This is a genomic window from Isoptericola sp. Y581 (genome assembly GCF_059445475.1).
The window spans coordinates 228,435-667,378 of the sequence record NZ_JCAIUK010000002.1; the positions used below are offsets into that span (position 1 = coordinate 228,435).

The 438,944-nt window shown below is 73.9% G+C and carries 416 protein-coding genes, 6 tRNA genes, 1 other RNA gene and 4 pseudogenes; 296 read left to right on the forward strand and 131 right to left on the reverse strand.

The window, feature by feature from the left end; translation table 11 throughout:
• Positions 1 to 52: 52 nt before the first annotated feature.
• From AC1C2W_RS04035 to AC1C2W_RS04090, 12 genes are all read left to right on the forward strand, one after another.
• Positions 53 to 1,672, forward strand: a complete 1,620-nt coding sequence (locus tag AC1C2W_RS04035; protein ID WP_495412452.1) for a peptide ABC transporter substrate-binding protein — start codon at positions 53 to 55, stop codon at positions 1,670 to 1,672.
• A 244-nt stretch (positions 1,673 to 1,916) separates the two neighbouring features.
• Positions 1,917 to 2,843, forward strand: a complete 927-nt coding sequence (locus AC1C2W_RS04040) for an ABC transporter permease (RefSeq protein ID WP_495387668.1) — start codon at positions 1,917 to 1,919, stop codon at positions 2,841 to 2,843.
• The gene (locus tag AC1C2W_RS04045) at positions 2,836 to 3,813 is read left to right on the forward strand and encodes an ABC transporter permease (RefSeq protein WP_495387667.1); all 978 of its coding nucleotides are present in this window, start codon (positions 2,836 to 2,838) and stop codon (positions 3,811 to 3,813) included. Before AC1C2W_RS04040 ends, AC1C2W_RS04045 begins: the two co-directional genes overlap by 8 nt.
• The gene (locus AC1C2W_RS04050; RefSeq protein WP_495412453.1) at positions 3,810 to 5,603 is read left to right on the forward strand and encodes a dipeptide ABC transporter ATP-binding protein; all 1,794 of its coding nucleotides are present in this window, start codon (positions 3,810 to 3,812) and stop codon (positions 5,601 to 5,603) included. The genes AC1C2W_RS04045 and AC1C2W_RS04050 overlap by 4 nt, the downstream gene beginning before the upstream one ends.
• A gap of 98 nt (positions 5,604 to 5,701) precedes the next feature.
• Positions 5,702 to 7,504 carry a BCCT family transporter gene (locus AC1C2W_RS04055; RefSeq protein ID WP_495412454.1) on the forward strand — a complete coding sequence of 601 codons (1,803 nt, stop codon included), beginning with the start codon at positions 5,702 to 5,704 and terminating at the stop codon, positions 7,502 to 7,504.
• Between the two features lie 55 nt (positions 7,505 to 7,559).
• Positions 7,560 to 9,470 carry a translational GTPase TypA gene (typA, locus tag AC1C2W_RS04060; RefSeq protein ID WP_495412455.1) on the forward strand — a complete coding sequence of 637 codons (1,911 nt, stop codon included), beginning with the start codon at positions 7,560 to 7,562 and terminating at the stop codon, positions 9,468 to 9,470.
• Between the two features lie 4 nt (positions 9,471 to 9,474).
• The gene (locus AC1C2W_RS04065; RefSeq protein ID WP_495412456.1) at positions 9,475 to 10,494 is read left to right on the forward strand and encodes a PIG-L family deacetylase; all 1,020 of its coding nucleotides are present in this window, start codon (positions 9,475 to 9,477) and stop codon (positions 10,492 to 10,494) included.
• Positions 10,491 to 11,012, forward strand: a complete 522-nt coding sequence (locus AC1C2W_RS04070; RefSeq protein WP_495412457.1) for a DUF6113 family protein — start codon at positions 10,491 to 10,493, stop codon at positions 11,010 to 11,012. Before AC1C2W_RS04065 ends, AC1C2W_RS04070 begins: the two co-directional genes overlap by 4 nt.
• Positions 11,013 to 11,236: 224 nt before the next feature.
• Positions 11,237 to 13,612: a VanW family protein gene (locus AC1C2W_RS04075; protein WP_495412458.1), complete on the forward strand. Its 2,376-nt coding sequence runs from the start codon at positions 11,237 to 11,239 to the stop codon at positions 13,610 to 13,612.
• Positions 13,612 to 14,526, forward strand: coding sequence for a hypothetical protein (locus AC1C2W_RS04080; protein WP_495387660.1), 915 nt, complete (start codon positions 13,612 to 13,614; stop codon positions 14,524 to 14,526). The genes AC1C2W_RS04075 and AC1C2W_RS04080 overlap by 1 nt, the downstream gene beginning before the upstream one ends.
• A complete protein-coding gene (locus AC1C2W_RS04085) occupies positions 14,523 to 15,512 on the forward strand; it encodes a prephenate dehydratase (RefSeq protein WP_495412459.1) in 990 nt (329 codons plus the stop codon). Before AC1C2W_RS04080 ends, AC1C2W_RS04085 begins: the two co-directional genes overlap by 4 nt.
• A gap of 20 nt (positions 15,513 to 15,532) precedes the next feature.
• On the forward strand, positions 15,533 to 16,606 hold the full coding sequence (locus tag AC1C2W_RS04090) for a prephenate dehydrogenase (RefSeq protein WP_495412460.1): 1,074 nt from the start codon (positions 15,533 to 15,535) through the stop codon (positions 16,604 to 16,606).
• A 41-nt stretch (positions 16,607 to 16,647) separates the two neighbouring features.
• Here the strand turns inward: AC1C2W_RS04090 and AC1C2W_RS04095 are convergent, their stop codons facing one another.
• Positions 16,648 to 16,932, reverse strand: coding sequence for a DUF6725 family protein (locus AC1C2W_RS04095; protein ID WP_495412461.1), 285 nt, complete (start codon positions 16,930 to 16,932; stop codon positions 16,648 to 16,650).
• Between the two features lie 134 nt (positions 16,933 to 17,066).
• Between AC1C2W_RS04095 and fdxA the strand changes: the two genes are divergently transcribed.
• The 3 genes from fdxA to AC1C2W_RS04110 all read left to right on the forward strand — a co-directional run bounded on the left by fdxA (position 17,067) and on the right by AC1C2W_RS04110 (position 20,066).
• Positions 17,067 to 17,384, forward strand: a complete 318-nt coding sequence (gene fdxA / locus AC1C2W_RS04100) for a ferredoxin (RefSeq protein WP_495387656.1) — start codon at positions 17,067 to 17,069, stop codon at positions 17,382 to 17,384.
• On the forward strand, positions 17,384 to 18,562 hold the full coding sequence (dapC, locus tag AC1C2W_RS04105; protein ID WP_495412462.1) for a succinyldiaminopimelate transaminase: 1,179 nt from the start codon (positions 17,384 to 17,386) through the stop codon (positions 18,560 to 18,562). The genes fdxA and dapC overlap by 1 nt, the downstream gene beginning before the upstream one ends.
• A 181-nt stretch (positions 18,563 to 18,743) precedes the next feature.
• A complete protein-coding gene (locus AC1C2W_RS04110) occupies positions 18,744 to 20,066 on the forward strand; it encodes a citrate synthase (RefSeq protein ID WP_495387654.1) in 1,323 nt (440 codons plus the stop codon).
• Between the two features lie 118 nt (positions 20,067 to 20,184).
• Here the strand turns inward: AC1C2W_RS04110 and AC1C2W_RS04115 are convergent, their stop codons facing one another.
• Together AC1C2W_RS04115 and dapD are read right to left on the reverse strand one after the other, a co-directional pair.
• Positions 20,185 to 21,111 carry a hypothetical protein gene (locus tag AC1C2W_RS04115; RefSeq protein WP_495387653.1) on the reverse strand — a complete coding sequence of 309 codons (927 nt, stop codon included), beginning with the start codon at positions 21,109 to 21,111 and terminating at the stop codon, positions 20,185 to 20,187.
• A gap of 40 nt (positions 21,112 to 21,151) precedes the next feature.
• Complete coding sequence (gene dapD / locus AC1C2W_RS04120) at positions 21,152 to 22,120, reverse strand: 2,3,4,5-tetrahydropyridine-2,6-dicarboxylate N-succinyltransferase (protein ID WP_495387652.1); 969 nt, start codon at positions 22,118 to 22,120, stop codon at positions 21,152 to 21,154.
• Positions 22,121 to 22,150: 30 nt separating this feature from the next.
• Here dapD and dapE point away from each other — a divergent pair, with 30 nt between their 5' ends.
• From dapE to AC1C2W_RS04140, 4 genes are all read left to right on the forward strand, one after another.
• A complete protein-coding gene (gene dapE / locus AC1C2W_RS04125) occupies positions 22,151 to 23,359 on the forward strand; it encodes a succinyl-diaminopimelate desuccinylase (RefSeq protein WP_495412463.1) in 1,209 nt (402 codons plus the stop codon).
• A 9-nt stretch (positions 23,360 to 23,368) separates the two neighbouring features.
• Complete coding sequence (locus tag AC1C2W_RS04130) at positions 23,369 to 24,241, forward strand: LOG family protein (protein ID WP_495387650.1); 873 nt, start codon at positions 23,369 to 23,371, stop codon at positions 24,239 to 24,241.
• Between the two features lie 29 nt (positions 24,242 to 24,270).
• The gene (locus AC1C2W_RS04135) at positions 24,271 to 25,254 is read left to right on the forward strand and encodes a dihydropteroate synthase (RefSeq protein WP_495412464.1); all 984 of its coding nucleotides are present in this window, start codon (positions 24,271 to 24,273) and stop codon (positions 25,252 to 25,254) included.
• A gap of 163 nt (positions 25,255 to 25,417) precedes the next feature.
• Positions 25,418 to 25,585: a DUF3117 domain-containing protein gene (locus tag AC1C2W_RS04140; RefSeq protein WP_079573043.1), complete on the forward strand. Its 168-nt coding sequence runs from the start codon at positions 25,418 to 25,420 to the stop codon at positions 25,583 to 25,585.
• A 115-nt stretch (positions 25,586 to 25,700) separates the two neighbouring features.
• On the opposite strand, the gene AC1C2W_RS04145 is transcribed toward AC1C2W_RS04140, so the two are convergent.
• Positions 25,701 to 26,270, reverse strand: a complete 570-nt coding sequence (locus AC1C2W_RS04145) for an O-methyltransferase (RefSeq protein ID WP_495387648.1) — start codon at positions 26,268 to 26,270, stop codon at positions 25,701 to 25,703.
• Between the two features lie 193 nt (positions 26,271 to 26,463).
• On the opposite strand from AC1C2W_RS04145, the gene sigE reads away from it, so the two are divergent.
• The 7 genes from sigE (at position 26,464) to AC1C2W_RS04180 (ending at position 32,638) form a co-directional block, all read left to right on the forward strand.
• The gene (gene sigE, locus AC1C2W_RS04150; protein WP_495387647.1) at positions 26,464 to 27,117 is read left to right on the forward strand and encodes an RNA polymerase sigma factor SigE; all 654 of its coding nucleotides are present in this window, start codon (positions 26,464 to 26,466) and stop codon (positions 27,115 to 27,117) included.
• The gene (locus AC1C2W_RS04155; RefSeq protein ID WP_495387646.1) at positions 27,114 to 28,100 is read left to right on the forward strand and encodes a zf-HC2 domain-containing protein; all 987 of its coding nucleotides are present in this window, start codon (positions 27,114 to 27,116) and stop codon (positions 28,098 to 28,100) included. The genes sigE and AC1C2W_RS04155 overlap by 4 nt, the downstream gene beginning before the upstream one ends.
• Positions 28,097 to 29,443 (forward strand): S1C family serine protease, encoded by a 1,347-nt coding sequence (locus AC1C2W_RS04160; protein ID WP_495387645.1) that lies wholly within the window; start codon positions 28,097 to 28,099, stop codon positions 29,441 to 29,443. The genes AC1C2W_RS04155 and AC1C2W_RS04160 overlap by 4 nt, the downstream gene beginning before the upstream one ends.
• A gap of 74 nt (positions 29,444 to 29,517) precedes the next feature.
• Complete coding sequence (locus tag AC1C2W_RS04165) at positions 29,518 to 29,883, forward strand: twin-arginine translocase TatA/TatE family subunit (protein WP_495387644.1); 366 nt, start codon at positions 29,518 to 29,520, stop codon at positions 29,881 to 29,883.
• A 68-nt stretch (positions 29,884 to 29,951) separates the two neighbouring features.
• Entirely contained in the window at positions 29,952 to 31,034 is a 1,083-nt protein-coding gene (trpS, locus tag AC1C2W_RS04170) for a tryptophan--tRNA ligase (protein WP_495412465.1), read from the forward strand.
• Complete coding sequence (locus AC1C2W_RS04175; protein WP_495412466.1) at positions 31,031 to 31,585, forward strand: 2'-5' RNA ligase family protein; 555 nt, start codon at positions 31,031 to 31,033, stop codon at positions 31,583 to 31,585. The genes trpS and AC1C2W_RS04175 overlap by 4 nt, the downstream gene beginning before the upstream one ends.
• A gap of 9 nt (positions 31,586 to 31,594) precedes the next feature.
• Positions 31,595 to 32,638 carry a YihY/virulence factor BrkB family protein gene (locus tag AC1C2W_RS04180; RefSeq protein ID WP_495412467.1) on the forward strand — a complete coding sequence of 348 codons (1,044 nt, stop codon included), beginning with the start codon at positions 31,595 to 31,597 and terminating at the stop codon, positions 32,636 to 32,638.
• Here AC1C2W_RS04180 and AC1C2W_RS04185 read toward each other — a convergent pair.
• Genes AC1C2W_RS04185 through sdhC form a run of 4 tightly spaced genes read right to left on the reverse strand, consistent with a single transcriptional unit; the run spans position 32,622 to position 36,102 of the window.
• Entirely contained in the window at positions 32,622 to 33,398 is a 777-nt protein-coding gene (locus AC1C2W_RS04185) for a succinate dehydrogenase iron-sulfur subunit (protein ID WP_495387640.1), read from the reverse strand. The two genes, AC1C2W_RS04180 and AC1C2W_RS04185, sit on opposite strands and share 17 nt — an antisense overlap.
• On the reverse strand, positions 33,398 to 35,233 hold the full coding sequence (gene sdhA, locus AC1C2W_RS04190) for a succinate dehydrogenase flavoprotein subunit (protein ID WP_495412468.1): 1,836 nt from the start codon (positions 35,231 to 35,233) through the stop codon (positions 33,398 to 33,400). Before sdhA ends, AC1C2W_RS04185 begins: the two co-directional genes overlap by 1 nt.
• A gap of 15 nt (positions 35,234 to 35,248) precedes the next feature.
• Complete coding sequence (gene sdhD, locus AC1C2W_RS04195; RefSeq protein ID WP_495412469.1) at positions 35,249 to 35,719, reverse strand: succinate dehydrogenase, hydrophobic membrane anchor protein; 471 nt, start codon at positions 35,717 to 35,719, stop codon at positions 35,249 to 35,251.
• Positions 35,719 to 36,102 (reverse strand): succinate dehydrogenase, cytochrome b556 subunit, encoded by a 384-nt coding sequence (sdhC, locus tag AC1C2W_RS04200; protein ID WP_495412470.1) that lies wholly within the window; start codon positions 36,100 to 36,102, stop codon positions 35,719 to 35,721. Before sdhC ends, sdhD begins: the two co-directional genes overlap by 1 nt.
• 179 nt (positions 36,103 to 36,281) lie before the next feature.
• Between sdhC and AC1C2W_RS04205 the strand changes: the two genes are divergently transcribed.
• The 15 genes from AC1C2W_RS04205 to AC1C2W_RS04275 all read left to right on the forward strand — a co-directional run bounded on the left by AC1C2W_RS04205 (position 36,282) and on the right by AC1C2W_RS04275 (position 52,910).
• Complete coding sequence (locus AC1C2W_RS04205) at positions 36,282 to 37,445, forward strand: mannose-1-phosphate guanylyltransferase (RefSeq protein WP_495387636.1); 1,164 nt, start codon at positions 36,282 to 36,284, stop codon at positions 37,443 to 37,445.
• A complete protein-coding gene (locus tag AC1C2W_RS04210; RefSeq protein WP_495412471.1) occupies positions 37,442 to 38,635 on the forward strand; it encodes an amidohydrolase in 1,194 nt (397 codons plus the stop codon). Before AC1C2W_RS04205 ends, AC1C2W_RS04210 begins: the two co-directional genes overlap by 4 nt.
• A gap of 161 nt (positions 38,636 to 38,796) precedes the next feature.
• Entirely contained in the window at positions 38,797 to 39,903 is a 1,107-nt protein-coding gene (locus AC1C2W_RS04215) for a BMP family lipoprotein (RefSeq protein WP_495387634.1), read from the forward strand.
• 179 nt (positions 39,904 to 40,082) lie between these two features.
• A complete protein-coding gene (locus AC1C2W_RS04220) occupies positions 40,083 to 41,639 on the forward strand; it encodes an ABC transporter ATP-binding protein (RefSeq protein ID WP_495412472.1) in 1,557 nt (518 codons plus the stop codon).
• On the forward strand, positions 41,636 to 43,108 hold the full coding sequence (locus tag AC1C2W_RS04225) for an ABC transporter permease (protein WP_495412473.1): 1,473 nt from the start codon (positions 41,636 to 41,638) through the stop codon (positions 43,106 to 43,108). Before AC1C2W_RS04220 ends, AC1C2W_RS04225 begins: the two co-directional genes overlap by 4 nt.
• A complete protein-coding gene (locus tag AC1C2W_RS04230; RefSeq protein WP_495387632.1) occupies positions 43,105 to 44,403 on the forward strand; it encodes an ABC transporter permease in 1,299 nt (432 codons plus the stop codon). Before AC1C2W_RS04225 ends, AC1C2W_RS04230 begins: the two co-directional genes overlap by 4 nt.
• 11 nt (positions 44,404 to 44,414) lie before the next feature.
• On the forward strand, positions 44,415 to 44,834 hold the full coding sequence (locus AC1C2W_RS04235) for a cytidine deaminase (RefSeq protein ID WP_495387631.1): 420 nt from the start codon (positions 44,415 to 44,417) through the stop codon (positions 44,832 to 44,834).
• Positions 44,831 to 46,144, forward strand: a complete 1,314-nt coding sequence (locus tag AC1C2W_RS04240) for a thymidine phosphorylase (protein WP_495387630.1) — start codon at positions 44,831 to 44,833, stop codon at positions 46,142 to 46,144. Before AC1C2W_RS04235 ends, AC1C2W_RS04240 begins: the two co-directional genes overlap by 4 nt.
• A 24-nt stretch (positions 46,145 to 46,168) precedes the next feature.
• On the forward strand, positions 46,169 to 46,990 hold the full coding sequence (locus AC1C2W_RS04245; RefSeq protein WP_495412474.1) for a serine/threonine-protein kinase: 822 nt from the start codon (positions 46,169 to 46,171) through the stop codon (positions 46,988 to 46,990).
• A gap of 86 nt (positions 46,991 to 47,076) precedes the next feature.
• Positions 47,077 to 47,331, forward strand: a complete 255-nt coding sequence (locus tag AC1C2W_RS04250; RefSeq protein WP_495387628.1) for a hypothetical protein — start codon at positions 47,077 to 47,079, stop codon at positions 47,329 to 47,331.
• A 19-nt stretch (positions 47,332 to 47,350) separates the two neighbouring features.
• A complete protein-coding gene (locus AC1C2W_RS04255) occupies positions 47,351 to 48,469 on the forward strand; it encodes an adenosine deaminase (protein WP_495387627.1) in 1,119 nt (372 codons plus the stop codon).
• The gene (gene deoC, locus AC1C2W_RS04260) at positions 48,466 to 49,212 is read left to right on the forward strand and encodes a deoxyribose-phosphate aldolase (RefSeq protein WP_495387626.1); all 747 of its coding nucleotides are present in this window, start codon (positions 48,466 to 48,468) and stop codon (positions 49,210 to 49,212) included. The genes AC1C2W_RS04255 and deoC overlap by 4 nt, the downstream gene beginning before the upstream one ends.
• A 41-nt stretch (positions 49,213 to 49,253) precedes the next feature.
• Positions 49,254 to 49,889, forward strand: a complete 636-nt coding sequence (locus AC1C2W_RS04265) for an ABC transporter ATP-binding protein (RefSeq protein WP_495387625.1) — start codon at positions 49,254 to 49,256, stop codon at positions 49,887 to 49,889.
• Positions 49,886 to 51,541 (forward strand): hypothetical protein, encoded by a 1,656-nt coding sequence (locus AC1C2W_RS04270; RefSeq protein ID WP_495412475.1) that lies wholly within the window; start codon positions 49,886 to 49,888, stop codon positions 51,539 to 51,541. Before AC1C2W_RS04265 ends, AC1C2W_RS04270 begins: the two co-directional genes overlap by 4 nt.
• A 550-nt stretch (positions 51,542 to 52,091) precedes the next feature.
• Positions 52,092 to 52,910 (forward strand): siderophore-interacting protein, encoded by an 819-nt coding sequence (locus tag AC1C2W_RS04275; RefSeq protein WP_495387623.1) that lies wholly within the window; start codon positions 52,092 to 52,094, stop codon positions 52,908 to 52,910.
• A 4-nt stretch (positions 52,911 to 52,914) separates the two neighbouring features.
• On the opposite strand, the gene AC1C2W_RS04280 is transcribed toward AC1C2W_RS04275, so the two are convergent.
• Positions 52,915 to 54,759: a phospho-sugar mutase gene (locus tag AC1C2W_RS04280; RefSeq protein ID WP_495412476.1), complete on the reverse strand. Its 1,845-nt coding sequence runs from the start codon at positions 54,757 to 54,759 to the stop codon at positions 52,915 to 52,917.
• Positions 54,760 to 54,807: 48 nt separating this feature from the next.
• Complete coding sequence (locus AC1C2W_RS04285; RefSeq protein WP_495387621.1) at positions 54,808 to 55,659, reverse strand: purine-nucleoside phosphorylase; 852 nt, start codon at positions 55,657 to 55,659, stop codon at positions 54,808 to 54,810.
• 76 nt (positions 55,660 to 55,735) lie between these two features.
• Between AC1C2W_RS04285 and AC1C2W_RS04290 the strand changes: the two genes are divergently transcribed.
• Positions 55,736 to 57,235, forward strand: a complete 1,500-nt coding sequence (locus AC1C2W_RS04290) for an NAD(P)H-quinone dehydrogenase (RefSeq protein ID WP_495387620.1) — start codon at positions 55,736 to 55,738, stop codon at positions 57,233 to 57,235.
• A gap of 37 nt (positions 57,236 to 57,272) precedes the next feature.
• Here AC1C2W_RS04290 and AC1C2W_RS04295 read toward each other — a convergent pair whose 3' ends face one another.
• From AC1C2W_RS04295 to AC1C2W_RS04315, 5 genes are all read right to left on the reverse strand, one after another.
• A complete protein-coding gene (locus tag AC1C2W_RS04295; protein ID WP_495387619.1) occupies positions 57,273 to 57,818 on the reverse strand; it encodes an NUDIX domain-containing protein in 546 nt (181 codons plus the stop codon).
• 222 nt (positions 57,819 to 58,040) lie between these two features.
• Positions 58,041 to 59,831: an acetyl/propionyl/methylcrotonyl-CoA carboxylase subunit alpha gene (locus AC1C2W_RS04300; protein WP_495387618.1), complete on the reverse strand. Its 1,791-nt coding sequence runs from the start codon at positions 59,829 to 59,831 to the stop codon at positions 58,041 to 58,043.
• A gap of 164 nt (positions 59,832 to 59,995) precedes the next feature.
• Positions 59,996 to 60,667: a Maf family protein gene (locus tag AC1C2W_RS04305; protein ID WP_495412477.1), complete on the reverse strand. Its 672-nt coding sequence runs from the start codon at positions 60,665 to 60,667 to the stop codon at positions 59,996 to 59,998.
• A 63-nt stretch (positions 60,668 to 60,730) separates the two neighbouring features.
• Positions 60,731 to 61,657 (reverse strand): AEC family transporter, encoded by a 927-nt coding sequence (locus tag AC1C2W_RS04310; protein WP_495412478.1) that lies wholly within the window; start codon positions 61,655 to 61,657, stop codon positions 60,731 to 60,733.
• A 27-nt stretch (positions 61,658 to 61,684) separates the two neighbouring features.
• Positions 61,685 to 63,424, reverse strand: coding sequence for a DUF885 domain-containing protein (locus AC1C2W_RS04315; protein ID WP_495412479.1), 1,740 nt, complete (start codon positions 63,422 to 63,424; stop codon positions 61,685 to 61,687).
• Positions 63,425 to 63,896: 472 nt separating this feature from the next.
• Between AC1C2W_RS04315 and AC1C2W_RS04320 the strand changes: the two genes are divergently transcribed.
• A complete protein-coding gene (locus AC1C2W_RS04320) occupies positions 63,897 to 65,105 on the forward strand; it encodes a glycerate kinase (RefSeq protein ID WP_495412480.1) in 1,209 nt (402 codons plus the stop codon).
• Positions 65,106 to 65,158: 53 nt separating this feature from the next.
• Here the strand turns inward: AC1C2W_RS04320 and AC1C2W_RS04325 are convergent, their stop codons facing one another.
• The 4 genes from AC1C2W_RS04325 to AC1C2W_RS04340 all read right to left on the reverse strand — a co-directional run bounded on the left by AC1C2W_RS04325 (position 65,159) and on the right by AC1C2W_RS04340 (position 68,205).
• The gene (locus AC1C2W_RS04325; RefSeq protein ID WP_495412481.1) at positions 65,159 to 65,731 is read right to left on the reverse strand and encodes a hypothetical protein; all 573 of its coding nucleotides are present in this window, start codon (positions 65,729 to 65,731) and stop codon (positions 65,159 to 65,161) included.
• Entirely contained in the window at positions 65,728 to 65,970 is a 243-nt protein-coding gene (locus tag AC1C2W_RS04330) for an acyl-CoA carboxylase epsilon subunit (RefSeq protein ID WP_495387612.1), read from the reverse strand. Before AC1C2W_RS04330 ends, AC1C2W_RS04325 begins: the two co-directional genes overlap by 4 nt.
• Positions 65,967 to 66,533: a hypothetical protein gene (locus AC1C2W_RS04335; RefSeq protein ID WP_495387611.1), complete on the reverse strand. Its 567-nt coding sequence runs from the start codon at positions 66,531 to 66,533 to the stop codon at positions 65,967 to 65,969. Before AC1C2W_RS04335 ends, AC1C2W_RS04330 begins: the two co-directional genes overlap by 4 nt.
• 61 nt (positions 66,534 to 66,594) lie before the next feature.
• The gene (locus AC1C2W_RS04340) at positions 66,595 to 68,205 is read right to left on the reverse strand and encodes an acyl-CoA carboxylase subunit beta (protein WP_495412482.1); all 1,611 of its coding nucleotides are present in this window, start codon (positions 68,203 to 68,205) and stop codon (positions 66,595 to 66,597) included.
• A gap of 112 nt (positions 68,206 to 68,317) precedes the next feature.
• On the opposite strand from AC1C2W_RS04340, the gene AC1C2W_RS04345 reads away from it, so the two are divergent.
• Both AC1C2W_RS04345 and AC1C2W_RS04350 read left to right on the forward strand, forming a co-directional pair.
• The gene (locus AC1C2W_RS04345; RefSeq protein ID WP_495412483.1) at positions 68,318 to 69,259 is read left to right on the forward strand and encodes a biotin--[acetyl-CoA-carboxylase] ligase; all 942 of its coding nucleotides are present in this window, start codon (positions 68,318 to 68,320) and stop codon (positions 69,257 to 69,259) included.
• Between the two features lie 20 nt (positions 69,260 to 69,279).
• Positions 69,280 to 70,392: an adenylate/guanylate cyclase domain-containing protein gene (locus tag AC1C2W_RS04350; RefSeq protein ID WP_495387608.1), complete on the forward strand. Its 1,113-nt coding sequence runs from the start codon at positions 69,280 to 69,282 to the stop codon at positions 70,390 to 70,392.
• A 35-nt stretch (positions 70,393 to 70,427) separates the two neighbouring features.
• On the opposite strand, the gene AC1C2W_RS04355 is transcribed toward AC1C2W_RS04350, so the two are convergent.
• Positions 70,428 to 71,309 (reverse strand): helix-turn-helix transcriptional regulator, encoded by an 882-nt coding sequence (locus tag AC1C2W_RS04355; protein ID WP_495387607.1) that lies wholly within the window; start codon positions 71,307 to 71,309, stop codon positions 70,428 to 70,430.
• 154 nt (positions 71,310 to 71,463) lie between these two features.
• Between AC1C2W_RS04355 and AC1C2W_RS04360 the strand changes: the two genes are divergently transcribed.
• Positions 71,464 to 72,219 (forward strand): SDR family NAD(P)-dependent oxidoreductase, encoded by a 756-nt coding sequence (locus AC1C2W_RS04360; RefSeq protein WP_495412484.1) that lies wholly within the window; start codon positions 71,464 to 71,466, stop codon positions 72,217 to 72,219.
• A 21-nt stretch (positions 72,220 to 72,240) separates the two neighbouring features.
• On the opposite strand, the gene AC1C2W_RS04365 is transcribed toward AC1C2W_RS04360, so the two are convergent.
• Entirely contained in the window at positions 72,241 to 73,029 is a 789-nt protein-coding gene (locus tag AC1C2W_RS04365) for an SOS response-associated peptidase (RefSeq protein WP_495412485.1), read from the reverse strand.
• Between the two features lie 92 nt (positions 73,030 to 73,121).
• Here AC1C2W_RS04365 and AC1C2W_RS04370 point away from each other — a divergent pair, with 92 nt between their 5' ends.
• Positions 73,122 to 74,351 (forward strand): multidrug effflux MFS transporter, encoded by a 1,230-nt coding sequence (locus tag AC1C2W_RS04370; RefSeq protein WP_495412486.1) that lies wholly within the window; start codon positions 73,122 to 73,124, stop codon positions 74,349 to 74,351.
• Between the two features lie 10 nt (positions 74,352 to 74,361).
• On the opposite strand, the gene AC1C2W_RS04375 is transcribed toward AC1C2W_RS04370, so the two are convergent.
• Both AC1C2W_RS04375 and AC1C2W_RS04380 read right to left on the reverse strand, forming a co-directional pair.
• Positions 74,362 to 75,723, reverse strand: a complete 1,362-nt coding sequence (locus tag AC1C2W_RS04375) for a permease prefix domain 1-containing protein (RefSeq protein ID WP_495412644.1) — start codon at positions 75,721 to 75,723, stop codon at positions 74,362 to 74,364.
• Positions 75,723 to 76,103 carry a PadR family transcriptional regulator gene (locus AC1C2W_RS04380; protein WP_495387603.1) on the reverse strand — a complete coding sequence of 127 codons (381 nt, stop codon included), beginning with the start codon at positions 76,101 to 76,103 and terminating at the stop codon, positions 75,723 to 75,725. Before AC1C2W_RS04380 ends, AC1C2W_RS04375 begins: the two co-directional genes overlap by 1 nt.
• A 119-nt stretch (positions 76,104 to 76,222) precedes the next feature.
• Here AC1C2W_RS04380 and AC1C2W_RS04385 point away from each other — a divergent pair, with 119 nt between their 5' ends.
• On the forward strand, positions 76,223 to 77,455 hold the full coding sequence (locus AC1C2W_RS04385) for an LCP family protein (RefSeq protein ID WP_495412487.1): 1,233 nt from the start codon (positions 76,223 to 76,225) through the stop codon (positions 77,453 to 77,455).
• A gap of 69 nt (positions 77,456 to 77,524) precedes the next feature.
• Here AC1C2W_RS04385 and AC1C2W_RS04390 read toward each other — a convergent pair whose 3' ends face one another.
• Positions 77,525 to 78,487, reverse strand: a complete 963-nt coding sequence (locus AC1C2W_RS04390) for a LysR family transcriptional regulator ArgP (protein WP_495412488.1) — start codon at positions 78,485 to 78,487, stop codon at positions 77,525 to 77,527.
• A gap of 85 nt (positions 78,488 to 78,572) precedes the next feature.
• On the opposite strand from AC1C2W_RS04390, the gene AC1C2W_RS04395 reads away from it, so the two are divergent.
• The gene (locus AC1C2W_RS04395; RefSeq protein WP_495387600.1) at positions 78,573 to 79,196 is read left to right on the forward strand and encodes a LysE/ArgO family amino acid transporter; all 624 of its coding nucleotides are present in this window, start codon (positions 78,573 to 78,575) and stop codon (positions 79,194 to 79,196) included.
• Between the two features lie 27 nt (positions 79,197 to 79,223).
• On the opposite strand, the gene AC1C2W_RS04400 is transcribed toward AC1C2W_RS04395, so the two are convergent.
• Complete coding sequence (locus AC1C2W_RS04400; protein WP_495412489.1) at positions 79,224 to 80,462, reverse strand: pyridoxal phosphate-dependent aminotransferase; 1,239 nt, start codon at positions 80,460 to 80,462, stop codon at positions 79,224 to 79,226.
• 103 nt (positions 80,463 to 80,565) lie between these two features.
• Between AC1C2W_RS04400 and AC1C2W_RS04405 the strand changes: the two genes are divergently transcribed.
• The 12 genes from AC1C2W_RS04405 to AC1C2W_RS04460 all read left to right on the forward strand — a co-directional run bounded on the left by AC1C2W_RS04405 (position 80,566) and on the right by AC1C2W_RS04460 (position 89,240).
• On the forward strand, positions 80,566 to 81,258 hold the full coding sequence (locus tag AC1C2W_RS04405; protein WP_495387598.1) for a TetR/AcrR family transcriptional regulator: 693 nt from the start codon (positions 80,566 to 80,568) through the stop codon (positions 81,256 to 81,258).
• Positions 81,255 to 82,181, forward strand: coding sequence for an alpha/beta fold hydrolase (locus AC1C2W_RS04410; RefSeq protein WP_495412490.1), 927 nt, complete (start codon positions 81,255 to 81,257; stop codon positions 82,179 to 82,181). Before AC1C2W_RS04405 ends, AC1C2W_RS04410 begins: the two co-directional genes overlap by 4 nt.
• A gap of 122 nt (positions 82,182 to 82,303) precedes the next feature.
• Entirely contained in the window at positions 82,304 to 83,566 is a 1,263-nt protein-coding gene (locus AC1C2W_RS04415; protein WP_495387596.1) for a TadA family conjugal transfer-associated ATPase, read from the forward strand.
• Positions 83,566 to 84,423: a type II secretion system F family protein gene (locus tag AC1C2W_RS04420; protein WP_495412491.1), complete on the forward strand. Its 858-nt coding sequence runs from the start codon at positions 83,566 to 83,568 to the stop codon at positions 84,421 to 84,423. Before AC1C2W_RS04415 ends, AC1C2W_RS04420 begins: the two co-directional genes overlap by 1 nt.
• Positions 84,420 to 85,361, forward strand: coding sequence for a type II secretion system F family protein (locus tag AC1C2W_RS04425; RefSeq protein ID WP_495412492.1), 942 nt, complete (start codon positions 84,420 to 84,422; stop codon positions 85,359 to 85,361). The genes AC1C2W_RS04420 and AC1C2W_RS04425 overlap by 4 nt, the downstream gene beginning before the upstream one ends.
• 60 nt (positions 85,362 to 85,421) lie before the next feature.
• The gene (locus AC1C2W_RS04430; protein ID WP_495412493.1) at positions 85,422 to 85,613 is read left to right on the forward strand and encodes a hypothetical protein; all 192 of its coding nucleotides are present in this window, start codon (positions 85,422 to 85,424) and stop codon (positions 85,611 to 85,613) included.
• 22 nt (positions 85,614 to 85,635) lie between these two features.
• Entirely contained in the window at positions 85,636 to 86,061 is a 426-nt protein-coding gene (locus AC1C2W_RS04435; RefSeq protein ID WP_495387592.1) for a VOC family protein, read from the forward strand.
• Complete coding sequence (locus tag AC1C2W_RS04440; protein WP_495387591.1) at positions 86,058 to 86,477, forward strand: TadE family protein; 420 nt, start codon at positions 86,058 to 86,060, stop codon at positions 86,475 to 86,477. The genes AC1C2W_RS04435 and AC1C2W_RS04440 overlap by 4 nt, the downstream gene beginning before the upstream one ends.
• The gene (locus AC1C2W_RS04445) at positions 86,474 to 86,962 is read left to right on the forward strand and encodes a pilus assembly protein (RefSeq protein ID WP_495387590.1); all 489 of its coding nucleotides are present in this window, start codon (positions 86,474 to 86,476) and stop codon (positions 86,960 to 86,962) included. The genes AC1C2W_RS04440 and AC1C2W_RS04445 overlap by 4 nt, the downstream gene beginning before the upstream one ends.
• Positions 86,959 to 87,441: a hypothetical protein gene (locus AC1C2W_RS04450; protein WP_495412494.1), complete on the forward strand. Its 483-nt coding sequence runs from the start codon at positions 86,959 to 86,961 to the stop codon at positions 87,439 to 87,441. The genes AC1C2W_RS04445 and AC1C2W_RS04450 overlap by 4 nt, the downstream gene beginning before the upstream one ends.
• 77 nt (positions 87,442 to 87,518) lie before the next feature.
• Entirely contained in the window at positions 87,519 to 87,962 is a 444-nt protein-coding gene (locus AC1C2W_RS04455) for an RrF2 family transcriptional regulator (protein WP_495412495.1), read from the forward strand.
• A 63-nt stretch (positions 87,963 to 88,025) separates the two neighbouring features.
• Complete coding sequence (locus tag AC1C2W_RS04460; RefSeq protein ID WP_495387587.1) at positions 88,026 to 89,240, forward strand: globin domain-containing protein; 1,215 nt, start codon at positions 88,026 to 88,028, stop codon at positions 89,238 to 89,240.
• Positions 89,241 to 89,257: 17 nt separating this feature from the next.
• Here the strand turns inward: AC1C2W_RS04460 and AC1C2W_RS04465 are convergent, their stop codons facing one another.
• On the reverse strand, positions 89,258 to 89,794 hold the full coding sequence (locus AC1C2W_RS04465; protein WP_495412496.1) for a putative glycolipid-binding domain-containing protein: 537 nt from the start codon (positions 89,792 to 89,794) through the stop codon (positions 89,258 to 89,260).
• 75 nt (positions 89,795 to 89,869) lie between these two features.
• Between AC1C2W_RS04465 and AC1C2W_RS04470 the strand changes: the two genes are divergently transcribed.
• From AC1C2W_RS04470 to AC1C2W_RS04505, 8 genes and pseudogenes are all read left to right on the forward strand, one after another.
• Positions 89,870 to 90,253 (forward strand): ankyrin repeat domain-containing protein, encoded by a 384-nt coding sequence (locus AC1C2W_RS04470; RefSeq protein ID WP_495387585.1) that lies wholly within the window; start codon positions 89,870 to 89,872, stop codon positions 90,251 to 90,253.
• A 70-nt stretch (positions 90,254 to 90,323) separates the two neighbouring features.
• Positions 90,324 to 91,439, forward strand: coding sequence for a peptide chain release factor 2 (gene prfB / locus AC1C2W_RS04475; protein WP_495387584.1), 1,116 nt, complete (start codon positions 90,324 to 90,326; stop codon positions 91,437 to 91,439).
• 162 nt (positions 91,440 to 91,601) lie between these two features.
• Positions 91,602 to 92,279 (forward strand): annotated as a pseudogene (ftsE, locus tag AC1C2W_RS04480) (cell division ATP-binding protein FtsE); the annotation flags it as partial.
• A 330-nt stretch (positions 92,280 to 92,609) separates the two neighbouring features.
• Positions 92,610 to 93,521, forward strand: coding sequence for a permease-like cell division protein FtsX (ftsX, locus tag AC1C2W_RS04485; protein ID WP_495412497.1), 912 nt, complete (start codon positions 92,610 to 92,612; stop codon positions 93,519 to 93,521).
• Positions 93,522 to 93,529: 8 nt separating this feature from the next.
• On the forward strand, positions 93,530 to 95,008 hold the full coding sequence (locus AC1C2W_RS04490) for a peptidoglycan DD-metalloendopeptidase family protein (protein WP_495412498.1): 1,479 nt from the start codon (positions 93,530 to 93,532) through the stop codon (positions 95,006 to 95,008).
• Positions 95,009 to 95,123: 115 nt separating this feature from the next.
• The gene (gene smpB / locus AC1C2W_RS04495) at positions 95,124 to 95,624 is read left to right on the forward strand and encodes an SsrA-binding protein SmpB (protein ID WP_495387581.1); all 501 of its coding nucleotides are present in this window, start codon (positions 95,124 to 95,126) and stop codon (positions 95,622 to 95,624) included.
• A gap of 126 nt (positions 95,625 to 95,750) precedes the next feature.
• Positions 95,751 to 96,117, forward strand: a transfer-messenger RNA (tmRNA) gene (gene ssrA, locus AC1C2W_RS04500).
• Positions 96,118 to 96,230: 113 nt separating this feature from the next.
• Positions 96,231 to 97,964, forward strand: coding sequence for a beta-N-acetylhexosaminidase (locus tag AC1C2W_RS04505; RefSeq protein WP_495412499.1), 1,734 nt, complete (start codon positions 96,231 to 96,233; stop codon positions 97,962 to 97,964).
• A 4-nt stretch (positions 97,965 to 97,968) separates the two neighbouring features.
• Here the strand turns inward: AC1C2W_RS04505 and AC1C2W_RS04510 are convergent, their stop codons facing one another.
• Complete coding sequence (locus tag AC1C2W_RS04510) at positions 97,969 to 99,012, reverse strand: DUF4349 domain-containing protein (protein ID WP_495412500.1); 1,044 nt, start codon at positions 99,010 to 99,012, stop codon at positions 97,969 to 97,971.
• Positions 99,013 to 99,212: 200 nt separating this feature from the next.
• Between AC1C2W_RS04510 and AC1C2W_RS04515 the strand changes: the two genes are divergently transcribed.
• The 9 genes from AC1C2W_RS04515 to AC1C2W_RS04555 all read left to right on the forward strand — a co-directional run bounded on the left by AC1C2W_RS04515 (position 99,213) and on the right by AC1C2W_RS04555 (position 109,351).
• Complete coding sequence (locus AC1C2W_RS04515; RefSeq protein ID WP_495387578.1) at positions 99,213 to 100,388, forward strand: ROK family transcriptional regulator; 1,176 nt, start codon at positions 99,213 to 99,215, stop codon at positions 100,386 to 100,388.
• A gap of 103 nt (positions 100,389 to 100,491) precedes the next feature.
• A complete protein-coding gene (locus AC1C2W_RS04520) occupies positions 100,492 to 101,838 on the forward strand; it encodes an extracellular solute-binding protein (protein WP_495412501.1) in 1,347 nt (448 codons plus the stop codon).
• Between the two features lie 93 nt (positions 101,839 to 101,931).
• Positions 101,932 to 102,876, forward strand: coding sequence for a carbohydrate ABC transporter permease (locus AC1C2W_RS04525; RefSeq protein WP_495387576.1), 945 nt, complete (start codon positions 101,932 to 101,934; stop codon positions 102,874 to 102,876).
• Positions 102,873 to 103,820, forward strand: a complete 948-nt coding sequence (locus AC1C2W_RS04530) for a carbohydrate ABC transporter permease (protein WP_495412502.1) — start codon at positions 102,873 to 102,875, stop codon at positions 103,818 to 103,820. The genes AC1C2W_RS04525 and AC1C2W_RS04530 overlap by 4 nt, the downstream gene beginning before the upstream one ends.
• Positions 103,821 to 103,839: 19 nt before the next feature.
• Positions 103,840 to 104,889 (forward strand): ROK family protein, encoded by a 1,050-nt coding sequence (locus AC1C2W_RS04535; RefSeq protein WP_495412503.1) that lies wholly within the window; start codon positions 103,840 to 103,842, stop codon positions 104,887 to 104,889.
• Positions 104,890 to 104,897: 8 nt separating this feature from the next.
• On the forward strand, positions 104,898 to 106,235 hold the full coding sequence (locus tag AC1C2W_RS04540; RefSeq protein ID WP_495412504.1) for an extracellular solute-binding protein: 1,338 nt from the start codon (positions 104,898 to 104,900) through the stop codon (positions 106,233 to 106,235).
• A gap of 49 nt (positions 106,236 to 106,284) precedes the next feature.
• Positions 106,285 to 107,067: a glucosamine-6-phosphate deaminase gene (nagB, locus tag AC1C2W_RS04545; RefSeq protein ID WP_495387572.1), complete on the forward strand. Its 783-nt coding sequence runs from the start codon at positions 106,285 to 106,287 to the stop codon at positions 107,065 to 107,067.
• Positions 107,068 to 107,141: 74 nt separating this feature from the next.
• Positions 107,142 to 107,456: a DUF3039 domain-containing protein gene (locus tag AC1C2W_RS04550; protein ID WP_495387571.1), complete on the forward strand. Its 315-nt coding sequence runs from the start codon at positions 107,142 to 107,144 to the stop codon at positions 107,454 to 107,456.
• 113 nt (positions 107,457 to 107,569) lie between these two features.
• Positions 107,570 to 109,351 (forward strand): DEAD/DEAH box helicase, encoded by a 1,782-nt coding sequence (locus tag AC1C2W_RS04555; RefSeq protein ID WP_495388415.1) that lies wholly within the window; start codon positions 107,570 to 107,572, stop codon positions 109,349 to 109,351.
• A gap of 9 nt (positions 109,352 to 109,360) precedes the next feature.
• On the opposite strand, the gene AC1C2W_RS04560 is transcribed toward AC1C2W_RS04555, so the two are convergent.
• Positions 109,361 to 110,680, reverse strand: a complete 1,320-nt coding sequence (locus tag AC1C2W_RS04560; protein WP_495388414.1) for a nicotinate phosphoribosyltransferase — start codon at positions 110,678 to 110,680, stop codon at positions 109,361 to 109,363.
• A gap of 266 nt (positions 110,681 to 110,946) precedes the next feature.
• On the opposite strand from AC1C2W_RS04560, the gene clpS reads away from it, so the two are divergent.
• The 5 genes from clpS (at position 110,947) to AC1C2W_RS04585 (ending at position 114,093) form a co-directional block, all read left to right on the forward strand.
• Entirely contained in the window at positions 110,947 to 111,273 is a 327-nt protein-coding gene (clpS, locus tag AC1C2W_RS04565) for an ATP-dependent Clp protease adapter ClpS (protein ID WP_495388413.1), read from the forward strand.
• A complete protein-coding gene (locus AC1C2W_RS04570; RefSeq protein ID WP_495412505.1) occupies positions 111,270 to 111,965 on the forward strand; it encodes a DUF2017 family protein in 696 nt (231 codons plus the stop codon). The genes clpS and AC1C2W_RS04570 overlap by 4 nt, the downstream gene beginning before the upstream one ends.
• Before the next feature lie 90 nt (positions 111,966 to 112,055).
• On the forward strand, positions 112,056 to 112,859 hold the full coding sequence (murI, locus tag AC1C2W_RS04575) for a glutamate racemase (protein ID WP_495412506.1): 804 nt from the start codon (positions 112,056 to 112,058) through the stop codon (positions 112,857 to 112,859).
• Positions 112,856 to 113,695 carry an MBL fold metallo-hydrolase gene (locus tag AC1C2W_RS04580; RefSeq protein ID WP_495412507.1) on the forward strand — a complete coding sequence of 280 codons (840 nt, stop codon included), beginning with the start codon at positions 112,856 to 112,858 and terminating at the stop codon, positions 113,693 to 113,695. The genes murI and AC1C2W_RS04580 overlap by 4 nt, the downstream gene beginning before the upstream one ends.
• 17 nt (positions 113,696 to 113,712) lie before the next feature.
• On the forward strand, positions 113,713 to 114,093 hold the full coding sequence (locus AC1C2W_RS04585) for a DUF3054 domain-containing protein (RefSeq protein WP_495387567.1): 381 nt from the start codon (positions 113,713 to 113,715) through the stop codon (positions 114,091 to 114,093).
• Positions 114,094 to 114,179: 86 nt separating this feature from the next.
• Here AC1C2W_RS04585 and AC1C2W_RS04590 read toward each other — a convergent pair whose 3' ends face one another.
• Together AC1C2W_RS04590 and rph are read right to left on the reverse strand one after the other, a co-directional pair.
• The gene (locus AC1C2W_RS04590) at positions 114,180 to 114,851 is read right to left on the reverse strand and encodes a non-canonical purine NTP pyrophosphatase (protein WP_495412508.1); all 672 of its coding nucleotides are present in this window, start codon (positions 114,849 to 114,851) and stop codon (positions 114,180 to 114,182) included.
• A gap of 2 nt (positions 114,852 to 114,853) precedes the next feature.
• Positions 114,854 to 115,627: a ribonuclease PH gene (rph, locus tag AC1C2W_RS04595; protein WP_495412509.1), complete on the reverse strand. Its 774-nt coding sequence runs from the start codon at positions 115,625 to 115,627 to the stop codon at positions 114,854 to 114,856.
• A 117-nt stretch (positions 115,628 to 115,744) separates the two neighbouring features.
• Between rph and AC1C2W_RS04600 the strand changes: the two genes are divergently transcribed.
• Positions 115,745 to 116,302: a dihydrofolate reductase family protein gene (locus AC1C2W_RS04600; protein WP_495387564.1), complete on the forward strand. Its 558-nt coding sequence runs from the start codon at positions 115,745 to 115,747 to the stop codon at positions 116,300 to 116,302.
• A gap of 89 nt (positions 116,303 to 116,391) precedes the next feature.
• The gene (locus AC1C2W_RS04605) at positions 116,392 to 118,086 is read left to right on the forward strand and encodes an ATP-binding cassette domain-containing protein (protein WP_495412510.1); all 1,695 of its coding nucleotides are present in this window, start codon (positions 116,392 to 116,394) and stop codon (positions 118,084 to 118,086) included.
• Here the strand turns inward: AC1C2W_RS04605 and AC1C2W_RS04610 are convergent.
• Positions 118,079 to 118,648, reverse strand: coding sequence for an NUDIX hydrolase family protein (locus AC1C2W_RS04610; RefSeq protein WP_495387562.1), 570 nt, complete (start codon positions 118,646 to 118,648; stop codon positions 118,079 to 118,081). The genes AC1C2W_RS04605 and AC1C2W_RS04610 overlap by 8 nt on opposite strands.
• A 98-nt stretch (positions 118,649 to 118,746) precedes the next feature.
• Between AC1C2W_RS04610 and trxA the strand changes: the two genes are divergently transcribed.
• Positions 118,747 to 119,124: a thioredoxin gene (gene trxA / locus AC1C2W_RS04615; RefSeq protein ID WP_495387561.1), complete on the forward strand. Its 378-nt coding sequence runs from the start codon at positions 118,747 to 118,749 to the stop codon at positions 119,122 to 119,124.
• Between the two features lie 161 nt (positions 119,125 to 119,285).
• Here the strand turns inward: trxA and AC1C2W_RS04620 are convergent, their stop codons facing one another.
• Together AC1C2W_RS04620 and AC1C2W_RS04625 are read right to left on the reverse strand one after the other, a co-directional pair.
• On the reverse strand, positions 119,286 to 119,642 hold the full coding sequence (locus AC1C2W_RS04620; RefSeq protein ID WP_495387560.1) for a VOC family protein: 357 nt from the start codon (positions 119,640 to 119,642) through the stop codon (positions 119,286 to 119,288).
• A gap of 15 nt (positions 119,643 to 119,657) precedes the next feature.
• A complete protein-coding gene (locus tag AC1C2W_RS04625; protein ID WP_495387559.1) occupies positions 119,658 to 120,701 on the reverse strand; it encodes an aldo/keto reductase in 1,044 nt (347 codons plus the stop codon).
• 72 nt (positions 120,702 to 120,773) lie between these two features.
• Here AC1C2W_RS04625 and AC1C2W_RS04630 point away from each other — a divergent pair, with 72 nt between their 5' ends.
• Entirely contained in the window at positions 120,774 to 121,313 is a 540-nt protein-coding gene (locus tag AC1C2W_RS04630; protein ID WP_495387558.1) for a TetR/AcrR family transcriptional regulator, read from the forward strand.
• A gap of 264 nt (positions 121,314 to 121,577) precedes the next feature.
• Here the strand turns inward: AC1C2W_RS04630 and AC1C2W_RS04635 are convergent.
• A tRNA-Leu gene (locus AC1C2W_RS04635) sits at positions 121,578 to 121,659 on the reverse strand.
• Between the two features lie 31 nt (positions 121,660 to 121,690).
• Positions 121,691 to 122,197 carry a peroxiredoxin gene (locus AC1C2W_RS04640; protein ID WP_495412511.1) on the reverse strand — a complete coding sequence of 169 codons (507 nt, stop codon included), beginning with the start codon at positions 122,195 to 122,197 and terminating at the stop codon, positions 121,691 to 121,693.
• A 124-nt stretch (positions 122,198 to 122,321) separates the two neighbouring features.
• Here AC1C2W_RS04640 and AC1C2W_RS04645 point away from each other — a divergent pair, with 124 nt between their 5' ends.
• The 7 genes from AC1C2W_RS04645 (at position 122,322) to AC1C2W_RS04675 (ending at position 127,595) form a co-directional block, all read left to right on the forward strand.
• Positions 122,322 to 122,618: a GroES family chaperonin gene (locus AC1C2W_RS04645; protein ID WP_495388412.1), complete on the forward strand. Its 297-nt coding sequence runs from the start codon at positions 122,322 to 122,324 to the stop codon at positions 122,616 to 122,618.
• Positions 122,619 to 122,664: 46 nt separating this feature from the next.
• Positions 122,665 to 123,861 (forward strand): acyl-CoA dehydrogenase family protein, encoded by a 1,197-nt coding sequence (locus AC1C2W_RS04650; protein ID WP_495412512.1) that lies wholly within the window; start codon positions 122,665 to 122,667, stop codon positions 123,859 to 123,861.
• Between the two features lie 83 nt (positions 123,862 to 123,944).
• A tRNA-Lys gene (locus AC1C2W_RS04655) sits at positions 123,945 to 124,020 on the forward strand.
• Between the two features lie 128 nt (positions 124,021 to 124,148).
• Entirely contained in the window at positions 124,149 to 124,553 is a 405-nt protein-coding gene (locus tag AC1C2W_RS04660; RefSeq protein WP_495387555.1) for a pilus assembly protein CpaE, read from the forward strand.
• A 114-nt stretch (positions 124,554 to 124,667) separates the two neighbouring features.
• Positions 124,668 to 125,483: a tRNA (guanosine(46)-N7)-methyltransferase TrmB gene (gene trmB / locus AC1C2W_RS04665; RefSeq protein WP_495387554.1), complete on the forward strand. Its 816-nt coding sequence runs from the start codon at positions 124,668 to 124,670 to the stop codon at positions 125,481 to 125,483.
• A gap of 124 nt (positions 125,484 to 125,607) precedes the next feature.
• Positions 125,608 to 125,952, forward strand: coding sequence for a DUF485 domain-containing protein (locus tag AC1C2W_RS04670; protein ID WP_495387553.1), 345 nt, complete (start codon positions 125,608 to 125,610; stop codon positions 125,950 to 125,952).
• Positions 125,949 to 127,595, forward strand: a complete 1,647-nt coding sequence (locus AC1C2W_RS04675) for a monocarboxylic acid transporter (RefSeq protein ID WP_495387552.1) — start codon at positions 125,949 to 125,951, stop codon at positions 127,593 to 127,595. Before AC1C2W_RS04670 ends, AC1C2W_RS04675 begins: the two co-directional genes overlap by 4 nt.
• Before the next feature lie 111 nt (positions 127,596 to 127,706).
• Here the strand turns inward: AC1C2W_RS04675 and AC1C2W_RS04680 are convergent, their stop codons facing one another.
• The 3 genes from AC1C2W_RS04680 to AC1C2W_RS04690 form a co-directional block, all read right to left on the reverse strand.
• Positions 127,707 to 128,750: a glycine betaine ABC transporter substrate-binding protein gene (locus AC1C2W_RS04680; protein ID WP_495412513.1), complete on the reverse strand. Its 1,044-nt coding sequence runs from the start codon at positions 128,748 to 128,750 to the stop codon at positions 127,707 to 127,709.
• Positions 128,751 to 128,870: 120 nt separating this feature from the next.
• On the reverse strand, positions 128,871 to 129,560 hold the full coding sequence (locus tag AC1C2W_RS04685) for an ABC transporter permease subunit (RefSeq protein WP_495387550.1): 690 nt from the start codon (positions 129,558 to 129,560) through the stop codon (positions 128,871 to 128,873).
• Positions 129,557 to 130,228 carry an ABC transporter permease gene (locus AC1C2W_RS04690; protein ID WP_495412514.1) on the reverse strand — a complete coding sequence of 224 codons (672 nt, stop codon included), beginning with the start codon at positions 130,226 to 130,228 and terminating at the stop codon, positions 129,557 to 129,559. Before AC1C2W_RS04690 ends, AC1C2W_RS04685 begins: the two co-directional genes overlap by 4 nt.
• 96 nt (positions 130,229 to 130,324) lie before the next feature.
• Here AC1C2W_RS04690 and AC1C2W_RS04695 point away from each other — a divergent pair, with 96 nt between their 5' ends.
• Positions 130,325 to 131,386, forward strand: a complete 1,062-nt coding sequence (locus AC1C2W_RS04695; protein ID WP_495387548.1) for an ABC transporter ATP-binding protein — start codon at positions 130,325 to 130,327, stop codon at positions 131,384 to 131,386.
• A gap of 9 nt (positions 131,387 to 131,395) precedes the next feature.
• Positions 131,396 to 132,301, forward strand: coding sequence for an ATP-grasp domain-containing protein (locus AC1C2W_RS04700; protein WP_495387547.1), 906 nt, complete (start codon positions 131,396 to 131,398; stop codon positions 132,299 to 132,301).
• A gap of 72 nt (positions 132,302 to 132,373) precedes the next feature.
• On the opposite strand, the gene AC1C2W_RS04705 is transcribed toward AC1C2W_RS04700, so the two are convergent.
• The 4 genes from AC1C2W_RS04705 to AC1C2W_RS04720 form a co-directional block, all read right to left on the reverse strand.
• Positions 132,374 to 132,449: transfer RNA gene (locus AC1C2W_RS04705), tRNA-His, on the reverse strand.
• A 57-nt stretch (positions 132,450 to 132,506) separates the two neighbouring features.
• Entirely contained in the window at positions 132,507 to 133,145 is a 639-nt protein-coding gene (gene orn, locus AC1C2W_RS04710; RefSeq protein WP_495387546.1) for an oligoribonuclease, read from the reverse strand.
• A 162-nt stretch (positions 133,146 to 133,307) separates the two neighbouring features.
• A complete protein-coding gene (locus tag AC1C2W_RS04715) occupies positions 133,308 to 133,487 on the reverse strand; it encodes a hypothetical protein (protein ID WP_495412515.1) in 180 nt (59 codons plus the stop codon).
• A 175-nt stretch (positions 133,488 to 133,662) separates the two neighbouring features.
• A tRNA-Arg gene (locus AC1C2W_RS04720) sits at positions 133,663 to 133,736 on the reverse strand.
• A 99-nt stretch (positions 133,737 to 133,835) separates the two neighbouring features.
• Between AC1C2W_RS04720 and AC1C2W_RS04725 the strand changes: the two genes are divergently transcribed.
• A complete protein-coding gene (locus AC1C2W_RS04725) occupies positions 133,836 to 134,267 on the forward strand; it encodes a group I intron-associated PD-(D/E)XK endonuclease (RefSeq protein WP_495387544.1) in 432 nt (143 codons plus the stop codon).
• Between the two features lie 48 nt (positions 134,268 to 134,315).
• Here the strand turns inward: AC1C2W_RS04725 and AC1C2W_RS04730 are convergent, their stop codons facing one another.
• Both AC1C2W_RS04730 and AC1C2W_RS04735 read right to left on the reverse strand, forming a co-directional pair.
• Positions 134,316 to 134,498 carry a hypothetical protein gene (locus AC1C2W_RS04730; protein ID WP_495387543.1) on the reverse strand — a complete coding sequence of 61 codons (183 nt, stop codon included), beginning with the start codon at positions 134,496 to 134,498 and terminating at the stop codon, positions 134,316 to 134,318.
• 73 nt (positions 134,499 to 134,571) lie between these two features.
• A complete protein-coding gene (locus tag AC1C2W_RS04735) occupies positions 134,572 to 135,480 on the reverse strand; it encodes an EamA family transporter (protein WP_495412516.1) in 909 nt (302 codons plus the stop codon).
• A 109-nt stretch (positions 135,481 to 135,589) separates the two neighbouring features.
• Between AC1C2W_RS04735 and AC1C2W_RS04740 the strand changes: the two genes are divergently transcribed.
• Entirely contained in the window at positions 135,590 to 136,168 is a 579-nt protein-coding gene (locus tag AC1C2W_RS04740; RefSeq protein ID WP_495412517.1) for a CGNR zinc finger domain-containing protein, read from the forward strand.
• 6 nt (positions 136,169 to 136,174) lie between these two features.
• Here the strand turns inward: AC1C2W_RS04740 and AC1C2W_RS04745 are convergent, their stop codons facing one another.
• Complete coding sequence (locus AC1C2W_RS04745) at positions 136,175 to 136,555, reverse strand: winged helix-turn-helix transcriptional regulator (protein WP_495412518.1); 381 nt, start codon at positions 136,553 to 136,555, stop codon at positions 136,175 to 136,177.
• Between the two features lie 126 nt (positions 136,556 to 136,681).
• On the opposite strand from AC1C2W_RS04745, the gene AC1C2W_RS04750 reads away from it, so the two are divergent.
• The 6 genes from AC1C2W_RS04750 to ettA all read left to right on the forward strand — a co-directional run bounded on the left by AC1C2W_RS04750 (position 136,682) and on the right by ettA (position 144,246).
• Positions 136,682 to 137,578 (forward strand): NAD(P)-dependent oxidoreductase, encoded by an 897-nt coding sequence (locus AC1C2W_RS04750; RefSeq protein WP_495412519.1) that lies wholly within the window; start codon positions 136,682 to 136,684, stop codon positions 137,576 to 137,578.
• Complete coding sequence (locus AC1C2W_RS04755; RefSeq protein WP_495412520.1) at positions 137,575 to 138,441, forward strand: NAD(P)-dependent oxidoreductase; 867 nt, start codon at positions 137,575 to 137,577, stop codon at positions 138,439 to 138,441. Before AC1C2W_RS04750 ends, AC1C2W_RS04755 begins: the two co-directional genes overlap by 4 nt.
• Positions 138,442 to 138,543: 102 nt before the next feature.
• Positions 138,544 to 140,217, forward strand: coding sequence for a GTPase (locus AC1C2W_RS04760; RefSeq protein ID WP_495390167.1), 1,674 nt, complete (start codon positions 138,544 to 138,546; stop codon positions 140,215 to 140,217).
• Positions 140,214 to 141,854, forward strand: a complete 1,641-nt coding sequence (locus AC1C2W_RS04765; protein ID WP_495412521.1) for a GTPase — start codon at positions 140,214 to 140,216, stop codon at positions 141,852 to 141,854. Before AC1C2W_RS04760 ends, AC1C2W_RS04765 begins: the two co-directional genes overlap by 4 nt.
• Before the next feature lie 49 nt (positions 141,855 to 141,903).
• On the forward strand, positions 141,904 to 142,428 hold the full coding sequence (locus AC1C2W_RS04770; RefSeq protein ID WP_495390169.1) for a single-stranded DNA-binding protein: 525 nt from the start codon (positions 141,904 to 141,906) through the stop codon (positions 142,426 to 142,428).
• A 135-nt stretch (positions 142,429 to 142,563) separates the two neighbouring features.
• Positions 142,564 to 144,246 (forward strand): energy-dependent translational throttle protein EttA, encoded by a 1,683-nt coding sequence (ettA, locus tag AC1C2W_RS04775; protein WP_495390170.1) that lies wholly within the window; start codon positions 142,564 to 142,566, stop codon positions 144,244 to 144,246.
• On the opposite strand, the gene AC1C2W_RS04780 is transcribed toward ettA, so the two are convergent.
• Complete coding sequence (locus AC1C2W_RS04780) at positions 144,222 to 144,776, reverse strand: helix-turn-helix transcriptional regulator (RefSeq protein ID WP_495412522.1); 555 nt, start codon at positions 144,774 to 144,776, stop codon at positions 144,222 to 144,224. The genes ettA and AC1C2W_RS04780 overlap by 25 nt on opposite strands.
• Before the next feature lie 322 nt (positions 144,777 to 145,098).
• Here AC1C2W_RS04780 and AC1C2W_RS04785 point away from each other — a divergent pair.
• The 5 genes and pseudogenes from AC1C2W_RS04785 to AC1C2W_RS04805 form a co-directional block, all read left to right on the forward strand.
• Positions 145,099 to 145,381 (forward strand): annotated as a pseudogene (locus tag AC1C2W_RS04785) (RidA family protein); the annotation flags it as partial.
• Between the two features lie 77 nt (positions 145,382 to 145,458).
• Entirely contained in the window at positions 145,459 to 146,433 is a 975-nt protein-coding gene (locus tag AC1C2W_RS04790) for a phosphotransferase family protein (RefSeq protein WP_495412523.1), read from the forward strand.
• A gap of 70 nt (positions 146,434 to 146,503) precedes the next feature.
• Positions 146,504 to 148,573, forward strand: coding sequence for a dynamin family protein (locus tag AC1C2W_RS04795; protein WP_495412524.1), 2,070 nt, complete (start codon positions 146,504 to 146,506; stop codon positions 148,571 to 148,573).
• Positions 148,570 to 150,273: a GTPase gene (locus AC1C2W_RS04800; protein WP_495390174.1), complete on the forward strand. Its 1,704-nt coding sequence runs from the start codon at positions 148,570 to 148,572 to the stop codon at positions 150,271 to 150,273. The genes AC1C2W_RS04795 and AC1C2W_RS04800 overlap by 4 nt, the downstream gene beginning before the upstream one ends.
• A 102-nt stretch (positions 150,274 to 150,375) precedes the next feature.
• Entirely contained in the window at positions 150,376 to 150,879 is a 504-nt protein-coding gene (locus tag AC1C2W_RS04805; RefSeq protein WP_495412525.1) for an acyl-CoA thioesterase, read from the forward strand.
• Between the two features lie 12 nt (positions 150,880 to 150,891).
• Here AC1C2W_RS04805 and AC1C2W_RS04810 read toward each other — a convergent pair whose 3' ends face one another.
• Positions 150,892 to 151,815: an acyl-CoA thioesterase gene (locus tag AC1C2W_RS04810; RefSeq protein WP_495390176.1), complete on the reverse strand. Its 924-nt coding sequence runs from the start codon at positions 151,813 to 151,815 to the stop codon at positions 150,892 to 150,894.
• 38 nt (positions 151,816 to 151,853) lie between these two features.
• Positions 151,854 to 152,261, reverse strand: a complete 408-nt coding sequence (locus AC1C2W_RS04815; RefSeq protein WP_495390177.1) for a globin — start codon at positions 152,259 to 152,261, stop codon at positions 151,854 to 151,856.
• A gap of 104 nt (positions 152,262 to 152,365) precedes the next feature.
• On the opposite strand from AC1C2W_RS04815, the gene AC1C2W_RS04820 reads away from it, so the two are divergent.
• Complete coding sequence (locus tag AC1C2W_RS04820; protein ID WP_495390178.1) at positions 152,366 to 152,614, forward strand: PTS sugar transporter subunit IIB; 249 nt, start codon at positions 152,366 to 152,368, stop codon at positions 152,612 to 152,614.
• A 17-nt stretch (positions 152,615 to 152,631) separates the two neighbouring features.
• On the opposite strand, the gene AC1C2W_RS04825 is transcribed toward AC1C2W_RS04820, so the two are convergent.
• On the reverse strand, positions 152,632 to 153,729 hold the full coding sequence (locus AC1C2W_RS04825) for a mechanosensitive ion channel family protein (protein WP_495390179.1): 1,098 nt from the start codon (positions 153,727 to 153,729) through the stop codon (positions 152,632 to 152,634).
• Between the two features lie 242 nt (positions 153,730 to 153,971).
• Here AC1C2W_RS04825 and malQ point away from each other — a divergent pair, with 242 nt between their 5' ends.
• Complete coding sequence (malQ, locus tag AC1C2W_RS04830; RefSeq protein WP_495412645.1) at positions 153,972 to 156,107, forward strand: 4-alpha-glucanotransferase; 2,136 nt, start codon at positions 153,972 to 153,974, stop codon at positions 156,105 to 156,107.
• Positions 156,108 to 156,290: 183 nt separating this feature from the next.
• Complete coding sequence (locus AC1C2W_RS04835; protein WP_495390180.1) at positions 156,291 to 157,283, forward strand: type IV toxin-antitoxin system AbiEi family antitoxin; 993 nt, start codon at positions 156,291 to 156,293, stop codon at positions 157,281 to 157,283.
• Between the two features lie 146 nt (positions 157,284 to 157,429).
• Here AC1C2W_RS04835 and pepN read toward each other — a convergent pair whose 3' ends face one another.
• Positions 157,430 to 159,979, reverse strand: a complete 2,550-nt coding sequence (pepN, locus tag AC1C2W_RS04840; RefSeq protein WP_495412526.1) for an aminopeptidase N — start codon at positions 159,977 to 159,979, stop codon at positions 157,430 to 157,432.
• Positions 159,980 to 160,234: 255 nt separating this feature from the next.
• On the opposite strand from pepN, the gene AC1C2W_RS04845 reads away from it, so the two are divergent.
• Entirely contained in the window at positions 160,235 to 161,284 is a 1,050-nt protein-coding gene (locus AC1C2W_RS04845) for a hypothetical protein (RefSeq protein WP_495412527.1), read from the forward strand.
• A gap of 119 nt (positions 161,285 to 161,403) precedes the next feature.
• On the opposite strand, the gene AC1C2W_RS04850 is transcribed toward AC1C2W_RS04845, so the two are convergent.
• Positions 161,404 to 163,416 carry a M13 family metallopeptidase gene (locus AC1C2W_RS04850; RefSeq protein ID WP_495412528.1) on the reverse strand — a complete coding sequence of 671 codons (2,013 nt, stop codon included), beginning with the start codon at positions 163,414 to 163,416 and terminating at the stop codon, positions 161,404 to 161,406.
• Positions 163,417 to 163,466: 50 nt separating this feature from the next.
• Between AC1C2W_RS04850 and AC1C2W_RS04855 the strand changes: the two genes are divergently transcribed.
• Positions 163,467 to 163,934 (forward strand): ribose-5-phosphate isomerase, encoded by a 468-nt coding sequence (locus AC1C2W_RS04855; protein WP_495390184.1) that lies wholly within the window; start codon positions 163,467 to 163,469, stop codon positions 163,932 to 163,934.
• A gap of 14 nt (positions 163,935 to 163,948) precedes the next feature.
• The gene (locus AC1C2W_RS04860) at positions 163,949 to 164,950 is read left to right on the forward strand and encodes an Fpg/Nei family DNA glycosylase (RefSeq protein ID WP_495412529.1); all 1,002 of its coding nucleotides are present in this window, start codon (positions 163,949 to 163,951) and stop codon (positions 164,948 to 164,950) included.
• 33 nt (positions 164,951 to 164,983) lie between these two features.
• On the opposite strand, the gene AC1C2W_RS04865 is transcribed toward AC1C2W_RS04860, so the two are convergent.
• Positions 164,984 to 166,282, reverse strand: coding sequence for a GNAT family N-acetyltransferase (locus AC1C2W_RS04865; protein ID WP_495390186.1), 1,299 nt, complete (start codon positions 166,280 to 166,282; stop codon positions 164,984 to 164,986).
• 62 nt (positions 166,283 to 166,344) lie between these two features.
• Between AC1C2W_RS04865 and AC1C2W_RS04870 the strand changes: the two genes are divergently transcribed.
• Positions 166,345 to 166,737 carry an MGMT family protein gene (locus AC1C2W_RS04870; protein WP_495390187.1) on the forward strand — a complete coding sequence of 131 codons (393 nt, stop codon included), beginning with the start codon at positions 166,345 to 166,347 and terminating at the stop codon, positions 166,735 to 166,737.
• 365 nt (positions 166,738 to 167,102) lie between these two features.
• Here AC1C2W_RS04870 and AC1C2W_RS04875 read toward each other — a convergent pair whose 3' ends face one another.
• Entirely contained in the window at positions 167,103 to 168,248 is a 1,146-nt protein-coding gene (locus tag AC1C2W_RS04875; RefSeq protein WP_495412646.1) for an LLM class F420-dependent oxidoreductase, read from the reverse strand.
• A gap of 136 nt (positions 168,249 to 168,384) precedes the next feature.
• Here AC1C2W_RS04875 and AC1C2W_RS04880 point away from each other — a divergent pair, with 136 nt between their 5' ends.
• Positions 168,385 to 168,777 carry an MmcQ/YjbR family DNA-binding protein gene (locus AC1C2W_RS04880; RefSeq protein WP_495390188.1) on the forward strand — a complete coding sequence of 131 codons (393 nt, stop codon included), beginning with the start codon at positions 168,385 to 168,387 and terminating at the stop codon, positions 168,775 to 168,777.
• Between the two features lie 24 nt (positions 168,778 to 168,801).
• Here the strand turns inward: AC1C2W_RS04880 and AC1C2W_RS04885 are convergent, their stop codons facing one another.
• From AC1C2W_RS04885 to AC1C2W_RS04905, 5 genes are all read right to left on the reverse strand, one after another.
• Entirely contained in the window at positions 168,802 to 169,815 is a 1,014-nt protein-coding gene (locus tag AC1C2W_RS04885) for a DUF1648 domain-containing protein (RefSeq protein WP_495390189.1), read from the reverse strand.
• The gene (locus AC1C2W_RS04890; protein ID WP_495412530.1) at positions 169,812 to 170,165 is read right to left on the reverse strand and encodes a GntR family transcriptional regulator; all 354 of its coding nucleotides are present in this window, start codon (positions 170,163 to 170,165) and stop codon (positions 169,812 to 169,814) included. The genes AC1C2W_RS04885 and AC1C2W_RS04890 overlap by 4 nt, the downstream gene beginning before the upstream one ends.
• Before the next feature lie 51 nt (positions 170,166 to 170,216).
• Positions 170,217 to 170,828, reverse strand: coding sequence for a serine O-acetyltransferase EpsC (gene epsC / locus AC1C2W_RS04895; RefSeq protein ID WP_495390431.1), 612 nt, complete (start codon positions 170,826 to 170,828; stop codon positions 170,217 to 170,219).
• A 61-nt stretch (positions 170,829 to 170,889) separates the two neighbouring features.
• Positions 170,890 to 171,825: a cysteine synthase A gene (gene cysK, locus AC1C2W_RS04900; RefSeq protein ID WP_495390191.1), complete on the reverse strand. Its 936-nt coding sequence runs from the start codon at positions 171,823 to 171,825 to the stop codon at positions 170,890 to 170,892.
• A 421-nt stretch (positions 171,826 to 172,246) separates the two neighbouring features.
• A tRNA-Gly gene (locus AC1C2W_RS04905) sits at positions 172,247 to 172,317 on the reverse strand.
• Between the two features lie 171 nt (positions 172,318 to 172,488).
• Between AC1C2W_RS04905 and AC1C2W_RS04910 the strand changes: the two genes are divergently transcribed.
• The 3 genes from AC1C2W_RS04910 (at position 172,489) to tig (ending at position 174,698) form a co-directional block, all read left to right on the forward strand.
• A tRNA-Pro gene (locus tag AC1C2W_RS04910) sits at positions 172,489 to 172,562 on the forward strand.
• 114 nt (positions 172,563 to 172,676) lie between these two features.
• Positions 172,677 to 173,174, forward strand: coding sequence for a DUF4190 domain-containing protein (locus tag AC1C2W_RS04915; protein ID WP_495390192.1), 498 nt, complete (start codon positions 172,677 to 172,679; stop codon positions 173,172 to 173,174).
• Positions 173,175 to 173,312: 138 nt separating this feature from the next.
• Positions 173,313 to 174,698 carry a trigger factor gene (tig, locus tag AC1C2W_RS04920; protein ID WP_495390193.1) on the forward strand — a complete coding sequence of 462 codons (1,386 nt, stop codon included), beginning with the start codon at positions 173,313 to 173,315 and terminating at the stop codon, positions 174,696 to 174,698.
• A gap of 87 nt (positions 174,699 to 174,785) precedes the next feature.
• Here the strand turns inward: tig and AC1C2W_RS04925 are convergent, their stop codons facing one another.
• Positions 174,786 to 175,817: a DMT family transporter gene (locus tag AC1C2W_RS04925; RefSeq protein ID WP_495390194.1), complete on the reverse strand. Its 1,032-nt coding sequence runs from the start codon at positions 175,815 to 175,817 to the stop codon at positions 174,786 to 174,788.
• Positions 175,818 to 175,851: 34 nt separating this feature from the next.
• Between AC1C2W_RS04925 and AC1C2W_RS04930 the strand changes: the two genes are divergently transcribed.
• From AC1C2W_RS04930 to clpX, 4 genes are all read left to right on the forward strand, one after another.
• Positions 175,852 to 176,430 (forward strand): TetR/AcrR family transcriptional regulator, encoded by a 579-nt coding sequence (locus AC1C2W_RS04930; RefSeq protein ID WP_495390195.1) that lies wholly within the window; start codon positions 175,852 to 175,854, stop codon positions 176,428 to 176,430.
• A gap of 109 nt (positions 176,431 to 176,539) precedes the next feature.
• Positions 176,540 to 177,184 (forward strand): ATP-dependent Clp protease proteolytic subunit, encoded by a 645-nt coding sequence (locus AC1C2W_RS04935; RefSeq protein ID WP_495390432.1) that lies wholly within the window; start codon positions 176,540 to 176,542, stop codon positions 177,182 to 177,184.
• A gap of 88 nt (positions 177,185 to 177,272) precedes the next feature.
• The gene (locus AC1C2W_RS04940; RefSeq protein WP_495390433.1) at positions 177,273 to 177,959 is read left to right on the forward strand and encodes an ATP-dependent Clp protease proteolytic subunit; all 687 of its coding nucleotides are present in this window, start codon (positions 177,273 to 177,275) and stop codon (positions 177,957 to 177,959) included.
• Positions 177,960 to 178,127: 168 nt separating this feature from the next.
• A complete protein-coding gene (clpX, locus tag AC1C2W_RS04945; protein ID WP_495390196.1) occupies positions 178,128 to 179,402 on the forward strand; it encodes an ATP-dependent Clp protease ATP-binding subunit ClpX in 1,275 nt (424 codons plus the stop codon).
• Between the two features lie 65 nt (positions 179,403 to 179,467).
• Here clpX and AC1C2W_RS04950 read toward each other — a convergent pair whose 3' ends face one another.
• Complete coding sequence (locus tag AC1C2W_RS04950) at positions 179,468 to 181,261, reverse strand: AMP-dependent synthetase/ligase (RefSeq protein WP_495412531.1); 1,794 nt, start codon at positions 181,259 to 181,261, stop codon at positions 179,468 to 179,470.
• Positions 181,262 to 181,365: 104 nt separating this feature from the next.
• Here AC1C2W_RS04950 and AC1C2W_RS04955 point away from each other — a divergent pair, with 104 nt between their 5' ends.
• Together AC1C2W_RS04955 and AC1C2W_RS04960 are read left to right on the forward strand one after the other, a co-directional pair.
• A complete protein-coding gene (locus AC1C2W_RS04955; RefSeq protein ID WP_495390198.1) occupies positions 181,366 to 181,716 on the forward strand; it encodes a chorismate mutase in 351 nt (116 codons plus the stop codon).
• 4 nt (positions 181,717 to 181,720) lie between these two features.
• Complete coding sequence (locus AC1C2W_RS04960; protein WP_495390199.1) at positions 181,721 to 183,088, forward strand: baeRF2 domain-containing protein; 1,368 nt, start codon at positions 181,721 to 181,723, stop codon at positions 183,086 to 183,088.
• A gap of 66 nt (positions 183,089 to 183,154) precedes the next feature.
• Here AC1C2W_RS04960 and valS read toward each other — a convergent pair whose 3' ends face one another.
• Complete coding sequence (gene valS / locus AC1C2W_RS04965) at positions 183,155 to 185,941, reverse strand: valine--tRNA ligase (RefSeq protein ID WP_495412532.1); 2,787 nt, start codon at positions 185,939 to 185,941, stop codon at positions 183,155 to 183,157.
• A 115-nt stretch (positions 185,942 to 186,056) separates the two neighbouring features.
• On the opposite strand from valS, the gene AC1C2W_RS04970 reads away from it, so the two are divergent.
• From AC1C2W_RS04970 to AC1C2W_RS04990, 5 genes are all read left to right on the forward strand, one after another.
• Complete coding sequence (locus AC1C2W_RS04970; RefSeq protein ID WP_495412533.1) at positions 186,057 to 186,566, forward strand: hypothetical protein; 510 nt, start codon at positions 186,057 to 186,059, stop codon at positions 186,564 to 186,566.
• Between the two features lie 116 nt (positions 186,567 to 186,682).
• The gene (locus AC1C2W_RS04975; protein WP_495412534.1) at positions 186,683 to 187,606 is read left to right on the forward strand and encodes a bifunctional helix-turn-helix transcriptional regulator/GNAT family N-acetyltransferase; all 924 of its coding nucleotides are present in this window, start codon (positions 186,683 to 186,685) and stop codon (positions 187,604 to 187,606) included.
• An 18-nt stretch (positions 187,607 to 187,624) separates the two neighbouring features.
• A complete protein-coding gene (locus AC1C2W_RS04980) occupies positions 187,625 to 188,635 on the forward strand; it encodes a TIGR03557 family F420-dependent LLM class oxidoreductase (RefSeq protein ID WP_495390203.1) in 1,011 nt (336 codons plus the stop codon).
• The gene (gene cofE, locus AC1C2W_RS04985) at positions 188,632 to 189,510 is read left to right on the forward strand and encodes a coenzyme F420-0:L-glutamate ligase (protein ID WP_495390204.1); all 879 of its coding nucleotides are present in this window, start codon (positions 188,632 to 188,634) and stop codon (positions 189,508 to 189,510) included. Before AC1C2W_RS04980 ends, cofE begins: the two co-directional genes overlap by 4 nt.
• Before the next feature lie 50 nt (positions 189,511 to 189,560).
• Positions 189,561 to 189,947 carry a hypothetical protein gene (locus tag AC1C2W_RS04990; protein ID WP_495390205.1) on the forward strand — a complete coding sequence of 129 codons (387 nt, stop codon included), beginning with the start codon at positions 189,561 to 189,563 and terminating at the stop codon, positions 189,945 to 189,947.
• Here the strand turns inward: AC1C2W_RS04990 and AC1C2W_RS04995 are convergent.
• On the reverse strand, positions 189,931 to 190,296 hold the full coding sequence (locus tag AC1C2W_RS04995) for a VOC family protein (protein WP_495390206.1): 366 nt from the start codon (positions 190,294 to 190,296) through the stop codon (positions 189,931 to 189,933). The two genes, AC1C2W_RS04990 and AC1C2W_RS04995, sit on opposite strands and share 17 nt — an antisense overlap.
• 128 nt (positions 190,297 to 190,424) lie before the next feature.
• On the opposite strand from AC1C2W_RS04995, the gene AC1C2W_RS05000 reads away from it, so the two are divergent.
• Positions 190,425 to 190,904, forward strand: coding sequence for a pyridoxamine 5'-phosphate oxidase family protein (locus AC1C2W_RS05000; RefSeq protein ID WP_495412535.1), 480 nt, complete (start codon positions 190,425 to 190,427; stop codon positions 190,902 to 190,904).
• 99 nt (positions 190,905 to 191,003) lie between these two features.
• Positions 191,004 to 191,135 (forward strand): hypothetical protein, encoded by a 132-nt coding sequence (locus tag AC1C2W_RS05005; protein WP_495390208.1) that lies wholly within the window; start codon positions 191,004 to 191,006, stop codon positions 191,133 to 191,135.
• 93 nt (positions 191,136 to 191,228) lie between these two features.
• On the opposite strand, the gene AC1C2W_RS05010 is transcribed toward AC1C2W_RS05005, so the two are convergent.
• The 4 genes and pseudogenes from AC1C2W_RS05010 to AC1C2W_RS05025 all read right to left on the reverse strand — a co-directional run bounded on the left by AC1C2W_RS05010 (position 191,229) and on the right by AC1C2W_RS05025 (position 195,405).
• Positions 191,229 to 191,810 (reverse strand): YbaK/EbsC family protein, encoded by a 582-nt coding sequence (locus tag AC1C2W_RS05010; RefSeq protein WP_495390434.1) that lies wholly within the window; start codon positions 191,808 to 191,810, stop codon positions 191,229 to 191,231.
• A gap of 87 nt (positions 191,811 to 191,897) precedes the next feature.
• Positions 191,898 to 192,851, reverse strand: a pseudogene (locus tag AC1C2W_RS05015) (AI-2E family transporter); the annotation flags it as partial.
• A 53-nt stretch (positions 192,852 to 192,904) separates the two neighbouring features.
• Positions 192,905 to 194,101: a magnesium and cobalt transport protein CorA gene (locus tag AC1C2W_RS05020; RefSeq protein ID WP_495390209.1), complete on the reverse strand. Its 1,197-nt coding sequence runs from the start codon at positions 194,099 to 194,101 to the stop codon at positions 192,905 to 192,907.
• Between the two features lie 260 nt (positions 194,102 to 194,361).
• On the reverse strand, positions 194,362 to 195,405 hold the full coding sequence (locus AC1C2W_RS05025; protein ID WP_495412536.1) for an alcohol dehydrogenase catalytic domain-containing protein: 1,044 nt from the start codon (positions 195,403 to 195,405) through the stop codon (positions 194,362 to 194,364).
• Between the two features lie 155 nt (positions 195,406 to 195,560).
• Between AC1C2W_RS05025 and AC1C2W_RS05030 the strand changes: the two genes are divergently transcribed.
• Positions 195,561 to 197,873: a M28 family peptidase gene (locus AC1C2W_RS05030; RefSeq protein WP_495412537.1), complete on the forward strand. Its 2,313-nt coding sequence runs from the start codon at positions 195,561 to 195,563 to the stop codon at positions 197,871 to 197,873.
• Positions 197,874 to 198,170: 297 nt separating this feature from the next.
• Here the strand turns inward: AC1C2W_RS05030 and AC1C2W_RS05035 are convergent, their stop codons facing one another.
• Genes AC1C2W_RS05035 through AC1C2W_RS05050 form a run of 4 tightly spaced genes read right to left on the reverse strand, consistent with a single transcriptional unit; the run spans position 198,171 to position 199,571 of the window.
• On the reverse strand, positions 198,171 to 198,569 hold the full coding sequence (locus AC1C2W_RS05035; protein WP_495412538.1) for a type II toxin-antitoxin system VapC family toxin: 399 nt from the start codon (positions 198,567 to 198,569) through the stop codon (positions 198,171 to 198,173).
• Positions 198,566 to 198,814: an AbrB/MazE/SpoVT family DNA-binding domain-containing protein gene (locus AC1C2W_RS05040; protein ID WP_495412539.1), complete on the reverse strand. Its 249-nt coding sequence runs from the start codon at positions 198,812 to 198,814 to the stop codon at positions 198,566 to 198,568. The genes AC1C2W_RS05035 and AC1C2W_RS05040 overlap by 4 nt, the downstream gene beginning before the upstream one ends.
• 32 nt (positions 198,815 to 198,846) lie before the next feature.
• Positions 198,847 to 199,254 carry an MmcQ/YjbR family DNA-binding protein gene (locus tag AC1C2W_RS05045; protein ID WP_495390214.1) on the reverse strand — a complete coding sequence of 136 codons (408 nt, stop codon included), beginning with the start codon at positions 199,252 to 199,254 and terminating at the stop codon, positions 198,847 to 198,849.
• 56 nt (positions 199,255 to 199,310) lie between these two features.
• Positions 199,311 to 199,571: a PNPOx family protein gene (locus tag AC1C2W_RS05050; protein ID WP_495390215.1), complete on the reverse strand. Its 261-nt coding sequence runs from the start codon at positions 199,569 to 199,571 to the stop codon at positions 199,311 to 199,313.
• Between the two features lie 80 nt (positions 199,572 to 199,651).
• On the opposite strand from AC1C2W_RS05050, the gene AC1C2W_RS05055 reads away from it, so the two are divergent.
• Complete coding sequence (locus tag AC1C2W_RS05055; RefSeq protein WP_495412540.1) at positions 199,652 to 200,008, forward strand: YybH family protein; 357 nt, start codon at positions 199,652 to 199,654, stop codon at positions 200,006 to 200,008.
• A gap of 21 nt (positions 200,009 to 200,029) precedes the next feature.
• Here the strand turns inward: AC1C2W_RS05055 and AC1C2W_RS05060 are convergent, their stop codons facing one another.
• From AC1C2W_RS05060 to AC1C2W_RS05070, 3 genes are read right to left on the reverse strand one after another with little or no spacing between them, the layout of a single operon-like run.
• Entirely contained in the window at positions 200,030 to 200,878 is an 849-nt protein-coding gene (locus AC1C2W_RS05060) for a hypothetical protein (RefSeq protein ID WP_495412541.1), read from the reverse strand.
• 56 nt (positions 200,879 to 200,934) lie between these two features.
• A complete protein-coding gene (locus AC1C2W_RS05065; protein ID WP_495390218.1) occupies positions 200,935 to 201,696 on the reverse strand; it encodes a sulfite exporter TauE/SafE family protein in 762 nt (253 codons plus the stop codon).
• 7 nt (positions 201,697 to 201,703) lie between these two features.
• Positions 201,704 to 202,450: a FadR/GntR family transcriptional regulator gene (locus AC1C2W_RS05070; protein ID WP_495412542.1), complete on the reverse strand. Its 747-nt coding sequence runs from the start codon at positions 202,448 to 202,450 to the stop codon at positions 201,704 to 201,706.
• A gap of 115 nt (positions 202,451 to 202,565) precedes the next feature.
• On the opposite strand from AC1C2W_RS05070, the gene AC1C2W_RS05075 reads away from it, so the two are divergent.
• The 3 genes from AC1C2W_RS05075 to AC1C2W_RS05085 are packed head-to-tail and all read left to right on the forward strand — an operon-like array spanning position 202,566 to position 206,564.
• The gene (locus AC1C2W_RS05075) at positions 202,566 to 203,885 is read left to right on the forward strand and encodes an SLC13 family permease (RefSeq protein WP_495412543.1); all 1,320 of its coding nucleotides are present in this window, start codon (positions 202,566 to 202,568) and stop codon (positions 203,883 to 203,885) included.
• A gap of 4 nt (positions 203,886 to 203,889) precedes the next feature.
• Positions 203,890 to 205,095, forward strand: coding sequence for a CaiB/BaiF CoA transferase family protein (locus AC1C2W_RS05080; RefSeq protein ID WP_495390221.1), 1,206 nt, complete (start codon positions 203,890 to 203,892; stop codon positions 205,093 to 205,095).
• Positions 205,092 to 206,564, forward strand: a complete 1,473-nt coding sequence (locus AC1C2W_RS05085) for a carboxyl transferase domain-containing protein (protein ID WP_495412544.1) — start codon at positions 205,092 to 205,094, stop codon at positions 206,562 to 206,564. The genes AC1C2W_RS05080 and AC1C2W_RS05085 overlap by 4 nt, the downstream gene beginning before the upstream one ends.
• On the opposite strand, the gene AC1C2W_RS05090 is transcribed toward AC1C2W_RS05085, so the two are convergent.
• A complete protein-coding gene (locus tag AC1C2W_RS05090) occupies positions 206,498 to 207,028 on the reverse strand; it encodes a DoxX family protein (RefSeq protein ID WP_495412545.1) in 531 nt (176 codons plus the stop codon). The two genes, AC1C2W_RS05085 and AC1C2W_RS05090, sit on opposite strands and share 67 nt — an antisense overlap.
• 158 nt (positions 207,029 to 207,186) lie before the next feature.
• A complete protein-coding gene (locus AC1C2W_RS05095; RefSeq protein WP_495390224.1) occupies positions 207,187 to 207,756 on the reverse strand; it encodes a TetR/AcrR family transcriptional regulator in 570 nt (189 codons plus the stop codon).
• 162 nt (positions 207,757 to 207,918) lie between these two features.
• On the opposite strand from AC1C2W_RS05095, the gene AC1C2W_RS05100 reads away from it, so the two are divergent.
• From AC1C2W_RS05100 to AC1C2W_RS05115, 4 genes are read left to right on the forward strand one after another with little or no spacing between them, the layout of a single operon-like run.
• Positions 207,919 to 209,403, forward strand: a complete 1,485-nt coding sequence (locus tag AC1C2W_RS05100; RefSeq protein ID WP_495412546.1) for a GntP family permease — start codon at positions 207,919 to 207,921, stop codon at positions 209,401 to 209,403.
• A gap of 2 nt (positions 209,404 to 209,405) precedes the next feature.
• The gene (locus AC1C2W_RS05105; protein ID WP_495390226.1) at positions 209,406 to 210,722 is read left to right on the forward strand and encodes a four-carbon acid sugar kinase family protein; all 1,317 of its coding nucleotides are present in this window, start codon (positions 209,406 to 209,408) and stop codon (positions 210,720 to 210,722) included.
• A gap of 24 nt (positions 210,723 to 210,746) precedes the next feature.
• A complete protein-coding gene (gene pdxA / locus AC1C2W_RS05110; RefSeq protein WP_495412547.1) occupies positions 210,747 to 211,799 on the forward strand; it encodes a 4-hydroxythreonine-4-phosphate dehydrogenase PdxA in 1,053 nt (350 codons plus the stop codon).
• A complete protein-coding gene (locus AC1C2W_RS05115) occupies positions 211,796 to 212,572 on the forward strand; it encodes a DeoR/GlpR family DNA-binding transcription regulator (protein WP_495390228.1) in 777 nt (258 codons plus the stop codon). Before pdxA ends, AC1C2W_RS05115 begins: the two co-directional genes overlap by 4 nt.
• On the opposite strand, the gene AC1C2W_RS05120 is transcribed toward AC1C2W_RS05115, so the two are convergent.
• Positions 212,499 to 212,921 carry a phosphoglycerate mutase family protein gene (locus AC1C2W_RS05120; protein WP_495412548.1) on the reverse strand — a complete coding sequence of 141 codons (423 nt, stop codon included), beginning with the start codon at positions 212,919 to 212,921 and terminating at the stop codon, positions 212,499 to 212,501. The two genes, AC1C2W_RS05115 and AC1C2W_RS05120, sit on opposite strands and share 74 nt — an antisense overlap.
• 50 nt (positions 212,922 to 212,971) lie before the next feature.
• Entirely contained in the window at positions 212,972 to 213,922 is a 951-nt protein-coding gene (locus AC1C2W_RS05125; protein WP_495412549.1) for an NAD(P)/FAD-dependent oxidoreductase, read from the reverse strand.
• 70 nt (positions 213,923 to 213,992) lie between these two features.
• Here AC1C2W_RS05125 and AC1C2W_RS05130 point away from each other — a divergent pair, with 70 nt between their 5' ends.
• Together AC1C2W_RS05130 and AC1C2W_RS05135 are read left to right on the forward strand one after the other, a co-directional pair.
• Positions 213,993 to 214,487: a MerR family transcriptional regulator gene (locus AC1C2W_RS05130; RefSeq protein ID WP_495412550.1), complete on the forward strand. Its 495-nt coding sequence runs from the start codon at positions 213,993 to 213,995 to the stop codon at positions 214,485 to 214,487.
• Entirely contained in the window at positions 214,484 to 215,593 is a 1,110-nt protein-coding gene (locus tag AC1C2W_RS05135) for a P1 family peptidase (RefSeq protein WP_495390232.1), read from the forward strand. Before AC1C2W_RS05130 ends, AC1C2W_RS05135 begins: the two co-directional genes overlap by 4 nt.
• Before the next feature lie 219 nt (positions 215,594 to 215,812).
• On the opposite strand, the gene AC1C2W_RS05140 is transcribed toward AC1C2W_RS05135, so the two are convergent.
• Together AC1C2W_RS05140 and AC1C2W_RS05145 are read right to left on the reverse strand one after the other, a co-directional pair.
• The gene (locus tag AC1C2W_RS05140; protein ID WP_495412551.1) at positions 215,813 to 216,418 is read right to left on the reverse strand and encodes an HhH-GPD-type base excision DNA repair protein; all 606 of its coding nucleotides are present in this window, start codon (positions 216,416 to 216,418) and stop codon (positions 215,813 to 215,815) included.
• A gap of 177 nt (positions 216,419 to 216,595) precedes the next feature.
• Positions 216,596 to 217,093, reverse strand: coding sequence for a PNPOx family protein (locus AC1C2W_RS05145; protein ID WP_495412552.1), 498 nt, complete (start codon positions 217,091 to 217,093; stop codon positions 216,596 to 216,598).
• 50 nt (positions 217,094 to 217,143) lie between these two features.
• Here AC1C2W_RS05145 and AC1C2W_RS05150 point away from each other — a divergent pair, with 50 nt between their 5' ends.
• Both AC1C2W_RS05150 and AC1C2W_RS05155 read left to right on the forward strand, forming a co-directional pair.
• Complete coding sequence (locus AC1C2W_RS05150) at positions 217,144 to 217,605, forward strand: anthrone oxygenase family protein (RefSeq protein ID WP_495390235.1); 462 nt, start codon at positions 217,144 to 217,146, stop codon at positions 217,603 to 217,605.
• Between the two features lie 56 nt (positions 217,606 to 217,661).
• A complete protein-coding gene (locus tag AC1C2W_RS05155) occupies positions 217,662 to 218,150 on the forward strand; it encodes a CoA-binding protein (protein WP_495412553.1) in 489 nt (162 codons plus the stop codon).
• Positions 218,151 to 218,155: 5 nt separating this feature from the next.
• Here AC1C2W_RS05155 and AC1C2W_RS05160 read toward each other — a convergent pair whose 3' ends face one another.
• The 3 genes from AC1C2W_RS05160 to AC1C2W_RS05170 form a co-directional block, all read right to left on the reverse strand.
• On the reverse strand, positions 218,156 to 219,031 hold the full coding sequence (locus AC1C2W_RS05160) for an ATP-binding cassette domain-containing protein (RefSeq protein ID WP_495412554.1): 876 nt from the start codon (positions 219,029 to 219,031) through the stop codon (positions 218,156 to 218,158).
• Positions 219,028 to 220,023 carry a putative F420-0 ABC transporter permease subunit gene (locus AC1C2W_RS05165; protein WP_495412647.1) on the reverse strand — a complete coding sequence of 332 codons (996 nt, stop codon included), beginning with the start codon at positions 220,021 to 220,023 and terminating at the stop codon, positions 219,028 to 219,030. The genes AC1C2W_RS05160 and AC1C2W_RS05165 overlap by 4 nt, the downstream gene beginning before the upstream one ends.
• 89 nt (positions 220,024 to 220,112) lie before the next feature.
• Positions 220,113 to 221,144, reverse strand: a complete 1,032-nt coding sequence (locus AC1C2W_RS05170; protein WP_495412555.1) for a putative F420-0 ABC transporter substrate-binding protein — start codon at positions 221,142 to 221,144, stop codon at positions 220,113 to 220,115.
• Positions 221,145 to 221,340: 196 nt separating this feature from the next.
• Between AC1C2W_RS05170 and AC1C2W_RS05175 the strand changes: the two genes are divergently transcribed.
• Entirely contained in the window at positions 221,341 to 222,102 is a 762-nt protein-coding gene (locus AC1C2W_RS05175; RefSeq protein WP_495390239.1) for a tyrosine-protein phosphatase, read from the forward strand.
• 29 nt (positions 222,103 to 222,131) lie between these two features.
• Here AC1C2W_RS05175 and AC1C2W_RS05180 read toward each other — a convergent pair whose 3' ends face one another.
• Entirely contained in the window at positions 222,132 to 222,968 is an 837-nt protein-coding gene (locus AC1C2W_RS05180; RefSeq protein WP_495390240.1) for a class I SAM-dependent methyltransferase, read from the reverse strand.
• A 159-nt stretch (positions 222,969 to 223,127) separates the two neighbouring features.
• Between AC1C2W_RS05180 and AC1C2W_RS05185 the strand changes: the two genes are divergently transcribed.
• The 3 genes from AC1C2W_RS05185 (at position 223,128) to AC1C2W_RS05195 (ending at position 226,028) form a co-directional block, all read left to right on the forward strand.
• Positions 223,128 to 223,820 (forward strand): winged helix-turn-helix transcriptional regulator, encoded by a 693-nt coding sequence (locus tag AC1C2W_RS05185; RefSeq protein WP_495390241.1) that lies wholly within the window; start codon positions 223,128 to 223,130, stop codon positions 223,818 to 223,820.
• Positions 223,821 to 223,854: 34 nt separating this feature from the next.
• Positions 223,855 to 224,406: a hypothetical protein gene (locus AC1C2W_RS05190; protein WP_495390242.1), complete on the forward strand. Its 552-nt coding sequence runs from the start codon at positions 223,855 to 223,857 to the stop codon at positions 224,404 to 224,406.
• A gap of 71 nt (positions 224,407 to 224,477) precedes the next feature.
• Positions 224,478 to 226,028: a molybdopterin-dependent oxidoreductase gene (locus AC1C2W_RS05195; protein ID WP_495412556.1), complete on the forward strand. Its 1,551-nt coding sequence runs from the start codon at positions 224,478 to 224,480 to the stop codon at positions 226,026 to 226,028.
• Here AC1C2W_RS05195 and AC1C2W_RS05200 read toward each other — a convergent pair.
• Both AC1C2W_RS05200 and AC1C2W_RS05205 read right to left on the reverse strand, forming a co-directional pair.
• A complete protein-coding gene (locus AC1C2W_RS05200; RefSeq protein WP_495390244.1) occupies positions 226,015 to 226,620 on the reverse strand; it encodes a LysE family translocator in 606 nt (201 codons plus the stop codon). The two genes, AC1C2W_RS05195 and AC1C2W_RS05200, sit on opposite strands and share 14 nt — an antisense overlap.
• A 105-nt stretch (positions 226,621 to 226,725) precedes the next feature.
• On the reverse strand, positions 226,726 to 228,309 hold the full coding sequence (locus AC1C2W_RS05205; RefSeq protein ID WP_495390245.1) for an HNH endonuclease signature motif containing protein: 1,584 nt from the start codon (positions 228,307 to 228,309) through the stop codon (positions 226,726 to 226,728).
• Positions 228,310 to 228,716: 407 nt separating this feature from the next.
• On the opposite strand from AC1C2W_RS05205, the gene ileS reads away from it, so the two are divergent.
• The 30 genes from ileS (at position 228,717) to AC1C2W_RS05355 (ending at position 261,418) form a co-directional block, all read left to right on the forward strand.
• Positions 228,717 to 232,124, forward strand: coding sequence for an isoleucine--tRNA ligase (gene ileS, locus AC1C2W_RS05210; protein WP_495412557.1), 3,408 nt, complete (start codon positions 228,717 to 228,719; stop codon positions 232,122 to 232,124).
• 65 nt (positions 232,125 to 232,189) lie between these two features.
• Positions 232,190 to 232,681 carry a nitroreductase/quinone reductase family protein gene (locus AC1C2W_RS05215; protein ID WP_495412558.1) on the forward strand — a complete coding sequence of 164 codons (492 nt, stop codon included), beginning with the start codon at positions 232,190 to 232,192 and terminating at the stop codon, positions 232,679 to 232,681.
• 32 nt (positions 232,682 to 232,713) lie between these two features.
• Positions 232,714 to 234,150 (forward strand): bifunctional folylpolyglutamate synthase/dihydrofolate synthase, encoded by a 1,437-nt coding sequence (locus AC1C2W_RS05220; RefSeq protein WP_495412559.1) that lies wholly within the window; start codon positions 232,714 to 232,716, stop codon positions 234,148 to 234,150.
• Positions 234,151 to 234,298: 148 nt separating this feature from the next.
• On the forward strand, positions 234,299 to 235,294 hold the full coding sequence (dhaK, locus tag AC1C2W_RS05225; protein ID WP_495412560.1) for a dihydroxyacetone kinase subunit DhaK: 996 nt from the start codon (positions 234,299 to 234,301) through the stop codon (positions 235,292 to 235,294).
• Between the two features lie 42 nt (positions 235,295 to 235,336).
• Positions 235,337 to 236,044 carry a dihydroxyacetone kinase subunit DhaL gene (dhaL, locus tag AC1C2W_RS05230; RefSeq protein ID WP_495390250.1) on the forward strand — a complete coding sequence of 236 codons (708 nt, stop codon included), beginning with the start codon at positions 235,337 to 235,339 and terminating at the stop codon, positions 236,042 to 236,044.
• A complete protein-coding gene (gene dhaM, locus AC1C2W_RS05235; protein ID WP_495412561.1) occupies positions 236,041 to 236,736 on the forward strand; it encodes a dihydroxyacetone kinase phosphoryl donor subunit DhaM in 696 nt (231 codons plus the stop codon). The genes dhaL and dhaM overlap by 4 nt, the downstream gene beginning before the upstream one ends.
• A gap of 57 nt (positions 236,737 to 236,793) precedes the next feature.
• Positions 236,794 to 237,408 (forward strand): TetR/AcrR family transcriptional regulator, encoded by a 615-nt coding sequence (locus AC1C2W_RS05240; RefSeq protein ID WP_495412562.1) that lies wholly within the window; start codon positions 236,794 to 236,796, stop codon positions 237,406 to 237,408.
• An 87-nt stretch (positions 237,409 to 237,495) separates the two neighbouring features.
• Positions 237,496 to 239,187 (forward strand): MDR family MFS transporter, encoded by a 1,692-nt coding sequence (locus AC1C2W_RS05245; protein ID WP_495390253.1) that lies wholly within the window; start codon positions 237,496 to 237,498, stop codon positions 239,185 to 239,187.
• Positions 239,184 to 239,624, forward strand: coding sequence for a DUF4233 domain-containing protein (locus AC1C2W_RS05250; RefSeq protein ID WP_495390254.1), 441 nt, complete (start codon positions 239,184 to 239,186; stop codon positions 239,622 to 239,624). The genes AC1C2W_RS05245 and AC1C2W_RS05250 overlap by 4 nt, the downstream gene beginning before the upstream one ends.
• A gap of 55 nt (positions 239,625 to 239,679) precedes the next feature.
• Positions 239,680 to 240,159, forward strand: a complete 480-nt coding sequence (ndk, locus tag AC1C2W_RS05255; RefSeq protein ID WP_495390255.1) for a nucleoside-diphosphate kinase — start codon at positions 239,680 to 239,682, stop codon at positions 240,157 to 240,159.
• A gap of 59 nt (positions 240,160 to 240,218) precedes the next feature.
• Entirely contained in the window at positions 240,219 to 243,827 is a 3,609-nt protein-coding gene (gene smc, locus AC1C2W_RS05260; RefSeq protein WP_495412563.1) for a chromosome segregation protein SMC, read from the forward strand.
• A gap of 4 nt (positions 243,828 to 243,831) precedes the next feature.
• The gene (locus AC1C2W_RS05265; RefSeq protein ID WP_495390257.1) at positions 243,832 to 244,164 is read left to right on the forward strand and encodes a hypothetical protein; all 333 of its coding nucleotides are present in this window, start codon (positions 243,832 to 243,834) and stop codon (positions 244,162 to 244,164) included.
• 48 nt (positions 244,165 to 244,212) lie between these two features.
• Positions 244,213 to 245,373 carry a signal recognition particle-docking protein FtsY gene (ftsY, locus tag AC1C2W_RS05270; protein ID WP_495412564.1) on the forward strand — a complete coding sequence of 387 codons (1,161 nt, stop codon included), beginning with the start codon at positions 244,213 to 244,215 and terminating at the stop codon, positions 245,371 to 245,373.
• A 247-nt stretch (positions 245,374 to 245,620) separates the two neighbouring features.
• Positions 245,621 to 246,895, forward strand: a complete 1,275-nt coding sequence (locus AC1C2W_RS05275; protein WP_495412565.1) for an ammonium transporter — start codon at positions 245,621 to 245,623, stop codon at positions 246,893 to 246,895.
• The gene (locus tag AC1C2W_RS05280; protein WP_495390260.1) at positions 246,892 to 247,230 is read left to right on the forward strand and encodes a P-II family nitrogen regulator; all 339 of its coding nucleotides are present in this window, start codon (positions 246,892 to 246,894) and stop codon (positions 247,228 to 247,230) included. The genes AC1C2W_RS05275 and AC1C2W_RS05280 overlap by 4 nt, the downstream gene beginning before the upstream one ends.
• Before the next feature lie 2 nt (positions 247,231 to 247,232).
• Entirely contained in the window at positions 247,233 to 249,065 is a 1,833-nt protein-coding gene (locus tag AC1C2W_RS05285; protein ID WP_495412566.1) for a [protein-PII] uridylyltransferase family protein, read from the forward strand.
• Positions 249,066 to 249,133: 68 nt separating this feature from the next.
• A complete protein-coding gene (gene ffh, locus AC1C2W_RS05290; protein ID WP_495412567.1) occupies positions 249,134 to 250,756 on the forward strand; it encodes a signal recognition particle protein in 1,623 nt (540 codons plus the stop codon).
• A 28-nt stretch (positions 250,757 to 250,784) separates the two neighbouring features.
• The gene (locus AC1C2W_RS05295; protein ID WP_495412568.1) at positions 250,785 to 251,897 is read left to right on the forward strand and encodes an amidohydrolase family protein; all 1,113 of its coding nucleotides are present in this window, start codon (positions 250,785 to 250,787) and stop codon (positions 251,895 to 251,897) included.
• A 251-nt stretch (positions 251,898 to 252,148) separates the two neighbouring features.
• Positions 252,149 to 252,556, forward strand: coding sequence for a 30S ribosomal protein S16 (gene rpsP, locus AC1C2W_RS05300; RefSeq protein ID WP_495390264.1), 408 nt, complete (start codon positions 252,149 to 252,151; stop codon positions 252,554 to 252,556).
• Positions 252,556 to 252,795: an RNA-binding protein gene (locus AC1C2W_RS05305; protein WP_495390265.1), complete on the forward strand. Its 240-nt coding sequence runs from the start codon at positions 252,556 to 252,558 to the stop codon at positions 252,793 to 252,795. The genes rpsP and AC1C2W_RS05305 overlap by 1 nt, the downstream gene beginning before the upstream one ends.
• 163 nt (positions 252,796 to 252,958) lie before the next feature.
• Complete coding sequence (rimM, locus tag AC1C2W_RS05310) at positions 252,959 to 253,504, forward strand: ribosome maturation factor RimM (protein WP_495412569.1); 546 nt, start codon at positions 252,959 to 252,961, stop codon at positions 253,502 to 253,504.
• Position 253,505: 1 nt separating this feature from the next.
• Positions 253,506 to 254,330: a tRNA (guanosine(37)-N1)-methyltransferase TrmD gene (gene trmD, locus AC1C2W_RS05315; RefSeq protein ID WP_495412570.1), complete on the forward strand. Its 825-nt coding sequence runs from the start codon at positions 253,506 to 253,508 to the stop codon at positions 254,328 to 254,330.
• Between the two features lie 167 nt (positions 254,331 to 254,497).
• Positions 254,498 to 254,857 (forward strand): 50S ribosomal protein L19, encoded by a 360-nt coding sequence (gene rplS, locus AC1C2W_RS05320; protein ID WP_495412571.1) that lies wholly within the window; start codon positions 254,498 to 254,500, stop codon positions 254,855 to 254,857.
• A 165-nt stretch (positions 254,858 to 255,022) separates the two neighbouring features.
• Positions 255,023 to 255,868, forward strand: a complete 846-nt coding sequence (gene lepB / locus AC1C2W_RS05325; protein WP_495390269.1) for a signal peptidase I — start codon at positions 255,023 to 255,025, stop codon at positions 255,866 to 255,868.
• Entirely contained in the window at positions 255,865 to 256,740 is an 876-nt protein-coding gene (rnhB, locus tag AC1C2W_RS05330) for a ribonuclease HII (RefSeq protein WP_495412572.1), read from the forward strand. The genes lepB and rnhB overlap by 4 nt, the downstream gene beginning before the upstream one ends.
• Positions 256,737 to 257,036 carry a DUF2469 domain-containing protein gene (locus AC1C2W_RS05335; RefSeq protein WP_380324050.1) on the forward strand — a complete coding sequence of 100 codons (300 nt, stop codon included), beginning with the start codon at positions 256,737 to 256,739 and terminating at the stop codon, positions 257,034 to 257,036. Before rnhB ends, AC1C2W_RS05335 begins: the two co-directional genes overlap by 4 nt.
• 132 nt (positions 257,037 to 257,168) lie before the next feature.
• Positions 257,169 to 257,528: a YraN family protein gene (locus AC1C2W_RS05340; protein ID WP_495390270.1), complete on the forward strand. Its 360-nt coding sequence runs from the start codon at positions 257,169 to 257,171 to the stop codon at positions 257,526 to 257,528.
• Complete coding sequence (locus tag AC1C2W_RS05345; RefSeq protein ID WP_495390271.1) at positions 257,528 to 259,066, forward strand: YifB family Mg chelatase-like AAA ATPase; 1,539 nt, start codon at positions 257,528 to 257,530, stop codon at positions 259,064 to 259,066. The genes AC1C2W_RS05340 and AC1C2W_RS05345 overlap by 1 nt, the downstream gene beginning before the upstream one ends.
• Positions 259,059 to 260,363 (forward strand): DNA-processing protein DprA, encoded by a 1,305-nt coding sequence (gene dprA, locus AC1C2W_RS05350; RefSeq protein WP_495412573.1) that lies wholly within the window; start codon positions 259,059 to 259,061, stop codon positions 260,361 to 260,363. Before AC1C2W_RS05345 ends, dprA begins: the two co-directional genes overlap by 8 nt.
• Positions 260,364 to 260,470: 107 nt before the next feature.
• Positions 260,471 to 261,418 carry a tyrosine-type recombinase/integrase gene (locus AC1C2W_RS05355; protein ID WP_495390273.1) on the forward strand — a complete coding sequence of 316 codons (948 nt, stop codon included), beginning with the start codon at positions 260,471 to 260,473 and terminating at the stop codon, positions 261,416 to 261,418.
• A gap of 29 nt (positions 261,419 to 261,447) precedes the next feature.
• Here the strand turns inward: AC1C2W_RS05355 and AC1C2W_RS05360 are convergent, their stop codons facing one another.
• Positions 261,448 to 262,068 carry a murein hydrolase activator EnvC family protein gene (locus AC1C2W_RS05360; RefSeq protein WP_495412574.1) on the reverse strand — a complete coding sequence of 207 codons (621 nt, stop codon included), beginning with the start codon at positions 262,066 to 262,068 and terminating at the stop codon, positions 261,448 to 261,450.
• 552 nt (positions 262,069 to 262,620) lie between these two features.
• On the opposite strand from AC1C2W_RS05360, the gene rpsB reads away from it, so the two are divergent.
• The 7 genes from rpsB (at position 262,621) to AC1C2W_RS05395 (ending at position 268,814) form a co-directional block, all read left to right on the forward strand.
• Complete coding sequence (gene rpsB / locus AC1C2W_RS05365; RefSeq protein WP_495412575.1) at positions 262,621 to 263,622, forward strand: 30S ribosomal protein S2; 1,002 nt, start codon at positions 262,621 to 262,623, stop codon at positions 263,620 to 263,622.
• Positions 263,623 to 263,733: 111 nt separating this feature from the next.
• Positions 263,734 to 264,573: a translation elongation factor Ts gene (tsf, locus tag AC1C2W_RS05370; protein ID WP_495390276.1), complete on the forward strand. Its 840-nt coding sequence runs from the start codon at positions 263,734 to 263,736 to the stop codon at positions 264,571 to 264,573.
• Between the two features lie 234 nt (positions 264,574 to 264,807).
• Positions 264,808 to 265,566: a UMP kinase gene (gene pyrH / locus AC1C2W_RS05375; protein ID WP_495390277.1), complete on the forward strand. Its 759-nt coding sequence runs from the start codon at positions 264,808 to 264,810 to the stop codon at positions 265,564 to 265,566.
• 46 nt (positions 265,567 to 265,612) lie between these two features.
• Positions 265,613 to 266,170: a ribosome recycling factor gene (gene frr / locus AC1C2W_RS05380; RefSeq protein WP_495390278.1), complete on the forward strand. Its 558-nt coding sequence runs from the start codon at positions 265,613 to 265,615 to the stop codon at positions 266,168 to 266,170.
• A complete protein-coding gene (locus AC1C2W_RS05385) occupies positions 266,170 to 267,066 on the forward strand; it encodes a phosphatidate cytidylyltransferase (protein ID WP_495390279.1) in 897 nt (298 codons plus the stop codon). The genes frr and AC1C2W_RS05385 overlap by 1 nt, the downstream gene beginning before the upstream one ends.
• Before the next feature lie 9 nt (positions 267,067 to 267,075).
• Positions 267,076 to 268,266 (forward strand): 23S rRNA (adenine(2503)-C(2))-methyltransferase RlmN, encoded by a 1,191-nt coding sequence (gene rlmN, locus AC1C2W_RS05390; RefSeq protein WP_495412576.1) that lies wholly within the window; start codon positions 267,076 to 267,078, stop codon positions 268,264 to 268,266.
• A complete protein-coding gene (locus AC1C2W_RS05395; protein ID WP_495390281.1) occupies positions 268,263 to 268,814 on the forward strand; it encodes a DivIVA domain-containing protein in 552 nt (183 codons plus the stop codon). Before rlmN ends, AC1C2W_RS05395 begins: the two co-directional genes overlap by 4 nt.
• 6 nt (positions 268,815 to 268,820) lie before the next feature.
• Here the strand turns inward: AC1C2W_RS05395 and AC1C2W_RS05400 are convergent, their stop codons facing one another.
• Positions 268,821 to 269,255, reverse strand: coding sequence for a MerR family transcriptional regulator (locus AC1C2W_RS05400; RefSeq protein ID WP_495412577.1), 435 nt, complete (start codon positions 269,253 to 269,255; stop codon positions 268,821 to 268,823).
• Positions 269,256 to 269,287: 32 nt separating this feature from the next.
• Between AC1C2W_RS05400 and AC1C2W_RS05405 the strand changes: the two genes are divergently transcribed.
• Complete coding sequence (locus tag AC1C2W_RS05405) at positions 269,288 to 270,610, forward strand: MFS transporter (protein WP_495412578.1); 1,323 nt, start codon at positions 269,288 to 269,290, stop codon at positions 270,608 to 270,610.
• Here AC1C2W_RS05405 and AC1C2W_RS05410 read toward each other — a convergent pair.
• Together AC1C2W_RS05410 and AC1C2W_RS05415 are read right to left on the reverse strand one after the other, a co-directional pair.
• Positions 270,544 to 271,464 (reverse strand): annotated as a pseudogene (locus AC1C2W_RS05410) (formylglycine-generating enzyme family protein); the annotation flags it as partial. The gene AC1C2W_RS05405 and the pseudogene AC1C2W_RS05410 sit on opposite strands and share 67 nt — an antisense overlap.
• A 40-nt stretch (positions 271,465 to 271,504) precedes the next feature.
• The gene (locus AC1C2W_RS05415) at positions 271,505 to 271,705 is read right to left on the reverse strand and encodes a hypothetical protein (protein WP_495390284.1); all 201 of its coding nucleotides are present in this window, start codon (positions 271,703 to 271,705) and stop codon (positions 271,505 to 271,507) included.
• Between AC1C2W_RS05415 and dxr the strand changes: the two genes are divergently transcribed.
• The 6 genes from dxr (at position 271,704) to AC1C2W_RS05445 (ending at position 278,965) form a co-directional block, all read left to right on the forward strand.
• On the forward strand, positions 271,704 to 272,879 hold the full coding sequence (dxr, locus tag AC1C2W_RS05420; protein ID WP_495390285.1) for a 1-deoxy-D-xylulose-5-phosphate reductoisomerase: 1,176 nt from the start codon (positions 271,704 to 271,706) through the stop codon (positions 272,877 to 272,879). The genes AC1C2W_RS05415 and dxr overlap by 2 nt on opposite strands.
• A 67-nt stretch (positions 272,880 to 272,946) precedes the next feature.
• Positions 272,947 to 274,266 carry a M50 family metallopeptidase gene (locus AC1C2W_RS05425; RefSeq protein ID WP_495390286.1) on the forward strand — a complete coding sequence of 440 codons (1,320 nt, stop codon included), beginning with the start codon at positions 272,947 to 272,949 and terminating at the stop codon, positions 274,264 to 274,266.
• Positions 274,267 to 274,401: 135 nt separating this feature from the next.
• Positions 274,402 to 275,544: a flavodoxin-dependent (E)-4-hydroxy-3-methylbut-2-enyl-diphosphate synthase gene (gene ispG, locus AC1C2W_RS05430; RefSeq protein ID WP_495390437.1), complete on the forward strand. Its 1,143-nt coding sequence runs from the start codon at positions 274,402 to 274,404 to the stop codon at positions 275,542 to 275,544.
• 68 nt (positions 275,545 to 275,612) lie between these two features.
• Positions 275,613 to 276,569, forward strand: a complete 957-nt coding sequence (locus tag AC1C2W_RS05435; RefSeq protein ID WP_495390287.1) for a GNAT family N-acetyltransferase — start codon at positions 275,613 to 275,615, stop codon at positions 276,567 to 276,569.
• A 123-nt stretch (positions 276,570 to 276,692) separates the two neighbouring features.
• Complete coding sequence (gene tdh, locus AC1C2W_RS05440; protein WP_495412579.1) at positions 276,693 to 277,775, forward strand: L-threonine 3-dehydrogenase; 1,083 nt, start codon at positions 276,693 to 276,695, stop codon at positions 277,773 to 277,775.
• On the forward strand, positions 277,775 to 278,965 hold the full coding sequence (locus AC1C2W_RS05445) for a glycine C-acetyltransferase (protein WP_495390289.1): 1,191 nt from the start codon (positions 277,775 to 277,777) through the stop codon (positions 278,963 to 278,965). Before tdh ends, AC1C2W_RS05445 begins: the two co-directional genes overlap by 1 nt.
• 10 nt (positions 278,966 to 278,975) lie before the next feature.
• On the opposite strand, the gene AC1C2W_RS05450 is transcribed toward AC1C2W_RS05445, so the two are convergent.
• Positions 278,976 to 279,887 (reverse strand): DNA-formamidopyrimidine glycosylase family protein, encoded by a 912-nt coding sequence (locus AC1C2W_RS05450; protein WP_495390290.1) that lies wholly within the window; start codon positions 279,885 to 279,887, stop codon positions 278,976 to 278,978.
• A 68-nt stretch (positions 279,888 to 279,955) separates the two neighbouring features.
• Here AC1C2W_RS05450 and AC1C2W_RS05455 point away from each other — a divergent pair, with 68 nt between their 5' ends.
• Complete coding sequence (locus AC1C2W_RS05455) at positions 279,956 to 281,761, forward strand: proline--tRNA ligase (protein ID WP_495412580.1); 1,806 nt, start codon at positions 279,956 to 279,958, stop codon at positions 281,759 to 281,761.
• On the opposite strand, the gene AC1C2W_RS05460 is transcribed toward AC1C2W_RS05455, so the two are convergent.
• A complete protein-coding gene (locus AC1C2W_RS05460; RefSeq protein ID WP_495390292.1) occupies positions 281,758 to 282,909 on the reverse strand; it encodes a DUF4439 domain-containing protein in 1,152 nt (383 codons plus the stop codon). The genes AC1C2W_RS05455 and AC1C2W_RS05460 overlap by 4 nt on opposite strands.
• 189 nt (positions 282,910 to 283,098) lie before the next feature.
• On the opposite strand from AC1C2W_RS05460, the gene rimP reads away from it, so the two are divergent.
• The 14 genes from rimP (at position 283,099) to AC1C2W_RS05530 (ending at position 298,778) form a co-directional block, all read left to right on the forward strand.
• A complete protein-coding gene (gene rimP / locus AC1C2W_RS05465) occupies positions 283,099 to 283,719 on the forward strand; it encodes a ribosome maturation factor RimP (RefSeq protein ID WP_495412581.1) in 621 nt (206 codons plus the stop codon).
• Between the two features lie 2 nt (positions 283,720 to 283,721).
• On the forward strand, positions 283,722 to 284,798 hold the full coding sequence (gene nusA, locus AC1C2W_RS05470; protein ID WP_495390294.1) for a transcription termination factor NusA: 1,077 nt from the start codon (positions 283,722 to 283,724) through the stop codon (positions 284,796 to 284,798).
• Between the two features lie 150 nt (positions 284,799 to 284,948).
• Positions 284,949 to 285,149 (forward strand): YlxR family protein, encoded by a 201-nt coding sequence (locus AC1C2W_RS05475; protein ID WP_495412582.1) that lies wholly within the window; start codon positions 284,949 to 284,951, stop codon positions 285,147 to 285,149.
• A 185-nt stretch (positions 285,150 to 285,334) separates the two neighbouring features.
• On the forward strand, positions 285,335 to 288,163 hold the full coding sequence (gene infB / locus AC1C2W_RS05480; protein ID WP_495412583.1) for a translation initiation factor IF-2: 2,829 nt from the start codon (positions 285,335 to 285,337) through the stop codon (positions 288,161 to 288,163).
• A gap of 78 nt (positions 288,164 to 288,241) precedes the next feature.
• Positions 288,242 to 288,703: a 30S ribosome-binding factor RbfA gene (gene rbfA / locus AC1C2W_RS05485; RefSeq protein WP_495390297.1), complete on the forward strand. Its 462-nt coding sequence runs from the start codon at positions 288,242 to 288,244 to the stop codon at positions 288,701 to 288,703.
• A 13-nt stretch (positions 288,704 to 288,716) separates the two neighbouring features.
• On the forward strand, positions 288,717 to 289,688 hold the full coding sequence (gene truB, locus AC1C2W_RS05490; RefSeq protein WP_495390298.1) for a tRNA pseudouridine(55) synthase TruB: 972 nt from the start codon (positions 288,717 to 288,719) through the stop codon (positions 289,686 to 289,688).
• 132 nt (positions 289,689 to 289,820) lie between these two features.
• Positions 289,821 to 290,801 carry a bifunctional riboflavin kinase/FAD synthetase gene (locus tag AC1C2W_RS05495; RefSeq protein ID WP_495390299.1) on the forward strand — a complete coding sequence of 327 codons (981 nt, stop codon included), beginning with the start codon at positions 289,821 to 289,823 and terminating at the stop codon, positions 290,799 to 290,801.
• A 279-nt stretch (positions 290,802 to 291,080) separates the two neighbouring features.
• Positions 291,081 to 292,955 carry a peroxidase family protein gene (locus tag AC1C2W_RS05500; RefSeq protein ID WP_495390300.1) on the forward strand — a complete coding sequence of 625 codons (1,875 nt, stop codon included), beginning with the start codon at positions 291,081 to 291,083 and terminating at the stop codon, positions 292,953 to 292,955.
• 160 nt (positions 292,956 to 293,115) lie between these two features.
• The gene (rpsO, locus tag AC1C2W_RS05505; protein WP_495390301.1) at positions 293,116 to 293,385 is read left to right on the forward strand and encodes a 30S ribosomal protein S15; all 270 of its coding nucleotides are present in this window, start codon (positions 293,116 to 293,118) and stop codon (positions 293,383 to 293,385) included.
• Positions 293,386 to 293,654: 269 nt separating this feature from the next.
• Complete coding sequence (locus AC1C2W_RS05510; protein ID WP_495412584.1) at positions 293,655 to 295,916, forward strand: polyribonucleotide nucleotidyltransferase; 2,262 nt, start codon at positions 293,655 to 293,657, stop codon at positions 295,914 to 295,916.
• A 7-nt stretch (positions 295,917 to 295,923) separates the two neighbouring features.
• The gene (locus AC1C2W_RS05515; protein WP_495390303.1) at positions 295,924 to 297,252 is read left to right on the forward strand and encodes a M16 family metallopeptidase; all 1,329 of its coding nucleotides are present in this window, start codon (positions 295,924 to 295,926) and stop codon (positions 297,250 to 297,252) included.
• A 37-nt stretch (positions 297,253 to 297,289) separates the two neighbouring features.
• A complete protein-coding gene (gene dapB / locus AC1C2W_RS05520) occupies positions 297,290 to 298,081 on the forward strand; it encodes a 4-hydroxy-tetrahydrodipicolinate reductase (RefSeq protein WP_495412585.1) in 792 nt (263 codons plus the stop codon).
• Positions 298,082 to 298,101: 20 nt separating this feature from the next.
• Entirely contained in the window at positions 298,102 to 298,572 is a 471-nt protein-coding gene (locus tag AC1C2W_RS05525) for a hypothetical protein (protein WP_495412648.1), read from the forward strand.
• A gap of 5 nt (positions 298,573 to 298,577) precedes the next feature.
• Positions 298,578 to 298,778 (forward strand): hypothetical protein, encoded by a 201-nt coding sequence (locus AC1C2W_RS05530; protein WP_495412586.1) that lies wholly within the window; start codon positions 298,578 to 298,580, stop codon positions 298,776 to 298,778.
• Between the two features lie 144 nt (positions 298,779 to 298,922).
• On the opposite strand, the gene AC1C2W_RS05535 is transcribed toward AC1C2W_RS05530, so the two are convergent.
• A complete protein-coding gene (locus tag AC1C2W_RS05535) occupies positions 298,923 to 300,092 on the reverse strand; it encodes an MFS transporter (RefSeq protein WP_495412587.1) in 1,170 nt (389 codons plus the stop codon).
• A gap of 115 nt (positions 300,093 to 300,207) precedes the next feature.
• Between AC1C2W_RS05535 and AC1C2W_RS05540 the strand changes: the two genes are divergently transcribed.
• On the forward strand, positions 300,208 to 300,855 hold the full coding sequence (locus AC1C2W_RS05540) for a TetR/AcrR family transcriptional regulator (protein WP_495390308.1): 648 nt from the start codon (positions 300,208 to 300,210) through the stop codon (positions 300,853 to 300,855).
• 126 nt (positions 300,856 to 300,981) lie between these two features.
• Here AC1C2W_RS05540 and AC1C2W_RS05545 read toward each other — a convergent pair whose 3' ends face one another.
• The 6 genes from AC1C2W_RS05545 to AC1C2W_RS05570 form a co-directional block, all read right to left on the reverse strand.
• Positions 300,982 to 303,321, reverse strand: coding sequence for a glycoside hydrolase family 3 C-terminal domain-containing protein (locus AC1C2W_RS05545; RefSeq protein ID WP_495412588.1), 2,340 nt, complete (start codon positions 303,319 to 303,321; stop codon positions 300,982 to 300,984).
• 99 nt (positions 303,322 to 303,420) lie between these two features.
• Positions 303,421 to 303,930 (reverse strand): GNAT family N-acetyltransferase, encoded by a 510-nt coding sequence (locus AC1C2W_RS05550; protein ID WP_495412589.1) that lies wholly within the window; start codon positions 303,928 to 303,930, stop codon positions 303,421 to 303,423.
• Positions 303,931 to 303,967: 37 nt separating this feature from the next.
• Positions 303,968 to 304,834, reverse strand: coding sequence for an SDR family oxidoreductase (locus tag AC1C2W_RS05555; RefSeq protein WP_495412590.1), 867 nt, complete (start codon positions 304,832 to 304,834; stop codon positions 303,968 to 303,970).
• 33 nt (positions 304,835 to 304,867) lie between these two features.
• Positions 304,868 to 305,188 carry an AzlD domain-containing protein gene (locus tag AC1C2W_RS05560; RefSeq protein WP_495390312.1) on the reverse strand — a complete coding sequence of 107 codons (321 nt, stop codon included), beginning with the start codon at positions 305,186 to 305,188 and terminating at the stop codon, positions 304,868 to 304,870.
• A complete protein-coding gene (locus tag AC1C2W_RS05565) occupies positions 305,185 to 305,928 on the reverse strand; it encodes an AzlC family ABC transporter permease (RefSeq protein WP_495390313.1) in 744 nt (247 codons plus the stop codon). Before AC1C2W_RS05565 ends, AC1C2W_RS05560 begins: the two co-directional genes overlap by 4 nt.
• A gap of 61 nt (positions 305,929 to 305,989) precedes the next feature.
• Entirely contained in the window at positions 305,990 to 307,456 is a 1,467-nt protein-coding gene (locus tag AC1C2W_RS05570) for an NAD-dependent succinate-semialdehyde dehydrogenase (RefSeq protein WP_495412591.1), read from the reverse strand.
• Between the two features lie 78 nt (positions 307,457 to 307,534).
• Between AC1C2W_RS05570 and AC1C2W_RS05575 the strand changes: the two genes are divergently transcribed.
• The 4 genes from AC1C2W_RS05575 (at position 307,535) to add (ending at position 311,987) form a co-directional block, all read left to right on the forward strand.
• The gene (locus AC1C2W_RS05575; RefSeq protein WP_495412592.1) at positions 307,535 to 308,062 is read left to right on the forward strand and encodes an AAA family ATPase; all 528 of its coding nucleotides are present in this window, start codon (positions 307,535 to 307,537) and stop codon (positions 308,060 to 308,062) included.
• Positions 308,063 to 308,154: 92 nt separating this feature from the next.
• Complete coding sequence (dapA, locus tag AC1C2W_RS05580) at positions 308,155 to 309,090, forward strand: 4-hydroxy-tetrahydrodipicolinate synthase (RefSeq protein ID WP_495390316.1); 936 nt, start codon at positions 308,155 to 308,157, stop codon at positions 309,088 to 309,090.
• A 22-nt stretch (positions 309,091 to 309,112) separates the two neighbouring features.
• Positions 309,113 to 310,798: a ribonuclease J gene (locus AC1C2W_RS05585; protein ID WP_495390317.1), complete on the forward strand. Its 1,686-nt coding sequence runs from the start codon at positions 309,113 to 309,115 to the stop codon at positions 310,796 to 310,798.
• 175 nt (positions 310,799 to 310,973) lie between these two features.
• Positions 310,974 to 311,987: an adenosine deaminase gene (gene add, locus AC1C2W_RS05590; RefSeq protein ID WP_495390318.1), complete on the forward strand. Its 1,014-nt coding sequence runs from the start codon at positions 310,974 to 310,976 to the stop codon at positions 311,985 to 311,987.
• Between the two features lie 3 nt (positions 311,988 to 311,990).
• On the opposite strand, the gene AC1C2W_RS05595 is transcribed toward add, so the two are convergent.
• Complete coding sequence (locus tag AC1C2W_RS05595) at positions 311,991 to 312,572, reverse strand: TetR/AcrR family transcriptional regulator (RefSeq protein ID WP_495390319.1); 582 nt, start codon at positions 312,570 to 312,572, stop codon at positions 311,991 to 311,993.
• A gap of 83 nt (positions 312,573 to 312,655) precedes the next feature.
• On the opposite strand from AC1C2W_RS05595, the gene AC1C2W_RS05600 reads away from it, so the two are divergent.
• Entirely contained in the window at positions 312,656 to 313,069 is a 414-nt protein-coding gene (locus tag AC1C2W_RS05600; protein ID WP_495390320.1) for a hypothetical protein, read from the forward strand.
• A gap of 65 nt (positions 313,070 to 313,134) precedes the next feature.
• Positions 313,135 to 315,981 (forward strand): FtsK/SpoIIIE family DNA translocase, encoded by a 2,847-nt coding sequence (locus tag AC1C2W_RS05605; protein ID WP_495412649.1) that lies wholly within the window; start codon positions 313,135 to 313,137, stop codon positions 315,979 to 315,981.
• A gap of 32 nt (positions 315,982 to 316,013) precedes the next feature.
• Here AC1C2W_RS05605 and AC1C2W_RS05610 read toward each other — a convergent pair whose 3' ends face one another.
• Positions 316,014 to 317,324 carry a CapA family protein gene (locus tag AC1C2W_RS05610; RefSeq protein ID WP_495412593.1) on the reverse strand — a complete coding sequence of 437 codons (1,311 nt, stop codon included), beginning with the start codon at positions 317,322 to 317,324 and terminating at the stop codon, positions 316,014 to 316,016.
• Positions 317,325 to 317,384: 60 nt separating this feature from the next.
• Here AC1C2W_RS05610 and pgsA point away from each other — a divergent pair, with 60 nt between their 5' ends.
• The 3 genes from pgsA (at position 317,385) to AC1C2W_RS05625 (ending at position 319,090) form a co-directional block, all read left to right on the forward strand.
• Positions 317,385 to 317,987 carry a CDP-diacylglycerol--glycerol-3-phosphate 3-phosphatidyltransferase gene (pgsA, locus tag AC1C2W_RS05615; RefSeq protein ID WP_495390322.1) on the forward strand — a complete coding sequence of 201 codons (603 nt, stop codon included), beginning with the start codon at positions 317,385 to 317,387 and terminating at the stop codon, positions 317,985 to 317,987.
• On the forward strand, positions 317,984 to 318,508 hold the full coding sequence (locus tag AC1C2W_RS05620) for a CinA family protein (protein WP_495412594.1): 525 nt from the start codon (positions 317,984 to 317,986) through the stop codon (positions 318,506 to 318,508). Before pgsA ends, AC1C2W_RS05620 begins: the two co-directional genes overlap by 4 nt.
• Before the next feature lie 231 nt (positions 318,509 to 318,739).
• A complete protein-coding gene (locus tag AC1C2W_RS05625) occupies positions 318,740 to 319,090 on the forward strand; it encodes a helix-turn-helix domain-containing protein (protein ID WP_495390324.1) in 351 nt (116 codons plus the stop codon).
• Between the two features lie 59 nt (positions 319,091 to 319,149).
• Here the strand turns inward: AC1C2W_RS05625 and AC1C2W_RS05630 are convergent, their stop codons facing one another.
• Both AC1C2W_RS05630 and AC1C2W_RS05635 read right to left on the reverse strand, forming a co-directional pair.
• The gene (locus AC1C2W_RS05630) at positions 319,150 to 319,956 is read right to left on the reverse strand and encodes a DNA-formamidopyrimidine glycosylase family protein (protein ID WP_495390325.1); all 807 of its coding nucleotides are present in this window, start codon (positions 319,954 to 319,956) and stop codon (positions 319,150 to 319,152) included.
• Between the two features lie 18 nt (positions 319,957 to 319,974).
• Positions 319,975 to 325,071: a DEAD/DEAH box helicase gene (locus AC1C2W_RS05635; RefSeq protein ID WP_495412595.1), complete on the reverse strand. Its 5,097-nt coding sequence runs from the start codon at positions 325,069 to 325,071 to the stop codon at positions 319,975 to 319,977.
• 93 nt (positions 325,072 to 325,164) lie between these two features.
• Here AC1C2W_RS05635 and AC1C2W_RS05640 point away from each other — a divergent pair, with 93 nt between their 5' ends.
• From AC1C2W_RS05640 to AC1C2W_RS05660, 5 genes are all read left to right on the forward strand, one after another.
• Complete coding sequence (locus AC1C2W_RS05640; protein WP_495390327.1) at positions 325,165 to 325,398, forward strand: DUF3046 domain-containing protein; 234 nt, start codon at positions 325,165 to 325,167, stop codon at positions 325,396 to 325,398.
• A 63-nt stretch (positions 325,399 to 325,461) separates the two neighbouring features.
• The gene (locus AC1C2W_RS05645; RefSeq protein ID WP_495412596.1) at positions 325,462 to 327,576 is read left to right on the forward strand and encodes an alkaline phosphatase family protein; all 2,115 of its coding nucleotides are present in this window, start codon (positions 325,462 to 325,464) and stop codon (positions 327,574 to 327,576) included.
• Positions 327,573 to 328,517, forward strand: coding sequence for an MBL fold metallo-hydrolase (locus AC1C2W_RS05650; RefSeq protein WP_495412597.1), 945 nt, complete (start codon positions 327,573 to 327,575; stop codon positions 328,515 to 328,517). Before AC1C2W_RS05645 ends, AC1C2W_RS05650 begins: the two co-directional genes overlap by 4 nt.
• Before the next feature lie 158 nt (positions 328,518 to 328,675).
• Positions 328,676 to 329,788, forward strand: a complete 1,113-nt coding sequence (recA, locus tag AC1C2W_RS05655; RefSeq protein ID WP_495390330.1) for a recombinase RecA — start codon at positions 328,676 to 328,678, stop codon at positions 329,786 to 329,788.
• A gap of 25 nt (positions 329,789 to 329,813) precedes the next feature.
• The gene (locus AC1C2W_RS05660) at positions 329,814 to 330,521 is read left to right on the forward strand and encodes a regulatory protein RecX (protein WP_495390331.1); all 708 of its coding nucleotides are present in this window, start codon (positions 329,814 to 329,816) and stop codon (positions 330,519 to 330,521) included.
• A gap of 94 nt (positions 330,522 to 330,615) precedes the next feature.
• Here the strand turns inward: AC1C2W_RS05660 and AC1C2W_RS05665 are convergent, their stop codons facing one another.
• The 4 genes from AC1C2W_RS05665 to AC1C2W_RS05680 all read right to left on the reverse strand — a co-directional run bounded on the left by AC1C2W_RS05665 (position 330,616) and on the right by AC1C2W_RS05680 (position 334,119).
• Positions 330,616 to 331,539, reverse strand: a complete 924-nt coding sequence (locus AC1C2W_RS05665) for an amino acid ABC transporter permease (protein ID WP_495390332.1) — start codon at positions 331,537 to 331,539, stop codon at positions 330,616 to 330,618.
• Positions 331,536 to 332,225 carry an amino acid ABC transporter permease gene (locus tag AC1C2W_RS05670; protein ID WP_495390333.1) on the reverse strand — a complete coding sequence of 230 codons (690 nt, stop codon included), beginning with the start codon at positions 332,223 to 332,225 and terminating at the stop codon, positions 331,536 to 331,538. Before AC1C2W_RS05670 ends, AC1C2W_RS05665 begins: the two co-directional genes overlap by 4 nt.
• Positions 332,226 to 332,332: 107 nt before the next feature.
• Entirely contained in the window at positions 332,333 to 333,187 is an 855-nt protein-coding gene (locus AC1C2W_RS05675) for a glutamate ABC transporter substrate-binding protein (protein ID WP_495390334.1), read from the reverse strand.
• Between the two features lie 137 nt (positions 333,188 to 333,324).
• Positions 333,325 to 334,119, reverse strand: a complete 795-nt coding sequence (locus tag AC1C2W_RS05680; protein ID WP_495390335.1) for an amino acid ABC transporter ATP-binding protein — start codon at positions 334,117 to 334,119, stop codon at positions 333,325 to 333,327.
• Positions 334,120 to 334,300: 181 nt separating this feature from the next.
• Here AC1C2W_RS05680 and miaB point away from each other — a divergent pair, with 181 nt between their 5' ends.
• Positions 334,301 to 335,941 carry a tRNA (N6-isopentenyl adenosine(37)-C2)-methylthiotransferase MiaB gene (miaB, locus tag AC1C2W_RS05685; protein ID WP_495412598.1) on the forward strand — a complete coding sequence of 547 codons (1,641 nt, stop codon included), beginning with the start codon at positions 334,301 to 334,303 and terminating at the stop codon, positions 335,939 to 335,941.
• Between the two features lie 57 nt (positions 335,942 to 335,998).
• On the opposite strand, the gene AC1C2W_RS05690 is transcribed toward miaB, so the two are convergent.
• Complete coding sequence (locus AC1C2W_RS05690; RefSeq protein ID WP_495390337.1) at positions 335,999 to 336,610, reverse strand: type III secretion system chaperone family protein; 612 nt, start codon at positions 336,608 to 336,610, stop codon at positions 335,999 to 336,001.
• Complete coding sequence (locus AC1C2W_RS05695; RefSeq protein ID WP_495390338.1) at positions 336,607 to 337,185, reverse strand: YbjN domain-containing protein; 579 nt, start codon at positions 337,183 to 337,185, stop codon at positions 336,607 to 336,609. Before AC1C2W_RS05695 ends, AC1C2W_RS05690 begins: the two co-directional genes overlap by 4 nt.
• An 87-nt stretch (positions 337,186 to 337,272) precedes the next feature.
• Between AC1C2W_RS05695 and AC1C2W_RS05700 the strand changes: the two genes are divergently transcribed.
• Genes AC1C2W_RS05700 through dapF form a run of 3 tightly spaced genes read left to right on the forward strand, consistent with a single transcriptional unit; the run spans position 337,273 to position 340,006 of the window.
• Positions 337,273 to 338,070 (forward strand): hypothetical protein, encoded by a 798-nt coding sequence (locus tag AC1C2W_RS05700; RefSeq protein WP_495412599.1) that lies wholly within the window; start codon positions 337,273 to 337,275, stop codon positions 338,068 to 338,070.
• Positions 338,067 to 339,083, forward strand: a complete 1,017-nt coding sequence (gene miaA / locus AC1C2W_RS05705) for a tRNA (adenosine(37)-N6)-dimethylallyltransferase MiaA (RefSeq protein ID WP_495412600.1) — start codon at positions 338,067 to 338,069, stop codon at positions 339,081 to 339,083. Before AC1C2W_RS05700 ends, miaA begins: the two co-directional genes overlap by 4 nt.
• Positions 339,080 to 340,006 (forward strand): diaminopimelate epimerase, encoded by a 927-nt coding sequence (dapF, locus tag AC1C2W_RS05710; protein WP_495412601.1) that lies wholly within the window; start codon positions 339,080 to 339,082, stop codon positions 340,004 to 340,006. Before miaA ends, dapF begins: the two co-directional genes overlap by 4 nt.
• A gap of 23 nt (positions 340,007 to 340,029) precedes the next feature.
• Here dapF and AC1C2W_RS05715 read toward each other — a convergent pair whose 3' ends face one another.
• Positions 340,030 to 340,632 (reverse strand): class I SAM-dependent methyltransferase, encoded by a 603-nt coding sequence (locus tag AC1C2W_RS05715; RefSeq protein ID WP_495390342.1) that lies wholly within the window; start codon positions 340,630 to 340,632, stop codon positions 340,030 to 340,032.
• Between the two features lie 116 nt (positions 340,633 to 340,748).
• Here AC1C2W_RS05715 and hflX point away from each other — a divergent pair, with 116 nt between their 5' ends.
• The 3 genes from hflX to AC1C2W_RS05730 all read left to right on the forward strand — a co-directional run bounded on the left by hflX (position 340,749) and on the right by AC1C2W_RS05730 (position 345,473).
• On the forward strand, positions 340,749 to 342,329 hold the full coding sequence (gene hflX, locus AC1C2W_RS05720; protein ID WP_495390343.1) for a GTPase HflX: 1,581 nt from the start codon (positions 340,749 to 340,751) through the stop codon (positions 342,327 to 342,329).
• A gap of 108 nt (positions 342,330 to 342,437) precedes the next feature.
• The gene (locus AC1C2W_RS05725) at positions 342,438 to 344,504 is read left to right on the forward strand and encodes an ATP-dependent DNA helicase (RefSeq protein ID WP_495390344.1); all 2,067 of its coding nucleotides are present in this window, start codon (positions 342,438 to 342,440) and stop codon (positions 344,502 to 344,504) included.
• Between the two features lie 9 nt (positions 344,505 to 344,513).
• The gene (locus tag AC1C2W_RS05730; RefSeq protein WP_495390345.1) at positions 344,514 to 345,473 is read left to right on the forward strand and encodes an L-lactate dehydrogenase; all 960 of its coding nucleotides are present in this window, start codon (positions 344,514 to 344,516) and stop codon (positions 345,471 to 345,473) included.
• Positions 345,474 to 345,542: 69 nt separating this feature from the next.
• On the opposite strand, the gene lexA is transcribed toward AC1C2W_RS05730, so the two are convergent.
• Complete coding sequence (lexA, locus tag AC1C2W_RS05735; protein ID WP_495412602.1) at positions 345,543 to 346,349, reverse strand: transcriptional repressor LexA; 807 nt, start codon at positions 346,347 to 346,349, stop codon at positions 345,543 to 345,545.
• 247 nt (positions 346,350 to 346,596) lie between these two features.
• Between lexA and AC1C2W_RS05740 the strand changes: the two genes are divergently transcribed.
• From AC1C2W_RS05740 to AC1C2W_RS05750, 3 genes are all read left to right on the forward strand, one after another.
• Positions 346,597 to 346,935 (forward strand): LysM peptidoglycan-binding domain-containing protein, encoded by a 339-nt coding sequence (locus AC1C2W_RS05740; RefSeq protein ID WP_495412603.1) that lies wholly within the window; start codon positions 346,597 to 346,599, stop codon positions 346,933 to 346,935.
• Between the two features lie 166 nt (positions 346,936 to 347,101).
• On the forward strand, positions 347,102 to 347,632 hold the full coding sequence (gene nrdR, locus AC1C2W_RS05745; protein WP_495412604.1) for a transcriptional regulator NrdR: 531 nt from the start codon (positions 347,102 to 347,104) through the stop codon (positions 347,630 to 347,632).
• 139 nt (positions 347,633 to 347,771) lie between these two features.
• Positions 347,772 to 347,957 carry a DUF5302 domain-containing protein gene (locus AC1C2W_RS05750; RefSeq protein WP_495390349.1) on the forward strand — a complete coding sequence of 62 codons (186 nt, stop codon included), beginning with the start codon at positions 347,772 to 347,774 and terminating at the stop codon, positions 347,955 to 347,957.
• Between the two features lie 85 nt (positions 347,958 to 348,042).
• Here the strand turns inward: AC1C2W_RS05750 and serA are convergent, their stop codons facing one another.
• Both serA and AC1C2W_RS05760 read right to left on the reverse strand, forming a co-directional pair.
• Positions 348,043 to 349,281, reverse strand: a complete 1,239-nt coding sequence (gene serA, locus AC1C2W_RS05755; protein WP_495390350.1) for a phosphoglycerate dehydrogenase — start codon at positions 349,279 to 349,281, stop codon at positions 348,043 to 348,045.
• 42 nt (positions 349,282 to 349,323) lie between these two features.
• Positions 349,324 to 351,639: a HelD family protein gene (locus AC1C2W_RS05760; RefSeq protein ID WP_495412605.1), complete on the reverse strand. Its 2,316-nt coding sequence runs from the start codon at positions 351,637 to 351,639 to the stop codon at positions 349,324 to 349,326.
• Between the two features lie 185 nt (positions 351,640 to 351,824).
• On the opposite strand from AC1C2W_RS05760, the gene AC1C2W_RS05765 reads away from it, so the two are divergent.
• From AC1C2W_RS05765 to AC1C2W_RS05785, 5 genes are all read left to right on the forward strand, one after another.
• Positions 351,825 to 353,243 (forward strand): PP2C family protein-serine/threonine phosphatase, encoded by a 1,419-nt coding sequence (locus AC1C2W_RS05765; protein ID WP_495390352.1) that lies wholly within the window; start codon positions 351,825 to 351,827, stop codon positions 353,241 to 353,243.
• Positions 353,240 to 354,433 carry a sensor histidine kinase gene (locus tag AC1C2W_RS05770; protein WP_495412606.1) on the forward strand — a complete coding sequence of 398 codons (1,194 nt, stop codon included), beginning with the start codon at positions 353,240 to 353,242 and terminating at the stop codon, positions 354,431 to 354,433. Before AC1C2W_RS05765 ends, AC1C2W_RS05770 begins: the two co-directional genes overlap by 4 nt.
• A 98-nt stretch (positions 354,434 to 354,531) precedes the next feature.
• The gene (locus tag AC1C2W_RS05775; RefSeq protein WP_495390354.1) at positions 354,532 to 354,972 is read left to right on the forward strand and encodes a response regulator; all 441 of its coding nucleotides are present in this window, start codon (positions 354,532 to 354,534) and stop codon (positions 354,970 to 354,972) included.
• 96 nt (positions 354,973 to 355,068) lie between these two features.
• Entirely contained in the window at positions 355,069 to 356,007 is a 939-nt protein-coding gene (locus tag AC1C2W_RS05780; protein WP_495390355.1) for a proteasome assembly chaperone family protein, read from the forward strand.
• Positions 356,008 to 356,225: 218 nt separating this feature from the next.
• Positions 356,226 to 356,429 (forward strand): cold-shock protein, encoded by a 204-nt coding sequence (locus AC1C2W_RS05785; protein ID WP_495390356.1) that lies wholly within the window; start codon positions 356,226 to 356,228, stop codon positions 356,427 to 356,429.
• A 127-nt stretch (positions 356,430 to 356,556) separates the two neighbouring features.
• Here the strand turns inward: AC1C2W_RS05785 and AC1C2W_RS05790 are convergent, their stop codons facing one another.
• Complete coding sequence (locus tag AC1C2W_RS05790; RefSeq protein WP_495412607.1) at positions 356,557 to 357,360, reverse strand: spermidine synthase; 804 nt, start codon at positions 357,358 to 357,360, stop codon at positions 356,557 to 356,559.
• 298 nt (positions 357,361 to 357,658) lie between these two features.
• On the opposite strand from AC1C2W_RS05790, the gene AC1C2W_RS05795 reads away from it, so the two are divergent.
• From AC1C2W_RS05795 to AC1C2W_RS05805, 3 genes are read left to right on the forward strand one after another with little or no spacing between them, the layout of a single operon-like run.
• A complete protein-coding gene (locus tag AC1C2W_RS05795) occupies positions 357,659 to 358,054 on the forward strand; it encodes an SAV_6107 family HEPN domain-containing protein (protein ID WP_495412608.1) in 396 nt (131 codons plus the stop codon).
• A complete protein-coding gene (locus AC1C2W_RS05800; protein WP_495390359.1) occupies positions 358,051 to 359,328 on the forward strand; it encodes a DNA polymerase IV in 1,278 nt (425 codons plus the stop codon). The genes AC1C2W_RS05795 and AC1C2W_RS05800 overlap by 4 nt, the downstream gene beginning before the upstream one ends.
• Before the next feature lie 38 nt (positions 359,329 to 359,366).
• Positions 359,367 to 359,795: an SCO2097 family morphological protein gene (locus tag AC1C2W_RS05805; RefSeq protein ID WP_495390439.1), complete on the forward strand. Its 429-nt coding sequence runs from the start codon at positions 359,367 to 359,369 to the stop codon at positions 359,793 to 359,795.
• Positions 359,796 to 359,856: 61 nt separating this feature from the next.
• On the opposite strand, the gene AC1C2W_RS05810 is transcribed toward AC1C2W_RS05805, so the two are convergent.
• Genes AC1C2W_RS05810 through AC1C2W_RS05820 form a run of 3 tightly spaced genes read right to left on the reverse strand, consistent with a single transcriptional unit; the run spans position 359,857 to position 364,686 of the window.
• Complete coding sequence (locus tag AC1C2W_RS05810) at positions 359,857 to 362,100, reverse strand: transglutaminase TgpA family protein (protein ID WP_495412609.1); 2,244 nt, start codon at positions 362,098 to 362,100, stop codon at positions 359,857 to 359,859.
• Positions 362,097 to 363,554, reverse strand: a complete 1,458-nt coding sequence (locus AC1C2W_RS05815) for a DUF58 domain-containing protein (protein ID WP_495412610.1) — start codon at positions 363,552 to 363,554, stop codon at positions 362,097 to 362,099. Before AC1C2W_RS05815 ends, AC1C2W_RS05810 begins: the two co-directional genes overlap by 4 nt.
• A 10-nt stretch (positions 363,555 to 363,564) precedes the next feature.
• Entirely contained in the window at positions 363,565 to 364,686 is a 1,122-nt protein-coding gene (locus AC1C2W_RS05820; RefSeq protein WP_495390362.1) for an AAA family ATPase, read from the reverse strand.
• A gap of 423 nt (positions 364,687 to 365,109) precedes the next feature.
• Between AC1C2W_RS05820 and mraZ the strand changes: the two genes are divergently transcribed.
• The 21 genes from mraZ to AC1C2W_RS05925 all read left to right on the forward strand — a co-directional run bounded on the left by mraZ (position 365,110) and on the right by AC1C2W_RS05925 (position 388,941).
• A complete protein-coding gene (gene mraZ, locus AC1C2W_RS05825; protein WP_495390440.1) occupies positions 365,110 to 365,544 on the forward strand; it encodes a division/cell wall cluster transcriptional repressor MraZ in 435 nt (144 codons plus the stop codon).
• A gap of 199 nt (positions 365,545 to 365,743) precedes the next feature.
• Positions 365,744 to 366,796: a 16S rRNA (cytosine(1402)-N(4))-methyltransferase RsmH gene (gene rsmH, locus AC1C2W_RS05830; protein WP_495412611.1), complete on the forward strand. Its 1,053-nt coding sequence runs from the start codon at positions 365,744 to 365,746 to the stop codon at positions 366,794 to 366,796.
• Positions 366,793 to 367,239 (forward strand): cell division protein FtsL, encoded by a 447-nt coding sequence (ftsL, locus tag AC1C2W_RS05835; RefSeq protein WP_495412612.1) that lies wholly within the window; start codon positions 366,793 to 366,795, stop codon positions 367,237 to 367,239. The genes rsmH and ftsL overlap by 4 nt, the downstream gene beginning before the upstream one ends.
• A 137-nt stretch (positions 367,240 to 367,376) precedes the next feature.
• On the forward strand, positions 367,377 to 369,359 hold the full coding sequence (locus AC1C2W_RS05840) for a peptidoglycan D,D-transpeptidase FtsI family protein (RefSeq protein ID WP_495412613.1): 1,983 nt from the start codon (positions 367,377 to 367,379) through the stop codon (positions 369,357 to 369,359).
• Positions 369,360 to 369,443: 84 nt separating this feature from the next.
• Entirely contained in the window at positions 369,444 to 371,096 is a 1,653-nt protein-coding gene (locus AC1C2W_RS05845) for a UDP-N-acetylmuramoyl-L-alanyl-D-glutamate--2,6-diaminopimelate ligase (RefSeq protein ID WP_495390366.1), read from the forward strand.
• Positions 371,093 to 372,631, forward strand: coding sequence for a UDP-N-acetylmuramoyl-tripeptide--D-alanyl-D-alanine ligase (locus AC1C2W_RS05850; RefSeq protein ID WP_495412614.1), 1,539 nt, complete (start codon positions 371,093 to 371,095; stop codon positions 372,629 to 372,631). Before AC1C2W_RS05845 ends, AC1C2W_RS05850 begins: the two co-directional genes overlap by 4 nt.
• The gene (mraY, locus tag AC1C2W_RS05855) at positions 372,628 to 373,710 is read left to right on the forward strand and encodes a phospho-N-acetylmuramoyl-pentapeptide-transferase (RefSeq protein WP_495390368.1); all 1,083 of its coding nucleotides are present in this window, start codon (positions 372,628 to 372,630) and stop codon (positions 373,708 to 373,710) included. Before AC1C2W_RS05850 ends, mraY begins: the two co-directional genes overlap by 4 nt.
• Positions 373,707 to 375,194: a UDP-N-acetylmuramoyl-L-alanine--D-glutamate ligase gene (gene murD / locus AC1C2W_RS05860; RefSeq protein ID WP_495412615.1), complete on the forward strand. Its 1,488-nt coding sequence runs from the start codon at positions 373,707 to 373,709 to the stop codon at positions 375,192 to 375,194. Before mraY ends, murD begins: the two co-directional genes overlap by 4 nt.
• Before the next feature lie 39 nt (positions 375,195 to 375,233).
• On the forward strand, positions 375,234 to 376,631 hold the full coding sequence (gene ftsW / locus AC1C2W_RS05865) for a putative lipid II flippase FtsW (RefSeq protein WP_495412616.1): 1,398 nt from the start codon (positions 375,234 to 375,236) through the stop codon (positions 376,629 to 376,631).
• 10 nt (positions 376,632 to 376,641) lie between these two features.
• Positions 376,642 to 377,817: an undecaprenyldiphospho-muramoylpentapeptide beta-N-acetylglucosaminyltransferase gene (gene murG, locus AC1C2W_RS05870; RefSeq protein WP_495412617.1), complete on the forward strand. Its 1,176-nt coding sequence runs from the start codon at positions 376,642 to 376,644 to the stop codon at positions 377,815 to 377,817.
• The gene (gene murC / locus AC1C2W_RS05875) at positions 377,814 to 379,352 is read left to right on the forward strand and encodes a UDP-N-acetylmuramate--L-alanine ligase (RefSeq protein WP_495412618.1); all 1,539 of its coding nucleotides are present in this window, start codon (positions 377,814 to 377,816) and stop codon (positions 379,350 to 379,352) included. Before murG ends, murC begins: the two co-directional genes overlap by 4 nt.
• A 227-nt stretch (positions 379,353 to 379,579) precedes the next feature.
• Positions 379,580 to 380,335 carry a cell division protein FtsQ/DivIB gene (locus AC1C2W_RS05880; protein WP_495390373.1) on the forward strand — a complete coding sequence of 252 codons (756 nt, stop codon included), beginning with the start codon at positions 379,580 to 379,582 and terminating at the stop codon, positions 380,333 to 380,335.
• 247 nt (positions 380,336 to 380,582) lie between these two features.
• Positions 380,583 to 381,917, forward strand: coding sequence for a cell division protein FtsZ (ftsZ, locus tag AC1C2W_RS05885; protein ID WP_495390374.1), 1,335 nt, complete (start codon positions 380,583 to 380,585; stop codon positions 381,915 to 381,917).
• Between the two features lie 7 nt (positions 381,918 to 381,924).
• Positions 381,925 to 382,746: a purine nucleoside phosphorylase YfiH/LACC1 family protein gene (locus tag AC1C2W_RS05890; protein WP_495412619.1), complete on the forward strand. Its 822-nt coding sequence runs from the start codon at positions 381,925 to 381,927 to the stop codon at positions 382,744 to 382,746.
• Positions 382,747 to 382,888: 142 nt separating this feature from the next.
• Positions 382,889 to 383,365, forward strand: coding sequence for a cell division protein SepF (locus tag AC1C2W_RS05895; protein WP_495390376.1), 477 nt, complete (start codon positions 382,889 to 382,891; stop codon positions 383,363 to 383,365).
• A 79-nt stretch (positions 383,366 to 383,444) separates the two neighbouring features.
• A complete protein-coding gene (locus tag AC1C2W_RS05900) occupies positions 383,445 to 383,738 on the forward strand; it encodes a YggT family protein (RefSeq protein WP_495390377.1) in 294 nt (97 codons plus the stop codon).
• Between the two features lie 183 nt (positions 383,739 to 383,921).
• Positions 383,922 to 384,557 carry a DivIVA domain-containing protein gene (locus AC1C2W_RS05905; protein WP_495390378.1) on the forward strand — a complete coding sequence of 212 codons (636 nt, stop codon included), beginning with the start codon at positions 383,922 to 383,924 and terminating at the stop codon, positions 384,555 to 384,557.
• A 160-nt stretch (positions 384,558 to 384,717) separates the two neighbouring features.
• Complete coding sequence (locus tag AC1C2W_RS05910; RefSeq protein WP_495390379.1) at positions 384,718 to 385,179, forward strand: TraR/DksA family transcriptional regulator; 462 nt, start codon at positions 384,718 to 384,720, stop codon at positions 385,177 to 385,179.
• Positions 385,180 to 385,246: 67 nt separating this feature from the next.
• Positions 385,247 to 385,918, forward strand: coding sequence for a signal peptidase II (locus AC1C2W_RS05915; protein ID WP_495412620.1), 672 nt, complete (start codon positions 385,247 to 385,249; stop codon positions 385,916 to 385,918).
• 2 nt (positions 385,919 to 385,920) lie between these two features.
• Positions 385,921 to 386,853 (forward strand): RluA family pseudouridine synthase, encoded by a 933-nt coding sequence (locus tag AC1C2W_RS05920; protein WP_495390441.1) that lies wholly within the window; start codon positions 385,921 to 385,923, stop codon positions 386,851 to 386,853.
• A gap of 87 nt (positions 386,854 to 386,940) precedes the next feature.
• A complete protein-coding gene (locus AC1C2W_RS05925; RefSeq protein WP_495412621.1) occupies positions 386,941 to 388,941 on the forward strand; it encodes a pectate lyase-like domain-containing protein in 2,001 nt (666 codons plus the stop codon).
• A 17-nt stretch (positions 388,942 to 388,958) separates the two neighbouring features.
• Here the strand turns inward: AC1C2W_RS05925 and AC1C2W_RS05930 are convergent, their stop codons facing one another.
• Positions 388,959 to 389,954 carry a LacI family DNA-binding transcriptional regulator gene (locus AC1C2W_RS05930; protein WP_495412622.1) on the reverse strand — a complete coding sequence of 332 codons (996 nt, stop codon included), beginning with the start codon at positions 389,952 to 389,954 and terminating at the stop codon, positions 388,959 to 388,961.
• Between the two features lie 103 nt (positions 389,955 to 390,057).
• Here AC1C2W_RS05930 and dnaE point away from each other — a divergent pair, with 103 nt between their 5' ends.
• The 3 genes from dnaE (at position 390,058) to AC1C2W_RS05945 (ending at position 394,654) form a co-directional block, all read left to right on the forward strand.
• Positions 390,058 to 393,612, forward strand: a complete 3,555-nt coding sequence (dnaE, locus tag AC1C2W_RS05935; RefSeq protein ID WP_495412623.1) for a DNA polymerase III subunit alpha — start codon at positions 390,058 to 390,060, stop codon at positions 393,610 to 393,612.
• Positions 393,609 to 394,145, forward strand: coding sequence for an NUDIX hydrolase (locus AC1C2W_RS05940; protein ID WP_495412624.1), 537 nt, complete (start codon positions 393,609 to 393,611; stop codon positions 394,143 to 394,145). Before dnaE ends, AC1C2W_RS05940 begins: the two co-directional genes overlap by 4 nt.
• Positions 394,146 to 394,249: 104 nt before the next feature.
• The gene (locus AC1C2W_RS05945) at positions 394,250 to 394,654 is read left to right on the forward strand and encodes a pyridoxamine 5'-phosphate oxidase family protein (protein ID WP_495390385.1); all 405 of its coding nucleotides are present in this window, start codon (positions 394,250 to 394,252) and stop codon (positions 394,652 to 394,654) included.
• 78 nt (positions 394,655 to 394,732) lie between these two features.
• On the opposite strand, the gene AC1C2W_RS05950 is transcribed toward AC1C2W_RS05945, so the two are convergent.
• Positions 394,733 to 394,969 carry an RNA-binding S4 domain-containing protein gene (locus tag AC1C2W_RS05950; protein ID WP_495390386.1) on the reverse strand — a complete coding sequence of 79 codons (237 nt, stop codon included), beginning with the start codon at positions 394,967 to 394,969 and terminating at the stop codon, positions 394,733 to 394,735.
• A gap of 58 nt (positions 394,970 to 395,027) precedes the next feature.
• Between AC1C2W_RS05950 and hisD the strand changes: the two genes are divergently transcribed.
• Positions 395,028 to 396,353, forward strand: a complete 1,326-nt coding sequence (hisD, locus tag AC1C2W_RS05955; protein WP_495390387.1) for a histidinol dehydrogenase — start codon at positions 395,028 to 395,030, stop codon at positions 396,351 to 396,353.
• 170 nt (positions 396,354 to 396,523) lie between these two features.
• On the forward strand, positions 396,524 to 399,868 hold the full coding sequence (locus tag AC1C2W_RS05960) for a DEAD/DEAH box helicase (protein ID WP_495412625.1): 3,345 nt from the start codon (positions 396,524 to 396,526) through the stop codon (positions 399,866 to 399,868).
• 46 nt (positions 399,869 to 399,914) lie between these two features.
• Here AC1C2W_RS05960 and AC1C2W_RS05965 read toward each other — a convergent pair whose 3' ends face one another.
• Both AC1C2W_RS05965 and AC1C2W_RS05970 read right to left on the reverse strand, forming a co-directional pair.
• Entirely contained in the window at positions 399,915 to 402,179 is a 2,265-nt protein-coding gene (locus tag AC1C2W_RS05965) for a RecQ family ATP-dependent DNA helicase (RefSeq protein WP_495390442.1), read from the reverse strand.
• Between the two features lie 335 nt (positions 402,180 to 402,514).
• Positions 402,515 to 402,937 carry a hypothetical protein gene (locus AC1C2W_RS05970; protein ID WP_495390389.1) on the reverse strand — a complete coding sequence of 141 codons (423 nt, stop codon included), beginning with the start codon at positions 402,935 to 402,937 and terminating at the stop codon, positions 402,515 to 402,517.
• A gap of 4 nt (positions 402,938 to 402,941) precedes the next feature.
• Here AC1C2W_RS05970 and AC1C2W_RS05975 point away from each other — a divergent pair, with 4 nt between their 5' ends.
• Both AC1C2W_RS05975 and AC1C2W_RS05980 read left to right on the forward strand, forming a co-directional pair.
• On the forward strand, positions 402,942 to 403,064 hold the full coding sequence (locus tag AC1C2W_RS05975; RefSeq protein ID WP_495390390.1) for a hypothetical protein: 123 nt from the start codon (positions 402,942 to 402,944) through the stop codon (positions 403,062 to 403,064).
• Positions 403,061 to 403,537 carry a Rieske (2Fe-2S) protein gene (locus AC1C2W_RS05980; RefSeq protein WP_495412626.1) on the forward strand — a complete coding sequence of 159 codons (477 nt, stop codon included), beginning with the start codon at positions 403,061 to 403,063 and terminating at the stop codon, positions 403,535 to 403,537. Before AC1C2W_RS05975 ends, AC1C2W_RS05980 begins: the two co-directional genes overlap by 4 nt.
• Positions 403,538 to 403,540: 3 nt before the next feature.
• Here the strand turns inward: AC1C2W_RS05980 and adhP are convergent, their stop codons facing one another.
• The gene (gene adhP, locus AC1C2W_RS05985) at positions 403,541 to 404,572 is read right to left on the reverse strand and encodes an alcohol dehydrogenase AdhP (RefSeq protein WP_495390392.1); all 1,032 of its coding nucleotides are present in this window, start codon (positions 404,570 to 404,572) and stop codon (positions 403,541 to 403,543) included.
• A 139-nt stretch (positions 404,573 to 404,711) separates the two neighbouring features.
• Here adhP and AC1C2W_RS05990 point away from each other — a divergent pair, with 139 nt between their 5' ends.
• The 6 genes from AC1C2W_RS05990 (at position 404,712) to AC1C2W_RS06015 (ending at position 409,554) form a co-directional block, all read left to right on the forward strand.
• Positions 404,712 to 405,938, forward strand: coding sequence for a histidinol-phosphate transaminase (locus tag AC1C2W_RS05990; protein WP_495390393.1), 1,227 nt, complete (start codon positions 404,712 to 404,714; stop codon positions 405,936 to 405,938).
• Entirely contained in the window at positions 405,935 to 406,537 is a 603-nt protein-coding gene (hisB, locus tag AC1C2W_RS05995) for an imidazoleglycerol-phosphate dehydratase HisB (RefSeq protein WP_495390394.1), read from the forward strand. The genes AC1C2W_RS05990 and hisB overlap by 4 nt, the downstream gene beginning before the upstream one ends.
• A 4-nt stretch (positions 406,538 to 406,541) precedes the next feature.
• On the forward strand, positions 406,542 to 407,075 hold the full coding sequence (locus AC1C2W_RS06000; protein WP_495390395.1) for a hypothetical protein: 534 nt from the start codon (positions 406,542 to 406,544) through the stop codon (positions 407,073 to 407,075).
• An 8-nt stretch (positions 407,076 to 407,083) separates the two neighbouring features.
• A complete protein-coding gene (gene hisH, locus AC1C2W_RS06005; protein ID WP_495390396.1) occupies positions 407,084 to 407,878 on the forward strand; it encodes an imidazole glycerol phosphate synthase subunit HisH in 795 nt (264 codons plus the stop codon).
• A 93-nt stretch (positions 407,879 to 407,971) separates the two neighbouring features.
• Positions 407,972 to 408,703: a bifunctional 1-(5-phosphoribosyl)-5-((5-phosphoribosylamino)methylideneamino)imidazole-4-carboxamide isomerase/phosphoribosylanthranilate isomerase PriA gene (priA, locus tag AC1C2W_RS06010; RefSeq protein ID WP_495390397.1), complete on the forward strand. Its 732-nt coding sequence runs from the start codon at positions 407,972 to 407,974 to the stop codon at positions 408,701 to 408,703.
• Entirely contained in the window at positions 408,700 to 409,554 is an 855-nt protein-coding gene (locus tag AC1C2W_RS06015) for an SseB family protein (protein ID WP_495412627.1), read from the forward strand. The genes priA and AC1C2W_RS06015 overlap by 4 nt, the downstream gene beginning before the upstream one ends.
• Positions 409,555 to 409,591: 37 nt before the next feature.
• On the opposite strand, the gene AC1C2W_RS06020 is transcribed toward AC1C2W_RS06015, so the two are convergent.
• From AC1C2W_RS06020 to AC1C2W_RS06040, 5 genes are all read right to left on the reverse strand, one after another.
• Positions 409,592 to 410,335, reverse strand: coding sequence for a S1C family serine protease (locus AC1C2W_RS06020; protein ID WP_495390399.1), 744 nt, complete (start codon positions 410,333 to 410,335; stop codon positions 409,592 to 409,594).
• The gene (locus AC1C2W_RS06025) at positions 410,332 to 410,838 is read right to left on the reverse strand and encodes a hypothetical protein (protein ID WP_495412628.1); all 507 of its coding nucleotides are present in this window, start codon (positions 410,836 to 410,838) and stop codon (positions 410,332 to 410,334) included. Before AC1C2W_RS06025 ends, AC1C2W_RS06020 begins: the two co-directional genes overlap by 4 nt.
• 73 nt (positions 410,839 to 410,911) lie before the next feature.
• Positions 410,912 to 411,304, reverse strand: a complete 393-nt coding sequence (locus AC1C2W_RS06030) for a DUF1844 domain-containing protein (protein WP_495390401.1) — start codon at positions 411,302 to 411,304, stop codon at positions 410,912 to 410,914.
• Positions 411,305 to 411,515: 211 nt separating this feature from the next.
• Positions 411,516 to 413,033 carry a catalase gene (locus AC1C2W_RS06035; protein ID WP_495390402.1) on the reverse strand — a complete coding sequence of 506 codons (1,518 nt, stop codon included), beginning with the start codon at positions 413,031 to 413,033 and terminating at the stop codon, positions 411,516 to 411,518.
• A gap of 31 nt (positions 413,034 to 413,064) precedes the next feature.
• On the reverse strand, positions 413,065 to 413,523 hold the full coding sequence (locus AC1C2W_RS06040) for a Fur family transcriptional regulator (protein ID WP_495390403.1): 459 nt from the start codon (positions 413,521 to 413,523) through the stop codon (positions 413,065 to 413,067).
• Between the two features lie 424 nt (positions 413,524 to 413,947).
• Between AC1C2W_RS06040 and infC the strand changes: the two genes are divergently transcribed.
• The 8 genes from infC (at position 413,948) to AC1C2W_RS06080 (ending at position 422,306) form a co-directional block, all read left to right on the forward strand.
• Positions 413,948 to 415,006 (forward strand): translation initiation factor IF-3, encoded by a 1,059-nt coding sequence (gene infC, locus AC1C2W_RS06045; RefSeq protein WP_495412650.1) that lies wholly within the window; start codon positions 413,948 to 413,950, stop codon positions 415,004 to 415,006.
• A 101-nt stretch (positions 415,007 to 415,107) separates the two neighbouring features.
• Positions 415,108 to 415,302, forward strand: a complete 195-nt coding sequence (gene rpmI, locus AC1C2W_RS06050; protein ID WP_495390404.1) for a 50S ribosomal protein L35 — start codon at positions 415,108 to 415,110, stop codon at positions 415,300 to 415,302.
• 90 nt (positions 415,303 to 415,392) lie between these two features.
• The gene (gene rplT, locus AC1C2W_RS06055) at positions 415,393 to 415,776 is read left to right on the forward strand and encodes a 50S ribosomal protein L20 (protein ID WP_495390405.1); all 384 of its coding nucleotides are present in this window, start codon (positions 415,393 to 415,395) and stop codon (positions 415,774 to 415,776) included.
• A gap of 48 nt (positions 415,777 to 415,824) precedes the next feature.
• Positions 415,825 to 416,718: a TrmH family RNA methyltransferase gene (locus AC1C2W_RS06060; RefSeq protein ID WP_495412629.1), complete on the forward strand. Its 894-nt coding sequence runs from the start codon at positions 415,825 to 415,827 to the stop codon at positions 416,716 to 416,718.
• A gap of 130 nt (positions 416,719 to 416,848) precedes the next feature.
• Positions 416,849 to 417,514, forward strand: a complete 666-nt coding sequence (locus tag AC1C2W_RS06065) for a 2'-5' RNA ligase family protein (RefSeq protein ID WP_495390407.1) — start codon at positions 416,849 to 416,851, stop codon at positions 417,512 to 417,514.
• A gap of 196 nt (positions 417,515 to 417,710) precedes the next feature.
• A complete protein-coding gene (pheS, locus tag AC1C2W_RS06070) occupies positions 417,711 to 418,844 on the forward strand; it encodes a phenylalanine--tRNA ligase subunit alpha (RefSeq protein ID WP_495390408.1) in 1,134 nt (377 codons plus the stop codon).
• Entirely contained in the window at positions 418,844 to 421,426 is a 2,583-nt protein-coding gene (gene pheT, locus AC1C2W_RS06075) for a phenylalanine--tRNA ligase subunit beta (RefSeq protein WP_495412630.1), read from the forward strand. Before pheS ends, pheT begins: the two co-directional genes overlap by 1 nt.
• Entirely contained in the window at positions 421,419 to 422,306 is an 888-nt protein-coding gene (locus AC1C2W_RS06080; RefSeq protein WP_495390410.1) for an SDR family NAD(P)-dependent oxidoreductase, read from the forward strand. Before pheT ends, AC1C2W_RS06080 begins: the two co-directional genes overlap by 8 nt.
• Before the next feature lie 30 nt (positions 422,307 to 422,336).
• On the opposite strand, the gene AC1C2W_RS06085 is transcribed toward AC1C2W_RS06080, so the two are convergent.
• The 5 genes from AC1C2W_RS06085 to AC1C2W_RS06105 form a co-directional block, all read right to left on the reverse strand.
• Positions 422,337 to 423,122, reverse strand: coding sequence for an LLM class F420-dependent oxidoreductase (locus AC1C2W_RS06085; protein ID WP_495412631.1), 786 nt, complete (start codon positions 423,120 to 423,122; stop codon positions 422,337 to 422,339).
• Positions 423,123 to 423,144: 22 nt separating this feature from the next.
• Complete coding sequence (locus AC1C2W_RS06090) at positions 423,145 to 423,966, reverse strand: methyltransferase domain-containing protein (protein WP_495412632.1); 822 nt, start codon at positions 423,964 to 423,966, stop codon at positions 423,145 to 423,147.
• A gap of 71 nt (positions 423,967 to 424,037) precedes the next feature.
• Positions 424,038 to 425,021, reverse strand: a complete 984-nt coding sequence (locus AC1C2W_RS06095) for a quinone oxidoreductase family protein (protein WP_495390413.1) — start codon at positions 425,019 to 425,021, stop codon at positions 424,038 to 424,040.
• Positions 425,022 to 425,063: 42 nt separating this feature from the next.
• Positions 425,064 to 425,687, reverse strand: coding sequence for a DUF1684 domain-containing protein (locus tag AC1C2W_RS06100; protein WP_495390414.1), 624 nt, complete (start codon positions 425,685 to 425,687; stop codon positions 425,064 to 425,066).
• The gene (locus tag AC1C2W_RS06105) at positions 425,684 to 426,340 is read right to left on the reverse strand and encodes a class I SAM-dependent methyltransferase (protein ID WP_495390415.1); all 657 of its coding nucleotides are present in this window, start codon (positions 426,338 to 426,340) and stop codon (positions 425,684 to 425,686) included. Before AC1C2W_RS06105 ends, AC1C2W_RS06100 begins: the two co-directional genes overlap by 4 nt.
• 23 nt (positions 426,341 to 426,363) lie before the next feature.
• On the opposite strand from AC1C2W_RS06105, the gene AC1C2W_RS06110 reads away from it, so the two are divergent.
• From AC1C2W_RS06110 to tyrS, 12 genes are all read left to right on the forward strand, one after another.
• Entirely contained in the window at positions 426,364 to 426,906 is a 543-nt protein-coding gene (locus tag AC1C2W_RS06110; protein WP_495390416.1) for a GNAT family N-acetyltransferase, read from the forward strand.
• A 53-nt stretch (positions 426,907 to 426,959) separates the two neighbouring features.
• Positions 426,960 to 428,045, forward strand: coding sequence for an N-acetyl-gamma-glutamyl-phosphate reductase (gene argC, locus AC1C2W_RS06115; RefSeq protein ID WP_495412633.1), 1,086 nt, complete (start codon positions 426,960 to 426,962; stop codon positions 428,043 to 428,045).
• A 52-nt stretch (positions 428,046 to 428,097) separates the two neighbouring features.
• Positions 428,098 to 429,279, forward strand: coding sequence for a bifunctional glutamate N-acetyltransferase/amino-acid acetyltransferase ArgJ (gene argJ, locus AC1C2W_RS06120; protein WP_495412634.1), 1,182 nt, complete (start codon positions 428,098 to 428,100; stop codon positions 429,277 to 429,279).
• Complete coding sequence (argB, locus tag AC1C2W_RS06125; protein WP_495390419.1) at positions 429,276 to 430,226, forward strand: acetylglutamate kinase; 951 nt, start codon at positions 429,276 to 429,278, stop codon at positions 430,224 to 430,226. Before argJ ends, argB begins: the two co-directional genes overlap by 4 nt.
• Complete coding sequence (locus tag AC1C2W_RS06130) at positions 430,223 to 431,587, forward strand: acetylornithine transaminase (RefSeq protein ID WP_495412635.1); 1,365 nt, start codon at positions 430,223 to 430,225, stop codon at positions 431,585 to 431,587. The genes argB and AC1C2W_RS06130 overlap by 4 nt, the downstream gene beginning before the upstream one ends.
• Entirely contained in the window at positions 431,587 to 432,519 is a 933-nt protein-coding gene (gene argF, locus AC1C2W_RS06135; protein WP_495390421.1) for an ornithine carbamoyltransferase, read from the forward strand. Before AC1C2W_RS06130 ends, argF begins: the two co-directional genes overlap by 1 nt.
• Positions 432,516 to 433,061, forward strand: coding sequence for an arginine repressor (locus AC1C2W_RS06140; protein WP_495390422.1), 546 nt, complete (start codon positions 432,516 to 432,518; stop codon positions 433,059 to 433,061). Before argF ends, AC1C2W_RS06140 begins: the two co-directional genes overlap by 4 nt.
• Positions 433,062 to 433,130: 69 nt before the next feature.
• Entirely contained in the window at positions 433,131 to 434,360 is a 1,230-nt protein-coding gene (locus AC1C2W_RS06145) for an argininosuccinate synthase (protein WP_495390423.1), read from the forward strand.
• Positions 434,360 to 435,829: an argininosuccinate lyase gene (argH, locus tag AC1C2W_RS06150; RefSeq protein ID WP_495412636.1), complete on the forward strand. Its 1,470-nt coding sequence runs from the start codon at positions 434,360 to 434,362 to the stop codon at positions 435,827 to 435,829. The genes AC1C2W_RS06145 and argH overlap by 1 nt, the downstream gene beginning before the upstream one ends.
• Positions 435,830 to 435,848: 19 nt before the next feature.
• A complete protein-coding gene (locus AC1C2W_RS06155) occupies positions 435,849 to 436,481 on the forward strand; it encodes a uridine kinase family protein (protein WP_495412637.1) in 633 nt (210 codons plus the stop codon).
• 7 nt (positions 436,482 to 436,488) lie between these two features.
• Complete coding sequence (locus AC1C2W_RS06160) at positions 436,489 to 437,148, forward strand: DNA-3-methyladenine glycosylase (RefSeq protein WP_495412638.1); 660 nt, start codon at positions 436,489 to 436,491, stop codon at positions 437,146 to 437,148.
• Between the two features lie 72 nt (positions 437,149 to 437,220).
• Positions 437,221 to 438,480 carry a tyrosine--tRNA ligase gene (gene tyrS, locus AC1C2W_RS06165; protein ID WP_495390427.1) on the forward strand — a complete coding sequence of 420 codons (1,260 nt, stop codon included), beginning with the start codon at positions 437,221 to 437,223 and terminating at the stop codon, positions 438,478 to 438,480.
• Positions 438,481 to 438,944: the final 464 nt, after the last annotated feature.

The following is a 438,944-nucleotide window of genomic DNA, read 5'->3' on the forward strand; positions in this document are numbered from 1 at the left end:
CCTCACCGAGGGCTGACCCCCGCCGGTGAGCGACCCTTACTCAGGAGGACACGTGACACCTCGACGACGTCTAGCAGGCATCGGGGCCTTCACCCTCGCCTCGGCCCTGCTGCTGTCCGCGTGCGGTGGCGGTTCCGGCGACGACCCCGAAGCCACGGGCGACGGTCCCAGCACCGGCATCGTGACCGTCAGCAACGGCGAGCCCCAGAACCCGCTCATCCCCACGATGACCAACGAGACCTACGGGTCCAAGGTCATCAACAACCTGTTCTCCGGCCTGGTGTACTACGACGCCGACGGCGTCGTGCACAACGAGATGGCGGAGTCCATCGAGTCGGACGACCAGCAGACCTGGACGATCACCATCCAGGACGGCTGGACGTTCACGGACGGCACCCCCGTCACCTCGCAGAGCTTCATCGACGCGTGGACGTACGGCGCGGACCTCGAGAACGCGCAGAACCTCTCGTACTTCTTCGAGCCGATCGAGGGCTACAACGGCGAGAAGAGCGCCGAGCTCACCGGGCTCACCGCCGTCAGCGACACCGAGTTCACGGTGAAGCTCAAGCAGCCGGAGTCGGACTTCAAGACGCGCCTCGGGTACGCGGCGTTCATGCCGGTGCCGGAGTCGTTCCTCGACGACCCGGAGGCCTTCGGCGAGACGCCGGTCGGCAACGGCCCGTACAAGCTGGACTCGTGGGAGCACAACTCGCAGATCTCGCTGGTCCCCAACGAGGACTACAAGGGTGAGCGGGCGCCCCAGAACGGCGGCATCGACCTGATCGCGTACACCCAGGAGGACACGGCGTACAACGACCTCCTGTCGGGCAACCTCGACATCGTCACCAACGTCCCGTCGTCCGCCTTCGCGACGTTCGAGGACGAGCTGGGCGACCGCGCGGTCAACAAGGCGTCGGCGGTCATCCAGGTCGTCAACGTGCCCGAGTACCTGCCGGAGTACGGCGGCGAGGCGGGCCACCTGCGCCGCCAGGCCATCTCGATGGCCATCGACCGCGACCAGATCACCGAGACGATCTACAACGGCTCGCGCACGCCCGCCAAGGACTTCAGCTCCCCCGTGATCGAGGGCTGGTCCGACGAGGTCGAGGGCAACGAGGTGCTCGAGTACAACCCCGACGAGGCCAAGAAGCTCTGGGCCGAGGCCGAGGGCATCGAGAAGTGGGGCGACAAGCCCGTCACGATCGCCTCGAACGCCGACTCCGACCACCAGACCTGGGTGGACGCGGTCTGCAACAACGTCCGCAGCACCCTCGGCGTCGACTGCGAGTTCGCCCCGTTCCCCACGTTCGACGAGTTCCTCGACGCGCGTGACAACGAGACGCTCACCGGCCTCTTCCGCGGTGGCTGGCAGGCCGACTACCCGTCCATGGGTAACTTCCTCGGGCCGATCTACGGCACGGGCGCCGGCTCGAACGACATGGGCTACTCGAGCAAGGAGTTCGACGCCAAGCTCAAGGAGGCGAACGGCGCCTCCGACCCCGAGCAGGCGATCACCCACTTCAAGGAGGCCCAGACGATCCTGTTCCAGGACCTCCCGGGTATCCCGCTCTGGTACCAGAACGTGACCGCCGGCTACGGCGAGGACGTCGAGAACGTCGTCTTCGGCTGGGACAGCGACCCGCTGCTCTACCAGGTCACGAAGGCCGAGTGACACCCGGTCGACCCTGATCGACCGGCCCAGGGCGGGCAGGGCGCATGCCCGGCCCGCCCCGGGCCGATCGATCGATTCGGAGCGTGCCGTCCGCGTCCTGTACCGTCGCCGACGGCCTCCCGACTGAAAGGGGGGCGGGGCGTGCCGACGACGCACGCTCCGCCCCCGCACCTGTCCGGGCAGAGACGGCCGGACAACGACCCGTAGCCCGGGGAACCCCGGAGCGAACGAGGAGAAAACACGCATGCTCTGGTATCTCGGACGCAGGCTCCTGCAGGTGATTCCTGTGTTCCTGGGGGCGACCCTCCTGCTCTACGCGCTCGTGTTCCTACGGCCCGGTGACCCCGTGGCCGGCCTGGGCGGGGAGCGCGGTCTCCCCGAGGCCGTGCAGGAACAGATCCGTCAGCAGTACAACCTGGACGAGCCGTTCATCGTCCAGTACCTGCTCTTCCTCAAGGGTGTCTTCACCCTCGACTTCGGCGTCGACTTCCGCGGCCGCGAGATCCTGGACGTGATCGCGGAGGCGCTGCCCGTCACGTTCCAGCTCGCCATCATGGCGCTGGTCATCGAGGCCGTCTTCGGCATCGTGTTCGGCCTCATCGCGGGCATGCGCAAGGGCGGCTGGTTCGACGGCAGCGTCCTGGTGCTCAGCCTGCTCGTGATCTCGGTGCCGACGTTCGTCATCGGCTTCGTGCTGCAGTTCGTGATGGGCGTGAAGCTCGGCTGGTTCCCCGTGACGGTGGGCCGAGATCCGAACTTCTACACCCTGCTGCTGCCAGCGATAGTGCTCGCCGCCACGTCGTTCGCGTACGTGATCCGGCTGACCCGCACGTCGGTGGCGGACAACCTCAGCGCCGACTACGTGCGCACCGCGCGGGCCAAGGGCCTGAACCGGACACAGGTGACCGGCCGGCACGTGCTGCGCAACTCGCTCATCCCCGTCGTGACGTTCCTCGGCGCCGACCTCGGCAACCTCATGGGTGGCGCGATCGTCACCGAGGGAATCTTCAACATCCAGGGCGTCGGGGGCACGCTCTACCAGTCGATCATCCGTGGCGAGAGCATCACCGTGGTCTCGCTGACGACGGTGCTGGTGCTGGTCTACATCGCGGCGAACCTGCTCGTCGACCTCCTCTACGCCGCCCTCGACCCGAGGATCCGTTATGCCTGAGAACCGATACGACACGGTGCCCGGCGGGCGCCGACCCCGCCCGGGGCAGGAGCACTTCGCCGCCGAGCTGGACGAGGGCGGCCTCGGCGCCGTCGACGCCGTCAAGTCCGACGAGAAGCCCTCGAGCCTGTGGCGCGACGCCTGGCGGGACATGCGCCGCCGCCCGATGTTCTGGATCGCCGCCGCGATCATCCTGCTGGTCGTGACCGTCGCCGCGTTCCCGGGCTGGTTCACCGACGTGCACCCGCGCTTCGAGTGCGAGCTGCCCAAGTCCCTCGGCGGGCCCGAGCCGGGCCACCCGTTCGGCTTCGACCGACAGGGCTGCGACATCTTCGCGCGCACGCTCTACGGCGCGCGGGCCTCCGTGCTCGTCGGCGTCCTGTCCACGGCGATGGTCGTGATCATCGGCACGATCATGGGCGCGGTCGCCGGGTACTACGGCGGCTGGTTCGACGCGATCCTCTCCCGCATCACGGACATCTTCTTCGCGATCCCGCTGGTGCTCGCCGCCATCGTCATCATGTCCGTCACGACCAACCGCACGAGCTTCACGGTCGCCCTGGTGCTCGCGTCGTTCGGCTGGACGTCGATCGCCCGCATCACGCGCGGCACGGTCATGTCGGTGAAGAACAACGAGTTCGTCACCGCGGCCCAGTCCCTGGGCCAGAGCCGCGGCGGGATCCTCGTCAAGCACGTGCTGCCGAACTCGGCCGCGCCGATCATCGTGTACGCCACGGTGGCGCTGGGTACGTTCATCGTGGCCGAGGCGACGCTGAGCTTCCTCGGCATCGGCCTGCCGCCCAGCACCGTCTCGTGGGGCGGGGACATCGCCCAGGCGCAGGCGTCGATCCGCCAGGCGCCGCAGATCCTCTTCTACCCGGCCGGCGGCCTGGCCCTCACGGTGCTCGGCTTCATCATGATGGGCGACGTCGTGCGCGACGCCCTCGACCCGAAGGCACGGAAGCGATGACGACACAGTTCCCAGTGACGGACGGCATCCGGCCTTCCGGTCAGGTCTCCGGCACGAGCTACGAGGCGGGCACCGACAAGCCCCTGCTCGAGATCCGCGACCTCGAGGTGTCGTTCACCACCTCCGAGGGCGTGGTGCACGCCGTGCGCGGCGCCGACATCTCGGTGTACCCGGGGCAGTCGGTCGCCATCGTCGGCGAGTCCGGCTCGGGCAAGTCGACCACGGCGCACGCCGTCATCGACCTCCTGCCCGGCACGGGCAAGGTCACCGGCGGCAGCATCAAGTTCGATGGTCGGGAGATCGTCGGCCTGCCACGCGCGGAGATCGAGGCGATGCGCGGCAAGGACATCGGCCTCGTGCCGCAGGACCCGATGTCCAACCTCAACCCGGTGTGGCGTATCGGCACCCAGATCGAGGAGGCGCTCAAGGCCAACGGCTTCCAGGGCGGCCGGCGCGAGCGCAAGGACCGCGTGACGGGCCTGCTCGAGGAGGCCGGCCTTCCGGACGCGGCGCGGCGTGCGCGCCAGTACCCGCACGAGTTCTCCGGCGGTATGCGGCAGCGCTCGCTCATCGCGATCGGCCTGGCCTCGCGGCCCAAGCTGCTCATCGCGGACGAGCCGACGTCGGCCCTCGACGTCACGGTGCAGCGGCAGATCCTCGACCACCTCGAGGTGCTGACGCGAGAGCTCGGCACCGCCGTCCTGTTCATCACCCACGACCTGGGCCTGGCCGCCGAGCGCGCCGAGCACCTCGTGGTGATGTTCAAGGGCCGCGTGGTGGAGTCCGGGCCGGCCCGACAGATCCTGGCCGACCCGCAGCACCCGTACACCAAGCGACTCGTCGCCTCGGCGCCGTCGCTCGCGTCCCGCCGCATCCAGGTGGCGCACGAGCGCGGCCAGGAGTCGGGCGAGCTGCTGGCTCCCGACCTCGACGCCACGGTGTCCCTCACCGCGGTGAACGCCGGGGTGGCCAAGGCCAAGGCACGGGACATCGTCGCGGTGCGCAACCTCACCAAGGTGTTCAGCATCCGTGGCGGCCGGCCGGGGACCTCGACGGACTTCACCGCCGTCGACGACGTGAGCTTCACCCTCAAGCGCGGGCACACGCTCGCGCTGGTGGGGGAGTCGGGCTCCGGCAAGTCCACGGCGGCCAACCTGGTGCTCGGCCTGCTCGAGCCCACGTCGGGCGTCGTCGAGTTCGACGGCACGGACATCGCGGGGCTCTCCCCCAAGGAGCTGTTCGCCTTCCGCCGGCGCATCCAGCCGGTCTTCCAGAACCCTTACGGGTCGCTGGACCCGACGTACTCGATCTTCCGTTCGATCGAGGAGCCGCTGCGGCTCCACCGCGTGGGGACCAATAAGGAGCGCGAGCTCCGGGTGCGCGAGCTGCTCGACCTCGTCTCGCTGCCGCAGTCGGCGATGCGCCGGTTCCCCAACGAGCTGTCGGGCGGGCAGCGTCAGCGCATCGCGATCGCGCGCGCGCTCGCGTTGCGGCCCGAGGTGATCGTGCTCGACGAGGCCGTCTCGGCGCTCGACGTGCTGGTCCAGGCACAGATCCTCGACCTGCTGGGCAACCTGCAGGACGAGCTGGGGCTGTCGTACCTGTTCATCACCCACGACCTCGCGGTGGTCCGCCAGATCGCCGACTCCGTCGTCGTGATGCAGACGGGCAAGGTCGTGGAGCAGGCCTCGACCGACGAGGTCTTCGACAACCCGCGCCAGCAGTACACGCGCGACCTGCTCGCCGCCATCCCCGGTGCCGGGCTGGAGGGCGCCGCGATCGCGGGCTGACCGCGCACCCCCGACGGGGCCGGCGGACGATCTGATCGTCCGCCGGCCCCGTCGTGCTCCGTTTGCCGACCCCGCACCGGGGGGCCAGTGTGATCCCCATGGCAGGGGCGTCGACGCTGGCCCGCGGGGTCTTCTATCCGGCAGCAGGGATCATCCTGCTGTTCGTGCTGGTCGCCGTGTTCGCCGCCGACGCCACCGACGCCGTGATGAGCACGCTGCAGGGCGAGGTCGTCGGCGCCTTCGGCTGGTACTACGTGATCCTCGTCGCCGGGTTCGTGATCTTCGCGATCTGGATGGGCCTGAGCCGGTTCGGCGACATCGTGCTGGGACCGGACGACGAGGAGCCGGACTTCAAGCTCCCCGTGTGGTTCTCGATGCTCTTCGCCACGGGCATGGGCATCGGCCTGGTCTACTACGGCGTCTCGGAGCCGTTGTCCCACTTCGTGAGCCCCAAGCCGGGCGTCACCGGCGACGACGCGGCGCTAGCCCAGGCCGCGATAGGCCAGACGTACGTGCACTGGGGCTTCCACGCGTGGGCCATCTACGTGGTGGCGGGCCTCGCGCTCGCGTACTCGATCCACCGCAAGGGCCGGCCGGTGTCGATCCGGTGGGTGCTGGAGCCGCTCCTCGGGGACCGGGTGAAGGGGTGGCTGGGCAACGTCATCGACGTGGTCGCGATCATCGGCACGGTGTTCGGCGTCGCGACGTCGCTGGGCCTCGGCGTGCTGCAGGTGGCCCACGGCCTGGGGTACCTGGACGTCGTCGAGCCCAGCACCGGGCTCCAGATCGGGCTGATCGCCGTGATCACGGTGCTCGCCACGATGTCCGTGGCCTCGGGCCTGTCCAAGGGCATCAAATGGCTCTCGAACGGCAACATGGTCCTCGCCGGGGCGGTGCTGGCGGTGGTGCTGGTGCTGGGCCCCACGCTGTTCCTGCTGCGCAGCTGGGTGCAGTCGTTCGGCTACTACTTCGCGAACGTCGTGCAGATGACCTTCGACACACTGGCGTTCCGGGGTGACGCCGGGCTGGAGTGGGAGTCGTCCTGGACGATCTTCTACTGGGGCTGGTGGATGTCGTGGGCGCCGTTCGTCGGCGTCTTCATCGCCCGCATCTCCCGGGGCCGCACGGTGCGCGAGTTCGTGCTCGGCACGCTCGCGGTGCCGATGGCGGTCACCACGATCTGGTTCAGCGTGTTCGGCGGCGCCGGCCTGCACCAGGAGATGACGAGCCCGGGCAGCATGCTGGACCCGGATACCGGCGAGGTGAACACCGACACCGCGATGTTCCAGCTCTTCGACAGCCTCCCGGGCTCCGGGACCTGGCTGGCCGTCGCGGGGATCGTGCTGGTCGTCATCTTCTTCGTCACCTCCTCGGACTCGGGGTCGTTCGTCGTCGACATGCTCGCCCACGGGGGCAACCCGAACCCGCCGCTGTGGAGCCGGTTGTTCTGGTCGATCCTCGAAGGGCTGGTCGCGGCGGCCCTGCTGCTGGCGGGCGGCCTGGAGGCGCTGCAGACCGCGGCGATCCTCATCGCCCTGCCGTTCTCGCTCGTCCTGATCGCGATGTGTGTCTCCGTCGTCAAGGAGCTCAGAGTCGAGCACCGGGCGATCGTGCGGGCAGAGCGCCGCGCCGCACGGCAGGTGTTCACCGAGCAGGTCACCGACAAGGTCACCGACAAAGTCACCGAGCAGGTCACCGAGAAGGTGGCGACTACGCTCGCCGGCCGTGGGGAGAACGTGCTCCCGCCGGCCCCCGGCGCGCTGCGGCTGCGGGTTCCACGACGGCGGGAGCCGCGTGCGCCCGGTGAGACGGGAACGACGGGCGGGACAGGCGGCGGGACAGATGGTGGGACAGATGGCGGGACAGATGGCGGGACAGATGGTGGGACCGGGGGCGGGTAAGATGGAGGTTGCCCGATTCGCGGGCACCCTCCCTCTCCAGGAATGAGAACCCTCGATGTCTGTGCGCTCCGACCTGCGCAACGTGGCGATCGTCGCCCACGTCGACCACGGCAAGACGACCCTCGTGGACGCCATGCTGCGCCAGGCAGGCGCCTTCTCCTCCCACCAGCACGTGGACGACCGGGTCATGGACTCCGGCGACCTCGAGCGGGAGAAGGGCATCACGATCCTGGCGAAGAACACGGCGGTCCGGTACTCGGGCCCGTCGGCGGCCGAGACGGGCGAGCCCGGCGGCATCACCATCAACGTCATCGACACCCCGGGCCACGCGGACTTCGGCGGCGAGGTCGAGCGCGGCCTGTCGATGGTCGACGGCGTCGTCCTCCTCGTCGACGCGTCCGAGGGCCCGCTGCCGCAGACCCGCTTCGTGCTGCGCAAGGCGCTCGCCGCGAAGCTGCCCGTCATCGTCGTCGTGAACAAGGTCGACCGCCCCGATGCGCGCATCACGGAGGTCGTGGGGGAGACCACCGACCTGCTGCTCGGCCTCGCGAGCGACCTGTCCGACGAGGTCCCCGACCTCGACCTGGACACGATCCTCGACGTGCCCGTCGTCTACGCCTCGGCCAAGGCCGGCCGCGCCTCGATCGACCAGCCCGCCGACGGCTCGCTGCCTGCGAACGAGGACCTCGAGCCGCTGTTCGCCACGATCCTCGAGAAGATCCCGGCGCCGACCTACGACGAGAGCATGCCGCTGCAGGCCCACGTCACCAACCTCGACGCGTCGCCGTTCCTCGGCCGCCTCGCGCTGCTGCGCATCTTCAACGGCACGCTCCGCAAGGGGCAGACGGTCGCCTGGGCGCGCCACGACGGCACGCTGTCCAGCGTCCGCATCACCGAGCTGCTCGAGACGAAGGCGCTCGACCGCGTCCCGACCGAGTCCGCCGGCCCCGGCGAGATCGTGGCGGTCGCGGGCATCTCGGACATCATGATCGGCGAGACCCTCACGGACGTCGACGACCCGCGGCCCCTGCCGCTCATCACCGTCGACGACCCGGCGATCTCGATGACGGTCGGCATCAACACCTCGCCGCTGGCGGGCAAGGGCGGCAAGGGCCACAAGGTCACCGCCCGGCAGGTCAAGGACCGCCTCGACGCGGAGCTCGTCGGCAACGTGTCGCTCAAGGTGCTCCCGACCGAGCGTCCCGACGCGTGGGAGGTGCAGGGCCGCGGCGAGCTGGCCCTCGCGATCCTCGTCGAGCAGATGCGCCGCGAGGGCTTCGAGCTCACGGTCGGCAAGCCGCAGGTCGTCACCAGGCAGATCGACGGCAAGCGGCACGAGCCGATGGAGCGCATGACCATCGACGTCCCCGAGGAGTACCTCGGCGCCGTCACCCAGCTCCTCGCGCAGCGCAAGGGCCGCATGGAGACGATGAGCAACCACGGCACCGGCTGGGTCCGCATGGAGTTCATGGTCCCGGCGCGCGGGCTCATCGGCTTCCGTACGCGCTTCCTCACCGACACGCGCGGCACGGGCATCGCGTTCTCGATCGCCGAGGGTTACGAGCCGTGGCACGGGCCGATCGAGACCCGTGTCAACGGCTCGCTCGTCGCGGACCGTTCCGGTGTGGTGACGCCGTTCGCGATGATCAACCTGCAGGAGCGCGGCACCTTCTTCGTCGACCCCACGCAGGAGGTCTACGAGGGCATGATCGTCGGCGAGAACGCTCGCAACGAGGACATGGACGTCAACATCACCAAGGAGAAGAAGCTCACGAACATGCGTGCCGCCTCGAGCGACACGTTCGAGAACCTCACTCCTCCGAAGCACCTGACGCTCGAGGAGTCGCTCGAGTTCGCGCGCGAGGACGAGTGCGTCGAGGTGACGCCGGAGGTCGTGCGCATCCGCAAGGTCGTGCTCGGCGCCTCCGAGCGTGCCCGGGCGACGGCGCGGGCCAAGCGCGACTGAGGCGATGACCCCGGCGGGGCCGCTGCTGGCCGTGCACGCGCACCCGGACGACGAGACGCTGTCGACCGGGGCGCTGCTGGCGACCTGGGCGGCGGCGGGCGAGCCGGTGACGGTCGTGACGTGCACCCGCGGGGAGCGCGGCGAGGTCATCGACACGCCGTCGCACCCGACCGGGCTCGCGCACCTGGAGGGCGACGGTCCGGCGCTGGCCGCACACCGCGAGACCGAGCTGGCGGCCGCGCTGGCCGCGCTCGGCGGCCACGCTCACATAGGGCACGCGTTCCTCGACTCGGTGCCGGTCCGCGGCGCGGACCGCACGCGGTTCGAGGACTCGGGGATGTCGTGGCTGGCCCCGGGGATCGCGGGCCCCTCCGACGACGCGCCGCCGACGGCGTTCGCGCGGGTTCCGCTCGACGACGCCGCCACCCGCCTGGCGGCGCTGGTGCGCGCGCACCAGCCGGCTGTCGTCGCGTCCTACGACGGCCGCGGCAGCTACGGGCACCCCGACCACGTGCGGACCCACGAGGTCACCGTGCGGGGGCTCGAGCTCGCGGCCGACCCCGCGGCCCCCGTGCCGGGCGAGCCGTGGTCGGCGGAGTTCTGGCAGTCCGTCGCACCGTCCGCGGCGCTGCGGGCCGCGCGCCGGGCCCTGGCCGCCGACCCGGACGCCCGCCAGATCGCCGCCCGCGCCGGGCTGACCTTCCCGGACCCCGACGAGCCCCTGCCGCCGCTCGCGTGCCACGACGCGGAGCTGGCGCACGGTCCGGTGCGCACGGTCGACATCGCCCCCGTGCTGGACCGGGTGCTCGCCGCCATGGACGTGCACGCCACGCAGGTGCAGCACGCCGTCGCGGCCGGTCGCGGCGACGACCCTTCCGCAGACCCTGCCCTCCTCGGGTGGTACGCCCTGAGCAACGACGTCCTCGTGCCTGTCCTCGCGCACGAGTGGTACGTCGTCGACGCGACGGCGTCCCCGGTGGACGACTCGCCGGCCCCGGGAGCGCCGGTAGGCTCGGCGCGATGAGCCTGCCCGAGCCCTCGACGGCGCCCGACCCGGCCGTGCCCGACTCGGCCGTGCCCGACTCGGCCGTGCCCGACTCGGCCGTGCCCGATCCGGCCGGGCCGACCGCTGCAGATCACGTCGCCGTCCCCGGCCGGGCGCCCGCGGCGGGCCGCCCGGGCCGCTGGTGGCGGTCCGTCGCCCGCGCGGTGCTCGCCCTCCTCCTGGGCGCGGTGGTGGGCGTCCTCGGCACCGTCGCGCACCGGGCGCAGTGGGAGGACCTCCCGGTCGGCATCGTGCTGGCGCTGGCGATCACGCTCTCGACCGCGGTGCTCTGCCGGGCGTGGGCGGGGCTCGGCCCGCTGCTGGCCGCCGGCGCGGGCTGGGTCGTCGCGGTGCAGGTGCTGTCCGTCGCGGGGCCGGGCGGAGACGTGCTCGTGCCGGCCCAGGCCGTCGGGCTCGTGTGGACCTACGGCGGGGTCGCGATGTTCCTGGTCGCGGCATTCCTGCCGCGCTCCTGGTTCGTCGACAGCCAGGGCTGAGCCCCACGGAGGCCCGTGCCGCGGGCATCTGTGTGAGGGACCGGTGCACGCCGGCCCGCCACCGGTGACGAAGCTGTGCGAACTTCCGCCCAAAAGCCACTTTCACCCGGAGTCGGGCACGGTCGGGGTGGGGCTCCCGAGTAGGATCCTCCAGGCGGGCGCGCCCCGCGTCCCCTAGTCCTTTCCGGGGCATCGTCCCCGTTCTTTCACCTGACGGAGCCTGCATGGGTCACCCGACCGAGCGCGAACCGGAGACCACCGAGCCCGAGAGCACCGAGCCCGAGATCGCCGGTTCGAGCCCCACCCTGCCCGAGAACCCGGGGACGGGGGCCGCCGAGCCCAAGACCCCGCCTTCGGGGAGCACCGAGCCGGCCGCCGCCGAGCCGCCGACCGAGACGACTGCGGCCGACGCGGCACCGGTTGACGCGACCCCGGCCGAGCCGACCCCGGCCGACTCGATCCCGGCCGGGCCGGCTCCCGTCGTCCCGACTCCGGGTGAGCCGACTCCGGGTGAGCCGGCCCTGGTCGGGGGCGGCGACGGGGCTCCCGATGCCGTCGACGCGGCCGCCGTCGCTCCGCACGGCGCCCGGGCCGACCCGTCCGACCCGTCCGACCCGTCCGACCCGTCCGTCCCCGAACCGTCCGCACCCGACGTGCCGTACCAGCCCACGGTGCGGCTGTACGAGCAGCGCGTGATCGGGACCGTGCCGGCGCCGACCACCGGCCCGCCGACGCAGGCGCTCCCCGCGGTGGCACTCTCGGCGGGGGCGTTGGGCGGCGCCGCGAGCGCGATCCCGGCCGATGCCCCCGACACCGGTTCCGCCGGCACCGATTCCCCCGACACCGGTGCGCCGGGCGCGCCGAGCTCCCCGCTCGATGGCCTGGCGGGCGACGGCGCGCCGAGCCGGGCGCCGAAGGTCGCGCTCTGGGCGGGCGTCGGGCTGGTGGTCGTGGCCGGTCTGTACGTGGGCGCGCAGTGGGCGGTCTCCGGCACCGTGCCGAAGGGCACGAGCGTCGCGGGCGTCGAGGTCGGCGGCATGGAGACCTCGGACGCGGTCGCCGCGCTCGACTCCGGGCTCGCGCCGCGCGCCGCCGAGGCGATCACGGTGCAGGCGGGCGAGGCGTCGAGCACCCTCGACCCGGCAGAGTCGGGCCTGTCGTTCGACGCCGAGGCGACCGTCGACGGGCTCACCGGGTTCTCCCTGAACCCCGCTCACCTGTGGGAGCACCTCGGCGGCGGCGGCACCGCGGACCCCGTCGTGGACGTCGATCGCTCTACGCTCACCGGGACGCTCTCCGGCCTGGAGGAGACCCTGCAGGTGGAGGCCGTGGACGGCACGGTCGGGTTCAGCGGCGGCAAGGCCGTCGCCACCGAGGCCGTGGACGGGTCCCGCGTCGTCGTCGACGACGCCGTGGACGCGGTCGCGGACGCGTGGCTCGTCTCCTCGGGGCCGGTCGGCCTGCCCACGGAGGCGGTCGAGCCCGGCATCACCCAGGCGGAGACGGACGCCGCGATGGCGGAGGCGGAGCAGGTCGTGAGCGGGCCCGTCGAGGTCGCGGTGAGCGACCAGACCGCTGAGCTGGGGGCGAAGGCGCTCGGCAAGGTCACGTCGTTCAAGTCGGACGACGGTTCGCTGACGGCACAGTTCGACGGCGAGAAGATCGTCGCCTCGGTGGTCAACCGCACGGACGACCTGCTCACGGAGCCGGACGACGCGCACTTCGTCTTCACGGGCGGCAAGCCGGTCGTGGCGGGCGGCGAGCAGGGCACGACGCTGGACCCGGACGCCACCGCCGACGCCGTCGGGAAGGCCGCGCTCGGCGACGACCGGACGGCCCCGGTGAAGCTCGTCGAGCGCGACCCGGAGCGCACGGCGGAGGCGCTCAAGGGCATGGGGGTCAAGGAGGTCGTCTCGAAGTTCTCCACCCCGCTGACGAGCGAGCCGATCCGCACCAAGAACCTCGAGCGGGGCGCCAAGATCCTCACGGGCACTCTCGTGGCGCCGGGCGAGACCTTCTCGTTGCTGGACACGCTGTCGCCGATCGACGAGTCCAACGGCTTCGTCGCCGCCGGCGTCGTGAGCAACGGGGAGCACGTCGATGCCGTCGGCGGCGGGCTCTCCCAGATGGCCACGACGACCTACAACGCCGGCTACTTCGCCGGCTTCGACGACGCCGGGCACCAGCCCCACAGCTACTGGTTCAGCCGGTATCCGGCCGGTCGCGAGGCCACCATCTACGTGGGCGCGATCGACATGAAGTTCACCAACGACACGCCCTACGGCGCGGTGATGCAGTCCTGGGTCTCCGGCGGGGAGCTGCACGTCGCGATCTGGTCGACCGAGTACTACGACGTCAAGACCTCGAAGGGCGACCAGCAGAACGTGGTTCCGGCCACGGCCGTGCACAAGTCGGGCGCGAACTGCGTGAGCTACGGGGGCGGCAACGACGGGTTCACCATCACGAACTACCGCAAGGTCTCCCACGGCGGCGAGGTGGTCAAGGACGAGTCGAAGACGTGGACGTACAAGCCGGACAACCCGGTCGTCTGCGACAAGCCGAAGGACGATGCGAAGGCCGACGAGGGCAAGGAGGACTGATGCTCGGACGCTCGGAACGCGAGTCCCCCGCGCACGCCGCGCAGGCGGCGCACGACGCGGGATGGTCGGGGGTCGCAGCCGGGTCGGGGGTGGCGACGGCGGTGGCGGACGAGTCGCTCGAGCTGCTGGACCTCGGCACGACGTCGGACACGCTCGCGACGGTGGCGACCATCGACGACCTCGCGGCCGTCGTGCACCTGGGGCACCCGGAGCAGCCGTCCCCGGCCCTCGAGGAGGCGCTCCTCGCGGGCGACACGGCGCTCATCGTGACCGGGGCGGTCGCCGTCGCCCCGCAGTGGGTGTGGGTGGCCCCCGCGGGCGCCTCGGGCGGGCAGGTCGTCATCGACGAGGCCGGGATGCGCGACTGCCAGGACCTGCTGCGTGGCATGGGCGTGAGCCCCCGGCTCGTGCCGACCCGCACGCCGGTCGACGAGCGGGTGAGGCTGGCCGGGCAGGCGGGCTCGATCGTCGTCGAGCGGTCGCGGGTGCCCGCCGGCTGGGTCGAGGTGCCCGGCAGCGGGCGCCTGGCCGGCCGCCGGCCGGTCTGGTACGGCCTGCTCGAGTCCCGCGGCTCCTGGCCGCGCTTCGACGCGTCCTCGCAGGTCTGGCTCGCCGTCGGGCCGTCGGACGACCACCGCGGTTCCCTGCAGCGCACGCTCGCCGTGCTCTCCGCCGCAGGCGTGGACCTGCAGCACCTGCGCAGCCACCTGTCGACCCGCGGGCCGCACGTCTTCTTCACGTCGTTCCGGTGCCCGACGGTCGAAACGCTCGACGGCCTCGTGGCCGAGCTCGACGGGCGGGGCGTGGCGCACCGCACGCTGGCGGTGCTGCCGGGCGAGAGCTTCGTCCCCGGGCCGGTCCCGCTGGCACCGCGGTGGGCCGAGGGATGGGCCGAGGGAGGGACGGGGGCATGACCCGGGTCGCCTACCTCGGCCCGGAGGGCACGTTCACGCACGAGGCGGCGCGCCGGTGGGCCGCCCGGGTCGGACCGGGCGGACCGGGCGGACCGGGCGGACCGGGCGGCGGCGAACCCGTGACCGCCGTGCCGCTCCCCGCCGTGGACCGGGTGCACGACGCCGTGGCGTCGGGTGCCGCGGACCGGGGTGTGGTGGCGATCGAGAGCTCCGTCGAGGGCTACGTCGTCCCCTCGCTCGACGCGCTCCTCGGCAGCCCCGACGTGGTGGCCGTCGACGAGGTGGTGCTGGACGTGTCGTTCGACGCGTTCGTCCGCCCGGGGCACACCGACCCGGCCGGGCTCCGCGAGGCCACGGCCCACCCGCACGGCCTGGCACAGTGCACCCGCTTCGTGGCGGAGCGCGGCCTGCTGCCAGTCCCGGCGTCGTCCAACGCTGCGGCGTGCCGCGACCTGACCGACCACCAGGTCGCCTTCGGGCCCCGCCTGTGCGGCGAGCTGTACGGGCTGGAGACCCTCGCGACCGGCGTGGAGGACTTCGCGGGCGCGCGGACCCGGTTCCTCGTGCTCTGCCGACGGGACGGCGCGGCGGACGCGTGGGCGTCGCCGCGCGCCGCCGGCGAGGGCGCGTGGCGCACCATGCTGGCCGTGACGCCGGTCGTCACGGGCCCGGGGGTGCTCGCGCGCGTCACGGCCGAGTTCGCGCGGCGCGACGTCAACATGTCGAGCCTCGTGGAGCGGCCGTTGAAGGTGCGCGAGGCCCAGTACGTCTTCGTCATCGCGCTGGACGGCGCACCCTGGGACCCGCGGGTGCGGGACCTGTTCGGCGCCCTGCTCGACGCGGGCGACTCGCTCAAGGTGCTCGGCGCCTTCCCCGTCGCGCCGGGCGGGCCCGGGCTGGACGGCGTGCTGCCCGACCACGTGCCCACCGGCAGCGTGCTGCGCGCCGACGCCGACGCGAACCTCGCGCGGGGCCTGCTGTGGTGAGCGGGCAGGCGAGCGAGCAGATGAACGAGCAGATGAACGAGCAGATGAACGAGCAGTTGAATGAGCAGGGACCGAGCCGCGTGGGCGTCGTCGGCCTGGGGCTCGTCGGCGGGTCGCTGACCCGCCTGCTGGCCGCGCGCGGGGTCGACGTCGTCGCGACGGACACCGATCACGGCACCCGGACGGACGCGCGGGCCGTGGGGCTGGAGGTCACCGACGACCTCGCCGGGCTGTGCGCCGCGGCGCCTGACCTGATCGTGCTCGCCGTGCCGCTGCGCGCGGTCCACGCCACCGCCGCCGAGCTGGCGCCGCTCCTGCCCGCACGGGCCACGGACGACGACGGCGGCCCGACCCTGACGGACGTCGGCAGCGTCAAGGGTCCCGTGCGGGCGGCGCTGCGGGCGGCGGGCCTGGGCGATCGGTACGTCGGCGCGCACCCGATGGCGGGGACGGAGCACAGCGGTTTCGCCGCCTCCGACGCGGCGCTCCTCGACGGGGTCCCGTGGGCGGTCACGGTGGCCGAGCCGGGCGGCGCGGCCACCGACGAGCCCGCGCGGCTCGCGCAGGTGCTGCGGCTCGTCACCGGCCCGCTGGCCGGCACGGCTGCGGTGGTCACCGACGACCGGCACGACGAGGCCGCGGCCCTGATCAGCCACGTGCCGCACGTGCTGGCCACCCAGCTGCTCAACGCGGTGGCGGGCGCCCCCGTGCGCGACCTGGCGCTCGGCCTCGCGGCCGGCAGCTTCCGGGACGGCACCCGGGTGGCGCTCACAGACCCAGGGCGCACGGAGGCGATGGTCACGGAGAACGCGGCGTGGGTGGCGCCCGTGCTGCGCAAGGTGGTGCGCGACCTCGAGGTCGTGATCGGGGCACTGGAGACCAACGGGTCGCTGCACGACGTCTTCCATGCGGCCGACGACGTGCGGGCGCAGCGCGCTGGTGCCGAGGTGGGGGTCGGGGGCGCGCCGGCGCGGCTGCCGCTCACCGACGGCTGGGCACCGGGCCTGGTGGAGTCGCTCGTGGGCCGGTGCGTGGCCGGTGCCGTGGTGGTCGGCCTGGACGACGACGCCGTGCACCTGCGCGCGCCGCGCTGAGCACCGCCCGGCTGGTGTGCGAGCGGGCCGTCAACCCGTCGTCAGCGCTCGGACCGTCGGGCGGGCCGGGGCGGGACCGGCTTCATCGCCTCGACGTCCGCCGCGGCCACGCGCACCTCGGCGAGGCCGGGCACGCGGTCGGGGCGCACGCGGACCCCGTCGTCGCCGTTGGCGGTGAGAATTCCCACGACGTCGGTCCACAGGGCCCTGCTGTCGGCCGCCTCGGCGGCGTCCAGGCGGCGCCGGACGACGACGCGCGCGCCCACCGGGACGCCGCGCCAGCGGGGCGGGGGGACGGCTGGCGGGACGGCTGACGACGAAGGCACCACGTCAGCGATACTAGAGTTGGCAGTGCGGGTCTCGTGCCCTTGAAAATTCTCGCAGCACCGACGATTCATCGAGCGCCGCAGCCCCCGGTCTCCCGGGTGGCCGCACCCTCGTCAGCTGGAAGGTAGCCGCAGTGACCTACGTGATCGCTCAGCCGTGCGTCGACGTCAAGGACCGGGCGTGCATCGAGGAGTGTCCCGTGGACTGCATCTACGAGGGCTCGCGGTCGCTCTACATCCACCCGGACGAGTGCGTCGACTGCGGTGCGTGCGAGCCGGTGTGCCCGGTGGAGGCCATCTACTACGAGGACGACGTGCCCGACCAGTGGAAGGACTACTACCGCGCCAACGTGGAGTTCTTCGACGACCTGGGCTCGCCGGGCGGCGCCGCCAAGATGGGCGTCATCGAGAAGGACGACCCCATGATCGCCGCCCTGCCGCCCCAGGCCTGATGGGGTTCGCCGACCTCGGCTCGCTGCCCTACCCCTGGGACACGCTCGAGGACGTGCGCGCGACCGCGCGCGCCCACCCGGACGGCGTCGTCGACCTGTCGATCGGCACGCCGGTCGACCCGACGCCGCCGGTGGTGCGCGAGGCGCTCGCTGCCGCGTCGGACGCCCACGGCTACCCGACGACGCACGGCACGCCCGCGCTGCGGGAGGCGGTCGTGGACTGGTTCGCCCGGCGCCGCGGCGTCCCGGGCCTCGACCCCGCGGCCGTCCTGCCCACGGTGGGTTCCAAGGAGCTCGTGGGCCTGCTCCCGTCGCTGCTGCGCCTGGGCCCCGGCGACGTCGTCGTGCACCCCGCCATCGCGTATCCCACGTACGACGTCGGGGCGCGCCTCGCCGGGGCGACCCCTCTGGCCACGGACGACGTCGAGGAGTGGGCGGGCCGCACGGACGTCCGCCTGGTCTGGGTCAACTCGCCGGGCAACCCGACAGGCGAGGTCGCCGACGTGGCGCACCTGCGTCGCGTCGTGGAGGCCGCGCGGGAGATCGGCGCCGTAGTGGCGGGCGACGAGTGCTACGCCGAGCTGCCCTGGGCGGACGCCTGGGTCGGCGAGGGCGGGGTGTCCCGGGTGCCGAGCCTGCTCGACCCGCGCGTCACGGGCGGCAGCCACGACGGCCTGCTGGTGGCGTACTCGTTGTCCAAGCAGTCCAACGTCGCCGGGTACCGCGCCGCCTTCGTCGCGGGCGACCCGGCCCTCGTCGCCGGGCTGCTCGCCACCCGCAAGCACCTCGGCATGATCGTGCCCGCCCCCGTGCAGGCCGCGATGACCGCCGCCCTCGGGGACGACGCGCACGTGGCCGGCCAGCGCGAGGTCTACCGGCGCCGGCGCACGGCGCTGGCCGGGGCTCTGGCCGCCGCGGGCTTCACGGTCGACGGCTCCGAGGCGGGCCTCTACCTGTGGGCCCGGCCCGCCGGGGAGTCGACGAGCGGCTCGGCCGCGCCAGGCTCGCCGGCGGCCGGCGCGTCCTCGCGCGAGCTGGCGGCCTGGTTCGCCGGGCGCGGCATCCTCGTCGGCCCGGGCGAGTTCTACGGCTCGGCGGGGGAGCGGCACGTGCGTGTCGCGCTCACTGCCCCCGACGATTCCGTGGCCCAGGCTGTGGTGCGCATCACATCTCCGTGACTGGATGATTGGTCGGGGATTGGATCACCTTGGTGTTCGGGGGTAGGTTCGACCGCAGGCCGAGGTCGCCCTGGAGGACGCCACGGCCGGCGTACCCCGGGCCGCCCGCCTCCGAGCCACGAGTCACGCGCTTTCCGGAACCCCTCGCAGGGACCCGTCGAGCCCGTCACGGAAGGAAGTCATGACGTCTACCACGCCTGCCGCCGGCACCAGGGGCACCGCCGCCACGGTCGAGCTCGCCGTCGACGGCACCGCCCGGCAGCTGCCCGTCGTCCCCGCCACCGAGGGCAACGACGGCATCGTCGTGTCGTCCCTGCTCAGGGACACCGGGTTGGTCACGGTCGACCCCGGCTTCACCAACACTGCGTCGTGCGAGTCCGAGATCACCTACATCGACGGGGACCAGGGCATCCTGCGCTACCGCGGGTACCCGATCGAGCAGCTCGCCGACTCCTCGACGTTCCTCGAGGTCGCGTACCTGCTCATCCACGGCGAGCTGCCGTCGCCGTCCGAGCTCGCGTCGTTCGAGGAGCGGGTCAACCGGCACACCCTGGTGCCCGAGGGATTCCGCGCCTTCCTCTCGTCGTTCCCGCGCGGCGGCCACCCGATGTCGATCCTCGCGTCGGCCGTGAACGCGCTGGCCACGTACTACCCGGAGTCCCTGGACCCGCACGACCCGGACGCGGTCGAGCTCGCCACGGTGCTCATCCTGGCCAAGATCCGGACGATCACGTCGTACCTGCACCGCGCCACGCGCGACGAGCCGCTCATGTACCCGGACTACGCCCGCGGCTACGTGGACGACTTCCTGCGCATGACGTTCTCGCGGCCCTACGAGCAGTGGGAGTCCGACCCGGTGCTCGTGTCCGCGCTGGACAAGCTGCTCATCCTGCACGCCGACCACGAGCAGAACTGCTCGACGTCCACCGTGCGCATCGTCGGCTCGTCGAACGCGACGCTGTACGCGTCCGTCTCGGCGGGTATCAACGCGCTGTCGGGCCCGTCGCACGGTGGCGCCAACGAGGCGGTCCTCACGATGCTCGAGAGCATCCGCAGCGGCGACGACTCCGTCGAGACCTTCATGAAGAAGGTCAAGAACAAGGAGGCCGGTGTCCGGCTCATGGGCTTCGGGCACCGGGTCTACAAGAGCTACGACCCGCGCGCGGCGATCGTCAAGAAGCACGCTGACGCCGTGCTCGACCGGCTCGGCGCCAAGGACGAGCTCCTCGATATCGCCCGCGGGCTCGAGGAGATCGCGCTGGGCGACGACTACTTCGTGGAGCGCAAGCTCTACCCGAACGTCGACTTCTACACCGGCCTCATCTACAAGGCCATGGGGTTCTCCCCGGCCATGTTCACGCCGCTGTTCGCCCTGGGGCGCATGCCTGGTTGGATCGCCCAGTGGCGCGAGATGATGACCGACCCGCAGACCAAGATCGGGCGCCCGCGCCAGATCTACACCGGCCCGACCGAGCGCGCGTACGTGCCGCTCGAGGCCCGCTGAACCCCTCGCCGAGGTAGTGCGAAGCTCCGCGAGGTAGTGCGAAACTCCGCGAGGTAGTCCGAGATCGCGCGAGGTAGTCCGAACTTCGCGAGGTAGTGCGGCTCCAGTTGCGGAGGCGCTAGTCCACGGGGAGGAGCACGGTGACCTGGCCGTCGGGCTGGCGGTCGGCGTCGTCGTCGCCGACGGCCCAGTCGCCGGTCTCGCGGGACCAGGAGCGCGCCCCGGCGCGGACCTCCTCGGCGCCGGTGACCGACGCGGTCGCGACGGCCCAGTGGGCGACAGCCCAGGTGGCGATGTCTGCTTGGAGCGCCACGGCGGTGGCGTCGAGGCGGACGGCGGCGCGGTCGTCGTCCACCTCGACATCGCGCAGGGCGCCGGCGGGCAGGCCCAGGTCGCGGGCAGCGCGCTCGGCGAGGGCAGCGCGGGCGTCGTCGCCGGTGGGGGCGTCGTCCTCGTCGGTCGGAGGCAGCGTGCAGGTCACGGCGCCGGGAGAGTGGCCGGTGAGGGCGGAGGCCCAGGCGCGCGAGCGCGCCTCGTGCTGGGCGTAGGCCTCGGGGAACGCGGAGCGCTGCACGGCCTGGGCGGCCACCGTGACCTCGAGCGACTCGTAGTCCTTCACCTCGACCAGGCCGTCGTAGAACGCGCCCGTGGAGTACACCGGGTCCATGATCTCGTCGGGCGTCCCCCAGTCCTGCGAGGGACGTTGCTGGAACAGGCCGAGGGAGTCCCGGTCGCCGTAGTCGATATTGACGAGCCTCGACTCCTGCAGGGCCGTAGCGAGCGCGATCGTCGCTGCCCGGCCGGGCAACCCGCGCTGCACCGACGTCCCGACGACCAGCGCGGCGTTCTCCGCCTGCACCGGCGTGAAGTACCACCCGGTGCCATCGAGCTCGGCGGCGCACCGTTCGGGCTCGGGCGTGTCGATTCGATCGAGGAACCACACGACGCCGGTGGTCGCGGCGGCGCCCACGACGAGCACGACGGCGAGAGCTCCCGCCGTGCGTCGCGCGCGCCGGTGGCGGCTCGGCGCCGGACGGGTATTCATCGGTGGTTCCCCGGGCTCGGTCGGTGCAGCGCGGACGGGCTCAGTTGGCGTGCAGTGCGGCGTTGAGCTCGATGCCGACGCCGCCGCGCTCGAGCACCTCGACGGTGCCGGTGCGGGAGTTGCGACGGAAGAGCAGGTTGTCGCGGCCGGCCAGGTCGCGGGCCTTGGCGACCAGCGGGTCGCCGTCGGCGCCCATCTCGCCGAGCACGGTCACCTTGGTGCCGGCCGTGAGGTAGAGCCCGGCCTCGACCACGCAGTCGTCGCCCAGCGGGATGCCGAGGCCGGCGTTCGCGCCCAGCAGGGACCGCTCGCCCAGGGCGATGACCTCCTTGCCGCCACCGGACAGCGTGCCCATGATCGACGCGCCGCCGCCCACGTCGGAGCCGTCGCCCACGACCACCCCGGCGGAGACGCGGCCCTCGATCATGGACGCGCCGAGCGTGCCGGCGTTGAAGTTCACGAAACCCTCGTGCATCACGGTGGTGCCCGCCGCGAGGTGGGCGCCCAGGCGCACGCGGTCGGCGTCGGCGACGCGCACGCCCGCGGGCACCACGTAGTCGACCATCCGCGGGAACTTGTCGATGCCGTACACGGTCACCGCCCGCCCGGTGTCCGCCCGCAGCCGCAGGCGCGTCGCCTCGAAGCCCTCGACCGCGCAGGGCCCGTGCGAGGTCCACACCACGTTGGTCAGCACGCCGAACAGGCCGTCGAGGTTGAGGCCGTGCGGCTGGACGAGGCGGTGCGACAGCAGGTGCAGGCGCAGGTACGCGTCCGCGGTGTCCTGGGGCGCGGCGTCGAGGTCGATCACCGTGAGCACCACGGCGACGTCCACCCGGCGGGAGTCGTCGCGCTCCGTCAGCGCGTCGAGCTCGGCGGGGATGTCGACGTCGGACTCCGGCGGTGCGCCGAGGACGGGGGAGGGGTACCAGACGTCGAGCGTCGTGCCGTCGTCGGCGACCGTGGCGAGTCCGAGGCCCCAGGCGGGGCGCGATGCAGCAGGCGTCGTCATGCGGGCCAGCCTATCTGCGCGTCTGCCACGATGGTGGGCGTGACTACGGACCATCCCGCGCCGCCCGCCGTCGATCTCGCCCCCCACCTCGACCCGGCTGCGGTCGCGTCGTCCGACCTGGTGGACCTGCTCGCCGCGATCTGCGACGTGCCGTCGGTCTCGGGCGACGAGGCGGCCCTCGCGGACTCCGTCGAGCGGGTGCTGCGCGCGCAGCCGCACCTGGACGTGCTGCGGGACGGCGACGCGCTGGTCGCGCGGACGCGCCTGGGTCGTGACCGCCGCGTGGTGCTGGCCGGGCACCTCGATACCGTGCCGCTGACGGTCCCGCCGAACCTGCCCACGCGGCTCGAGACGACGCCGGACGGCCAGGTCGAGATGTGGGGCCGCGGCACGGTGGACATGAAGGGCGGGGTGGCGATCATGCTCGCCCTCGCGGTCGAGCTCGGGCGCCCGGGCCGCGAGCCCGTCGTCGACCTCACCTACGTGTTCTACGACCACGAAGAGGTCGAGGCGTCGCTGAGCGGGCTCGGCCGGCTCGTGCGGCACCACCCCGGGGCGCTCGCGGGCGACTTCGCGATCCTCGGGGAGTCGAGCAACAACGGGATCGAGGGCGGCTGCAACGGGACGCTGCGCGCGGAGGTCCGCACCACCGGGGTGGCCTCCCACTCGGCGCGGGCGTGGGCGGGGGTCAACGCGATCCACGCCGCGGCGCCGGTGCTTGCGCGCCTCGCCGCCTACGAGGCGCGCCAGGTCGAGGTCGACGGGCTGGTCTACCGCGAGAGCATGAGCGCGGTCGGCATCTCCGGAGGCATCGCGGGCAACGTCGTGCCCGACGCGTGCACCGTCACCGTGAACTACCGCTTCGCCCCGTCGCAGGGGGTCGTGGCGGCGGAGGCGCATGTGCGGGAGCTCTTCGACGGGTACGACGTCGTCGTGACGGACGCCGCCGGCGGTGCGCGCCCGGGCCTGGACGCCCCGCTGGCGGCGGACTTCGTCGCGGCAGTGGTCGCAGCCACCGGTGGCGAGCCGCGACCGAAGTACGGATGGACGGACGTGGCGCGGTTCGCGGAGCTCGGTGTCCCGGCGGTGAACTTCGGCCCGGGCGACCCGGTGCTGGCGCACAAGGACGACGAGCGCCTGCCCGTCGCCCGGCTCGCGGTGGGCCGCGACGCCCTCCGCTCCTGGCTGCTGGGCGAGGGCGCGGCGGCGGGGACAACGGCGACGGCGCAGGGCGCTTAGGCTCGAGGCATGACGCGAGCGACGACCTCACAGGGCAGCCCAGGTACCGGCCGCGGAGACGACGGGGTGCCGCAGAAGGGCAAGGGCTACCGCAAGGGCCCCGTGCTGCTGCGGGGCACCCAGATCCCTGCCCAGACCACCGACCAGCGGCTGCTCTCGAGCGGGGGGGACCCCGACTGGGTGCACTCCGACCCGTGGCGCGTCATGCGGATCCAGTCGGAGTTCGTCGAGGGCTTCGGCGCCCTGGCCGAGGTCGGGGCGGCCGTGTCCGTGTTCGGCTCCGCGCGCACGCAGCCCGACCACCCGGACTACGCGCAGGCCGTGGAGGTCGGACGGCTCCTCGCCGAGGAGGGGTACGCCGTGATGACCGGGGGCGGGCCGGGGATCATGGAGGCCGCCAACGCCGGTGCGCAGAAGGCGGACGGCACGTCGATCGGGCTCGGCATCGAGCTGCCGTTCGAGCAGGGCATGAACGAGTACGTGAACCTCGGCGTGAACTTCCGCTACTTCTTCGCGCGCAAGACCATGTTCGTCAAGTACGCGCAGGGCTTCATCGTGCTGCCGGGCGGGTTCGGCACGTTCGACGAGCTGTTCGAGGCGTTGACGCTCGTGCAGACGCACAAGGTGACGGAGTTCCCGATCGTCCTGGTGGGCACGGACTACTGGGGCGGGCTGCTCGAATGGCTGCGCGGGGCGGTCGCGGACCGGGGCATGATCGCACCGGCCGACCTCGACCTGCTCCACCTGACCGACTCGCCCGCCGACGCCGTCAGCTACGTGATCGAGCGCGGCCGGGCGCTGGCGGCGTCCGAGCGCGAGGCCCTGGACGAGCTCGTGGAGGACCAGCAGGACGCGGCGAGCGCCTCGGCCGACGGCTCGTGAGCGAACCGGGCACCGGAGGGACCGCGGGCGTGCCCGCCGCCGGGACCTCGCTGGTGCTCCGCGGCCGCGAGGTCGGCCGTGCGGACGGTGGTGGTCCGGACGGCGCGCTGCGGCCGGTGGTGATGGCGATCGTCAACCGCACCACCGACTCGTTCTACGCCCCGGCGCGGCTGTCCGACGACGGCGCCGCGCTCGACGCGGCGCACCGGGCGTGGGCGGACGGTGCGCAGATCCTCGACGTCGGAGGGGTGCGCGCCGGCGTGGGTCCCGAGGTCGACGAGGCTGCCGAGATCGCGCGGGTGGTCCCGTTCGTCGCGCGGGTGCGCGAGCAGATCCCCGACCTGATGGTCTCCGTCGACACGTGGCGCTCGGGTGTGGCCCGCGAGGCTGTCGCTGCGGGCGCCGATCTGGTCAACGACACGTGGGCCGGGCACGACCCGGCCCTGGTCGAGGTCGCCGGGGCGGCCGGCGTCGGCGTGGTGTGCTCGCACACGGGCGGGGCGGTGCCGCGCACCGACCCGTATCGGGTCGAGTACCCCGGCAGGGGCCACGACACGAGCCACGACACGAGCCACGACACGAGCCACGACACGAGCCACGACACCGACCCGCGGGACGGGGTCGTGGACGATGTCGTGGCGACCCTGCGGGCAGCGGCCGAGCGCGCGGTCGCGTGCGGAGTGCCGCCGCGGTCGGTGTTGGTGGACCCGACGCACGACTTCGGAAAGAACACCTGGCACTCGCTGCACCTCCTGCGCCGCACCGAGGCGCTCGCCGAGCTGGGCTTCCCGCTGCTGATGGCGCTGAGCCGCAAGGACTTCGTGGGGGAGACCCTGGGGCTCGGGCCGGACGAACGACTGGAGGGGACGCTGGCCGCCACGGCCCTCGCCGCGTGGATGGGCGCGAGCGTCTTCCGGGCGCACGACGTGCGTGCCACCCGGCGCGTCCTGGACCTGGTCGCGGCCGTCCGCGACGAGGTCCCGCCGCAGGCCGCGGTCCGTGGGCTGGCCTGACGCCCGACAGTCTCGCCTGTCGACCGCTGACGTCCGGGGTGTGGAAGTGATGGTCCGGTTCTGACCTAGAATGGTGAGGCGCGCCTCAACCCGCCCCGCCGACCGGCGGACGCCGGGAACGAGGTCAGGTCGAGGAACCAGACAACGGAATGGAGAGCCACAGATGGCTGCGATGAAGCCGCGGACGGGCGACGGGCCGCTGGAGGTCACCAAGGAAGGGCGCGGCATCGTCATGAGGGTCCCGCTCGAGGGTGGCGGCCGTCTGGTCGTGGAGCTGAACGCCACCGAGGCAACCGAGCTGGGCGAGGCACTCCAGGCCGTCGTCTCCTGACGACGACCGGGCCCGCGGCCGGGAGGATCCCGGAAGCCGCGGCCCGCCGGGACTGATCATGTGAGCGCGGGGCGGGTCGTCCGTCCCGCGCTCATGCGTGTGCGTACGAAGGTCGCTAGCGCCGCACGGCGAGCAGCAGCCCGTCACCGGACGGGGCGAGCGCGGACAGCACCCGCTCGTCCGCCCGCAGCGACCGCCCGACGTCGCGCACCACGGTGGTCGCCTCGTCCCGCCGCGCCGGATCGGGCACCCGGCCACCGTGCAGCGCCCCGTCGACGGCGAGGACCCCGCCCGGTCGCAGCAGCCTCAGCCCGGCCTCGACGTACTCCGGGTACGCGTGGGGTTCCGCGCCGACGAGCACCAGGTCGTACGCCCCGTCGGTGAGTCGCGGCAGGACGTCGGCGGGGCGGCCCGGGATCGCACGCGTGCGGGCGGGCGCCAGCCCTGCCTCGGCGAACGCCCGCTTCGCGGCGCGCTGGTGCTCCAGCTCCGGGTCGATCGTCGTGAGCACACCGTCGTCGGGCATGCCGCGCAGCATCCAGAGGGCGGCCACGCCGGTGCCTGTGCCGACCTCGACGACGGCACGTGCGCCGAGCGCGGCGGCCACGACCTGCAGCAGGGCACCCGTGCCGGGGGACGCTGCCTGGCACCCCAGCTCGGCGGCGCGCTCACGGGCGCGCAGCAAGACGTCGTCCTCGGGGACGAAGGCCTCGCTGTAGGCCCAGGCGGCGGTACGACCGCTGCGGGCGTCGACGTCGGTGCTGATAGTGGGTCCTCCACGGCGGGTCGCCGGCGGACGGCCGGCGTCGTGATGCTGCGGTGATCGTACGCGGGAACGACCCGGCGTGCCTGGACGTTGCCGTGGGACGATGGGTGTGATGACGAAGAACCCTGCTCCCGTGCACGCCGCGCCAGTGGCGCCCGCGCCGCCCGGCGCTGCGACGACCTCGGACACCGGGGAAGGATCGCAGGACCAGGCACCGTGGACGCCTCCGACCTGGGACGCGATCGTCCGCGAGCATTCCGCACGGGTCTACCGGCTGGCGTACCGCCTGAGCGGCAACCGGCAGGACGCCGAGGACCTGACGCAGGAGACGTTCCTGCGCGTCTTCCGTTCCTTGTCCAGCTACACCCCGGGCACGTTCGAGGGCTGGCTGCACCGCATCACGACCAACCTCTTCCTCGACCAGGTCCGACGGCGCAAGCGCATCCGCATGGAGGCCATGGGCGACGACGCCGCGCGGGTCGCAGCGCCGGAGGACCACAGCCGGCCCGAGCGCGGTTTCGAGCACGCCAACCTCGACAACGACGTGCAGGCGGCGCTCGACGCGCTGCGGCCCGAGTACCGCGCCGCCGTCGTGCTGTGCGACATCGAGGGGCTCAGCTACGAGGAGATCGCCGTGACCCTGGGGATCAAGCTCGGCACGGTCCGCTCCCGCATCCACCGGGCTCGCGCGCAGCTCCGAGACGCGCTGGAGCACCGTCGCGCGGAGGTGACGGCGCGAGGCGCGAGCGGCAGGGCCGGGTCGTGACGGGGTTCTTCGGCTCGGGTCACCTCGGCGCGAGCCATCTCGGGACCTGGGTGAGCGACCTCGCCGACGGCCAGCTCGACGCGGCGACCACGGAGCGGGCGCTCGCCCACGTGGCGCGCTGCGCGCGGTGCGCGGCCGAGCTCGACGCCGCACGAGCCGCGCACCGCGCGCTCGCCGCCGCCTGCGACGTGGCCCCGGACCCGGCACTCACCGACCGCCTGCTGGCGCTGTCGGCGTCGATCCCGTCCACGGCGGGGGACCCGCTGCGCGACCCGGGCCGCTCCAGCGCGTGGGAGCGTCCGGCCGCCTGGGAACCCGCGCTGACCGGCGATCTCGGCTCGAGGCGCCGCCATCGCACCCGTCGTCTGGTCGCCGTGGGCGCCGGCGGCGTCGGGGTGCTCGGCATGGCGCTCTTCGTCCTCGGGCAGGCGCCGGTGGTCAGCCCGGACCCGTCGAGGGCCGCTGCGCTCACACTGCTGGCGGGAGCGGAGACGACCGTGGGTGACGTGACCGTCGCCGGGGAGACGACCGCCGAGTCCCTCGCCTGGTTGCAGGAGCACGGCTGGGAGGCGCCGACGTCGCTGCCCGCGGGGTACGAGGTCACGGCGCTGCGGACCGGGACGTGCCAGACCGGCGACGGCGCTGACGCCGCGTCCGTGGAGCTGGATCTCACCGGACCGGACGGCGCTGCCGTCGTGTGCCAGCGGCAGGGACGTCTCGCCGACGTCGGCGGCGCCGGCGTGGAGGGCCCCGGCGCCCTGGACGTCGACGGCCACGACCTGCGCGTGCTCTCGACCGAGCCGTGGCACGTCGCCTGGCAAGCCGGGGACACCGCGATCGACGTCGCCGCCGACGTGCCGGCCGACGTGCTCGCCGAGCTCGTCGCAGCGTTCCCGGTTTCCGCCGAGGGCGACGGCACGGGCGTGCTGCGTGAGATCTCGCGCGGATGGACGACCATGACAGGAGCCCTCTGGCGACGATGACCACGCCTCCCGACCCCGCCGACGACCTGTTCGCGCCGCCCGAGCCGCCCGAGCGTGCACCCGAGCCGCCCGCACGGGACCCCGAGCCGGCGCCGCATCTCACCCTGCCCGCGTCGCCTTACCCGACGCTCCCGACGCTCGCGGTGCCCATGCCCCAGCCCTCGGGCACGGGCGCGACGGCGACCGACCCGCTCCCGGTGGCGGCGCGAGACGCGCCGCGCCGCCGCCGCCCGCGGACGGCGGCCGTCGTCGTGGTCGCCCTGCTCGCGGGTGCGGTGGGCGGGTTCGCCGGCGACCGGCTCTCGGACGCGCTCGCCGACGGCCGTCCGGCCGACGCGGCGCTCCCCGAGCCGGCCGCAGCACGCCAGGGCACGGCGGAGACAGCGGGGGAGCGCCCCGCGGGCTCGGTGGCCGCGCTGGCCGCCGACGTCCTGCCGAGCGTCGTCTCGATCCAGGTCGCGGGCGCGGACGGGGTCGCCACGGGCTCGGGCTTCGTGCTGCGTGCGGACGGCTACATCCTCACCAACAACCACGTCGTGGCCGGGGCGACCGGCGCCGACGACAACGCCGTGGTGACGTTCGCGGACGGCCGGGAGCGGGACGCGGAGGTGGTCGGCCGCACGGCCGACTACGACCTCGCCGTCATCAAGGTGGACGAGAAGGGCCTCGTGCCGCTCGTCCTCGGCGACTCCGACGAGGTCGTGGTGGGCGACCCGGTGCTCGCGGTCGGCGCGCCCCTGGGCCTGGACTCCACGGTGACGACGGGGATCGTGAGCGCCCTGCACCGGCCCGTGCAGGCCGGGGACGAGACGGGCGGCGCCGCGGCGACCGCGTTCATCGACGCGATCCAGACGGACGCCGCGATCAACCCCGGCAACTCCGGCGGCCCGCTGGTCGACGCGGACGGCGAGGTGGTGGGCATCAACTCGGCGATCGCGCAACCGCCCGGTGCCGCCGCCGCGACGGGCAGCATCGGCCTCGGGTTCGCGATCCCCGCCGCCCAGGCGCGGCACACCGCGGAGCAGCTGATCGAGTCGGGGCACGCCACGTACCCCGTCATCGGGGCCCTGATCGACACGTCGTACACCGGCGAGGGCGTGCAGGTCTCCAGCGATGCCCAGCAGGGCCAGCCGGCCGTGACGCCGGACGGCCCCGCCGACCGCGCCGGGATCCGGCCGGGCGACGTGATCCTCACGATCGACGGGCGGCCGGTCGCGCGGAGCGACGAGCTGATCGTGGCGATCCGCGCGCGGCAGCCCGGCGACGCCGTGACGCTGCGCGTGCGCGACGACGGCGACGAGCGGGACGTGCGCGTGGTGCTGCAGGAGAAGGAGAGCGGGTGACGCGGCGACGCAGGTCCGCCGCGAGTCCACCCCGCCGGGTCCGTCCGTCCCCCTCCGACCGTTAGGCTGCTGCCGTGTTGGACATCAACGGCGGTGAGCTCATCATCATCGTGGTGCTTGCCGTCCTGCTCATCGGGCCCGAGCGCCTCCCCGGTTACGCCGCCCAGCTCGCCTCGCTCGTGAAGCGTGGCCGGGGCCTGCTGCGCGACGCGAAGGAGCGGGTGGACACCGAGCTCGGCCCGGAGTTCAAGGACGTGGACTGGTCCAAGCTCGACCCGCGCCAGTACGACCCGCGCCGGATCGTGCGGGAGGCGCTCCTCGACGACGACGAGTCGGCGCCGACCCCGAGGGCCGCCGCGCCCGCCGCTGCCCCGACGTCCGCCACGGGCGACGCCGCGAGGTCGGCCGCCCCGGCACCGTTCGACGACGAGGCCACCTGATCCCACCCATCGGGACCGCCCCCGACGTGGTTTCCGAGGTGCCCCGCCGACCTGCCACAATGGACGCCATGTCCGACGTCGCCACCCCCGGTTCTCTCGAACACGGTTCCCTCGAGCGCGGGACCGCCCCACAGGGACTGCCTCGCATCTTCTCCGGTATGCAGCCGACCGACGGTTCGCTGCACCTCGGGAACTACCTGGGAGCCCTGGCCCAGTGGGTGGCGCTCCAGGAGGACCACGAGGCGCTCTACTGCGTCGTCGACCTGCACGCCCTGACCGTGGGCCCGGATCCGGCCGCGCTGCGCGAGCGCACGCGCCGCACGGCCGCGCAGTACCTCGCGGGGGGCATCGACCCGGGGCGGTCGATCCTCTTCGTGCAGTCCCACGTCGCGGAGCACGCCGAGCTGGCCTGGGTACTGAGCTGCCAGACCGGGTTCGGCGAGGCAGGCCGGATGACGCAGTTCAAGGACAAGTCGGCGAAGCAGGGGGCCGAGGGCACCACGGTGGGCCTGTTCACCTACCCGGTGCTCATGGCGGCAGACATCCTGCTCTACGACACCGACCTGGTGCCGGTGGGCGAGGACCAGCGCCAGCACCTGGAGCTCACCCGCGACCTGGCCCAGCGGCTCAACGCCCGCTTCGGCGAGGGCACCGCCGTGGTCCCCGAGGCGCACATCGTCAAGGCCGTGGCCAAGATCCAGGACCTCCAGGAGCCCACGGCCAAGATGAGCAAGTCGAACGCCGGCGGCAAGGGCGTCGTCTGGCTGCTCGAGGACCCGAAGAAGGCGGTCAAGGCGATCAAGTCCGCCGTCACGGACGCCGACGAGACCTATGGGGTGCGCTACGACCCCGCGGCCAAGCCGGGCATCTCCAACCTGCTGACCATCTTCTCGGCGGTCACGGGTCGCGGCGTGGACGAGATCGCGGCCGAGTACGACGGCCGCGGCTACGGCTACCTCAAGGCGGACCTGGCGGACGCGGTCGTCGCCTTCCTCGAGCCCTTCCAGGCCCGGGCCCAGACCTACCTGTCGGACCCGGCCCAGCTCGACAAGGTGCTCGCCGACGGCGCCGAGCGGGCGCGGGAGATCGCCCGACCGGTGCTCGGCCGGGTCTACGACCGGTTCGGGCTGCTGCCGCGAGGCGCTCGGTGAACCTTCCCGAACGCGGCCCTTCCCAGGTGCGGATCGGCGTCGCCATCGCGGTGCCCGAGCCGTTCGGGAGCCGGCTCCAGGACGCGCGCGCCCGGCTCGGCGACCCGCTCGCGCACGCCATCCCGCCGCACATCACGGTGATCGGCCCTACCGTCGTCGACGTGTCGGTGCTGGACGCGGTGTCCGAGCACCTCGAGAAGGTGGCCGCAGAGACGCCCCCGTTCCGCGTGCACCTGCGCGGTGCCGGCACGTTCCGCCCCGTCTCGCCCGTCGTGTTCGTCTCGCTCGCCGAGGGCATCGCGGAGTGCGAGCAGCTGGAGATGGCCGCCCGGTCGGGGGTGCTGGCACAGGACCTGCGCTTCAACTACCACCCGCACGTCACGGTGGCGCACGAGGTGGCCGACGCCTTCCTGGACCGGGCCTTCGACGAGATGGCCGACTTCGACGGGGTCTTCGAGGTCGACCGGCTCTGGCAGTACGAGCACGGCGACGACGGCGTGTGGCGTCCCCACCGCTGGTTCCGGCTCGCGGGGGCGTCCTCGGCTTCCTAGGGTCGGCCTGTGAGCGCAGCCGTCGACCGGGTCAAGGCCCTGATGGAGTGGTGGAACGACACGCGGCTATCCCGGGCGCTCTCGTGGTACGGCGCCCGCCGGGGTGCGCTGCTGTGCGGCGGCATCGCGTACACGGCGCTGTTCTCGCTCTTCGCCGGGCTGACGATCGGGTTCAGCGTCTTCTCCGCCGCGCTCGGTAGCCGCCCCGAGCTCCAGGCGGCGGTGTTCGAGCAGATCGACACCTGGATCCCGGGGCTGATCGCGACGGGCGGCAAAGAGGGCGCCCTGGCGCCCGAGAACCTCGTCCTCTCGCACGCCCTGAACCCGGCGACCGTCGTCGCGGTGGTGGTGCTGCTCTTCTCCGCCATCGGTTTCATGAGCGCGATCCGCATCTCGGTGCGCACGATGTTCGACGAGCCCACCACGGCGGAGAGCCCCGTGTGGTCCAAGGTGTGGGCCCTGGTCGGCTTCGTGCTGCTGGGCGCGATGGTGCTGGCATCGGCGGCCGCGAGCATCGTCTCCCGATGGGTGGGCGGCGAGGTGCGCGACGTCCTGGGCAGCTCGGCCCTCGTCGGCTGGGCCCTCAGCCTGGGGAGCGTCGCCGTGGGCGTGGTCCTCGACGCGTTCCTGGTGTTCCTGCTCGTCCGGGTGGTCGCCCGGGTCCACCCGCCCCGCACCCGGGACCTGGTCCTCGGGTGCCTGGTCGCCGGCCTCGTCGCCGGGTTCCTGCGCTGGGCGGGGACGTCGATCATCGTCGGCAGCGCGGCGCGCAACGCGCTCCTGGCGTCCTTCGCCGTCATCGTCACGGTGCTCGTGCTGGTCAACTTCGTCGCCCGCGTGCTGCTCATGGTCTGCGCGTGGATCTTCGACCCGCCGCGCCTGGACGAGCTGGAGCGGGCCGAGGCCGAGCTCCGTGCCCGCCGCAGGGCCCTCGAGACCGAGCGCATCGTGCGACAGGGGCAGGGCAGCGGAAGGCCGTGGAGCCCCGTCGTACGGGGGGTACGACGGGGCTCCTACGACCGGGGGGCTCCCAGCGTCAGAACGCGCGGGTGATCATCGCGCGCTTGACCTCCTGGATCGCCTTGGTCACCTCGATGCCGCGGGGGCAGGCCTCGGTGCAGTTGAAGGTCGTGCGGCAGCGCCACACGCCCTCCTTGTCGTTGAGGATCTCCAGGCGCTGGGTGGCGCCCTCGTCGCGGCTGTCGAAGATGAACCGGTGCGCGTTGACGATCGCCGCCGGGCCGAAGTACTGCCCGTCGGTCCAGAACACGGGGCACGACGACGTGCACGCGGCGCACAGGATGCACTTGGTGGTGTCGTCGAAGCGGGCCCGGTCCTCGGCGGACTGGATCCGCTCGCGGCTGGGCTCGTTCCCCGAGGTGATGAGGAACGGCATGATCTCGCGGTAGGAGGCGAAGAACGGCTCCATGTCGACCACGAGGTCCTTGACCACGGGCAGGCCCTTGATGGGCTCCACGGTGATCGGCTTGTCCGGGTTGACGTCCTTGAGGAGCGTCTTGCAGGCGAGCCGGTTGCGGCCGTTGATGCGCATGGCGTCGGAGCCGCACACGCCGTGGGCGCAGGAGCGACGGAACGTCAGGCTCCCGTCCTGCTCCCACTTGATCATGTGCAGGGCGTCCAGGACGCGGTCGGTGCCGTGCGCGGTGACCGTGAACTCGTCCCAGGTCGATTCCTCGCCGTGCTCCGACTCCGGGTTGTAGCGCCGGATGCGCAGCGTGACCTCGAACGAGGGGATGGCGCCCACCTCGGGCTTCAGCGACTCGGTCGCGGGGTTCTCGAGAACAGCAGTCATCAGTACTTCCGCTCCATCGGCTCGTAGCGCGTCTGGGTGACGGGCTTGGATCCGAGGACGACCTTGTAGTCCCCGAAGTCCTCGACGTGGTCGAAGTAGCCCGTGACGTGCCCGTCGGCGGCGTCGGAGGCCGACGTCGGACGGCGGTACGCCATCGTGTGCAGCATGTAGTTGGAGTCGTCCCGGTCCGGGTAGTCCTCGCGGTAGTGCCCGCCGCGCGACTCCTTGCGGTTGATCGCCGCGACGACCGTGACCTCGGCGATGTCGAGCAGGAACCCCAGCTCGATGGCCTCGAGGAGGTCGGTGTTGAACAGCTTGCCCTTGTCCTGAACCGAGACGTTCCGGTAGCGCTTCTGCAGCTCACGGATCGTCGAGAGCGCCTCGTTCAGCGAGTCGCCGGTGCGGAACACCTGGGCGTTCGCGTCCATGGTCTCCTGCAGGGCCTTGCGCACGTCGGACACGCGCTCGCCGTCGGGCCGGTCGCGCATCTCGGTGAGCTGCGCCTCGACGCGGGCGGTCGGTGCCTCGGGGAGCTCCCGGTGCTGGTGGACCGTCTTGGAGTACGCGGCCGCCGCGCGCCCGGCCCGCTTGCCGAAGACGTTGATGTCGAGCAGCGAGTTGGTGCCGAGCCGGTTGGAGCCGTGCACGGACACGCACGCGACCTCGCCGGCCGCGTAGAGGCCCTTGACGACGGTGTGGCTGTCGCGGAGCACCTCGCCCTGCACATTGGTCGGCACGCCGCCCATGGCGTAGTGCGCCGTGGGGTACACCGGCACGGGCTCGGTGTAGGGCTCGACGCCGAGGTAGGTGCGCGCGAACTCCGTGATGTCCGGGAGCTTGGCGTCGATGTGCGCCGGCTCCAGGTGCGTGAGGTCGAGCAGCACGTAGTCCTTGTTCGGGCCGGCGCCGCGGCCCTCCCGCACCTCGTTGGCCATCGACCGGGCCACGATGTCGCGCGGCGCGAGGTCCTTGATGGTGGGCGCGTAGCGCTCCATGAACCGCTCGCCCTCGGAGTTGCGCAGGATGGCGCCCTCGCCGCGTGCGGCCTCCGAGAGCAGGATGCCCAGGCCGGCGAGGCCCGTCGGGTGGAACTGGAAGAACTCCATGTCCTCCAGCGGCAGGCCGCGGCGGTAGGCCAGCGCCATGCCGTCGCCCGTGAGGGTGTGCGCGTTCGACGTGGTCTTGAAGATCTTGCCCGCGCCGCCGGTGGCGAAGATGATCGCCTTCGCCTGGAACACGTGGATCTCGCCCGACGCGAGGTCGTAGGCCACGACGCCGGTCGCGTTGACCTCGGCGCCGTCGGCCAGCTCCTCGGTGGTGAGGTCGTGGTCGGTGAGCAGGTCGAGCACGTAGAACTCGTTGAAGAACTCCACGTCCTGCTTCACGCAGTTCTGGTAGAGCGTCTGCAGGATCATGTGCCCGGTGCGGTCCGCGGCGTAGCAGGCGCGGCGCACGGCGGCCTGCCCGTGCTCGCGGGTGTGCCCGCCGAAGCGACGCTGGTCGATCCGGCCCTCGGGGGTGCGGTTGAACGGCAGCCCCATCTTCTCGAGGTCGAGGACGGAGTCGATGGCCTCCTTGGCGAGGATCTCGGCCGCGTCCTGGTCGACGAGGTAGTCGCCGCCCTTGACCGTGTCGAAGGTGTGCCACTCCCAGTTGTCGTCCTCGACGTTCGCGAGGGCCGCGGCCATGCCGCCCTGGGCGGCGCCGGTGTGGGAGCGGGTGGGGTAGAGCTTGGAGATGACGGCGGTGCGGGCCTCGCCGGAGGCCTCGAGCGCCGCACGCATGCCGGCGCCGCCTGCGCCGACGATGACGACGTCGTACTGGTGTGTCTGCATCGGGGGAGCCAGTCCTTAGTTCGCGGAACAGATCGACGGCAGGAGGTTCGCCGGCGCATCCGGCGGGCAGGGGTTGAACGTGAAGATCACGAGCGTGCCGAGCACGACGACGATCACGGACGCCAGGTAGAGCAGCACCTTGAGCACGCCGCGCGTCGCGTCGCGCTGGGCGTAGTCGTTGATGACGGTGCGCACGCCGTTGGTGCCGTGGATCATCGCGAGCCACAGCATCAGCAGGTCCCAGACCTGCCAGAACGGGCTGGACCACTTACCGCCGACGAAGGCGAAGTCGATCGCGTGCACGCCCTCGCCGACCATGAGGTTGACGAACAGGTGCCCGAAGACGAGCACGAGCAGCAGCACGCCCGACACCCGCATGAACACCCAGCTGTACAGCTCGTAGTTGCCGCGCGTGGTCTTGCGCCGCGCGTACGGGGAGCGGGGTTCGGCGATCGCGGACGGGGACCCGGTCTGTGCCGCTGCCATCAGTGCCCACCTCCGAAGACGTTCATCAGGTGCCGCGGCAGGAAGCCGGCCATGGTGACGACGAACAGGCCGACGACGACCCAGAGCATGGCCCTCTGGTACTTCGGGCCCTTGGCCCAGAAGTCGACGAGCACCACGCGGACGCCGTTGAACGCGTGGAAGACGATCGCGGCCACGAGGCCGGCCTCCCCGAGTCCCATGATCGGCGTCTGGTACGTCCCGATCACGGCGTTGTAGGCCTCGGGCGAGACCCGGACCAGTGCGGTGTCCAGGATGTGCACGAGGAGGAAGAAGAAGATGAGCACGCCGGTCACGCGATGCGCGACCCAGGACCACATGCCTTCACGGCCGCGGTAGAGCGTGCCAGCAGGTGCTGTAGGCACGGGGGGAGCCTCCGTTGGCGGATTCTGGGTGGATTCCGTTCACGTTCACTGTAGTGACATCAGGTCGTCTCGCGGCACACGGGGTCCGGCAAACCGGGGCGCTCCCGTGCCTTTCGTGACCTATTCCACAGGGTTGACGTCGCCGACGGCTCGGCCGTCAGCACGCCTATGCTGCGGACATGAGCACTGCGGCACCTCCGTCCGGATCATCGAGCCCGGCCGGACCGGCCTCCCGACCGATCCCTGGGTTCTACGCCGTGGTCCCCGCCGGCGGCGCCGGCACCCGGCTGTGGCCGCTGTCCCGCGCGGGCGCCCCCAAATTCCTGCACGACCTCGCCGGTACCGGGCGCTCCCTGCTGCAGGGCACGGTGGACCGGCTCGGGCCGCTCACCGGCCCCGGCGGCGTGGTGCTCGTCACCGGGACGCAGCACGTGCCCGCGGCCCGCGAGCAGCTGCCCGAGCTCGGGGCGGACGACGTCCTGGCCGAGCCCTCGCCGCGGGACTCGATGGCGGCGATCGGGCTGGCGGCCGCGGTGCTCGAGCACCGGCACGGCGACGTCGTCGTCGGCTCGTTCGCCGCGGACCAGGTGGTGTCGGGCACGGCCTCCTTCGAGGCGGCGGTGCGCGAGGCCGTCGCGGCCGCGCGCGCGGGGTATGTCGCGACGATCGGGATCGCCGCCTCGCGCCCGTCCGTGGCGTTCGGCTACGTGCACAGCGGCGACCCCCTGGGTGTCGACGACGCGCCGAGCGCCCTGCACGTGCGGGGTTTCACGGAGAAGCCGGACGCCGCGACCGCCCGCGAGTACGTCGCCTCCGGGGAGTACCGCTGGAACGCGGGGATCTTCGTGGCCCGCGCGTCGGTGCTGCTCGGCCACCTTGCGCAGCAGCGGCCGGCCCTGCACGACGGGCTCCGCGCCGTCGCGGCCGCCTGGGACGGCCCGGACCGCGACCGGGTGCTGGCCGAGGTGTGGCCAGGCCTGGAGAAGATCGCGATCGACCACGCCGTGGCCGAGCCCGTCGCGGCCGAGGGCGGCGTCGCCGTCGTTCCGGGCACGTTCGGCTGGGACGACGTGGGGGACTTCAACTCGCTCGCGGCCCTGCTCCCGTCGGACGACGACAGCGGGTCCAAGGTGCTCGGCGACCCGGGGGACGTGGTGCGCGTGCAGTCGGCCGGGTCCGTCGTCGTACCCGGCGGGGACCGGGTGGTGGCGCTGCTCGGCATCGACGACGTCGTCGTGGTGGACACGCCCGACGCCCTGCTGGTGACGACCCGTGCCCGCGCCCAGCAGGTGAAGGACATGGTCGACGCGATGCGCTCGCACGGCCGCGAGGACCTCCTGTGAGCGCCCCCGTGGACGCCGGCGCGCGGCTCGACGAGGTCCTCGCGGCCCTCGAGGCCGAGCTGATCGAGATCCGCCGCGACGTGCACGCGCACCCCGAGCTCGGCCGCCAGGAGGTGCGCACCACCGCCCTGGTGGCCGACCGCCTGCGCGCGGCGGGTCTCGCGCCGCGGCTGCTGGAGGCCACGGGGCTGGTCTGCGACGTCGGGCCGGAGCGCTCGGCGGACGGGCGCGGCCGCGTCGCGCTGCGCGCCGACATCGACGCGCTGCCGCTCGACGACTCCTGCGGGCTGCCCTTCGAGTCCGTCGTGCCGGGCGTCGCGCACGCCTGCGGCCACGACGTGCACACCACGGTGGTGCTCGGCGCGGGGCTGGCGCTCGCCGCCCTGCACGACGAGGGTCTGCTCGACCGCGGGGTGCGGCTCGTCTTCCAGCCGGCTGAGGAGGTCACGCCCGGCGGCGCGCACGACGTCGTGGCGCAGGGCGCGCTGGACGGCGTCGACCGGATCGCCGCGGTGCACTGCGAGCCCAAGCTCGACGTCGGGCAGGTCGGCACCCGGATCGGCCCCATCACCTCCGCCTCCGACAGCGTCACCGTGACCCTGTCGTCGGGCGGCGGGCACACGTCGCGGCCGCACCTGACCGGGGACGTGGTGTACGCGCTGGGCCAGGTCATCACGCAGGTGCCGGCGGTGCTGAGCCGGCGGCTCGACCCGCGCTCCGGCGTGAACCTCACCTGGGGCACCGTGCACGCGGGCAACGCGCACAACGCGATCCCGGCCACCGGCACGGTCAGTGGCACGCTGCGCTGCCTCGACGTGCGCGCCTGGGAGCGGGCCAGCCAGGTGCTGCACGACGCGGTGGAGCAGGTGGTGGTCCCGTACGAGGTGGACGTGACAGTGCGGCACGCGCGCGGCGTCCCGCCGGTGGACAACGACGCGGCGGTGACGGGCGCGCTCGAGGCCGCCGGCGCCGCGGTGCTCGGGCCCGACGGCGTGGTGCTCACGGAGCAGTCCCTCGGCGGCGAGGACTTCGCCTGGTACCTGACCAAGGTCCCGGGCGCGATGGCCCGGCTGGGCACCGGGACGCCGGGGGAGCGGCGCTACGACATCCACCAGGGTGACCTGGTCGTGGACGAGCGGTCGATCGCCGTCGGGGCCCGGCTGCTGGCACGTTTCGCGCTGCAGCCCTGATTCACCGGAAAGTCTCCGGCGTGTTCCCGGTCGATACCGCTTCGGTAACGACTACTGCGGGTTCGTGGCGCGCGGTACTCCGCGTCCCCAGCGGTGACTAGGATTCCCTGCGTGACGGGCCGGACGACCCTGGCCCGACGAACGATCGACAGGAGCGACAGGTGAAGAGAGCGATCCAGCTCACTGCCCTCGCAGGCGTCGCCGCGCTCGCGCTGGCGGCTTGTGCCGAGGCCCCGGAGGAGTCCGGTGGCGACGGGGGCGGTTCGGCCGCCGCGAGCGACTTCAAGCCGTGCATCGTCTCGGACCAGGGCGGGTTCGACGACAAGAGCTTCAACCAGCTCAGCTACGAGGGTGTGCTCCAGGCCGCGGAGGAGCTCGGCACGGAGGCCGTCGAGGTCCAGTCGCAGTCCGAGAGCGACTTCAAGCCGAACCTCGAGTCCCTCGTCGGGCAGAACTGCGACACGATCGTGTCGGTGGGCTTCGCGCTCTCGGCCGCGACGATCGAGTCGGCGACCGCCAACCCGGAGTCCGAGTACATCATCGTCGACGACGCCGCGGACGCGGACTTCGACGGCACGACGGACGCCGAGAACATCAAGCCCTTGCTGTACGACACCGCCCAGGCCGCGTTCCTGGCGGGCTACCTGTCGGCCGGGTACTCGGAGACGGGCAAGGTCGGCACGTTCGGCGGCCAGCCGTTCCCGACCGTGACCATCTTCATGGACGGCTTCAAGCAGGGCGTCGAGTACTACAACGAGGCCAAGGACGCCGAGGTCGAGGTCGTCGGGTACTCCGGCGGCGACGAGGGGTCGTTCACGGGCGGCTTCGAGGCCAACGAGACCGCGAAGACGACCGCGCAGAACATCATCGACCAGGGCGTGGACGTGCTCCTGCCCGTCGGCGGCCCGATCTACCAGTCCGCCATCGCGGCGATCCAGGACTCGGGCAAGGACGTGGCCCTCGTCGGCGTCGACGCGGACTTCTTCGAGACCGACCCGTCCACCCAGGACTACGTGCTGACGTCGATCCTCAAGAAGATGGACGTCTCCACCTACGACGCGGTGATGGCGGCCGGCAAGGGCAACTTCGACCCGACGCCGTACGTCGGCACGCTGGAGAACGAGGGCGTGGGGCTCGCCCCGCTGCACAACTTCGAGGACAAGGTCGACCCGGCCCTCATGGAGGAGGTCACCGCCCTCCAGGAGAAGATCATCTCTGGCGAGGTCGAGGTCGACTCCTACCTCTCCGGCCTCTCCGGCAAGGAGTGATGGCAGCGGCGTGACGGCACGTTGAGCGGTGGCGCGGTCCGCATGGACCGCGCCACCCGTGCGTGACCTATGCAGACGGCGTCGGGGCTGCCCCTTGAGAGGCTGCCCCGGTGAGAGGCTGATGGCGGTGCGCTGCTCCACCACCTCCTGAGACCCCGCGATCGGACGGAAGGCTGAGCATGAGGCTCGAGCTGCGAGGCATCACGAAGCGCTTCGGCGCGCTCGTGGCGAACGACCACATCGACCTGGTGGTGCAGCCCGGCGAGATCCATTGCCTGCTGGGCGAGAACGGCGCCGGCAAGTCCACGCTGATGAACGTGCTCTACGGCCTGTACCAGGCCGACGAGGGCGAGATCCTGCTGGACGGCGAGGTCCGGACCTTCGACGGGCCCGGCGACGCGATGGCGGCCGGTATCGGCATGGTGCACCAGCACTTCATGCTCGTGCCCGTGTTCTCGGTGGCCGAGAACGTCATGCTCGGCCACGAGTCCACGCGCGCCGCAGGCGTGCTCGACCTGGACAGCTCGCGCACCAAGGTCACCGAGATCGCCGACCGCTTCGGTTTCCACGTGGACCCGGACGCGCTGGTGGAGGACCTCCCCGTGGGCGTGCAGCAGCGGGTCGAGATCATCAAGGCGCTCGGGCGCGACGCGGACGTGCTGATCTTCGACGAGCCGACCGCGGTGCTCACCCCCCAGGAGACCGACGAGCTCATGGGGATCATGCGCCAGCTGCGGGACGAGGGTGCGGCGATCGTCTTCATCACGCACAAGCTGCGCGAGGTGCGGGCCGTCGCGGACCGCATCACCGTGGTGCGGCACGGCAAGGTGGTCGGCGAGGCCAGCCCCACCGCCACCGACGCGGAGCTGGCCTCCCTCATGGTGGGCCGCGCCGTCGAGCTCACCGTGCGCAAGGACGAGCCGCAGACCACGGCCAACGAGCTCGTCGTCACCGACCTGCGGGTCGCCGGCCCGGACGGGCAGGTGCTGGTGGACGACGTGAGCTTCACGGTGCGCGGCGGCGAGGTGCTCGTGGTCGCCGGGGTGCAGGGCAACGGACAGACCGAGCTGACCGAGGCGCTCGTGGGCCTGCAGGAGTCGGTGACCGGCAGCGTGCGGCTGGACGGCAAGGAGCTGGTGGGCCGCTCGGTGCGCCGGATCCTCGACGCCGGCGTGGGCTTCGTGCCCGAGGACCGCACGGTGGACGGGCTGGTCGGCGAGTTCACCATCGCCGAGAACCTCGTGCTCGACCGCACCGACGGGCCGCCGTTCGTGCGGCACGGCACCCTGCAGCTCGCGGCGCGCGACCAGTTCGCCGTGGAGAAGGTCGCCGAGTTCGACGTGCGCACCCAGGGCATCGAAACTCGCGTGGGCCGGCTGTCGGGCGGCAACCAGCAGAAGGTCGTCCTGGCGCGGGAGCTCTCGCGCGACCTCAGCCTGCTGGTCGCCGCGCAGCCGACCCGCGGCGTCGACGTCGGCTCGATCGAGTTCATCCACAAGCGGATCGTCGAGACCCGCGACACCGGCATCCCGGTGCTGGTGGTCTCGACCGAGCTCGACGAGGCCGTCGCCCTGGCCGACCGGATCATGGTCATGTACCGCGGGCGCGTCGTCGGCATCGTCCCGGCGACGACCCCGCGCGACGTGCTCGGCCTCATGATGGCCGGCATCGCGCCGGAGACCGGCCCCGAGGCAGGCCCCCAGACCGGCCCCCAGAACCAAGGAGACGCGGCGTGAGCGGCGAGACGCCCCGGCCCGACGGCACCGACCCGGACGGTACGCAGCCCGAGGTCCCGGAACCCGGGTCCTCGACGGGCTCGACGCGCTCGACGCGCTCGACGGGCTCGACGCGCTCGACGGGCGATCTCGTCGACCCCGACTCGCCGCTGGGCGAGGCGCTCGAGACGGTCGACCCGGAGGCCGAGCCCGGCCTGGCGGAGGCGCTCGAGCAGGAGGTCGCCCGCGAGCAGGCGCCCGCCCTGGACGAGTCCGGCGACCGGTGGCGCGACGCGCTGCGGCGCGCGACCTCCGGCGGCTGGGCCGTGGCGCTCGGCGCGATCGTGCTCGCGATCGTGGCGGGCTCGATCCTCATCGTCGTCACGGACGAGGAGGTGGTCGCCGCCGCGCCGTACTTCTTCGCCCGCCCGGGCGACACGCTCGCGTCGATCGGCCAGGCCGTGGGCGGCGCGTACTCCGCGCTCTTCCAGGGGGCGGTCTACAACTTCGGCGCCGACTCGTTCGCGCAGGGCATCCGCCCGCTGACGCAGACCCTCACGAACGCCACGCCGCTGATCGCGGCCGGCCTGGGCGTCGCGCTCGCGTTCCGCGCGGGCCTGTTCAACATCGGCGGCCAGGGGCAGATGCTCATGGCCGCCACCGCCGCCGGCTGGATCGGCTTCGGCGTGACCGGCCTGCCGTTCCCCCTGCACATGCTGCTCTGCCTGGTCGCGGGCATCGCCGCCGGCGCGCTGTGGGCGGGCATCGCGGGCCTGCTCAAGGCCCGCACCGGCGCGCACGAGGTGATCGTCACGATCATGCTCAACTACGTCGCGTTCTACCTGCTGTCGTACTTCCTCGCGACGCCCGGGCTGATGCAGGCGCCGGGGTCGGCCAACCCGAAGACGCCGCCGATGCAGGACAGTGCCGTGCTGCCGGGGCTGCTCGGCGAGCGCTACAACCTGCACTGGGGCTTCGTGCTGTCGCTGCTCGCCGTGGTGGGCGTCTGGTGGCTGCTCAACCGCTCGAGCGCCGGCTTCGCGTTCCGCGCCGTGGGGGAGAACCCCAAGGCCGCGCGGGTCGCGGGCATCGACGTGCCCCGCACCACGGTGCTCGTCATGCTCGTCGCCGGTGGTCTGGTGGGCCTCGCGGGCACACAGCAGGTGCTGGGCACCGTGACCACGGGCTTCAGCGCCGACATCGACGCCGGCATCGGCTTCGACGCGATCACGGTCGCGCTGCTGGGCGGCTCCTCGCCGTGGGGGGTGCTGGGCGCGGGCATCCTCTTCGGCGGCTTCAAGGCCGGCGGCTCCGCGATGCAGGCGGCGCAGGGCATCCCCATCGAGATCGTGCTCGTCGTGCAGTCGCTGATCGTGCTGTTCATCGCGGCGCCGCCGCTCGTGCGGGCCATCTTCCGCCTGCCGCAGCCGGACCGGGCGCCGAAGCGACGAGAGCGCCGCCGTCGCACCGCACAGGAGGGACAGGCATGACCGCCACGACCGTCGACGCCCCGGGGCCCGCCGCCTCGCGGGCCACGTCGCGCACCGTCAGCACGGTGACGTGGAAGGCCGTCATCGGCCTCGGGGTGGTGCTCGTCCTGTACGCGCTGCTCCTGTTGGTCGGGCCGCACGAGGGGTCGGCTCGTTTCCAGCTGTCCACCAGCACCGACTACGTCGTGCTGTCCACGATCGTGGTCCCGGCCATGGCCACCGCCTGGGTGTGCGGCGCCGTGGGGATGCTCGTGCTCGGGTTCGCCGCCGTGCGCACCCGGGCCGGGCGGCCGGTGCCGGTCTGGGCGATCGCCGTCTTCGTCGCCGCACTCCTCGTGGGCTTCCTCGCCTGGGCCGCCGCCGGCAGCCCGCGCGACCTGTCTGTCGTCGGCCTGCTGAGCGGCGCCGTCGGGCTGTCCGTGCCGATCGTCTACGGCGCGCTCGGCGGCGTCGTGGGCGAGCGTGCCGGCGTGGTGAACATCGCGATCGAGGGCCAGCTGCTCGCCGGCGCGTTCGTCGCCGCCATCGTCGGGTCGATCACGAACAGCCCCTGGGCCGGCCTGTTCGCCGCGGTGGTCGCGAGCGCCCTGGTGGCGCTGGTGCTCGGCCTGTTCACGATCACCTACAAGGTCAACCAGGTGATCGTCGGCGTGGTGCTCAACGTGCTGGTGATCGGCCTTACCAGCTTCTTCTACTCGGAGCTGCTGGTCCCCAACACCGAGGCGCTCAACGCCACCACGCGCTTCGAGCGCCTGCCGATCCCGCTGCTCGAGCGCATCCCGATCGTCGGCCCGGTGCTGTTCAACCAGACCATCGTCGTGTACCTGATGTTCGTCGCCGTCGCCGCGGTGTGGTTCGCGCTGTTCCGCACCCGCTGGGGCCTGCGGGTGCGCGCCGTGGGCGAGCACCCCAAGGCGGCGGACACGGTCGGCATCGACGTCGTGCGCACCCGGTACCGCGCGGTCCTCATCGGCGGCGCGATCGCCGGCATGGGCGGCGCCTTCTACACGGTGGTGTCGATCAACCAGTTCGGCCGGGAGATGACGGCGGGCGCCGGGTTCATCGCCCTCGCGGCCGTCATCTTCGGCAAGTGGGACCCGCTGCGCGCCGCGCTGGCGGGCCTGCTGTTCGGCTTCGCCACGAACCTGCAGAACGTGCTGTCGGTGGTGGGATCCCCGGTGCCGAGCCAGTTCATGCTCATGCTCCCGTACCTGGTGACGCTGCTGGCGGTGGCCGGGCTCGTCGGGCGGTCGCGTGCCCCCGCGGCGTCCGGGACCGCGTACACCAAGGAATAGGGGGCACAGCCATGCCCGACGAGCACATCGACTGGGACACGCTGCGGGCGGCGGCGCGCGACGTCGTCACCCGGGCGTACGCGCCGTACTCCGGGTTCCCGGTGGGCGCGGCGGCGCTCGTCGACGACGGGCGCGTGGTGGTGGGCTGCAACGTGGAGAACGCCGCCTACGGCGTGACGCTCTGCGCCGAGTGCTCGCTGATCTCCGCGCTGGTCACCGGCGGGGGAGGCCGCCTCGTCGCCTTCACCTGCGTGGACGGTACCGGCGAGGTCCTCATGCCCTGCGGGCGCTGCCGGCAGCTGCTGTGGGAGCACGGCGGGCCCGACCTCCTCGTCGAGTCCGTCCGGGGCGTGGTGCCCATGACCGAGGTGCTGCCCGACGCGTTCGGCGTGCAGGACCTCGAACGCCACAAGGGAAGGGGCACGGCATGAGCAACACCTCGTCAGGTCACGAGCCATTCGACGCCGTCGACGTCATCCGGGCCAAGCGGGACGGACTCCCGCTCGGCCCCGACCAGATCGACTGGGTGGTGGGCGCCTACACCCGTGGGGCCGTCGCCGAGGAGCAGATGTCGGCGCTCGCGATGGCGATCCTGCTGCGGGGAATGAGCCGGCCCGAGGTGGCCCGCTGGACGGGCGCGATGATCGCCTCCGGGGAACGGATGGACTTCTCCGGCCTGTCGCGCCCCACGGCGGACAAGCACTCCACCGGCGGGGTGGGCGACAAGATCACCCTGCCGCTCGCGCCCCTGGTGGCGTCGTTCGGGGTCGCCGTCCCGCAGCTCTCCGGGCGCGGGCTCGGCCACACCGGCGGCACCCTGGACAAGCTGGAGGCGATCCCGGGCTGGCGCGCCTCGCTGACCAACGCCGAGCTCATGGACCAGCTCGAGGACGTCGGCGCCGTGGTCTGCGCCGCGGGCGCCGGCCTCGCCCCCGCCGACAAGAAGCTCTACGCCCTGCGCGACGTCACCGGCACGGTCGAGTCGGTGCCGCTCATCGCCAGCTCCATCATGAGCAAGAAGATCGCGGAGGGCACGGGCGCGCTCGTGCTCGACGTGAAGGTCGGCTCGGGCGCGTTCATGAAGGACCTGGAGTCCGCGCGGGAGCTCGCGCGCACCATGGTGGACCTGGGCACGGACGCGGGGGTGCGCACGGTCGCGCTGCTCACCGGCATGCAGGTACCGCTGGGCCGGACGGCGGGCAACGCGCTCGAGGTCCGCGAGTCGGTGGAGGTGCTCGCCGGCGGCGGCCCCGCCGACGTCACCGACCTGACGGTGGCGCTCGCGGTCGAGATGCTCGCGGGCGCGGGACGCCCGGTGCCCGAGGCGGAGGTGCGCGCCGCGCTCGGCGACGGGCGCGCCATGGACGTGTGGCGGCGGATGATCGCGGCGCAGGGCGGCGACCCCGACGCGCCGCTGCCCGTCGCCCGGCACCGCGAGGACGTGGTCGCCGACCAGGGCGGCGTCCTCGCCCGCCTGGACGCGTACGGCGTGGGCATCGCGGCCTGGCGGCTCGGTGCGGGCCGCTCCCGGCGCGAGGACCCGGTCCAGGCGGGTGCGGGCGTCGAGATCCATGTGCGCCCCGGCGAGCGTGTCGAGCCCGGGCAGCCGGTGCTGACGCTCCACACGGACACCCCGGAACGCTTCGACCGGGCCCGCGCGGCGCTGGACGGCGCGTGGTCCGTGGCCGAGGACGGCGGCCCGGCCGCGGTGGCGCCGCTGGTGCTCGACCGGATCGGCTGAGGGCAGGCGGCGATGGGCCCGCGGGTGCGTCTGACCGACGTCCTCGCGACGGTCGGCGCCTTCGCGGGGCGGCCGCCCGAACCGCCGCCGGCTGGCCGGTTCGCACGCCCGACGGTGCCGGCCGACGTGACGGCAGCGCTCGGCGACCTGCGGCCGTCGGCCCGCGCCCGCGTGCTCGACCCGCTCGGTCGTGACGCGCAGCCGCCGCAGGCCGGGCGACCGCGCGTCGTGCTGCTCCCGGCGGTCGGGGGAGCGGCGCCGCCGGCCCGCCAGGTCGACGAGCGCACGTGCGGCTCGGCGGTGCTCGCGATGCTCAGCCTCGCGGGCGACCCCCGACGGGCTCTCGAGCTGGCGCGGTGGCCGACCGGGCCCGCCGCGGCGTTCTCCGGGATGCAGCGGCGGTGGCACGCGCGCACCACCCACGGGCCCGGTGGGCTGGTGTGGTGGCTCCCGTCCCTCGGCACCCCGCCGTGGGGCGCGGCGGCGCACGCGCGGTACGGGCGTGTGCGCTACACCCACCGGGTGGTGGGCGGCACGACCGCACGGCGCACCCTCGAGGCGGCGGTCGCCGCCGCGGCGGCGGGAGTGCCCGTCCCCCTCTTCACGGGCGGGGACCTCGCCCGCGGGGTGACGACGGCGGTGCCGCGGCACGTCGTCCTGCTCACCGCCGTCCGCGACGGGCTGGCCACGCTGTACGAGCCGTCGTCGGGCCGCCTGCACGCCGTGCCGGCGAGCGCCCTCACCGCGCCGGCGCCGTCGGCGGACGGCCGCGCCGCGCTGGTGGCGGCGCTGGGCGGCTGGCCGCACGTCGTCTGGGCGCTGCTGCCGCGGGACGCGCGTGGCTGAGGTGCGCGGCCCCTCTGGCGCTCCGATCCGGCCCGGGCCACGATGGAGCGGCAGGCACACGACGCCGTCGAGCGAGGAGGAACGCCATGAGCACCGTTCCGGAGGACGCCTGGCGCGACGCCGGGCTGGAGTCGCCCGAGGACACGACGAGCCTGGTCGAGGACGCCCTGGCTCAGGACGCGCCGTCGCCCGACGACGCCACGGACGCCGGCGGCCCGGAGGAGTACCGCCCGCGGCACGCGCGCGCCGACCTCGACGACCGGGCCGCCGAGGCCGACGTCGTGGAGCAGAGCCAGGAGGTGTCCGGCCTCGACGAGCCCGATGCCGTCCAGGACGCGTGATCGCCGGTAGGTTGAGCCCATGACGCAAGCCCTCGTCGACCTGATCCCTGCCCTGCCCAAGGTGCTGCTGCACGACCACCTCGACGGTGGTCTCCGGCCGCAGACCGTGCTCGAGCTCGCCGCGGAGGTGGGGCACGACCTGCCCGCCGGCGACGCCGCCGCGCTCGGCACCTGGTTCGTCGAGTCGGCCGACTCGGGTTCGCTGGTGCGGTACCTGGAGACCTTCGACCACACGATCGCGGTCATGCAGACCACCGACGCGCTGGCGCGCGTCGCGCGCGAGGCCGTACTCGACCTCGCCGCGGACGGCGTGGTGTACACCGAGCAGCGCTGGGCGCCCGAGCAGCACCTGGCGCGCGGGCTGACGCTCCCCGAGACGGTCGAGGCCGTGCAGGCGGGCATCGACGAGGGCATCCGCGAGGCCGCCGCCCGTGGGCAGATCATCCGGGTGGGCCAGCTCGTCACCGCCATGCGGCACACGGACCGGTGGCAGGAGATCGCGGAGCTCGCCGTCGCGTACCGCGACCGGGGCGTGGTGGGCTTCGACATCGCCGGGCCGGAGGACGGCTTCCTGCCGTCGCGGCACGCGGGGATCTGGCGCTTCCTGGCGGAGCAGGACTTCCCCACGACCATCCACGCGGGTGAGGCGGCGGGGCCGGCGTCGATCGCCGAGGCCGTGCACGTGGGGCAGGCGGACCGCATCGGGCACGGGGTGCGGATCGTGGAGGACATCACGTTCCACGACTCCTTCGACGACGGCGGCGAGCGGCGGGCCGAGCTCGGCCGCCTCGCGCACTGGGTCCGGGACCACCAGATCGCGCTGGAGGTGGCCCCGGTCTCGAACCTGCAGACCGGCGCCACGCCGTCGGCGACGTCGGTGGCCGACCACCCGATCACGCGGCTGAAGGAGCTCGACTTCGCGGTCACGCTCAACACGGACAACCGCCTGATGTCGCGCACCTCCATGTCGAACGAGATGACGCGCCTCGTCACGGAGGCCGCCTGGACGATCGACGACCTCGCGGACGTCACGATGACGGCCGCGTGGAGCACGTTCATGCACCACGACGAGCGCCGCGCCCTCGTCGACGAGATCATCCTGCCGGGGTACCAGCAGGCCGAGGGGGCGCAGCGATGAGCGACCTGCGCCTGCCCGACGGGGCGCGCCCCGTGCCCGCCGACGCGGCCGCCCTCGCGCGGTACGTCGACCACACGCTGCTCAAGCCCGAGGCGACGACGTCCGACGTCACCGCGCTCGTCGAGGAGGGCGCGCGGCTCGGGGTCTTCTCGGTATGCGTGTCGCCCACGTTCGTCGCGCACGCCCGGTCGGTGGCGGCCGGACGCCTCGCCGTCGCGACGGTGTGCGGCTTCCCGTCCGGCAAGCACGTCAGCGAGGTCAAGGCGGCCGAGGCCGCGCGGTCCGTCGCCGACGGCGCCGACGAGGTGGACATGGTCATCGATGTCGGGGCCGCCAAGGAAGGCGCGTTCGACGCCGTCGAGGCGGACATCGCGGCCGTGCGGTCCGCCGTGCCCGCGGATCGCGTACTCAAGGTCATCATCGAGGCGGCAGCCCTGACGGACGCCGAGATCGTCGCGGTGAGCCGCGCGGCGCGGTCCGCCGGCGCGGACTTCGTCAAGACGTCGACCGGGTTCCACCCCGCAGGCGGCGCGTCGGTGCATGCCGTGGCGCTGATGGCCGAGACGGTCGGCGACGCCCTGGGCGTCAAGGCATCGGGCGCCGTCCGCACCCTGGACGACGCGCTCGCGATGGTCGCGGCGGGCGCCACGCGGCTCGGGCTGTCGGGGACGGCGGCCGTGCTGGCGGGCTTCGACGCCCCGGCGAGCGATGGCGCCGCGGCGCCCGCGACCGACGCCTACTGAGCCGCGGAGCTGTGTCCTCGATGAGCGGGCCCGTCGATCCCGTGGTTCGTGCACGAGACGTCTCGCGCAGGTACGGGACCGTCGAGGTGCTCGCGCCGACGTCGCTGATCGTCGCCCCGGGCGGGGCGCTGGCGGTGACGGGGTCCAACGGCAGCGGCAAGTCCACGCTGCTGCGCCTGGTCGCCGGCCTCGACGCCCCGACGTCGGGCACGGTGCACGCGCTGGGCCTGCCCGCCGAGGAGGCCCGCCTGCGCCGCCGCGAGGATGTTGCGCTGCTGCTCGGGGGCCTGTCCTCCTACCGCGACCTGACGGTCGCCGAGCACCTGCGGCTCGTGTCCGTCGCGTGGGCGGGTCGGCATCCGGGCCCGGGCGTGGACGACGCCCTCGCGGAGGCGGAGCTCGACCGCGTCCGCGACCAGTTCCCGGGGGAGCTGTCGTCGGGTGAGAGCCAGCTGTTCTCCCTCGCCACGACCCTGTACCGGCCGGCACGGCTGGTGATCCTCGACGAGCCGGAGCAGCGGCTCGACGCCCGTTGGCGCGCGGTCGCGCGGCGGCTCGTCGGCCGCGCGCTGGACCAGGGGCGTGCCGTGGTGGCGGCCACCCACGACCCTGGCCTGCGGGCCGAGCTCGGGGGGCGCGGTCAGGTCCTCGAGCTCGCGGAGCCGGGGCCCCGGTGAGCGCTTCCACCGAGGGGGCCGGCCTGGTGATGCCGTACCCGCGGTGGCGGCGGTGGGTCAGGTCCCTGCGCCGACGCTCGGCGCTGGCGCACGCCGCGGCGTCAGGCACGGACGCGAACGACCGCGTCTACCTGGGCTACGGCGCGGTCCTACTCGTGCTCGTCTACGGCCCCGTGCTGTGGGCCGCGCTGGCGCAGGCGGCGGCCCCGCTGGGTGCGGCGGCCGCCGGGCTCGGCGCGTTCGAAGGGCTCGTGGTCGTCGGCCTGGGCGCCGTCGGCCTCGCCTCCGTGTTGGCCGTCGCCGCGGCGCGGGCCGGCGGGCCCTTGTGGGTGAGCCCGCCGGAGGCGACGTTCGCGCTGTCCGGGCAGTTCTCGCCCAGGGCCGTGCTGTGGCGGCGCGCGGCGCTGCTCGCCGTGGGGGCGGGGGCGCTCGGCGCTGCCGTGGGCTCCGCGGTCGCCGCCGGTGCGCTGGGGATCGCGGGCGGCGCCGGCGGGGACGCGTCGGGCGGGAAGGCGGCCGACGTGGCCGCGTGGGCACTGGCGGCCGCGCTCGCCCTCCAGGCGCCGCTGGCGGTCGGGGTCGCCGCGCAGTGCCCAGGTCGGCGCCGCGGGGCCGACGGGGTCGCAATGACCCTCGCCGCACTGGGGGCGCTGGCCGTCGGAGCGTGGCTCGCGGCCCCAGATGTCCTGAGCACGGTCGCGATGGCCTGCCTCGGCCCGGGCGGCGCGCCGGAGCGCTGCCCGGTCGCGACCGGGCCCGGCGCGGGCGTCCTCGTCGTCGCAGGGCTGCTCGGGCTCGCGAGCCTGTGGCTGGTGCTGCGCGTGCTGCCGGCCGAGGTCGACCCGGACGTGACGTCGGCCGCCCAGCGGCGAACGGTCGCCGCCGGGCAGGCGCTCGCGGGGGGCGAGGCGTCCGCGGCCCGAGGCGTCCTGGGCGTGCCCCGGTTCCGCGGCCGGGGTCGGACGTACGCGGGTGCTCTGCTACGCCGCGCACCGCTCGTCGCCCGCGACCTGCTGGGCCTCTCGCGGCGGCCGCTGCCGGTCGCCGTGTCCCTGACAGCGGGACTGGGTGCGGCGCTGCTCGTGCTGATCGGCATGCCGACGGGGGCGGGCGGGCGGTCCGGATCGACGCTCGCCGTCGTCGTGGGTGCCGTGGTGCTGTACGCCGCATCGGCGGTCTGGGCCGGGGGCCTGGCCGACATGGCGGCCCAGCCGGTGCCCGGTGGGCTGCTGCCGGGCCGCGTCGCGCGCCTGGTGGCGGGGCACGCCGTCGTCCCGGCGACGGCCGCGCACGCGGTCGGGGCCGCGGCGGTCGGTCTCGGTGCCCTGCTGCCGGGGGAGTTCGCGCCGATGTCGGCCGTCGGGCTCGCCGCCGTGCTGGTGACCGTGATGGCGGCGCGGGGCTGGGTGGCCGGCGCGACGACCGCGCCGGTCGAGCTGTTCACCCCGATGTCCACGCCGGCGGGCGATGCCCAGACGCTCGTCGTGGGCGCCTGGTACCTACGTGGCTGGATCGTGGTGACGGGTGCCGCGTGGGTCGTGCACCGCTCCGCCGCCGCGGGGACGGACGCCGCCGTGGCGGCCGCGGTGCTGGTCGCGCTGTGCGCTGGCGCGCTCGCGGCCGCCGGCGTGCGCCGGCTCGGGCGAGCCTAGGACCCGATCGCGGACCCGCTGATCGCGGGGGCGTCCGGGCCGAGGCCGGCGAGCACCGCCAGGACGTGCTCGGCGGGGTGCTCGGCGATCCGGTTGATGGCCCAGAGCCACCACTCGGCGCCGTAGACGACGTACTCGCGGGTGCGGTAGCCGTCGGCGTGGAGCCGGTCGAGCAGCGCGGTGCCGAGCCCAGCAGCATCTCGAACCCGACGTCCGGTGCCTTGAGCCGGTCGCCGTGTGTGCCGACGAGCTGTCCGATGAGCTCTGCGTCGTGAGTGGCGAACGTGACGGGGTGCCCCGCCCCGACGATCTCGGTGGACAGGGCGAGGTAGGAGTCGGTCAAGCTCGGCGCGCTGCGGCGTAGCCTCGCCTGCAGCGTGATGCCGACCGCGTTCGCGTTCTTCATGCCCCGGCACGCGGGCTGGTCCCGGAGGTCGCGGGCACCGCGCGTCGCGAGCGGGCGGACGACGCCCTGGAGTGAGGGCGCGACCGGCGGGTGACCGACGTCACAGGGGGAGCGGGTGCGCGCGGAAGTTAGGCTCGCCTGACCATGACAGACACGAACCCGGAGACTCCCGCCGGCCCGCCGGCCCGCAAACGCATCCCCCGCCACGCGACCGTCTCGGCCGTGCGCCACGTCACCCCGCACCTGGTGCGGGTCACGGTCGCCGGCCCCGAGCTCGCGACGCTCGACCCCACCGCGCACACCGACAGCTACGTGAAGCTTGTGCTGGGCGAGCTGGCCGACGGCCGCCCGCTGCTGCGCACGTACACGGTGCGGGCGGTGCGCGACACCGACGGGGGCGCGGAGTGGGACCTCGACCTGGTGGTGCACGGCGACGAGGGCGTCGGCGGCCCCTGGGCCACGCGGGTGCAGCCGGGCGAGCCCGTGGCCTTCATGGGGCCGGGCGGCGGGTACGCACCCGACCTCGGCGCGCCGTGGCACCTGCTCGTGGGCGACGACTCCGCCCTGCCGGCGATCGCGACCGCCGTCGAGGCGCTCCCGGCGGGCGCCGTCGCGCACGTGGTGGTCGAGGTGCCCGGGCCCGAGGACGAGCAGCGCATCGAGTCCGCCGCGGACCTGACGGCCACCTGGGTGCACCGGGGGAGCGGCGACCTCGCCGACGCCGTCCGGACGGCGCACGCCGCCGGCCGGTTCCCTGCGGGCGTCCCGCACGTCTTTCTGCACGGCGAAGCGGGCTGCGTGCGCGACCTGCGCCAGTGGGTCCGCACCGAGCTCGGCGTGCCGCGCGAGCTCCTCTCGGCGTCGGGCTACTGGCGCCGCGGCAGCGACGACGAGGACTGGCGCGGGCGCAAGCGCGACTGGGCCGCCGCCGTCGAGCAGGACGACGCCGCCCTCGTGGGCTGACCCGTCAGAGCCCCAGCGCCGTCCTCAGGTCGGCCTTGATCCGCTCGAGCTTGGCGTGCGCCGCCACGCGCAGGCTCCCGACGTCGAGGGCGGACGCGTCCGGCTCCACCGGTTCCACGACCTCGAGGTAGCACTTCACCTTCGGCTCGGTGCCGCTGGGGCGCACGACGACGCGCGTGTCGTCGGCGCCGAGCAGCACGATGCCGTCGGTGGGCGGCAGCCCGTCGATGCCGTCGGAAAGGTCGAGCACCTGGGCCACGCCCGCTCCGCCGAGCGTGCGCGGGGGAGCGTTGCGCAGCCGCCTCATCGTCTCGGGGATCAGGTCGAGGTCGTCGTAGCGCAGCGAGAGCTGGTCGGTGACGAACAGCCCGTTCTCGCGGGCCACGTCGTCGAGGGCGTCGATCAGCGTGCGGCCCTCGGCCTTGAGCCGGGCCGCGAGCAGCGCGACGAGCACGGCAGTGCTGAGCCCGTCCTTGTCGCGCACGTGCGCCGGGTCCACGCAGTACCCGAGGGCCTCCTCGTAGCCGAAGACCAGGCCCGGGGTGCGGGCGATCCACTTGAACCCCGTGAGCGTGGTGGCGTGCCCGACGCCGTGCCGGACGGCGATCGACGACAGCACGCGCGAGGACACCACGGAGCACGCCACCACGGTCCCGGCGGCGCCGTCGGGGGCCACGAGGTCGCCCCGCGCGACCCGCAGCACCGCCTCGCGGCCGAGGAGCGCGCCCACCTCGTCGCCGTGCAGCATGCGCCAGCCATGCGAGCGCGCGGTCTCGGCGCCCTGGTGCGTGCCAACGGTCGGGTCGTAGACGGCGACCGCGCACCGGTCCGCGTCGGGGTCGTTGGCGATCACCAGGTCCGCGTGCGCCTCCGCGAGCGCCACGGCCATGTCGATCGCGCCCGGCTCCTCCGGGTTGGGGAAGCGGACCGTGGGGAACCGCGGGTCGGGGTCCAGCTGCTCCTCGACCGGCGTCACGTGCGTGAAGCCGGCGTCGGCGAGCACCCGGGCGAGCACCCGGCCGCCGACGCCGTGCAGCGACGTCGTGACGATGCGGAGCCCGGCCCGCTCCTGCGGCCCAGTCCCCGTCCCGGCACGCTCGGCGAGCGCGCGCACGGACGCCAGGTACGCGTCCACGACCTCGCGGCCCAGCACCGTCCACCCCGACTCCACCCGGGGGACGCCCGACGGCGGCCCGACGGCGGCGATGCGCTCGGCGATGCGCGCGTCGTGCGGGGGCACGATCTGCGCGCCCTGCCCGGCGTCGGTCACGACGCGGCCGCCCAGGTACACCTTGTACCCGTTGTCCTGGGCGGGGTTGTGGCTCGCGGTGACCATGACGCCTGCGTCGGCGTCCAGGTGGCGCACCGCGAACGCGAGCACGGGGGTGGGCAGCGCGGCCGGCAGCAGCAGCACCTCGGCGCCCGCGGCGGTGAGCACCGCCGCCGTGTCCGTGGCGAACGTCGACGACCGGTCGCGGGCGTCGTACCCGACCACGACGCGCGGCCTCGCGCCGGGGCGGAGCGCCGACGCGAGGTACGCGCCGAGGCCCGCGGCCGCCGTGGTGACCACCGCGCGGTTCATGCGGTTCGGGCCGGGCGCCATCGCGCCGCGCAGCCCGGCCGTGCCGAACTGCAGCGTGCCGGCGAACCGGTCGTGCAGCAGGGCCACGGCCCGCCGCCGGGTGCTCTCGCGGGGTGACGACGTCTGCTCGGCGAGCTGGGCGAGCTCGGCCTTGTCGTCGTCGTCGACGTCGTAGCGGATCCAGGCCTCCACCTGGTCCAGCAGCACGGGCAGGTCGAGCGCGCCGGCGGCCGGCTCGAAGGCGGGGTCGTCGGTGTCAAGGCTCATGGTGAAACCCCTTGGATGATCGGCGGCGGTGTCACAGGGACGTGGCAGTCACAGGGACATGGCGATGCGGGCGAGCAGGTCGCTGATGCGCGGGCCGGCTGTCTGGCCGGCCTCGAGCACCTCCTCGTGCGACAGCGGTTGCGGGCTGATGCCGGCGGCGAGGTTCGTCACCAGGGAGATGCCGAGCACCTCCATGCCCGCGTGCCGGGCGGCGATGGCCTCGAGCGTCGTCGACATGCCCACGAGGTCAGCGCCCATGATCCCTGCCATCTTGACCTCGGCCGGGGTCTCGTAGTGCGGGCCGCGGAACTGCGCGTAGACGCCCTCGGGCAGCTCGGGGTCGACGGTCCGGGCGATCGCGCGCAGCCGCGGCGAGTAGAGGTCGGTGAGGTCGACGAACGTCGCGCCCTCGAGCGGGGAGGCGGCCGTGAGATTGATGTGGTCGCGGATCAGCACCGGCTGGCCGGGGCGCCACGCGATGTGCAGGCCGCCGCAGCCGTTGGTGAGGACGACGGTCTCGCACCCGGCCGCGGCCGCGGTGCGCACACCGTGGGCCACCCGCCGCACGCCCTTGCCCTCGTACAGGTGGGTGCGGCCGCCGATCACCAGGGCGTTTCGCACCGAGCCGTCCGGGCGCTCCACGCGGATCGAGCGGGTGGTCGCGGCGTGCCCGGCCACGGACGGCTTGGCGAAGCCCGGGATCTCGTGGGTGGGGAGCTCGGCCACCACGTCGCCGATCAGCTCCGCGGCGCCGCCCCAGCCGGAGCCCAGCACGAGCGCGACGTCGTGCCCGGGCACCCCCGTCGCCTCGGCGATGTGGTCGGCCGCCGCGCGGGCGACGTCGAACGGGTCGGTGGTCGGGTCGTCGAGGTCCCCGACGCTGCGGCTCGTGGTGCTCATGATCCCGAGGGTAGTCCGGGCGGCGGGGTGGCGCCGCGTCGACGCCGCGGCCCTGGGGGCCTGACACAATGGCCCCGTGCCCTCCGTGAACACCTCTTCCCCGGACACCTCCGACACCCCGGCTTCCTCGATCGCCCCCACCCCCGGCGTCCCCGAGGCCGACCCCCGCACCCCGCACGTCGTCGTGGTCGGTGGCGGCCCCGGCGGCTACGAGGCCGCCCTGGTGGCGCGCCGGCTCGGCGCCCGAGTCACCGTGGTCGAGCGCCAGGGCGTCGGCGGCGCCGCGGTGCTCACGGACGTCGTGCCCTCCAAGACCCTCATCGCTACCGCCGAGTGGTTCGTCACCGCCGAGCAGGGCCCAGAGCTCGGCATCCGCGGGGACGCCCCGGCGGGTGACCGTCGTGACCTCGTGGACCTCAAGGCGGTCAACGCCCGGGTGCTCGCCCTCGCCGACGCGCAGTCGCGGGACATCCACGCGCGGCTCGAGCGGGAGGGCGTGGACGTCGTCGCCGGCACCGGACGGCTCGACGGGCCGTCGCGCGTCGTGGTGGAGGAGCCGTCGGGGACCTCGCGGGCGCTCGAGGCCGACACGGTGCTGCTCGCCATGGGCGCGACCCCGCGCACGCTGCCCACCGCCGTCCCGGACGGCGAGCGGATCCTCACGTGGACGCAGCTCTACCGGCTCAACGAGCTGCCCGAGCGGCTGATCGTGGTGGGCTCCGGGGTCACCGGCGCCGAGTTCGCCGGCGCGTACCAGGCGCTGGGTTCGCAGGTGGTGCTGGTCTCCTCGCGCGACCGGGTGCTGCCGGGCGAGGACGTGGACGCGGCCGAGCTGCTCGAGGGCGTCTTCCGCTCCCGCGGCATGATCGTCATGTCCCGCTCCCGCGCCGCCTCCGCCGAGCGCACCGCCGACGGCGTCGCCGTCACGCTCACGGACGGCCGCGTGGTCGAGGGGTCGCACGTCCTCATCGCGGTCGGCGCCGTGCCGTCGACCGAGGGCCTCGGCCTCGAGGAGGCGGGCGTGCGCCTCGCCGCGAGCGGCCACGTCGAGGTGGACCGCGTCTCGCGCACGTCCGTGCCCGGCGTCTACGCCGCGGGCGACTGCACCGGGGTGCTGCCGCTGGCGTCCGTGGCCGCCACGCAGGGCCGCACCGCGATGGCGCACGCCCTGGGCGACGCTGTCGTGCCGCTCAAGCTGGGCCGTGTCGCCGCCAACATCTTCACCGCCCCGGAGATCGCGACCGTCGGGTTCAGCGAGGAGCGGCTGCGCGAGCGCGGGCACCGGTACGTCACGACGACACTGCCCTTGGCCCGCAACCCGCGGGCGAAGATGCTCGGCATGCGCGACGGGTTCGTCAAGCTCTTCGCCCACCCCGACGCGGGCGTCGTGCTGGGCGGGGTGGTCGTGGCGCCGCGGGCGAGCGAGCTGATCTTCCCGATCACGCTGGGCGTGGCGCACCGCCTCACGGTGGACGACGTGGCGGACTCGTTCACCGTCTACCCGTCGCTGTCGGGGTCGATCGCCGAGGCCGCGCGCGTCCTGCACGGGCAGTCCGGGCAGCGCGACAGCGACTGACGTCTGCTCGACGACTGAGGTCTGTTCGAGAGCCGGCTCAGCGGCCGGCGTCGAGCCGCGCGCGCAGCGCCGGCCAGGCGGCGCCGAACGCCGGCAGCAGCGGGAGGCGCGCCACGTCCTCGACGGGGACCCACCGGACCTCGAGGCTCTCCGGGTCGGCCGCGGTCGGCTCGACCACCGCCCCCGGCACGACGTCGGCGAGGACGGTGGTGTAGGCCCACGGGCCGTGGTCGAGCAGGTGCGTGCCCAGAAGGTGCACGGTCCGGGGCTCGACCGCGGCCTCCTCGAGGCTCTCGCGCAGCGCCCCCTCGACCGGCGTCTCGTCGGGTGCCAGGGCCCCGCCGGGGACGCCCCACGTGCCGCCCTGGTCCGACCAGGGAGCGCGGTGCTGGAGGACGACGTCGGTCACGGGCGCGAGCGCGCCGTCCGTCGTGGCGCCGAGCTTGGTTGCGGGCGTCGCGCGCCGGGCGAGCAGCAGGCCCGCCGCGCCGTACCGGCCCCAGTGCCGGTGGTCGCCGCAGGCCACCCAGCCGTCCCCGGCGTGGCGATGGAGCGTCTCGCGCGGGGGAAATGGGCTGGGCACGCCGTCAGGCTACAGGCGACGATGATCGGGTGAGCGACCCGCCGGCACCCGAGCCCGCGGAGGTAGCACCCGAAGAGCGCGAGGTAGTTCAAAGATCGCCGAGGTAGTTCGAAAATTGCCGAGGTAGTTCGCAGACCGGCCGGTCGCGAACTATCTCGCCCAGAATCGAACTACCTCGGCGATCTTTGAACTACCTCGGCGAAGGTGGGACTACCTCGGCGGTCAGTCGACGATGTCGCAGATGGTGGCGCCGGCGGTCACCGTCTCGCCGGCAGCGGCGGCCAGGGACCGCACGGTCCCGGCGCGGTGGGCGAGGAGCGGCTGCTCCATCTTCATGGCCTCGAGCACGACGACGAGGTCGCCCTCGGCCACCTGCGCGCCGTCCTCGACGGCGACCTTGACGATGGTGCCCTGCATGGGGGAGGCGAGCGTGTTGCCGCCGGCCCCGGAGGACGCGCGGGACGCGCCGCGGTGCACGGGGCGGCGGGCCGCGTTGGCGCGGCGCGCCCGGCCCGCCGCCACGCCGAGCCCGGCGGGCAGCACCACCTCGAGGCGGCGCCCGCCCACCTCGACGACGACTCGCTCGGCCAGCTCCTCGGTCGACTCCTCGGCATCGGGCACGGGCGCAGGCGCCGCGGGGGCGAGGGCGCTCAGGGCGCCGGCGAAGTCGGTCTCGATCCAGCGGGTGTGCACCCGGAAGGGCGCGCCGTCGCCGGGGACGAAGTCCTCGGCGTCGAGCAGCGCCCGGTGGAACGGCACGACGGTCGGGATGCCGGCCACCTCGAGCTCGCGGAGCGCGCGACGCGCCCGCTGCGCGGCCTGCTCGCGGGTGGCACCGGTCACGATCAGCTTGGCGATCATCGAGTCGAACGCGCCCGAGACCGTGTCGCCCTCGACGACGCCCGTGTCGACGCGGACGCCGGGCCCGCTGGGCCAGCGCAGCGTCGTGATCGTGCCGGGGGACGGCAGGAAGCCGGCGGCCGGGTCCTCGCCGTTGATGCGGAACTCGAACGAGTGGCCGCGCACCGTCGTGGTGTCGTAGCCGAGCGGCTCCCCGGCGGCGATGCGCAGCTGCTCGCGGACCAGGTCGATGCCGGTGACCTCCTCGGTCACGGGGTGCTCCACCTGCAGGCGGGTGTTCACCTCGAGGAACGACAGGGTGCCGTCGGTCCCGACGAGGAACTCGCAGGTGCCGGCGCCGACGTAGCCGGCCTCCGTGAGGATGGCCCGCGACGCGCGGTCGAGCTCCGCCTCCTGCGCGGGGGTGAGGAACGGCGCGGGTGCCTCCTCGACCAGCTTCTGGTGCCGGCGCTGCAGGGAGCAGTCGCGCGTGGACACGACCACGACGTTCCCGTGCGTGTCCGCGAGACACTGCGTCTCCACGTGCCGGGGCCGGTCGAGGTACCGCTCCACGAAGCACTCGCCGCGGCCGAAGGCCGCGGTGGCCTCGCGCACCGCCGACTCGAACAGCTCGTCGATCTCGTCCGCGCTGCGGGCGACCTTGAGCCCGCGGCCGCCGCCGCCGAACGCGGCCTTGATCGCGATCGGCAGCCCGTGCTCCGCGGCGAAGGCGCGCACCTCGTCCGCGCCCTTGACGGGGTCGGGGGTGCCGGGCACCAGCGGTGCGCCGGCGGCGGCCGCGATGTGCCGCGCGCTCACCTTGTCGCCCAGGGACTCGATCGCGGCGGGGGGCGGGCCGATCCACACCAGGCCGGCGTCGAGCACGGCCTGCGCGAACTGCGCGTTCTCCGACAGGAAGCCGTAGCCGGGGTGCACCGCGTCGGCGCCCGCGCGGCGCGCGACGTCGAGCAGCTTGTCCATGTCGAGGTACGTGTCGGCGGCGCGCTGGCCCTGCAGCGCGAACGCCTCGTCGGCGAGCCGCACGTGCAGCGCGTCCCGATCGGAGTCGGCGTAGACGGCGACGGACGTGATGCCGGCGTCCGTACAAGCGCGGGCGATGCGGACGGCGATCTCGCCACGGTTCGCGACGAGGACCTTGCTGATGGTGGGCACGGCTCACGGTAACGCGCGGCCCGGCGTCCCCCGGCATGCGCGCGGCCTCTCCGAGGAAGTCTGTGCCCGGTGCCAACGCGGATCCGGGCCGTTTGGAGGGATCCCACATGGACTGTGCCGCTTCAGGGTGTCGGACCACCTCCGCGTTGGTGGTTTCGGCAGGCTCAGCCGGCGTCGCGGAGGCTGCGCCAGGGGACGCCCAGCTCGCCGAGGAGCTCGCGCAGCAGCGGCAGGCTCAGCCCGACCACGCCGTGGTGGTCGCCCTCGATCCGCTCGACGTACGGCCCGCCGAGGCCGTCGATCGTGAACGCGCCCGCGACCTCCAGCGGCTCGCCGGTGGCGACGTAGGCGTCGATCTCGGCGTCGTCCACGTCGGCGAAGTGCACGGTGGTGGCCGACGACGCGCCGAGCGTGCCCCCGGTGCCGCCGTCCTCGGGGTCCCGCGCGTCCACCAGCCAGTGCCCCGTGTGGAGCACCGCCGCGCGGCCGCGCATCGAGCGCCACCGGCGCCGGGCGTCCGCCGCGTCGGCCGGCTTGCCCACGACCTCTCCATCCAGCTCCAGCATCGAGTCGCAGCCGAGCACCAGCGCGGAGACCTCGTCCTCGACGCGGCGGGTCACGGCCTCCGCCTTGGCGCGGGCCAGCACGAGGACGGCGTCGGCGGGCCCCAGGCCGTCGCCGTCGCCTTCGAGGCTCGCGCGGGCCGCGTCGAGCGCCGCGGGCTCGTCGACGTCGGACACGACGACCTCGGGCGTGACGCCCGCGGCCGCGAGGGTGGCGAGGCGGGCGGGGGACCGGGAGGCGAGGACGAGGGTGACGGTCGCTGATGCAGGCACGGTGGGCACCCTAGCGACCGGGTCAGCCGTGTGCATCAGCCCGTGTGCATCAGCCCGTGTGCATCAGCCCGTGTGCAGAAGCAGGGTCGACACGATGAGCACGATCGGCGAGGCCACCGTCGTGACGAGGATCGTGTCGCGCGCCAGCATCTCGCCCGTACGGAAGCGGGCCGCATAGTTGTACACGTTCTGCGCGACGGGCAGCGCCGCGAGCACGACCGCGGTCGCGACCTGCGCCTCGTCGAGGCCGAACGCGTACCGCGCGAGCGCGAACGCGACGGCGGGCATGACCGCCGCCTTCAGCACGGACGCCACCACCACCGCCGTGCGGCCGCCGGCCTGCTGGAACGGTCGCGACCCGTGCAGCGACATCCCGAAGGCGAGCAGGATCATCGGTACGGCGGCGCCGCCCAGGATCTCGAGCGGGGCGAGCACCGGGGCGGGCACGCGCCATCCGGTGAGCGAGACCACGGCGCCCGCGAGCGAGCCGAGGATGATCGGGTTACGCACTGGCTGGCTCAGCACGAACCGCACCGACACCCGGCCCGAGGTCTGTGCGTCGAGCACCAGCAGGGTGACGGGAGCGAGGATCAGCAGCTGCAGCAGGATCACCGGCACGACGGCGGCCGGGTCGCCGAGCACGTACACCGCCACCGGCAGGCCGATGTTGTTGGCGTTGACGTACCCGGCGGAGACTGCGCCAATCGTGGCCTCGGCCGCCGGGCGGCGCAGCCACAGCAGGTTCACGGCCACGAAGACCCCGGCCATCGCCACGGCCGCCAGGGCCTGCACCAGCAGCGGGGCCTGGAACAGCTCCCCGACGTCGGCGTCCGCGATCACCGTGAACAGCAGCGCGGGGCTGGCGACGAAGAAGCCGATCCGGTTCAGCGCGGTGCGGGCGTCAGGCCCGCCGAGGCGCAGGCGGGCCGCGACGTAGCCCACGGCGATGACGACGCCGATGATCGCGAAGCCGGTGAGGATCCCTTCCATGCCTGACGCGTCCCGTGCGCGCGGGCGTCAGGCGAGCGGGTCGCGCAGGGCGCCGGTGAGCACGTCCAGGCCGACCGAGCCGAGGCTGAGGGCCCGGGCGTGGAACGCCCGCAGGTCGAACTCCTCGCCGCGGCCCTGCGCCGCCGACCACGCGTCGTCGCGCGCCTGCTCCCACAACCGCTGGCCCACCTTGTACGACGGGGCCTGCCCCGGCCAGCCCAGGTACCGGTTGAGCTCGAACCGCACGAAGGACTCGGGCATGTTGACGTTGGCCTTGAGGAACGGCCAGGCCTTCTCGGCGTCCCAGACCCCGCCGCCCCACTCCGCGGGGGCCGGCTTGCCCAGGTGCACGCCGATGTCCAGCACCACGCGGGCGGCGCGCATCCGCTGCGCGTCGAGCATGCCGAACCGGTCGCCCGGGTCGTCGAGGTGGCCGAGGTCGGCCATGAGGCGCTCGGCGTACAGCGCCCAGCCCTCGCCGTGCCCGGAGACCCAACACATCAGGCGGCGCCACGAGTTGAGGGTGTCGCGCGCGAGGACGGTGGCCGCGCACTGCAGGTGGTGGCCCGGCACGCCCTCGTGGTAAACGGTCGTCTTCTCGCGCCAGGTGTTGAACTCGGTGACGTCGGCCGGCACCGACCACCACATGCGGCCGGGGCGGGAGAAGTCGTCGCTCGGCGGCGTGTAGTAGATGCCGCCGGTCTGCGTGGGGGCGATGCGGCACTCGATGGTGCGCACGGGGCCCTCGATGTCGAAGTGGGTGCCGGCGAGGTCGTCGATCGCGGCGTCGGCAGTCTCCTGCATCCAGCGACGCAGCTCGTCGGTGCCGTGCAGGGTGCGCGACGGGTCGGCATCGAGGGCGGCGACGGCGTCGGCCACGCTCGCGCCCGGGCCGGCGAGACGCTGGGCCACCGACTCCTGCTCGGCCACGATGCGGGCCAGCTCGTCGAGGCCCCACTCGTAGGTCTCGTCCAGGTCCACCGTCGCGCCCAGGAACTCGCGCGAGAACATCGCGTAGCGGTCGCGGCCCACGGCGTCCCGCTCCGGCGCCTGCGGCGCGAGGTCGCGCTCCAGGAAGTCGGCCAGCCGCGCGTACGCGGACCGGGCGGCGTCGGAGCCGCGCTCCAGCTCGGCCCGCACCAGGCTGCACGCCGACGACTCGTCGAGCACGGCCTCGGCATCCTCGCCCCGCACGAGACCGCGGAAGAAGGAGCCCTCCCCGGCGAGCTCGCGGGACTGGGAGACCCCCTCGCGGACCTGGCGGATCGCGGCGACCTGCCCGCGGCGCGCCGCCTCCGTCAGCGACGCGACGTAGCCGTCGATCGCGTCCGGGATCGAGTTCAGCCGGGCGGCGACGTTCTCCCATGCCTCCACGCTGCCGGTGGGCATGAGGTCGAAGACGTCGCGCAGCTGCTGCACGGGCGACTCGATGTTGTTCAGGCTGGCCAGCGGCTCGCCCGCGTCGTGCAGCTCGAGCTGCAGCCCCACGCGCTCGCGCATTGCGGCCAGGGTGACGCGGTCGACGTCGTCTCCGGCTCCGCCGTCGCGCTCCGCGGAGTCGAGCTCGCGGAGCACCGCGCGGTCCGCCTCCGCTCGGGCCTCGTGCCCGGCGGGAGACAGGTCGGTCATGCGGTGGTCGTGACCCGGCAGGCCGATCGCGGTGGCGAGCATCGGGTCGAGCTCGGCGGAGCGGACGACGTACGCGTCGGCCACGGCGTCGATCGCGGAGGGCGTGCGGGGCGTGGTGGGTGGGGTGCTCGAGGTCACGCGTGCAGCCTAGGGCGTGCCGCTGGGTCGTTCGCGTGATTTCGCTGCGGGTCTTGCCGCCGCGCGGCCAGATGGCGAGAAGCTGGGCGCCGTGGAGTCCGAGCCCACGCTCACCACCGTGCACGTGGCCCATCGCAAGCTCGGGCGGGCCGCCATGGCGCGGCTGGTCGCGACGCTCCGGGCGGAGCCGGACCCGGCGCCCCTCGCGGAGCCGCTCAACACGATTATCTGCCGGAGTTCCACCGGGCCCGTCGGCGACGGGCCGCCTGGGAGGCCGCCACCGCGGCGTGGGCCAAGGGCGGCGGCGACACGATCCGCGACGAGTACGAGAAGGCGCTCGCCGACAGCCCGGAGTGGCGGCCGGGGTGACAGCCGGAGTGACGGCCGGGATGACGAGCCGGGTGCAAGTGCGGCCGGGCGGGGCGCGAGACGCCCGCGCCCGCCGCGGGTCGAGGCGCTAGCCTCGACCACCGTGCACGAGGACGTGAAGAACACCGCCCCCGACCTGCAGCCCCGACCGTGGCGGGTGGTGGTCGCGCCCGACTCGTTCAAGGGCAGCGCCACGGCCACCGAGGTGGCCCAGGCGCTCGCTGCGGGGGCCCGGGCTGCGCTCGGCGAGACCGCCGAGGTGCTCGCAGTGCCGTTCGCCGACGGGGGCGAGGGCACGCTCGACGCGATCCTCGGGGCGTGGGGCCGGGCGCCGCGCACCTGCGACACCACCGATGCGTTGGGGCGCCCGACGACGGCCCGATTCGGCGTCTCGCCTGACGGCCGCACGCTCGCCGTCGAGGCGGCGGAGGCTTACGGGCTGCCGAAGGTGTCCGACGTGCCGCTGCGCCCTTTGGACGCGACGAGCCGCGGCGTGGGCACCGTCGTGCTCGCCGCCCTCGACGCCGCGCCGCAGGCCGAGGAGGTCGTGCTGTTCGTGGGCGGGTCCGCCTCCACCGACGGCGGCGCCGGCCTTCTGCACGCGCTCGGGGCGAGCCTCCTCGACGCCGCGGGCGAGCCGGTGCCCCCGGGCGGCGGCGGCCTGCGCGACCTGGCGACCATCGATCTCGACGCGCTCGACCCGCGGGCCCGCGCGCTGCGCTGGCGCATCGCGTGCGACGTCGACAACCCGCTGCTCGGGCCGCGCGGCGCCGCCGCCGTCTTCGGGCCGCAGAAGGGCGCGTCAGCCCGCGACGTGACGGCGCTGGAGCACGGCCTGGCGCACCTGGCCGACGCGCTCGCCGCCGTCACCGGCGACGACGCCCGCGACCTGCCCGGTGCGGGGGCCTCCGGCGGGCTGCCGGTCGGGCTGTCGGCCGCACTGGGCGCCGAGCTCGTACCCGGCGGCGCGCTCGTCGCCGACGCCGTGGGGTTGGCCGATGCCCTGGTCGGCGCGGACCTCGTCCTCACGGGGGAGGGGCGGCTCGACGAGCAGTCGCTGCACGGCAAGGTCGTGGACACCGTGGTGCGCCTCGCGGACGGCGGGGCGGGCGGCGGGGTGGCGGTCGTCGTGGTCGCCGGCGACATCGAGCTCACACCCGCGCAGGTCGCGGGCGCGGGCATCGCGGCCGCGTTCTCGATCGCGCCCGGCCCGCGCACCCTCGCCGAGCTGTCGCGCGACGCGCTGATGGAGCTCGAGCGCACGGCCGCCCATGCCTGCCGGCTCTTCGCGGCGGGGCTCGCCGCGCGCTGAGCCGCGGCGCGTCGTCGACGCAGTGCCGGGTCAGCGTCCGGCGGGAACCGGCCTCAGCGGCCGGCGCGCCGGCGCACGGCGTCGGCCCAGTCCCGGTGGTAGCGCACCACGATCGTGTCGGTCTCCGGCGCCCACCAGACGGCCACGGGGTCGCCGTCGCGCGGCGGCAGCGGTGCGTCGTCGCCGCGCACCAGCAGCCAGTACGCCTGCTCGGCCGTGCCGGCGGCGGGGTCGTCCGTCGGGTAGGACACGACGCCGCTGAGCAGGAGGCCGGAGTTGGTCGTGCGGCCGTTCACCGCGACCGTGCCCGTCGCGGACCGCGCGCCGGCGGCGAACGCCGTCGCCGCGCGGGCGTCGGCGGCGCGGCGCTGGTCGTCGCGGTAGCGCACCAGGGCGGCGACGGCGGTGACCATCAGCCCCGCGAGCACGCCCATGAACAGCCAGAGCTCGACCTCCCCGGACGGGTTCTCGATGGTACGCCGCAGTACGTACAGCCCGGCCGTCACCACGAGCGCCGGCGCCCACAGCCAGCGGCGCAGCCAGCCGGGACGCGGCGGCGTGGGCAGCTCGGTCAGCGGGGCGTCCGCCCCGTCGGCGCTCTCCACCTGCTGCCAGACGACGCTCACGAGTGCAGGCTCCAGCGCCACGCGTCCGCGTTGTGGCGGCCCCACCGGCCGCCGAAGTTCTTGGCCGTGACGCCGGCCCCGTTGCCGCGCACCGTTCGCGCGCGGTTGGTCCACTCCTCGACGGGCGCCTCGTCGTCCGGCAGCCCGCTCGCCGACGCGACGGCCGCGAGCCCGGCCACCAGCGCGGCGACCTCGACGTCGTCGGGCCGGCCGCGCACCACGCGGACCTCGCGCGTCATCGGGCACCCCCCAGCGGGTCGTCGTCGGGCTCGTCGTCGTCGCCCTCGTCGGCGCCGAAGTCCACCGCGGCGCCGCGTGACGTGGCCCACTCCGCCACCTCGTAGCCGCCGTCGAAGAGCCGCTGCGCGACGTCGTTCCCGGCCTCGTCGAGCAGCTCCACGACCCCGTCGAGGGTCATGCTCGCGCCCGGCGCCGGGTCGGCGACGACGAACCCGAGGTAGAAGACCTCGGCGGGCACCGCGCCCTCGGGGGTGTCGTGCGCGTGCTCGGGCTCCTCGTCCTCCTCCGCCTCCCACACCGAGCTGGTGAGGTCGGGATGCATCCCGAGGCCGTCGTGCAGCGCGTCGAAGACGGCGGCGTTGAGCTGGCCCACCCGGCTCTCCAGCGCGAGCACGCGCGGGTCCTCGTCCGCCTCGGCGGCGCCGAACTCGGCGCGCACGCCGACCGCCGTCTGCACGTACTCGTGCAGCGCCTCCGCCAGCGCGTCGACCGCGCGGTGCATCGGTTCGGGTTGCACCGACCCCAGCGGGGCCGGTCCGTGCGTGGCGTCCTCGTGGCTCATTCAGACATTCTCTCTCGGTTCCTGAGCCTGTCGACGGACGACAGGCTCAACCAGCGGCCCGTCACAGGGGGATGTTGCCGTGCTTCTTGGGCGGCAGGCTGGCGCGCTTGGTGCGCAGGGCCCGCAGGGCGCGCACCACCTGCACGCGCGTCTCGGACGGGCGGATCACCGCGTCCACGTAGCCGCGCTCGGCGGCGTCCCACGGGTTCACGATCGCGTCCTCATACTCCGCGACGAGCCGCGCCCGCTCCGCCTCGACGTCGCCGCCGGTCTCGGCGACCTCCTTGAGCGCCGAGCGCTGCAGGATGTTCACCGCGCCGCTCGCGCCCATCACCGCGACCTGCGCCGTCGGCCAGGCGAGGTTCACGTCGGCACCGAGCTGCTTGGACCCCATGACGATGTAGGCGCCGCCGTACGCCTTGCGCGTGATCACCGTGATGAGCGGGACCGTGGCCTCGGCGTACGCGTAGATGAGCTTGGCGCCGCGACGGATGATGCCCTGGTGCTCCTGGCCCACGCCGGGCAGGAAGCCGGGCACGTCGACGAACGTCAGGACCGGCCGGTTGAACGCGTCGCAGGTCCGCACGAACCGGGCGGCCTTTTCGGCGGCGTCGATGTCGAGGGTGCCCGCCATGGACAGCGGCTGGTTGGCGACGATGCCCACCGATTGACCCTCGACATGCCCGAAGCCGATCAGCACGTTCTGCGCGAACAGTGGCTGCACCTCGAGGAACGAGTCGGGGTCGAGGACGGTCTCGACCACTGCGCGCATGTCGTACGGCTGGTTGTCGCTGTCGGGGACGATGACGTCGAGCGCCTCGTCGTCGGCCGTGACCTCCAGCGGGGTCTCGTCCTCAGGCGGGAACGCGGGGGCGTCGCCGAGGTTGTTCTGCGGCAGGTAGCCCACGAGGTGGCGCACGTAGTCGATCGCGTCGTCCTCGTCGGCCCCCAGGTAGTGGGCGACGCCGGACTTCGAGTTGTGCGTGCGGGCCCCGCCCAGCGTCTCGAAGTCCACGTCCTCGCCGGTCACCGTGCGGATCACGTCCGGGCCGGTGATGAACATGTTCGACGTGCCGTCGGCCATGACGATGAAGTCGGTCAGGGCGGGGGAGTAGACGGCGCCGCCCGCGCTGGGGCCGAGGATGAGGGAGATCTGGGGGATCACGCCGGACGCCGCCACGTTGCGCCGGAACATCTCCGCGAACTGGGTGAGCGCGGCAACGCCCTCCTGGATACGCGCGCCGCCGCCGTCGGAGACGCCGATGATCGGCGCGCCGGTGCGCAGCGCCAGGTCCTGGACCTTGGCGATCTTCTCGCCGTGCACCTCGCCGAGGGACCCGCCGAAGACGGTGAAGTCCTGGCTGAACACGCACACCTGGCGGCCGTCGATCGTGCCGTGGCCCGTGACGACGCCGTCGCCGGCGACCCGGCGCCTGTCGAGGCCGAAGTTGCGGCTGCGGTGCATGGCCAGCGCGTCGAGCTCGACGAAGCTGCCCTCGTCCAGCAGTGCGTCGATGCGTTCGCGCGCCGTCTTCTTGCCGCGGGAGTGCTGCCGGGCCCGGGCGTTCTCCTCGGCGTCGGTGACGGCCTCGGCCCGGCGGCGATCCAGGTCGGCGAGCTTGGCGGCCGTGCCGGAGGGCTGCGGGTCGGCTGCGGTGGTGGCATCGTTCACCCGACCGACCCTAGTTGGTGGGTTGCCACGGATCGATGCGCGACAGGCTGCGGGGAGGCTCCGTTCTTTGGTGGGACCCGACAAAGCGCGAGCGGTGCGGCACCATCGTGCCGTGACCTGTGACCGCCGCGCCCCGTTGGACGTCCACGCCTTGCGCCGCGACCTGCTCGCGCCGACGGGACCCCTCGCCCGACTCGACGTCGTCGAGGCCTCCGCGTCGACGAACACGGACCTGGTGGCGGCCGTGGGCCGCGCGCCGGGCGACTGGCCCGCCCCCGCCGCGCTCGTGGCGGAACACCAGGTGGCCGGCCGCGGGCGGGCGGGCCGCGCGTGGCAGGCGCCGCCGCGGGCGGCGCTCACCGTCTCGGTGCTGGTGCGCCCCCGCCTGCGCCCCGCGGCGCTGGGCTGGGTGCCGCTGCTCGCGGGACTGGCCGTGGTGCGGGCGGTGGGCGACGGGGCCGTCGCCCCGGGGGCCCGGGTGAAGTGGCCGAACGACGTGTTGCTGCCCGCGCCGACCGAGGCGCCCGGCCTGGGATTCTTCCGCAAGGTGGCGGGCGTCCTCGCGGAGGTGGTGCCCGGGAGCACCGCCGTCGCCGGGGCGCCGACCGCCGTCGTGGTGGGCGTCGGGCTCAACGTGGACCAGACCGCCGCGGAGCTGCCCGTCCCGACCGCGACGTCGCTGGCGCTCGGTGCCGGTGCCGGTGCGGGAACCGGGGCCGACCCGGACCGCGGCGCGCTGCTCGCCGCGCTGGTCCGCGAGCTGGTGGACCTCGTCGGCCGGCTCGAGGCCGCGGGCGGCGACGCCTCCGCGGCGGGGCTGGCGCAGGAGTACGCGGCCACGTCGGCCACGCTCGGGACGCGCGTGCGAGCCGAGCTCGCGGGCGGCGGCGAGGTGGTCGAGGGCACGGCGGCCCGTGTCGCGGACGACGGCGCGCTGGTGATCGCGACCGTCGACGGCGAGCGGACCGTGACCGCCGGGGACGTGCACCACCTGCGCACCCGACCGGCGGAGCGGGGCTCCCAGCCGGGGTACAGCGGGTTCTCACCGCAGTAGACGCTGGCTACAGTGGGGGCGTGACGAGCGATACCACGACGGGACCCGATCTGCCGACCGACGACGCGGCGGACGCCCCGGGCTCGGGTGCCTCGGTGCGCCGGGTCACCCGCGGCGACGAGCCCCGGCGGGCAGGGGACACGGCAGCGCGGCTCGACGAGGAGATCCTGGGCGGCCCGCGGCGGTACACGCTGTCGGACCTGGTCGAGGGCACGGGCCACTCCCGGGAGTTCATCGAGCACTACTGGCGCTGGCTGGGGCTGCCGGTCACCCATCCGACGGAGGTCTGGTTCACCGACGCGGACATGCAGGCCCTGCGCGAGATCGGCGAGCTCGTGGATTCCGAGCGGCTGGACGAGCAGGCGCAGATGACGCTGATCCGCTCGCTCGGGCATACCACGGACCGGCTGGCGCTGTGGCAGGTGGAGGCGTTCGTCGAGCACCTGAGCCGGCGCGACGGCCTGGACGACGTCAGCGCCCGGCTCGCCGCGCTGGATCGCATGCCCGACCTGACCGAACGGCTCTCCCGGCAGCTCGAGCACGCCTGGCGGCGCCAGCTCGCCGCCCTCACGGGCCGGCTGGCCACGGAGTTCGGCGGCGCCCGCGGCGCGACGGAGGCGCAGGACGACGAGCTGCCGCTACCCCGCGCGGTGGGGTTCGCCGACATCGTCTCGTTCACCAAGCGCACCGCTGGCCTCGGCTCCCAGGAGCTGTCGGAATTCGTGCAGCTCTTCGAGTCGCGAGCCCGGGACGTCATCACGGAGGCGGGCGGGCGCGTGGTGAAGACCATCGGCGACGCCGTGCTGTTCGTGGCCGACGACGTCACGACGGGCGCCGAGGTGGCCCTCGGCCTGGCCGCGCCGCACGCCACGGAGGCCGAGATCCCCGTGCGGGTCGGGTTCGTGTGGGGGCGGGTGCTGTCGCGGTTCGGCGACGTCTTCGGCTCGGACGTGAACCTCGCCTCCCGGATCACCGAGCTCGCCGAGCCCGCCACCGTGCTGGTCGACCCGCACACGGCGTCGCTGCTCGCGTCGTCGTCCCGCTACGCGCTCACGGCCCAGCCGACGCAGGAGGTGCAGGGCCTCGGCGAGATCACGCCGGTGCGCCTGCAGCGCGCGTACACGGGCTCCTGAGCCGTCGGGGCCGAAGTGCCCTGATGACGCCCTGACTACGAGGCGTCGCTGCGTACCACGCGCAGCCCCCGGCCCCCGGCCGCGAGGGTGTCGAGCGCCCTCTCGCTCGCGTCGTCGGCCGGCAGCAGCAGCTCGATCCGCAGGTGTTCGCCGCTGGCGGGCACCAGGACCTGCGGCTCCACGCGCAGCGGCCCGGCCGCGGGGTGGTCCAGCCGGAGGACGGCGCTGCGACCTCGGTCGGCGAGGGGTCGCGCCCACCGCTGCGTGAACGCGGCGCCCGCGAGCACGGTGAGCGCGTCCACGAGCTCCGCCAGCACCGGGTCGGACGGGACGGACCCGCGCTGCAGGTCCGCGACAACCCGGTCTGCGACGGCCTCCCAGTCGGGGAAGAGGGCGCGGGCGCGCGGGTCGGTCAGGACGGCGTGCGCCACGGTCGGCTGCGCGGGCGCGGTGTCGAACAGCCCCGCCGGGGCGAGGAGCGCGCGGTAGGCGGGCGTGCACGCGAGCACCGCGCCGAACCGGTCGAGGAGCACCGCGGGCGCCGGAGCAAGGCGGTCCAGGACGGCGCGGGTGCCCGCCGGGACATCGTCGCCGGAGGTGGTGGCCAGGCAGGTGCCGGTCCCCAGTGCGTCCTTGGAGGCGAGCAGCAGCACCCGCCGCTCGTCGTGACCCAGGCGGAGCGCGTCGGCCAGCGCGCCGACCACCGCGGGGGACGGGCGCCGGTCGCGGCCCTGCTCCAGCCGGGTGAGGTACTCGACGCTCACGTCGGCGAGCACCGCCAGCTCCGAGCGGCGCAGCCCCGGGGTCCGTCGCCGCCCGCCCGGGGGCAGGCCCACGTCCCGCGGGCCGACCGACTCTCGGTACCCGCGCAGCAGGGAGCCGAGGTCGCGGTCGATCCGGTCGCTGTCGTCGGTCATGCGGCCAGCGTAGGCGCGCCTCCCGGCGCGAGGGTGGCCCTGCCACGGCCAGTCTCGGCGCGGCCTCCCCACTGCGCGGCGCACGGGCGACGGTGGTCGACGTCGGACGCCGACCGGGCGCCGCACCACCGGCTCGCACACGAGGAGAACCGCCATGGACCTGGGACTGCAGGGACGCACCGTCGTCGTCACGGGGGCGTCGGGAGGGATCGGGCGGCACGTCGCCGCGACGTTCGGCGCCGAGGGCGCGCACGTCGTCGTCACGTACCGCGAGTCGAAGGACGACGCGGCGCGCGTCGCCGAGGAGATCGGCGACCGGGCGCTCGTCGTCCGCTACGACCAGGACGAGGAGGGCGCGGCCGAGGGGCTGCGCGACGCGGCCCTGGCATGGACGGGGCGCGTGGACGTGCTGGTCAACAACGCCGTGTCGTGGGGCGGGACCGCGCCGGAGGCCGCGGCAGGTTTCGAGCACGCGCCGGACGACGCCTGGGTGCCGACGCTGCGCTCCGACATCGAGGGCGCGGTGCGGCTCACGCGCGCCGTCGCGCCGACGATGCGCACGCAGCGGTGGGGTCGCCTCGTGCACCTGTCGTCGAGCCTCGTGAACGACGGCGCCGAGGGCACCGAGTACTACGCGACCGCCAAGTCCGCGCTGCACGGCTTCAGCCGCACCATCGCGTCCTCGCTGGGCAGGGACGGCGACATCCTGTCGAACGTCGTGCTTCCGGGGCTGACGCGCACGGTGCGCAACGGCGGGATCGTCGAGGCGTTCGGCGACGCCCAGGCCGCGCGCGCCCCGCTCGGCCGTCTGCTCGACGCGCGGGAGGTCGCGAACTCGATCGTCTACCTGGGCTCGGCCGCCAACACGGGGATCACGGGCCAGGCCGTCTCGGTCTCCGGGGGCGCGTGACGCCGTCGGGTGTGCGACGCCTCAGCCACGGCCCGTGGTGACCACGTCGGGGTCCCGCGGGTCGGGGTCGGGGTCGAGCAGCGAGGGGCGGTTGTTCTGCACCGACCCCACGGCGTCGCCGATGGGGCGGGTGGCCATGCCGACCTGCGGGCCGGTGACGATGCCCATCGCCTGCTCGGCGCCGACCGCCGGGTCGAGCCACGCGTCCCACGACGCGCGCGGGAGCACCACGGGCATGCGGTCGTGGATGCGCTCGAGGTCGGACGACGCGGCCGTGGTGATGACGGTCGTCGAGACGAGCCAGCGGTCGGGGTCGTCATCGGCCTTGGACCGGTCGCGCCAGAACTCGTAGAGGCCCGCGAGGGCCGCGAGGCCGCCGTCGTCCGGGTGGATCCAGTAGGGCTGCTTCGGGACCTTGGCGCGGGTAGGGGCGCCGTCGGGCAGGTCCAGCTTGCGCCACTCGTAGTAGCCGTCCGCGGGCAGCAGGCAGCGCCGCGCCGCGAGGGGCTTGGCGAACGTCGACTTGTCGAGCAGCGTCTCGGTGCGGGCGTTGATCATGCGCGCGCCCACCGATGGGTCCTTCGCCCACGACGGGACGAGGCCCCAGCGCGCGACCTGCAGCGTGCGCGTGATCTCGCCGGTACTGCCGCCCTCGAGACGCTTCGGGCGTTCGACGACGATCCGCACCGGGTCCGTCGGGGCCACGTTCCACGAGGCGGGCAGGACGCGTGCGTCCTCGGCGATCTCGGCGACGGCGAGGTCGTCGGCGATGTCCTGGGCGTCACGGAAGGACGCGTAGCGGCCGCACATGGGTCCATCGTGACGCATCCCACCGACAGTCGCGGGGCCTTGGGCGGCCAACTCCCTGGGCGGCGTCGTATCGATTCGATAGGATGGCGGCCATGCCCGCTGAACCCGCGACGTCCCCGCGCGCCCGCTCGCCGTACCGCTGGGTGCTCATGCTCGGGGCGCTCGCCGCGCTCCCGGCGTTCACCGTCGACATGTACCTGCCGTCGCTGCCCGAGGTGGCGGTGGACCTGGGTTCCACCGCGTCCTTCGCGCAGCTCTCGGTGTCCGTGATGCTCGTCGGCGGCGCCCTGGGTCAGCTCACGATCGGGCCGCTCTCCGACCGCTTCGGGCGGCGGGCGCCGCTCATGTGGGGGCTGGCCCTGCACGTCGTGACCTCGCTGCTGTGCGCCATCGCGCCGAACATGACGATCCTCATCGTGCTGCGCCTGCTGCAGGGTTTCTTCAACGCCGCGTGCGGCGTCGCGGCCATGGCGGTCGTGCGCGACCGCTTCGTCGGGGCCGAGGCCGCGCGCATCCTGTCGCGCCTCATGCTCGTCATCGGCGTCGCGCCGATGCTCGCGCCCACCTTCGGCTCCGCGGTCGCGGCGGCCGCCGGCTGGCGCTGGGTCTTCGGCTTCCTCGCCCTCGCGGGCGTCGCGATGGCATTCGTCGTCTCGCGCTTCATGCCCGAGACGCTCCCCGTCGAGCGCCGGCAGGGCGGCGGCGTGCGCAGCATCTTCGCCGGCTACCGCACGCTGATCAAGGACAAGCAGTTCATGGCGCTCGCGGTCATCCCCGGGCTGGGCCAGGCCGTCCTCATGAGCTACGTCGTCGGCTCGCCGTTCATCTTCCAGCAGGGCTACGGGCTGACGCACGGGCAGTTCTCCCTGCTGTTCGCCGCCAACGGGCTGGGCCTGGTCCTGTCCGCGCAGGTGAACGCGGCGCTGGTGCGCCGCGTCGCCCCGATCCGCCTGCTGCGCGCCGCGCTCGCGATCCAGGGGGTCGTCGCGATCGGCCTGCTGGCCGTGGCGCTCACCGGGGCCGGGGGGCTGATCGGCCTGCTCGCTGTGCTGTGGTTGGTGCTCGCCTTCCAGGGACTGATCCCCGCCAACGCGTCGGCGATCGCGCTGTCGCGGCACGGCGAGCGCGCCGGGTCGGCGGCGGCCGTCATCGGCGCCGTGCAGTCCGGCGTCGCGGGGCTCGTCTCGCCGCTGGTCGGCGTCCTGGGCGGCAACGTCGTCGCGATGTCGTGGGTGATGCTCGCCGCGCTGGCAGGCGCGCTGGCCGTGCTGGGGTTCGCCACCCCGGCCTACCGCCGCGACGGCTGGGTCAAGCTGGCGTGAGCGGTCGCCGTCAGGCGAAGCCGAACAGCGGCCCGAAGGCCACGACCACCACCGCGGCCCACACCGCGTAGACCGGCAGGAACTGCGTCTGCCAGCGGCCGAGCGCGCCGAACGGCGCCCGGTCGCGCAGGAAGGCGAGCTGGAGCCATCCCGAGCGCGCTAGGTGCACCAGCAGCAGGAGGTTGAGGCCGAGGGCCGCGACCTTGTTGGGGCTGAACCCGAACTCCGCGATGCGGGTGAGCATCGCCGTCAGCGCGACCGCGTCGACGGCGAGGGCGGCCGCGACGAGCAGCAGCTGCAGGCCGTCGAACCAGCCCGCCCGGGCGAGCGAGTCGCGCGCCGAGATGGAGTACAGCAGCAGGCACAGGACCAGCACGAGGATCGCGTCCATGAGGATGAGCAGGTCGCGGTCCGCGGCGGCGAGGTCCCCCGCGCCGACCAGCACGACCAGCGTCACCAGCAGCATCACGGTGGTCAGGGGCGTGAAGACGCGGGTGAGCACCGGGGCGATGTTCTCCACCACGTCCTGCTTGGCCTCGACGAGCCAGGCGCCCACCACGACCGCGCCGGGCACCCCGAACGGCAGGATCCACTGCTCCAGCGCCGGCTCGATGTCGACGCCGACGAGGCCGAGAGTCGCGGCGGTGAGGCCGACGAGCACGCCGCCGCCGAGCGCGAGCAGGGTGACGTAGACGGCGAGCTCGCCCGTGAAGCGGGCGAAGTCCATGCGGGGCTCCTCGGCGCGCCACCGGCCGCCGACGTACGCGACGCCGACCAGGGCCCACAGCACGACCGGCGCGTGCAGGGCGGCGAGCAGCACCGTGGAGCCCGCCGGGTCGTACGGGTACACGTTGAGCACGACGGCGAGGAGGGCGAACGGGATCAGAAGCGCCCCGACCGCCCGCCAGGTGAGCCGCCGCTTCCACGCGAAGTAGCCGGCCAGGAACGGCGCGGTCAGGAGGGGAACGTTCCGGAGCAGCACGGTGTCGTCGTGGAACGCGGCGAGCCCGACCTTGGCGGCGATCCCGGCGCCGACGGCGAGCGCGAGGACGACGGCGAGCTCGCGCCACGCCGGCGCGTGCTCCTCGGCGGGGCCGTCCGGCACGAGCACGAGCTGCTTCCAGAGCCGCTCGGAGTGCTCGCGGGCGAACTCGCGCGAGACGGCGTCGAGGTTGCCCATCCGGCGGACGGCAACGAGGAACGCCTCGTCGTCGTCGAGCCCGGTCGCCGTCAGGTCGGCGACCTGGCCCCGCAGGTGGTCCTCCATCTCGTCCACGTCGGCGGCCGAGATGGCCCGGCTGCGCTGCACGTAGGAGCGCCACTGGTCGATCTGCGCCTCGAGCTGCGCGTGCTCCTGCTCGTGGTCGCGCATCACGCCCACCCCTCCGCCGTCGTCCCGAGAACCGGCCCGGCGGGCGGCGCCTGCGCGGCCTTCCATACCTGCTGCAGGACCTCGGCGACGACGGACCACTGCTGCTGGCGCTCGGCCAGCGCGTCACGACCCGCAGCCGTGATCGCGTAGTGCTTGCGTCGGCGGCCCGCCTGGGACGTGCCCCACGACGCGACGACGAGGCCGAGCCGCTCGAGGCGGTGCAGGAGGGGGTAGAGCATCCCGTCGGTCCATTCCATGCGGCCGCCCGAGAGCTCGTTCACCCGCTTGCCGATCGCGTAGCCGTACGACTCGCCGTCGGCGAGGATCCCGAGGACCAGCGGGGTCGCGGAGGCCGCGACGAGGTCTTTGTCGATGTGCACGACCCACCCCATGTCTAGATCTGCTAGGGGTGTCAAACCTAGCAGATCTAGGTGTGTCGTGAAGCGGAGAGACCGGCACTTCTCGCGCGAACGCGCTGCTCACGGCCTATGCTCGCGCTGTGCGGACCCAGCCCCGGCACGCGCCGAGCATCGCCTCGCATCGCGTCGTCCGCTCGATCGCCCTCGTCGTCACTGCGGTGCTGGCGTTCGGCGCGGCGGCCGCGGTCGCGACGTTCCTCGACCTGCGCTCCCAGATCGGCGTGTCGGACGTCGACGCCCTGCTGGGCGACGACGGGAACCGGCCCGCGGTGGCGGAGGACCCGGACGACCCGTTCGCCGGCAAGGCGCTGAACATCCTGGTCATGGGGACCGACTTCCGCGACGAGGCCAACGCCGAGATCGCGGGCGCCGGCGACGAGTTCCACTCCGACACGACGCTGCTGGTGCACATCTCGGGCGACCGCAGCCGCATCGAGGCCGTCTCGATCCCGCGCGACTCCCTCGTGGACATCCCGTCGTGCCCGCTGCCCGGCGGGGGCGAGACCGCGTCGCAGTCGAACGCGATGTTCAACACGTCGTTCACGCTCGGCGGCGGGCCCGACAAGGACGTCACCGGGGCCGCGGCCTGCACCATCCACACGGTGGAGGAGCTCACCGGGGTGCCGGTCACCGACCACGTCGTCGTCGAGATGACGGGCGTGATCGGCGTCGTCGACGCCATCGGCGGCGTCACCATGTGCCTGCCCGAGCCGGTCAGGGGCGAGCGCGTCGACCTCGACCTGCCGAAGGGCGAGCAGAAGCTCGACGGCTACACCGCCATCAACTTCCTGCGGGCCCGCAAGGGCGAGGGCATGGGCCTGGAGATCGGCAGCGACCTCAAGCGGATCGAGCGCCAGCAGGCGTTCTTCGACGCGACGATGCGCGAGGTGCTGTCGCAGAACGTCATCACCGACTCGCCCCGCCTGTACCGGATGGTGCGGGAGATCCTCGGCGCGATCTCCACCAGCCCCCAGCTCGCGAGCCCCACGGCGTTCGCGGGCCTCGCCTGGAGCATCCGCGACCTCGACCCGGCGCAGATCGTGTTCACCTCCGTGCCGGTGGTGAACGCGCCGAGCGACCCCAACCGGGTGGAGTGGACCGCGGAGGCCGAGGCGGTCTGGGAGCGGATCATCGCCGACGACGCGCCGCCGGGCAGCCCGGAGCCGACGGCTGGCGGCACGACGAAGCCGACCGACGCCACCGCCGTCGAGGACGAGGTCCCCTCGCCCGACGCGGGGGACGACGGGGGGGCCGACACGCCGTCCTCAGACCCGTCGCCCAGCCCGACGCTGCTGCCCGGCGTCTGCGCCTGACGCGCTTTTCGCTGGTTGAGCCTGTCGAAACCACGGGGGTCTCGACAGGCTCGACCGGCGACGACGGGGTCAGGCCTGCGGGAGCGCGCGGCGGGCCTCGGTGCGCAGGGCCTGCGATACCCGGTCCAGCACGGACGAGCGCAGCTTCCACTGCTGCAGGTAGATCGGGACGTCCACGACGGCGTCGGCGTCGAGCAGCCGCACGCCGCCGCGCCCGCCGGCCCGGACCTCCAGCGTGTCGCCGAGCAGCGGGAACCGCGCGTCCGGGCCGGGCAGCGGGCCCCACATGCCCCAACCGAGGCCGCGCCGGATCGCGTCGAGGTACTCGGACGTGCTCGGCACGTGGTGCCGCGGCGGGTCCGGGACGGCGGCGCCGGCGGTGGCGGCGCGCTCGCGCAGCCAGAGGTCCTGCAGGTCGTCGGCGCGGTTGAACACGATCATCGGGGCGCGGTCGAGGGCCTCGAGCGTGGGGCCGTCGGGGAACCACCGGTCGACGACGGGCCGGGCGGCGGCGGGGCGGTACCGGGTGATGCCGAGCGGCACCGACGTGCACCCCTGCACCGGTTCGCGCTGGGACGTGATGGCGGCCATGACGACGCCGGCGGGCAGCAGGTCCACGGTGCGGTCCTGGTCCTCGCGGTAGAGGTCGAAGGACACGTCCTCCACCCGCGCGAGCGCGGGCATCACCCAGGTGGCCAGCGAGTCGGCGTTGACGGCGAGCGGCACGGTCACCGGGCGTGGGGGCGGGGCGTCGTCGCCACCCGAGGCCTCAGCCTGCGGGCCGAGCTCGCGGGAGGCCTCCGCGCCGAGCAGCTCGACCTGGCGGGCGAGGCGCAGCAGGGTGCGGCCCGGCTCGGTCGGCGCGACGGGGCGGGTGCGGCGCACCAGCACGGACCCCGCCGCGTTCTCCAGGGCGCGCACCCGCTGGCTCACCGCGGACGGCGTGACGTGCAGGGCGTGGGCCGCGGCCTCGAACGACCCCTCCGTGACGACGGCGGCCAGGGCCTCGAGCTGTCGGGAATCCCATCTCATCCCGCCACCCTAGATGAAGCGAGGCTTCATCAGATGAAGAAACAGTAGATGGACTTCATCTGCCCGCCCCGCCTACCGTCGACGCGTGCTCACCGTCCTCGCCGGCCTCGGCTTCGGCCTCTCCCTCATCGTCGCCATCGGCGCGCAGAACGCGTTCGTGCTGCGCCAGGGCGTGCGACGCGAGCACGTGGGCGTGGTCGTCGCGGTGTGTGCGGCATCCGACGTGCTGCTGTACACCGCGGGCACCGCGGGGCTCGGCGCCCTCGTCGTGAGCCACCCGGCCGTCGTCGAGGCCGCCCGCTGGCTGGGCGCCGCCGTCGTGCTCGGGTACGGGGCGCTCGCGGCGCGGCGGGCGTGGCGCGGGGAGGAGGCCGGCCTGGAGGCCGCGTCGTCCGGGGCCGCGCCCGACGCCGGGCGCCGGCTGCGGCCCGTGCTGCTCACCGCCCTCGCGCTCACCTGGCTCAACCCGCACGTGTACCTGGACACGATCGTGCTGCAGGGCTCGCTCGCGGCCTCGCACGGCGACCTGCGCTGGATGTTCACCGCCGGCGCAGTCGTCTCGAGCGTGCTGTGGTTCGTCGGCCTCGGCTACGGGGCCCGCCTGCTGGCACCGGTGCTCGCGCGGCCGGGTGCGTGGCGCGTCGTGGACGGCATCGTCGCGGCGATCATGGTCGTCGTCGCGGTCACCCTCCTGGCGCCCGTCGGTTGAGCCCGTCGAAACCCGGTGTCGACAGGCTCAACCAGCGGCGGGGGAGAGCCGGTGGAGCCGCTCGACCGCGTCGCGCAGCACGTCCTCGCGCTTGACGAACGTGAACCGGACGCGGGAGGCGAGCGCGTCGGCCGTGGCCGAGCCGGCGCGGCAGAACGCGGAGACCGGCACGCCCACGACGCCGGCGAGCTCCGGCAGCCGGCGGCACAGGTCGTGTCCGTCGGGGAAGCCGAGCGGGCCGCCGTCGGCCACCACGAAGTACGTGCCCTGGGGGACGATGACGTCGAAGCCCGCGGCGGTCAGCCCGTCGCACAGCAGGTCGCGGCGCGCGGCGAGCGAGGCCGCGAGCGCGCGCGGGGCGTCGTCGTCCGCGAGCGCCAGGGCGATGGCGGGCTGGAACGGCGCGCCCGACGTGTAGGTGAGGAACTGCTTGACCGTCCGCACCGCCGTGATCAGCTCGGCGGGGCCGTGCACCCAGCCGACCTTCCAGCCCGTGAGGCTGAACGTCTTGCCGCTGGAGGAGGCGGTGAGGGTGCGCTCGGCCATGCCGGGCAGCGTGGCGATCGGCACGTGCACGGCGTCGTCGAAGACGAGGTGCTCGTAGACCTCGTCGGTGAGCACCACGGCGCCGGCATCGCGCGCGACGGCGGCGACCTGCTCCAGCTCGGCCCGCGTGAGCACCGTGCCGGTGGGGTTGTGCGGGGTGTTGACCACGATGAGCCGCGTGCGCGGTCCGACCGCGGCACGCAGCGCGGCGGCGTCGAGCCGCAGGCCCTCGGCGGTGAGCGGCACGGGCACGTGCGTGGCGCCGGCCAGCGCGATGCTCGCGGCGTGCGAGTCGTAGTACGGCTCGAGGGTGACCACCTCGTCGCCCGGGCCGGCGAGGGCGAGGATCGACGCGGCCAGTGCCTCCGTGGCGCCGGTGGTGACCAGCACCTCGGTGTCCGGGTCGACGTCGAGGCCGTAGTGGCGGCGCTGGTGGTCGGCGATCGCGCGGCGCAGCTCGGGCACGCCGTCGCCCGGCGAGTACTGGTTGCGGCCCGCGTCGATGGCGTCCTTGGCCGCCTGTTTGATGTACGCGGGGCCGTCGACGTCGGGGAAGCCCTGGCCGAGGTTGATCGCGCCGGTGCGCGCGGCGAGCGCCGTCATCTCCGCGAAGATCGTCTGCGCGACGGCGCCGTCGGGCGAGAGCAGGCCCGTCGCGCGGGCGACGTCGTGCCAGCGGCCGGGCGGGGGAGTGAGCGGCGCTGTCGGCATGGTCGGCATGGTCGGCATGGTCATCGACGATAACCGCACGGGGTGGATGCGGTAGGGGCGTCCGGCTATGGTAGTGACCAGATATATCAATCTGGTCACTAAGGAGTCCTCCGTGCCCCGCCCGCTCGTCCCGGACCGCCGGGCCCGCATCCTCGACGCCGCCCGCGCGCTGATCCTCGAGCACGGCTGGCAGCGCACCACGGTCGCGGACGTCGCCGCGCGGGCCGGGATCGGCAAGGGTGCGGTCTACCTGGAGCTGCCCGGCAAGGCGGCGATCCTCGACGCCGTGCTGCGGCGCAGCACCCGCGCGCTCACCGCCGAGGTGCATCGACGGGTGCTCGACGCCCCCGGCCTGGTCGACCTGCCGTCCGTCTACCGGTTCGGCGTCGAGGCGCTGCTGGCCGACCCGCTGATGCGCGCGCTCTGGCTGGGCGACGACGCCGTGCTGGGCGAGCACGTCCGGGAGGTTGCCGCGTCCGGCGAGGGCCGCTACCGGGACCGGTTCGACTGGCTGACGGCGTACGTCGCGCGGCTGCAGGACGCCGGGGTCCTCGACGCCGCGGTGCCGCGCGAGACCGTCGTGCGCGTGCTCGCCGTCTTCACCGTCGGGCTCGTGCACGCCCCGGGCACCCTCGGCGCCACGACGGACGCGCAGCTGCGCGACGCCGTCGCGCTGTTCGCCGACCTCGTCGGCCACGGGCTCGCAACCGGCCGGCCCGCCGACACCGCCGCCGCCCGCGCGGCGCAGCTGGACCTGCTCGCCCGCCTCGACCACCAGCTCGACCAAGCGGAGGATCCCGCATGACCGACATGGCTGACCCCACCGAGACCACCGCCGACCCCGCCGGCGACGTCGCCGACGTCTTCGCCCGGTGGTCCGACCTCACCGTCTCCGGCGGCCCCGTGCGGGCGTACCGCGCGGGCGACACCGGCCCGCCGGTGCTGCTGCTGCACGGCGGGATGCTGGACACCGCACGGGGCGTGTGGCGGGCGGTGGCGCCGCGGCTCGCCGTCGACCACCGCGTGCACCTGGTCGACCTGCCCCGTCACGGCGGGAGCCGCCCGTGGCCGGGGCTCCTCGACGACACCTTCTACCGCCGCTTCCTCGGCGACCTGCTCGACGCGCTCGGCCTGGAGCACGCGTCGCTCGTCGGACTCTCGCTGGGGGCCGGCGTCGCCGTCGGGTACGCCCTGGACCACCCGGAGCGCGTCGACGCCCTCGTGGCGATCGGGCCCGGCGGGATCGGCGCGCGGCGCAAGGCGCAGCTCCTCACCTGGCTGGCGCTGCGCACGCCCGGCCTGATGCGGCTCACCAGCCGGTACCTGGCCCGGCGCCCCGCGCTGGTGCGTCGGTCGATGGTCGACAACCTCACCGCGGGGGAGGGCACCGACGGCTTCGAGGAGATCGTCGCGCTGGCGGTCGAGGAGGCGCGGGCGAAGGCCGCGCACGGCGAGCCCGCCCTCGACGACTGGATGGCCCGCGCCTACGGGCCGTTCTCCATGGCCGTGGACCGCATCCCCGAGCTGCCGGGACTGCGCGTGCCGAGCCTGTGGGTGCGCGGCGACGCCGACCCGCTCGTGGGGCACCAGGAGCTCGCGGCCGCCGCCGCGGCAGCGCCCGGCGCCCGGCTGTTCACGATGCGAGACGCCAGCCACATCGTGACCTACGACCGACCCGAGGAGACGACTCGGCTGGTCAGGGAGTTCCTCGCGCACGCGATCCGGTAACGCTCCCGGGGCGCCGGACAGGGTTGTCCACAGGTCGGCGCCGCGCCATTGCCCGGGACCCTTATATTGGTGCCGCCTTGCCGCCGCCGCACCGTCGCGGCACCACGAGAGGGAACAGATCAGTGTCGATCGACACGGTGGCGCCGACCGCCGCACCCGCCATCCTCGAGCACGAGGTGCGCGAGCTGGTGCGCCGCCGCGCCATCGACCCCGTCCGCGACCGGGCGGGGCTCGAACGGCTCGTCGCGGAGGCCGCTGCCGACTACACCGAGCGCGCCACGCGCGGCCTGGTCCCTCCGCTGGTCGACCCGCACGACGCCGTCCGCGCCGTCGTCGACGCCCTCGGCGGGCTCGGCCCGCTGCAGAAGTACCTCGACGACCCCGAGGTCGAGGAGGTCTGGATCAACACCCCGGCCAAGGTGTTCGTCGCCCGGCGCGGTGTCCCGGAGCTCACGACGACGATCCTCACCGCCGCCCAGGTGCGCGACCTCGTGGAGCGGATGCTCAAGGCGAGCGGTCGCCGCCTGGACCTGAGCAGCCCGTTCGTCGACGCGTCGTTGCCCGGCGGGGAGCGCCTGCACGTGGTGATCCCGGACGTCACCCGCGAGCACATGGCGGTGAACATCCGCAAGCACCTGGTGCGGGCCGACCACCTCGACCACCTGGTGCGCCTCGGTTCGCTCACCCCGCACGCCGCCGCATTCCTCGACGCCGCCGTCCGGGCCGGGCTGAACGTGCTCGTCTCGGGGGCCACGCAGGCCGGTAAGACCACCATGCTCAACGCGCTCGCCGGCTCGATCCCCGCGGGGCAGCGGGTGGTCTCGTGCGAGGAGGTCTTCGAGGTGCGGTTCGCCGCCCGCGACCACGTCGCCATGCAGTGCCGGCAGCCCAGCCTCGAGGGCACCGGAGAGATCCCGCTGCGCCGCCTGGTCAAGGAGGCCCTGCGGATGCGCCCCGACCGCATCGTCATCGGCGAGGTGCGGGAGGCCGAGAGCTTCGACATGCTCGTTGCCCTCAACGCGGGTATTCCCGGGATGTGCACGGTGCACGCCAACTCGGCCCGCGAGGCGGTCACGAAGATGTGCACGCTGCCGCTGCTCGCGGGGGAGAACGTGTCCGACCGCTTCGTCGTGCCGACCGTCGCGTCGGCGATCGACCTGGTGGTGCACCTGGACGTGTCGTCGGACGGCGCCCGGCAGGTGCGCGAGGTCGTCGCCGTGACCGGTCGGGTCGAGGCCGACCGGGTCGAGACGGCAGGCATCTTCCACCGGCTCCCCGCCGAGCAGGGCGGGGACCTCGTGCGCGGGGACGGGTTCCCGCCGGGCGAGGAGCGCTTCGCGCGGGTGGGGATCGACGTGCGGTCCATGTTGGCCGGGAGTCGCTGATGGGGGTCGTGGTCGGCCTGCTCCTCGGCGCGGGCCAGGTGTGCGTGTGGCTGTCCTTCTGGGAACCGGCGTCGCGGCCGGTGCGCCGGGACGGGCGCAGCGCCGCCGTGCAGGACCTGCTCGTCCAGGCGGGCGCGCCGTCGGTGACACCGGCTGCCCTGTGGTGGCTGAGCGCGACGACCGGGGTCCTCATCCTGCTCGCCGGTCTGGCGCTGACGCGTTCGCCGGCGATCGCCGCCTGCTTCGCCCTGATGGCGGCCGTCGCCCCGGAGACCCTCGTGCGGGTGCGGGCGCGCAGGCGGCGTCGGGACCTGCGGGACGTCTGGCCGGAGGTCGTCGACCACCTCGCCTCGGGGGTGCGGGCCGGCCTGTCCCTGCCCGAGGCCGTGGCGCAGCTGAGCGAGCGGGGGCCGGCCGAGCTGCGCGAGCCCTTCGCGCGCTTCGCGGCGGACTACCGGGCCACGGGCCGCTTCGGCGAGTGCCTCGACCTGCTCAAGGCCCGCCTCGCGGACCCGGTGGCCGACCGGATCATCGAGGCGTTGCGGCTCACGCGGGAGGTGGGCGGCACCGACCTCGGCCGGCTGCTGCGCACGCTGTCGTCCTTCCTGCGCGAGGACACCCGCACCCGCGGCGAGCTCGAGGCACGCCAGTCCTGGACGGTCAACGGCGCCCGCCTGGCGGCCGCGGGGCCGTGGGTGGTCCTGGCGTTCCTCGCGACGCGGCCCGAGACGGCGCAGGCGTACAACTCGCCGGCCGGGGTGGGCGTGCTCGCGGCGGGCGGCGCGACGTCCCTGGTCGCGTACTGGCTGATGCGCCGCATCGGCCGGCTGCCGGAGGAAGGGCGGGTGCTGCGGTGAGCGGCGACTGGATCTCCGCGCCCGGCGCCCTGATCGGGCTCCTCGGGGGCCTCGGCCTGCTGCTGGTGGTCTCCCGCGTCCGCGCGCGCCGCATGACGCTCGACGAGCGGCTCGCCCCGGCCCTGCGCCCCCGCGACGCCACCTCCGGCCTGCTGCGCGACCAAGCCACGCACACCCCGTTCCCGGTGCTCGAACGCCTGCTCGCCCCGTGGATCGCGGACGCCGCGCACTGGTTCGAGCGGCTTGGCTCCACGCGCGCCGACGTGCGCCGCCGCCTGGACCGGGCGGGTTGGTCGGAGAGCGTCGAGGCGTTTCGCGCGCGCCAGGTGGTCTCCGCCGCGCTGGGCCTCGCGGCCGGGCTGGTGCTCGCGCTCCTGCTCGCCGCGACGCGCGGGTCGTCGCCGGTGCCGTTGGCGGCCCTCGTCCTGCTGTGCGGGGCGACGGGGTTCGTCCTGTGCGACCAGTGGTTGAGCCGGGCCGTGCGGCGCCGCGAGGAGCTGATGCTGGCCGAGTTCCCGACGATCGCCGAGCTGCTCGCCCTGGCTGTCACCGCAGGCGAGGGGCCGGTGCCCGCGCTCGAACGGGTGGCGTCCACGGCCCGGGGCGAGCTCTCCGGCGAGATCGGCGCCATGCTCGCCGACGTACGCGCCGGCGCGCCGATCGCGGCCGCCCTGACCTCGATGGCCGACCGCACCGGCCTGCCTTCGCTCACACGCTTCGCCGAGGGCGTCGCCGTCGCGCTCGAGCGCGGCACCCCGCTCGCCGACGTGCTGCGCGCCCAGGCGCAGGACGTCCGCGAGTCCGGCCGCCGCGCGCTCATGGAGGCTGGCGGGAAGAAGGAGGTCGCGATGCTCGTCCCGGTCGTCTTCCTGATCCTGCCGATCACCGTCGTGTTCGCCATCTTCCCGTCCCTCGCCACGCTCAAGATCGGCCTGTGAGCCGTGCGTCGTGACCCCGATCCCGCCGCGCAGGCGCGGCACCACCCGAAAGGACCGACCATGCAGCACGACGAGACCGAGAACCGGCAGCCCGACCGGCCCGCGGCCGACGACCCGGAACGCGGCGACGTGCCAGGGTGGGTGCTGGTCACCCTCATGACGGCGGGCCTCGTCGTGGCGTTGTGGGCCATCGCCGGCCCGCTGCTGGAGGACGCCTTTACCCAGGCGATCTCCAGCGTCACCGGCGGCTGAGCCGCGCGGTGCGGGAGGAATCATGATCGGTCGGTTGCACCACACGGTCGTCGACTGTCCCGACCCGCTCGGTCTCGCGACGTTCTGGTCCACGGTGCTCGGCGAGCCGATCACCTCCCGGAGCGACGACTTCGTGGTGGTCGCGCGGAGCGACCGACACTCCGGCCTGGCGTTCCAGCGTGCGACCGACCATCGGCCGCCCGTCTGGGGCGACCCGGCGCGCCCGCAGCAGCTGCACCTGGACGTCATGGTCGACGACATCGTCCTCGCGCACTCCCAGGTGCTGGCGATCGGGGCGCGCCGGCTCACGCCCGAGCCTCCCGGCAGCGGCGCGGGGGACGTGTACGCAGACTCCGCCGGGCACCCGTTCTGCCTGGTCGCGCGCCCGTCGTGGGCATCGCCGGTCGGCGAGCCGATCCACGCGTCGATCGACGGGCCGGGTGCGTGACGGGTGTCGGGGCCGGACCGGGCACGCGGGCGTCGTGGTCCCGTCCGGACGGGGAGTCGGGGTCGGCGGTCGCGGAGTTCCTCATGGTCTCGGCCCTCGTGCTCGCGCTCTTCCTTGGGGTGGTGCAGGTGGCGCTCGCGATGCACGTGCGGGCGCTGACCATCGACGCGGCGGCTGAGGGCGCCCGGATCGCGGCCCGGGCCGACCGGGACCTCGCCAGTGGCGCCACGCGCACGCGGGAGCTGCTGGCGTCGTCGCTCGGCTCGCGTTACGCGGACGACGTGTCGGTGCAGCAGACCCGCCTGGACGGCCTGGATGTGGTCGAGGTGACGGTCCAGGTCCCGCTGCCGGTGGTGGGGCTCCTCGGCCCGTCCGGGGTGCTCACCCTGCAGGGGCATGCCCTGGAGGAGGCATGAGCGCGGCCGACGCCCGGGTCGAGACCGTGCCCGGCACCGTGCCCGGCACCGACGTCGACGGCGAGAGCGGTGCAGCGCTGGTCGAGTTCCTGGGCACCGCGGTGCTGCTGCTGGTGCCGCTCGTGTACCTGGTGCTGACGCTGGCGCAGGTGCAGGCTGGGGCGTTCGCGGTCGAGGGCGCGGCGCGGGAGGCGGGGCGGGCGATGGTCACCGCGGATTCCTCCGCCGCGGGCGGCGAGCGCGCCCGGGCCGCGGCTGGCATCGCGTTCGCCGACCAGGGTTTCGACGCGGGGGACGGCGTCGTGGAGCTGGAGTGCTCCGCCGATCCCTGCCTCACGCCCGGCGCCACCGTCGGGGTGCGGGCCCGGCTCACCGTGCCGCTGCCGTTCGTGCCCACGGGGCTGCGCAGCTGGGTACCGCTCGAGATCCCGGTCACCGCGACGCACGTCGCGACGGTCGACGAGTACGGGCAGGTGCGGCCGTGATCGCACGCGCAGGACGCGGCCGGGTCGAGCCCGGACCCGAGGACGGCCGGATCATGCTCCTCACCGCGGGCGTGGTGGCGCTGGCGCTCATGATCGTCGGGATGGTCGCGTCGGCGACGGCCGTGCACTTGGACCACAAGCACCTGTACGACCTCGCCGACGCGCTCGCGGCCGACGCCGCCGACGCGATGCCGCCCGACCGGTTCTACGCCGGCGAGGCCCGCGCGCCGAGTGGGTCGGCGGTGCTGACGCTCACCGACGCGGACGTCGAGGAGTCGGCGGTCGCCTACCTCGCGGCGCACCCGGGCGAGGCGGAGGGGCTGGACGGCCTGCGGATCGTGGAGGCGGCCTCGCCGGACGGGCGGACGGCGCGCGTCGGTCTGGTCGCGACGTCGCACCCGCCGCTGGTCCGGTGGTTCACGGACGCGTTCGGCGGCGGCTTTGCCGTGGCCGCGACGTCGTCCGCCCGCGCCGGCTGAGCCCGCGCCGGGACGTGTGGGGCAGGCCACAGCGCAAAAAGGCGCATTTGATATACCAGTTTGATTAACCTGCGGGTGTGCAGCTCACCGCATTCACCGACCTCGGACTGCGCATCGTGATGCGCCTCGCCGTGCTCGACGACGGGCGGACCGCGACGACGCGGGCGCTCGCCGAGGCGCTGAACGTGCCCGCGACGCACGCGGCCAAGGTCGTCACGCAGCTCGGCCGGCTCGGGGTCGTCGAGGTACGGCGGGGTCGTACGGGCGGGCTGCGGCTCGCCGACGCAGCCCGGGACACCTCCGTCGGCCTCGTCGCCCGAGCCCTCGAGGGCGACGGGGAGGTCGTCGAGTGCGAGGGCGCCAACCCGTGCCCGTTGCGGGGCAGCTGCCGGCTGCGCGGCGCGCTCGCGCACGCCCGCGAGGCATTCTTCGCGGCTCTCGACCCGGTCACCATCGCCGACGTCGCCGCACCACCGACCCGGGACCTGCTCCTGCACATCGGAGCACGCCCGCCCGGCTGACCGCCCACCGAGCACGCCCGGCGCGTCCGGCCAGCACCGTAGAACACCAGACAGGAGTCATCCATGCTCAGCCCCGAGTCCGCCGTCGTCGTCCGCGCCACGCTGCCCGTGATCGGCGGGGCGATCGGCGACATCACACCGATCTTCTACCGCCGCATGTTCGCGGCCCACCCGGAGCTGGAGCGGAACCTGTTCAACCGCGGCAACCAGGCCCGCGGCGACCAGCAGCGGGCGCTCGCCGGGGCGATCGCCGCCTACGCGACCCTCCTCGTGGGCGACGGGCCGGACCCGCGCACGGTGCTCGCTCGGATCGCGCACAAGCACGCGTCGCTCGGCATCCTGCCCGAGCAGTACCCGATCGTGCACGAGCACCTGTTCGCGGCGATCGTCGAGGTACTCGGCGACGCGGTGACGCCCGAGGTGGCCGCCGCGTGGGACGAGGTCTACTGGGACATGGCCGACGCGCTCGTGTCGGTCGAGCTGGGCCTGTACGCCGAGTCTGGCGTGACGCCGGGCGACGTGTGGCGCACGGTGCAGGTCCGCCGCCGGGTGCAGGAGTCGCCCGACACCGTCTCGCTCGAGCTGGCCGCGCCCGACGGCGGGCCGCTGCCGTCGGCGCGGCCGGGACAGTACGTCTCGATCGCCGTCACGCTGCCCGACGGCGCGCGCCAGATCCGCCAGTACAGCCTCACGGGCGCGGGGGCGGCCGACGTGTGGACGATCTCGGTCAAGGCGCTCCCGCCCGTGGCGGGGGCGGACCGGATCTCCCCGGCCGGGGAGGTGTCGAACCACCTGCACGCCAACGTCTTCGAGGGGGACGCGCTCGAGGTCTCGGCACCGTTCGGCGAGCTCACGCTGGTGGAGGGCGAGAACCCGCTCGTCCTGGTCTCGGCGGGCATCGGCATCACCCCGATGATCGGGTTCCTGCACCACCTGCGCCGCACCGGCACGACGCGGCGGGTGGTCGTGCTGCACGCCGACCGCTCGCCCGCGCGGCACGCGCACCGCGCCGAGCTGCGGGCGCTCGTCGCCGACATCCCGACGGCGGAGCTGCACCGGTGGTACGAGGACCTCGGCACGCGAGCGGGGGGCGACCGGCTCCGATCCGGTCTCATCGACCTCGCCGATGTCGACCTGCCGCACGACGCGGACGCCTACCTGTGCGGGCCGGCCCCCTTCATGACGGTGGTGCAGTCGGCCCTGCTGGGCCGCGGCATCACGGACGACCGCATCCACCACGAGGTCTTCGGCCCCGGCCGGGAGATCGCCGCGGCCTGACCCGCCCGCGCCGATGGTCAGCCGGCGACCGGCAGGCGGGAGAAGAGCCCGGGGTAGTCGACGACGAACTTGTCGTCGTCCACCGTGATCTCGCGATGGAAGTCGCCGTCGCCGGACTCGTAGACGTAGCGGTCCGGCGCCAGCCGGGTGTACCGCCGGGTGTCGGGCGCGACCTCGAACGTCGCCCCGTCGACGTGTGCCGTGACGATGTCCGCCGCCGTCTCGACCGCCAGGTCGAGGCGGCGGATCGGCAGCGTGTTGGTGAACGGGCTGAACGAGAGGTCCACGTCCACCGCGTCGGCGAGGTCGGGCCGAGCCGCCCCGTCGACCAGCCAGCCGCCCGCGGGGTCCCTGCTCAGGTCGAGCTCCCGCCCCGACGACGACCGCACCCGCAGGGCCAGGAACATCCACGCCGGGTCGAGCTCCAACGCGTACTCCAGACGCTCCGGGCCGAGGTCGACCACCGACCGGGCCCGTAGCAGGCCGTCGCGCTCCCTGAGGTCCAGATGCTCGACGCTGCCCGTCTCGAGCCCCCGCCACCCGTACGACGCCACCGCGGACCACCTCCGGCTTCAGGATCGGGGAGGAACGGGGAGCCCGCCCGCGGGCCGCCCGGTAGATTCGCCCGCATGCCCGACGACAAGCCGCCGGTGGACAGACTGCCGGTCGATCTCGATCAGATGTTCGACCTCGCCCGCGCGGGCTCCGACCTGCTGCTCGAGTTCGTCGACGCGGGCGTGCCGGCCGACCACGCGGACGCGGCAGGCAACACGCTGCTCATGCTCGCCGCTTACCACGGGCACGCGGGCCTCGTGCGGGGCCTCGCCGAGCGCGGCGCCGATGTCGATCGCGTCAACGCGCGCGGGCAGTCGCCGCTCGCGGGCGCCGTCTTCAAGGGCTCCGACGACGTGATCGCGGCGCTGCTCGCCGCGGGCGCGGACCCCGACGCGGGCACGCCCAGCGCCCGGGACACCGCGCAGATGTTCGGCCGCACCCTGCCCGAGCGGGACTGACACCGGGCGGACCCCAGGCTGACTTGGGGCACGCGAGGGGAACCCGCGGTGGCGGGTAACCTTGAGGATCGTGGCCACCATCGACTTTCCCGCAGAGATCAAGGCGCTGCGCGCCACCCTCGAGTCCATCGAGAGCGTGAGCGACCCCACCGCCCTGCGGGCGAAGATCGAGGACCTGTCGGAGCAGGCGTCCGTGCCCGATCTGTGGGACGACCCCGAGAAGGCGCAGAAGGTGACGTCGGCGCTGTCGACCACGCAGGGCGAGCTCGAGCGCGTCTCACGGCTCCAGCGGCGCATCGACGACGTCGAGACCCTCGTCGAGATGGGGGTCGAGATGGACGACCAGGACACCCTCACCGAGGCCGAGACCGAGGTCGCCGCGATCCGCAAGGACCTCGACCTCCTCGAGGTCCGCACCCTCCTCAACGGCGAGTACGACGCCCGCGAGGCGGTCGTGACCATCCGCGCGGGCGCCGGCGGCGTCGACGCCGCCGACTTCGCCGAGATGCTCATGCGCATGTACCTGCGCTGGGCCGAGCGGCACGGCTACCCGACGAAGGTCATGGACACCTCGTACGCGGAGGAGGCCGGGCTGAAGTCCGCGACCTTCGAGGTCAACGCGCCCTACGCCTTCGGCAACCTGTCCGTCGAGGCCGGCACGCACCGGCTCGTGCGGATCTCGCCCTTCGACAACCAGGGCCGCCGGCAGACGTCGTTCGCCGCCGTCGAGGTGGTGCCCCTCATCGAGCAGACGGACTCCGTCGAGATCCCCGAGGCGGAGCTCAAGATCGACGTGTTCCGCTCGTCGGGTCCGGGCGGGCAGTCCGTGAACACCACGGACTCCGCCGTGCGCATGACGCACCTCCCGACGGGCACCGTCGTGTCGATGCAGAACGAGAAGTCGCAGATCCAGAACCGTGCCGCGGCGCTGCGCGTGATGCAGTCCCGCCTGCTGCTGATCCGCCGGCAGGAAGAGGCCGCGAAGAAGAAGGAGCTCGCCGGCGACATCAAGGCGAGCTGGGGCGAGCAGATGCGCTCCTACGTGCTGCAGCCGTACCAGATGGTCAAGGACCTGCGCACCGAGCACGAGTCCGGCAACACGCAGGCCGTGTTCGACGGCGCGATCGACGACTTCATCGAGGCCGGGATCCGCTGGCGCCGCTCCGGTGGCGCCGACGCCGCCTGACCGTCGCTGCTCCTGATCGCTGCTCAGGGCGACGACCTCGACCCACGACTCCCCGGCGTGTCCTTCCTGTGACCATCGCCGCCGGGTGCGACTCTCGGGAATCGGGCGGCCCGGCCATCGTGCCGGCGCCGCACGGTCGACCTGGCAGGGGAGAGGCACGTCGTGATCCGGTTCGAGCACGTCTCGAAGGTCTACGCCCGAGGGGCGCGACCCGCGCTCGACGACGTCTCCGTGGACGTCTCGCGGGGGGAGTTCGTCTTCCTCGTGGGAGCGTCGGGCTCGGGCAAGAGCACCTTCCTGCGGTTGGTGCTGCGCGAGGAGCGGCCGACGGGCGGCAGCGTGTATGTCGCGGGTCGTGACCTCTCCCGGCTCTCGAGCTGGAAGGTGCCGTCGCTGCGCCGCAGCATCGGCGTCGTCTTCCAGGACTTCCGCCTGCTGCCGAACAAGACCGTCCACGAGAACGTCGCGTTCGCGCTGCAGGTGATCGGCAAGCCTCGGCACACGATCAGGTCGACGGTGCCCGAGGTGCTCGAGATGGTGGGCCTGGACGGCAAGGAGAAGCGGCTTCCGCACGAGCTCTCCGGCGGCGAGCAGCAGCGCGTGGCGATCGCCCGGGCGTTCGTGAACCGGCCGCAGATCCTGCTGGCCGACGAGCCGACCGGCAACCTCGACCCGACGACGTCCCTGGGGATCATGCGCCTGCTCGACCGGATCAACCGCACGGGCACCACGGTGGTGATGGCCACGCACGACGACGAGATCGTCAACGAGATGCGCAAGCGCGTGGTGGAGCTGTCGACGGGTTCGGTCGTGCGCGACGAGGCCAACGCCGGCTACGGCGAGCGGGAGTCGATCCTGCCGCAGGTGGGCCGGACGCCGGTGCTCGACGCCCCCGGGCGTGGCGAGCGGACCGTGCAGCGCGTGCAGGTGACCCCGGAGCCCGCCGACCTCGAGGCCGAGCATGCCGCCGAGGCCGCTGCGGCGAGGTCCGAGACCGAGGAGACGGGCCCGCCGGCACCGGCGCACGCGGCGGAGGCCGCCGTGGAGGCGGAGCCGGCCGACGCGGGGGCGGCCGAGCCTTCGGGACCGGGCCCCGGCTCGGCCGACCAGGTGGTGCAGCAGGTGCTGCGCGAGCACGAGCGCGTGCGCGCGGGACGGGAGGCCTGAGGCGTGCGGCTGCAGTTCGTCCTCACCGAGGTCCTGGGCGGCCTCCGGCGCAACATGTCGATGGTGATCTCGGTCGTCCTCGTGACGTTCGTGTCGCTGACGTTCGTCGGAGCGGCGGCCCTGCTGCAGACCCAGGTGACCAAGCTCAAGGGGGACTGGTACGACCTCGTCGAGGTCTCCGTCTTCCTGTGCCCCGACGGCTCGACCTCGCCGACGTGCGCGGACGGCGAGGCCACCGACGAGCAGGTCGAGGCGCTCCAGAAGGTGATCGACACCGAGCTGGCCGACATCGTCGACACCACCTACTTCGAGAGCAAGGCCGATGCGTTCGACGCGTTCGCCGAGATGTACCCGGACGGCTACCAGGGCACACAGCTCACCGAGGACGACATGCAGGCGTCGTTCCGGCTCAAGCTGATGGACCCGGAGCAGTACCAGGTGGTGGACGACGTGCTCGAGGGCCGCTCGGGCGTCGAGGTCGTGGAGGATCAGCGCGAGGTGTTCGAACCGTTGTTCCTCGCGCTCGGCCGCGCCTCGCTGCTGGCCGCGGGGCTGGCGGGCGTGATGCTGCTCGCTGCGGTGCTGCTCATCACGACGACCATCCGGCTGTCCGCCGTCTCGCGGCGCCGCGAGACCGGCATCATGCGGCTCGTGGGCGCGTCGAACCTGTTCGTGCAGCTGCCGTTCATGCTCGAGGGCGCGATCGCGGCCCTCGTCGGCGCACTCCTGGCCGTGGGCGGGCTCTGGCTCGCCGTGCAGTACCTGGTGACGGACTGGCTCCAGGACTCCGTCGACTGGGTGGCGTACGTGGACGTGGGCGACGTCCTGCTCATCGCGCCGCTGCTGATAGGAATCGCCGTGCTGCTGGCGGTGGTGTCCTCCGTGGTGACGCTCAACCGGTACACGAGGGTGTGAGATCACAGATGACGACCCTGAGCACGACCCGAGGCGTCTCACGACGCGTGCTGGGCGGCCTGGTGGCCGCGGTGCTGGTGCTGGGCGGGGCGACGACGTCGGCGACCCTGTCCGCGAGCGTCTCGGCGCCCGCCGCCGCCGCGGACGACATCGACGACCAGCGAGCCGCCGCGGAGGCGAAGCAGCGCGCCAAGGAGCGCGAGCGCGACAGCCTCCACGAAGAGCTCGAGGACACCAACGCGAAGTACCGGAAGGCCGTGCTCGACCTGAACGAGGTCGAGGCGCGGCTGCCCGTGGCGCAGGCCGAGCTCGCCGCCGCGCAGGCGGCGCTCGAGGAGGCGCGCCGCAAGGCCGCGATCCTCGCCCAGCGGCTCTCCGACGCCGAGGCGGAGGAGGCTGCGGTCGCCGAGCAGATCGACTCCGGCAAGGGGAAGGTCGAGTCGGCGCGGGCCGACGTCGTCCAGATGGCCCGCCAGGCGTACCGCAACGGCGACGACTCCAGCACGATCGGCCTCGTGACGGGGGCCCAGTCCACCGAGGACTTCCTCGACGAGTTCGCCGTGTCGTCGTCGGCGGCGCGGAGCCAGGCGCGCACGCTCACGGACCTGCAGGACGCCGAGGCGGTGGCCCGCAACCAGCAGGCGCGCCTCGACGCGATCCGCGCCGCGATCGCCGACCTCAAGGCCGAGGCGGACGCGAACGTGGTCGCGGCCGAGAAGGCGCAGCGCCAGGCCGCCGACCGCAAGGCTGAGGTCGAGGGGCTCATCGCCAAGCAGCGCACGCTCAAGGCCTCGATCGCGTCGCAGCGGGAGACCGCCCTCGCCGACCTGAAGTCCAACGAGAAGGCGCAGGCCGGCCTCGAGTCGCAGCTCAAGGAGATCATCCAGAAGCAGAAGGCCCGCGACGCCCGGCTCGAGGAGCAGCGCCGCAAGGCCGACGAGGAGGCACGCCGCAAGGCCGCCGCCGAGCGGAAGAGCAACAGCGGCGGCGGCGGTGGCGGTGGTGGCGGTGGCGGTGGCGGCGGTGGCGGTGGCGGTGGCGGCGGTGGCGGAGGAGGCGGAGGAGGCGGCTCGTCGTCCTCGGGGCCGTTCCTCGGCTGGCCGACGAACTACCACGTGGTCACCAGCAGCTACGGGATGCGCTTCCACCCGACGCTGCACTACTGGCGGCTGCACGCCGGCACCGACATCCGCACGTACTGCGGCACCGCGGTCTACGCCGCCCAGAGCGGCTACGTGGAGCAGGCGCACTTCTCGTCCGGCGGCGGCAACAACGTGCTCATCAACCACGGCACGCGCAAGGGCGACAACGTGATGTCGCGCTACCTGCACCTGACGCGGGACATCGTGGGGGTCGGCCAGAAGGTCGACAAGGGGCAGACCATCGGCTACTCGGGCTCGACGGGCACCTCCGCGGCGTGCCACCTGCACTTCGAGGTGTACGTGAACGGCAGCACGACCGACCCGATGGGCGGCTGGCTCAACTGAGCCAGCCCCCGCGGGCGGCGGGTTGCGTCCGCGGTCCGCGGAAAAGCCCTGGCCACCGCCCGGCTCTCCCGTATCCTGGGTCGTCGCGAGACCGCGATCCCGGGAGGAGGAGACCATGTCCAACAAGGCCAAGGGCGCCAAGAAGAAGCCGGACGACCCGCGCAAGATCGTGGCGAACAACAAGAAGGCCCGCCACGACTACGTGATCGAGGACGTCGTCGAGGCCGGGATCGTGCTGTCGGGCACCGAGGTCAAGGCGCTCCGCATGGGCCGAGCGTCGCTGATCGACGGCTACGCGGCGATCGACCACGGCGAGGCCTGGCTCGAGAACGTGCACATCCCCGAGTACTTCCAGGGCACGTGGAACAACCACGCGCCGCGCCGCAAGCGCAAGCTGCTGCTGCACCGCGAGGAGATCGACCGGCTGGGGGCCAAGTCGCGGGAGAAGGGCCACACCCTGATCCCGCTGAGCCTGTACTTCCTGGACGGCCGCGCCAAGGTCGAGATCGCCCTGGCACGCGGCAAGAAGGAGTACGACAAGCGGCAGACGCTGCGCGAGCAGCAGGACATGCGCGAGGCGCGGCGCGCCATCCGCCACCAGGAGATGCTCGGCTGAGCGAGGCTCGGCCGGCCGTGGTGCGGCCGGCGGAAATAACGGCGCCGCGGTGGCGGTTGATCCTCTAGACTGGAGAACGTGGGCGCGCGAGCGTCGGCGGATGCCAACACAGTTGACAAATCCATAGGGGCTGATCGGTTTCGACGGTGGTCGTGCTTCAAGGAGAAGCGGGCCGAGGATGCAGGCTCATCTCGTGAACGCTTGCCTGCAAACTTATAGGTGCCGATAACAAGCGCACCGACTTCGCACTCGCCGCCTGAGCGAGTCTGAAGTCCGTCGGCCCGGGGATGCTCTCGCCCCGGTAGCCGGCGTCATCTAGAGAGCCACTGCTTGCCGTCCTCGTCATCGGGGCGGTGGGGACTTTTTGATGACTGGGCCCGTCCGCACCTTGTCTGCGTGAGTGCGGGGGCCGAGAAAAGCACAGCAGACTGCGCCCGGAGAAGTCCTCGAAAAGCGCCACCGGACCCGGGTTCGATTCCCGGCAGCTCCACCCCTCTCGACGAGGCGGGTCACCATCACGGTGACCCGCCTCGTCGTGCGTTGCGGGGAGGTCGCGGCCGGCCCGGCCATTGCTTTGGAGTCCGTACATTCACCTAGGGTTGCCGCATGCCGAACGCCAGCGATGTCGTCCCTGCGCCCGTTCCCGCCCCCCTGACCCTGCACGCCGACGGGGCGACGGTCGTCCTGGCGGAAGGCGCGCGGGTCGCCGCCGACCCGACCCTCTATCCGGCCGCCCGGTGGTGGCGCCGCGTGAGCGAGGACGCCTTCGGGCTCGACCTGGTGCCCGTGGGCCCGGGGCAGCCCGCCGACGTCACCTTCGACCTGGATGCCGCCCTTCCGGCGCGCGGCTATCGGCTCGAGGTCGAGGTCGAGGTCGAGGTCGAGGGCGAGGGCGAGGGCGCACGGGTGCGCGTGTCCGCGGCCGACGCCGCCGGTGCGCACGCGGCCGCGCAGACGCTGCGGCAGCTGGCCGGCCCGCAGGCGTTCCGCCGCGCAGGAGCGGCGCCGCTCGCCCTGCCGGTCGCCACCATCGACGACGCGCCCCGGCTCGCCTGGCGCGGCGTGCTGCTCGACGTCGCGCGGCACTTCCTGCCGAAGGCGGACGTGCTGCGGTTCGTCGACCTCGCGGCCGCCCATCACCTGAACGTGCTGCAGCTCCACCTCACGGACGACCAGGGGTGGCGGATGGAGGTCGAGCGCTACCCGCGGCTCACCGAGGTGGGCTCCTGGCGGCGCGAGTCCGGCGTCGGGACCTGGCGGGCCGGACGGCACGACGGCCGACCGCACGGCGGCTTCTACACCCAGGCCGACCTGCGCGAGATCGTCGCGTACGCGCGCGAGCGGGGCGTCATCGTGGTGCCGGAGATCGGCTCGCCCGGCCACGTGCAGGCGGTACTGACGGCCTACCCGGAGCTCGCCGCGCGCCCCGGCGAGCACGAGGTGCGCACCACCTGGGGCATCAGCGAGGACGTGCTCGACCCGTCGCCCGCGGCCGTCGACTTCTTCCGAGACGTGCTGGACGAGGTGTGCGACGTCTTCGACGCGCCGTTCGTCTCCCTCGGCGGCGACGAGGTGCCCACGACGGCGTGGCGCGAGCGGCCCGACATCGTGGCCCGCGCCGCCGACCTGGGGCTGAGCGCCGCGGACGGCACGGGCGACGTCGCCCGCCTGCACGGCTGGTTCCTGGCGCGGCTCGCCGAGCACCTGCGCTCGAAGGGCCGGCGGGCGGTGGTGTGGGACGAGGCGTTCGGCCCCGACCTGCCGCGCGACGTCGTCGTCACCTGCTGGCGCGGGCACGCGGTGGCCGCCGACGCGCTCGCCGCCGGCCACGACGTGGTGATGGCCCCGGAGCAGGAGGTGTACCTCGACCACAGGGCCGCCGACGGCCCCGACGAGCCCGTGCCCGTCGGGTTCGTGCGCACCGTCGACGACGTCCGGGCGTTCGAGCCGCTGCCCGCCGGGCTGCTCGCCGCGCGCCCCGAGCTGGCCGGCGACCTGCCGGGCACGCTCCTCGGGGCGCAGGCGCAGGTGTGGGCCGAGCACCTCGACTCCGCGCGCCGCATCGACTATGCGGCCTACCCCCGCCTGGCCGCGTTCGCGGAGGCGGTCTGGAACCCGGACGCCACCGGGTTCGCCGAGCGGCTGCGCCGCGCGCACCTGCCCCGTCTCGACGCGGCGGGCGTCGAGTACCGCCCGCCGGGTGGGCCGCACCCGTGGCAGCAGCGGCCGGGAGTGCAGGGCTACCCCCGCGACCTCGCGGCCGAGCGCGCCGCGGCCGGGTGGGCCGGCATGGGCGGCTGGGTGGCGGGGCGCGACGGCGCCGGGCCCGGGGACGGGTGAGAGCTCAGCGCCCGGCGGGCACGGGCTCCGGGTCGCGCTCGGTGTCCGGGTCGGCGAGGACGGCGGGGTCGCCGCCGTCGCGGGGCCCGTCGGGACCCTCGGGGCCCTCGGATCCGCCCGCACCACCGGCCCCGCCACCGGCGCCGCCGCCGGTGGCGGCCGACGGCCGCCGACGGCGCAGCCACCGGTACCCGAGGTAGCCGAGCGCGGCGACGGCGAGCCAGGGGAGCAGCACGCCGAGCACGAGGACGACGGTCTGCACCGTGGAGACCAGCGCGGCCCAGCCGGACGACAGCCCGCCCAGGAACCCGCCCCGCGCCTGGGCGGCGGCCGCGGGCTCGGGCACGATCTCGACCTCGAGCGTGGACATCGCCACCTGGTCGGACAGGAGCTGGCGCTGCCCGGTGAGCGAGTCCAGCTCCGCCTGCCGGCCGGAAAGCTCCTGCTCCACCTGGAGCAGGTCCTCGGTGCTGCCGGCGCTGGCCATGAGGTCGCGCAGGCGGTCCGTGGACGTGGTCAGGGCGGCGATCCGCGCGTCGAGGTCCCGGCCCTCGCCCGTGACGTCCACGCTCTGCACGTCGACGTCCTCGACGGTGCCCAGGCGGTCCAGGGCCTCGACGGCCCCGGTCATGCGGTCGGCCGGGAGGCGGACGGTCATCGACGCCGACCCCGGGGAGTCGTCCGTGGCGGCGGTCTCGGAGCGCCGCTCCACGCGGCCGCCGGCCTCCTCCACCTGTCGGGCGAGCTCCCGGGCGGCGGCCGCGGGGTCGTCCGCCACGACCGTCGCGTGGCCGGTGGTGACGATCTCGCGCTCGGCCGCGGTGCCCGGTGCCTCCGCGGCGTCGGCGACCGCCTCGCCGCCGGCCTCCTCGGCGGCGCCGCCCTCGGCGACCCCGGCGGTGTCGGCGGCGGAGCGGGAGCCGTCCGACCCGGCCGAATCGCCGCCGCCCGAGCCCGAGCAGGCCGCGAGCACCAGGAGCAACGCCGTCGCGAGGGAGGCGACGAGAGGCGCGCGACGCGCCCGGGTGGAGCGCGGTGTGGCAGGCATGGACCCGAGCGTAGGGCGGCGCGACGTCCGCCCTGGTCGCGGCCGCGGGATCGTGACCGGACCGTGCCGCGACCGTGACCTTGGGCCCCGGCCGCGGGGCCCGGTGATGTCGGGGCGCACCGTCACGATCCGGTAACACGACCGTGCGCCGGGGGCCGGTGGATTGACAGGCGTCTAGTTAAGACGCTGTACTAACAAACATGTCCACACCGACGACGCGCACAGTGCGACGAGGTCTGGGTGCCGGCCTGCGAGCCACCTCCAAGGTGCTCCCCGAGCACGCCCGGGCGCACAACCGCTCGTTGGTGCTGCAGCACCTGTTCCATGAGGGGTCGACGTCCCGGGCCGACCTGGCCCGCGCCACCGCCCTGACCCGGGTGACGATCTCCGACCTCATCAGCGTGCTCCTCGCCGAGGGGCTCGTCGAGGAGCTGGGCGTGCAGCCCGGCCGCCGGGTCGGCAAGCCCGCGATCCTCGTCGGGATGCGGACCGACGCCTACCAGATCGTCGCCCTGGACCTGTCGGACGACGCGGTGATGCGCGGCGCCGTCATGACCCTCACCGGCGAGGCGGTGGTGCGTCGCTCCCTGCCCGTGGCCGGCCAGGTCGGCGACGAGCTCGTCGACCTCCTCACGCGCTTCGCCCGCACCCTGATCTCGGCGGCGACCCGCCCGGTCATCGGCGTCGGCGTCGGCTCGCCGGGCGTGGTGGACGGCTCGGGCCGCGTCATCGAGGCCCCCAACCGCCAGTGGACCGACCTGCCCCTGGCCACCATCCTCACCGAGCGGCTCGCGCTCCCGGTGCACGTCGCGAACGACGCCAACTCCGCTGCCCTCGGCGAGTACACCTACGGGGGAGCGGCGGGCTCGATGCTCGTGCTCACCGTGGGCCAGGGCGTCGGCGCGGGCGTCATGGTCGACGGCGCACGGGTGCAGGGCGCGGCCGACGCCGCGGGCGAGCTCGGGCACGTCACCGTCGTCGACGGCGCTTCGACAGGATCAGGGCGGCGCGCCGAGCTGTGCGCGTGCGGCCGCTACGGCTGCCTGGAGACCGTGCTCGCCGCGCCCGCGCTGCGACGCGCCGTCGCCGGCCTCGACCCGGCCGCCGCCGACGAGGAGCTGGCCGCCGTCGGGCGCATCCTCGGGTCGGCGCTGGCACCCGTCGTCGGCGCACTCAATCTGGCCGAGGTGCTGCTCAGCGGCCCGCCCGAGCTGCTCGACGGAGCCCTGCGGACCGCCGCCCTACAGACCCTGACCGACCGCACGATGCCGGCCACCGCCGCCGGCCTGCGGCTGCGGATGGCGACCCTCGACGAGGACGTCGTCCTCGCCGGGGCGGCCGTCCTGGTGCTGGCCGCCCAGCTCGGGGTCTCGTGACCCCGACGTCCCAGCCGAACCGACGGACGACCCGCACCCGGCAGCGCCGCCGCTGGCGCCGCGCTGCTCAGAACGAGCCAGTACAGATCGAGAGGAATCCCCAGTGAAGAGGACCCGTGTCGTCGCCACAGGCGTGGCGACGAGCCTGACCCTCGCGCTCGCGCTCGCTGCGTGCGCACCCGCCGACGAGGGGGACGGCGAGACCGGCGGCACCCCCGAGTCCGGCGACATCACCCTGTGGCTCAACGGGCCCGACACGCCCGACGAGCTGCGCGACTACCTGGTCGACACGTTCGAGTCGGAGAACCCCGGCTCGACGCTGTCGATCGAGCAGCAGGACTGGGAGGACCTCGTCACCAAGCTGACGACCGCCCTGCCCGACACCGCGAACACGCCCGACGTCGTGGAGATCGGCAACACGCAGGCCCCCACGTTCACGTACGCGGGCGCGTTCCGGGAGGTCTCGCCCGAGCTGTACGACGAGCTCGGCGGCGACAAGCTGCTGCCGTCCTTCGTCGAGGCCGGCGCGGTCGACGACGTCAAGTACGCGCTGCCGTACTACTACGGCTCGCGCTTCATGTTCTTCCGCAAGGACATCTGGTCCAAGGCCGGCCTCGAGGTGCCGACCACGCTCCAGGAGTTCGGCGACTCGGTCAAGGAGCTGCGCACGAAGGACCGCTCGGGCTTCGCCATCGGCGGCCAGGACTGGCGCAACGGCATCTCCTGGGTCTTCGCGAACGACGGCGAGCTCGCGGTCAAGGACGGCGACCAGTGGACCTCCACGCTCTCCGACCCGAACACCGTCAAGGGCCTGGAGCAGTGGCAGGACGCCTTCGAGGGCGCCTCGAACCTCCCGCCGACGGCCAAGGACGAGGCGTACTGGGACTTCCTGAACGACGGCTCCGACGGCGAGGCGCCCGACGGCGCCACGATCATGGCGCCGGGCTGGGCCCGCTGGTCCCTCGGTGACCTGACGAAGAACGACGACGGCGAGGAGGTCCGCGACGGGATGGCGGACGACTCCACGTTCGACATCTTCGCCCTGCCGGGCGTCGACGGCGGCGTGGCCCCCGTCTTCGCCGGCGGCTCGAACCTCGCGGTCTCCGCGAAGTCGGAGCACCCGGAGCTCGCGGAGAACCTGCTGCGGATCGTCTACTCGGACGAGTACCAGACCATGCTGGCGAAGAACGGCCTCGGCCCGGCGAACTCGGACTTCGACGAGCTCATGACGGTCGACGCCGACGGCAACCCGAACAAGTTCGGCGAGGTCACGGTCGAGACCGCGGCGGCGTCGAAGCTCACCCCGGCCGCGCCGGGCTGGGCCGCCGTCGAGGGCGCCTCCGTCTACGAGGAGCTCTTCCAGAAGATCGCCGAGGGCGGTGACGTGGCGGCGCTCGCCAAGCAGTACGACGAGAAGGTCACGCCGATGCTCAACGGCCAGGCGGGCTGACACCCACCCTCGTCAGACCCCCGACGGGCGGGGTGGCAACCAGCGACAGGATGCCACCCCGCCCGTCACCCACGACCCGGGAAGGAGGACCGCATGACCAGCACGTCGACCCTTGCCTCACGGGAGACGCCGCGCGTCGCGATCCGCCGCCGGCGCACGCCGGCCACCCCCTACCTCCTGCTGATCCCCGCTGTCGCGGTCCTGCTCATCGGTCTCGGGTATCCCGTGTACTGGCAGGTCGTGACCTCGCTGCAAGAGTTCGGCATGCTGCAGCAGTTCGGCGCCCCGCCCACGTTCGTGGGGCTCGACAACTACGCGCGCATCTTCGCCGACGACCGCCTGTGGGCCGTCGTCGGCCGCTCGATCGTCTTCTGCCTGGTGAACGCCTTCGTCACGGTGGCGATCGGGCTCGGGTTCGCGATGCTCATGCGGGCCGTGCACGGCGCGGTGCGGATCGTCATGCAGGTGGTGCTGCTCCTCGCCTGGGCGACGCCGCTCGTGGCGGCGGTGACCGTCTTCCGGTGGCTCTTCGACTACCGCACGGGCGTGGTGAACTGGCTTCTCGTCCAGATCGGGTTCGAGCAGTACCAGGGATACGCGTGGCTGGCGCAGCCGCTCACCTTCTACTTCGTCGCGACGCTCGTCATCGTGTGGATGTCGGTGCCGTTCGTCGCCATGTCCCTGTACGCCGGCCTGACGCAGGTCTCCGAGGAGGTCCTGGAAGCGGCCCGCCTCGACGGCGCCAACGGCACGCAGATCCTCATGCGGATCCTGCTGCCGCTCGTGCGTCCCGTGCTCGCCATCGTGCTGCTGCTGCAGATCATCTGGGACCTGCGCGTCTTCGGGCAGATCCGGCTGCTGCAGGACGGCGGCGCGCCGATCGCCGAGACGAACCTGCTCGGCAACTTCATCTACGAGCTCGGCATGGGCAGCCAGGACTTTGCCGGCGCCGCCGCCGTCTCGATCTTCGTCCTGCTGCTCACGGTGCTGCTCTCGGCCCCCTACGTGCGCAGTCTCATGAAGGAGGACGCCGCATGAGCGCCGCGACCGAGCCCGCCCCGGCGGCGGTCCGGGCGCCCACGACGGCCCCCGGTTCCGGCCAGCGCATGCCCCGTCCCGTCGCCCGGCGCAAGCCGCGCGCCGGCAAGGCGCTGCTGAGCGTGCTGGGCGTCGCGGTGTCGCTCGTGTGGATCTTCCCGGTCTACTGGATGGTGCTGTCGGCCGTCACGCCGAACGCGCGGCTGACCACCTCGACGCAGAGCTTCCTGCCGACGCACTTCACCCTCGGGAACTTCTCGAGCGTGCTGACCGATTCCGGCTTCGGGGGCGCTCTCCGGATGAGCCTGACGATCACGGGCATCGCCCTCGTGCTCGTCCTGGCGTTCGCCTTCCTCGGCGCGCTCGCGATCAGCCGGTGGCGCTTCCGCGGCCGCGCGAGCTTCGTGCTCGCGATCCTGTTCATCCAGATGTTGCCGGCCGAGGGCCTGTTCATCGCCCAGTACAAGATGCTGTCGACGGTGGGGGAGAGCGCCCCGGTCCTCGGGCTGAACTCCGTGCTCGGCATCTCGATCCTGTACACCGCGATGCTCGTGCCGTTCACGATCTGGATGCTGCGCGGCTTCGTCGCGGGCGTCCCGGCCGAGCTCGAGGAGGCAGGGATGGTCGACGGGCTCTCGCGGACCAAGGCGTTCCTGCGGATCACGTTCCCGCTGCTGGCGCCGGGCCTCGTGGCCTCCGGCGTCTACGCGTTCCTGCAGGCCTGGAACGAGTTCACCACGGCGCTCGTCCTCCTCCCCGCGGAGTCGAGCCAGACCCTGCCGGTCTGGCTGCGCAGCTTCCTGTCGGCGTCCGCGTCCCGTGGGATCGACTGGGCCGAGGTCATGGCCGCGTCGACCCTCATCGCGGTGCCGGTGATCATCTTCTTCATGTTCGTGCAGGGCCGGATGACGTCCGGGCTCGTCGCCGGGGCGGTGAAGGGCTGACGTGGACGACGGCACAGACATGACTGCAGGGCCCGGGGCCGGCCCCACTGTCGGACCTACCGTCGGACCGACGGTCGGGCTGGACATCGGCGGCACCAAGACGCTCGCCGTGCTGCTCGACGCGAGGGGCGAGATCGTGGCGCAGGCCCGGCTCGCCACCGAACGTGGCCCGCGCGGCGTGGTCGCGGGCGCGGCCCGCGCCGTGCGCGGCGTGGCGCGGCAGGCCGGGACCGACGTCGCCGACGTGGTCGGCGTGGGCGTGGGCATGCCCGGCCTCGTCGACCCGGCGGCCGGCACCGTCCGGCACGCCGTCAACGTGGGCATCGACGGCGAACCCCTGGCGCTGACGGAGCTGCTGGCCGCCGAGCTCGACGACGTCCCCGTGGGCCTCGAGAACGACCTCAACGTGGCCGCCCTCGGCGCCGCCCACCTCGAGGGCATCGCGGGCATCGCGGGCATCGAGGGCACGGCGTCCGGCGGGGCCGGGCACGACGCCCGCGGGGTCGACCTCGCGTTCCTCGCGCTGGGCACCGGGCTGGCCGCGGGCCTCGTGCTGGACGGCCGGCTGCGTCGCGGCGTCGGCGGCGCCGCCGGCGAGATCGGGCACGTGCCGGTGGACCCGGCCGGCCCCGTCTGCCCGTGCGGGCAGCGCGGCTGCCTGGAGCTGTACGCCTCCGGGACGGCGGTGGCCCGGCTGTGGCCTGCCACGACCGGGCGCCCGGCGCCCGTGGAGCTCTTCGAGGCCGCTGCCCGGGGCGTGCCCGGCGCCGTCGAGGCCCGGGAGACGTACGCCTCCGCGGTGGCGGCGGCGGTGCGCATGCTCGTGCTCACGGTGGACGTGCAGCACGTGGTGCTCGGCGGCGGGGTGGCACAGCTCGGCGAGCCGCTGCTCGACGCGGTGCGCGGCGCGCTTGCGCGGGAGTCGACGTCCTCGGGCTTCCTGACGTCGCTGCACCTGCCGGAGCGCGTCCGCCTGGCCCCCGGCCGCGTCCCCGTCGGGGCCGTCGGCGCCGCTGTCGTGGGCCGGTCGGTCGCGCGGCCTGTGCCCGCGGGCGGGGTAGCCTCATGACCCGCCGCGTGATCCGACCCGTGACCCGCCGCGGGAGGGCCGCAATGGTCCTGGCCGGCGTCGTGACGCTGGCGCTGGCCGGGTGCGGGGTGCTGGGCGCGGACCCGAAGGAGTCCGCGCCGGACCTCGACCTGACGATGTGGCTCGTCGGCACGGACACGACGCCCGAGCTGCGCGAGTACCTCGTGCAGACCTTCGAGGACGAGCACCCCGGCGCGACCCTCACCATCGAGCAGCAGGAGTGGGGCGACCTCGTCCAGAACCTCACCCGGTCCCTGCACGACCCCGCCACCACGCCGGACGTGGTGGAGGTCGGCAACACCCAGTCGCCCACGTTCACCACCTCCGGGTCCTTCCGCGAGATCTCGCCCGAGCTGTACGAGGAGCTGGGCGGCGACAAGCTGCTGCCGTCGTTCGTGGAGGCGGGCTCGGTGGACGGTCGTCACTACGCGCTCCCGTACTACTTCGGGTCCCGGTACGTCTTCTACCGCAAGGACCTCTGGCGCGAGGCCGGGTTCGAGAAGCCGAAGACGCTCGCCGAGTTCGGCGAGACGGTGAAGGCGCTCACCGACGACGACCACGCGGGCCTCGCGATGGGCGGCCAGGACTGGCGCAACGGCATCTCCTGGGTCTTCGCCAACGGCGGAGAGCTCGCCGTGAAGGAGGGCGACGGCTGGGTCTCCACCTTGGCGGAGCCCCGCACCGTCAAGGGCCTGGAGCTGTGGCAGGACGTGTACGAGACCGCGTCCTACCTGCCGTCGACGGAGAAGGACGTCTCGTACTGGGACTTCCTCAACGACGGCGTGGAGGACGCGCCGCCCGCCGCGGCCACGATCATGGCGCCCGCGTGGGCGCGCTGGTCGATCGGCGGCCTCGAGCGCACCGACGGGGGCGAGGAGGTGCGCGACGGCATGAAGGACTCCTCGACGTTCGACATCTTCGCGCTGCCGGGCGTGGACGGCGGCCTGGCCCCGGTCTTCGCAGGCGGGTCCAACATCGCGGTCTCCGCGGCCTCCCCGAGCCCGGACCTGGCCGAGGACGTGCTGCGCGTGGTCTTCTCCGAGGAGTTCCAGACGAAGCTCGCCGAGAGCGGGCTCGGCCCGGCGAACGCCGACGCCCAGGAGGCGATGGAGGGCGACAAGTTCGGCCGGACGCTGGTGGCCACGGCCGCGGCGTCGAAGCTCACCCCGGCGGCCCCGGGCTGGGCGTCGATCGAGGACGCCGGCGTCTACGAGGACCTGTTCGGGCGGATCGCCGGCGGCGGGGACGTCGCGACGCTCGCCGCCGAGTTCGACGCGCGGCTCACGCCGATGCTCAACGCCCCGCCCGCCGAGCCCGAGGAATGAACTCCGGGATGATGTGCTGCATCCTGGAACCGAGAGACTGGAGCCCCGTATGGAAGTTGTGATCGCCCCCGCCGAGGAGCTCGCCGTGCTGGCGGCCGACGCGATCGAGACGCTGCTGCGCCGCGATCCCGCGACCGCGCTCGGTCTGGCCACCGGGTCGAGCCCGCTGAAGGTGTACGACGAGCTGGCCCGCCGCCACGAGGAGACGGGGCTGTCGTTCGCCCGAGCTCGCGGCTTCATGCTCGACGAGTACGTGGGCCTGCCCACCGAGCACCCGCAGCGCTATCGCAACGTCATCGAGACGGAGATCGCGTCGCGCGTCGCGTGGCCGGCGGACCAGGTGCACGGCCCGGACGGCCTGGCCGAGGACATTCCTGCGGCGTGCGCGGCGTACGAGCAGGCGATCACGGACGCGGGCGGCGTGGACCTCCAGCTCCTCGGGATCGGCACCGACGGGCACATCGCGTTCAACGAGCCGGGCTCCTCCCTGGCGTCGCGCACCCGCATCAAGACCCTGACGCGCCAGACCCGCGTGGACAACGCGCGGTTCTTCGACGACGACGTGGAGCGGGTGCCCGCGCACTGCCTCACGCAGGGCCTCGGCACCATCATGGAGGCGCGCCACCTCGTGCTGCTGGCCACCGGGCGGCACAAGGCCGAGGCCGTGCACCAGCTCGTCGAGGGCCCGGTCTCCGCCATGTGGCCCGGCACGGTGATGCAGCTGCACCCGCACGCCACCGTGCTGGTCGACGACGCCGCGGCCTCGCGCCTGCAGCTCGGCGACTACTACCGGCAGACCTTCGGGTCGAAGCCGAACTGGCAGGGGCTGTGATCCGTGCCCGGATCCCCGGCAGGGGGGCCGTGACGGTCGGGGAGCGTCACAGGGTGCGTCGTAGACTGCCCGGCATGAGCGATCCCCTCTCCACCCCGCCTGCCGAACCCTCGCGCGACACGGGTGCCGGCACCAGCGTGCTGGAGCGCCCGGACACCCGCGAGCAGACGGCGGAGCCGGGCGACCACGAGCGCTTCGCGCACTACGTGCGCAAGGAGAAGATCATGGAGTCCGCCCTGTCGGGCAAGCCCGTGATCGCGCTCTGCGGCAAGGTGTGGGTGCCGGGTCGCGACCCGGCGAAGTTCCCGGTGTGCCCGATCTGCAAGGAGATCTACGACGGGCTGCGGGAACCGCAGGACGGCGAACCTGGGGACGACTCCGGCAAGTGAGCGCCCAGCCACTGCCCGAGCCCGAGTCCGAGTCAGTACCCGCCCCCGCGATCGAGGCCGACGGCTTCGATCTCTTCGCGGCGGCCGAGGACCCGGCCGCCAAGGCCCTGCCGCTGCCGCAGTCGCCGTCGTCGGCCGCGGCGTCCCACCTCAGCCCCGCATTCCCGCGCCGTGCCCCGTGGGGGACGGCGTCCAACCTGCGCGCCTGGCAGGCGGAGGCGCTCGAGCTGTACCGGCAGCGCGACCCGCGGGACTTCCTCGCGGTCGCGACGCCCGGGGCGGGCAAGACGACGTTCGCGCTGCGCGTCGCCACCGAGCTGCTGGAGGCCGGCGTCGTGCGGCGGGTGGCCGTCGTCGCGCCCACGGAGCACCTCAAGCACCAGTGGGCCGACGCGGCCGCGCGCGTCGGCATCCGCATCGACCCGTCGTTCAAGAACAGCCAGGGCCGGCACGGCTCGCACTACGACGGCGTCGCCCTGACGTACGCCCAGGTCGCCGCCAAGCCCGCGCTGCACCGCGCGCGCACCGAGGCCGCCCGCACGCTCGTCATCCTCGACGAGGTGCACCACGGAGGCGACGCCCTGAGCTGGGGCGACGCCGTGCGCGAGGCGTTCGAGGGCGCCACCCGGCGGCTCGCGCTGACCGGCACGCCGTTCCGGTCGGACACCTCCCCGATCCCGTTCGTCACGTACGAGCAGGACCGGGAGGGGATCCGCCGGTCCAAGGCCGACTACACCTACGGCTACGGCGAGGCGCTGCGCGACCACGTGGTGCGGCCCGTGCTGTTCATGACCTACTCCGGCGAGATGCGCTGGCGCACGCGGGCGGGCGACGAGATCAGCGCCCGCCTCGGCGAGGCCATGACCAAGGACATGCACGCCCAGGCCTGGCGCACCGCGCTGGACCCGAACGGCGAGTGGATCCCGTCGGTCCTCGCGGGGGCGGACAGGCGACTCACCGAGATGCGTCGCGTCGTGCCGGACGCGGGCGGTATGGTCATCGCGACCGACCAGACCGATGCCCGCGCCTACGCGGGCCACCTCGCCCGGCTGACGGGCGAGAGCCCGATCGTGGTCCTGTCCGACGACGACGGCGCCAGCGCGCGCATCGACGAGTTCGCCCAGGGCGACTCGCGCTGGATGGTGGCGGTACGCATGGTGTCCGAGGGCGTGGACGTGCCGCGCCTCGCGGTGGGCGTCTACGCCACCAGCACCTCCACCCCGCTGTTCTTCGCGCAGGCCGTCGGCAGGTTCGTCCGCGCCCGTAAGCGCGGCGAGACCGCGTCCGTCTTCCTGCCCAGCGTGCCGCTGCTGCTGGAGCTGGCGAACGGGATGGAGATCGAGCGGGACCACGCGCTCGACCGGCCCCAGACGGCGGAGGAGCAGGGCATCGAGTACGACCCGGAGGCGGCGCTGCTGGCGGCCGCCAACCGGGAGGAGAAGGCGTCCGGCGAGCTCACGGGCAGCTTCGAGGCGCTCGAGGCGCAGGCGTCGTTCGACCGGGTGCTGTTCGACGGCGGCGAGTTCGGCACCGGCGCCGACGTCGGCTCGGCCGAGGAGCTCGATTTCCTCGGGCTGCCGGGGCTGCTCGAGGCCGACCAGGTGACCACGCTGCTGCGGCAGCGGCAGGCCCAGCAGGTCCGCGGACGGTCCGGCGCCGCGTCCTCCGAGGCCGCGCTCGAGCAGTCCGAGGCGGAGCACCGGCGGGCCGCCGACCTGCGCAAGGAGCTCTCCAAGCTGGTGTCCGCCTGGGCGCGCAAGAGCAGCACCCCGCACGGGTCGGTGCACACCGAGCTGCGACGGCGCTGCGGCGGCCCCGAGGTGCCGCTCGCCACGGCCGACCAGCTCACCGCGCGGATCGAGATGGTGCGGGGCTGGTTCGTCGGGAAGCGGTAGGGCCGGCGCTCAGGTGAGCGGGAGCTCGACGGTCGGGATGGCCGCGTCGCCGGCGGAGAGGCGGCGTCCGCCGCGCGGCAGCTCGGCCCGGGCCTGCAGGTGGTGGCGCGCCGCGGTCTGGACGCCGTACGGGCCCACCCAGCGGGAGTCGACGGCGCCGTCCACCACGAACGGGACCAGCAGACCGCGCAGGTCGGGCCGCTCGCCGTCGTCCACCGGCTCGCCCGGGTCGCCGTCCTCGGGCGACCACGCGAGGACGAGGTCGTCGGCGCCCGTGACCAGCACCTCCTCGACGGCGCGGCCGTCGGGGCCGTACCGCCGGGCCGCGGACTTGCGGCCACCCTGGCTGGACTTGTGGGCGGACGCCTTCGCCACCGGCTGCAGCACGCCGGACGCGTCGGCCCGGGCCACGAGCTTGTAGACCATCCCGCAGGTCGGCGCGCCCGAGCCCGTGACCAGCGACGTGCCGACGCCGTAGACGTCGACCGGCATGGCCGCGAGCCCCGCGATGGCGTGCTCGTCGAGGTCGGACGTCACGACGATCTTCGTGCCCGTGGCGCCGAGCTCGTCGAGCTGGCGGCGCACCTCGACGGCCAGGACGCCGAGGTCGCCCGAGTCGAGGCGTACGGCGTCGAGCGACGTACCGGCCGCCGCGATCGCGTTCTCGACGCCGCGCCGCACGTCGTAGGTGTCGACCAGCAGGGTGGTGCCGGACCCCAAGGACGCGACCTGCGAGTCGAACGCCGAGCGCTCGTCGTCGTGCAGCAGGGTGAACGCGTGCGCGGCCGTGCCGATCGTGTCGAGCCCGTACCGCATGCCGGCCTCGAGGTTGGAGGTGCCCGCGAACCCGCCCACCACGGCAGCCCGGGCGGCCGCCACGGCGGCCTGCTCGTGCGCCCGGCGGGACCCCATCTCGAGCACGGGGCGGTCCACGGCGGCGCTCGTCATGCGGGAGGCGGCGGAGGCGATCGCCGAGTCGTAGTTGAGGATCGACAGGACGAGCGTCTCCAGGAGCACGGCCTCGGCGAAGGTGCCCTCGACCTGCAGGACGGGGGAGCCGGGGAAGAAGATCTCGCCCTCGGCGTAGCCCTGGATGCTGCCGGTGAACCGGTAGCCGCGCAGGAAGTCGAGCGTGCGGTCGTCCACGACGCCCGCACGCTCGAGGAACGCCAGCTCCGCGTCCGTGAAGCGGAAGTGGGCGAGGGCCTCCAGGACGCGGCCGGTTCCGGCGAGGACGCCGTAGCGCCGGCCCGCCGGCAGCCGCCGCGTGAACACCTCGAACACGCAGTGCCGGTGCGCCGTGCCGTCCGCGAGCGCGGCCTGCAGCATGGTCAGCTCGTACCGGTCGGTGAGCAGCGCCACCGACGGTCGGACGGCCGGGAGCGGCGCGGCGGGCACCGAGTCCGGGATCCGCAGACCAGGCAGGGTGGGGGTGGCCGGCGCAGCGCCCGGCGAGAGGGCGGCGCTGCCCCGGGGCTCGTCGGTCATGGGGACACGGTAGGGCGCCCGCGGAGATCCGGCAGTTCGGCGCCCGCCAGTCGGACGGTCGACGCCCGGCACTCGGCTGTGCCTAGGCTGGGGCGGTGAACGGGGTGATGACGCTCGCGACGGCAGTCGCGGGGACCGAGGTGCAGCGCGAGACGGACGCCGAGCAGACGGCGGCCGTCGCGGACCCATGGATCACGATCGTCTGGAACGACCCGGTCAACCTCATGTCGTACGTGAGCTACGTCTTCGAGAGCCACTTCGGCTATCCGCCGCCCAAGGCGCAGAAGCTGATGATGCAGGTGCACCACGACGGCCGGGCCGTGGTGTCGACCGGGCCGCGCGAGCGCATGGAGGTGGACGTGCAGGCCATGCACGGGTTCGGGCTGTGGGCCACGCTGCGTCGGTCCGGCGAGTCGGACGGGGGTGCGGCGTGACGCCGTTCCGGTCCGCCCCGGTGGGCTACGTGGCCCGGTGGGAGCCGGTGGAGCGCGAGGTGCTCGCGCGGGTGGCGCGCGACGTCGCCGAGCTGGTGCGCGCCGAGTCGGGTCTGGAGCCGGGCGTCGAGGTCGGCGACGGGGTCGCCTTCACGGGCATCGGGCGGGTGCCGCAGGACCCGGCGGTGCAGCGGCTGCTCCCCGATGCGCACGACGAGGACGCGGACGTCGCGACCGAGTTCCGCCACCTCACCCAGACGGACCTGGCGGCGGGGAAGGTCGCGCGGCTCGTCGCCTTCGCGGAGGAGATCGACCCGGACGACGACCTCCCCGGGCTGGAGGGCGACCTCCGGGGCACCGCGGCCCTGGACGAGGCGGAGGTCGTGGTGCCCCGCGAGTCGGCGCAGGAGTTCGCGGGGGCGCTGACCGACGTGCGCCTCGTGCTGGCGGAGCGGCTCGGCCTCGTCGACGACTCCGACGTCGAGTCCCTGCACGACGACGTCCTGGCGGGCGTCGACGACGAGGAAGACGACGACGATGACGACGGCGAGCTTGCCGGCTGGGAGCGTGCGGGTCTGACCGGCGCGGAGCGGCGGTACTGGGGCGGCGTCTTCGTCGCGGCAGGCTTCGCGCAGGAGTCGCTGGTCGACGAGATGCTCGCCGACCTGCGGGCGGGCCGCCCCACCCTGTAACCCGCCCCGTCATCGCTGTGGCGGGCGCCACGCCGTGTCGCTGCTCACCCTCGAGTGTCCTGACGGTCCGTCACGACTAGGCTGCTCGGCGTGAACGACGCCCCCATCGGGATCTTCGACAGCGGCGTCGGCGGGCTGACCGTCGCGCGCTCCATCCTCGACCAGCTGCCGCACGAGCAGGTGCTGTACCTGGGCGACACGGCCAACAGCCCGTACGGGCCCAAGCCGCTCGCCGCCGTGCGGGCGATGGCGCTGGCGGTGATGGACCGGCTCGTCGACGAGGGCGTGAAGATGCTCGTCATCGCCTGCAACTCAGCGACCGCCGTCGCGCTGCCCGACGCCCGCGAGCGGTACACCGTGCGGCGCGGCATCCCCGTTGTCGAGGTGATCCGCCCGGCCGCGCGCCGCGCCGTCGTCGCGTCCAAGACGGGCCGCATCGGCGTCATCGGCACGAAGGCCACCATCGACTCCCGCGCGTACGACGACGCCTTCCATGTGACGCCCGGCCTGGAGATCACTACGCAGGCGTGCCCGGAATTCGTCCCCCTCGTGGAGCGCGGGCTGACGACCGGCCCCGAGGTGCTCGAGGTGGCGCACCGGTACCTCGACCCGGTGCGGGCCGCGGGCGTCGACACCCTCGTGCTGGGCTGCACGCACTACCCCCTGCTCGCGGGCGCGGTGTCGTACGTCATGGGCGAGGACGTGACGCTGGTGTCCAGCGCGGAGGAGACCGCCAAGGACGTGTTCCGGAACCTGGTCTCGCACGACCTCGAGCGGTCGCCCGGCGCCCCGGCGCCCACGCACCGCTTCCTCGCCACCGGGACTCCCGAGCCGTTCCAGCAGCTCGCGAGGCGGTTCCTCGGCCCCGAGGTGGCGCTGGTGGAGGCGGCGTGAGGCTCGTCACCGTCGGCGTGGCCGGGTCGTTCCCCGGCCCCGCGTCGCCGGCGTCCGCGTACCTGCTGCAGGTGCCCGCCGCGCTGGCCGCGGCGTCGGGGCTGACGGGCGAGGACGCACGCGACTGGAACGTCGTGCTGGACCTGGGCAACGGCGCGCTCGGCGCGCTGCAGCGGCACGTCGACCCGCTCGACCTGGACGCCGTCGCCCTCTCCCACCTGCACCCGGACCACTGCGCCGACCTGTCCGGGCTGTACGTGTACCTGCGGTACCACCCGGAACGGGGCTCGGCGCGCACGGGCTCCAGGCGCGGGCTGCCGGTGATCGGTCCGAGCACGACCTCGGAGCGGGCGGCCGCGATGTACGGGCTGGAGCCCGGCGAGTCCATGGCGGGGGAGTACGACTTCCACACCTGGCGCACGGGCTCGGCGGTGCGCGTGGGGCCGTTCGAGCTGGAGCCGTTCGCGGTCTACCACCCGGTGGAGGCGTACGGCATCCGGGTCACGGGCCCGTCGAGCGAGCGGCCGGGAGAGCGGGTCACGCTCGCCTACTCCGGCGACACCGACAGCTGCGACGGCCTCGTCGCCGGCGCGCGGGACGCGGACCTTCTGCTCGCCGAGGCGGCGTTCCAGGAGGGTCGGGACGACGGCGTCGAGCGCGGCATCCACCTGACCGGCCGGCGCGCGGGCGAGGCCGCGACGCAGGCGGGGGCGCGCCGGCTGCTGCTCACGCACCTGCCGGTGTGGAGCGCCCCCGAGGTCGCGCTCGCCGAGGCGCGGTCGGCCTACGACGGCCCCGTCGAGGTCGCGGTGGCCGGCGGGGTGCACGACCTGTGAGCGGTAGCCTCGGCCCCGTGAACGCTGCTCCATCCACGCCCCGCCCTGCTTGGCCCGCGGTCGTCTGCGACCTCGTGTGCGTGCTCGTCTTCACCGTGGTGGGCACGCTCAACCACGCCACCGCGGGTGTCGGCCACGTCGCGCTGGTCGGCCTGCCGTTCGTCGTAGGGCTGGCCGTCGGCTGGGTCGCGACGCGCGCCTGGCGGGCGCCCGCGCAGGTGTGGCCCACCGGCCTGGCCGTGTGGTTCGCCACGGTCGCGCTGGGGCTCTTCCTGCGGCCGGTGCTCGGCATCGGCGGCGTCGAGGTGTCGTTCGCGATCGTCACCGCCGTCTTCCTCGGCGTCACGATGCTCGGCTGGCGCGCCCTTGCGCCGCTCGCCGCCCGCCGCGCCGCGTAGGCGCGCTGCCGGCCGCGCAGCGGCGCGCCACTACCCGCCTGCTGGAGCTGCTCGACGAGGGCTGCGCCCCGCAACCCCGGGGTTCGTCAGCGCGTCAGGGCCTCGGCGATCGCGGGGGCGAGGGCGCGGAACGCCTTGCCGCGGTGGCTGATCGCGTTCTTCTCGGCCGGCTCCAGCTCGGACGACGTGCGCGTGCCCGGCGCCCCGTCGGGGCCGGCGTCCTGCTCCGACGGCACGTGGATCGGGTCGTAGCCGAACCCGTTCTCGCCGCGCGGGGCGCGTACCAGCGTGCCGGGCATCTCGCCGAGGCACACCTCCTCGCGGTCGGGCGTCACCAGCGCGGCCGCGCAGACGAACGCCGCGCCGCGGTGCTCGTCGCGGACCTCGGAGAGCTGCGCGAGCAGCAGCTCGAGGTTCGCGACGTCGTCGCCGTGCCGGCCGGCCCACCGGGCGGAGAAGATGCCGGGCGCGCCGCCCAGCACGTCCACGCTCAGGCCGGAGTCGTCGGCGACGGCGGGCAGGCCCGTGGCCGCCGCCAGGGCGCGGGCCTTGATGAGGGAGTTCTCGACGAACGAGACGCCGTCCTCGACCGGCTCGGGTGCCCCCAGGTCGCCCGCGGTGACGACGGCGTCGTCGGGCAGGGAGTCCAGGCCGGGCTGCTCGCGCAGGATGGCGCGCAGCTCCACGAGCTTCTTGCGGTTGTGCGTGGCCAGCACCAGCCGCGCGCCGGGCGGCACGACGGTGGTCGCGTCGCCCACCGTCAGACCTCCTGTGCCAGCGCGGCGCGCTGCGTCTCGGTCAGTTCAGCCGTGCCGGCGACCGCCAGGTCGAGCAGCGCGTCGAGCTCCGCGCGGTCGAACGGCGCGTGCTCGGCGGTGCCCTGCACCTCGACGAACGTGCCGGACCCGGTGGTCACGACGTTCATGTCCGTCTCGGCCCGCACGTCCTCCACGTAGGGCAGGTCGAGCATCGGGGTGCCGTCGATGATGCCGACGCTCACGGCGGCGACCGAGTCCGTGAGGACCTGCTTGCCGCCGGTGACGTGCCCGTGCCGTGCGCCCCACGCGACGGCGTCGGCGAGGGCCACGTAGGCGCCGGTGATCGCTGCGGTGCGGGTGCCGCCGTCGGCCTGCAGCACGTCGCAGTCCAGCACGATCGTGTTCTCGCCGAGGGCTGAGACGTCGACGACGGCGCGCAGGGCCCGGCCGATGAGGCGGGAGATCTCGTGCGTGCGCCCGCCGATCTTGCCCTTGACCGACTCGCGCTGGCTGCGCTCGTTCGTCGCGCGGGGGAGCATCGCGTACTCCGCCGTGACCCAGCCCTCGCCTGAGCCCTTCTTCCAGCGCGGCACGCCCGCGGTGAAGGACGCGGTGCACAGCACCCGGGTCTTGCCGAACTCCACCAGCACGGAGCCCTCGGCGTTCTCGGTCCACCCGCGGGTGATGGTCACCGGGCGGAGCTGGTCGGGCGTGCGGCCGTCGACGCGCGTCGTGGTGGCAGGTGTAGCGGCGCCGGGGGAAGCAGGGGAAGTCATGCCGCCACCCTAGACGAGCGCCGCTCCGAGGATGGCGGCCGATCGATGAGTCTGCCCTGGTGCGGACGTCACATCCTGCAGGGCCCCCGCCGGCCCTCTCGTCCCCGAAGGAGACTCATGGCCAAGCTCATCTACTCGATGATCACCTCGCTCGACGGCTACGCCGAGGCCGCGGAGGGCAGCCTCGGTACCGGCGCCGAGGACCCGGAGGTGCACACCTTCGTCGGCGACGTCTTCCGCGACGTGGGCACGTACCTCTACGGCCGGCGGATGTACGAGACGATGGTCTTCTGGGAGACCGCGCACACCGATCCCGACGCGCCGCCGCACATCCTGCAGTACGCGCGGGACTGGCAGGCCGCCCAGAAGGTCGTGTACTCCACGACGCTCGAGTCGGCGTCCAGCGCGAAGACCCGGATCGAGCGGACCTTCGACCCGGACGCGGTGCGCAAGCTCAAGGCCGAGGCCGACCACGACCTGACCGTCGACGGCCCGAACCTCGCGGCCCAGGCCATCAGGGCCGGCCTGGTGGACGAGTACCACCTGTTCATCACCACGAGCGTGGTCGGCGGCGGCAAGCGGTTCTTCCCCGACGGCGTCCGCCTCGATCTCGACCTGGTCGAGGAGCGCGCCTTCGACAGCGGGCTGATCTACGCGCGCTACCGGACCCGCTGAGGCCGCGGCCCGGTCGGCCCACCGCGCCGGGCCGCGCGGCCGTGCCCACCGGCGCGGGCCCGGGCAGGGCACGGCCCTAGGATCGACGGGTGCACCTCACCGCTACCGACCTCGCGTTCGCGTACCCCGGCCGCCCGGTGCTCGACGGCGTGAGCCTGCGCGTGTCCGACTCCACCCGGCTCGGCGTGGTGGGGGAGAACGGTTCCGGAAAGTCGACCCTGCTGCACCTGCTGGCCGGTGACCTGCGCCCCGCGCGCGGCGAGGTCCGGCGGCGGGGGAGCGTCGCGCTGGTGGAGCAGGAGCTCGCCACGACGCCCGGCCAGACGGTCGGTGACCTCGTGCGCGGCACGCTGACGGGCCTGCGGACCCTCGCGGCCGAGCTCGAGGCCGAGGCCGCGGCGTTCGATCACGAGTCGGGGGACTTGCGCCGGCTGTCCGGGCTGCTCGCCCGGGCGGAGCACCTGGCCGTGTGGGACGCCGACCGCCGGGTCGAGGTCGCGCTGAGCCGCCTCGAGGCGGAGCGGGACCCCGACCGCCGCCTCGACACCCTCTCCGTCGGGCAGCGGTACCGCGTGCGCCTCGCGTGCCGGCTCGCCGAGCGCGCCGACCTGCTGCTCCTCGACGAGCCCACCAACCACCTCGACGACTCGGCGATCGAGTTCCTCACGGGGGAGCTGGTGGCCTGGCGCGGCGGCGTGGTCGTGGTGACGCACGACCGCGAGCTGCTCGACGACGTGGCCACCGGCATCCTCGACCTCGACCCCTCGATGGACGGCAAGCCCGTGCTCTATGGGCAGCCCGGCTATCTCGCGTACCGGTTCGCGAAGAACCAGGCGCTGCACCGGTGGCGCCAGCGCTACCGGGCAGAGCAGGAGCGCGCCCGCGTGCTCGCCGAGCGGCTCGACACCTCCTACGAGGGGCTGTCCGACGAGTGGCGCCCCGAAAAGGGCTCCCAGAAGCACCGGCGGGCCACCCGGGCGCGCATCCACGTCAAGGCCGCCGACCGGCTGGTGCAGCAGCTCGAGGCCGAGGCCGTCGAGGTGCCCGTCCCGCCGGCGCAGCTCGCGTTCCCCGACCTGCCCGCGATGTCGCCCGGCTGGGACCCGGGGGACCCGCTCGTCGAGCTGCGGTCGCCGAGGGTCGTCGCCGACGACCCTTCGACCCCTCGACAGGCTCAGGACGGCGCAGGCTCAGGACGGCGCGGCGGGCCCGCAGTGCGGCTCGACCTGCCCGGCACGCGGGTGGCCGTGCCGCCGTCGGGGCGGCTGCTCGTCGTGGGCCCCAACGGGGCGGGCAAGTCGACGCTCCTCGCGGCGCTCGCGGGCCGCGTCGGGCTGAAGCGCGGCACGCGGTCGGTCACGGCGGGGGCGCGGCTCGGCGTCGTGACGCAGGAGGGTCGCACCGCCGTGCCGGCCGGGCAGGACGCCGCGCGGTCCGGGTTCGACGCGTACGCCGCCGAGGCGCTCGAGCTGCTGGAGCGGGGCGAGCTGGACCCGGAGCACGTGGTGCCGGTCGCCGCCCTCGGCCTGCTGAGCGAGGAGGACCTGGACCGGTCCCTCGCCGAGCTGTCGGCCGGTCAGCGGCGCCGGTTCGAGCTGGCGAGGGCGCTGCTGCACGCCCCCCACCTGCTGCTCCTCGACGAGCCCACCAACCACCTGTCGGTGGACCTGGTGGACGAGCTGACGCGGGCGTTGATCGCCACCCCGGCCGCCGTCGTCGTCGCGACGCACGACCGCCGCATGCGCGCCGACCTCGCCGACTGGCCGGTGCTCGACCTCAGCTGAGGCGGCCCGCCCAGGCCATCGCCTGCTTCACGAGCATGCCCTGCCCGTGGATCATCTCGGCCTGCACGGTGTCGCTGCATGCCTCCTCCGGCGTCAGCCACGCGAGGTCGAGCGCGTCCTGCTGGGGGCGGCAGTCGCCCGCCACGGGCACGACGTACGCCAGGGAGACCGCGTGCTGGCGCGGGTCGTGGTACGGCGTGATCCCGGGGGTGGGGAAGTACTCGGCCACAGTGAAGGGTTGCGGGGACGCCGGGACCTGCGGCAGGGCCACGGGGCCGAGGTCCTTCTCGATGTGCCGCAACAGCGCGTCGCGCACCCGCTCGTGGTAGAGCACACGGCCGGAGACGAGCGCGCGGGTCATCGTGCCCAGGGGGGTCACCCTGAGCAGCAGCCCGATGGCGACGACGTCCCCCGAGTCGTCGACCCTTACCGGCACGGCGTCGACGTACACGAGCGGCAGCTGGGCGCGCACGGCCGCCAGGTCCTCCGGGGTGAGCCAGCCGGCAGGCTGCGGCTCGTGGTAGAACTCGTCGTCGGGAGGGAACTCGGCCGTGTCGGTCACAGGTCGTTTCTACCAGCCCACGAGGGCGACCACCGCGCCGGGAATACTGCGGCACGCACCGGTGCTGTGCCGAGGAGACCCCCATCGGAAGGATACCCATGGCTACCGTCGAGCTCACCGACGACACGTTCGAGAAGACCGTCACCGACAACGACATCGTGCTGGTCGACTTCTGGGCCGACTGGTGCGGCCCGTGCAAGCAGTTCGCACCGGTCTACGAGGCCTCGTCCGAGGAGCACGCGGACGTGGTGCACGCCAAGCTCGATACCGAGGCGAACCAGCAGATCGCCGCCGCCGCCGGCGTCAGCGCCATCCCCACGCTGATGGCGTTCCGCGAGGGCGTGCTCGTCTTCAACCAGGCCGGCGCCCTGCCCGCCCCCGCCCTCAAGCAGGTCGTGGACGCGGTCAAGGAGCTCGACATGGACGACGTGCGCGCCCAGATCGCCGCCGCGAACAACGGCGCGCCGCAGGCCTGATCGCCGCAGCGTCAGCACCACCGACGACGGCTGCCCCGGGATGCCCGGGGCGGCCGTCGGCGCCTACGCTCACTGACTCCGGCCAGATACTGCTGGGCGTGTCCCTACGTGAGCGAGCGGCACTTTCATGTCGATGAGCACACGGCTCCCAGGGTCGTGAGCTATGCCCGGAGGCAGAACGGGTGGCCGGCTGGGTCGCGGAGGACTCGGAACCGGTCCGGGCTCGGCTGTTCGATCACCTGGGTCGCGCCGAGGCGCAGCACCTCCTCCTCGGCAGTGTCGAGGTCCTCGACCGCGAGGTCGAGGTGGAGCTGTTGTGATCGTTCGGCGGACGGCCAGGTGGGCGGCAGATAGCCCTCGACGCGGGCGGTGCCCAGGTAGAGCGAGTCGACCTCGACGGCGCAGAAGTCGGGTGTCTCGACCACGACCTCGCCACCGAGGACGGCGGCCCAGAAGCCGGCCAGCACGGCCGGGTCGGTGCACTCGAGGTTGATGGAGGCGATGCGGGCGACGCTCATGGTTCTCCTGGTGCTTCAGATAGCGAGGACGTGGGTGTCGAGCAGGCTGCGATCGCCGTCGAGGCCGTGGCTGAGGGCGGCCGCGACGTCGTCGTGCGGAGTACCGAGGCGGATGGCGCTGACCTCGTCGAGACGGTGGTAGTGCTCCTCGCCGAGCTCCAGGTCCAGGGACCGGAGGTATGCCTCGAGGTGGGCTGGGGTCCGGGGGCCGATGATCGGGACCATCGAGATGGACGTGAGGGAGGCACGGCGGCGCAGCCAGGCCAGGGACGTCTGGACGGGGCTCGTGCCGAGGTCGTCGGCGACGGCCAGCACGGCGTCGACCACCGCGGTCCGTCGGGCGTCAGTCTCGACACCCGGTCCGCGCGCGCTGAGCCGCCCCTGCCCGCCCTGGCGGTACTTGCCGGTCAACAGGCCGCCTGCGAGCGGTGAGTAGAGCGCGACCCCCAGGCCGTGGGCCTGCGCCATGGGCAGCAACTCCCTCTCGGCGGACCGCTCGGCCAGGCTGTATTCGGTCTGGATGCCGACCAGCGGCGCGAGGCCGCGCAGGTCGGCCCGGGTGGCCGCGCTCGCTACGCGCCAGGCAGGGAAGTTCGACAGTCCGCCGTGCAGGATCTTGCCGGCGCGGATCAGGTCGTCGAAGCCGGACATGATCTCCGCGACGGGGGTCGTGCCGTCGGGGAAGTGCGGCATGAAGACGTCGACGTAGTCCGTGTTCAGCCGGCGCAGGCTCTGCTCCAGGGACCTGACCATGGTCTTGCGGCTGTTTCCGGTCGTGCCCGGCCGGGCCTGGGCGTCCCGGGTACCGGTGTACTTGGTGATCACCACGAAGTCGTCGCGCTGCCGGCCCAGCAGCCCACCGAGGACGGTCTCGGCTTCGCCGCCCTGGTAGATGTTCGAGACGTCGAACGTGGTGCCGCCGGCCTCGACGTACGCCTCGAAGATCTGGCGGGAGCCCTCTAGCCCGGCACTGGCGTCGGCCGAGCCGAAGTTGGCGGTGCCGAGGACGTACTCGGAGACGCGGAGCCCGGTGCGTCCTCCGAAGGTCTGGTAGCGCATGAGGGAGCTCCTGACGGTTGGAGACGGGTAGAGTCGCTAGCGTACATCTAAAACGAAGGGTCGTTCTATTTCATGCCGAAGGTCACCCAGGCGCACCTCGACGCACGGCGGGAGCAGATCCTCGACGCCGCCCGCGCCCGCTTCGCCAGCCACGGTTTCGCCGGGACGTCCATGGCCACCCTCGTCGCCGTGTCGGGTCTCTCGACCGGGGCGATCTACCGGTACTTCTCGAGCAAGGACGAGATCGTCACCGCCGTCTGTGAGCAGTCGTCCGATGACGTGTTCCCGACCCAGCTCACCGCCGAGTCCGTCCACGGCATGCTCGAGCGCATCCGGACGATGGCTCGCGAACGCGACCACGCCAGGCTCGTCGCCCAGATCTACGCCGAGGCTGCTCTCTCCCCATCCCTTGCGGCCATCGTCGACCAGCAGCTCGCCGGCCTGCGGTCCGCCGTCGTCACCCTGCTCGCCGACCGCCTGGACGACGAGGCCGCGAAGATCGCCGAGGCCTTTGTGGCCGTCTGCGTCGGCTACAGCCAGCAACTCGCCGTGAGAGGCGATCTTGACCCCGCACCTTTCGCCGCCGCGCTCATGGCGATCCTGAAGCAGTAGCTGGCCGGACCTCCCGGCCGAGAATCCCCAGGAGGAGGGCCAGGGCGCCGCGGGCGACATCGTCGGGCGGGCGGCAGGAGCTCGGCCACACGCAGGTGAGCGATGTCCAGGCGATGTCCCGGATCGTGTCGGTGGCGATCGCGTCGCTGATCGCGCGCGCAGCGACCGGCCGGGTGCCCCGCCGCAGCCTGCATGGACTCATCGACGCACCGACTCATCCCCGACGCCGACCTGCTCCGCGACCGCGGTCGAGGCTGTCGTGGGTGCGCGAGGCGGGACTCGAACCCGCACGTCCGAAGACACTGAGACCTAAACCCAGCGTGTCTGCCAGTTCCACCACTCGCGCGCCGGCCCAGTGTAGGCGCGGCGGTGTGACGTCAGTCGAGGCCGAGCGTCTTGCGCAGGCGTGCGACGTGCCCGGTCGCCTTGACGTTGTACTGCGCCACGGCGACCTTCCCGTCCGGGTCCACGACGACGGTGGAACGGATGACGCCCACGTACGTCTTGCCGTAGTTCTTCTTCTCGCCCCAGGCGCCCCAGGCCTCGAGCGCGGCGTGCTCGGTGTCCCCGGCGAGCGGGAAGGTGAGCGCGTCGCGCTCGGCGAACTTCGCGAGCTTGTCCACGCCGTCGGGGGAGACGCCGACGACGGCGTACCCGGCGCCCTGCAGGGACGCGAGGGAGTCGCGGAAGTCGCACGCCTCGGTGGTGCAGCCCGGCGTCATCGCGGCGGGGTAGAAGTACACGACGACGCCCTGGCGGCCCGGCTCAGAGAGTGCGGTGGCGAGCGAGAAGGTGCCGGTGGTGTGCCCGGTGCCCGACGGGCCGGGCAGGACGGCGGGCAGCTCGAGGGCGGGGGCGGTGTCGCCGACGGCGAGGCGGGTCACGGGCACTCCTTCGGGTGGAGGGGGGGTGGAGGTGGGTCGGTGCCGGTCGAGCCTAGACGCCGCCGTCGTCTAGCGTTGTCCCGTGACCGACGCCGTGCCCAGCACCACACCCCTGCCGATCCGCATGCTGCACGACCGCCTGCTCGTGCAGCCCGAGGTGGACTCCTCCGAGCGACAGTCGACGGCGGGCCTGGTGATCCCCGCGACGGCGTCCGGGCCGAAGCGGCTCGCGTGGGCGGTGGTGGTGGCCAAGGGCGAGCACGTGCGCCAGGTGGCCGTCGGCGACCGCGTCCTGTTCGACCCGGAGGACCGGGCCGAGGTGGACCTCGGCGGCACGGACTACGTGCTGCTGCGCGAGCGCGACGTGCACGGCGTCACCGAGACCGCCGACGAGGGCGGCGCCACCGGGCTCTACCTCTGACCTGTCCTGACCTGCTCGTGACACCGGTCGCCCCTACGGTGGGGCCATGACCGGCGACGACGCCCTCCGGGCCGCGGACCCCCTGGACCTGCTCGCGCTCGACGGCGAGCTCAGCGCCACCGAGCTCGAGACCCGCGACCGGGTGCGGGCGCTCGTCGACGAGCACGTCCGGCCGCACGTCGCGCGCTGGTTCGCCGACGGCGTCTTCCCGCTCGACCTGGTGCCCCGGCTCGCCGACGCCGGGCTGCTCGGCATGCACCTGCACGGGCACGGCTGCGCGGGGCGGTCGGCGGTCGAGTACGGGCTGGCGATGGCCGAGCTGGAGGCCGCGGACTCCGGGATCCGCACGTTCGTCTCGGTGCAGGGCTCGCTCGCGATGACGGCGATCGCCAAGCACGGCTCGTCCGAGCAGCAGGAGCGCTGGCTGCCGGGCATGGCCGCGGGCGAGCTCATCGGCTGCTTCGGCCTCACCGAGCCCACGGCCGGGTCCGACCCGGGGGCCCTGCGCACCACGGCGACGCTCGTCGGCGACGAGTGGGTACTCGAGGGCAGCAAGCGCTGGATCGGGCTGGCGTCCGTCGCGCAGGTCGCCGTGATCTGGGCGCGGGCTGACGACGGGGACGGGCCCCGCGTGCGCGGGTTCCTCGTCCCCACGGACACGCCGGGATTCCGGGCCACGCCGATCGAGCCGAAGCTGTCGCTGCGGGCCGCGGTGCAGTGCGACGTCGCGCTCGGCGGCGTGCGCGTCCCGGCCGACGCGATCCTGCCCCACCACCCCGGCCTGGCGGGACCCTTCGCATGCCTCGACGAGGCGCGGTACGGCATCGCGTGGGGCGCGACGGGCGCGGCGCGCGACTGTCTGGAGGTCGCGCTGCGGCACGCGGGGGAGCGGGTCCAGTTCGGCCGCCCCCTCGCCGCGTTCCAGCTCACCCAGGCCAAGCTGGTGGACATGGCGCTCGAGGTCTCCCGCGCGCAGCTCCTCGCGCTGCGCCTGGGGCGGCTCAAGGACGCTGGCCGGCTCGAACCGCACATGATCTCGATAGGCAAGCTTGCCAACGTCCGGTCGGCGATCGAGGTGGCCAGGACCGCGCGCACGGTGCTTGGCGGCGACGGCGTCACGCTGCAGCACTCGCCCATGCGGCACGCGGCGAACCTCGAGTCGGTGCGCACGTACGAGGGCACCGACGAGGTGCACACGTTGATCCTCGGGCGGCATCTCACGGGCCACCAGGCGTTCCGGTGACGCCTGTCGTGCAGGTCACAGGTTCGCCCCACGGGCCCGGTGACGTGCCGGCTCCGGGGGGCTGGTAATGTTTCACACCGCCGGCGCCATTAGCTCAATGGGTAGAGCAGCTGACTCTTAATCAGCGGGTTCGGGGTTCGAGTCCCTGATGGCGCACCACAAGCCCCGTCCGGCAGTGCCGGGCGGGGCTTTGCCGTCCCCGCGCACCGTTCTTCCATGGCCGTGGTGGGCCTCCTCTGGTTCGTGCAGCGGGTGCTCGGGCTGGGGTGAGGGGTCAGGATGGGGCGATGATCTCCACCGAGCTCGCGGCCCGGCTGCGCGACGCGGGGCTGGTGTGGAACCCCGCCGACGGCGACCGGTTCCGCATCGACGCCCCCGATCTGTCCGCCGACGTCTTCACCGTCAGCACGATGACGATCCAGGCGCACGACTTCCCGACCGGCACCATCCTCGGCTTCAACGGCACCACGGAATGGGCGCTCGACTCCGTCGCGATCGAGGACACGCTGTGGCTACCGCGCGAGGACCAGCTGCGCGACCTGCTGCGCACCACCTTCCTGGGCCTGCGCCGCGCGGACGACGGCTACGAGGTCGAGGTCGAGCTGCTGGGTGAGCACCGGGCCTTCGCCGACCCCGAACCGACCGGGGCCTACGGCAAGGCGCTGCTCGCCCTCGTCGAGCTCAGCTCCTGAGGAGGGCCGGCGGACGGGGCTGTCGGAACCGGGCTGTCAGAACCGGGCTGTCAGAACCGGGCTGTCAGAACCGGGCTGTCGGAACCGGGCGCCGGGCCCGCATACCCTTGACCCGTGCCCGATCCCGTGACGTCCGAGCCCGCCGACGGCCCCGGTGCCGACACCCGCGCCGCCGCTGAGCTGCCGCTGTACCGCCGCCAGCCCGTGAGCTTCGTGCGGCGCAGCGCGCGCCTCACCACCGCCCAGCGCAAGGCGTGGGACACGCGGCGCGACCGGTACGTCGTCGAGGTGCCGCGCGACCTCACGGTGACGTCGGTCGACCCGTCGTGGCGGCTCGACCCGGCGCAGGTCTTCGGTCGCGCGGCGCCGCTGGTGCTCGAGATCGGGTCCGGGCAGGGCGAGGCGATCGTGTCGGCCGCGGCCGCGCACCCCGAGCGCGACCATCTCGCCGTCGAGGTGTACACCCCGGGCCTGGCACAGGCGATCGTGCGGGCCGGCCATGCGGGTGCCGACCCTGGTCGGGCCGGGGGCGCCCCCGGGAACGAGCTCGGGAACCTCCGGCTGGTGCAGGCCGACGCCGCGGAGCTGCTGGCCACCGCCCTGCCCGCCGCGTCGGTCGACGAGCTGTGGGTCTTCTTCCCCGACCCGTGGCACAAGTCCAAGCACCAGAAGCGGCGCCTCGTCACCCCGGCCTTCGCCGAGCTCGCGGCCCGCGTGCTGCGCCCCGGCGGCGTCTGGCGCCTCGCCACGGACTGGCTGCACTACGCGGAGCAGATGATCGCGGTGCTCGATGCCGCCCCCGACTTCCGCAACGCGCTTGGGACGGGGGAGCGGGCGCCGCGCTTCGATGGCCGCGTGCTCACGAGCTTCGAGAAGAAGGGTTCCGCCGCGGGACGGGTCGTGACCGACCTTGAGTACGTCCGCCGCTGACCTGTGGACCCGCCCGCGTAGTGACTTGCGCCACACCGCCCGCCTCTAGCAGGGTGTGCCTCGCGAAACGTTATCGCCCGGGGCAGCGTTGCCTCGGCCACCCGCATGAGCCAACGGAGGCATCATGACCGACCTGTCCACGGCAGGGCCGCCCGGGGAGACCGAGTACCAGAGGGTGCAGCGGTCGGCAGAGTTCCAGAGTTTGCGGCGGGCTTTCCGCAACTTCGTGTTCCCGATGACGGCGCTGTTCCTCGTCTGGTACTTCGTCTACGTGCTGCTCGCCAACTACGCGCACGATTTCATGAGCATCCGGCTGGGCGCGAGCAACATCACCGTCGGCCTGCTGTTCGGGCTCGGCCAGTTCGTCACCACGTTCGTCATCACGATGCTCTACGCCCGCTGGGCGAACCGGAAGTTCGACGCCCGGGCCGACGCCCTGCGGCGCGAGATCGAGGGGGACGAACTGTGACCGGCCTGCTGACCGCCTCCCCCACCCCCGTCGTGCTCGCCGCCGAGGCGACCGATGTCGGCAATCCTCTGGTGAACATGGGCATCTTCGCCGCGTTCGTCGTCGTCACCCTGGTGATCGTCTTCCGGGCGTCGCGGCAGAACAAGTCCGCCGCCGACTTCTACGCCGGCGGCCGTAACTTCACCGGCCCGCAGAACGGCACGGCCATCGCGGGCGACTACCTGTCCGCTGCGTCGTTCCTCGGCATCTGCGGTGCCATCGCCGTCAACGGCTACGACGGCTTCTTGTACTCCATCGGCTTCCTCGTGGCCTGGCTCGTCGCGCTGCTGCTCGTCGCGGAGCTGCTGCGCAACACCGGCCGCTTCACGATGGCGGACGTGCTCTCGTTCCGGCTGCGCCAGCGGCCGGTCCGGATGGCGGCCGCGCTCGCCACCCTGCTGGTCGTCTTCTTCTACCTGCTCGCGCAGATGGCGGGTGCCGGGGGGCTGGTCGCGCTCCTGCTGGGCGTCGACAGCCGGGCGGGGCAGAGCCTCGTCATCGCCGTCGTCGGCGCGCTGATGATCCTCTACGTGCTGGTGGGCGGCATGAGAGGCACCACCTGGGTGCAGATCATCAAGGCCGTGCTGCTCATCGTCGGCGCCGCGATCATGACGTTCTGGGTGCTGGCCAAGTTCGGGTTCAACCTCTCCGACCTGCTCGGCGGGGCGGTCGACGTGGCCGGGCCGGGTGGCCAGGCGCTGCTCGAACCGGGCAAGCAGTACGGCGAGTCGGGCACCACCAAGCTCAGCTTCCTGTCGCTCGCGCTGGCCCTCGTGCTCGGCACCGCCGGCCTGCCGCACGTGCTGATGCGGTTCTACACCGTGCCCACGGCCAAGGAGGCGCGGCGCTCGGTGGTGTGGGCGATCTGGCTGATCGGCATCTTCTACCTGTTCACGCTGGTGCTCGGGTACGGCGCGGGCGCGCTCGTGGGTCCCGACGCGATCCTCGCCGCGCCGGGAGGGGTCAACTCGGCCGCGCCGCTCCTGGCGTTCGCCCTCGGCGGTGAGATCCTGCTCGGCCTGATCTCGGCGGTGGCGTTCGCGACGATCCTCGCGGTGGTGGCCGGGCTGACGATCACGGCGGCGGCGAGCTTCTCGCACGACATCTACGCCAACGTGATCAAGAAGGGGAAGGTCAAGGCCGACTCCGAGGTGCGGATCGCCCGCTGGACCGTCGTGGTGATCGGCATCATCGCGATCATCGGCGGCATCTTCGCCCAGAACCAGAACGTCGCATTCCTCGTGGCGCTCGCGTTCGCGGTCGCGGCCTCTGCCAACCTGCCGACCATCGTGTACTCGCTGTTCTGGAAGCGGTTCAACACCTCGGGCGCGCTGTGGAGCATCTACGGCGGTCTGATCTCGTGCATCCTGCTCATCGTGCTCTCGCCCACGGTGTCCGGGAACGAGACGGCGATGTTCCCGAGCGCCGACTTCGACATCTTCCCGCTCACGAACCCCGGCCTGGTGTCGATCCCGCTCGGGTTCATCCTCGGGATCGTGGGCACCTTCGTGTCGAAGGAGAAGCCGCACCCGGAGAAGTTCGCCGAGATGGAGGTCCGGTCGCTCACCGGCGCCGGTGCTGAGAGGGCGACCGCCAAGCACTAGTCCGCGAGAGAGAACCCAGTTCGCCGAGAAGCTCGGGGGGCACCGCGACCAGTCGCGGTGCCCCCCGAGCTTCTCCATCTCGGCGAACTGGGTTCTCTCTCGCGGTGGGTCTCAGCTGCCCGACGTCGCCAGAGAGCCGTCGGAGCTGAACACCAGGCCGAGGGTGATCTCGCCCTTCTGCAGCGCGGCCTTGGTCAGCGGGCCGCCCGCGTCCAGGGACCGGAACTCGGCGAACGACAGCCCGTAGGTCTCCTCGAGGCCGGGCTGGCAGAACGGGCGCTCGGTGCACTCCGGCCCGGCGCCGAGCACGAGCCCGCCACAGGCGGCGGCCAGGTCGCTCAGCGTCGTGAGGTCGTGCTCGGTGGCGAACGCCTCCGTGACGGCGAACGCGTTCTGGTCCTGCGCCGGGGACGGCGCGCCGAAGACCAGGCCGGCGTCGTCGCCCAGGCTCGTGAGGGCGTCGACCGTCGCGTCCAGGTCACCACTCGCGACCGGCTCGGCGTCGGCGCCGTTGGCGTCCTTGTTGAGGAACTCCGTGAGCGTGCCGACGTACTCGGGCACCACCTGCACCTGGTCGCCCTTGAGGAGGGCCGGCAGGTACGTCTCGCGGTTGCCGATCGTGGTGACGGTGGCGTCGTGGCCGGCACTCTGCAGCACGTCGGCGTAGATGTTGCCCAGGGTCGCGCTCTCGGCGAAGTCCGCCGCGCCGATGGCGACGCTGACCCCCTCGCCGGCGGACGCGTCGTCGGCGGTGAGGCCGGCGTCCTCGACGAACTGCGCCGCGACGTCCTCGGACGTCTTGCGGTCGATGTCGACCGCCTTGTTGAGCTCGATGAGCGTGTCGGTGTCGAGCGCGGCCGACACGGTGTCCAGCAGCGGGATCAGGTCGGGGGACTGCGCCGCGGCCTCGGCGTTGACGGCCGGGATGATGTTGTCGACCGTCTGCAACTTCTTGTCGTCCTCGAGCACCACCAGGGCGTCGCCGGGGACGGCCTCGCAGGTGGCGGCCGCGTCGCCCGAGGCGGCGGGGGCGGACGACCCGCCACCTCCTGCCGAGCCGGGCTCGCCGCAGGCGGCGAGCAGGGCAGCGACGCCGACGGCGGCGGCAAGGGCGGCCGTCGTGCGACGCAGGGTGGTCGAGCGGTGGGAGGTCATCGTGCTCTCCGTCCGTGGAGGGATCAGGGGTGCTTCCAGGGTGGGTGGGGGAATCGCCCTATTCGACCGCGAGGGTCCCGGCGGGGCAACCGGTCCGTGGATCCCGCTCCCCGGACGCGCTCACCGCCGGGCGGCGGCGCGCAGGGGAGCCGGGGTGACGAGGCGTTGCACGACGGCGAACACGCCGTCGAGCACCAGCGCCAGCAGCGCGACGAGCACGCCGCCGGCGAGCACCTGCCCGTACCGCTGCGTGCCCATGCCGAGCGCGATGATCTGCCCGAGGCCGCCGCCGCCCGCCAGCGCGGCGAGCGGCACGGTGGCGCTGACCTGCACGACGGCGGTGCGGATGCCGGCGGCGACGAGCCCGGTGGCCAGCGGGAGCTCGACCCGGGTGAGCACCTGACGGCCCGGCATCCCGAGGCCGATCGCGGCGTCGCGCGCCGACGGGTCGGCCCCGCGCACGCCCTCGTACGTGTTGACCAGGAGCACCGGGACGGCGAACAGGGCGGCCGCCACCACGGTGGCGCCGTCGCCGAACAGCCCCGCCGTGGCGAGCAGCAGGATGATGCCGAGGGTGGGGACGGCGCGGCTGGCGTTGGTCAGCCACACGGTGACGCCGCCGCCGCGGCGGCCGTGGCCCAGCCCGGCGCCGACCGGCAGGGCGACTGCCGCGGCGACGAGGACGGCCGCGGCCGTGAGCAGCAGGTGCTCGCGCCCCAGCTCGAGGATGCCGCCGGGGCCGGTCCAGCTCAGCGGGTCGTTGAGGTAGGCGACGGCCTCGTCCACGACGCCGGCGCGCACGCCGCTCATGCCGACCTCCCGCGCAACCACGGAGTGAGGGCGCGCCCGGCGGCCCACAGCACGAGGTCCAGCACGAGCGCGAGCACGACGCAGGCGAGGGTGGCCGTCACGATCTCCGCCCGGTAGAAGTTGTTGCGGAAGCCCTGGAACATGAGCTGCCCGAGCCCTCCGTAGCCCACCACGACGCCCACGGTGACCAGCGCCACCGTCGTGACCGTCGCGAGCCGTAGCCCGGCGACGATGCTCGGCAGCGCGTTCGGCAGCCGGACCTGGGCGAGCACCTGCAGCGGGCCGTGACCCACCCCGCGGGCGGCGTCGACCGCCGCCGGGTCCACGCCGTCGAGGCCGGTCACGGTGTTGCGCAGGATGACGAGCAGTGCGTACAGGACCAGCCCGAGCAGGACGGGCTGGCGCCCGATGCCCATGATGGGCGCGAGGATCGCGAAGAGCGCGAGCGAGGGGACCGTGTAGACCACCGCGGCGGCGCCCAGCAGGGGGCCGGCGAGCCAGCGGACCCGGGACGCGATCAGCCCGAGGGGGACCGCGATGACCGCGGCGATCGCGACCGCCTCCACCGTGAGCAGCGCGTGCTCGGAGGTGCGCGCCCACAGGACGTCGGCGTTCGCGGTCACGTAGGACCACGAGAACCACGGGTTGTCCGCGGCGGTGGCGATCATGTGCTCGAACTTAGCGGGGCCCACCGACGGCCCGCGCGCTGCCGGCCCGGCGCGCCGCGGCCCGGCGTGTGGGACGCCCTCGATAGCCTCGCTCCCATGCCCGCCGCCCACCCCGCCTCGACGTCCGGCGCCACCTCCCCGTCGAGACCCGCCCGTCTGTCCGCAGGCATCGAGCTCGACTCGGTCCGCAAGGCCTACCCGGACGGCACGGTCGCGGTCGAGGGCCTGAGCCTCACGGTGGAACCCGGCGAGGTGCTGGCCCTGGTCGGCCCGTCCGGCTGCGGCAAGTCGACCACGCTGCGGATGATCAACCGCCTCGTCGAGCTCAGCTCGGGGCGCGTGCTCGTGGACGGGGCGGACGTGACCCAGGTCGACCCGGTCGCCCTGCGCCGCCGCACCGGTTACGTCATCCAGGACGTCGGCCTGCTGCCGCACCGCACGGTGGCGGCGAACGTGGCCACCGTGCCGCGGCTGCTCGGCTGGGACCGCGCGCAGGTGCGGGCGCGGGTGGACGAGGTGCTGGAGCTCGTGGGCCTCCCCGCGGGGCAGTACGGCCGCCGATACCCGCACCAGCTCTCGGGCGGGGAGCGACAGCGCGTCGGGGTGGCGCGGGCCCTCGCGACCGACCCGCCGGTGCTCCTCATGGACGAGCCGTTCGGCGCCGTCGACCCGGAGCGCCGCCGGGACCTGCAGCACCAGGTGTCGCGCATCCTGGCCGAGGTCGGCTCCACCGTGGTGCTGGTGACGCACGACGTCGACGAGGCGGTGCGCCTGGGCGACCGGGTGGCGGTGCTGTCCCGCGGGGGCCGGCTGGAGCAGGTCGCGTCGCCGCTGACCGTGCTGGCGCACCCCGCGACGGACCGGGTGCGCGACTTCGTCGGGTCCGGCGCGCACCAGCGCATGCTGGCGCTCGCCCGCGTCGAGCGGGAGGACCTGGAGGACGCGAGCCTCGTCGTGCAGCCCGCGCCGCGACCCGTCGCCCTCGGGGCGACGCTCGCCGACGCGTTCGAGGCCGTCGCCGCGCTCCCGACGTCGTCCCAGGGCCGGGTGCCCGTGACGGGCGAGGGCGGGGACGTCGTCGGTTCGCTCACGGCCGCCGGCATCCTGGGCGGCCTGCGTCGGGCGGCCGACGCCGCGGCGCCCGAGCCGTCGCATTAGGCTCACCGGGTGACTTCCACCCGCGTCGGCCTCGCCACCTGCTCCGCCCTGCCCCAGCTCGACAGCGACGACCGCCCGCTGCTCGCCGCGCTCACCGAGCGTGGCGTGGTGGCCGAGGCCGTCGTGTGGGACGACCCGGATGTGGACTGGTCGGTGTACGACCTCGTCGTCGTCCGTTCCACCTGGGACTACTCGCCCCGCCGCGACGAGTTCCTCGCGTGGGCCGAGCGGGTGCCGCGCCTGGAGAACCCCGCCGAGGTGCTGCGCTGGAACACCGACAAGGGCTACCTGCGCACCATGGAGGACGCGGGCGTGCCCGTCATCCCGACGATCTGGCTCGACCCCGACCGCCACCTGTCGAAGCGGGCCGTGCACACGCGCATGCCGGCCTTCGGCGACTTCGTCGTCAAGCCCGTCGTCAGCGCGGGTGCGCAGGACGCGGGCCGCTACCAGCCTGTCTCCGCGCAGTCGCGGGCGCTCGCCATCAAGCACGCGGTGGACCTGCTCGACGGCGGGCGGGCCGTGATGATCCAGCCGTACGTGACGTCCGTGGACACGGCGGGGGAGACGGGTCTCGTCTTCGTCGACGGCGAGCTGCGGCACGCGGTGCGCAAGCACGCGCTGCTGACCGGCCCGGCGCAGGCCTCCGAAGAACTGTACGCCGCGGAGCGGATGACACCGGCCGTCGCCACGCCCGAACAGGTGGACGTGGCCGAGAAGGCGCTCGCCGTGGCGCGCGAGCAGGTGGGGGGCGAGAGCCCGTTCCTCTACGCGCGCGTGGACCTGGTGACGCGGGACGACGGCATGCCGCTCGTCATCGAGCTGGAGCTCACCGAGCCGTCCCTGTGGATGCAGCACTCCGGCACCGCCGCGACGCTCGACGCGTTCGCGGACGCGATCGTCGCGCGGGCCTGACGCCGCGCGGCCGACGAGAAAGGCCCACCGCGGTCGAGGGCGAACCCTCGACCGTGGTGGGCCTTGTCCTGCTGGGGTGGCTAACCGGGCTTGAACCGGCGACCTCCTGGACCACAACCAGGCGCTCTACCGACTGAGCTATAGCCACCATGACCGGCTGCTTGCGCACCGGCCGACCAGAAGCATACCTGCTCCGAAGGGCTGGTCAGGAACCTGCGGCCAGCCGGGTGACGGACGTCTCGCTGATCCGGGCCGCCACGGCGCGCACGGTCGCGGTGTCGGGGCCGGGCGGGGGCACGAACAGGGCCTCGCGGTAGTACCGCAGCTCGTCGATGCTCTCGAGGATGTCTGCGAGGGCCCGGTGGCCGCCGTCCTTCTTGGGGGAGGCGAAGTACACGCGCGGGTACCAGCGGCGGGCCAGCTCCTTGATCGACGAGACGTCCACGATCCGGTAGTGCAGGTGGCCCACGAGCGCGGGCATGTCCCGGTCGAGGAACATCTTGTCCGTGCCGACGGAGTTGCCGGCGAGCGGCGCCTTGCCCGGGTCGGGCACCCAGGCGCGGACGTAGTCGAGCACCGTCTGCTCGGCCTCCTCGAGCGACACGCCTGCCGGCAGCTCCTCGATGAGTCCGGAGGTGGTGTGCATGTCACGCACGAAGTCGTTCATCTGCTCGAGGGACGCGGTCGGCGGGGAGATGACGACGTCGACCCCCTCGCCGAGCACGTTGAGCTCGGAGTCGGTGACCACGGCGGCGACCTCGACGAGGGCGTCGGCGCGCACGTCCAGGCCGGTCATCTCGCAGTCGATCCACACGATGCGTTCGTTCGGGTTCGCAGGGCTCACGGGGTCAGCCTACGGTCCGTGCGCGGGCCCCCGGGTCGCCGCCCCGGACATGACGAGGGCCCCGGTGCTCCGGACGAGTTCGGTGTGAACCGTCCGGGCCCCGGGGCCCTCGTGGGGGTGGCGTCTGCCGGTCGGTGGTGGGCCGGCGGCCGCCTGCGGGTGTCATGCGTTGAGCCAGTTGTACAACCACCGGGCGATGCTCGTGCGCCGTCGGTGGGTGTTCGGCTGCGGGCGCAGCTTGCGCTGCTCGCGCAGTCGGAGGATGGTGCGATGGCGTTCGGCCTCTTCGAGGCGTTCACGCTGGATGGCCTGCACGAGAAGCAGGTTCTCCGGAGGGAACATGATGGTGATTTCCTTCGTGACGTGGGTCGTTGGTCCGGGCCAGGGACCACCCGTGCGACCGGTGTAGGACCGGCCGCGCGTCACCGCGGTGCAGGCACGAGTCTGCCGGGCGCCATACCGCGGACGCACGGCTTTTTCCCAGGTGGAGCAGCGTTGCTCCACGGCAGCTGATCGGTGCCCCCGGCAGGATTCGAACCCGCGACCCGGTCATTAGAAGTGACCTGCTCTATCCAACTGAGCTACGGGGGCAAGCGAGCAGAGTTTAGCCCAGCACGTGCTGGCACTGACCAGGCCAGACGAGGCATTCAGACGTAGAGCAATGGAATACCCATCCGCTAGTCTTGCGAGATGGCGCAGCATCACACCAAGGACAAGGGCGACCTCGGTGTAGCCAAGGCGCACGCGGACATCGTCGGTCAGGGCTTCGTCGTGCTCTTCCCTGCGACAGCGCACGCGCCGTTCGATCTCGTCGCCTACGCGGACGGTGCCTTCCATCGGCTGCAGGTGAAGTATCGCGCGGCGCGTTCCGGTGCGATCACGGTCCACTTCCGGTCGGTCTGGAACGATGGCCAGGGCACTCACGCCGAGCCGGCGGACAAGGACGCGATCGATATCGTGTGCATCTACTGCCCTGAGACCGACGAGTGCTACTACATCCGGCCACACGCCCATGGAGCGTCGGTCACGCTCAGGATCACGCCGAGCAGGAACGGCCAACGAAGCGGTGTGCTCGACGCCGCCACGTTCCGCAACCTCGCCGATCTGGTCTGCCATCGCTGACACCAGATCTGACCGGTCCGCATCGGACCGGTCCGTGCGGTGCTCGTGCTACGGGCGGGGCATCGCCGCCGCGTCGGCATGATCGACCAGCTCCGGCCCCTCGCGCCGGATGCGCTCCATGCCCCAGCGGCCGAGCGGGGTGGGCGCTCGGCCACCGACCGAGCTCACATTGATGATGCGGCCGGTCCGCTCGGCGCGCCGCACCGTAGGCCGTGCTGCCGCGGGAGTCATGGCAGGCAGGGGAGGGGTCTCAAACACTCGACGAAGGTGCACCGGTGCCAGCTGGGCCCGGTGCGTGATCCGATCAGCCGCGTGGCCTGATCGTTCGGGGGGCGGCCTCCGCCGGCGAGGGCTCGCGGTGGACGGCGACGGCGGCGACGACGAGCCCAACGCCGACCAGCTCGGCGGCGGTAGGGATCTGCGCGAGGACGACGACGCCGATGACGGTGGCGGTCGCGGGCAGCAGCGCGGTCATGAGTGCGTAGGTGCCACGGGCGAGGCGCCGCATGGCCAGTTGGTCGAGCGCGTAGGGGATCACCGACGAGGTGACGCCGACGCCGACCGCCGCGGCGAGCGCGACGGGGTCGACGAAGGCGGGGACCGCGTCCGCGACGCCGACGGGGAGGGCGACGACGGCGGCGATCACCATGGCCGCGGCGAGGCCGTCGATCCCCGCCAGGTGCTCCTGCCGGGAGACACGATGGCCGATCACGATGTAGCCGGTGAACAGCGCCATGTTCACGAGCGCGAAGACGAAGCCGAGCGGTGCGCCGGCCAGACTCACCTCGCTGAGCGCCGCCACGCCGAGCACGGCGAGCGCGAGCGCGGCGACGTTGCGGGTGCTCCGCATGGCGATCGCGGCCAGCAGGATCGGGCCGGCGAACTCGATCGCGGCCACCGTGCCCAGGGGCAGTGCGTCGATCGCGAGGTAGAAGCTCGCGTTCATCAGGGCCAGGAGGGCGCCCCAGGCCGCGACCGTGAGGCGTTCGCTCCGGCCGGCGGTGGCCCACGCACGCCACGGTCGCCGCCAGACGGCGAAGACGACCCCGGCGGTCAGGATGCGCAGCCAGGCCACGCCGAGCGGCTCGACCCGCGCGAACAACAGGACGGCGAACGACGGCCCGAGGTAGTGGAACACCGCGGACCCGACGAAGAAGAGCTCGGGTCGCACGCGGTGGGTGAGCGGGCGAGGTGCCCGCGCCCTTTCGGTCATGCTTCTCACCTCCGACCCGCCTCCTGCCCGCACCCGGCGATGCCGAGGGAGAGAACGCTTCCTGCCATGCTAACGTCTTAAACGTCAATAGAACATTAGGAGGCTGAAGGTGGCGGAGCCCGTCGATCTCCGTCCCGGTCCTTACCGGGGCACCTACAAGCTCGTCGGCGGCAGCCCTGCGCTGGACTTCGCCAACCTGGTCAGCTACCGCGGCACCGAGCGGGAGCATGACTGGCTCGACCCGGCCACGAACGCGGCGCGGTGGGCGGAGGTCTCGGGGCTGCCCGCCCCGACCGACGAGGAGCGCGCCGGTCTGCCGGCGCTCCGGGAGCTGCTCGCGCGCGTCTTCCTCGCCGTGGCCGATGGGGCGACCCCCGACGCCGCCGGCATCGACCGGATCGGCTCCCTGGCCGCGGACGCTCACGCCCGCCGCCGCCTGCGGTTCCCGGCCGGCGCGTCGGCGGGGCGCTGGGTCGACACGGCCCCGACTCTGGTCGGGGAGCTGGCCCTGGACGCCGCGGACCTGCTCGCGTCGCCCGAGCGGCTGAGCAGGATGGCTGCCTGCCGGGAGTGCCGCTGGCTGTACCTCGACACCACGCGCAACCACAGCCGGCGCTGGTGCGACCCGGCCGACTGCGGCAACCGCACGCGGCAGCGCCGGCACTATCACCGGTCCCCGGGGCCCTGACCGGCGTCAGGGGCGGGGCATCGCCGCCGCGTCGGCGTGGTCGACCAGCTCCGGCCCCTCGCGCCGGATGCGCTCCATGCCCCACAGGCCGAGCGGGCCGAGTGCGTCGTTGAGGGCCCGCCCGTGCTCGGTGAGCGAGTACTCCACGCGGGGCGGCACCTCGGCGTAGACGGTGCGGACCACGAGGTCGTCGGCCTCCATCTCGCGCAGGTGCTGGGTGAGCATCTTCTCGCTGACCCCCGGCAGGCCGCGCCGCAGCTCCGCGAACCGCCGGACGCCATGCTCGTCGAGCTCCCAGAGGATCAGGCCCTTCCACTTGCCGCTCACGACGTCGAGCGCGGCGTCGATGCCGCAGACGTAGGGGCCGCGTCGGTTCGTCGATGCCATCGTCGTCGTCCTCCCGGGCACTTCCCTTTCGGTAAGTACCGCAGCAAATAGTGCGTACTTCACAGGGTGTCGGTACCCCCTGAGCATGGAGGTACTCCGACCCGACGCACCAGAGGAGCCCGCACAATGACACACCAGCCCGCACCGGTCACCGTGATCGGCCTCGGCCCGATGGGCCAGGCGATGACCCGTAGCCTGCTGGCCGGCGCCCATCCGGTCACGGTCTGGAACCGCACGCCGGCCCGCGCCGACGGCGTGGTGCGCGCCGGCGCTGCCCTCGCCCCCACCCCGCGCGCGGCGCTCACGGCGTCCGACCTGGTCGTCCTCAGCCTCACGGACTACGCGGCGATGGACGACGTCCTCGGCGGCGCCACCGAGGCGCTCGCCGGCCGCACCCTCGTCAACCTCAGCTCCGACACGCCGCAGCGCACGCGGGAGGCCGCCGACTGGGCGTCGGCGCACGGCGCCGGGTTCCTCACCGGGGGAGTGATGAGCCCGGCCCCGACGGTCGGTACGCCGGCCGCCTACGTCTACTACAGCGGGCCCCGGGAGCTGCTCGACCGCCATCGCGACGCGCTCGGGCGGATCGGCGAGCCGCGGTACCTCGGCGCCGACCCCGGGCTGGCGCAGCTGATGTACCAGGCGCAGCTCGACGTCTTCCTGACCGCCCTGTCCGCCCTGATGCACGCGACCGCGCTGGTCGGCACCGCCGGCATCCCGGCGCGCGAGTTCCTCCCCGAGGCGCTGACCACGCTGACCGACATCCCCGCGATGCTCGCGGCGGGCGACGGCGAGGGGGCGAGCACCGGCGAGCAGATCGACGCCGGGCGGCACCCGGGCCACCTGAGCACCGCGACGATGATGGGTGCCACCGCCGACCACCTGGTCACCGCCAGCGCGACGGCGGGGATCGACGTCGGGCTGCCGCGGGCCGTCCAGGCGCACTACCGCCGTGCGATCGACGACGGTCACGGTGGCGACAGCTGGACGCGCGTCATCGACGGCATCCGGGACCCGCGATGACCGGCCCGACCTCGACGGAGCCGGGGTCGGTCGCGCTGCTCGGGCTCGGCGTCATGGGGCGGGCGCTCGCCGCGACCCTGCTGGACGCCGGCCTCGACGTCACGGTCTGGAACCGGTCACCTGGCCGCGACGCGGAGCTGCTGGAGCGCGGCGCCCGCCGCGCGCCCGGCGCCCGGGAGGCCGTCCTCGCGGCGCCGACCGTCGTCGTCTGCCTCGACGACCATGCGTCGGTGCACGAGACGCTCGATCCGCTCGTCGAGCAGCTGCGGGGCCGCGCCGTCGTCAACCTGACCACGACCACCCCGAACGAGGCCCGCGAGCTCGCGCGCTGGGCGTCCGGGCACGACGTGCGGTACCTCGACGGGACCCCGCCGATGATCGGCGGCCCCGGTGCGGAGATCCTGTACAGCGGCGACGAGGGCGTGTTCCTCGAGGCCCGCGGCCTGCTGGACCGGTGGGCCACGAGCGCGTACGAGGGCAACGACCCCGGCCGGGCGTCGCTGCTGGACCTCGCGATGCTGTCCGGCATGTACACGATGTTCGCGGGATTCCTGCACGGTGCCGCGATGGTGGGCGCCGACGGCGTCGATGCCCGGAGCTTCGCGCGCCGGGCGGCGCCGTTCCTCGCCGCGATGACGGGAGCCTTCGCCGTCGACGCCCAGGTGGTGGACGGCGGCGACTACTCCGTGCCCACGCAGACCCTGGACTGGTCGGACCTGGGGCACCTCGTGCGCGCGAGCGAGGAACAGGGCGTCGACCCCGCGCCCATCGCCATGGTGGAGGAGCTGCGCCGCCGCCAGGTCGACGCGGGGCACGGCGCGGAGGACTTCGTACGGATCTACGAGTGCCTCCGCCGCCGCTGACCCGCCGGCTCGGTGGAGGCCGGGGCGCGCGCCGCACGGGGATCGCCCGCCCGTGCGGCGTGCGCGTTTGGCACGGCCGGTCCCAACGGCAAGGATGTGCCCGTGACCCCTTCCCTGGAAACCCGCGCCTCGCGCCGCGCCGCGAGCAGGAGAGCGGCGGGGGCGAGCGAGGAGATCGGCGTCACCGTCCACGACGTCGCCCGCGACCTGCGCCGCGACGTCGCCGCCGTGAAGCTCCCGCTGCCGATCGAGGGCGCCGAGGACGCGGCGGCCTCCCGGGACCGGCTGCTCGCCCAGCTGGACGAGCACCTGCTGCCGCGGCTCAAGGAGCTGTCCTCGCCGGCCGTCGTCGTCGTGGCCGGGTCGACCGGGGCCGGGAAGTCCACCCTGTACAACTCGCTGCTCGGCGAGAGCGTCTCCGAGGCCGGGGTGCTGCGCCCCACGACGCGCGAGCCCGTACTCGCCCACCACCCCCTGGACGCCGACGTGATGTCGACGGGGCCGGTGACGGAGCTGTCGCGCGTGGTGCAGCACGAGGGCGTGCCCCGGGGTACGGCGCTGCTCGACGCCCCCGACCTGGACTCGTTCGTGCAGCGGAACCGATCCACGGCGCACCAGCTCCTGGAGGCCGCCGACCTGTGGCTCTTCGTCACCACCGCCGCGCGCTACGGCGACGCCCTGCCGTGGCAGGCGCTGTCCCAGGCGACCGAGCGTGGCGCGTCCGTGGCCATGGTGCTCAACCGGGTCCCGAAGGACACGCTCACCACGGTGCGCGGCGACCTGCTGCAGCGCCTGCGCGAGCACGGCATGACGGACGTCCCGCTGTTCGTGATCCCCGACGTCGGGCCGCACGAAGGGCTGCTGGACCCGTCGGTCGTGCAGCCGGTGCGGCGCTGGCTGACCATGCTCGCCGGCCCCGACCGGTCGCGGGCCGTCGTCGTGCGGACCCTCAAGGGCGCGCTCGGCGCGCTGCCCGGCTGGGTCACGTCGCTGGCGGACGCGGTCGACGCGCAGCAGGAGGCGGCCGACGTGCTGCGGCGCCGGGCCGAGGAGGAGATCCCGGCGGCCGAGCGGCTGGGCCGCGACGCGGTGGACGCCGGCGTGGTCGCGGGCGCGTCCGTCGAGGCGCGCTGGCGCGAGCTGTCCGGCTCCGCGGGCGTGGATCGCGTGAAGGTCCGCGGTGACCGTGCACGCAGCACCCGGCGGGCCGGCCGGGCCCGCGAGGCGGCCCTGGAAGGGCTGCGGTCGGACGTCCTCGACGCGGCGACGCGCACGCTCGTCGCGTCGGGTGCGCGGGTCGAGGAGCGCCTGCGCGCCGTGCTCGCCGGGCCCGGGGCCCCGGCGGGGGGCGAGGCGGTCGTGCCGGACGGCGCCGCTCGGGCCGCCGCGCGTGAGTCCGGGGTCCCGGGGCGCGTGGCGGACTGGGCGGCGCGGGCCGATGCGCTCGTCGAGGAGCTCACCAGCGGGTCCGGCACCAGCGTCGGCGCGCCGCGCCTGGCGGCCGCGGTCAAGGCCTTCGGCCCTCGCGGGCTCGCGACGCTGCTCCTTGCCTCCGCCGCGGGCAGCGACGACGCCGACCGGCTGCTGGCCCGCGTGCTCGGCGACCAGGCCGACGGGCCCGTCGCCACCCTGCGCGACGACCTCGGCGACCGCGCGGCCGCCGTCGTGGACGCCGAGGTGCAGGCCGTGCTGGACGCCCTGGGGCCGCCCGATTCCGTCGACGACGCGGCCGCGGGGCTGCACGTTCGACTCGCCGAGCTGAGGAGGCTGACATGATGTCCGCAGGGAACGCCGACACCGCGGAGGCAGCGGGGACTGCGGGCGCCACGAACGGCCCGTCCCACGACGCCACCCTTCGCGCGCGCACCGAGGACCTCGCCCAGGCGCTCGAGATCGCCGGCCCCCGGCTCGACGACGCGACGTCGAGCCGCGTCGCGGCCGCCGTCGACGGTGTGCGGCAGCGGCTCGCGCTCGGCGTCGACCACACGGTGGTGGCGTTCGCCGGCGGCACCGGCTCGGGCAAGTCGAGCCTCTTCAACAAGGTCTCCCGGCTGAGCTTCGCGGACGTCGGGGTCAAGCGGCCCACGACGGCACGCGTGACGGCCTGCTCGTGGTCCGACGGCGCCGAGGCGCTGCTGGACTGGGTGGGCGTGGACCGCGAGCGCCGCATCACGCAGGGCGGCGAGCTGGACGGCGACGACGACGAGAAGCTCGCCGGCCTGGTGCTGCTCGACCTGCCGGACCATGACTCCGTCGAGCCGGCGCACCGCGAGGTCGTCGACCGGGTGCTGCCGCTGGTGGACCTCCTCGTGTGGGTGGTGGACCCGCAGAAGTACGCGGACGACGCGCTGCACTCGGGCTACCTGCGGGACTCCGTCGGCTCGGAGTCGTCGATGGTGGTGCTGCTCAACCAGGTGGACACCGTCCCCGACTCGCAACGGGAGAACTTGCTCGCCGACCTGGCCCGGCTGCTGGAGGACGACGGCCTCACCGGCGTGTACGTGCAGGGCGTCTCGGCGCGTACGGGCGAGGGGATCGACCGCGTGCGGGGCCTGCTGGAAGAGGCGTGCGCGCGGCGGTCGGTGGCGGCGGGCCGGGCGGCGGCCGAGCTCGACGCGGCGGCGCGCCTGCTCCTGGCGCAGACCCCGGCGGAGGTGCCGTGGCAGATGGCACCGGCCGTGCAGCGCGAGCTCGACGCGCTCGTCGCCGCGACGGGCCTGGAGGCCGTCGCGAGCCAGGTGGGCAACGCCGTGCGCGACGGTTATGGCCGCCCCGAGGTGCCGCCGCCGGACCGTGACGCGGTCGCGCTGTCGCGGGCCCGCTGGCTCACCCGCGCCGGGGCGTCGCTGCGGCCGGGGTGGCAGCGGTCGCTGGCCGCCTCCGTCGCGGGGGCCGACCAGCTGCGCACCTCCGTGGCCGGGGCGTTGCGCGGCCTCGCGCTCGACACCCGCGGCCCGGCCTCGGCCCGGGTGCTGCGCCGGACGGCGTGGAGCCTGGCCGCTGTGGCCTTGGTGGCGGCGGTGGCGGGGGTGCTCGCGGTCACGGGCGTGCTCGACCTCGCCTCCCCGTGGCCGGCGGTGCTCCTCGGGCTCGCCGGCGCCGCCGCGGTCGCGGCGGTGGTGGTGTGGTTCGTGGGTACGACGGCCCGACGGCGGCTGGCGCGGCGTCGTGAGCAGGCCGTCGCTACCGCGGGCCGGGCGGCCCTCGAGCGGGTGCTCGCCGAGGGGCTCGGCGAGCCGACGCAGAAGCTGCTGCTGGAGCACCGCCGGGTGCGCGAGCTGGCGCAGGCGGCCACCGAGCTCCCGTCGTCGCACCCGCTCACCGGGGTCCTGACGCTGCCCACAGGGCGCAATCTGGCGTCGTCGTCCACAGATTCCTCGAAGGCCTCGCCGGAGAGGGCGTCGCGCGACTGATCCTGGGCCTGTCGCCGGCGCCCCGCCGGCGCGAGCCGAGGAGAAGCGCATGAACGAGGTCAGCATCACCGTGAACGGTTTCGTCGGGACCAAGCCGACGCTGAACCGGTCGCCGAACGACGTCGAGTGGACCACCTTCCGAGTGGCGAGCACGCGGCGCCTGCGCGACCAGCGCAGCGGCGAGTGGTCCGACGGGCAGACCCTGTGGTTCACCGTGAAGTCGTTCCGGTCGGGGGCACGCAACGTCGCGGGGTCCCTCGCGCAGGGCGACCCGGTGGTCGTGACGGGCCGGCTGTCCACCGAAGAGTGGCAGGACCGGGAGGGCAAGGACCGCTGGCAGCTCGTCATCGACGCGAACGCCGTCGGCCCGGACGTCACGCGGGGGCTGGCACGGTTCACGCGCGTCGTGGACCGCGGCGACGGGGCCGGGGCCGACGGCGGGGCGGCCGGCGACGCGACGGGGGGCTCCGACGTCGGGCCCGCGGAGGACCCGTGGGCCGGGACGCCGGCGGGTGCCGACGCCCTCGAGGACGAGCCCGTGCCGGACGAGGAGCCGGTACCGGTCGGTGGCTGAGGCCGCGTGTCGCGTAGGCTGGTGGACCGGCCGAGATGCCGGTCCTCCAGCCTTCCCGCCGGAGCCGTCAGTCTCGACACATCTCGAACCGAATCTCCGGATTCTCCGTGCGATCGAACGGTGGAAGCAGGGCCAGTGGCTGAGTTCATCTACTCCATGTACAAGGCGCGCAAGGCGCACGGTGACAAGGTCATCCTCGACGACGTGTCGCTGAACTTCTATCCCGGCGCCAAGATCGGCGTCGTCGGCCCCAACGGCGCCGGGAAGTCCACGATCCTCAAGATCATGGCCGGCCTTGAGCAGCCGTCCAACGGCGAGGCCCGGCTGTCTCCGGGCTACACGGTGGGCATCCTCCTGCAGGAGCCGCCGCTGAACGAGGACAAGACCGTGCTCGGGAACGTCGAGGAGGCGGTCGGCCCGATCAAGGCCAAGATCGACCGCTTCAACGAGATCTCCGCCCTCATGGCCGAGCCGGACGCGGACTTCGACACGCTGCTCGCCGAGATGGGCACGCTGCAGGAGGAGATCGACGCCGCGGACGCGTGGGACCTCGATTCCCAGCTCGAGCAGGCGATGGACGCGCTGCGCTGCCCGCCGCCGGACGCCGACGTGACGGTGCTCTCCGGCGGTGAGCGACGGCGTGTCGCGCTGTGCAAGCTGCTGCTGGAGAAGCCCGACCTGCTGCTGCTCGACGAGCCCACCAACCACCTGGACGCGGAGTCGGTGCTGTGGCTCGAGCAGCACCTGTCGGCGTACCCCGGCGCCGTCCTCGCCGTGACGCACGACCGGTACTTCCTCGACCACGTCGCGGAGTGGATCTGCGAGGTCGATCGCGGCCGCCTCTACCCGTACGAGGGCAACTACTCCACCTACCTGGAGAAGAAGCAGGAGCGCCTGCAGGTCCAGGGCAAGAAGGACGCCAAGCGCGCGAGGCGTCTCAAGGAAGAGCTCGAGTGGGTGCGCTCGAACGCCAAGGGCCGCCAGACCAAGTCCAAGGCCCGCCTGGCCCGCTACGAGGAGATGGCGGCCGAGGCGGAGCGGACGCGCAAGCTCGACTTCGAGGAGATCCAGATCCCCGCGGGCCCGCGCCTGGGCAGCCTGGTCCTCGAGGCCACCGGCCTGCAGAAGGGCTTCGACGGCCGCCAGCTGATCGACGGCCTGAGCTTCACGCTGCCGCGCAACGGGATCGTCGGCGTCATCGGCCCCAACGGCGTCGGCAAGACGACCCTGTTCAAGACGATCGTGGGCCTGGAGCCGCTGGACGGCGGCGAGCTCAAGATCGGCGACACGGTGAAGATCTCCTACGTCGACCAGTCGCGCGGCGGCATCGACCCCAAGAAGACGCTGTGGGAGGTCGTCTCCGACGGGCTCGACTTCATCAAGGTCGGCAACGTCGAGATCCCGTCCCGCGCGTACGTCGCGTCGTTCGGCTTCAAGGGTCCGGACCAGCAGAAGCCCGCGGGCGTGCTGTCCGGCGGTGAGCGCAACCGGCTCAACCTGGCGCTCACGCTCAAGCAGGGCGGCAACCTGCTCCTGCTCGACGAGCCGACGAACGACCTCGACGTCGAGACCCTCGGCTCGCTGGAGAACGCACTGCTCGAGTTCCCCGGCTGCGCCGTCGTGGTCTCCCACGACCGGTGGTTCCTCGACCGCGTGGTGACGCACATCCTCGCCTACGAGGGCACGGAGGAGGACCCGGCGAACTGGTACTGGTTCGAGGGCAACTTCGCCTCCTACGAGGAGAACAAGGTCGAGCGACTGGGCGCGGACGCGGCGCGCCCGCACCGCGTGACCTACCGCAAGCTCACGCGCGACTGAGCGCGACTGTGAGCACGCCACCGCGCGCGACGCCCCCGACACCCCCGAGGTGCCGGGGGCGTCGGTCGTCGTGGCGCCTGAGTCGGGGTCTCCGTAGCGCGCGGCGGGGGCGGCCGCACGCTCGCGCAGGGCGGCGCGCGCAACGACGGCGGGGTCAGCGCCTCCGCGTCCGTGCCGAGCTGCCACAGCGCCCACTCGGCGTGACGTGAGTCCTGGAACGTCGCTTCCAGCCGCAGCCAGCCATGGTCGTCAGGTTCCTCGGAGTGGACGGCCAGCGCGGTGCCCACCAGCTCCTCGCGCCGCGCCGGGCTCATCCGAAGCCGCACGCTGACCTGCTCGCCGCCGGCCCTGAATCGGGTGCTACGTTCCCGCCAGGCCTGGCCCAGGTCGACCTTGTCGGAACGCTGGGCCGGCTCGGGCAGCAGTTCGGCGGCCAGGATCCGGGACATCCGGTAGGTACGGTCCGCGCCGGACGTCGTGGCCAGCAGGTAGCCCTTGGCGCGCACGGTGACCAGGCCGATCGGGTCCACCGTGCACCTTCTCGGTGACGTGCCGGCGTGAGAGCAGGTCGGTCTCCGGGTCGACGAGGAAGCGCTGGGCGACGTCGAACGCGGTGGTGCGGTGGTTCTGGGGCAGCGCGTCGACCCCCTTGCGCGGGGCCGAGGCAAGCGCCGAGCCGAGGCCGAACACCTGGCCGCCTCCCTTCGACCCGGCGGTCAGCAGGGCCAGTGCCTCGTCGTGGTTCAGCCCGGTCAGCCCGGTCAGCCCGGTCAGCCCGGTCAGGTCGGTCCGGAACCCGGGCGGCCATCGAGCCGGCGGGCGGGCGTGCCCCACGAGTCGAATGGAGCTGATGTGGCGACGGAACGAACGGCGGTCAACCTGGCGACGTGGTCGGTGGAGGGGGGGCAATCAGGGCGAGGCCGTCTCCGGGCACAGCCGGACCCTGTGCATCTCGGGCCAGACGGCCATGAGTGCCGGCGGTGAACCCCGGCACGACGGCGACATGGCGGCGCGGCTGGCGCTGAGCCTCGACAACCTGGAGGCGGTGCTCGACGCGGCCGACATGACCCTCGCGGACCTGGTCCGGCTCAACGTCTACTCCACCGACGTCGACCTGCTCTTCCGGCACTACGGGCACCCATGCCCTGCCCCACCCGTCCGCGGGCCACAAAATGATTGGGGTGAACTGCCCTGGCCGGTGATACTCCCGGGATGAGCGCCACGAGCCCCACCCGGACCCGCCCCGTCTGGCCCGGGCTGCCCGCGCCCGTGCGGGCCGCGATCGAGTCCCGCCTCGGCGCGACCGTCAGGAGCTGGACCAGCCACGACGGCGGCTACTCGCAAGGGCTCGCCTCCACGCTGCGCACCGACGACGGCGCGGTGTTCGTCAAGGCGATCGGGCCCGAGCACCCGTTCACGGTCGGGATGTACCGCGAGGAGGCGCGGCGCGCGGCGCTGCTGCCCGACGGCGTCCCGACGCCGCGGATCCTGTGGTCCACCGAGATCCCGGTGTCCGGCGCTGCGGGTCGGGAGGCGTGGGTCGCACTCGCCTTCGAGACGTTCGACGGCCGCGGACCGACGATGCCCTGGGACGACGGCGACCTCCGGGCCGTCCTCGACCTCGCGGTCGCGGTGAGCGAGCACACCGTCGCCGCGGGCGCGCTCCCCGACCTCGCGTCGGAGCTCCCGACCGAGCAGATGCGGCTGCTCGCGGCCGAGACCCCGGCCGGGCTCGCGACCTACGACCCGTGGCTGGCCGACCACCTCGACCGGCTCGCCGACGTCGAGCGGGGAGCCCCGGCCGCGGTCGCCGGAAGCGCGCTGGTGCACGGCGACCTGCGGGGCGACAACGCCCTGCTCGTGGCCGACGGGCCGGGCGGCGGCACGCGGGCGCTCGCCGTCGACTGGCCCAACGCGGCGCGCGGGGCGGCGTTCTGCGACCTCGTGGGGATGCTGCCGGCCGTGCAGGTCGAGGGCGGCCCGGAGCCGGAGGAGGTGCTGCGCCGCCGGCCGCTGCCCGCGGGAACGGACCAGGCCGCCGTCACGGCGTACCTCGTGGCCCTCACCGGGTATTTCGTGCGCTCGTCCCTGCAGCCGCCGCCCCCGGGCATCCCGCACGTCCGCGCCTTCCAGCGTGCCCAGGGCGGGGCCTGCGTGGCCTGGCTGCGCCGCCGCCTCGGACCCTGACCGGACCGGCGCCTTGCCCCGGAACGGCCCCGGACCTGCGGCGATCGTCGGTCGTGGGCACACTGGGCTCATGACGGACCCGGACGCCGCGCCTGCCCCGACCCCTGGGAGCCAGGCGGACGACCGGCCGCAGGACGCGCAGGACCCGCCGGGTCCGTCGACCGACGCGCTCGTGGAGTCCCTCGACGCGCTGCGCGCACGTCTCGCGGCGCTGCGCCTGTCGCTGGAGACGCCGGGAGTGGCCGCCGCGCGGGCCGACCTGCGCCAGGCGGTCGACCAGCTCGACGACTACCTGCTGCCGCGGCTGCGGTCGGAGCGGGCGCCGCTGCTGGTCGTGGTCGGCGGCTCCACCGGGGCGGGCAAGTCGACGCTCGTGAACTCGCTGCTGGGCGAGCCGGTCTCGGCGCCGGGCGTGCTGCGGCCCACGACCCGGGCGCCCGTGCTGGTGCACCACCCGCTCGACGCGCGTTGGTTCACGACCGACCGGGTGCTACCCGGGCTGGCGCGGGTCACCACCTCCGGGACCCTGCCTGGCACGGGGACCGCCCGGACGGACGTGGTGTCCGACAGGTCGTCGGGCACCGCGTCGGGGGAGGGCCCCGCGGCCTTGCGGCTGGTGGCGAGCGACGCGCTGCCGCAGGGGCTCGCCCTGCTGGACGCGCCCGACATCGACTCGGTGGAGACGGCGAACCGCGAGCTGGCCACGCAGCTGCTGGGCGCGGCCGACCTGTGGCTCTTCGTCACCACGGCGGCGCGCTACGCCGACGCCGTGCCGTGGGACCTGCTGGGCCAGGCCGCGCGCCGTCGCGCGCAGGTCGCGATCGTGCTGGACCGGGTGGACCCGGGCGCCGAGGTGGTGGCCGAGGACCTGCGCCGCATGACGGCCGAGCACGGGCTGGGCGACGCGCGCGTCTTCGTGCTCGCCGAGGCGGCGGAGTCGGGACCCGGTGCCCTGGTGGACGGACTGCTGCCCGAGGCCGCGGTGGCCGAGGTCGCGACCTGGCTGTCCGGCCTCGGTGGCGACCCCGAGGCGCGGGCCCGCGTCATCGCGGCCACGCGGGACGGCGTGGTGGACGACCTGGTGCGCCGCGCCGTCGCGCTCGCGGAGACCGCGGACGGGCAGGAGGTGGCCGACGCCCGGCTGCGCGACGCCGTCCGCCGCTACCACGCCGAGGCGCTGGAGCAGGTGGAGGCGGCGACCTCCGACGGGGCGCTGCTGCGCGGCGAGGTGCTCGCGCGCTGGCAGGACTTCGTCGGCACGGGTGAGTTCTTCCGCTCCGTCGAAGCGGGCGTGGGCCGGGCGCGCGACGCCGTGGTGCGCTTCTTCCGGGGCCGGCCCAAGGAGGCCCCGCAGGTGGAGCAGGCCATCGCGCACGGCCTGGAGTCCGTCATCCTCGACGCGGCCGAGCAGGCGGCGGAGCGCACCTACGTGGCCTGGCGCGGCGACTCGGCGGGCGCGGCGCTCCTGGAGGGTCTGGACCTGGCGCGCGTGCCGGCCGCGCTGCGCGGGGAGGTGGCCGAGCAGATCCGCGGCTGGCAGGAGGACGTGCTGGCGCTCGTGCGCGAACAAGGCGCGTCCAAGCGCGGCACCGCCCGCGCCGTCTCGTTCGGGGTCAACGCGCTGGGCGTCAGCCTCATGGTGATCGTCTTCGCCTCGACGGCAGGGCTCACCGGCGCCGAGATCGGCATCGCGGGCGGCACGGCGGTGGTGGCGCAGAAGCTGCTCGAGGCCGTCTTCGGCGACGAGGCCGTGCGGCAGCTCGCCGCCCAGGCGAAGGAGCGGCTGCAGCGGCGCGTCGACGCCGTGCTGCGCGGGCAGGCGGCCCGGTACACCGCCCAGCTCGACGCGCTCGGGACGCAGACCACGGGGGCCGACGGCGTGCGCGCCGCCGCCCACCGCGTCGCCGCGGCCGCCCGCGCCGAGCGCGCCGCCCGGTCCGTCCCCGACGAGGGCGCGACGCGGCCCTGGAGCGGCGGCCTGCTGCGCGGGGCGGGGACACCTCGGGCGCCGCTCGGGCCCGACGGCCGCGAGGTGGGGGATGCCGCCGAGGGTGAGCACGTCGCGGACGCCCCCGTGCGCCGGGGCGGATGGTGGTCGCGGTGGCGCGGCCGCGACCGGCGCGAGGAGGAGGACGAGTGAGCCGCATCGATCTCGCGGACCGTACCGGGGCGCTGGAGTCGGCGGTGGTGGCGGCGAGCGGCCGGCTGGACCGCGCGCTCCTCGACGAGGCGCGCGGCGTCGTGACGCGGTCGCGGGAGCGCGGCGGGCTGTCGGCGGAGCACACGGTGGTGGCGCTCGCGGGAGCCACCGGGTCGGGCAAGTCCAGCGTGCTCAATGCCGTCACGGGTACTGAGGTCGCGACCGTCGGCGTGCGGCGGCCCACGACGTCGCACGCCGTCGCGGCGGTGTGGGGCGAGGGCGCGGGCCCGCTGCTCGACTGGCTCGAGGTCCGGCGGCGCGTGGAGATGCCGGTGCCGACGACGGACGACGAGCCCGCCGGCCGGAACGGACGGCGCGGCCTGGCCCGCCTGCGCGGGCGGCGTGGCCCGGCGGGCATCTCGACGGGGCTGGTGCTGCTGGACCTGCCGGACCACGACTCGGTGGTCGTGGAGCACCGTGTGCGGGCCGAGCGCCTGGTCGAGCGGGCGGACCTGCTGGTGTGGGTGGTGGACCCGCAGAAGTACGCCGACGCCGCGCTGCACGAGCGGTACCTGCGCCCGCTGGCCGGGCGGGCCGAGGTGGTCGTGGTGGTGCTCAACCAGGTGGACCGGCTCTCCGACGCGGAGACGGACGCCATGCTGGCCGACCTGCGCCGGCTGGTCGCCGCCGACGGGCTCGACGGCTCGCGGGTGCTGGCGGCGTCGGCGGCCACGGGGCAGGGCATGGACCAGCTCAGGGGGCTGCTCGCCGACGCCGCGGCGCGCCGCGAGGCGGCCACCGCGCGCCTCACGGCGGACCTGCGGGCCGCGGCGCAGCGGATCTCGGACGCCTGCGGTGCGAGCCCGTCGCTCCGCCCGGGGGACCGCGCCGCCGCCGCTCTGGTGGCCGCCCTCGAGGACGCGGCGGGGGTTCCCACGGTCGCCCGGGCGGTGGCCGCCGCGCATCGTCGCGACGCGCACCTCGCCACCGGATGGCCGGTGACGCGCTGGATGTCCCGGCTGCGGCGCGACCCGTTGCGCCGCCTCGGCCTGCGCCGCGACGACGAGGGCGAGCCGCAGGACCGGCCGGATCTGGTGCGGAGCTCGCTGCCCACCACCCGGCCCGCCGTGCGCGCCGCCGCGGCCTCGGCCGTGAGGCGCTACGTCGACGAGGTGACCGACGGCGCGCCCGATCCATGGGTGCTGGTGGCGCGCGCCCGCGCCCAGGACGCGATCGACCGGCTGCCGGGCGACCTGGACCAGGCCGTGGTGGGCACGCAGCTCGAGGCGGCCCGCCGCCCGCGGTGGTGGGCGGTGGCCGGCGCCGTGCAGTGGCTGCTGCTCGCCGCCGTGGTCGTGGGGCTGCTGTGGCTCGCGGCCGCCGCCGTGCTGGAGTACTTCCGGCTGCCCGCGCTGATCCTGCCCGTGGTTTCGGTGGACCTCACCGGCGCCGGCGGCGGAGTCCTCGAGGTCCCGTGGCCGACCCTCCTGGCGCTCGGCGGCCTGCTGGCCGGCCTGCTGCTCGCGCTGGTCGCCCGGGCGGCCGCGGCCTGGGGCGCGCGGCGGCGCTCCACGCGGGCCCGCCGCCGCCTGCGGGCGTCCGTGACGGGTGTCGCGGACACGCTGGTCCGCGGCCCGGTCACCGACGAGCTGGGCGCCCTCGCGCGCTGCCGCGCGGCCGCGGCGATCGCGGCCGGCTGACGGGGTGCGGCTCGCGTCGATTCCCGTCCGATTCCTGGCCGATTCCTGGCCGATCCCCGGCCGATTCCTGAGCCGCCCGAGCGGCGTGCGACCATGCGACCCATGACCCGTCTGCACGTCCCCGTCCCCCTGCGCTGGTCCGATCTCGACGCGTACCAGCACGTCAACAACGTCGCGATGTTCCGCCTCCTGGAGGACGCGCGCATCACCGCGTTCTGGAGGCACGAGGGTGCCGTGGCCGGCGAGGAGTGGCCCACCGCGATCCTCGACACGGGCCCGCACGCGACGTCGCACACGCTGGTGGCCGGGCAGCAGATCGAGTACCTGCGCCCGCTGGCGTTCTCGCGCACCCCGGTGCGCGTGGAGATGTGGATCGGCTCGCTCGGGGGCGCGAGCCTGGAGGTCTGCTACGAGGTGCACGACGGGGCGCCGGGCGGTTTCCCGCGCTCAGGTCCGGCGTCCGGGGGCAAGGCGTACGTGCGGGCGGTGACGACGATCGTCGTCGTCGACGCCGCGACGGGAGCGCCGCGGCGCCTCACCGGCGACGAGCGCGCGACCTGGGAGCAGTTCGCCGAGGAGCCGGTCGAGTTCCGCCGCCGCCGCTGACGCCAGCGCCCGTCAGGCGGGCAGCCGGAGCATGCCCTCCTGCGCGATGCTCGCGACCAGCTGACCCTCGCGGTCGTACACGCGGGCCAGGCCGAGGCCGCGCCCGCCCTGCGCGCCGGGCGACTCCTGCACGTAGAGCAGCCAGTCGTCCGCGCGCGCGTCGCGGTGGAACCACATCGCATGGTCGAGGCTCGCCATCGGCACCGTGGCGCCCACGTCGGTCCACGACTTGCCGGCCTGGCGCAGCACGGGCTCCAGCATCACCTGGTCGCAGGCGAACGCCAGCAGCGCGCGGTGCAGCAGCCGATCGTCCGAGTCGATCGCGTGCCGCGCGCGGACCCACACCTGCTGCGTGGGCTTCGGTTCCGGGTCGGGGCCGAGGTAGAGCGACCTGCCCACGTGCCGCAGGTCGAACGCGGACTCGTGGGACCAGAAGCGCGCCGCGGGGTGGTCGAGGCCCTGGAGCACCTCGATCGCGGACGGCACGTCCTCCGGCGCGGGGACGCCGTCCGGCCCTGGGGCAAAGGTCTCGTAGCCCGGCTGATCCACCTGGAACGACGCCGTCAGCGACAGGATGGGCCCCCCGGCCTGCAGGGCGTGGGTGCGGCGGGCGCTGAACGACCGCCCGTCGCGCAGCCGCTCCACGGCGAAGTCGATCGGCGCCTCGAGCTTCCCTTCCCGCAGGAAGTATGAGTGCAGGGAGTGCGGCAGCCGGTCGTCGGTGACGGTGCGGCCGCACGCGAGCAGCGCCTGGGCGAGCACCTGCCCGCCGTAGACGCGCCGGCCCGGGCCGGGCACGCTGTCCCCGCGCCACAGGTCGTCCTCGCCGCGCGGGCCCCAGCCTTCGACCTCGCGCAGGTCGAGCGCGGCCAGGAGGCGGTCCAGGGCGTCCGGGATGGCCCCCGGGGCGGGCGTGGTGGTGGTCGTCTCGCTCACGCTCACTCCTCGGTTCACTCGGCGGGTCACTCGGCGGTTCACTCGTCGAAGGTGTTGATCATGGAGAACGCGGCGCGCTCCAGGTAGTCCCACAGCTGCGACTCGTGCATCGGGGCGAGGTCCAGCGTGTCGATGGCGGCGCGCATGTGGTGCAGCCAGCGGTCGCGGGCGTCGCGGTTCACCCGGAACGGCGCGTGGCGCATGCGCAGGCGCGGGTGCCCCCGCTGCTGGCTGTACGTCGTCGGGCCGCCCCAGTACTGCTCGAGGAACAGGGTGAACCGCACCTTTGCGGGGCCGAGGTCCTCCTCGGGGTACATGGGGCGCAGCACCTCGTCCGTCGCGACGCCCTCGTAGAAGACGTCGACCAGGCGCTCGAACGTCGCGTGCCCCCCGACGGCGTCGTAGAAGGACTCGGGGGAGGGCACGGGTGAAGTCTGGTCCGTCACCGGGCCATCCTCCCAGACACCCGCGGTGCTGCTGCCCCCGACCGCACGCCCGGGGGGTTACGCTGGTCACGGACCTGCAACGACGCACTCCACGGGAGGCCCCTATGACCAACTCGGCGCACAAGGCGGACGACATCCTCGCGGCGCTCGGCGGCAGCCGGAACGTTGTCGAACTCGAGCCCTGCATCACCCGGCTACGGGTCGAGGTGAGCGACCCAGCCCTGGTCGACGAGCCGGGCCTCAAGGCATCGGGCGCGTTCGGCGTGGTCCGGTCGGGTCGCGTCGTGCAGGTCATCGTGGGCCCCGAGGCGGACGACCTTGCCGCGCAGATGGACCCGCTGCTCGTCTACTGACCGCAGGCGCGCTCCCGTCAGTCCTCGGAGTCGACGCCCTGCTCCAGCGCACGTGTCTCGGCGTCCGCACCGGAGCGCAGCACGCCCGCCCCGCGGAGCTCGGCCTGCGCGAGCCGGCGCATCTCGCGCGAGACCGTCCACTGGTCGCCGGGGCGCGTCTGCGCGTGCAGCGTGAAGGTCATCGTGATGTCGTTCACGGCGTCGACCCCGCGCACGGACGGGGCCTCGAGCAGCAGCGGGGACAGCGCGGGGTCCGCCTGGACGGTGCCGGCCGCGCGACCGAGGGCGGCCCGTACCACCTCGACATCGGCGTGCACGGGCACGCGCACCTCCGCGACCGCGCGCGACCACTGCTGGGTGAGGTTGCCCGCCCGCAGGATCTCCCCGTTGCGCACGTACCAGAGGGTGCCGTCGAAGGCCCGCACCTGTGTCACGCGCAGCTGCACCTCCTCGACGGTGCCGACGGCGCCCGAGCCCAGGTCGACCGTGTCGCCCACGCCGAACTGGTCCTCCACCAGCAGCAGGATGCCGGAGATGAAGTCCTTCACCAGGCTCTGCGCGCCGAAGCCCAGCGCGACGCCGGTGATCCCAGCCGCGCCGACCAGCGGACCGACCGGCTGACCGAGCTGCTGCAGGATCATCAACGCCACGATCGTGCCGACCACGATGTTGGCGGTGGACCGCAGCACCGAGCCCACGGTGCGGGCGCGCTGGGCACGCCGCTGGCTGGCCTGGGCGCCCGCCAGCGGGTTGGCGAGCGCGAGCGCGTCCTCGACGAACGTCGTGCGGCGCAGGTAGCCGCGCCAGGTGCCGGGCGACTCGCTCGACGCGGCCACGTCGGTCGTCTTCGTGCCGGCCCCCGTGGCGATGCGCTCGGTCACGTGCCCGATCACGCGGCGCAGCAGCGCAAGCACCAGGCCCCCGATCGCGAGGATGATCAGGATGTGCAGGGGCCAGCTGGTGAACCAGTCCCAGAAGGCGTTGCCCGCCTCGGCGGCCGCCTTGGCGCCCTCCTCGACCATGCCGCCGGTGTCGGAAGGGCTCGGCGTGGGGGTCGGCGCCAGGCTCGTCGACGTCGGGGCATCGGAGTGGATGGTGAGTACGAGGGGGGTCACCCGACCACGGTAACGATCGCGGGCAGCCCGATGAAACGGGCGCCCGGCCCGGTCCGGCGCCGCGTGGGCGGACTGCCGGGTACCGCACGGGATGGCAGGATCGTCCCGTGAGCGAGGACCTGCCGACCCCGGACGAGACGCCCGACGACGCGCGCGCGGATGCGCCCGAGGGGGCGGCGGACGTGACGCCCGACGATCAGCACGACCAGGCCGGTGACCAGCACGACGACCAGGCCGCGGATCTGGCCGGCGACGAGCTGCGCGAGCTCGCCGCGGCGCACGGCGTGCTCACCGAGCACGACGGGTTCGGCGGCGAGGAGGTGCCGTCGCCCGCGTCGACGCTCGTCGCCGTCCTCGCCGCGCTGGGCGTGCCCGCCGGTTCCCCGCAACAGGTGACCCACAGCCTGCATCGCGCGCACGATGACGAGTGGCGGGCCGTGCTGCCCCCCACGGTCGTGGTGCGCGAGGGCTCGGACACGCAGATCCCGGTGCACGTCACCGACGGCGCGGCCGTGCACGTCTGGCTCGAGGTGGACGGCGCCGAGCCCGCGGCGCGGGAGCACGCCGTGCGGCCCCGCCGCGACCTCGAGCAGCTGGACGTCACCGTCGAGCCCCGGACCGTGGACGGGCGGCGTGTCGGGCGCGCCACGTTCGCCCTGCCCGGCGACCTGCCGCTGGGTTGGCACGCCCTGCACGCCCTCACGGAGGGGCACGAGACCCGGGCCACCGTCGTCGTCACGCCGCGCCGGCTGGAGCTGCCCGCGGGGCTCGAGGACGACCAGTGGTGGGGCTTTCTGGTGCAGCTCTACTCCGTGCGCTCGCGCACGTCCTGGGGTGTGGGCGACCTCGCCGACCTGACCGACCTCGCCTGGCTCACCGCGCACCGCGCCGGGGCCGACTTCGTCGGGGTGAACCCGCTGTCCGCCACGGAGCCCGTGACGCCGCTGACGGCGTCGCCGTACCTGCCGACGAGCCGGCGCTTCCTCAGCCCCCTGTACGTGCGGGTGGAGGACATCCCGGAGACCGCGTACCTCTCGGCGGCCGACCGCTCCCTCGTGGAGTGGGCCGCGGACCCGGTGCGCGACCTCGAGGCCGACCCGGGTGCGATCGATCGCGACGGCGTCTGGGAGGCGAAGAAGGCGGCCCTCGAGGTGGTGTTCACGGCGCCGCGGCGCGCCGCCCGCGAGGCCGCCTACGAGGAGTTCGTCGCCGAGGAGGGCACCGGCCTGCGCGACTTCGCCACCTGGTGCGCGATCGCCGAGCACCTCGGCAGCCGCCCCCGCCCCGACGAGCTCGGTGACCCGGCGTCGCCCGCCGTCGCCGCCCTGCGCGAGCAGCTCGCCGAGCGGGTCGAGTTCTACACCTGGCTGCAGTGGGTGGCCGACGAGCAGAAGCAGACGGCCCAGCGGGTGGCGCGCGAGGCCGGGATGCGGATCGGCATCATGCACGACCTGGCCGTGGGCGCCCACCCCGAGGGCGCCGACGCGTGGGCCCATCGGGACGTGCTGGCCAGGGGGGTTTCCGTCGGCGCGCCGCCGGACATGTACAACCAGCAGGGCCAGGCCTGGTCGCAGCCGCCGTGGAACCCTCGCGCGCTCGCGCGTGCCGGGTACGCGCCGTACCGCGACATGCTGCGCACGGTGCTGCGGCACGCGGGCGCGCTGCGGGTGGACCACGTGCTGGGCCTCTTCCGGCAGTGGTGGGTGCCCGACGGCATCGAACCGGCCTCTGGGGCATACGTGCGGTACGACCACGAGGCGCTCGTCGGCATCCTCTGCCTGGAAGCCCGGCGCGCCGGGGCGCTCGTGGTGGGGGAGGACCTCGGCGTCTTCGAACCCTGGGTGCGCGACGAGATCGCCGACCGGGGCGTCCTCGGCACGTCCGTGCTCTGGTTCGAGAAGGAGGACGGCCGCCCGCTCGAGCCCGAGAAGTACCGCCGGTCGTCGCTCGCGACCGTCGGCACGCACGACATGCCGCCGACCGCGGGTTATCTCGCGGGCGAGCACGTGGACCTGCGCGAACGCCTCGGCCTCCTCGCCGACAACGCGCAGGAGCTGCGCAGTGCCGCCCGCGCCGAGCGGGACGCCGCAGTGCTGGCCCTGGCCATGCGGGGCCTGGTGTCCGACCACCCGTCCGAGCGAGAGATCGTCGAGGGGCTGCACCGGTACCTGCGCAAGAGCCCGGCAGCCCTCGTGGGCGTGCAGCTCGTGGACGCCGTCGGGGAACGGCGGGCGCAGAACCAGCCGGGCACCGACCGGGAGTACCCGAACTGGAAGGTGCCGCTCGCCGACGGCTTGGGCAACGTCGTCCTGCTGGACGACCTCTTCGACAACGCCCGGCTGCGCTCCCTCGTCGACGCCGTGCGCACCGCGAGATAGAGACCCCCTCCCGCCGAGATAGAGAACCCCCGGCGACGAGATAGAGAACCCCATGCGACGAGATAGAGAAGCAGTCAGCGCGAGATAGAGAAGCCTGCCCCCAGGAGGGCCTCGGTCAGAGTTGTCCACAGATCGTCGGTCCGACGTCGACGGCACGGCTCGGGATTCAGCATCCTGTCGACCGTGACCTGGACACGTCCCGCGCCGCCGCCGCTGATCCCGCCCGCCTTCCCTCCGCTCCTGACGGCGCGAGGGCTGCCCGAGGTCGAACGACTCGCGGAGGTCGATGCCGAGCTGACGCGTCTGCGCCCCGGCATCTATGCTCCGCCGTCCCCCGACGCGCCGGCTGCGGTCGCGCGGCGAGACCTTGTGCTCGCCCGGGTGTCTGCTGCATGGAGCCAGCTCGACAGCGAGGTCTGGTTCAGTCACGAGACGGCGGCTCTCCTGCACGGGATGTGGACCTATCGACTCTCCGACCGGGTGCACCTCACGCAGCTGTACCCGCCCCAGATCCGCCGCGAGGACGACTCGTGGGACCACCGCTTCCTCGTGACCCGGCACTGGACGAGGCTGCCGTCGCGTGATCGTGACGAGGTCGCGGGGGTGCCGGTGACGAGCCTGGAACGCACGGCGGTCGATTGTGCGCGGGGCCTCCCGTTCGGCTCCGCTCTCGTCGTGATGGACTGCGCCCTGCGACACGGCGCCGACCGCGCGCTCGTACGCCGGATCGTCGAGGAGTCGCGCGGGAAGCGCGGCGTGGTCCAAGCCCGCCAGGTGCTGGCGGTCGCCGACGGCGGGTCGGGGTCTCCGGGGGAGACGCTGACCAGGTGGGGCCTCGTCGAGTCGGGGCTGCCGCAGCCGACCACGCAGATCCCGGTCCTGACGTCCCTCGGCCCGAGGTGGGTGGACCTGGGCTGGCCCGCGGCGCGGGTGGGCATCGAGTTCGACGGCGAGGTGAAGTACACCGTGCTGGCGGACGGGGATCCCGACGAGGTGCGCCGTCGGGAGCGCGCCAGGCAGCGAGCCATCGAGGAGCAGGACTGGCGCATCGTCCGCTCCGACTGGCCGGACATCGATCAGCCGCACGCGTTCCATGTCAGGGTGCGGCGCGCGCTGGCCGGGCGGGCGCACCGCATCCTGTCGGGGGCGAGAGGTGCCGCACAGCGGCAGCCCTGACCGGCGGTACGACGAACGCCCCCGGAGGTCAGGACCTCCGGGGGCGTTCGCTTGCCGGGACCACCTTCTCTATCTCGGCCGGTCGCCTTCTCTATCTCGGCGGGCTCGGTTCTCTATCTCGGCGTCCAGGGTTCTCTATCTCGCGGTCAGGCGTCGGCGGCCTGGGCACCGAGGGCGCGCTCGGTGCCGGCGAGCTGCTCCACGACCAAGCGGCGCAGGGCTGCGGGGGCGTCGGCGTGGGCGTCGAGCCAGCTCCGGACGGCGTCGCGGAGTGCGACGGAGGCGAGCGGCGCCGGGTACAGACCCTCGATGAGCTCCTCCGCGATGTGGTAGCTGCGCGTGGTCCAGATCGGCAGCAGCGCGTCGACGTAGCGGGTGGCGAACGGCTCCAGGACGGCGGCGTCCGTGACGTGCACGAAGCCTGCGGCCGTGGCGCGGATGATCGCGTTGGGCACGTCGGTCCGGTCGACGACGGAGGCGAACGCGGCCTCCTTGCCCTCGACGGTCGGCGCCGCGGCACGCGCGCGGGCGGCCGCCTGCCGGCCGGTGGCCGTGTCGTCCTGCGCGAGGCCGGCGTCGATCTCGGCGGCGCCGGCGGCGCCGAGGAGCACGAGGCTCTCGAGCAGCTCCCAGCTCAGGTCGGTGTCCACGCTGAGGCCGCCCAGGGCGGCCGACCCGTCGAGCAGCCCGCGCAGCGGCACCACGTGCGCGGGCGTCGACGCGAGCGCCGCGAAGAACTTCACGAGCTGCAGCTGCAGGTCGGAGCCGGGCGCCGCGTCCTGCGCGAGGGCCCACAGCGTGTCGCCGATGCGCGCGAGGGTCTCCGCACGCCGCGCGGGCGCCACGTAGGACCGCGCCGCCAGCCCGAGCTGGTTCAGCGTGGTGCGCACCGTCGTCGACTCCGTCTCGGCGGCGATGTTGCCGAGCACCAGGTCCACGTACGCCGAGGCCGGGGTCTCGCCGTCACGCACCGCGTCCCAGACCGAGCCCCACACGAGAGAGCGGGCCAGCGGGTCCGCGATCTGCCCGAGGTGCTCCACGGCGAACGCGAGGGAGGCGTCGTCGAGCCGGATCTTGGCGTAGGCGAGGTCCTCGTCGTTGAGCAGGACGAGCGCGGGGCGCTCCCTGCCCAGGAGCTCCGGCACGTCGGTGCGCTCGCCGTCGACGTCGATCACGACCTGGTGGGTGCGGGTGAGGCTGCCGTCCACGAGGTCGTAGAAGCCGATGCCGAGGCGGTGCGGCCGGATCGTGGGGTAGTCCGCGGGGGCGGACTGGAGCACCGCGAAGCCGGTGATGCGGCCGTCGGCGTCGGCGAGCTCCGGGCGCAGCGTGTTCACGCCCGCGGTCTCGAGCCAGGCCGCCGACCACGCGGTGAGGTCGCGGCCACTGGTGGCCTCGAGCTCGACGAGCAGGTCGCGCAGCTCGGTGTTGGACCACGCGTGCTTCTTGAAGTACGCCGACACGCCCCCGAGGAACTCGTCCCGGCCGACCCACGCCGCGAGCTGCTTGAGCACTGAGGCGCCCTTGGCGTAGGTGATGCCGTCGAAGTTGACCTGAACGTCGTCCAGGTCGCGGATCTCCGCGACGATCGGGTGGGTGGAGGGCAGCTGGTCCTGGCGGTAGGCCCACGTCTTCTCCATGGCGGAGAAGGTGGTCCACGCCGCCTCCCACTCGGTGGCCTCGGCGGTGGCGAGCGTCGACACGTACTCCGCGAACGACTCGTTCAGCCACAGGTCGTTCCACCACTTCATGGTGACCAGGTCGCCGAACCACATGTGCGCCAGCTCGTGCAGGATCGTCACGACGCGGCGCTCGCGGACGGCGTCGGTCACCTGGGAGCGGAAGACGTATGCCTCGGTGAACGTCACGCAGCCGGGGTTCTCCATCGCGCCCATGTTGTACTCAGGCACGAACAGCTGGTCGTACTTGTCGAACGGGTACGGCACGTCGAACGTCGACTCGTAGAAGGTGAAGCCCTTGCGGGTGGTCTCCATGATGTAGTCCGCGTCGAGGTGCTCGGCCAGCGACGAGCGGCAGAAGACGCCGAGGGGGATGGTCCGCCCGTCCGACGACGTCAGCTCGCCGCGCTGCACGGCGTACGGGCCGGCGACGAGGGCCACGAGGTAGGACGAGATGCGCGGGGTCGGCTCGAAGGTCCATGTCGCGGTGTCGGGCTCGGTCGCGTGCGTGGTCGGCGTCGGCGTCGGCTGGTTCGACACGACCTGCCACGCGGCGGGGGCGGTCACCGTCACCTGGAACGGGGCCTTGAGGTCGGGCTGCTCGAAGGTGGCGAAGACACGGCGGGCGTCCGGCACCTCGAACTGGGAGTAGAGGTAGACCTCGCCGTCGACGGGGTCCACGAAGCGGTGCAGGCCCTCGCCGGTGTTGGTGTAGGCGCAGTCGGCGACGACGCGCAGCTCGTTCTCGGCGGCGAGGTCGGCCAGCGCGATGCGCGAGTCGGCGAACACCTCGGCGGGGTCCAGCGAGCGGCCGTTGAGCACGATCTCGCGGACGGACGGGGCGACGAGATCGGCGAACGTGTTCCCGCCGGGCGACGCGGAGAACCGGATCACGGTGGTGGACGCAAAGGTCGTGGGTCCGGTGGTGAGGTCGAGATCGATGGCGTACGACTCGACGTCGGTGACGACGCCGGCGCGCTCGATCGCCTCGGCGCGGGTCAGGTTCTCTGCGGGCACGGGTTCTCCCTCTGGGTCGGTGGTCCCGCGCGTGATGGGGCGCGCAGGCTCGCGCACGATGATGCCACCTCGGGCTCCGGTGGACGCACGGCTTTCCCGGGGTCCCCGGGGGCGGACGGCCGCGTCGTCGCGGGTGACCGGGAAGGGCGGGTTCGACCGGTGAGACCCGATCGTGACATCCTGCCCGGTGCGCCGTCGCGGCGAGGTGCCCGGCGCACCGCCCAGCGGCGCAGATCGTGACTGGAGGGAGTCCAGATGTCCGGCACCGTTCCGCCGCCCCCACCGGGCCAGGACGGCAGGCCGCCGTCCGTGGCGCCGTCGACCCCGGCGACCCCGGCGACCGGGGTGCGCCGTGTCGTGTCCGCGTACCGGCGGCCGATGTCCGTCGACCCGAGCGCGGAGGTCCCGCTGCAGCAGGTGACCGCGCCGTCGGCAGGGGCCCGCCCCGAGCAGCCGTCCCCACAGGTCGCCGCCCCGGGGCCCGCTGCGACCGCCGTCCACGCCCCCGTACCGCCTGCTCCCGCGCCATCCGCGCCCGCACCGACGGCGCACGCGCCGGTGCCGCCGCCGCCCGTCGCCCCGCAGGCGTACTCGCCCGGGTACGCGGCGCAGCCGACGCAGGCGCAGCAGGCCTACGCCGCCGCCACCCAGGTGCAGCAGCCCGTGTACGCGCAGCCGGCCCCGCAGGGCCCCGGCGACGCCTACCCGGTGGCATCGGCCTCGCCCCCGTCGGAGCCGCCCCGCCGCAAGCGCCGGCTCTCCGCCGGCTGGATCGCGTTCATCGTGGTGGACGTGGTGCTCATCGCCGTGGCGGTGTTCTTCGCCGTGCAGATCCTCACGTCGTCGTCGCCGGAGTCTCCGGGCGCGAGCGCGGGCGTGGGCGCGGGCGCGGGCGTGGAGGAGTCGGCCACGCCGACGCCGTCGGTGTCCGAGTCCGCGCCGACGCAGGGCGAGGAGGTGGCCAGCTTCGCGGCCCCGTCGAAGAACATCACCTGCACGATCTACACCGACGGCGCGAGCTGCGGCATCGCCGAGCTGAACCAGCAGCCCGCCCCCACGGAGGGCTGCGACGGCACCACGGGCTACCTCGTGACCGTCGACGGCGAGGGTCAGGTCGCGCAGCCGTGCGTCCCCGCCGACGAGCAGCCGAAGGCCGCCGGCGGCGACACCGACGTCCTCGACTACGGCGACTCGATCACCGAGGGCGACTTCACCTGCACCAGCGACGAGACGGGTATGGCGTGCACCCACGACCCCTCGGGCAAGGGCTTCTCCCTGGCCCGAGCGGGCATCGGGACCAGCTGATCACACTGGTTGAGCCTGTCGAAATCGGGGTCGACAGGCTCAACCAGCGGTGGCGCTGCTCAGCCAGCGGTGGCGCTGCTCAACCAGTGGCGCTGCTCAGCCAGCGGTAGGACGGTGCGTCACCAGATGCGCACCCGCTCCTCGGGAGCGAGCCACAGCGCGTCGAGCGGCTCCACGCCGTAGGTGGCGTGGAACTCGTCGAGGTTGCGGACCACGCCGTTGCAGCGGAACTCGTTGGGGGAGTGCGGGTCGGTGGCGATGCGCCGCACGATCTCCTCGTCGCGACCCTTGGACTGCCACACCTGCGCCCAGCCGAGGAAGATGCGCTGGAGGCCGGTGAGCCCGTCCACGACCGGCGCCTCGTCGAGCGGCTTGCCGAGCGCGATCCCGTAGGCCTTGATGGCGATCGACAGGCCGCCGAGGTCGCCGATGTTCTCGCCGATGGTCAGGGCGCCGTTGACGTGCGGGCCGTCGGCCGGGAGCTGCGCCGGCCGGAAGCCGTCGTACTGGGCGATGAGCGCCTTCGTCCGCTTCTCGAACTCGGTGCGGTCCGTCTCGGTCCACCAGTCCTCAAGGCGCCCGTCGCCGTCGTACTTCGAGCCCTGGTCGTCGAACCCGTGGCCGATCTCGTGGCCGATGACGCCGCCGATGCCGCCGTAGTTCACGGCGTCGTCGGCGTCCGGGTCGAAGAACGGCGGCTGGAGGATGGCCGCGGGGAAGACGATCTCGTTCATGCCCGGGTTGTAGTAGGCGTTGACCGTCTGCGGCGTCATGAACCACTCGTCGCGGTCGATCGGCCGGCCGATCTTGCCGAGCTCGTAGTCCTGCTCGAAGGCGTGGGCGCGGCGCACGTTGCCGACCAGGTCGGTGGCGTCGACCTCGAGCGCGGCGTAGTCGCGCCACTTCACGGGGTACCCGACCTTGGGCGTGAAGCGCTCGAGCTTCGCGAGGGCCTTGACCTTGGTCTCGGGCGTCATCCAGTCGAGCTGCTCGATCGACTCGCGGTACGCGGCCACGAGGTGCGCCACGAGGGCGTCCATCCGCTCCTTGTGCTCGGGCGGGAAGTGCCGGGCCACGTACTGCTCGCCGACGGCCTCGCCGAGCGCCCTCTCCACGAGCGCGACGCCGCGCTTCCACCGGTCGCGGACCTCCTGGGCGCCCGAGAGGGTGCGGCCGTAGAAGTCGAAGTTGGCCTCGACGGTCGCGGTGTCCAGGTAGGCGGCGCGGGCGGTGATCAGGTGATAGGCCGCCCACAGCTTCCAGTCGGCCAGGGGCTCGGAGGTCCACAGCTCGGCGAAACCCGTGGCGAACGACGGCTCGCGCACCACGAGGGCGTCCAGCGTCCCGGCCGGGGCGCCGAGGGACTCGGCCCATGTGCGCCAGTCGAAGCCAGGGGCCCGCTCGACCAGGTCGGCGAGCGTCATCGGGTTGTAGGTGAGGTCGGCGTCGCGGTCGCGCACCACGTCCCAGTGGTGGGCGGCCAGATTCGTCTCGAGGGCGACGACGCGGGCGGCCGCGTCCTCGGCGCCGACCCCCCAGGAAGAGTCGGCGGCGACGCCGGCGATACCGAGCATGCGGGCCACGTGCGGCGCGTACTTCTCGCGGACCGGCGCGTACTGGTCCTCCCGGTAGTACGCCTCGTCGGGGAGGCCGATCCCGCCCTGGACGAGGTAGGTCACGTAGGTCTCGGGGTCCTTGGCGTCGTTGTCCACGTAGAAGGCGACGGCGCCGCCGCCGCCGGTGCGCTGCAGGGAGCCGAGCACCCTGACGAGGTCGGCGGGCGTCGCTGCGTCGGCGATCTGCGCGAGCTCGCCGGCCAGAGGCCCGGTGCCGAGCTGCTCCACGCGGTCCGTGTCCAGGAAGCCGGCGTACAGGGCGCCGATCTTGGCGGGCGTCGACGCAGGGTCGAGCCCCTCGGTGGCCGCAAGGTCCGTGATGATGGCGCGCACCCGCTCCTCGGAGAGGTCGTGCAGGGCGCGGAACGCGCCGTCCATCGCGCGGTCGGCGGGGATCTCGTGCTGGTCGAGCCAGCGGCCGTTGACGTGGCGGTACAGGTCGTCCTGCGGGCGGACGGCATCGTCGAGTGCGGACAGGTCGATGCCGGACCTCAGCCCGGTGGCGTCGGCAGTCATGGCGACACCCTACGGCTCGCCGCCGACGCGCCGTAGGGGAGAATGTGGGCATGCGTCTGCACATCGCCGCCGATCACGCTGGATACGAGCTCAAGTCCCATCTCGTCGACCACCTCCGGGCCGCTGGCCACGACGTCGTCGACCACGGGGCGTACGCCTACGACCCGCAGGACGACTACCCGGCCTTCTGCATCGCCGCGGGCGAGGCCGTCGTCGCCGAGCCCGGGTCGCTGGGCGTCGTCATCGGTGGGTCGGGGAACGGGGAGCAGATCGCGGCCAACAAGGTCGTCGGCGTGCGCGCCGTGCTGGCCTGGTCGCTGGAGACCGCGACGCTCGGCCGCCAGCACAACGACGCGAACGTCATCGCGGTCGGCGGCCGCATGCACCCGGTCGAGGAGGCGACGGCGTTCGTCGAGGCCTTCGTCGTCGAGCCCTTCAGCGGCGACGCGCGCCACCAGCGCCGCATCGACAAGCTGGCCGCGTACGAGGCGTCGCACGACGTCTCGGCCATTTCCTGACGTGATCGCCTGACGTGCCAGAAGGTCACACCGTCCACCGCCTCGCGCGGGCGGTGGAGGGACTGTTCGGCGGCCGGCCGCTGCGGGTCTCGAGCCCGCAGGGTCGGTTCGAGGCGGGCGCTGCGCTGCTCGACGGCCGCACCCTCGTGGCGGCGGAGGCGTGGGGCAAGCAGCTCTTCTGCGGGTTCGGCCCGGGGGAGGACCTGCGCTGGCTGCGGGTGCACCTGGGCCTGTACGGGGCGTGGACGTTCGACGGCGACCCTTCGGCAGGCTCAGGGGAGTCCGGCGGCAGGATCGTGCACGCGATCGGCGCGCCCCGCCGGCGCATCGGCGAGCGGGAGACGACCCCGACGGGCCCCGAGAGCGGCGTCGACGGTCCCGGCGAGTGGGCACCACCCCCGCCGCGCGGCGCCGTGCGGGTGCGGCTGCTGGGCGAGCACGCCGTCGCCGACCTCACGGGGCCGACCGCGTGCGAGGTGCTGACGCCTGCCGAGAAGGCGGGGGTCGAGGCCCGCCTGGGCCCGGACCCGATTCGCGCTGACGGCGGCCGGGGGACGCTGGACGCGGCGCGCGCCGCCTTCGTCGCGCGCGTCCGCCGGTCGCGAGTGACCGTCGGCCAGCAGGTCATGGACCAGGCGGTCGTCGCCGGGGTGGGCAACATCTACCGCGCCGAGGCGCTGTTCCGCGCGGGCCTCGACCCGCTGCGCCCCGGCCGCGACGTCTCTGCCGGGACGCTCGCGTCGATCTGGGACGACCTCGTCGTGCTCATGCGCGACGGCGCCGCGACCGGCGCGATCGTCACGACCCGCCCGGAGCACCGGGTGCCCGACGGTGTGCACGACGCCGGCCGCCGCACCCGGCAGAACACCGACGGCGCGCCCGGCGCCGTGCCCGCCGACGAGGCGTTCTACGTCTACCACCGCGACGGGCTGCCGTGCCGGGTGTGCGGCGCGCCCGTGCTCACCAAGGAGCTCGCGGGCCGCAACCTGTTCTGGTGCGGCGTCTGCCAGGTCTGAGCAGCCAGGTCTGAGCAGCCAGGTCTGAGCAGGTCAGAACACCCAGCCGCACGCGGGGGCCACGGGCCAGCCGAACGCGGCGGCGACGCCGGCGAGCGCGCCGGGCGTCTGCTCGACGACGAGCCCGGCACCCGCGAGGGCCGCGAGCGACGTCCCGCCCAGGTAGGCGGAGCCCAGCTCCCGCACGTCGAGCTCGAGATCGGGCGCGGCGTCCGTGCGCTCGCAGGTCGACTCCCCGAACGCGCCGGCCCGCAGGCGCCACGAGCCGGCGTTGTCGGCCAGGCGGGCGTCGGTGACGCCGAGCACCACGTCGACGTCGGCCTGGTAGCGCCGCCCGGCGAGCGCCGTGGGCACGTCGACGAGGCGCACCCACACGTTGTCCGCCACGCGGGGCGCCGCGGCGCGCGGGTTGACGAGCAGGCTCGCGATCGGGTCGTCGACGGGCAGCAGGAACGGCTCGGTGGCGCTCATGAGGTCCAGGTCGAGGAGCACGCCCCACAGGGCGCGGGCCGCCGGGGCATCGAGGGCCACGACCTCGCCCGCGTGCACGGTGCCGCGGGGGCCGGTCGGCTCCCACCCGAGGGTGCGCCGGAACATCGCGTAACCGCGCGGCTCGCCGTCACGCTCGACGACGACGATGCGCAGGGACTCGCGGCCGCCGGAGCGGAAGGACTTCGGGTCGGACCAGTAGCTCGCCCACAGCTCCTCGGTCTCGCGGGTGGCCCAGCCGGGCCGGTTGAGGCCGGCAGCCCCGGCCCCGGTCGTGAGGCCGGGCGCCCGGTGCAGCCGCGCCACGAGCTCGCCGTGACGCTCCCGGTCGGCGTGCTCGATGCGCACGGTGTGCTCGTCGGCGCCCGGCACGTCGCGCAGGGCGGCGCCGCGGGGGATGCTCAGCCGCAGGTCGTCGGCGGCCTTGCCGTAGCCGAACCGGCCGTAGATGGCGGTCTCAGCGGCGAAGAGCGCGGACAGCGGCTCGCCGCGCTCGCGGCAGCGGGTCAGGTGGTCGTCGATCATGGCGGTGAGCAGGCCGCGACGGCGGTGCTGCGGGTGCACGCCCACCCAGGTCAGCCCCGCCGTGGGCAGCTCGCCGCCGGGCACGGGGAACCGTGGGAAGGGGTACGACGCACGCAGTGCGGCGAGGGGACCGCCGGTCGGGCTCTCGACGCCGACCGTCCGCTCCCAGGTCACGGGCAGGACCATGTCGTCGAAGTCGTCGACCGACTGCGACGCGGGGAACGCCCACGTGTCGAGGTCGAGGAGGGCGCGGCGGTCGGCGGCGGTGAGCTGGCGGGAGCGGTAGCCGGCGGGCAGGGCGGCGGAGGCGGAGGTCACCCCCCGATCGTGGCGCGGCGGGCGGCGACGGGCCAGCCCATTTCGACCACTAGGGTCGGCGTGTGGACGCCGTCGAGGAGTACGCCGCCGCGGTGCTCGACCTGGCCCGCCGTATCCCGTCGGGGCGGGCGATGACGTACGGGTTGATCGCGGAGATCGTCGGCGAGGCGCTGGGCCGCGGCGGGCCGCGGCAGGTCGGGAACGTCATGGCCGGGTCCGGCGACCGGTACGCCCACCTCGTTCCTGAGGACGCCGTCGTGGTGGGCCCGGCGCAGGACAACCATCCCGTGCCCTGGTGGCGCGTGGTCAACGCCGCCGGGTCCCCGCCGGTCCGCCATCTCACGGCCGCGCTGGACGCGCTGCGGGCCGAGGGCTGCCCGCTCACCCGGGACGGCCGTCGCGTGGACCTGCGGCGAGCGGTCTGGTTCCCCGAGGCGGCCCCGGAGGCACCGTGATCGCCCGCCGGGAGCGCGCGGCGAACGGGCCAGCGGGTGCGCTCGTAGTGGGGGCGTGCCTTGCCCCGGTTGCCGCAGCCGGCCCGGTAGCTGCTCTTCGGTGGCCGCCCAGGCGAGGACCATGTCGGCGGCCGGCCGGGCGTGCGGGGAGTCTCGACCGTCCACCGGAGACCGCGTACCTGCACGGCGTGCCCGACCCGAGCCTGGTCAGCCCCGACACCTGGGAGCACGACGTCGCCCTCGTCTCCCGCGAGGGCAACGACGAGGTCCAGCCGGCACTGTTCCGCGACTACCCGAACAACGCCCGAATTGTCGCTCGCGGGTTACGTGCGCGGCTTCCTGGGTTGGTGCGGGGGTCGGGACAGCTAGGCCTTCTTCGGCGCCACCCGCGCCACCCGCGCCGCCAGCGAGCCGGCGCCCGCGCGCAGGCGGGCGGCCAGCGGGGTGCCGCCGTCGGCGTCCCGGCGCGCGGCCTGGGCGGCGGCGAGGACGGTGAGCATCGACGACGGGTCGCCCTGCAGCAGCATGGTGGTCAATGCGGTGCCGTCCCAGCGGGCGAGATCGCGGGCCACCTTGGCGGCCGGCCCGACCAGCGCGATCTCCTCGACCAGCTCGGTCGGCACGGCCCGCGCGGCGTCGTCCCGGCGGCCCGCGAGGAAGAGCTCCTGCACCTCGTCCATCGCGGACGCGTACCCGAGGCGGTCGAGCGAGGCCTTGTGGAAGTTCGCCTCCTTGGACCCCATCCCGCCCGCGTACAGGGCGATGTGCGGCCGGATGACGTCCGCGGCGGCCTCGACGTCGTCGCGCACGACGACGGGCACGGTCGCGAGTACCTCGAACTCCGACGACGCCGTGCGCTCGGCGGCACGCTGCGCGAAGCCGGTGGCCAGCAGCTCGCGGTGCTCGGCGTCGGCGCGCGGGGCGTAGAAGCCGGCCATCCACCCGTCGGCGATCTCCGCGGCGAGCGCGACGTTCCGGGGGCCCTGCGCAGCCAGCACGATCGGGATGTCGGTCCGGAGCGGGTGCACGGTGGGCTTGAGCGCCTTGCCGAGTCCGGTGGCGCCGGGCGCGTCCGCCGGCAGCGGGAGGCGGTAGAAGTCTCCGCTCGCGGTGACGGGGCGCTCGCGGGCGAACACCTGCCGCACGACGTCCACGTACTCGCGGGTGCGGGCCAGCGGGCGCCGGTAGGGCTGGCCGTACCAGCCCTCGACGACCTGTGGCCCGGACGCCCCGAGGCCCAGCACGAACCGCCCGCCGGAGAGGTGGTCGAGCGTGATCGCCTGCATCGCCGTGGCCGTGGGGGTGCGGGCGGCCATCTGCGCGATGCCGGTGCCGAGACGGATCCGGCGGGTGCGCGAGCCCCACCAGGCGAGCGGGGTGAAGGCGTCCGACCCGTACGCCTCCGCGGTCCAGACCGAGTCCAGCCCCAGCGCTTCGGCCGCGACCAGCGCGGGCACGATGCCCTTCGGGGGCCGGCGGGACCAGTAGCCGGTCTGGATGCCGATGCGCAGCGTGCTCATGGGGCGGGTGCTCCTCGTGGAGATGAGACCGTCGAGATTTCCGGTACCGGGAGTATGGGGTAACGCAGGTCACACCCTAGCCGACGGCCGGAGGTGCGGTGCGGCGTCGCCGGGCTACGTTCGGACCATGGCCACGATCGACGACGTCGCCCGCGACGCCGAAGCGCTGCCCGACGTCACCGAGACCACGACGTTCCGCCACCGCGCCTGGGCGGTGCGGGGTGCGGTGTTCGCGTGGGAGCGGCCGTTCAGCAAGGCCGACGTGCGTCGCTTCGGCGATGCGCCCGTCCCGGACGGGCCGATCCTCGCCGTCATGGTCGACGACCTCGGTGAGAAGGAGGCGGTGCTCGCCGCGCGGCCCGGGGAGGCCTTCACGATCCCGCACCTGGATGGCGTCCCGGCCGTGCTCGTGCGGCTCGATGCGACGGCGGAGGGCGCCCTGCGCGAGCTTCTCGTGGACGCCTGGCTCGCCAAGGCGCCCCGGGTGCTCGCCGAGGCCCACCGCGAGCTTCTCACCTGACGCCGGTACGTGAGGTGCGCCGGCTCAGCGGGCGCGTTCGGCCATCGTGTTCAGCAGCGCCGCGGCCTCGGCGGCGTCGTCGACGGTGACGGTGAACGACCTGCCGCCCGTGCGCTCGACGACCAGCGCCTCGCCGGAGCGCAGCACCACGCCGACCCGCCCGTCGCGGGCGATTCGCCAGCCCCAGCCTCCGAACTCGCGCAGCGGGCGGACCTGGGCCACCGACGCCCGCAGCACCTCGTCCGCCGGGACGTGCGTGCCCGGCCAGCGGGCCGTGGAGCGCACGGTCAGGCCGGTGGCGTCGATGCGCACCATGAACGCGAACATCGCCACGAAGAGCCCGGTGAGCAGCAGGGGGACGGCCAGCATCGTCCACTCGCCGGTCATGACCGCGACGAGGGTGGTCAGGAGGATGGCGATCATCCCGACGGCGAGGCCCGGCCCGCCGGTCGCGCGGCGCAGCCAGACGGCGCGCTCGCCGGGGAGTAGCGCCGTGCGTGGCGCGTCGTCGGCGACTTGCGCGGCGGCGGGTAGCGCGGGGTCGCCGGGCACGAGGGCGGCCGCGACGGCGGCGGGCACGAGCGGGACCAGGACCGCAACGGCGATCACCCAGCCCGGGATCGTCACCTGCGAGACGTCGGTGAGCCCGCGCTGCGCAGCCAGGGTGGTGAGCAGGACGACCGCGACGAAACCGCCCGACCACACGCTGCCCCCGGCCGCGACGCGTCGCGTCGACGCGTCGGCGCCGGCGACGGTCCCGATGGCGTAGAACAGCGCGAGCAGCCCGACGGCGAGCGCCACGAAGACGCCCACGAGGCCGGCCGTCGTCGAGAACCCGTCGGGCGCGCCGCCTCCGCTCCAGTGCGAGGCGACCTCGCGGGGCAGCTCGCCCCGCCACGACCAGGCCACACCGGCCGCGCCGAGCGCCAGGAGGCCGCCGGCGAGCGAGGCCCAGGCCATGGCCCGGCGGGCTCGGGGGCGCCAGGCCTCGGGTGCGGTGTCGGCCTGCTGGTCGACGGGCGGGGGAGTGGTGGTCATCGGCACATCGCCTCCTTGACGAGGGTGGTGGTGGTCTCCGGGGACAGTCGCGCCGCCCGCGCCGCGGCCACCAGCTCGGTCAGCGCGAGCTCGACGGCCGACAGGTCAGCCGCGGACGACGCGACGACGGCGCCGCGGCCACGCCGCAGCTCGACGACGCCGTCGTCGCGCAGCACCTGGTAGGCGCGCAGGACGGTGTGCATGTTGAGGTCGAGCGAGGCGGCCAGCTCGCGTGCGGCGGGCAGCCGTTCGCCGGGCACGAGCCTGCCGTGTGCGACGGCGAGGCGCACCTGTGCGACGAGCTGCGCATATAGCGGCTCGTCGCCGGCGGAGTCGATCGTCCAGAGCACGCGGCGAGCCTACTTGTTCTAGGGGAACTAGAACAAACCAGGCCGGCGCGCTCAGATCACGTACTCGAGCAGCTCCGACGCGTCCTCGACGTGCTGGCCGTGGTCCGGCCGGTGCCCGGGCGTGCGCGCGTGGGCCGGCACGCCGACGGCGACCATGCCCGTGGGCACGTCCCTGACGACCACGGCATTGGCGCCGATCTGCGCGTCGTCACCGATCCACAGCGGCCCGAGCACCTTGGCGCCCGCCCCCACCATGACGCGGTCGCCCAGCGTCGGGTGCCGCTTGCCGCGGGTCATGGAGCGGCCGCCCAGCGTGGAGCCGTGGAACAGGACGCAGTCGTCGCCGACCACCGCCGTCTGCCCGATGACCACGCCCATCCCGTGGTCGATGAAGAGCCGCCGCCCGATGCGCGCCCCGGGATGGATCTCGATTCCGGTGATCCAGCGTGCGACCTGCGACAGGAGCCGCGCGGGCAGCCGCAGGCCCGGCCGGTGCCACATGCGATGGGTGATCCGGTGCGCCCACACGGCGTGCACGCCCGGGTAGCCCAGCGCCACCTCGAACCGGGACCGGGCCGCCGGGTCGTGCGCGTGCGCGGCCTCGAGGTCCTCGGCGAGGATCTCGAGCAGGTGCCGCAGACCCGGGCGGTGCCCGGCCGGCATGGGGTGGTCGACGGCGCCGTCCGTGCCGCCTGGGTCGCGGGGGCCGGGAGGAGTGGTCACGTCAGTCCAGCAGGTCCGAGTACAGGATCGTGGACAGGTAGCGCTCGCCGAAGTCCGGGATGATCACGACGATCAGCTTGTGGGCGTTCTCCGGACGCTTGGCGACCTCCAGGGCCCCGGCGATCGCGGCGCCGGAGGAGATGCCGACCAGCAGGCCCTCCTCCTTCGCCGCACGGCGCGCGAGCTCCACCGACGTCTCGGCGTCGACGTCGATGACCTCGTCGTACACCGAGGTGTCGAGGATCTCGGGCACGAAGTTCGCGCCCAGGCCCTGGATCTTGTGCGGCCCGGGGTTGCCGCCGGTGAGGATCGGCGACTCGGCCGGCTCGACTGCGACGATCTGCACCTCGGGCTTGCGCTCCTTGAGGACCTGCCCGACGCCCGTGATCGTGCCGCCGGTGCCGATGCCCGCCACGACGATGTCGACCTCGCCGTCCGTGTCCACCCAGATCTCCTCGGCGGTGGTCTGGCGGTGGATCCGCGGGTTGGCCTCGTTGGCGAACTGCTGGGCGAGGACGGCGCCGGGGCGCTCGGCCGCGATCTTCTCGGCGGCCGCGAGCGCGCCCTTCATGCCGTCGGCACCCGGGGTGAGCACCAGCTCGGCCCCGTAGGCCCGCAGCAGGGCACGACGCTCCTTCGACATCGTCTCCGGCATGGTGAGGACGACCTTGTAGCCGCGGGCGGCGCCCACCCAGGCGAGCGCGATGCCGGTGTTGCCCGACGTGCCCTCGACGATCGTGCCGCCCGGCTTCAGGGCGCCGGACGACTTGGCCGCATCGACGATCGAGACGCCGATGCGGTCCTTCACGGAGTTGGCAGGGTTGTAGAACTCGAGCTTGGCGACGACGGTGGCGCGGAGCCCTGCGGTGAGGCGGTTGAGCCGGACGAGCGGGGTGCGGCCGATGAGCTCGGTGGCGTCGTCGTAGATGCGGGCCATGGTGATCCTTCTCGAAGCGTGCGGGCGGAGGCAGGTCGGTGTGAGCGCCGCACGGTCGCCGGGACCCGTCGAGGGACGGGTCGGGCGTGGCGTGGACGCTCTACCGACAGCATCGCGGCGTCGTCGTCGCGGCGCACGCCGGGGTGCGGGGCATCGACGCCGACACCGTCCCGAACGGGAGCGAGGAGGCCACAAGAGAGGCGACGGGGGCAACGAGGTTCGTCATGCCCTGCCCCCTCACTGTGTCGCTGCCCCGTGGCTGTCTGCCGCGGGACGAGGTGGCGCGTCCGCACCGCCTGCGGCGCCGAGCCTAGCCACGGGGCGACAGATCGACAAGGCGCATCCCATCGATCGACATACTCGATGAATGGGCGCACACCTCGGGCCGCGGGGAACGTGTCGGCGGGGTGTCGAAGGAGGGAGCGGGCGACGGGAATCGAACCCGCGTAGCCAGTTTGGAAGACTGGGGCTCTACCATTGAGCTACGCCCGCACTGCTCGACGCCGGTCCACGGGCGCGGCCCGTCGGCGTCGGAACGCTGGCTCACCCTAGCAAAGGTGCTCGGCCCCGTGAGTCGCCGTTCGCGCACGTCGTGGCGCTTTGGGAGGGGCGGGCGGCGCATTACACTGGCCGGGGCCCCGCGCCGGCCGGCGCGGCGGGCCGCGGGGTGTGGCGCAGCTTGGTAGCGCATCTGCTTTGGGAGCAGAGGGTCGCAGGTTCGAATCCTGTCACCCCGACGCGGCGTGGACGGAGCGGTCCCATGGCGGCCGCCGCCCACGGGCGGGGCCGATCTGGAAGGATCGCGCATCATGATCGCCGAGCGTCGGCGACCGACGCGCGAGGAGAACCAGATGACCACTCCGGACCCCACCACGCCTGGCACCCCCGAGGAGGGCGGCGCGCCGGCCCCCGCAGGTGGTGCCGACCCGCAGCAGGCGCCACCCGCCTACCCCGGCTACCAGCCGCCGGCGGGTCAGCCCGCGCCGGGGCAGCCGTACCCCGGCCAGCCCTACCCCGCCCAGCCTGGCCAGTACTCCCCGACGTACGGTCAGCCCCAGCCCGAGAACCCGGGCAAGACGCTCGGCATCGTCGGCCTGGTGCTCGCGTTCCTCGGCCCGCTCTCGCTGGTCGGCCTGATCCTCTCGATCGTCGGCCTGGCCAAGTCGCGCAAGGTCGGCCAGCCGAACGGCGTCGCGATCGCCGGCATCGTCGTCGGCGCGATCGTGCTGATCGGCACGATCATCCTGGGGGTGGCCATCGGCGTCGCCGCCAACCACTTCATCGAGGTCTGCAACGACCTCGGCCCCGGCGAGCACGTCCAGGGCAACGTCACCTACACCTGCCCCTGACGTCCCAGCCCGTGACGTAGGATGGACGGGTTGCCCGTACGTCCGTCGTACGGTCCCGCATCCCGCGCCGCAGCAACCAGGCCGGCTCGCGCCGGTGAGATGTGCGCGCACGCACCCAAACCGTTGGAGACCATCGAAGTGAAGAGCGCCGTCGAGACCCTGGATCCCACCAAGGTCAAGCTGACCGTCGAGGTGGAGTACGACGAGCTCAAGCCGAGCATCGACCACGCCTACAAGCACATCGCGGAGCAGGTGAACATCCCCGGCTTCCGCAAGGGCAAGGTCCCCCCGCGCATCATCGACCAGCGGGTCGGCTGGGGCGCCGTCGTCGAGCACGCCGTGAACGACGCTCTCTCGGGCTTCTACCGCGACGCCGTGACGGCCGAGTCGCTGCGCCCGCTCGGTCAGCCGGAGGTCGAGGTGACCGAGGTCCCCGCGAACGCCGGCGAGGGCCAGCTCGCGTTCACCGCCGAGGTCGAGGTCCGCCCGGAGATCACCCTGCCGGACCTGTCGACCATCGAGATCGCCGTGGACTCGACCGAGGTCAGCGACGAGGACGTCACGGAGCGCCTCGACGCGCTGCGCGAGCGCTTCGGCACCCTCGTGGGCGTCGACCGGCCCGCCGTCGAGGGCGACTACATCGTCATCGACCTCAAGGCGGTCGTCGGCGACGAGGAGGTCGACTCGGTCTCCGGCGTCTCCTACCAGATCGGCGCCGGCAACATGCTGGACGGTCTGGACGAGGCCCTCACCGGCCTGTCGACGGACGAGACCACGACCTTCGTCACGAAGCTCGCCGGCGGCGAGCACGAGGGCGAGGAGGCGCAGGTCACCGTCACGGCCACCGCCGTCAAGGAGCGGGACCTGCCGACGCCGGACGACGACTTCGCCCAGCTCGCCTCGGAGTTCGACACCCTCGAGGAGCTGACCGCGGACCTGCGCGAGCAGGTCGCGTCGATCAAGACGTCGAACCAGGCCGTCGCCGCGCGCGACCTGCTGCTCGAGAAGCTGCTCGAGACCGTCGAGGTGCCGGTCCCGTCAGGCGCCGTCGAGGCCGAGGTGCACCGCCACCTGGAGTCGGAGGACCGGCTCGAGGACGACGAGCACCGGGCCGAGGTCACCGTGGACGCCACCAAGGCCCTCAAGAACCAGATCCTGCTCGACACGCTCGCCGAGAAGCTCGAGGTGCAGGTGGGCCAGGGCGAGCTCGTCGAGTACCTGGTGCAGGCGTCGCAGCAGTACGGCATGGACCCGAACCAGTTCATCTCCACGCTCGACCAGGGCGGTCAGATCCCCGCCATGGTCGGTGAGGTCGCGCGCTCCAAGGCGCTCGCCGTCGCCCTGCGCGAGATCGAGGTCAAGGACGCCGACGGCAACGTCGTCGACCTGGCCGAGTTCATCGGCACCGACGAGGAGGACGCCGCGACCGCCGAGGTCGAGGCCGCCGCCGAGACGACCGAGGACGCTGCCGTCGAGTCGACCGAGGCCGGCGAGGAGCAGCCCGAGGAGGCCGCGAAGGCCTGATCCAGGCTCGCCCCGCCGGCTCGTCCGGCGCCGTGTCCGACGGCCCGCGCCCCCTCCGGGGTGCGGGCCGTCGGCGTCTGTGGCGCGTCAGCCCGCCCCGACCGCCTGGTCCGCAGCTTGGCCCGCAGCTTGGCCCGCAGCTTGGTCCGCAGCTTGGTTCGCGGAGCGTGGGGACGGGCGTCGTTCGCCGCGGATCACCGCGGCGACGCCGAGGCCGGCGAGCACCAGCCCGGCCGCCGTGGCGGCGGTGAGCGGCTCGCCGAACAGTGCGGCCCCCGCGAGCGTCGTCGTCGGGACCACCAGGAACAGCAGGGCGTTGAGGAGCGTGACGTCCACGCGCCGCAGCAGGTACCAGTAGAGCCCGTAGGCCGCCAACGAGGGCACCAGCGCGAGGAACGTCACGGAGGCCCAGAAGCTCGGGTCGGCGGGCGGGACGGCCGTGCCGGTGGCGAGCGTCAGCACGGCGAGCGCCCCGGCGGCGACCGTCGTGTGCAGCGCCAGCATCGGCGTCGCGGGCAGCATCGCGGGCCGGCGACGCTCGAGGAACGTGGCGGCGACGAGCGAGGCCACCGCGACCAGCGGAAGCGCGTACGCCCAGGCGGGTGCCGTCGTGACGCGCACGTCGGCGGCGACGAGGAGCGTGACGCCGCCCAAGGCCGTCCCCAGCCCGAGCCACTGCGCACCGCGCACGTGCAGCCCCAGGAGCGGGCCGACGAGGGTGGCCACCAGTACCGGCTGCACGGCGTCCACGAGCGACGTCGCGCCCGTGCTCACGCCCAGCCCGATCGCGCCGTAGACGGGCAGCACGTACCCGACTTGGGAGAGCAGCCCGACCGCGATGTGGTGGGCCGCCGCCCGAGGGCGGACGAGGTGGGCCGCCGGGCCCGCGCGCGCCGGGAACCGCGGGCCGGTGCGTCGGCCCCGTGCTCGGCCGGCGAGGGCGAGCGTCGCGCTCAGCACCACGGCGACGACGAGGAACCGCCAGAGCAGCACCGTCTGCGCGGGGGCGCCGGCGGTCCCCACCTTCGCGGCGAGGAAGCCCGAGCTCCAGGACAGCACGAAGGCAGCCGAGGCGCCGACGAGGACGAGGCCCGGAGGTATACCGATCTGTTTAGTCATGCGTGCGACTATACAGACCGGTATAGTCGAACGCATGGCGGAGCAGAGCACCCTCACCCCGGCCGCGCGCAGGATCCTCGAGGCGGCGTCGCGGCTGTTCTACGCCCGCGGGCTGCACGCGGTCGGGGTCGACACGATCGCCGCGGAGGCGGGGGTCACCAAGAAGACGCTCTACGACCGCTTCGGCTCGAAGGAGGCGCTGGAGGTCGCTTACCTGCACGGCCGTGACGCCCGGTGGGAGGAGTTCCTCCGGGCACGCCTGGCCGAGCGTCCCGAGCCCGGGGTCGAGCGCGCGCTCGTGCTGTTCGATGCGGTCGCGGACTGGATGGCCGCGGAGGGCGGGCGGGGGTGCGCGGCGATCAACGCACGCGCGGAGATCGACGACCCGCAGCACCCGGTCGCCCTCGAGGTGTCGCGGCAGAAGGGGTGGGTCCGCGACCTGATGCGGGCCGAGTGCCGCGCCGCCGGCTTCGTCCACCCCGCCGAGCTCGCGGATGCGCTCGTGCTGCTCTACGACGGGGCCCTCGCCGGGTCGGGCACGGGCGTCCCCGCGGACCCGTTCGCCACCGCGCGTCGGGCGGCCCGCGCCCTGTGCGGGGCGCACGGGGGCTGAGCGCGTCCGCCGGCGGCGCCCTGTGTGCGCCCGCAGCGAAAGGCCCGCCGCCGGGACGTTTTGCGTGGCTGCCGCACGTTAGGGTCGATCGACGGCGATGACGAAGGAGATGGACGTGAACGACTTGCTGCGGATGGACGGTGCGGCGCCGGTGGCGCGCGCCGATGGCCCGGGACTCGGCCTCAACGACTCCATCTACAACCGGCTCCTCAAGGAGCGCATCATCTGGCTGGGCTCGGAGGTGCGCGACGAGAACGCGAACGCCATCTGCGCCCAGATGATGCTGCTGGCCGCGGAGGACCCGGACAAGGACATCTGGCTGTACATCAACAGCCCCGGCGGCTCCATCACGGCCGGCATGGCGATCTACGACACGATGCAGTACATCCAGCCCGACGTGGCGACCATCGCGATGGGCATGGCCGCCTCCATGGGGCAGTTCCTGCTCTCCTCGGGCACCAAGGGCAAGCGCTACATCACCCCCCACGCCCGCGTGCTGATGCACCAGCCTTCCGGCGGCGTCGGCGGCACCGCGACCGACGTGCGGATCGGGGCCCAGCTCATCATGCACATGAAGAAGGTCCTCGCCGAGCTGACGGCGGAGCAGACGGGCCAGCCGCTCGAGAAGATCCTCAAGGACAACGACCGCGACAGCTGGTTCACCGCTCCCGAGGCGCTCGAGTACGGCTTCGTCGACAGCCTCGTCACGACGGCCTCCTCGGTCTCCGGCGGTGGTGGCACGGCGGCGTCCTGATGCCGCGCCCACCCCGACCCAGCGAGGAACCCCAGACTTCCACCGAGGAGAGAACACCGTGAGCTACTCCGACGAGTACCAGTTCGCCATGCGGGCGCAGAGCCTGGCCGGCGCCGCCGGCCGCCCCGGCGGCGTCGCGCTGCCGCACGGCGCGCCGTCGTCCCGCTACGTCCTGCCGCAGTTCGAGGAGCGCACCGCCTACGGCTTCAAGCGCCAGGACCCCTACACCAAGCTGTTCGAGGACCGCATCATCTTCCTGGGCGTCCAGGTCGACGACGCGTCCGCGGACGACGTCATGGCGCAGCTGCTGGTCCTGGAGTCTCAGGACCCGGACCGCGACGTCATGATCTACATCAACTCCCCCGGGGGTTCGTTCACCGCCATGACGGCGCTGTACGACACGATGCAGTTCGTCAAGCCGCAGATCCAGACCGTCTGCCTCGGTCAGGCGGCGTCCGCCGCGGCCGTGCTGCTGGCGGCCGGGCAGAAGGGCAAGCGCCTCGCGCTGCCGAACGCGCGGGTGCTCATCCACCAGCCCGCGATGGAGGGCGGCGGCTACGCCCAGGCCTCGGACATCGAGATCCACGCCAACGAGCTGATCCGCATGCGGGAGTGGCTCGAGGAGACCCTCGCCCTGCACACGGGCAAGACCCAGGACCAGGTCCGCGACGACATCGAGCGCGACAAGATCCTCACGGCCGCCCAGGCCAAGGACTACGGGCTCGTCGACGAGGTGCTCGAGAGCCGCAAGCCGGCCGTCCTCACAGCGAGCTGACGTGCGACGGCGCGGGGTCCGCCGCCCCGGATGGGCGAATGTGGCGGACCCCGCGTAGCGACGCACCGAGGGGCGCGGCTGACAAGGCGGCCCCCGTGGTGTGGAATGGACGCAGGACCTGACCAGGCCCCGCAATCAGGACCAGCACTCAGGACATGGAGGCTCCCGGTGGCTCGGATCGGTGACGGTGCAGACCTGCTCAAGTGCTCGTTCTGCGGAAAGTCGCAGAAGCAGGTCAAGAAGCTGATCGCCGGCCCAGGCGTGTACATCTGCGACGAGTGCATCGACCTGTGCAACGAGATCATCGAGGAGGAGCTCGGCGAGGCGGCGGAGCTGGGGCTCACGGAGCTGCCCAAGCCGCGCGAGATCTTCGACTTCCTCGAGCAGTACGTGATCGGCCAGGAGCCCGCCAAGCGGGCCCTCGCGGTGGCGGTGTACAACCACTACAAGCGGGTGCAGGCGGGGGAGACGGCGCGCGACGGCGACGACGCCATCGAGATCGCGAAGTCGAACATCCTGCTCATCGGCCCCACCGGCACCGGCAAGACCTACCTCGCCCAGACGCTGGCCAAGATGCTCAACGTCCCCTTCGCCATCGCGGACGCCACGGCGCTCACGGAGGCCGGGTACGTGGGCGAGGACGTCGAGAACATCCTCCTCAAGCTGATCCAGGCCTCCGACTACGACGTCAAGAAGGCCGAGACCGGCATCATCTACATCGACGAGGTCGACAAGGTGGCCCGCAAGGCCGAGAACCCGTCGATCACGCGAGACGTCTCCGGCGAAGGCGTGCAGCAGGCGCTGCTGAAGATCATCGAGGGCACCACCGCGTCGGTACCCCCGCAGGGCGGGCGCAAGCACCCGCACCAGGAGTTCATCCAGATCGACACCACGAACGTGCTGTTCATCGTGGCCGGCGCATTCGCGGGGCTGGACGACATCGTCGCCTCCCGGTCTCGCAAGCGGGGCATCGGCTTCGGCGCCCCCATGGAGAGCACCGCCGACGAGGACCTGTTCGCGGAGGTCAGGCCCGAGGACCTGCAGAAGTACGGGCTCATCCCGGAGTTCATCGGGCGCCTGCCCGTCATCGCCGCGGTCTCGCCGCTCGACCGGGAGGCCCTGGTGCGCATCCTCACCGAGCCGCGCAACGCCCTCGTGAAGCAGTTCCAGCGGATGTTCGAGATCGACGGTGTCGAGCTGGAGTTCGAGACCGACGCCGTCGAGGCGATCGCCGAGCAGGCGCTGCTGCGGGGGACGGGCGCGCGCGGGCTGCGCGCCATCATGGAGGAGGTCCTCCAGCAGGTGATGTTCGACGTGCCGAGCCGCGACGACGTGGAGCGGGTGGTCGTGACGCGCGACGTCGTGCTGGAGAACGTGAACCCGACGATCGTGCCGCGCACGTCCCCGGTGCGCCGCCGCGCCCCGCGCGAGAAGAGCGCCTGAGCACCATCGCTGGTTGAGCCTGTCGAAACCCGGTTTCGACAGGCTCAACCAGCGTTTCGACAGGCTCAACCAGCGTAGAGGGCGTTGACCTCGCCGGCGAAGTCGCGCAGCACGAGATCCCGCTTCACCTTGAGGGACGGCGTGAGGTACTCGTTCGCCTCCGTGAAGTCACCCTCCAGCACCCGCACCTTGCGGATCGACTCGGCGCGGGACACGGCCGCATTGGCATCCTCGACGGCGGTGTCGAGGGCCGCGAGCACCCGCGGGTCGGTGCGCGCCGCACCCACCGACATGGGCGGGACGCCCTGCGTCGCGAGCCACCCCGGCAGCATCTCGGTGTCCAGGGTCACCAGGGCACCGATGAAGGGTCGGGCGTCGCCGACCACGACCACCTGCGAGACCAGCGAGTGGGCGCGCACCCGGTCCTCCAGGACGGCGGGCGCGACGTTCTTGCCGCCCGCCGTCACGATGATCTCCTTGGTGCGGCCGGTGATCCGCAGCTGCCCGTGGTCGAGCGCCCCGAGGTCGCCGGTGCGGAACCACCCGTCCACCAGGGCCTCGGCCGTCAGGTCGGGCCGTCCCCGGAACCCCCGGAACACGTGCGGGCCGGCGACGTGGACGGCGCCGTCGTCGTCCACCCGCACGGACGTCCCGGGGAAGGGCGGTCCGACGGTGCCGATGCGCAGGTCGGACGGCAGGTTCACCGCGGTGGGTGCGGTCGTCTCGGTGAGCCCGTACCCCTCCAGCACGGTGATCCCAGCACCGCGGAAGAAGTGGCCGAGCCGCTCGCCGAGCGGCGCACCGCCGGAGATCGCGTACCGCAGGCGCCCGCCCATCGCCGCGCGCAGCGCCCGGAAGACGAGGCGGTCGGCGACGGCGTGCCGCGCCCGGAGGGCGGCCGGCACGGTTCCGGCGTCGAGCGCCCGCGAGTACTCGCCCCCCACACGCGCGGCCCAGCCGAACACGCGGCGCCGTGCCCCCGACCCGGAGCGTTGCTCGGCCGAGTTGTAGACCTTCTCGAAGACGCGCGGCACGGCGAGGAGGAACGTGGGCCGGAACGTGCCGAGGTCCATCGTGAGCGTCCGGACGTCCGACAGGTGGCCGAGCACGCTGTTGCTGGCGATCGCGGCGACCTGGATGAGCCGCGCGAAGACGTGCGCGAGGGGAAGGAACAGCACCGTGCGAGCCCCGTCGGCGTCCAGCACCTCGGGGAGCGCCAGGCGGGCGTTCATCGCGAGGTGGGCGAAGTTGCCGTGTGTGAGCTCGGCGCCCTTGGGGCGACCCGTCGACCCGGACGTGTAGACGATCGTCGCGAGGTCGTCGCGCCGCACGGCGTCGCGGCGGGCCACCACGTCGCGCGCCGCCACGGTCGCCGCGGCCTCGCGGAGGTCGGCGACCGCGCCCGTCGAGATCACGAGGACGTCCTCGAGGCCGGGCAGGTCGTCGTGCACGTGCTTGACGGCGTCGGCGTGGGCCGGCGTCTCGACGATCACGAGCCGGGCGCCGGAGTCCGAGAGGATCCAGCGCACCTGGTCCGGGGACGACGTCTCGTAGACCGGCACGACCACCGCGCCCACCGCCCAGAGGGCGAAGTCGAGGAGCGTCCACTCGTAGCGCGTGCGCGACATGATGCCGACCCGGTCGCCCGCCTGGACGCTGTGGGCGACGAGACCGCGCGCGACCGTGAGGACGTCGGCGGCGAACTCCGCCGCCGTGACGGCGACCCACGGGCCGCCGGCCTGCTCCCGCCGCTCGATCAGCGTGCGGTCACCGGCCCGGGCGACGCGCTCCGCCAGCAGCGTGCTGATGCTCGTGCCCGCGGGCACGTCCACCAGGCTCGGCGTCGTCGCGACCGTCATCTGCTCACTCTCCGTGCGGGATGGCCCTTCGGCCGTGCGGTATCGAGGCCTGTCGAGGCCGAAGAGGGACCTTACACGCTCGCCACGCCTCGTAGGATCGACCCATGCACGACACCCCTGACGAGATGCCGCAGGAGATCCTCGGGCTGCGCGCGAGCATCGACAACATCGACGCGGCCCTGGTGCACCTGCTCGCGGAGCGGTTCAAGATGACCCGGCGGGTGGGCGAGCTCAAGGCCGTGGGCGGGCTCCCGCCGGCGGACCCTTCTCGCGACCGGCAGCAGGTGGACCGGCTCAAGGGCCTGGCGGAGGCCGCGGGGTTGGACCCGGAGTTCACCGAGCAGTTCCGCAACTTCATCGTCTCCGAGGTGATCCGGCACCACGAGATCATCGCCGCCGAGCACGCCGCGGGGCAGCTCAAGGGCGAGCTCCCGCCGCTGGACACCTACGCTTGAAGAGGTGAGATCTGACCTCGACCCGCGGGCCGAGGTCACCGGCCGGACGCAGTGGCGCCCGGCGCGGATCCGTCGCACGCTGGATGCCACAGCCGACGACGGAACCCTGGGGGAACCACGGATGAAGATCGACTGGCTCAAGCCCCTCGTCGGCCGTCCGGGACCGTTCGCGACCGTCTACCTGGACGCGACGCGCTCGGCCGAGGCGGGCGACAAGGACGTCGCGAACCGCTGGCGAGCGGTGCGACGCTCCCTCGAGCGGCAGGCAGCACCCGCCGCGGTGCTCGACCAGCTCGAGGAGGTGGCGCTGCGGCCCACGTGGGCCGCCGGCACACACGGCAGAGTCCTGATCGCGGGGGACGACGGCGTGGTCGTCGATCGCGTGCTGCGCAATCCGCCCGCCGTCGCGACCGGGGTGTGGCTGCCCGTCCCCGCCCTGCTGCAGGCGGCCCTCGCCGCCGACGAGGCGGTCGACGCCCTGTGCGTCGCCGTCGACCGCAGCGGCGCCGACTTCTGGCCCTGCGACGCCGGCGGCCGGCCGAACGGCTCCCGCGAGACCTACACGGCCCCGCACGACGAGGTGAGCAAGACCTCGAGCCCGGGGACCAAGCGGGCGACGATCGAGGCGCGGGCGGAGGACTCGTGGGGGCGCAACGCCACGGCGATCGCCGCCGAGATCGACCGCCGCGTGGCCGAGCACCGGCCGGAGGTGCTGCTCCTGACCGGCGACGTGCGCACCGTCAAGCTCGTGCGCGCCGCGCTGGGCCAGGACGCCGACCGCCGGGCCGTCGAGGTCGCGGGCGGCGGGCGTGGCCCCGGGATCCGCGCCGGCGACTTCGCGGCGCACGTCGAGGACGCCCTGGACTCCTACCGGGAGCGCCGCCGGGAGTCGGTGCTGGCGGAGTACCGGCAGGACCAGGGCCGCGAGGAGGGCGCCGTGTCGTCGATCGACGACGTCGTCGCGGTGCTCTCGCGCGGGCAGGTCAAGGCCCTGGTGCTCGCCGAGCAGATCGCCCTGGACGCCGCCTCGGCGCTGGCGGCCTCGGACGCCGCCGCCGGGGGAGCGGGTGGGGTCAACGGCCTGCTGGGCGGCCGCACGCTGTGGATCGGCCCGGACCCGATGCACATCGCGACGTCGCAGGAGGACCTCGCAGACCTCGGCGTCACCGACGGCCTGGAGGAGCTGCCGGCGACGTCGGCGCTGCTGCGGGCGGCGATCGGGCAGGACGCGGGTCTGACGTTCGCGCCCGAGGGGTCCGTCGACCTGATGGACGGCGTCGGCGCCACGCTGCGCTGGCACGACGACGGGACGCCCAAGGAGGTCGCCGCCACCATGAGCGGTGACGGCGACCGGTTCACGACGCCCCGGTAGCTTCCCGCTGGTTGAGCCTGTCGAAACCGAGCTGGGTTTCGACAAGCTCAACCGGCGGCGGCGAGGTCAGGCCTTGGGCTTCTTGGCCGGGGGCTCGCCGAGCTCGGACGCCGTGACGACGATGCCGCCCTGGACGTCGGCGTTGCCCTGGCCCTCGGTGGCCTCGACGAGGTCGAGAGGGCCGGAGGCGCGGCCCGCGCCGCGGACGTCGTCGAGCGCGGACCGCACGCCGTCGAGCAGCGCGGCGGGCACGGCCATCGAGGCGCTGAGGATGGGCGTGCGCATCGAGACCTTGGCCTCGGACTTGATCTTGCGCAGCGCGGCGAGGGCGTGCCCGGCCGCGGTGAGCTGGACGGGGTCGGAGTCCGCGGCGGCGGCGCGCAGCGGCGCTGCCACCGGCCAGGCCGCGTGGTGCACCGAGCCGGCGCGCCACCACGACCAGACCTCCTCGGTGGCGAACGGCAGGAACGGCGCCAGGAGCCGCAGCAGGGTGTCGACGGCGACGGCCAGTGCGGTGCGGGCCGACTCGGTCTCGGCGGTGACCTCGGTGGCCGCGGCGCCCGCGCCGTACGCGCGGTCCTTGACCAGCTCGAGGTAGTCGTCACAGAAGGCCCAGAAGAACGTCTCGGTGACCTCGAGCGCGCGGGTGTGGTCGTAGGCCTCGAACGCGGCCGTTGCCTGCTCCACGACCTTCGCCAGGCCGGAGAGCATCGCGCGGTCCAGCGGCACGGTGACCCGGGCCGGGTCGAGCACGATCTCCCCGGCGCCCGACTCGGGGTCCACCCCGAACGTGAGCGCGAACTTCGACGCGTTGAGCACCTTGATCGCCAGGCGGCGGCCGATCTTCATCTGGCCGACCTCGAACGCCGCGTCCGTGCCGAGCCGGGCCGCCGCGGCCCAGTAGCGCACGGCGTCGGCCCCGTGCTCCTCGAGCAGGCCCATCGGCGTGACGACGTTGCCCTTGGACTTGGACATCTTCTTGCGGTCCGGGTCGAGGATCCAGCCGCTGATGGCGGCGTGCTTCCAGGGCAGGACGCCGCACTCGAGGTGCGAGCGCACCACCGAGGAGAACAGCCAGGTGCGGATGATGTCCTGGCCCTGCGGGCGCAGGTCCATCGGGTAGACGCGCCCGAAGAGGTCCGGGTCCCGCTCCCAGCCCGACACGATCAGCGGGGACAGGGAGGACGTGGCCCAGGTGTCCATGACGTCGGCGTCGCCGACGAAGCCGCCGGGCTCGCCGCGCTGGGACTCGTCGTAGCCGGCCGGGGCCTGCGACGTCGGGTCGACGGGCAGCTCGGCCTCCGAGGGCACGATCGGGTGCTCGTGGTCGACGTCGCCGGACGCGGTGATCGGGTACCAGAGCGGCACGGCCACGCCGAAGAAGCGCTGGCGGGAGATGAGCCAGTCGCCGTTGAGGCCGTTCACCCAGTTCTCGTAGCGCACGCGCATGAAGTCGGGGTGGAAGTCGAGCTCCTTGCCGCGGGCGAGCAGCTCGGCCTTCAGGTCACGCGCCTCCCAGTCCCGCCCGCCGTTGCGGATGTACCACTGACGGGAGGTGACGATCTCGAGGGGCTTGTCGCCCTTCTCGTAGAAGTTCGTCATGCGCTGGGTGGCCGTGGGCTCGCCGTCGAGGTCGCCGGACTCGCGCAGCGCGTCCACCACGGCGGTGCGGGCGGAGAACGCCGTCTTGCCCGCGAGGGCCTCGGCGTACAGCTGCTCACCGGGGCCGCCGGCGATCCAGGCGGGGGTCTCGCGGCTCAGGCGCCCGTCGCGCTGGATGACGGAGCGCGTGGCGAGCTGCAGCTCGCGCCACCACTGTACGTCGGTGAGGTCGCCGAAGGTGCAGCACATGGCGATGCCCGCGCCCTTGTCCCTCGAGGCCGCCGGATGCGCGAGCACGGGCACCTCGACGCCGAACAGGGGAGAGGTGACGGTGGTGCCGAACAGGCCCCGATACCGCTCGTCGTCAGGGTGGGCGATCAGCGCCACCGCCGCGGGGATCAGCTCCGGGCGGGTGGTCTCGATGTACAGGGGGGTGCCGTCGGGCTGGTGGAAGGCGACCCGGTGGTAGAACCCGGGGTACTCGCGGGCCTCGAGCTCGGCCTGCGCCACCGCCGTCTGGAACGTGACGTCCCACAGGCCCGGCGCCTCGGCCTGGTAGGCCTCGCCGCGCGCAAGGTTGCGCAGGAAGGCGCGCTGGGACGCGGAGCGGGAGGTGGCGTCGATGGTCTGGTAGTTCTGCGCCCAGTCGACCGAGAGGCCCAGGCGGCGCCACAGCTCCTCGAACTGGCGCTCGTCGTCGGCGGTGAGCCGCTCGCACAGCTCGATGAAGTTGCGGCGGCTGACCGGCACCTGGTCGCCGGGCTTGACGTTCTTGCCGTCGGTGCCCTGGTGCGGCGGCTCGAAGCCCTCGACGTAGGGGAGCGACGGGTCGCAGCGCACGCCGAAGTAGTTCTGCACCCGGCGCTCGGTGGGCAGGCCGTTGTCGTCCCAGCCCATCGGGTAGAAGACCTTCTTGCCCCGCATGCGCCAGAAGCGCGCCACCGTGTCCGTGTGCGTGTAGCTGAACACGTGGCCCACGTGCAGGGAGCCCGAGACCGTGGGCGGCGGCGTGTCGATCGAGTACACCTGCTCGCGCGTGGCGGAGCGGTCGAAGGCGTAGGTGCCCTCGGCGGTCCAGCGCTCGTCGAAACGCTGCTCCAGCCCGTCGAGGCTGACCCGGTCCGGTACCTCCCGGACCACCGCGCGCACGACGTCGCCGGCTACGGCGTCGGCGGAGCTGCCGGTGGCCGAGCTCGCTGCGGGGGGCTGCGCGGGCGCGGTCGGCGCCTCGTGGGTCGGGAAGTCGCTCATGGTCGGCCATTCTCCCAGATCCACGGCGGCGCTCGAATCGGCGCGATCTCACGACTCGAACCCGTGTTTCGCTCCATGGACAGACGCCCTGACCTGCGCCGGAAGCGTCGTACCGGTGACGTCGGCGCGGTCTCCGTGCTGTGCATCCTGTCGTCCGCGCCGTCGATCAAACTGGGCCCCGGCCACGAGCCAGAACCTCGCGATCACCACGCTCGGCCTGGTCGAGCGCAGGCTCACGGCGTGGCAGGCCAACCCTGACGGCAGCACCGAGGCGGTGCCCGACCTCGCCACCGACACCGGCACCGCCGTCACGCTCGGGCGCGACGAGGAGTGGGACCAGGCCACGGACGACGTTCGGACCGCCGGCCCCGACTCGATCGTCTTCGAGCTCGGCGGGGCCGAGACCGTCGTGGCGCAGCGGCTCGTCGCCGACGCGGGCGACGACCAGTTCGCGTTCGGCGCGACCTTCGTCCCGGCGGCGCAGCTCGCCAGGTGGCCGTCATGCAGGCGGGGCACGTCGTGGAGACCGGGCCGACGGCCCGCGTGCTGGGCGCGCCGCAGGAGGAGTACGCCCGGCTGCTCGTGGGCACCGCACCGGTGGCCGACCCTGAGCTCCCGTCCCTGAGCTCCCGTCCCTGAGCTCCCGACCTGAGCTCCCGACCTGAGCTCCCGGCCCGACGACGGCGTGAGCGGGGGCGGCACGGGTTCCTCTGAGACAGATCTCTGACTAAAGTCAGAGGTATGGCGGACGGGGTGGAGAGCGCGGTCGGGGACGTCGACGGGCAGGTGGCCGTCGTGCGGCGGTTCAACCGCAGCTACACGCAGCGCGTGGGCGCGCTCGAGGACTCGTTCCTCGGCACGGGGATGCCGCTCGGCACCGCGCGGCTGCTGTTCGAGATCGGCACCGAGCCCGGCACCACGCGCGACCTGCGCGCCCGGCTCGGCCTCGACTCGGGGTACCTGAGCCGCCTGCTGCGCCGCCTGGAGGCCGGCGGGCTCGTCGCCGTCGTGCCCGACCCCGACGACCGACGTCGCCGGCGCGTGGACCTCACCCCCGCCGGCCGCCGCGCCTGGGCGGACCTCGAGCGACGCTCCGCCGACCGCGCCCGCGACCTGGTCACGCCGCTCACGCCGCGCCAGCGCGCCCGGCTCGCGGCGGCGCTCGCGGAGGCCGACCTCCTGGTGCGCGCCGCGACCGTCACGCTCGAGCGCGTGGACCCGGCGGCGGCGCTCGCACGCGCCGCCGTCAGGGCCTATGTGACCGAGCTGGACGAGCGCTTCCCCGGCGGCTTCGCCATCGACGACGCCGACGCCGACGCGGACCGGCTGCGCCCGCCGTCGGGGGCGTTCGTCGTGGCGACGAGCGACGGCGAGCCCGTCGCCTGCGGCGGGGTGCAGTCCCTCTCCGACGGGGCAGCCGGCGGCGTGGGGGAGATCAAGCGCATGTGGGTGCACCCCGGCTGGCGCGGCGCCGGCCTCGGCTCCAGGCTGCTGCGGCACCTGGAGGGCGTGGGTCGCGACCTCGGCCACGACCAGGTGCGGCTCGACACCAACGGCACCCTCACCGAGGCCGTCGCCATGTACGAGCGCGCGGGCTACCGGCCGATCCCGCGGTACAACGACAACCCGTACGCCGAGCACTTCTTCGCCAAGCACCTGCGGTGACGGGGATAAGGTCGGTGGATGGCTGCCAACCCCGACCTGACCATCGGCTATGCCGCGATGCTCGAGCAGTTCCATCCCACCGACGTCCTCGACTTCTCCGCCTACGCGGAGGAGCACGGCTTCTCCGGCGTCATGGCCGCCGACCACTTCCAGCCCTGGGTGCCGCAGCAGGGCGAGGCGGCGTTCGTGTGGAACGTGCTGGCCGCCCTCGGCGAGCGCACCCGTGGCGACCTCGGGCCCGGCGTGACCGCCCCGACGTTCCGCTGGCACCCGGCGATGGTGGCCCAGGCCTCCGCCACGCTGGCGGCGATGTACCCCGGGCGGCACTGGCTCGGGCTCGGCTCGGGCGAGGCCCTCAACGAGCACGTCGTGGCCGGCTACTGGCCCGAGGCCCCGGAGCGGATCAACCGCATGTTCGAGGCCATCGACATCATCAAGAAGCTGTTCCAGTCGGGGACCGACGGCAAGGACGTCAAGCACTCGGGGCAGTACTACAAGATGGAGTCCACCCGGCTGTGGACCATGCCGGAGGTGCCGCCGGAGATCCTCGTCGCCACGGCCGGCCCGATCACCGCGAAGCGTGCCGGCAAGCACGCCGACGGGCTCATCACCGTCGGGGCGCCGCTGGAGAAGATCGAGATGCTGTTCGGCAAGTTCGACGACGGGGTGCGCGAGTCGGGTCGTGACCCGCAGGGCATGCCCAAGGTGCTGCAGGTGCACATGTCGTGGGCGGGCACCGACGAGGAAGCGCTCGCGAACGCGATGACGGAGTGGCCGAACGGCGGCATGAAGTTCCCCAAGGCCGACATCCGCTCGCCGCACGACTTCGCGCAGATGGCCAAGCTCGTGCGCCCCGAGGACTTCGAGGGCCGCATGGTCATCTCCTCGGACCCCGACGAGCACCGCGCGGCGATCCAGAAGTACGTGGACCTCGGCTTCGACCGGATCTACCTGCACAACGTGGGTCGCAACCAGCGGGAGTGGATCGAGGTCTTCGGCCGCGAGGTGCTGCCGAAGCTGGTGCGGTGAGCGGCCACTCGCCGGTCGGGCCCGTCGAGACCTCCCCGCCGGGCGCGCGGATCTCGGCGTGGGCCCTCGACGGCTTCCCCGAGGTGCGCCCCGGCGACGACCTCGTCGCGCTCGTGGGCGACCTGCTGGGCGGGGTCTCGACGAGCTCGACCGGCGAGGACGCGCTCGCCGAGGACGCGCTCGCCGAGGGTGACGTCGTCGTGGTGACGTCGAAGATCGTGTCGAAGGCGGAGGGCCGCGTGGTCCGTGCCGACGACCGCGAGCAGGCGATCACCGACGAGACAGTGCGCGTGGTCGCGACGCGGGAACGCCCGGGCGGCCTGGCGCCGCTGCGCATCGTCGAGAACCGGCTGGGGCTGGTCATGGCCGCGGCGGGCGTCGACGCGTCGAACACGCCGGAGGGCACGGTGCTGCTGCTGCCCGAGGACCCGGACGCGTCCGCCCGCGCGCTGCGCGCTGCGCTGCGGAGCCGGTTCGGTCTGGACCGCCTCGGCGTCGTCGTGACGGACACCGCGGGCCGCCCGTGGCGGGACGGCCTGACGGACATCGCGATCGGGGCGGCCGGCGTCGCCGTCGTGGACGACCTGCGCGGGGGCGTCGACGAGCACGGTCGTCCGCTGTCGGCGACCGTGACGGCCGTGGTCGACGAGGTCGCCGCCGCCTCCGAGCTGGTGCGGGGCAAGGCCGACGGCCGGCCCGTGGCGGTGGTGCGAGGGCTCGGGCGGTACGTCCTCGCGGGCGACGGGTTCGACGGCGACGGGCCCGGCGCGCGCACGCTGGTGCGGCCCAGCGTCGACGACCTCTTCCGCGAGGGCAGCGCCGAGGCCTACGCCCGCGGGATCGCCGACGCCCGGGCGCACAGTCCGGCGAGGTAGCGCCCGGAAACCGCTCGCGCCCGGAGCCGGCGCTCGCCTACGGTGCCACCATGCTCCCCGCCGACTGGATCGCCCACCGCCGCCCGGACGACCGCGAGCCCCTGGGCTGGCTCCGCCCCGACGGCGACGCGTGGGTGGCGGTGTCCCTGATCGGGCGCGAGCTGAGCGGGCCGGTCGACTGGACGAGCGCGGAGGAGGCCCTCGAGGAGGTGGGGCTGTCCTGGATGGCCGACGTGTGGATGTTCGAGCGCGCCGACGACGACCCTCTGCGGGTGCGGCTGGTCGAGGTGACCCCGGACCGCGTGGTCGTGCAGACCGACGACTTCGGCGCCATCGACGTCCCCGTCGAGCGGTTCGAGCTGCCGTGGCCGGCACCGGCGGCGCTGCGCCCGCGCCGGGACGGCGACCCGGACGGTCGCATCAGCTGGCGTCGGTGACGCCCTCGTAGAGACCGATCCGGTTGCCGTCGAGGTCCTCGAACACGGCCCACCAGCTCGTCGGGCTGATCTCGGACTTCGCCATGATCACGACGCCGCCCAGCTCGGTCGACTTCGCGAGCGTGTCGTCGATCGAGTCGACCTCGACGTAGCTGCGCGGCTGGGCGAAGCCCTCGCTGCGGGGCGCGAGCCCGCCGCCGCTGATCTCGTTGGGCGCGCGCCACATGGGGTAGTCCTCGAACCCGGGCGGCGCCTCGATCTGCCAGCCGAACAGGCCGGAGTAGAACCCCTTGGCGCGGTCCATGTCCGTCACGGGGATGTCGATGTGCGTGATGTCGCCGTGAGCCATCGTCGTGCTCCCTCGCTGATCGCCGGAACCCCCGCCTGCCTCAGGCTAGAGCCGTCCCCGGTCGTCCGCTCGGCGCGTCGGCCGCAGCGTGGAGGACCCATCGGCGCCGCGTCTGGGAGCCTGCTCCTATGACCGCATCGAGCACCATCGACCTCACGACCCGCCACGGGCAGCGTGCCGCGGAACGTCTCCGCACGGAGGAGGTCGTCTGGCTCACGACGGTCGACCCGGCGGGCATGCCCCAGCCCACGCCGGTGTGGTTCCTCTGGCTCCCCGCCGACCCCCACGACAACGCCGACGGTCCGGCCGAGGGGCCCGGGATCGGCGAGATCACGGTGGTCTCGCGCCCGGGCACGGCGAAGCTGCGCAACCTCAGCGCCCGGCCTCAGGCCGCGCTCCACTTCAACACGGACTCCAGCGGGGACGACGTGGTCGTGCTCCTGGGACGAGCCCAGGTCGACGAGGGCGGACTCGGCGCGGAGCAGGTTGCGGTGTTCGACGCGAAGTACCTGGCGGCGATCCGCCGGCTCGGGAGCACGCCCGAGCGGTTCCACGAGGACTACCGCATGCTCCTGCGAATCGTGCCCGAGCGGCTGCGCGGCTGGTAGCCGGAGCCCGACGCCGAGCTGCTCGGCGCTGGCCTCTTCGACGAGGTCCTCCACGAGGTGCGTGCGGGCCTCGTGGATGGTGATGGGTTCGGCGGCGGTATGAGTGCCGGAGGTAAGGACCGGTCGGCGCGGCGCGTGGCGCTGGCCGCCGTCGCCGTCGCCGCGGCCGGGCTCGTCACGCTCGCCTCGCCCGCCGGTACCCGCCGGTGCCCGCCGACCTCGTCGACGTGACGTGCGGCGTCGCGCAGACCTCGCGCTTCTCGGAGGCGCAGTACCCGGGCGTCGCGCCGCAGCTCGACGCGGTCACCGACGACACGGACCTCGTTACCGGTCCGCGTGCTCCGCGACCGGCGTCGGCGTGCCGTCGGTGAGGTGCACCAGCTCGTCGAACGTCGTCGGGAAGACCGTCTTCGCGTGCCCGGCGGCCGCCCACACGACGTCGTGCTCGCGCAGGGCCTCGTCGACGTAGGTGCGCACCGGGGCCGGGTGCCCGACCGGCGCGACGCCGCCGATCACCTGACCGGTGGCGTCGCGCACGGTCTCCTTGCTCGCCCGCCCGAGCCGGCCGCCGAGGCGCGCGCCGAGAAAGTCGGTGTCCACGCGGTGGACGCCACTGGTCAGCACCAGCACGGGTTCGTCGTCCAGCGTGAAGACCAGCGAGTTCGCGATCGCCCCGACCGGCACGCCGAGGGCGTCGGCCGCACGGGCGGCGGTGGTGGCGGTGTCGTCGAGCCAACGGATCTCGCCGTCGGCCCCGCGGGCGTCGAGCGCCGCGCGGACCCGGTCGACGGCGGGGTGGGACGGCGCCGGACCGGCGGCGGGCGCGGGCGCCGTGGCGGCGCTGGCGACGGCGCTCCCGCGCGCCTCGTCGTCCGGGGTGACGTTGTCGCCCGAGAGCCAGCGCAGCCATACGGTGCGGGGGTCGCCCTCGAGGACGAGCGCCCGCACCAGCAGGGTGAGCGGGATCGCGAGGATCGCGCCGAGCGGGCCGATGACGAAGGTCCAGAAGACCACCGACATGAAGCTGAGGGTGATGCTGAGGCTGACGGCGTCCGAGACGAACTTCGGCTGCACGAGCACCTGAAGCACCACGTTCACCACGCTGTAGACCGCGGCCACCGCGAGGGCGAGGGGCCACCCGCCCACGACGAACGCCATGATCACGGGCGGGATGAGGCCGAGCACGAAGCCGATGTTCGGGACGAAGTTGGTGACGAACGCGAGGATGGCCCACACGACGGGCGCGGGCACGCTGAGCATTGCCAGGGCGAAGCCGTCGATGACGGCGACGACCGCACCGAACGAGGCGTTGACCACGAAGTAGCGCCGCACCCCGGAGCTGAACCGGGCGGCGCGGTCGATCTGCCCGCCGTGCGTGGCTCCGAACAGGCGCGACGCGGTGGAGTACCGCGCGCCGTCGGCCGCCATGAAGATCGCATAGGCGAGCACGAAGAAGAAGGCGGTCGCGACCGACAGCGCCATGCCGCTCACGCTGCCGGCGACCGCCAGGAGCCGCGACGGCTCCAGGAACGACGTCGCGGTGTCGGCGATCTGGGCGTCCAGGCCCAGATCGGACAGCTGGGCCGCGACGCTGTCGAGGGACTGCTCGAGCTTGCCGAGGTAGTCGGTGACGAGGTCGGCGAACTGGAACCCGGCGAACACGAGCATCGCGAGCAGGGCCGCGATGATGAGGTATGCCACGACGATCACCGCCGTGGTCGCCGCCCACCGCGGCCACCCGCGGCGCTCGAGGGGAAGGCGCACCGGGTGGCAGATGATCACGATCACCGCGGCGACGAACAGCGGCGCCAGGATCTCCGCGGCCCAGTGCACGCCGAGGAGGAGGAGCACGGCGGCGCCCAGGGTCAGCAGGGTGCGGGTCGCGGGCGTCAGGCCCGCCGGAGCCGTCGTCGGGGTGCCGGGCGCGGGCGCCGGAGTGGAGTTCACCCCGTGACCCTAGCGACCGGGACGGGCGACGGCGCGCTCGGCTGCGGCGCGGTTCAGATCCATCGCTTCCAGCGAAATACCGCGAAGAGCGCCACGCTCACCGCGAGCATGCCCACGAGCGCGGCCGGGTACCCCCAGGACCAGTGGGTCTCGGGCATGACGTCGAAGTTCATGCCGTAGATCGTCCCGACCAGGGTCGGCGCGAAGAGGATCGCCGCCCACCCGGAGATCTTCTTGACCTCCTCGCCCTGGCGGATGCTCACCTCGGTGAGGTGCGTCATCTCCTCGTTCTGCCGCTGGGCCACGAGCGTGGCGTTGACGGTGAGGATGTCGCGCAGCGCGGCGCGGAACGACTCGACGCGGTCGGCCGCCTCGGTGAGGTGGTCGGCGACGTCGCGCAGGTACGCCTGCATCTCCTCGGTGACGCCGTACTTCTCCGCGCCCTTGGCGAGCGACCCGCAGACCCGTTGAAGGGGCCGCACCGCCCGCTGGAACTCCACGACCTCGCGCGAGAGCTCGTAGATGCGCCGGGACACCGCCGCGTCGCCGCCGAACACCTCGGACTCGATCTCGTCGATGTCGCCGTCCAGGCCGGCGACGACGGGCGCGTAGTCATCGACGACGCGGTCCACGATCGCGTACAGCACCGACTCCGGCCCGCGGGCGAGCATGGCCGGGTGCGCCTCCAGATGGGTGCGCACCGCGGCGAGGTCCGGGCACGCGCCGTGGCGCACGGTGACGACGAAGTCGGGCCCGACGAACACGTGCAGCTCGGAGAACTCGACCTCCTCGGCCTGATCCACGTACCGGGCGGCGTGCAGGACGACGAACAGCGTCTCGCCGTAGCGCTCGATCTTGGGGCGCTGGTGCGCCACGATCGCGTCTTCGACGGCGAGGGGGTGCAGGTCGAACTCGCGCGCGAGCGACGCGAGCTCGTTCTCGTCGGGGCGGTCCAGCCCGATCCAGGCCATCCCGCCCGGGTGGGAGCGGAGCTCGCGGAACGTGTCGGCGAGCCGGGTGAAGCCGGCGACGCGGCGGCCGTCCGCGTCGTACAGGGCGGCCTCGACGACGGACCGGCCGGGCACGTCACGCCGGCCTGCGGGATCGGGATCGCGGCCCTCGGCGTCGGTGCGGCCGAGACGGGCGCCGGCGCCCGCCGCCGGGCCGAGCCGGCGGGGGCGCAACGCGCCGAGGAGAGGGCTGTTGCGCAGCGTGCGGGAGCTGGAGGTGCGGGCAGGCGTGATGGACATGGGGACTCCGAGGGCAGAGACGGACGGCTGCGTGCGTCGGTCCCGCGACTGCGGCTGCGGCGACCCCGATGACGAGGGAGGCGCTGGAGAGATGGACGGCGCGGGGGAGCGGTGCTCGCGCGTGCCGTGACCGCCCGACGGTGCGGGCGGGAGCCGTCAGTCGCGGCTCGGACTACTAGGAGGCTCGCTACGGGTCATGTGCGCGCACCTCCCACGACTCCTGCGGCGGGCTGCCGCTGCTTCTCAGGCCGAGGGACAGTCTAGCGTCGCGGGTCGACGACGAGCATCCCCGCGCGGGGTGATGTGGCCAACCCCGGCAGGAGCCCCGCGCCCTCCTCGAGCCCGACGACCCGCTCGACCAGGTCCTGGGGGCGGAGCCGCCCCGCCTCGACGAGCGCGAGCAGCTCCGGGTAGTCGGCGGTGGCCATGCCGTGGCTGCCCAGCACGTCGAGCTCCCAGCCGATCACCCGGAACATCGGCACGCGGGGGTGCCCCTCGACCGGCGGCAGGAGGCCCACCTGCACGTGCCGGCCCCGGCGCCGCAGGGTCCCGATCGCGTCCGCGCAGGTGTTCTCGCTGCCGACGGCGTCGATGCTGACGTGCGACCCGCCGGTCAGCTCCTGCACGGCGGCGGGCACGTCGACGTCTTCCGCGGCGAGGACGGTGTGCTCGGCGCCGACGCGACGGGCGGCATCGAGCGCGCCCTCGTGCCGGTCGACGGCCACGACCCGGGCGCCGAGGGCGCTCGCGACCATGACGGCGCTGAGCCCGACGCCGCCCGCCCCGACCACGGTGACCCACTCGCCTGGGCGTACCCGGGCGCGCCCCGCGACCGCGCGGTACGCCGTCGCGAACCGGCAGCCGAGGCTCGCGGCCGTGGCGTCGTCGACGTCGTCGGGCAGGGCCACGAGGTTGGCGTCGGCGGCGTGCAGCACGACCAGCTCGGCGAACGAGCCCGCGTGCGTGAACCCGGGCTGCGTCTGGTCCGGGCAGACCTGGGACTGCCCCGAGCGGCACCACTCGCAGTGGCCGCAGCCGCACACGAACGGCGAGGTGACGCGGTCCCCGACGCGCCAGCGCCCGACGCCGTCGCCCACGGCGGCGACGACGCCCGCGAGCTCGTGGCCGGGGATGTGGGGGAGCGTGGTGATGTCCGTGTCGTGCCCCGCCCATGCGTGCCAGTCGCTGAGGCACAGCCCGCTCGCGTGCACGCGCACGACGACGCCACCCGGCGGCGCGGACGGCTCGGGCACGTCGCGGACCGAGACCGGGCCGCGGAACTGGTCGAACGTCATCGCGCGCACGCGACGATCCAACCACCTCGCGCCGACCGCAGGGTGGGCGGTCGTGCGGACGGAGCGGACCGGCCCGCACTCCCGCCGGCTGAACGTCGAGCGACCGTGGGCCTGACCCAAGTCACGATTGGGCCACGGCGACCTGGCGCGGCTAGCGTGCGCGCGTGACCCAGACCCGGTCGCGGGCGACGACGCTCGCGTGCACGCTGTTCCTCCTCGTCCTCGCCGCGCTCGCCGTGTGGTCGGTGCTGCCCCCGTCCCCGCGGGCGGCGGACGCGCCCGCCGACGAGTTCAGCGCCGAGCGCGCCTTCGCGACGGTCGAGGCGATCAGCACCGACGTGCACCCGCACGGCACGGCCGCCGCGGCGGAGGTCCGTGACCTGATCGTGGGCGACCTCGAGGACCTCGGGCTCGCCCCGGAGGTGACCGACAGCGTGGGGATGTCCGGGCGGCTGGGCGACCAGTCGCGGGTGGCCGCGGTGCGCAACGTCGTCGCGACGATCCCCGGCACGGCGTCCACCGGCCCGGTGTTCCTCGTCGCCCACTACGACTCGGCCGAGGTGTCGCACGGCGCCAACGACGATGGCGCCGGCGTCGCGACCCTCCTCGAGACGGCGCGCGCGCTGGCCGAGGGGCCGGCGCTGCGGGGCGACGTCGTGCTCGTGTTCACCGACGCGGAGGAGGCGTGCCTGTGCGGCGCCGAGGCGTTCGCGCACGCCGACCCGCGCGCGGCGGACGGCGGGGTGGTGCTGAACTTCGAGGCCCGTGGTTCGTCCGGCCCGGCGATCATGTTCGAGACGTCCGACGGCAACGCCGCGCTCGTGGACGCGTACGCGCAGGTGCCGTACCCGGTGGGCAGCTCGCTCGCCGTCGAGGTGTACCGGATCCTGCCGAACGACACCGACTTCTCGCCGTTCCTCGACGATCCGGACGGCCGGTTCACCGGCCTCAACTCCGCCTACCTCGACGGCTCCGCGATATACCACGCGCCCCAGGACACGCCGGACCGCATGTCGCACGCCAGCCTGCAGCACCACGGTTCGAACGCCCTCGCCCTCGTCCGGACGCTCGGCGACGCGGACGCGGACGCGGACGCGGGGGCGCTCGCCGAGCCGTCGGCGAACGACGCGACGTACTTTCCCCTGCCCGGCAGCGTGCTCGTCCGGTACCCGGGCTGGCTGGTGTGGCCGCTCGCGATCGCGGCGGTGCTCGCCGTCGGCGCGCTCGCGGTCGTCCTGGCGCGCCGCCGGAAGGTGCTCGGCGATCGGACGTCGGCCGGCCGGCTCGCGCTCGGTTTTGTCTCGGCGCTGATCCCCCTGGTGGGGGCCGTGCTCGGCTCGATGGCGCTGTGGTGGCTGATGGTCACGGTGCGCCCCGGCTACGACGAGATGCTCGACCCGTGGCGGCCCTGGGGCTTCCGGGTCGCGCTGCTCGGCGTCGTCGCCCTGGTCCTGACGGGCTGGTTCGTGGGGCTGCGACGCCGGCTGGGCGCGGCGGCCCTCGCCGTCGGAGCGCTCGGCTGGCTCGCCGTGGGTGGCGTGGTGCTCGCGGCGGCGGCGCCCGGCGGCTCCTACCTGGCGGCGCTGCCGGCGCTCGGGGGCGCGGTGGCGGGGATCGTCGCGACCACCGCGGCCCGCGGAGCCGTGGGCCGGCGCGTGGCCGTGACGCTCGGCGCCGCGGCCGGGGTTCTGGTCCTCGTGCCGATCGTGCTGCTGTTCTTCCCCGCGCTGGGTCTGGCGACGGGAGCCGCGCCCGCGGCCGTCGCCGCGCTGCTCGGCCTGGCTCTGGTGCCCGTGCTCGCGGTGCTGCTGCCGCGCCGGCGGGCCGGCGGGTGGCTCGTCGGCACCTGCGGGGCGCTCACCGTCGTGGCCCTGGTCGCAGGCTTCGTCGTCGACCGGTTCGACGCCGAGCACCCCGAGCCGACGGCGCTCGCCTATTACCTCGATGCCGACAGCGGCGAGGCGCACTGGCTCTCCGACGAGGGCACGCCCAGCGGGTGGACGGGGAAGTTCGTGGACGAGCGGTCGACGGACTTCCCGATCCTTGCCGACGAGGTCTGGGCGGGCGACGCCGAGGCTGCGGACCTGAACCCCGCCGTCGTCGACCTGACCGGCGACGAGACCGTGGGCGAGGAGCGAACCATGTCGTTCACCGTGCGGCCCGGCGGGCAGGTCGGCACCAGCGACGCGCTGCGGTACGTCGAGCTCGACGCCGAGGGCGTGGTGTCGGCCTCCCTCGCGGGCCGCGAGGTGCCCGTGTCGGACGGCGTCCTCGACGCGCGGTTCTACGCGCCGACGGAGCTGGGCGTCGAGGTCGTGGTGACCGTCCCGGCGGGCCAGGACCTGGCGCTGCGGCTCACCGAGGCCGGCGGCGGCCTGGAAGGACTGCCCGGCTTCGTCGAGCGCCCGGAGGGCGTCGCCGCGGCGGGCTCGCACACGTCCGAGCTGGTGCTGGTCGGCGCGTCGGTCACGCTCTGAGGGACGAAGAGGCCGGAATGAGCCGGCGAATGACTGCAGCCCCGGACGGTTCTGGACCGCATCCTTCCGTGGGTCATGTTCATCGTGATCGCCGAGGCGGCGGGGACGCACCGCCAGGAGCATCAACGGTTCGGCGTCCTGGAACCGGGCGACGAGTGTCCAGTGATCGGACTGGGGATCGATCGCTGACATGGCGCCGAAGTAGAAGGTGAGCCACCGACCACCGGCATGGCAGATCAGACGTCGGTCGGACACGATCAGGCGCGCGACCTGATGCTCGAGGCGCCTGCCGACCCGCTACGTGGTGAGCAGCAGCTGCATCCCCGCGCTCCGCGCTGCTCGGCGGTCGAACGTCATGACGGCACTGCAACCCGCTTCGGCCGCGGCTCGGGCAATCAGGGCATCGGCGAAGTCGGCGCCATCGACCGTTCGGCGGACGGCAGCGCGGACGGTGTCCGATCGCTCGACCCGCAACTCCTGCGAGGCCAGGAGCGCCTCCACGAAATCCCGACGCCGGTCGACGGGAACGTCGTAGGCGCGCCCGAGGACCCACCAGCACTCGACCAGCACGATGAGCGGGACGAGCCCGGGTTCGTCGGTGGTGAAACCGTCGATCAGGTCGTCGGCGAGCGCAGTCTGTTCGGCGTCATCCCGGACGACGTACCGGACGAGCACGTTGGTGTCGATACCGATCACCGGTTGCCCTCCCCGGCGGACTCGGTGATCGCGCTGTCCATCTCCTCGATGCTCACGGCATGCTCGGGCGGCGCGCCGAAAAAGCCTTTGAGCGAGGCGACGGGCCGCGTGGCGGGAACCAGCTCATAGTTGCCGTCGGGCAGCTCGACGAAGTCCACCCGATCGCCGGCACTCAGGCCGAGCGAGTTCCGCACGGAGGCGGGAATGGTGATCTGGCCCTTGGACGTCACGGTCGCTGTTGCCATGGGTCCACCTTACCGGCCTGAGGATTCCTTACTCAAGGGTAAGGTGCTGGCGGTCTGTGCCGAGGGGCAGCAGGTGAAGCGGGCCGGGCGACCGCGTCGGCCAGCCGCCTCGGCGCCTGGATGCAGTAGGAGTCGGTGAGCAGCTCGGCGAGCTCTTCCCAGTCGGTGCCGTCGTCTAGCAGGACACCGACGACGTTGCTGCCCCAGCCGGCGCGGAAGTACGGCGGGCCGAGGTGCTCGAAGGCCCGCACCTCCTCGGGCTCCGCCCGGAACGTGACGCGGATGCGCTGGTCCTCGCCGCCGAAGACGTGTGCCACGGTGGCGCCGCGGACCCGCCACCGGACGCCTGTCCAGGCATCCTCCTCGGCGCACTCCGGGAAGCCGAGCAGGCCGCGGAGCCGCTCGACGTGCTCGGGTGGGACGTCGGGTCGGTCGGGCATGGTGCGAATCTGTCACGCCCCACCGACACGACGGCGCGCCCGGGAGCCGACCGCCGCTACCGCACGTCCCGGGCGTTCGGCTGCCAGACGTCGCCCTCCAGCCCGAAGGAGATGATGCGGCCCGGGTGGATGCGGATGATCTCCCGGCTGAAGCCGGCCCTGGGCGCGTGCCCACCGATGTCGATCGTGCCCGCGTCCGGGTCGAGGAAGAACCCGACCGGGGCGTTCTGCAGGCCCCCGTCGGGGCGCCGCGTCGCGAGGCGTCCCAGGTGCTGACCCCACAGGTACTCGAGCTCGGCGTCCGTAAAGATGTCCATACAGGCCAGCGTGCGACCTGAACCCTGGTTCAGGTCAGTCAACCGTAGACGGACGTCTGGGCTGGTGGCACGATCGCGGCATGGTGAACAGTGAGCACGGTCCGGCCCTCGAACCGAACGACCTCGGGCGGATGTTCGTCGAGCGGGTGAACGCGGGCGACCTCGACGGCCTCGTCGCCCTGTACGAGCCCGACGCCGTCTTCGCCTTCCCGCCCGGGGAGCAGCAGGTAGGCCGGGAGGCGATCCGGGCGGTACTCGCGCCCATCCTCGCCGACCGGCCGCAGCTCAGCCCCGGCGTGCCGGCGCCCGCGCTGGTCCAGGGCGACCTGGCGCTGACCTCCACCCGGCTGGACACGGGCGCCGTGACGGCCGAGGTCGCCCGTCGTCAGGCCGACGGGACCTGGCTGTGGGTGCTGGACCAGCCCGCCATCGCCTGACGGTCCCCGCGATCCTCACAGTCAGCCCAGGCGCGCGCTGATCACGAGCTCCTCGCCGACGTCGAGCCGCACGTCCACGAGCCGCACGCCGGGCGGCAGGGCGGCAGCGAGGTCGATGCGCTGGTGGGCGGCGGCCTCGACGCGCCCGCGGACGGCGCCGAGCATGGCGGCGACCAGGGGGTTGCCGCTGGAGATCCGCACGTCCCCGACGGTGAGCACCATCGCGGCGTCGACCGACGCGGAGGCCGTGGCGGACACTCCGGCGGACAGGAAGCCCTTGCGGATCTTCGCCTCGATCCGCAGGCCCGCGGCCCGCGGGCCGTGCGAGTCGATCTGCACGTCGAGGTCGCTCAGCGTGATGCCCTGCGACTGCAGCGACACCGCGAGCATGCCGTGCACGGTCGCGACCAGGCCCGCGCGGGAGACGGCGACGCGGGCGTGGCCGGCGACCGGGTGCGCGTCGTCGGGCTCCACCAGCTCGACGCCGACCTGCCCGTCAGAGCCCTCCACCCAGGCGAACCGCAGTCCCTCGGCCTCGGCGGTCACGTCCGCGGGCAGGTCGACGGCGGTGAGGGGGTGCGCGTCGACGCGCACGCGGCGCACCGTGCCGGGCTCGCGAGCGGTCACGGCCGGCGGGGTCCACGAGGCGCCGGCGCTCTGGTGGCCCGCGCCGAAGGCCACGCCCGTGAGGTCCAGCTCCAGCGACGCGACGTCCGCGCCGTCGAGGTCCGCCTCCACCCGCGCCCGGTCGAGGCCGACGACGCCGGGCCCGGCGGTCCGCTGGGCGAGGTCCCGGAGCCGGGTGACGAGGTCCGCGCCGTCGGTGGGGCGCGGGGCAGGGCCGAGCGACAGGAGCTGCGCAGAGGTCATGGCGGGAGCCTAGCTGGCACGACGCGGGTGCCAGTCGGAGACCAGCAGGCCGACGGTCAGAGCAGCATGACCGCGGCGGTGACGACGCCGGCGATCACGACGAGCACGCGGAAGAGCGTGGGCGGCAGCCGCCGCCCCACCCGCGCGCCGACGTACCCGCCGACGACCGAGCCGGAGGCGAGCAGCAGTATCGCCGTCCATTGGAGGTCGGCCACGACGAGGAAGATCACCGTGGCGACGAGGTTTGACGACATGACCGCGAGCGTCTTCAGGGCGTTGACGAACCGCAGCTCGAGGTCGGTGCCGAGGCCGAGGACAGCGACCATCATCACGCCGGACCCCGCGCCGAAGTAGCCGCCGTAGACGCCGGTCAGCGTGGAGAACACGGACGTGACCGCGGACATCCGATGCCGGGGACCCTCCGCGCCCTTGCGGCGACGGGCGAGCCACCGGGAGATCGTGGGCTGCGCGCCCACCAGGAGGCAGGTGAACAGGATCAGCCACGGCACGACGCCCTCGAAGACGGCCGGTGGGAGCGCGAGGAGCAGGACGGCGCCGCCTACTGCGCCGACGGCGCAGGTGACGATGACGGTGGCCGCGATGCGCGGATGGGCGCGGAGCTCGGCGCGGTAGCCGAACGAGCCGGAGACGCCCGCCGGCAGGAGGCCCACGGTGTTCGACGCGTTCGCGACGACCGGCGGGAGGCCGACGGCCAGCAGCACGGGGAAGCTCAGGAGCGAGGCGACCCCGACGGTCGAGGTCAGCACCCCGGCCCCCAGCCCGGCGGCCAGCACGGCGAGGTGCTCCAGGCCGCTCACGTGCCGCTCACCGCTCGGGCTCGTCGGTGAGCTCGTCGGTGAGCTCGTCGGTGGGCTGGTCGGCGAGCATCGCGACGTCGGAGACCAGCTCGACGTGCGCGTGCATGGCCTGGGCCGCGCCGGCGGGGTCGCCGGTCCGGATCGCGTCGGCGATGACGCGGTGCCCGGCGAGGGAGTTGCGAGGACGCCCGGGCTGCGAGAGGGACTCGATCCGGGTCTCGCGGATGAGCTCGCCGATCTCGCCCATGAGTCGCGAGAGGAGTGGGGAGTGCGCGGCCGCCGTCACCGCGGCGTGGAACTCCTCGTCGCCGTCGACGCCCCGGTCACCGTCCTCGATGGCGTGGGCCATCGCGTCCAGGGCCGTGTCGATGCGCCGCAGGTCCTCCTCGGTGTGTCGCTGTGCGGCGAGCGCCGCGATCTTCGTCTCCAGGGCGTCGCGGGTGTCGATCACCTCGGGGAGCCGGTCGGCGTGGGCGCGTACGGCGTCGACGACGCGGTCGGTGGTGACGCCCGTGACGACCGTGCCGTCGCCGTGCCGGACGGCGACGGCGCCCACGACCTCGAGGGCGACGAGCGCCTGGGCGAGGGTCGCGCGGGAGACGCCGAGCTGGGCCGCGAGCTCGCGCTCGGGCGGCAGCTTGTCGCCGGCGGCGAGGCCGTTGGTGCGGATCCATGTCGTGATCTGCTCCGCGACCTGTTCGTAGAGGCGGGTGCGGGGCGGGCGCGGAGGGAACGGCGGCGACGACGGTGGCACGCTCCGAGCCTACTTGACAGGAGACCGAGCTGGCCTATTGGCTAGGCCACTGGTCCACGGGTGTGATGTCGGTCATAGGCGACCGGCGGCCGGTGGCGAAGGGGTTGAGGCTGAGATGGGACCAGAACTGGTGGCGATCGTCGCCCTGGTGGCGTTGTTCGTCGTGGGCACGCTGCTGCCGATCAACATGGGCGCGCTGGCGTACGTGGCCGCGTGGTTCGTCGGCATGTACGCGCTCGGCATGGACGAGAAGGAGATCCTCGGCGGGATCAGCGGTGATCTCGTCCTGACGCTCATCGGCGTCACCTACCTCTTCGCGATCGCGAAGAACAACGGCACGGTCGACCTCATCGTCCGCAAGTCCGTCCAGGCGGTCGGCGGTCGAGTGGCCCTGATCCCGTGGGTGATGTTCGCGGTCACCGCGGTGCTCACGGCGATCGGCGCCGCCAGCCCGGCGGCCTGCGCGATCATCGGGCCGATCGCCCTCGGCTTCGCCGGCCGCTACAAGATCAATGCGCTGATGATGGGCATGTTCGTGGTGCACGGCGCGCAGGCAGGCGGCTTCTCCCCGATCAGCATCTACGGCACGATCACCAACTCCGTGATGCGCGACGCCGGCTACGGCAACACCGAGGTGACCGTCTTCGTCTCCAGCCTTCTCGTCAACCTGGCACTGGCTGTCGTCCTCTTCCTCGCGCTCGGCGGCCGGCGCCTCATGAGCCAGCGCGTCGACCCTCTGGACACGGGCGAGGTGACGGAGTCGCTGCACACCGGTGGAGCGGCCGTCTCCGGACGCGGCCTCGGCGCGACCATCCCGACGATGACCCGCGGCGTGGGCGTCCGCCGGGACCAGGCGATCACGCTCGTCGCGTTCGCGGCCGTGGCGGTCGTGGCGCTCGCCTTCGACCAGAACATCGGGTTCACCGCGATCACCGCCGCCGTGCTGCTGGCGATCCTGTCGCCCAGGGAGCACAAGGACGCCGTGCGGCAGATCGCCTGGCCGACCGTGCTGCTCGTCGCCGGCGTCACGACGTACGCCACGATCCTCACCGAGGCCGGCTCGCCGGAGTACGTCGGCACCTGGGCCGCCGGGTTGGGGGTCGTGGCGATCGGCGCCCTTGTCCTCTGCTACGTCGGCGGCGTCGTCTCGGCCTTCGCGTCCTCGACCGCGCTGCTGCCCGTCCTCATCCCGATCGCCCTGCCGCTGGTCGCCACGGGGAACCTCAGCCCCGCGTTCCTCGCCGCTGCGCTCGCCGTCTCCTCGACCATCGTCGACGTCAGCCCGTTCTCCACGAACGGCGCCCTGATGGTGGCGAACCGGCCGGACACCATCGGCGAGCAGACCTTCTACAAGCAGGTGCTCACGTACGCGGTGATCGTGACGCTCGTCGGCCCGTTGCTCGTGTGGGCCGCCCTCGTCCTGCCGGGGTGGTGATCCGGTGACCGCATCGACCTCTGACCCGACCTCCGGGACCACCGGCCCCCTGGACGACGTCCTCGTCGTCGACCTCTCGCGTGCCCTCGCCGGTCCGCACGCCACGATGATGCTCGGCGACCTCGGCGCCCGGGTCATCAAGGTGGAGGCGCCGGGACACGGCGACGACACCCGCGGCTGGGGCCCGCCCTTCGTCGGCGAGGGCGACGGCGTGCAGTCGACGTACTTCCTGTCCGCGAACCGGAACAAGGAGTCGATCACCCTCGACCTCAAGGCCGAGGTCGACGTCCGGACCCTCCTCGAGCTCGTCGACCGGGCGGACGTGCTCGTGGAGAACTTCCGCCCCGGCGTGCTCGACCGCCTCGGGCTCGGCCTCGAGTCGATGCAGGCCCGCAACCCCCGGCTCGTCGTCCTGTCGATCACCGGCTTCGGCCACGACGGGCCCGAGGGCGGACGCGCCGGCTACGACCAGATCGCCCAGGGCGAGGCCGGGCTGATGTCGCTCACCGGCTCCGGCCCCGACGACCCGCAACGGGTGGGCGTGCCGATCGGCGACCTGCTCGCGGGGATGTACGGCGCCTACGGCGTGCTGGCCGCCCTGCACGAGCGGGAGCGCACGGGGGCGGGACAGGTCGTGCGCACGTCGCTGCTGGCCGCGGCCGTCGGGGTGCACGCGTTCCAGGGGACGCGGTGGACCGTGGCCGGGGAGGTCGGCCGCGCGCAGGGCAACCACCACCCGTCCATCGCCCCGTACGGCCTCTTCCGGTGCCGGGACTCCGCGGTGCAGATCGCCGTCGGCTCCGAGAGCCTGTGGCGGCGGTTCTGCGCCGAGTTCGGGCTCGACCCCGACGCGCCGGGGAGGGGCAGCAACGGAGAGCGGGTCGCCCACCGCGACGACGTCGTCGAGGCGGTGGAGAAGGTGTTCGCCGACCTGGACGCCGAGCCCCTGCTCGCCCGGCTCGAGGGCGCCGGGATCCCGGCCGGGCGGGTCCGGTCCCTCGACGAGGTCTACGACTGGGGCCAGACGGCGAGCCAGGGGCTGCTGGTCGACGTCGAGCACCCGACCCTGGGCACGATCACGCTCCCGGGGCCTCCGCTGCGCTTCTTCGGCGCCGACGGCTCCGAGAGCACCCGCCGCGACCACGCCGCCCCGCCCACCCTCGACGAGGACGGCGACGCGATCCGCCGCTGGCTGGGCGAGCAGACGTGAGCCGGCCGGTGCGCCGGGGCGCGCACGAGATCCTCGGCCTCGTCCTCGACGCGGGCTCCTTCGAGTCGTGGGACGAGCCGATCGACGTGGCGGGCCACGAGGAGGCGTACCGGGAGGCGTTGCGCTCGGCCGCGGCCGATGCCGGGACCGACGAGGCGGTGATCACCGGGCGCGGCCTCGTCCGCGGGCGGCCGGTGGTCGTCGTGGCGAACGAGTTCCGCTTCCTGGGCGGCTCGATCGGGGTGGCCGCGGCCCGGCGCATCGCGGCGGCCGTGCGGCGCGCGACCCGGCTGGGTCTGCCCCTGCTGGCCACCACGGCGTCGGGCGGGACGCGGATGCAGGAGGGCACCCCGGCGTTCCTGCAGATGATCGAGATCGGCCGTGCCGTGATGGCGCACCGGGCGGCCGGGCTGCCGTACCTCGTGTACCTACGCCACCCCACCACCGGCGGGGCGTTCGCGTCGTGGGGCTCGCTGGCGCACCTCACCGTGGCCGAGCCGGGCGCCCTGGTCGGCTTCCTCGGGCCCAAGGTCATCGAGGCGCTCACGGGCCGGGCGCTGCCCGAGGGGGTCCAGCGGTCGGAGAACCTCGCGGCGAAAGGTGTCATCGACGGGGTCGTGTCCCCGGAGAACCTGTCCGGCCTGCTGGACCGGGCGCTCGCGGTGCTCGTCGACCCGCCGGTGCCGCCCCGTCTCCCGCGTCGCGAGGGCGAGGTGGCGGCCGGCGGCTCTGCGTGGGCCTCGATCCTCCGCACCCGCGAGGAGGGCCGTGCGGGCGTGCGCGACCTGCTGCGCTACGGGGCGACCGGGACGGTGCGGCTCAGCGGCACCGACGAGGGAGAACGGGACGAGTCGATGCTCGTGGCCCTGACCAGGATCGACGGCCGGCCGTGCGTCGTGCTCGGGCAGGACCGCAGCCGGCAGAGCGCGACGTCGCCCATGGGGCCGGCCGCCCTGCGGGTGGCGCGCCGGGCGATGCTGCTCGCCGAGGAGCTGCGGCTCCCGCTCGTGGCCGTGGTCGACACGCCGGGTGCCGAGCTGTCCCAGGAGGCCGAGGAGGGGGCGATCGCCGGGGAGATCGCGCGGTGCATGGCGCTCCTGACCGGGCTGACCGTGCCGACGCTCTCGGTGATCCTGGGCCAGGGCTGCGGCGGTGGCGCGCTCGCCCTGCTGCCGGCCAGACGCGTGATCGCCACGGAGCACGCCTGGCTCGCGCCGCTGCCGCCCGAGGGCGCGAGCGTCATCGTGCACGGCGACGTGTCGCACGCGGCCGAGATGGCCGAGGCGCAGCACGTGCGCGCGGCGGACCTGCGCGCCGAAGGGGCCGTGCAGCACGTCGTGCCGGAGCGGGATGACGACGGCCCGCGCGAGCTCGCCGTCGCCGTCGCCGCCGAGTGCGCGCGTCAGCTGCGGGAGCTGATGGACGAGTCGACGGGCAGACCGGCGGGCAGACCGACGGGCGCAGCCTGACCCGGTGCCGCGCGCGAGACGCGGCCCCGCAGCCCACCGATGGCGAGGGCCGTCGTCGCGGCGAGGAACACGAGCTGCATGAGCGTGCGCGGCAGCAGGTGGTCCCACCAGGACAGGTCGGCGCCCGTCAGGGCGAGGTGCGCGTTGGCGGGGAACATCGCGAGGAGGAGCAGGGACAGGCCCGCGGCGGCGTACGGCCAGAGCCGGGGGGAGGCCATCGCGACCGCTGCGGCGAGCTCCAGGACGCCCGTCACGGTGACGATCAGGTCGGGGGCCGGAAGCCAGGCCGGCACCATCGCGACGAGCTCGGCGCGCATGCCGACGAAGTGCGCGATGCCGGTCATGACGAACATGACGCCGACGCCGCCGCGCAGTGCGGTCGGCCAGCCGCCGAGGGCGGGCCACCGGCGTCCCGCGACGAGGAGGGCGGCGGTGACGAGGACGAGGGCGATCAGCGGTTCCATGACGCTCCGATCTTGACGATGGCAAGTTCATGATCTCAGACGAACTTGACGTTGACAAGATTCGTTTCCTCAGCCGATGTGTCTGTCGGCTGAGTCTGCGGTTCCGTTCCGGGCGAGTACCTCGTTCCTCGGTCCTCACCCTGCGCTGCACCTCCGCCTCAGCCGAAGTGCTGCTGCAGCATCGGGCGCGCGGCATCGGTCGCCGACTCGCCGTCGTGCGTCATGGCCCCGGCGTTCCAGAGCGTCGCGAAACCGTGGGCGAACGACCAGGCTGCGCGTGCCGCGACCAGGTCGCCGCCGGGGCGCGCCGCCGCGGGGAGCGCCGTGACGCCGGCGAGCAGCGCGTCCCACGCGGCCTGCTGCGCGGCGCGCAGGCCGGCGTCCTCCGTGTCGAGCAGGTCGGGGCGGAACATCACCGCGAAGTCCGCCCGGCGCGTGGTCGCCACCTCGACGTACGCGAGCCCGAGGTCGACCATCGCGCCCGGGGAGGCCTCGGCCAGCCGGGCGGCCAGCGCCGCGAACCCGTCGGTGGCGAGCGCCGTCATCAGGCCGCGCTTGTCCCCGAAGTGGTGCGTGGGCGCCGCGTGGGACACCCCGACGCGGCGGGCCAGGTCGCGCAGGCTCACCGCGGCCGGGCCGCCCTCGTCGATGGCGGCCCGCGCCGCATCGAGCAGCGCGCCCCGCAGGTTGCCGTGGTGGTAGGGCCGTGCGCCGGTCTCAACGTTCACGGCTCCATCCTGCCTGCAGGGCGCAGGGACGTCCTCGCGGGGTAGCTCTGCGCAGACTCCGCATGTTCATGCTTGTCATGCGCAATAACCTTCGCCATACTCGCGGAGTCTGATCACGTGGAGTCGTCAACGCCGATGGCTCACGTCCAAGGAAGGACAACCGTGGATCCTCAGCTCCTGGTGGCCCTGCTGCTCGGCATCGCCACGATCATCGTCGTCGTGCTGCGGACGCGTCTGGACGCGTTCGTCGCCCTGATCCTCGCCTCGCTGGTCACCGGGATCGTCGCCGGCCAGCCCCTGCTGGAGACCGTCGACTCGATCACCACCGGGTTCGGCGACACCCTCGCCACGATCGGCATCGTCATCGGTCTCGGGGTCGGGATCGGCAAGATCCTCGAGGTCTCCGGCGCCGCCGACGCCCTCGCCCGCGCGTTCCTCAAGGCCTTCGGCAAGGGCCGCGAGGAGTGGGCCATGGGCAGTGTCGGCGCCCTGGTGTCGATCCCGGTGTTCTGCGACTCCGGCTACGTCATCATGAACCCCCTCGCCCGGTCCATCGCCCGCGTCAAGCGTGGCGGGTACGTCGCGCTCGCGCTCGCGCTGGGCTGCGGCATGACGCTCACACATCACATGGTGCCGCCCACGCCCGGTCCGCTCGGGGTCGCCGGCATCCTCAATGTCGACCTCGGCATGCTCATCGTCACCGGTCTCGCCTTCACGGTGATCCTGCTGCCGGTCGTCGTGCTCTACGCCAAGTGGGTCGGCCCGCAGCTGGAGGACAGGGTCATCCCGTCCGTGCGGGAGGCGGTGTATGGCCGGATTCCGGTCGCCACGTTCGCCGGGGGTGCGAGCGCCGGCACCGGCACGGGCGTCGACGACTATGACGGCCCGGCGCCGACCGACGACGACGCCGCGCCGGCGCACGACCTCGGCGAGCCGCCGGAGGGCGCAGGACCGCACCGCGTCGGTGCCGTCCTCGGCTCTCTGCCGCTGGTCATCCCGCTGCTGCTCATCGTGCTCAACACGGTCACCGCGGCGATCGACCGCGACCAGCAGGGTGTGCTGCAGGGTGACTACACGCCGTCGTCGTGGGTGGTGCCGTTCGCCTTCCTCGGCAACCCCGTCGTGGCTCTCGTGATCGGGATGGCCCTCGCCGTCTACGTGCTGCTGCCGCGCTGGACCCCGCGTGGCAAGGTGCACACCTGGCTCGCTGACGCCGCATCCTCGGCCGGGCTCATCCTGCTCATCACCGGCGCGGGGGGCGGGTTCGGCCTGGTGCTGCGCGAGTCCGGGGTGGGTGACGCCCTGGCCGAGGCCATCGCGTCGATCAACCTCCCCGTGTTCCTCGTGCCGTTCCTCATCGCGACGCTCGTGCGCATCGCGCAGGGCTCGGGCACCGTCGCGATGATCACGGCTGCCTCCGTGACCGCACCGCTCGTCGAGCCGCTGGGCATCGACCCGCTGCTGGCCGCGATGGCGTGCACCGCCGGGTCCATGGTGTTCAGCTACTTCAACGACTCATACTTCTGGGTCGTCACACGGTTCACCGGTCTCGAGGGCACCGACGCGCTGCGGGCCTGGTCCGGCATCACCACCGCCGTGTGGGCAGGCTCTATCCCGCTCCTGTTCGTGCTCAGCCTGATCGTTTGACCGTGGCTGACATCCTCGTCGTCGCCGACGACCTTACGGGCGCCAACGCCGCCGCCGCCGGATTTGCCCGGGCTGGTCGGCGGTCCGTGACCGTCGGGCACGACGGACGGTGGGAGGCGATCGCGGAATTCCACAGCCGGTTCGACGTCGTCGTCGCGACCACGGACACCCGGCATGCGCGGCCCGAGGTCGCCGCCGACACGGTGGCCCGAGCCGTGCGAGCCGGGTGGCCGGTGCGGCTGCTCAGCTCGCGGATCGACACGACGCTGCGCGGCAACGTGGGGGTGGCCGCGGAGGCGCTGCTGCACACGGCGCGCGAGCTGGCCGGCCGGCGGGTCGTCGGGCTGTGCGTGCCGGCGCATCCGGACGCCGGGCGGTTCACCGTCGAGGGCACGCAGCTGCTCGACGGCGTCCGGTTGGAGGAGACCGAGCTCGCCCGGGACGTGCGGTCGCCGGTCACCACGTCGTCCGTGGCCGAGATTCTCGGCCGCGGCACGTCGCTGCGCACCGCCGGGGTGCCGCTGTCCGCCGTCACCGACGGCGAGGCCGGGCTGCGCGCGGCCGTGCGCGACGCCGTGGGCTCCGGGGCCGATGTCGTGCTGGGCGACGCCCTGACCAACGACCACCTGGCCCGGCTCGCCCGCGCGGCGGCGGCCGTCGCCGGCGAGGACCCCGACCTGCTGTGGGTGGGCATCGACCCCGGGCCGGGGTCCGTGGCGCTGGCCGAGGCCTTGCTCCCCAGTGCCGTCGGCGGTGCTCCGTTGCTCGCCGTCTGCGGGTCGGCGACCGCGCTCACCCGCACCCAGCTGCAGCGGCTGCTTGCCGAGCGTGACGTCGTCGTGGTGCGGCCGGAGGGCGGGTGCGTGCCCGACGTCGACGCCACGGCCGCGCGCCTGACCGACGCGCTCGCGTCGGCCTGTCCGGGCTCCGTCGTCCTGCTCGCCACCGTGCTCGAGCCCGCCGACGTCCAGCCACTGGCCGCGCAGCAGTCGGCCGACCTGCCGCGTGCGCTCGGTCGGGTGGTACGCCGCGCGCTCGAGTCGTGCGCCGTCGACGGCCTCTACACCACGGGCGGCGACATCACCACCGCCGTTCTGGCTGCACTCGGTGGGCGGGGCATCGCCGTCACCGACGAGGTGGTGCCGCTCGCCACCGCCGGTGAGATCGTGGGTGGGCCGTGGGACGGCCTGCCGATAGCCACCAAGGGCGGGCTCGTCGGGGCCGCCGACGCCGCGGTCGCGTGCCTGGACCACGTCGCTCGCGCGGCAGCGCAGCGCGCCCGGTGGGTGCGCGCCGCGATGCCGCGCGAGGAGATCTGAACGCCGAAGGAAGGACACCGCACCATGACTCGTCCCGTGCTCGCGCTCACCGTCGGGGATCCCGTCGGCATCGGACCGGAGATCACCCTCGCCACCCTCGCCGAGCACGCCGGCGACGTCGCCCACCACGGGATCGCTGTCGGTGACCTCGGGGCGCTCGAGCGGGCGCGCGGCGCGCTTGGGCTCGACGTCGAGCTGCGGGCTGTGAGCTCGTGGGACGCCGAGCCGGCGGGCGAGGGCGTCGTCGACGTCTTCGACATCGGGGTGCTCGGCACCGATCTGCCGGGCTGGGGAGAGGTCGACCCCCGGGCCGGGCGCGCTGCCGTCACCGCGATCGAGGTCGCCGCCCGCGCCGCGTTGGACGGGTCCGTGGCCGGGGTCGTGACCGGGCCGGTCAACAAGGAGGCCATCTGGGCCGCCGGCAGCGAGCACCTCGGCCACACCGAGATGCTCGGCGAGCTCACCGGTGTCACGAAGCAGGACACCATGTTCGTGGTGCGCAGCACGCACGTCCCCGGGCACCACCTGCGCATCTTCTTCGCCACCCGGCACCTGGCACTGCGCAAGGCGCTGGACGCGATCACGCGGGAGACCCAGCTCGACTCCATACGGCGCGCCGCCCGGGCGCTCGAGGTCTTCGGCGTGCCGGCGCCGCGGCTCGCCGTCGCGGCCATCAACCCGCACGGCGGGGAGAACGGGGCGTTCGGCGACGAGGAGATCGTGCACCTGGCTCCCGCCGTGGGCGACGCCCGCCGGGCCGGACTCGACGTGTCCGGGCCGATCCCCGCCGACTCGGTCTTCCATCACGGGCTGACAGGGCGCTACGACGGGATCCTGTCCCAGTACCACGACCAGGGACACGTCGCGGCGAAGACCTTCGACTTCGACGGCACGATCTCTGTGACCGTGGGCCTGCCGATCCTGCGCACGTCGGTCGACCACGGCACCGCGTTCGACATCGCCGGCAGCGGCACGGCCGAACCCGGGACGATGCGCTCGGCGTACCTCGCCGCGGTGGAGTACTCGCCGTTCGTGGACCGCATCCGCGCCGCCTACGCGCCGGGCTCGGGCGCATGAGCGAGGCTGAGCTGCGCCGCGGCACCCGGGAACGGCACGAGCAGCTGGTCACCCTGGTGCGCGGCGGCACCACGCGCGTGGAGGACCTCGCGGCGGGGCTCGGCATCTCCGAGTCGACGGTGCGGCGCGACCTGGCACACCTGGGGGCGCGCGGCCTGCTGACCCGCACCTACGGCGGCGCCACCGCCGAGGCTTCCTTCCACGAGCGGGCCCTGGCCGAGCGGATGCGGGTGAACCTGCCGGCGAAGGCCGCGATCGGGCGGCGCGCCGCGGAGCTCGTCCCCGACGAGGGCACGGTCTTCCTCGACGCGGGCTCGACGACGGCGCAGCTCGCCGAGCACCTGACCGGGCGCACCGGGCTGACGGTGCTGACCCGCGGGCTGGAGAACGCGCTGATGCTCGCCGGCGTGCCGGGCCTCGACGTCGTGGTGCTCGGCGGGTCCGTGACCACGAAGAGCCACGGTCTGGTGGGGCCGCTGACCACCCTCGGGCTCGAGCGGTTCATGGTCGACGTCGCGTTCCTGGCCGTCGACGCGCTCGACCCGGTCGATGGCGTGGGCGAGGTGACCGCGCTCGAGGCCCAGACCAAGGAGGTCGCGGCCCACCGTGCCCGGCGCACCGTCGTGCTGGCCGATGCGACCAAGCTCGAGCGTGGCGCGGTACCGGCGTGGGCGCCGCTGCCGGACGGTTGGACCTTGGTCACCGACGCTGCCGACGCCGAGGTGATCGGCCGGTACCGCGACGCCGGGGTCGAGGTGCTGGTCGCGGGGTGAGGCGCCCGCGCCGCCCGGACCCGCGCCGCCCGGACCCGCGGCGCCTCATCCTGCTGCGCGGGTCCGCAGGTGGGACGTCACGGCGAGCTCCACCAGAGTCCGGTTGCGCCGCGCCCACGACGTCGGCGGCCTCCGCCGCCCGGGCGAGGTCGGAGGTCGTGACGCGGACCGGTCGGGCGGGATCCTCGCGGCGCGCCAGCCGCCGCCCGAGCTCCGCGGCGACCCGGTCGGCGTCGGCCCGGCCCCGGGGCGTGAGCCGCGAGTCGTACCAGCCGCCGACCAGGTCGCGAGCCGTGTGCTCCGCGTGCGGGTGCGCGACGACGAAAAGGTGGCGGGTCATGCCCGCCATCCTGCCCGCCGGGACGGACGGAGGGCCACGCGATCAGCGGGCGAGGCCGGTCAGGAGGCGAGGAGGTCGCCGTCGATCGAGGCCGCCGCCAGCTGGCCCGCCGCCATCGCCGCCGTCACCGAGCTCACGGGCATCGGGAAGTCCGCCGTGTGCGCCAGGTCGCCCGCGGCGAAGACGCCGGCCAGGCTCGTGCGGCCCATCGGGTCGACGGCGACAGAACCCGAGTCGCGCAGCTCCAGGCCGAGCTGCGCCGCGAACGGCGCCGTCTGGTGCAGGGTCGGCGCGACCATGATGCCCCCGAGCTCCAGGGTGCCCCCGTCGGCAAGGACGGCGCGGGCTCCGTCGCGGCCACCGGCCAGCGTCGCCGCCTCGAGCCGCTCCACCTTGTCCGCGCGGACCTCGACGCCCCCGGCGTCCAGCGCCGCGCGGACCTCGGGGTCCACGTCTGCCCCGTCGGCCAGGACGACGATCCGGCTCGCGATCCGCGCCATGAGCCCCGCGACCCGCGGCGCGTGGGGGCCGGCCCCGAGGATCGCGACGGGGGTGCCGGAGAACTCGTGGCCGTGGCAGTACGGGCAGTGCGCGGCGACGGTGCCGAACAGTTCGGCGAGGCCTGGGGTTGCCGGCAGCTCGTCGCGCACGCCGGTCGCGAGCAGCAGGCGTCGTGCGGTCACGTCGCCGGCGTCGGTGTGCACGACGAACCCGTCCGTGGGCGAGCTCGCGTCGAGGGGCGCGACCTCGCGCGCGGTGGCGCGGCGCAGCTCCACCGTGTCGTACGCGGCCAGGGTGCGGTGCGCGGCGGCGCGGAACTCGGCGGGCGGCGTGCCGTCGAAGCCGAGCACGTTGTGCATCGCGTCGGCGGGGTCGTTGCGGTAGACGCCGGAGTCGAGCACGACGACGTCGCGGTGTGTGCGCCCGAGCATGAGGGCGGCGGCCAGGCCCGCCGGGCCTGCGCCGAGGACGACCGCGTCGTGCATCGAGGGGGTGGGGGCGCTGCTCATGGGTGCTCCTTGATGATGGGGAAGCCGTCCGGGGTTGCGTGCTGACCCCAGCGTGTGACTTCATGTCAACATGAAGTCAAGCGCTGTGTCGGAGGAATTGCTGTCGTGCCCGACGTGGAGCGTGGGCGAGCTCGCGGAACGGTTCGGCCTCGAGACCCACGTGCTGCGGTACTGGGAGGAGGTCGGCCTGCTCGCCCCGACCCGCGACGGCGCGGGACGACGCCGCTACGGCCAGGACGACGTCGTGCGCGTCGCGACGATCCTCAGCTCCAAGGTGGCGGGGATGAGCCTGGAGCAGATCCAGGTGCTGCTCGACGCCGGGGGTCACGACACCGGCAGCGCGGAGCGGCATCGGGTGCTCACCACCCACCTGGCCGAGCTCGACCGACGGCAGGAGGAGATCGACCGTTCGCGGCACATGACGGAGCACGCGCTGGCGTGCCGGGCCCACGACATCGCCACCTGCCCCCACTTCCGCGAGCACGTCCAGGACCTCGTGGACGGCACCCGCACCTGGCGCGAGGTGCACCCGGCCCACCTGGTCCCCGTGCGGGCGCCGGCATGAGCCCAGTCGGTCCTGTCGCACCCGCCCGGGCCACGCCGCGCGAGCTCGGCATCGTCGTCGGCGCGCTGCCCACGGGCGAGGCCAACGCGATCACCGACGTGGCGGGCGTGCGGGTGGGGCACGCGACCCTGCACGAGGGCGAGCGCCTGCACACCGGCGTGACCGCCGTCGTACCGGACGTGCTCGGCGCCGGTCCGGGGCAGCGGCCCACGCTGCCGTGCGGGCTGTTCGTGGGCAACGGCTTCGGCAAGCTGATCGGCGCGACGCAGGTGGAACAGCTCGGCGCGATCGAGACGCCGATCCTGCTCACCGCGACCCTCTCCGCGTTCCGCGCGGCCGACGCGCTGGTGACGCACATGCTCGCGCGCCCCGGCTACGAGGACGTGCGGACGCTCAACCCGGTGGTGGGGGAGACGAACGACGGGTACCTGTCGGACATCCGCTCCCGGCCGATCACCGAGGCGCACGTGCTCGCTGCGATCGACGGCGCCGCGCCCGGCCCGGTGCCGCAGGGTTGTGTCGGCGCGGGTGCCGGCACCGCCGCGCTGGGCTACAAGGGCGGCATCGGCACGTCGTCGCGCGTGGTCGCAGCGGGCGGTGGGGGCAGCGTCGGCGAGGAGTGGACGGTCGGCGCGCTCGTGCAGTCGAACTTCTCGGGCATGCTGACGGTGCGCGGCGTCCCCCTGCCCGCGGAGGACCTGCTGGCCGCTTCGCTGGTCGGGCCCGACGAAACCTCGACCGCCGGGGACGACGGCAACTCCTGCATGATCGTCGTCGCGACGGACGCGCCGCTGGACGCGCGCCGGCTGGAGCGGGTGGCGCGCCGGGCGGTGTTCGCCATGTCCCGCGTGGGCTCGGACTTCGCGCAGGGGAGCGGCGACTACGGCCTCGCCTTCACGACGGCGGACCCGGCCGCCGCGCTCCTGGCCGACGACGCGCTGAACCCCCTGTTCGCGGCCGCCATGGACGCCGTCGAGGAGGCGCTGCTCGCCTCGGTGTTCACCGCCACCACGACGGCGGGCCACCGGGGAACGCTACGCGGCGTCCCGCACGACGTGGCACTCGCGCGGCTCTCGGCCGCCGGCGTGGTAACCCCGCCAGCCTGACCCGGGGCACGCCCTCCGGATCGCGTGCACCTCTTGTGACGCCACGTCGAACGTGGTTGCAGCGCTTCCGAACGATTCGCTGTCATCGATTACCGGCACAGGCTTCCACGCCCGTGCCGGAGCATCCACCCTGACCGACGACGGGCCTCGACGGCGGTCGCGCTGTGCGGGGGTGCACCGCGCGCGACGCCGTCACCGGAGCCCGGCCGTGCCGCCCGGTCAGCCCTTCGCGCCCTGCTTCGCCGCCTTGGCCTCGGCCTTCTGCGCCTTCTTGAACGCCCGCACCTCCACGAGCGTCCCGGCGTCGGTGACGTCGGCGATCGAGCGACGCGAGCCCTCGTCCCCGTAGTGCCCGGCGGCCTCCCGCCAGCCCGCGGGCCGCACGCCGCGCTGCTTTCCCAGCAGGGCGAGGAAGATCTTGGCCTTCTGCTCGCCGAACCCGGGCAGCGCGCGCAGCCGCGCCAGCACGTCGCCCCCGGTCGCCGGCCCGTCGGCGCCCGGCCGGGTCCAGATCGCGGTGACGTCGCCGTCGTACTCGTCCACCACGACGCGCGCCAGCGCCTGGACGCGGCCCGCCATCGAGCGCCCGTAGCGGTGGATCGCCGGGGGAGTGGTCGCCAGGGTGACGAACTCGTCCGGGTCGGCGTCCGCCACCGCGCGCGGGTCGATGCTGCCCAGCCGGTCGCGGATCTTGCGCGGCCCGGCGAACGCGTGCTCCATCGGGTACTGCTGGTCGAGCAGCATCCCGATCAGCAGCGCGAACGCGTCGTCGCTCAGCAGCTGGTCCGTTTCCGTGTCGCCGGTGATCCACAAGTCGGTAGCCATGAGGACCATCTTGCCGGAGGCAGTCGTCGCCGGCGTCGTCGCATCTGCGCATGGATGAGCGGAGTTTCGCCTTGGGCCACGAGGTGCGACTCCCCGACGGGCGCCGTCTGGCGGGGATGAGCTTCGGCCCTCCCGATGGGGGTTCGTCGACGGGGAGGATGTGTCCGGCCCCGGGGATCAGCCTGGGGTCGAGGTCGTCGACGAACGGGTGGCCGTGCCGTCCGTGGGCAGCCGGCGCAGTCGCCCGGCGAGGAAGTGCTCGACGCCGACGAGCTTCGAGCTCGCGCCGACGAAGCCGCCCAGCATCCCGCGCGCCTCCTCGGCGCCGATGACACGCAGGTCGTCCACCCGGTAGTCGGTACCCTTGCGGGTCAAGGTGTAGGAGCCGGCCGCGCGGACGTTGCGACACCAGTCGACGTCCGGTCCCCAGGGCAACGGGGTCAGGACCAGTACGTCGCGGTGCTCGGCGATCTCGACGGGCGCGCCCGGGCGCGCGACCGACGCCGGGTCGATCGGGGCGCGGGCGGCGAACGCGACCACGGGCGTGCGGTACGGGCGCCCGCTCTTGCGGCCGACGTGGTGCACCGTGGCCCACGGTGGGATCCGGGACGAGAGCTTCAGTGCGTACGGGTTGAATGTCTGGGTGGCCTTGACGGCGGCGGATGGCATCGGCATGTCGTCCATCCTGATGCGGTCCGCCCTGCCCCGCTGGTTGACTGGGTGCCATGAATCTCTGGGAGGTGCTCGTCGTGCTGAGCGCGCTGGCTACGGGACTTGCGGGCGGGGTGTTCGCCGCGTTCTCCACGTTCGTGACGGCGGGCCTGCGCAGGCTCGCCCCGGCGGACGCGGCCGCGGCGATGGCCGCGATCAACGAGGACGCGGTTCGCCCGCCCTTCATGACCCTGTTCGGCGCGGCGGTGCTCGTGCCCGCGGCCGCGGCCGCGGTCGGTCTCGTCGGCGGGTACGACGGGGCGTGGCTCCTCGTGGCCGCCACCGTGCTGTCCGTGGTGGGCATGCTCGTCGTCACGGCGGCCGGCAACGTGCCGCTCAACGACCGGCTCATGGCGCATCGCGACGCCGCCGGCTGGGCGGCCTTCGACCGCCCGTGGAGCCGGTGGAACCACGTGCGGACCGTCGCGTGCGCCGCGTCCTGCGTGCTCACCGTCCTGGCGCTGGTGGTCGCATGAGGATCCGGGACCCGCGGGACTGGAACAGGCCGGTGCGGCCGAAGGTTGCACCGGGCATGGCCACGGAGAAGAGCACCGAGACGGGCACCGAGGCGAGCACCGAGGCGAGCACGGACACGAGTGCCGAAACGGGCGGTGACACCGCCGCGGCTACCGAGGCCGTCGTCGACCGCGTCCTCGACGACACGACGACGTGGGCCGTCGTCGGCCTGTCGACGAACACTGAGCGCGCGGCCTACGGCGTGTCCCGCATCCTGCAGCGAGCCGGCAAGCGGATCGTTCCGGTGCATCCGAGCGCCGCCACGGTGCACGGCGAGCAGGGCTACGCGACCCTCGCCGACATCCCGTTCCCCGTCGACGTCGTGGACGTGTTCGTGCGCTCCGAGCTCGCGGGAGACATCGCCGACCAGGCGATCGCGATCGGCGCGAAGGCGGTGTGGTTCCAGCTCGACGTGATCGACGAGGAGGCCGCCGCGCGCGTGCGCGCCGCCGGCCTCGACATGGTCATGGACCGCTGCCCGGCCATCGAGCTGGGTCGGCGGTAGGCAGGTCAGCGCGGGCTGAACGCCAGCACCGGCCGCCCGGTGCGTGGGTGCGTGAGCACCTCGGTGCGGACGCCGTAGACGGGATCGAGGACGTCGGGCACGAGGACGTCGCGCACGGCCCCGGCGGCGACGACCCTTCCGCCCGAGAGCAGCACGACGTGGTCGCAGTGCTGCGCGGCGAGGTTGAGGTCGTGCAGGGCGGCCAGCACCGCGACGCCCCGGTCGGCGAGGTCGCGCAGCACGCGCAGCGCGTCGAGCTGGGCGGCGATGTCGAGGTGGTTCGTCGGCTCGTCGAGCAGGATCAGCGCGGGCTCCTGGGCGAGGGCGCGCGCCATGTGCACGCGCTGGCGCTCGCCCCCGGAGAGGGTCGCGACCTCGCGGTCCGCGAAGTTCGCCATCCCCACCGCGGCGAGGGCCGCGCGCGCCGCCGCGCGGTCGCCCGGGGAGTCGCCCGCGAGGAGCGGCCGGTGCGGGATGCGGCCGAGCAGCGCGGCGTCGAGCACCGTCACGGGGAGGTCCGTGGTCGCCTCCTGCTCGACGAGCGCGAGCACCCGGGCCCGGCGTCGGCGAGGGAGCGCGAGGAGGTCGCTGCCCGCGAACGTCACGCGGGCGTGGGTGTCGATGTCCGAGCTGCCGGCGTCCGACGGCGGCAGCACGCCCGCGAGCACGCGCAGCAGCGTGGACTTGCCCGACCCGTTGGGGCCGAGCAGGCCGCCGACGGCCCCCGTCGGGGCGGCGACGTCCACGCCGTCGAGGATGAGCCGGCCGCTCGTGGACCACGAGACCCGCGCGGCGTCAAGGCCGGCGCCCGAGGCGCGCGCGTCGTCCCGGGTCGTCGCGCCGGTGTTCGTGCGGCCGTCTGTGTCGAGATCCGTGCTCATGCGATCCTCCGTCCGCGCCACAGCAGGAAGGCGAACACCGGCGCGCCGATGGCCGCGGTGACGATGCCGACCGGGACCTCGCGGGGCGCGAAGACCGTGCGGGCGAGGGTGTCGGCCCACACGAGGAACGACGCGCCGCACAGGGCCGACAGCGGCAGGAGCAGGCGGTGCCGCGCGCCGGTGAGCATCCGCACGGCGTGGGGCAGGATCAGGCCGACGAAGCCGATCGAGCCCGACTGGGACACCAGCGCCCCGGTGAGCAGCGCGACGCCGACCAGCAGCAGCCACCGCACCCGCGCGACGGGCACGCCGAGCGCGGCGGCGGCCGTGTCGCCGAACGTGAACGCGTCCAGGATGGAGCCGGTCGACGCGAGCAGCGTCCCGAGCACGAGCACCGCGATCCCGGCGATCGCCACCGAGCTCCAGGTCGCGCCCGCGACCGAACCCATGAGCCACGACAGGATCTCGCGGTAGGAGTCGCCCGTCGCGGACCAGAAGATGACGAAGCTGGTCGCCGCCGCGGCGAGCTGGCTCACCGCGAGCCCGGCCAGGACCGTCCGGGTCGGGGTGATCGCGCCGATGGCGCCGGCCAGGCCGAGGGCGGCCACGAGGGCGGCGACCGCCCCGGCAAAGGCGGCGATGGGCAGCAGCACCGTCAGCCCCGCGACAAGCACCAGCACCGCGCCGAGCGACGCCCCGGACGACAGGCCCAGCAGGTACGGGTCGGCGAGCGGGTTGCGCGTGAGGGACTGCATGACGACGCCGCAGATCGCGAGCCCGGCGCCGACCGCCGCGGCGGTGAGCACGCGCGGCAGGCGCAGCTCCCACACCATGCCGTCGGGCAGGGCGCCGATCGGGTCCAGTCCGAGCGCGCCGCCGAGGCCGAGGTGCGTCGCGACGGACCGCCAGACGTCCGCGACGGACAGGTCCGCCGGGCCGATCGTCACCGACACCAGCACGGTCGCGACCAGCACCACGACGGACGCGGGCAGCCACCAGGCAGCACCCTGGCGTGTCGTCGGCCGCGGCGTGGTCTCGACAGGCTCGACCGACGGCGCTGCGGGGGGAGCGGTCCGCGTCGTCACAGGTCGAGGCCCTCGAGCTGTCCGGCGAGGTCGACGACGGCGTCGACGTTGCGCACGCCCGCCTCCGAGGCCGGGAACGGGACGGTGAGGTAGCGGCCCTCGCGCACGGCCGTCATCCGCGCCGTCGCCGGGTGGGACTCCAGGCGCTCGATCTTCTGCTCGGCGCTGTTCCAGGTCGCGTCGACGAGGACGATGACGTCGGGGTCGGCCTCGATGGCCTCCTCCCAGGCGTACGACGTCCAGGTGTCCTGCACGTCGCGCGCGACGTTCTCGAGCCCGACGGCGTCCATGATCATCTGCGGCGCGCCGATGCCGGCGCCCACGTAGGGGATGTCGTCGCCGGAGGAGTACCAGAGCGCCGTGAGGCCGCGCTCGTCAGGTGTCACCGACCCGAGGGACTCCCGCTGCTCGTCGACGAGGGACTCCGCGGCGTCGGCGGCGTCGAAGACCTCGCCGGCCTCCTCGATCTCGGCGAAGACGTCATCGAACGTCAGCGGGTCGGGCATGTACTCGGGGGCCTTGCAGGCGGCGGGGGAGACGTACGTCGCGACGCCGAGCTTGGCCAGCGTCTCGCGGTCGCCCGCGCCCTCCGCGGTGAGGTTGGACTCCCAGCCCGTGTAGACGAGGTCGGGCTCCAGGCCGAGGACAGCCTCGGCCCCGGGCACCTGGTCGGCCATGGGCTCGGCGACGGCGGGCACGTCGGCGGCGGCGTCGGCGAGGGAGTCGGGCACCGGGCCGTCGAGGAACGCCGACCCGACGATGCGGTCGCCCAGGCCCAGCGCGAGCAGCATCTCGGTGGTGCTCGACTTGACGGTCACGACGCGCTGCGGCGCGGCGTCGACGGTGGTCTCGAACCCGCAGTTGTCGACGGTCAGCGGATAGCTGGTGCCGCCGGCGCCGGACGTTGGCGAGCCCGCGGCGCCGGGCGCGGCGTCGGTGCCGGGGGAGCAGCCGGCGAGCGCGACGACGGACAGGACGACGGGCAGCGTGAGCAGGGCAGGGACGGTGGTGCGGGTGCGGCGGGGCACGCGGGATCTCCCGGGATCGTGGCGGGTCGGGGTGACGCCTCGATCACGTCTCACGACGCCCCGAGGACGACGGCGCGCCATCTCGCACCGGTGGAACCGCGGCCCACAGCCCGGGTCGCGCCGACGGGCCAGAACCGGGCCCGTGATCCGCCGTCGAGCCTAGTACGCGTCGGCGGCGTGTGGTTGCCTGGCGCCCGTGACCCTCCCGACGGACGCCGTTCCCCTCGACGCCAACAACGCTGCCGACCCGAGGGCGGTGCGCTGGGGCGGCCTGCCGAACGCCCGCGACCTCGGCGGCCTGCCCACCGCCGACGGCGGACGCACCCGGGCCGGGCGCTACTTCCGCACCTCGCGGCTCGACGCCGCCGGTCCCTTCGGGCTGGCGGCGATGGCCGCCGCCGGCGTCCGCACCGTCGTCGACCTGCGCAACGCCGCCGAGGTCGAGCCGCTCGAGCTGCCGCCGACGGTGACGCGACACGCCGTCCCGGTCGAGGACCCCGACGACGAGGAGTTCATGCGGGCATGGCGCCCGCACCTCGACACCCCGCGCTACTACCCGAGCGTGCTCGCGACGTGGCCGGATCTGGTCGCCGACGTGTTCCGCACGTTCGCTGCGGCACCCGAGGGCGCCGTCGTCTACCACTGCGCGGCGGGCCGGGATCGCACCGGCATGATCACCGCGATGCTCCTGACCCTGGCCGGTGTGGAGCGTCGCGCGGTCGTCGAGGACTACCTCCTGGCCGTCCACGCCATGAACGCGCACGCGGCCGCCCGGTCCGACGCGCCGGCCGTGGCGACCGAGCGCCACCGCGACCCCGACGAGCTCGCCGCCTGGTCCGACGAGCTGGCCGTGGCGCTCGAGGACTTCCTCGACGGCGTGGACGTCGAGGCGTACCTGGGCGTGCACGGCGTGACGGACCCGGAGCTCGACCGGGTCCGTCGTCGCCTGCTCGGCTGACTCACGCCCGGCTGACCGATACCGACTGACTACGCCCGGGTCGCGCGTGCCAGGAGGTACTCCCATGTCATCGCGCCGTCACTCAGGTGCCGGTCGCCCAGGTCGGCGAGGGCGGCGTCGAGCTCCGCGGCGCGGGCGGCGTCGTCCCCGAGGAACCGGTACGTCGCGATGGTCGGGCCGTAGGTCGCCTTGAAGAAGTCCCGGAACTCGACGCCCGAGGAGAACCGGTCCACGACGAGACCGCGCTTCTCGGTCCGGAGGTCGGTGACGCGGTCGCCGAGGAGCGCGCGCACGTGCTCGTCCTCGCCCCAGAGCGGCGGCGGCAGGGCCCCGGGCGGCGGCGGGGGCGCGTACGGCTTGAGCGTCGCGAACATCTCGCCGATGAAGCCGCCGGGCGTCCAGGCGATGTTCCCGATCGTGCCGCCCGACCGGGTGACCCGCGCGAGCTCGCCGGCCGCGAGCTGGTGGAACGGCGCGAACATCACGCCGACGCACGACATCACGACGTCGAACTCGCCGTCGTCGAACGGCAGGGCGTGCGCGTCGGCGACCTCCCAGCGCAGGACGGCGCCGCGCTCTTCGGCCCGGCGACGCCCGGCCTCCAGGAGCTCGGGGGAAAGGTCGGAGGCGACGACGTCGGCGCCCGCGAGAGCCGCGGGGATCGCCGCGTTGCCCGAGCCGGCGCCCACGTCGAGCACCCGGTCGCCGGGCCCGACGTCGCACGCCTCGACCAGGACGGCGCCCAGAGACGGGATGACCTGGTCCGCGACCGCGGGGTAGTCGCCCGACGCCCAGAGGGCGCGGTGCTTGGTGTGGACCGTGTCCAGCAGCTCGGCCGGCACCGGGCCGGTGTTCGTGACGCTCATGAGATGCTCCTTCGCTCCTGCTCGCTCCGAGCAGGGTGCTCGGTGCTGACCACTCCACGGTCCGGCGGGCGCGCGCGGTGATCCAGTGCCGGATCTGGACCGGCTGAAGTCCTGGATCTGTACTGGCGGGCGCCCGCCCCGCGGGCGTTCACTGGACCCATGGCGGGCTACGGCCAGTTCTGTCCTGTCGCCAAGGCGATGGAGGTGCTCGACGAGCGGTGGACGCTGCTCGTCGTGCGCGAGCTGCTCGCGGGCAGCACCCGGTTCAACGAGCTGCGGCGGGGCAACCCGAAGATGTCGCCGACGCTGCTGTCCAAGCGGCTGCACACCCTCGAGCGGGCCGGCGTCGTGCGCCGTACCGGCGCCGAGGGGCACGCCCGCTACCACCTGACGTCGGCAGGCGAGGAGCTGCGGCCGGTGGTCGAGGCACTCGGCGCCTGGGGCACGCGCTGGGTGGGCGGGCTCGGGGAGGTCGACCTCGACCCGCACCTCCTGCTGTGGGACATGCGCCGCACCATCGACGTCGCCGCCTGGCCACGGGAGCGCACGGTCGTGGCCTTCGTCCTGACCGACGTCGCCCCGCGCGTGTCGCGGTGGTGGATCGTGGTGCGCGACGGCCAGGTCGAGGTGTGCGACTACGACCCCGGGTTCGAGGCGCGGGTGGTCGTGACCACGCCGCTGCGCACCCTCACCCGGCTGTGGCGGGGCGACATCTCCTGGTCCGGTGTCCTGCGCGCGGGTGAGGTCATGCTCCACGGCCCCGAGGACGCCCGCCGCCAGGTGCCACGCTGGCTGGGCCAGTCCGTCTTCGCGGTGGTGCCACGACCGGGCGAGGTCCCCGCGAAGGCGTGACGTCGATGGCCGGTCGGTCCTACGCTACGGCGGCATGAGGCCCCGGGTCCAGGACACGATCACGTGGCGGCGACCCCGCCGGCGGCGTCCCAGCGTGCGTGGGAGCGCGGTCGCGATCGCGGGGGTGGTCGTGGCCGCAGTGGACGTTGCGCTGGCGATCGCGGGAGGTACCGCCGCGACGAGCGACATCTCCGACTTCGCGGCGGGCCGCCCTCGGGTGCCGCGTGACCCCGCAGAGAGGGTCGCCGACCTCCCGTGTGTCGTCGTCGGCGGCACCGCCGCCTGGATGCCGGCTACCTGGGCGGACCGCCCCCATCTGTGGGCCTCGGCCGAGCGTGTGTGGGTCGTGCTCCCGGGAATGCGCGGCGATGCCGAGCTGGGACCGTCGTCCCTCGAGCTGAGCTACCTCCGCGTCGCGCCGGGAGTGCGGGGTGCGCCGTCGCTCGATACCCGGTGCGACGCGACGCTCGCCGGGCCAGACCTCGAGATCGTGGTCCAGGGCACCTGGCTGGCGATCGCCTGGCTCGGGCACGTCGCCGGCTGGCCCGACCCCGGTCCGCCGTCCACGAACCAGCCTGGCGCCTGACGCACCTACCGACCGAGTGGGACGCTGGGGTGATGGGCAGCACGGGGACGACGGAGCCCGCACCGTCACCGATGAGGCGCCGCACGCATGACGGGTGGTGGGCGGCGCTCGCGGGCGCGGTCGCGACGGCGGCCGGGCTCGCGGTGGCCGAGCTGGTCGCGGCGGTCGTCGACCCGTCGTCGAGCCCGGTCCTCGCCGCGGGGGCGACCGTCGTCGACGGCGTGCCGGGCTGGCTCAAGGAGCTCGCGGTCTCCTGGTTCGGCACGGCCGACAAGGCCGTGCTGCTCGCCGTGATGGGCGTCGTGGCGCTGGTGGGGGCGGCGCTCGCCGGGCTCCTGGAGCGCCGCCGCCCGCCCTGGGGCGTCGTGCTGCTGCTCGCTGTTGGCGTCGTAGCGGCGGTCCTCGCCGCCGGCCGGCCCGGGGCGAACATCGCCTGGGCGCTGCCCGGCCTCGTCGGTGTCGGGGCCGCCGTCGCGCTGCTCCGGGCGTTGCTGCAGGCGCTGCCGGCACCGGAGGTCGACCTCACGGAGCCGCGTGCCGCGGGGGAGCCCCTCGACCGGCGACGCTTCCTCACCTGGACCGCGCTGACCGCCGTGGGGGCGGTCGTGGGCGTCGCGGCGTCGCGCGCGGTGTCGGCGGGCGGCCGGGCCGTGCAGGCGGCGCGCGACGCGATCCGGCTGCCCCGCCCGTCGGTGCCCGCACCCGCCGTGCCGGCCGGCGCGGACCTCGGCGTGGCGGGCGCGGCCCCCTACGTCACGCCGAACCCGGAGTTCTACCGGATCGACACCGCGCTGGTCGTGCCGCAGGTGGACCCCGGCGACTGGACGCTGACGGTGTCGGGCCTGGTGGACGAGCCGTTCACGCTCACCTGGGACGACCTGCTGGCACTGCCCCTCGAAGAGCACCACGTCACGCTCGCGTGCGTCTCCAACCAGGTGGGCGGCGACCTCATCGGCAACGCGCTGTGGCTCGGGTACCCCGTCCGCGAGCTCCTCGCCCGGGCGAAGCCGCAGGCCGGCGCCGACATGGTGCTGTCGCGCAGCACGGACGGTTTCACCGCCGGCACGCCCCTGGAGGTGCTGCAGGAGGCCGGCCGCGACTGCCTGCTCGCGATCGGCATGAACGGCGAGCCGCTGCCGGCCGAGCACGGCTTCCCCGCGCGGCTCGTCGTGCCGGGGCTGTACGGGTACGTGTCGGCGACCAAGTGGGTCACCGAGCTCAAGGTCACCCGGTTTACCGACGACCAGGCGTACTGGACGCCGCGCGGCTGGTCGGCGCTCGGGCCGATCAAGCTCTCGTCGCGCATCGACGTCCCGCGCCCGGGCGACGACCTGCCCGCCGGGACCGTGACCCTCGCCGGCGTCGCGTGGGCGCAGCACACCGGCGTCGCGGGCGTCGAGGTGCGGGTGGACGACGGCGCGTGGGTCGCGGCCGAGATCGCCGACACGGTCGGCCCCGACACCTGGCGACAGTGGCGCCTCGACTGGGACGCCACGCCGGGCGACCACCTCGTCGCGGTCCGCATGACGGACGCGGACGGGACCGTCCAGACCGAGGAGCAGGCGCCGCCCGCCCCCGACGGCGCCAGCGGCTGGCACACCATCGAGCTCACGATCCAGTGAGGGACGGACGACCGAGGGCCGCTGACGTCAGGTCCTGGCGGTCGCGGCCAGGCGGGCGCCGAAGAGGACGAGCGCGCCGCCGGTGACGCGGTCGACCCAGCGCACGGCGGACGACCGGCGCAGACGCGGCCCGAGGTACCCGGCGCCGAGCGCGACCAGGGACAGCCATGCCGATCCCAGCACGCAGTGCACCAGCGCGAGGGCACGCGCCCATGAGCAGCGGGTTCACGCCCTCGGGCACGAACTGCGGGATCGTCGCGACGGAGAACACGCCGACCCTGGGGTTCATCAGGTTGGTGCCCAGGCCCATCGTGAAGTCGCGCCGTCGGTCGCCCGTGGGGAGCGGCACGTCCGGCTCGGCGTCGTCCCCGCGGGCGCGGCGGAACGACCCTCGGATCATCGACACGCCCAACCAGACCAGGTAGGCGGCGCCGGCGACGGTGAGCACGCGGTAGGCGGTCTGGCTGGCGGCGAGCAGCGCGGCCGCGCCGCCGGCGGCGGCGGCGACGCCCCAGGTCAGCGTGCCGAACTGGATCCCGAGCAACGCCGCGAACCCTTGCGAGCGCGAGCGGGCGACGGTGCTGCGCCGCACGAGTGCGGTGTCGAGCCCGGGGACGATCGTCAGCAGCCCGGCGACGAGCGCGAACGCGAGCAGGCCGTCAGGGATGGTCAGGGCGTCGCGTTACGGCCGGGCGCGTCAGAACGGCGGCGGGCGGTCGTCGGGCAGGAAGGGCTGCGGCGGTGCCCTGTGCCGGGTGGTCTCGGGTCGGGTGGGCTCCGTGAGGTGGACCCGCCCCGTCGGCGACGTCCACTCGAGCGTGCCGTCGGGCGGGTCGCTCCTCGTGGCTGTGCCGGCGACCTGGCAGACCGTCCACCGCGTGCTGTGCTTCGTCACGTGATGTCGGCGGCACAGATGGGCCAGGTTGTCCGCCCGCGTCTGTCCGCCGTCGGCCCACGCCACCGTGTGGTCGACGTCGCTGCGGGCGGCGGGGCGGGTGCAGCCGGGGAAGCGGCAGGTCGCGTCCCGCTCGGCCAGGAGCGCCCGCAGGTCCGCGGGGACGACGTAGGAGCTGCGCCCCACGGACAGCACGACGCCCGTCTCGGGGTGCGTGAGGATGCGCCGGAAGGACGGCGCGTGGGCGCACAGGGACCGGGCGGTCTCGGCGTCGATCGGGACGTGCCCGTCCAGGATCGCCGGGGCGTCCGTGATCCCGAGCAGGCTCAGGACGGGGACGGTGACGTTCACGCGCGGACGGACGGCGCGGGCCAGGGGCGCGAGCGATCCGGGGGCGCCGGTGCCGGGCGGGAGATCGAGGGTGCCGTCGTCGAGGAGGAGGTCCGTCAGCGCGTCGGCGCGCAGCTCCCCGCGACAGCGGGGGTCGCCGTCGTCGTGGAGGCGGTCGGCGAGCACGTCGAGCCGATCGGCGACGGCGTGGGCGTGCACGGCGGGCAGGTGCGCGGTGAGCCACGCCATGCCGTCGCGGCCGGGGTCGACCCACACGCCGCGGTGGCGGCGGGCGTCCGCGTGCCGGACGTCCAGGGGTGTGGGGTGTGCCAGGTCGCGGGCGCGGCGGACGGCGCGGACGAACTGGGCGGGGGTGCTCGTGGTCGCGGCGTGCAGGACGCCGGTCTCCACGGAGCGAGCGGCGGCGGGATCGAGATCGCCGACCTGGCCCGCGAGGATGCTCGCGTGCCGCCAGGAGGTGCGTCCCTCGGCGAGGAGGGCGAGCATCCGCGGGGCGTGGTCAGTGAGGGTGCACGCGTGGTCGAGCAGGGTGCCGGCGGCGGTCTCGCCGAGGTGCAGGGCGGTGGCCAGGTCCGCGACCACGGCTCGGTACGCCAGCTCGTCCCGGCGGGCGGTGTCCGCGCGGGCGGTCATCGGGTCCGACTCGTCGAGGAGCGCGCTCTCGCACTCCGCGGCCTGGGCCGCGAGGCGCGCCGCCAGTGCCGCGCGCTCGGCCTCGAGGCGCGCGATCTGCGCCTGCACCGCCTCCAGCCTCGCCATGGTGTCGTCGAGGCTCGGCAGGCGCGCGACCGTGGAGCTGCTGGAACCGTCCCCGCGTCCGGCGCTGGGTCCCGGTGGGACGAACGCGTCGATGGCGTCGTCAGCGAAACGGCCGCGGGGATCCTCGCCGGCGAGGACCGCCCGTGCGCGATCGACCTCGGCGGCCTGGGCGACGGGCAGGGGGCCCAGATCCAACCCGAGCAGCCGGTCGAGCTCGGCGCGCCACGCACCCGCGGCGGCGGGTGTGCCGGCCTGCTCGGGATGCGTCGTCGTCATGGATCAACGATACCGGAAATCGAACGTATGTTCTAGCCCTCAGGCCGACGTGAGGCTGCCGAAATGCCGGGCGCGGGGCGCGGTGTGGCGCCTGCCGCCGCACGAGCATGCCGCCATGTACCGCAGGGATGCGCACCGGGTTGCGCGCCTGGCTACCATGGACCCACAGGCATCGACCCGGCCATCACCGGTGAGCCTCCGGAAGAACCGGCCGCACCTCAGCCTTAGTAGAACCGGACGGGTAGGCCCGTCACAGCCGTGAACGAGCGGCGGGTGTCAGCACCATCGACGTCCGCAAGCGGGGTGGTACCGCGGGACCCGCGCCTTCGGGCGGGGGCATCGTCCTCGCACGGCAGCAGCGACGTCGACCCGTACCACCGCCAGCTCGTTCGCACAGGAGCCCCCCCATGGCCTACCCCCAGCACCGCTCGTCCGACCCGCAGCCCGACCAGTCGGCCGATCAGCAGGGCGCAGCCTTCGGCATCGCCGGCGTCCCCGCGTCCCCGGACCTGCCGGCCATCGAGCGGGAGATCCTGGACTTCTGGGCTGCCGACGACACGTTCCGCGCGTCGGTCGCGAAGAACCCGGCGGGCCAGGACGGCAGCAACGAGTTCGTCTTCTACGACGGCCCGCCGTTCGCCAACGGCCTGCCGCACTACGGCCACCTGCTCACCGGGTACGCGAAGGACGTCGTGCCGCGCTACCAGACCATGCGCGGCAAGCACGTGGAGCGCCGGTTCGGCTGGGACACGCACGGCCTGCCGGCCGAGCTCGAGGCGATGAGCCAGCTCGGCATCAAGACCAAGGACGAGATCGTCGAGCTGGGCATCGAGAAGTTCAACGCCGCCTGCCGCGCGTCGGTGCTGCGCTACACCTCGGACTGGCGCGACTACGTGACCCGCCAGGCGCGCTGGGTCGACTTCGACCACGACTACAAGACGCTCAACGCCACGTACATGGAGTCCGTGCTCTGGGGCTTCAAGACCCTGTACGACAAGGGCCTCGTCTACGAGGACTTCCGCGTGCTGCCGTACTGCTGGAACGACCAGACGCCGCTCAGCAACCACGAGCTGCGCATGGACGACGACGTCTACCAGACCCGGCAGGACCCGGCGGTCACGGTGGGCTTCGACGTGGTCTCGACCCTTCGACAGGCTCAGGACGGCGCGGGCTCGACCGGCAAGGACGGCGGCGGGGTCCGCCCCGGCGACAAGCTGCTCATCTGGACGACGACGCCCTGGACGCTGCCGTCCAACCTGCTGGTCATGGTGGGGCTGGACATCGACTATGTCGTCGTCGAGTCGTCGTTCACGGGCACGCCGCAGCGCTACGTGCTCGCCGCGGCGCGTGTCGACGGCTACGCCCGAGAGCTCACGGACGAGGGCGAGGACGCGCCGCGCGTCGTCGGGCAGCTCACCGGCCGCGACCTGCTCGGTGTGTCGTACGCCCCGCCGTTCAGCTACTACGAGGGGCGCGAGCGTGCGCACCGCGTGGTGGAGGCGGACTTCGTCACGACGACGGACGGCACCGGCCTGGTGCACAGCGCCGGCGCGTTCGGCGAGGACGACAAGATCGTCTGCGACCGCGAGGGCGTCGCGTCCGTGATGCCCGTGGGCGCGGACGGCAAGTTCACGCACCCCGTCGACGAGTACGCGGGGCTGCAGGTCTTCGACGCGAACCTGCCCATCATCGACCACCTCAAGGCACGCACCCGCGGGGAGGCGGAGGCCGGCTCCACGACGTCCGGCACGGTGCTGCTGCGCCGCGAGTCGTACGCGCACTCCTACCCGCACTGCTGGCGCTGCCGGCAGCCGCTCATCTACATGGGCGTGTCGTCGTGGTTCGTCGAGGTCACCAAGATCAAGGAGCGCATGCTCGAGCTGGCCGAGCAGATCTCCTGGACGCCCGAGCACATCAAGCACGGCCAGTTCGGCAAGTGGCTGGAGAACGCCCGCGACTGGTCGATCACCCGCAACCGGTTCTGGGGATCGCCCGTGCCGGTGTGGAAGTCGGACGACCCGGCGTACCCGCGCATCGACGTCTACGGGTCGCTCGAGCAGATCGAGGCCGACTTCGGCCGACTGCCCCTGGGCCCGGACGGCGAGCCGGACCTGCACCGCCCCTTCGTCGACGACCTGGTGCGCCCCAACCCCGACGACCCGACCGGGAAGTCCACGATGCGCCGCGTCGAGGACGTCATGGACGTGTGGGTGGACTCCGGCTCGATGCCGTACGCCCAGGTGCATTACCCGTTCGAGAACGCCGACTGGTTCGAGCACCACTACCCGGGTGACTTCATCGTCGAGTACATCGGCCAGACCCGCGGCTGGTTCTACACGCTGCATGTGCTCGCCACCGCGCTGTTCGACCGCCCCGCGTTCCGCAGCGCCGTCTCGCACGGCATCGTGCTGGGCTCCGACGGCCGCAAGATGAGCAAGTCGCTGCGCAACTACCCCGACGTCTCCGAGGTCTTCGACCGCGACGGCTCGGACGCGATGCGCTGGTTCCTCATGGCGAGCCCCATCCTGCGCGGCGGCAACCTCGTCGTCACGGAGGACGGCATCCGCGACGCCGTGCGGCAGGTGCTGCTGCCGCTGTGGAGCACGTACTACTTCTTCACCCTGTACGCGAACAGCGCGGGCGGTTCCGAGGGCGGCGGCACGGGCTACACCGCGAAGCCCGTCACGCCGGAGCGCGCGGCCGGCCTGCCGGCCCTCGACCGGTACCTGCTGGCGCGCACGCACGACCTCGTCGCGACGGTCACGGCGCAGCTCGACGCCTACGACATCGCCGGCGCCTGCGAGTCGGTGCGCGAGCACCTGGACGCCCTCACCAACTGGTACGTGCGCACCCAGCGCGACCGCTTCTGGGAGGAGGACGCCGACGCGTTCGACACCCTGTACACCGCGCTCGAGGCCCTGACCCGCGTCATGGCCCCGCTCGCCCCGCTCCTGACCGAGGAGGTCTGGCGCGGGCTCACCGGCGGGCGCTCGGTGCACCTCACGGACTGGCCGGCGACGTCGGAGGGTGCGGCGGGGGCCGTGGAGCCGGCCCTGGTGCGCGACGACGAGCTGGTCGCGGCCATGGACGAGGTGCGGGCCGTCGTCTCCAGCGCGCTCGCGCTGCGCAAGGCGAACCAGCTGCGCGTGCGCCAGCCGCTGGCCCGGCTGACCGTGGCCGTGCCGGACCCGGAGGCGCTCGCGGACTACGTGGGTCTGCTGACCTCCGAGCTCAACGTCAAGGCCGTGGACCTCGTCGAGGCCGACGCCGAGGCCTCCGAGCGGTTCGGCATCACCGAGCGGCTCGCGGTGAACGCCCGCGCCGCCGGGCCGCGCCTGGGCCGCGGCGTGCAGGCGGTCATCAGGGCCGCGAAGGCCGGGGCGTGGACGCGTGACGAGAACGGCGCGGTGGTCGTGACCACGGAGGCGGGCCTCGAGCCGCTGCTGGAGTCCGAGTACGACCTCACGACCGTGGTGGGCACCGGGTCGTCGGTCGAGCCTGTCGAGACCCGTGCCGCCTCCGTCCTGCCCGGCGGCGGGTTCGTCGTCCTCGACCTCGCGCTCGACGACGCGCTGCGCGCCGAGGGCTACGCCCGCGACGTCATCCGCGACGTGCAGGACGCCCGCAAGGCCGCCGGCCTCGAGGTGAGCGACCGCATCGAGCTCGCCCTCGTCGTGCCCGCCGACCACGTGCCCGCCGTCGAGGCGTACCGGGAGCTCATCGCGCGCGAGACGCTCGCGGTGTCGCTGACGGTGACGGCCGGGTCGACGGGCGAGGACGGCGAGCGGACGGTGCGGGTGAACCGCGCCGGCTGACGTTCCGCCGGACGGGGCGTGGCGGCACCCTAGGGCTGACGGCACGGACCGTACCGAAGGACGCCATGGACGCGAGCCCCACCACCCCCGACCAGGACTCCGACGCGGGGCGCCCCTGGCTGCCCCCGCGCTGGTTCGTCCGGTCGGCGTGGAAGCTCCAGCGCGGGATGTACCACCTCGCGGGGGGCCGCTTCCTGCTGCGGAGGCCGAGGCCCAGCGGCTTCGGCCTCCTGCGGCTGCGGGTCGTCGGCCGCCGGTCGGGCCAGGAGCGCGCGGTCATCCTCGGTTACGTCGAGGACGGCGGTCGCTACGTCACCCTGGCCATGAACGGCTGGGGCGACCCGCCGCCGGCGTGGTGGCTCAACCTGCGCGCGCGCCCGCAGGCCGACGTCGACACCGTCGACGGCCCCAGACCGGTCCGCGGCAGCGAGGCGGCCGGCGAGGAGCGGCAGCGCCTCTGGGCGCTGTGCGGTGCCTCCCGGGGCTGGGGCGAGATCGACCGGTTCGCCGCGCACCGCGCCCGCGAGACGCCCGTCGTCGTGCTCGAGCCGCGCTGAGACCGGGGACGCCGAGCGCCTATCCTCGGGGGGTGACCCCCGACGCTGAGAACAAGCCCTCGTCCGCCGCGCGCAAGGCCGGTGCCGAGGAGCGCAAGGCCGCCCGCCACGCAGCGGAGGACGCCGTCGCGCAGGAGCTGCTGCGCGAGGTCTACGCCGAGATCATGTCGCGCGCGCCGGAGCACGACATCGACCCGACCCTGGGACGAGTCCAGCGCGTGCTGGAGCTGCTGGGCGACCCGCAGCTCTCGTTCCGCGCCGTCCACCTGACGGGCACGAACGGCAAGTCCTCGACGGCGCGCATGACGGAGCGCCTGGTGCGCGAGCACGGGCTGCGCACCGGCCTCTTCACGTCGCCGCACCTGACGAGCGTCACCGAGCGGATCCAGGTGGACGGGGAGCCGCTCAGCGCGGCCCGGTTCGTCGAGGTGTGGGAGGACGTCGCCCCCTACATCGGGGTGGCCGACCGCGAGTCCCAGGAGGCCGACGGCCCGCGCCTGAGCTTCTTCGAGGTGCTCACGGTGATGGCGATCGCGGCCTTCGCGGACGCGCCCGTGGACGTCGCCGTGATCGAGGTCGGCATGGGCGGGCGCTGGGACTCGACCAACGTCGTGGACGGCGAGGTCGCCGTGCTGACCCCGGTGGGCATCGACCACGAGCGCTGGCTCGGCTCGACCCTGGCCGCGATCGCGACGGAGAAGGTCGGCATCATCAAGGAGCGGGCCACGGTGGTCAGCGCCGAGCAGCAGCCCGTGGTCGACGAGATCCTGCGCGAGCGCGCCGCCGAGGTATCGGCGCACCTGCTGCGCGAGGGCGTGGACCTCGCCGTGGCCGCGCGGCACGTCGCGGTGGGCGGCCAGCTCGTGGACCTGCAGACGCCGGCCGGGTTGTACACCGAGGTGCTCGTGCCGCTGCACGGAGAGCACCAGGCCCACAACGCGCTGCTGGCGCTCGTTGCCGTCGAGGCCCTGCTGGGCGGCCGCGCCCTGGACGGCGGCGTCGTGGAGGTGGCGTTCGCGGACGTCACGGTGCCGGGACGGCTCGAGGTCGTCCGGTCCAGCCCCACCGTGATCGTCGACGCCGCGCACAACCCGCACGGCGCGCAGGCGCTGGTGGAGGCGCTCGAGGAGGCGTTCGAGCTCTCGCAGCTCGTCGGGGTGGTGGCGGTCATGGCGGACAAGGACGCGGAGGGCATGCTGTCCACGCTCGAGCCGACGCTCGCCGAGATCGTGCTGACGCGGAACTCCTCGGACCGGTCGGCCGACCCCGAGGAGCTGGCCGAGCTGGCACGCGAGATCTTCGGCGAGGACCGGGTACACACGACGACGCGCCTCGACGAGGCGCTGCAGGTGGCCGCCGACCTGGCCGAGCGCGGCGACCGGGTGGGCGTGGGCGCGGGTCGCGGGGTGCTGGTCACGGGTTCGGTCATCACGGTGGCCGACACCCGGATTCTCCTCGGGCGCGGCTGACGCTTCGGGCCCGGACGATCGCCCGGTCTGAGTGCCGCCGGATGCTGCAGGGCGCCGGCGGCGGGTGTTGGATGGGGGCACGCCACGGGAGCGTCGCCGCGACGCGCCGAGGCGACCCGCGACGCGCTGCGACCGAGGAGGCACCGCCATGAAGAAGCTGCTCGACGATCCCGCCGATGCGGTGACCGACTCGATCACGGGGTTCGGGCTGGCGCACGCCGACCTGGTGCAGGTGCACAGGGCGCCCCTGTACGTGTCCCGTGCGGGCGGCCCCGTGCCGGGCAAGGTCGGACTCGTCAGCGGTGGCGGATCGGGACACGAGCCGCTGCACGCGGGGTTCGTCGGCGACGGGATGCTCGATGCCGCCGTGCCCGGCGCGGTCTTCACGTCGCCCACCCCGGACCAGATCGTGCCCGCGGTCCTGGCCTCGGACACCGGCGCCGGCGTGCTCGCGATCGTGAAGAACTACACGGGCGACGTGCTCAACTTCGAGACCGCGGTGGAGCTGGTCGAGGCGGAGGGCTCGCAGGTCACGTCCATCCTGGTCAACGACGACGTCGCGGTCGAGGACTCGCTGTACACGGCGGGCCGGCGCGGTGTGGCCGGCACCGTATGTGTCGAGAAGATCGCGGGGGCCGCCGCAGCCCGCGGCGACGACCTCGGCGCGGTGACGGAGGTGGCCGGCCGGGTGGTGGCGAACGTGCGCACCATGGGGGTCGCGCTCTCCGCGTGCACCGTGCCCCACGTGGGCAAGCCCTCCTTCGACCTGCCGGACAACGAGGTCGAGATCGGCATCGGCATCCACGGCGAGCCGGGTCGCCGCCGGGTCCCGTTCACCGGCGCCGCCGATATCACGCGGAGCCTGCTCGACCCGGTGGGCGACGACCTCGGGCTCGCGGGCGGCGAGGACGTGCTGCTGTTCGTCAACGGGATGGGCGGGACTCCGCTGTCGGAGCTGTACGTCGTCTATGGTCGAGCGCGCGGGCTGCTCGCGGAGCGCGGTGTCACCGTCTCCCGGTCGCTCGTCGGCAATTACGTGACGTCGCTGGAGATGCAGGGCGCGTCGATCACGCTGCTGCGGCTGGACGACGAGCTGCGGGAGCTGTGGGACGCGCCGGTGCGCACGGCGGCGTTGCGCTGGTGACGGGCGTCCTGGGGGCGCCCCGACTCGAGGAGGCAGGCGGTCATGGGGCTCGACGTGGCATGGGCGGAGCGTTGGGTACGGCGTACTGCCGACGTCGTCGCGGAGGCGAAGGGCGAGCTGACCGAGCTCGACCGGCAGATCGGGGACGGTGATCACGGGGAGAACCTGCACCGCGGCTTCCAGGCCGTCCTCGTCAAGCTCGACGAGCCGACGGCCGCGGAACGCTCCAACGTGGGCGACGTGCTCATGCTCGTCGCCACCACCTTGATGTCCAAGGTCGGCGGCGCGTCGGGTCCGCTCTACGGGACGGCGTTCCTGCGGGCGGCGAAGCGCTCGGCGCGCCCGACCATCGACGAGTCCGGGGTCGTCGTCCTGCTCGACGCCGCGCTCGAGGGCGTGACCTCCCGCGGCAAGGCCGTGGTCGGGGAGAAGACGATGGTCGACGCGCTCGCGCCCGCGGTCGAGGCGGCGACTGCCGCCGCCGACGCGGGCAGCGGCCCCGTCGAGGTGCTACGGGTAGCGGCCGAGGCGGCGGACGCCGGAGCGACGGGCACGATCCCGATGGTGGCGACCAAGGGCCGGGCGTCCTACCTGGGGGAGCGGAGCGCGGGCCACGAGGACCCGGGCGCGCGGTCGACGGCGCTGCTTCTCAGGGCGGCGCTGGACGCCGCCCTCGACGCTGGTGACGCGCCCGACGCTGGTGACGCGCCCGACGAATCGGCCGAGAAGCCGGGAGCGGGTTCGGCGTGAGCGTCGGGCTGCTGCTGGTCTCCCACTCGGAGAAGCTCGCTGAGGGGGCGGCCGAGCTGGCCGGCGAGATGGCCCCCGACGTCCTCGTGGTCTGCGGGGCCGGCGACGGGGACGGCGGCCTGGGCACCTCGCTGGAGGTGGTGCAGGAGGCGCTCGGCCGCGTGCTGCCCGGGTCCGACGGCGTGGTGGTGCTGGCCGACCTGGGGTCCGCAGTGCTGACCGTCGAGACGGCGCTGGAGCTGGACGACGACCTGGCCGCCCGGGTGCGGCTGGCGTCCGCGCCGTTCGTCGAGGGCGCGGTGGCGGCCGCCGTCGCTGCGCAGCAGGGGGAGGGCCTGGGCGCCGTGCTGGCCGCGGCCGAGGGGGCGGGCGCGCCGGCGGTGTCGCCCGCCGCCGCCGCCGCGGCCCCAGCAGGTGGCGGTAACGGTGGCGGTGACGCGGTGACGGCGCGGGTCGTGATCCGCAACCCGCTCGGCCTGCACGCGCGGCCCGCGGCGGTGGTGGCCCGCGCCGCGGCGGCGTTCCAAGGCCCCGTGACGCTCCAGGGCGTGGACGCCACCAGCGTGCTGCGGCTGATGTCCCTGGGTACCGCGGCCGGCACAGAGGTCGAGGTGGCGGCGCGTGGCGCCGACGCGCGGGACGCGGTCGCGACGATCGTCGGTCTGATCGAGGGCGGGTTCGGCGAGATGTGATCACCCTCACAGTATTTTGCACTTGGTGCAAAATTGCAGCTGATGCATCATTATCTCGTGACTCCCCCCTCTGGTGCCGGCGATCTCGGCCTGCGTGAGCGCAAGAAGCGCGCTCGCACCGACGCGATCGTCGACGCCGCCCAGCGCCTCGTGCTCGAACGGGGCCTCGACGCGGTGACGGTGGAGGAGATCGCGGAAGCCGCACAGATCTCCCCGCGCACGTTCTTCAACTACTTCGAGTCGAAGGACGACGCGGTGCTCGGCCAGGGGTCGTTCGAGCTCACCCCCGAGGTCCGTGAGGCCTTCGCGGCGGGCGGCCCCTCCGGCCGTCTCGTGGCGGACCTCGAGGTGCTGGTGCGCTCGCTGCTCGAGGCCTTCGCCGGACCGGGACAGCACCACGGTGAGCAGGTGCTCGAGATCCTGCAGCTCGAACCGCGTCTGCTCGGCCGGCACTTCGCCTGGTTCGAGCGGCACAAGACCCAGATCGTCGCCCTGTTCGAGCGGCGGCACGAGGCGGTTCCTCTGCCGGCCGACCCCGAGATGTGCGCCATGGTCGTCTTCGTCCTCACGCGAGCCGCGATGGACGACTGGGGCCGCGCAGGTCACGACGGCGACGTGGGCGACCACGTGCCGCACGTCGTCGGCCAGCTGGCCGCCATCCTCACGGCGTGACGCCCGGGTGCTACCAGGCACCCGCGTCGCACGCCCCCAGCCCGTCAGTCCCCGGCGCCCCGAGCGCCACCGATCCGAGGTGTCCTCATGAGCCATGCCGCTCCTGCCGCGCCGGACAAGCCGCTCGTCGTCCTGACGCAGCGCACCGTCTGGTTGATCTTCGGCGCCCTGATGGCGTCGATGTTCCTGTCCTCCCTCGACCAGACGATCGTCGGCACCGCGATGCCCACGATCGTCGGCGAGCTCAACGGCGTCGAGCACCAGGGGTGGGTCATCACGGCCTACATCCTCGCCGTCGCCATCGGCATGCCGTTGTACGGCAAGTTCGGTGACCTGTACGGGCGGCGCTGGCCGTTCCTCGTCGCGATCGGCCTGTTCACGCTGGCCTCGTTGGGGGCCGGTTTCGCGCAGAGCATGCCCGAGCTCGTCATCTGGCGCGCCGTGCAGGGCCTCGGCGGCGGCGGGCTGATGATCCTGTCGCAGTCGATCATCGCCGACATCGTGCCCGCGTCCGAGCGCGGCAAGTACATGGGGCCGCTCGGTGCGCTCTTCGGCATCTCCGCCGTGCTCGGCCCGCTGCTCGGCGGCTGGCTCACCGAGGGTCCGGGCTGGCGCTGGACCTTCTGGCTCAACATCCCGATCGGCATCGCCGCGTTCGCGATCGCATGGTTCGCCCTCAAGCTCCCGTCGCACCGCTCGTCGCGCCCCGTGGACTGGCCCGGCATCGTCACCATGGCGGTCGCGACCATGGGCATCGTGCTGCTCACGAGCTGGGAGTCGCTCTCCTCGAGCGGCTACGACTGGGGGAACTGGCGCCTGAGCGGGCTCGCCGTCCTGACGCTGGTCGCCGTCGTGGCCTTCATCATGGCCGAGACACGAGCCGCCGAGCCGCTGATCCCGCTGCGCCTGTTCAAGAACCGCACCTTCACCATCACCACGCTCATCGGCCTGGTGCTCGGCATGGGCATGTTCTCGGCCATGGCGATGATCCCCACGTTCCTGCAGATGTCCACGGGCGCCGGCGTCACCGAGTCCGGCTGGCTGATGCTGCCGATGATGGCGGGCATGATGCTCACCTCCATCGTGTCGGGTATCGCGATCTCCAAGACCGGCCGGTACAAGATGTACCCGGTCGCGGGCCTGGTCGTCGTGGGCCTGGCGATGGTCTGGCTGACGACCCTGTCGGGCGACATGTCCATGTGGCTGTTCGGCGCGATGATCTTCACCCTCGGCGCCGGCATGGGCCTGGTGATGCAGACCATCGTGCTCGCCGTGCAGAACGCCGTGGACCCGCACGAGCTCGGCACCGCGACCAGCGCGAACAACTTCTTCCGTGAGATCGGTGCGGCGGTGGGCTCCGCCCTGTTCACCACGATCTTCACCACGCGTCTCACGGACAACCTGCAGGGCGTCTTCGCCGGGGCACCCGGTGGGGGAGCCGGGTCCGAGGCCAGCCTCACGCCGGCCGCGGTGCAGCAGCTGCCCGAGCCCTTCAAGTCGGGCGTGATCGACGCGTACGCCGACTCGTTGGCGCCGTCGTTCTGGTACCTGGTGCCGCTCGTGGCGGTCGGCCTGGCGCTCGCGATCTTCCTGCCCGTGATCAAGCTGTCCGACGTCGCCGGCATGGTGGCGCGCGGCGAGGCGGTCGAGGACCCGGCGAAGGCGCGCGGCGAGGCCGACGGCGCCGCCGCGAGCCCGGCCGAGGCGGTGCCGGCGGAGGCCGTGGGCGACGACGACGGTCCCGGCACCCGCGAGCGCGCGGATATCGTGGGGTCGTGAGCAAGGACGACCGTCCCCGCCAGGGGGACCGCATCAAGCCCCGCAAGCCCGCCAAGGTGCAGTTCACGTCGATGATGCTGCAGCTGGAGGCCTTCGTGGTGCTGTTCGCCGGCGTCGCCCTCTACGGGCTGCGGAACTCCGGCTACGAGCGCGGTCCCCTGGTCATCGAGTCCCCGGTAGCCCTGTGGACCGTCATCGGCGTGCTGTTCGTGGTGCTGCTGGTGATGTCCCGGATCGTCGGCACGTCGGTGGGCTACTACGCGGGGACGGTCGTGCAGGTCCCGGTGCTCGCCATGGGGCTCCTGCTGCCGATGATGTTCGTCGTCGGTGTGATCTTCGTCGTCATGTGGGTGATCTCGATGCGCCTCGGCGGGCGGATCGACAGGGAGCGCGCCGAGTACGACGCGCAGCACCCGGAGACGGCTCCGAACCTCTGAGGTCCCGTCGGGCCGTGGGACGGGGCACGGGTCGCGCGCCGATAGGCTTCCTGCCATGACCGACGTCGCAGACACCGCCCTGCCCGCCGAGCCCACCACCCCCGAACGGACCGACGCCGTCGAGCGCACCCTGGTGCTCGTCAAGCCCGACGGCGTGCGCCGCGGGCTGTCCGGCGAGGTGCTGCGGCGCATCGAGGCCAAGGGGTACACGCTCGTCGCCGTGGAGCTCAAGCAGGCCACCACCGAGCTCCTGGCCGCGCACTACGCCGAGCACGAGGGCAAGCCCTTCTACCAGCCGCTCGTCGACTTCATGCTCTCCGGCCCGACGCTCGCCGTCGTCGCCGAGGGGCAGGGCGTCATCCCCGGCTTCCGCTCCCTCGCGGGCGCGACCAACCCGACGGACGCCGCTCCGGGCACCATCCGGGGCGACCTCGGTCGCGACTGGGGGCTGAGGGTGCAGCAGAACCTGGTGCACGGCTCCGACGCGCCCGAGTCGGCCACCCGCGAGATCGGGCTCTGGTTCCCCGGACTCTGATCCGGGCGGGACCGGCGGAGTTCCGCGGATTGCGGCCCCCCGGCGGTTACGCTCGCCGGGTGCACCTCAAGACCCTCACGCTCCGAGGCTTCAAGTCGTTCGCCTCGGCGACGACGCTGAACCTCGAGCCGGGCATCACCTGCGTGGTCGGGCCCAACGGGTCGGGCAAGTCGAACGTCGTCGACGCGCTCGCCTGGGTGATGGGCGAGCAGGGGGTCAAGTCGCTGCGCGGCGGCAAGATGGAGGACGTCATCTTCGCGGGGACCTCCGGCCGCCCGCCGCTCGGCCGGGCCGAGGTGGCGCTCACGATCGACAACACCGACGGCGCGCTGCCCATCGAGTACACCGAGGTCACGATCTCCCGCACGTTGTTCCGCAGCGGTGGCTCCGAGTACGCGATCAACGGCAGCTCCTGCCGGTTGCTGGACATCCAGGAGCTGCTGAGCGACTCCGGCATCGGCCGCGAGATGCACGTCGTCGTCGGGCAGGGCCAGCTCGACGCGGTGCTGCGCGCCACCCCCGATGACCGACGCGGCTTCATCGAGGAGGCCGCCGGCGTCCTCAAGCACCGCAAGCGCAAGGAGAAGGCGCTCCGCAAGCTCGAAGCGATGCAGGGCAACCTGGCCCGTCTCACCGACCTGACCGCGGAGCTGCGCCGCCAGCTCGGCCCGCTGGGCCGGCAGGCCGAGGCGGCCCGCAAGGCGCGCACGGTCCAGGTGGACCTGCGCGACGCGCGGTCCCGCCTGCTGGCCGACGACCTGGCCCGGCTCACGGCGCAGATGAGCCAGGAGCGGGCGGACGAGGCTGTGCTGCGCGAGCGGCAGCAGGAGACGGAGCAGGCGCTGACCCGCGCGCGGGAGCACGTCGTGCGCCTCGAGGTCGCGGCGTCCGGTGCGGTGGCGGAGGCGAGCCGCTCGTCGGACGCCTTCCACGCGCTGAGCGCGCTGCGCGAGCGGCTGCGCGGCCTGGCGACCCTGGCCGACGAGCGGGTGCGCCTGCTCGGCGCGGCCGAGCCGGAGCACCGCGGGCAGGACCCGGCGGATCTCGACGCGCAGGCGGAGCGGGCGCGTGTCACGGAGGCGGAGCTCCACCGTGAGGTCGCGCGCGCCCGGGCGACGCTGGAGCGGGCGGTGGGCGCCCGCACGGACGCGGAGAAGGCCGCCGACGCCGCGGAGCGCGAGCTCGCGACGCTGCATCGCGGCGCCGCCGACCGGCGCGAGGGGCTGGCCCGGCTGTTCGGGCAGGTGGCCGCGCGCCGGAGCCGGGTCGAGGCCGCCGACGCCGAGCTGGAGCGGGCGCAGGCCGTCCTCCAGGAGGCCGAGCGCCGGGCCGGGGAGGCCGCGCGCGAGTTCGGCGCGCTGGAGGTTCAGGTCGTGGGCGCCGAGGAGGGCGAGGAGGACCTGGACGCCCGGCACGAGTCGGCGACGGCGGCCGTCGCGGAGGCGCAGGAGGCCGTGCAGGACCTCGACGCACGTGCCGCCGAGGCCGAGCGCGACCGTGCCACCTGGAGCGCCCGCGTGGAGGCGCTGGAGCTCAGCCTCGACCGCAAGGACGGCGCCGGCGCGCTGCTCGCCGGCGATCTGCCCGGAGTGCTCGGCTCGGTGGCGGCGCTGGTCGGTGTCGAGGCGGGCTTCGAGGACGCCGTCACGGCGGCGCTCGGCCCGGTCGCGGACACCGTCGCGGTGCGCGACCTGGACGCGGCCGTCGACGCGCTGCGCCGGTTGCGGGACGAGGACGCCGGGCGCGCGGGTCTCGTCGTGGGCGCGGCGTCGTCGGTCGAGCCCGTCGAGACCACCGCGGTCGTCGACCTGCCCGACGGCGCACGCCGGGCGGTCGACGTCGTGAGCGTGGCCGGCCCCGCCGCTGCGCCGCTGCGCGCGCTCCTGCGGGACGTGGTCGTCGTCGACGACCTCGCCCAGGCGCGCGCCCTCGTGCACGACGTACCCGCCGTGGTGGCCGTGACGCGGGCCGGCGACCTGCTCGGCACGTCGCGGGCGTGGGGAGGCTCCGCGGCGGCTCCGAGCGTGCTGCACCTCACCTCCGCCCTCGACGAGGCGCGAACCGGCCTCGACGACGCGACGGCGCGCGGCGAGCGCTGCCGCTTCGAGCTGGTCGGGGCGCGCGAGCGCCTCGAGTCCGCCCAGGCCGCGTACGACGGGACCCTCGCGCAGCTGCACGAGTCCGACGCGGCGCTGGCCGCGGTGGCGGAGCAGCTCGGCACCCTCGGCGCAGCGCACCGCTCCGCGCTGGCGGAGGCGGGGCGGCACCGGGCGACCCTTGCCCAGGCGGCGGAGCGCCGGGAGGCCGACGAGGCGGAGCTGGCCGAGCTGACCCGTCGCCTCGAGGTCGCGGAGGCCGAGCCGGCCCAGTCCGAGGAGCAGGTGACCACGGCGCAGGCCGCGCGGGACGAGGCGCAGGCGGCGGCCACCGCGGCGCGGGGGACGGAAACCGAGGCCCGGCTGGAGCTGCGCACCAGCGAGGAGCGGGCGCGGGCCGTCTCGGGCCGCGCCCAGGGCCTCGCGCGCGCAGCCGAGCAGGAGCGGGCCGCGCGCGAGAAGGCCGAGCGGCGGGCGGTGCGGCGCGCGGCCGAGGCGCGGACAGCGGCGACCGTGCGCGACGACGCCGGCGAGGCGCTCGCCGTCCTCGCCCGCTCGATCGAGCGGGCGCAGGCGGAGCGGGCCGCCGCCGACGAGGCGCGCTCGGCGCGCCAGCAGGAGCTGGACACCGTAAGGGCCGACGCCGACCGGCTCGCGGGAGCGCTACGCGACCTCACCGACGTCGCGCACCGCGACGAGGTGGCGCGAGCCCAGCAGCAGGCGCGGCTGGAGCAGCTGCGGGCGAGGGCCGTCGACGAGGTGGGCAGCGACCCGGACTCGCTCGTCGAGGAGTTCGGCCCGCACCGCATGATTCCGCTGGTCGAGCCCGTCGCCCTTCGACAGGATCAGGATCCGGGGTCGTCGGTTGAGCCTGTCGAAACCACCAGCGAGATCCCCTATGTGCGTGCCGAGCAGGAGAAGCGGCTGCGGACGGCGGAGCGGGCACTGGCCCGGATCGGGGCGGTGAACCCGCTCGCGCTGGAGGAGTTCGCGGCGCTCGAGGAGCGGCACCAGTTCCTCACCACGCAGCTTGCCGACCTGAAGAAGTCGCGCCAGGACCTGCTGCACATCGTCGAGGAGATCGACGAGCGCGTGCAGCAGGTGTTCGCCGAGGCGTTCCGCGACACGGCGGAGCAGTTCGAGCGGGTCTTCGGCCGGCTCTTCCCGGGCGGCGAGGGGCGGCTCGTGCTCACCGAGCCGGCCGACCTGCTCACCACCGGCATCGAGGTCGAGGCCCGGCCCGCGGGCAAGAAGGTCAAGCGGCTGTCCCTGCTGTCGGGCGGGGAGCGCTCGCTGACGGCGGTCGCGTTCCTCGTGTCGATCTTCAAGGCGCGCCCGAGCCCGTTCTACGTGATGGACGAGGTCGAGGCCGCCCTGGACGACGTCAACCTGGGGCGGCTGCTCGAGATCTTCCGCGAGCTCCAGGTGGACTCCCAGCTCATAGTCATCACCCACCAGAAGCGCACGATGGAGGTCGCGGACGCGCTGTACGGCGTAACGATGCGCGGCGACGGTGTGACGACCGTCATCTCCCAGCGGATGCGCGAGACCGCCGACGCGCTGGGAGACTAAGGCCATGCTCACGTTCGTCCTCTGGGTCCTCGGGTCCCTCGTGCTCGCCGCGGTGGTGTTTCTCGTGGCCAACGTCATGGAGCGTCGTGAGGGTCAGGACGACGAGGCGCCTGGCCTCGGCCGCTTCCTGCGTGACTTCCGTTCCGGGCTGCGCGGCCGCGGCAGACGCGCCCGGACGCCCGCCCCCATGGAGACCGGCATGGACGAGTTCTTCGCCGCGACCATCGAGGACGCGCCCGGCTACGTGGACCCCGAGGAGCTCACGGACGCCCTGCACCGCGCCCGCCTGCAGGCGCGCAGCTCCTGGCACGTGGGTACGGTCCGCAAGCCGGAGTGACGTGCGGGCGGTCCGGGGCAGGTCGCTCGGTTCTGGGAGACTGTGCGCGTGAATGATCTGCTCTGGCTCTGGATCCTGCTCGGCGTCATCGTCATCGTCGTCGTGGGCGGCGCCGCCGCCCTGCTCGTCCCGCGGTCGCGCCGGCGGCGCGGCGCCGGCGCCGCGGCGCCGCCCGAGGCGGAGACCGTCGACGTGGCCGCCGGTGAGGCCGGCGCCCCGCCCGTCGCCGAGCCGCCCGCGCCGTCCGCCCCGCCCGCGCTCGAGACCCCCGAGCCGGTGTCCGGCCGCATGGTGCGCCTGCGCGACCGGCTCGCCCGCTCCGGGTCGCCGCTCGGGGCGCGGCTGCTCAGCGTGCTCTCGCGCGACCACCTCACCGAGGACGACTGGGAGGAGCTCGAGGAGACGCTGCTGCTCGCCGACATCGGCGCCGGCCCGGCCGAGGAGCTCCTCGATGCCCTGCGCACCCGCGTGCGCGTGCTCGGGGTGCGTGACCCGAAGGCGGTGCGCGACCTCCTGCGCGAGGAGCTGCTCAAGGTCGTCGACCCGTCCTTCGACCGCGAGCTGGCCACGACCGGCCCGGTCGGCGAGGACGGCACGCGCCTCCCGGCGGTGGTGCTCGTCGTGGGCGTCAACGGCACGGGCAAGACGACGACGGTGGGCAAGCTGGCGCGCGTGCTCGTCGCGGAGCACAAGACCGTGGTGCTCGGCGCCGCCGACACGTTCCGCGCGGCGGCCGCCGACCAGCTGCAGACGTGGGGCGCCCGCGTGGGCGTCGAGACCGTCCGCGCCGACCGGGACGGGGCCGACCCGGCCGCCGTCGCGTTCGACGCCGTGAAGCGGGGCAGCGCCGAGGGGACCGACGTCGTGCTCGTCGACACCGCCGGCCGCCTGCAGAACAAGGCGGGGCTCATGGACGAGCTCGGCAAGATCACGCGCGTCATCACGCGCGAGGCGCCGCTCGCCGAGGTGCTCCTCGTGCTCGACGCCACCACCGGGCAGAACGGGCTCAACCAGGCGCGCGTCTTCGGCGAGGTCGCGGGCGTCACCGGCATCGTGCTGACCAAGCTCGACGGCACCGCCAAGGGCGGCATCGTCGTCGCCGTGCAGCGCGAGCTGGGCGTCCCCGTGAAGCTCGTCGGCCTGGGGGAGGGCCCGGACGACCTGGCGCCGTTCGACCCGGAGGAGTTCGTCGACGGCCTGCTCGGCTGAGGCGGAGGTGCAGCGCAGGGTGGGGCCGAGGTACGAGGCGCCCGCCCCAAGCGGAACCGCAGGCTCGGCCGACAGATGGATCGGCTGAGGCTCTTCGCAAGGCCCGTCGACCGGCCCCCGTCACGCAACGTTTACGCGTGGCGGGGGTTTGTCACACCCGCGTCACACGAGAACGGTCCAGGGGAAATCCCGTTCGCCCACGGTAGTGCCCGACCCGGCCGCCCGGCTGGTGAGGGAGGAACAACTCATGGAGCTGGACACCGGAGCAACCGCGTGGATGCTGATGTCGGCATCTCTCGTGCTCCTGATGACCCCTGGACTCGCGCTCTTCTACGGCGGCATGGTGCGCGGCAAGTCCGTCCTGAACATGATGATGATGTCGTTCGGTGCGCTCGCCGTCGTCGGCGTGATCTACGTGCTGTGGGGCTGGTCGATGTCCTACGGCGCCGACGTCGGCGGGATCTTCGGCGACCCGTTCGACCAGTTCGCGCTCCAGGGCGCGGTCTACGACGGGTCCGGTGAGTTCCTCATCGACGACTTCGGTGTGCCGGGCATCGTCGGCGTGGGCTTCCAGGCCACGTTCGCCATCATCACCGTCGCGCTGATCTCCGGCGCGATCGCCGACCGCGCCAGGTTCGGCACCTGGATGGTCTTCGTGGCCCTTTGGGTGACGCTCTGCTACTTCCCGATGGCCCACATGGTGTGGGGCGGCGGCCTGCTCTCGGGCGACGGTCCGTTCGCGTCGATCGCCACGCCGATCGACTTCGCCGGCGGCACGGTGGTGCACATCAACGCGGGTGTGGCCGCGCTGGTGCTCGCACTCGTGGTGGGCAAGCGCAAGGGCTTCGGCTCCGAGCCGATGCGTCCGCACAACCTGCCGCTCGTCATGCTCGGCGCGGCCCTGCTCTGGTTCGGCTGGTTCGGCTTCAACGGCGGCTCGGCGTTCACCGCGGACGGGTTCGCCGGCCTGGCGTGGGTCAACACCACGGTCGCGACGGCCGCAGCCGTCCTTGGCTGGCTGCTCGTGGAGAAGTTCCGCGACGGCTCGGCGACCTCGCTCGGCGCCGCGTCCGGCGTCGTCGCCGGCCTGGTGGCGATCACCCCGGCCGCAGGATCGGTCAGCCCGTTCGGCTCGATCTTCGTCGGCGCGATCGCGGGCGTGCTCTCCGCCTACGCCGTCGGCCTGAAGTACAAGCTCGGCTACGACGACTCGCTCGACGTCGTGGGCGTCCACCTGGTGGCCGGCCTGTGGGGCACCATCTCGATCGGCGTCCTGGCCACCGAGACGGGCCTGTTCTACGGCGGCGGTGCCGGGCAGCTGGCCGTCCAGGTGATCATCGCGGTCATCGCGGTCGTCTTCTCCCTCGTGATGACGACGATCATCGCGCTGATCCTCAAGGCGACCATGGGCTGGCGGATCTCCGAGGATGCCGAGGTCGGGGGCGTCGACCTGGCGGTGCACAGCGAGACCGCGTACGAGACGATCCAGCAGGGTTCCCTCGCTCAGGAGATTCGCGCATGAAGCTCGTCACCGGTGTCATCCAGCCCCATCGCCTGGACGACGTGAAGTCCGCCCTCGAGGCTGCCGGCATCCGCGGCATGACGGTCAGCGAGGCCAGCGGCTACGGCCGACAGAAGGGCCACACCGAGGTCTACCGCGGCGCGGAGTACACCGTGGACCTGGTCCCCAAGGTGCGCGTGGAGGTACTCGTCGCGGAGAGGGACGCGGCCACCGTCGTGGACGTCGTCGTCAAGGCGGCCCAGACCGGCCGCATCGGCGACGGCAAGGTGTGGACCACCGCGCTCGACGACGTGGTGCGCGTGCGCACCGGCGAGCACGGCGACGCGGCGCTCTAGCCGTGCCGCACCCGGCACCGGACGAACTCGAGCCCGGCACCCCGGCCACGGGGGCGCGGGGCCGGCGCGGCACCGTCGGTGCGCTGCGGGCCGACCTGCTCGTCGCGGCGGACGGCCTGACCGGCCCCGGCCGGTCGGGCCTCGCCCGGCGCACGACCCTGCAGCAGATCGTCACGGAACGCATCACGCCGCTGTTCGACGCCGCCACGGCCGACGTCGACCCCGCGGGCATCGCGCTGGCCGCCGTCGGCAGCCTCGGCCGCGCCGCCGAGCTCGGGCCGCTGTCCGACCTCGACCTCGTGCTGGTGCACGACGGCCGCACGCACGAGCCCGAGGAGCTCGCCCGCGTGGCCGACGCCCTCTGGTATCCGCTGTGGGACTCGGGCGTCGACATCGACCACGCCGTGCGCTCCCTGAGCCAGACGCGCCGGCTCGCCTCCACCGACCTGCCCGCCGCCGTCGGGTGGCTGGACGTGCGGCCCCTGGCGGGCGACGCGGTCGTGGTGCACCGCGCGGCGTCCGCCATCCTCACGGACTGGCGCTCGGCCTCCCGGCGACGCCTGCCGGAGCTGCTGAACAGTGCCCGCAGCCGCGCCGAGCGCGCCGGTGAGCTCGCGTACCTCGTCGAGCCAGACCTCAAGGAGTCGCGCGGCGGCATCCGCGACGCGGTGCTGCTGTCCGCGCTGGCGGCGACCTGGCTGACCGACCGCCCGCACGGGCGGGTGGACCGGGCGTACGCGCACCTGCTGGACGTGCGCGACGCGGTGCACGTCGTGACGCGGCGCCGTTCCACGAAGCTGCACCTCGCCGACCTGGACGAGGTCGCCGCGCGGTGCGGCCACGACGATCCCGACGAGCTGCTGGCGAGCCTCGCGGAGGCCGGGCGGGAGATCTCCTACGCGCTGGACTCGACCGTGCGCCGGGCCCGCCAGGCGCTGCAACGGCCGGCGCTGCGCCGGCCCGTCGTCGTGCGGGGGCGGCGGTCCGCGCCGCGGCTGCGCTCGGTGGGCGACGGGCTGGTGGAGCACGACGGCGAGCTCGTGCTGGCGGTGGGCGCGCAGCCGACCGAGGACCCGCTGCTATCGCTGCGGGCGGCGGCGACCGCCGCCCGGACCGGCCTGGTGCTCTCGCCGGTGACCGTGCACTCGCTGGCGCAGTGCACGCCGCCGCCCGAGCCGTGGCCGCAGGCCGCCCGCACCGCCCTGCTGACGCTGCTGGGCGCGGGCCCTGCGCAGGTGCCGGTCTGGGAGGCGCTGGACCTGGCGGGCATCGTGACCAGCTGGGTCCCGGAGTGGGCGGGGGTGCGCAACCGCCCGCAGCGTGTGGCGATCCACCGGCACACCGTGGACAGGCACCTCGTCGAGACGGCGTCCCGCGCCGGCCGGGTGCGCCGGCAGGTGGCCGCCGACGCCGGCGTCGCCCCCGCGCCGTCCGAGGTGCTGCTGCTCAGCGCGCTGCTGCACGACATCGGCAAGCGCCGCGGTGCGCAGAGCACTGACCACTCCGTCGAGGGCGCACGCCTCGCGCCGGGCATCGCGGCGCGGGCCGGGTTCGGCGCCGCCGTCGCGCACGACGTCGGCGTGGTGGTGCGCCACCACCTGACCCTCGCCCGGCTGGCGACCACCGCCGACCTCGAGGACCCGGACACGACGGGCGAGCTGCTCGACGCCGTGGAGCACCGGCCGGACCTGCTCGAGACCCTGCGAGCGGTGACGGAGGCGGACGCGTCGTCGCTCGGGCCGGTCGGCTGGACGGCGTGGCGGGCGAGCCTCGTGGACGACCTCACCGCACGGGCCCGCACGGTGCTCGCAGGGGACCCGATGAGCGACCGGTGAGCGACCGGTGAGCGACCGGTAAGGTAGGTGGCTGCACCCATCGAAGAAACTCTGTGAGGACCTGCCTGGTGTTCAACTCCCTGTCGGACCGGCTCACCTCGACGTTCAAGAACCTGCGCGGCCGGGGCCGGCTCTCCGAGGCGGACATCGACGCGACCGTGCGCGAGATCCGCCGGGCCCTCCTCGACGCCGACGTGGCCGTGCCCGTGGTGCGCGAGTTCACCGCCGCGGTGCGCGAGCGTGCCATGTCGGCCGAGGTCTCCGGCGCGCTCAACCCGGCGCAGCAGGTCGTCCAGATCGTCAACGACGAGCTCGTGGCGATCCTCGGCGGCCAGACGCGCGCGCTGCAGCTCGCCAAGACCCCGCCGACCGTCATCATGCTCGCGGGCCTGCAGGGCGCCGGCAAGACGACGCTCGCGGGCAAGCTGGGCCTGGCCCTCAAGGAGCAGGGGCACACGCCGCTGCTCGTCGCGGCCGACCTGCAGCGCCCCAACGCGGTCACCCAGCTGTCCGTGGTGGCCGAGCGCGCGGGCGTGCCCGTCTTCGCGCCGCACCCCGGCAACCAGGGCGCCGAGACGGACGCCGTCGTCGGCGACCCCGTGGGCGTGGCCCGCGACGGCGTGGCCGAGGCGAAGGCCAAGCAGCACGACGTCGTCATCGTCGACACCGCGGGCCGCCTCGGCGTCGACCAGCTCCTCATGCAGCAGGCCGCGGACATCCGCGACGCCGTCCAGCCGGACGAGGTCCTGTTCGTCATCGACGCGATGATCGGTCAGGACGCCGTCGCCACGGCGCAGGCGTTCCTCGATGGCGTCGACTTCACGGGCGTCGTGCTGTCCAAGCTCGACGGTGACGCGCGCGGTGGCGCCGCGCTGTCGGTGGCCACGGTCACGGGCCGGCCGATCATGTTCGCCTCCACCGGCGAGAAGCTCACCGACTTCGAGGTCTTCCACCCCGACCGGATGGCGTCGCGCATCCTCGACATGGGTGACGTGCTCACCCTCATCGAGCAGGCGGAGAAGACGTTCGACGCCGACGAGGCCGCCAAGATGGCGGCCAAGGTGGAGAAGGGCGAGGACTTCACCCTCTCCGACTTCCTGGTGCAGATGCAGCAGATGAAGAAGCTCGGCTCGATGAAGAAGATGCTCGGGATGATGCCGGGCATGGGGCAGATGCGCGAGCAGCTCGAGAACTTCGACGAGCGCGAGGTCGACCGCGTGCAGGCCCTCATCCAGTCGATGACGCCGGCCGAGCGCGACAACCCCAAGCTCATCAACGGGTCTCGCAGGGCGCGCATCGCCCGCGGCTCGGGCCAGACGACGACGGCGGTCAACCAGCTCCTCGAGCGGTTCGCGCAGGCGCAGAAGATGATGCGCCAGATGAGCAAGGGCGGCGGCATGCCGGGGATGCCCGGCGGCGCGCCGGGCATGCCGGGCCTGCCCGGGGGCGGCGGCAAGAAGTCGCGCGGCAAGCAGGCGCCGGTCCAGAAGAAGAAGGGCAAGTCGGGCAACCCCGCCAAGCGTGCCCAGCAGGAGCGCGAGGCGATGCAGCGCGCCCTGGGGGGCCCCGCGGACGAGCCGGCGGCCCCCGGCTCGGCGTTCGGCATCGGCGGTGGCGCCCAGCCGGCCGAGCAGGACCCGTCGAAGCTGCAGCTCCCCGACGGCCTCGACAAGCTGCTCGGCGGCCGCTGAGCGACCGCTCGGTCTGTAGCCTCTGACCATGTCAGCACCGCACGTCCCGCTGCACGTCACCGGCCATGTCCTCCTCGGTGGCGACCGTGACGTGGGGGAGATGTGGGTGCGCGACGGCCGCGTCAGCCTGACCCGGCCGTCCCCCCAGGGCAGCGCCACCCGCGAGCTCGAGGGGTGGGCGCTGCCCGGCCTCGTCGACGTGCACTGTCACGTGGGGCTGGGGGCGGACGGCCCCGTCGACCCGGAGACGGCCGTCGCGCAGGCGCTCACCGACCGGGACTCCGGCGTCCTGCTGGTCCGCGACGCGGGCTCGCCGCTGGACACGTCGTGGGTGCACGAGCGACCCGACCTGCCCCGGCTGGTGCGCTCGGGACGGCACCTGGCTCGGCCCCGGAGGTACCTGCGGAACTTCGGCCTGGAGCTCGACGACGTCGCCGACCTGCCGGGGGCCGTCCGGACGCAGGCCCGGGCCTCGGACGGCTGGGTCAAGCTGGTGGGCGACTGGATCGACCGCGGCCTGGGGGCGGACGCGGACCTGCGGCCCCTGTGGCCGCGGGACGTGCTCACGGACGCCGTCGCCGCGGCGCACGCCGAGGCGGCGCGGGTCACGGTGCACGCATTCTCCGAGGAGGTCCTCGGAGACCTGCTCGCGGCGGGCGTGGACGGCATCGAGCACGGCACCGGCCTCACCGCCCAGCTCATGGACGAGGTCGCCGTGCGGGGGATCCCGGTCACGCCCACGCTGCTCCAGGTGGGCCGGTTCGAAGAGATCGCCCGTCAGGCGGAGGCGAAGTACCCGGTCTACGCGGCTCGGATGCGGGGCATGCACGCACGCCGGTACGAGCACGTCCGGGCCATGCACGAGGCCGGCGTCCGGCTGCTCGTCGGCACCGACGCGGGCGGCGCCATCGGGCACGGGCGCGTCGCGGACGAGTGCGCCGAGATGGTCGCGGCCGGGATCCCGCCGGCCGACGTGGTGGCGATGGCGACCTGGCGCGCGCGGGAGCTGCTCGGGTTCGGCTCGCTCGTCGACGGATCCAGCGCCGACCTGGTGGTGTACCCCGCGGACCCGCGCAAGGACATCGGGGTGTTGCGGCACCCCAGCGCCGTCGTGCTGCGCGGCCAGGTCGTCCGCGGCTGAGGCGGAGGTGCAGCGGAGGGCGCGGGTCGAGGGACGAGACACTCGTCCGTAGCGGAACCGCGGACTCGGCCCAGAACAGGCGCGGCTGAGGGCGGTTGGAGACCACCCGTGGGGTCTGGCACAATGGCCGGGTACTCGGCGTGCCCAGGCCCCTCTCTCCTGCGCAGGCCGTGTCCTGACCAGAGCAGCCGCTAGGACCCCACCCGGCAGCGCGACAGGTCGACCCACCAGAACCAGGAGACACCACCACAGTGGCCGTCAAGATTCGTCTGAAGCGCCTCGGCAAGATCCGGGCCCCGTACTACCGCGTCGTCGTGGCGGACTCGCGTTCCAAGCGCGATGGTCGCGTCATCGAGGAGATCGGGAAGTACCACCCGACCGAGGAGCCGTCGTTCATCGAGATCAAGTCCGAGCGGGCGCAGTACTGGCTCGGCGTCGGCGCGCAGCCGACCGAGCAGGTCGCCGCACTGCTGAAGATCACCGGTGACTGGCAGAAGTTCAAGGGCCTGCCGGGCGCCGAGGGCACCCTGCGGACCAAGACCGCCAAGGCCGACAGCGCCTCCGCGGTCGAGGCCGTCGCCGCCGAGGCCGAGAAGGCCAAGGCGAAGGCTGCCGCGAAGAAGACCGCGGAGCCGGCGGCCGAGACCGCCGAGGCCTGATGCTCGCCGACGCCCTCGAGCACCTGGTGCGCGGCATCGTGGACCACCCGGACGACGTCCGGGTGGCCGCGCGGGCGCAGCGCCGGGGAGACCTGCTCGAGGTGCGGGTGCACCCGGAGGACCTCGGCCGAGTCATCGGCCGGGGCGGACGGACGGCGAAGGCCCTGCGCACCGTGGTCGGCGCGCTCGCGACGGACGGCCCCGTGCGGGTCGACGTCGTGGACGTCGACCGGCGCTGACGCCCGCCGCACCCGCTGTCGCAGCTTTGACGAGGCCCGGCCCCACGGATCAGCACTGATCAGCACTGACCAGCATTGATCAGCACGTGGGGCCGGGCCTCGTCGTCTGCGGCCGGCCGACCATAGACCAGACGACGCACGAATCGACGAGGTGGGAGACGAGATGCAGCTGACGGTGGCGCGCATCGGGCGGGCGCACGGGCTGCGCGGCGAGGTCGGGCTCGACCTGCGCACGGACAACCCCGAGGACCGGCTGGCGGTCGGCTTCGTGCTGACCACGGAGCCGGCGTCCGCCGGCCCGCTGACCGTGACGGCGGCGCGGGAGCACCAGGGCCGTTGGCTCGTCTCGTTCGCGGGGGTGGCCGACCGGACGGCGGCCGAGGCGCTGCGCGGCGTCGAGATCGTCGTCGACGCGGACGACTCCGACGAGGAGGACGCCTGGTACCCGCACGAGCTGGCAGGCCTGCGCGTCGAGCTCGAGGACGGCACGGCCGTGGGCGAGGTCGTCGGCCTGGAGCACCTGCCCGCGCACGACGCGCTCGTCGTGCGCGAGACCGGCGGCGAGCGCACGCTCGTGCCGTTCGTGCGCGCCATCGTGCCCGTGGTGGACGTACCCGGCGGTCGGGTCGTGCTCACCCCGCCGGGCGGCCTGCTCGCCCGTGACGCCGAGGCCGTCGACGTCGACGACCCGTCGGGGGAGGACCGCTGACGTGCGCGTCGACGTCGTGACGATCTTCCCCGACTACCTCGCCGCGCTCGACCTGTCGCTGGTCGGGAAGGCGCGCCGGGCGGGGCTCCTCGACCTGCGCGTGCACGACCTGCGGGACTGGACCGTCGACCGGCACCGCACGGTGGACGACACCCCGTTCGGCGGGGGAGCGGGCATGGTCATGCGTCCCGACGTCTGGGGCCGGGCCCTCGACGACGTGCTGCCCGAGGGCGGCGGCGGCCACCTGGTGGTCCCGACGCCGTCGGGCGAGGTCTTCACCCAGCGGCACGCCGAGTCGCTCGCGGCCGAGGAGCACGTGGTCGTCGCGTGCGGCCGTTACGAGGGCATCGACGCGCGCGTGGTCGAGCGCCACCGGGCCGCGGGCCACCGGGTGAGCGAGCTCTCCATCGGCGACTACGTGCTCAACGGCGGCGAGGTCGCGGCGCTCGTGATGATCGAGGCGTTCGGCCGCCTGCTGCCCGGGGTGGTGGGCAACCCGCACTCCCTGGTCGAGGAGTCGCACGGGGAGGCGGGCCTGCTGGAGTACCCCGTGTACACGAAGCCGCCGTCGTGGGAGGGCCTCGAGGTGCCCGAGGTGCTCCTGTCGGGGCATCACGCGCGGATCGAGCGGTGGCGCCGGGACCGCGCGCTCGAGCGGACCGCCGCCCGGCGGCCCGACATGATCGCCGCGCTCGACGTCGCGACGCTCGACCGGGCCGACCTCACGCTGCTCGCCGAGCTCGGCTGGGCCGTCGAGGGCGGCCGCCTGCAACGGGCGGCGGATTCGGCGGCGGCGGAGCCCGAGCCGGAACCTGTGGCAGAATAGGTCGCTGGTGTGCTCGCCGACCGGCCTCTGCCACAGGGGAGGTCACGGCGGGCTGCGCAGCAGCTCGCCCGGTCGACCAGTCGTCGCACCGCCCGAACCATCAGACACCGCGCGCCGTGAGCGCGCCACGATCTTGTTCCTGACCTGTGGCAGGGCGGGGAGAAACCATGCACACGCTCGACTCTGTCGACGCAGCCTCGCTGCGCTCCGACGCGCCGGAGTTCCGCGCCGGCGACACCGTGAAGGTCAACGTCAAGGTCGTCGAGGGCAACCGCTCGCGCGTCCAGGCCTTCCAGGGTGTCGTCATCGCCCGCCAGGGCGGCGGCGTCCGCGAGACGTTCACCGTCCGCAAGATCAGCTTCGGCGTCGGCGTGGAGCGGATGTTCCCGCTGCACGCGCCGACCATCGACTCGATCGAGCTCGTGTCGCGTGGTCTCGTCCGTCGCGCCAAGCTCTACTACCTGCGCAACCTGCGCGGCAAGAAGGCGAAGATCCGCGAGAAGCGCGAGACCCCGTCCTCGAAGTGACGCTGTACTGACCAAGCGCTGAGGCGCTTGTCACGCTGCTCCGCGAACGGGCGGACCTGCTTGCGCAGGTCCGCCCGTTCGTCGTCTCCGGCGAGTGGTGACGCCGGGCCGCCGGCGGGATGCCGGCGTTTCGCCCTGGACGGTGGCGAGTGAAAGAGTGAGCACGTGGCAGACTCCGATCCCGTGACCGACCGGCCGAGCGCGCGCGAGCCCCGCCCCCACGACCCCGGCGATGCCGGCTGGGACGCCTCGCCCGACGCTCCGGTCGGCGTGGGCACCGGCAACGAGCCCGGCGGCTTCGACGCTGTGGTGGGCACCGGTCACAACGCCCCCGCGCCGAGCCGCGGGCTCGGTGTGCTGCGCGAGACCGCGATCATCGTGATCAGCGCGCTCGTGCTGTCGTGGCTGATCAAGACGTTCCTCGTGCAGGCCTTCTACATCCCGAGCGGGTCGATGGAGGACACGCTCGAGATCGGCGACCGGGTCATGGTCTCCCGCCTCGTGCCCGACGTCTTCGACGTCCACCGTGGCGACATCGTGGTGTTCAAGGACCCGGGTGGCTGGCTGCCGCCGTACGAGCCGCCGGAGCGCACCCCCGTCGGGGAGGCCGTGACGAACGTCCTGACCTTCGTGGGGCTGCTCCCGCAGGAGACCGGCGACCACCTGATCAAGCGGGTGGTCGGCGTGCCGGGTGACCACGTCACGTGCTGCGACGACCAGGGGCGCGTGAGCGTCAACGGCGAGCCGATCGACGAGGAGTCGTACATCAAGCCGGGCTCGGTGCCGAGCCAGGACCCGTTCGACACCGTGGTGCCCGACGGCATGCTGTTTGTCATGGGCGACAACCGGCAGAACTCCCAGGACTCGCGCTACAACACCGGCAAGCCGGGCGGCGGGTTCGTGCCGATGGACAACGTGGTCGGGTCCACCTTCGCCACCGTCTGGCCGCTGGGCGACGCCAAGCTGCTGCGCAATCCCGGCGACGTCTTCGGAGGAGTCCCGGAGCCGTGACCTCGCTGTCTGAGCGGCCCCTGCGCGTCGCGCCGGTTCCCGACACGGTCCGGCGCCCGACGCCGCCGCGCCGGCGTGCCGCGAACGGTGCCTCGAACGGTGCCTCGAAACGGCGGAGCACGACGCTGCGCCAGGAGCGGTCGCTGCTCACGGGCGGGGCCCGTCTGGTCGCCGGCATGGATGAGGTCGGTCGCGGCGCGCTCGCCGGGCCGGTGAGCGTAGGCGTCGTCGTCGTGGACGCCGCGACCCGCACCGCGCCCCAGGGGCTTACCGACTCCAAGCTGCTCACACCTGCGGCTCGCGTCGCGATGGTGCCCCAGCTGGAGCGGTGGGGGGTCGCCTGGGCGGTCGGGCACGCCGGGCCCGCGGAGATCGACGCGCACGGCATCGTGGCCGCCCTGCGGCTCGCCGGGCACCGCGCGCTGGCGCAGGTGCGTCGCGCCTGCGGGGACGTGGACGTGGTGCTGCTCGACGGCTCGCACAACTGGTTGAACCGCGCGGACGTCGACCTCTTCGAGGCCGCCGACCTCGACCCCGCGCTCGGGCCGGACGTCCCCGAGCCCGCCGTCCGTACGCTCGTCAAGGCCGACCTGCAGTGCTCGTCGGTCGCGGCCGCGAGCGTGCTCGCCAAGGTGGAGCGCGACGGCCTCCTGGTGCGGCTCGCCCGCCAGTACCCGGTCTTCGCCTGGGACCAGAACAAGGGGTACTCGGCGCCCGCCCACCTGGACGCACTGCGCCGCCACGGCCCGACGCCGCAGCACCGGCGCTCCTGGAACCTGCGCGCGCTCGCCGACGAACCTGCGTGCGTGCCCGGCGCCGCGCCAGCGGCCACGCTCGACGCGGGCCTGCCCGATGGGATGATGGGCTCGTGAGCGCCGAAGACCTCGAGAACTACGAGACCGACATGGAGCTCGCGCTCTATCGCGAGTACCGAGACGTGGTGGGCCTCTTCTCGTACGTCGTGGAGACGGAGCGACGGTTCTACCTGGCGAACCAGGTGGACCTGCAGGTGCGGTCCGCGGCCGGGGAGGTCTACTTCGAGCTCCGGCTGGCCGACGCGTGGGTGTGGGACGTCTACCGCTCCGCGCGGTTCGTGAAGTCGGTGCGCGTGGTGACGTTCAAGGACGTCAACGTCGAGGAGCTGGCGAAGGCCGAGCTGGCCCTGTAGCAGGGCTTTCTGTCGCCGCGGCGGGATCGCGCCGCACCGAGGCTGCCCCCAGGTCCGGCCGTCGTGCACAGGCACCCCTCCTGCGGCGGGCGGTGCCCTGGCGCGGGTCAGGCTTCCCGCGGAGGTGGTTCGATGCGGGCGAAGGACGCCGTCGGGCAGTACGGGGAACGGGTGGCGGCACGCCACGTGGAGGCGAACGGCCTCGTGGTGTTGGAACGGAACTGGCGCGGCACGGCGGGCGAGCTGGACATCGTCGCCATGGACGGTGACGTGCTGGTCGTGATCGAGGTCAAGACCCGCCGGGGCACGGCGTTCGGGCATCCCGCCGAGGCGGTGACGGCGTCGAAGCTGGCGCGGATCCGCCGGCTCACCGGGCAGTGGCTCGTCGAGCACGCCGACGTCCGGTGCCGCGAGGTGCGGGTGGACGTCGTGGCGGTGGTGCTCCCGCGTGCGGGCGCGGCCGAGGTCGAGCACCTGGTCGGGGTCCTCTGATGGGCCTCGGCACGACGGCGGCGGTCGCGCTGTCCGGCCTCTCGGGACACGTCGTGGAGGTGCAGGCGCAGCTCGCGGCCTCCGTCCCCGGGTTCACGCTGGTGGGGCTCCCCGACGCGGCGCTGCACGAGTCGCGCGAACGCGTCCGTGCCGCGGTGCTGTCGACAGGTGTCCGGTGGCCGCACCGCAAGATCACCGTCAACCTCTCACCCGCGTCGTTGCGCAAGTCGGGCTCGTCGTTCGATGTCGCGATAGCGGTCGCGATCCTCGCCGGGGACGGCAGCGTCCCCGGCGCCGGTCTGGAGCGCGTGGTCCACCTGGCGGAGCTCGGGCTGGACGGGCGCCTGCAGCCGGTGCGGGGCGTGCTCCCGGCGGTCGCGGCCGCGGTCGAGGCGGGCTGCCCCGACGTCGTGGTCGCGGCCGCCGACGCGGACGAGGCGCGGCTCGTGCCCGGGGCACGGGTCCACGCCGCGGCCAGCCTCGCCGAGGTCGTGCTGCTGCACGGCGGTGAGCTCGCGGAGGTGCCGGTGCTCGATCCCGTGCGCCCGTTCCGGCAGGTGGTGGCGCGCCGGCGACCCGGCGACCTGGCGGAGGTCGTAGGGCAGGCACAGGCGCGGGTCGCGCTGGAGATCGCGGCCGCCGGCGGGCACCACCTGCTGCTGGTGGGACCACCGGGGGCCGGCAAGACGATGCTCGCGGCCCGGCTGCCGGGCGTCCTGCCCGACCTGACCCCGGCCGAGGCCGTCGAGGTCACGGCCGTGCACTCGGTCGCGGGCACCTTCGACCCCGGGGACGGGCTGATGACCCGGCCGCCCTTCGAGGACCCGCACCACACGGCGACCCCCGCGGCGATCGTCGGCGGCGGCAGCGGGATGGCGCGCCCCGGCGCGGTCTCGCGAGCGCACCGCGGCGTCCTGCTCCTCGACGAGGCGCCTGAGTTCCCGTCCCGCGTGCTCGAGACCCTGCGGCAGCCGCTCGAGCAGGGCGAGCTCGTGCTGCACCGCTCGGGGGGTGCGGCGCGCTACCCCGCGCGTTTCCAGCTGGTGCTCGCGGCGAACCCGTGCCCGTGCGGGATGGCGACGGTCAACAAGGGCCTGGACTGCGCGTGCACGCCCGCGGCGAAGCGCCGGTACTTCGGCCGTCTGTCCGGACCGCTGCTCGATCGGGTGGACCTGCAGGTGGACGTGCTCCCGGTGACGCGCGCGGAGCGCACGGCGGGGCCGACCGGCGAGTCGACGGCCGACGTGGCGTGCCGCGTCGCGCGGGCGCGCGGTGCGGCACGCGAACGGCTGGCCGGCACTCCGTGGTCCACGAACGCCGAGGTACCGGGCGGGTGGCTGCGAGAACGGCTGGGCAGCGACCGGCGCGTGCTGCGGCCCGTCGAGCAGATGATCGACCGCGGTGTGCTGAGCCTGCGCGGCGCCGACCGGGTGCTCCGGATCGCGTGGACCGTCGCCGACCTGGGTGGGCGGGCCGCCCCGGACGCCGATGACGTGTCCACTGCCGTGACGATGCGCACGAGGGGGAACCATGGCTGACCCGCTCTTCGACATACCCCGGACAGAGCGCTCGGGTCGCCTGGCGCCAGGCGCGGGGGCCGTGCCGTTCGACGCCGCGGACCCGGTGCTCGCCCGCGCCGCCTGGAGCAGGCTGGTGGAGCCGGGCGACCCGGTGGCCGGCGCGCTCGTCACCCATCTCGGGGCGCCGGGCGCGCTCGTGTGGCTCCTCGACGCCGTCGGGGACCCTGCGCGCGCCCTGCGCGGTGCGGCGCTGGAGCCGCTGGGTACCGCGGTGGCCGCCGACCGGCTGCTAGAAGCGGTGGCGCGGTGGGTGCCACGCCTGGATCGGCTCGACCCGCGTCGGGAGCTCCGCGTGCTCGCGCGGCTCGGCGGCACGCTGCTGATCCCGGGCGACGCGCGATGGCCCACCCGCCTCGGCGAGCTCGGCGCGGCGGAGCCCTTCGCCCTCTGGGTGCGGGGCGACCCGGACCTGGCCGCCCTCGCGGACCGGTCGGTCGCGGTGGTCGGGGCACGCGCGTCCACCGCGTACGGCGAGCACGTCGCCGCGGACCTCGCGGCCGGGCTGGCCGACCGCGGGTTCACGGTGGTCTCCGGTGGGGCGTACGGGATCGACGCCGCCGCGCACCGCGGGGCGCTTGCGGGCGGCGCGTCCACCGTCGCCGTGCTCGCCGGGGGAGTTGATCGGTACTACCCGCCGGGCAACCACGAGCTGTTGCGCCGGATCGCCGCCGGGGCGGGCGCGGTGGTGAGCGAGGTCCCGCCCGGCTCGGCCCCGTTCAGGCAGCGGTTCCTCGCGCGCAACCGGCTCATCGCTGCAGCGTCCTGCGCGACGGTCGTGGTGGAGGCGGCCTGGCGGTCAGGCGCGCTGTCGACGGCGCGGCACGCCGCCCAGCTGCTGCGCCCGCTGGGTGCGGTGCCGGGCCCGGTGACGTCCGGCACGTCGACGGGGTGTCACGCGCTGCTGCGGGACGGCGTCGCTGTCTGCGTGACCGACGCCGCCGAGGTCGCGGAGCTGGCCGGGCCGATGGACGCGGGGGAGGCGGGCGCGGCCGGCGAGCGTCGTGGTGGGGCGTCGGGCGCCGCCGCCGTCGGGAGTCGCCGGGGCTCGGGCGGGCGCCGCCCCGAGTCGGTGGAGGCGCTCGGTGGCCGCGCGCAGCGGGCGTGGGACGCGCTACCGGCTCGTGCGGCGGCGGCCCTGGACGCGCTCGCCCGCACCGCCGGCCTGTCCGTCGCCGAGACGCTCTCCGGGCTGGGCACGCTGGAGCAGCACGGTCTCGCCGCGCAGGAGGGCGGAAGGTGGCACCGCGCGCCCTGAGGCCCGGCGCGCACGCGCGGGCTCCTGCCGGCCGAGTGGGTCTGGGGTCGGTCGACACGCGTGCCCGATCACCGTGGCGGTGGCGGGCCGGGGGCACACTGACCTGGATGGACACCGATCCGGACCTCCCGCCGCTGCCGGCGTCGCTCGCGGACGCTGTGGAGCGATTCGACGAGCATCTGGCCGTGCAGCGGGGGCACTCGGTGCACACCCGCCGCGCCTACCGCGCGGACATCAGCTCGCTGCTGCGGTACTCGGTGCGCCACGGCGCGGGGGGCCTGCCCGACGTGGACGTCGGGGTCCTGCGCGGGTGGCTCGCCGCCCAGGCGGACCGGGGCCTGGCACGCGCCACCATCGCGCGCAGGGGGGCCGCTGCGCGGGCGTTCCTCCGCTGGGCCTACCGGGGCGGCCTGGTCCCGACCGACGCCACGGCACGCCTCGCCAGCCCCAAGGTGCCGCGCACCCTGCCGACGGTGCTGAGCGCCGACGCGGCGGCGGCGATGCTCGACGCCGCGCGCGACGAGGCACACACCGCCGGACCCGACGAGCGGCCGGCCGCGCTGCGCGCCTGGGCGGCGGCCGAGCTGCTCTACGGCAGCGGCATCCGCGTCGGCGAGCTCGTCCAGGTGGACGTGTCGGCCGTCGACCTCACGGAACGGCTCGTGCGGGTGCTCGGCAAGGGCGGGAAGGAACGGGTGGTGCCGTTCGGCGTTCCCGCGGCCCGTGCGGTCGCGGAGTGGCTCGCCCGGGGCCGGCCCGCGCTGGCGCAGCCGACGTCGGGGGCGGCCCTCCTGCTCGGCGCGCGGGGCGGCCGGTGGGGTCAGCGCCAGGTGCGCGAGGCCGTGCACCGGCTCGCGGCGATGGCGGGTGTGGAGGACGTCGCACCCCACGCCCTGCGGCACTCCGCCGCGACGCACCTGCTCCAGGGCGGATCCGACCTGCGCTCCGTCCAGGAGGTGCTGGGGCACTCTGACCTCGGCACCACGCAGCGGTACACGCACGTGGACGGGGAGCGGCTGCGCAAGGTGTTCGTGCAGGCGTTCCCCCGCGCCTGACGCGCCGGAGGCCCGCCCGACGAGCCGGTTCAGGGGCTGCCCGGGAGCAGCACGATCGGTGCGGCCTCGCCGAGCAGGGCGAGCGGGTCGAGGTACGTCTCACCGCGCAGCACGCCCCAGTGCAGACAGCGCGCGGGGTCGCAGTGCCCCGGCCCCTCGGCCAGCCGCCCCACGACGTCGCCGCGGCCGACCGTCGTACCGCGCTCCAATGCGGCGGCCACCGGCTCGAAGGTGGAGCGCAGCCCGTCGGGATGTGTCACGACGACCACCGGCTTCCCCGCGACCGGCCCGGCGAAGGTCACGACCCCCGGGGCGGGCGAGCGCACCTCCGCCCCGTCGGACGCGGCGAGGTCGACGCCGCGGTGGCCCGGCAGCCAGTCCTCGGCCGGCGGGTCGAACGGATGCACCACCGCTCCGGGGACCGGGCGCTCCCAGCCTTCGGTGGGTGCGGTGGCGGTGGGTGCGAAGGTCGGTGCGGTGGGGGCGGTGGGGGCGGTGGGGGCGGTGGGGGCGGTGGGGGCGGTGGGGGCGGTGGGGGCGGTGGGGGCGGTGGGGGCGGAGGAGGCGGCCGGGGCGATCGCGGCCGGCGGCGACGCGGCGACGGTGAGCACTATCGTGAGCAGGGCCGCGAGCGCGGGGGCGGTGGTCATGCGGACGACCGTGCCAGTATCGGGTCGGGGCGCCGCCTGGGCCGCCCGGAGCTGTGGACGCAGAGGTCTTGGGGGCAGTGTCGTGGCGGCCCGCGTCGGGGCGCGCGACGTACCGCGGAGCGGGTTCGTCGCCGTCGAACCCGGCGGCCCACGGGTGCGCTCCGCGGCCCTGCGGCGTCGGGTAGACTCGGCGGCGCGATCGGCTCGCGCCTTCGCTCCCGACCACTCCCGGTGGAACTCCCGCGGATCGTCCCTGACGTCCGCGGTGCCGCCCGGCCGGGGGCGGGCTCCGCGAGCAGGTCGACATCGCGCGTCACGTACGCGCCCCGAGCGCCGGTCGGCCGGCGGGAGGGGCGTGGCCGCGTCGGCAGCGGTCCGCACCCGGGTTCCCCGGGGGTGGTGCCGGCCCGGCGTGACGCCAGGGGTGCCGGGCCAGATGCCTGTCACCGACCAACCGAGTACCGCGACCGGTCACCTGCTCCAGGGCAGGACCGCTCGCCTGATGAGTGTGCATCCCGGAGGATCCGGGGGCACACTGCGAAAGGACGTGTCATGGCCGTCGTGACCATGCGCCAGCTCCTCGAGAGCGGTGTCCACTTCGGACACCAGACCCGCCGTTGGAACCCGAAGATGAAGCGGTTCATCTTCACGGAGCGCAACGGCATCTACATCGTCGACCTCCAGCAGTCGCTGTCGTACATCGACCGCGCCTACGAGTTCGTCAAGGAGACCGTCGCCCACGGCGGTTCCGTCCTGTTCGTCGGCACCAAGAAGCAGGCGCAGGAGCCCGTGGCCGATCAGGCCGGTCGCGTCGGCATGCCGTACGTGAACCACCGCTGGCTCGGTGGCATGCTCACCAACTTCAGCACCGTGCACAAGCGTCTCCAGCGCCTCAAGGAGCTCGAGGAGATCGACTTCGACGACGTCGCCGGCTCGTCGCTGACGAAGAAGGAGCTCCTCGTCCTGCGTCGCGAGAAGGACAAGCTCGCGCGCACCCTCGGCGGCATCCGTGACATGGCCAAGACGCCGTCCGCGGTCTGGATCGTGGACACCAACAAGGAGCACCTCGCCGTCAACGAGGCGCGCAAGCTGGGCATCCCGGTCGTCGCGATCCTCGACACCAACTGCGACCCGGACGTTGTCGACTACGCCATCCCCGGCAACGACGACGCGATCCGCTCCGTCACCCTGCTGACCCGCGTGATCGCGGACGCGGCGGCCGAGGGCCTGCTGCAGCGCCACTCGGGCAAGAAGGGCGATGCCGCGGAGACCACCGAGGCCGAGCCGCTGGCCGAGTGGGAGCGCGAGCTCCTGGCCGGCGCGGAGGCCACACAGGCCGACGCCCCCGCCGCTGAGGAGACCCCGGCTGCTGAGGCCCCCGTCGCCGAGGAGGCCCCGGCTGCTGAGGCCCCCGTCGCCGAGGAGGCCCCGGCTGCTGAGGCCCCCGTCGCCGAGGAGACCCCGGCTGCTGAGGAGACCCCGGCCGCTGAGGCCCCCGTCGCCGAGGAGACCCCGGCCGCCGAGGGCGAGCAGGCCGCCGAGAAGTCCGAGTGAGGCCCCGCGGGCCGGTCGCGATCGCGACCGGCCCGCGGACTCCCCGGTACCCCTTCCGCCCGTCGCCCCGACCGGGACCGGGCGGAACTCGAACCAGCACGGAGGACATCCATGGCGAACTACACCGCCGCTGACATCAAGGCGCTGCGCGAGCGCACCGGTGCCGGCATGCTCGACGTCAAGAAGGCGCTCGACGAGGCCGACGGCAACGCCGAGCAGGCCATCGAGATCATCCGCAAGAAGGGCCTTGCCCGCGCCGCGAAGCGCGAGGGCAACGCCACCACCGAGGGCCTCGTGGCCGTCAAGGTCGAGGACTCGGCCGCCGGCCAGGCCGCGACGCTGATCGAGCTCGACGCCGAGACGGACTTCGTCGTCAAGAACGAGAAGTTCATCACGCTGGCCGACAGCGTCCTCGACGCCGCTGCCGCGGCGGGCGCCACCGACGCCGAGTCGGCCCTCGCAGCCCCGGCTGCCGAGGGCACCGTGGCCGACCTCATCGCCGCGCAGGGCGCGACGCTGGGCGAGAAGATCGTCCTGCGCCGCGTCGCCCGCGTCGAGGCCCCGAAGGTCACGACCTACCTGCACAAGACGGCGAAGGACCTGCCGCCGTCCATCGGCGTGGTCGTCGCCACGGACGAGGCAGCCGAGCCGGTGGCCAAGGACATCGCGCAGCACATCGCGGCCCTGTCGCCGACGTACCTCTCCCGTGACGACGTCCCCGCGGACGTCGTCGCCAAGGAGCGGGAGATCGCGCGCGAGGTCTCGATCGCCGAGGGCAAGCCCGAGGCTGCGCTCCCGAAGATCGTCGAGGGCCGGCTGAACGGCTTCTTCAAGGACGCCGTCCTCGTGGACCAGCCGCTGGCCAAGGACACGAAGACGACCGTCGCCAAGCACGTCGCCACCACGGGCGGCAACCTGCTGGGCTTCGTCCGCTTCCGCGTCGGCAGCTGACGCACGCAGCGCTCAGGCCCGGCCGCACCGTCCGCGGTGCGGCCGGGCCTGTCGCATACCCGCCCGCGCGACGGAGCGGGATCGGGCGTCCGGTGCCAGGATTCGGCAAGGACACCCCATAGGACGGCTGGGCGAGGGCGCGCAAAGACGTCGAGGAGTGCCCGGCAGGTGCCGGCAGACGCGGAACAATGCGGAACACTTGTGAAAAAGACCGAGAGAGCGACGGTGGCGCACGTGACCGAGACGAACCAGACCGACCCGACCCCCGCGACGGGCGAGCCCGCGCCCGCGCGCCGGGTGCTCCTCAAGCTCTCCGGCGAGACCTTCGGCGGCGGCAACGTGGGTCTCGCGACCGACGTGGTGCGCCGCATCGCGCAGGAGATCGGCGACGCGGTGCGCCAGGGCGTGCAGGTCGCGATCGTCTCCGGCGGGGGCAACTTCTTCCGCGGCGCGGAGCTCTCGCGCGCCGGCCTGGACCGCGCGCGGGCCGACTACATGGGCATGCTCGGCACGGTGATGAACTGCCTGGCGCTGCAGGACTTCCTGGAGCAGGACGGCGTGAAGACCCGCGTGCAGACCGCCATCACGATGGGCCAGGTCGCGGAGCCCTACATCCCGCTGCGCGCGATCCGCCACCTCGAGAAGGGGCGCGTCGTGATCTTCGGCGCGGGTGCCGGTATGCCGTACTTCTCCACCGACACGGTCTCCGTACAGCGGGCCCTGGAGACGGACTGCGACGAGGTCCTCATGGGCAAGAACGGTGTCGACGCCGTCTACTCGGCCGACCCGCGCACGGACCCCGACGCCCAGCGGCTCGAGCACCTGACGTACACGGACGCGCTGGTGCGCGGGCTGAACGTGATGGATGCGACGGCGCTGTCCCTCTGCCGGGACAATGACGTGCGCATGCGGGTCTTCGGGCTCGAGGCGCCGGGTAACGTGACCCGCGCCCTGCTGGGCGAGAAGATTGGCACGCTGGTCACCACCCACTGACCGCGACAGCACACGACGGCATCATGACGACGACAAAGGAGCACCGGTGATCGACGACACCCTCCTCGAGGCCGAGGACAAGATGGACAGGGCGATCGAGGTCGCCAAGGAGGACTTCTCGGGCATCCGCACCGGCCGGGCGAACGCCGGCATGTTCTCGAAGATCACCGTGGACTACTACGGCGCGCCCACGCCGTTGCAGCAGCTCGCGTCGTTCAACATCCCCGACGCGCGCACGGTACTGATTACGCCGTTCGACAAGACCTCGATGACGGCGATCGAGAAGGTGCTGCGCGAGTCCGACCTGGGCATCAACCCGTCCAACGACGGCAACGCGATCCGCGTGATCATGCCCGCCCTCACCGAGGAGCGGCGCCGCGACTACGTGAAGATGGCCAAGGGCAAGGCGGAGGACGCGCGCGTCTCCCTGCGCAACGTGCGCCGCAAGGCCAAGGAGGAGCTCGACCGCATCGTCAAGGACGGCGAGGCCGGCGAGGACGAGGTGGGCCGCGCCGAGAAGGAGCTGGAGTCGCTGACGAAGAAGCACGTCGAGGCGGTCGACCAGCTGCTCGCCGGCAAGGAGAGCGAGCTGCTCGAGGTCTGATGGTGACCCATCCCCTCGAACCGGGCGAGGACGCGTCCCCGCTCGACCCGTCCACCGGCGGGGCGGTCGGCCCGCAAGCCTCGCGTGCCGGCCGCAACCTGCCCGTGGCGATCGCCGTCGGCGTGCTCCTGCTCGTCGCCGTGGCGGCGTCCCTCTGGTTCCGACCCGAGCCCTTCGTCCTCGTCGCGGCCGTCGCCGTCGGCGCGGCCCTCTGGGAGCTGCGCCAGGCCTTCGCGCGTCGCGACATCCACATCCCGATGCTCCCGCTCCTGGTGGGCGGGGTGGGGATGGTCGTCTCCGCGTACACGTCGGGGCCGGAGGCCCTGCTCGTCGCGTACGTGCTGACGGTGGGTGCGGTGGTCGTCTGGCGGGTGTTGGACGGCCCGGGCCCCCAGGCGCTGCGGGACTCGGCGGCGGCGGTCTTCGCCGCCACCTACGTGCCGTTCCTCGCGGGTTTCGTCCTCCTGCTGCTCGCACAGCCGGAGGGTGAGCTCCGCGTAGCGCTGTTCATCCTCCTGGCCGTCGCGAACGACGTCGGCGGGTACGTGGCCGGGGTGACGCTCGGGCGGCACCCGCTGGCACCCACGGTGAGCCCCAAGAAGACCTGGGAGGGCCTGGCGGGCTCGTTCGCGCTCGCGACCGCCGTGGGCGTCGCGGGCGCGGTCCTGGTGCTCGACGCCAGCCCGCTGCTCGGCGTCGTGCTGGGCATCCTGACCGCGATCACGGCCACGGTGGGCGACCTTGCCGAGTCGCTCATCAAGCGGGACCTAGAATTGAAGGACATGGGTTCGCTGCTCCCCGGCCACGGGGGCGTGCTGGACCGACTCGACTCGCTGGTCGTCACCGCTCCGTTCGTGTACCTCGTGCTCACGATGGCGCCGTCGACGGCCCTGTAAGGAACCCCCATGCCTGCCACCCCCGCACGTCCCGCGACGCCCGGCACCGACCTCGGGATGCCCGTCATCCGGCCGGGCGACGAGACCGCGCCGATGCCGCTGCAGATGGCGCCGCGCCGGCGGGGCAAGCCGCCGAAGCACTTCGCCGACCTCACGCCGGCCGAACGGGTCGCGTCCGTGGAGGCGATGGGGGAGAAGTCGTTCCGGGCCAAGCAGCTCGCAACGCACTACTTCCAGCACTACACGTCCGACCCGGAGCTGATGACCGACCTGCCCGCGGCGACCCGCGAGGCGATGGCGACCACGATGTTCCCGCCGCTCATCCGGCCCACGCGCACGCTCGAGGCCGACGGCGGCACGACGGTGAAGACGCTGTGGCACCTGTTCGACGACGCGAAGGTCGAGTCGGTGCTGATGCGCTACCCGCAGCGCACCACGCTGTGCGTGTCGTCGCAGGCGGGCTGCGGCATGGCGTGCCCGTTCTGCGCCACCGGCCAGCTCGGGCTCACGCGCAACCTGTCGACGGCAGAGATCCTCGAGCAGGTGCGGGCCGCGTTCCGGTCGCTGGCCGCCGGGGAGATCCCGGGCGGCCCGACGCGGCTGAACAACCTCGTCTTCATGGGTATGGGCGAGCCGCTGGCGAACCCGCGGGCGGTGATCGAGACGGTCAAGGCCCTGGTGGCGCCGCAGCCCGAGGGCTTCGGCATGTCCGCGCGCAACATCACGGTCTCCACGGTGGGGCTCGTGCCGGCGATGCTGAAGCTCGCCGACCTGGGCATCCCGGTGACGCTCGCGCTCAGCCTGCACGCCCCGGACGACGACCTGCGCAGCGAGCTGGTGCCGATCAACACCCGGTGGAGCGTGGACGAGGCGATCGACGCGGCCCGGCACTACTACGAGGTCACCGGCCGGCGCGTGTCCATCGAGTACGCGCTCATCAAGGACATGAACGACCACGGCTGGCGCGCCGACCTCCTGGGGGAGAAGCTCAACGCCCGCGGGCGCGGCTGGGTGCACGTGAACCCCATCCCGCTGAACCCGACGCCCGGGTCCATCTGGACCGCGAGCGAGCGTGCCGTCGAGGACGAGTTTGTGGCACGCTTGCACGGGCACGGCATCCCCACCACGATCCGTGACACCCGCGGGAGCGACATCGACGGCGCCTGCGGGCAGCTGGCCGCCGAGGAGGACGACGAGTGAGCTCTCTGTTCAGCACGGTCTCCGCGATGCGCTCCGGGTACGAGCGGGACGAGGTCGAGGAGTTCTTCGACCACGCTCGTCAGGCCTACGAGGGGCGCACCGCCGAACCGCTGTCGCACGCAGACATCCAGGTCTCGACGTTCGACCTGGTGCGCGGCGGGTACGACACGCACGAGGTCGACGCCGCGCTGGACCGGCTGGAGGCCGCGTTCATCGCGCGGCAGCGGGCCGAGTACGTGGCCGCGCACGGGCAGGAGGCGTGGATGGCGGCGCTGGCCGACCGGGCGCGCACGATGTACGGGCGCCTGGGCCGGCCGGACGGGAAGAAGTTCGCGCCCGCCGAGCGTGGCGCGCGGGCGTACGACTGCGACGACGTCGACGCCCTCTGCGACCAGCTCGTGGCCTACTTCGATCGGCAGGAGCCGCTGGCCGCGTTGGAGGTCCGTTCGGCGACCTTCGGCCGTGCGAAGGGTTCCGACGGGTACGCCGAGGCCTCGGTGGACAGCTTCTTCGCCCGCGCCATCGAGGTGCTGCTCGGCGTCGAGTGACGTCGGTCAGGGCGCGCCGGCCTCCGACAGCAGGGCGGTGTGCTCGGTGCGCGCGAGGACGTCGCGGATGGTGTCGCGGCTGCGGGTGAGGCAGGCGAGCCGGTCCTCGATCTCCACGAGCTCGCTCGCGAGCATCTCGGCCACCGCGCGGGGGCAGGTGGGGAAGTCCGCCGCCCACGCCTCCTCCATGTCGAGGAGGACCTTGATGAGCCGGGTGGGGATACCGGCCCGGACCATGCTCGCGACCCGCGACACGCGCGCGACGTCGTCCTCGGCGTACGTGCGGTACCCGTTCGAGGCCCGGGCCGCCGTGAGCAGGCCCTGCTGCTCGTAGTACCGCACCAGCCGGGGCGCCACACCGGTGCGCCGGGCGACCTCGCCGATCTTCATCTCGCGCCTCCTGTCCTGGGTCGACTGCGTGACCTGAGTCACGCTTGACATTGACATCAGTGTCAAACTCTAGCGTCGGCCACATGACGACGACAGAGACCGTATCCCGCCGGCGCAGCGCCTTGTGGCCGTCGCTGATCGTGCTGGGCGGCGCGACGTTCACCATGGTCACGGCCGAGATGCTCCCCACCGCGGTGCTGCCGCAGATGAGCGCCGGCCTCGGGGTCACGGAGGCGCGGACCGGCCTCCTCGTCTCGATCTGGGCGGCCGCCGTCGTGGTGGCGAGCTTCCCCCTCGTGCGCCTCTCCCGCGGGCGGGACCGCCGATCGGTGATCGCCGTGGCGCTGGTCGTGCTCGCCGCCTCGTCCGCCGCAACCGCCCTCGCGTCGTCGTACGGCGTCGCGGCGGGTGCCCGGCTCGTCGGCGCCGCGGCCGTCGGCCTGCTGTGGGCCACCGCCAACGCGCACGTGGCCGACCTCGTGCCCGACCGGCTGCTCGCCCGTTCCGTGGCGGTCGTGCTCGGCGGCGCCACGCTCGGCATGGTCCTCGGCACCCCGCTCGCCAGCCTCGTCACGCGCGGCGTCGGGTGGCGGGCGGCGTTCGCAGGGCTCGCCGTGGCGACGCTGGTCGTCGCGGTGCTGGTCAGGGTCGTCGTCGCCCGGTCCGGGGCGCCGGCCACGCAGTCGGGCGCGGGTGCCGCGCACGAGGGGGCGGGCGCCGCGCGACCGGTGTCGGGGCCGGGGCCGATGATCGCGGTCACGGGGATCGTCGGCGTGCTGCTGGTGGGCCACTACGGCGTGTACACGTACGTCACGCGGATCGTCGAGGCGCCCGCCGCCTCCGTGCCGGGCGGGGTCAGCAGCCTGCTCCTGGTGTTCGGGCTCGCCTCGGCGCTCGGCGTGCTGCTGGCCGGCAGGTTCGGCACCCGCACGGCGCCCGCGCTCGTCGTGAGCGTGGCCGCGACGGCCGTCGCGCTGCTCGGCCTCGCCGTGGTCGACGTGCACCCCGCGCTCGGGGTGGCGGTCGTCGTCGCCTGGGGCGTGGCGTCCGGCGCGCTCCCGCCGCTGGCCCAGACGCTGATTCTGCGGCTGGGCGGCCCCGGGCGGCGCGAGACGGCGGGGGCGCTCATCCCCGTGGTCTTCAACGGGGGGATCGCCGTGGGCGCCGCGCTCGCGTCGCTGCTCGTGGCGCGCGCCGGCGTCGAGGTGCTGCCCGTGCCCGCCGCCGTCCTGGTCGCGGCGACGGCGCTGGCCCTGGTCGCGGGCTCGCGCGCCTGGCGCGAACCGGCGAGGAGGTTCCGGGCCCCGGCGGGCAGTGACGGGGAGGCCGGCCGCACGACGCAGCGGAAGCCGATGTGCGTGGTCGCGGAGTCGACCGACTGGGCCGACCGGGCGGCGGGGCGGTAGCGCAGGCAGTACTCCGGGGCGCACAGGTGCGAGCCGCCCTTGAGCGCCTTGCGCGGGTGCCGCTCGCCCGGGCCGACGGAAGCGCGGGCGGCGGGGCCCAGGTCGTCGGCGGACGGCGCGCAGCACGCGCCGTCGTGCGCGTGCCGGGAGGCGCCGGTGAGGTAGAACGTCGTCGTCCATTCCCACACGTTGCCGATCATGTCCGCGAGGCCGTAGCCGTTGGCGCGGAAGGTCCCGACGGGGGACGTGCCCACCCAGCCGTCCGCCCCCGTGTTGTCGTACGGGAACCGGCCCTGCCAGGTGTTCGCCATCAGCCGTCCGTCCGCTCGCGGCTCGTCGCCCCACGCGTACCGGGTGCCGTCGGTGCCGCCGCGCGCCGCGTACTCGAACTCGGCCTCCGTGGGCAGGTCGCGGCCCGCCCAGCGCGCATAGGCGAGCGCGTCGTCGAACGCGAGGAGCACCACCGGGTGGTCCTCGCGGCCGGTGGTGTCGGTGCCCGGGCCGCCGGGGGTGCGCCAGGACGCGCCGGGCTGCCAGCGCCACCACTGCGTCCAGTCGGCGAGGTTCACGGGCCCGGTGGTGGGTGTGAACACCAGGCCGCCGGGCACGAGGTCGGCCGGGTCGGCGCCGGGGAAGTCGGCCGGGTCGAGCTCGCGCTCGGCCACCGTGACGTAGCCCGTCTCGGCCACGAACCGCGCATACTGCGCGTTCGTCACCGGGTGCTGCTCGACGGCGAACGCGTCCACCGGCACCTCGCGCACGGGTCCCTCGTCCGGATAGAACTCGGTGGAGCCCATCCGGAACGTCCCCGCAGGGACGTCGACGAGCGGGGAGAGCGCGGCAGCGTCGGACATACGGCCATCCTGCCCGCTCGGGCCCCAGCCGTCAGCACCGTCAGCCGTCAGCAGACGGCGGCGACCGGGTCGCGGTGCCCGTGCGCAGGTACACGCCGGAGCTGTACTGGCCCGGCCCGATGCGGTTCCACAGGTCGGCCGACCCGCGGTGCCCGTCCTGGTACGCCGCCTGCGCCAGGGCGGGGCCGCCGTGGCGAGGGCGCCCGCTGGGATTCCGGCCGGCTGCGATGATGTGCCGCATGACCCGCTCCGTCACCCTCCTCGGCTCCACCGGCTCCATCGGCACGCAGGCGATCGACGTCCTCCGGGCGCATCCCGGTCGCTTCCGGGTGGAAGCCCTGAGCGCGGGGGGTGCGGACGTCGGCCTGCTCGCCGAGCAGGCCGCGACGCTCGGGGTGCGCGCCGTCGCCGTGGCGGACGCCGGTCGCGCCGCGGAGCTGCGGGAAGCCCTGGCCGCGCGGCTCGGCGCGGGGGCCGAGGACGTCGAGGTGCTGGCCGGCCCCGACGCCGCCACCGAGCTGGCCGGGCGCGGCTCCGACGTCGTGCTCAACGGCATCACCGGGTCCGTCGGGCTGCGACCGACGCTCGCGGCGCTCGCGGGCTCCTCGTCGCTGGCGCTCGCCAACAAGGAGTCGCTCGTGGTGGGCGGCTCGCTGGTCAAGGCCGCCGCGGCGCCCGGGCAGATCGTGCCCGTGGACTCCGAGCACTCGGCGATCGCGCAGGCGCTGCGCGGGGGAGCCCGCGACGAGGTGCGGCGCCTTGTGCTCACCGCGTCGGGCGGCCCGTTCCGCGGCCGCAGCCGCGATGACATCAAGAAGGCCACGGCCGACGAGGCGCTCGCCCACCCGACATGGTCGATGGGGCCGGTCGTGACGGTCAATTCGGCGTCGCTCATGAACAAGGGTCTGGAGCTGATCGAGGCGCACCTGCTGTTCGACGTGCCGGTGGACGACATCACCGTGGTGGTGCATCCCCAGTCGGTGGTGCACTCCATGGTCGAGTTCCACGATGGCTCGACGATCGCCCAGGCGTCCCCGCCGGACATGCGCCTGCCGATCGCGCTGGGCCTGTCGTGGCCCGAGCGTCTCGACGTCGTGTCCCCGCCGTGCGACTGGACGCGCGCGGCGTCCTGGACGTTCGAGCCGCTCGACGAGGCGACGTTCCCCGCCGTCGGGCTGGCGCGGGCCGCCGCGGCGGCGTCCGCCACCCACCCCGCGGTGTACAACGCGGCGAACGAGCAGGGCGTCGCCGCGTTCCTGGCCGGGCGGATCGGCTTCCTCGACATCGTGGAGACCGTCGAGCGGGTGCTGGGCGAGCACGACGGCGTCGCCCCGGACGCCGTGACGCTGGAGGCCGTCGAGTCCGCGGAGTCCTGGGCACGGGCGCGCGCCGACGAGATCCTCGCGCGCTCCTGACGATTCCTGCACGAGCGGCCCTCCCGGCCGCGCGGCGGGCGCTCCGGGTTGACCTAGGCTCGGGGCCGTGGACGTTCTCTCCTGGGTGGTCGGCATCGCCGTGATGATCGTGGGCCTCGCGATCTCGATCGGGCTGCACGAGGTGGGCCACATGGTGCCCGCGAAGAAGTTCGGCGTGCGGGTGAGCGAGTACATGGTCGGCTTCGGGCCCACGCTCTGGTCGCGCACGAAGGGCGAGACCGAGTACGGCGTCAAGGCGATCCCGCTGGGCGGGTACGTGCGGATGGTGGGCATGATGCCGCCGGCCCCGGCGGGCACGCGGCGGCGCGGCGGCTTCTTCGGCCAGGTGATCGCGGACGCGCGCGACGCGTCGGTGAGCGAGATCCGCCCGGGGGAGGAGCACCGGGCCTTCTACGAGCTGTCCACGCCCAAGAAGCTCGTGGTCATGCTCGGCGGGCCGGTGATGAACCTGGTCATCGCCGTCGTGCTGACGTTCATCGTGCTGGTCGGGATCGGCATGCCCTCCGTCACGACGACCGTCGGTGCCGTGACCGGGTGCACCCCCACCGCCACGACGGCGCAGGGCGAGCCCGTGTGCGGCGCCGACGCCGCGCCGTCCCCCGCGGCGGCGGCCGGGCTGCAGGCCGGCGACGAGGTCGTCGAGTGGGACGGCACGGAGGTCACGTCGTGGGAGCAGCTGGCCGGCATGATCGCGGACTCGCCCGACCAGGAGGTGCAGGTCGTCGTCCGGCGCGACGGTGCCGAGGTGCCGCTGACGGTCACGACCGCCGCGCGGCAGGTGCCTGTCGTCGACGCCGAGGGGAACCCCGAGGTCGGCGCGGACGGCGAGGCGGCCACCGAGACGGCGGGCTTCCTGGGCATGACCCCCACGCAGGAGCACAAGCCGATGCCGGTCTCCACGGTGCCGGAGGCGGTGTGGGAGCAGGTCTCGGGCACGGCGGCGATGATCGTCACCCTCCCGGTGCGGATCGGCGACGCTGCCGTGCAGGCATTCACCGACGAGCCGCGCTCGCAGGACTCCGTGATGTCGGTGGTCGGGGTGGGCCGGATGGCCGTGGACGCCGTCGCGGCGGATGCGCCGGTCGTCTCGACCCTGCAGTTCCTGCTGAGCCTGCTGGCGGCGCTGAACGTGGCCCTGTTCGTCTTCAACCTCATCCCGCTGCTGCCGCTGGACGGCGGCCACGTGGTCAACGCCCTGTACGAGGGCGCCAAGCGCACGCTCGCCCGGCTGCGCGGGCTCCCGCTCCCGGGCCCGGCGGACGTCGCCCGGATGATGCCGGTGGCCTACGTGATGTTCGTCGTCCTGCTGGGGACGGGGGCGATCCTCATCGTCGCGGACGTGGTCGACCCCGTGCGGCTGATGTAGCGCAGCGCGGATCGTCCGGCGCCGGGTGAAGGTCGTGCGCACGATACGGCGGGGATTCGGTGCCGGTGCCCGCCCGCGTGCGTGACACCCGCTCGTTCGCGCGATACTGGCACTGTGACTGCAGTGAACCTCGGCATGCCGACCCCGCCCGTGCCCACGCTGGCCCCGCGCCGCAAGACCCGCCAGATCCAGGTGGGCAAGGTGGCCGTCGGCGGAGACGCGCCGATCAGCATCCAGTCGATGACGACGACACCCACCACCGACATCAACGCGACGCTGCAGCAGATCGCCGAGCTGACGGCCGCGGGCTGCGACATCGTGCGCGTCGCCGTGCCGACCATCGACGACGCAGAGGCGCTGCCCGCGATCGCGACGAAGTCGCAGATCCCGGTGATCGCCGACATCCACTTCCAGCCCAAGTACGTGTTCGCCGCGATCGACGCCGGCTGCGCCGCCGTCCGCGTGAACCCGGGCAACATCCGCAAGTTCGACGACCAGGTCAAGGAGATCGCGAAGGCGGCCTCCGGAGCCGGGGTCTCGCTGCGGATCGGCGTCAACGCCGGGTCGCTCGACAAGCGCTTGCTGGAGAAGTACGGCAAGCCGACGGCGGAGGCGCTCGTGGAGTCGGCGGTGTGGGAGGCGAGCCTCTTCGAGGAGCACGGCTTCCACGACTTCAAGATCTCGGTCAAGCACAACGACCCCGTCGTCATGGTGCGGGCCTACGAGCTGCTGTCCCAGCGCGGCGACTGGCCGCTGCACCTCGGCGTCACCGAGGCCGGGCCCGCCTTCCAGGGCACCATCAAGTCCGCGACGGCGTTCGGCGCGCTGCTCAGCCAGGGCATCGGCGACACCATCCGGGTCTCCCTGTCGGCGCCCCCGGTGGAGGAGGTCAAGGTCGGCACGCAGATCCTGCAGGCGCTCAACCTGCGCCCGCGCAAGCTCGAGATCGTCTCCTGCCCGTCGTGCGGCCGCGCCCAGGTGGACGTCTACACGCTCGCGGAGAAGGTCACTGCCGGCCTGGAGGGCATGACCGTGCCGCTGCGCGTCGCCGTGATGGGCTGCGTCGTCAACGGCCCGGGCGAGGCGCGCGAGGCGGACCTCGGCGTCGCGTCGGGCAACGGCAAGGGCCAGATCTTCGTCAAGGGCGAGGTCATCAAGACCGTGCCGGAGGCGATGATCGTCGAGACGCTCATCGAGGAGGCCATGCGGATCGCCGAGTCGATGCCGGCGCCCGAGAACGACACGCAGGCCGGCGCTCCCGTCGTCTCGGTGAGCTGAGACCGACGGACGTCGGCAGGATCGAGATCCACGAGACCTGAGGGGCCCACGACGGCGAAGGGGGCGTGATGGGCGGCTGGCGACCGGCGGTGCGGGCGCGGGGCTCGTCCGCGGGCAGGCTCGACGCCCGTCGCCCGCGCGCCCGGGTGCTCGGCACCGAGGATCTCGACGCCGCGCGGGCCGTCTGCGCGCTCGACCCGGTCGCCTCCGTCCTGACGGCGTCGCGCCTGGACGTGGCCGCCCTGGCGGGGTTCGCGGCCGCCGGCGGGCAGGCGTGGGGCTTCCCGTCGACCGGCCCGCTGGTCGCGGTCTGCTGGTCGGGCGCGAACCTGGTACCCGTGCTGGCGCCGGACCTGGCGGGTGAGGAGGCCGAGGACGCCGTCGAAGCCTTCGCGAGGCTCGCCCACCTCCAGGGGCGACGGTCGTCGTCGATCGTGGGGGACCGGACCGCGGCTCTGGCGCTGTGGGAGCTCCTCGCCCCCCGCTGGCCGCCGGCGCGCGAGGTGCGGGCCGACCAACCGTCCCTGGCGATCTCCCGCGACCCGGACATCGACCCCGACCCCGCGGTGCGCCGCTCGACCCTCGCCGAGGCGGACCTGGTGCTGCCCGCGTGCGTGCGCATGTTCGCCGAGGAGGTCGGGTACGCCCCGGCGGCGTCCCATGGCAGCGCCTACGCGCTGCGGGTCCGCTCGCTCATCGCCGAGGGGCGCTCGTTCGTGCGGGTCGAGCCGGGCGCCCGGCCCGCCCCCCGGGCGACCGGCGCGCCCGGGCCGCTCGTGGCGTTCAAGGCGGAGCTCGGCGCCGTCGCGGGTGGCGTCGCTCAGGTACAGGGCGTGTGGGTCGACCCCGTGCGGCGCGGCCGGGGGCTGGCGGCCCCCGGCATGGCCGCCGTCGTCGTCGCGACCCGCCGGGAGGTGGCTCCCGTCGTGTCCCTGTACGTCAACGCCTTCAACACCCCGGCGCTGGCCACGTACCGGCGCGTGGGCTTCGAGCAGGTCGGCACGTTCACGACCGTGCTGTTCTGACGGCTGTTCTGACGGCTGTGCTGACCCCGGTTATCGGATCTGTCCGGATCGTGGGATGGTACCGGGCGTGACGACGCATGCGACGGGGGACGCACGGGTGAGCGAGGCACGGGTGGGTGGCGAGTGAAGGCGCTGTACAAGCCGGGGCCGGGGCCGGGGCTGGAGCTCGTGGACCGGCCGGAGCCGGAGGCGGGCCTCGCGGACGTGAAGATCCGGGTGCTGCGCACCGGCATCTGCGGCACGGACCTGCACATCGACCGCTGGGACGCCTGGGCGGCGTCCACCGTCCGGCCGCCCCTGGTGCCGGGCCACGAGTTCGTCGGCGAGGTCGTGGAGGTCGGCGACCTCGTGCACGACGTGGCCGTCGGGGACCTCGTCTCCGGCGAGGGGCACATCGTGTGCGGCATGTGCCGCAACTGCCGGGCCGGCCGCCGCCAGATGTGCATCCGCACCCAGGGCCTCGGACTGCAGCGCGACGGCGCGTTCGCGGAGTACGTGGTGCTGCCGGCCACGAACGTCTGGGTGCACCACGCCAGCCTCGACCTCGACGTCGCTGCGATCTTCGACCCGCTCGGCAACGCGGTGCACACCGCGCTCGCGTTCCCCGTCATCGGCGAGGACGTGCTCGTCTCGGGCTGCGGCCCCATCGGCCTGATGGCGATCGCCGTCGCCCGGCACGCGGGTGCGCACCTGGTGGTCGGCACGGACGTGAGCCCGGCGCGGCTCGAGATGGCGCGGGCCATGGGCGCCGACGCTGCCGTCGACGTGCGGACGGCCCGGGTCGCGCAGGCCCAGCGCGACCTCGGCCTGCGGGAGGGCTTCGACGTCGGCTTCGAGATGAGCGGGGCCCCGAGCGCGCTGCCGGAGATGATCGCGAACATGAACCATGGCGGCCGCATCGCGATGCTGGGGCTGCCGGCGGAGCCGATCGCGGTGGACTGGGGCACGGTCGTGACTCATATGCTCACGCTCAAGGGCATCTACGGCCGCGAGATGTTCGAGACCTGGCAGGCGATGGACGCGATGCTGCGCACCAGCGCGACGCTACGCGCGGCGATCGCGTCGGTCGTCACCGACCGGCTCCCCGCGAGCCGCTGGCGCGAGGGCTTCGAGGCGGCGGCCTCGGCACACGGCGGCAAGGTGGTCCTCGACTGGACGGAATGGGCGGGGTCTGACGACCACCCCCGAGGGAAGAAGGCGCACTGATGTACGGGACGTTCCGGGAGCACGTGGCGGGCGAGCTGCGGGAGATCGAGCACGCCGGCCTGACCAAGCACGAGCGCGGCATCACGGGCCCGCAGGGCGCCCGCATCCGGGCGGACGGCGCCGAGCTGCTCAACTTCTGCGCCAACAACTACCTCGGCCTGGCGGACGACCCGCGCATCCTCGCCTCCGCGCGCGACGCCCTCGACACGTGGGGCTACGGGCTGGCGAGCGTGCGGTTCATCTGCGGCACGCAGGACCAGCACCGCGCGCTGGAGCGGCGGCTGGCCGGCTTCCTCGGCACCGAGGAGTCGATCCTGTTCTCCTCGTGCTTCGACGCGAACGGGGGCGTCTTCGAGACCCTGTTCGGCGCCCAGGACGCCATCATCTCGGACGCGCTGAACCACGCCTCCCTCATCGACGGCATCCGGCTGTCGAAGGCCGCGCGGTTCCGCTACCGCAACCGCGACACGGCCGACCTCGAGGAGCAGCTGCGGGCCGCGCGCGACGGCGGGGCCCGGCACGTCGTGATCGTCACGGACGGCGTCTTCTCGATGGACGGCTACCTGGCCCCGCTGCGCGAGATCTGCGACCTGGCCGACCGCTACGAGGCCCTCGTGCTCGTGGACGACTCGCACGCCGTCGGCTTCATGGGCTCCAGCGGCCGGGGGACGCCCGAGCTGTGCGGCGTCGCCGACCGCGTGGACATCCTCACGGGCACGTTCGGCAAGGCGCTCGGCGGTGCGTCCGGCGGCTACGTCGCGGCACACGCCGAGATCGTCGACCTGCTGCGCCAGCGTGCGCGGCCGTACCTGTTCTCGAACACGCTGGCGCCGACGATCGTGGCGGGTACGCTCACGGCGCTCGACCTCGTGGAGCAGTCGGGCGACCTGCGGGCGCGCCTGGCCGAGAACGCGGCGCTCTTCCGCGGCCTCATGTCCGAGGCCGGCTTCGACCTGCTGCCCGGCGAGCACCCGATCGTGCCGGTGATGTTCGGCGACGCCGTGATCGCGTCGCGCGTCGCCGAAGCGATGGGGGAGCGCGGGGTCTACGTCACCGCCTTCAGCTTCCCCGTGGTGCCGCGGGGCGAGGCCCGCATCCGGGTGCAGCTCTCCGCGGCGCACACCCCGGAGCAGGTCCGTGCCTGCGTGGACGCGTTCGTCGCGTCGCGCGACGCGGTCGCCCCCGACTGAGCCGCGGCCGTTACTTGAGCAACTTCGACATGCGGCGGTCGGCGAGCACCTGACCGCCGGTCTGGCACGTGGCGCAGTACTGCAGCGACCGGTCGGCGAAGCTGACCTCGCGCACGACGTCGCCGCACACGGGGCACGCCTCGCCGGTGCGGCCGTGCACCCGCATGCCCGCCCGCTTGGCGTCCTTCAGCTCTTTCGCGGGCTTGCCCGACGACTTCGCGACGGCGTCGCGCAGCGTGGTCACGGTGGCCTCGTGCAGCGCCTCGACGTCGCCGTCGGCGAACGAGCGCGTGAGCTTGAACGGCGACGTGCGCGCCACGTGCAGGATCTCGTCCGAGTAGGCGTTGCCGATGCCGGCGATCGCGTGCTGGTCGCGCAGCAGGCCCTTGACCTGCTGGTTCTTGGCCGCCATGAGGCCGGCGAGCGCGGCCGTGGTGAAGTCCGGAGACAGCGGGTCGATGCCGAGCGTGCGCACCTGCCCCACCTCCTGCGGGTCGCGCACCACGTACACGGCGAGCCGCTTGCGGGTGCCCGCCTCGGTGAGGTCGAAGCCGGAGCCGTCGTCCAGCCGCACGCGCAGCGCCAGCGCCGCGCCGCGGGACGACCCGCCCATGCGGGGGCGGACCGGGGTCGTCGGTGCCTGCTCCGACCAGCGCACCCAGCCCCCGCGCGACAGGTGGAACACCAGGTGGATCTCGTCGTCGGCACCCCGACCGGCGGCTCCGTCCGGCACCGTGCGCACGTCCAGCCACTTGCCGTGGCGCGTCACGCCCTCGACCGTCCGTCCGACGAGCGCCGACACCGGCGGGTCGAACGTCTTGAGCGCGGCGATCGCCGCGACGTCGGCGGCGGCGACCCGGCGCCCGGACGCTCGCTCGTCGAGGAAGTCGGCCAGCGCCTGGACCTCGGGAAGCTCGGGCATGCGGCCATCGTGCCAGCCGTCCCCGGCGGCGACCAGGGGAGGGCCGGGGCGCCGCTAGGCTGGCCCCCATGTCGATCGCGTCCGCCCGCCAGCCCAGGGGCGACCTGCTCCGCCTGTCCCAGCTCTTCGTCCGCACGCTGCGCGAGGACCCCGTCGACGCCGAGGTCGCGAGCCACAGGCTGCTCGTGCGCGCCGGCTACATCCGCCGCGCCGCGCCGGGCGTCTACACCTGGCTGCCGCTGGGCCTGCGGGTCCTGGCGAAGGTCGAGAACGTCGTGCGCGAGGAGATGCAGGCCATCGGTGCGCAGGAAGTGCACTTCCCGGCGCTCCTGCCCCGCGAGCCGTACGAGGCGTCCGGCCGCTGGACCGAGTACGGGCCCAACCTCTTCCGGCTGCAGGACCGCAAGGGTGCCGACTACCTCCTGGCCCCGACGCACGAGGAGATGTTCACCCTGCTGGTCAAGGACCTGTACTCCTCGTACAAGGACCTGCCGCTGGCGCTGTACCAGATCCAGACCAAGTACCGCGACGAGGCCCGCCCCCGCGCCGGGCTGATCCGCGGGCGCGAGTTCATCATGAAGGACTCCTACTCCTTCGACATCGACGACGCGGGTCTGGACGCGAGCTACGCGAAGCACCGCGCCGCGTACCAGCGGATCTTCGACCGCTTCGGGTTCGAGTACGTCATCGTCTCCGCGCACGCGGGCGCGATGGGCGGCTCCAGGTCGGAGGAGTTCCTCGCCAAGTCGCCGATCGGCGAGGACACCTACGTCGAGTGCAAGGCCTGCGGGTACGCGGCCAACGTCGAGGCGGCCCGGGCGCCCGTGCCGGACCCGATCCCGTTCGAGGGCACGCCCGAGGCACACGCCGAGGACACCCCGGACACGCCGACCATCCAATCGCTGGTCGACCATCTCAACGAGCGGTTCCCGCGCGACGACCGGCCCTGGGCAGCGGCGGACACGCTCAAGAACGTCCTCTTCAAGCTCCGGCACCCGGACGGCAGCTCAGAGGCCCTCGCGATCGGCCTCCCGGGCGACCGCGAGGTGGACGTCAAGCGCATGGAGGCCGCCTTCTACCCGGCGGAGTTCGCCCCGCTCGGCGACGGGGACTTCGCCGCCAACCCCGCCCTCGTCAAGGGCTACATCGGCCCCGGCGCGCTCGGCGAGGAGGGGACAGCGAAGGTGCGCTACCTGCTCGACCCCCGGGTCGTCGAGGGCACGCGGTGGGTCACGGGCGCGAACCGGCCCGGCCAGCACGTGCTCGACCTGGTCGCGGGTCGCGACTTCACGGCCGACGGGACGATCGAGGTGGCCGAGGTGTGGCCCGGCGACCCGTGCCCGAACGGCGACGGCATCCTCGAGACCGCGCGCGGCATCGAGATGGGGCACGTGTTCCAGCTCGGCCGGAAGTTCGCGGAGGCGCTCGACCTCAAGGTCCTCGACGAGAACGGCAAGGCCGTCACCGTCACCATGGGCTCCTACGGCGTCGGCGTCACGCGCGCCGTCGCCGCCATCGCCGAGGCGAACCACGACGGCAAGGGCCTCGCCTGGCCCGCGCAGGTCGCGCCCGCGCACGTGCACGTCGTGGCCACCGGCAAGGGCGGCGAGATCTTCGAGGCTGCGGAGAAGCTCGCCGAGCAGCTCGTGGAGGCCGGCGTCGAGGTCGTGTACGACGACCGCCCCAAGGTGTCGCCGGGCGTGAAGTTCGCCGACGCCGAGCTGTTCGGCGTGCCGCTGATCGTCGTGGTGGGCCGAGGGCTGGCCGACGGCCTCGTCGAGGTCCGGCCCCGCGCAGGGGAGTCGGAGCAGGTGCCCGTGAGGGACGCCGCGCGGGTCGTGACCCAGCGGGTCGAGGCGCTGCTCGCCGGCTAGGCGACCGCGTCGGCGGCGTCCGTCCCGGAGTCCCCGGCCTGCTCCGGCAGGCCGGGGAACGGCACGGGCTCGGCGCCCCAGTCGTCGAGCGTCACCGCGGAGTCCACGAGCAGGTCCACCAGCACGTCCCGGGTGCCGGCGGTGGTGTTCCCCACCAGGGTCGCGTAGTCGGTGGCCAGGTCGTTCTCGAGCGAGACGACCAGCGCCTCGTCGCTCCGGTCGTCGACCCGCGGGACGGTGTACGCGGCCCGCCGCGGGTCCTGAGCCGTGGCCTGGATCCCCGCGACGAGCGCCCACCCGTCGGCCCGCTCCGCGTGGCGGGCGACGCGCTCGAGGAGACGCTCGCGCTGCTCGCCCTTGCCGATCGCGGCGCGAAGCTGCAGGGCGTAGCGGGTCGCGTCCTCCGACACGACGAGCGTGCTCAGGTCGCCGGCGGTGAGGCCCTCGGGCACCGCCTCCTCGTCCTCGCCGTCGTCCTCGCCGTCGTCTTCGTCGGGGTCCGCGGTCACGTCTTCATCCGTCGATCCGCTCGGGGACGGCGAGGCGCCCTCGGCGGCACGGCCGGAACCGGTGGGCAGGGGAACCTGCGGGTCGACGGGAGCCGGTCCCTCGGCGTCAGTGAGCTCCGCGAGGCGCTCGGCGGACACGGTCTGTGCGGCCCCGACCGACGCGAGGAGCCGCGCCAGCGGGCCTTCGGTGGTCGTGCCGGCCGCGGTCCGGCTGCGCGCGGCGGCGTCGTCGAGCACCTTGACCACGTCGGCCGGCGTGCCCACGTCGGACTCCGAGGACTGCGGGCTGTCCGTCGGCTCCTCGGTGGCGAGCCCCGAGTCGTACTCGCCCCCCAGCGCGTCCGCCTGCGCGCGGGAGTCGGCCGTGATGCGCGTGAGCTCGGTGACGACCCGCTCGCGGTCCGCCGGGACCGCCTCGAGCGCGGCCTGGGCGCCGTCCGCCACGAGCAGCGCGTCGGACACCGCGGTGCGCCGCACCACCTCGAGCGAGTCGGGGACGGGCTCGGCGATCGGCGGCGCCTCGAGGCGTACCCCGCAGCCGGCGAGCAGCCCCGCAGCCAGCAGCGCGCCGACGGCGGCCGTCCGGGCTCGGGCGGCGGACCGGTCGGCGTGCCGGGCGGGTGCGGGGTGCGGTTCCATCGGGGCCGATCTTGCCACGTCGGAGGTGGGCGCGGTGTGACGTTCACCCGCCGCGCGGAGCGGGCCGTGCGGCGCGAGACGGGCCGGTCGTTCGTTACGCTGGACGCTGCACACAACGACACACCGGCCGCGGGACGTCCCGGCGCGGGAGCACACGGCAGTTCACGACGTGACCCACGGGAGGCAGCGATGGCAGCGCAGCACAGCCGTACGACGGCAACCGGGCCCAAGGTCGAAGCCGTACGGCAGATCGTCACCCCGGCGGTCGACGCGGCGGGCCTGTTCCTCGAGGACGTCGTCGTGACCCGGGCGGGGAAGCGGTCGGTGGTGCGCATCACGGTCGACCTGCCCGAGGACGCGGTGGGAAGCCTCGACTCCGACGCGCTCGGGGACGTCGCGCGGGCGATCTCGGCGGCGCTCGACGCGGACGACGTCGTGCCCGGCGCCTACACGCTGGAGACCTCGACGCCCGGCACCTCCCGGCCGCTGACCGAGCTGCGCCACTTCCGGCGCGCCCGCGGCCGGCTCGTCACGCTGCAGCGGCACGACGGCGGGCAGACGGCGGGCCGTCTGGCGGATGTCACCGACGGCACCGACGGCACGGGCGAAGACGGCGGGCCGTGGCTCGTGCTGGAGGACGGCACCCGCGTGGCCGTCGCCGACGTACGCAAGGGGAAGATCGACGTCGAGCTCAAGCGGCTCGACGAGACCCCCGACCAGACCGACGCCACGGGCCCCGCCCGGAACGACGACACCTCGGGCTCCGCCCGACATGACGACACGGGCTCCGCCCGTCACCAGGAGAGCTGACGATGGACATCGACATGAGCACGCTTCGGCTGCTGGAGCGGGAGCGGGACATCAGTCTCGACGTCCTCGTCGCCGCGATCGAGCAGGCCCTGCTGTCTGCCTACCACCGCACCCCCGACGCGTACCAGCACGCCCGCGTCGAGGTCGACCGCAAGTCCGGGCACGTCACCGTGTGGGCCCGCGAGGAGATCCGTACCCCGGACCCGGAGGACCCCGAGGCACGGCCGACGATCGAGCTCGGGCCCGAGTTCGAGCACACGCCGGCCGACTTCGGGCGCATCGCCACCGCTACCGCCCGCCAGGTCATCGTCCAGCGTCTGCGCGACGCGGAGGACGACCAGGTGCTCGGGATGTTCCGCGGCAAGGAGGGCGAGGTCCTGGCCGGCGTCATCCAGCAGGGCCGCGACCCGCGCGTGGTGCTCGTGGACGTAGGCGGCACCGAGGCGGTGCTGCCCCCGCACGAGCAGGTGCCCACGGAGGAGTACGTGCACGGGGAGCGGCTGCGCGCTTACGTGGTCGAGGTCTCGCGCGGTGCCAAGGGTGCGCAGGTCGTGCTGAGCCGCACGCACCCGGGCCTCGTCCGCAAGCTGTTCGAGCTCGAGGTGCCGGAGATCGCGGACGGGTCGGTCGAGATCACGGCCATCGCCCGCGAGGCGGGGCACCGCAGCAAGGTCGCCGTCCGGTCCAAGGTGGCCGGGCTGAACGCCAAGGGCGCCTGCATCGGCCCGATGGGAGCGCGCGTGCGCGCTGTCATGGCCGAGCTGCACGCCGAGAAGATCGACATCGTCGACCACAGCGACGACCCGGCCCGGTTCGTGGCGAACGCGCTGTCCCCGGCACGTGTGAGCTCGGTCACGGTGGTCGACGCCGACGCCAAGGCGGCGCGCGCGATCGTCCCGGACTACCAGCTCTCCCTCGCGATCGGCAAGGAGGGGCAGAACGCCCGTCTCGCCGCGAAGCTGACCGGGTGGCGGATCGACATCCGATCGGACGAGGGGGCGCTCGCCGGCGACGGCGACAAGCCCGGCGACGCAGGCGAGACGGCGGCCGAGCACGACGGCGCCGCCGGGGGCCGGTAACGGCACGTGGGGCGCCGCGCTAGACTGTCGGGGACCGGGCCACGCGCCCAGCCTCCGACCTGCCCACGAACCGCGCCGGATCACACCGGACCGGTACGTACGTGCGTCGGGTGCCGGAAGCGTGACCTACGGTCCGCTCTCCTGCGGTTGGTGCTCGAGCCGTCGGGTCACGAGGCACACCTCGTGGTCGACGCGCGCGGGTCCCTCCCTGGGCGTGGCGCCTGGATCCATCCGACGCCCGCCTGCCTGGCGCTCGCCGAGCGTCGTCGGGCCGTGCCGCGCGCTCTGCGCGTCACGGGCCCGCTCGACCTGACGGGCGTCCGGGACCAGCTGGAGCAGCAGGGCCGTTGAGTCCCTCCGGCCCGCGCCGCCGCCCGGCGGACGGGTCATCGCGACCGAGCGCGCTCGGCCGCACACGCGTTGTCGACAAGGAAGCGGGTCAGAAGCCGATGGACACCCGATGAGTTCCGTGCGATGAGTACTCGGTACTAATGACGGTCCTCCCTGTCTCGCAGGAGGGCCGAGACAGGAGAGATGTGGCGAAGATCCGCGTTCACGAGCTCGCAAAGCAGCTCGGAGTGGAGAGCAAGTCCCTGCTCGCCGACCTGAAGTCGGCCGGCGAGTTCGTCCGATCGGCGTCCTCGACGCTCGAGGCACCGGTCGAGCGCATGATGCGCGACAAGCACAAGGACGCGGCGCCCGCGGCCTCGGAGCAGAAGGCGCCGCAGCGCGCCGAGCAGAAGGCGACGCCGGCGAAGCCCGCGCCCAAGCCCGCTCCGCAGAAGCAGGAGGCGCCCGCCCCCACCCCAGCCCCCGTGGCCGAGGCGCCCGCCCCGCAGGCGGCGCCCGAGGCCGAGGCCCCCGCTCCGGCTCCGGCTCCGGCCAAGGAGTCGGGTGCCCGACCCGGCGCACCCACGCCCGGCCCACGCCCCGCGGCGCCGAAGCCCCCGCCCGCGGCCCGCGAGCAGAAGGGCGGCGGCTCGCGCTCCGCGCGCCCGGGCAACAACCCGTTCGCGTCCAGCCAGGGCATGCCGCGTCAGGGGCAGCGCTCCGGCGGCGCCCCGCGCCCGGGCAACAACCCGTTCGCGTCCAGCCAGGGCATGCCGCGTCCCGGGCAGCGTCCCGAACGTGGTGACGCCGCTGCGCCGGAGCGCTCGGGCGAGCGCCCCGGCGGTCCCCGCCCGGGTGGCCCGCGTCCCGCGGCGCCCCGCCCCGGCGGCGGCGCACGTCCCAACCCGGGCATGATGCCCGGCCGTACGTCCATGCCGCGTCCGGGCGAGCGTCCTGCGCCCGCTGCCGGCGGTCGTGGCGGCGGTCGTGGCGGCGGCCCCGGTGGCGGTCCCGGCGGCGGCCCCGGCGGTTTCCGCCCCGGTGGTGGCGGCGGCTTCGCCGGTCGTCCCGGCGGCCGCGGTGGCGCCGGGCGCGGTTCGACGCAGGGTGCGTTCGGTCGCGCCGGCGGTCGCCCCGTTCGCGGGCGGAAGTCGAAGCGCGCGAAGCGCCAGGAGTTCGAGCAGATGCAGGCGCCGTCACTCGGCGGCGTGCAGGTCCCGCGCGGCAACGGCACGACCGTCGTGCGCCTGCGGCACGGCTCGTCGCTGAACGACTTCGCGGACAAGATCGACGCGAACCCCGCCAGCCTGGTCACGGTGCTCTTCCACCTCGGTGAGATGGCCACCGCGACGCAGTCGCTCGACGAGGACACGTTCGGCACGCTCGCGACCGAGCTCGGCTACGTCATCGAGATGGTCTCCGCCGAGGAGGAGGACCGCGAGCTGCTCGGGGCCTTCGACATCGACCTGGACGCCGAGCTCGAGGGCGAGGGCGACGACGAGCTGCAGGCCCGTCCGCCGGTCGTCACCGTCATGGGTCACGTCGACCACGGCAAGACGCGTCTTCTCGACGCGATCCGCCAGACCGACGTCGTCTCCGGCGAGGCCGGCGGCATCACCCAGCACATCGGTGCCTACCAGGTGCGTCACGTGCACGAGGACATCGACCGCGCCATCACCTTCATCGACACCCCGGGTCACGAGGCGTTCACCGCCATGCGTGCGCGTGGTGCGCAGGTGACGGACATCGCGATCCTCGTGGTGGCGGCCGACGACGGCGTCATGCCGCAGACGGTCGAGGCGCTCAACCACGCCCAGGCCGCGAACGTGCCGATCGTCGTCGCGGTGAACAAGGTGGACAAGGAGGGGGCCAACCCCGACAAGATCCGCCAGCAGCTCACCGAGTACAACCTGGTGGCCGAGGAGTACGGCGGCGACACCATGTTCGTCGACGTGTCCGCCAAGCAGAACCAGGGGATCGACCAGCTCCTCGAGGCTGTGCTCCTCACGGCTGACGCCTCCCTGGACCTGCGGGCCAACCCCGACAAGAACGCGCGCGGCGTGGCCATCGAGGCCAACCTCGACAAGGGTCGCGGCGCTGTCGCGACCGTCCTGGTCCAGTCGGGCACGCTGCACGTCGGCGACGCGATCGTCGCGGGCACGGCCCACGGCCGCGTGCGTGCCATGTTCGACGAGCACGGCGAGTCCGTGAAGGAGGCGGGCCCGGCCCGCCCGGTCCTCGTGCTCGGTCTCGCGTCCGTGCCGTCGGCCGGTGACACCTTCCTGGTGGCGCCGGACGAGCGCACGGCCCGGCAGATCGCCGAGAAGCGCGAGGCCGCCGAGCGTGCCGCCCTCCTGGCGAAGCGTCGCAAGCGCATCAGCCTCGAGGACTTCACGCAGGCGCTCCAGCAGGGCAAGGTCGAGACCCTCAACCTGGTCCTCAAGGGCGACGTGTCCGGTGCCGTCGAGGCACTGGAGGACGCGCTGCTCAAGATCGACGTCGGCGAGGAGGTCGAGCTGCGCGTCATCCACCGCGGTGTGGGTGCCATCACGCAGAACGACGTCAACCTGGCCACCGTCGACAACGCGGTGATCATCGGCTTCAACGTCAAGTACGGCGAGCGGGTCGAGGAGCTGGCGGACCGCGAGGGCGTCGAGGTCAAGTTCTACTCGGTCATCTACCAGGCGATCGAGGACGTCGAGGCCGCCCTCAAGGGCATGCTCAAGCCGGAGTACGAGGAGGCCCAGCTGGGCACCGCGGAGATCCGCCAGGTCTTCCGGTCCTCGAAGTTCGGCAACATCGCGGGCTCGATCGTGCGGTCCGGCACGATCCGCCGCAACACCAAGGCCCGCGTGCTGCGCAATGGCAAGGTGGTCGGGAACGACCTGACGATCGAGTCGCTGCGTCGCGAGAAGGACGACGTCACCGAGGTCCGCGAGGGCTTCGAGTGCGGTATCGGTCTCGGGTCGTTCAACGACCTCACCGAGGGCGACATCATCGAGACCTTCGAGATGCGCGAGAAGCCGCGCGCCTGACGGTCACCGTTCGACGGCGCCCCGCCCCGCACTCCGCGGGGCGGGGCGCCGTCGGCGTCGAGAAAGGGAGACACCCCAATGCCTGGTCAGAAGGCCGACAGGCCCGAGAACCCGCGTGCCCGCAAGCTGGCGGACCGCATCAAGGAGATCGTCGCGCAGCTGCTCGACACCCGGATCAAGGACCCGCGCCTGGGCTTCGTGACCGTGACCGACGTGCGCGTCACCGGTGACCTGCAGAACGCGTCCGTCTTCTACACGGTGTACGGCACCGACGAAGAGCGCACGGGCACGGCCGCGGCGCTGGAGAGCGCCAAGGGCGTCATCCGCTCCGAGGTGGGCAAGCAGACCGGCATCCGGCTCACGCCCACGATCGAGTTCCACCTCGACTCGATGCCCGAGTCGGCGGCGAACCTCGACGCGGCGCTCCTCGAGGCGCGCCGTCGCGATGCCGAGCTGGCCGCGCTGCGCGAGGGCAAGGGGTTCGCCGGCGAGGCCGACCCGTACAAGAAGCCCGACGAGGAAGAGAACGAGGACGACTGAGCGTGGCGGAGAGATGAGCGGCACCAGGGAGCCGCCCGTCCGGCGCCCGACGGCGCCGGACGGGTTCCTGGTCGTCGACAAGCCTGCCGGCTGGACCAGCCACGACGTGGTGGGTCGCTGCCGCCGGCTCGCGGGGACCCGCAAGGTGGGCCACGCGGGCACGCTCGACCCCATGGCGACGGGCGTGCTCGTCGTCGGCGTCGGCCGCGCCACGAAGCTGCTCACCTACGTGGTGGGAGCCGACAAGGCGTACGAGGCCACGATCCGGCTCGGCGTGAGCACCACGACCGACGACGCCGAGGGCGAGGTCCTCTCGACCGCCGGCGTCGGCGGGGGAGCGGACGGGGGAATCGACCCTGCGGACCTGGCGCGCGAGGTCGCCGCGCTGACCGGCGACATCATGCAGGTGCCCACCACCGTGAGCGCGATCAAGGTGGGCGGCAAGCGCGCCTATGCGCGCGCCCGGGCGGGCGAGGAGGTCACCCTCGACGCGCGGCCGGTCACGGTGAGCCGGTTCGACGTCGTGGGTACGCGGCCCGGGGTCACCGCCGAGGGTCTCGGCGTGCTCGACGTCGAGGTCCACGTCGTCGTGTCGTCCGGGACCTACGTGCGGGCCCTCGCACGCGACCTCGGGTCCGCGCTCGGGGTGGGCGGTCACCTCACGGCGCTGCGGCGCACGCGCGTCGACGGGTACGACCTCGCGGCCGCCCGCACGCTCGAGGAGCTCGAGGCGCAGGCGGACGCCGACGGAGTGCTCGCCACCCTGCCGCCCGCCGACGCCGCCCGCGCGACGTTCCCGGTGCGCGACCTCACCGACGACGAGGCCCGGGCACTGGGGTACGGGCAGTGGGTCGCCGCCAGTGGTGAGAAGGGCACCGTCGCCGCGATCGGCCCGGACGGTGTGCTCGTCGCGTTGCTGGAGGACACCCGCCGGCGTGGCGAGGCACTGGCGAAGCCCGTGCTCGTGCTCGCCCCCGCCGGCTGACCTGGCGAGCGGGCACCTCAAGGCCGGGCGGACGGCCTGTGCCGCGGGCGGTGCCGTCGGCGGACTATCCTTGACCGCTGGCGCCCGCCACGAGCGCCGACCGCGGACGATCGACGAGACGGAGCACGACGCGTGCAGGTGTTCACGGACCTGGAGCAGGTCCCGGACGGCTTCGGACCATCGGTCGTCACGATCGGCAACTTCGACGGTGTGCACCGCGGGCACCAGGCGGTGCTCGGTCGTCTCGTGCGGCTCGCCCAGGCTGACGGGCACCTGGCCGTCGCGGTGACGTTCGACCCGCACCCCGCCGCCGTGCACCGCCCCGAGACCGCGCCCGAGCTGCTCACCGGCCTGCCCGACCGGCTCGACCTGCTGGAGCGCACCGGCCTGGATGCCGTCCTGGTCGTGCCGTACACGCTCGAGCTGGCCGCCCAGACGCCCGAGGAGTTCGTGACCCGGTACCTCGTGGACGGCCTCGGCGCGCGCTCCGTCGTCGTGGGTCACGACGTGCGGTTCGGCAAGGGCAACGCCGGCACGCTCGCCACCATGGTGGAGCTGGGCGGCGCGCACGGGTTCGAGGTCGTCGCGGTCGACGACGTCGGCGAGCACGTCCCCGGCGACGGCGGCGCGCGCGTGCGGTGGTCGTCGTCCGCGGCCCGCGCGCTGCTGGCCGAGGGCGACGTGGCGCAGGCGACCGAGGTGCTCGGTCGTCCCCACCGCGTGCGCGGCACCGTCGTGCACGGCGACGCCCGCGGGCGCGAGCTCGGCTTCCCCACGGCCAACCTCGGGGACGTTCAGGGCATGGTGCCCGCCGACGGCGTCTACGCCGGCCGGCTGCTGCGTCCTACGCTCGCCGCGGCGAGCCCCGGCGCCCGGGACGCGGACCTGCCCGCCGCGATCTCGGTGGGGACCAACCCGACGTTCGGCGGCGTGGAGCGCCGCGTCGAGGCATACGTGCTCGACCGCGACGATCTCGACCTGTACGGCGAGACGGTCGTGCTGGAGCTGCTCCAACGCCTGCGGCCCACGCTCCGCTTCGACGGCATCGAGCCGCTGGTCGAGCAGATGCACGCCGACGTCGACCGGGCACGCGAGATCCTGCGTCGCCGATGAGCCTCGTGGGGCAGCTGCCGGGAGGATGAAAACCGCCCGGCGTCGTCACAGGCGGCGCGCGGGTCGTTCCCTCGGGGTGACGGGTCGGCGTGACCGGCCCGCCGGGCCGCGGATCGATCGCGGCCCCGTCGCGGCACGGCCCCCGTTCTCCCTGTTACGGCGGGACGCCTGACGTCGCAACGCGCGGTCCCGGGCCGCCGCCTGCCGGCGGCCCGGGACGTGCCCCGCACGCCGGGCCGTGCGTGCCCGGCGCCCGCTTCTCCCGAGAGAGGCAGAGCCATGGAGGCTCAGCAGAGCAACCTCAGCGCGGACCCCGCCGGCCGGACCGTGCGCAGCGTCGGTCACGGCAGCGCCGTCGTGCCCGTGACGTCGGGCGCCGACGGGGTGGATCCCCGGGCGTCGGCCGCACCGCTGCTGCCCGGGACCGCGAGGGCGGTCTACGACGACGTGTACGCCGGGACATTCGACGCGACGACCCGGTTCGACTACCTGTTCGGCGACCTGCGCGACGACCCGTCCGCGCACCTCCCGTCCGGGGAGGCCGACGTGCCGCGGGTCCTCGCGGCCCTGTCCAAGCTCGGCGACGCCATGGTGGAGCCGGCCGGGCCGGACCCGGCGCGCGACTCGACCGTCCCCGCGGTGTACACCTACTGGGGCCAGTTCATCGACCACGACATCACGCTCAACACGAACGGCCGCGACAGCACCGGCGACGGCGACGGCGACCTGATCCTCGGCGACATCGTCGACGAGCCGTTCCGCGTCGTCCCGCCGGACCTGGTCGTGACGTCCCTGCACAACGGGCGGCACCCGGCGCTCGACCTCGACAGCGTGTACGGCAGCGGCCCGATCCTCCCCGGGGAACCGGACCAGGGGACGACGCGCAGCGAGGCCTCGTACGCGGCGACGGACCCGATCAAGCTCGCGCTCGGCCGGGTCGCGACGGCGCCGATCCCCGGCTTCGCGCTGGTCGAGCCGGGCGCCGACGCGCAGCGCGACCTGCCGCGGTTCTCGGCGGAGGAGGTCGACGGGCTGGTGGGTGCGCCGGAGGAGCTCCCGAAGGCCGGGGACCCGAAGGTCCCCGACGGCCGCAACGACGAGAACCTCGTCGTCGGGCAGTTCCAGGTGGGCATGATCCGCTTCCACAACGCGGTGGTGGACTGGGTCCGCGAGAACGAGCCCGGGCTGGTCGACGACCGGGCGGTGTTCGACCGGGCGCAGCAGCTGGTGCGGTACCACTACCAGTGGCTCGTGGTGAACGACTACCTGCGCACGCTGACCAAGCCGGGCGTGCTCGACCAGGTGCTGCTCTCGGACACGCTGCTGTTCACCACACCCCACCCGATCGCGATGCCGCTGGAGTTCGCGACGGCCGCGTTCCGGTTCGGCCACTCGATGGTGCGCGGCGCGTACGACTTCAACGTCAACTTCACCGGGGGAGGCACCGGCGGCATCGCCACGCTCGTGCAGCTCTTCCAGTTCACGGGCGGGGGCGGGCTCGGCGCGCCGGCACCGGCACGGGGTGATGTCCTGCCGTCCAACTGGCCGATCGAGTGGGCGCGGTTCGTGCGCAAGGGCGACCCTGCCGGCGCCCGCGCGGCCCGCAAGATCGACACGTTCCTCGCCGCGAGCCTGGCCGACCTGCGCAACGAGGGCAACGACCCGGGCCTCCCGGCCGAGGTCAGCGCGATGCTCAAGAACCTCTCCCGGCGCAACCTCGTGCGCGGGTACTGGCTGTCCCTGCCCACGGGCGAGAAGGTCGCCGAGTCGCTGGGCGTCGAGCCCCTGACGCGCGACCAGCTGACGGCGAACGCCGCGCCGGAGGTCGGCCAGGCGCTGGACGAGCTCGGTGGCACACCGCTCTGGTACTACGTGCTCAAGGAGGCCGAGGCCGAGGGCAACGGCAACTTCCTCGGCGAGGTCGGCAGCCGCATCCTCGCGGAGACGTTCGTCTACCTCCTGCGCCAGGACGAGAGCTCGTTCCTGCGGGCGCTCCCGGAGGCCTGGACCCCGGCGGGCGGCGTCCGGTTCGACGACGGGCGGATGATCACCACGCTGCCCGACCTCCAGCGGTTCGCCGGGCTGCTCCCGCTACCCGACGGCACCTTCCGCACGACCGACGGGCGCCCGGCCGGGCAGGACGGCGACGCCTGAGCGCACAGGACGTGGCCAGCAGCACGTCGTCCCCGTCCCGCTGCGGGTGGGGGCGACGTCGCGCGCTGATAGCATGGTGGGGCCGTATGAACGGCCGCGGATCCAGAGCGCCCCGGTGAACGAGTCCCGGAGCACCGCGCAACGACACCGAAGGAGAGCCATGCCGCTCGACGCTGCCACCAAGCAGTCCATCATCACCGAGTACGCGACCCACGAGGGCGACACCGGTTCGCCGGAGGTGCAGATTGCGCTGCTGACCCAGCGCATCAACGACCTGAACGAGCACCTCAAGGAGCACAAGCACGACCACCACTCGCGTCGTGGTCTGCTGCTCCTCGTGGGCCAGCGCCGCCGCCTGCAGGGCTACCTGCAGAAGATCGACATCGAGCGCTACCGCGCGCTGATCCAGCGCCTCGGCCTGCGCCGCTGACACCGCATCAGCCCGGTCCCTCGCGGGGCCGGGCTGTGGTGTGATGTCACTGTCGAGAGACACTGACTGACGAGACACTGACTGACGAGACACTGACTAGACGGTGACGGGCGATCGCCCGTCACGCCACCATCGCGCCGCCGGATCCTCGTCCGGTCCTCGGTAGTGGCCCCCCGAGCCGCTCGGCCCATCGGGCCGGGCCGGCTCCGTGGGCCTCGATCGAAGACCGCCGAGCCGCAGCGGCGCCCTCGAGATCAAGGAGGGCACCCGTGGAGGGTCCCGAGATCCAGTTCGCCGAGGCCGTCATCGACAACGGCCGCTTCGGCACCCGCACCGTCCGTTTCGAGACGGGCCGCCTCGCCCGCCAGGCCGCCGGCTCCGTCGCCGCGTACCTGGACGGCGAGACGATGCTGCTGTCGGCCACGACGGCCGGCAAGCACCCCAAGGAGCAGTTCGACTTCTTCCCCCTGACGGTGGACGTCGAGGAGCGCATGTACGCCGCGGGCCGCATCCCCGGCTCGTTCTTCCGCCGTGAGGGCCGCCCCTCGACGGAGGCGATCCTCGCCTGCCGTCTCATCGACCGCCCGCTGCGCCCCCTGTTCGTCAAGGGCCTGCGCAACGAGGTCCAGGTCGTCATCGACGTCCTGGCCATGCATCCCGACGACGCCTACGACGTGCTGGCGATCAACGCCGCGTCGGCGTCCACGCAGATCTCCGGCCTGCCGTTCTCCGGCCCGGTCGCGGGCGTCCGCGTCGCCCTCATCGACGGCCAGTGGGTCGCGTTCCCGAAGTACTCGGACCTCGAGCGCGCCGTGTTCAACATGGTCGTGGCCGGCCGGATCGTCACCGGCGCCGACGGCGGCTCCGACGTGGCCATCGCGATGATCGAGGCCGAGGCCTCGGACAACGCCTGGAAGCTCATCAAGGAAGACGGCGTCGCGGCGCCGACCGAGGAGGTCGTCGCCCAGGGCATCGAGGCGTCCAAGCCGTTCCTCAAGGCCCTGTGCGAGGCCCAGGCCTCGCTCGCCGCCCAGGCGGCCAAGGAGGTCAAGGTGTACCCGGTCTTCCTCGACTACCAGGACGACGCGTTCGCCGCCGTCGAGGCCGAGGTCTCGCCGGCCCTGCGCGACGCGCTCGCCATCGCGGACAAGCAGGACCGCGAGAACCGCCTGGACGAGCTCAAGACGGGCCTGCTCAGCGCGCTCGCCGACAGCTTCGAGGGTCGCGAGAAGGAGCTGTCGGGTGCGTACCGCGCCCTGCAGAAGAAGCTCATCCGCCAGCGCGTGCTCACCGACGGCGTGCGCATCGACGGCCGCGGGCTCGCGGACATCCGCACCCTCTCGGCCGAGGTCGAGGTGATCCCCCGCGTGCACGGCTCCGCCCTGTTCGAGCGCGGCGAGACCCAGATCCTGGGCGTCACCACGCTGAACATGCTGCGCATGGAGCAACAGATCGACTCGCTCGGGCCGGTCACGCGCAAGCGCTACATGCACAACTACAACTTCCCGCCGTTCTCCACGGGCGAGACGGGTCGCGTCGGTTCGCCGAAGCGCCGCGAGATCGGCCACGGGGCGCTGGCGGAGCGGGCGCTCATGCCCGTGCTGCCGAGCCGCGAGGACTTCCCCTACGCGATCCGCCAGGTGTCCGAGGCCCTCAGCTCCAACGGCTCGACGTCCATGGGCTCGGTCTGCGCCTCGACGCTGTCGCTGCTCAACGCCGGTGTCCCGCTGAAGGCCCCGGTCGCGGGCATCGCGATGGGCCTCATCTCCGACACCGTCGACGGTGAGACCCGCTACGCCGCGCTCACGGACATCCTGGGCGCCGAGGACGCGTTCGGCGACATGGACTTCAAGGTCGCCGGTACCAGCGAGTTCGTCACGGCCATCCAGCTCGACACCAAGCTCGACGGCATCCCCGCGTCGGTCCTGGCGGGCGCGCTCACCCAGGCCCGCGACGCGCGCCTGACGATCCTGGACGTCCTCGCCGAGGCGATCGACGTGCCGGACGAGATGAGCCCCAACGCCCCGCGCGTCATCTCCGTGAAGGTGCCGGTCGACAAGATCGGCGAGGTCATCGGGCCCAAGGGCAAGATGATCAACCAGATCCAGGAGGAGACGGGCGCGGACATCTCCATCGAGGACGACGGCACCGTGTACATCGGCGCCACCGACGGCCCCTCGGCCGAGGCCGCCCGCGCGGCGATCAACGCGATCGCCAACCCGCACATCCCCGAGGTGGGCGAGCGCTTCGTCGGCACGGTCGTCAAGACGACGTCGTTCGGCGCGTTCATCTCCCTCTCCCCGGGCAAGGACGGTCTGCTGCACATCAGCCAGATCCGCAAGCTCGTGGGCGGCAAGCGCGTCGAGAACGTCGACGACGTGCTGTCCGTGGGCCAGAAGGTCCAGGTGGAGATCGGCGAGATCGACCCGCGTGGGAAGCTCTCGCTCGTCGCGGTCACCGAGGACGAGACGGCGGACGAGTCCGCCGACGCCCCGGCCGAGACGGCCGCCACGGACCACGTGGAGGCCTGACGCTCCGATGACCTGGCACCTCCCGCTCGTCCCTGCCGGCGAGCCCGGTGCCGACCTGACCGCCGGGCAGGACGGTGCGACCATCCGTCGCACGGTCCTGCCCGGCGGTGTTCGTGTGCTCACCGAGCAGATGCCGGGCCTGCGCTCGGCCACGGTGGGCGCCTGGGTCGGCGTCGGCTCGCGCGACGAGTCCGACGGGCACTTCGGTTCCACACACTTCCTCGAGCACCTGCTGTTCAAGGGCACGCCACGGCGCTCGGCGATGGACATCGCGGAGTCGTTCGACGCCGTCGGCGGCGAGGCCAACGCGGCGACCGGCAAGGAGCACACCTGCTACTACGCGCGCGTGCTCGACGCCGACCTGCCGATGGCGGTGGACGTCATCGCGGACATGGTCACGTCGGCGCGCCTCGACGAGGGCGAGCTCGAGACCGAGCGCGGCGTCATCCTCGAAGAGCTCGCGATGAACGACGACGACCCCGGCGACGTCGTGCACGAGGAGTTCTCCGCCGCGGTGCTCGGCACCCACCCGCTCGGGCGGCCCATCGGCGGCACCCCGGATACCATCCGTGCCGTGCCGCGGGACGCCGTGTGGGAGCACTACCGCTGGCACTACCGGCCCGAGACGCTCGTGGTGTCCGCCGCGGGCGGGGTTGACCACGACGCGTTGGTGGGCCAGGTCGCACGGGTGCTGACCGACGGCGGCTGGGACCTGGCCGCCTCGGCCGCGCCCCGCGAGCGCCGGCCCCCCGGGGCGCAGACCGCCGGCGTCCCGACCGAGGGCGTCGAGCTGACGGTGCGCCGCCAGGTCGAGCAGGCGAACGTCATCGTCGGGTCCACGGGGCTCGCCGCCACCGACGACCGTCGCTTCACCCTCTCGGTGCTCAACGCCGTGCTGGGCGGCGGGATGTCCTCGCGCATGTTCCAGGAGATCCGCGAGCGCCGCGGGCTCGCCTACGCCACCTACTCGTTCGCCTCCGGCCACGGCGGCCTCGGCACGTTCGGCCTGTACGCCGGGTGCTCGCCCGCGAACGTCGACGAGGTGACCGAGCTCATGGTCGCCGAGCTGGAGCGGCTCGCAAGCGACGGCATGACCGACGCGGAGCTGACCCGCAGCATCGGCCAGCTCTGCGGCGGCCTCGTGCTCGGTATGGAGGACTCCGGGTCGCGCATGAGCCGGCTCGGCAAGGCCGAGCTCGTCTACGGGGAGCTGCTGAGCCTGGAGGAGTCGCTCGAGCGCGTCCGCGCGGTCACGGTGGACGACGTGCGCGACCTGGCGACCGACCTGGCCGCGCGCCCCCGGTCCGTCGTGCGCGTGGGTCCCTTCGGCGACTGACGCCGGTTCGAAGAACGAGATCGGAGACACTCACCCCATGACCGAGACGATCAGCCGGCCCCTCACCGTGGCGGTGCTCGGCGCGGCGGGGCGCATGGGCGTCACCGTGTGCCGGGCCGTCGAGGAAGCGCCCGGCCTCGAGCTCGTCGCGCGCCTCGACGCGGGCGACGCTGTCGACGCGACCACGCTGGCCGGCGCCGGCGTCGTGGTGGACTTCACGGTCCCCGCGGCGACCGAGGCCAACGTGCACGCCGTGCTCGACGCGGGCGTGCACGCCGTGGTCGGCACCACGGGCTGGGACGACGGCTCGCGCGGTCGCGTCGCGGAGCACCTGGAGCGCGTGAACTCCGAGCGCCGACAGTCCGAGCAGCCCGGGCTGGGCGTGCTCATCGCGCCGAACTTCGGCCTCTCCGCAGTGCTGGCGATGACGTTCGCCGCGAAGGCGGCGCGCTACTTCGAGTCCGCCGAGGTGATCGAGCTGCACCACCCGGACAAGGTCGACGCCCCGTCGGGCACCGCGCGGCACACGGCCGCGGCGATCGCCCGGGCCCGGTCGGAGGCCGGGCTGGGTGCGATGCCGGACGCCACCGAGTCGGGCGTCGAGGCGCGCGGCGCGGACGTCGACGGCGTGCGGGTGCACGCGGTGCGCCTGCGCGGGCTGGTGGCGCACGAGGAGGTCCTGTTCGGCAACGTCGGCGAGCAGCTGGTGATCCGGCAGGACTCGTTCGACCGCGTGTCGTTCATGCCGGGCGTGCTGCTCGCCGTGCGCGAGGTCGGCGCCCGGCCGGGCCTGACGGTGGGGCTCGAGAACGTGCTGGACCTGTCGTGAGCGGCGCGGCGCGGCGGCGGATGCCCCGCGGGCTGGTGGGGGCGCTCGCCGTCACCGCGCTGCTGGCGCTGTACGTCTGGCAGATCGCCGGCCGCGGGGTGTCGATGATCCGCACCGGTGAGCCGGTGCTCATCGGCATCGGCGCGGCGGTGCTCGTCATCCCGCTGCTCGTCATCGTGCTGATCGCCCGCGAGTACCGGCTCGCCACGCGGGTGCAGCAGATGGCCGACGCGCTCGCCACGGCCGGCGAGCTGCCGGTGGACGACCTGCCGCGCTCGCCCGGGGGCCGCGTCGACCGCGCCGCGGCGGACGCCGCGTTCGCCGCGCGTCGCGAGGTGGCCGAGGCCCGCCCGGAGGACTGGAAGTCCTGGTACCAGCTGGCGTTCGCCTACGACGCGTCAGGCGACCGCCGTCGTGCCCGGGAGTCGCTGCGCAAGGCGTCGTCGCTGTTCCGGCCCGGCGCGCCGGGGACGCGCACCGTCCCGCAGTAGAGGGCGTGCCGCACCTGCCTCGCGCGGCCGGGGAGGTCGCCGAGCGCCACGAGGGCCGGCACGAGGGCCTGCACGCGCTCGGGGCGCTGTCCGGTGACACCCGGGTCGCGCGTCCAGCGGCGCGCGACCCCGGCGAGGCGTTCAGGCGCCGTCGCGGCGAGCGCCGCGGTCAGTCCTGCGAGACGGTGACGACCGCCGCGAAGTAGTCGGTCACGATCGGCGTCACGGGCGGGTCTGCGCGGTCCATACCACCACGGTGGCAGAGGGGTGCTTCGCGCAGGTCACGGCGTCGTGACGGTCGTGGAACGTCCGAACGACGTCGTGCGTCGCCGTGCGTGGTCGGCGGCCCGCTATGCCGTGTCGCGGGGGAACGAGCGTCTGGCCACGAGGATCGCGACCAGCGCGACCGCGACGATCGCCGCGCCGGTCAGGGCGAGGGCCCGGGGGCCCGGGCCGGCGACCACGGCGGCGCCCACCGCCGCGCCGAGCCCGATGCCGAAGTTCGACGTCGCGTTGACGAACGCGCCGGCCACGTCGGGGGTGGCCCCCTGGGTGCGCAGCGCCGCCGCCTGGAACGTGGCGGGGATCGCGCCGAAGGCGGCGAGCCACACTCCGGCCGCCAGGAGCACGCCGACGGCGCCGGGCAGCGCGAGCGCGACCCCGACGAGCGCCACCGCGATCGTCGCCATCGCGACGATCGTGAGCGCGCGCGGGCTGCGGTCCAGGTAGCGGGCCGCGCCCCAGAGCCCGACCAGCCCGAGGGCGCCGAACACGAGGAGCGTCGGCCCGACGGCCGGCTCCGACAGCCCCGCGGCCAGCAGGAGCACCGAGATGTAGGTGTAGACGGTGTACTGGCCGCCGAAGAGCACGGTGTTGGCGCCGACGACGACGCCGAGTCGTTTGCGGCCCCGGCGCGCGGCGTGGCCGTCCCGCGGCGCGGCCGGCTCGACGGCGACGGCGGGCAGCAGCCGGGCCACCAGCAGCGCCGTCAGTGCGCACACGGCTGCGAGCACCGCGAACGACCAGCGCCAGCCCACGGCGGCGCCGAGCGAGGTCGAGAGGGGCACGCCCAGCACGAACCCGATGGTGCCGCCGGCGGTCACCAGGGTGAGCGCCCGGCCGGTGTACAGGGGGCCGACGAGCCGCGCCCCGTACGCGATCGACACGGAGAAGAACACCGCGTGCCCGATCCCGCCGAGCACCCGTGCCCCGGCCACCACCGCGTAGGACGGCCCCAGGGCCACCAGCAAATTGCTCGCGGCGTACGTCGCGAGCGTGACGAGCAGCAGCGGCTTGCGGGCCACGGACCGCGTGGCGAGCGTCAGGGGGACGGCGAAGGCCGCGACCACGAACGCGTACACGGTGACGAGCAGGCCGGCGGTCGACTCGGTGACGCCGACGCCGCGCGCGAGCTGCGGCAGCAGCCCCACGGGGAGCACCTCGGTGGTGATGGCGACGAAGTTGGCGACCGCGAGGACGGCGATCCCCGCGGCGGCGTCGCGGACGGTTCGTTGAGGCACTGCCTCATCCTGCCATCGTGTCTTCGCGATCAGACGTCCAGGCCGTGGCCGAACCGCCGGCCCGGGTACAGCGACGCGTCCCCGTACGGGGTCGGGCGCGCGAGGACCGGGCACAATGGCGGGCGTGAGCGAGACGACGATCGAGGAGGGCGCGGCGCCGCGGCGCGGCTACGCCAAGGGGCGCGCCAAGCGCGAGGAGATCCTGCAGGCGGCCATCGTGCTGTTCGGCGAGGTCGGCTATCACGGCGCCTCGCTGCGGGAGGTCGCGGCGCGCGTCGGGATCTCGCACCCGGGCCTCCTGCACCACTTCCCGACGAAGGCGGACCTGCTGGAAGCCGTGCTCGAGCACCGCGACGCCATCGACTTCGCCGACGTCGACACCGACCTCGTGCAGGGGCGCTCGCTGTTCGAGGCGCTGGTGCGGCTGGTGGAGCGCAACGCGCTGCGGCGACCCGTCGTCGAGGTCTTCGCCGGACTCGCCGCGGAGGCGACGACCGCCGAGCACCCGGCGCACGACTACTTCGCCGAGCGGTACCCCACCACGGTGGCGCGGTTGCGCACCGAGCTGGAGCGCCTCGACGCGGCCGGGCGGCTGCGGCCGGGTGTCGACCCGGCCACGGCCGCCCGCACGGTCGTCGCGCTCATGGACGGCCTGCAGGTGCAGTGGCTCTACTCGCTCGACGGCCCGCGCGCCGCGCGCGTCGACATGGCGGCCGACCTGGGGGCGTACCTCGACCTGATCCTGGTCGGCGCCGCGGGTTGAGCTTGTCGAAGCCCGGGTTTCGACACGCTCAACCAGCGGGTTTCGACAGGCTCGACCAGCGGGTTTCGACAGGCTCGACCAGCGGGTTTCGACAGGCTCGACCAGCGCTCAACCAGCAGGGACGGCTCAACCGGCGTTCGCCGCCTCGACGAGCTGCGCGAGGGACTCCCGGTCAACGCCGGCCAGGCCGAAGTCCGCGATCACTGCGAGCGGCATGTCGGTGGCCATGGCGAGCATGCCGGGGTCGATCGGCGTGGCGTCCAGGTACCCGCGCACCACGGGGCCTGCCACGGGGTGCGCCAGCGCCTCGCCCAGCGTGGACAGCTCGTGCAGGGGAACCGTGACGTCCTCGCCGACGACGTCGACCGACACCTCGGCGCGCAGGTCGCGCGAGGACGCGCCGACGCCGATCACGAACTCGCCGCCCTCGAGCACCCAGCGGCGCAGCACGGGGTGCCAGTACGACAGGTCGCGCGCGTCGAGGTCGAGCGTCACGACCTGCGACGCACCGGGCTCCAGGCGCACCTTGGCGAACGCCTTGAGCTCCCGCTCGGGCCGCTGCACCTGCGCCTGCGGGTCGGCCACGTACACCTGCACCACCTCGGCGCCCGAGACCGGGCCGGAGTTGGTCACCCGCACCCGCACGCGCACCGAGGCGCCGGCGCCGGACCCGCGGACCTCGGCGGTCGCGTCGTCGTAGGTGAACGTCGTGTACGACAGACCGTGGCCGAACGGGAACGCCACCGGCAGCTGCCGGGCGTCGTACCAGCGGTAGCCCACGAGCTGGCCCTCGCCGTAGCGGACGTGCCCCAGCTCGCCCGGGAAGTTGCCGAACGCCGGGGTGTCCTCGAGCCGCAGCGGGATCGTCTCGGTGAGCTTGCCCGACGGCGCGGCCGCCCCGGTGAGCACGTCGACGACGGCGGAGCCGCCTGCCTGCCCGCCCAGCCAGCCGGTGAGCAGCGCCGGGGCGGCGTCCTGCCAGGCGGTGACGGAGATCGCGGAGCCGCCGGCCAGGACGACGACGACGCGGGGGTTCGCCGCGGCGACCGCCTCGAGGAGCGCAACCTGCTCGGCGGGGAGGTCCAGGTGCTCGCGGTCGTAGCCCTCGGACTCGTAGGCCGCGGGCAGGCCGAGGAAGACGAGCGCCGTGCCGGCGCCGCGGGCCGCGTCGGCGGCCTCGGCGACGAGGTCCGCGGGGGAGCGGTCGTCGGCGGGGCCCTCGGCCAGCGTGTAGCCGGGCGCGAACGGCACGTCCGTGCCCGCGGCGTCGCGAAGCGCTGTGAGGGCGTCGTCGAGGCGGGTGGGGTTCACCTGCGACGAGCCGGCACCCTGGTAGCGCGGCGTGCGGGCCAGCTCGCCGATCACGGCGACGTCCGCGGGGCTCGTCAGGGGGAGCAGGGGCACAGCGTCGGTCGGGTCGTCGGTCGAGCTGCCGACGGGGTCGTTCTTGAGCAGCACCGTGCCCGCCGCGGCGGCCTCGCGGGCCAGCGCGTGGTGCGCGTCGACGTCGAACGACCCGGGGGCGCTCGTCGTCGGCAGGGAGCGGGCGACGAGCTCCAGCACGCGCCGGGCGGCGGCGTCGACGAGGGCCTCGTCGAGCTCGCCCGCCTCGACGGCGGCGACGACCTGTGCGTCCGTGCGGCCGCCGCTCGCGGGCATCTCGAGGTCGAGCCCGGCCACGACGCCGGCGACGCGGTCGCGGACGGCACCCCAGTCGGAGACGACCAGGCCCTCGAAGCCCCACTCGTCGCGCAGCACGGTGGTGAGCAGCCAGTCGTGCTGCGAGGCGTACACGCCGTTCACCTTGTTGTACGAGCACATGACGGTCCACGGCTGCGCGCGCGTGACGACCCGCTCGAAGGCCGGCAGGTAGATCTCGCGGAGCGTCCGCTCGTCGACGTCGGCCGAGACCCGCATGCGGTCGGCCTCCTGGTTGTTGGCCGCGAAGTGCTTGAGCGACGTGCCGACGCCCTGGGACTGGATGCCCTCGACCAGCGCGGCCGCGAGGTCGCCGGCCACCACCGGGTCCTCCGAGAAGTACTCGAAGTTGCGCCCGCACAGCGGCGACCGCTTGATGTTCACGCCCGGGCCGAGCAGCACCGCGACGTCGTTGGCGCGCGTCTCGCGGCCCAGCGCCTCGCCCACGCGGCGCAGCAGGTCGGCGTCCCAGCTCGACCCGAGCGCGGCGGCGGTGGGGAAGCAGGTGGCGGGCACGCTGTTGCCGAGGCCGAGGTGGTCCGCGGCCTCGTCCTGCTTGCGCAGGCCGTGCGGCCCGTCGGTGACCATCACGGACGGCACGAGCGTCGTCCCGTCGCGCTCGACCGGCTGGGTGTGCCAGAAGTCGAGGCCGGAGAGCAGCGAGGCCTTCTCGGCGAGGGTGAGCTCGCCGAGCACGCGCTCGCCGTCGAACGGCAGTCCGGTGCTCTCGGTCTGGACGGCGGGGGTCGGGATCCGGTCGAAGGTCACGGGTGCGCTCCAGGGTCGGCGGCAGTGCAACCAGGGCAGCGTAGCAAGAAACCTACCGTCTGGTAGGGAATTGCTCCAGGATCGCGGTGGCCCTCGGTATCAGATCGCGGCCGACCAGCGCTGCTCCACCACGTCCCGCACGCCCGTGGCGAGCGTGCGCTCCGTGCCGTCCGGCCCGAGCCCCGCCACTGAGAAGAACCGCTCGCGCGCGCTGTCGTCGTCGAGAACCCACGTGACGACCTCGGGGGCGCCGTCGGTGCGGAGCCGGTCCACCGCGGCCGCGAGCAGCCGCGACCCGTGTCCGCCGCGCTGGTGGTCGGGCTCGACCTCGAGGGCGAGGAGCTGGCCGGGGCCGACCGCCGCGAAGCCCACGACGTCGGGTCCGGCGAGCGCCACCAGGACGGCGAAGCCGGGCCCCGGGGGAGCGGTGATCGCCCGCGCCCAGCGGTCCCGCATCGCGGCGGTGTCCAGGCTGTCGACGACGCCGTCGCCCAGCGCCACCTCGTGCGTGCTGCGCCATGCGGTCACCTGCACACGCGTGACCGCGTCCTCGTCGCCGGGGACGGCCGGGCGGACCGAGACGTCAGCCGTCTCGCGGAAGAGAGCCATCCGGTCACCCTAGCGGCGCGCCGCGCCGGACTGCGCCTCACCCGGTCGGCAGCTCGACCTTACCGGCGCGGACGGCCGCTACCGTGCCGCCGTCGACCAGGAGGTCGGTCCCGGTGATGAACGACGACTCCGGACCGACGAGGAAGGCGACGGCGGCGGCGATGTCCGCCGGCGTGCCGATCCGCCCGGTACCCGAGCCGGCGATCATGCGCCGCATCCCCGCGCCCGACTCTCCGGCCAGCTCCTGCTGACCCATGGGGGTGGAGATGACGCCCGGGCTGACGCTGTTCACCCGTGCGCCCCGTGCGCCCCAGGTGATGCTGGCGGACTGGACCCGCAGCTGGTTGGCGCGCTTCGCGATCGAGTACGCCGCGCCGGGGCTCGGGATGGCCTGCTCGGCGAGGAACGGCAGCGCCAGGAGGTCGTCGGTGGGGGTCTGCGCGAGCGCCGACTCGATCTCGGCGGGAAGCGTGCCCGCGACCATCGCGCCGGCCATGCTCGCGATGACCACGCCGGCGCCCCCCGGGGCGACGACGCGGGCGAACTCGTCGAGGACGACCGCCACGCCGTACAGGTCGACGTGCAGGATCGCGCTCGTGGGCGCCGCGACGGGAGACACCCCGGCCGTGTGCACCACCGCGGTCACCGGCCCGAGCTCGGCGGCCCGGTCGGCCAGGGCCGCCACCGACTCGCGGGACGAGACGTCCACCTCCTCGGTCGTGACCGCGAAGCCGTCGTCCGACATCTGCGCGGACAGCCGTTCCAGCAGGCCCTCGTCACGGTCCGCCAGGACCACCTGTCGCCCGGCTCCCACCCGGCGGGCGACGGCCTCGCCCATCCCCCCTGCACCGACGATCACGACGACGTCCTGAGCCATGACGATCCCTTCGTTGTTGGGCGACACGCGGCCTCATCTCCGGCAGGCCGGGTGACGAGGTTAGCCCCAGCCGAGTGCGCGGAGCCCCGCGGCGGTCGCGGCGGCCAGCACGACGACCAGGATGAAGGGGGCCCGCAGGGCCAGCGCGACGGCGGCGACGCCGAGCGCCGGCACCCGGGCGTCGACGACGAGCGCCTGCCCGTCGGCGAACGTCTGCACGACGACGAGGGAGACGAGCAGCGCCACGGTGACGAGCGTCGACGTGCGTTGCACGCGCTCGGTGGCCAGCCAGTGCTCGGGGATCAGATGCCCCGCGAGCTTGAGGGCGAAGCTGGCCGAGGAGGCGACGAGCACCGTCACCCACAGCACGGTGGTGGTCATCGGGCCTCGTCCCCCTCAGTTCCGGGCGCGATGTCGGTGCCGGCCTCGGGAGCGGCGGCCCGCGGCGTCGCGATCAGCCCGACGGCGATCGCCGCGGCGGCGGCCGCGAGCACGGGTACGCCGGCCGGGACGAAGGGGATCAGCGCGGCGGACACGAGGACGGCCAGCGCGGCGACGATCTGGGCGCGGCGGGCGGCGAGGCGCGGCCAGACGAGCGCGAGGAAGGCCGCCCCGGCCGCGGCGTCCAGGCCCCAGGCCTTCGGGTCGCCGAGCGCGTCGCCGGCCAGGGCGCCGAGCAGGGTGAACGCGTTCCAGAGCACGAAGACGCCGACGCCCGTGGCCCAGAACCCGGCCCGCGTCGCCGCGGGCTCGCGCTGGCCGACCGCCACGGCGGTGGACTCGTCGATCGTGAGCTGGGCGGCGGCCAGGCGCCGCCACCCGCGGACGTCGAGCAGGGGGGCGACGACCGCGCCGTACAGGGTGTTGCGCACGCCCAGCAGGGTCGAGGTCGCGATCGCCGCCACGGGCGACCCGCCCGCGGCCACCACGCCGATGAGGGCGAACTGCGAGCCGCCGGAGAACAGCAGCAGGCTCAGCGCCATCGTCTGCGGCACGCCGACGCCCGCCACCACGGACAGCGCGCCGAAGGAGATTCCGTACAGTCCGGTGGCCACCGCGACGCTCGCCCCCTGGCGGACGGCGGAACGCACCGCGGGGTCCCGCCCCTCTCCACGTGTCACGTCGGTAGGTAACCACGCCCCGCCGGGGCTCGGGAAGCGGGTCGTCCGGCCCCGGGCGCGGTCAGAGGGCCACGTAGACGGTCTCGAGGTACTCCTCGAGCCCCGCCTCCCCGCCCTCCCGGCCGAGCCCGGACTGCTTGACCCCGCCGAAGGGGGCGCTGGCGTCCGACACCATCCCGCGGTTGATCCCGATCATCCCGGCGTCGATCTCCGCGGCGGCGCGCATCGCCCGATCCAGCGACGTCGTGTAGGCGTAGGCGGCGAGCCCGTACTCGGTGTCGTTTGCAAGGGCGAGCGCCTCGTCGTCGTCGGCGAACGCCACGACGGGCGCCACCGGGCCGAAGATCTCCTCGCGGACCGCGCGCGCGTCCGCGTCGACGCCGGCGAGCACGGTGGGCTCGTAGAAGCTCCCGGGGCCGTCGGGTCGGTCGCCGCCGGTGAGCACCTGGGCGCCCCGGTCGGCGGCGTCCCCCACGATCTCGGCGACCTTCTCGACGGCCTCCGCGTCGATGAGCGGGCCGACGTCGACGCCGTCCTGGTCGCCCGGACCCACCCGCAGCGCGGCGAAGCGGTCGCTGAGGCGGCGCGCGAACTCCCGGGCCACCGAGTCGTGCACGAGGAACCGGTTGGCCGCCACGCACGACTGGCCCGCGTTGCGCAGCTTGGCGACGGTCGCGCCCTCGACCGCCGCGTCGAGGTCCGCGTCGGCGAAGACGACGAACGGGGCGTTGCCGCCGAGCTCCATCGACGTGCGCAGCACGAGGTCGGCGGACTGCCGCAGCAGCGTGCGGCCCACCGCCGTGGAGCCCGTGAACGACAGCTTGCGCAGCCGGTCGTCGGCGAGGAGCGGCGCGACCAGGTCCTTCGAGTGGGCCGTCGGGACCACGTTCACCACCCCGCGGGGCAGGCCGCGGTCGGCGAGCTCGGAGCGGATCACCTCGGCGACGAGCATGGTGGTCAGCGGTGTCTGGTGCGCCGGCTTGATCACCACGGTGCAGCCGGCGGCGAGCGCCGGGCCGATCTTGCGAGTGGCCATGGCGATCGGGAAGTTCCACGGGGTGATCAGGAGCGCCGGCCCGACGGGGCGCCGGTGCACCAGCTGGCGGTTCGCGCCGGCGGGCGCGGTGCGGGCCAGGCCGTCGGCGCGCACCGCCTGCTCGGCGTACCAACGCAGGAAGTCGGCGCCGTAGGTCACCTCGGCCCGCGCCTCGGCGAGCGGCTTGCCGCACTCGGCCGTGATGAGGGAGGCAAAGGCGTCGGTGCGCGCGACGATCCGCTCGTACACGGCGCGCAGCAGCTCGGACCGCTCGCGGGGCGCGACGGCGCGCCAGGCGGCGGCCGCGTCGGCGGCGGAGCCGAGGGCGCGGCGTCCGTCCTCGGGGGAGGCGTCGGCGACGTCGAACAGCACCTCGCCGCTGGCCGGGTCCACGACCTCGAAGGTGTGCCCGCCGGCAGCGGCGGCCCACTGCCCGCCGGCGAGCATGCCGGTGGGCAGGTGGGCCACGAGCGCGGGCGAGAGCGAGCTCATGCACCCGAGTATGCACAGACCGCCGTCCGCTCGACATGCGACAGGGTGCGACAGCGAAGGTCGCCGTACGATCGGGCCGTGGACGACGGACGAATCGCGGACGCACCGGTGCTGCTGCTCCTGAACGGGCTGCCGGGCGTCGGGAAGTCGGCCGTGGCGGCCGCGGCCGCGCGACCGGGCACGCTCGTCCTCGACGTCGATGTCGTGCGCACCCTGATCTCCGGCGACCCCCGCGACGCGGCGGAGCCTGCGCGGCGCCTGGCCCTGGACATGGCCCGGTCCCACCTGCGCGCCGGGTGCGGCGTCGTCGTCCCCCAGCTCGTCGCGCGCGCCGACCAGGTGGCTCGCTTCGAGCGCGCCGCGGCGGAGGCAAGGGCGCGTTTCGTGCACACCGTCCTCGAGGCCCCGCCGGCGACGGTCGCCGGCCGGGTCGCACAGGATGACGCGGCGGGCCGGGCCGCGCACCGCCGTGGCCTGGACGACGAGACCCTGGCCGCCTACGCGGCGGGGCTGCGCGAGGTGACGCGGTCGACAGGAGCGGTCCGGGTCGACGCCGGCGCCGACCTGGCCGCCGTCGCCCGCCGTGTGGAGCCGCTGCTCGGGTGACGACGCGATGCCCGACGCGATGCCCGACGCGATGCCCGAGGCGAGGGGTGGACGCGTCCACCCGCGGCGGGCGTGGCCGGTACGGTTGACCCATGACGCTCGTCCCCAGCATCGCGCGCCCGTTCGGCGCCGTGCTCACCGCGATGGTCACGCCGATGACTCCGTCGGGTGACCTGGACCTCGCTGCGGCGGTACGCCTGGCGAAGCGGCTGGTCGACGACGGCAACGACGGCCTCGTGCTCTCGGGCACGACCGGCGAGTCCCCGGCCACGCACACCCCGGAGAAGGCGGACCTCGTCCGCGCCGTGGTCGGCGCCGTCGGTGACCGCGCGTACGTGCTCGCGGGCGCGGGCTCGAACGACACGGTGCACGCCGTGCGCATGGCCGAGCAGGCCGCCGAGGCGGGCGCCCACGGGCTGCTCGTCGTGTCGCCCTACTACTCCCGTCCCTCCCAGGAGGGTCTCTACCAGCACTTCGCGACCGTCGCGGACGCGACCGAGCTCCCCGTCATGCTCTACGACGTGCCCGGCCGCACCTGCGTGCGCATCGCGCCGGCGACCTACGAGCGCATCGCGCGCCACCCCCAGGTCGTCGCGACGAAGGACGCGACGGGCGACGTCGCCGCCGTGGCCGGCCTGCGCGCCGCCACGGGACTCGCCTGGTACTCGGGCGACGACGGACTCCTGCTGCCGTTCCTCGCCCACGGCGGGGCCGGCATCGTCTCCGTCTCCGCGCACGTCGTCGGCGACCGGTTCGCCGAGGCCGTGCGTCGGTTCGACGCCGGCAACCACGCCGCTGCGCTCGACGTCTTCGCCACGACCCTGCCCGTCATCGCCGCGCTGAACGGCGCCGGCGCACAGGCCGTGATGGTCAAGGCCGCGCTCGAGGCGCTCGGCGTGCTCGACAACCGCGAGCTGCGCCTGCCCAACGTGGCCGCCTCTCAGGACGACGTCGCGCTGGTGCGCGACGCGCTCGCGGCGGCCGGATATCTCGACGGCGCCCGCGTGGGCGCCACCACACGTCCGTAATACCGATCGGCCTGGAGGCCCCGTGAGCCACCCTCACCCCGAACTTCCCCTGCCCCCCGCACTGCCGTCGAAGGGGCTGCGCATCGTCGCCCTCGGCGGTCTGGGCGAGGTGGGGCGCAACATGGCCGTCTTCGAGTACGAGGGGCGCCTGCTGATCATCGACTGCGGCGTGCTCTTCCCCGAGGACCACCAGCCCGGCGTCGACCTGATCCTCCCGGACTTCGAGTACATCAAGGATCGCCTGGACGACATCGAGGCGATCGTCCTCACCCACGGGCACGAGGACCACATCGGCGCCGTGCCCTACCTGCTGCGGCTGCGCCGGGACATCCCGCTGATCGGCTCGCGGCTCACCCTCGCCTTCGTCGAGGCCAAGCTCAAGGAGCACCGCATCAAGCCGGTGCTGCGCGTCGTGGCCGAGGGCCAGACCGAGCGGCTCGGCAAGTTCGACCTCGAGTTCGTCGCGGTCAACCACTCGATCCCCGATGCGCTCGCCGTCGCCGTCACGACCGGCGCCGGCACCGTGCTGCACACGGGCGACTTCAAGATGGACCAGCTGCCGCTGGACGGCCGCGTCACCGACCTGCGCGCGTTCGCGCGGCTGGGGGAGAAGGGCGTCGACCTGTTCATGGTCGACTCCACGAACGCCGAGGTGCCGGGCTTCGTCACCAACGAGGTCGAGATCGGCCCGGTGCTCGACAGCGTCTTCGCCCAGGCGGAGAAGCGCGTCATCGTCGCGTCGTTCTCCTCGCACGTGCACCGCGTGCAGCAGGTGCTCAACGCGGCGCAGGCCCACGGCCGCAAGGTCGCCCTCGTGGGGCGCTCGATGGTCCGCAACATGGGCATCGCCGCCGAGCTCGGCTACCTCGACGTCCCGCCGGGCGTCCTCATCGAGCTCAAGCAGGCCGCGAGCCTGCCGGACGACCGCGTCGTCTACATGTCCACCGGTTCCCAGGGCGAGCCGATGGCCGCCCTGAGCCGGATGGCGAACGGCGACCACCGGGTCCAGGTGGGCCACGGCGACACCGTGATCCTCGCGTCGTCGCTCATCCCGGGCAACGAGAACTCCGTGTTCCGCGTCATCAACGGGCTCACGCGCCTCGGCGCGCGCGTCGTGCACTCCGGCAACGCCAAGGTGCACGTCTCCGGGCACGCCAGCGCGGGCGAGCTCCTGTACTGCTACAACATCCTCAAGCCCAAGAACGTCATGCCCGTGCACGGCGAGGTGCGCCACCTCGTGGCGAACGCGGCGCTCGCGGTGCGTACCGGCGTGCCGGCCGACCGGGTGGTGCTCGCCGAGGACGGCGTCGTCGTCGACCTCGTCGACGGCAAGGCGTCCGTCGTGGGCGCGGTGCCGTGCGGCTACGTGTTCGTCGACGGATCGTCGGTCGGAGAGGTGACGGAGAACGAGCTCAAGGACCGGCGCACCCTCGCCGAGGAGGGCTTCGTCTCGGTCTTCGCGGTCGTCGACACGGCCACCGGCAAGGTGCTCGCCGGCCCGCAGATCCTCGCGCGCGGCATGGCCGAGGACGACGCGGTCTTCGAGGAGGTCCAGCCCGACGTCGTCGCGGCACTCGAGACCGCCATCGCCGGGGGGGCTACCGACGCCTACCAGCTCCAGCAGGTGATGCGCCGCGTCATCGGCCAGTGGGTCAACCGGCGCCTGCGCCGCCGCCCCATGATCGTGCCGGTGGTCGTGGAGGCCTGACGCCTGACGACCCACCCCGCGGCACCCACGTGGGGGCTGTGGAAACACCCGAGGGGCCTCCCGGCGCGCGGCTACGGTGACTACCACCGTCCGCCACCGCTGGGAGGCCCCTCGTGCCGTCCGCTCCGTCGTGCGTGGCGCCGCCCCCCGCTGATCCGCACGTACCCTGCGTGGCATGACTGCGCCTGCGACGAACCTGCCGCGCCTGCCGCGCGCCGAGCTGCACCTGCACCTGGAGGGCACGCTGGAGCCGGAGCTGGCCTTCACGCTGGCGGAGCGGAACCGGATCGCCCTGCCCTACCGCGACCCGGACCAGCTGCGCTCCGCGTACGCCTTCACCGACCTGCAGTCCTTCCTCGACCTGTACCACGCGACCTCGCAGGTGCTGCGCACCGCCGAGGACTTCGCGGACCTCACTCGCGCCTACCTGCGCCGCGCGGCGGCCGGCGGGGTGCGGCACGCGGAGCTCATGATCGACCTGCAGACGCACCTGGCGCGCGGGGTCCCGCTGGAGGACCTGGCGGCCGGCGTGACCCGCGGCGCGGCCGACGCCGAGGCGGCACACGGAGTGTCGAGCCTGCTGGTCCTGGCATTCCTGCGGCACCGCCCGCCCGCCGAGGCGGACGCGGTGCTGGACGCCGTGCTGGCGGCGGGTGCCCCGTTCGCCGCGGTCGGGCTGGCGTCGAGCGAGGTGGGCTTCGCCGCGTCGCCGTTCGCGCCGGCGTTCGAGCGTGCGGCGGCCCACGGGCTGCGCCGCACCGCCCACGCGGGCGAGGAGGGCCCGGCGGCGAACGTGACCGAGGTGCTCGACGTCCTCGGGGCCGAGCGGGTCGACCACGGCATCCGCGCCCTGGAGGACGACGCGGTGGTGGCCCGGCTCGTGCGCGACCGGGTGCCGCTGACGGTGTGCCCGTGGTCGAACGTGCGGCTGGGGGCGGTGCCGTCGCTGGCCGCGCACCCGCTGCCCGCCATGCTGGCCGCCGGCCTCGACGTCTCGCTGAACTCGGACGACCCGTCGTACTTCGGCGCCTACGTCGACGAGGTCGACGACGCCGTGACCGCCGCCTTCGGACTGACCCGCGACCAGCGCGCCGACCTCGCCGCCGCGTCGTTCCGGGGTTCGTTCCTGTCGCCCGAGCAGGTCGCGCGGCACCTCGTCGACGTCGAGGCCTGGCGCGCCGCGGTCTGACGCTCAGCCGGCCAGCAACGCCGGGCCGAGGGATCCCACGGCCGCGTCGTAGCGCACGGCCCGGGCGTGCGCGTCCCCGGGGAGGAGCCCGGCGAGCTCGAGCGAGACCAGGCCGTGCACCAGCCCCCAGAGCCCGACGGCCACGGGTTCGGCGCGTTCCGGATGCCCGCCGATCACCCGCGCGACGGCGTCGTGCAGCACCCCGAAGGTGGGCCGCTGCACCGCGGGCGGGGCGTCGCTGCCCGGCAGCACCGCCCGGTCGAACATCACCCGGTAGAAGTGGGGGGCGGCGAGCGCGCTGTGGCGGTAGGCCGACCCCAGGGCGCGAAGGTCGGCCACCGGGTCGTCGGTCCGGGGCACGGCGGCGAGGTGGCCGGCGAAGCGCCGGAAGCCCTCGGCGCTCACCGCGGCCAGGAGGGCGTCGCGGGACCCGAACAGCGCGTACACCGCGGACGGGCTCGTGCCGGCCGCGGAGGCCACGGACCGCACGGTGGTGGTGGGCTCGCCGCCGGTGGAGATCGCCTCGGAGGCGACCTCCAGGAGGCGGGTGCGCAGGGCGTCGTCGTGCAGCCGTGGTCGTGCCATGCCGCGAGCCTAGACGGCTTGACGAGAGTTTGCGAACGGTGTTCTATAACAGTGTTCGTAAATTGCCGTCCAAGGAGGCCGCCGTGCTTGAGCTCACCGAAGCGGCCCGCGTCACCGCGGGCATCGTCCTGTTGACAGTCGTCGCCATCGAGTCCGGCGGGTACTTCCTGGTCAAGGTGGTCACGGGCAAGGTCCCTGCGACCGCGTTCCAGGCTTCGTTCTTCCGCGCCGGGCACGCGCACGCCGGGGTGCTCGTCATCCTCGGGCTGCTGTGCGTCGTCCTCGCCGAGGCCACCGACCTGTCGGGCGGCTGGCGCTGGCTCGCGGCCACGGGCGTCCTGGTCGCCGCGATCCTGATGCCCGCCGGCTTCTTCTTCTCCGCCATGGGGAGGGGCCGCACGTCACCGAACCGCGCCGTCGTGCTGCTCCTCGCGGGCGCGGGCCTTCTCGCCGCGGGCGTCGTGACCCTGGCCGTGGGGCTTCTCACAGCGGGCTGAGCGCGGTGACACGCGCCCGGGACCTGCGCCGTCGCGCGGGGGTCGGCGGGTACGGTGAGGGCATCATGGCGATCCGGACACCCGCCCGGAGGATCACCGGGACCCCGCGGGGGACGACGACGGGGCGGACCGCTTCCGTGGCGGCCCCGAACCATCGAGCGCCCGCCCGCACCTCGTCCGCGCGCTCGACCAAGAGCTCAGGGCGCGGCGGCAAGAGCGGTGGTCGTCGTGCGCCGGCGCGCCGGCCCGCGCGCCACGAGCCGTCGTGGCCGGTCCGGGCCGTCCGCGGCCTGTACCTTGGCGTCGCACACGGGGTCGGCAGCCTGACCCGCAGCATCACCAAGGGAGCAAGAGACCTGGAACCCGAGCACCGCCGAGACGGCGTCGCCTTCTTCCTCATCGCGTTCGCGCTGGTCGTCGCCGCGCGAGAGTGGTGGGGGATCTCCGGCACGTTCGGCACCGTCGTCCACACCGTCGTCGCCGGCACCGTCGGCCTGGCCGGGGTGGCCGTGCCGGTGCTCCTGCTGTGGCTCGGGTTCCGCGTGATGCGCCATCCCGAACGCGCCCGGGCGAACTCCCGTGTCGCGATCGGTCTCGCCCTGATCGTCGTGTCGGTGTGCGCGCTCGTCGCCATCGCCGAGGACACTCCTGCGCCGAGCGACGGCTTCGCCGCCCTGCAGGCGGCCGGCGGCATCATCGGCTACCTCGCGGGCACGCCCGTGGTGACCGGCGTGACGGAGTGGGTGGCCGTGCCGCTGTTCCTTCTGCTCGGGTTCTTCGGCCTCCTCGTGGTCACCGCCACCCCCTTCCACCGCATCCCCGAGCGGGCACGCGGCCTCTACGACCGGCTCACCGGTAACCACCACCCGGACCACGGCGCGGCGGACGACGGGCTGCCGCTCGCCGAGGGCGTCTCACGGCACGACGGCACCGACGCGGCGCCGCGCAAGAAGCGCACCCGCAAGACGAAGGCCCAGCGCGCCGCCGAGGCGGCGGAGGCCGCAGGGCTCGACGGGTACGTCGGCGACGAGGCGTTCGAGAAGGCGGCGACGCTCGAGCGGGAGACCGCCGCGGCGAAGTCCGGCGGCACGGCCAAGCCCGACCGTGCGGACGGTGCCACCGCCACGCGGCGGGTCGGGCCCGCGGCGACCGAGTCCGTCGAGGCCGTGGCGGCGACCTCCGGATCGACGGCCGCTCCCGACTCCAAGGCCCCGTCCGGCGACCTACCGCCCATGGGGCGCGGCGAGCAGCCGATGCTCGACGGCGACACGGTCTACCTGCTGCCCCCCGAGGACGCCCTCGGCAAGGGCGCGCCGCACAAGACCCGGTCCGCGGCGAACGACCGCGTGGTCGAGTCGCTCACCAAGGTCTTCGAGGACTTCGGCGTCGACGCACAGGTCACGGGCTTCACGCGCGGGCCGACCGTCACGCGCTACGAGGTCGAGGTGGGGGCCAAGACCAAGGTGGAGCGCATCACGTCGCTCTCCAACAACATCGCCTACGCGGTGGCGAGCGCGGACGTGCGGATCCTGTCCCCGATCCCGGGCAAGTCGGCCATCGGCATCGAAATCCCGAACTCCGACCGCGAGACGGTCGTGCTCGGCGACGTGCTGCGCTCCTCGGCAGCCCGCCGCACCGAGCACGCGATGGTGATGGGCGTGGGCAAGGACGTCGAGGGCGGCTATGTCGTGGCGAACCTGGCCAAGATGCCGCACATCCTCGTGGCCGGCGCCACCGGCGCGGGCAAGTCGAGCTTCATCAACTCGCTGATCACGTCGATCCTCATGCGGGCCACGCCGGAGCAGGTGCGTCTCGTCCTCGTCGACCCGAAGCGCGTCGAGCTGACCATCTACGAGGGCATCCCGCACCTGATCACGCCGATCATCACGAGCCCCAAGAAGGCCGCCGAGGCCCTCGACTGGGTGGTGCGCGAGATGGACGCCCGCTACGACGACCTGGCGATGTTCGGCTTCAAGCACCTCGACGACTTCAACGTCGCCGTGCGCGCCGGCAAGGTGAAGCCGCTGCCGGGCTCCGAGCGCAAGATCGCGCCGTACCCGTACCTGCTGGTCGTCGTCGACGAGCTCGCGGACCTCATGATGGTCGCCCCCCGCGACGTCGAGTCCTCGATCCAGCGCATCACCCAGCTCGCGCGCGCGGCCGGCATCCACCTGGTGCTCGCGACGCAGCGCCCGTCGGTCGACGTCGTCACCGGCCTGATCAAGGCGAACGTGCCGTCCCGGCTCGCCTTCGCGACGTCGTCCGTCACCGACTCGCGCGTGGTGCTCGACCAGCCGGGCGCCGAGAAGCTCATCGGGCAGGGCGACGCGCTCTTCCTGCCGATGGGCGCGGCCAAGCCGATGCGCGTGCAGGGGGCGTGGGTCACCGAGACCGAGGTGCACGCCGTCGTCGAGCACGTGAAGGCCCAGCTCAAGCCCGTGTACCGGGAGGACGTGACCGCGCCCGCGGCCGCCAAGAAGCAGGTGGACGAGGACATCGGCGACGACCTCGACCTGCTGCTGCAGGCGGCCGAGCTCGTCGTGACCACGCAGTTCGGGTCGACGTCGATGCTGCAGCGCAAGCTGCGCGTCGGCTTCGCCAAGGCAGGCCGGCTCATGGACCTGCTGGAGTCGCGCGAGATCGTCGGGCCGTCCGAGGGGTCGAAGGCCCGCGAGGTGCTGGTGAACCCGGACGACCTGCCGTCGACGCTCGCGCTCCTGCGCGGCGAGCCGTCGCGGGCCTACGACCAGGACGCCGACGCCGCCTCGCCGGCGCCGCCGGACCCGCCCGCCGGGGCCGTGGCGGACGCGCCGGCCGACCCGTACGCGGACGGCACGGACGGGCACGCGCCGCCCGTGGCGACGGAATACCACGACGGCGCCGACACCGACCCCGAGCACGGCTGGCGCTGACCACGCCGGCCTCCGTGTCCGTCAGTTGACCGTCAGTCGCCGCGGGGGACGACCTGTGGCGGCGGGCCGGTGGTCGCGGTGGGCTCCTTGCGCTCCTTCGCGACCTTGCCCACGGCGTCCTGCACGCGCTGCTCCCGCGCCGCGAGCTCGGCCTCGGAGAGCGTGGTGCCGCCCGGGTCGGCCAGCGCGTCCGGCAGCGCGGCGACGTCGTGCCCCGCGCCGACGTCGACGGTGACGCCGGTCCAGCGCACCTCGCTCACGCGCGTCGGATCGTCGGGGCCCTCCTGCGTGAAGGTCGCGGAGAGGAGCACGCCGTTGCTCGTGCGGGCGTCGCAGCAGTCGGAGCTCTGGTTCGACAGCAGGTTGCCCAGGCCGTAGGCGACCCACATGCCGTCGCCGTCCGGCCCCTTCCCGACGCGGTCGAAGGCCTGCGGGATGTGCGCGTGGTGCCCGATGACGAGGTCGACCTCGCCCGAGCGGGCGAGCCGGCTCACGACGTCCTCCTGCTGGTCGGTGAGCTCCTCCGTGTACTCGACCCCGGCGTGCAAACTGACGACCACCACGTCGGCGCCCTCCTCTCGGGCGACGCGGGCCTGCTCGACGAGCTGGTCGGCGTCGATGAGGTCGACGGCCCAGGGGGCGTCCGCGGGCATGGCCAGTCCGTTGAGGCCGTAGGCGGCGGCCAGGTGCGCCACGGTGATCTTGCGGCCCTCGCGGTCCAGCACGTACAGCTGCGGCTCGTCCTGCTCGGCCTCGCTGCGTGCCGTCCCGGCGTGCCCCATCCCTGCGTCGGCCAGGCGGCGGATGGTGGCACGCACGCCGTCGTACCCCCGGTCGACCGAGTGGTTGGACGCGGTGGAGCAGCCGTCCCAGCCCTGCTCCTGCAGGTCACGAACGAGGCCCGCGGGTGCGCCGAAGAGCGGGTACCCGCTCGGCGGGGTCCCCTTCGGCGCCACCGGCACCTCGAGGTGGCACAAGGCCAGGTCGGCGCCCTGCACCCAGGCGTCGATCCCGGCCAGCAGCGGGGTGAAGTCCGGGTCGTCGGGGCCGCCCGCCGAGTCGACGACGGGGTCGTGGGTGAGGAGGTCGCCCCCGGCCAGCAGCGTGAACTCGGCAGGGTTGGGTGTGGGGCTGGGCGTGGGGCTGGGCGTCGGGCTGGGTGCGGCCGACGTCTCCGGGCTCGCGGACCCGGGCCCGGCGGCGTCGGGCGGGTCGAGCCCGGCGAGGGGGCCGCCCAGCGCGAGCGCCGCGGCCACGCCGACGGCGGCGCCGCACAGAGCTGCGGCGGCGACCGCGAGGCCTCGTCGTGTCGGTCGCCCGTCGTCGGACGCGTGATGGGGCACGGCAGGAGAGTACTGCCCGCGAGGGTCCTGGCGTCCGATGAGCGCCTATAGGGTGGCCCGGTGGTCAACGAAGCGCCCTCGCCCTGGAACGTCGCCAATGCGGTGACTCTCGTGCGCATCGCGCTCGTGCCCGTGTTCGCCTGGGCGTTGCTCGTGGAGGGCGGCGACTCCATCACCTGGCGTCTCGTCGCGACGGCGATCTTCGTGGTCGCCGCCGTGAGCGACCGCGTCGACGGCTATCTGGCCCGCTCGCGCAACCTCGTCACCGACCTCGGCAAGCTGCTCGACCCGATCGCCGACAAGGCGCTGATCGGCACGGCGCTGATCCTGCTCTGCTGGCCGCTGGGCGAGCTGCCCTGGTGGGTGCCCACCGTGATCCTGGTGCGCGAGCTTGGGATCACCGCGCTGCGGATGGTCGTTCTCCGCTACGCCGTCATGCCCGCCTCGCGCGGCGGCAAGCTGAAGACAGTGCTGCAGGCTGTCGCGATCACCCTCTTCCTGCTGCCCCTGTCCGCCCTGCCCGACGCGGTGCTGATCGTGGCCTGGGTGGTGCTAGCACTCGCGATCGCGGTCACCGTCGTGACCGGCGTCGACTACGCCGTGCGCGGATGGCGGCTGTTCTCGGCCGGGCGTCGCGAGGCGGGGCCGCGAGCGGCCGCATGACCGTCCCGGCGCGCGCGCCGGGCGCGCCCGCCGAGGAGCTCGCGCCCGCCCTGCTCGACGCAGCCCGGGGTCGCGGGTGGTCGCTGGGCACGGCGGAGTCCTTGACCGGCGGCCTGGTCGTCGCGGCGCTGGTCGACGTGCCCGGAGCGTCGGCCGTGGTGCGGGGCGCCGTCGTGGCGTACGCGACGGACGTGAAGGCCTCGGTGCTCACGGTGGACCCGGACCTGCTCGCGCGGCGGGGCGCCGTGGACCCCGAGGTGGCGACCCAGATGGCGGCCGGGGCGCGACGGGTGCTGGGGGCCGACGTCGGGCTGGCGACGACGGGCGTGGCGGGCCCCGACACCCAGGACGGGCACCCGCCGGGCGAGGTGTACGTCGCGGTCAGCATGCCGGGCGGTGAGCAGGTGCGCCGCCTCGACGTCCCGGGCGATCGGGATACGGTGCGCGCCGCCGCCACGCGCGAGGTGCTCGCGCTGGCGTTGGACGCGGTGCGGCGCGTCGCTCCGGTGAAGGATGCGTGACGGGCACGCCGGGGTCGTGACGCCGGGAACAAGGCATGCGGTGCGTGCGTTGCGGAGGGTGTGATCATCGAGAAGGCACGAAGCCGTCCGGAGCCGGGCCACGCCAGGCCGGGTGGGCCGCGCGCGCGGTACGGTAGTGCCACCCCTGGAGTCAGGGGGACGACAGGACGGACGAGGAACCCGGCGACGGGTCCGGAGCCGCGACGATCGGCCACGGAGAGGGGGCGCGAGATGGTCGTACTGCGACGAGAGATCGGCGACGTGCTGCGCGACGCGCGGCAGCGCCAGGGGCGCACCCTGCGAGAGGTGTCTTCCGCTGCGAGGGTCTCGCTCGGGTACCTGAGCGAGGTGGAGCGCGGGCAGAAGGAGGCGTCCTCCGAGCTGCTGGCCTCGATCTGCGAGGCGCTCGACGTTCCGATGTCGCTCGTGCTGCGCGAGGTGAGCGACCGGATCGCGGTGGTGGAGGGTCTGCACATCCCCGACACGATCCCGGCGGACGTCTTCGCCGGCATGCTCAGCCGTGGCGGCGAGCCGCGCGACACCGGCCAGGCGCTGCGAGGAGACCTCGCACCGGTCGGCTGACGGCAACAGAGAAGGCCCCTTCACGAGAATCTCGCGAAGGGGCTTTCGCTATGCCTCCGCTATGCCGGCGAGGCCTGGCACGACGGGCACCAGTAGATCGCCCGCTCACCGGCGTCCGGCCGCAGGCCCGGCCCCGCGGTGCTGCCGAGGGCCACGGGCGTCCGGCACCGGCGGCAGGGCGCGCGATGGCGCCCGTGCACGGCGAGCTCGACGGCGCCCAGGCCGGAGGTGCGGCCCACAGTGACGCTGCGTGACATCAGCCGCCGCGCGGTGACCAGCAGGGTGCGGCGTGCCTCGTCGTCGAGGGACCCGACGGTGGTCCACGGCCACCGTCGGGTTGCGAACAGCGACTCCGCGGTCCAGATGGTCCCCAACCCGGCGACCGTCCGCTGGTCGAGCAGCGCGACGCAGAGCGGGCGCCCCGGGTCCGCGCCGAGCCGGGCCGCGCCCTCGTCGAGCCGGTCGGGGAAGTCGCCGCCCAGCACGTCGGGGCCCAGGTGGCCCAGCAGGCGCGGCTCGTCCCGCGTGCGCAGCACGTCCAGCATGCCGAGCTGCACGCCCAGGCACGTCCAGGAGGCGGTGGCCAGCACGGCCCGCACCGCGTCCGCCCGGCCGGCAGACTCGCGGGACCCGGTCCTGCACACTCGCCACGAGCCGTCCATGCGCAGGTGGGTGTGCAGGGTGCGCCCGTCGTCGAGCCGCAGCAGCAGATGCTTGCCGTACGCGACGGACTCGGTCACGGCGGCACCCACCAGGTCGACGCCTCCCGCCGATGGCCAGCGCAGCTCGGCCCGGACCAGCGGCGACCCCCGCAGCGCGGCTCCGAGCCGCTCGGCGGTCAGCCGCAGCACGTCTCCCTCGGGCACGGTGGGCTCCTGCTCGCCTCAGGCCGGCCGCAGCCCGCGCGGGGTGACGCCGAAGCCGGAGTCCAGCAGCGCGGCGGCGGCGGGGGTCCGATCCCGCGCGGCGGCGAGCGCGGGCACGCCGTCGACCCGCTGCACGGTGACCCGGCCCAACCGTCCCGCCCGCGTGTCGGCGGCGAGGAGGCGCGCGGCAGCGGCGAGCCGGGCTCCGTCGCCGGCGTCGCCGCGCCCGAAGGACAGCACCGTGCGCCCGCCCCGCTCGACGAACAGCACGAGCTCGCCGTCCACCAGCACCACCACGGCGCCGGCCTTGCGCCCGGGACGGTGCGCGCCCGTCGCCCCACCGTCCCCGGCGGGGGAGCCCGCCGACGTGCGCGGCCAGGCAACCGCGGCGCCGTACGGGTTGGCCGGGTCGGTCGCGGCGAGCAGGAGGGCGCCGGGCTCGATCCTGCCGGCCGACGGCGCAGCCGGCCCCTCCACGAGGGAGTCGAGGGCGCGGACACGGTCCGCCGCGTCGGTGCGCAGCTGGTCGACGGCCCCGGGCAGCGCGAACTGCGAGCCGCCCAGGCCCTCGAGGAAGTACCCGCGGCGGGCCGCGCCGCGCTCCTCGAGGCCCGTGAGCACGCGGTACACGTCGCGGAAGCGCGACGTCACCCCCTCGGCCGGGGCGACGGCGCGGGTGAGCACGCCGTGCCGCTCGAGCAGCACCTGGGCGAGAGCGTGCGCGCGCACGGTCGGGTCCTGCTCCACCGCAGGCAGCGCCGACCACCGCCCGCCGCCCGCGCGCGGCAGCGCGGCGGCGGACGTGGGGCGGACCAGGCCGAAGCGCGCCACCCGCACCGGCCGGGCGCGCCCCGGGGCGGCGGGGGCGCGGTGGGCGCCGCCGCCATGCCTGCCCGAGTGCCGGCCCGATCCGCCGAGGGCTTCGCGCAGCGGCCCGAGGCGGTCGTTGGTCACCCAGCCCGCCCAGACGAGGTCCCACAGGACCTCGAGGGTGGCCGACTGGCTCGCGCTCGCCAGCTCCGCCAGGCGTGGCAGGAAGTAGCCCCCCGACCCGGTCAGGAGATCGAGCACCGCCCGGTGCAGGTCGGTGTCGAGCGGCCCGCCCTCGGCCGCGCTCCCGGCGACGGGGTCGGGATCGCGGAGCGTGAGGGGCGCGCCGTCGGCCAGGTGCAGGCTCACCATGCCGTCCCCGCCGCCGGACCCGGGCAGCCGGCCGTGGCCGCACCACAGCACCTCGCCAGCCGTGGTCAGCTCGTCGAGCACCGCGGGGGAGTAGTCCGCCACGCGGGCGGGGAGCACGAGCGTCTCCAGCGCGGACGCGGGCACAGCCGCCCCGGAGAGCTGCTCCACCGCCCGCAGCACGCCGTCCGCCCCGCGCAGGGCGCCGCCGCCGCTGCCCGTGCCGCCCACCCGCATGCCGATGCCGTGCCAGCGCGGCAGGAAGACGCCCAGGGCCTCGGGCTCCACCGGCTCGACCTCGGCCCGCAGCGCGGCGAGCGACCGCCGCCGCAGCGTGCGCAGCACCTCGGGGTCGCACCACTCGTCCCCCGTGCCGCCCAGCGACGACGGCAGCAGCGCGCCCCGTGCGACGGCGCCGACGGCCTCGAGCCGCGCGAGCACCTGCGCCACGACGGCGATCCCGAGCCCGAAGCGGCGCGCGACGTCCGTCGCCGGGAACGGGCCGTGGGTCCGCGCGTGCCGGCGCACCAGGTCGCCCAGGGGGTCGGCCACCGGCTCGGTGAACGTCTCCGGCACGCCCACCGGGAGGGCCACGCCGAGCGCGTCCCGGAGCCGGCCCGCGTCCTCGACCACGGCCCACTGCTCGGCGTCGTCGCCCTGCTGCCCCCCGAGGCGCACCCTGATCACCCGGCGGGCGCCCTCCAGGTCGGCGAGCCAGGCGTCGACCTGCTCCCGGCCCGCCTCCCGCGTCCGGGCCCGCAGCGCGGACGCCGGGTGGGGGCCGGTGCGTCGCAGCACGTCCCAGATCGCCTCGGCGTCGCGGGCCTGACGGTCGGGGGCGAGGGCCTGCAGCTCTGCCTCGGTCCGTTCGACCGCCCCGGGGTCGAGAAGGTCGGCCAGGGGGGTTGCGCCCTGCTCGCCCAGCAGCTCGGTCAGGAGGTCCGGGTCCAGGGACAGCGCAGCCGCCCGGCGCTCGGCCAGCGGGGCGTCGCCGTCGTAGAGGAACTGCGCCGTGTAGCCGAACAGGAGCGCCTGGGCAAATGGCGACGGCGAGGAGGTGGTCACCTCGACGAGCCGCACCCGCCCCGCCTGCAGGTCGCCCATGAGCTCGGTGAGCGCGGCCACGTCGAAGTCGTCGCGCAGGCACTCGCGGGCGGCCTCGAGCATGATCGGGAAGTCCGGGAACTGCGACGCCACCTGCAGCAGCTGAGATGCCCGCTGGCGCTGCTGCCACAGCGGCTGGCGGCGGTCGGGACGCCGGCGCGGCAGCAGCAGCGCCCGGGCGGCGGCCTCGCGGAAGCGCGCCGCGAACATCACCGAGCCGCCCAGCTCGTCGCGCACGGCGCCCAGCACGTCGTCGGGGTCCACCAGGAGGTCCTCGGCCGTGACAGCGGGCGCGTCGGCGGCCCGCTCGGAGCCCGCGGCATCGTCGCCCGCCGCGCCGTCGGAGCCGAGGTCCCAGCCGGGCCCGCCCAGGTCCCAGCCGGCGTCGCCCGCGTCCGGCAGCCGCAGCACGATCCCGTCGTCGGCATGCATCGCCGCCACGTCCGTGCCGTACCGCGCCCGCAGGCGCGCGGCCACCACCAGCGCCCACGGCGCGTGCACGGGCGCGCCGAACGGGGAGTGGATCACCACGCGCCAGTCGCCCAGCTCGTCGCGGAACCGTTCCACGACCACGGTGCGGTCGTCCGGGAGCCGGCCGGTGGCGCGCCGCTGCTCGCCCAGGTACGACGCCAGGTTGTCGGCCGCCCACGTGTCCAGGCCGGCGTCCCGCAGGCTGGCCTGGCCCTGCGCGGTGCCCTGGGCCTCGTCCTCGGCCAGGAGTACGTCGGTCTCGCGCACGAAGGCGCCCACGGCGCGGCCGAGCTCGACCGGGCGGCCCGGCGAGTCGCCCCTCCAGAAGGGCAGCCGCCCCGGGAGCCCGGGCGCCGGGGTCACGAGCACCCGGTCCGGTGTGATCGCCTCGATGCGCCAGGTGGACGAGCCGAGGGTGAACGTGTCCCCGACCCGCGACTCGTAGACCATCTCCTCGTCGAGCTCGCCCACGCGCTTGCCACCGCGGGGGCGGGCCCCGCCGGCGGGTGCGCCGTCGTCGGGGGGGCCCGAGGTCGGGGGCTCGGTGGCGAGGTAGACGCCGTACAGCCCGCGGTCGGGGATGGTGCCGCCGCTCGTGGCCGCGAGGCGCAGGGCGCCCGGCCGCCCGGAGAGGCGGCCGGTGGTGCGGTCCCACACGATCCGGGCCCGCAGCTCGGCGAAGTCCTCGCTCGGGTAGCGGCCGGCGAGCATGTCCAGCACGGCCCGCCAGGTCGCGTCGCCGAGGGTGTGGAACGGGTGTGCCCGGCGGAACGTGGCGAGGAGCTCCTCCGCCGGCCAGTCGTCCGTGGCCAGCGTCGCCACCACCTGCTGGGCCAGCACGTCGAGGGCGTTCGCGGGGACGTGCAGGTGCTCGATCTCGCCGGCGCGCATCCGACGCGCCACCACGGTGGCCGGCACGAGGTCGCCGCGGAAGGTCGGGAAGACCACGCCGTGGGAGACCGCGCCCACCTGGTGCCCGGCGCGGCCGATGCGCTGCAGGCCGCTCGCGACCGACGGCGGCGCGCCCACCTGGACGACGAGGTCGATGGCGCCCATGTCGATGCCCAGCTCGAGGGACGAGGTCGCGACCACCGCCGGCAGGCGACCCGCCTTGAGGTCGGACTCGGTGCGGGTGCGCTCCACCCGGCTCATGGAGCCGTGGTGGGCGCGGGCGAGCGGCGGCGCCTCGGCGCCGTCCGGACCGGGCGGCAGCGCGACCGACGCCCCGGACTGCGCCTGGGTCTGTGCGGGCCACTGGGTGCCCGGCTCGGGCAGGTTCGCCCCGGTGCGCTCCGCCCAGATCTCGTTCATCCGGGCGGTGAGCCGCTCGGCACCGCGGCGGGAGTTGGTGAACACCAGGGTCGAGCGGTGCTCGGCGACCAGGTCCACCACCCGTTCCTCGACGTGCGGCCAGACCGACGCACGGCGCAGCGGGGAGGACGCGTCCCCGCTGAGGTCCACCTCCTCGTCGCCGAGGCCGGGCCCATTTCCGGACCCGCGGCCCGCGCCGGCGGTGCCGGCCGGGACCGGGGCGGTCGGGTCCGGCACCGTCTGCGCGGCGTCCAGGTCGGCGAGGTCGGGCACCGGCACGACGACGTCGATCGCCCACCGCTTGGTGGCCGGCGGCTGGACCACGACCACCTCGCGGCCGCCGTCCTCCGGTGTGCGGTGGCCGCCGAGGAACTCGGCGACGGTCTCCACAGGTCGCACCGTCGCCGACAGCCCGACGCGCTGCGCCGGCCGGTCGAGGAGCTCGTCGAGGCGTTCCAGGCTCAGGGCGAGGTGCGCGCCCCGCTTGGTGCCCGCCACGGCGTGGATCTCGTCGAGGACGACGGTCTGCACGCCGGCGAGGCCCGCCCGCGCCTGGGAGGTGAGGACGAGGAAGAGCGACTCGGGTGTCGTGACCAGCACGTCCGGGGGGCGCGTGGCGAACGCGCGCCGCTCCGACGGCGGCGTGTCACCCGTGCGGGCGCCGACCGTCACCTCCTCGACCGACAGCCCGTCGCGCGCGGCGGCCTGCCGGATGCCGGCGAGCGGCGAGCGCAGGTTGCGCTGCACGTCCGCCGCGAGGGCCTTGAGCGGCGACACGTACAGCACGCGGCAGCGGCGGGCCCGCTCCGGGGGCGGCTCGGTGGTCAGGCGGTCGATCGCCCAGAGGAACGCCGCGAGGGTCTTGCCCGATCCTGTCGGCGCGACGACCAGCGCGTGCCGGTCGGAGCTGATCGCCTCCCACGCGCCGGCCTGCGCCGCCGTCGGCGCCTCGAACGCCCCGGCGAACCAGGAGCGGGTGGCGGGGCCGAACCGCGCGAGCACCTCGACGGGCGCCTCGACGGGGCCGACGGGCGGCGGGGATGCGACCACCCCGCCATCCTGACAGCCTCCACCGACAGCGCGCAGACCGAAGGAACCCCGAGTCGCTCTCGACCACCCCGCGCGGCGTGCGAGGCTGGGCCGGTGCGTTTTCGCGAGTTCGCCGAGCTGGTCGACGAGGTCTTCGGGCCGGCCTATGGCCGCGCCCTCGTGCGGGAGCAGGTGCTGCCCCGTCTGGACGGGCGCACGCCCGCCCAGGCCCTCGAAGCCGGCATGGAACCTCGCGTCGTGTGGCACGCCCTGTGCGACGCGCTCGACGTGCCCGACTCGGAGCGCTGGGGCTCCGACAACCGGCGGCAGGCACCGCCGGCCCGCTGACCTCGCCCGCCGTCCCTGCCCGGACCCCGCGACGGCGCCGGCCGGAGGCGGCATCATGGCGTCATGCCCCGCGCCCGAGCTCCGCTCGTCACGGTGGCCGACGTCCGCGGCGCGCTCTGGTCGCTGGTGTCGACCGCCGCAGGCCTCGGGATCGCGATCCGGGTGGTCGACGGCGTCCGGGTGACCACGCCCTGGGCCGTCGTCCTGGTCGCCGTCGTGGTGGGCGCCGGTGACGTGCTCCTCCGCGTGCCGCTGCGGCGGCTCGCGCGGGCCGGCGGTGCGGTCGGCGCCCTGCTGCTCGGCCTCGGCGCGCAGGTGCTCGTCGTGTGGGCGGCTCTGACGTTCCTGCCCGGGGTCTCCAGCCGGTCCTGGACGGACGTGCTGGCGGTGCTGCTGGTGGCGTCGGTGGTCATGGCCTGCGGGCACTGGGCCGTCGGGGCGAGCGACAACGCGTACGTGGTCGGCGACCTCCTGCGTCGTGCGCGCCGTCAGGCCGGCGTCCCGCGGAGCGCGTCGCGCGGGGCGGCCGACGCGCGGCACGACGCGCGGCACGACGCGCGGGGGGACATGCCGGAGGGTGACGACCGGCCGCCCGGCGTGCTCGTCGTCATGCTCGACGGCGTCGCCAGGCCGACACTCGACCACGCGCTGCAGGCGGGCCTCGTGCCGACGCTCGAGCGGTGGCTGGGTTCCGGCAGCCACCGGATGGAGTCGTGGTGGGCCCGCGTGCCGTGCACCACGCCGGCCAGCACGCTCGGGCTGCTGCACGGCACGACGGACGCCGTCCCCGCCTTCCGGTGGTGGTCGCGGCGGCTCGGGCGCCTGGTGGTGACGAACCGGCCCTCCGACGCCGCCGATGTCGAGCGCGGTGCGAGCGACGGGCGCGGCCTCCTCGCGGGCGGCGGGGTCGCCGTGTCGACGATGTTCTCCGGCGACGCCGCCACCCACCTGCTGGTGATGAGCCGCGCGGCGCAGGGGCTCGGTCCAGGGCAGCTGTTCGTCCGGTTCTTCGCCAGCCCGTTCGTGCTGGTGCGCGCGGTGGTCGGCACGGTGGGGGAGGCCGTCAAGGAGCTGTACCAGGGCTGGCAGCAGGCGGTGCGCGGCGTGCGACCGCGCGTGCGCCGGCGTGGCTGGTACCCGGTCCTGCGGGCGATCACCAACGTGCTGCTGCGCGACCTCAACACGGCGCTCGTCGCGGAGCAGCTCGTGCAGGGCGCTCCGGTGGTGTGCGTCGACCTCGTCGACTACGACGAGATCGCCCACCACGCCGGCCCGCTGCGGCCCGAGGCCCTTCGTGCGCTCGAAGGGCTCGACCGCGTCGTCGGCCTCTGGGAGGAGATCGCCCGGGGCGCCCCGCGCCGGTACCAGGTGGTGGTGGTGTCCGACCACGGACAGTCGCTCGGCGCCACCTTCGAGCAGGTGGTGGGCCGGTCGTTCGCGGACGAGGTGACCAGGCTCGTCGGGGAGCGCGCCCCGACGGATCCCGGTGGCGCCCGGCGCACCGGCCGGAGGCCCTCGCCCGACGGCGAGGTGTGGGGCCCGGCGAACACTGCGCTGAACGCCCTGCGCAGGGAGCGCGACGGGGCCGGGCGCGTCCTCGTCGGCCCCGACCGGGGCACCGGGGACGCGGACCTCCCCGAGGTCGCGGTGGTCGGCTCGGGGAACCTCGGGATGATCTGGTTCTGCCGCGAGCCGCGCCGCGTCGCGGCCGCGGAGGTGGCCGCGCGGTGGCCGGCCCTCGTCCCGGGGCTGGTCGAGAGTCCCGCCGTCGGGTTCGTCGTGGTCCACGGCGCGCAGGGGCCGGTGGCGCGCGGCCGCCGTGGGTCGCACGACCTGGCGACCGGCCGCGTGACCGGCCGCGACCCCCTGGCCGGGTACGGGTCGCGTGCGAGGGCCGACCTGCTGCGGGTCGCCGGCCTGGAGGACGCGGGCGACCTCGTGGTCGTCTCGGCCGTGGACGAGATGGGTCGGGTGCATGCGCTGGAGGGTCTGGTGGGCTCGCACGGCGGGCTCGGCGGGGCGCAGAGCGAGGCGCTCCTGCTGCACCCGGTCGGGCTCGTGGTGCCGGACGACGAGCGCGAGGACGTGGACGGCGCACGCATGCTCGTGGGGGCCGAGGCCGTGCACCGGCGGCTGGTCGCGTGGCTCGCCGAGCTCGGGCTGCGGGAGGCGCCATGAGCCGCGGGTCCCCGTCCCAGACACCGCCTGGGCCGTCGCTCAGGGTGACGTGGCTGGGCCACTCGACGGTCGTCCTCGACCTCACCGCGGCGGACGGGCGCACGACCCGGCTCGTGACCGATCCGCTGCTGCGGCGGCACGCGGGCATGCTGAGGCGCCGAGGAGACCGGCCTGCAACGGACGCGTGGCGCGGCGCCGACGCCGCCCTGCTGTCGCACCTGCACCACGACCACGCCGAGCTGGGCTCGCTGCGGCTGCTCGGCGACGTGCCCGTGCTCACCGCGCCGGCCAACGCGCGCTGGCTGCGCGGCAAGGGGCTGCGCGGGGTCGGCCTCGATCCGCCGGTGGAGCTGCCGGGCCACGGTGCGGGCCACGGTGCGGGTCATGGTGCGGGGCATGACGGCGCTCGGCACGGCGGGGCGTGGCACGACGTCGCGGGCGTGCAGGTGCGGCTCGTCACCGCCGTGCACGGGGACCGCCCCATGCCGCACCGCCCCAACGCGACGAACGGGCACCTGGTGCGGCTCGGCGGGGGACGGGCCGACGGCGTGGCGGCCCGCACGGTGTGGGCCGTGGGCGACACGGAGCGCTTCCCCGGCATCGGGCGGGTGCGCGACCTGGCGGGTGGGCGCGTCGATGTGGCGCTCGTGCCCGTCTCGGGGTGGGGCCCGCGGCTCTCCGGCGGCCACCTGGGGCCGCAGGGCGCGGCCGAGGTGTGCGCCGAGGTGCGGCCGCGGGTCGCGATCCCGGTGCACTGGGGCACGCTCCACGCGCCGGGCGGCCGGAACCTGCCCAAGGGGTGGATGGACCACGCCGGCGAGGCCTTCGCGGCCGCCGTGCGTCGGGTGGCGCCGGGGGTGCGGGTCGTGACGCTGCGGCCCGGTGAGGAGTGGTGCGACACGCCCGACGGGGACGGCGGCCTCGAACACGTGTTCGGGTAGAGTCTGTCCACAGAAGGTTCTCGCCCGTCGTTGTCCACACCCGCGGCGATCTGCTCCCGGAGCTGTCGGTGGCGGCACGTACGGTCGGCAACAACATGAGCACGCAGCCACGAACGTCGGCGCGCAGTCGCCGCGCCCAGAACGCAAAGGTGACCGACATGCCCGCAACGGCAGATCGCGAGAAGGCACTCGAGGCCGCGCTCGCCCAGATCGACCGCAACTTCGGCAAGGGCTCGATCATGCGCCTCGGCGACGAAGGCCGCGCGCCCGTCGAGGTCATCCCCACCGGCTCCATCGCACTGGACGTCGCGCTCGGCATCGGCGGCCTCCCGCGGGGCCGCGTCGTCGAGATCTACGGGCCGGAATCCTCCGGCAAGACCACCGTCGCGCTGCACGCGGTGGCCAACGCCCAGCGGGCCGGCGGCATCGCGGCGTTCGTCGACGCCGAGCACGCGCTGGACCCGGAGTACGCCAAGAAGCTCGGCGTCGACACCGACGCACTGCTCGTGTCGCAGCCGGACACCGGCGAGCAGGCGCTGGAGATCATGGACATGCTGATCCGCTCCGGCGCGCTGGACGTCATCGTCATCGACTCCGTCGCGGCGCTCGTGCCCAAGGCCGAGATCGAGGGCGAGATGGGTGACAGCCACGTCGGCCTGCAGGCCCGGCTGATGTCGCAGGCGCTGCGCAAGATCACGGGTGCGCTGAGCTCGTCGGGCACCACCGCCATCTTCATCAACCAGCTCCGCGAGAAGATCGGTGTCTTCTTCGGGTCCCCGGAGACCACCACGGGTGGCAAGGCGCTCAAGTTCTACGCCTCGGTGCGCCTGGACATCCGGCGGATCGAGACCCTCAAGGAGGGCACGGACGCGGTCGGTAACCGCACCCGGATCAAGGTCGTCAAGAACAAGATGGCGCCGCCGTTCAAGCAGGCCGAGTTCGACATCCTCTACGGCGTGGGCATCTCCCGCGAGGGCGGGCTCATCGACATGGGCGTGGAGCACGGGTTCGTGCGCAAGTCCGGGTCGTGGTTCACCTACGAGGGCGACCAGCTGGGGCAGGGCAAGGAGAACGCTCGGGCCTTCCTGCGCGACAACCCGGACCTGGCGAACGAGATCGAGAAGCGGATCAAGGAGAAGCTGGGCGTCGGGGCGAAGCTGGACGCTCCCGCCGAGGACGCTCCCGCCCCGGCCGGGGCACCGGCGACCGGCCCGACGGTCGACGCGCCGCCGGCGAAGGCCGGCGCCAAGGGCAAGAAGGCGCCGTTCTGATCGGGACGGTGCCGGGGAGAGTCGCGTGACGTCAGAGGCCTTCCCGGGCGGTCACGGCGCGGGGAAGCGTCGCGGCCGCCGCCAGGGCTCGCGGTCCTTCGGCTCGGGTGATGCGCGGCCGGACGGCGAGAGCCCGGGTGGTGAGGGACCGGACGGTGGCAACCGGCGGCCGCGGACCCCGCGCCGCACGGTGGCCGAGCGTCTCGAGGCGGGGGAGCTGAGCCTCGAGGACGCGGCCGAGAAGGCGCGCGAGGCGCTGCTGCGGACCCTCACGGCCGCCCCGAAGAGTCGCGCCGAGCTCGAGCAGTCCCTCGTCCGCAAGGGATACCCCGCGTCCGTGGTGGGGCCGGTACTCGAGCGGTTCGACGCGGTCGGGCTCGTGGACGACGCCTCGTACGCCGAGATGCTCGTGCGCACGCGGCACACCGAGCGCGGGCTGTCCCGGCGGGCGATCGCCATGGAGCTGCGCCGGCGCGGGATCGACGAGGACACCGCGGCCGATGCGCTCGGGCAGGTGGACGGCGACGACGAGCGGGCCGCAGCGCTGACCCTGGCGCACAAGCACGTCGCCCGGACCCGCGGGCTGGACCGCGACGTGCGCCTGCGTCGCGCCGTCGGCTCGCTCGGGCGCAAGGGCTACCCGCCCGGGGTCGCGTTCGGCGCGGTCCGCGACGCGCTGGCCGCCGAGGGCGAGGACGACCTCGACGACGGCTATCCCGGCACGGACGACTGAGCCGCCACGACAGAACGCCCCGGACGCTGCAGCGTCCGGGGCGTTGTCATGGCGCAGCATGTCTGTCGGGAGGTCTGTCGCGAGGTCTGTCGCGTCAGGTACTGCTGGGTCCCCCGCCGGGGACGGCAGGCGCGGCCGGTGCGCCGGGTCCGCCTCCGGCGACGACGGTCGGGTTCCCGATCCCCGGCCCGGTGGCCGTGGTGCCGGAGGTGCGCCCGCTGAGGAACCGCGAGAGTCGCTGGGCGACCGCGGTGAGCGCCCAGTTGATGACGATGAAGACGACCGCCGCGACGGTGAGCGTCTGCAGGTTGTTGCTGTTGCCGTTGCCGAAGATCTGCGCCGCGCGGAGCAGCTCGTCGTAGCTGATGATCTGGCCGAGCGCGGAGTCCTTCAGCACGACGACGAGCTGGGACACCAGGGCCGGCAGCATGGCGATGAGGGCCTGGGGGAGCTGGATGGAGCGCAGCGTCTGCCCGCCGGTGAGCCCGACCGCGAGGCCTGCCTCGGACTGCCCCTTGGGCAGGTTGCCGACGCCGGCCCGCACGAGCTCGGCGATGACCGACCCGTTGTAGAGCACGAGCGCGACGACGACCGCGAGGAAGGCGGGGTCCTCGTAGTCCGTGTTGAAGCCGATGAGCAGCCAGAAGAAGATCATCATCAACAGCACGGGCACAGCGCGGAAGAACTCCACGACGATGCCGCTCACCCAACGGATCGTCGTCGACCGGGCGAGCCTGCCCGACCCGAGGATCAGGCCGAAGAGCACCGCGCCGACGATGGCGAAACCGGCGGCGCGCAGAGTGTTCTCCAGGCCGGGGATGAAGTAGTTCTGCCACGCGCTCGCGGTGAAGATCGGGGTCCACAGGTCGGCGGCGAACTGCCCCTTGCTGGCGAGCTGGGCCACGACCAGGGCGGCGACGCCGAGCACGACGAGCGCGCCGACGATGTTGCCGACAGCGATGCGGCGCCGGGCGCGCGGTCCCGGGGCGTCGAAGAGGACGGACTGCTGGGAGCTCATCGGCGCACCGCCAGTCGGTTGGAGAGGTAGGTGGTGAGCAGGCCGACGGGAATCACCAGGACGACGAAGCCGATCGCGAAGATCATGAAGATCGCGTAGATGTAGTTCGCGTTGCTGTCGATCATCTCCCGCATGAGGGTCGAGGTCTCCGTGGAGACGCTCACCGCCACGGCGACCGTCGAGTTCTTCAGCAGCGCGATGAGGGTGTTGCCCAGCGGTGCGATAGCGCCGCGGAACGCCTGCGGCAGGATGACGATCCGGGCCGCGGGGAGGAACGACAGCCCGATCGCACGGGCGGCCTCCGCCTGGCCGAGGGGCACCGTGTTCACGCCGGAGCGGATCGCCTCGCACACGAATGCCGCGTGGTACACGGTCAGGCCGATCACGCCGAAGCGGAAGAAGTTCGTCGCGAAGTCGTCGGCAAGGCTGACCTGCAGCTGCGTCCAGACCGCGAGGAAGAGAAACGTCATGATGACGGTCAGCGGCGTGTTCCGCAGGATGTTCACGTAGGCCGTGCCGGCCCACCGCAGGCTCCCGATGGGGGAGATCCGCATGAGCGCGAGGACCGTGCCGAGGATCAGTGAGAAGATCGCGGCCCAGAACGTCAGCTGGATGTTGACCCAGAACGCTCCCACGATGGGGTACTCGCCGAAGAGCGTCCCGAACTGGGACAGGAAGTCACCCACGGTGTGTCAGCCTCCCGGAGTGTGGTGCGACGGATGCCGCGGTGGACGAACGGAGGGAGCGGCGCGGGACGCCGCTCCCCCTGGTGAATCGCTCAGGTGTGTCGGCGTCAGGCGCAGGGTTCGGGCGTCGGCGGGTTCAGGTCGGCGTTGGGCGTGTAGCCGGTGCCGTCGGTGTTCGTGGTGACGGCCTCTTCCCAGGCGCCGTCGTCGATCATCGACTGGATGGCGGCGTTGATGTCCTCGCAGGTGTCGGCGTCCTGCGGGAGGCCCACGCCGTAGTTCTCCTCGGAGAACGGGGCGCCGACCACCTTCACCTTGCCCTGGTTGGCGGGCTGCGCGGCCAGGCCGGCGAGGATGATGTCGTCGGTCGTGACGGCGTCCACCTGGCCCGCGGTGAGCGCGGTGACGCACTCGACGTAGCTGGGGCGCTCCACGAGCTGCACGCCCTCGGCGTATTCGTCCTTGATCCGCTGTGCCGACGTCGAGCCGGTCACCGAGCAGAGGTTCTTGCCCTCGAGCGCCTCAGGCCCGGTGATGTCGGTGTTGTCCTCCGCGACGAGGAGGTCCTGGCCGGCGACGAAGTACGGGCCGGCGAACGCGACCTGCTCCTTGCGCTCGTCGGTGATCGAGTAGGTCGCGAGGATCATGTCGACCTGGCCGGTCTGCAGCATGGTCTCGCGGTTGGCCGACGGGGCCTCGACCCACTCGATCTGGTCGGCCGAGTAGCCGAGCTTGTCGGCGACGTAGGTCGCGACGTCGACGTCGAAGCCCGTGTACTCGCTGCCGTCCTGGTAGCCGAGGCCGGGCTGGTCGTACTTGATGCCGATCTTGATGGAGTCGCCGCCGTCGGAGCCGCCGGTCTCCTCGCCGTCGCCACCACCGACGTCTCCGCCTCCGCATGCGGCGAGCGTGAGCGCGGTCAGTGCGGCGAGCGTGGCAGCACCTGTGTGTCGTGTGCGCATCGTTCTTGCCCTTCGTGAGTGGTCGCCCGCGCGGCCCGGGGACTGCGGTGTCGGAGTCCGGGGAGCACGGCCGGCGGGGGTTCCCGCCTTGTCGGTGGGGAAGGTCGGTGGACGGTCGGCTGAGGTCGTGGCTGAGGTCAGTGGCTGAGGATCTTGGACAGGAAGTCCTTCGCCCGGTCGCTCTTCGGCGCGGTGAAGAACTCCTCGGGGGTGGCCTCCTCGACGATCTGGCCGTCCGCCATGAAGACGACGCGGTTCGCGGCCTTGCGGGCGAAGCCCATCTCGTGGGTCACGACGATCATCGTCATGCCCTCCTTCGCGAGGGCGACCATGACGTCGAGCACCTCGTTGATCATCTCCGGGTCGAGCGCAGAGGTCGGCTCGTCGAAGAGCATCACCTTGGGCTCCATGGCCAGGGCGCGGGCGATGGCGACGCGCTGCTGCTGCCCGCCCGAGAGCTGGGCGGGCATCTTGCCGGCCTGGTTCTTCACCCCGACCCGGTCGAGCAGGGTGAGGGCGCGCTCCTTCGCGGCGCTCGTGGGCTCCCGGCGCACCTTGATCGGCCCGAGCGTGACGTTCTCGAGGATCGTCTTGTGGGCGAAGAGGTTGAACGCCTGGAACACCATGCCGACGTCGGCCCGCAGCTTGGCCAGGGCCCGGCCCTCCTCGGGGAGCGGCTGGCCGTCGATGCGGATCTCGCCGGAGTCGATGGTCTCGAGGCGGTTGATCGCCCGGCAGAGCGTGGACTTGCCCGAGCCGGACGGGCCGATGACGACGAGGACCTCACCCTTGCGGACGGTGAGGTCGATGTCCCGCAGCACGTGCAGGTCGCCGAAGTGCTTGTTGACGTCCTTGAGCTCGACGAGCGGGGGGCCGAGGGTCGTCGACGTCCCCGCCGTCTCGGTCGTCGTGGTCGCTTCGCCGTGATCCATCCCTCGAACCTATCCACTCGGTGTTTCCGCGACCAGCACCGGGTAGTCCGGTTCCGCAACGGTTCAGTAACAGTGCACCCGCAGTTCCCGCGTGCCCGGGCTGGCCGCGACGTCGACGGGCTCCGGAGACAGGGGGTCGCCACGTCGGGGCCCGGCCGTCCGGCACCGTACCCTAGATGTGATGTCCAGTACCACGCAGAGCCCCGCCGCGCCGGTCCGCACCACGGACGAGGCGCCCGGCCGCCGCACCTACCTCGTGCGCACGCTGGGCTGCCAGATGAACGTCCACGACTCCGAGCACATGGCCGGCATGCTCGAGCAGGCGGGCTACGCCCGGGCCACCGCCGAGGACGAGGCCGCGAGCCGCGCCGACGTCGTCGTCATCAACACGTGCGCCGTGCGCGAGAACGCGGCGACGCGGCTGTACGGCAACCTGGGGCAGCTCGCGAGTCTCAAGTCCGCGCGCCCCGGCATGCAGATCGCCGTCGGGGGCTGCCTCGCGCAGAAGGACCGCGGCGAGATCGTCAGCAAGGCGCCGTGGGTGGACGTCGTCTTCGGCACGCACAACCTCGACGCGCTCCCGGTGCTGCTCGAGCGTGCCCGGCACAACGAGCAGGCGCAGGTCGAGATCGCGGAGTCGCTGCAGGTGTTCCCGTCGACGCTGCCGACGCGGCGCGAGTCGGTCTACGCCGGGTGGGTGTCGATCTCGGTGGGCTGCAACAACACGTGCACCTTCTGCATCGTGCCGCACCTGCGCGGCAAGGAGCGCGACCGGCGGCCGGGGGAGGTCCTCGCGGAGGTCGAGGCGCTCGTCGTCGCGGGCGCCGTGGAGGTCACCCTGCTGGGCCAGAACGTCAACAGCTACGGGGTCGAGTTCGGCGACCGGGGCGCGTTCGCGAAGCTGCTGCGCGCCTGCGGCACGATCGAGGGCCTGGAGCGGGTGCGCTTCACGTCCCCGCACCCCGCGGCCTTCACGGACGACGTCATCGCCGCCATGGCTGAGACGCCGAATGTCATGCCGAGCCTGCACATGCCGCTGCAGTCCGGCTCAGACCGTGTGCTGCGGGCGATGCGCCGCTCCTACCGGTCCGCAAAGTTCCTGGGCATCCTGGACCGCGTCCGCGCCGCGATGCCGGACGCCGCGATCACCACCGACATCATCGTCGGCTTCCCGGGGGAGACCGAGGAGGACTTCCGCGAGACGCTGCGTGTCGTGGAGGCCTCCCGCTTCAGCTCGGCGTTCATGTTCCAGTACTCGCCACGGCCGGGCACGCCCGCCGCGACGATGGCGGACCAGCTGCCCAAGGAGGTCGTGCAGGAGCGCTTCGAGCGCCTCATGGCGCTCCAGGAGCGCATCGCCGGCGAGGAGGCCGTGGATCAGGTGGGCCGTCGCACCGACGTCCTGGTGTCCGAGGGGGCGGGCCGGAAGGACGGCGCCACCCACCGGCTGTCCGGGCGCGGCCCCGACAACCGGCTCGTGCACGTCGGCCTGCCGGCCGACCTCTCCGCCGGCGAGGCGGGCCTCGCGGGCGCACCCGCGTCCCTCGACGACCCGCGGCTCGCCGACACGGCGGCGCTCGACCCGCGTCTGCCCCGGCCCGGCGACGTCGTGTCGGTGGACGTCACCCGCGCCGCGCCGCACCACCTCATCGCCGACTCGGCGCTGGAAGGCGGCGCCTACGCGGTGCGTCGCACCCGGTCGGGCGACGCCTGGACCCAGCGGGAGCGGGCGCGGCTCGGCGGCGGCGAGGACGAGCACGCCCACGGTGGCGCGCCGGCCGCCGGTCCGGTGACGCTCGGGATGCCGTCGCTGCGTCGCTGACGCCGGCCCTGGTCGATCGAGCCAGTCGGGCCGGTCGGGTCGGTCAGCTGCGTGGGGTCAGTCGAGGTCGTCGTCCGGCTCGGGCCCCGGCGCCATCGCGCCGACGGTGCTGAAGAACTGCGACGACGTGACGAGGCCGCAGGACACGGTGGCGGCGAGCTGCTCGTCCGTCGCGCCGCGCTCGAAGTCGACTGAGACCTCTGCGTAGAGCGCCAGGCCGTCTCCCTCGGGGCGCGTGTACACCTTGGGCCACACGCGCTCGCGGTTCCAGTCGTTGACGGCCTGCAGCACGGGCAGGCGTGCGGGGGCCGGCACGGTGCCCGCCCAGCGTCCGCGCACCTGCAGGATCTCCTCGTGGTCGCCGAGCAGGAGGAACCAGAAGCGGTTGCCGTCCCAGGTGCCCGTCACGTCGCCGTCGTCGTCGGTGCGGAACCGGTAGCCGCGGCGGGTGAGGTCGTCCGCGACCCGTGCGCTCGTCAGCGGCTGCGGGCGGGTCGCGGTCCTCGTCGAGCGCGCCGCCCCCGGCGTGCGCCCGGCGCCGCGCTCGGCGACCCGTGTCCCCGCCCCCTGCACGGCGCGCCCGACCGCGGCGGCGGCGCGACGGGCCCCGTGGTAGGCGCGGCGGGCCGCACCCCGGGCTGCGTCGTTGCGGCGCTGGTCGCCGGTCACGACGCAGCCCGCAGCGGGTCGCGGAAGGTGGTGTCGAGGTGCTCGAAGAACATCGACCCCGTGCTGAGGCCGCACTGCAGCAGCTGGTCGAGCTGTGACTCGCCGACCTCGCTCCCGACATCGACCGTGACCTCCGCGCACACCACTACCGACCCGTCGTCGCGAACCCGCACATATGTCTTGGGCCAGATCCGCTCGGCGTTCCACTCGTTGCAGAGCTCGAGGATCTCCTCGAGGCGGTCGATCGTCAGGTCGCGGTGCCACTGGCCGCGGACCTGCAGGACCTCTTCGCGCTCGCCGAGGACGAGGAAGTAGAACAGCCAGCCGTGCCACAGCCCACCCACGTCGCCGTCGGAGTCGACGAAGTAGGAGAATCCGGACCGCTCCAGCCAGTCGGTGACCCGGTCGCGCGAGAGCGGCGACAGCGCGTCCCCCGCGCCATCGACCTCGCTGGCCAGCAGGCCCTCGATCCGGTCGTGGAGCTCGTCGTCTCGCAGATCGGGGGCGGGCTCGTCGTCCCGGCCGACGGCGGTCGGCCGGACCTTGTTTGCCCGGCGTGAACCGAAGAACCTCACCCGCCCACGCTACACGCCGTCGGCCCGGAGGACGTCCGGCCGCCCGCACCGCGGACGGCGGCGAGACCGCGCGGGTAGGTTGGCCCGATGCCCGTTCGCGCCGTGGTCGTGCCCGGAACGTCCCTGCTCGTGCCCGGCGCCGCGGGGGCCGCGGACCCGCTGGAGGAGGCCCGGCGAGCGGTGTCCCGCGCCCTCGACGAGCTGCTCGTGGACGTGCCGACCGGCTCGCTCGTGGTCCTGGCGCCGGTGCCGCGTGGCGCCGGCGGCCGGGTCGGGCGCCTGCGCCCGTCGCTCGGGGGCGCGGGGGTGTCCGACCGGTGGGTCCCGTACGTCGCCGCCTGGCCCGTCGCGGGCTTGCCGGCCGCCCACGTCCCCGCGTCGGTCGCCCTGCTCGTGCTCCGCCGGGCCCTCGCGGAGCGGGGACGCGACGCCGAGACGTCCGGCATCCTCACGGTCGAGGTCGAGGTCGAGGTCGAGGTCGAGGTCGAGGTCGAGGTCGAGGTCGAGGTCGCCGAGCCGGTCGGCCCCGACGGCCGCGCGCCCGGCCCGGGAGACGACGAACCGGCCACGCTCGCAACCCTGCGGGGGGCGCGGGGGATCGTCGTGGTGGGCGGCCCGGCGCCCGCCACGACGGGCGGTGCCGCCGGCCGAGCCCGCGACCAAGCTCCCGACCTGGCCCCCGAGGTGGCGGCGGCGCTCGATGCCGTCGCCGGGCCGGCGGGGTGGTCGTGGCGGACGACGTCGGTCGCCGCCCGGGGCGGGCATCTGCCGGAGGCCTACGCCGTCACCGTCTGCCGCGACGCCGACGCCGGGTCGGCCGGACGGACGCTCGGTCGCGCGGGGGGCCCCCTCCGCGCCGGTCGGCGGGCTAGTGTCGGCGGGTGAGAGCGGCGCCCGTACCCCCTGGATCCCCTGGACCGGCCCCCGTGGTCGTGGCCGTCGTGGGTCCGACGGCCACCGGCAAGTCGGACCTCGCGCTCGACCTCGCCGAGGCGCTGGCGCCTGCCGAGGTGGTCAACGCCGACGCCTTCCAGCTCTATCGCGGCATGGACGTCGGGACGGCGAAGGTCCCGGTCGCCGAGCGGCGCGGGATCGTCCACCACCAGCTCGACGTGCTCGACCCGCTCCAGGACGCGTCCGTGGCCCGCTACCAGACGGACGCCCGGCGCGACCTCGACGCCATCGCGGACCGGGGCGCCCGCGCGGTCGTGGTCGGCGGCTCCGGGCTGTACGTGCGCGCGCTGCTGGACCACATGGACTTTCCGGGCACGGACCCCGAGGTGCGCGCCCGGCTGGAGGAGCGCGCCGAGGCCGAGGGGCGCCGAGCGCTGCACGACGAGCTCGCCCGCCGCGACCCGGGGGCCGCCGCGTCGATCGGGCCGCAGAACACGCGCCGCATCGTGCGTGCCCTGGAGGTCATCGAGATCACCGGGCGGCCGTACACGGCGAACCTGCCGCGCCAGGAGCACGTGCGGCCCGCCGTCCAGATCGGGCTGGACTGCGGCCGCGAGGTACTCGACGCGCGGGTGGCGCACCGGGTGGAGCGGATGTGGGACGGGGGGCTGGTGGCGGAGGTCCGCGCGCTCGCCTCCCCGGAGCAAGGGGGAACGGGGCCGGGCCTGGGGACCACGGCGGCCCGCGCCGTCGGCTACGCCGAGCTCCTCGCGTGCTGGCGCGGAGAGCTCGGCCTCGACGAGGTGCGCGACGCGATCGTCGCGAACACCCGGCGCCTGGCGCGCAAGCAGATGGGATGGTTCGGCCGCGACCCGCGCGTGCGATGGCTCGACGCGGGCTCGCCGAGCCTGCTCGACGACGCGCTCGCCGTGGTCCACGCCGCCGACGCCGGCGCCCTGCCCGAGCCCTCCGCGCAGGCCGTGCGCCGTAGTCTGGGCTCATGACGCTGCGCTTCACCAAGGGCCACGGCACGCAGAACGACTTCGTGCTGCTCGCCGACACCCGGGGGGACCTCGACCTCACCGCCGACCAGGTGCGCCACCTCACCGATCGCCGCACCGGCATCGGGGGCGACGGCGTCATCCGCCTCACCCCCACGGCGGCGATCGCCCGTGCGGGCGAGAAGATCGCCGACAAGGTCCTGGCCGAGGAACCCGCGGCCATCTGGTTCATGGACTACCGCAACGCGGACGGTTCCCCCGCGCAGATGTGCGGCAACGGCGTGCGCGTCTTCACGGCCTTCGCCGAGCACCTCGGCCTGGCCGACCTCGACGACGGGCAGGAGCTCGCGCTCGGCACGCGCGCGGGGGTGCGGCGGGTCCGCAAGGAGGCGAGCGGCTGGTACGCCGTCGACATGGGGCCCTGGTTCCTGCCGGGAGGCGAGCAGTCCGCGGCGCAGGGCGGGGACGCCCTCGTGCTCGTGCACGGCTGGACCACCCCGCGGCCGGCCCTGAGCGTCGACGTGGGCAACCCCCACACGGTGGTCGCCCTCGCGCGGACGGAAGAGCTCGCCGACGCCGACCTGACGCGCGCGCCCGAGGTCGACCCGCTGCCGCCCGAGGGCACCAACGTGGAGCTCGTCGTGCCGCTCGCCGAGGCGATGGACGCCGAGGGCCGAGCGGTGGGCCGCCTGCGGATGCGCGTGCACGAGCGCGGGGTCGGCGAGACGTGGTCGTGCGGCACCGGTGCCTGCGCGGCGGCGCTCGCGGTGCGCACCTGGGCCGTGTCGGGCGCCGCGGGGCCGGTGCCCGACACCTGGGAGGTCGAGGTGCCCGGCGGCCTGCTCCGCGTGCGGTTGCTCGACGACGGGCACGTCGAGCTCGCCGGGCCCGCCGAGCTCGTCTTCAGCGGCGAGATCGAGGTCTGAGCACCACGCCGTCCACGCCGTCGTCAGTCGACGCGCAGGACGCGGAAGCCCTTGGACGACGCGGCCCGCTCCACGGTCAGGCCCAGCTCGGTCTCGATCCACCGGGCCAGCGAGTCCGCACCGAGGTTCTTCTGCACGACGAGCCACGCCGCGGCGTCGGGCGCCAGGCGGGGGAGCCAGGTGCGCAGGAGATCGTGCAGCACCGCCTTGCCCACGCGGATCGGCGGGTTCGACCAGACCGTCGCGAACCTGACGTCCGCGGGGACCTCGTCGGGGAGGACAGCGCGAAGGTTGTCGAGCCCGAGCCGCACCGCCGTCCCGCGCAGCAGGTCCAGCGCCCGCTCGTTCACGTCGACGGCCCACACGGTGGCGTCCGGCGAGGTCAGGGCCATCGTCAGCGCGATCGGCCCCCAGCCGCAGCCGAGGTCCAGCAGGTCTCCCGTGGCCGGCGGGTCGGGCACCTCGCGCAGCAGCACCTGGGTGCCCTTGTCGACCCCGCCGGGTGAGAACACCCCCGCCGCGACGTCGACGTCCACCTCCCGGCCGGCGAGCCGGAGGGTGGTGTGCCGCCGCTCGGCGTCCGAGGCCGGCTGGGCGGTGAAGTAGTGGTCGGGCTGCTCGCTCACCCGGCGATCCTAGGTCGCCCCCACAAAAAAGCCCTCCGCCGGGACGATCTCGCGTGGGACCCTTGTTGTAGACCCATGGCGGCCACGCCCGCCGACATCGACCCGAGAGGCACACCTTGACCCACACCCCGGCCAACCCCGACACCCCGCCGACCGAGGACCCGGCGACGCCCGGGCCTGCGGGCTCGGAGACGTCGCCGGACGCGCGCCGCGAGGCGGAGCGCGACGCTCAGGCGATCGCGCAGGACGTCGTGGCACGGGTGCTCGCTCGGGCTGGGACGGCGCGGTCCGAGGGCGCCACGGTGCACACCTCCCACGACGGGGACCAGCTCGACCTCCAGGAGCGGATCTCGCTGCGCCGGGTCGCCGGGCTCTCCACGGAGCTCGAGGACGTCACCGAGGTCGAGTACCGCCAGCTGCGGTTGGAGCGCGTCGTCCTCGTGGGCCTGTTCTCGGGCGGCGAGGCCGCGGCGCTCGAGGCCGAGGTGTCGCTCCGCGAGCTCGCCGCGCTCGCCGAGACGGCGGGCTCCCAGGTGCTCGACGGAATGCTCCAACGCCGGCAGAAGCCGGACCCGGGCACCTACCTCGGGTCCGGCAAGGCCGCGGAGCTGGCCGAAGTCGTCGCGTCCGTCGGCGCCGACACCGTGGTGGCCGACACCGAGCTCGCGCCCTCGCAGCGGCGCGCGCTGGAGGACATCGTCAAGGTCAAGGTCGTCGACCGCACGGCGCTGATCCTCGACATCTTCGCCCAGCACGCCAAGTCCCGGGAGGGCAAGGCGCAGGTGGAGCTCGCACAGCTCGAGTACCTGCTGCCGCGCCTGCGCGGCTGGGGCGACTCGATGTCCCGCCAGGCCGGTGGTCAGGTGGGCGGCCAGGGCGCCGGCATGGGCTCGCGCGGACCCGGCGAGACCAAGATCGAACTGGACCGGCGGCGCATCCGCAACCGGATGGCGAAGCTGCGCCGGGAGATCGCGGCGATGGCCCCCGCCCGCGAGACCAAGCGGCTGGAGCGCAAGCGGCACGCCGTGCCCAACGTGGCGATCGCCGGCTACACCAACGCCGGCAAGTCGTCCCTGCTCAACGCCCTGACCGACGCGGGCGTGCTCGTCGAGAACGCGCTGTTCGCGACCCTCGACCCGACGGTGCGGCGCGCCCGCACCGAGGACGGCCGCCCCTACACGCTCACCGACACCGTCGGGTTCGTCCGGCACCTGCCGCACCAGCTCGTCGAGGCGTTCCGCTCCACGCTCGAGGAGGTAGGCGACGCCGGGCTGCTGCTGCACGTGGTCGACGCGTCGCACCCCGACCCGGAGGGGCAGATCACCGCGGTGCGCGAGGTTCTCGCCGAGATCCCGGGTATCGCCGACGTGCCCGAGGTGATCGTGCTGAACAAGGCCGACGTCGCCGACCCGGCCGTCGTGGGCAGGCTGCAGCGGCGCGAGCGTCGCAGCGTCGTCGTCTCCGCGCACAGCGGCGAGGGTCTCGCCGAGCTGCGCGCGCTGATCGCCGCCGAGCTGCCCCAGCCGCAGGTCGAGGTCGACCTCGTCGTCCCGTACTCGCGCGGCGACCTGGTGCACCGGGCGCACGAGACCGGGGGCTCCGTCGAGGAGGAGCACCTCGCCCAGGGCACACGGCTGCGCGGGCGCGTGGACGAGGGCCTTGCGGCCGAGCTGCGGCACGTCGCCGTCGCCGGCTGACGTCGGCGCGCGGCTCTTCCCGACTGTCGTTCCCGGCGGCGGTGCTCGGGCTCGCTTGCGCTGTGGGCGCGGCCCCGGACGGTCGGTGACCGGCCCTAGGATCGACGGGTGAACTCTCCCGACGCCCCCGACGCTCAGACGCTCCTCGACCTGGCCGTGGGAGCGCTCGGCGGCGGACGCCGGGAGGGGCAGCACCAGATGGCCGAGGCGGTCGCCGAATCCGTCGACGAGGGCCGCCACCTCCTGGTCCAGGCGGGCACCGGCACCGGCAAGTCGCTCGCGTACCTCGTGCCCGCGGTCCGGCACGCGGTGGTGGACAAGCGGCGCGTGGTGATCTCCACCGCGACGCTCGCGCTGCAGCGCCAGGTCGTGACCCGGGACCTCCCGCTGGTCGCCGAGACCGTGGGCCCCCGACTGCCCCGCGCCCCGAAGGTTGCCCTGCTCAAGGGCTGGCACAACTACCTGTGCCGCCACAAGGTCACCGGCGGCTATCCGGTGGAGGGCGCCACACTCTTCGACCTGCCGGCCGACCCCGGACCGGGGGAGGGCGCCGGCGCCGAGCAGCACCCCGCGCCGGCGGCATCGCGCGGCCGCCGCGGGGCGCGCGACGACGCGACCACCCTCGCCGACCAAGTGCGCCGCGTGCACGCGTGGGCCGACGAGACGACGACCGGTGACCGCGACGACCTCGTCCCGGGCGTCCCCGACCGTGCCTGGCGCCAGGTCTCCGTCACGGCCCTCGAGTGCCTCGGCAACCGGTGCCCGCTGCTGGCCGAGTGCTTCCCCGAGCGCGCGCGGGCCGCCGCGCGGGACGCGGACGTGGTCGTGACCAACCACGCGATGCTCGGGATCGCCGTCTCCGGGAACCCCGGAGTCCTGCCAGAGCACGACACGGTCGTCGTGGACGAGGCGCACGAGCTCGCCGAGCGCGTGACCGCCGCCGCGACGATGGACCTGTCGCTGACGGTCGTCGAGCACGCGGCCCGCCTCGCGCGGCGGCACGGGGGTACCGAGACGGAGGCCCTGGACGCCGCGTCGCAGCGGCTGGGCTCGCTGCTCGCCACGGCGCCGGCCGAGCGCTTCCCCCTCGGGCTCCCCGACGAGCTGCGCGCGGCTGTCGCCTCGGTGCGCGACGCGGCGCGCGAGCTGCTCACCCGGCTCAAGCCGCAGGGCGAGCCCAAGGGCCGGGAACAGGGAGCGCCCGACGCGGGCATGAAGATGGCGCAGTCGGCGGTGCTGCAGCTCTTCGAGATCGCGGAGCGGATGGCCGCCGAGGACACGACGTCGGACGTGCTGTGGTGCTCGCGACCGCCCGAGAACGCGCCCTGGGCCGGTGACGGCGTCACCCGGCTGCACGCGGCCCCGCTGGCGGTCGCCGGCCTGATCCGCACGCACCTGCTCGCCGAGGCGACAGGGGTGTTCACCTCCGCGACGCTGACGCTGGGCGGCACGTTCGACCCCGTCGCCCGGTCGCTGGGGCTGGCCGGGTCGGGCGGCACCGACGAGACCCCGGACTGGACCGGGCTCGACGTGGGCAGCCCCTTCGACTACCCGCGCCAGGGCATCCTCTACGTGGCCCGACACCTGCCCGCCCCCGGTCGCGAGCCGACCACGGACGCCCAGCTCGACGAGATCGCCGGCTTGATCGAGGCGGCCGGGGGCCGCACGCTCGGCCTGTTCTCGTCGCGACGCGCGGCGCTCGCGGCGGCCGAGGCCATGCGCGAGCGGCTCGACGTGCCCGTGCTCTGCCAGGGCGACGACCAGCTGCCCACCCTGGTCCAGGCCTTCGCCGACGACCCGGCGACGTGCCTCTTCGGCACCCTCTCGCTGTGGCAGGGCGTGGACGTGCCGGGCCCGTCGTGCCAGCTCGTGCTCGTCGACCGTATCCCGTTCCCGCGCCCGGACGACCCGGTCAAGGCCGCACGGGCGCGGGCCGTGGAGGAGTCGGGCGGCAACGGCTTCATGCAGGTCTCGGCCACGCACGCGGCGCTGCTGCTCGCCCAGGGCTCCGGCCGCCTGGTGCGGGGCAGCGAGGACCGGGGCGTCGTCGCCGTCCTCGACCCCCGGCTCGCGACGGCCCGCTACGGCACCTTCCTCACCCGGTCGATGCCCGACTTCTGGCCGACCACCGACGGCGAGCTCGTCCGCGCTGCGCTGCGTCGGCTCGACACCTAGCCTGGAGCAGTGAACGGCACACGGAGCACGACCAAGCTCGCGATCGTCGGCGCCGGCGCGGTGGGTTCGACCCTCGCGTACGCGGCGCTCGGCCGGGGCGCCGCCAGGTCCGTCGCGCTTATGGACGTGAACCGCGCGAAGGTCGAGGCGGAGGTCCTGGACCTGCGGCACGGCGGCATGTTCATCCCGCAGGCCGAGATCGAGGGCTCGGACGACATCGAGGTGTGCCGGGGTGCGGACGTCGTGGCGGTCACGGCGGGCGCCAAGCAGAAGCCGGGGCAGACCCGCCTGGACCTCGCCGAGGCGACCGTCAACCTGACCCGCACGATCCTGCCGCGGCTCCTTGAGGTGGCGCCCGACGCGGTCTACCTCATGGTCACGAACCCGGTGGACGTCGTCACCTATGCGGCCCAGCAGATCAGCGGGCTCCCGCAGGAGCGCGTCTTCGGCAGCGGCACCGTGCTCGACTCGTCCCGGCTGCGCGACACACTCTCGCGGCACTGCGGGGTCGCCGTCGGAAACGTGCACGCCAACATCGCCGGGGAGCACGGTGACTCGGAGATCGTGCTGTGGAGCTCGGCCACGATCGCCGGCGTGCCCCTGCTGGACTGGCGCCCGTTCCGCGGCCGGCCGCCGCTCGACGAGCCGGCGCGGCGCCGGATCGCGACCGACGTCGTCGAGTCCGCCTACCGGGTCATCGCGGGCAAGGGGGCGACCAACTACGCCGTGGGCCTGGCCGCCACCCGCATCATCGAGGCGATCCTCAACGACGAGCACCGCGTGATGACCGTGTCGTCACGCCTCGACGGCTTCTACGGGATCGAGGACGTGTGCCTCTCGATCCCGTCGCTCGTCGACCGGCGCGGCGTGGCAGAAACCATCGACACGCCGCTCTCGGACGACGAGGTCGCGGGTCTGCGAGCGTCGGCCGAGAGCATGCGTGCGGTCCAGCAGCGACTGGGCCTGTGACGACACTGGGCCTGTGACGACACTGGGCCTGTGACGACCGGGCCGCCGCGGCCGTGACGCCGTCGCGGCTCAGAGGCTGCGGAGTACCGCCACGACCCGGCCGAGCACCTGTGCCTCGTCGCCGGCGATGGGGGAGTACGCCGGGTTCTGCGGCATCAGCCAGGTGTGGCCGTCCGCCTGCCTGAACGTCTTGACCGTGGCCTCGCCGTCGATCATCGCGGCGACGACCTCGCCGTTCTCCGCGACGGGCTGGCTACGCACCACGACCCAGTCCCCGTCGCAGATCGCCGCGTCCACCATCGAGTCGCCCGCGACCTTCAGCAGGAACAGGTCGCCGTCGCCCACGATCTGCCGCGGGAGCGGGAAGACGTCCTCGACGACCTGCTCGGCGAGGATCGGACCGCCCGCGGCGATCCGGCCCACCAACGGTACATACGAGGGCGGCGTGGCCGCCTGGGCGTCAGAGCCGGCCACGGAGCCGGCGACGAAGCCCGGGGTGCGGGCACCGACGGTGCCCGGCGCCTCGCGCGCGGTCCCGGCATCGGGGTCGACGACCTCGATGGCGCGCGGCCGGTTCGGGTCGCGCCGCAGGTACCCCTTGCGCTCCAAGGTGGTGAGCTGGTGCTTGACCGAGGACGGGCTCGCCAGGCCCACGGCCTCGCCGATCTCGCGCATGGTCGGGGGGTAGCCGCGCGCCGCCACGGAGCTCCGGATGGTCTCGAGGACACGCCGCTGGCGCGGAGTGAGCCGGTCGGCGGATGGCGTGAGCTCGCTCACCGAGGCGAGCGTGGCGCCGGGGGCGTCCGTCGCCGTGTCGGCGGTCGCCGTCCACGACTCCGCCGTGGTCGCCGGGGCCTGGTCCCGTCCGCTGGTCATCGCGTTCTCCGTCCTCCAGGGGCGGCCCGCCGCCGGGCCGATGAAATCCGACAAACCTTCCATCGCGCTGGTCGTCACTCTAGGCCAGATGCCCCCCGACATCAAACATCTGTTCGATCGGGTCTCGACCGTGTCGGTCGGACGTGGTACACCTAGTACAGCAGTTCGACGTACAGGTGTTCGAAGAACGTGTGTTCGACGAAGCCGGCGAAGCCGGCAACCGCGACGTGGACCGGAGGACGGGATGATGACCACCTCGAGCGCGACCAAGGACGTGACCGGCTTTCTGGGGCTCGGTGGCCTGCGGCTCACGCGGCGCGGCCGCGTCGTGATCATGTTGCTCGTCGTGCTCGTCCTGGTGGGTGCGGGGCTCGCCGGTCAGCGCGCGGTGGCGGAGTCGCCGGGGTCCGGCGTGGAGGTCCGGCTGCACACGGTCGCCCCGGGCGAGACGCTGTGGCAGTACGCGAGCGCGGTGCGCGGGGCGGGGGAGGACGTGCGGGACGTGGTCGCGGAGCTGCGCGAGCTGAACGGGCTGGCGTCGGCGGAGCTGCTGACCGGCCAGATGGTGATCCTCCCGCTGGACTGAGCGTCGCGCGCACTTCCTGGACCGAGCGTGGCGCGCATCACGGGCGCGCACCACGGTGCAGCAGGGCGCCCGGTCCATGACGGGCCTGCTTGCGCCGAGCGTCACCGGGCGCTTACCTTGTCGGGCAGCCGGGCGCCGGTCCGGAGCCGAGCGCAGGAGACCAGCGATGCACTGCCCGTTCTGCCGCCACGCGGACTCGCGAGTCATCGACTCGCGCACCTCCGACGACGGTGCGTCCATCCGTCGTCGCCGGCAGTGCCCCGCGTGCCAGCGCCGCTTCACCACCATCGAGACCGCGAGCCTGTCGGTCGCGAAGCGCTCCGGCGTCACCGAGCCCTTCAGCCGGGACAAGGTGGTGTCCGGGGTGCGCAAGGCCTGCCAGGGGCGTCCGGTGAGCGCCGACGACCTGGCCGTGCTGGCGCAGAAGGTGGAGGAGACCCTGCGCGCTTCTGGGCGCCCGGAGATCGAGGCCAACGAGGTGGGGCTCGCGATCCTCGGGCCGCTGCGCGAGCTCGACGAGGTCGCCTACCTGCGCTTCGCCAGCGTCTACCAGTCGTTCGAGTCGCTCGAGGACTTCGAGAGCGCCATCACGTCGCTGCGCGCCGAGCGCGAGACCCGTGACGACGACGGGGACGAGGCCGGGGACAGCCGGGATGCGGTCGGTGCGCGGGCGGCGGCCGGGGACGGCACGGAATGACGGCGTCCGGCGCCCGCGCGTCCGACGCCCGAAATGCCCTGGCGTCCCGGATGGCGGTAGCGCATGCTGGACCGGATCAGGTGCTTGCGCGGATGGCCGTGCCAGCACGCCCACCCCGACGGACGACGAGGTGATCGTGATGACGACGGACAATTCACGGGCGGAGAAGCCCAGCGAGGATACGAAGGCGCGCTTCCGGGAGGCGCTGGAGAAGAAGAACGCAGCCAGCCACCCGACCACGGGCAAGGACGCGAACACGGGACAGGTCCACGGCTCCGAGACCGCCGGTCCGGTCCAGAAGATGTTCCGCCGCAAGTCCGGCTGAGCGATCTCGACCACGCGCGCGAAGGGCGCCCCCGGAACTCCGGGGGCGCCCTTCGCGCATCGGCGTCGTCGAGGCGTCGTCGAGGTCAGCCGGCGGCCGGCCCGGGCGGGAACTCGGGACGCTCGAAAGCGTCGCGGATGCGCAGCCGGATCGTCGAGGGCATCTCCTGGAGCTTGGCCGAGGCGCCCCGTTGCGTCACGTCCGAGATGTCGGTCACGACGTACCCGATCTCCCCGCGCGTCGCGAGCATCTGTGCCTCGATGTTGGCGCCGTGGTCGGCGAAGACCTGGTTGACGGCCGCGAGGACGCCCGGGACGTTGCGGTGCAGCAGCATGATGCGGCCGACACCGGTGTGCGCGAGCTGCAGGCCCGGCAGGTTCACGGACAGCGTGGTGGATCCGGTCTGCACGAAGTCGCGGACCTTCTTGGACACGAACTCGCCGATGGCCTCCTGGGCCTCCTCCGTCGAGCCGCCGACGTGCGGCGTCAGGATGACGTTCGGCAGCCCCCGCAGGGGCGAGGTGAACTCGTCGCCGCGCTTTTTGGGTTCGGTCGGGAAGACGTCGACGGCGGCGCCGCCGAGGTGGCCCGACAGGATGTGCTCGCGGAGCGCCTCCACGTCGACGACGAAGCCGCGGGACAGGTTGAGGAAGATGGCCCCAGGCTTCATCCCCGCGAAGAGGTCCGCGCCGAAGAGCCCGGCGTTGCCGGGACGGCCGTCGACGTGGATGGTCACGGCGTCGGCGACCGCGAGGAGCTCCTCGATCGTCTCGACGCGGCGCGCGTTGCCGAGCGCCAGCTTCTCGGCCGTGTCGTAGAAGACGACGCGCAGCCCGAGGTTCTCCGCCAGGACGGAGAGCTGTGAGCCGATGTTGCCGTACCCGATGATGCCCAGCGTGCGGCCGCGCACCTCGTGCGCGCCGTCGGCGGTCTTGTCCCACACGCCGTCGTGCAGCGCCTTGTCGCGCACCGTGAGTCGCCGGGTCAGGGCGATGATCTCGGAGACGGCGAGCTCCACCACCGACCGGGTGTTCGAGTACGGCGCGTTGAACACGGCGACGCCGTGGGCCGCGGCGGCGTCGAGATCGATCTGGTTGGTGCCGATGGAGAACGTCCCCACGGCGAGCAGCCCGGGCACGCTCGCCAGGACCTTCCGGGTGACGGTGGTCTTGGACCGGATGCCGAGGATCTGGAAGTCCGCGAGGGACTCGATCAGCTCGGCCTCGTCGAGCGCACCGGAGCGCGTGACGACCTCGATCCCCGCGTCACGGAGATTCTGGGCGGCGACAGGATGGACGTTCTCGAGCAACAGGGCGCGCAGCACGCCCCCATGGTGCGCTGTCCCGTCGGCGCCCACAAACCCGTCTCACGCCACGGCCGGCTCCACGATTCCGGCGGGCAGCGGCTGCCCGTGCACGATCACGAGCCGCTGGGTCGGCCGGGTCATGGCGACGTACAGGTCGGAAGAGCGGCCGGGGCCGTCCGCGACGGCGGCAGGCTCGACCAGGACGACGGCGTCGAACTCCAGGCCCTTGGCCGCGCGCGGGTCGAGGACGCTCACCTGGGCGTCGTCGGGACGCTGGGCGAGGAGGCGCGCGCCCTCGGCGCCCAGCCGCTGCGCGACGGCGGACCGCACGGCCTCGCGGAGCGCCGGGACGCGGTCGCCGGGGGCGATCACCGCCACCCGGCCCGCGCCGTCGGACTCCACGAACTCGCCCGCCAGCGCGACGACCTGGTCGACGACCTCCTGGACGAGGGCCGGCGCGGAGGGGTCGGGGTCGTCGACGCGCAGCAGCTCCAGTGCGCGGTCCACCTGCCGGGCCGCCGTGAGGGGGGAGACCGGGAGGTCGGCCGCGGTCGCCATGCGCTGCGCGGCGTCGGCCACCTCGGCCGGGGTGCGGTAGCTGATCGTGAGCTCCTCGAGGCGCCACGAGCCGCCCAGCACGGGGTCGAGCGCGCCCGCCCACGACCGTGCCCCCGCAGGGGACGATGTCTGCGCGACGTCGCCGACGATGGTCATCGACCGCGTGGGCACGCGTCGGACCAGCATCCGCCACGCCATCGGTGACAGCTCCTGGGCCTCGTCCACGACCACGTGCCCGTAGGTCCAGCTGCGGTCCCCGGCCGCGCGCTCGGCTGTGGTCAGCTGCGGGCCGGTGGACTCGAAGCGGGATGCCAGGGTCTCGGCGTCCACGAGCCCGCCGCCCGCGCCGGTGGACTCGAGTACCGACCGGGCGTACTCGAGCTCCGCGGCCCGCTCGGACGTGCGGGTGTGGGCCTCGGCACGCGCGATGGAGTCGTCCTCGCCCAGCAGCTCGGCCGCCTCGTCCAGCAGGGGGACGTCGGACTCGGTCCACGGCGCGTCGGGCGACCGGCGCAGCGCAGCGCGATCGGCCGCCGAGAGCTCAGGAGCTGCCTCCGCGAGGCGGTGCGGCTTCGCGAAGAGGTCGGCGACGAGCTTCTCGGGCGTGATGGGGAACCACGCGAGGTTGAGGGCGACGCGCACGTCCCGGTGCGAGCGCAGGTCCTCGGTGACCATCGTGACGTCCTCCGGCGCGAGGTCGTTGTCGGACACCGTGCGGTACTGGTCGACGAGGCGGGACAGCATCTCCCGCACGAACGCGGACCGGGCCTCGTTGTGCGGCTTGTGGGTACGCCGGGCGCGGGCGATGGCCTCGCGCACGTCGCGCGGCCGCACGGCGAGGTCGTACCCCTCCAGCTGGAACCGCACGTCCTGGGCGGGGATCCGCTCGCGGGCCCGCACGGCCCGGCGGACGATGTCGCGCCAGACGAGGCGTCCCTTGATGCGCGCGGCGGCCGCCGGGTCGAAGGCGGTCGCCCGCACCCCGGGCAGCAGCTCGCCCACCGTCGTCGCCACGACGCCCGTCTCGCCGAGGGAGGGGAGCACCTGGTCGATGTAGCGCAGGAAGGCCCGGCTGGGACCGACGAGCAGGACGCCGCTGCGCTCGAGCACGCGTCGGTGGGCGTACAGGAGGTAGGCAGCGCGGTGCAGTGCGACTGCCGTCTTGCCGGTGCCAGGCCCGCCCTGGACCACCAGCGCCCCGGCGAGGTCGGCCCGGATGATGCGGTCCTGCTCCGCCTGGATAGTCGCGACGATGTCGGTCATCCGGCCGGTGCGGCGCGCGGCGAGCGACGCGAGCAGGGCACCCTCGCCCGAGAGCGTCGACGCCGCGAGGGCACCGTCGGCGCCCGTCGCCCCACCGTCGCCGGTCGCCAGCGCGTCCAGGTCGAGCACCTCGTCCTCGAGCCCCGTCACGGTGCGGCGGGTGGTCACGAGGTGCCGGCGCCGGCGGACGCCGGACGGGTGCAGGGCCGTGGCGCGGTAGAAGGCGGTAGCGGCGGGCGCGCGCCAGTCGGTGAGCAGCGAGACGTGCTCGTCGTCCGCGAGCCCGATCCGCCCGACATACCGGGTGACGCCGTCGTCGAGGTCGAGCCGCCCGAAGGCGAGCCGGTCCTCGACCGCGTCGAGCTGTGCCACGCGGTCCTCGTACAGGGTGGCGAAGGCGTCCCGTTCGCTGCGGTTCTGCGGTGAGCCCGAGGGTCCCGACCTCCGTACGTCCGCGAGCCGTTCGCGCGTCGCGCGTCGCAGCTCGTCAAGTCTCGCGTAGAGGTGATCGACGACCCCTTGCTCACGTGCCAGCTCGTCGTGCCTGCCCGCCACGCAACCTCCCCAGCATCAATCACGCCGCATCAATCGCGCCACGCACGTGCAACGGCGCGGCCTCGTGCGGCGGACCATCATTGCAGATCTGGCCGGGCATCGGGCACGACGTCCACGCGCCGAGAGGCGACGCGCCGGGCGGGGGGCACCGCGCCCGAGGTGGGGTGCGGGCTAGGATCTGGCCCATGAGCAGCGGCGACGTCCTGCGAGCCGGGCCCGAGGGGCCGGTCGAGGACGCGACGGCGACCGTGCTCCTCGTCGAGGACGACGACGGGGACGCGCTGCTCGTCACGGAGCTGCTCGAGGACGCGGGGGTCGAGGTCGCGCTGCGCCGCGCGCGCTCGGTCGCGGAGGCGGTGGAGGCGCTAGCTCGACCTGGCGGTGTCCCCGGGGTGGACTGCGTGCTCCTGGACCTCGGCCTGCCCGACGCCGTGGGGCTCACGGCGATCGAGCGGCTCCGGGAGGTCGCCGAGCGGGTCCGGGACGTCCCGGCCCTGGTCGTGCTCACCGGCCTCACGGGGGGAGACCAGGGGCTGCGTGCCGTGGCCGCAGGGGCCGACGACTACCTGGTCAAGGGCGAGACCGACGCGCGCCTGCTGGGTCGGTCGCTGCGCTACGCGCTGCAGCGGCGCCGTTCCGCCGCGCAGCAGCGCGCGCTGTACCGGAGCGCGGTCCGCGCCGAGGAGACGGCGCGGCTCGAGCGGGCGTTGCTGCCCAAGCCGCTCGTCGGGGACGAGAAGGTGTCGGTGATGGTCGGCTACCTGCCGGGCGGCGGCGGGCTGCTCGGCGGCGACTTCTTCGACACGGTGGAGCGGCCCGACGGGTCCATCCTGTCGGTGGTGGGCGACGTCGCGGGGCACGGCCCCGACGAGGCGGCCCTGGGCGCTACCCTCCGCACGGCCTGGCGCACCCTGGTCCTCACCGGGGCGCCGCCAGAGCGCATCCTCGAGCAGCTCGAGCGGGTGCTCCTGACGGAGCGCGCCCGCCCGGAGGTCTTCGTGACGCTCTGCCAGGTGGTCGTGACGTCGGACCGGACCGCCGTCGACCTCTACCTGGCCGGGCACCTCCCGCCCCTGCTCATCACGGGCCCGGTGGGCGGGCTGCGCTGCGAGGCGCTGTCGCCGGCGGGCCGCGGGCGCGCGCTAGGGGTCCCGGTCGACGGCGGGTGGGAGCCGCGTCGCATCGCCCTCCACGGACCCTTCGCCCTCATGCTGTATACGGACGGCCTGGTCGAGGCGGAGATCAGCGCCGCCGACGTCCCATCAGCGCAGGCCGCCGGCGAGCCGATGCTGGACGGGCTGGGCAAGGACGCGCTCGGCCTGGTCGCCCTTCAGGTTCAGCGCCCCGCCCGCCCCGGCCCGCTGCGGCGGCGCGTGCCGCGGCTCGGGCAGTCCGGGCTGCACGAGCTCGTCCGGGAGGAGCTGGAGCGGCACGGCATCGTCGGAGTGGTGGAGCGGGTGCTGCGTCGGGTGCGCGCGCTGCACGGCGGGCCGCTCACGGACGACGCGGCCATGCTCGTCGTCGGCTGGACCGGTCGCGGCAACTCCGTGGTGGGGGAGCGGTCCTCGACGCTCGCGGACTCGGCCGAGTGGGCGCGCCCGTGACGGACCAGCGCAGCCTGCGCGACGTCGTCCTGCGTCTGCTCCTCGTCGTCGGTGCGGTGCTCCTGCTCGCGCTCGGGGTGGCGCTCGTCGCCATCCAGCGCTCCCTGGCGCTGCTGCGCGTGGGCGCCGGGGACGAGGCGATGGACGCGGCGCACGCGTGGAACCGCACGCTGTTGGCCGTGGTGATCGTGCTCGTGCTGCTCGTCGTCCTGATGGGCCTGTTCATGTGGCGTGCGCTGCAGCGCGGCGTGACGGGCCCGCTGGCCCGTCTGACCGCGTCCGTCCGGGCCGCGAGCACCGGCGCGCACGAGCACGAGATCCGGGTCGAGGGCACCGGCGAGGTCGCGGCGCTCGCGGCCGACGTCGAGCACATGCGCCGCGAGCTCGTGCAGCATGTGGCCGAGGTGCGCGCCTCCCACACCGAGACCGAGCAGGCGCACGCCCGGCTGGCCGAGCAGACGCGCGAGCTGGCGCGGTCGAACCAGGAGCTCGCGAGGTCGAACCGCGACCTCGAGCAGTTCGCCTACGTCGCCTCCCACGACCTCCAGGAGCCGTTGCGCAAGGTCGCGAGCTTCACGCAGCTGCTGCAGAAGCGCTACGGGGACCAGCTCGACGACCGCGCCGACCAGTACATCGCGTTCGCGGTCGACGGTGCGCGGCGCATGCAGCGGCTCATCCAGGACCTGCTGAGCTTCTCGCGCGTGGGGCGGTCGGGAAGCCCGCCCGAGCAGGTCGACCTCGAGCAGGTCCTCGAACAGGTGCGGCACGACCAGGGGGAGCGGATCGCGGAGGCGGGCGCCCGGGTGACCCACGACCCGCTGCCGGTGGTGCGGGGCGAGCGGGCGCTCCTCGCGATGCTGCTCGGCAACGTGATCGGCAACGCGGTGAAGTTCCGCGGCCCGGGGCGCCCGCCGCACGTCCACCTGTCCGCACGCCGGTTGTCCGCGCCGGAGGAGGGCTGGGAGATCTCGTGCACGGACAACGGGATCGGCATCGACCCCCAGTACGCCGAGCGCGTCTTCGTCATCTTCCAGCGGCTGCACCCCAAGGACGTGTACTCCGGCACCGGCATCGGGCTCGCACTGGTGAAGCGGGTGGTGGAGCACCACGGCGGGCGGGTGTGGCTCGAGCCCACGGACGGCGGGGGGACCACGGTCCGCTGGACCCTCCCGGACGGTGACGAGGCATAGGAGGCCGTCGTCGGTTAGGCTCGGTGCACGTCGCTGACCTGCGAAGACGTGCGAAGTCGCAGGTCAACGGGCGGCGGGACCGACGGCAAGGAGTGGGAATGACGGACCAGCAGGCAGGCATCGAGGTCCTGCTCGTCGAGGACGACCCCGGGGACGTGCTCATGACCCGTGAGGCGTTCGAGGAGCACAAGGTCGCGAACCGGCTCTCGGTGGTCTCGGACGGGGTCAGCGCGATGGAGTTCCTGCGCAAGGAGGGCGAGCACGCCCAGGCGCCGACGCCGGACCTCGTCCTGCTGGACCTCAACCTGCCCCGGATGGACGGCCGCGAGGTGCTCGCGGCCGTGAAGGACGACCCGCGGCTCAAGCACATCCCCGTCGTGGTACTCACGACGTCGGAGGCCGAGGAGGACGTGCTGCGCTCGTACTCCCTGCACGCGAACGCGTACGTGACGAAGCCGGTCGACTTCGACCGATTCATCCAGGTGGTCCGCGAGATCGACGATTTCTTCGTCACGGTGGTGCGGCTCCCGCGACGCTGAGGGCCCTCGGGAAGGATCCGGGCGGTGGCACGGTTGTGCCTCGTGCGGGCGGGAGTCCGCCCGAGCCGTGCACGTCGGTACCTGAGGAGGAACCCGTTGCTGGACCCGCAGAGCATCTACGAGGTCGACGAGGCCGCCGTCGCGCGCGCCCTGCCCCACCGTGGGCCGGACGCGCAGCCGACCGGCGACGGGCCGGTGCTGCTGCACGCCCTGGACGGGTTCGTCGACGCCGGCTCCGCGGCCGAGGTCGCCGTGGAGCACCTCACCAAGGAGCTGACCACCACGCGCGTCGTGACCTTCGACGTGGACCAGCTGCTCGATTACCGCTCGAAGCGGGTGGGGATGACGTTCGACGCCGACCGGTGGTCGTCGTACGACGAGCCGTTCCTGGCGGTCGACCATCTGGTCGACCGGGAGGGCACGGGCTTCCTGCTGCTGCACGGGTCCGAGCCCGACCTGCAGTGGGAGCGCGTCGCCGCGGCGGTGAAGACGCTCGTGGAGCGCTTCGACGTCTCCTTGACCGTCGGCTTCCACGGGATCCCGATGGGCGTTCCCCACACCCGGCCGCTGTCGCTCACGGCGCACGGGACGCGGCCGGGCCTGGTCGAGGACTACACGTCGTTCTTCGGCGCCGTGCGTGTGCCGGGCTCGATGGCCGCCCTGCTCGAGTACCGCCTGGGCGAGGCCGGCTACGACGCCATCGGGTTCACCGTGCACGTGCCGCACTATCTCGCCCAGTCCCGGTACACGCCGGCGGCGGTGGTCGCGCTGCGGCACGTCGAGCGCGCCACGGGCCTCGACCTGGCGACGGGTCGCCTGGCGGAGGCCGCGGCGGACGCGACGATCGAGGTCGAGAAGCAGGTGGGCGAGTCGACCGAGGTCAAGGCCGTGGTGCAGGCGCTCGAGGAGCAGTACGACGCGTTCACGCGGTCCGTCGGGCGCCCCTCCCTGCTCGCCGAGCAGGCGCCGCTGCCGACGGCCGAGGAGCTCGGCGCGGAGTTCGAGCGGTTCCTGGCCCACCAGGACGACGATTGACGGGTCCCGGGGCTCCCGGTCCGTTCTGGCACCAGGGCGTGATGTCGCGACCGTCCCGGTTGGTCGTCGCGCGGCGTCCGTGGCATACCCGTGTGGTCCGTGCCACACTGACCGCGTTGCAGGAGCGCGCTTCCGGAGGATCGGCGGCGGGCTCGCGCAGCGACAGGCTGCCGTCCGGTACGCCCGTGACCGTGTGGACGGAAGGTCGAAGGATCAGCATGGCGCAGGGTTCTGTGAAGTGGTTCAACGCCGAGAAGGGCTTCGGTTTCATCGCGCAGGACGACGGCGGCGCCGACGTCTTCGTGCACTACTCCGCGATCGAGACGCAGGGGTACCGCTCCCTGGACGAGGCCCAGCGGGTCGAGTTCGAGATCACCCAGGGTCCCAAGGGCCCGCAGGCGGAGCGGGTCGTCCCGCTCTGAGGTACTGATCTGCCTGACGGCGGCCGCGTCCCCGATGGGGGTGCGGCCGCCGTCGTTGCGGGGCCCCTCAGATGCCCGCGAACTCAGATACCCGCGAACTGATGCCCGCGAACTGATGCCCGCGAACTCAGATGCCCGCGAACCGCGCGAGCTCGTCGCCGACGAGGAGCCGAGTCGGGACCGGAAGGCTGCGCAGCCCGCGAGCGAGGGCCGGGTCGTGCAGGTCGACCGCCGGAGAGAGGTCGGCCTCGCCGGCCGGCGCGGACCGCACCGCGGCGAGCACGACGTTCCCGTAGCGGCGGCCCTTGAGGATGGCCGGCTCGGCGACGACCCCGAGGCGTCCGTCGCCCGCCCCGTCGTCGCCGAAGACCTCCGCGAGCGTGCCGATCTCGCGGCGGGCGAGGTGCAGCGGCGGGCGGTCCGCGCAGTTGGCGAGGAGCACCCCGCCGGGCCGGAGCACCCGGTGCGCGGCGGCCGCGAACTCCGCGTCCGCGAGGTGCTCGGGAGTGCTGTCGCCGGCGAACACGTCGCGGACGACGACGTCGAACGACTGCGGCGGGAGGGTCCCGAGGGCATGGCCGGCGTCGTCGGCTCGCAGCCGCAGCCGCGGTGCACGAGGCAGCGCGAACCAGGCCCGCACGAGCTCGAGCAGGCGTGCGTCGACGTCGACGCCGAGCTGGCGCGAGCCGGGCCGCTCGTGCTCCACGGCGCGGGCCAGGGCGCACCCGGCCGCGCCGAGGTGCAGCACCCGCAGCGGTCCGGCCGGCATCGTGGCCATCACGGTCGCCATCTGCTGCATGTACTCGAAGGCGAGGAACCCGGGGTCCGCGAGGTCGAGCGCCGAGCTGGGCACGCCGTTGACGTGCAGCGTCACGCGGTCCGGGTGGTCGGGGTCGCGCTCGACGCGCGCGGTCCCGGTGTCGATCGGCACCTCGCCGTCCGGCAGTGTCGGTGCGTCGGTGGATGCTGGGTGGCGTCGACCGGACCGGCGGTCGGGGCGGGAGCCCCCTCGGGGCGAACGGGACATGGGACCAGTCTCCCCGGTCCATCGCCCGGCCGGGCCGGCCGGCCGCCGGTTGACAGGAGTCGAACAGGTGTTCGACACTGACGAGGGCGCGGCGAAGGTCGCGGAGCACGGGAGGTGCAGGATGTCGGCTCGCACGAGATCTGCCAGGACGGCGGGTGGCCGTGGCCCCGCCGTCGTAGGCGCCCTGCCGCCGAGCCCCGAGGTGACGCGGCTCCTGGACCGGTCGGACGCAGAGCTCGCGGCGGCGACGAACGCAGTCGATCCTGCCCAGCGCTTCGTGCACGCGCATCTGGCTGCGCTCCGGGCGGCGGCTGCGGTGGTGGCGCTGCGGGGTCGCCCCTCGGTCCGCAGCCGTGCGCGATCGGTGTGGGACATGCTGGCCCTCGTGGAGCCGGGCCTCGCCGCGTGGTCGGGTTACTTCGCCGCGGGCGCGCGGGTGCGGGCGGCGGTCGAGGCGGGGCTCGAGCCGGAGGTCGACGAGCGTCGTGCCGCGGAGCTGGTCGCGTGCGCGGAGGACTTCCGGGACGAGGTCGGGCTGCTCGTCGACCCGCGTGCCGGCTTCGCGCGGCCGCTCGCGGTCGCGCCGGCGGCGTCGTGAGTCGCGGCCCGCGGGCCGTCGGCGCGTTCCGCGACTGGGGTTCCGACGAGTCGGGCACCTCCGTCCTGCACGTCGACATGGATGCGTTCTTCGCCTCGTGCGAGGTCGTCCGCCGTCCGGAGCTGCGGGGTCGGGCGGTGATCGTCGGCGGCCGGGAGCGCGGCGTCGTCCTCGCGGCCACCTACGAGGCGAGGGCCTTCGGCGTCCGGTCGGCGATGTCGATGGCCGCCGCGCTGCGGCTGTGCCCGCACGCCGTGGTCGTGCCGCCGGACCACCACCTGTACCACGAGGTCTCCGAGTCGATGATGGCCCTGCTGTCCACGGTCACCCCGTTGGTCGAGCGTGTGTCGGTCGACGAGGCCTTCCTCGACGTGAGCGGAGCGCGCCGCAGGCTTGGTGCTCCGACGGCGATCGCGGCACGGTTGCGGGAACAGGTCTACGCCGAGCACGGGATCACCTGTTCGGTCGGGGTCGCGCAGAACAAGTTCGTGGCCAAGCTCGCGTCGACGCACGCGAAGCCCGACGGGATGATGCTGGTCCCGGCGGACGCCACCGTGCGGTTCCTGCGGACGCTGCCGGTCGGGGCGCTGTGGGGCGTCGGGGAGAAGACGGAGGCCGCGCTCGGGCGGTGGGGCATCGGCACGGTGGCCGAGCTCGCCGACACGGACGTGCCGACGCTCCAGGCGGCCGTAGGCAGCGTCGTCGGCGCCCACCTCCACGACCTCGCGTGGGGGCGCGATCCGCGTCCGGTCGTCCCGGGCCGCGAGGAACGGAGCGTGGGGGCCGAGACCACGTTCGAACGGGACCTGTGGGACCTGGGCGCGGTGGAGCAGCGGGTGCTCGAGCTCGCCGACCGTGTCGCGGCGCGGATGCGTCATCAGGGTGTCGTGGCGCGCACCGTGGCGATCAAGGTGCGCACGAGCGACTTCCGCACCTTCAGCCGGTCGCGGACACTGCCCGCGCCCACGGACGTGGCGCGGGTGATCTTCTTGGTCGCGCGCGAGCTGCTGGCCGCGGCGGAGCTGCGCGGGCTTCCCGTGCGGTTGGTCGGGGTGCGCGGGGAGAACCTGCAGGTCAGGACCGGTCTTGCGGAGCAGATGACGCTCGATGAGGCGGTCGATCCGCGCCAGGAGGCGAGGCGCGAGGCCGAGTTGGCGCTCGACGCGGTGCGCGAACGGTTCGGAAGTTCGGCGATCAGCCTCGGCGCCGCCGCGCGGCGGCGACCGAGTCCGCCCCCGCCGACTACCGTGCCGGGCAACGCAGGCATATCCTGAGGGAGTTCATGTTCCACCGCGAGACCCGGGGGGACTCGATGCCTCTGTCCGAGTACGAGCAGCGAGTGCTGGAGCAGATGGAGCGCGCGCTGAGCAGCGACGATCCCCGTCTGGCGAACACGCTGCAGCAGGCGCGCCGCCGGTCGCCACTGCGTTATGTCCTGGCCGGTGTCGGAGTGGTCGCGGGCCTGCTGCTGCTCGTGCTCGGTGCCGCCACGTCGCAGGCATGGGTGGGAGTCGTCGGCTTCGTGCTCATGTTTGCCGGGGTGGCGTACGCGTTCGCCGCACCCCGCAAGACGGGCCCCGTGGGAGTGGCCCGCCCCGACGGTACGGTCGACCCGACGACGAACCCCGACCGGGCACGTCCCGGCCGGACCACGACGAGGCCCGCCGCCCCGCCGAAGAAGGAGGGCTTCCTGACGCGGCTCGAGGAGCGTTGGGAGCGCCGTCGCGACCAGGGTCGCTGACCCGGGCCTGCTCGCTCGGCCTGGGCGTCAGCTCGGGCCGGGCGTCAGTTCGGGCCGGGCGTCAGCGGGCGCCGAGGCGTTCGCCGAGCCCCGCCATCACCGACTCCGCGAGCCGTTCGAGCTCGGCGGGGTCCGTGGGGTGGGGCTCGCGGGCATAGCGGCTCGACTCTGCGGCGTCCGCGAGGACCGTCAGGTCGTCGAGCACCTCCGGGGGGAGCGACCGGCCCGACCGTGATGTGACGGCGGTGGCGATCGCCCCCGGGGCGCGGCGGAGCGTCGTGGCGGGAGGCAGCTCAACACCCTCGGCGGCGAGAGCTCCGAGCACCTGCTGCCAGGCCAGCTCCGGGTCGAGCTCCTGCGCCGCGCGTCGCCGACGTGCCAGGAGCAGGACCAGCACGCCGGCCAGACCCACGACGAGCGCACCGGACGTGAACCACACCCAGGCAGGCAGGCCCGTGTCGACGACCGGGTTAACCGCGATGCCGGTGGACGACGTCGGCGACACGTCCTGGCTCGGATCGCTCCCCGCCGTCGGCCGTCGGTCGCGGAGCTGGTCAGATGTCGGGACCGCGGCCGGGTCGCCCTGCACCCTCGGCATCGTGTACGCGGGGGCGCTGCCGGTCTGCTGTGCGGGGGTGGGCTCGAACCGCACCCAGCCGGTGCCGGGGAAGTAGATCTCGGGCCACGCGTGCGAGTCCTGGCCGGTGATCTCCCAGCTCGTCTCGCCTGTGCGGGCGCCGGGCAGGTATCCGACGGCCAGGCGCGCCGGGATGTCGAGCGAGCGGGCCATGACCACCATCGTGGTCGCGAACTGGATGCAGTACCCCGTGCGGTGCTGCAGGAAGTCCCAGACGGGGTCGCCGGTGCCCCCGCGGGGGATCGTGGTGGAGTAGGTGAAGCGGCTCGGGTCGCGCAACCACCGCTGGAGCGCCACGGCCTGGTCATACGGATTGTCGGCGTCGTCCACCGCGTCCCGTGCCGCCTGCTCCACGTCGCCCGCGTGCGCCGTCTCGGGCAGCTGCGTGTACACGTCGTCGAGGTCGGCGGCGGGCGCGTCGCGCAGGGCGCGCGGGTCGAGCTCGCGCTCGTGGACCGTCAGGGCGTAGCCGTCGCCGGAGTCGGTGAGCCCGCCGACGACCTCGTCGCGGGCGGGGTCGTAGCCCCAGTCGCCGCCGCCGACGGCCTGGGCGTCGACCGCGCGCGGGTCGATCGGCAGTGGCAGCTTGTCGTCGCGCAGCTCGCCGATGTCGACGGCAACCTGGCGGACCGCGCTCTGCCCGGCGGGCGGGTCCTCGGGCCAGAGCACGTCGCCCGGGGAGAACTCCCGGCCGCCGCGCTCCTCGCCGCGCTGCCAGCGCCGGCCGTCGAACGCGGTCGCCGTGTAGCTGCGCAGGGGCCCGACATCGGTGTCCGTCCCGGTGTCGTAGGCGAGCACGACGGCGTCCGAGCGGTCCGTGAGGCTGCGCAGGATGTCGAGGTCCTCGGCCAGCCGGATCGTGTCGCCGGTGGTGGTGAACGCCCGGTACCAGCCGGCGGGCCCGCCCGGCAGGGCGGCGGACGCCGTCCCGACGAGCCCGGCGACCACGGCGAGGACGGCCGCGGCGGCTGTGGTGGCGACCGCGCGCGACCGCTCTGCGCGACGCACCGGGGCGGGGGTGCGTTCCGGACGCCGGGCCCGTGGGGCCAGCGGGCCGTCGACGGTGAGCAGGAGCAGCAGCGCGGTGACCGTCACGAGGAACACGCCCCACGGCACCCTGCCGGTGAGCACGAGCGGGGGGCACCAGAGCGCGAGCAGCGGCGCGCCGACCGCCGCGGGGCGGCGCAGGGCGCCGGCGAGGATGTCGGCGAGCAGCAGCACCAGGAGGGTGCCCCCCACGGTGAGCAGGCCCATCGGGACGCTGCCTGCGACGGGTGCCACCTCGGAGCGCGCGATCTCCCCGCCCTCGCCGAGCCGCGTGACCACGCGGGCGAAGTGTTCCGGCGTGACGATGAACGTCGGGTCGGCGGTGGGCCCGCCGAACCGGGCGAGCACGAACCAGGCGGCGACGACGGCCCCGAGAAGGGTGGGCAGGGCCGAGCCCGACTCGCGCGCGCGCCGGCCCTGCGCGCGGGCCCGGCGCTCGAGCAGGACGCGGGTCGTGACCGTCGTCGCGGAGACGAGGACGATCCCGACCAGCCCGGCCCGCGTCCAGCCGCCCGCCAGCACGACAGTCGTGAGAGAGAGCATCGATGCGGCCACCGCGACCGCGACGAGCACGCCCGACGCGACGATGCGGGTCGTGGGGCCGGCGTGGGCGGGGATCATGCGATGCCCTCCGCGAGGAGCGCCCACGCGTGCTCGGGCGGCGTCCCGGGCCGGCAGGTGGTGACGCGCCATCCCGCGGCGCGCAGCTCCGTGACGGTCCGGTCGGCGGGGCCGGCCGCGCGACCGTCCTGCGTGCGACCGTCCTGCGTGCGACCGTCCGTGGGCGCGACCACCACGGCCCAGCAGGTGCCCTCGACGCCGAGCTCGGCGACCTCGCGGAGGGCGGCGTCGGGCAGCACGCCGAGGATGGCCACCGTGATCTCGTCCTGGGAGCGTGTCGTGCGCAGCGCCCGGACGGTGGTGAGGGTGGCGCGCTCCGCGTCGGCACCGCCGCGGTGCCCCTGCAGGTCGACCGTCGAGTCGAGGATTGCCGCGCGCCCGGTCCGCGCGCCCGCGGCGAAGGGCGTCGGTGCCGGCCCCGCTCCCGTCGGCACGAGCCGTGCCGGGTGTCCGGCGTCGAGGAACGACAGGGCGATCGAGGCGGCGAGCTCCACCGACATCTCGCCCTCCGCGAGGGTGCGCACGCCGCGGGGCGTGGGCCACGCGCCGTTCCGGGAGTCCACCGGGGGCGGGAGCAGCGACCGGTCGAGCAGAACGGTCACGGGGCGCACGCCCGCGCTCTCGTCGGCGCGGACCATGAGGCGGCCCTGCCGGGCGGACCCGGCCCAGTGGACGCGGCGGGGGTCGTCGCCGGCGACGTACTCGCGCAGCACCGAGTCGTCGGTCGACGCGAGCCGTGCACCGGTCGCGGCCCGTTCGACCTCGCCCAGCACGCGCGTGCGGGTGGGGAGCTCGACGGTGCGGGGCCACACCGCGACGCGCGTCGCGACGCCCAGGGGTTGCGTGGTGCGGACCAGACCGAACGCGTCGGTCCGGGTGGTCAGCAGGGGCCCGAGCGGCCAGCGCCCGCGCCGCGACGGGGTGAGCGCGTAGGAGACCGCGATGCGGTCCGCGTGCGCCGTCACGCGGGCCCGGATGCCGTGCGGCCCGGCGAGCTCGTGCGCCGCCTGCTCGGACAGGCGCAGGCGAGCGAGGCGCTCGTACGCGGCGCCGGTGCGGGCCCGGGCGCCGACGACGAGGCGGACCGCGGCGGACTGGTCGCGCACGACCGGGTTCGGGGTGAGCTCGCGCGTGACGTCCAGCGCTCCGCGGCCGGCGTCGAGCCGCTGCGCGCCCATGAGGGCCCAGGCGAGCAGGACGGCGAGCGCGGCGGCAGCGCCGAGCCCGACGACGTCGGGCAGCTCGAGCAGCGCTCCCGTCACGCCGAGCACAGCGCCCGCGCACAGGAGCGCGAGGCCGCGGCGGGTGGGCCGCACCCGGGCGAGGCGTCCCAGCGCCGGGTGCTCGGTCTTCGGCGTGGCCGTCGTGGCGGTCGTGGCGCCCGGGGGTGTGTCGCGAGGGGTGCCGCCCTCGACGCGACCGACAGGGCGGTCCGTGGCGACGTCGCCGGTCATGGTCGGCGCCTCACCGACCGCGCTCGCGCGTGGGGCGCGAGAAGGACGCGGGAGGCGGTGGCGACCGGACCGCCCGGACCTGGCCGCCCGGCACGGCCGTGCGCTGGACGATCTCGTCGATCACGCCCTGGGCGGTCACGCCCCCGAGCCGCGACTCGGTGCTGAGGATGAGACGGTGCGCGAGGACCGGGGTCGCGAGTTCCTGCACGTCGTCGGGCAGCACGTGGTCCCGGCCGGACATCGCCGCCGTGGCCTTGGCGACGCGCAGCAGCTGGAGCGAGGCGCGGGGCGAGGCGCCGAGCCGGAGACCGTCGTGGGTGCGCGTCGCGCCGACGAGGTCGAGGACGTACTGCTTCACGGCCGGCGCGGCGTAGACGGCCCGGACCAGGCGTGCGTACCGCACCATGTCGTCGCCGGTCGTGACGGGTGACAGGTGGGAGAGCGGGTCGGACACCTCCTGGCGGTCCAGCATCTGCATCTCGGCGTCGTTGTCCGGGTAGCCGACGGTCAGCCGGGCCATGAAGCGGTCGCGCTGGGCCTCGGGCAGCGGGTACGTGCCCTCCATCTCCACCGGGTTCTGGGTCGCGACGACGAGGAACGGGCGCGGCAGCATGTGTGTGGTGCCGTCGATGGTCGTCTGACCCTCCTCCATGCACTCCAGGAGCGCGGACTGCGTCTTGGGGGAGGCGCGGTTGATCTCGTCGCCGATCACGACGTTGTTGAAGACCGGTCCCGGCCGGAACTCGAAGTCGTGGGTGCCGGTGCGGAAGATGTTGACGCCCGTGAGGTCGCTGGGCAGCAGGTCGGGTGTGAACTGGATGCGACCGACCTGGCAGTCGACGCTGCGGGCGAGCGCCTTCGCGAGCGTCGTCTTGCCGACTCCGGGGACGTCCTCGATCAACAGGTGACCCTCGGCGAGGAGGACTGCGACGGTCGTGTCGGCCAGCCCGCGGCGCCCCGAGACGACCGAGTCCACCGCGTCCCGGACGCGGCCGGTGGCGGCCACGAGCTCGTCGAGACCGCGGGCCAGGGCGTCCGGGCCGAGCTCGTCGTCCGGCCGGGTGCGACCCTCGGCGTCCTCCGTCTCCGTGCGGGCGCCGGCGAGCGTGGGGGAGACGGGTTCTGGGTGCACGGGTGACCTCCGGTTCACGTGCTCATGACGGTTCTCGCAGCCTAGTGGAATCGCGACCGGACGTGACGACGATCACCCGATCCACGTCGCTCCACGTCGCTCCACGGGCCGCTCGCCGCAGGGCGTCGCGCCGGTGTCGACCGTTGCCTGGAGGCGGCGGGAAGCGGCGGGAGGCGGCGGGAGGCGCCTGCCGGGGCGGTGCGGTCACCCGGTCGCGCCTCCACGGCGCACGCCCTCCATCCCGCTCCACCCGGGCTCTGTACGGCTGACCTGCGGCGATGTGTGAACCGCGGGTGAGATGGGGAGCCCTACCCATCCTTGACCGCGCCTGGTGGAGCAAAGTGGAGTAGCGTGGAGCATGCGGGAGCCCGAGGGGAGGTGCCGGCCGTGGCAGGACTGGAGGACGCGTTTCCTGGGGTCGGGCTGCTGCTGGGCACCTACACCCCCAAGCTCGACGAGAAGGGCCGGCTCATCCTCCCGGCGAAGTTCCGCGCCCGACTCGCTCCCGGTCTCGTCATGACGAGGGGGCAGGAGCGTTGCCTCTTCCTACTCCCCATGGACGAGTTCGGCCGCATGTACGAGCAGGTCCGGCAGGCTCCGGTGACCAGCCGGCAGGCGCGCGACTACCTCCGCGTGTTCCTGTCGGGCGCGAGCGACGAGCTGCCGGACAAACAGGGCAGGGTCGTCGTCCCGCCCGCCCTGCGCGCGTACGCCGGCCTCGACCGGGACGTCGCCGTCATCGGCGCCGGCACCCGGGTGGAGGTCTGGGACCGGACGACGTGGGAGAGCTACCTGGCCGAGCAGGAGTCGTCGTACTCCGAGACGTCCGAGCAGATCTTCCCGGACCTGCAGTTCTGAGCACCACCGACAACCGCAGAGCAACAGGGCACCCCGCACACCGGGTGCCACCGGGCCCCGCACGGCGAGGCCTCCTCCCGCGAGGGTCTGGCGTACTTCCCCGGCGCCAGAACGACGCGGAGGGAGACCTGGCCGGACGGGGCCCGACGACCAGCCGGCACGAGACCGCGACACGAGAGACAGCGAGAGGAGACCACCGATGAGCCCGACCCACGACGCCCGCCCCACCGGGGACCGGCACCGGCCCGTGCTGCTGCAGCGCTGCGTCGACCTCCTCGCGCCGGCCCTCACGGAGCCGGGCAGCGTGCTGGTCGACTGCACGCTCGGCATGGGCGGTCACACCGAGGCCGTCCTGGAGCAGGTCCCGACGGCGCGCGTCGTCGGGATCGACCGCGACCCGCAGGCGCTCCGCCTCGCCGGGGAGCGGCTCGCCCGCTTCGGCGAGCGGTTCATGCCGGTGCACGCGGTCTACGACGAGATCGGCGACGTGGTGGCGGACCTCGGGCTGAGCGCGGTCCAGGGCGTGCTCATGGACCTCGGGGTCTCGTCGCTCCAGCTCGACGAGGCCGGCCGCGGCTTCGCCTACTCGCAGGACGCGCCGCTGGACATGCGCATGGACCAGACGCGCGGGATCACCGCGGCCGAGGTGCTCAACACCTACGACGAGCGTGCTCTCGCCCGGGTGCTGCGCGAGTACGGCGAGGAGCGGTTCGCTCCGCGCGTCGCGCGCGCGATCGTGCGGCGCCGTGCGGAGCGTCCCTGGGAGCGCACGGCCGAGCTGGCCGACGTCGTGCGCGCGTCCATCCCCGCGGCCGCGCGTCGGACCGGCGGCAACCCCTCCAAGCGCACCTTCCAGGCGCTGCGGATCGAGGTGAACGGCGAGCTCGAGGCGCTCGAGCGCGCGGTGCCCGCCGCGATCGAGGCGCTCGCGGTGGACGGGCGGATCGTCGTGGAGTCCTACCAGTCGCTGGAGGACCGCATCGTGAAGCGGGCCCTGGCCCGGGGGACGACGTCGAGCGCCCCGGCGGGCCTGCCCGTCGAGCCGGAGACGCACAAGCCCTACCTCGAGGCCCTGACGCGGGGCGCCGAGGAGGCCGACGAGGCGGAGCTGGTGCGCAACCCGCGGGCCGCCTCGGTGCGGCTGCGCGCCGCCCGCCGCGTGCGCCCCACCCCTGCCCACCTGAAGACCAGCTCGCGACAGTCGAGCTCGCGACAGTCCAGCTCGCGACAGACCAAGGAGGACCGCCGATGAGTGCCCTGCGTGCCCCCGCCACCCCCGGGACCCGTCCCGCCGCCGCGCCGCGCCGCGCGCCGCTCACCTCGCTGCCCGGCGGCGCCACCGCCGACCGCGGGCGCAGGCTCGACGCGGTCCGCGCGCCCCTCCAGGCGACGTCGGGCGTGCCGTTCCTCGTCCTGTGCGCCGTCGTGCTCGCGGGGGCGCTGCTCGCCGCGCTCCTGCTGAACACGACGATGGCCCGCGGGTCCTACGAGGCGGCCCGCCTGCAGGCCCAGGTCGGGCTGGTCGCCCAGGACGTCGAGGCGAAGCAGGCGGACCTGCGCGCCAACGAGGCGTCGCTCGCCGATCGGGCCGAGAAGCTCGGCATGGTTCCCGCCGAGGACCCGACGATGATCAGCATCGAGAAGCGTGCCAAGGTCGGGTTCGGCGCGGAGGCGGGCTCCTCGGAGAAGCCGTGAGCGAGCGGCGGAGGTCTCCTGCGCCGCGGTCGGGCGCGGGCTCGACATCCGGGGCTGGGCGCGGCTCGGTCAGCGGTCGTGCGACACGCCCGGCCCCGGCGCGCACGACCCGGGCCGCCTCGCCGCAGACTCGGGGGGTGGCACCTCGACGCACGACAGGGACGACGGCACGCGGCGCGACGGCGTCCGGCCGCGCCACGTCGGGCCCGGCGAAGGCGGGCGCGGCGAAGCGGGACCGCACGTCGAAACGGACGACCGCGGCGCCGCCCGCCCGCCGCACCGGCGGGCGAAGCGCGGTGCGCTCCGGTGGCGGTTCCCCGCCGCGGCCGCGCACCGGGCGTGCGCGGGGCGGCCGGCCCGGAGACCCGGAGCGCCGGCAGCGCTGGATCATGGTGGTCGCGGTGCTCGTCCTGACGGTGTTCGTCGGGCGCCTCGTCCAGGTGCAGATCTTCCAGGGCCCGGCGCTCGCCGCCAAGGCCCAGGACGAGCGGACCACGAGCTCCGTGGAGGTCGCGCACCGCGGTGACATCGTGGACGCGAACGGCCGCGTGCTCGCGACGTCCGTGGACCGGTACACGATCTCCGCCGACACCCTGGCGATCCAGAGCTTCCAGGGCGGGCAGCGCGTGGACGCCGCGACGGGCGAGGCGGTGCAGGACGGGGCCCTGGGCATCGCCCAGCTCCTGGCCCCCGTCCTCGACGCGCAGCCGGCGGAGCTCGCGGCCAAGCTCAACGGCGACGACCGGTACGTGATCCTCAAGCGCAACGTCGTGCCCGAGGTGCAGCGGGCGATCGCCAAGCTGAAGCTGCAGGCGTACGTCCGCACGGAGCTGACGTCGCGCCGCACCTACCCGTCCGGCGTGGTCGCGGGCACGCTCGTGGGGTACGTCGACCAGGACCAGGTCGGCAAGGGCGGTCTCGAGCGGGCGTACGAGGACGTGCTCGCGGGCACGGACGGCAGCACCACCTTCGAGCGGGGCCGCGACGGCGTCAAGATCCCGAATTCCGCGCGCGACTCCACCCCGGCCGTGCCGGGCGGCGACGTCGAGCTGACGATCGACGCGGACGTGCAGTGGAAGGCGGAGGAGCTGCTCGACGACGCCGTGTCGAAGACCGGCTCGAAGTACGCCATGGCCGTGGTGCAGGACATGCGCACGGGAAAGGTGCTCGCGGTGGCCGACTCGGGCGACGTCGACCCGAACGACCGGAGCACCTCCGCCGTGGCGAACGGCTCCCGGGCCGTCAAGGACGTCTTCGAGCCCGGCTCCACCGGCAAGGTCATCACCATGGCCGCCGCCCTGGAGGAGGGCTACTGGAAGCCGGACAGCCAGTTCTCCGTGCCGTACCGCTACACCGCGCCCAACGGGGAGAGCTTCAAGGACTCGCACGACCACCCGGTGCAGCAGCTGACCCTCGCGGGGGTGCTGGCGCACTCGTCGAACACGGGCACCGTGCAGGTCGGGGAGAAGATCCCCGCGCAGGTGCGGTACGACTACCTCGGGAAGTTCGGCTTCGGCTCGCCGACGGGCCTGGGCCTGCCGGGCGAGTCGGCGGGCATCATGCCCGACCCGAAGTCTTTCGCGAACGACGCGCGCACCCCGTACACGATCCTGTTCGGCCAGGGCGTGGCCGTGAACGCGATGCAGGCCACGCAGGTCTTCTCGACGGTCGCGAACGGCGGCGTGCGGGTGGAGCCGGGCCTGGTGGCGGGCACGCGCGCCGCGGACGGCACCCTCACGCCAACGGCGGCGCCCGAGAAGACGCGCGTGGTGTCCGAGAAGACCGCCGACTCCGTGATGCGGATGATGGAGTCGGTGACGGGCGAGGAGGGCACCGCCGAGAACGCCCGCGTCCCCGGCTACCGGGTGGCGGGCAAGACCGGCACCGCGCAGATGTGGCTGCCCGGCGGGGGCACCACCTACATGGCCTCGTTCATCGGGGTCGCGCCCGCGGACGACCCGCGCTACACGGTGTCGGTGTTCCTGCGCAGCCCGCAGTCCTCGATCTACGGTGGTGTCGTCGCGGCGCCGGTGTTCAGCGACCTCATGGGGTACACGCTGCAGAAGATGGACGTGCCCCCCAGCAGCGCCCCGGCCGACCCCTACGACCTGACGTGGTGAATGCCGTGGTGACGTCCGTGACGGTCGTCATGCCCGGCACGTCGGGTGCGGGGCCGTCAGCCCGCAAGCGGTAGGTTCTTCTCCGTGACATCCCCGCTTCCCCGTATCCGGCCCGCGGGCACGACGCCCCGACGGGTGCGGGACCTCGCTCTGACCTTCGGGCTCGAGGTGACGACGCCGGCGGCCGACCCCCACCAGGTGGCACGACCGTCGGCCGGTACCGACGTCGTCGTCACCTCGGTCGCGTCCGACAACCGCGTCGCCACCGACGGCGACCTCTTCGTCGCCCTGCCGGGCGCGCACGCGCACGGCGCGCGGTTTGCCGCCGACGCGGTCGCGCGCGGCGCCCGTGCCGTCCTCACCGACGCCACGGGGGCCGAGGCCCTCGCCGCCGGCCCCGACCGGCTCGACCCGGCGGTCCCCGTGCTCGTCGCGGCCGACCCGCGGGCCGTCCTCGGACCGGTGGCGGCCTGGGTCTACGGCGAGCCCGCCGAGCACCTCATGACCTTCGGCGTCACCGGCACCAACGGGAAGACGACCACCACCTACCAGCTCGACCACCTGCTGCGCGCCCTGGGCTGGACGGGCGGGCTGATCGGCACCGTCGAGATGCGCGCGGGCGACCGTGTGCTGCCGAGCCGGCTGACGACGCCCGAGGCCGCCGACCTGCAGGCGCTGCTCGCCGCGATGTGCGAGGCCGAGGTGCGCACGCTCGCGATGGAGGTGTCCTCGCACTCGCTGTCCATGCACCGCGTGGACGGCATCGAGTTCGGCGTGGTCGGATTCACCAACCTCAGCCAGGACCACCTCGACTTCCACGGCGACCTGCAGGCCTACTTCGACGCGAAGGCGTCCCTGTTCACGCCCGAGCACGCGCGCCGCGGCGTCGTGGTGGTCGACGACGTGTGGGGCGAGCGCATGGCGGCCGCCGCGCAGGTGCCCGTCGCGACGCTGCGCACCCGCCCCGCCCGCGACGGCGAGCGCGCCGTCGACTGGGCGGTCACCGACGTGACGGCGCACGGCACCGGCTCCGCGTTCACGCTGACCCACACGGACGGTCGGTCCCTGCGGACCTCCACGTCGCTGCCGGGGGAGTTCAACGTGGCGAACGCCGCGCTGGCGGTCGCGATGGTGCTGGAGGGCGGCGCGCACGTGGCTGACGTCGCCGAGGCGCTCGAGGCCGGCGACGGGCTCTCGGCCGTCGTGCCCGGCCGGATGGAGGTCGTCGGGGCAGGGGGCGCCGAGGGGGAAGGAGACCCACGCGTGATCGTGGACTTCGCGCACAACACGGACGCCCTGGAGCTGGCTCTCGCAGCGCTGCGCCCCACGACCGCCGGCCGGCTGGTCGTCGTCTTCGGCGCCACCGGCGACCGGGACAAGGGCAAGCGCCCCGCCATGGGCGCGGCCGCCGTCGCCGGCGCGGACGTCGTCGTGGTGACCGACGACGACCCCCACGGGGAGGACCCGGCCGCGGTGCGCGCGGAGGTCCTCGATGGCGCTCGGGCCGCCCGGCAGGTCGCCCACGAGGCCGGCCGCGACGTCGTCCTGAGCGAGGTCGCGCCCCGAGCGAAGGCGATCGCGGACGCCGTGCTCGACGCGGCCGCCCAGGACACGGTGCTCGTGGCGGGACGCGGCCACGAGACGATCCAGGAGGTCGCGGGCGTCGACCTCGAGCTCGACGACAGGGCAGAGGCCCGCCGGGCGCTGGTGCGCCGGCACGAAAGGACGACCGCATGATCGAGCTGACCGCCGCCGACGTCGCCGAGGCGACCGGGGGCCGGCTGCACGCCGCGCCGCAGACCGCCGTGACAGGGCCCGTCGTCGTGGACTCGCGGCGGGTCGTGGCCGGCGGGCTGTTCGTGGCGCTGCCAGGGGAGCGGGTGGACGGGCACGACTTCGCGCGGACCGCCGTCGAGGCCGGCGCGGCGCTCGTGCTCGCCGCGCGGGAGGTCGACGGCGTGCCCACGGTCGTCGTCGACGACGTGCGGGCGGCGCTCGGCGAGCTCGCCCGCGCGGTACTCGCCCGCGTGCGGGACGGGGGGGAACTGCGCGTCGTGGCCGTGACCGGCTCGGTCGGCAAGACGACGACGAAGGACCTGCTCGGACAGCTGCTCGCGGACGCGCTGCCGGACGGCGTGCGCCCCGAGGACGCCCTGGTCGTGACTGCGGGGTCGTACAACAACGAGGTGGGCCTGCCGCTCACCGTGCTGGGCGTCACCGAGGCCACCCGGTATCTCGTCCTCGAGATGGGTGCGGACGGCCCGGGCAACATCGCCGACCTCACGCGCATCGCGCCGCCCGACGTCGGCATCGTGCTGGCCGTCGGCACCGCGCACGTGGGCAAGTTCGGCTCGGTCGAGGCCATCGCGCGCACCAAGGCCGAGATGGTCACCGGCGTCCTGCCGGGCGGCACCGTGGTGCTCAACGCGGACGACCAGCGGGTGGCGACGATGGCGTCGCTCGCGACCCCGGAGCACACGGTCGTGACCTTCGGGACGATCCCGTCGGCCGACGTGCGCGCCGCCGACGTGGAGGTCGAGGCCTCCAGCCGGGCCTCGTTCGCGCTCGTCGTCCGCCCCCGGAACGGGGCGGACGACGGCGCACCGGAGCCGCTGCCCGTGGCGCTGCGCCTCGTCGGCGCGCACCACGTGAGCAACGCGCTCGCGGCCGGCGCCACCGCGCTCGCGCTGGGCGTCCCCGCGGCCGAGGTGGCCGCCGGGCTGTCCCGCGCGACGCCCGTCAGCCCGCACCGGATGGCCGTGACCGAGCGGCCGGACGGCATCACCGTCATCGACGACGCGTACAACGCCAACCCCGACTCGATGCGCGCGGGCCTGCGTGCTCTCGCGGTGATCTCCGGGCGCACGCGCCGGTCCGTCGCGGTGCTCGGTGAGATGCTCGAGCTGGGCGACGACGCGCGCGCCGCGCACGACGCGATCGGCCGGCTCGTGGTGCGTTTGAACATCAAGCTGCTCGTCGTCGTCGGCGACGGGGCATACCACATCCACGAAGGTGCCCTGCAGGAGGGGTCCTGGGGAGAGGAGTCGGTCTTCGTGCCCGACCTCGAGGCCGCGCGCGCGGTGCTCGCCGAGGCACTCGAGCCCGGGGACGTCGTCCTCGTGAAGTCGTCGCTCGGGTCCGGGCTGTGGCGCCTCGGCGACGAGCTCGCCGCGGGCGGGCCGGCAGCGCCGGCCACTGACTCCGGCGTCGAGCCCGGCGTCGAGTCCGGCAGCGAGTCCAGTGTCGAGTCCGGCTCGGAGGTCGCCCCGTGATCGCGATCCTGGCCTCGGCCGGCGTCTCGCTGGTCGTCGCGCTCTTCGGCACGCCGCTGTTCATCCGGTTCCTCGTGCGCCGCAACTACGGCCAGTTCGTGCGGCAGGACGGCCCGACGGCGCACTTCACCAAGCGCGGCACCCCGACGATGGGCGGGGTCGTGATCATCGGCGCGACGCTGGTCGGCGTCGCCGCGTCGATGGCGGTGGCGGGCCGGCTGCCGAGCGCCTCGGCCCTGCTGAGCCTGTACCTCATGACGGGTCTGGGCGTGGTCGGGTTCCTCGACGACTTCACCAAGATCCGCAAGCAGCGGTCGCTCGGGCTCACCCCGAAGGCGAAGATCGTCGGCCAGGGCTTCGTGGGCATCAGCTTCGCGGTGCTGGCGCTGCAGTTCCCCAACGACAACGCCCGCACGCCCGCATCGATGCGCATCTCGTTCCTGCGCGACACCAACCTGGACCTGGCGTTCGCGGGCGCGACGGTCGGCCTGATCCTGTTCGTGGTGTGGGCCAACTTCCTCATCACGGCCTGGTCCAACGCCGTCAACCTCACCGACGGGCTGGACGGGCTCGCGACGGGTGTGTCCCTCGCCGTGTTCGGCGCCTACGTGCTGGTGAGCATCTGGCAGCTCAACCAGTCGTGCCAGCGGCTCGCCGCGGCCGGGCCCCGCTGCTACGAGGTGCGCGACCCGCAGGACCTGGCGATCGTCGCCGCGGCGATCACGGGAGCCTGCCTCGGGTTCCTGTGGTGGAACGCGAGCCCGGCGAAGATCTTCATGGGCGACACCGGGTCCTTGGCCCTGGGCGGCGCGCTGGCCGGCATCTCGATCCTGTCGCGCACGGAGCTGCTCGCGGCCATCATCGGCGGTCTGTTCGTCATCATCGTCATGTCCGACGTCATCCAGATCGGCTTCTTCAAGCTGACCGGGCGGCGCGTGTTCAAGATGGCGCCGCTGCACCACCACTTCGAGCTGTCCGGGTGGGGCGAGGTGACGATCGTCATCCGGTTCTGGCTCATCGCCGGCCTGTTCGCCGCCCTCGGGATGGGCATCTTCTACGCCGAGTGGGTGGTCACGTGACGCCGTCGCCCGACGGGCGGGGCGTCGTTCCGGGGACGGCCCCGGACGTCGATCTGGGCCGGGCGCGGGTCGTGGTCGCCGGGCTCGGCGTGAGCGGGCGAGCCGTGGTCGAGGCGCTCGCGGACCGGGTGGGCTCGCTCGTGACGGTCGACGTCCGGGCGGACGATGCCGACGTGCGCGACACCGACGACCCCGCGGTGGCCGAGCGGGTCGTCGCGGCGGCCGACCTGGTCGTCACGTCACCCGGATGGGCGCCCAGCACCCCGCTGCTGGCCGCGGCGAGGGCCGCGGGCGTCCCGGTCTGGAGCGAGGTCGAGCTGGCTTGGCGGCTGCGTGCGGACCGGGCTGATCGTGCGGACGGCTCCGGCCCGGCGCCGTGGCTCGCCGTGACCGGGACCAACGGCAAGACGACGACGGTCGAGATGCTCGCCTCGATCCTGTCCGCCGCGGGGCTGCGCGCCGTCGCGGTCGGGAACGTCGGGACGCCCGTCGTGCAGGCGGCCCAGGACCCCGGGCTCGACGTCCTCGCGGTGGAGCTGTCCAGCTTCCAGCTGCACCACACGCTCTCGACGTCGTTCGAGGCGGCGGCGGTGCTCAACGTGGCGCCCGACCACCTGGACTGGCACGGCTCGCTCGACGCGTACGCCGCCGACAAGGGGCGGATCTACGCGCGGGCGCGGGTGGCGTGCGTCTACAACGTGGCCGACCCGCGCACCGAGCGGCTCGTGCTCGACGCCGACGTGCAGGAGGGCGCCCGGGCCGTCGGGTTCACGATCGGCGCCCCCGGGCCCGGCCAGCTCGGCGTCGTGGACGACGTCCTGGTCGACCGGGCGTTCCACGCGGTGCCCGACGCCCGCGACCGGCAGGGCACCGCGGCCGAGCTCGGCACGCTCGCCGACCTGGCGCACCTCGCGCCCGCGGGCGGCGCCACGGTGCCGGCGCACGTGGTCGCCAACGCCCTGGCCGCCGCCGCGCTCGCCCGCGCCCACGGGGTGCCCGCGTCCGCGGTGCGGGACGGCCTGCGGGCGTACCGGCCCGGGGCGCACCGCATCGCCCGGGTGCGCGAGCTCGACGGCGTCGCGTGGGTGGACGACTCGAAGGCGACCAACGCCCACGCGGCCGCGGCCTCGCTCGCCGCGTACGCGCCCGGCACCGTCGTGTGGGTGGCGGGCGGCCTGGCCAAGGGCGCGTCGTTCGACGAGCTCGTCGCCGACCGCGCGGACCGGCTGCGTGCCGCCGTCGTGATCGGGGCGAACCCCGAGCCGATGCGGGGGGCGCTGGCCCGACACGCCCCCGAGATCCCCGTCGTGGTGGTCGATCCCGGCGACACTGGGTCGGTGATGCGTCGCGCGGTCGCGGCAGCACGTGACGCCGCCCGTCCGGGCGACACCGTGCTGCTGGCCCCCGCCGGCGCGTCGATGGACCAGTTCGCCTCCTACGCGCAGCGCGGGGAGGCCTTCGCCACGGCCGTGGCGGAGCTGTAGGCGGCAGGGGCTCCTGCCGGGACGAGCGAGGGGTGCCGGATGGCGGTCACGACGGGCACCCCGCGAGGCTCGTCGCGCGGGCCGGGCAAGCCGAGAGCACCGGGCAAGCCGAGAGCACCGGGCACGTCGAGGGGGCCGGGCACGTCGAGGGGGCCGGGCACGTCGAGGGGGCCCGGCACGTCGAGAGGACCCGGCACGTCGAGAGGACCAGGCGACCGGCCCTGGCTCGGACAGTGGAACTCCACGGTCACGAGCTACTACCTCATGGTCGGGGCGACGGGGCTGCTGCTCGTCATCGGGCTCGTCATGGTGCTGTCCAGCTCCGCGGTCACGTCGATCGCCGAGGGCGACTCCGCCTACGCGGCATTCCTGGTCCAGGCGCGATACGCCCTCATCGGGCTGCCGTTCATGCTGCTGGCCGCGCGGCTGCCGGTGCGCTGGTACAAGCGCCTCGCCTGGCCGGCGATGCTCGTCGGGCTGGGGCTGCTCGTCGCGGTGCTCTTCCTCGGCAAGGACGTCAACGGCAACCGCAACTGGCTGGAGCTCGGCCCCCTCCAGTTCCAGCCCTCGGAGCTCGCCAAGCTGGCGCTCGCGGTGTGGCTGGGCGCGGTGCTCGGCCGCAAGCAGCACCTGCTGGGCAGCTGGCCGCAGGCCGTGGTGCCCGGGGTGCTCGGCCTCGGTGCGGTGCTGGGGCTCGTCATGGCCGGGCACGACCTCGGCACAGCTCTCATCCTCGCGATGCTGGGGCTCGGCGCCTACTGGGTCTCGGGGGCGCCCGCCACGATGCTCGGGCTGGGGGCGGTGAGCGCCGCGCTGTTCGTCGGATGGACGTTCATCGTCAACCAGGACAGCTCCGACCGGCTCACCCGCATCTTCGCTGCCTACGGTTCCTGCACCGACCGGCAGGGCGAGTGCTACCAGTCGATCCACGGCATGTACGGCCTGGGCACCGGCGGGCTCTTCGGCGTCGGGCTCGGCGCCAGCCGCGAGAAGTGGAAGTACCTGCCGGAGGCGCACAACGACTTCATCTTCTCGGTGATCGGGGAGGAGCTCGGGCTGCTGGGCACCCTGCTGGTGCTCGCCCTGTTCGCCGTCCTCGGCGTCGCGATGGCGCGCGTGGTGCGCCGGCACCTCGACCCGTTCGTGAAGATCACCACGGCCGCGATCGGCTGCTGGATCGTCGGGCAGGCGTTCATCAACATCGGCGTGGTCATCGGGGTGCTACCGGTGATCGGCGTGCCGCTGCCGCTGGTCTCGGCGGGCGGATCCGCGCTGGTCACCACGATGGTTGCCCTGGGAGTGGTCATCAGCTTCGCGCGCAGCGAGCCGGGCGCCGCGGAGGCGCTCGCCGCCCGCCCGAGCGTCGTGCGCAGGTCCATGGCGGTGCTCGGCCGACGGCGCCGGGCGGGCTCGGGCAAGGGGGGCGGGGGCCGATAGGGTCCCGGGTGTGAAGAGATCTGCAGTCACGTCCGTCGTCCTCGCCGGGGGCGGCACCGCCGGCCACGTCAACCCGCTGCTCGCCGTCGCCGACGAGCTACGTGCGCGCGAGCCCGAGGCGCGGGTCCTCGCGCTCGGCACCACCACGGGCCTGGAGGCCGAGCTCGTCCCGGCGCGCGGCTACCGGCTGTGGCCCGTGCCCCGCGTGCCGCTGCCCCGCCGCCCGAGCGTCGACCTGCTGCGCCTCCCGGGCCGGCTGACGGCGGCCGTGCGGGCCGCCGAGGCGGCGATCGACGAGATCGGCGCCGAGGTGGTCGTCGGCTTCGGCGGGTATGTCTCCACCCCGGCGTACCTCGCTGCCCGGCGCCGCGGCATCCCCGTGGTGGTTCACGAGCAGAACGCGCGCCCGGGCCTGGCGAACAAGCTCGGCGCCCGGTGGGCCGCGCGCGTGGGCGCGACCTTCCCCGGCACGCCGCTGCCGGGAGCCCAGATGGTCGGCCTGCCGCTGCGGGCGGAGATCGCGGACCTGATCACGCGGCGCGAGGCCGACCCCGTGGCGGCGCGGGTGCAGGCCGCGGACGCGCTGGGCCTGGACGCCGCGCTGCCGACGCTCGTCGTCACCGGTGGCTCGTCGGGTGCGGTGTCGGTCAACGCGGCGCTCGCGGGATCGGTGGACGCCCTGCTGGCCAGCGGGATCCAGGTGCTGCACCTCACCGGCAAGGGCAAGGACGGCCCCGTGCGGGCGGCGGTCGTGGCCGCCACCGCGGCGGGCGGGCACGAGGCGGCGCGTTACCAGGTGCGGGAGTACCTGTCCGAGATGCACCTGGCGCTCGCCGCCGCGGACCTCGTCGTGGGTCGGGCCGGCGCGGGCACGGTGTGCGAACTCGCCGCGCTGGGTGTCCCGGCCGTCTACGTGCCGCTGCCCTATGGCAACGGGGAGCAGCGGCTCAACGCCACGCCCCTCGTGGAGGACGGGGGTGGGGTGCTGGTCAACGACGCGGACCTCAGCCCGGCGTGGGTCGCGCAGCACGTGCCCGCGCTGCTCGCCGACCGGGCCCGGCTCGAGGCCATGTCGTCCGCGGCGCGGGCGTCCGGCGTCCGCGACGGCGCCGCCCGGGTGGCGGATCTCGTGGCCGAGGCCGTCGCCGAGGCGGGCACCCGCCCCGACTCCGAGCAGCAGGCATGAGCGGGACGGGACCCGCGACGCCGGCCCCCGAGCCGCCCCCGGCGCTGCCGGTGGAGTCCCTCGGCCGGGTGCACCTGATCGGCGTGGGCGGCGCGGGCGTCTCCGTCGTGGCGCGGCTGCTGGCCGCCCGCGGCGCCGACGTCCAGGGCTCCGACGCCGCCGACGGCCCGGCGCTCGAGGCGCTGCGCGCCGACGGCGTGCGAGTCTGGGTCGGGCACGACGCGGCGCACGTCGTGGGCACGGACGGCGCGCCGCTCGTCGACACCGTCGTCGTATCGTCGGCCGTCCGGGACACCAACCCGGAGCTGGCAGCCGCCCGCGGCGCGGGGGTGCGCGTGCTGCACCGCTCGCAGGCCCTCGCCTCCCTGATGCTCGAGCGCCGCGCGGTGGCCGTCGCCGGGGCCCACGGCAAGACGACCACCTCGGCGATGGTCGCCACCGTGCTGAGGGCCTGCGGGGTCGACGCCTCGTTCGCGATCGGCGGCACGGTGCGTGTGCGGGACGACGCCGGCCGTGAGACCGCCGTCCCGGGCGGCCACCTCGGCAGCTCCGACGTGCTGGTCGCCGAGGCGGACGAGTCCGACGGCTCGTTCCTCAACTACGCCCCCACGGTGGCCGTCGTGACCAACGTCGAGCCGGACCACCTCGACCATTACGGCTCGCAGCAGGCGTTCGAGCAGGCCTTCGTCCGGTTCGCGGCACGGATCGTCCCGGGAGGCACGCTCGTGGCGTGCGCCGACGACGCCGGCTCGGCGGCGCTCGCCGCGGCCCACCGTGCGGCGGGCCACGCCGTCGTCACCTACGGGCAGGCCGAAGGGGCCGATGTCCGGGTCCGCGACGTCGTCGTCGGCGCCGGGACCGTGGCGGCCGTCGTGTCCGGCGGCCCGCTGGGCGCCGATCCGCGTGACCTGCGGCTTGCCGTGCCGGGGGCGCACAACGCGCTCAACGCCACGGCCGCCGTCGTCACGGCAGCGCTGCTGGGCGTCGAGCCGGGCGCCGCGGTGGCCGGCGCGGCGACGTTCGTCGGGACCGGGCGGCGGTTCGAGCCCAAGGGCGAGGCCGACGGCGTGCAAGTGGTGGACAGCTACGACCACCACCCGACCGAGGTCGCGGCCTTGCTGCGCGCGGCGCGGCCCGTGGCGGGCGACGGGCGCATCGTCGTGCTGTTCCAGCCGCACCTGTACTCGCGCACGCGCATCTTTGCCGAGCGGTTCGCCGCTGCGCTCGCGCTCGCGGACGAGGTCGTGGTCACAGGGATCTACCGGGCGCGCGAGGACGTCGACCCGGCCGTGGGCCCCCGCACGATCACGGACCTGCTCGAGCGGACGGAGTCCGGCGGGGGAGTGCGCGCCGTGGAGGACCGCGACGAGGCCGCGCACGTGGCCGCGGCGCTCGCTCGCCCGGGTGACCTGGTGCTGACGGTCGGTGCGGGCGACGTGACCGAGCTCGGGCCGGTGATCCTCGCGGACCTCGCCGCACGGGCCACCGGCGTGGCGTCGCCGACCAGCGCTCCCGGCGACGCGAACATGGGGTGATGCGACCGCCAGCCCGCCCGCGCCCGACGCCTCGCGCGACCCCATCGGGTCCTGCGACGGGCGCCACGAGGTCGGCGGCACGGGCGGCCTCGACCGCGACGGCACCGACCGCGACGGCACCGACCGCGACGGCACCGACCCCGAGGGCACCGACCCCGAGGGCACCGACCCCGACGACGAGGAAGAAGGCCCCCGCGTCCTCGAAGTCTTCCGGGACGACCGCCGTCGTGCCGGCCGGACAGGCGGTTCCCCCGCGGGTGTCGACGGCGATGGCCGACCGGCTCGCGGAGCGCACCGCGATGCGTCGGCACCGCGCCTGGCGACGGGTGGCCGCCGGGGTGCTGTCCGTGGCGGTGGTGGTCGGGCTCGCGGTGGCGGCGTTCTGGTCCCCGGTCCTGGCCCTCGAGAAGGGCGACGTCTCCGTCTCCGGGGCGGACGAGTACATCGACGAGGACGCGGTGCGCGAGATCGTCGAGGCCCCCGGCGGCACGCCCCTGCCGCGGCTCGACACCGTCGCGCTGCGCGAGCAGGTCCTCGACGTCCGCGGCGTGAAGGACGTACGGATCTCGCGTGCCTGGCCGCACGGCCTGGTCGTGTCGCTCACGCCGCGCGTCCCCGTGGCCGCCGTCCCGGACGGCGACGAGCTCGCACTGCTGGACTCGGCGGGCGTCCGCGTCGCGACGCGCGACGCGGCTCCCCGCGGGTTGCCGCAGGTGGACGTGCCGGTGGACGACGGGCGGGCACTGCAGGCCGCGCTGCACGTGCTCGCGGCCCTGCCGGCAGGACTCTCCGACAAGGTCGAGCAGGTGAGTGCGGACACGCAGGACGCGGTGGAGACGGTGCTGGAGGACGGCACCACGATCCGCTGGGGCGGTAGCTCGGACCTGCCCCTCAAGGTCGAGGCGGTGCGCACCCTGCGCAAGCTGGACGGCGAGGCGCGCACCATCGACGTGTCGTCGCCCGAGCTCCCGGTGACCCGGTGAACCGGTGACCGGGCCGGCGCGGGACCGGGCGGGTCGAGCACCCGGGTGCGGGCACCACAAGTACCGGGTGCGTGCGACACGCCGAGAGACGTCCGGCGTCGTGCCTGACACGACGCCTACCGTCGATCGCAGCAGCAGCCTGACATAACTCTAACCCTCAACTCGAACCTTAAGGTGAGACCTTACGGGTCGACGAGGGGGAACGAGACCGGACGTCGGGACAAGGAACGACCCGAGAGGCAACGACGTGGCAACTCCGCAGAACTACCTGGCAGTGATCAAGGTGGTCGGTATCGGCGGTGGCGGCGTGAACGCCGTGAACCGCATGATCGAGGTCGGGCTCAAGGGTGTCGAGTTCATCGCCATCAACACCGACGCGCAGGCGCTGCTGATGTCGGACGCCGACGTCAAGCTCGACGTCGGCCGCGAGCTCACTCGTGGCCTGGGCGCCGGCGCCGACCCCGAGGTCGGCAAGAGGGCGGCCGAGGACCACGCCGAGGAGATCGAGGACGTCCTGCGGGGCGCCGACATGGTCTTCGTGACGGCGGGCGAGGGCGGCGGCACCGGCACCGGCGGCGCACCCGTGGTGGCGCGCATCGCGCGCTCGCTCGGCGCGCTGACGGTGGGCGTCGTGACACGTCCGTTCACCTTCGAGGGGCGGCGCCGCTCCGTGCAGGCCGAGCAGGGGATCGAGGCGCTCCGCGAGGAGGTCGACACCCTGATCGTCATCCCCAACGACCGGCTCCTGTCGATGTCCGACAAGAGCGTCTCGGCGATCGCGGCGTTCCACTCCGCGGACCAGGTGCTGCACTCGGGCGTCCAGGGCATCACGGACCTCATCACCACACCGGGGCTGATCAACCTCGACTTCGCGGACGTCAAGTCCGTCATGCAGGGGGCGGGCTCGGCGCTGATGGGCATCGGTTCGGCGCGGGGCGAGGACCGGGCCATCCAGGCGGCCGAGCTGGCGATCTCGTCGCCGCTGCTCGAGGCGTCGATCGACGGGGCGCACGGCGTCCTTCTGTCGATCCAGGGCGGCAGCGACATCGGGCTCTTCGAGGTGCACGAGGCCGCACGCCTGGTCCAGGAGGCCGCGCACTCCGAGGCGAACATCATCTTCGGCACCGTCATCGACGACGCACTCGGCGACGAGGTGCGGGTGACGGTCATCGCGGCCGGCTTCGACGGCGGGGTCCCGCAGACCCGCAAGGACGGGCGCGGCCTCGGGCAGATCGCGGGGGCTTCCCCGAAGCCCGCCACGCCGGGGCTGCCCGGGCAGGGCGGCCCGGCGACCACGCCCGTGCCGCAGCCCGATGCGGCGCGTACCGCCCAGGGGGCCAACCCGGCGGTGGGCCAGCCGCGTCCCATCCCGGCCGAGCCGGACGACGTGCCCGTGAGCCTCGACGCGCCCCCGGCCCCGCCGGTCCCGGTGGCGTCGGCGGACCCCCGGCGGCCGTTCACGGTGGTCGAGGACGCCGAGGGCGAGGGGGTCACCGTCGAGCGTCCGGTCGAGGTGCCCCGGCTGTTCGACGAGCCGCGCCGCCCGGCCGAGGAGCTCGACGTGCCCGACTTCCTCAAGTGAGCCAGGAGTGAGCGGAAGGCTCGACGGCATGGTCGGCTGGGCTCAGGAGGCGCTGTTGCCGGCACAGTTCGGTGCGGGGCTGCTGCGGGTGGACCTCGGGGAGGGCGTCGTGGCGGGCTTCACGACGCGCCACGGCGGGGTGTCCCCGGCGCCGTGGTCCTCGCTCGACCTGGGCATGTCGACCGGTGACGACCCCGTGCGGGTCCGGGCGAACCGGGCGCGGCTCGGGGAATGGATCGGGGCTCCGGTCGCGTTCGCCGCGCAGGTGCACGGCGACCAGGTGCTGAGCCTGGGGGCACCCGAGCATGCCGAGTGGTCGTCGTCCGAGCCGCCGGCCTCGGCGGGGGAGGCCGACGCGATGGTCACCGCGGAGGCCGGCCTCGGCCTCGGGGTCCTCGTCGCCGACTGCGTGCCCGTCGTGCTGGCCGACCCGGTGGCGCGCGTGGTGGCCGGCGCGCACGCCGGGCGCAAGGGCGTCGCAGCGGGCGTCGTGCACCGCGTCCTCGACGCGATGGTCGCCCGCGGCGCCCGCGTCGAGGACGTTCGCGCGGCCGTCGGCCCGGCGGTCTGCGGCACCTGCTACGAGGTGCCGGCACTGATGCGTGCCGAGGTCAGCGCCGTCGTCCCCGAGACCTGGTCGACCACGACCGCGGGCACGCCGGCACTCGACCTCCCCGCGGGGGTGCTGGCGCAGCTCGCCGCCCGCGGCGTCCCGGCCGTGCGGGTGGACCGGTGCACGCTCACGGATCCCGACCTCTACTCCCACCGTCGCGCCACCGCCCGCGGTGCGACGACGGGGCGTCAGGCGGGCGTCGTCGTCCTCGTGTGACCTGGAGTGCCGTCCGGAGCGGCGCCCTGCGTGGAGCGGGACACACCCGGCGTGTCGTGCGGCCCCGCGTGGACGGGCGTGGTTAACGTCGTGACACCGTCCGGGACGGAGGACGGTACGTGGCGACGAACGGAGCAGGGCGATGGGCGGAGCGCTTCGCAAGACGATGTTGTACCTGGGGCTCGCCGACGACCAGGGTGAGTCGGAGGAGTACCTCGACGAGTACGAGGAGCAGGAGGCACCGGTGCGCGACCGTGACGACTACCAGGCGCAGGTCACCCCTCTGCATCGGGGCGGCGCAGGCGAGTCCGTCGTCGCCTCCGACCTGCGGCGGATCACGACCATCCACCCGCGTTCGTACAACGACGCGCGCACCATCGGCGAGGCGTTCCGTGGTGGTACGCCCGTGATCATGAACCTGTCCGACATGGACGACGCCGATGCCAAGCGCCTGGTCGACTTCTCGGCCGGCCTGATCTTCGGGCTCCGTGGCTCGATCGAGCGCGTGACCAACAAGGTGTTCCTGCTGTCTCCCGAGCACGTCGAGATCGCGGGGGAGGAGCGCCGCCCTCCGGAGAAGCCCACCGCCGGCCGGGGCGCCTTCTACAACCAGAGCTGACCGCGTTCCGACGCGCACGACCGGCCGGGGCAGCCCGCGCCCGGCCCGGGGCCGTCCGCCCCTCCGGTAGGTTCGACCTGTGAGCCTCGTCTTCAACCTGGTCTACGTCGTCCTCTGGCTGTTCCTGCTGTGCCTGATCGTGCGCCTCGTCTTCGACTGGGTCCAGTTCTTCGCCCGGGACTGGCGCCCGAAGGGTGTCCTCCTGGTCGTCGCCGAGGGGGTCTACACCGTCACGGACCCCCCGCTACGGTTTCTGCGCCGCCTCATCCCGCCCCTGACGCTGGGCCAGATCCGCCTGGACCTCGCGTTCCTCGTGCTCTTCCTCGGGGTGTCGATCCTCATGCGGGTCTTCTCGTCCCTCGCGAGCCGCTGAGCGGTCGGCCCCGACCTCGACCCCTTTGGCACGCCCACGGCGGCAGGTGTGAAGACGTCGTGTGGGCGGGACGCACCGGCCCCCTCGAGCGGGTCGTCCGTGGACGCGTCCGCTACCGTGGTCACCCAGACGACCCGGTACGGGGTCCCCCGACTACTGTTGCAACCGCAATGAGGTGAGACGATGGCGCTGCTGACGGCAGAGGACATCCTGAACAAGAAGTTCTCCGCGACAAAGTTCCGTGAGGGCTACGACGTCGAAGAGGTCGACGACTTCCTCGACGAGGTCGTCCGGACCCTCACGGCGGTCCAGGAGGAGAACGACGACCTGCGCTCCAAGCTCACGGCTGCGGAGCACCGCGTCGGCGAGCTGAGCCGCTCGGACGCGGCGCAGCAGGCGCACCCCACGCCCACCCCGGCTCCCGCGCCGACCCCTGCGCCGGTCGCCGCGGCGGCGCAGCAGCAGCCGGCGGAGCCGGAGTCCGCGACCGGGATGCTCCAGCTGGCCCAGAAGCTGCACGACGACTACGTGCGGTCCGGCCAGGAGGAGGGCGACCGGCTCATCTCCGAGGCCAAGTCCGAGGGCTCGCGCATCGTCCGCGAGGCGGAGGAGACGAGCCACCGCACGCTCTCGCAGCTGGAGCAGGAGCGGTCGCTGCTCGAGCGCAAGATCGACGAGCTGCGGCTCTTCGAGCGGGACTACCGGACGCGCCTCAAGAGCTTCCTGCAGAACCTGCTGGGCGACCTCGACGCCCGGGGTTCGGCGCTGCCGCCCCAGCAGCGGCAGAACGCCGCCGCCGGCCGTAGCTCGGAGCTCTGAGCGGGGGGCCGTCACCCCGCGCATCCCGCTCCGTCTTCCCTCTGTCGCGCCGAGCGGCCCGCACGACCTCACGCGCCTCACCGCGCGTGCTGTTGTGCGGGCCGCTCGGCGCCCTTACGCTGCGTTGACTCGTCGTCGACGCACCAACGAAAGGGCACCGATGGCTAAGCTCTCGACCACCACCCGCGCCGCTCTGCGGGAGAACTTCCCGCACCTCGCGCGGGACGTGAAGTCGTTCCCGGTCCGAGACGGTGAGGAGCCGTGGAGCCTGCGCGAGGTCGAGGAGCTTGCCGCCTTCCTGCTCGAGGACAGGGAGCGGCTCGAGCGCGAGCTCGCCACGGCCGACCAGGAGCTCTCGGACCTGCTGCGCAACTCCGGGGACGGCGCGGGCGACGACCAGGCCGACTACGGCTCGAGCGCGCTCGAGCGGGAGCAGGAGCTGACCCTGGTCAACAACATGCGCGACCTGCTCGCCCAGACGTCGCACGCCGTCGACCGCATCAGCAAGGGCACCTACGCCACCTGCGAGGTCACCGGGCTGCCCATCGGCAAGGCCCGCCTGCAGGCGTTCCCTCGCGCGACGCTCTCCCTCGAGGCGAAGGCGCGCGAGGAGCGGCGCTGACCCGCGTCCTGGCGCACGTCCTGGCGCACGTCCTGGCCCACCGTGCGTCGGCCTAGACTTGCGCACGATGTCGACCACGCCCGCCGGCTCTGCCCCGGCCCCTGAGCCCTTGCCGCGCGCCGGCGCACCCGAGTCGCCCCTGTCGGGCGCCCCCGCCGAGACCGTGTCCCCGGCGCGGCGCCGGCGCCTGCTGACCTGGACGTTCGCGCTGGCCGCGATCGTGCTGCTCGCGGACCAGCTCACCAAGTGGTGGGCCGAGTCGGCCCTCACCCTCGGCGACGCGCCGTCGCCCCTGGTGGGCGAGCTGCTGCAGCTGCGCCTGATCTACAACTCGGGTGCGGCGCTGTCGATCGCGACCGGCATGACGTGGCTGCTGACCATCGTGGTCTGCGTGGTGGTCGTGGTCATCGTGCGTGCGATCCGCCGGATCGGTTCGACCGGGTGGGCCGTCGCCCTGGGGCTGCTGCTCGGAGGGGCGCTCGGCAACCTCGGCGACCGGTTCTTCCGCGACCCCGGCTTCGCGCGCGGCCACGTGGTCGACTTCATCGACTACGGCGTCTTCGTGGGGAACGTCGCGGACATCGCTGTCGTCACCGCGGCGGTGCTCATCGTGATCCTGTCGTTCCGGGGGATCGGGCTCGACGGCCGTCGGCACACGGACGACGACGCCGCGACCGACAGCGACGACGACGCCGCGACCGACAGCGCGACAGACAGCGCGACAGACGAGGGACGTTGACGGTGTCCACGCGGACGCTGCCCGTCCCCGACGGGCTGGCGGGCGAGCGCGTCGATGCGGCCCTCGCCCGGATGCTCGGGTTCTCGCGCACCCAGGCGGCGGAGCTCGCGGCGTCGGGGGCGGTGCTCCTGGACGGTCGCGAGGTCGGCAAGTCCGACCGGGTGGTGGCCGGCGGCCGGCTCGAGGTGACGGTCCCCGAGGCCCGGCCCGCGTCTGCCGCAGTCGTCGCGGAGCCCGTGCCGGGCATGTCGATCGCCTACGAGGACGACGACGTCGTGGTCGTGGACAAGCCGGTCGGGGTCGCGGCGCACCCGTCGCCCGGCTGGACCGGGCCCACCGTCGTCGGGGCGCTGGCCGCGGCCGGCTACCGGATCGCGACTTCCGGCGCGGCCGAGCGGCAAGGGATCGTGCACCGCCTCGACGTGGGCACCTCTGGCCTGATGGCGGTGGCCAAGAGCGAGGCGGCGTACACCGGCCTGAAGCGCGCGTTCAAGGAGCGCACCGTCGAGAAGGTCTACCACGCGCTCGCGCAGGGCCACCCGGAGCCGACCGCGGGCACCATCGACGCGCCCATCGGCCGGCACCCGAGCGCGGACTACCGGTTCGCCGTCGTGGCGGACGGCAAGCACTCGGTGACGCACTACGAGGTGCTCGAGATGCTGCCCGCGGCGTCGCTGGTCGAGGTGCACCTGGAGACGGGGCGCACGCACCAGATCCGGGTGCACTTCCAGGCCGTGCGCCACCCGCTGGTCGGCGACCTCACCTACGGCGCGGACCCGGTGCTGGCGTCGAAGGTGGGGCTGGAGCGGCAGTGGCTGCACGCCGTGCGGCTCGGGTTCGAGCACCCGCTGACCGGCCGCTGGGTCGAGGTGACCAGCGAGTACCCCGACGACCTCGCCCACGCCCTCGAGGTCGTGCGCGGCGCGTACGCGTAGCGCAGGTCTTGTCCCACGACGTCCCACGCCCTAGCGTTCGTCGGGACGGGTGACACGAGTCACTCGCGACCTCGACGAGGAGGACGCATGCCAGCACACCCTGCGCCGGGATCCCCGGCGCCGAGACGTCGGCACCGGCTCACGCCGGTCGTCGCGGCAGGAGCAGCACTCGTGACCGTCCTGGCGGGGGCCGCCACAGGAGTCGGCGAGGCGCAGGCCGCCCCGACCCAGCGCGTCGATCCGACCGACCCGGACCTCGGCCCGAACGTCACGGTCTTCGGCCCGGACACGCCGCAGGCCGAGATCCAGGCGACGATGGACGCGCTGCACGAGCAGCAGGTGGATGCGGAGATGGGCGCCGGCCGGCACGCGGTGTACTTCCTGCCCGGCACCTACGGGTCCGCGGCGGACCCGCTGCAGGTGAACGTCGGCTACTACACCGAGGTCGCCGGGCTCGGCGCCTCGCCGCAGGACGTCACCGTCGAGGGCGCGATCGAGGTGCGCAACCGCTGCTTGGGCGACGACGCGAACCCGAACTGCATCGCGCTGGTGAACTTCTGGCGCACGGTCTCGAACCTCTCCCTCGAGGTGAACACGTCCGGCCAGGACGGCTGCAAGGCCACGGCGAACTTCTGGGCCGTCTCGCAGGCGGTCTCGATGCGCCGGCTCGACGTCCGCGGGCCGCTGTCGCTCATGGACTACTGCACCGCGGGGCCGCAGTTCGCCAGCGGTGGGTTCATCGCCGACTCCCGGTTCGACACGTCCGTCGTCAACGGGTCCCAGCAGCAGTGGCTCACCCGCAACAGCGAGCTGGGCGGCGGCTGGTCCAACGGAGTGTGGAACCAGGTGTTCTCCGGGGTCGAGGGCGCGCCGAGCGAGGCGGGCTTCCCCGCGGAGCCGTACACCACGCTGGACGAGACGCCCGTGAGCCGCGAGAAGCCGTACCTGTTCGTGGACGCGAAGGGCCGGTACCAGGTGCGCGTGCCGGAGGCGCGGACCGGGACGAGCGGCGTCTCGTGGGCGGACGGCGTCACGGCGGGTCGCACCGTGCCGATCACGGACTTCTACATCGCGCGGCCGGGCGACTCGGTGGCCACGATCAACGCCCAGCTCGCGCGGGGCAAGCACCTCCTGGTCACCCCCGGCGTGTACGACGTAGCGCGCAGCATCCGGGTGACGCGGCCGGGCACGGTCGTGCTCGGCCTGGGTCACGCGACCCTCACGTCGGTAGGCGGAGCGGTGCCGCTCGTCGTCGCGGACACCGCGGGCGTCGTCGTCGCCGGCGTGACGATCGACGCCGGGGTCGAGGAGTCGCCCGCGCTGCTGCGGGTCGGCACGGCCCCGAAGCGCGGATGGGCCGAGAAGGTCGACGCGCTGCGCGACCGCCTCTGCACCCGCCCGCTCTACGCCTGGCTCGACCCGCGCTGCACCACCGGCACGAACCCGGTCACGCTGTCCGACGTGTACTTCCGCGTCGGCGGGCCGCACGTCGGCAGCACCGATGTCGCGCTCGAGATCAACGCCGACGACGTGCTCATCGACCACGCCTGGGTGTGGCGCGCGGACCACGGCGTGGAGAGTTTCGCCACGGACGGGTCCGAGGGGGTCAACGGCGACTCGGAGCGCTGGCGCACCAACGTCGGTCGCACCGGCGTGGTCGTCAACGGCGACCGGGTGACGGCGACGGGCCTGTTCGTCGAGCATTTCCAGGAGCACAACACGGTCTGGAACGGCGAGGACGGCACCGTGGTGCTCTACCAGAACGAGCTGCCGTACGACCCGCCGACGCAGGCGGACTGGACGCAGCCGGACGGGACCCTGGGCTGGGAGGGGTACAAGGTCGGCGACGACGTGCGGCGGCACCGGCTCTTCGGCGGCGGGGTGTACGTGTTCAACCAGAACAACCCGCAGATCGTCACCGAGAACGGGTTCGCGGTGCCCGAGCGGCCGGGCGTGCGGCTGCACCACCTCATGACCGTGAACCTCAGCGCGGGGACCATCGAGCACGTCGTCAACGGCGTGGGCGACGCGGTGCCGCCGTCGACGTCGGGCACCCCCGAGTACGTCGTCGACCACCCGACGCCCTGACGCGCGCCGGCCGAGGGTCAGGCGGACCCGCGCACCACGACGCGGGCGCCCTCGGCCGGCCAGGGCGGGGCCTCGCGGCCGTCGAGGGCGGCGAGGACCGAGGCGGCCAGGTGCTCCGCCTGGCGGGTCACGGGCTGCGCGACCGTCGTGAGCGGCGGGGCGGCTACGCGCGCCGCGGGGGAGTCGTCGACGCCGACGACCGCGAGCCCCGACGGCACCGTCAGCCCCGCCTCGCGCGCGCCCGCGAGCACGGCGAGGGCGACGTCGTCGTTGTAGGCCGCGACGGCGGTGATCCCCCCGTCGGACCAGGCGCGCACCGCACCGGCCGCCGGCTCCCCGGCCGGGACGGCGACCGACGGCGGCGGGGGGAGCCCGAGGGCGGCGCACGCCGCGCGGACGCCGGCGAGGCGGCCGTCGGCGAACCGGCTCAGGCGGGGGTCGTCGGTGGTGGCGAACGCCAGGCGCTCGTGGCCGGCCCGCGCCAGGTGCCGCACCTGGAGGTCGCCGATCCCGCGCTGCGAGGCGTCGAAGTCGTCCCCGGCCGTGCCGTCGGAGGTGGCGTCGGTGGTGGTGTGCTCGACCGCCCCGACGACAAGGATCCCGGCCAGCTCCATGGCGAGCGCGTCCGCCGCGGTGAACGGCGCGAGCCCGACCACCGCCAGGGGCGCCACGGCGCGCCAGAGTTCGGCCAGGTCGCGGGAGTCGCGATGGTGGTGCACGAGGACGAAGAGCCCGCGGGCTGCGAGCGGGTCGGTGAGGTGGTCCAGGAGGTCCTCGACGACGGGGCCGGCCGGCCAGTCCGGCAGCACGGCCACCACCAGGTCGCTGCGCCCGCGTCGCAGCGTCCGCGCGGCGGCGGACGGCGCGTACCCCAGCCGCTCGGCGGCGGCGCGGATGCGCCCTCGTGTGGTGTCGGAGACCGACGCCCCGGGCGTCTCGTTGAGCACGTAGCTCACCGTCGTCCGCGACACGCCTGCCGCGCGCGCGACGTCGGCACTGGTCACTCGCGGCACTGCTCCTCCTCGGGCTGTCGACGGTTGCCAGCACCTTACGCGGGGTCGGGACACCCCGGGCTAGTGGCACCGGCCCGTCGGTGGCTCTGCCTAGACTCATCGCATGCCCGCCGAGACTGACGATTTCGTCCATCTGCACGTGCACACCGAGTACTCGATGCTCGACGGCGCGGCGCGGATGAACGACCTGTTCAGCGAGGTGCAACGGCTGGGCCAGAAGGCCATCGCCATCACCGACCACGGCTACCTGTTCGGCGCGTTCGACTTCTGGAGCACGGCCCAGAAGTACGACATCAAGCCGATCATCGGCGTCGAGGCGTACGTGACGCCGGGCACGAGCCGCCACGACCGCACCAAGGTGCTGTGGGGCGAGCAGCACCAGCGGCGCGACGACGTGTCCGCGGGCGGCGCGTACACCCACATGACCCTGTGGGCGCGCAACAACGAGGGCATGCACAACCTGTTCCGCGCGTCGTCGCTGGCCTCCCTCGAAGGTCAGATGGGCAAGTGGCCGCGGATGGACCGCGAGCTGCTGGAGACCTACGGCAAGGGGCTCATGGGCACGTCCGGCTGCGTGTCGGGCGAGGTCCAGACCCGGCTGCGGCTGGGGCAGTGGGACGAGGCGGTCCGCGCGGCGGGCGATCTGCAGGACATCCTCGGCAAGGAGAACTTCTTCGTCGAGGTCATGGACCACGGGATCGAGATCGAGTCCCGCACGTACAAGGACCTGCTGCGTCTCGCCGAGACGATCGGCGCGCCGTTGGTGGCCACGAACGACCTGCACTACACCAAGCAGGACGACTCCAGCTCGCACGAGGTCCTCCTCGCGGTGAACTCCGGGTCGACGCTCGACGAGCCGACCTACGACCAGGGCGGCAGCCGCTTCGCGTTCAGCGGGGACAGCTTCTACGTCCGCTCGGGCGCCGAGATGCGCCGCCTGTTCTCCGAGCTGCCGGAGGCGATCGACAACACGCTGCTCATCGCCGAGCGCTGCGAGGTCTCGTTCGACACCAAGGCGAACTACATGCCGCGGTTCCCCGTGCCGGACGGCGAGGACGAGATCAGCTGGTTCGTCAAGGAGGTGGAGGCGGGCCTGCGCCGCCGCTACCCGGACGGCATCCCCGACGACGTGCGCAAGCAGGCGAACTACGAGGTCGAGGTCATCATGCAGATGGGCTTCCCGGGGTACTTCCTCGTGGTGGCCGACTTCATCAACTGGGCCAAGGCGCAGGGCATCCGGGTCGGGCCGGGCCGTGGCTCCGCGGCGGGCTCGATGGTGTCCTACGTCATGGGCATCACGGAGCTCGACCCGCTCAAGCACGGCCTGATCTTCGAGCGCTTCCTCAACCCGGAGCGCATCTCGATGCCCGACGTCGACGTGGACTTCGACGAGCGCCGGCGCTCCGAGGTGATCCGGTACGTCACCGAGAAGTACGGCGACGACCGCGTCGCGATGATCGTCACGTACGGCTCCATCAAGGCCAAGCAGGCCCTCAAGGACGGCTCGCGCGTGCTCGGCTTCCCCTTCGCCATGGGGGAGAAGCTCACCAAGGCGATGCCGCCGGCCGTCATGGGCAAGGACATCCCGCTGTCCGGGATCTTCGACCCGAAGCACGAGCGGTACGCCGAAGCCGCGGAGTTCCGCGCGGTGCACGACGCCGACCCCGAGGCCCAGCGGGTGGTCGAGACGGCCCGCGGCATCGAGGGCCTCAAGCGGCAGTGGGGCGTGCACGCCGCGGGCGTCATCATGTCCAGCGACCCGCTGATCGACATCATCCCGATCATGCGCCGCCCCCAGGACGGCGCCGTCATCACCCAGTTCGACTACCCGACGTCCGAGGGCCTCGGCCTCATCAAGATGGACTTCCTCGGGCTGCGCAACCTCACGATCCTCGACGACGCGCTCGAGAACATCGAGATGAACGGCAAGGAGCCGCTCGAGATCGAGACGGTGGCGCTCGACAACCAGGCCACCTACGACCTGCTGGCCCGGGGCGACACGCTCGGCGTCTTTCAGCTCGACGGCGGAGCCATGCGCTCCCTGCTGCGCCAGATGCGGCCCGACAACTTCGAGGACGTCTCCGCCGTCATCGCGCTGTACCGGCCCGGGCCGATGGGCATGAACTCGCACATCAACTACGCGCTGCGCAAGAACGGCCTGCAGCAGATCGAGCCGATCCACCCGGAGCTGGCGGAGCCGCTGGCCGAGGTGCTCGACGAGACCTACGGCCTGATCGTCTACCAGGAGCAGGTGCAACGCGCCGCGCAGGTCCTCGCCGGCTACTCGCTCGGTCAGGCCGACCTGCTGCGCCGCGCGATGGGCAAGAAGAAGAAGGAGATCCTCGACAAGGAGTTCGTGCCGTTCGAGGCGGGCATGAAGGAGCGCGGCTACTCCAAGGCCGCGATCCAGGCGGTCTGGGACACCCTGGTGCCGTTCGCCGGGTACGCCTTCAACAAGGCGCACTCCGCCGGGTACGGGGTCGTGTCCTACTGGACGGCGTACCTCAAGGCGAACTACCCGACCGAGTACATGGCCGGCCTGCTGCAGAGCGTGCGGGACGACAAGGACAAGATGGCGCTCTACCTGGGCGAGTGCCGTCGCATGCACATCACGGTGCTGCCCCCGGACGTCAACGACTCCGCGGCCAAGTTCACCGCGGTCGGCTCCGACATCCGGTTCGGCCTCACCGCCGTGCGCAACGTCGGCGCCAACGTGGTGGACGCGATCATCGCCGCCCGCGAGGCCAAGGGCGTCTTCACCTCGTTCACGGACTTCCTGGACAAGGTGCCGGCCGTCGTGTGCAACAAGCGCACCATCGAGTCGCTCATCAAGGCCGGGGCGTTCGACTCGCTCGGGCACCCTCGCCGGGCGCTGCTCGTGGTCCACGAGCAGGCCGTGGACTCGGTCATCTCCGTGAAGCGCAAGGAGGCCGAGGGGCAGTTCGACCTCTTCGCCGACTTCGGCGGCGACCAGGAGGACGCGGCGATGACGTTTGCCGTCGACGTGCCCGACCTGCCGGACTGGGACAAGAAGCAGCGGCTCGCTTTCGAGCGCGAGATGCTCGGCCTGTACGTGTCCGATCACCCGTTGTCCGGGCTGGAGCACGTGCTCGCGCGGGCCGCCGACACGTCGATCGCCTCCCTGATGGCCGACGAGGGCCGGCAGGACGGGTCGACCGTCACGGTGGCCGGTCTGCTCACCAGCGTGCAGCGCAAGATGAGCAAGAACGGCAACCCGTGGGCGGCCGTCACGGTCGAGGACCTCGAGGGCGCGGTCGAGGTGATGTTCTTCGGCGAGACGTACCTCGCGTACTCGACGATCCTCGCGGAGGACCAGGTCGTGACGCTGCGGGGCCGGGTGCGCCGGCGCGACGATCAGATGCAGCTGCAGGCCATGGAGGTGTCCCTGCCGGACACGTCCGCCGTCGCGGACGCGCCCGTGCTCGTGACCGTGCCGCACACCCGGTGCGTCGAGCCGGTCATGGTGCGGCTGCGCGAGGTGCTCGCCACGCACCCCGGCTCGGCCGAGGTGCACGTGAGCGTCGCCGAGCCGGGCAAGCGCACGGTGGTCCGGGCCGCGGACACCCTGCGGGTCGAGAAGTCGCCCGCCCTGTTCGGTGATCTCAAGGCCCTGCTCGGCCCGAGCTGCCTGTCATGACCACCCCACCGGTCGAGCCCACCCCGCCGGTCGAGCCTGTCGAGACCTGGGACGACGGATCCGCGGACCATCGGTTCCGCGTGGTGCCGGCCGCGTACGTGTACCTGCGGCGGGAGGGGCAGGTACTGCTGCACCTGCGGCAGGGCACCGGGTTCATGGACGGCCACTGGGCGGCGGGTGCCGCCGGGCACGTGGAGCCGGGGGAGTCCGTCGTCGATGCCGCCGTGCGCGAGGCGCGCGAGGAGCTGGGCGTCGAGATCGAGCCCGCGGACCTGGCCCCGGTGACGACCATGCACCGCGGGCAGCCCGGTGGCCCCGCGCTCGAGCAGCGGGCCGACTTCTTCTTCACCGCGACGCGCTGGTCGGGCACCCCCGAGATCCGCGAGCCGCACAAGGCGGCCGACCTGCGGTGGTTCGCGTTCGTCGCGCTGCCTGAGCCGGTGGTGCCGCACGAGCTCGCCGTCCTGCGGGCGCTGCACGACGCGGGTCGGCACGGCACCCAGGTGCCGCCGATCCTCACCCACGGCTTCTGACACCGACGGCTTCTGACACCGACGGCTTCTGACACCGACGGCTTCTGACACCGACGGCTTCTGACTCCGCGGGGGCGCTGGGTGGTTGCCCGTAGGCTCATGCCGTGTTCCGCCTCAACCCCGAGCAGCTCGTGTTCGTCACCGAGCGCCATCTCGCCACCTTGACCACGCTGCGCGCCGATGGCAGCCCGCACGTGGTGCCGGTGGCCTTCACGTGGGACGCCGGCACGGGTGTGGCGCGTGCCGTCGCGCCGCGGACGTCGGTCAAGGTGACCAACGCCCGCCGCGCGGCCTCCGACGGCTCACTGCCGCGAGCGGCGCTCTGCCAGGTCGACGGCGGTCGCTGGATCACGCTCGAGGGCGCGATCGAGGTGGCCGAGGACGCCCAGGAGGTCGCGGAGGTCGTCGTCCGGAACGCGAGACGCTACGGGCCGCTCGCGCCCGAACCGGACCCGGTCGTGCTGCGGCTGCGGGTGGACCGCGCCATGGCGTCGACCTACATGGCCTGAGGAGCGTTGTGGGCGCGAGACACGCCGCAATGATGGAGGTGATAGCGGCGTGTCTCGCGCCCACAACGAGAGCGCTGGTCAGGCGACGACCGCGGACTCGTCGCCCTCGGGCAGGGAGAGCGTCACGCGGTCGCCGCGCACCAGCTGGCGGCCCCGGCGGGTCTCGACCTCGCCGTTGACCCGCACCTCGCCGTCGGACACCAGCTCCCGCGCGTGGGTGCCGGACTCGGCCAGGCCGGCGAGCTTGAGGAACTGACCCAGCCGGATCAGATCGTCGCGGATCGGGACGTCCGGGGTATCGGGATTCGCGCTCATGCGTCCATTCTCCGACAGACGCCGCCCGCCGCCGACCTGCGCTGCCTAGACTGGTCGGGTGATCCGACGCATCGATCTTCGCGGGCAGCACCTGACCCGCACCGAGCTGCTCGGGGTGCTGCCGCGCCCCGAGGTCGGTGTGGACCAGGCGCTGGACGCCGTCGCCCGCATCCTCGCCGACGTCCGCACCCGGGGCGCCGCCGCGCTGCGCGACCTGGCGGAGCGCTTCGACGGGGTGCGACCGGAGCATCTCCGCGTCCCGGCGGCCGCCCTGGACGACGCGCTCGCGGGGCTTGACCCGGTCGTGCGCGCCGGCCTGGAGGAGGCGATCCGCCGCGTACGGGCCGTGCACGCCGAGCAGGTCCCGACCGAGCACACGACGCGGCTCGGCCCCGGCGCGGTCGTGCGCCAGCGCTGGATCCCTGTCCAGCGCGTGGGGCTCTACGCGCCCGGGGGGCTGGCGGTCTACCCGTCCTCGGTGATCATGAACGTCGTCGCCGCGCAGGAGGCGGGGGTGCGCAGCCTGGCCCTCGCGTCGCCGCCGCAGAAGGAGAGCGGCGGACTGCCGCACCCGACCATCCTCGCGGCGTGCGCCCTGCTCGGCGTGGACGAGGTGTACGGCGTCGGCGGCGCCCAGGCGGTCGGCATGTTCGCCTACGGCGCGGCGGGCTCCGAGCCGCAGGACGGAGCGGTGCTGTGCGAACCCGTGGACGTCGTGACGGGGCCGGGCAACGTCTTCGTCACGGCCGCGAAGCGCCTGGTGCGCGGGGTGGTCGGCATCGACGCGGAGGCTGGCCCCACCGAGATCGCCGTCCTGGCCGACGCCACGGCGGACCCGGGGCACGTCGCCCTCGACCTCATCAGCCAGGCCGAGCACGACCCGATGGCGGCGTCCGTGCTGGTCACCCCGTCGGTGGAGCTGGCGGGTGCCGTGGAGGCGCGCGTCAGCGACCTCGTCGGCTCCACGAAGCACTCCGCGCGCGTCATGCAGGCGCTCGGCGGGCCGCAGTCCGCGGTCGTGCTGGTCGACGACCTCGAGCACGGCCTCGCGGTCGTGGACGCCTACGGGGCGGAGCACCTGGAGATCCAGACCGAGAACGCGGCTGAGCTCGCCGAGCGGGTCCGCTCGGCGGGGGCGATCTTCGTGGGGCCGTGGTCGCCGGTGTCGCTGGGGGACTACATGGCGGGCAGCAACCACGTGCTTCCCACCGGGGGGTCGGCACACTTCTCCAGCGGGCTCGGCGTACACGCCTACCTGAAGTCCGTCCAGGTGATCGAGTACACGCGCGAGGCACTGGGGGAGCTCGCCGACCGGATCGTCGCGGTCGCCGACGACGAAGACCTGCCTGCGCACGGCGAGGCGGTGCGCGGCCGCTTCCTCTGAGGACGCGATCGACCGAGAGCGGGATCGACTCGGGGCCGTCGACCGGCATCGCGCCGGGCGGTGGCCCCCGTTGTTCCGCGAACACGATGTTCCGACGTGCAAAGAATAGTGTGCCAAGCGCACGACTCCACCCTGTCGGCTCGGTCGGTGGCGCGTGCGAGCATTGACGCATGCCCGCCCCGCCGCCCCGCCTCGATCCGATCGCGGTGGGCGGGATCGTCGGGAACGCCGCGTTCCGACGGGCCCAGGGCTACCAGCGCGCGGGCATGGTGACGACGTGGCGGTGGGACCCCGACGCGCTGGTGCTGACGTCCCGCGTCGCGGGGAGCGGGCCGCAGCCATATACCTGCCGCGTCTGGTTCACGATCGGCGGCGACGGCCGGTACGAGTTCGACGCGTCCACCTGCAGCTGCCCCGTCGGCGGCGACTGCAAGCACGTCGCGGCCACCCTGCTCCACGTCGGTCAGGTGGCGGGCGCTGAGAGCGAGCGCGGGGCCGGCGACCGGTCGGACCAGCCCGACGGATGGCGCGGTCTCCTCGCCCCTGTCACGAGGGCGGGGCCGCTGCCGGCGGCGGGGCACGGCTCCGGCGGTGTCCTGCCCGTCGCGCTGCGGTTCCGCCTCGACGAGCCGTTCGGCGACCTGCCGCCCCAGCTGGCCGTGCGGCCGGTGGTCCGGGGCCGGAACGGCTGGAAGGTCGCGCCGGAGGGCAGCTGGGAGGCGCTCGCCACCGGGCTCTACGCGTTCTCCGACGTCCGCGCGACCCCCGCGCCGGAGGCCCGGCGTTGGTTCGCGGACCTTGGGTCGGCCCTCGGCGAAGGCGGCGGATACGGCCGCACCCGCCAGGCCTGGCGCCCGCTCGCCGCGGGCGGCCGGGGCGTGTGGGCGCTGCTGGCCGAGGCGCCGGACCTCGAGATCCCGCTGGTCGCGCACGGGGCGCGCGACGAGGTCCGCCTCGCGCGCCGGGCCGAGGCCCGTCTGGTCGTCGGGGCCGCCGGCGACAGCGGGGCGGGTGTGCGGCTGGAGGCGGTCGCCGCCTTCGACGGCGTGGACCGGGTCGACGGCGCGACGCTCGGGACCGTCGGCGACACCGGTCTGTATGCGGTCGAGGCGGGGGACGGGCGCACGGTGCTACGCCTGGGTCCCACGGCTCGGCGCCTGGGCGACGCGACCCGCGAGCTGGTCGTGGTGGGCCGCGTCGACGTGCCCACCGACGACGTCGGCGAGCTCTTCGCCGAGCACCTCCCGGCGCTGCGGCGGGCGATGCGAGTCGTCTCCGACGGCAGCGTCGCGCTGCCGGAGCTGCCGCGCCCGGTCCTCGTCGCCCGGGTCGCGTTCGCCTCGCCCGAGAACGCGCGGGTCGAGTGGTCGTTCGAGTACCCGCCGGTCGAGCTCGCCGCGGAGCACGCCGGCCGGCGCCCCGCGGAGCGGCCCCGCACCGTGCCGCTCGAGGGCGCCGCCGCCGACAGCCTCCGCGACGTCGACACGGAGGCAGAGATCCTCGCGAAGGCGCAGGCGACGGTGCGTGGCGTGCCCGGGTTCGAGCGCTTCGAGCTCGGCACCCGCGCGGAGCTCGCCGGGCTCGACGCGCTGGACCTCGCCCACGGCGTGCTCCCGGCGCTGGCGACGGTGGGGGACGTGCGCGTCGACGCCAGCGACGTGCCGGACTACCTGCACCTCGACGCCGCGCCGCGGGTGGTCGTGTCGGGGGCGCCGTCCGGCGACTCCGACTGGCTCGACCTCGGCATCTCCGTGACGGTGGCCGGCAAGTTGCTCCCGTTCACCCGCCTGTTCACCGCGCTCACGCACGGGGACAGGCGGCTGCTGCTCGTGGACGGCTCGTGGCTGCGCCTCGACCAGCCGGTGCTGGGGCGGCTGCGTGACCTGATCGCAGAGGCCACCGCGCTGAGCGACCGTCCCGGCAGGGCTCGCGTCAGCCGCTACGACGCGCAGCTGTGGGGCGAGCTGGAGGACGTCGCCGACGTGGTGGAGGCGGCCGAGGCGTGGCGGCGGTCGCTCGCGGGGCTGCGCTCGCTGGCCGCCGGGGAGGCCGTACCCGAGCCGGTCGCCGTGCCCGCGGGGGTCCGGGCGGAGCTGCGGCCCTACCAGCACCAGGCGTTCGAGTGGCTCACCTTCCTGTGGCGGCACGGGCTGGGCGGCGTCCTCGCCGACGACATGGGGCTCGGAAAGACCGTCGAGGCCCTGGCATTCCTGGCGCACGCGCGGGCCACGGAGCCGGGCGCCCCGCCGTTCGTCGTCGTCGCGCCGGCCTCCGTGGTCGGCAACTGGGCGGACGAGGCCGCGCGGTTCACGCCGGACCTACGGGTGGTCCCGATGGTGGCCACGGGCCGCAAGCTGGGCTCGAGCGTGGCGGAGCTCGCCGCGCAGGCCGACGTGCTCGTCACGTCGTACGCCGTCTTCCGGCTCGAGTTCGACGCCTTCGAGGCCCTCGACTGGAGCGGGCTGATCCTGGACGAGGCGCAGGTAGCCAAGAACCCGCGTACCCGGGCGCACGAGACGGCGCGCCTGCTGGGCGCTCCGTTCAAGCTCGCGATCACCGGGACCCCGCTCGAGAACAACCTCATGGAGCTCTGGGCGGTGCTCGCGATCGTCGCGCCGGGACTCTACCCCTCGATGCACCGGTTCCGCGCCGAGACGGCCCGCCTCGTCGACGCCGCCGGGAAGGACGACGACCCCCAGGTGGTCGCGGCCGGCAACCGCGCTCTCGGGCGGCTCAAGCGCCGCATCCGTCCGCTCGTGCTCCGCCGCACCAAGGAGCAGGTCGCGCCCGAGCTGCCGGAGCGCCAGGAGCGGGTGCTGCGGGTGCCGCTCACGCCCGACCACCGCAAGATCTACGACACGCACCTGCAGCGCGAGCGGCAGCGGCTGCTCGGCCTGCTGGAGGACTTCGACGCCAACCGAGTGGCGATCTTCCGGTCCCTCACGACGCTGCGCCGCCTGGCCCTCGACGCCGCGCTGGTGGACGACGCGTACGCGCACGTCGCCTCGGCGAAGCTGGACGTCATCGCCGACGAGCTCGTCGAGATCGCGGCGGAGGGGCACCGCGCCCTGGTCTTTTCGCAGTTCACGTCGTTCCTGCGGCGGGTGGAGTCGCGGTGCGCGGCCGCCGGCCTCGCCACGGCCTACCTCGACGGCGCCACCCGCCGGCGCGCCGAGGTGATCCGTGGCTGGAAGGACGGCGACGCCCCGGTCTTCCTCGTCAGCCTCAAGGCGGGGGGAGTGGGGCTCAACCTCACGGAGGCCGACTACGTCTACCTGCTCGACCCCTGGTGGAACCCGGCGGCGGAAGCCCAGGCGATCGACCGGACGCACCGCATCGGCCAGACCCGCAACGTCGTGGTCACCCGCCTGGTCGCGGCGGACACGATCGAGGAGAAGGTCATGGCCCTGGCCCGGCGCAAGGCCCGGCTCTTCGACGCCGTCATGGACGACGAGGCGGGCACGTTCGCGCGCGCCCTCGCCGCCGAGGACGTGCGCGGGCTGCTGGAGGGATAGCCCGCCCGGGCCAGGCCGTCAGTGGCGGGTCGTCGGCGGCGGGTCGTCAGCGGATCCCGAGCACGAACGGGTGCACCGCGGTCGCGCCCGCCTGGCGGAGCAGCCGTGCCGCGACCGTGAGGGTCCAGCCCGACTCCGTCCAGTCGTCCACCAGCAGCACGGTGCGCCCGGGCAGCCCTTGCAGCGCCGCGTCGTTCAGCTCGAGCCGCAGCCGGCGTGCCACCCCCGCCAGGCGCATCGCCGAGTTCACGTCGTGCCGGCCAGGCTGCTCGGCACCCGGCTCGGGGCCCACGGCGCCGATGAGAGGTACTCCCAGGTAGGCAGCCAGGCCGGAGGCCAGGTGGTAGGTGAGCTGCGGCCTGGTGACCGACCGCACCGCGACCACTCCCTCGATCAGGTGCCGGGGCGGCGCCTCGTCGGCGCCCCGGGAGTCGTCGTCCGCGCCGTCGCCACCGGGGGCGCCGCCGGGGTGGATCGCGTCCCAGTCGTCCAGAACCCGGGCCGCGGCGTGCCGCAGGGGTACGGGCACCTCGCCGTCGGGAGCCGTCGGGGCGAGGAGCTCCCGCAACGGACCGGACCAGCCGAGCCCGTCGAGCCGGGCCACCGCCCGCCCGGTCTCGGCGCGCTCCGCCGGGGGGATCTTGCCCTTGAGATCGAGACCGAGGGCGGCCAGCCCGGACGGCCACATCGCGCGCGGCCCGACCTCGACCCCGGGTCGGTCCATGTCCGCGCGGGCCGCGGCGATGGCCTCGGCGTCGGGCACCGCCGGCAGCGCGACCGACCCGCACCGGTCGCAGCGCCCGCAGGTCCAGCCCGCCGGAAGCTCCGGGTCGTCGAGCTGGGCGCGCAGGTAGGCCATCCGACACCCGGAGGTGGCGACGTAGTCCACCATCGCCTGCTGCTCGGCCTCGCGCGTGGCCGCCACCCTGGCGTACCGCTCGGCGTCGTACTCCCACGGCGTCCCCGTCGCGACCCAGCCGCCCTGCACCCGGCGCACCGCGCCGTCGACGTCGAGCACCTTGAGCATCGTCTCCAGGCGCGAGCGCTTGAGGTCGACCTGCGTCTCGAGCACGGGCGTCGACACCGCGCCGTCCGCGGCGGACAGGGCGTCGAGCGTGGCCCTTACCTGCGCCTCGGCCGGGAAGGCCTGCGCGCCGAACCAGTCCCAGATCGCCCGGTCCTCCTGCCCCGGCAGCAGCACCACGATCGCGTCGTCCACGCCACGCCCGGCACGCCCCACCTGCTGGTAGTAGGCGATGGGCGACGACGGGGCCCCGAGGTGCACCACGAACGCGAGGTCCGGCTTGTCGAAGCCCATGCCGAGCGCAGACGTCGCGACGAGCGCCTTGACCCGGTTCTCCTTGAGGTCCTCCTCCAGCTGCTCCCGCTGGGTTGGGTCGGTGCGGCCGGTGTACGCGGCGACGGTGAGCCCGGCCCCCCGCAGCTGCTCCGCGACCTGCTCGGCCGCCGACACCGTGAGGCAGTAGACGATGCCCGACCCGTCGACGTCCTGCAGCGCCTCGACCAGCCACGCGACGCGCGTGGGCTGGTCGGGCAGCTCGAGGACGGCCAGGTGCAGGGATTCGCGGTCCAGCCCGCCGCGGAGCACCAGGACCTCGTCGGTGGTCGACGTCTCGCCCTGGGCGGCGGCCGGGCGGTTGCCCCGGATGGCCAGCTGCTCGGCGACGTCGGCCGTGACGCGGGCGTTGGCGGTGGCGGTGGTGGCCAGCACCGGGATGCCCTCGGGCAGGTCGGTGAGTAGCGTGCGGATGCGCCGGTAGTCCGGGCGGAAGTCGTGCCCCCAGTCGGAGATGCAGTGCGCCTCGTCGATCACGACCAGGCCGGCGTCCGCCGCGAGCCGGGGGAGCACCTCGTCACGGAAGGCGGGGTTGTTGAGCCGCTCCGGGGAGCACAGCAGCACGTCGACCTCGCCGGCGGCGATCGCCGCGTGCACCTGGTCCCACTCGGTGATGTTCGAGGAGTTGATGGTCACGGCCCTGATGCCGGCGCGCGCCGCGGCGGAGATCTGGTCGCGCATCAGTGCCAGCAGCGGAGACACGATCACGGTGGGCCCGGCACCACGCGCGCGCAGCAGCGACGTGGCGACGAAGTAGACCGCCGACTTGCCCCAGCCGGTGCGCTGCACCACCAGGGCTCGACGACGGAACGCGACCAGCGCCTCGATGGCGCGCCACTGGTCGTCGCGCAGCGCGGCGTCCTCGCGGCCGACCAGGGCACGCAGGGCCTCCTCGGCCTGCTCGCGCAGGGTGCCGCCGCCCTCGCCGGCACTGTCGAGCAGGCCGCGCAGCATCGCGAGCTTCGCGCGCTTCGCCGCATCGCCGGACGGCTGCCGTGTCGCGGACTCCTGGCTTGGTTCAGCGGTCGGTGCGGCGGGCGGCTCCGGCTCCGGAGCGGGGTCACCCGGCGGCACCTGCCCATGCGGCATCTGGTCGTCCGGCATCTGGTCGTCGGGCATCTGGTCGTCCGGCGGGACGTCCTCGTCGGTCGGGGCGAACACGAGGTCGGCGTACGGGTCGTCGGAGTGACTCACGTCGTCGATCGTAGGCGCCCCCGCCGACGCCCGTCCCCGGCCCTCCACAGGCCCGGCGCCCCCGTGCCCCTCCGAACGACCCGCGGCAGCGGACGTCAGCGCACGTACTCGCGCAGGAGCGCCACGGCCGAGGCCACCACCGCCACCACCTCGGAGGCCGCCGCGACGATCTGCGTGGTCCCGGCGAACGTCTCGTTGATGCCGTAGAAGCCGACGGTCGACGACAGGACGAACGCGAGCAGCGTCAGGCCGCCGAAGCCGATGCCGCCGACGAGCGGCAGCCAGTGCCGCCAGGCGACGAGCAGCACCGCGAGCACCACCCCGGCGAGGGCGTTGAGCAGGAACAGCGGGCCGACGACGGCGACGGTGTCGTAGCCGTCGAGGTACAGCACCACGTGAACCACGGCCGAGACGAGGACCGCGGCGGCGGCGACCAGGCGCCACCACCGGGCGACGGGCGCCCGGGCGGCGGGCGCGCCGTGATGCCGGGGTGGCACGGCTCCCTGCGACGAGTCCATGATAATGATGCTCCCATTCCACGGGCGCGCCGTCGTCGTGGTCGGCACGTTCCGCCGCAACCCGTCCGACCCCCCGGAGGACCTCGTGCGCAGCAGCATCCCGTCTCGGCGTCCGGACCGTCCGTGACCGCCGCCGGTACCGGGTGCGAGGCCGGGCACCCCTGTGCCTGCGGCCCGACGCGGCGCCAGGTCCTGCGCAGCACCGGGGTGGTCGCGGGGGCTGTCGTCGGAGCCGGTGCGCTGGCATCCTGCTCGGACCCGGAGCCGTCCCCGCAGGAGGCGGCGGACTCCGCGAGCTCCGCCGGGGCTGGGACGGTCGTCGTGGCGCTCGCGGACGTGCCCGTGGGCGGCGCCGTCGCCACGAAGGTGGAGGGCCAGGACGTGCTAGTCACGCAGCCGACCGAGGGCGAGGTACGCGCGTTCAGCGCGATCTGTACGCACGCGGGGTGCACCGTGGCGCCCGGCGAGGGGGAGCTGGTCTGCCCGTGCCACCAGTCGCGGTACGCGCTCGAGGACGCGGCCGTGCTCGGGGGGCCGGCGCCGGAGCCGCTGCCGGCCCTCGAGGTCACGGTCTCGGGCGAGGACGTCGTCCTCGCGTGAGCGTCAGCTCCGCATGTCCATCACGACGCGGCCGTCGATCTTGCCATGGGTCATCTCGTCGAAGATCGCGTTGATGTCGCCGAGGGGCCGCACGGTGTAGGTCGGGCTCACCTTGCCGCGGGCGAAGAAGTCGAGCGCCTCCGCCATGTCCTTGCGTGTCCCGACGATCGAGCCGCGCACCGTGAGGCCGAACAGGACCGTGGTGAAGATGTCCAGCGGGAACTTCTCCGGCGGCAGCCCCACGAGCGAGACCGTGCCGCCGCGCCGCAGCGCGCCCACGGCCTGCGGGAACGCGTGCGCGTTGACGGCGGTCACCAGCGCGCCATGGACGCCGCCCCCGGTCTGGTCCTGCAGGTCGGCGGCCGGGTCGGCGGAGGTCGCCGCGTTGGCCGTCACCTCGGCGCCGTGCGCGCGCGCGAGCTCGAGCTTCGCGTCGTCGACGTCGACCGCGGCCACGCGGCGGCCCATCGCGACCGCGTACTGGACCGCGATGTGCCCGAGCCCGCCGATCCCGGAGATCAGCACCCACTCGCCGGGCTTGGTGTCGGTCACCTTGAGGCCCTTGTAGACCGTGACGCCCGCGCACAGGATCGGCCCGACGGCGGACAGGTCGACGCCGTCGGGGACGAGCGGCGCGTAGCGCGCGTCGACGAGCATGTACTGCCCGAACGACCCGTCGACCGAGTAGCCGCCGTTCTCCTGGTTCGGGCAGAGGGTCTCCCAGCCGGTCTCGCAGTACTCGCACTCGCCGCAGGCGCTCCAGAGCCACGCGTTGCCGACCGTGTCGCCGATCTTGACGCGGGTCACCTGGTCGCCGACCGCGACGACGTGCCCGACGCCCTCGTGCCCGGGGACGAACGGCGGGTTCGGCTTGACCGGCCAGTCGCCGTGCGCGGCGTGCAGGTCCGTGTGGCACACGCCGGTGTAGTCGACCTTGACGAGGGCCTCGCGCGGCCCCGGGGCGGGGACCTCCCGCTCCTCGACGGACAGCGGCTCGGTGAACGAGTGGACGACTGCGGCCTGCATGGTGCTCATCTGGAACTCCGTCCTGGGCCGGACGCGTCACGGCCCCCACGTCGGAACTGCTGACACCTCGACGGTAAGCACGGCCCGTCCCGATCGCAGCGTGTGGACGGGGGCCGCCGGGTCCCCGGCCGTTCCGTAGACTGGCGCGGTGACCATCCCTCTGCCCGCCCCCGCGCCCACGGGTGGCGTGGCCGGCGCACGGCTGCCGCTGCGACCCGAGCTCGCCGACGAGGTGCCCTACGGCGCCCCGCAGCTCGACGTGCCTGTCCGGCTCAACGTGAACGAGAACCCCTACGCGCCCTCGGAGGCGGTCGTCGCGACGATCGCCGAGCACGTCGCGGACGCGGCGCGCGGCCTCAACCGCTACCCGGACCGCGACTTCGCCGCGCTGCGCGAGGACCTCGCCGGCTACCTGGCGCTCGAGTCGGGCGTGCGCGTGGGTGCCGAGCAGGTCTGGGCGGCCAACGGCTCGAACGAGGTCATGCTGCACCTGCTGCAGGCGTTCGGCGGCCCGGGCCGCACGGCGCTGTCGTTCGCGCCCACCTACTCGATGTACCCGGAGTACGCGCGCGACACCCACACCCGCTGGGTCACCGGACGCCGCGAGACCGACTTCACGCTCGACGTCGACCACGCGGTCGCGACGATCGAGGAGGTCCGGCCGTCGGTGATCCTTCTCGCGAGCCCCAACAACCCCACCGGGACGGCGCTGCCCCCCGCGACGGTCGAGGCCGTGCTGGCCGCCGCCGCCCGGGTCGAGGTCCCGGACGCCCCCGAGGCCGGCGGGCGCCGCGCGGGGGCGGTCGTCGTCGTGGACGAGGCCTACGCCGAGTTCCGGCGCCCTGGCACCCCGTCGGCGCTGGAGCTGCTCGGCGACCACCCGCACCTGGCGGTGACGCGTACGATGTCGAAGGCGTTCGCGGCCGCGGGGCTACGTCTCGGCTACCTCCTCGGGTCGACGGCGCTCGTCGACGCGCTCCGGGTGGTCCGGCTGCCGTACCACCTGTCGGCCGTGACGCAGGCGGCGGCACGGGGCGCGCTCGCGCACCACGACGAGCTGCGCGCCCAGGTGCGCGACCTAAGCACCGAGCGGGACGCGCTCGTCGCGTGGCTCCGCGCGCAGCAGGTCGATGGCCGACCCCTGCAGGTGGCCGACTCCGACGCCAACTTCGTGCTGTTCGGCACCTTCGCCGACCGGCACGCCGTGTGGCAGGGGCTGCTCGACCGCGGCGTGCTCATCCGCGAGACCGGGCCCGACGGCTGGCTGCGCGTCTCGGTGGGCACGCCCGCGGAGAACACGACCTTCCGCACGGCGCTCACCGACGTCATGACGGGTGCACCGGCCGGCGCACCGACCGAGCAGGAGGACCGATGACCCGCCGCACCGCCCGCGTCGAGCGCACGACCAGCGAGTCGAGCGTCGTCGTCGAGCTTGACCTCGACGGCACGGGACGCACGGAGATCTCCACGTCCGTGCCGTTCTACGACCACATGCTCACTGCGCTGGGCAAGCACTCGCTCATCGATCTCACGGTCCGCGCCACGGGCGACACCGACATCGACGCCCACCACACGGTCGAGGACGTCGCGATCGTGCTCGGCGAGGCCCTGCGCGAGGCGCTCGGCGACAAGCGCGGCATCGCCCGCTTCGGCGACGCGACCGTGCCGCTGGACGAGGCGCTCGCGCTCGCCGTGGTCGACGTGTCGGGGCGCCCGTACCTCGTGCACTCCGGCGAGCCGGCCGGGCAGGAGTACCACCTCATCGGCGGGCACTTCACCGGGTCGCTGACCCGGCACGTGCTCGAGTCGATCGCCCACCACGCGGGCATCTGCCTGCACGTGCGGGTCCTCGCGGGTCGCGACCCGCACCACATCGTCGAGGCTCAGTTCAAGGCGTTGGCGCGTGCGCTGCGCGCCGCCGTCACCCCCGACCCGCGCGTCGAGGGTGTCCCGTCCACGAAGGGTGCGCTGTAACCGCATGACCAACGACCCCGACCTGCCCGAGAGCCTCCCGGAGGGCCTTCCCGCGGACCTGGAGATCCCCGACGACCTGTCGGGGCTCGACGGCACACGAAAGGACCCCGAGCTGGCGGTCCTCATCACCCAGATCGCCGGGGCCGAGCCGCTGGCCGCCGCTAGCGCGCTGGCCGAGCTCGACGTCGACGCCGCGCCCACCCCGGTGGGTGCCGTCGCCGTTCTTCGCGACACGAGCAACGACGCCCCCGACAAGGCCGCGACCGCCATCTCGAAGCTCGTGGCGGGCGTGCCCCTGGTCCTGGTGACGCGCTGGGGCGAGCAGCTCACCTGCGTGCGCTACGCCGACGGCAAGGCCGAGGGGGAGCTCCCTCCGGGGCTGGTCCTCGGCGGAGCGCCCGAGGCGCTCGAGGACCTCGTCACCGGGCAGATCACCGTGGCCGACCTGCCCGGCGTCGTGCCCTCCGCCAGCATCGGCCGCTTCAAGGCGATGCGGATGCTCTCCGGCGCCGCGCGCAAGGCGCGCAAGAAGCAGTAGGGGGACGTATGCAGGACACTCCTCGTGATGCCGCACCGAGCGGTGCCCGGGTCCCCGCCGACGCCGGTGCGGGGATCCCCCCGCTCCTGCCCCACGGAGGCACGGCCGCACGGCTGAACCCGGCTCCTGCCGCTGCCCGGGTCGAGGGTCACCCGCGGGTGGTCGTGCTCGACTACGGCTTCGGCAACGTGCGCTCGGCCGTCCGGGCGCTCGAACGGGTCGGGGCCGACGTCGATCTCACGGCGGACCTGGCGGTCGCGGGTGAGGCGGACGGCCTCGTGGTGCCCGGCGTCGGCGCGTTCGCGGCGTGCATGGCCGGGCTGCGGGCGGTGCGCGGCGACCAGGTGATCGACCGGCGGCTTGCCGGGAACCGCCCGGTGCTAGGCATCTGCGTCGGGATGCAGGTCATGTTCGACGCGGGCGTGGAGCACGGCGACCGGGCCGAGGGCCTGGGGGAGTGGCCGGGCGTCGTCGAGAAGCTCCAGGCGCCGGTGGTGCCGCACATGGGCTGGTCCCCCGTCGAGGTGCCCGAGGGCTCCCGGCTGTTCGCGGGGGTGGAGCGCGAGCGGTTCTACTTCGTGCACTCGTACGCCGCCCAGGAGTTCGCTCAGGGCCACGACGCCGGCGCGGACCCCCGCTTCACGCCGCCCCTCGTGACGTGGGCGCGGCACGGTGCGCCCGGCGCCGAGTCCCGGTTCGTGGCCGCCGTCGAGAGCGGCCCCCTGGCCGCGACGCAGTTCCACCCGGAGAAGTCCGGCGACGCCGGCGCCACCCTGCTGGAGAACTGGGTCCGGTCCCTCTGACCTGACCGGTGGTCGAGCCTGTCGAGGCCACCGTTGCCGCAACCCTGGTGGTCTCGACAGGCTCGACCACCGCCGATGCTTGGAGACACACCCATGACCGACCGCCTCGTCCTGCTGCCCGCCGTCGACGTCGCCGACGGCCAGGCCGTCCGCCTCGTGCAGGGGGAGGCCGGGTCCGAGACCTCGTACGGCGACCCGCTCGCCGCCGCCCGCGACTGGCAGTCCGGTGGCGCGGAGTGGATCCATCTCGTGGATCTCGACGCGGCCTTCGGGCGCGGCTCGAACGCGGAGCTCCTGGCGCAGGTCGTGGCCGACCTCGACGTGCAGGTCGAGCTGTCGGGCGGGATCCGGGACGACGCCTCCCTCGAGCGGGCGCTGGCGACCGGTGCGCGCCGCGTCAACATCGGCACGGCCGCGCTGGAGGACCCGGAGTGGACCGCGCGCGTCATCGCGGAGCAAGGCGACGCCGTCGCCGTGGGGCTGGACGTGCGCGGCACCACCCTCGCCGCCCGGGGCTGGACGAAGGAGGGCGGCGACCTGTGGGAGGTGCTCGCCCGCCTGGATGCCGCCGGCTGCGCGCGGTACGTGGTCACCGACGTGACGAAGGACGGCACCCTGCGGGGCCCGAACGTGGACCTGCTGCGCGAGGTCGCGTCCCGGACGCCGGCCAAGGTCGTGGCGTCGGGCGGGATCTCGTCGCTCGCGGACCTCGAGGCGCTGCGCGCGCTGGTGCCGGACGGCGTCGAGGGCGCGGTCGTGGGCAAGGCGCTGTACGCCGGCGCGTTCACGCTGCCCGAGGCGCTCGACGTGGCGGGCCGGCGATGAGCGCCTCCGACCCGGGCGTCGGCCAGGGCGCCGGCCAGGGCGGTTCCGACGGGAGCACCGCCGGGGTGGACGGGCGCGCGCTGCCCGGCCACTTGCGCTCGATCCAGCCGTCCTCGCAGTTCGCGGGCGACGACGGGACGGCCGACCCGGAGCTCGCCCGGCTGCTGCGGGCGCACGCCGACGGGGCGGGCTCGCTGCAGGACGTGGTGCGGCGGCTGGCCGCGACCCGGGTGCTGGTGCCCGTGCTCGCCGAGCTGGCGGTGGCCGACGTCGTGGAGCACGAGGGGTCGTCGGGCACCCAGGAGCTGCAGGTGGACAAGGAGGCCGCCGCCGGCGTCGTGGCGATCGAGGCGGCCGACGGGCGTCGCGCGCTGCCTGTCTTCACCTCCGTCGACGCGATGCGGGCATGGCGCGTCGATGCCCGCCCGGTCCCGGTCGAGGCCGCGCGCGCCGCGCTGTCGGCCGTGAGCGAGGACTGGTCGCTGCTGGTCGTCGACCCGGCGGGCCCGGCGACCGCGCTGGTGCCGCGGCCGGCGGTCTGGGCGCTCGCGAAGGGCCAGGAGTGGCGGCCGGCGCTCGTGCCGGCGGCCGGCGACAGCGCGCAGCTCGAGGTCGACGCGGAGGTCGCCGCGGCGGTCGCGGACGCCGCCGCGCCGGTGCAGTACGTCGTGCGCGCGCACGCGGAGCGGGGCAGGCGGGCGGAGATCGCGGTGGTGCTCGCCCTGGATCCGGGCCTGGACCGGGCGGGCCTGGACCGGGTGCTGGCCCAGGTGAACGCGCGCCTCGGCGCCTCGACCGTGATCGCGGAGCGGGTCGACTCGCTCGAGCTGCGGGTGGGCGCGGCGCGCTGACCCGCCGCTCGAGCGAGTCGCCCCCGCCGGCACGATCTCAGTCGCAGGGCGGGATGGCCCGGAAGCCCTCGGCGTCGTCCAGCACGCGTTCCAGCGTGGACAGGGGCACCAGCAGCGAGCGGCCGTCGGAGGTCTTGGCGTACACGACGCCGATCACCCGGCCCTCCGCGTCGATCGCGGCCGAGCCGGACGACCCGGGCTCGACAGGGGCGTCGGTGAGCAGCACCTCGCCCAGGTTCTCGTGCAGCGGGTCGGTCGTCGCGCCGATGACCTCGCCCGCGGTGACGGTGAGCTCGCCGCCCTCGGGGTAGCCCACCACCGTGACGTCGTCGCCGGGGCGTGGGTCGGAGTCCGCGAGCGTCGGGAAGCTGGGCAGGGGGTCGGCGGTGCGCACCAGGGCGAGATCCGCCAGCGAGGCGCTCCCCGCGGCCGCGACCTCGAGGTCGCGGCCGTCGTAGGTGCTGACCTCGAGCGACTCGGAGTCGGCCACGACGTGTCTGTTGGTGATCAGGGTGTGCTCGTCGACGGCGAAGCCCGAGCCGGTGGAGAGGCCCGCGCAGCCGACGTTGCGGATGCGCACGGCCATGCGCTGCACGGCGTCGAAGCCGTCCGGGGAGAGTCCCTCCCCGCCGGTCGGGTCCAGCACCGGCGGAGACGTGGGCACGACGTCGCTGGGCACGGGGTCGGGCAGCGTGGGGAGAACCCCACAGCCCGCCACGGTGGCCGCGGCGAGCGTGACGGCCACCGCCGACCGCGCCAGCCGCGCCGACAGCCGGGTCACTGCTCCAGCTCCTGCTGGAGCTGGTCGTTCGCGCGGGCGGCCTGCTTGCAGAGCGTCTTGACGTCGGAGGCGAAGCGGTCGAGGTCCGTCGGGTCGTAGGAGCCGCTGTCCTCCAGGTACTCGATGAGCTGTGACTGGGCGTCGACGCAGTCGCCGAGGGCCGTCGTGACGACGCCCGCGGCCTCGCTCACCCGGGTCTGGTAGTCGAGGTACTGCTGCGACGCGACGTTCTCGTCGCCGAGCTGCGCCTTCTCGTTGGCGAGGTCGGTGATGCGGCCCGTCGCGGCGGCGAGCTGCTCCCGCGCCGCGACCAGCTCCGCGTCCGTGGCCTCGAGCTTGGTGCCCAGGGCCGCGACCTGCCCGGCGTAGCCGCGTGCCTCGTCCTCCCACGAGGCGCTGTGCTCCTGCCAGCGGGCCGTGGTGAGCCAGAGGTAGGCGGCGAGGCCGACGGCCCCGGCCAGGAGTACCCCGACCACGACCACGGTCGACCGACGGCGCCGCACCGGCGAGCCGGCCCGCGGGGGGGTTACCGACGGTTCCGGCGGTGGTGGGGGCCAGGCGGACGGGGCGGACATGTCAGACGACGGAGCCGGTGTACTTCTCGCCGGGGCCCTCGCCGGGCGCGTCCGGGACGACCGACGCCTCGCGGAAGGCGAGCTGGAGCGAGCGCAGGCCGTCCCGCAGGGACCGCGCGTGCTGGTTCCCGATGTCGGGGGCGCTGGCGGTGACGAGCGCGGCGAGCGCGGTGATGAGCTTGCGGGCCTCGTCCAGGTCGAGGTGGTCCCCGGCCTGGGCGTCCTCGGCCAGGCCGCACTTGACGGCGGCGGCGCTCATGAGGTGGACCGCGGCGGCCGTGATGACCTCGACGGCGGCGACGTCGGCGATGTCACGGGTCGCCGAATCCTCGGTGCTCGTCGAGGAGGTGGTCGGGGCGTCGGCGGCGGGGGCCGCATCAGGCGAGGTGGTCATGGGGTCCATCTTCGCATCGTGCCGGTCGGTCGAGGGCGGGTCGGGCTCGGGCCGAGCATGGCCGAGCATGGCTGAGCAAGGCCGAGCATGGCCGAGCAAGACCGAGCATGGCCGAGCATGGCCGAGGCCGGGCCCCCCGTGGGGACCCGGCCTCGGCGTGCGGGACGTGCGTGCGGGACGTGCGTGCGGCCCCTGCGCGCGGACCCGTGCGTCAGATCCCGACGGGCTCCACGTCGGGGCCGGAGCCCTCGGCGACCGGAGTCGGGGCGCGGCCGGCGGTCACCTCGACGCGGAGCTTGGCACCGAGCTCGGCGTCGACGCTCGTCCAGTACCAGAAGAAGCGCTCGCGGATCTCGTCGATCGTGATTGCGAGGCCCTGGCCCGTGAGGGTCTCGAGGAAGCGCGCCTTGGCGGCGTCGTCGAAGATCTCGCGGTACAGCGTGCCCGCCTGGCCGAAGTCGTCGTCCTCGGAGTGCAGGGTCTGTGCGGAGCGCAGCAGCGCGCCGTCGGACTCCCACGCCGACTCCACACCGAGCGTCGGGTCGGCGACGGGGCCGCCCTGCTCGCCGAACGAGTTCGGGGTGTAGGCGCGGTGTTCCGGGCCGTTGAAGTGGTACTGCATCGGGCCCTGGTGCATGTAGTTCGACACGGGTGCGGCGTGCGGCTGGTTCACCGGCAGCTGGTTGAAGTTGGCGCCGATGCGGTGGCGGTGTGCGTCGTTGTAGGCGAACACGCGGGCCATGAGCATCTTGTCCGGCGAGATGCCGGTGCCCGGCACCTGGTTGCCCGGGGAGAACGCCGCCTGCTCGATCTCGGCGAAGAAGTTCTGCGGGTTCCGGTTCAGCGTGAAGGTGCCGACCTTGATGAGCGGATAGTCGGCGTGCGGCCAGACCTTCGTCATGTCGAACGGGTTGAAGCGGTACGCCTTCGCGTCCTCGTACGGCATGACCTGCACCTTGACGTCCCACGAGGGGTACTCGCCCCGGTCGATGGCCTCGTACAGGTCGCGGCGGTAGTGGTCCGCGTCCTCGCCGGCGATGCGCTCGGCGTCCTCGGAGGAGATGTTCTCCACGCCCTGCTGGGAGATGAAGTGGTACTGCACCCAGAAGCGCTCGCCCTCGGCGTTGATCCACTGATAGGTGTGCGAGCCGTAGCCGTTGAGGTGCCGCCACGACTTCGACAGGCCGCGGTCGCCCATCACGTAGGTGACCTGGTGGGCGGACTCGGGGGAGAGGGTCCAGAAGTCCCACTGCATGTCGGCGTCGCGCAGGCCGGAGGCGCCCAGGCGCTTCTGCGAGTGGATGAAGTCGGGGAACTTCATGGCGTCGCGCAGGAAGAACACCGGGGTGTTGTTGCCGACGACGTCGAGGTTGCCCTCCTCCGTGTAGAAACGCAGCGAGAAGCCGCGCACGTCGCGCCAGGTGTCGGGGGAGCCCTGCTCGCCGGCGACGGAGGAGAAGCGCAGGAGCGTCTCGCTCTTCGCGCCCTGCTGGAAGACGGCCGCGCGGGTGTAGCGCGACACGTCCTCGGTGACGACGAGCTCCCCGAAGGCGCCGCCGCCCTTGGCGTGGGGGTTGCGCTCCGGCACGCGCTCCCGGTTGAAGGAGGCGAGCTTCTCGACCAGGTACCGGTCGTGCAGGACGGTGGGCCCGTCCGCACCCACGGTCAGCGAGTGCGCGTCGCTCGCCACTGGGGTGCCTGTCTGCGTCGTCGTGAACGGCGTCGTCATGTGATGACGTCCTTTCTCAGGGGGTTCCAGGTCAGAGGGCCGTGCTGGAGGGTCCGGCTGCCGGGACGGGATCAGCAGCGCAGGCGGGGCACAGGCCCCAGAAGGTGACCTCGGCGAGGTCGACGGCGAAGCCGTGACCCCCGCTCGGCGTCAGGCAGGGCGCGTGGCCTGCCGTGCAGTCGACGTCGGCGACGGCCCCGCACGAGCGGCACACCACGTGGTGGTGGTTGTCGTCGGTGCGCCGCTCGTAGCGCGCCGGGTGCCCGGCCGGCTCCATGCGGCGCAGGAGGCCGGCCGTCGTGAGGGCGTGCAGGCAGTCGTAGACCGCCTGCACCGACACCGAGCCGAGGTCGGCCCGCACGGCCCGCACGACGTCGTCCGCGGTAGCGTGCTGCTGCTCGTGGAGCGCGCGCAGGACGGCGAGCCGGGCACCGGTGACGCGCAGGCCGCGCTCCCGCAGCATCGCGTCGTCCGTCCTTGCCGTGGTCATGGCCGTGACCTTGCCACACTTTCTGGAACGATTCCAATAACGGGCGCGGTGTGGAGCGCGACCGCGGAGACGCTCGCCACAGGCGTCCGAGGCGGGCGGGGGTCGTGCTAATCTTGACCGCTGACCGACCCGGGTCCGAATGCATGTCGCTCCGTCGGAGCGTGCGTCGTCGGACCGGGGTGCATCAAGTGGATTCCATCCCACCCGAGCACCGACAGCGCGGCCCTCCGGGGACGCCGACAGGAGCCGGGTCCCGGTCGGGCGCTCCTCGTGGGCGCTCGCCTCGGTCGTCGGAGCGCTCGCGCGCCGGCGTCGGTGTTTTGGCCTCCACCTGTGCTCAGGTCGGGGGCCTTTCCCGTCCCTGGCGGTCTACCGACGAGTTCCTAGGAGCATCACCATCAGCGAGCCTCGCATCAACGATCGGATCCGCGTCCCCGAGGTCCGACTCATCGGCCCGGGCGGGGAGCAGGTCGGCGTGGTCGCCACGGGAGTCGCCCTCAAGCTCGCCCAGGACGCCGACCTCGACCTCGTCGAGGTGGCCCCGGACGCCCGTCCGCCCGTCACCAAGCTCATGGATTTCGGCAAGTTCAAGTACGAGTCGGACATGAAGGCGCGCGAGGCGCGGCGCAACCAGGCGAACACGGTCCTCAAGGAGATCCGGTTCCGTCTCAAGATCGACCCGCACGACTACGGCACCAAGAAGGGCCACGTCGAGCGCTTCCTCGCAGCGGGCGACAAGGTCAAGGTCATGATCATGTTCCGCGGTCGTGAGCAGTCCCGCCCCGAGATGGGCGTGCGCCTGCTGCAGCGGCTCGCGGACGAGGTTTCCGAGCTCGGCTTCGTGGAGTCGATGCCGAAGCAGGACGGCCGCAACATGACCATGGTGCTCGGCCCGGTGAAGAAGAAGGCCGACGCCAAGGTCGAGCAGCGCAAGCGATCCACCGAGATCGACTCCCAGCGCAAGACCAAGTCGGAGGTGAAGGCCGAGGCTCGCGCCCATGCCGAGCCGACGCAGGCCCTTGCCGAGGCGCCCGAGGCCGAGGCCCCGGTCGAGGAGGCTCCGGTGGAGCAGGCTCCGGTGGAGCAGGCCGAGCCGGTCGTCGAGGAGGCCCCCGTCGAGAAGGCTGAGCCGGTCGCCGAGAAGGCTCCGGTCGAGAAGGCCCCGAAGGCAGAGCCGGTTGCTGAGAAGGCGCCGGTCGAGAAGGCCCCGAAGGCTGAGCCGGTCGCCGAGAAGGCTCCGGTCGAGAAGGCCCCGAAGGCCCCGAAGGCTGAGCCGGTCGCCGAGAAGGCGCCGGTCGAGAAGGCCCCGAAGGCCCCGAAGGCCGAGCCGGTCGCCGAGAAGGCTCCGGTCGAGGAGGCTCCGGTCGAGAAGGCCGCGCCGAAGCCCGTCGCCGCAAAGCCGGCGTCGTCGGCCGCGCCACGCCCGCCGGCCCCCCGGCCGGCCGCGCCTCGGCCCAGGCCGACGCCCCGCGCAGGGCGCTGAGGGCGGGACAGTCCATCAGGCACCGGGTCGCCAGCCGGCCACGGTCCGCACAAGTCCTCGCCCACCCGGGCGGGAGACCGACATGAGGAGAGACGGCAGTCATGCCGAAGAACAAGACGCACTCCGGCGCCAAGAAGCGTTTCCGGGTCACCGGTAGCGGCAAGCTCATGCGTGAGCAGACGAACGCTCGCCACTACCTCGAGCACAAGTCCAGCCGCCGTACCCGTCGTCTGGCCCAGGACCAGGTGGTTTCGGCCGCCGACACCAAGTCCATCAAGAAGCTGCTCGGCAAGTGACCCGCCCGGGCGGATCGCGCACTCGATGAGCAACTCGTCGAGCGCGGCCGCCGGCAGCACTTCCGGACCCGACACTGCAAGGAGCATCACGTGGCACGCGTGAAGCGGGCGGTCAACGCCCACAAGAAGCGCCGTACGACCCTCGAGCGCGCCAGCGGCTATCGCGGCCAGCGTTCGCGTCTGTACCGGAAGGCGAAGGAGCAGGTCACCCACTCCCTCGTCTACTCGTACCGCGACCGCAAGGCCAAGAAGGGCGATTTCCGCAAGCTGTGGATCCAGCGCATCAACGCTGCGTCCCGCGCCCAGGGCCTCACCTACAACCGCCTCATCCAGGGCCTCAAGGCCGCGGGCGTGGAGGTCGACCGTCGCATGCTCGCCGAGCTCGCGGTCAACGACGTGGCGGCGTTCAACGCGCTCGTCCAGGTCGCCAAGGGCGCGCTGCCGGCTGACGTCAACGCGCCGAAGGCTGCCTGAGCCACGCGCCCAGCATTCCCAGGACGCCCGGACACCTCTGACCTGTCGATGCCCCGCATCCCCGACGTGACGCTCGCGAACCCGCGGGCGGACCGGGTCAAGCAGGTCAGGGCGCTGGCCGGGCGTCCCGCGCGTTCCCGGCACGGCCAGTTCCTCGTGGAGGGGCCGCAAGGCGTGCGCGAGGCCGTGCGCCACGCGCGGGCCGACGTGCGGGACGTCTACCTCACGCCCTCCGCCGCGGAGCGCTACCCCGAGATCCTCGACGCGGCCTGCGAGGCGGGGCATTTCGTGCACCTCGGCACGCCCGAGGTGCTCGAGGCCATGAGCCCCGACGCGCAGGGCGTGCTCGCCGTCGTGCGGGCGACGTCGACGACCCTCGACGACGCCCTGAAGGCGGTCGCGACCGACGGCCGCCCGCTCCTGGTCGCGATGCTCGCGAACGTCCGGGACCCCGGCAACGCCGGCACGGTGATCCGCGCGTCCGACGCCGCCGGCGCCGACCTCGTCGTGCTCGCCGGCGAGAGCGTCGACGTGCACAACCCCAAGGTGGTCCGCTCGACCGCGGGGTCGCTCTTCCACCTGCCCGTCGTCACCGGCGTCCCGCTCGCGGAGGCGGCCTCGACGGCGCGCGCCGCGGGCTGCGTCGTGCTGGCCGCGGACGGCGCCGGCGAGCACGACCTCGACGACCTGCTCGACGTCGCCGGGGCGTCCGCCGCCGGTGACGGGCCCGAACACGGAGCCGAACCTGTGCCCGACCGCGTGCCCGACCTCGCCGGCTCCACCGCGTGGATCTTCGGCAACGAGGCCTGGGGCCTGCCCGAGGCCGACCGGGCGCTGGCGGACGCCGTGGTCCGGGTGCCCATCCGCGGCAGGGCCGAGTCGCTGAACCTCGCGACCGCCGCCACGGTCTGCCTGTACGCGAGCGGCCGCGCCCAACGCTGAGCGCCGCGGAGGGCGACCGCCCTACCGCGGGGCGTGATCTCCCGGACGAAGTGCGGGATCACGTTGCCGCCCCAGACGCCGGCGGCGAAGCTCAGGATGATCGTGGTCCGCACCGTGACACGATGACAGGGTGCGTCTCTTCACGGCCGTGTACCCCTCCGCCGACGCCGTCGCGCACCTGGACCTCGCCCTCGGCGGGGTCGGCGGGAACGCGCTGAGCGACCCGGGGCGCGGGCTGCGCTGGGTGCCCGCGGAACAACGGCACGTCACTCTCGCCTTCCACGGAGAGGTGCCGGACGGCGCCGTCCCCGGCTACGTCGACGCGCTGGGTGGAGCGCTGCGCGACGTGCCGCCGTTCGAGCTCGCGCTCGCCGGGAGCGGCTCGTTCGGCGGGCGCACCCTGTGGGTCGGCCTGACCGGAGCGATCGACGACCTGCGTCGAGCCGCCGAGCTCGCCCTGGACGCCGCCGTCGGCGCGGCAGGGCTGCCGGCTGCCGACCGCGCCTCCGGCCGGCCGCACCTGACGGTCGCGCGCGCGACGCTACGCGGGCTGCCGGACCGGCGCCGCGTCGACGGGGCACGCGGTGGCACGCGCGGGCCGCGGGGCCGTGGGGCGGAGGGGTCGCCGCTCGTACCGTGGGCGCGCGCCCTCGCCGTCTACCGGGGTCCGGCCTGGCAGGTGGACGCCGTGCACGTGGTCGCCTCGCGGCTCGGCGAGGGTCGGTCCGGTGGCCCGCTGCACGAGGACATCGCCGTCGTGCCGCTGGCGGGGGCCGACGCCGCGGACCCGACATGACGTGCCATCATGGTGAGCGTGACACGTCGTGATCGCCGATTTACCGGGCCCGCCACGGGCCTGGTCTCAGCAGCCCTCACGCACTGAGGGCGGGCGCCTCCGCGAAGCCGCGGACGCCGACCTGACCGGCCCGGGCGGGCACATAAACTGACCCCGCCGCCACACCCCTCGCAGGGCCCCTCTCAGGAAGGCACGCATGTCCACGCCCGCACCCTCGCCAGACCCCGGCGCCGCACAGCCGAGCACCGCACAGCCGAGCACCGCACAGCCGAGCACCGCACAGCCGAGCATCGACCCGCTCGACGTCGCCGCGCTCGACGCTGCCGTCGATGCCGCGCTCGCCGCCGTCGCCGCCGCGAGCGACCTCGACGAGCTGAAGGCCGTCCGCAGCGCGCACACGGGCGACAAGAGCCCGCTCGCGCTCGCCAACCGTGCCATCGGCGCCCTGCCGGGCCCGGACAAGTCCGCCGCGGGCAAGAACGTCGGGCCCCGGCGCGGTCGGGTGAACGAGGCGATCGCCGCGCGCCAGGCCGAGCTCGAGGCCGAGCGCGACGAGCGGGTCCTGGTCGAGGAGTCCGTCGACGTCACCCTGCCGACCGACCGTCGCCCGCTGGGCGCCCGGCACCCCATCGAGCTGGTGCAGGAGCGCATCGCCGACTTCTTCGTCGGGATGGGCTGGGAGATCGCCGACGGCCCCGAGGTCGAGGCTGAGTGGTTCAACTTCGACGCGCTCAACTTCGACCCGGACCACCCTGCGCGGCAGATGCAGGACACGTTCTATGTGCAGGGAGAGGGCGGCAAGCCGTCCAACCTCGTGCTGCGCACGCACACCTCCCCGGTGCAGTCGCGCTCGCTGCTGGAGCGTGGCGTGCCGCTGTACGTCGCGTGCCCGGGCAAGGTGTTCCGCACCGACGCGCTCGACCAGACGCACACGCCCGTCTTCCACCAGGTCGAGGGCCTCGCGGTCGACAAGGGCCTCACGATGGCGAACCTGGTCGGCACGCTGGACGCCTTCGCGCGCGCGATGTTCGGGCCCGAGGCCCGTACGCGGCTGCGCCCCGCGTTCTTCCCGTTCACCGAGCCCAGCGCCGAGATGGACCTGTGGTTCCCGCAGAAGAAGGGCGGCGCGGGCTGGATCGAGTGGGGCGGCTGCGGCATGGTCAACCCGAACGTGCTGCGGGCGGCCGGCATCGACCCCGAGGAGTACCAGGGCTTCGCCTTCGGGATGGGGATCGAGCGCACGCTCATGCTGCGCCACTCGATCGCGGACATGCACGACATCGTGGAGGGCGACGTGCGCTTCTCCACGCAGTTCGGGACGGAGATCTGATGCCTCGCATCGTCATTGACTGGCTCGGCGAGCACGTCGAGCTGCCGGTGGACCTCACCGCGGAGCAGCTCGCGGCCGCGCTCGTGAGGGTGGGGCTGGAGGAGGAGGAGATCCACCCCGCCGCCGTCACGGGCCCGCTCGTGGTCGGGCGCGTGCTGGAGCAGACGCCCGAGCCGCAGAAGAACGGCAAGACCATCAACTGGTGTCGCGTCGACGTCGGCCCGGAGCACAACGACGCCGACGGCGCGCGCGGCATCGTCTGCGGGGCGCACAACTTCGGCGTGGGTGACTACGTCGTCGTCTCGCTGCCCGGCACGGTGCTGCCCGGCGGGTTCGCGATCGCGGCGCGCAAGACGTACGGGCACGTGTCCGACGGCATGATCTGCTCGGTGCGCGAGCTCGCCATCGGCGAGGATCGCGACGGCATCCTGGTGCTCACCCGCGCCGGGTTCGACGCCGCGGACCTCACGCCCGGCCAGGACGCGATCGCTCTGCTCGGGCTGAGCGACGAGGTCCTCGAGATCAACGTCACCCCCGACCGCGGCTACGCCTTCAGCTACCGCGGCGTCGGTCGCGAGTACGCCCACTCGACTGGCGCGCGCTTCACGGACCGTGGGCTCGTGGAGAACCTCGAGACGGCCCCGCCGGCCCCGACCGCCGACGGGTTCGTCGTCGAGGTCGACGATGCCGCGCCGATCCACGGGAACGACGGGTGCGACCGGTTCGTCACGCGGATCGTGCGGGGGATCGATCCGTCGGCCCCGACCCCGCCGTGGATGAAGCGCCGCCTCGAGGGCTCCGGCATGCGCGCCATCTCCCTGGCGGTGGACGTCACCAACTACGTCATGCTCGACCTCGGGCAGCCGCTGCACGCCTACGACCTGGCACGCGTCGCGGCGCCGATCGTCGTCCGTCGTGCGGGCATGACGGACGGGAACGCCGAGCGTCTCACCACGCTCGACGGCGCCGACCGCGCCCTGGACGCCGAGGACCTGCTCATCACCGACTCGCCGGAGGGGGCGCGCGGGTCGCGCGTCCTGGGGCTGGCCGGCGTCATGGGCGGGGCGTCCTCCGAGGTGAGCGACGCGACCACCGACGTGCTCGTCGAGGCGGCGCACTTCGACCCGATCACCGTGGCGCGCACCGCGCGCCGCCACCGGCTGCCGTCGGAGGCTGCCAAGCGGTTCGAGCGCGGCGTCGACCCGCGCCTGCCCGCGGTCGCGGCGCAGCGCGTCGTCGACCTGCTGGTCGAGCTCGGCGGCGGCACCGCCGACCCGGCCGTGAGCGACCTGGACACGACCTCCGCGCCGGCGCCGGTCCGCCTCGACGTCAGCCTGCCCACGCGGCTGTCGGGCGTCGAGTACGACCGGGCGACGGTCGTGGGCATCCTCGAGCAGATCGGCGCCACGGTCACGCCGGTCGCGCCCGTCGAGACCACCATTCTCGTCACCCCGCCGACGTGGCGGCCCGACCTCACCGAGCCGGCCGCCCTGGTCGAGGAGGTCGTGCGCATCGCGGGCTACGACCAGATCCCGTCCGTCCTGCCCTCCGCCCCCGGCGGGCGCGGGCTCACGACCGAGCAGCGCGCGCGCCGCTCGGTCGCGCGCGCCCTGGCCGAGGCCGGGCTCGTCGAGGTCCTGTCGTACCCGTTCGTCGGCGAGGCCGACCTGGACGCGCTGGGGCTGCCGGACGAGGACGTGCGCCGGGTGACCCTGCGCCTCGCCAACCCGCTGGCGGACGACCGGCCGCTGATGCGCGCCGACCTGCTCACGACACTGCTCGACACGGCGCGCCGCAACTACTCGCGCGGGCTGGGCGACGTCGCCGTGTTCGAGATCGGGCTGGTCACGCGGCCGACGCCGGGCACCCCGGCGCCGCCGCAGCTGCCGGTCGGCGTGCGGCCGTCGGACGACGACCTCGAGGCGCTGGTGACCTCGGTGCCCGACCAGCCGAGGCACGTCGCGGGCGTGCTCACCGGCCGGGCCGAGCCCGCCGGCTGGTGGGGCGGCGGGCGCGCGGCCGACTGGGCGGACGCCCTCGACGCGGCCCGGATCGTCGCGCAGCGCGCGGGGGCCGGGGTCACGGTCGCGGCGGACACGGGCACCATGCCCTGGCATCCGGGCCGCTGTGCCGCGCTGGCGCTCGCGGACGGGACGGTCGTGGGGCACGCCGGCGAGCTGCACCCGAAGGTGGTGGAGCGGCTGGACCTGCCCGCGCGGGCGGCGGCGTTCGAGCTCGACCTGGGCGCGCTCATCGCGGCGGCGGGGGACGAGCCGGTCGCCGGGTTCCCGGTGTCGGCGTTCCCGGCGGCGAAGGAGGACTTCGCGTTCGTGGTCGACGCGACCGTGCCGGCCGCGGACGTGGAGGCAGCCGTGGCCGCGGGCGCGGGGCCGCTGCTGGAGGAGGCGCGGCTCTTCGACGTCTTCACCGGCGAGCAGGTGGGCGAGGGGCGCAAGTCGCTCGCGTACTCGGTGCGGCTGCGCGCCGCCGACCGCACGCTGACCGCCGACGACGTGCGCGCCGTGCGCGAGGGCGTCGTGGCGGCGGCCGCCGAGCGCGTGGGAGCCGTGCTGCGTGGCTGAGCCGTCTCCGGCGGTCGAGCCCGTCGAAACCACCGAACCCACGCCGCCTCCGGCCCGCACCGCGCTCGTGACGGGCGCGACCCGCGGCATCGGCCGCGCGGTCGCGCTCGCCCTCGCCCGGGCGGGGCTCGACGTCGCGCTGCTGGCCCGCGACGCGGACCGGCTGGCCGAGGTCGCCGACGAGGTGCGCGCCCTCGGCCGGGCCGTGGTCGCGCTGCCGTGCGACGTGACGGACGCGGCCGCCGTCGCCGCGGCGGTGCGCCGCGCGGAGGCCCCCGTGTCCGGGGGCGGCCTCGGCTCCGTGGACCTCCTGGTCAACAACGCCGGCCGCATCGACGCCGAGGTGCCGCTGTGGGAGGCCGACCCCGACGAGTGGTGGTCGGTGCTGGAGACCAACGTGCGCGGCCCGTTCCTGCTGGCCCGGCACGCGGTGCCGGGAATGCTGGCCCGCGGCGGTGGGCGCGTGGTTGATCTCGCCTCCGGCGCGAGCACGCACGAGATGGTCGCGTCGACCGCCTACAACGCGAGCAAGACGGCGTTGCTGCGGCTCGGCGCTGGCCTGCACGAGGCGGGGCACGAACGCGGGCTGCGCGTCTTCGAGCTCTCGCCCGGGACGGTCGCCACCGAGATGACCGCGGACATGCCGATGCACGCCGGGCGCACCGAGTGGACGCCGGTCGAGCGCACGGTGGAGATGGTCGTCGCGATCGCGCGCGGCGACCTCGACGCCTGCTCCGGCTGGTACCTGCGCGTCACGCACGACACCCCGGAGTCGCTGGCCCGGCTCGCGGCCCGGGCGTCGGGGCCCGCCGCGCGCCGGCTGCGCGTGCAGCCGGCGGCGGACGACGACCCCCTGGCCGGAGTGCTCACGGGGCGCTGATCTCGCGAACGTGGGCCGCGGGCCCGGGCCTCAGCGGCGCTCGTCGCGCCAGCGCACCCACTGCTCCACGAGCGACAGGTCGTAGTCGGGCCCGCCAACGCCGACCGTGAACAGGGTGGCGCCGGCGTCGAGGAGCGGGTCCCCGACCTCCGATGGCGGTGCGCCCACGCCGACCGACCGCTCGACGAGGCTCGCGGTGTCCCGCCCGACGGCCTCGCCGTGCTCGTCGAGGATCGCGGACTTGCGGCGCAGCGTCTCGACGTCGCCGAACGAGTGCCACACGTCGGCGTGCTCGGCCACGACCCGCAAGGTCTTCTTCTCGCCCCCGCCCCCGACGAGGACCGGGATCTCGCGCGTCGGGGCGGGGTTGCCCGCGGCCAGGCGCCGGCGGATGCGGGGGAGCGCCTCGGCGAGGTCGGCGATACGAGCTCCCGCGGTGCCGAACTCGTAGCCGAACTGGTCGTAGTCCTTGGCGAACCAGCCCGCCCCGATGCCGAGGATCAGGCGGCCGCCCGAGATGTGGTCGACGGTGCGGGCCATGTCGGCGAGCAGGTCGGGGTTGCGGTACGAGTTGCACGTGACGAGCGCGCCGATCTGCACGCGTTCGGTCTGCTCGGCCCAGGCGCCGAGCATGGTCCAGCACTCGAAGTGCTTGCCGTCGGGGTCGCCGTTGAGCGGGAAGAAGTGGTCCCAGTTGAAGATCACGTCGACCCCGGCGTCCTCCGCGCGGCGGACGGCGTCACGCAGCTGCTGGTAGTCGGCGTGCTGCGGCTGCAGCTGGACGCCGATGCGGATCGGGTGCTGGGTGTCGTTCATACGGCGAGCATAGGGACCCAGGTCACTCGAGGGTCGGCGACGTCCGCGTGGCGACCACGAACACCCGGCGGAAGGCGAGGGGCGTGCCGAACGCATGCCGGGGATAGGCCTCGCGCAGCGCCGCACCGAGGTCGGCGTCGAACCGGGCACGCAGGTCGGTGCCGTGCGCGGCGTCGTGGGCGTCGAGCGCGTGCAGCACCGGCTGCGCGCCGGTCGCGGAGATCCAGCGCAGCACCGGGTCCTCGCCGTCGAGTACGTGCGTGTAGATGGTCTCCCAGGTGTCGACCTCCCAGCCGGGGGCGGCGAGGATCCCCAGGTAGTCCGCCGGGTCGCCCACGGCGCGGCGCTCCACCGGCCCGACGACGGCGGCGTACGGCTCGCGCCCGGCGACCTCGCGCAGGAGCCGGTGGCTCGGTGCGTCGTGGTTGCCCGGCACGGAGAAGGCGAACGTCTGCTGCGCGGTGGCGGCGAGTGCCGGGAGCAGCTCGCGGTGCCCGGGCACCCACTGCAGGGTGGCGTTGCTGATCACGAGGTCGGCACCGTCGGCACCGTCGGCGCCCGGGACGGGGCCGCGGCCGGCGGCGAAGTCGCGCACGTCGGCGAGCTCGTACCGCCCGTCGGGGTCGGCGGACCTCGCCCGCTCGATCATCGCGGGGGAGGCGTCGAGCCCGACGAACGTCGCGCCCGGCCACCGCTCGCGCAGGACGGGCGTGAGGTGCCCCGGGCCGGAGCCCAGGTCGACGATGCTCGCGGGCTCGCGACGCACCCGCGCGACCAGCTCGCCGAAGGGGCGGGACCGCTCGTCGGTGTAGCTCAGGTAGGCGGTGGGGGACCAGTCGGCCACGGCAACTCCTTTGATGTCGAGTATCTCGACATCAAGATACACGTCGAGATGCATCGCGCGGCCGCCGCGGGCTAAGGCACCAGCAGCACCTTGCCCGTCGTGGCGCGACCCTCGAGCGCGCGGTGGGCCTCCCCGGCGTCCGCGAGCGGGAACCGTGCGCCGACGCGCACGTCGAGGTCGCCCCGCGCGGCCGCCCCGAGCACCTCGCCCGCCCGCCACTCGAGCTCGCCCCGGGTGAGCGTGTAGTGCGCCAGGGTGGGCCGCGTGAGGTACAGGGAACCGCCGGCGTTGAGCCGCTGCGGGTTGACCGGCGGCACCTGCCCCGACGCGCCGCCGAAGAGCACGAGGGTGCCGCGCGGACGCAGGGACGCGAGCGACGCGTCGAACGTCGCGCGGCCCACGCCGTCGTACGCCACGTGCACGCCCTGGCCGTCGGTGAGGTCGCGCACGACGGCGGGCAGCTCGGCCGCGACATCGTCCATCGCGGCGTAGTCCACCGTGTGCGCCGCGCCCGCCGCGGACGACAGGGCGGCCTTCTCCGGGGTCGAGACCGTGGTGACGACCCTGCCCCCGCGGGCCGCGGCCAGCTGGGTCGTGAGCAGGCCGACGCCACCCGCGCCGGCGGTGAGGAGCACGTCGTGACCGGGGCCGACCTCGAACGTGGATGCCACGAGGTAGTGGGCCGTCATGCCCTGCAGCGGCAGGGCGGCCGCGGTCACCAGGTCGAGCCCCGCCGGGACGCGGATGGCCTGCGCCGCCGGGACGGCGACGAGCTCGGCGTACGAGCCGGGGGTGTCGTGCCAGGACACCTCGTCGCCGACCGCGAAGCCGGTCACCTCCGCGCCGACCGCCTCGACCGTGCCCGATCCCTCGACGCCCGCCACGTGCGGGTAGTCCATCGCGTACACGCCGGCGCGCCGGTACGTATCGATGAAGTTCACCCCCGCCGCCGCGACGCGGACGAGGAGCTGGTCCGGCCCAGGCGAGGGATCGGGGAGCTCGGTGTACGACAGGACCTCGGGACCGCCCGCCTCACGGGCCACGACTGCGTGCATGCGTCCGAGCCTACGGGTGCCCGGGATGTCGCCGCCCGGGCCTCAGTCGTCGATCGGGTCGAGCCGCTCGCCGGCGCGGACGGGCGTCGTCACCCGGTTGCCGGCGGGCGCGAGCGGGCACGTCCATGCCGGGTCGTAACGGCAGGACGGGTGGTAGGCGAAGTTGAGGTCCACCACCACGCGCCCGTCGTGGCCGCCGAGCTCGGCGCCCTTCGCGGTGTCCAGCAGGTACCGCCCGCCGCCGTACGTCTCGGTGCCCGCAGTGCCGTCCCGCAGCGGGACGAACAGGCCGCCGCCGTACTGGGCGAGCCACCACGCGTCGAGGGTCCCGACACCCGGCACCTCGAGGACCCCGACGCGCTCCATCGTCGTCACGCCGTCCGATCCGGTGTCGACGTCGAGGCTCGCGGGGGCCGCGGGCCGCAGGGCCAGCTCGAAGCGCAGCGCGGGATCGTAGGGCCAGACGGGGATCCCGCTGTGGCGCAGCGGGTCGTCGCCGGCGAGCGGGCTCTGCGGGTGGGTGCGGAACAGCGCGTCGCGACCCGCCCGCCACCGCGCGTGCCCGGCCGCCGGGTCCGGGTCTGCCCGGGCGTCCGCGTAGAGCTCGGCGACGCGGCGGCGCCAGTCGGTGAGCTCGAGGGCGGTGCCCGGCGTCACCGAGCTCACGACGCCGCCTCGAGCTCGGCCAGCAGGAACGTGTCGCCGTCGGCGTGCCGCCAGGGCGCGTACCGCCCCCACCGCAGCCCGGCGCTCGCGGCCGGCGCGGCGAGGAGCTCGGGCGTGGTGAAGCGGTCGTGGTGCACCGGGAAGTCGTGCCGTTGCCGCGCTGGCCGGCCGAAGCCGGTGAAGGTCGCGGTGACCGCGCGGCCGCCGGGCCGCAGCACGCGGGCCCACTCCGCCATCGCGGCGTACGCGTCGGGCATCAGGTGCAGGGCCGTGACGCAGGTGATCAGGTCCGCCGACCGGTCAGCGAACGGCAGTGCCGCCGCGTCCGCCAACAGCAGCGTCGCGTCGGGCAGCTCGCGCCGCGCGGCCGCGAGCATCGCGGGGGAGAGATCGACACCCATCAGGCGCAGGGGCGCGGCCGACGACGCCCGCAGCGCGCGCAGGACCAGCCCGGTGCCGGTCGCGACGTCCAGGACGTCGAGGGCGGCGGGCGTGTCGAGACCACCGCCCGCCGTCTCGCCGAGCTCGCAGAAGGCGGCGACCTCGGTGGCGAGATCGCGATGCATGCGGCTCTCGTCGTAGGTGGCGGCGCGCGCGTCGTAGGCGGCCGCAACGGCGCCGGCGGGTTCGTCGTGCGTGGAGGTGCTGGTCATGACCTCGACCCTATGCTGCGCCTGTGACCAGCGACACGAACAGCGACACGAACAGCGACACGGCCGCGACGTTCGACATCCGCCCCGCGACCGACGACGACTGGCAGGCCCTGTGGCCGATCGTCGAGGCCGTGGTGCGCGCGGGCGAGACCTACGCCTACCCGCTGGACCTCACGAGCGACCAGGGGCGGGGCCTGTGGCTGGAGCGCCCGCCGGGCGTGACGGTCGTCGCCGAGCGCCCCGACGGCATGGTGCTCGGCACCGCGAAGATGGGGCCCAACCGGCCCGGCCACGGCGACCATGTCGGGACGGCGTCGTTCATGGTGTCGCCCGCGGCGCGCGGGCTCGGCGTCGGCCGGGCGCTGGGGGAGCGCGTCGTCGCCTGGCATCGCGCGCAGGGCTACCGGGGGATCCAGTTCAACGCCGTCGTGGAGACGAACACCGCGGCGATACGCCTGTGGCGGTCGCTGGGCTTCGAGATCGTCGGCACGGTGCCCGGGGCGTTCCGCAGCCCGACCCACGGGTACGTCGGGCTGCACGTCATGTACCTGCCGCTCACGGGCTGAGACGGCCGGCGTCGGCTTGGGATCCCACTGCATAGATATGTATAGTGCTGCATATGGTCAGCACCCAGTCGCAGCTCCGCGTCGCGGTGGCCGGTGCGTCGGGCTATGCCGGGGGCGAGTTCCTCCGGCTGGCGGCCCGCCACCCCCACCTCGAGGTCGGCACCCTCACCGCCCACTCGAACGCCGGCTCGCGCCTCGGCGAGCTGCAGCCGCACCTGCGCTCGCTCGCCGGCCGCGTGCTGGAGCCGACGACGCCCGAGGCGCTCGCCGGTCACGACGTGGTCGTGCTCGGGCTGCCCCACGGTGCGTCCGGCGAGATCGCCGCGCAGCTCCCCGACGACGTGCTCGTGCTCGACCTCGGCGCCGACCACCGCCTCGCGTCCGCAGCGGACTGGGAGGCCTTCTACGGCTCGCCGCACGCCGGCACCTGGCCCTACGGGCTGCCCGAGCTGCTCCACGCCGACGGCGCCGGTGTCGTGACGGGCCGCCAGCGCGACGAGCTCCCCGGCGCCCGTCGGATCGCCGTGCCCGGCTGCAACGTCACCGCCGTCACGCTGGGGCTGCAGCCCGGCGTCGCCACCGGGCTCGTGAGCCCGTCCGACGTCGTCGCGGTCCTTGCCAACGGGTACTCGGGCGCCGGCAGGTCGCTCAGGCCCCACCTGCTCGCCGCCGAGGGCCTCGGGTCCGCCCTGCCCTACGCCGTGGGCGGCACGCACCGGCACATCCCCGAGATCGCGCAGAACCTCCGCGTGGCCGGGGCGCCCGAGGTGTCGATCAGCTTCACGCCCACGCTCGTGCCGATGTCCCGCGGCATCCTCGCCACGGTCACGGCGCGGCTCGCGCCGGGCCACGAGGGCGCGACCGCGGACGAGGTGCGCGACGTCTGGGAGCAGGCCTACGCCGACGAGCCGTTCGTCGAGCTCCTGCCGCCAGGGCAGTGGCCCACGACGGCCGCCACGCTCGGCGCGAACACCGCGCTCGTGCAGGTGGCGCTCGACGAGGCCGTCGGTCGCGTCGTGACGGTCACCGCCATCGACAACCTCGTCAAGGGCACCGCCGGCCAGGCGGTCCAGGCCATGAACCTTGCCCTCGGCCTGCCGGAGACGGCGGGCCTGATCACCGAAGGAGTCGCACCATGAACCCACCCCACGAGTTCACTCGTTGCGCTCGCGAACTCGAGGGGGCCCCGGAATGAGCGTCACCGCCGCCCAGGGGTTCCGGGCCGCCGGCGTCACCGCCGGGCTCAAGTCCTCCGGCACCCCGGACCTCGCCCTCGTGGTCAACGACGGCCCGCAGCACGCGGCCGCCGCCGTCTTCACGAGCAACCGCGTGGTCGGCGCGCCGGTGATGTGGTCCCGACAGGCGGTGAAGGACGGCGTCGCGCGCGCCGTCGTGCTGAACTCCGGGGCCGCGAACGTGTGCACCGGGCCGGGCGGGTTCCAGGACTCCCATGCGACCGCCGAGAAGGTCGCCGACGAGCTCGGCATCGGGGCGATCGACGTGCTCGTCGCGTCGACCGGCTTGATCGGCGTGCGGCTGGCGGCCGAGAAGCTGCTGGCGGGCATCCCCGTCGCCGTCCGCGCGCTCGCGGACGACGAGGCCGGCGGCATGTCCGCTGCCACGGCGATCATGACCACGGACAGCGTGCCCAAGGCCGCGGTGCGCACGATCGAGACCGCCGACGGCACCGTCACCGTGGGCGGTATGGCCAAGGGCGCCGGCATGCTCGCTCCCGCGCTGGCCACGATGCTCTGTGTCATCACGACCGACGCCGTCGTGGACGCCGGGGCGGCCGACGCCGCACTGCGCGCCGCAACCCGCACCACGTTCGACCGGGTCGACTCGGACGGCTGCATGTCCACCTCCGACACCGTGGTGCTCATGGCCTCGGGCGCCTCGAACGCGGCCCCCGACGACGTCGCGTTCGCCGACGCCGTGACCGCCGTCTGCGCGGACCTGGCCCGCCAGCTCGTGGCCGACGCCGAGGGCTCGTCCCACGACATCGCCATCACCGTGGCGCACGCCACGACGGAGGACGCCGGCCTGGCGGTCGCCCGCGCCGTCAGCCGGTCCAACCTGGTCAAGGCCGCGATCTTCGGCAACGACCCCAACTGGGGGCGCATCCTGTCCCAGGTGGGCACGGTGCCCGAGGAGGTCGCGCCGTTCGACCCGGCCGAGCTCGACGTGAGCGTCAACGGCGTCATGGTCTGCAAGGCGGGCGGGGCGCACGAGCCGCCCGAGAAGGTGGACCTCGCCGCTGCGCGCGACGTCGCGATCACGATCGACCTGCACGCCGGCGACGCCGAGATCACGCTGTGGACCAACGACCTCACGCACGCGTACGTCCACGAGAACAGCGCGTACAGCTCATGAGCAGCGACGTGGTGAACGGTCTGGAGCCCGGCCAGAAGGCCGAGGTGCTCCTCGAGGCGCTGCCCTGGCTGCAGGAGTTCGACGGCGCGCTGGTGGTCGTCAAGTACGGCGGCAACGCGATGGTCGACGACGAGCTCAAGGCCGCGTTCGCCCAGGACATGGTGTTCCTTCGGCAGGTGGGCCTGCGCCCCGTCGTGGTGCACGGCGGCGGCCCGCAGATCAACGCGATGCTCGAGCGGCTCGACATCCCCAGCGAGTTCCGCGGCGGGCTGCGGGTCACGACGCCCGAGGCGATGGAGGTGGTGCGCATGGTGCTCACCGGCCAGGTCTCGCGCGAGCTCGTGGGCCTCATCAACGCGCACGGCCCGCGCGCGGTCGGCCTGTCGGGGGAGGACGGCGGCCTGTTCGGCGCCACCCGCCGGCACGCGGTCGTGGACGGGGAGCCCGTCGACGTGGGCCTGGTGGGAGACGTCGTCGAGGTGCATCCGGCGGCGGTGCAGGACCTGCTCGACGCCGGGCGGATCCCGGTGGTCTCCACCGTGGCGCCCGACGTCGACGACCCCACCCAGGTGCTCAACGTGAACGCCGACACCGCCGCCGCGGCGCTCGCGGTCGCCCTCGGGGCCACGAAGCTCATCGTGCTCACCGACGTCGAGGGCCTGTACACGTCGTGGCCGGACAAGGACTCGCTGGTCGAGGAGATCGCGGCCCCCGCCCTGGCCGCCCTGCTGCCGAGCCTGTCCGCCGGGATGGTGCCCAAGATGGAGGCCTGCCTGCGGGCCGTCCAGGGCGGAGTGCCGCGCGCCACCGTCATCGACGGCCGCCAGCCGCACTCGGTGCTGCTCGAGGTCTTCACCACGCGCGGCAACGGCACGATGGTCATCCCCGGGCAGGCGTCGGTCGAGCCGGCGGTTGAGCCTGTCGAAACCCGGAGGCGGAACTCATGAGCGACGCAGCCCCCCTGGAGGCCGCGACCGGCGGCGCCGTGGCCGAGGCCTCGAACACCGACTCCAACGCAGCCTGGACGGACCGTTACACCCACGCGGTGATGGACACGTTCGGCCCGCCCCAGCGCGTGCTGGTGCGCGGCGAGGGTGCGTACGTGTGGGACGCCGACGGGCGCCGGCTCCTGGACCTGCTCGCCGGGATCGCGGTGAACGCCCTCGGGCACGCGCACCCCACGCTCACCGCCGCGATCAGCGCCCAGCTCGGCACGCTCGGCCACGTCTCGAACTTCTTCGCCACCCCCACGCAGATCGGGCTCGCGGAGACGCTGCTGCGGCTCGCGGGTGCGCCCGACGGCTCGCGCGTGTTCTTCACCAACTCGGGCACCGAAGCGGTCGAGGCGGCGTTCAAGATGGCGCGCCGCAACCGCTTCGACGGCGATGGCGGCGAGGGCGGCGATGACGGCAGGAGCGGCGTCGCGCGCACCCGCGTGCTCGCGCTCGAGGGCGGCTTCCACGGCCGCTCGATGGGCGCACTGGCCCTCACGGCCAAGGCCGCCTACCGGGACCCGTTCGAGCCGCTGCCCGGTGGCGTCGAGCACGTGCCGTTCGGCGACACCGCGGCGCTGGAGGAGGCCTTCTCCCCGGCCGCGGTGGCCGAGCGGGGCGGCGTCGCCGCGCTCGTCCTGGAGCCCCTGCAGGGCGAGGCCGGCGTGCGGGCCCTGCCGGCCGGCTACCTGGCGCACGCCCGCTGGCTCACTACCGAGGCCGGCGCGCTGCTCGTGCTCGACGAGGTCCAGACCGGCGTCGGACGCACCGGGTCGTGGTTCGCGTTCCAGCAGCCCGAGATCGGGGGCGGCGTGGTGCCCGACGTCGTGACGGTGGCCAAGGGCCTCGGCGGCGGCTTCCCGGTGGGCGCGGCGATCGCGTTCGGCGAGCGCGCCGCGACCCTGCTGGGCCGCGGCCAGCACGGCACCACGTTCGGCGGCAACCCCGTGGCGGCCGCCGCGGGCCTCGCGACCCTCGGCGTGATCGAGCGGGACGGGCTGCTGGAGAACGTGCGCCGTGTGGGCCACGAGCTGCGCACCGCGATCGAGGCGGGCGGCAACCCGCTGATCGACGGCGTGCGCGGCCGCGGCCTCCTGCTCGCCGTCCAGCTGACCCGTCCGGTCGCGGCGCAGGTGGCGGCGCAGGCGCTCGACGCCGGGTTCGTCGTCAACGCCGTCGCGCCCGACGCGATCCGGCTGGCGCCGCCGCTGATCCTCACCGCGGAGCAGGCGCGCGCCGCCGCCCGCTTCTTCGCCTCCGTGACCGTCCCCGACACCACCGAAACCGCTGACCTGCCCGTTGAAAGGGAGCCCTGATGCCCCGCCACTTTCTCCGCGACGACGACCTCACCCCGGACGAGCAGCGCGAGGTCCTCGAGCTCGGCATGGCCTTCCGGGAGGACCGGTTCGTGCGTGCCCCGCTCGCCGGCCCGCAGGGCGTCGCGATCCTCTTCGACAAGCCGACGCTGCGCACCCAGCTGTCCTTCGCCACGGGTGTCGCCGAGCTCGGCGGGTTCCCGGTGGCCGTGGACGGCCGGCTCGCCCAGGTGGGCGTGCGCGAGTCCGTGGCGGACGTGACGCGGGTGCTCGACCGGCAGGTGTCCGCCATCGTGTGGCGCACCTTCGGCCAGGACCGGATCGACGAGATGGCCGCGGTCTCCCGCGTCCCCGTCGTGAACGCGCTCACCGACGGCTTCCACCCGTGCCAGATCCTCGCCGACCTCCTTACGGTCGCCCAGCACCGCGGCGGCATCTCCGCGCTGCCCGGTCAGCGCCTCGCGTACGTGGGCGACGCCGCGAACAACATGGCGGCCTCGTACCTGCTCGGCGGGGTCACGGCCGGGCTGCACGTCGCCGTCGCCGGGCCCGAGGGCTACCTTCCGCCCGCCGACGTCGTGGCGCGGGCGGAGGAGATCGCCCGCACGACGGGCGGCTCGGTGACCGTCACGACCGACGCCCGCGCGGCCGCCCGGGACGCCGACGTCGTCGCCGCGGACACCTGGGTCTCCATGGGCGACGAGGACGAGGCGGCCGAGCGGCTCGCCGCCCTCGACGCCTTCCGCGTGGACGACGCGCTGATGTCCGTCGCGGCCGACGACGCGATCTTCCTGCACTGCCTGCCCGCCTATCGGGGCAAGGAGGTCACCGCGGAGGTGATCGACGGACCCGCGTCGGTGGTGTGGGACGAGGCGGAGAACCGGTTGCACGCCCAGAAGGCGCTGCTCACCTGGCTGCTGGAACACCGATGAGCGCCACGGACAGCGCCGTGTCGTCCGGTCAGGCCACGGGGCCGACGACGAAGGCCGCCCGGCACGCGCGGATCGTCGACATCGTGCGGCGCACCGCGATCCACTCGCAGGCCGAGCTGGCCCGCGAGCTCTCCGACGCCGGCGTCACCGTCACCCAGGGCACGCTGTCGCGCGACCTCATCGAGCTGCGGGCCGAGAAGGTGCGCAACGCCTCCGGGTCGCTCGTCTACGCCGTGCCGGGTGAGGGCGGGGACCGCAGCGTCCAGGCGGCGGGCATCGGCGACGACGAGGTCGAGTACGTCGCGGCCCGCCTGGCCCGGCTGTGCAACGACCTGCTCGTCTCCGCGGAGGCGTCGGCCAACCTCGTGGTGCTGCGTACCCCGCCCGGGGCGGCCAACTACCTCGCCTCCGCCATCGACCACTCCGTCCTCCCGGGGGTGCTCGGCTCGATCGCCGGGGACGACACGATCCTCGTGATCGCCCGCGACCCGCTCGGCGGCGACGAGCTCGCCCGCCGGTTCCTCGAGCTCACCCAACCCTGAGGGTCGTGCCCGACCGGGCCGCCCCTGCCAGAATCGACCTGAACCCCGCGCCAGAAAGAGAAACTTGAGATGACTGATCGCGTCGTGCTCGCCTACTCGGGCGGCCTGGACACCTCCGTCGCCATCGGCTGGATCGCCGAGGCCACCGGCGCCGAGGTGGTGGCCGTGGCCGTCGACGTCGGCCAGGGCGGCGAGGACATGAACGTGGTGCGCAAGCGTGCCCTCGACTGCGGCGCGGTGGAGGCGTACATCGCCGACGCGCGCGACGAGTTCGCCGCCGAGTACTGCATGCCCGCCCTGCGGGCCAACGGCATGTACCTCGACCGCTACCCGCTCGTGTCCGCGATCTCGCGCCCCGTGATCGTCAAGCACATGGTGCGTGCGGCCCGCCAGTTCGGCGCCACGACCGTCGCGCACGGCTGCACCGGCAAGGGCAACGACCAGGTGCGCTTCGAGGTCGCGACGACGTCGCTCGCCCCCGACCTCAAGACGATCGCCCCGGTGCGCGACCTCGCACTCACGCGCGAGAAGGCCATCGAGTACGCGGAGCGCCACGACCTGCCGATCGCGACCACCAAGAAGAACCCGTTCTCGATCGACCAGAACGTCTGGGGCCGCGCGGTGGAGACCGGCTTCCTCGAGGACATCTGGAACGAGCCCACCAAGGACGTCTACTCCTACACCGACGACCCGACGTTCCCGCCGGTCGCCGACGAGGTCGTCATCACGTTCGACCAGGGCGTCCCGGTCGCGCTCGACGGCGTCGCCGTCACCCCCCTGCAGGCGATCCAGGAGATGAACCGCCGCGCTGGCGCCCAGGGCGTGGGCCGCATCGACATCGTCGAGGACCGGCTCGTGGGCATCAAGTCCCGCGAGATCTACGAGGCGCCGGGCGCGGTCGCGCTCATCGCCGCGCACCAGGAGCTCGAGAACATCACGCTCGAGCGCGAGCAGGCCCGCTTCAAGCGGACCGTCGAGCAGCGCTGGGCCGAGCTGGTCTACGACGGTATGTGGTTCTCCCCGCTGAAGAAGAACCTCGACACCTTCGTGGACGAGACGCAGAAGTACGTCTCGGGCGACATCCGCATGGTGCTGCACGGCGGGCGCGCCACCGTGACGGGCCGCAGGTCGGAGCAGAGCCTGTACGACTTCAACCTCGCCACCTACGACGAGGGCGACTCGTTCGACCAGTCGCACGCCAAGGGCTTCATCGAGATCTACGGCCTGGCCGCCAAGCAGGCCGCCGCCCGCGACGAGAAGTTCGGCAACGGCGTGGACTTCGGCGCCGGGGAGTTCTGATGGGCTCCGAGGTCACGCCCCCGGGCGGTGGCGCGGGGCCCGACGGCAAGCTGACCACGCAGGCCGACAACGTGTCCCTGTGGGGCGGCCGGTTCTCCGGCGGCCCGTCGCCGGAGCTGCGGGCCCTGTCCCAGTCGACGCACTTCGACTGGGTGCTCGCGGCCTACGACATCCGCGGCTCCCAGGCGCACGCGCGGGTGCTGCACGCCGCCGGCCTGCTGGACGACGACGAGCTGTCCGGGATGCTCGACGCGCTCGACCGCCTGCGCGCGGACGTCGAGTCGGGGGCGTTCCTCCCGGTCCTGGGCGACGAGGACGTGCACACCGCCCTCGAGCGGGGCCTCATCGAGCGGGCGGGCGTCGAGCTGGGCGGCAAGCTCCGCGCGGGCCGGTCCCGCAACGACCAGATCGCCACGCTGGTGCGGCTGTACCTGCGGGACAACGCGCGCGCGGTCGCCCTCCGGGTGCTCGACGTCGCGGACGCGCTGATCGTGCAGGCCGAGGCCGCCGGCGACGCCGTCATGCCGGGCCGCACCCATCTCCAGCACGCGCAGCCCGTGCTGCTCGCCCACCAGCTCCTGGCGCACGCGTGGCCGCTGCTGCGCGACGTCGACCGGCTCGTGGACTGGGACGTGCGCGCGGCGCGCTCGCCGTACGGGTCGGGGGCGCTCGCGGGCTCGTCCCTCGGGCTGGACCCGGCCGCGGTCGCGGCCGAGCTCGGCTTCGACGAGCCGGTGGAGAACTCGATCGACGGCACCGCCGCGCGCGACGTCGTGGCCGAGTTCGCGTTCGTGGCGGCGATGGTCGGCATCGACCTGTCCCGGCTGTCGGAGGAGATCATCCTCTGGAACACCAAGGAGTTCGGCTTCGTGCGGCTGGACGACTCGTGGTCGACCGGGTCGAGCATCATGCCGCAGAAGAAGAACCCGGACATCGCGGAGCTCGCGCGCGGCAAGGCCGGCCGGCTGGTGGGCGACCTCACGGGGCTGCTCACCACGCTCAAGGGCCTGCCGCTGGCATACAACCGCGACCTGCAGGAGGACAAGGAGCCGGTCTTCGACCAGGTGACGACGCTCACCGTGCTCCTGCCCGCCTTCGCGGGGATGGTGCGGACCCTGACGTTCGACACCGACCGGATGGCCGAGCTCGCGCCGCAGGGCTTCTCGCTGGCCACCGACATCGCCGAGTGGCTGGTGCGCCAGGGCGTCCCGTTCCGCGTGGCGCACGAGGTCGCGGGCGCGTGCGTGCGGGTCTGCGAGGCGCGCGGCATCGAGCTGTGGGACCTCACCGACGCCGACCTGGCCGCGATCTCCGAGCACCTCACCCCGGGCGTCCGGGAGGTGCTGAGCGTCGAGGGCTCGGTCGCGTCGCGCGACGCTGTGGGCGGCACCGCCCCGGCCCGGGTCGCCGAGCAGCTCGAGGCGGCCAAGGAGCGGTCCGCGGAGTTCCGCATCTGGGCGGATGGCTGACGATGGCTGACGATGCTCGATGACGGCACCGGACGACGTGCTCGACGCGCTCGCGGAGCGCGTCCGGTCCGCGGTGCCCCGGCTCCCCGGGGCCGGGGCACCGGAACCGTGGCGCCGCACGCGCCTCGTGTGCGTCGATGGGCCGGCCGGGTCGGGCAAGTCCACGCTCGCCACCCAGCTCGTCGCGCGGTTCGCGTGCCAGGTCGTGCACCTGGACGACCTCTACGAGGGCTGGGAGGCCGGGCCCGACGGCGGAGCGCGCCGCCTGCGTGAGTGGGTCCTGGACCCGCTCGCCGGGGGCCGGGCGGGTCGCTACCGGCGCTACGACTGGGTGGCGGGGGAGTACGCCGAGCCGCATGACGTCGAGCCTGGGCTGGTGCTCGTCGTCGAGGGCTGCGGCGCCGCGGCGCGGCAGGTCGACCCGTGGGTGGCGCTGCGCGTGTGGGTCGAGGCGGACGACGACGTGCGCCTGGCGCGGGGTCTCGACCGCGACGGCGCCGGCGCGCGCGACCACTGGGTGCGCTGGATGGCCGACGAGCGCGCCCACTACGCGGTCGAGCGCACCCGCGAGCGGGCCGACGTCCGGCTGGACGGGTTCGGCCGGTGTGCCGGGCCGGGAGATCGCGCCGACCGGTCGCGCGGGGCGTCATGATCGGGGGATGAGCGTCCCCGACCACGACTGGTACGACCGCCCCGTGCTCGAGGTCGCCCGCGACCTGTTGGGCGCGACCCTCACCCGGCGGACCCCGGAGGGCACGGTCGCCCTGCGCCTCACGGAGGTCGAGGCCTACGACGGCGGGCGGGACCCCGGCTCGCACGCGTTCCGGGGGCCGACGGCGCGCAACGCGACGATGTACGGCGAGCCCGGGCACCTGTACGTCTACCGGCACCTGGGCCTGCACCACTGCGTCAACGTGGTGTGCGGGCCGGTGGGCTCGGCGTCGGCGGTCCTCCTGCGGGCCGGGGAGGTCACCGGCCCCGTCGGCGTCGAGCTCGCCCGCCGTCGCCGCCTCGCACGGGGGGTGGTCCGCCACGAGCGCGACCTCGCGCGGGGGCCGGCCCGCCTGACGGTCGCCCTCGCGCTGGACGGGTCCGACGACGGCGCGGACGTCACCGTGCCGGGCGGACCGGTGGAGCTGAGCGTCGGCGCGAGCGTCGGGTCCGCCTGCGTGGAGACCGGACCGCGCGTGGGGGTCAGCGGCGACGGTGGGCGCGGCGACCTGTACCCGTGGCGGCTGTGGCTTCGCGAGGAGCCCACCGTCTCCGACTACAGGGCCGTGACGCCGCGGAGGCCGAAGGCCGAAAAGCAGTCCGGGTGAGGGTGCGACGTCGGGCAGACTAGGCCTGCGGCCCGGCGACGGGCAGCGATCCGCGACCAAGGAGATGACACGGTGACCGACATCCTCGACGAGCTGCACTGGCGGGGCCTGGTGGCGCAGTCCACCGACGAGGCCGCGCTGCGTTCTGCGCTGGCCGAGGGACCCGTCACCTATTACGCGGGCTTCGACCCGACCGCGCAGAGCCTGCACATCGGGCACATGGTGCAGCTGCTGAACATGCGCCGGCTGCAGCTCGCGGGGCACCGTCCCCTCGCCCTCGTCGGCGGGGCCACCGGCCTGATCGGGGACCCGCGGCCGACCACCGAGCGCTCCATGCAGTCGCGCGACGTCGTGGCGGGCTGGGTCGACCGGATCCGTGGGCAGATCGAGCCGTTCCTCGACTTCGAGGGGCCGGCCGCGGCACGCATGGTCAACAACCTCGACTGGACCGGGTCCATGTCGGCGATCGACTTCCTGCGCGATGTCGGCAAGCACTTCCGGGTCGGCACCATGCTGGGCAAGGACATCGTGGCGCGGCGCCTGCGTTCGGACGAGGGCATCAGCTACACGGAGTTCAGCTACCAGGTCCTGCAGGGCATGGACTTCCGCGAGCTCTACGAGCGGCACGGGTGCACGCTGCAGCTCGGGGGCAACGACCAGTGGGGCAACCTGCTGTCCGGCGTCGAGCTGATCCGCAAGACGGACGCCGCCGCCGTGCACGCCATGACGTCGCCGCTCATCACGAGGGCGGACGGCACCAAGATGGGCAAGTCCGAGGGGGGGGCTGTCTGGCTCGACCCGGAGCTCACCAGCCCGTACGCCTTCTACCAGTACTGGCTCAACACCGCCGACGCCGACGTCGTGAAGTACCTCAAGGTGTTCACCTTCCGATCCCGCGAGGAGATCGAGGCGCTCGCGGGGGAGGTGGCGGAGCGGCCGTTCGCCCGCGAGGCGCAGCGGGCGCTCGCGGGGGATCTGACCACGCTCGTGCACGGGCAGTCCGCCACAGACGGCGTGATCGCGGCGAGCCAGGCCCTGTTCGGCCGGGGTGAGCTGGCCGGGCTCGACGCCGCCACCCTCGGCGCGGCCGTCGCCGAGCTGCCGCGGACGGTCGCGAAGGCGGGCGACCTCGTGGTCGACGCGCTCGTGGGGTCGGGCCTGGTCCCGTCAAAGGCTGCGGCCCGCCGTGCGATCGGTGAGGGCGGGGCCTATGTCAACAACGCGAAGGTGGAGTCCGAGGACGCCGCCCTCCGCACGGAGGACCTGCTGCACGGCCGCTACGCGGTGCTGCGCCGCGGCAAGCGGACCCTCGCGGTCGCGATCGCCGAGTAGCACGCGGGAACCTGCACCCCGCACGCAGGGTGCGGACGGCAGGGCCCTGGGGCGCACCCTGCGCACCCCGGGGCCCTGACCCGTCTCTGCAGCGGCGACACCGGGACAAAGGCGCAGGTCAGGGGCCGATTTGGCCCTTCGGCCGAGGTGTGTGTAATGTTCTGGTCGTTCGCCCGACACGGAGAACGGACACCGAGGAGACGGCCGAGAGGCCGGGTACCGGTGGCCGGCCCAGGGCGGACATCCCGAATCCTTCTTCACGAGGGCGACGAGTGCGCTCTCGTTCGGGACGGGCGTTCGATCCATCCAGTTCAGGCTCCGGCCGGGATTTGACGGAGAGGGACGAACCGAGTAAGGTTGAGGGGTTGCCCCGGCGGGGTCAGGACGAAGGTTCTGGTCTTGTGGGTGTGCGTCGGTTGTTTGAGAACTCAACAGTGTGTTTGATAGTCAATGCCAAAGTTTTT

What these genes read in the sequence shown, in the direction of transcription:
- AC1C2W_RS05140 (WP_495412551.1), bottom strand. Translation starts at nt 216,418, where the DNA reads ATGGCTACCGACTTGTGGATCACCGGCGACACGGAAACGGACCAGCTG.
- AC1C2W_RS04075 (WP_495412458.1), top strand. Translation starts at nt 11,237, where the DNA reads ATGGGTCACCCGACCGAGCGCGAACCGGAGACCACCGAGCCCGAGAGC.
- rbfA (WP_495390297.1), top strand. Translation starts at nt 288,242, where the DNA reads ATGCCTGGTCAGAAGGCCGACAGGCCCGAGAACCCGCGTGCCCGCAAG.
- AC1C2W_RS04275 (WP_495387623.1), top strand. Translation starts at nt 52,092, where the DNA reads ATGACAGACACGAACCCGGAGACTCCCGCCGGCCCGCCGGCCCGCAAA.
- AC1C2W_RS04205 (WP_495387636.1), top strand. Translation starts at nt 36,282, where the DNA reads ATGAGCACTGCGGCACCTCCGTCCGGATCATCGAGCCCGGCCGGACCG.
- AC1C2W_RS04070 (WP_495412457.1), top strand. Translation starts at nt 10,491, where the DNA reads ATGAGCCTGCCCGAGCCCTCGACGGCGCCCGACCCGGCCGTGCCCGAC.
- AC1C2W_RS05560 (WP_495390312.1), bottom strand. Translation starts at nt 305,188, where the DNA reads ATGACCACCACCGTGCTGTGGGTGACGGTGCTCGTCGCCTCCTCGGCC.
- AC1C2W_RS04820 (WP_495390178.1), top strand. Translation starts at nt 152,366, where the DNA reads ATGACCAACTCGGCGCACAAGGCGGACGACATCCTCGCGGCGCTCGGC.
- AC1C2W_RS05180 (WP_495390240.1), bottom strand. Translation starts at nt 222,968, where the DNA reads ATGAGCGTCACGAACACCGGCCCGGTGCCGGCCGAGCTGCTGGACACG.
- AC1C2W_RS04285 (WP_495387621.1), bottom strand. Translation starts at nt 55,659, where the DNA reads ATGAGCACCACGAGCCGCAGCGTCGGGGACCTCGACGACCCGACCACC.
- sdhD (WP_495412469.1), bottom strand. Translation starts at nt 35,719, where the DNA reads ATGGCAGCGGCACAGACCGGGTCCCCGTCCGCGATCGCCGAACCCCGC.
- AC1C2W_RS04805 (WP_495412525.1), top strand. Translation starts at nt 150,376, where the DNA reads ATGACCCGTCTGCACGTCCCCGTCCCCCTGCGCTGGTCCGATCTCGAC.
- pdxA (WP_495412547.1), top strand. Translation starts at nt 210,747, where the DNA reads ATGACTCGTCCCGTGCTCGCGCTCACCGTCGGGGATCCCGTCGGCATC.
- AC1C2W_RS06040 (WP_495390403.1), bottom strand. Translation starts at nt 413,523, where the DNA reads ATGACCACGGCAAGGACGGACGACGCGATGCTGCGGGAGCGCGGCCTG.
- AC1C2W_RS05265 (WP_495390257.1), top strand. Translation starts at nt 243,832, where the DNA reads ATGCTCACGTTCGTCCTCTGGGTCCTCGGGTCCCTCGTGCTCGCCGCG.
- AC1C2W_RS05415 (WP_495390284.1), bottom strand. Translation starts at nt 271,705, where the DNA reads ATGCGGCACATCATCGCAGCCGGCCGGAATCCCAGCGGGCGCCCTCGC.
- dhaK (WP_495412560.1), top strand. Translation starts at nt 234,299, where the DNA reads ATGAAGAAGCTGCTCGACGATCCCGCCGATGCGGTGACCGACTCGATC.
- priA (WP_495390397.1), top strand. Translation starts at nt 407,972, where the DNA reads ATGACCGACCGCCTCGTCCTGCTGCCCGCCGTCGACGTCGCCGACGGC.
- AC1C2W_RS04490 (WP_495412498.1), top strand. Translation starts at nt 93,530, where the DNA reads ATGACGACCCTGAGCACGACCCGAGGCGTCTCACGACGCGTGCTGGGC.
- argH (WP_495412636.1), top strand. Translation starts at nt 434,360, where the DNA reads ATGGGCTCCGAGGTCACGCCCCCGGGCGGTGGCGCGGGGCCCGACGGC.
- AC1C2W_RS04355 (WP_495387607.1), bottom strand. Translation starts at nt 71,309, where the DNA reads ATGACCGACGACAGCGACCGGATCGACCGCGACCTCGGCTCCCTGCTG.
- AC1C2W_RS05305 (WP_495390265.1), top strand. Translation starts at nt 252,556, where the DNA reads ATGCTCGCCGACGCCCTCGAGCACCTGGTGCGCGGCATCGTGGACCAC.
- AC1C2W_RS06060 (WP_495412629.1), top strand. Translation starts at nt 415,825, where the DNA reads ATGCCCCGCATCCCCGACGTGACGCTCGCGAACCCGCGGGCGGACCGG.
- rpmI (WP_495390404.1), top strand. Translation starts at nt 415,108, where the DNA reads ATGCCGAAGAACAAGACGCACTCCGGCGCCAAGAAGCGTTTCCGGGTC.
- AC1C2W_RS06085 (WP_495412631.1), bottom strand. Translation starts at nt 423,122, where the DNA reads ATGAACGACACCCAGCACCCGATCCGCATCGGCGTCCAGCTGCAGCCG.
- AC1C2W_RS05055 (WP_495412540.1), top strand. Translation starts at nt 199,652, where the DNA reads ATGGTGAACAGTGAGCACGGTCCGGCCCTCGAACCGAACGACCTCGGG.
- dapF (WP_495412601.1), top strand. Translation starts at nt 339,080, where the DNA reads ATGACGCTGCGCTTCACCAAGGGCCACGGCACGCAGAACGACTTCGTG.
- AC1C2W_RS05570 (WP_495412591.1), bottom strand. Translation starts at nt 307,456, where the DNA reads ATGAGCTCGCTCTCGCCCGCGCTCGTGGCCCACCTGCCCACCGGCATG.
- AC1C2W_RS05340 (WP_495390270.1), top strand. Translation starts at nt 257,169, where the DNA reads ATGCGGGCGAAGGACGCCGTCGGGCAGTACGGGGAACGGGTGGCGGCA.
- pheS (WP_495390408.1), top strand. Translation starts at nt 417,711, where the DNA reads ATGTCCACGCCCGCACCCTCGCCAGACCCCGGCGCCGCACAGCCGAGC.
- AC1C2W_RS04550 (WP_495387571.1), top strand. Translation starts at nt 107,142, where the DNA reads ATGAGCGATCCCCTCTCCACCCCGCCTGCCGAACCCTCGCGCGACACG.
- AC1C2W_RS06145 (WP_495390423.1), top strand. Translation starts at nt 433,131, where the DNA reads ATGACTGATCGCGTCGTGCTCGCCTACTCGGGCGGCCTGGACACCTCC.
- AC1C2W_RS05810 (WP_495412609.1), bottom strand. Translation starts at nt 362,100, where the DNA reads ATGATCCCCGCCCACGCCGGCCCCACGACCCGCATCGTCGCGTCGGGC.
- AC1C2W_RS04765 (WP_495412521.1), top strand. Translation starts at nt 140,214, where the DNA reads ATGATGTCCGCAGGGAACGCCGACACCGCGGAGGCAGCGGGGACTGCG.
- AC1C2W_RS05625 (WP_495390324.1), top strand. Translation starts at nt 318,740, where the DNA reads ATGGTCGTACTGCGACGAGAGATCGGCGACGTGCTGCGCGACGCGCGG.
- AC1C2W_RS04235 (WP_495387631.1), top strand. Translation starts at nt 44,415, where the DNA reads ATGCCCGACGAGCACATCGACTGGGACACGCTGCGGGCGGCGGCGCGC.
- AC1C2W_RS05385 (WP_495390279.1), top strand. Translation starts at nt 266,170, where the DNA reads ATGGTGACCCATCCCCTCGAACCGGGCGAGGACGCGTCCCCGCTCGAC.
- trpS (WP_495412465.1), top strand. Translation starts at nt 29,952, where the DNA reads ATGTCCGACGTCGCCACCCCCGGTTCTCTCGAACACGGTTCCCTCGAG.
- AC1C2W_RS04955 (WP_495390198.1), top strand. Translation starts at nt 181,366, where the DNA reads ATGCACGACACCCCTGACGAGATGCCGCAGGAGATCCTCGGGCTGCGC.
- AC1C2W_RS04400 (WP_495412489.1), bottom strand. Translation starts at nt 80,462, where the DNA reads ATGCCGACCATGCCGACAGCGCCGCTCACTCCCCCGCCCGGCCGCTGG.
- argF (WP_495390421.1), top strand. Translation starts at nt 431,587, where the DNA reads ATGCCCCGCCACTTTCTCCGCGACGACGACCTCACCCCGGACGAGCAG.
- AC1C2W_RS04560 (WP_495388414.1), bottom strand. Translation starts at nt 110,680, where the DNA reads ATGCTGCAGGCCGCGCTCGCGGACGGCACGGCGCACCGGCACTGCGTG.
- AC1C2W_RS04050 (WP_495412453.1), top strand. Translation starts at nt 3,810, where the DNA reads ATGACGACACAGTTCCCAGTGACGGACGGCATCCGGCCTTCCGGTCAG.
- hisB (WP_495390394.1), top strand. Translation starts at nt 405,935, where the DNA reads ATGACCCGCCGCACCGCCCGCGTCGAGCGCACGACCAGCGAGTCGAGC.
- AC1C2W_RS05910 (WP_495390379.1), top strand. Translation starts at nt 384,718, where the DNA reads ATGGCTAAGCTCTCGACCACCACCCGCGCCGCTCTGCGGGAGAACTTC.
- AC1C2W_RS05050 (WP_495390215.1), bottom strand. Translation starts at nt 199,571, where the DNA reads ATGGACATCTTTACGGACGCCGAGCTCGAGTACCTGTGGGGTCAGCAC.
- AC1C2W_RS04980 (WP_495390203.1), top strand. Translation starts at nt 187,625, where the DNA reads ATGGCTGCCAACCCCGACCTGACCATCGGCTATGCCGCGATGCTCGAG.
- AC1C2W_RS04160 (WP_495387645.1), top strand. Translation starts at nt 28,097, where the DNA reads ATGACCACGCCTCCCGACCCCGCCGACGACCTGTTCGCGCCGCCCGAG.
- AC1C2W_RS05445 (WP_495390289.1), top strand. Translation starts at nt 277,775, where the DNA reads ATGTACGGGACGTTCCGGGAGCACGTGGCGGGCGAGCTGCGGGAGATC.
- AC1C2W_RS05515 (WP_495390303.1), top strand. Translation starts at nt 295,924, where the DNA reads ATGACCTGGCACCTCCCGCTCGTCCCTGCCGGCGAGCCCGGTGCCGAC.
- AC1C2W_RS05345 (WP_495390271.1), top strand. Translation starts at nt 257,528, where the DNA reads ATGGGCCTCGGCACGACGGCGGCGGTCGCGCTGTCCGGCCTCTCGGGA.
- AC1C2W_RS05905 (WP_495390378.1), top strand. Translation starts at nt 383,922, where the DNA reads ATGGCGCTGCTGACGGCAGAGGACATCCTGAACAAGAAGTTCTCCGCG.
- AC1C2W_RS05540 (WP_495390308.1), top strand. Translation starts at nt 300,208, where the DNA reads ATGGCGGGCGTGAGCGAGACGACGATCGAGGAGGGCGCGGCGCCGCGG.
- AC1C2W_RS05970 (WP_495390389.1), bottom strand. Translation starts at nt 402,937, where the DNA reads ATGGACTCGTCGCAGGGAGCCGTGCCACCCCGGCATCACGGCGCGCCC.
- dapC (WP_495412462.1), top strand. Translation starts at nt 17,384, where the DNA reads ATGGGGTTCGCCGACCTCGGCTCGCTGCCCTACCCCTGGGACACGCTC.
- truB (WP_495390298.1), top strand. Translation starts at nt 288,717, where the DNA reads ATGAGCGGCACCAGGGAGCCGCCCGTCCGGCGCCCGACGGCGCCGGAC.
- AC1C2W_RS06130 (WP_495412635.1), top strand. Translation starts at nt 430,223, where the DNA reads ATGAGCGACGCAGCCCCCCTGGAGGCCGCGACCGGCGGCGCCGTGGCC.
- AC1C2W_RS04220 (WP_495412472.1), top strand. Translation starts at nt 40,083, where the DNA reads ATGAGGCTCGAGCTGCGAGGCATCACGAAGCGCTTCGGCGCGCTCGTG.
- AC1C2W_RS04685 (WP_495387550.1), bottom strand. Translation starts at nt 129,560, where the DNA reads ATGAGCGGCGTGCGCGCCGGCGTCGTGGACGAGGCCGTCGCCTACCTC.
- dnaE (WP_495412623.1), top strand. Translation starts at nt 390,058, where the DNA reads ATGCCCGCCGAGACTGACGATTTCGTCCATCTGCACGTGCACACCGAG.
- AC1C2W_RS05680 (WP_495390335.1), bottom strand. Translation starts at nt 334,119, where the DNA reads ATGGATCACGGCGAAGCGACCACGACGACCGAGACGGCGGGGACGTCG.
- rpsB (WP_495412575.1), top strand. Translation starts at nt 262,621, where the DNA reads ATGGCCGTCGTGACCATGCGCCAGCTCCTCGAGAGCGGTGTCCACTTC.
- AC1C2W_RS04055 (WP_495412454.1), top strand. Translation starts at nt 5,702, where the DNA reads ATGGCAGGGGCGTCGACGCTGGCCCGCGGGGTCTTCTATCCGGCAGCA.
- lexA (WP_495412602.1), bottom strand. Translation starts at nt 346,349, where the DNA reads ATGACCAGCGGACGGGACCAGGCCCCGGCGACCACGGCGGAGTCGTGG.
- AC1C2W_RS05925 (WP_495412621.1), top strand. Translation starts at nt 386,941, where the DNA reads ATGCCAGCACACCCTGCGCCGGGATCCCCGGCGCCGAGACGTCGGCAC.
- AC1C2W_RS05215 (WP_495412558.1), top strand. Translation starts at nt 232,190, where the DNA reads ATGGACGCGAGCCCCACCACCCCCGACCAGGACTCCGACGCGGGGCGC.
- AC1C2W_RS04390 (WP_495412488.1), bottom strand. Translation starts at nt 78,487, where the DNA reads ATGAGATGGGATTCCCGACAGCTCGAGGCCCTGGCCGCCGTCGTCACG.
- valS (WP_495412532.1), bottom strand. Translation starts at nt 185,941, where the DNA reads ATGAGCGACTTCCCGACCCACGAGGCGCCGACCGCGCCCGCGCAGCCC.
- AC1C2W_RS05620 (WP_495412594.1), top strand. Translation starts at nt 317,984, where the DNA reads ATGACCGTCCCGGCGCGCGCGCCGGGCGCGCCCGCCGAGGAGCTCGCG.
- AC1C2W_RS05665 (WP_495390332.1), bottom strand. Translation starts at nt 331,539, where the DNA reads ATGAGCTCCCAGCAGTCCGTCCTCTTCGACGCCCCGGGACCGCGCGCC.
- AC1C2W_RS04715 (WP_495412515.1), bottom strand. Translation starts at nt 133,487, where the DNA reads ATGTTCCCTCCGGAGAACCTGCTTCTCGTGCAGGCCATCCAGCGTGAA.
- AC1C2W_RS05280 (WP_495390260.1), top strand. Translation starts at nt 246,892, where the DNA reads ATGAAGCTCGTCACCGGTGTCATCCAGCCCCATCGCCTGGACGACGTG.
- AC1C2W_RS04915 (WP_495390192.1), top strand. Translation starts at nt 172,677, where the DNA reads ATGACCACTCCGGACCCCACCACGCCTGGCACCCCCGAGGAGGGCGGC.
- AC1C2W_RS05185 (WP_495390241.1), top strand. Translation starts at nt 223,128, where the DNA reads ATGGCGGGCTACGGCCAGTTCTGTCCTGTCGCCAAGGCGATGGAGGTG.
- dapA (WP_495390316.1), top strand. Translation starts at nt 308,155, where the DNA reads ATGACGCTCGTCCCCAGCATCGCGCGCCCGTTCGGCGCCGTGCTCACC.
- dapE (WP_495412463.1), top strand. Translation starts at nt 22,151, where the DNA reads ATGGTGGGCGTGACTACGGACCATCCCGCGCCGCCCGCCGTCGATCTC.
- AC1C2W_RS04090 (WP_495412460.1), top strand. Translation starts at nt 15,533, where the DNA reads ATGAACGAGCAGATGAACGAGCAGATGAACGAGCAGTTGAATGAGCAG.
- AC1C2W_RS05195 (WP_495412556.1), top strand. Translation starts at nt 224,478, where the DNA reads ATGAGGCGCCGCACGCATGACGGGTGGTGGGCGGCGCTCGCGGGCGCG.
- AC1C2W_RS05060 (WP_495412541.1), bottom strand. Translation starts at nt 200,878, where the DNA reads ATGACCTCTGCGCAGCTCCTGTCGCTCGGCCCTGCCCCGCGCCCCACC.
- dhaL (WP_495390250.1), top strand. Translation starts at nt 235,337, where the DNA reads ATGGGGCTCGACGTGGCATGGGCGGAGCGTTGGGTACGGCGTACTGCC.
- AC1C2W_RS06030 (WP_495390401.1), bottom strand. Translation starts at nt 411,304, where the DNA reads ATGACCACCTCGCCTGATGCGGCCCCCGCCGCCGACGCCCCGACCACC.
- ftsW (WP_495412616.1), top strand. Translation starts at nt 375,234, where the DNA reads ATGGCGGTCACGACGGGCACCCCGCGAGGCTCGTCGCGCGGGCCGGGC.
- AC1C2W_RS04855 (WP_495390184.1), top strand. Translation starts at nt 163,467, where the DNA reads ATGCGTCTGCACATCGCCGCCGATCACGCTGGATACGAGCTCAAGTCC.
- argB (WP_495390419.1), top strand. Translation starts at nt 429,276, where the DNA reads ATGAGCAGCGACGTGGTGAACGGTCTGGAGCCCGGCCAGAAGGCCGAG.
- AC1C2W_RS04885 (WP_495390189.1), bottom strand. Translation starts at nt 169,815, where the DNA reads ATGACCACCACTCCCCCGCCCGTCGACCAGCAGGCCGACACCGCACCC.
- AC1C2W_RS05130 (WP_495412550.1), top strand. Translation starts at nt 213,993, where the DNA reads ATGAAGTCAAGCGCTGTGTCGGAGGAATTGCTGTCGTGCCCGACGTGG.
- AC1C2W_RS05850 (WP_495412614.1), top strand. Translation starts at nt 371,093, where the DNA reads ATGATCGAGCTGACCGCCGCCGACGTCGCCGAGGCGACCGGGGGCCGG.
- AC1C2W_RS04280 (WP_495412476.1), bottom strand. Translation starts at nt 54,759, where the DNA reads ATGAGCCTTGACACCGACGACCCCGCCTTCGAGCCGGCCGCCGGCGCG.
- rlmN (WP_495412576.1), top strand. Translation starts at nt 267,076, where the DNA reads ATGCCTGCCACCCCCGCACGTCCCGCGACGCCCGGCACCGACCTCGGG.
- AC1C2W_RS04460 (WP_495387587.1), top strand. Translation starts at nt 88,026, where the DNA reads ATGCTCAGCCCCGAGTCCGCCGTCGTCGTCCGCGCCACGCTGCCCGTG.
- AC1C2W_RS04845 (WP_495412527.1), top strand. Translation starts at nt 160,235, where the DNA reads ATGTCCGGCACCGTTCCGCCGCCCCCACCGGGCCAGGACGGCAGGCCG.
- AC1C2W_RS04630 (WP_495387558.1), top strand. Translation starts at nt 120,774, where the DNA reads ATGCCGAAGGTCACCCAGGCGCACCTCGACGCACGGCGGGAGCAGATC.
- AC1C2W_RS04670 (WP_495387553.1), top strand. Translation starts at nt 125,608, where the DNA reads ATGACCGACCTGTCCACGGCAGGGCCGCCCGGGGAGACCGAGTACCAG.
- AC1C2W_RS05775 (WP_495390354.1), top strand. Translation starts at nt 354,532, where the DNA reads ATGACGGACCAGCAGGCAGGCATCGAGGTCCTGCTCGTCGAGGACGAC.
- trxA (WP_495387561.1), top strand. Translation starts at nt 118,747, where the DNA reads ATGGCTACCGTCGAGCTCACCGACGACACGTTCGAGAAGACCGTCACC.
- AC1C2W_RS04370 (WP_495412486.1), top strand. Translation starts at nt 73,122, where the DNA reads ATGCCCGCTGAACCCGCGACGTCCCCGCGCGCCCGCTCGCCGTACCGC.
- add (WP_495390318.1), top strand. Translation starts at nt 310,974, where the DNA reads ATGACTGCGCCTGCGACGAACCTGCCGCGCCTGCCGCGCGCCGAGCTG.
- AC1C2W_RS04515 (WP_495387578.1), top strand. Translation starts at nt 99,213, where the DNA reads ATGTCCACACCGACGACGCGCACAGTGCGACGAGGTCTGGGTGCCGGC.
- AC1C2W_RS05595 (WP_495390319.1), bottom strand. Translation starts at nt 312,572, where the DNA reads ATGGCACGACCACGGCTGCACGACGACGCCCTGCGCACCCGCCTCCTG.
- AC1C2W_RS04085 (WP_495412459.1), top strand. Translation starts at nt 14,523, where the DNA reads ATGACCCGGGTCGCCTACCTCGGCCCGGAGGGCACGTTCACGCACGAG.
- AC1C2W_RS05135 (WP_495390232.1), top strand. Translation starts at nt 214,484, where the DNA reads ATGAGCCCAGTCGGTCCTGTCGCACCCGCCCGGGCCACGCCGCGCGAG.
- AC1C2W_RS05700 (WP_495412599.1), top strand. Translation starts at nt 337,273, where the DNA reads ATGCCCGTTCGCGCCGTGGTCGTGCCCGGAACGTCCCTGCTCGTGCCC.
- deoC (WP_495387626.1), top strand. Translation starts at nt 48,466, where the DNA reads ATGAGCGACCTGCGCCTGCCCGACGGGGCGCGCCCCGTGCCCGCCGAC.
- AC1C2W_RS05400 (WP_495412577.1), bottom strand. Translation starts at nt 269,255, where the DNA reads ATGTCAAGCGTGACTCAGGTCACGCAGTCGACCCAGGACAGGAGGCGC.
- AC1C2W_RS05275 (WP_495412565.1), top strand. Translation starts at nt 245,621, where the DNA reads ATGGAGCTGGACACCGGAGCAACCGCGTGGATGCTGATGTCGGCATCT.
- AC1C2W_RS04510 (WP_495412500.1), bottom strand. Translation starts at nt 99,012, where the DNA reads ATGCCTGCCACACCGCGCTCCACCCGGGCGCGTCGCGCGCCTCTCGTC.
- AC1C2W_RS05960 (WP_495412625.1), top strand. Translation starts at nt 396,524, where the DNA reads ATGCCCGCCCCGCCGCCCCGCCTCGATCCGATCGCGGTGGGCGGGATC.
- AC1C2W_RS05815 (WP_495412610.1), bottom strand. Translation starts at nt 363,554, where the DNA reads ATGACCGGCGACGTCGCCACGGACCGCCCTGTCGGTCGCGTCGAGGGC.
- AC1C2W_RS04650 (WP_495412512.1), top strand. Translation starts at nt 122,665, where the DNA reads ATGACCGGCGACGACGCCCTCCGGGCCGCGGACCCCCTGGACCTGCTC.
- AC1C2W_RS05125 (WP_495412549.1), bottom strand. Translation starts at nt 213,922, where the DNA reads ATGAGCAGCGCCCCCACCCCCTCGATGCACGACGCGGTCGTCCTCGGC.
- AC1C2W_RS04770 (WP_495390169.1), top strand. Translation starts at nt 141,904, where the DNA reads ATGAACGAGGTCAGCATCACCGTGAACGGTTTCGTCGGGACCAAGCCG.
- murC (WP_495412618.1), top strand. Translation starts at nt 377,814, where the DNA reads ATGAGCGGGACGGGACCCGCGACGCCGGCCCCCGAGCCGCCCCCGGCG.
- AC1C2W_RS04725 (WP_495387544.1), top strand. Translation starts at nt 133,836, where the DNA reads ATGGCGCAGCATCACACCAAGGACAAGGGCGACCTCGGTGTAGCCAAG.
- rpsO (WP_495390301.1), top strand. Translation starts at nt 293,116, where the DNA reads ATGCCGCTCGACGCTGCCACCAAGCAGTCCATCATCACCGAGTACGCG.
- typA (WP_495412455.1), top strand. Translation starts at nt 7,560, where the DNA reads ATGTCTGTGCGCTCCGACCTGCGCAACGTGGCGATCGTCGCCCACGTC.
- AC1C2W_RS05975 (WP_495390390.1), top strand. Translation starts at nt 402,942, where the DNA reads ATGATGCTCCCATTCCACGGGCGCGCCGTCGTCGTGGTCGGCACGTTC.
- AC1C2W_RS04750 (WP_495412519.1), top strand. Translation starts at nt 136,682, where the DNA reads ATGACACACCAGCCCGCACCGGTCACCGTGATCGGCCTCGGCCCGATG.
- AC1C2W_RS04505 (WP_495412499.1), top strand. Translation starts at nt 96,231, where the DNA reads ATGCCGAACGCCAGCGATGTCGTCCCTGCGCCCGTTCCCGCCCCCCTG.
- AC1C2W_RS05550 (WP_495412589.1), bottom strand. Translation starts at nt 303,930, where the DNA reads ATGGCTCTCTTCCGCGAGACGGCTGACGTCTCGGTCCGCCCGGCCGTC.
- AC1C2W_RS04995 (WP_495390206.1), bottom strand. Translation starts at nt 190,296, where the DNA reads ATGGCTCACGGCGACATCACGCACATCGACATCCCCGTGACGGACATG.
- AC1C2W_RS04690 (WP_495412514.1), bottom strand. Translation starts at nt 130,228, where the DNA reads ATGATCGCCACCGCCGCGGACAACCCGTGGTTCTCGTGGTCCTACGTG.
- AC1C2W_RS05360 (WP_495412574.1), bottom strand. Translation starts at nt 262,068, where the DNA reads ATGACCACCGCCCCCGCGCTCGCGGCCCTGCTCACGATAGTGCTCACC.
- AC1C2W_RS04795 (WP_495412524.1), top strand. Translation starts at nt 146,504, where the DNA reads ATGACGGACCCGGACGCCGCGCCTGCCCCGACCCCTGGGAGCCAGGCG.
- AC1C2W_RS04430 (WP_495412493.1), top strand. Translation starts at nt 85,422, where the DNA reads ATGCAGCACGACGAGACCGAGAACCGGCAGCCCGACCGGCCCGCGGCC.
- rplS (WP_495412571.1), top strand. Translation starts at nt 254,498, where the DNA reads ATGCACACGCTCGACTCTGTCGACGCAGCCTCGCTGCGCTCCGACGCG.
- miaB (WP_495412598.1), top strand. Translation starts at nt 334,301, where the DNA reads ATGTCCAGTACCACGCAGAGCCCCGCCGCGCCGGTCCGCACCACGGAC.
- AC1C2W_RS05355 (WP_495390273.1), top strand. Translation starts at nt 260,471, where the DNA reads ATGGACACCGATCCGGACCTCCCGCCGCTGCCGGCGTCGCTCGCGGAC.
- dprA (WP_495412573.1), top strand. Translation starts at nt 259,059, where the DNA reads ATGGCTGACCCGCTCTTCGACATACCCCGGACAGAGCGCTCGGGTCGC.
- AC1C2W_RS04110 (WP_495387654.1), top strand. Translation starts at nt 18,744, where the DNA reads ATGACGTCTACCACGCCTGCCGCCGGCACCAGGGGCACCGCCGCCACG.
- AC1C2W_RS04625 (WP_495387559.1), bottom strand. Translation starts at nt 120,701, where the DNA reads ATGCGCTACCAGACCTTCGGAGGACGCACCGGGCTCCGCGTCTCCGAG.
- AC1C2W_RS05405 (WP_495412578.1), top strand. Translation starts at nt 269,288, where the DNA reads ATGACGACGACAGAGACCGTATCCCGCCGGCGCAGCGCCTTGTGGCCG.
- AC1C2W_RS04535 (WP_495412503.1), top strand. Translation starts at nt 103,840, where the DNA reads ATGACTGCAGGGCCCGGGGCCGGCCCCACTGTCGGACCTACCGTCGGA.
- AC1C2W_RS04935 (WP_495390432.1), top strand. Translation starts at nt 176,540, where the DNA reads ATGGACGTGAACGACTTGCTGCGGATGGACGGTGCGGCGCCGGTGGCG.
- sigE (WP_495387647.1), top strand. Translation starts at nt 26,464, where the DNA reads ATGACGAAGAACCCTGCTCCCGTGCACGCCGCGCCAGTGGCGCCCGCG.
- AC1C2W_RS05295 (WP_495412568.1), top strand. Translation starts at nt 250,785, where the DNA reads ATGTCAGCACCGCACGTCCCGCTGCACGTCACCGGCCATGTCCTCCTC.
- AC1C2W_RS04850 (WP_495412528.1), bottom strand. Translation starts at nt 163,416, where the DNA reads ATGACTGCCGACGCCACCGGGCTGAGGTCCGGCATCGACCTGTCCGCA.
- AC1C2W_RS05190 (WP_495390242.1), top strand. Translation starts at nt 223,855, where the DNA reads ATGAGGCCCCGGGTCCAGGACACGATCACGTGGCGGCGACCCCGCCGG.
- AC1C2W_RS04040 (WP_495387668.1), top strand. Translation starts at nt 1,917, where the DNA reads ATGCTCTGGTATCTCGGACGCAGGCTCCTGCAGGTGATTCCTGTGTTC.
- AC1C2W_RS05455 (WP_495412580.1), top strand. Translation starts at nt 279,956, where the DNA reads ATGTCGATCGCGTCCGCCCGCCAGCCCAGGGGCGACCTGCTCCGCCTG.
- sdhA (WP_495412468.1), bottom strand. Translation starts at nt 35,233, where the DNA reads ATGCAGACACACCAGTACGACGTCGTCATCGTCGGCGCAGGCGGCGCC.
- AC1C2W_RS05915 (WP_495412620.1), top strand. Translation starts at nt 385,247, where the DNA reads ATGTCGACCACGCCCGCCGGCTCTGCCCCGGCCCCTGAGCCCTTGCCG.
- AC1C2W_RS04990 (WP_495390205.1), top strand. Translation starts at nt 189,561, where the DNA reads ATGCTCCCCGCCGACTGGATCGCCCACCGCCGCCCGGACGACCGCGAG.
- AC1C2W_RS04680 (WP_495412513.1), bottom strand. Translation starts at nt 128,750, where the DNA reads ATGACCTCCCACCGCTCGACCACCCTGCGTCGCACGACGGCCGCCCTT.
- AC1C2W_RS06105 (WP_495390415.1), bottom strand. Translation starts at nt 426,340, where the DNA reads ATGACCAGCACCTCCACGCACGACGAACCCGCCGGCGCCGTTGCGGCC.
- smpB (WP_495387581.1), top strand. Translation starts at nt 95,124, where the DNA reads ATGTCCAACAAGGCCAAGGGCGCCAAGAAGAAGCCGGACGACCCGCGC.
- AC1C2W_RS05500 (WP_495390300.1), top strand. Translation starts at nt 291,081, where the DNA reads ATGGAGGCTCAGCAGAGCAACCTCAGCGCGGACCCCGCCGGCCGGACC.
- AC1C2W_RS05005 (WP_495390208.1), top strand. Translation starts at nt 191,004, where the DNA reads ATGAGTGCCGGAGGTAAGGACCGGTCGGCGCGGCGCGTGGCGCTGGCC.
- AC1C2W_RS04045 (WP_495387667.1), top strand. Translation starts at nt 2,836, where the DNA reads ATGCCTGAGAACCGATACGACACGGTGCCCGGCGGGCGCCGACCCCGC.
- AC1C2W_RS05740 (WP_495412603.1), top strand. Translation starts at nt 346,597, where the DNA reads ATGACCACCTCGAGCGCGACCAAGGACGTGACCGGCTTTCTGGGGCTC.
- AC1C2W_RS04330 (WP_495387612.1), bottom strand. Translation starts at nt 65,970, where the DNA reads ATGACGCGCGAGGTCCGCGTGGTGCGCGGCCGGCCCGACGACGTCGAG.
- AC1C2W_RS06160 (WP_495412638.1), top strand. Translation starts at nt 436,489, where the DNA reads ATGAGCGTCCCCGACCACGACTGGTACGACCGCCCCGTGCTCGAGGTC.
- dapB (WP_495412585.1), top strand. Translation starts at nt 297,290, where the DNA reads ATGACCGAGACGATCAGCCGGCCCCTCACCGTGGCGGTGCTCGGCGCG.
- AC1C2W_RS05940 (WP_495412624.1), top strand. Translation starts at nt 393,609, where the DNA reads ATGACCACCCCACCGGTCGAGCCCACCCCGCCGGTCGAGCCTGTCGAG.
- AC1C2W_RS04695 (WP_495387548.1), top strand. Translation starts at nt 130,325, where the DNA reads ATGCCCGCCGCCCACCCCGCCTCGACGTCCGGCGCCACCTCCCCGTCG.
- AC1C2W_RS05115 (WP_495390228.1), top strand. Translation starts at nt 211,796, where the DNA reads ATGAGCGAGGCTGAGCTGCGCCGCGGCACCCGGGAACGGCACGAGCAG.
- ftsL (WP_495412612.1), top strand. Translation starts at nt 366,793, where the DNA reads ATGAGTGCCCTGCGTGCCCCCGCCACCCCCGGGACCCGTCCCGCCGCC.
- AC1C2W_RS04645 (WP_495388412.1), top strand. Translation starts at nt 122,322, where the DNA reads ATGCTGCACGACCGCCTGCTCGTGCAGCCCGAGGTGGACTCCTCCGAG.
- AC1C2W_RS04410 (WP_495412490.1), top strand. Translation starts at nt 81,255, where the DNA reads ATGACCGACATGGCTGACCCCACCGAGACCACCGCCGACCCCGCCGGC.
- hisH (WP_495390396.1), top strand. Translation starts at nt 407,084, where the DNA reads ATGCAGGACACTCCTCGTGATGCCGCACCGAGCGGTGCCCGGGTCCCC.
- AC1C2W_RS05145 (WP_495412552.1), bottom strand. Translation starts at nt 217,093, where the DNA reads ATGCCGATGCCATCCGCCGCCGTCAAGGCCACCCAGACATTCAACCCG.
- argJ (WP_495412634.1), top strand. Translation starts at nt 428,098, where the DNA reads ATGAGCGTCACCGCCGCCCAGGGGTTCCGGGCCGCCGGCGTCACCGCC.
- ndk (WP_495390255.1), top strand. Translation starts at nt 239,680, where the DNA reads ATGACCGACGTCGCAGACACCGCCCTGCCCGCCGAGCCCACCACCCCC.
- AC1C2W_RS04115 (WP_495387653.1), bottom strand. Translation starts at nt 21,111, where the DNA reads ATGAATACCCGTCCGGCGCCGAGCCGCCACCGGCGCGCGCGACGCACG.
- AC1C2W_RS04600 (WP_495387564.1), top strand. Translation starts at nt 115,745, where the DNA reads ATGGCCAAGCTCATCTACTCGATGATCACCTCGCTCGACGGCTACGCC.
- rimM (WP_495412569.1), top strand. Translation starts at nt 252,959, where the DNA reads ATGCAGCTGACGGTGGCGCGCATCGGGCGGGCGCACGGGCTGCGCGGC.
- AC1C2W_RS04975 (WP_495412534.1), top strand. Translation starts at nt 186,683, where the DNA reads ATGGCGGACGGGGTGGAGAGCGCGGTCGGGGACGTCGACGGGCAGGTG.
- AC1C2W_RS04230 (WP_495387632.1), top strand. Translation starts at nt 43,105, where the DNA reads ATGACCGCCACGACCGTCGACGCCCCGGGGCCCGCCGCCTCGCGGGCC.
- AC1C2W_RS06015 (WP_495412627.1), top strand. Translation starts at nt 408,700, where the DNA reads ATGAGCGCCTCCGACCCGGGCGTCGGCCAGGGCGCCGGCCAGGGCGGT.
- AC1C2W_RS04470 (WP_495387585.1), top strand. Translation starts at nt 89,870, where the DNA reads ATGCCCGACGACAAGCCGCCGGTGGACAGACTGCCGGTCGATCTCGAT.
- AC1C2W_RS06035 (WP_495390402.1), bottom strand. Translation starts at nt 413,033, where the DNA reads ATGACGACGCCGTTCACGACGACGCAGACAGGCACCCCAGTGGCGAGC.
- AC1C2W_RS04420 (WP_495412491.1), top strand. Translation starts at nt 83,566, where the DNA reads ATGGGGGTCGTGGTCGGCCTGCTCCTCGGCGCGGGCCAGGTGTGCGTG.
- AC1C2W_RS04755 (WP_495412520.1), top strand. Translation starts at nt 137,575, where the DNA reads ATGACCGGCCCGACCTCGACGGAGCCGGGGTCGGTCGCGCTGCTCGGG.
- AC1C2W_RS04360 (WP_495412484.1), top strand. Translation starts at nt 71,464, where the DNA reads ATGGACCTGGGACTGCAGGGACGCACCGTCGTCGTCACGGGGGCGTCG.
- AC1C2W_RS04735 (WP_495412516.1), bottom strand. Translation starts at nt 135,480, where the DNA reads ATGACCGAAAGGGCGCGGGCACCTCGCCCGCTCACCCACCGCGTGCGA.
- AC1C2W_RS05650 (WP_495412597.1), top strand. Translation starts at nt 327,573, where the DNA reads ATGAGCCGCGGGTCCCCGTCCCAGACACCGCCTGGGCCGTCGCTCAGG.
- AC1C2W_RS05000 (WP_495412535.1), top strand. Translation starts at nt 190,425, where the DNA reads ATGACCGCATCGAGCACCATCGACCTCACGACCCGCCACGGGCAGCGT.
- AC1C2W_RS04130 (WP_495387650.1), top strand. Translation starts at nt 23,369, where the DNA reads ATGACGCGAGCGACGACCTCACAGGGCAGCCCAGGTACCGGCCGCGGA.
- ileS (WP_495412557.1), top strand. Translation starts at nt 228,717, where the DNA reads ATGGCCTACCCCCAGCACCGCTCGTCCGACCCGCAGCCCGACCAGTCG.
- AC1C2W_RS04530 (WP_495412502.1), top strand. Translation starts at nt 102,873, where the DNA reads ATGAGCGCCGCGACCGAGCCCGCCCCGGCGGCGGTCCGGGCGCCCACG.
- AC1C2W_RS05150 (WP_495390235.1), top strand. Translation starts at nt 217,144, where the DNA reads ATGAATCTCTGGGAGGTGCTCGTCGTGCTGAGCGCGCTGGCTACGGGA.
- AC1C2W_RS04255 (WP_495387627.1), top strand. Translation starts at nt 47,351, where the DNA reads ATGACGCAAGCCCTCGTCGACCTGATCCCTGCCCTGCCCAAGGTGCTG.
- AC1C2W_RS05245 (WP_495390253.1), top strand. Translation starts at nt 237,496, where the DNA reads ATGAGCCATGCCGCTCCTGCCGCGCCGGACAAGCCGCTCGTCGTCCTG.
- nagB (WP_495387572.1), top strand. Translation starts at nt 106,285, where the DNA reads ATGGAAGTTGTGATCGCCCCCGCCGAGGAGCTCGCCGTGCTGGCGGCC.
- AC1C2W_RS04250 (WP_495387628.1), top strand. Translation starts at nt 47,077, where the DNA reads ATGAGCACCGTTCCGGAGGACGCCTGGCGCGACGCCGGGCTGGAGTCG.
- AC1C2W_RS04375 (WP_495412644.1), bottom strand. Translation starts at nt 75,723, where the DNA reads ATGCGCGACCACGAGCAGGAGCACGCGCAGCTCGAGGCGCAGATCGAC.
- AC1C2W_RS05045 (WP_495390214.1), bottom strand. Translation starts at nt 199,254, where the DNA reads ATGCCCGACCGACCCGACGTCCCACCCGAGCACGTCGAGCGGCTCCGC.
- AC1C2W_RS05090 (WP_495412545.1), bottom strand. Translation starts at nt 207,028, where the DNA reads ATGGAACCGCTGATCGCCCTCGTCCTCGTCACCGCCGCCCTCCTCGTC.
- AC1C2W_RS05450 (WP_495390290.1), bottom strand. Translation starts at nt 279,887, where the DNA reads ATGCCCGAGCTTCCCGAGGTCCAGGCGCTGGCCGACTTCCTCGACGAG.
- AC1C2W_RS05205 (WP_495390245.1), bottom strand. Translation starts at nt 228,309, where the DNA reads ATGACGACGACGCATCCCGAGCAGGCCGGCACACCCGCCGCCGCGGGT.
- AC1C2W_RS05785 (WP_495390356.1), top strand. Translation starts at nt 356,226, where the DNA reads ATGGCGCAGGGTTCTGTGAAGTGGTTCAACGCCGAGAAGGGCTTCGGT.
- ispG (WP_495390437.1), top strand. Translation starts at nt 274,402, where the DNA reads ATGCCGACCCCGCCCGTGCCCACGCTGGCCCCGCGCCGCAAGACCCGC.
- AC1C2W_RS04140 (WP_079573043.1), top strand. Translation starts at nt 25,418, where the DNA reads ATGGCTGCGATGAAGCCGCGGACGGGCGACGGGCCGCTGGAGGTCACC.
- AC1C2W_RS05460 (WP_495390292.1), bottom strand. Translation starts at nt 282,909, where the DNA reads ATGGAACCGCACCCCGCACCCGCCCGGCACGCCGACCGGTCCGCCGCC.
- adhP (WP_495390392.1), bottom strand. Translation starts at nt 404,572, where the DNA reads ATGAGCACCATGCAGGCCGCAGTCGTCCACTCGTTCACCGAGCCGCTG.
- AC1C2W_RS04310 (WP_495412478.1), bottom strand. Translation starts at nt 61,657, where the DNA reads ATGGAAGGGATCCTCACCGGCTTCGCGATCATCGGCGTCGTCATCGCC.
- rimP (WP_495412581.1), top strand. Translation starts at nt 283,099, where the DNA reads ATGGCAGCGCAGCACAGCCGTACGACGGCAACCGGGCCCAAGGTCGAA.
- AC1C2W_RS04880 (WP_495390188.1), top strand. Translation starts at nt 168,385, where the DNA reads ATGGCCACGATCGACGACGTCGCCCGCGACGCCGAAGCGCTGCCCGAC.
- AC1C2W_RS04950 (WP_495412531.1), bottom strand. Translation starts at nt 181,261, where the DNA reads ATGACGGTCGCGACGACGCCGAGCCTGGTGGACGTGCCCGCGGGCACG.
- AC1C2W_RS04745 (WP_495412518.1), bottom strand. Translation starts at nt 136,555, where the DNA reads ATGGCATCGACGAACCGACGCGGCCCCTACGTCTGCGGCATCGACGCC.
- AC1C2W_RS05020 (WP_495390209.1), bottom strand. Translation starts at nt 194,101, where the DNA reads ATGTCCATCACGCCTGCCCGCACCTCCAGCTCCCGCACGCTGCGCAAC.
- AC1C2W_RS05675 (WP_495390334.1), bottom strand. Translation starts at nt 333,187, where the DNA reads ATGCGCACACGACACACAGGTGCTGCCACGCTCGCCGCACTGACCGCG.
- dapD (WP_495387652.1), bottom strand. Translation starts at nt 22,120, where the DNA reads ATGACGACGCCTGCTGCATCGCGCCCCGCCTGGGGCCTCGGACTCGCC.
- rsmH (WP_495412611.1), top strand. Translation starts at nt 365,744, where the DNA reads ATGAGCCCGACCCACGACGCCCGCCCCACCGGGGACCGGCACCGGCCC.
- AC1C2W_RS05605 (WP_495412649.1), top strand. Translation starts at nt 313,135, where the DNA reads ATGGCGATCCGGACACCCGCCCGGAGGATCACCGGGACCCCGCGGGGG.
- AC1C2W_RS04185 (WP_495387640.1), bottom strand. Translation starts at nt 33,398, where the DNA reads ATGACTGCTGTTCTCGAGAACCCCGCGACCGAGTCGCTGAAGCCCGAG.
- AC1C2W_RS05120 (WP_495412548.1), bottom strand. Translation starts at nt 212,921, where the DNA reads ATGGCGGGCATGACCCGCCACCTTTTCGTCGTCGCGCACCCGCACGCG.
- AC1C2W_RS04730 (WP_495387543.1), bottom strand. Translation starts at nt 134,498, where the DNA reads ATGACTCCCGCGGCAGCACGGCCTACGGTGCGGCGCGCCGAGCGGACC.
- rph (WP_495412509.1), bottom strand. Translation starts at nt 115,627, where the DNA reads ATGACTTCCCCTGCTTCCCCCGGCGCCGCTACACCTGCCACCACGACG.
- epsC (WP_495390431.1), bottom strand. Translation starts at nt 170,828, where the DNA reads ATGCCGGCCGGGCACCGCCCGGGTCTGCGGCACCTGCTCGAGATCCTC.
- AC1C2W_RS05525 (WP_495412648.1), top strand. Translation starts at nt 298,102, where the DNA reads ATGCCCCGCGGGCTGGTGGGGGCGCTCGCCGTCACCGCGCTGCTGGCG.
- AC1C2W_RS05765 (WP_495390352.1), top strand. Translation starts at nt 351,825, where the DNA reads ATGAGCAGCGGCGACGTCCTGCGAGCCGGGCCCGAGGGGCCGGTCGAG.
- AC1C2W_RS05155 (WP_495412553.1), top strand. Translation starts at nt 217,662, where the DNA reads ATGGCCACGGAGAAGAGCACCGAGACGGGCACCGAGGCGAGCACCGAG.
- AC1C2W_RS05805 (WP_495390439.1), top strand. Translation starts at nt 359,367, where the DNA reads ATGCCTCTGTCCGAGTACGAGCAGCGAGTGCTGGAGCAGATGGAGCGC.
- AC1C2W_RS04445 (WP_495387590.1), top strand. Translation starts at nt 86,474, where the DNA reads ATGAGCGCGGCCGACGCCCGGGTCGAGACCGTGCCCGGCACCGTGCCC.
- AC1C2W_RS06000 (WP_495390395.1), top strand. Translation starts at nt 406,542, where the DNA reads ATGACCAACGACCCCGACCTGCCCGAGAGCCTCCCGGAGGGCCTTCCC.
- AC1C2W_RS06095 (WP_495390413.1), bottom strand. Translation starts at nt 425,021, where the DNA reads ATGCACGCAGTCGTGGCCCGTGAGGCGGGCGGTCCCGAGGTCCTGTCG.
- AC1C2W_RS04620 (WP_495387560.1), bottom strand. Translation starts at nt 119,642, where the DNA reads ATGAGCGTCGCCCGCATCGCCTCCATCAACCTCGAGTGCACCGACCCG.
- AC1C2W_RS04790 (WP_495412523.1), top strand. Translation starts at nt 145,459, where the DNA reads ATGAGCGCCACGAGCCCCACCCGGACCCGCCCCGTCTGGCCCGGGCTG.
- AC1C2W_RS04930 (WP_495390195.1), top strand. Translation starts at nt 175,852, where the DNA reads ATGGCGGAGCAGAGCACCCTCACCCCGGCCGCGCGCAGGATCCTCGAG.
- nusA (WP_495390294.1), top strand. Translation starts at nt 283,722, where the DNA reads ATGGACATCGACATGAGCACGCTTCGGCTGCTGGAGCGGGAGCGGGAC.
- cysK (WP_495390191.1), bottom strand. Translation starts at nt 171,825, where the DNA reads ATGGCCCGCATCTACGACGACGCCACCGAGCTCATCGGCCGCACCCCG.
- AC1C2W_RS04335 (WP_495387611.1), bottom strand. Translation starts at nt 66,533, where the DNA reads ATGAGCCACGAGGACGCCACGCACGGACCGGCCCCGCTGGGGTCGGTG.
- AC1C2W_RS04925 (WP_495390194.1), bottom strand. Translation starts at nt 175,817, where the DNA reads ATGACTAAACAGATCGGTATACCTCCGGGCCTCGTCCTCGTCGGCGCC.
- AC1C2W_RS04435 (WP_495387592.1), top strand. Translation starts at nt 85,636, where the DNA reads ATGATCGGTCGGTTGCACCACACGGTCGTCGACTGTCCCGACCCGCTC.
- AC1C2W_RS05645 (WP_495412596.1), top strand. Translation starts at nt 325,462, where the DNA reads ATGCCCCGCGCCCGAGCTCCGCTCGTCACGGTGGCCGACGTCCGCGGC.
- AC1C2W_RS04080 (WP_495387660.1), top strand. Translation starts at nt 13,612, where the DNA reads ATGCTCGGACGCTCGGAACGCGAGTCCCCCGCGCACGCCGCGCAGGCG.
- AC1C2W_RS04525 (WP_495387576.1), top strand. Translation starts at nt 101,932, where the DNA reads ATGACCAGCACGTCGACCCTTGCCTCACGGGAGACGCCGCGCGTCGCG.
- AC1C2W_RS05075 (WP_495412543.1), top strand. Translation starts at nt 202,566, where the DNA reads ATGGGACCAGAACTGGTGGCGATCGTCGCCCTGGTGGCGTTGTTCGTC.
- AC1C2W_RS06140 (WP_495390422.1), top strand. Translation starts at nt 432,516, where the DNA reads ATGAGCGCCACGGACAGCGCCGTGTCGTCCGGTCAGGCCACGGGGCCG.
- tsf (WP_495390276.1), top strand. Translation starts at nt 263,734, where the DNA reads ATGGCGAACTACACCGCCGCTGACATCAAGGCGCTGCGCGAGCGCACC.
- AC1C2W_RS04660 (WP_495387555.1), top strand. Translation starts at nt 124,149, where the DNA reads ATGATCTCCACCGAGCTCGCGGCCCGGCTGCGCGACGCGGGGCTGGTG.
- recA (WP_495390330.1), top strand. Translation starts at nt 328,676, where the DNA reads ATGCCCGCAACGGCAGATCGCGAGAAGGCACTCGAGGCCGCGCTCGCC.
- AC1C2W_RS05950 (WP_495390386.1), bottom strand. Translation starts at nt 394,969, where the DNA reads ATGAGCGCGAATCCCGATACCCCGGACGTCCCGATCCGCGACGATCTG.
- AC1C2W_RS05435 (WP_495390287.1), top strand. Translation starts at nt 275,613, where the DNA reads ATGGGCGGCTGGCGACCGGCGGTGCGGGCGCGGGGCTCGTCCGCGGGC.
- AC1C2W_RS05965 (WP_495390442.1), bottom strand. Translation starts at nt 402,179, where the DNA reads ATGCTGCGCGGCCTGCTCGACAGTGCCGGCGAGGGCGGCGGCACCCTG.
- AC1C2W_RS05895 (WP_495390376.1), top strand. Translation starts at nt 382,889, where the DNA reads ATGGGCGGAGCGCTTCGCAAGACGATGTTGTACCTGGGGCTCGCCGAC.
- AC1C2W_RS04240 (WP_495387630.1), top strand. Translation starts at nt 44,831, where the DNA reads ATGAGCAACACCTCGTCAGGTCACGAGCCATTCGACGCCGTCGACGTC.
- dxr (WP_495390285.1), top strand. Translation starts at nt 271,704, where the DNA reads ATGACCCGCTCCGTCACCCTCCTCGGCTCCACCGGCTCCATCGGCACG.
- nrdR (WP_495412604.1), top strand. Translation starts at nt 347,102, where the DNA reads ATGCACTGCCCGTTCTGCCGCCACGCGGACTCGCGAGTCATCGACTCG.
- pheT (WP_495412630.1), top strand. Translation starts at nt 418,844, where the DNA reads ATGCCTCGCATCGTCATTGACTGGCTCGGCGAGCACGTCGAGCTGCCG.
- AC1C2W_RS04065 (WP_495412456.1), top strand. Translation starts at nt 9,475, where the DNA reads ATGACCCCGGCGGGGCCGCTGCTGGCCGTGCACGCGCACCCGGACGAC.
- AC1C2W_RS05750 (WP_495390349.1), top strand. Translation starts at nt 347,772, where the DNA reads ATGACGACGGACAATTCACGGGCGGAGAAGCCCAGCGAGGATACGAAG.
- argC (WP_495412633.1), top strand. Translation starts at nt 426,960, where the DNA reads ATGGTCAGCACCCAGTCGCAGCTCCGCGTCGCGGTGGCCGGTGCGTCG.
- AC1C2W_RS04940 (WP_495390433.1), top strand. Translation starts at nt 177,273, where the DNA reads ATGCGGGCGCAGAGCCTGGCCGGCGCCGCCGGCCGCCCCGGCGGCGTC.
- AC1C2W_RS05160 (WP_495412554.1), bottom strand. Translation starts at nt 219,031, where the DNA reads ATGAGCACGGATCTCGACACAGACGGCCGCACGAACACCGGCGCGACG.
- AC1C2W_RS06155 (WP_495412637.1), top strand. Translation starts at nt 435,849, where the DNA reads ATGACGGCACCGGACGACGTGCTCGACGCGCTCGCGGAGCGCGTCCGG.
- AC1C2W_RS04365 (WP_495412485.1), bottom strand. Translation starts at nt 73,029, where the DNA reads ATGTGCGGCCGCTACGCGTCCTTCCGTGACGCCCAGGACATCGCCGAC.
- AC1C2W_RS05040 (WP_495412539.1), bottom strand. Translation starts at nt 198,814, where the DNA reads ATGGCAACAGCGACCGTGACGTCCAAGGGCCAGATCACCATTCCCGCC.
- clpS (WP_495388413.1), top strand. Translation starts at nt 110,947, where the DNA reads ATGACGCTCGCGACGGCAGTCGCGGGGACCGAGGTGCAGCGCGAGACG.